This window comes from Paraburkholderia sp. DD10, assembly GCF_049177125.1.
GTDB lineage: Bacteria > Pseudomonadota > Gammaproteobacteria > Burkholderiales > Burkholderiaceae > Paraburkholderia > Paraburkholderia terricola.
The window spans coordinates 114787-576159 of record NZ_CP185393.1; the positions used below are offsets into that span (position 1 = coordinate 114787).

Here is a 461373-nt window from a genome sequence, read left to right on the forward strand (position 1 = left end):
GACGGCGCGATCTGCCTCGACCCGGCGACGATCCAGCAGGCGCTCGGCGAGGCGTCCAGCGCGCTGCCGTGGGTCGCGTGCTGCGAGTTCGATCCGTCGGTGGGCGTGCCCTACGTGGGCATCGACAACTACCGCGCGGCCGGCGACGCCGTGCGGCATCTGCTCGCGCGCGGCCATCGGCGCATCGGGCTCATCAATTCCGACGTGGACTACCTGTACGCACGGCAGCGTCAGCAAGGCTATCTCGACGCGTTGGCCGAAGCCGGCATCGCGCCGGACGAACGCTGGCGCATGAACCTGAACAGCCTCGACTACCAAGCGGGCGCGTCGGCGGCGGCCACCCTGGCCCAGCAGCCGCAAGCGCCGAGCGCGATCTTCGCGGTCTCCGATACCCTGGCGATCGGCGTGATCCATGGCTTGCGCAGCGTCGGCAAGCGCGTGCCCGACGACATCGCGGTGGTCGGCTTCGACGACATTTCGCTCGCCGCGCAAATCGATCCGCCGCTCACCACGATCGCGCAACCCATGCGCGAACTCGGCGAAACCGCCGCGCGCCTCCTGCTGCAACGGCTCGCGAATCCATTGGCGAACGTGCCGGGCGTGCTGCTGCCGCATCGGCTCGTGATTCGCGGGAGCGCGTGAATCATGAGCCTCGCCGTTCGTTTCGACGACATCCGTAAAGACTTCGGCCCGGTGCGTGTACTGCACGGCGTGAGTTTCGAGCTGACGCCGGGGCGCATCTACGGTCTGCTCGGCGAGAACGGCGCGGGCAAATCGACGCTGATGAAAATTCTCGCCGGCTATGAAACGGCGACCTCGGGCAGCTTGCTGATCGACGGCCACGCGCAGCGGTTCATCGGCTCGCGCGAGGCGCAAGCGCAAGGCATCGTGCTGATTCACCAGGAGTTCAATCTCGCCGAGCACCTGACCATCGCGCAGAACATGTACCTCGGTCACGAGAAGAAACGCGGCTGGTTCGTCGACGACGCCGCGATGCGTGCCGAAGCGGCGCGTTATCTCGCGCAAGTGGGTCTGGAGAAAGCGCCCGACACCAAAGTGCGCGAATTGATCGTCGCGGAAAAGCAGATGGTGGAGATCGCCAAGGCGCTCTCGCGGCGCGCGCGTTTGCTCATCATGGACGAGCCGACCGCCACGCTCACGCCTTCCGAAACCGAACGGCTTTTCACGCTGATGGCGAAGCTCAAGGCCGACGGCGTGACCATCATCTACATCTCGCACAAGCTCGACGAAGTGGAGCGCATCACCGACGAAGTGATCGTGATGCGCGACGGCCGCTTCGTCGCCCGCGGCGCAACGGCGGGGCTCGCGCGGCAGCAGATGGCGAACCTGATGGTGGGGCGCGACGTGTCCGACATGTTCCCCGACAAGCTCACCGTCTCAGCCGATGCGCCGATCGCGCTGCGAGTGCAAGGACTCACGGTGCCGGATTGGGTGGACGACCTGAGCTTCGACGTGCGCGCCGGCGAAGTGCTGGGCTTTGCGGGCCTCGTCGGCGCGGGCCGCACCGAGGCGTTCGAAGCGATCATCGGTTTGCGCAAGCGCACGGCGGGCCGCATCGAGATCGCCGGCCGCCGCGCCGATCTGTCAAGCCCGCGCGACGCGATGCGCCACGGCCTCACGTATCTCAGCGAGGATCGCAAGGGCAAGGGCCTGCACGTGAACCTGAGCTTGCAGGACAACGTCACGTTGATGACGCTCGAACGTTACGCGCATCCGCTGCTCGATCTGAAGGCGGGCCGCGCGGCGTTGACGAAAGCCGTGAGCGAATTCGGCATTCGCACCGGCGACCTGTCGAGCCGCGCGCGCATGCTCTCCGGCGGCAATCAGCAGAAGCTCGCGCTCGCCAAGTTCCTGCAGCCGGACCCGAACGTGATCGTGCTCGACGAGCCGACGCGCGGCGTCGATGTCGGCGCGAAACGCGACATCTATTTCCTGATTCATCGTCTCGCCGCGCAAGGCCGCGCGGTGATCGTCATTTCATCCGAACTGATCGAGCTGATCGGCTTGTGCCACCGCGTCGCCGTGATGCGCGCGGGGCGCCTGCAAGCCACGCTCACGCTCGAACATCTGACCGAAGAGGAGTTGATCGCCCATGCGACCGGCACCCACTGAAGCCGTGCAATCCGGGCGCGCGCTGCGCTTCGCGCATCGACTGTACGCACTCGGGCCGCTGGCCGGCTTGATCGCGCTGTGCATCGTCGGCACGCTGCTCAACCGCGATTTCGCGACGCTCGACAACATGATGAACGTGCTCACGCGCACGTCGTTCATCGGCATCATCGCGGTCGGCATGACCTTCGTGATCATTTCGGGCGGCATCGATCTGTCGGTCGGCTCGATGGCCGCGCTGATCGCGGGCAGCATGATCTGGCTGATGAACGCGCTCGCCGCGGGCCTCGGCGGCCATACCTTCGCGCCGCTCGCGATCGTCACGCTCGGCATCGTGTTCGCGCTGCTGCTCGGCGGGTTGTTCGGCTGCGCGCATGGGCTGCTGATCACGAAAGGACGGATCGAGCCGTTCATCGTCACGCTGGGAACGCTGGGTATTTTTCGCGCGGTGCTCACCTGGCTCGCCGACGGCGGCGCGTTGACGCTCGACAACTCGCTCTCCGATCTGTACGGGCCGGTGTATTACGCGAGCCTGTTCGGCGTGCCGGTGCCGATCTGGGTGTTTCTCGTGGTGGCGGCGGGCGGCGCGCTGATCCTCAATCGGACCGCGTTCGGCCGGCACGTGCAGGCGATCGGTTCGAACGAACAGGTCGCGCGCTATGCGGCGATTCGCGTCGATACGGTGAAGATCGTTACCTACGTGCTGCTCGGCATTTGCGTCGGCGTCGCCACGGTGCTCTACGTGCCGCGGCTCGGCTCGGCCACGCCGACCACGGGCCTGCTATGGGAACTCGAGGCGATCGCCTCGGTGGTGGTCGGCGGCACGGCGTTGAAGGGCGGCGAGGGACGTGTGGTCGGCACGGTGATCGGCGCGGTCCTGCTGTCGGTGATCGCGAACATTCTGAATCTGACCAGCATCATCAGCGTGTATCTGAACGCGGCGGTGCAGGGCGTGGTGATTATCTTCGTCGCGTTCGTGCAGCGCGGACGGCGGTAGTCGTGGTGGCTTCAGCGTGACACACAGGCATATTCCAGAACCGGGGCGCACGAACGCCTCACCATAGGAGACACAACCATGAAGCGGATCATTCGAGCGGTCGGCGCCGGCATGCTGGCGTTGGGAGTACTGGGTACGGCGGGCGTGGCCGGTATCGGCACGGCGCGCGCCGCGGAAAAAGTCACGCTGGGCGTCGCGATTCCGACGGCCGATCATGGCTTCACGGGCGGCATCGTCTGGTGGGCGAACAAGGCGAAAGCCGATCTGGAGAAAATGCACCCCGATCTGAAAGTGATCGTGAAAACCGCGGCCGGCTCGCCGGAACAGGCGAACCAGTTGCAGGACCTCGTGACGGTGAACAAGATCAACGCGCTGGTGATTTTCCCGTTCGAATCGGCCTCGCTCACGCAGCCGGTCGCGCAGGTGAAGAAGAAGGGCATCTACGTGACGGTGGTGGACCGCGGCTTGACCGACAAGAGCGCGCAGGACGCCTACGTCGCCGGCGACAACACCGCGTTCGGCAGGATCCCCGCGGAATATCTGGCGAAAGCGCTCGACGGCAAGGGCGACATCGTCGCGCTGCGCGGCATTCCGACGACGCTCGACAACGAGCGCTGGGCCGCGTTCACCGGCGTGCTGAAGGCCTATCCGAACATCAAGATCCTCGATGCCAAGTACGCGAACTGGAATCGCGACGACGCGTTCAAGGTGATGCAGGATTACCTCACGCGCTTCAAGCACATCGACGCGGTGTGGGCCGCCGACGACGACATGGCCGTCGGCGTGATCAAGGCGATCGATCAGGCGAGGCGCAGCGACATCAAGATCGTGTTCGGCGGCGCGGGCTCGAAGGGCATGGTGAAGAACGTGATGGACGGCGCGCCGCTGATTAAGGCCGACGTGTCGTATTCGCCGAAGTTCATCTACGACGCGATCAAGCTCACCGCCGAAGCGCGGCTCAAGGGCGAGAAGCTGCCGGCCACCACCATCATTCCATCGGTGCTGATCACGAAGGAAAACGCGCAACAGTTCTACTTCCCCGACTCGCCGTTCTGAGCGGCGAGCGCGTCGAAGTGTGAGGAACCAGACAATGAAAACCATCCAGGGCCCGGCGATCTTTCTGGCTCAGTTCATGGGCGACGAAGTGCCCTTCGACAATCTCGCGCATCTGGCGGGATGGGCCGCGAGTCTCGGCTTCAAGGGCATTCAGGTGCCGTGCGACGCGCGCCTGATCGATCTCGAACAGGCGGCGGCGAGTCAGACGTATTGCGACGAACTGCGCGAGATCGCTGAAAACGCGGGCGTGACGATCACCGAATTGTCGACGCATCTGCAAGGGCAACTGGTCGCGGTGCATCCCGCTTACGACGCGTTATTCGACGGCTTCGCCGCCGAGCATGTGCGCGGCAATCCCGCCGCGCGCACGCAGTGGGCCGTCGAGCAGATGAAACTCGCGGCGCAGGCGTCGCGGCGCCTGGGCTTGAACACGCACGTGTCGTTTTCGGGCGCGCTGGCGTGGCCGTATCTGTATCCCTGGCCGCAGCGTCCGGCAGGCTTGATCGAAGCCGCGTTCGACGAACTCGCGCGCCGCTGGTCGCCGATTCTCGATGCATTCGACGCAGCCGGCGTCGACGTTTGCTATGAACTGCATCCGGGCGAGGACCTGCACGACGGCGTCACGTTCGAGCGCTTTCTCGACGCCGTGAAGCAACACCCGCGCGCCAACATTCTCTACGACCCGAGCCATTTCGTTCTGCAGCAACTGGATTACCTCGCATTCGTCGACATCTATCACGAACGCATCAAGGCGTTTCATGTGAAGGACGCGGAGTTTCGCCCGAACGGCAAGCAGGGCGTGTATGGCGGATACAGCGGCTGGGTGGAGCGCGCGGGCCGCTTCAGATCGCTCGGCGACGGGCAGATCGATTTCGGCGCGATCTTCTCGAAGATGGCGCAATACGATTTTCCGGGCTGGGCGGTGCTCGAATGGGAGTGCGCGCTGAAGCATCCCCACGACGGCGCGCGTGAAGGCGCGGAGTTCATCCGGCGGCACATCATCCGCGTGGCCGAGCATGCCTTCGACGACTTCGCGGGCAGCGGCGTGGATGCGGCGCAATTGAAGCGCGTGCTCGGCATCCGCTAGCGATCACCAGGAGCGGGAGCGATGTCATATAGAAGGCTCAGGTTGGGCATGGTCGGCGGCGGACAGGGCGCGTTTATCGGCGCGGTGCATCGGATCGCGGCGCGGCTCGATGACCGGTTCGAACTGGTCGCCGGCGCGTTGTCGTCCGATCCGCGGCGCGCGCAAGCAAGCGCCGCCGAGGCCGGGATCGCGCGCAGCTATGCGGACTGGAATGAGATGGCGCGCGCCGAAGCCGCGCGCGACGACGGGATCGACGCCGTCGCGATCGTCACGCCGAATCATCTGCATGCGCCGGTTGCAACGGCTTTTCTCGAAGCGGGCATCCACGTGGTGTGCGACAAGCCGCTGGCGATTTCGCTGGTCGAAGGCGAGGCGTTGGCGAGGCTCGCTCGCGAGAAGAACAAGCTGTTTGCATTGACGCATACGTACTCCGGTTATCCGCTCGTGCGTCACGCGCGCGAACTGATCGAACGCGGCGAACTGGGCGAACTGCGCGTCGTGCAAGTGGAATACGCGCAGGACTGGTTGGCCGAGCCGATAGAAACGAGCGGGGTGAACAAGCAGGCCGGCTGGCGCACGGACCCCGCGTTGGCGGGGCCGGCCGGCTGTCTCGGCGATATCGGCACGCATGCGTATCATCTCGCCGCGTTCGTCACCGGCATGACGCCCTCCGCGTTATCCGCCGAGTTGCATACCTTCGTGCCCGGACGCCGCATCGACGATCACGTGCAGGCGATGCTGCGCTATTCGAACGGCGCACGCGGCATGCTGTGGGCGAGCCAGGTGGCGAGCGGCGCGGAAAATGCGTTGCGTCTGCGCGTGTATGGAACGAGGGCGAGCCTCGTCTTCGATCAGGAGCACCCCAACGCATTGTGGTTCACGCCCCTCGGCGGTTCGGCTGAGCGCTTGACGCGAGGGCGCGTGACCAGCGCGATCGCGGCGCACGCGACACGCGTGCCGCCGGGGCATCCCGAAGGTTATCTGGAAGCGTTCGCGCAGTTGTACAAGGACGCGGCGTTGCAGATCGAAGCGTTGGACGAAGGCCGCCCGCTGCCTGCTGAAAGCCTGCTGCTGACGACGGTGGAAGATGGCGTGGCCGGCTTGCGTTTCATCGACGCGGTGCTGGCAAGCAGTGCGGCGGATGGTCAGTGGCGGGAAATCGGCGTCGCTTGAAAGAGACGGGGAGCGGCCGATCGCGAAGCGTTGAAACTATCGCCCGCCGTTCAACCGCCCTTGCTTTTCTTGATCTGCTCTTCGAACGCGATATCGAGCTTGCTGGCCTTGCGCGGTTTGGGCGGACCGTAAGCGTCGACGAATTTGACGAAGTCGTCGAGCGTGAGCGGATCCGAGACTTTCTTGTCGGCGCCGCCCGATTTGTCGACCAGATAGAACAGGCCGCCCGACAGGCTGATCGCGGCGAACCGCGGATTGCCGCTGCGCGTTTTCAACCGTTCGACAGCGTGGATGGCTCGAGTGGTGCGCATGATGGGGGACCGTTGATCGGGGAAAGATCACTACTTTAACAATTTCGCGCGGGCGGGGCGGCGGCCCCACGTCATCGCTTCACCGCGGCTTGCAGCTTGCGGCGGAATTTACGCCGCAACCAATCCGCCCAATCCTCCAGCACCGTATAGACCACCGGCACGACCACCAGCGTCAAGATCGACGACGTAATCACCCCGCCGATCACGGTCTGCCCGAGCGGCCCGCGTTGCTCGCCGCCTTCGCCGAGCGCGGCGGCGAGCGGCAGCATGCCGAAGATCATCGCCAGCGTGGTCATCAGAATCGGCCGCAGACGCACGCGCGCCGCTTCGAGCAGCGCCTCGCGCCGCTCCATCTTGCGGCCCTTGCCCGAGGCGTCGAGCAGCGTGCCGCGCCGCGCCTGATTGGCGAAGTCCACCAGCAGGATCGCGTTCTTGGTGACGAGCCCCATCAGCATCACGAAGCCGATGATCGAGAACATGTTCAGCGTGCTGCCGAACAGCAGCAGCGCGATCAATACGCCGATCAGCGTGAGCGGCAGCGACGCCATGATCGCGAGCGGCTGCGCGAAGCTCGCGAACTGCGACGCGAGAATCATATAGATGAAGATCACCGCGAGCGCCAACGCCTCCACCGCATACACGAACGACTCGTTCATGCTCTTGGTCGAGCCTTCGAAACGGTAGTGATAGCCCGCCGGCAGATGCATCGCGTCGAGCGTCCTCGCAATGTCCGAAGCGACGTCGCCGGGCGAGCGGCCGTTCACGTTCGCCGACAGCATCACCTCGCGTTGCAGGTCGCGCCGGTTCAACACATCCGGGCCGGTCGTCGTGACGATGTCCGCGATCTGCCGCAGCGGCACCAGCACCGGCGCGCCGTTGGCGTCGGTGCGGTTGGTGGCGATCATCAGCTTCGCGAGATCGTCCACATCCTGGCGGTGCGCGCGCGGCAGGCGCACGCTCACGTCGTAGTCCTGGTCGTCGGGCGCGCGCCAGGTGCTGATCGCATCGCCGGAGAGCAGCGGCCGCAATGCGGTGCCGATGTCGGCCACGCCCACGCCGAGGTCGGACGCCAGTTCGCGCTTCACGTTGATCGCGACGATCGGCTTGTCCGCCTTCAGGCTCGAATCGAGGTCGACCAGCCCGGCGATCTTCGCCATTCGCGCCTGGGCCGCTTCGGAGAGCCGGCGCAGTTCGTCGATGTTCTCGCCCTGCAAACTCAACTGGATCGCCTTCGTGCTGCCCGCGCCGTCCGGCACGCCGATCTCGGTGACCGATACGCCCGCCACCGAGGCGAGCCGCGCGCGAAACACCTGGTTCAATTCGACCATGCCGCGCGTGCGCTCGCGCCGCTCCTTGAGCCGCACGGTGATGAGCGCGGTGTTCTTGCCCTGCGTGTTGCCGGAGTTGACCGTCGCGTAGGTGAAGCGCACTTCGGGATAGGCGGCGAGAATCGCCTGCACCTGTTTGACTTTCTCCGAGGTGGCTTCGAGCGAGGTGCCCACCGGCGTGTTCAAGCCGATCTGCGTTTCGGAGAAGTCCGCATTCGGCACGAACTCGGTGCCGACGAACGGCACCAGAAACAGGCTGCCGAAAAACGTCGCCGCGGCCACGATCAGCGTGAGCGCGCGATGTCTGAGCGACCAGCCGAGCAGGCGTTGATAGAAGGTCGTGAGTTGATCGATCCGCGAATCGAACAGGTGCAGGCAACGCTCGATGAAGCGGCCATAGCGATAGCCTTTGCGGCCCGTGTCCGCGTCGTGCAGATCGGGGTCCGGCCAGATCGACGAAAGCATCGGGTCGAGCGTAAACGACACGAACATCGAGATCAGCACGGCGGCGGCCACCGTGATGCCGAACTGATGGAAGAAGCGGCCGATGATGCCGCCCATGAAGCCCACCGGCAAAAACACCGCGACGATCGAAAAAGTGGTGGCCAGCACGGCGAGCGCGATTTCCTTGGTGCCGTCGAGCGCGGCCGTGCGATGGTCCGCGCCGAGCTGCACGTGGCGCACGATGTTTTCGCGCACCACGATCGCGTCGTCGATCAACAGGCCCACGCACAGCGATAGCGCCATCAGCGTGATCACGTTGATCGTGAAGCCGCATGCGTACATCACCGCGAAGGTGCCGATCAGCGCGATCGGCAGCGTGAGGCCGGTAATCACCGTGCTGCGCCACGAGCCGAGGAACAGGAACACGATCAGCACCGTGAGCAACGCGCCTTCGAGCAAGGTGCGCTTCACTTCGTTCACGCTTTCCTCGATGTTGATCGACGAGTCGTCGGTGATGCTGAGCTTCACGCCCGGCGGCAATTGCGGCTGCAGGCGCGCGACTTCCGCGCCCACGCCCTGCGCGACCTCCACCGTGTTCTCGCCCTGCGCCTTGACGACCGACAGGAACAACGCGCGCTGCCCGTTGAGCAGACCCATGCTGTCCGGTTCCTGCTGACCGTCGACCACGTCGGCGACCTGATCGAGCGTGACCGGCTGCGTGGCGGACGACGCCGTTGGAATCGCCGACTGCGCGCCGCGCCGCGCGACGATGATCCGCCTGAAGTCGTCCGGTTTCTCGAAGCGGCCCTTGACCTGCACCGTCTGCTCGACCTGGCTCGACGTGAGCGGCCCGGCGGGAATCTCCTGATTCTCGTTCTGCACCGCGCGGATCACCTGATCGACGCCGATCGAGAGCGCCTGCAGCTTCTGCGGATTCACGTCGATCCGCACTTGCCGCTTGACGCCGCCCACCAGCGACACCGAGCCGACGCCGCGCACGGTTTCGAGCCGCTTCCTCACGATCTGATCGGCGACGGTGGTGAGCTCGCGCGTGGAGAGCGACGCGCCCGGCGCGTTCGATACGGCCACCGTGACGATCGGCATATCCGCCGGGTCGTAGCGCAATACGCGCGGCTCCTTCACGCCGTCGCGCAGATCGGGGCGGATCAGCGCGATCTTGTCGCGCACGTCCTGCGCGGCCTGCACCGCGTCCACCGCGAGATCGAACTGCACGATCACCACCGACTGCGCGTCATACGAGCGCGAGGTGATCTGCTCGATGCCGCTGATCGTGTTGACCGCTTCCTCGATCTTGCGCGTGACGTCCGACTCGACCGATTCCGGCGACGCGCCCGGATACGCGGTCTGCACCACCACGACCGGAAACGTGATGTCGGGAAACTGGTCGACCTTCAGCCGCTGATACGAAAACAGACCGATGACGACGAACGCCATCATCATCATCGTGGCGAGCACCGGGTTGCCGATGCTGATGCGCGTGAACCACATGGGCGAGGGCTCCGGTCAGCGCGGGCTGCTGGCGCTCGAAGCGCCGGCCGCTGGCGGCGCGGCTTGCGCCGGCAGCGCAGGTTTAGCGGGCTGTACCACGCGCACGGTGCTGCCGATGCGCAACGAGCCGAGATTGTTCTTCACGATCTGCTGGCCGACCGCCAACGGCCCGCCGACGATTTCGGTCCACGCGGCGCCTTCGCCATCGTTGCTCACGCCGCTCACGCCGGTCTGCACCGTCTGCTCGACCAGCTTGCCGTCGATGAGCGCATAGACGCTGCGGCGCGCGCCGTCGGTGCGCACGGCGGTGACGGGCACCACCAGCGCATTCGGCCGGCTGCCGACCGCGATCGTGCCGGTGCCGAACATGCCGACCCGCAGCGTGCCCGACGGATTGGCGACCTGCACGTACACCATGATCGAGCGCGAGCCGGTCTGCGCGGCGGGATTGATGCGCGTGATCGCGCCTTGCACGGGCGTCTCGATGCCGTCGAAAGCAATCCGCACCGGCTGGCCGATCCGCACGCGGCCGATCTCGCCGACCGGCACCGGCGCCTCGAGTTCGAGCGTGCGCAGATCGACTACATCGAACAGCTTGGTGTCGACGGCGACTTTCTCGCCGGGCTCGACCGAGCGCGTGGCGATCTGCCCGTCGAGCGGCGAGTGCACCACGGTATCGGCCAGCGAGAGATTCGACGACGCCAGCGCCGCCCTCGCCGCATCCAGATTCGCGCGGGCGATCTCGTACTGGCTTTGCGCGGTGTCGAACGCGTTCTTCGAGATGAAGCCTTTTTCGACCAGCACGCGATTGTTGTCGAGCGTCTGCCTGGCGATGTCGAGCTGGCCGGCCATCGCCGCCATCTGGCCGCGGCTTTGCTCGGCTCGGGCCACGTAATCGCGGGCGTCGATCTTCGCGAGAATCTGGCCGGTCTTGACCGCGTCGCCCTCGCGCACCAACACGTCGAGCGCGGAGCCGGCCACCTTGGATTTGACCGCTGCCTGAGTGACGGCGCGCAGCGAGCCGGTCAGCGGCAGCGTTTCGGAGAGCGTGCGGCGGCTCACCGTGGTGAGATCGTCGGGGGCGAATTCGACGACGGAAGAGACCGTGGCGGTGGCGGCGGGCGCGCCGCGCTTCCTGATGGCCTGGACGATCGCGATCGCGAGGATCACGACGGCCACGGCGGCGGCGATGAGAATGCGTTTTCTGGTTCTAAGCATGCGCGATGGGACGGACTTCACGGACTGGCGGTGCGCGGCGCCTTTGCCTGTCGGCAAAGGCGCCGCGCGCTCGCACGGAATCGGCAAATCAGCCTGAGCCCGCGTTCACCGCAAGCCGGCCGTCAGCATGGTACACGGTGCCTCGCGCGGCGCCCGTTCACTGGCTCAAATAGACGAACTTGCCGTTCCTGATCGCGCCCATCACGCTGGCGCGCTGGTCCAGCCCGACGTGGTCCTTGGCGCTCGTGCTGACCACGCCGTTCGGCACGACCAGTTCATGCGCGCGCTCGAGTTCGTCGCGCAAGGCGATGCGAAAAGCCGGCGTGCCCGGTTGCGCGGTTTTCAACGCCCGCGCCACCGCGTCCTGAAGGCGCGGATAAACGCCCGCCGCGTCGCCCGCGAATTGCGTCACGCTGCCCGGGCCGTACTTCGCCTCGTACTCGTTGGCGAAGGCGAGCGCCGCCTTCTTCGCCGGATGGTCGGCCGGCAAGGTGCGCGCGACGACCACCGGCTGGGTCGGGAACAGCGTGCCTTCGACGTCCTTGCCGCCCAGCTTGATGAACTCGGGCGTGGCGATGCCGTGCGTCTGATAGATCGGCCCCTTGAAGCCGCGCTCGATCAGCGTGCGCTGCGGCAGCACGGTCGGCGTGCCCGCGCCGGCGATCAGGATCGCGTCGGGCTTGGCGGCCATCAGCTTGAGGATCTGGCCGGTGACGCTCGCGTCGGTGCGGTTATAGCGCTCGGTGGCGACCAGTTGGATGTGGCGCAGCGCGGCGAACTTGCTGAACTCGTTGAGCCAGCTTTCGCCGTAGCCGTCCGCGAAACCGATGAAGCCCACCGTTTTCACGTTGTGGTTCGACATGTAGCGCGTCATCACGTCGGCCATCGCGCTGTCGGTCTGCGCCATCTTGTAGGCCCACACCTTCTTGCCTTCCTGCGGTTCCACCACGCTCGCCGAGCCGATCAGCGTGATCATCGGCGTCTGGTTTTCGGCGACCGCGTCGAGCGCGGCCATTGCCGCCGGCGTGATGTTCGGGCCGACGATCACGTCCACGTGATCTTCGTTGATCAGCTTGCGGATGTTGCGCACGGCGGCGCCGGGGTCGGAGGCGTCGTCGAGGAAAATGTAGTCGGCTTTCTGGCCGGCGATCGTGGCCGGCCACATCAGCATCGCATTCTTGCTGGTGATGCCGATCACGGCGGCCGGACCGGTGCTCGACAGATCGATGCCGACCTTGAGGTCCGCGTGGGCGGCGGTGGCGAGCAGCAGCGCGCCGAGCGCGGCGAGGCCGCGAAGTTTTTTCTTATACGACGTCATCGAAAGGTCTCCGTAGCGGGAAGCGTGCGAGGTCAAAGTTCGTAGGTTTCGTGTTCGCCTTTTAGCGCCTGTTCGATCAGCTTGCGGTTCATGCTCGGCGACAACAGTTCGACGAGCGTATACACATAGCTGCGCAGATACGCGCCCTGTTTCAGCGCGACCCGCGTGACGTTGCTGCCGAACAGGTGGCCGACCGGCATCGCGCGCAAATGGCGGTCGCGCTCGGCGTTGAAGGCGATATCCGCCATGATGCCGACGCCCAGACCCAGTTCCACGTAGGTCTTGATCACGTCGGCGTCGATGGCTTCCAGCACGATGTCGGGGTGCAGCGCGCGCAGACGGAACGCTTCGTTGATCTTGGTGCGGCCCGCGAACGCGTTGTCATACGTAATCAGCGGATACTGGGTCAGATCATCCAGCGACAAAAGTTTGCGGTCGAGCAGCGGATGATCCGGCTGCATCACGGCGACGTGGTGCCACTGGAAGCAGGGCAGCGAGACCAGTTCCTTATAGTTGGCGACGGCCTCGGTGGCGATCGCGAGGTCGGCCTGGTCGTGAATCACCATCTCGGCCACCTGGGTGGGGCTGCCTTGCAGAATTGAAAGATGAACCTTGGGGAAGCGCTTCTTGAATTCGGCGATGGCGGCCGGAAGCGAGTAGCGCGCCTGGGTGTGGGTGGCGGCGATCACGAGGTTGCCCTGGTCCTGCGCCGCGTAATCCTTACCGACCCGCTTGAGGCTCTCGACTTCCTGCAGGATTTTCTCGACCGACTGCAGGATAATGCGCCCCGGCTCGGTGAGCGAGCGCACGCGCTTGCCGTGGCGGGTGAAGATTTCCACGCCCAGTTCGTCTTCCAGCTCGATGATCGCCTTGGAGACGCCGGGCTGGCTTGTATACAGTGCCTTGGCCGCTTCGGTCAGATTGAAGTTCTGCCGCACAGCCTCGCGGACGAAGCGGAATTGATGCAGGTTCATATAACCCCTCCGCATATCAAAAGAATTTTTTAGTCGTTTGAAATATAAGGCGAGTTTATTACGATCTGTCCATCTTTTTCAATATGGATATCTGTATTTGTTATAAGCAAATGAGAGATGGGTCTAAACCCTGACGCTCGCTTGCTGACAAACGGAAATTCAGGACGCGGCGGAACCGGACCGTCGTGTGTCACGCAAAAATATTGGGGTCCCCGAATGTACCAATACGATCAGTACGACCAGACCATCGTCGATGAACGGGTCGCGCAGTACGCCGATCAGGTTCGCCGCCGCTTGTCGGGCGAATTGAGCGAAGAGGAGTTTCGTCCGCTGCGTCTGCAGAACGGCCTGTACTATCAGCGCCACGCCTACATGCACCGCATCGCGATTCCATACGGCAATCTGCGCAGCGACCAGATGCGCGTGCTGGCCCAGATCGCGCGTGAACACGACCGCGGCTACGGCCATTTCTCGACGCGCTCGAACATCCAGTACAACTGGATCAAGCTCGAGGAAACGCCGGAAATCCTGCGCAAGCTCGCCGCGGTGCAGATGCACGGCATTCAGACCTCGGGCAACTGCATTCGCAACATCACGGCGGATCAGTTCGCCGGCGTCGCACCGGACGAAGTGGTCGATCCGCGTCCGTGGGCGGAAATCCTGCGCCAATGGTCGACGTTCCATCCCGAGTTCGCGTGGTTGCCGCGCAAGTTCAAGATCGCCGTCTCGGGTTCGCGGGAAGACCGCGCCGCCGTGCAGGTTCACGATCTCGGCGTGTATCTGAGGAAAAACGCGCAGGGCGAACTGGTGGCCGACATTCTGGCCGGCGGCGGCCTGGGCCGCACGCCGATCGTCGGCGCGATCATCCGCCGCGATTTGCCCTGGCAGCATCTGCTGACGTACTGCGAAGCCGTGCTGCGCGTGTACAACCGCTATGGCCGCCGCGACAACATGTACAAGGCGCGCATCAAGATTCTCGTGAAGGCGCTGTCGCCGGAAAAATTCTCGGCGCAGGTCGAGGAAGAATGGCAACACCTGAAGGACGGTCCTTCCACGCTCACGCAAGCGGAAGTGGACCGCGTGTCGCAATACTTCCAGCCGCCCGTCTACGAAAAGCTGCCGGACACCGACGCGTCGTTCGAAAAACACCTGCTGGAAAACCGTGCGTTCGCGCGTTGGGTGGAGCGCAACGTGCGTCCGCACAAGGTCGAGGGGTATGCGTCGGTGACGCTGTCGCTCAAGCCGACCACGATCGCTCCGGGCGACGCCACCGACACGCAAATGGAAGCGGTCGCCGATTGGGCCGACGAATATTCGTTCGGCGAAATCCGCGTGTCGCACGAACAGAACCTGATTCTCGCGAACGTGAAGAAGCGCGACCTGTTCGCGCTGTGGGAAAAAGCCAAGGCGCAAGGTTTCGCGACGCCGAACATCGGCTTGCTGACCGACATCATCGCGTGCCCCGGCGGCGATTTCTGCTCGCTCGCGAACGCGAAGTCGATTCCGATCGCGCTGGCGATCCAGGAACGTTTCAACGATCTCGACTACGTGTACGACCTGGGCGACGTCTCGCTGAATATCTCGGGCTGCATCAACGCTTGCGGTCACCACCACGTCGGCAACATCGGCATTCTGGGCGTCGATAAGGACGGCTCGGAGTGGTATCAGGTGACGCTCGGCGGCGAGCAGGGCACGGGCGCCACCGGCGCGCACCTCGGCCGCGTGATCGGCCCGTCGTTCTCGGCGGAAGAAATGCCGGACGTGATGAGCAAGGTGATCGATACGTTCGTCGAGAACCGCCACGAAGGCGAGCGCTTCATCGAAACGTACAACCGCATCGGCATCACCCCGTTCAAGGAACGCGTGTACGCGTCGCGTCAACCGGCTCACGCGTAACCGCGCAAAGGATACTGAACAGATGGCTTCTATCATCAAGAACCGCGCAATCGTCAACGATGACTGGACGGTGGTGCGCGCCGCTGAAGACGGCACGCTGCCGGCGGTGAACGCATTGCCCGCCGGCAAGGTGCTGGTGCCGCTCGCGTTGTGGCAGGCGGAGCGCGACGCGCTGAGCGCTTCGCGCGGCGCGGCTGAAATCGGCGTGTGGCTCGCGCCGGACAGCGAACCGGCGGACATCGCCGGCGACTTCGACAAGATCGCGCTGATCGGCGTGGACTTCCCGGTGTTCCGCGATGGCCGCGGCTACAGCATCGGCCGCCTGTTGCGCGAACGTCATGGCTACAAGGGCGAGTTGCGCGCGATCGGCGACGTGCTGCGCGATCAGCTCACGTTCATGTTCCGCTGCGGCTTCGATGCGTATGCGCTGCGCGCGGACAAGGACCTCGACGACGCGTTGAAGGCATTCGACGAATTCAGCGTGCAGTACCAGGGCGCGGTCGACAACCCGTCGCCGCTGTTTCGCCGCCGTGGCGCCGATGCGTCGGCCGCCGCCGCTACGCAAAAGGTCCCGGCATGAGCACCGCGCAATCGCTCACGCCGGAACTCGCCGCGAAGGTCGAGCGCCTCGATGCGCTGCTCGATTCGATCGCCGTGCGCCACGCGAACGTGAAGCTCGCCAGCAGCCTCGCCGCCGAGGACATGCTGCTCACGCACGCGATTCTGTCGCGTGGCGTGAAGATCGGCATCTTCTCGCTGAACACGGGCCGTTTGCATGCGGAAACGCTTGGCATGCTCGATCGCGTGAAAGAGCGCTATGGCTACGAGATCGAACAGTTTCATCCGCAAGCCGCCGCGGTCGAGGAATACGTGAACTCGCACGGTCTGAACGCGTTTTACGAAAGCGTCGACCTGCGCAAGCGCTGCTGTGAAATCCGCAAGGTCGAGCCGCTGAACCGCGCGCTGTCGGACGTCAGCGCATGGGTGACGGGCCAGCGTCGCGAGCAGTCGGTGACGCGTGCGGAGTTGCACGAGGAAGAGCACGACGCGGCGCGCAATATCGCCAAGTTCAATCCGTTGACGGACTGGACGGAAGCCGACGTGTGGGCTTATCTGAAAGCGTTCGACGTGCCGGTCAATCCGCTGCATGCGCGCGGTTATCCGAGCATCGGTTGCGAGCCTTGCACGCGTGCGATCCGTCCCGGCGAGGACAGCCGGGCAGGGCGCTGGTGGTGGGAGTCGCGCGACACGAAGGAATGCGGACTGCACATCACGACGATCACGCCGATTCCCGTTGGCAGCAGCGAGAACGCTTCGGCATAAAGCATTCAGGCGCTCCAGGCCCGGGTTTTGGGTTTGGACGCCGCAGATACCGATTTGAATACTTCCGCTTAGGCGAGCAACCGCTCGGTCAAGCGAATCAACGAAGGACCCAAACATGAGCAGCACGCTCGATTCCACTATCAACGCTCCGCTTGCCAATACGGCGAACCGGATGGATCACCTCGATTGGCTCGAAGCCGAGTCGATTCACATCCTGCGCGAACTGGTCGCCGAATGCAGCAAGCCCGCGCTGCTGTTCTCGGGCGGCAAGGATTCGGTCGTGGTGCTGCACCTCGCGCTGAAGGCCTTCGGCATCGGCGCGAATCGCAAGACCGTGCTGCCGTTCCCGCTCGTGCATATCGACACTGGTCACAACTACGACGAAGTGATCGACTTCCGCGATCGTCGCGCGGCGGAGATCGGCGCGGAACTGGTGGTGGGTCACGTCGAGGATTCGATCAAGCGCGGCACGGTGCGTCTGCGCCGCGAAACGGATTCGCGCAACGCCGCGCAAGCCGTCACGCTGCTCGAAACCATCGAACAGCACGGCTATACCGCGCTGATCGGCGGCGCGCGCCGCGACGAGGAAAAGGCCCGTGCGAAAGAGCGGATCTTCTCGTTCCGCGACGAATTCGGCCAATGGGACCCGAAGGCGCAGCGCCCGGAATTGTGGAGCCTCTACAACGCGCGCCTGCACAACGGCGAACACCTGCGCGTGTTCCCGATCTCGAACTGGACCGAACTCGATGTGTGGCAGTACATCGCTCGCGAACAGCTCGAATTGCCGTCGATCTATTACGCGCATCAGCGCGAGATCGTGCGCCGCAACGGCTTGCTCGTGCCGGTCACGCCGCTCACGCCGATGCGTGAGGGCGAGACCAGCGAAACCGCGCTGGTGCGTTTTCGTACCGTCGGCGACATTAGCTGCACGTGCCCGGTGGAAAGCGATGCCGACGATCTCGAGAAGATCATCGCCGAAACGGCCGTGACCGAAATCACGGAACGCGGCGCGACGCGGATGGACGATCAGGTTTCCGAAGCCGCGATGGAACAGCGTAAGAAGCAAGGTTATTTCTAAGCACACGAGGATAAGGCAATCATGAGCGGTATTCATCAACCAGAAGACCTCGGCGTGCTGCGTTTCATCACCGCGGGCAGCGTCGACGACGGCAAGAGCACGTTGATCGGGCGCCTGCTGTACGACAGCAAGGCTGTCTTGAGCGACCAGCTCTCGGCGCTGTCGCGCGCGAAGAACAAGCGTACCGTCGGCGACGAAATCGATCTGTCGCTGCTGACCGACGGCCTCGAAGCCGAACGCGAGCAGGGCATCACGATCGACGTCGCGTACCGTTACTTCGCCACTGCGAAGCGCAAGTTCATCATCGCCGATACGCCGGGCCACGAGCAGTACACGCGCAACATGGTGACGGGCGCATCGACCGCGCACGCGGCGATCATCCTGGTCGACGCGACGCGCGTGACCTTCGTCGACGGCGTGGCGCAGTTGCTGCCGCAAACCAAGCGCCATAGCGCGCTCGTCAAGCTGCTCGGCTTGCAGCATGCGATCGTCGCGATCAACAAGATGGATCTGGTCGACTACAGCGAGACGCGCTTCAACGAGATTCGCGACGCGTATGTCGAACTCGCGCGTCAACTGGGTCTGAACGACGTGCGCTTCGTGCCGGTGTCGGCGCTCAAGGGCGACAACATCGTGACGGCGAGCGAGAGCATGCCGTGGTATGCGGGCGAACCGCTGCTGGACTTGCTCGAGGCGTTGCCGGTCGAGATTCCGACGGGCCAGGCGCTGCGTTTCCCGGTGCAATGGGTCGCGCGTCAGGACGGCAGCCAGGCCGACGATTTCCGCGGCTACATGGGCCGTGTCGAAGCGGGCGAAGTGAAGGTCGGCGATACCATCGTCGTGCTGCCGGCGAACCGTGAAGCCACGGTGGCCGAGATCATTGCGCCGGTGGTGGGCGGAACCGCTCAAGTGGACCGCGCGTTTGCCGGTCAAACGGTGACGATCCGTCTGGCCGAGGACGTCGACGTGTCGCGCGGCGATACCTTCGTGCTGCGCGAAGCCGCGCCCGAGCCGGCGAAGAAGCTGGAAGCCGACCTGTGCTGGTTCGACGACACGCCGCTGTCGACGCAGCGCAAGTATCTGTTGAAGCAGACCACCAATACGGTGTTCGCGCGCATCGGCGCGATCAAGGAAGTGCTCGACGTGCATACGCTGTCGCAGGCGACCGACCGCAAGGAACTGGCGATGAACGACATCGGCCGCGTCGCGCTGACGTTGCAAAAACCGCTGGTGTGCGACGTGTACGACACGCATCAGGGCACGGGCGCATTCGTGCTGATCGACGAAGCGACGCATCACACGGTCGCGGCCGGGATGATCCGTGCGTTTTCGGCGTAACAGGCGCATGGCGCGTTGCCATGCACCGTGGACGCCCTAACGAACAGGTTGATGCAAATGGGTAAGGTTTATCTGATCGGCGCGGGGCCGGGTGCCGCGGACCTGATTACGGTGCGTGGCGCGCGGCTGCTCGGCGCCGCTGACATCGTGCTGCATGACGCGCTGGTCGAGCCGGCGATGCTCGACTATGCGCCTTCCCACGCGCGGCGGATTGCGGTGGGCAAGCGCTGCGGGCAATTGTCGACGGCGCAGCAGTTCATCAACAAGCAGATCGTGGATGCCGCTTTGGAGCACGACGTTGTCGTGCGTCTGAAGGGCGGCGATCCGATGTTGTTCGGACGCGCCGACGAAGAGATGCGAGCCCTGGAAGCGGCGGGCATCGAGTACGAGGTGGTGCCTGGGATTACCGCCGCGCTGGCGAGTGCGGCTTCGTTGAAGCGGTCGCTGACGCTGCGGGGTGTGTCGCGCAGCGTTGCGTTGGCTACTTTTAGCCGGGCGCCGGGGTCTGCGGAGATTCGCGAGCAGGTGAATGCCGATTCGCTCGTGTTTTATATGGGCCGGGATAGTGGGGTTGAGATTGCGCAGCAGTTGATTGATGCTGGGAAGCCGGTTTCCACGCCCGTGGCGATTGTCGAGGCTTGCAGCACCGAGCGGGAGCGGACGCTGACTTTGACGCTCGAGGCGCTTGCTGCTGGGGAGGCGCAGCGGTGGGTCGATGCTTCGCAGCCCAGTTTGTTGATGATCGGGGAGGCGTTTGCTGCCCGGCAGCGGGGTGTTGTTCGGTTTGTGGATGGGATTTTGGTTGCTGCGTAGGGGGTGGTTTTTTGCCTGGTCGGCGGGTTGGTTGTCTGTGTGCTTGCGTGCCGCGTTGGCCTTTACTTGATTTGTTAGTGGTCTATTGGCGTTGCCCCTGTGCGGGGCAATGCTCTCAACTTAAGCCCCGCTGCATCAAGCGAGTTTGTACGCGAGATGGAAGTGGGGCTTGGCTTTTCTGGGTGGTCTTGGATAGGAGCGTGAGGGCTGTATCCGGCATCGGGTCTGGTGGATCATTTCCAGCACACCGGCGAGGCCGTCCAGACAGCGCTGGATGCGCAGAAGACACGCGCCGAGGATGGGCTTGAGTGCGCCCAGTGCATACACCCGGTTAGGACGGCTGGCATGTCTGTCGTCGTGCGGCGCATCGAGATCGCTGAGCAGTGTGCACAGGTTGTCGGCGAGGATTTTTGCGCCGAAGTCCTGCTGTAACGCCAGGTAATCGAGGCCTGTGACGGCTTCCAGCCGCAGCCGGTGCTTGAGTCGTTTGAATGCTTCCTCGACCCGCCAGCGCTGGTGATAGAGCGCGCCGAACGATGCCGCCGGATAACGCCCGCCATCGAGCAGCGAGGTCATCAGCACACGCACGCGACCGCCCGGCGTGACGTCGCGGATCAGGCGCACAGTCGTGGGCGTACGCGCCAGTTCATAGGCGCGGGCATCCGGTTCGCTGGGCGCTTCCAGTGTCACCACATGCTCGGCTTTACCGCTGCGGGTAAAGGCGCTGACGCATTTCCAGTTACGCGCATCGACGCGCATGCAGAACGGGATTTCGCGCTGTGCGAGCGCCGCCACCATCGCGTTGCCGATATAGCCGCGATCGAGCAGCAGCAGGTCGGTATGCGGTTGCAGTACATCGAGGGCTTCGAACAGCATCTGCCGCTCGCCGCCGTCGGCGGGATGAAGTGCAGCGTGCAGGGTCAGTTCGGAACCCGGCAGGAACAGCGCAAACGCGTAGTGATCGGCGCGCAGTTCATGGCCGCGACGCGTGCCCACACGCAGGCGGCTACCGTCAGCGGCGACCAGCCTCAGGCCGTGCCAGCGCATCGAATCGATATGGGGTTGGGCCAGCGAGATCAGGCGGGCGCGGGCCAGTTCGAACAGTTCGGCAGACACTCCCCGTCGCGCCTTGCTGAAGGCCTGTGCGCTGACAGCGCGGGTGCGCCCGCCGCTGCTTCCCAGTGCGCCGAATAGCGCGTCAAGTTCGGCCTGCACACTGGCGCACATGCCGGACATCATCAGCGCGGCCATGCGCGGCAAGGTCAGTGTGCGATTGCGGGTAAAGGCAGTGGGAGAACGACGCACGCGATCCGCGAGCGCCGGATCGAGCAGGAAATCGGAGAACTCAGCCAGAAGCCGCGAGGACGCTGGTATTTGAGTTCATATCGTTGATTTATCAGTGAGTTATGCGATGAAGTTTACAGGGGCAATGCCTCGTTTACAAGCTCTTTGAGGCTTAAGTTGAGAGCATTGCTGTGCGGGGCGGCACTGTAGTGGTCAAGCAAACCTGGACACCCCAAAGGCGAATTTTTAAAAAAGTGAAGCTTCGCACCGTGCCGGTGGCAGACCGCCTGCCGCCGAATGGATGCGCCTGTAGTTATAAAAGTTGTCGATGTAGGCCCCGATGTCGCGCTCGGCCTGCGCGTGATCCGGGTACCCTTTCTCGTCGATCCACTCGTTCTTCAGGCTTCTGAAGAACCGTTCAACCGGCGCGTTATCCCAGCAGTTTCCCTTTCTGCTCATACTCTGAATGATGCCGTTTGCCTTCAGTTCGTTCACGAAATGTGCGCTGGTGTACTGGGCGGATTCAACCGGTCGTCGCAACACCTTAAACTAAGGAGGTGTTGCGACGACCGGTTGAATCCGCCCTGGCATCCCTGATCGGAGTGGAACATCAGGCCGGGCGGCGGGCGTCGATGCTCGCGCGCCCTTTGCAAGGCCCGGATAACCAGAACCGTATCCGGCAACAACGCGAACGCCCAGCCGACGATACGGCGCGAATACAGGTCCATCACGATCGCCAGATAGGACCAGCCCTGAAGCGTTCTCACGTACGTAATGTCGCCCGCCCACACCTGATTGATCGCCGGCGGCTGGAAGCGGCGCTCAAGCAGGTTGGGCGCCACCAGCGCTTCACCGTCAGCCCTGCGGTAACGGTGCGTTCGTCGTCGCGTCACAGCCAGTTGCGCCTCACGCATCAACGACCGCGCGCGGTAGCGTCCGATCGCATGGCCCTGGTGCTGTAACGCCTGAGCCATCCTGCGGCTGCCATAGCTGCCGCGGCTTTCGTTGTGAATTTCACGCACGGCCCTGAGCAGGGCCGGCGAAGCCGCAGCCCTGGCGGGCCGCCGCGCGGCAAAGGTGTAGTAGCTGCTTCGCGGCACCTTCAGCAACCGGCACATCACGCTGACTGGCCAGGCCTTCTTCAGCGAACGGATCACCTCGAGGAGCGATCCAGTTCCTTGACGAAGAAGGCCGTGGACTTTTTTAGTATCTCGCGCTCCCTTTCGAGCTCGGTCACGCGTGCCTCCAGCTCCCGGATACGTCGCTGGTCGGCCTTGAGCTGCACCTCGGTGCGCGGAGGCTCAGCCTGCTCGGCCCGCCATTGCGCCACCCACCGCCGCAACGCGGTATCGCCAATGCCCAGCGCCTCGCAGGCCCTGGCAAACGAATAGCCCTGCGCGACAACCAGCTGCACCGCCTCGGCCCTGAATTCGTCGGTTATGTTCCGTCTGCTCATTTCTCACCTCGGTTGGAGATTATCCCCTTTAGAGGTGTCCAGAGTCATTGGACCACTACAGGTGCCGCCCCGCACAGCAATGCTCTCAACTTAAGCCCCGCTGCATCAAGCGAGTTTGTACGCGAGATGGAAGTGGGGCTTGGCTTTTCTGGGTGGTCTTGGATAGGAGCGTGAGGGCTGTATCCGGCATCGGGTCTGGTGGATCATTTCCAGCACACCGGCGAGGCCGTCCAGACAGCGCTGGATGCGCAGAAGACACGCGCCGAGGATGGGCTTGAGTGCGCCCAGTGCATACACCCGGTTAGGACGGCTGGCATGTCTGTCGTCGTGCGGCGCATCGAGATCGCTGAGCAGTGTGCACAGGTTGTCGGCGAGGATTTTTGCGCCGAAGTCCTGCTGTAACGCCAGGTAATCGAGGCCTGTGACGGCTTCCAGCCGCAGCCGGTGCTTGAGTCGTTTGAATGCTTCCTCGACCCGCCAGCGCTGGTGATAGAGCGCGCCGAACGATGCCGCCGGATAACGCCCGCCATCGAGCAGCGAGGTCATCAGCACACGCACGCGACCGCCCGGCGTGACGTCGCGGATCAGGCGCACAGTCGTGGGCGTACGCGCCAGTTCATAGGCGCGGGCATCCGGTTCGCTGGGCGCTTCCAGTGTCACCACATGCTCGGCTTTACCGCTGCGGGTAAAGGCGCTGACGCATTTCCAGTTACGCGCATCGACGCGCATGCAGAACGGGATTTCGCGCTGTGCGAGCGCCGCCACCATCGCGTTGCCGATATAGCCGCGATCGAGCAGCAGCAGGTCGGTATGCGGTTGCAGTACATCGAGGGCTTCGAACAGCATCTGCCGCTCGCCGCCGTCGGCGGGATGAAGTGCAGCGTGCAGGGTCAGTTCGGAACCCGGCAGGAACAGCGCAAACGCGTAGTGATCGGCGCGCAGTTCATGGCCGCGACGCGTGCCCACACGCAGGCGGCTACCGTCAGCGGCGACCAGCCTCAGGCCGTGCCAGCGCATCGAATCGATATGGGGTTGGGCCAGCGAGATCAGGCGGGCGCGGGCCAGTTCGAACAGTTCGGCAGACACTCCCCGTCGCGCCTTGCTGAAGGCCTGTGCGCTGACAGCGCGGGTGCGCCCGCCGCTGCTTCCCAGTGCGCCGAATAGCGCGTCAAGTTCGGCCTGCACACTGGCGCACATGCCGGACATCATCAGCGCGGCCATGCGCGGCAAGGTCAGTGTGCGATTGCGGGTAAAGGCAGTGGGAGAACGACGCACGCGATCCGCGAGCGCCGGATCGAGCAGGAAATCGGAGAACTCAGCCAGAAGCCGCGAGGACGCTGGTATTTGAGTTCATATCGTTGATTTATCAGTGAGTTATGCGATGAAGTTTACAGGGGCAATGCCTCGTTTACAAGCTCTTTGAGGCTTAAGTTGAGAGCATTGCCCCGCACAGGGGCAACGCTAATAGACCACTAACAAATCAAGCAAAGGCCAAAACAACAAAACAGCAAAACAACAAAACCACACCCCAACCCGCCGACCAGGCAAAAAAATCAAACCTGCCGAAGGCAATACTCAGCCACAGCATCCAAAACGAGATCATCCTCGCCAACGGCGACAGCACACCGAATCTCGGCAGAAGGAAACAACCCGCGACACCGCTCGACCACCGCAGGCAAATCCCGGCGAACATGCCCACCTTGCCCAAAAAAAACCGGCACAACGGTAACGACAGAACACCCGTCAGCGACAAGAACCCCAACAGCCGTCGGCAAATCAGGCTCCATCAACTCGAGAAAGGCCAACAAAACCGGCCCGGCCTCGCCGCGAGATGCCCGCGCGGCCCGCAGTTTGTCGGCGAGCCGCTCGAACGGCTCGCGCCAGCGCACATCGCGCGCGCCATGCGCAAACAACACCATCCCATGTGTAGCCATGACAAGGCTCCTAATGGCGATCGACCCACTTCAATCCGACTAACCCGAGCACCAGGTACACGAGCCCCGGAGTGGCCGCGGTCAACGCCGCTGGCCACGTATTCAACGTGCCGATATGCGAGAACAGCGTGTTGAACAATTGGAAACTCATCCCCAGCATAATCCCGCCGAACACCTTCACGCCCACCACGCCGGCGCGTGTATGCAGATAAGCAAACGGCAGCGACAACACCAGCATCACGAACACGGCGAACGGATACAGCAGCTTGCGCCACAGCGCGATTTCATACCGCTGCGTGTCCTGATGATTCTCCGTCAAATGCTGGATGTAGCGGAACAGGTTGAACATCGACATGCGGTCCGGCGACACCAGCAGCACCGACAGAATCTGCGGCGTCAATTCCGAACGCAGCGAATACTCCGGCAAGCTCACCTGCTTCGCGCGGTACACGGGGTTCAACGCATCGGCGGGCGTGCCGGTGGGCGGCGCTACGTCGATCAACTGCGTATCGGTCACGCCCGTCAGTTGCCAATGACCCGGCGGCTGGTACTTGCCGCTCTTGGCCATGCGGACGTTCGACAAGCGGAACTTCGAATCGAATTCGTAAATGCGCACGTTGCTGATCGTGGCGTCGGGCTTCAATTCGCCGACGTTCACGAAACGCGTGACCTGCTCGCCGTCCGAGCGCGCCGTGAGCGTGTCCTTCACCCACACGCCCGACTCGAAATTGCTCGATACCGACGAGCCCATCGCCTCGAGCCGCACGCGCTCCGACAATTGATCCGTGTACGGGCCGACCACTTCGCCGATCAGATACGTGAGGAACACGAGCGGAATGCCGATCTTCAGCAGCGAGCGCAGCGCCTGATTGGTGGCGAGACCGGATACGCGGAAAATCGTGTACTCGGAGTTCGCCGCCATCTGCGCGAACACATAGATCGCGCTGATCAACGCGGCGACCGGAATGATTTCGTAGAACCGCGAAGGCGTTTGCAGCGCAACCCGCAGCACCGCGTACTGGAACTTGTAGTTGCCGTGGCCGACGGAATTCAGTTCGTTGATCAGGTCGAAGAAAAAGAACAGACCCGAAAACGCAAACAGAATGAAGATGAACGTGAGGTAGATCTGACGCGCGAAATACCTTTCATAGATGCGCATCGCTCAGCTCCCCCGCGAACGGTTGAACATCGCCCGCGTGAAAAGCGGCCGGTTGCGCACGCGCAGCCAGAAAATGAACGCGACGATCGCCGCCACGACGACGTGCAGGCTCACGAGCCCAACCCCGAACGACAGCTTGCCTTGCTCGATCCACGCCTGCACCACGTTCAACAGATTCGAATACGTCAGATAGATGAGGACCGCCATCACCAGGTTGATGGTGCGGCTGCGTCGCGGATTCTGGTGCGCAAGCGGAATCGCTAGCAGCATCAGGTTGATCGCGATCAGGGGCAGTCCCGCGCGCCATGCGAATTCGGCGAGGTTCTCGCGGGTCGGATTGCGCAACAGCGTGAGCGTGGGCGTGCCGGTGGTGGTCGGCTTGTTGACGACCGGCTGGCTTTGGATCTTCACGCCATAGCGCTCGAATTCCATGATGCGGAAATCGGGGTGCCCCGGTTCTCCGTCGTAGCGGCGGCCGTTTTCCAGCACCACGAAGCGGTCGCCGTTCTTGCGCGTCTCGGTATGGCCGTTCTTCGACACCACCACGTTGACCTTGCCGTTCTCGGTGCTGGTCACGAACACGTTCTCGACATGCCCCTGATCGGGCGACATCTTCTCGATGAAGAACACCCGGTGGCTGCTGGCCGACTCGCGGAACTGGCCCGGCGCGAGCAGCGAAACCTCGTCGCGCTGCTGGAAGCGCGCGCGGATCAGTTTGTTCTGCTGGTTCGACCAGGGCCAGCCGACGAACACGAAGAACATGATGAGGAGGATGATCGGCGTGGCAAAGACGCCGATCGGCTTGATGAATTGCGTGAGACTCACGCCCGACGATAGCCATACGACCATCTCGGAGTCTTTGTACCAGCGTGTGAGGACGAACAGGATCGACACGAACAGGGTAGCGACGAGCATGATCGCCAGATAGCCGATCACGGTCAGGCCGATCAGGACCAGCACGTCGCGCGGGTCGATCTCGCCCGAGGCCGCGAAGCCGACGATGCGGATCATCATCGTCGTCAGCACGAGCGTGAGCAGAACCATGAACACGGCACCAGCCGTGTACGCGAGTTCGCGCTGGAGGGAGCGTTCGAAGATCATTATTGATGACGAGAGGGGGCGCTCTCGGCGGCGCGCGGGTTGCTCCCCATCACGCCCCCGGTGCAGCCGCCGCGGGAAAAATAGCGGATAATTGCGGCTTTCATCCTAAGCCCAGATTTTATCCGAGGACAAGCGCGATGGACTTTAGCATAAAAGCCTGTGATTGGACCAAAGGCTCGTCAAACGGTTTCCTGACCGGGAAATCGGATTGCATCGTAATCGGCGTGTTCGAGTCGCAGACGCTCTCGGGCGCAGCGCTGGAAATCGACGCGGCCACCAAGGGCCTTCTCACCCGCATCATCAAGGCGGGCGACATGGAAGGCAAGGCAGGCACCACGCAGTTCCTCCACGAAGTGTCGGGCATCGGCGCGTCGCGCGTGCTGCTCGTCGGTCTCGGCAAACAGGACGCGTTCAGTCAGAAGGCCTACGGCGAAGCCGTGCGGGCCGCCTGGCGCGCGCTGCTCGGCACCAAGATCGTCCAGGTCACCTTCACGCTCGCGCAGTTGCCGATCCAGGAGCGCTCGGCGGAATGGGGCGTGCGCGCCGCGATCCTCGCGCTGCGCGAACTGACCTACAAGTTCACGCAGATGAAGAGCAAGCCGGAGAACGGCGCGCGCGCGTTGAAGCGCATCGTCTTCAGCGTCAACACCGGCGACGAGAAGGCCGCCAAGCTTGCCGCGAAGCAGGGCGCCGCGCTCGCCAACGGCATGGATCTCACGCGCGACCTCGGCAATCTGCCGAGCAACGTCTGCACGCCCACCTACCTCGCCAACACCGCGAAGAAGCTCGCCAAGGACTGGAAGCTGAAGGTCGAGGTGCTCGGCGAGAAGCAGTGTGAAGCGCTCAAGATGGGCTCGTTCCTGTCGGTCACGGCAGGCTCGGTCGAGCCGGCGCAGTTCATCGTGCTGCAGTACCAGGGCGGCGCCGCGAAGGCCGCGCCGGTGGTGCTGGTCGGCAAGGGCGTCACGTTCGACACGGGCGGCATCTCGCTCAAGCCGGGCGAAGGCATGGACGAAATGAAGTACGACATGTGCGGCGCCGGTTCGGTGCTGGGCACGTTGCGCGCCGTCGCCGAAATGGGCCTGAAAATCAACGTCGTCGGCATCATCCCGGCGGTCGAGAACATGCCGTCGGCCACCGCCACCAAGCCGGGCGATATCGTCACCAGCATGAAGGGCCTGACGATCGAAGTGCTGAACACGGACGCCGAAGGCCGCCTGATCCTGTGCGACGCGCTCACCTACGCCGAGCGCTTCAAGCCGGCGGCGGTGATCGACATCGCCACGCTGACGGGCGCCTGCATCATCGCGCTGGGCCATCACAACAGCGGCCTCTTTTCGAAAGACGACGCGCTGGCGGGCGAGTTGCTCGACGCATCGCGCGAAGCATCCGATCCGGCCTGGCGCCTGCCGCTCGACGACGAGTACCAGGATCAGCTCAAGTCGAACTTCGCCGATGTGGCCAACATCGGCGGGCGTCCGGCGGGCAGCGTGACGGCGGCGTGCTTCCTGTCGCGCTTCACCGATGCCTATCCGTGGGCGCATCTGGACATCGCCGGCACGGCCTGGAAGAGCGGCGCGGCGAAGGGCGCCACCGGCCGTCCGGTGCCCTTGCTCGCGCAGTTCCTGATCGACCGCGCCGCGCAATGACGCATTGCTGTAAGGTTGAAAGTGCGTCTGTGGAAGCACAGCGGAGCCGCCGATGACGAGAATCGACTTTCACTCGAACGTCGGCGATTCGCTGCTGTATGCGTGCCGCCTGGTCCGCAAGGCGTATCAGGCGAACCAGCCGACCATCGTGCTGGCCGAGCCCGCGCGCCTGCGCGCGTTCGACGAACAGTTGTGGACGTTCTCGCCGCTCGACTTCGTGCCGCACTGCATGGCGGGCACGCCGCTCGCCGCGCAAACCCCGATCGTGCTCGCCACGAACCTCGACGATGTGCCGCATCATCAGGTGCTGCTCAATCTCGGGGCAACGGTGCCGCCGCAGTTCGCGCGTTTCGAAAGATTGCTGGAAGTGGTCGGTAACGCACACGACGAACTCGCTGCTGGCCGCGAACGCTATCGTTTCTATCGCGATCGCGGCTATGCTTTGAACAATTACAAGCAGGGCAGTTAGGTCTTATCACGCCCGCGTCGCGTTGTGTCGTTGTCTTAGGATGCGGCGTGCGCGCGGCCTGCCTCGGCTTCGACTCAAACACGGAGAGCGCACGTGTCCGATTCCAACGACAATTCGATCCCGGTGCTGCACGAGGTTCTCGTACCGGGCAATCCTGCCCAGGCGCGTCCCGCGGCGGCCACGCAACCGGCGGCCGAGCCCGGCGCCCCGCGCGAACCGAGCTTCGCTGTCGAACCGGTGCTTGCGCCCGAACCGGTACATGCGGCCGAACCTGCTCTTGCCCGGGACTCCGCGCAGGCGGCGGAACCCGCGCATCACGCGGAACACGCTCAGCCGAGAAAGCGGACAAGAGCGCACCCCGCCCTTGACTCGCTGCACGAGCGCGAAGCCGCGCTGGCTGCGCAACCCGGCGTGTTCGACCGAACCGAGCCGTTTGCGCCGCTAGAGGCCGGCGCGACCGTGCCGCCGGACATCGCTCGCGAACCCGTCGACCAGGCACAGGCGGGCCTCGATGCGGATGCGATTGCCGAACGGCTGCGCGCACGGTTCGCGGGTTTTCTGGCAGGCGAGGGACGGGGCATCATCGAAGCGCGCTGCCGCGATGCATTGCAGGACCACACCGCCAGGCTCGTCAACCAGATCACGCGTGAAGTGGCGCTGAGTCTGGAGACCGAGATGAGCGGCTGGGTACGGGACGCGGTGGAAGAAGAAATGGCGCGGCGCTCAGGCAACGCCTGATGTGATGAAGCAGGGGCGCCCTTGCTGGCGCCTTCATTTGGCGCCTTCGTTCGGCGCTTTTAGCAAAGCGCCTTCACTTGAGCGTCATCACCCAACTCGCGAGCGTGGCCGCCTGGTCAGGCGTGAGTTGCGTGTTGGCGGGCATCGGCACCGGACCCCATACGCCCGTGCTGCCATCCAGAATCTTGCGCTTCAGATACGTGACGGCGTCTTCGCGGACGGCATATTTCGCCGCGACGTCGTGCAGTGCCGGTCCCATGAAAGAACGGGATACCGAATGGCAGCTCATGCAGTTCTGCTGCTGCGCCAGCATGAGTCCGGCGGCGGCCTCCGCGTGCGCCGCGGGACTGCCGACGCTTAGGATCGCGCCGAGCACGCCGGCTATTGCAAGCGCTGCATACGACATTGATTTCATTCTGGTCTCCACCGGTGCAGGTGCCCGGCTTGTGGTGCAAGCATTATAAAAGCAAAGGGGCGCACGGTTTTCCGTGCGCCCCTTTGCGCTTTTACGTAGCCGCTTGTCGCTCACCGCTCACGATGCACACACGACCCGGAGCTTCAGCTTCGCCCCGCAACCAGGCCGAATCCGCGGCGTGCCCAACGGCGTTGGATCAGCCCGTCACCGCGCCCTTGTTGGCGGGCAGCGCGAGTGCCGAATACTTCGCGAGTACGCCACGCGTGTAGCGCGGCTTCGGTTGCTGCCATGCCGCGCGGCGACGCTGCAATTCGGCGTCGTCGATGTTCAGTTGCAGCAGCAGCTTATGCGCGTCGATCGTGATCGAGTCGCCTTCCTGCACGAACGCGATCGTGCCGCCCACGAACGCTTCCGGCGCGACGTGACCGACCACCATGCCCCACGTGCCGCCCGAAAAACGGCCGTCGGTGATCAAGCCGACGCTTTCGCCGAGACCCTTGCCGATGATCGCGGAAGTGGGCGCGAGCATCTCCGGCATGCCGGGGCCGCCCTTCGGGCCGAGATAGCGCAGCACCACCACATCGCCGGCGACGATCCTGTCGGCCAGGATCGCTTCCAGCGCGCTTTGCTCGTCGTCGAACACGCGGGCCGGGCCGGTGATGACCGGGTTCTTCAAGCCGGTGATCTTGGCGACCGCGCCGTCTTCGGCGAGATTGCCCTTCAGGATCGCGAGGTGGCCTTCGTTGTACAGCGCCTGCTCGATCGGGAAAATCACCTGCTGGTCGGCGCGCGGCTTGCCCGGCACGTCTTTTAGTTCCTCGGCGATCGTCCTGCCGGTGATCGTGATGCAGTCGCCGTGCAAAAGACCCGCGTCGAGCAGGATCTTCATGACTTGCGGAATGCCGCCGGCCTTGTGCAGATCGGTCGCGACGAACTGGCCCGACGGCTTCAGGTTGCAGATCACCGGCACCTTCTTGCGCATGCGCTCGAAGTCCTCGATGCTCCATGCCACTTCGGCCGCGTGCGCGATCGCGAGGAAGTGCAGCACGGCGTTGGTCGAGCCGCCCGTGGCCATGATCACGGCCACGGCGTTTTCGATCGACTTCTTCGTGATGATGTCGCGCGGCTTCAGATCCTTCTTGACCGCTTCCACCAGCACGCGTGCCGATTCGGCGGCCGAGTCGACCTTTTCCTGATCGGGATTGGCCATCGTCGACGAGTACAGCAGCGACATGCCGAGCGCCTCGAACGACGAACTCATCGTGTTGGCGGTGTACATGCCGCCGCATGAACCCGTCGACGGACACGCGTTCTTCTCGACCCCTTCGAAATCTTCCTGCGACATGCGGCCGGCCGTGAACTCGCCCACTGCCTCGAACGACGACACGATGGTCAGGTCCGTGCCCTTCCAGTTGCCCGGACGGATCGTGCCGCCGTACACGTAGATGCTCGGCACGTTCGCGCGCAACATGCCGATCATGCCGCCCGGCATGTTCTTGTCGCAGCCGCCGATCACGACCACGCCGTCCATCCACTGGCCTTGCACGCAGGTCTCGATGCAGTCGGCGATGACTTCGCGCGACACGAGCGAGTACTTCATGCCTTCGGTGCCCATCGACATGCCGTCCGAGATCGTCGGCGTGCCGAAGATCTGCGGATTCGCATCGGCGGCCCTGACCGCGGCGACGGCCGCGTCGGCCAGACGCTGCAGGCCGGCGTTGCATGGCGTGATGGTCGAATGGCCGTTGGCGATGCCGATCATCGGCTTGTCGAAGTCTTCCTTCTGATAGCCGAGCGCGTAGTACATCGAGCGGTTCGGCGAACGCGCCACGCCTTGCGTGATGTTCTTCGAACGACGGTTGTATGCCATGGGGAACTCCAGTCTGTTTTGTTTTGACCCGGGCTGCAGGTTCGCCGCGGACCTTGTCGATGCGCTTGCCGGCGGGTGCCGCCGGCGCGTCAGTTCAGTGTAGTTCCGACGCGTCGCGCAAGGATGCGGTTTTGCAAAGCGCCTGTCCAATATATTATTCGGGCTCGACTAGGTCGTAAAATCTATTAATCATGCTGCCCGCCATTCCCGACTTGCGCCAGTTGCGCTATTTCGTCACCGTCGCCGAAGAAAAGCACTTCGGCCGCGCCGCCGCGCGCCTTTCGATGACGCAGCCGCCGTTGTCGCAGGCGATTCGCGCGCTGGAGGAGACGCTTGGCGTCGAACTGTTCGCGCGCACCAAGCGCTCGGTCGAACTCACGCCGGTGGGCGCCGATCTGCTGCCCGAGGTGCAGCGCCTGCTGGCGAGCGCCGAGGGCTTGCGGCCGCTCGCGCAAAGCCTCGCGCGCGGCGAGGCGGGCGTGCTGTCGCTGGCGTTCGTCTCCACCGCGGACTACGGCTTGCTGCCGCTGCTGCTGCGCGATTTCGGCGCGAGGCATCCGCGTGTGCGGCTCGAATTGACCGAAGCCACCAGCGACGTGCAGGTGGACGAACTGGTAGCCGGGCGCATCGACGCAGGGCTCGTGATCGCGCCGCTGCCGTCGCGTCATGCCACGCAACTCTCGTGGCTGCCGATTGCCCGCGAGCCGCTGGTGATTGCGATGTCGACGGAACTGGCGCAGCGGCTAGGCGCCGCCGCCGGGTCCGATGCGGACCCGCAGGCCGAGTGGCTCGACACGCCCGTCAGCCTGCGCGACGTCGCCGACGCGCCGCTCGTGATCTTTCCAAGGCGTTTGGCGCCGGGCTTTTATGACATCATTATGGATTGCTACGGCGTGGCGGGCCTCGCGCCCCGCGTCGGCCAGGAGGCGATCCAGATGCAGACCATCGTGAGCCTCGTCTCGGCGGGAATGGGTGTCGCACTGGTGCCGCAATCGTTGCGTAATCTGCGCCGCACCGGCGTCGTGTACCGGCCGCTCTCGGAGTCGGTGCCCGCGATCGAAACGGGGCTGGTCTGGCGCACCGCGGAGGTGAGCCCGGTGCTCGCGGGCTTCATCGAAATCGTGCGCGCGCATGCGGCCACTGTCGAGGCGCAGTCCATGCCGCGTCTTTAGCAGCGGGGCGGCCGCGAACGCATTGCGCGCCGCACCGTCCAACGCATGCGCCGCCCGCTGCGTGCACCGCTTTCCGCCATTCGACAATCGCTTGAACAATCCGCTTCTGAACCTGAACCGCCCATAACAACACGATGCTCATTCACCCGAATTTCGACCCCATTGCCATTCATCTGGGGCCGCTCGCCGTGCGCTGGTACGGCCTCATGTACCTCGTCGCGTTCATCGCGGCGATCGTGGTCGGCCGGCTGCGGCTGCGCTTGCCGTATGTCGCCGCACAAGGCTGGACCGCGAAGGACATCGACGACATGCTGTTCTACGGCGTGCTCGGTACGATTCTCGGCGGCCGGCTGGGCTATGTGCTGTTCTACAAGGCGAGTTTTTATTTCGCGCATCCGCTCGACATCTTCAAGGTGTGGGAGGGCGGCATGTCGTTTCACGGCGGCTTTCTCGGCGTGACGGTGGCCATGGCGCTGTTCGCGCATCAGCGCAAACGCTCGTGGCTGCAAGTCACCGATTTCGTCGCGCCGATGGTGCCGACGGGGCTCGCGGCGGGACGCCTCGGCAACTTCATCAACGGCGAGTTGTGGGGCCGCGTGACCGACCCGGCCGCGCCGTGGGCGATGCTGTTTCCGGGCGCCGCGCCGGAAGACGCCGCATGGCTCGCCGCGCATCCGCAGCTTGGCGCGCAATGGCATCTGAGCGAAGTGTTCACGCAATATCACATGCTGCCGCGTCATCCGTCGCAGTTGTATGAGATCGCGCTGGAAGGTGTCGCATTGTTCTTCGTGCTGTTCTTCTTCTCGCGCAAACCGAAGCCGCTGGGCGCGATTTCGGCGGTGTTCCTGATCGGCTACGGCCTCGCGCGTTTCACGGTGGAATTCGCGCGCGAACCGGACGACTTCCTTGGGCTGCTGGCAATGGGGCTGTCGATGGGGCAGTGGCTGTCGCTGCCGATGATCGTCGCGGGCATCGCGATGCTGGTGTGGTCTTATCGCCGGGCGCGACGCGAACCGGCGGTGGCGGCGGGCGCGAACTGAGCGCCGCCCTATCTGTTGTCTTCGTAGTCAATTAAAAAGCCACGGCATGCCGTGGCTTTTTAACAGCGGTGCGTGAGATTCAGCGCAAAACGCGTTACTTCATTTGCACCGAACCCGATACGTTGACCGTCACGGTCGACGTGCCGCCTTCGATCGGCATGGGCGCCGAGACCTTGGCGTCGGCGCTCATGGCGCGCGCGCTCATCATCATCATGGGGCGCGGAATGACGCCGTTGTGTCCGACGTTGACCTCACGAATCGAATAACCGCCGTAGCCGAACGCTTGCGCCGACGAAGCGGCCTGCTCGCGGAACGACTTGATGGCCTCGCCGGTGAGCTTCTGTTCCGCGGCGCGCTGCGCTTCGGGCGACAGCGAGAACTGTACGTTGCCGACTTGCATGATCGATGCCAATTGGCCCGCGAGCTTCGAAGCCGCGGCGAAGTCGCGCGACTTGAGCACGACCTCGGTGCGGCCGCGCCATGCGGAAATGCGCCCGTCACGATCGGTGGACGGATAGATCGAGAACGAACCCGTGCGCGCCGTCACCTCGTTCACGCCCTTGGCTTTTTGCAGCGCCGAGTCGGCGCGCTGATTCAACGTCGACGTGAGCGCCGACGGATCCTTCGCTTCCTGCTCGTAGAACAGCGTGATGTCGACCACGTCTTGCGGCACGTCCGCGCTGGCCTGTGCGTTTAGCGACAGCACGCCCGCCGGCTGATACTGCGGCGCGTTCTGCGCGCGAGCCACGGCCGGCGTGAGCGCAAGCGCGGTGGGAGCGATGCATGCGAGAGCGAGCGCGATTGCACGTGCGGTGTTTTTCTTCATTGTTGGACTCCTTGCCTGAACAGGTGATGCACGATCGGAGCGAACGCCGCGCATTGGCGACGCCATCGGCATGAGCCAATGGCACGGCGTTTGCGGTCCAGCGTTTGCGAGTCCGTTAGGCGCTTGTAACCTGAGCTTGGTTCCCTAATTTGACGTTGCCTGACAGGCTTGATCCTTGCTGCGCGCAGTTCGGCGCATGGATTGCGCCGTAACGTGCCGCGTGCACGTGCAATGTCAAATGAGTCGTTGGGTGATGAAGCGCCATTCGGCTTCGGTCACCGGCGTAATCGATAGGCGGTTGCCTTTGGCGAGCACGCGCATGTCCTTCAACCCTTCGTGCTCGCGCAATGCGGCAAGCGGAATCAGCGGAATCTTCTTCTTGAACACGACGTCGACGAGCATCCAGCGCGGCGTTTCCTGCGACGACTTCGGGTCGTAGTAGGGACTCTTCGTGTCGAACTGGGTGGGGTCCGGATAAGCGGTGGACGATACCTCGGCGAGCCCCGCAATGCCCGGCTCGGGACAACTCGAGTGATAGAACAGCACGCCGTCGCCGACCTGCATCATGTCGCGCATGAAATTGCGCGCCTGATAGTTGCGCACGCCGGTCCACGGCAACGTGCGGTGCGGTGCGTTGGCGAGATGGTCGATGCTTGCTTCGTCCGGTTCGGACTTCATTAGCCAGTAGCGCATGAATCGAATTGGAACGTTAAGGGTTTGAAGATGCGGAAGAAAATCGAGGCCCAAAGAAAAACGGCACCGAACCGAAGTCCGATGCCGTTCCAAATAAGGTCCCCGCCTTAGCCGCTAGGCCGGCATCCTGAACCGGGGGTTCAGAATTGGTCGCAGTTAGCAACACTTCGGGTACATCAGACAGAGTGACGCGCACACCCGTGCTACAAATTTCCGCAACCGTGCACATGGCATTGGTTCAAGGAATATATGACCTTGGCGAACCAGGCAGGGAAGCTAAACCGATGAAACTAAAACGATGGAATTCAAACGTTTGCCGAGTCTTATTGACTACCGCTCATGCACTTCGCTTGAATCCGCAGCCAATCTCGCGACCGGCCACTAGATAGTTATTGCATGCTGTACTGCTCGATCACAGTACCCAGTTGCTCGTTCATTTGATGCATTGTACGCCGGATTTCCTCAGCGGGAAATGCTTCTCCGTGCCGCACGCTGCTTTGCAGCTTAAGCAGTTCCGATGCCAGCGACAACGCAGCCATGACGGCAATGCGATCCGTGCCGCGCACGTTGCTGTTATTGCGGATCTTCGACATTTCGGCGTCGACACGCGCGACCGCTTCAAGCAGTGCGCCTTCTGTTTCAGCCGAGCAGGCGAGACGATAGGGCACGCCGAGAATCGACACTTCGATCTGCTTCGTGGTCATGCGTTTTCTCCGTGGCGGGTCACGTCGCTCCCGGTTTCGGCTTGATGCTGAGCGGGCTCGAGCAGATCGAGCTGGTTGTCCGGCTCATTGTGCGCGCGTGCCCGCGGCAGTTTCTCGAGAATCGCATTCAGCCGCACCTGGGCGTCGTCGATCTTGGCCGACAGTGCGTCGCGTTCCGCTTGCAGCGCATCGCGTTCCTCGCGAAGCATTGCAAGTTCCGTGCGCGTGGCTTCGACTTCGGCGCGTGATTGGGCGAGCTGCTCTTCGAGCGCGAGGCGCGCTTCGTTGTGGCGCTGGCTGATCGCGATCAGCTTGCCGATGTTCTGTGAAAGTGTTTCGAGTTCGGTGAGCATGTGCTGCGTCCTCTAAAGACATCGCATTTTAGCGCGGAATATCGCGGGTTCCGACATTTGTCTCGTTTCGAGACGTAACAACCTCGCTTTATGCAGGCATTGATCGACCATATGATGAAAAAGTACTCGCGCATCGGACAATAACCCGCACTTAACCGAACAGATCGCGCAACGATCAACGATTCTTGACGGGCTCGGGGGCCGCTCCTAAACTGGCCGCACTCTGGTGCCCGCGCGCGCTTTCATAGTGCGCGCAGTTAAACGGGAAGCAGGGCGCGTCGTTCGCCAGAACGCGCGAACCTGCGCTGCCCCCGCAACGGTAAGCGACCGCATTCATCATGCAGGTCGGTCCTGATCGCGTGTTCGAAGCTGAACGTGCGAGTGTGCCACTGCGCGTCACGCGTGGGAAGGCGGGATCGATGTGTCGCCAGCCCGGATACCGGCCAGAGGGAGAGGAACGTCCGCGAAAACGTTGAAAAGCGCGGGCGCCTCGTTACGCATCGGCCTGCGGGGAAGCGGGCCGCGCACGTTACCCACAGGAATGTCATCCCATGCTGTCCCCCATCGCTCGCGCGGCGTGGCTCGTTTTTGCGGGCGTGCCGCTCGTCGTGCACGCTCAGGCCGCTGCTGTTTCCACCTCTTCCGATGCGTCTTCTTCCACCTCGTCCGCGGCTGCCGCGGCTGCAGGTTCATCGCCCATCGTGTTGTCGCCGGTGGTCGTCACGGCGGGGCGTGGCCCGCAAGCGCTCGCCGACGCGATTCCGCCGACGGCGCTGTTCGATCAGCAGGACATCGCCGACAGCACCGCGACCGACTTGCCCGGCCTGCTGCAACTCGCCCCCGGCGCGCAAATCTCGCGTACAGGTGGCCCTGGTTCGACCACGAGTCTGTTTTTGCGTGGCGCGTCGTCGACGCAATCGCTGGTGCTGATCGACGGCGTGCGGGTCGACTCGGTGACCCTCGGTACATCGCAACTCGCGCAGATCCCGCTCGACCAGATCGATCACGTGGAAGTGGTGAACGGCAACGGGTCCGCGCTATACGGTTCGGGCGCGATCGGCGGCGTGGTGCAGGTGTTCACGAAAGACGGTGGCGACCATCCTCCGCGTTTCAACTTTTCGGTGGGCTACGGCAGCTATCACACGCAGACGCAGCAGGCCGGCGTGAACGGCGCATTGGATAAGGACGGCGCCACCACCTTCAACCTGTCGCTCGCCCGTTCGAAGGGCGACGGCTTCTCGTCGCTGAATCCGCGCGAGGCGCCGCAAGCCAATCCGAACGCAAACGGCTATCTGAACGAAAGCATTTCGGCTTCGCTGCGTCACAGGTTCAACGACCAATGGAACGCGGGCGTCACGTATTTCCAGTCGAACGGCAACAACAGTTACGACAACGCGTATGGCGTGCCGACCGATTCAAACAATCTGTATAGCAAGGTGCGTCAGATGTCGGTGTTCGCGAACGGCAAGCTGACCGATTGGTGGACCACCCACTTCATCGTCTCCGAAGGCGACGACCGCAGCGTGTCGAAAACCAACGGCATCTATAACGGCCGCTTCGATACCGACAATCGCCAGTACACGTGGCAGAACGATTTCACGTTCGCCGCGCAGCAGAAGTTGCAGGTGGGCTATGAGCATCTCGATCAAAGCCTCGACTCGGATACGTTCGCGGCGCCGGATCGTCATGTGGATTCGGGTTTCGTCGGCTATACGGGGCGCTTTGGGCGCAACCAGATTCAGGCCAATGTGCGGCGCGACCAGTATTCCGATTTCGGCGGAGCGAACAGTTACTATCTCGGCTACGGTTTCGACATCACCGGCCATTGGAAGGCGACTGCAAGCTATTCGGATTCGTTTCGCGCGCCGAGCTTCGACGATCTGTACTATCCGTACAGCGGCAACGCGTCGATCGAGCCGGAGCGCAGTCATTCGATCGAGGCCGCGTTGCAGTACGCGTCGAACGCGCTCGGCGTGATGCGCCTGAGCGCGTTCCAGACGCGCTATTCGAATCTGATCGATTATCAGCAGGTGACGCCCGGCATCTATCTGGCCGAGAACGTCGGGCATGCGAAGGTGCAGGGACTCGAAGGATCGTGGAGCGGCCATGTCGGCAAGACGGACGTGCGCGCGTCGTTGACGCTGCAAAATCCCGTCGACCTCGACAAAGATGCCGACCTTCTGCGGCGCGCGCGGCGTTTCGGATCGCTCGCGGTGAATCGCAGCATCGCCTGCTGGCGCGTGGGCGGCGAGTGGATCGTGAGCGGCGCGCGCGAAGATAGCAGCGGCAAGCTGGGCGGCTACGGTGTGGTGAATCTGTCGGCGCGCTACAACATCACGAAAGCGTGGTACGTGGCCGCGCAAATCCACAACCTGTTGAACAAGGACTATGAAACGGCCTACTCGTATAACTCGCCCTGGCGCGGTGCGTATGTCACGGTTGGCTGGCAGCAGCAGTGACGAACGTTCCTGCATGAGCACGCGCCGATGAACCGCGGTTCGAGTTCGACCACCCCAACCACGAGCACGATGCGCGTCATGAATGCGAAGCGTGCCGCCGCGATCTGGCTTGCGCTCGCGGTGGTCGCGCTCGTCGTGTTGATGGCGTCGCTCGCACTGGGCAGCGTGGCGCTTCCGCCCGGCCGCGTGTTGGCGGCGCTGATGCCCTCGTCCTCGGCGCATGGCGGGTCCGCCGATCTGACCGCCGAGATCGTTCGCACGCTGCGTTTGCCGCGCGCGTTGGCGGGCTTCGCATGCGGCGCGTTGCTCGCGTTGGCCGGCGCGCTACTGCAAGTGCTGTTGCGCAATCCGCTGGCCGAACCCTACGTGTTAGGCGTGTCAGGCGGCGCGGCGACGTTCGCTCTCGTCGCGATGATCGCGGGTGGCGCGTGGTGGATCGTCGACGCCAGCGCATTCGCCGGCGCGTTCGTGTCGATCCTGCTGGTGCTCGGCCTCGCGCGCCGCGAGCTGTGGCGCGGCGAGCCGCAGGATACGTCGCCGCGTTTGCTGCTGACCGGCGCGGTGATCGCGGCGGGCTGGGGCGCACTCATCACGTTGCTGCTGAACCTCGCGCCCGACAATCGCTTGCGCGGCATGCTGTTCTGGCTGACCGGCGATCTCAACGGCGGGGCGATGCCGTGGACGGCGCTCGCCGTGCTCGCCGTCGCGCTGCTTGCGATCGTGCCCGCCGCGCCGCGGCTCAATGTCCTGTTGCGCGGCGATGCCGCCGCGCAAGCGTTGGGCGTCGCCGTGGTGCCGCTGCGCTTGCGCGTGTACCTGGTGGCGTCGCTGGCGGCGGCTGCGGCGGTGACCACCGCGGGCACGATCGGCTTTGTCGGCCTCGTGGTGCCGCATATGCTGCGGCTCGCGTTCGGCAACGATCAGCGCATGCTGCTGCCCGCTGCGGCGCTCGGCGGAGGCGTCGCGGTGATGGGCGCCGATCTGATCGCGCGCACCGCGATAGCGCCGGCGCAGTTGCCGGTCGGCGTGATCACCTCGATCATCGGCGTGCCGGTGTTTCTGTGGATGCTGCTGCACAGGCGCCGATGATGAAAGCACACGACGCCTCCCACGCCGCGCTCAGCGCGCAACGCCTGACCTTGCGTGCCGGCACGCGCACCTTGCTCGAAGCGTTCACGCATACGTTCTACGAAGGCGAACTCTGGTGCGTCGCCGGCCCGAACGGCGCGGGCAAGACGACGCTGCTCGCCACGCTCGCGGGTCTGTTGCAGCCGTCGGCGGGTCAGGTCGAACTCGACGGCGTGCGCCTGGCCGACTGGCAACCGCTGCCGCTCGCGCAACGCCGCGCGCTGATGCCGCAAAGCGCAGCGGACGCGTTCAGTGCGAGCGTGCTCGACATCGTGATGCTGAATCGCTTCCCGCATCTGACCGGCTGGGGCTGGGAGCGCGAGGCCGATCGCGACGCCGCGCATGCCGCGCTGGAATTGCTGGGCCTCGCCGCATTCGCCACGCGCGACGTGTTGTCGCTCTCGGGCGGCGAGCGTCAACGCGTGGCGCTCGCCGCGGTGTTATGTCAGGACGCGCCGTTGCTGCTGCTCGACGAACCGCTGTCGCATCTCGATCTGCACCACCAGATCGATTGTCTCGAAGCGCTGGGCGGGTGGGCGCATGAGCCTGGGCGTACAGTGCTGTTTTCCTGTCACGATCTGAACCTCGCGCGCCGCTTCGCGACCCATGCGCTATTGCTCGACGGTGACGGCGGCGCTTACGCCGGACCGGTGCACGACGTGCTGACCCCCGCGCTGACGAGCCGCGCATTCGGCTATCCGTTGATCCTGATTCGCGACGGCGAACACGAGGCGCTGATTCCCGCGCCGCGCTGAGCGCTTTGTCAAAACCTTCCTTTTAAAAAACCTTATGACTTCCTTGCCACGCTCGTCGGGATTATTCGAAGTCGAACCGCTCGATCAAACGCTGCGCGACGACCTGCAACACATCATCGACACCAAGACCAAGCCGCCGGGCAGTCTTGGACGGCTCGAGGCGCTCGCGCGCCAGATGGGCCTGATTCAGCGCACGACGCATCCCACCGTCGAGCGCCCGGCGCTGATCGTATTCGCCGGCGACCACGGCATTGCCGATGAAGGCGTGAGCCCCTATCCGCAAGCGGTGACCGCGCAGATGGTCGCGAACTTCCTGGCTGGCGGCGCGGCGATCAACGCATTGAGCCGCGTTGCCGGCATCGAGCTCGAAGTGGTCAACGCCGGCATTGCGACACCGTTGCCGTCGTCGGAAGGTCTTGTCGACATTCCGGTCGCGGCCGGCACGCGCAACTTCGCGCGTGAACCCGCGATGACCCGCGACGACGCGCTGGCCGCGATGCAGGCGGGCGCGGCGCGCGTGCGGCATCACGCGGCGCTCGGCAGCAACGTGATCGGGTTCGGCGAGATGGGCATTGCGAACACCTCGTCGGCCGCCTGTCTGATGAGCCGTTTGTGCAACGTGCCGATCGAAGAATGCGTCGGCCGCGGCACCGGGCTCGACGACGCGGGGCTTGCGAAAAAGCGCGACGTGCTCGCGTCGGCGCTCACCCGTCACGCCGTTTCCTCCGATCCGCTCGACGTGCTCGCGACCTTCGGCGGCTTCGAGATTGCGATGATGGCGGGCGCGTATCTCGCGGCGGCGCAAGCGCGCATGACGATTCTGGTCGACGGCTTCATCGCCAGTTCGGCCCTGCTGGTCGCCGATGCGTTCGCGCCGAACGTGCGCGAGTACTGCGTGTTCGCGCATGCGTCGAACGAGGCGGGGCATCGGCGCATGCTCGATCATTTCGGCGCGCAGCCGTTGTTGTCGCTGGATATGCGTCTCGGCGAAGGCACCGGCGCGGCGCTCGCGGTGCCGCTGCTGCGCGCGGCGGCGGCGTTCGTCAACGAGATGGCGAGCTTCGAATCGGCCGGCGTCGCGAATCGCGATGCGTGATCCATCGTCTCGAAACCTGCCTCCGGCCCACCCATGAATCCGCTCGCCGAACTGCGCTATTTCTTCACCGCGCTCGGTTATTTCACGCGCGTGCCCGTGCCGCGCTGGGTCGGTTATGAGCCGCACTATCTGAATGCGGCGGCGCGTTATTTTCCGCTCGTCGGTTTGTTGGTCGGCGGATCGAGCGCGCTGGTCTATCTCGCGGCGCTGCGTGTGTTTCCAGCGGGGGTCGCGGTGCTGTTGTCGATGGCCGCGTCGCTGCTCGTCACCGGCGCGTTTCACGAAGACGGTCTCGCCGATTGCGTCGATGCGTTCGGTGGCGCCTATACGCGCGAGAACGTGCTGCGCATCATGCACGATTCGCGCATTGGCGCGTTCGGCGCGATCGCGCTCGTGATCGCCCTGGCGCTGAAGTGGCAAACGCTTGCCGCGTTGCCGCCGATGCGCGCCGCGGGCCTGATGATCGGCGCGCACGCGGCGAGCCGCGCATTCGCGATCAGCTATCTGGCCACGCTCGACTACGTGCGCGCGGAAGGCAAGGCCAAACCGGTCGCGCAGCGCCTCTCCGCGCCCGCGTTGCTTTGTGCGGCGCTATTCGGTTTGCCGTGGTTGCTGTGGCCGAATGGACCTGCTTCAGCGGATTGGCGTTTCGCGGCCGTGACGCTGCTCGTCCTGGTGGCGCTGCGCTTCGCAATGGGCCGTTATTTCGTGAGACGACTCGGCGGCTATACCGGCGATTGCCTCGGCTTTGCGCAGCAGGTCTTCGAATTGAGCATCTATCTCATGGGGCTCGCATGGATATCGTCCTGATTCGTCACCCCGCCGTCGTGGTCGATGCCGGCGTCTGTTACGGCCAAAGCGACGTCGCGCTCGTCGAGGATGCCGACGTGTCGTCGGCGGCGCTCGCGTTGCGGCTCGCCGCGTTGCAGGTGCCGGCGCCGCGCGTGTTGATGTCGAGTCCGTCGACGCGCTGCGCGGCGCTCGCGGCGGCGATGTCGAACGATTTCGGCTGCGCGCTCAGTCACGACGATCGTCTGAAGGAGATGAACTTCGGCGACTGGGAAGAGCGGCGTTGGGATGCGATCGATCGCGAGTTGCTCGACGACTGGGCGGCCAACTTCGAGCACGCGCGGGCGCACGGTGGCGAAAGCGTGACGCAATTCGTCGCGCGGGTGCGCGCGTGGTTCGACGCGTTCGCGCAAACGCGCGAGCTGACGCCGGCTTACGTGGTCACGCATGCGGGCGTCATGCGGGCCATCGCGTCGCTGGTGCTGGACGTGCCGTTGGAGCGCTGTCTGCGGTGGTCGCTCGATATGACCGGGATTGTCTGGCTGCGTCGCGATGACGAGGCGCGGCAGTGGTCGTTGGTGCGGTGGAATGCGTGAGCGGATTCGAGCAACGATTAGTCCGCGCCAACGCTGCATTCAAATTGCGCCACCTCGTTTTGACTTGCGTGCCACTTTTCTCGAAAATTTGTCACGATATCGCGTTTCGTGCCACTTTGTGCCGCTGGATTTGGCACGAAACCCGTGTTCCGTGCCATAATTCTTGGAAAGGTGGCGCTATTCCGTGCTAATCGCGCCACTTCGACTGCACGGTGGCGCGTATGAACAGCAATGGCATCAAACAGGAACTGGATCTGATCGAGCAGCTCATCGCCGCAAGCGCTGAGGGCCAAGGCGTGCGCGCGCTCGCCGCGGCCGTTGCCGCACGCGGGCATCCCATGCCCCGGCGCACGCTGCAACGCCGGCTCGACGGGCTGCTCGAAGCCGGCCGCATCGGCTCGGAAGGCGCGGGACGGGCGCTCGTCTACACGCGAGTGCCCGCTTCCAGCGACGCCGTTCTTCCGGCGCAGCCCACCGGCAGCGCAAGCACCGCGAGCGAGGCTTATGTGCCGGTCTCGAGCGACGGCCTCGAAGTGCGCGCGGAGGTGAACCGGCCGCTCCACGAACGCCGGCCGGTCGGCTACAACCGCGCTTTTCTGGAGCGCTATCGTCCGAATCAGGATGCTTATCTATCGCAGTCACAGCGCGAGCGGCTTCACGAGTGGGGGCGCACGTCGGCGGATGCGCGGCCGGCGGGCACTTATGCGCGCGACATCATGGGCCGGCTTCTGATCGATTTATCGTGGGCGTCGTCGCGGCTGGAGGGCAATACCTACACGCGGCTCGATACGGTGCGGTTGATCGAGCAAGGGCAGATCGCGGAGGGCAAGGACGCGCAGGAAACGCAGATGATCCTGAACCACAAGGCCGCGATCGAAATGATCGTTGAGAGCGCCGACGAGGTGGGCTTCAACCCTTTCACCGTCCTGAACCTTCACGCGATCCTCTCCGACAACCTGATGTCGGACCCGTTCGCGAGCGGTCGCTTGCGCGTGCGCGAAGTGGAGATCAGCGGCACCGTGTTTTTTCCGCTCGCCGTGCCGCAGCAGATCGCGGAATGCTTCGAGGCGCTGCTGAACAAGGCCGCGCAAATCGACGATCCCTTCGAACAGGCCTTTTTCAGCATGGTGCACCTGCCGTACCTGCAACCGTTCGAGGACGTCAACAAGCGGGTCTCGCGTTTGACCGCGAACATTCCGTTGATTCGCGAGAATCTGTGTCCGCTATCGTTCGTGGACGTTCCGCGGAAGGCGTATATCGAGGGCACGCTCGGCGTCTACGAAACCAATCGCGTCGATCTGTTGCGCGACGTTTTCATGTGGGCCTACGAGCGTTCGTGCCAGCGCTATCTGGCGATTCGCCAATCGATCGGCGAGCCGGACGCATTTCGGCTCAAGTATCGCAATGCGTTGATACAGGTGGTGCAGGAGGTGATTCGCGGCGGCCTCGCGGGCTCGCGGAGCGAGGTTGAAACACTCGCGCGCGAGCGGGTGAGCGCGGGCGACCTGTCGTCGTTTGTCGACGCGATCCAGTCCGATCTCGATCACCTTTATCCCGGCAACGTCGCGCGTTACAGGCTTCGGCTATCCGAGTTCGAACACTGGCCGTTCAAGCGCGCCGAGACCGCGTTACGTTGATGTCATTTCCGGCGTGAGCGCGCCACTTCGAGGTCTTCGCACAGTTGCCTTGCGCCTTGAGCGATACGCGGCGCCGGCCGGTTGATCAGATCGCCGTCGATGGCGAACAGGTTGTTGTTCGCCACCGCGCTCAGGCTCGGCCAGGCGCGCCATACGCCGAGCTGCGGCAACGTGGTGTCCGGTCTGGTCGCGCCGGGCGCGGCCGTGACGATCGCTTCCGGGTTCGCGGCGAGCACCGCTTCGGTCGAGACGGTCGGCACCAGTGGTTCGAGTTTGGCGAATACGTTGCGGCCTCCGCATAGCGCGATTACGTCGCTGACCATGTGCTCGCCGTTGAGCGTCATCAACGGTTGATCCCACACCTGATAGAACACGCTGACGGGCGGCCGGCTCGCATATTGCGCGCGCAATCTCGCGATGTCCCGGCGGTATTCGGCCGCCGCTTTATCCGCAGTGGTTGAGGTGCCCAGCAATTGCCCGAGCCTGGTCAGCGATACGGCAATGTCGTCGAGATGATGCGGCTCGCTGAAGTACAACGGCACGTGCATCTCGCGCAACCGATCCAGTTGACGCTGCGCATTGCCATGCCGCCACACGACGATCAGATCGGGCTTCAACGCGACGATGCGTTCCAGGTCGAGCGCCTTGTTGTCGCCGACGCGCGGCACTTGCTTCGCTTCAGGCGGATAGTCGCTGTAGGAGACGGCGCCGACCAGTTTCGCGCCGCCGCCCGCGGCATACAGCAATTCGGTGACGTGCGGCGCCAGGCTGATTACCCGTTGCGCGGGAGCGGCAAGGGTGACGCCGGCGCCGGTGTCGTCGGTGACGGTGATCGCGGCGTGGGCGTGCAGCGTGGCAACGCAGAAGAAGACGGTGAGGGCGAAGCGGGTCATCGAGTGGCGGCGCGTTGGTCGCGCGAGGCGGGTGAATCGGACAACGGTTCCTGTTATTCGCATCGTTGGCTTTGATCCGCTGTCACGGGGAATCGATCTCTCGAACCGCCTCGCGCAAGCTTTCGTCGAAGCGCGCCCATTCCGGTTCGTTCGCGGGCAGGCCGACACGCACGCTGCCCGACGGCGTGAACAGCCGCGTCCACACGCCGCGCCGGGCCAACGCTTCATGCAAGGCGGCGGCGCGTGCGTCGTCGGTCCATGCGAAGAGCGGCGTGCCGCGCGTGTTCAGACCTTGCGCATGCAGCAGTTTCACGAGGCGCGCGCTTTCGGCATCGAGCCGCGCGCGCATCTCGCGTTGCCACGCCTCGTCGTCGAACGCGGCTTTCACGGCGTGACGCGCCGGACCGCTGACCGTCCACGCACCGAGCGTGCGGCGCAACGCATCGAGCAACGCGGGCGCGGCGAGCACGAAACCCGCACGCACGCCCGCGAGGCCGAAGAATTTTCCCGGCGAGCGCAGCACGATCAAGCCGTCGCGATTCGTGCTGGCCGCGAGCGATTGCGAGGGCATCGTATCGGCGAACGCTTCGTCGACGAGCAACGTGCCGCCGCGCGCGCTCAATTGCGCATGCCAGTGCAACAGCTTGCCGGCGCTCAGATGCTCGGCGGTGGGATTGTTCGGATTCACGATGGCGACATGCGTGAGCGCGTCGGGCAAGATTTCGCGGGACGCATCGAGCGGCATGACCTCATGGCCGGCCCGCTCGAAAGCGGGCGCGTATTCGCTGTACGTGAGCGCCGCGATGCCGACGCGTGCGCGTGGCAGCAGCGAGGGCAGCGCGCGAATCGCCGCCTGGCTTCCGGCAACGGGCAGCACATGTTCCGCGTCCGGCGCGCCGTAATATCGCGCGGCGCAGGCGGCGAAGCCGTCGCCTTCGTCGGGTAGACGGCGCCAGGCGTCGGCGGGAAGGGGCGGCACCGGATAGCCGTGCGGATTGATGCCCGTCGAAAGATCGAGCCACTGCGCGTACGGAATGCCATACCGTTGCGCCGCTTCGTACAGATTGCCGCCGTGAACCACGGCATGGATGGCAACGCCGCCAGCGGTGATTGAATCGAGCATTCGATCAGCCATGAAACGGCACGCTCAGCAACGCCAGCACGATCAGCACCGCCAGCCAGAGGACGAGCGTGCGTTCGACCAGCATCAATGCCGCCACGATGTGAGCGGCTTTCGCCGGATGTCCGAAGCCGAGCGTCGGCCTGTCCTCGAGCACGCCGTGATAGACCGCCGGCCCGCCGATCAACACGTTCAGGCTGCCCGCGCCCGAGGCCATGACCGGTCCGGCGTTCGGGCTGTCCCAGCGCGTGGCCTGCTCGCGCCAGCAGCGCCATGCGGTGCGCGTGTCGCCCAGCAGCGCGTAGCTCGCCGCGGTCAGCCGCGCGGGAATCCAGTTGAGCACGTCGTCGAGGCGCGCGGCCGCCCAGCCGAAGCGCAAATAGCGCGGCGTGCGATAACCCCACATCGCATCGAGCGTGTTGGCGAGACGAAACGCGAGCGCGCCCGGACCGCCCGCGATGGCGAACCAGAAGAGCGCGCCGAAGATCGCGTCGTTGCCGTTTTCGAGCGCCGATTCGACGGCGGCGCGCGAGAGCGCGGCTTCGTCGGCCTGACTGGTGTCGCGCGACACGATGCGTGAAGTCAGCAAGCGCGCCTGCGCGAGATCGCGTTGCGTGAGAGCCTGCGCAATCGGCGCGATGTGATCGTGCAGGCTGCGTGCGCCGAGCGCGAACCACAACAGCACGACATGCACCGCGCAGGCCGCAAAAAACGGCAGCGCCGCGACCAGCCACCAGGCGATCAACACGGGCGGCATGACCGCCAGCGACCACGCGAGCAGTCCCTTGAGCCGCAAGCGCCGGCCGCGGTTATGACGCGCTTCGAGCCGCATCGCCCATTTGCCGAAAACCACCAGCGGATGCGCGGTGCGCGGCTCGCCGAACCAGCGGTCGATGACGACGCCCGCAGCCGTCAGCGTGACGATGAGAGGCAGCGACAGCATCACGCGCCGCCGGCTGTTTTCAGCGCGAGCGGCAAGCCCGCGACCATCATCGTGACGTGGCGGCTCAACGCGGCGACGCGCTGATTGAGCCGCCCGAGTTCGTCGACATAGAGGCGCGTGGCCGCGCCGAGCGGCACCACGCCGAGGCCGATTTCATTGCTGACCACGATGAGCTTGCCTCTTGCGTTGACGAGCGCCGTTTCGAACGCGGCGCAATGCGCCTGATAGCGGTCGACGGGCAGGCCGTCGCCTTCGGGCGGACACAGCAGGTTGGCGAGCCACAGCGTCAGGCAGTCGATCAGAATGCAGTGGCCAGGCGCGTCGAGTTGCGCAACCGCGCCAGCGAGATCGACGCTCGCTTCGTGCAACCGCCAATGCGCCGGACGCCGCTCGCGATGATGCGCGATGCGCGCGCTGAATTCGGCGTCGCCGGACACACGCGCGGTGGCGATGTACGTGACGGGCAGGGCGCTGTCGCTCGCAAGCCGTTCGGCGTGCACGCTCTTGCCCGAACGGGCGCCGCCGAGAACGAAGGTGAGGTCGCGGGAAGTCATCGCGTGATTGTACCGGCGCGATGGGATAATGCCGCGTTCAAGCGCGCGTTGCTGCGTTGCCGTGGGCCGATGCGTCGCCGGCTATCGCGCCGTCGTTCGCCGCCGCGTTGCTGCGAAGTTGCCGCTTCATGTGTTCTTCACCGCCGAGCCCGACATTCACGTGACCACCAATTCGACCCCGCATGACGCCGTACCCGTGCCGCGCGGCACGCTGATGATTCAGGGCACCACCTCCGATGCGGGCAAGAGCACGCTGGTCGCCGGATTGTGCCGGCTCGCGCGCCGCGCCGGGGTGCGGGTCGCGCCGTTCAAGCCGCAGAACATGGCGCTCAACAGCGCGGTGACGGTCGACGGCGGCGAGATCGGCCGCGCCCAGGCTCTGCAGGCGGTAGCCGCCGGCATCGCCGCGCACACCGATCTGAACCCGGTGCTGCTCAAGCCGACGAGCGACCGCGGCGCGCAGGTGATCATCCACGGCAAGGCGCGCATGAATCTCGATGCGCGCGCGTATCACGACTACAAGCCCATCGCGTTTGAAGCCGTGCTGGCATCGTATGCGCGTCTGCAGGCGGCGTACGACACGATTTTCGTCGAAGGCGCGGGCAGTCCCGCCGAGATCAATCTGCGCGAACGCGATATCGCCAACATGGGTTTCGCGGAAGCCGTCGATTGCCCCGTCGTGCTGGTGGCCGACATCGACCGCGGCGGCGTGTTCGCGCATCTGACCGGGACGCTCGCGTGTCTGTCGGCAAGCGAGCAGGCGCGGGTGCGCGGCTTCATCATCAACCGTTTTCGCGGCGACGTCGGTCTGCTGAAGCCGGGGCTCGAGTGGCTCGAGGCGAAGACCGGCAAGCCGGTGCTCGGCGTCGTGCCCTACCTGCACGGACTCACGCTCGACGCGGAAGACATGCTGCCGCCCGAATTGCGCGCCGCGAACAGCGACGCGGGGCGCATGCTGCGCGTGGTCGTGCCGGTGCTGCCGCACATCAGCAACCACACCGATTTCGATGCGTTGCGCGCGCACCCCCAAGTCGATTTTCATTATGTGCGCAGCGGCACGCCGCCGCCGTCCGCCGATCTGATCATCCTGCCCGGCTCGAAGAACGTGCCGGGCGATCTGGCGTTTCTGCGCGCGCAAGGCTGGGATGCCGTGCTGCAAAGGCATCTGCGCTACGGCGGCCGGGTGATCGGGATTTGCGGCGGCATGCAGATGCTCGGGCGCGAAGTGGCCGATCCGCATGGCGTGGAAGGCTCGCCGGGCACCTTCGCGGGCCTCGGCTGGCTCGATTACTCGACGGTGCTCACGCGCGAAAAGACGCTGAGGAACGTGACCGGGCGCCTCGCGTTGCCCGGCTCGCCGGCGGTGGCCGGCTATGAGATTCACATGGGCGAGACGCAAGGCCCGGCGCTGGAGACGCCGGCGCTGCGGTCGGTGCAATCGGTGCAACCGGTGCAACGAGACACGGCGCATGGGACGCAAGAGGCGCACTCCGACGGCGCGTTTTCCGCCGATGGCCAGATTCTCGCCACCTACGTGCACGGTCTGTTCGACACGCCCGACGCATGCGCCGCGCTGCTTGCGTGGGCCGGTTTGAGCGATGCCGCGGCAATCGACTATCCGGCGCTGCGGGAGGCGTCGTTGGATCGGCTGGCGGATACGCTCGCCGAGCATCTTGATCTTTCGAAGCTCTTTGCGGCGATCGGGTGATTTGGAATCGGGTGAGCGTCGCGATTAGATCTTCACGGGAAATAATCAAAGCCTGAGTGGCGGTTTTTCGCTGCATCCGGTTCGAATACAGTCCTCGTGTTAGCGGCCGGTCGCCGGCCGCTTCTCTTTCAAGGATCTCTCATGAACCCGAATCGCTCCGCCGACCTGGCCGCTTTCATCCTCCGGCTCGCCCTGGGCGTGCTTTATCTCGCGCACAGCCTGCAAAAGATCTTCGTTTTCACGCTGCCCGGCACGGCGCAGTTCTTCGTGTCGCTCGGCCTGCCGGGATGGCTCGGCTACGTGACGGCGTTCGTCGAACTGATCGGCGGCATTGCGCTGCTGCTCGGCGTGCAGGTCCGCTGGGTCGCGCTGGTGCTGCTGCCGTTCATGCTCGGCGCGACCTCGCAGCATCTGCATAACGGATGGGGTTTCGCGTCGCCGCACGGCGGATGGGAGTATCCGGCGTTCTGGGCGGTGACCTTGGTGGTGCAGTCGCTGCTCGGTGGCGGCGTGCTGGCGCTGGGTGGGCAGAAGGCGGGGCGCGTGGCGGCTGCTTGATGCTTTGGGTGACGGTTGTTTTGATCGGCGCCCCCAATGCGCCCGCGCCCTCAACCGCGAGACAACAAAAAGCACGCGCCGTGAGGCCGCGTGCTTTTTCCAATGGCGCCGCCTTGCCGCGCCGCCCCTATCCGCCGATCAGTACAGCACGATCTGCGTGCAGCGAAACAGCGCCATCGTCTTGCCGTCGGGATCCGTGACCGTGGCGTCCCACACCTGCGTGCTGCGCCCCAGATGCACACCCTTGGCGACCGCGCGGATCGTGCCTTCGGTGGTCGTCCCAAGAAAATTGCTTTTCAGCTCGATGGTCGTGAAGTTGCGCGCGGTCGGCGGCAGATGCGCGAGGCAGGCATAGCCGCAAGCGGTGTCGGCGAGCCCGATCACCGTGGCCGCATGCAAAAAGCCGTTCGGCGCGAGCAATTCGTCGCGCACGGTCAACTCCGCGGTCAACGTGCCTTGCTCCAGCGACAGCACATGCACGCCCAGCAAGCCCGGCAGCCTGCCCTCCTGGCGTTCGTGCAGACGCTCCACGGTGTATTCAGGGCGAAGTTTGCTCATGAAATTCGGTCCTCGAAGGAAAATCGGCGCTGCCGGAGTGATCAATTAGCCGTTGCGGGGCTTCGACCCCGCTGCATTTGTCGATATTATCAACGGCTGGATCGGCGGGTGAACCTGAATCCGGTCAGGATCGGGGCTCATCGGCGCAAGTCAGAGCAAACAGCGCGGCAAACCGGCTGGCAGTGTCCAGCCTTCTTTCCGGGAGAATTCATGACGGTGATCGTGGTGGCGAATCCGAAGGGCGGCGTGGGTAAAAGCACGTTGTCGACCAATCTGGCCGGCTATTTCGCGGCGTCCGGCGAATGGGTCGCGCTGGCCGATCTGGACAAGCAGCAGTCCGCGCACGCCTGGCTGTCGCTGCGGCCCGACACGCTGCCAGCCATCGAAACCTGGGAAGTCGACCCCGAAACGCCGGCCAAGCCGCCGCGAGGATTGGAGCACGCGGTCGTCGACACGCCGGCCGGCTTGCATGGCAATCGGCTGGGCATCGCGCTTGATCTGGCCGACAAGGTAATCGTGCCGCTGCAGCCGTCGATGTTCGATATTCTCGCCACGCAAGAATTTCTTGAGCGGCTGGCGAAGGAAAAGGCGGTCAGGAGAGGCGCGATCGAGATCGGCGTGGTCGGCATGCGGGTCGATGCGCGCACGCGCTCGGCGGAGCAGTTGCACCGCTTCGTAGAAGGTTTGAAGCTGCCGGTGCTGGGTTATCTGCGCGACACGCAGAATTACGTGCAACTGGCCGCGCACGGCCTGACCTTGTGGGACGTCGCCAAAAGCCGCGTGGAGAAGGATCTGGAGCAGTGGCAGCCGATCCTCGAATGGACCAGCAAGACGGGCAAGAAGGCTTGAGGGCTTGAGGGACAAAGAGCAGGCGGCGTGGCCGCCCGCTGCATGTGGCTGTGTGGCGTTGAGAAGCGGCGCGAGTGAACTACGGCCTCAAGTCCAGTTTTGCGTCGGCACGTGATCGCGGCTGCCCTTGATCTTGTTGTGCTCGTCGACGAACACGAGGTCCGGCTTCCAGCCCGCCTTCAGTTCCGCTTCATCGACCACCGCGAACGCCGCGATGATCACCAGATCGCCGAGCTGCGCGCGCCGCGCGGCCGAACCGTTCAGCGAAATCATGCCGCTGCCGCGTTCGCCCTTGATCGCGTAGGTCGAGAAACGCTCGCCGTTGTTGATGTTCCAGATGTCGATGCGTTCGTTTTCGACGATGTTCGCCGCTTCCAGCAAATCCTCGTCGATCGCGCACGAGCCTTCGTAGTGCAGTTCGCAATGCGTGACCGCGACGCGGTGGATCTTCGACTTCAGCATGTTGCGTTGCATGACCAATCCCTTGTGGCTTCCTGTCCGTTTCTACGCGACGTAAGACGATTTCAGATTTCGAGGTTGTCGATGAGGCGAGTCGTGCCGAGCTTGGCGGCGGCCAGCACCACCAGTTCGGCGTTGGCGTCTTGCGGTCCCGGCGGGAGCAGATTCGAGCGCTTGCGCACCGCGACGTAATCGGGCTGCCAGCCGCGCGCGGCCAACGCCGTCATCGCCGCCTGTTCGAGCTTGGCGAAGTCGCGCTCGCCGGACAGCACCGCGTCGCGCACGCGATTGAGTTCGGCGGCCAGCCTCGGCGCCTCGGCGCGCTCGGCGGCCTGCAAAAAGCGGTTGCGCGAGCTGAGCGCGAGGCCGTCGGCGTCACGCACGGTTTCGGCGGCGATGATGTCGGTGGGCAGCGCGAACTGGTGGCACATGCTGCGCACGATCATCAACTGCTGGTAATCCTTCTTGCCGAACACGGCGACGCGCGGCTGCACGCACGACATCAGTTTCATCACCACCGTGCACACGCCCTGGAAGAAGCCGGGGCGGAATTCACCTTCGAGAATGTCGCCCAGATCGTGCGGCGGATGCACGCGGTACTCCTGCGGCTCCGGATAGAGGTCTTTTTCCGTCGGCGCGAACAGCACGTAGACGTTTTCCTTTTGCAGCTTCTCGATGTCGGCTTCGAGCGTGCGCGGGTATTTGTCGAAGTCCTCGTTCGGGCCGAACTGCAGCCGGTTGACGAAGATGCTCGCCACCACCGGATCGCCGTGCTGACGCGCGAGACGCATCAGCGACAAATGGCCTTCATGCAGATTGCCCATGGTCGGCACGAAGGCGGTGCGATTCTGGCCGCGCAACTGGTCGCGCAATTCATGGATCGAGCTGATGACTTTCATGATCGGACTGGAAATTCCTGGCGCGACGCGAGACTGGGTTGGTGCGAAAAATCAGCTTTTCGCGCGGCCCGCCGCCTCACTGGTGATGAAAGGTTCGGAGCGCGGGATTGTAGTGGATTTGCGCCGCTGGCGCACCGGAACGAGGCATGCGGGCCGCGCGTGGTGCACGGATCGGCGCATGGCTCGCGGCTTCATGCCGGCAGATAGGCAAGGCGCACATAGATCGGCGCGAACGGCTCGGCCTGAGTGATTTCGACGAGCGACTCGCGGCACAGTTCGAGCACGGCAATGAAATTCACGACCACCACCGGCACGCCCTTGCTCGTGTCGAACAGGTCGGCGAACTCCATGAAGCGCGCGTTCTGCAATTGCCGCAGGATCGAGCTCATATGCTCGCGCACCGACAATTCCTCGCGCGAAATCTTGTGATGCTGAACCAGCTTGGCGCGCTTGATCACGTCGGCCCACGCGGCGCGCAGGTCTTCGCTGTTCACGTCCGGAAAGCGCGGCGTGATGCTTTGTTCGATATAGACCTCGGCGCGCAGGAAGTCGCGCCCGAGCTGCGGCAACTGGTCGATGCGCTGCGCGGCGAGTTTCATCTGCTCGTATTCCAGCAGGCGGCGCACCAGTTCCGCGCGGGGGTCCTCGGCTTCCTCGCCGCTGTCCGCCTTCTTCACCGGCAGCAGCATGCGCGACTTGATCTCGATCAGCATCGCGGCCATCAGCAGATATTCCGACGCGAGTTCGAGATTGGTCTGGCGCAACTGCTCGACGTAGCCCAGGTACTGCACCGTGACGTCCGCCATCGGAATGTCGAGCACGTTGAAGTTCTGCTTGCGGATCAGGTACAGCAACAGATCCAGCGGTCCTTCGAACGTTTCGAGAAACACCTCGAGCGCGTCCGGCGGAATGTACAGGTCGGTCGGCAGCTTGAAGAGCGGCTCGCCGTACAGGCGCGCGAAGGCGATGCCGTCGACGGTGTCCGGCGTCGAGTCGGTGGTGGGCGCGGCAAGCGCGGCGTCGCCGGCGGCCGGCCGTGCGCCGTGTGCCTCGTCGGCGTGACTCACGCGCTTAGAAGTTTTGATAGTACGAGTAAGGCGTCTGTTCGACGCGCGAGGCTTTCTGCTCGGCGCGTTCTTCCAGGTCGATCGGCTGTTTGTCCCACAGCAGCGCGCGGCCGCGGCGTTGTTCGGCCTCGAGGCTGGGCTTCTGTTGCTTGAGCTGGTTCAGGAACTGGGTGATGTCCGATTGATACATGGCTCGACGTCCGTGGTGTGGGAAATGGCGGCGGCCTGGCAGTAAGAGGGGAGCGGCGCCGCAGCTATTCCATAATTTTACCGCATGCGCCGCGCGCGGACGAAAAACGGCGGCCGCGCGAGAGGGCGGTGTGCAAGAATTCCTGGAACCCGCGCGGCGCGGGGCGCGTCAAAGGCGGGCATCGCCGATACGGCGGCGTCTGACGCATGACACGGTATTCGGCGTGCATTCCCCGAGCCGATCGGCGCGCACGGCGTTGGGCCGACGGCATCGCGCATTGCGCATGCGTTGAGCGCCCATGCGCTGCGGCGTCGGGCGAACGCTTGTGAACCGATTGCGCGACGTCGCCGATGTGGTCAAATAGCGAGCTTCGGCCGCCGCGGCGCGCCTGAGCGACAGAATTCATCAACCACGTCCGGAGGATTGTTTGGCGGGATGTGCGATCGAAAAGCCGCATCCGCGGCGCGGCGAGACCGGCCTCGGGCGCGGGCACATGGCGTCCATCCGGCGCTGGCTGCGCGCGTGGCTGGCATTCGGCATCGTCATGTCGATGCTGGCCGTGACCGACGCCCACGCGGCGCGGCGCGCGGCCGCCAGCTACAAGGTCGAGATCGAAGCCACGCCGCGTTCGCTGCGCAAGCTGCTCGAGGAGCATCTGGATATCGCGCGGTTCGCCAAACGGCCCGACATCAGCGACGACCAGTTCCAGTTTCTGATTACCGCCACGCCCCAGCAGGTGCGCGACCTGGCGTCCACGCAGGGTTATTTCACGCCGGTGGTACGCACCGACGTGCGAACCGTCGACGATAAAAAGCGCGTCACGGTCAGTGTCGATCCCGGCCCGCTCACCACCATCAGTTCGATTTCGATCTCGTTTCGCGGCGCGGTGCTGACCGAGGACCCGGCGCAGGAAAATACCGCGCGCTTCGCGTTCTCGTTGCACGAGGGCGATCCGTTCTCGCAGGGCGGCTGGGACGACGCCAAGAACGCGGCGCTCAAGGCCTTGCAGGCGCGCCGCTATCTCGGCGCGAAGATCTACCATTCCGAGGCGCGCGTCGATCCGCGCACGCACGAGGCGACGTTGTCGGTCACGTATGAAAGCGGGCCGACCTTCACGATGGGCAAACTCGACGTATCCGGCACGCGGCGCTATCCCGAGCAGATCGTCGACAACGTGAATCCGATTTCGGTCGGCGACATCTACGACGTGCAGCGCGTCGCCGAATTGCAGCGGCAGTTGCAGAACACGCCGTATTACGCGAGCGTCGCGATCGACGTGGACAGCGACCCGGCCAAACCGCTCGAGACGCCGATGCACGTCAAGGTGTCGGAGTACCCGTACAACAGCGTGCGTGGCGGCGTCGGCTATTCGACGGACAACGGCCCGCTGATCCAGGGCGCGTACTCGTATCTCGACACCTTCGGCAAGGCGTGGCCGTTCACGATCGAGGGCCGCGTCGACCAGAACCAGCAATACGGACAAATCCAGTTGGCGATGCCGCCGGGGCGGCGCGCGTGGACCAACAGCGTGCTGGCGTCCTACACCACCACCGACGTTTCCGATACGCGCATCTACAGTATTCGCGCCGGCGTGCAGCGCGCCCGTACCTCGCAGTTCATCGACTACAACTACTCGATCCTCTTCTATCAGGACCGTCTCGACCAGAATGCGATTGCGCCGACCACCAGCCGCGCGCTGGTGCCGTCATGGTCCTGGACCCGCCGCCATACCGACGACCCGTTGTTTCCGCGTTCGGGCAACCTGCTTCACGTCGAGGCGGGCTTCGCGGTCAAGGGCGTGCTGACCGACCAGACGTTCATCCGCGGCTACGCGCGCGGTCAGCAGTATCTGCCGATCGGCAAGGAAGACATCGTGCTGCTGCGCGCCGAACTCGGCGGCGTGTTCACGAGCGGCAGTTCGAGCGGCATTCCGGCTTCGCTGCTGTTTCGCGCCGGGGGTTCGAATTCGGTGCGCGGCTATGGCTACCAGAGCATCGGTAATAGCGTCGCCGGTTCGGTGCTGCCCACCAAGTATCTCGTGACGGCGACGGCCGAATATCAGCACTGGTTTACTCACGATTGGGGCGCCGCCGCGTTCTTCGACATCGGCACCGCGACGGATACCTGGGGCGAAAAAGTTTTTTATCCCGGCGTCGGCATCGGCGCGCGCTGGCGCAGCCCGGTCGGTCCGGTGAACGTGGACGTCGCTTACGGCATCCGCAACCAGAGCGTGCGGCCGTATCTGACGCTCGGCATCGCCTTCTGATGGACACCTGCTTCTACATGATCCACGCATGACCACGGACGTTTCCGCTCAATCTTCCGCGCAGCCGCCCGGCACGCCTCCGCCAGGAGAGCCGCCCGGACAACCGCCGCCTGCCGACGCGCCGCCGCCGAGGCGCCGTCTCGGCCGGCTGCTGCTGAAAACGCTCGCGTGGACGGTCGCGGTGTTGGTGCTGCTGCTCGCGCTGGCGCTCGGTCTGCTGTACGGCGCGCTGACGACCGAGCGCGGCACCGCGTACGCGTGGCAGGCGGCGGTCAGGCTGCTGGGCGGCAAGCTCACGGGCACGCTCGAAGGCGGCGCGCTCGCGAACGGCGTGCAACTGCGGCAAGTACGCTGGCGCAGCCTCGACGGCAGCGGCACCGACATCCAGATCGACCGCGTCGCGGGCCGCTGGGGACTCACGCGCGAGCCCTGGCGCTTCGCGATCGACTATCTGCATGTCGGCACGATCGACGCCCGGGTGGGCGCTTCGTCGAAGAGCAGCGAACCGCTGACGCTGCCGCAAGACTTGCGCTTGCCGCTGCAACTCGAGGTGCGCGACGTCCGGGTCGATAAGCTGTTGTTGCGCCAGGGCGGGTCGACGACCGAGTTCTCGCATTTCGCGTTTCATGGCCGCAGCGACGGGCGTCATCATCAAGCCGCGATCGAGCGGCTCGACACGCCGTTCGGCGCCTTGACGGCGACGGCCAGGCTCGATGGCGCGCGGCCGTTTCCGCTTTCCGGCGACGTCGGCTATTCGGGCAAGGTCAACGAGGAAGCGGTTCAGGTGGACGGTCATTTGAGCGGCTCGCTGGAAAATCTGGTCGCCGAACTCGACGCCACCGGCATGAAGCTCGCCGGTCATGCGCGGGTCGAGGCCACGCCGTTCGGCGCGGTGCCTTTGCAGCGCGCCACGCTGACCTTCGATCACGTCAATCCGCAGGCGTTTGCGCCGGGTGCGCCGCTGGCGGATCTGGCGGTGCGGGCGGAGTTGCAGCCGGTAGGGCACGAGGAGGCGCCGGGCGGGGCGGGCGCGGTCGAGCTGGTTCCGGGCGCGGCGAGCGGGACGATGGCGGCGAGCGCTGCCGAGGCCGGCGGAGCTTCCGGTGCGGTGGGCGCCGGCAACGGCCGCGTTGCTCCCCACGCCGCCCAAAAAAGCGCCGCCGGTTTCGCCGTGGCCGGCCACATGTCGATCGTCAACGCCAAACCCGGCGCGATCGACCAGAACCTCCTGCCGCTGATCGACGCCAACGCCGACGTGCGCCTCGACGCCGAGGCGCAGCGCATCTCGAACCTGAACGTCCGGCTCGTGAAGAACGCCACGCTGACCGGCGGCGGCGCGCTGACCGGCAAGCGCGGGCGATTCGATCTACAGGTCGCCGGGCTCGACCTGAACGCGCTGCAGGCAACCGTGCGGCCCACGCAGCTTTCCGGCCCGATCGGCGTCCGTCTGAACGACGACGTGCAAAGTCTCACGCTCGATCTCGTCGATCCAAAAGCGGCGCTGCGCGCGCAAGGCAAGCTGATATTCGATCCGGCCCGCATCGCCTTCAACGACGTGCGCATCACGTCGGGCAAGGGCCGCATCGATCTGTCCGGCGCGCTCAAGCACGACGCGAACTCCAGCTACAACCTGAAAGCGCAACTGACCGATTTCGATCCGTTGACGCTGACATCGCAGATGCCATCGCGCACGCCGGTGACCGGGGCGACGCCGGCGTCGAGGGCCGACAAGGCCAAACAGGCCGCGGCCGAAGCGGGCAGCACGGCCGGCGCCAAAAGCGCGGCCCCAGGCGACAAAGCCGCCGCCGTGGCGAAAAACACCGCGAAGGCCACGGTGAAGTCGGAAGTCGTTCAGCGCAAGACACCGCCGCCACGACGCGGCGCGCCGCCCGTCCGCAAGATCGAGGCACGCGTGAACGGCACGCTCACCGCGGCCGGCATGCTGGCTCCGGTCTTCACCACCAAGGCCGAATTCAAGCTCGGTCCGAGCGTCTACGACGGCCTGCCGCTGACCGGCGGCGGCACGATCCAGCTCGCCGGCTCGCGGATCTTGCCGAGTCGCGCGAATCTGTCGGTGGCGGGCAACCAGGTGGACCTGCAAGGCAGTTTCGGCGCGCGCGGCGACCGGCTGCGTTTTCGTGTCGACGCACCGCAACTGGCGCGCCTCGGTTTCGGACTCGCCGGCCTGGTGGCGGCCGACGGCGATCTCACCGGCTCGTTCGAGCACCCGAATGTCGTGCTGAACTACAAGGCTGACAGCGTGGTGTTCAGCAGCAACCGCGTCGGTCATGCGGAAGGTCATGCGGAACTGCGCGACGGCGCGAACGGCGCGCTGGTCTTCAGCACCGACGCGCGCAACGTGAGCGCGGGCGGCGTCGACCTGGCCACGCTCACGGCGCGTCTGTCCGGCACGCGCGCCAATCACACGCTCGAGGCCGCGGCCACCGGCAAGCTGCAGGACCGTCCGCTCGCTCTCACGCTCGCCGCCAACGGCAAGCTGACCGAAGCCCGCGACGGCACGCGCTGGGACGGCACCGTGACCCGTTTGCAGAACCGCGGCACGCCGGCGCTGAATCTCGAAGCGCCGCTCGCGGTGAGCGCCGGGCCGAGCCGCCTGACCCTCGGCGCGACCCGCCTCACGCTCGAAGGCGCGGTGCTGAGCCTGAAATCGTTCGCCTTCGACCACGGCAAGATTCAGTCGGCGGGCAGCTTGACCGATATTTCGCTCGCGCGTTTGCAGGATCTGCGGCGCGAGGTCACCGGCACGCCGCCCGCCGTCAAGACCGATCTCGTGTTCGACGGCGAGTGGGATTTCTCGCTGGGCAGCACGGCTAGCGGCCACATCCAGTTGAAGCGCCGCGCCGGCGACGTCACGGTCGAAATCGGCCGCGGCCTCGCCTCGCTGGGCATCACCGACCTCAGCGCGCGCGCCGACTTCACCGGCGGCAACCGGCTCAATGCCACCGTGCATGCGCAGGCCAACCGGATCGGCGTGATCGATGCCGACGCGCACACCACGCTCGCGATGCGCGACGGTTTCCTCACCGTGAACGAAGAGGGCCCGCTCACCGGCAACGTGAATGCGAACGTGCCGTCGCTCAAAACCACCGGCGGCCTGTTCGGGCCGAGTTATCTGCTCGACGGCCACCTCGCGCTCAAGCTAGCGCTCGGCGGCACGGTCGCCAAGCCGAACCTGACCGGGTCGCTGATCGGCGACGGTTTGTCCGCGACGCTGGTGGACCAGGGCGTGCAGTTGAAGGACGGCGTGGTGCGCATCGCGCTCTCGCACAATCTGGTCGATTTCCAGCAGGTCGAGTTTCACGGCGCGAGCGGCACGCTGCGCGCGACCGGGCGCGTGCGTCTGGACGGCGCGGAGCCGGACCTGACCGCGAGCATCGTCGCGGACAAGCTCGAGCTGTTCGCGGCGCCGGACCGGAATTTGTCGCTGTCGGGCAGCGCGAGCGTGGCCAACGCCGGCGCACAGGGCGGCATGGCGATCAACGGCAAATTCGCGGTCGACCATGCGTTGTTCGACATGCCGGAAGAGTCCGCGCCGAAACTGGGCGACGACGTGGTGGTGGTGCGCCCGGACGGCACGGTCGCGGGCGAGCGGCCGAAGCCGGTGCCCGGCACCAACAAGCCGGTCGGCCCGTTCGCGCCGCGCGCCAATATCGACATCGACCTCGGCAAGGATTTCCGTTTCCGCGGACAAGGCGCGGACCTGGGCCTGACCGGCACGATCACCGCGATGAGCGCGCCGAATCTGCCGCTGCGCGCGGTCGGCAATGTGCGGGTCACGCCAGGCTCGACGTATACGCAGTTCGGCCGCAAGCTCAACATCGAGAACGGCTTTTTCACGTTCAACGGTCCGGTGGCGAATCCGGGCATCAATATTCTGGCGATGCGCCGCAATCAGCAGGTCGAGGCGGGCGTGCAGGTCACGGGCACGGTTCAGTTCCCGGTGGCGAAGCTGGTGTCGGAGCCGAACGTGCCGGATAACGAAAAGCTTTCGTGGCTGCTTTTCGGCCACGGCACGGACCAGGGCAACAACGTCGGACAGCAAAGCACCATGACGACGGCGCTCGCGCTGCTCGGCAGCGCGAGCGGCAAGCGGATCGCGCAGACCTTTGGGCTCGACGAGTTTTCCATCGGCCGAAGCGAGGTCGGGCTGACCGATCCGCAGGTGGTGATGGTGTCGAAGGCGATCAACGAGTGGCTCGTGATCGGCTATGAGCAGGGGCTGCAGTCGGCGAGCAATGCAATCAAGGCGACGGTCAATCTGACGCGCTACTGGTCCGTTGCGACTTACGGCGGCACTTTCGACGGCGTCGAACTGCTGTATACGCGGCGCTTCGACCGGATCCGGTGGTGATGGCCGGATCGCCGCGAGAGCGGCGCGGCGGGCAACGCCACGTCACGGCATAAAAAAACGGCACGCCTTTGCAGGGCGTGCCGTTTTTTGTTCGTGCCTCCCGGCTTTGAAGCCGGGCGCCGCGCTTCCTTCGGGCTTACTTCACGTTTATTTCACGCGCATGCCCGGCTTTGCGCCGCTGTCCGGCTCCAGCACGTAGAGGCCCGGTTCGGCTTTCTCGTCCGTGGCCGACGCCGCGAGCACCATGCCCTCGGACATGCCGAACTTCATCTTGCGCGGCGCGAGATTCGCGACCATCACCGTCAGCTTGCCGACCAGTTGCTCCGGCTGATACGCCGACTTGATGCCCGAGAACACGTTGCGGGTGTTCTCCTCGCCGACGTCGAGCGTGAGTTGCAGCAATTTGTCCGAGCCTTCCACCGCCTTGCAGTCGACGATCTTCGCGATGCGCAGATCGATCTTGGCGAAGTCGTCGATCGAGATGATGGCGGGTGCTTCGTCTTTGTCGGCAGCGGCGGCCGCTGCTGCCCTTGCCGCCTTCGACTTGTGCTTCGCGTCGGCCGGCGCCGTTTCCGGCGTGGCTTGCAGCGAATCGCGATTGGCCGCCAGCAGCGCCTCGATCTGCTTCGGATCGACGCGCGTCATCAAATGCTTGTACGCGTTGATGGGGCGCGCGGAGGACAGCGGCACGTTGGCGTCGGCCCACACCAGCGGCTCGATGTCCAGGAAGCCTTCGACGGCTTCGGCCAGCTTCGGCAGCACGGGCTTGAGCGCCAGCGACAGCAGACGGAAAGCCTCGATGCTCACGCTGCAGGTTTCATGCAGCGCGTCCGGGTTTGCCGCGTCTTTCGCCTGATCCCACGGCTTGGCGGTGTCGACGTAGGCATTGACCGCGTCGGCCAGGTCCATGGTTTGACGCAGCGCGCGGTTGTACTCGCGCGCCTCGTAGTTCGCGGCGATCTGCGGCACGGCGGCGCGCAGCGAGGCGAGCAGCGGATGCTGCATCGCGCTGTCCCGCACGCGGCCGTCGAAACGCTTGATCAGGAAGCCGGCGGCGCGGCTCGCGATGTTCACGTACTTGCCCACCAGATCGCTGTTCACGCGCGCCTGGAAGTCGTCGAGGTTCAGGTCGAGGTCTTCCATCGTGCTGTTCAGCTTGGCCGCGAAGTAATAGCGCAGCCATTCCGGATTGAGGCCCGTGTCGATCACGCTTTGCGCGGTGATGAAGGTGCCGCGCGACTTCGACATCTTCGCGCCGTCCACCGTCAGGAACCCGTGCGCGAACACGTTGGTCGGCGTGCGGTGGCCCGAAAACTCGAGCATGGCCGGCCAGAACAGCGTGTGGAAATACAGAATGTCCTTGCCGATGAAATGGTATTGCTCGGCGGTCGAGCCTTGGCGGACCCACGCGTCGAAATCCAGCCCGCGTTTTTCAGCGAGGTTCTTGAAGCTCGCGTAATAGCCGACCGGCGCATCCAGCCACACGTAGAAATACTTGCCCGGCGCGCCCGGAATCTCGAAGCCGAAATACGGCGCGTCGCGCGAGATGTCCCAATCGGCGAGCTTCGCTTCGCCGGCGTCGCCGAGCCATTCGCGCATCTTGTTGGTGGCTTCGGGCTGCGCCAGGCCGCCCACCCACGCGCGCAGGAAATTCTCGCAGCGCGGATCCGACAGGCGGAAGAAATAGTGCGTCGACGTCTTGCGGATCGGCGTGGCGCCGGAGACCACCGAATAGGGATTGACCAGTTCGGTGGGCTGGTAAGTGGAACCGCACACTTCGCAACTGTCGCCGTATTGGTCTTTCGCGCCGCACTTCGGACACTCGCCCTTGATGAAGCGGTCCGGCAGGAACATTTCCTTGACGGGGTCGTAGGCCTGTTCGATATCGCGCGCGTCGATCAGGCCGGCTTCTTGCAACGCGAGATAGACGTTCTCGCTGAGAATGCGGTTCTCTTCGGAATCGGTCGTGTAGTAATTGTCGAAGGAAATCCCGAAGCTGTCGAAATCGCGCTTGTGCTCCTGCCACACGCGGTCGATCAACTGTTTCGGCGTGAGCCCTTCCTTTTCCGCGCGCAGCATGACCGGCGTGCCGTGCGTGTCGTCGGCGCCCACGTAATAGACCTCGTGACCGTGCATTCGCAACGTCCGAACCCAGATGTCCGTCTGGATATATTCGACCAGATGGCCAATATGGATTTGCCCATTCGCATACGGAAGGGCCGACGTGACGAGAACCTGGCGACGGCCTGACGGCGCGCCTGCGGAGAGATCGGTTGCGGGTGCTGACATAAGGATGGTGGGAGCCTGCGGTGGGACGAAACGTTGATTCTAGCAGGGCAGGCGCCCGGCGCGGCGCGGGCTGGATCGGCTGGAGGGGCCGTGAAGAAGCGCGACGGTGTATACCGAGCGCCCAAAAAAAACCGGGGCTATTAAACCCCGGAGCAACAACGACAAGAGGAGAATGGTGACGCGGCGGCGATTGCCAGCCACGTACCGTAAAGAGAGACAGCGGATTTTCAGCAGAGTTCGAAATTTTTTACGTTCTCGTGCAGGTTTTCTCCCAGCTCGGTTTTACGGTTCGCGGACGCCCGCGGCACAAGCCCGGCGCCCGCTTCCTCATCCTCTTTCGAGCCGTGACGTCATTGCGTGGCGTGCTGCGCCGTGGCGCGCAGATAGATTTCCACGCGACGGTTCGCGGCGCGGCCGGCTTCGGTGTTGTTGTCGGCGATCGGCTGGTTCGGGCCCATGCCTTGTGCCGACAGGCGTTGCGGCGCGACGCCACGTTGGCCCAGGTAGCCCGTCACGCTTTGCGCGCGGTTGACCGACAGCGTCTGGTTGTACGCCGGCTGGCCGGTGCTATCCGTGTGGCCGACCACCTGAGCGATCAGTTCCGGGTTCTGCTGCAGGGTCTGCGCAAGCTGATCCAGCACCGGCGCAAACGACGGCTTGACCGCGTAGCTGTTCGTGTCGAACGTGACCGAGCTCGGAATGTTCAGCTTGAGCGAGCCGTCCGGCTGCTCGGTGATCTGCGTACCGGTGCCCTTGGTGGCGCCGGAGAGCTTGTTGTGAATGGCTTGCCAGTTGTAGCCGGTGATGCCGCCCACCGCTGCGCCGACGCCTGCGCCGATCGCCGCGCCCTTGCCGCCGCCGAAGATCGCGCCCAGCGCCGCGCCGGTGCCGGCGCCCACGCCCGTACCGACGGCCGTGTTAGTGCCCTGTTGGCTTGCGCAGCCTGCCAGCAGGGAGCCGGCAACGGCGAATACAGCCAGGCGAGTCATGATTTTTGCATTCATTTTTGATTCCTCTTGAGTGAAGCGAGTAACGCGGCGGTTAGCGATCAATCCATTTCGGCTAACGTGACGCGAGTAAAGCGGACTGCTCGACAATACGGAAAATCCTACGCTTTCTAAGTCCCGGTCCGACAGTGAAGCAGGGTCTTGCGGCACGGCTTGGCGCCAGCCACTACAATATTAGCTGGTGTACGCAGCGATGCGACCCCTTCGGCGTTCCGCCTGCCGGAAGGGTGCCCGGCAGGCCGGGTTTTCGCAATGCTGTCTAACAATTTCTTTCAAATTCCGGCGCGCGCGCAGACCCGATTCGCGCCGCGCCGCAAGTGTTCCCACGGAGTGTCAATGAGTATCGATCGGGCTTTGATCGACGCTGCCCTCGCAGCCGTCACCGACCCCAACACGGGCCGGCCCTACGCCGCTGCCAGGAACATCAAGAACGTCGCCGTGGAAGGCGACACGGTCAGCCTCGAGGTGGTGCTCGGCTATCCGGCGAGACGCCAGTTCGAAGCGGTCCGCGCGCAGTTCGCGGACGCGCTGCGAGGCGTGCCGGGCGTGACGAACGCGCGCATCGAAGTGTCGCAGCAGATCGCGGCGCATACCGTGCAGCGCGGCGTGAAACTCTTGCCGAGCGTGAAAAACATCGTCGCGGTGGCGTCGGGCAAGGGCGGTGTCGGCAAGAGCACGACCGCCGTGAACCTGGCGCTGGCGCTAGCGAGCGAAGGGGCGTCGGTCGGCATACTCGACGCGGACATTTATGGTCCGTCGCTGCCCATGATGCTCGGCATCGTCGGCCGCCCCGAGTCGCCCGACGAGAAGTCGATGAACCCGATGACCGGCCACGGCGTGCAGGCCAATTCGATCGGCTTTCTGATCGAACAGGACAACCCGATGGTGTGGCGCGGCCCGATGGCCACGTCGGCGCTCGAGCAACTACTGCGGCAGACCAACTGGCAGGATCTCGACTACCTGATCGTCGACATGCCGCCTGGTACCGGCGACATTCAGCTGACCTTGTCGCAACGCGTGCCGGTGACGGGCGCCGTGATCGTCACGACGCCGCAGGACATCGCGCTACTCGACGCGAAGAAGGGTCTCAAGATGTTCGAAAAGGTCGGCATTCCGATTCTCGGCATCGTCGAGAACATGGGCATGCACATCTGCTCGAACTGCGGCCATGAAGAGCACATTTTCGGCGCCGGCGGCGGCGAGCGAATGGCGAAGGAATATGGCGTCGAGGTGCTCGGCAGTCTGCCGCTCGACATCGCGATCCGCGAGCAGGCCGACTCGGGCCGGCCGACCGTGGTGGCGGACCCCGAAGGACGCATCGCGGAGATCTACCGGTCGATCGCACGCAAGGTCGCGGTTCATATCGCCGAGCGGGCGCGCGACATGACGTCGAAGTTCCCCAACATCGTCGTGCAGAACACCTGACCGGGCGTTTGGGCGAGGCGCCTGTCCGCGCCTATTTGCGCCTGTTTGCGGCTGGTCTCGCGGTATCATGTCGGCTTCACAAGTTCGGCTCGGCGGCCGCAGGGGCGGCCGCCAGGCCGGCAAGAGGATCGCATGGGAAAACGAATCGACGGGCAGGCGGTGCATGCGTTCATCGTCCTGGCTGCCAGCAGTCTGCTGTTATGCGGCTGTAGCGCGTTCCTGAGACCACAGGAAAAGCGCGCCGACGCGCAGTTGCTGCCCACCGTGGGCAACCAGGCGCGCGGCCTCGTTACGTTCATCGAGCGCTCGGACGGCGTGCAGGTCACCTACAATCTCGCCGGCTTGCCGCCCAACAGCGACCATGCGCTGCAAGTCCACGAGCGCGGCGACTGCAACGCCGCCGACGGCTCCAGCGCCGGCCAGGTGTTCTCGCCGGCCGCCGAGCGTCTGAAAGCGGGCGCGCGGGTCGAAGGCGATCTCGGCAATATTCATGCGGATGCGAACGGCGTGGCGAGCGGCTTCATCGTCGCGCCGGACGTGTCGCTCGACGGTATCCGCTCGGTATTGCAGCGCGCGGTGCTGCTGCATCACGATGCGACCGACCCCTATGCGTATCCGCAGCATGGCGCGGGCTCCGCGCTCGCCTGCGGTTTGATTCGCCAGTGAGCGGCGGGAGTTCGATCTCCTTGCGGGCGGCCTTTGGAAGCGCGGCCGGTCATGTCTGATCGCGCGTTGGATTGTTTCTCCGGCGCACCCGCGGCAGTCTTCGTGATCGCGTAAAATGAGCGCCTTTCGTTGAGGCCGCCTGGCCCAAGGCGCGTAGGCGGGAATCCAGCCAGGCTCCACATGGCGCGGCGGCGCGGCGCTTGAAGCCCGCGGTAGCCCGCCAGTAGCCCGCCGCGAAAGTTACCCGTTGAAACCGGGCCGTTATCCGTCACCCTGTCATTCACGTCGAGCAGCGTTCACCTATGACCATCAAATCCGACAAGTGGATCCGGCGCATGGCCGCGTCGCACAACATGATCGAGCCGTTCGCGCCCGATCAGGTCCGCGTCTCCGAAGACGGCCGGAAGATCGTCAGCTACGGCACGTCGAGCTACGGTTACGACATCCGCTGCGCCGACGAATTCAAGATCTTCACGAACATCAATTCGACCATCGTCGATCCGAAGAACTTCGACGAGAAGTCGTTTGTCGATTTCAAGGGCGACGTCTGCATCATCCCGCCGAATTCGTTCGCGCTCGCCCGCACCGTCGAATATTTCCGTATTCCGCGCAGCGTGCTGACCGTGTGCCTCGGCAAGTCCACCTATGCGCGCTGCGGGATCATCGTCAACGTGACGCCGTTCGAACCGGAATGGGAAGGACACGTCACGCTCGAATTCTCGAATACGACACCTTTGCCTGCCAAAATCTACGCGAACGAAGGCGTCGCCCAGGTGCTGTTTTTCGAAAGCGACGAGATTTGTGAAACGTCGTACGCGGATCGCGGCGGCAAATATCAAGGTCAGCACGGCGTCACGTTGCCCAAGACGTAACGCCGGCAGCGCACTGATCCACCAGCTATACGGGGTGACCGCTGCAATTGACAGAATGCAGCGGTCGTTCTTTTTGGAGAATCGCCCATGAAGTTTCGTTTTCCCGTCGTCATCATCGACGAAGATTTCCGCTCCGAGAACATCTCGGGTTCCGGCATCCGGGCTCTGGCCGAGGCAATCGAGAAAGAAGGCGCGGAAGTGCTCGGGCTGACGAGCTATGGCGATCTGACGTCGTTCGCGCAGCAGTCGAGCCGCGCCTCGTGCTTCATCCTCTCGATCGACGACGACGAGCTGCTGCCCTACGTCGATAACGTCGTGGTGGAAGGCGAGACGCCGGAGCTGGCCGCCGCGATCGTCGCATTGCGCGCGTTCGTGGCCGAAGTGCGCCGCCGCAACGCGGACATTCCGATCTTCCTGTACGGCGAAACGCGCACCTCGCGCCACTTGCCGAACGACATCCTGCGCGAGTTGCACGGCTTCATCCACATGTTCGAGGATACGCCGGAGTTCGTCGCGCGCCATATCATCCGCGAGACCAAGGTGTACCTGGATTCGCTCGCGCCGCCGTTCTTCAAGGAACTGGTGCAGTACGCGGAAGAAGGCTCGTACTCATGGCACTGCCCCGGTCACTCGGGCGGCGTCGCGTTCCTCAAGAGCCCGCTCGGCCAGATGTTCCACCAGTTCTTCGGCGAGAACATGCTGCGCGCCGACGTGTGCAATGCCGTCGACGAACTCGGCCAGCTGCTCGACCACACCGGGCCGGTCGCCGCGTCCGAGCGCAACGCCGCGCGCATTTTCAGCGCCGACCACGTGTTCTTCGTGACCAACGGCACGTCGACCTCGAACAAGATCGTCTGGCACGGCACGGTGGCGCCCGGCGACATCGTGCTGGTGGACCGCAACTGCCACAAGTCGATCCTGCACGCGATCACGATGACCGGTTCGATTCCGGTGTTCCTCACGCCGACGCGCAACAATTTCGGCATCATCGGCCCGATTCCGCGCAGCGAATTCGAGCCGGAAAATATTCGCAAGAAGATCGAGGCGAATCCGTTCGCGCGCGAAGCGCTGGCGAAAAACCCCAATCTCAAGCCGCGCATCCTGACCATCACGCAGAGCACCTACGACGGCGTGATCTACAACGTCGAGATGATCAAGGGAATGTTGGGCGAATGGCTCGACACGCTGCACTTCGACGAAGCGTGGCTGCCGCACGCCGAATTCCACGAGTTCTATCAGGACATGCACGCGATCGGCGCGGGGCGCCCGCGCATCGGCGCGATGGTGTACGCCACGCACTCCACGCACAAGCTGCTGGCCGGCATTTCGCAGGCGTCGCAGATCGTCGTGCAGGATTCGAAGAACAGCCGCTTCGACAAGCACCGCTTCAACGAAGCGTATCTGATGCACACGTCCACCAGCCCGCAGTACGCGATCATCGCGTCGTGCGACGTGGCCGCCGCGATGATGGAAGCGCCGGGCGGCACCGCGCTCGTCGAGGAATCGATTGCCGAAGCGCTCGACTTCCGCCGCGCGATGAGCAAGGTCGACGCCGAATACGGCGACGACTGGTTCTTCAAGGTGTGGGGCCCTGACCAGTTCGCCGAGGAAGGCATCGGCTCGCGCGAGGACTGGATGCTGCGCCCGAACGACCCGTGGCACGGTTTCGGCCCGCTCGCCGACGGCTTCAACATGCTCGACCCGATCAAGGCGACCATCGTCACGCCGGGTCTCGACATGGACGGCGGCTTCGGCGAATCGGGCATTCCCGCCGCGATCGTCACGAAGTACCTGGCCGAGCACGGCATCATCGTCGAGAAGACCGGGCTGTATTCGTTCTTCATCATGTTTACGATCGGCATCACCAAGGGCCGCTGGAACTCGATGGTGACCGAGTTGCAGCAGTTCAAGGACGACTACGACAACAACCAGCCGCTGTGGCGCGTGTTGCCCGAGTTCGTCGCGCATCATCCGATGTACGAGCGGGTCGGCCTGCGCGATCTGTGCCAGCAGATTCACAGCGTCTACCGTGCGAACGACATTGCGCGCCTGACGACCGAGATGTACCTGTCGAGCATGGAACCGGCGATGAAGCCCTCCGACGCGTTCGCCAAGCTCGCGCACCGCGAGATCGACCGGGTACCGATCGACGAACTCGAAGGCCGCGTCACGTCGATTCTGCTGACGCCGTATCCGCCGGGCATTCCGTTGCTGATTCCGGGCGAGCGCTTCAACCGGACGATCGTCAATTACCTGCGTTTCGCGCGTGAATTCAACGAGCGCTTCCCCGGTTTCCACACGGACATCCACGGGCTGGTCGGCGAAACGATCAACGGGCGCATCGAGTACTTCGTCGATTGCGTGCGCGCCTGACGATGCGGACGATGAGGTTCCTGTGGAGCGTCGACGGCTGGCGGCGCGGGTTCGGCGCGCTGGTTGTCGCGTTCGCGCTCGGCCTCGTGCTCGGCGCCGCGTCCTCGGCGGCGCGCGCCGAAGTCGCCGCGGCCGATCCGATCGACGCGTCGATGCGTACCTGTCTCGCGCGCAGCGACATGTCGTCGGCGGCGGGGCAGGTGCAGTGCATGGACACCGCTCGAATCGCCTGGAAAACCGCGATGGACAACGCGTGGCAGCAGCTTCAGCAAGGCTTGCCGCCGGCGCGGCGCAAGCAGTGGGAAAAGAGCCAGGCAAGCTGGCAAGCGTCACGCGATGCCGAGAAGCAATTGCTCGCGGCGGTGTTCGCGACGACGCGCGGCACGAGGTATGTGCTGGCCGAAGCCGACATGCAGTTGCAGCCGGTGCGTGACCGGGCGCTCGCGCTGCGCGGCGCGGTGGCGGGGATCAACGCCGGTGGCGATCCGCCGCGCCGTCCGCGTGCGTGCGGCGCGGATGCGCGGTGCGAACATGCGATGTTCGATCTGAACCGTTATTACCGTCGCTTGCAGTCGAAGATGCCGGTGCATTCGCGATCGACGCTGACGCGGGCGCAGAAGGCGTGGACCGTGTATCTCAATGCGAGTACGCCGTTGCTCGATGAGCGTGGCCGGATCGATGTGATTGGCGCGAGAGTCGCGACGATTAAGCGGTTGTCGGAGACGGTGGGGAATGATTAAGGTGGGTGGTGCACTGCGGGCGGGGGGCTTGCTGTGTTTGGGCCTTTTCTTGATTTGTTAGTGGTCTATTAGCGTTGCCCCTGTGCGGGGCAATGCTCTCAACTTAAGCCCCGCTGCATCAAGCGAGTTTGTACGCGAGATGGAAGTGGGGCTTGGCTTTTCTGGGTGGTCTTGGATAGGAGCGTGAGGGCTGTATCCGGCATCGGGTCTGGTGGATCATTTCCAGCACACCGGCGAGGCCGTCCAGACAGCGCTGGATGCGCAGAAGACACGCGCCGAGGATGGGCTTGAGTGCGCCCAGTGCATACACCCGGTTAGGACGGCTGGCATGTCTGTCGTCGTGCGGCGCATCGAGATCGCTGAGCAGTGTGCACAGGTTGTCGGCGAGGATTTTTGCGCCGAAGTCCTGCTGTAACGCCAGGTAATCGAGGCCTGTGACGGCTTCCAGCCGCAGCCGGTGCTTGAGTCGTTTGAATGCTTCCTCGACCCGCCAGCGCTGGTGATAGAGCGCGCCGAACGATGCCGCCGGATAACGCCCGCCATCGAGCAGCGAGGTCATCAGCACACGCACGCGACCGCCCGGCGTGACGTCGCGGATCAGGCGCACAGTCGTGGGCGTACGCGCCAGTTCATAGGCGCGGGCATCCGGTTCGCTGGGCGCTTCCAGTGTCACCACATGCTCGGCTTTACCGCTGCGGGTAAAGGCGCTGACGCATTTCCAGTTACGCGCATCGACGCGCATGCAGAACGGGATTTCGCGCTGTGCGAGCGCCGCCACCATCGCGTTGCCGATATAGCCGCGATCGAGCAGCAGCAGGTCGGTATGCGGTTGCAGTACATCGAGGGCTTCGAACAGCATCTGCCGCTCGCCGCCGTCGGCGGGATGAAGTGCAGCGTGCAGGGTCAGTTCGGAACCCGGCAGGAACAGCGCAAACGCGTAGTGATCGGCGCGCAGTTCATGGCCGCGACGCGTGCCCACACGCAGGCGGCTACCGTCAGCGGCGACCAGCCTCAGGCCGTGCCAGCGCATCGAATCGATATGGGGTTGGGCCAGCGAGATCAGGCGGGCGCGGGCCAGTTCGAACAGTTCGGCAGACACTCCCCGTCGCGCCTTGCTGAAGGCCTGTGCGCTGACAGCGCGGGTGCGCCCGCCGCTGCTTCCCAGTGCGCCGAATAGCGCGTCAAGTTCGGCCTGCACACTGGCGCACATGCCGGACATCATCAGCGCGGCCATGCGCGGCAAGGTCAGTGTGCGATTGCGGGTAAAGGCAGTGGGAGAACGACGCACGCGATCCGCGAGCGCCGGATCGAGCAGGAAATCGGAGAACTCAGCCAGAAGCCGCGAGGACGCTGGTATTTGAGTTCATATCGTTGATTTATCAGTGAGTTATGCGATGAAGTTTACAGGGGCAATGCCTCGTTTACAAGCTCTTTGAGGCTTAAGTTGAGAGCATTGCTGTGCGGGGCGGCACCTACTTTTCTTTGTCGGCCTGTACAGACCGGAGACATAGCTGACAGGTGTGCGAGGACATGGTTGACACTTCCGGGTACGAAAACGCCCGGTCCCGACCATGCCCTGGAACGCAAGAGACACCATGAGCCTCAGACAGGAATTTGTTCATCTGGCCAGTCAGCGCACGCTCACGGTCACCGAACTGTGCGAGCGCTTTAACATCAGCCGGCAGACCGGCTACAAATGGCTCAGACGTGGCGAGGACGCGCTGGCGGATCAGTCGCGGCGCCCTGCCAGCAGTCCCTCGAAGACCACGGTTGAGATGGAGCAGGAGGTGGTGCGCCTGCGTCAGGCACACCCGCGCTGGGGCGGCCGCAAGATCAGCCGGCGCCTGCGGGATCTGGGCTTTGAAGCGGTGCCGCAGCCCAGCACCGTGACAGCCATCCTGCACCGGCACAATCTGATCCTGCCGGCCGGTTCAGCGATGAGTGAACCCTGGAAGCGCTTTGAGCACGAGCAGCCCAACGTCCTCTGGCAGATGGACTTCAAGGGACACTTCGATACCCTCGAGCAGGGGCGTTGTAGCCCCCTGACGGTGCTCGACGACCATTCGCGCTTCAGCATCCTGCTGCGCGCCTGTGGGCCAACCGATACGGCCACGGTGCAGGCGGGCCTGCGCGAGGCATTCGGCCACTACGGCCTGCCGTTGCGCATCAACACCGATAACGGTTCGCCATGGGGTTCACCGGGCAGCCCGGGGCAGCTCACCGAACTGGCCGTCTGGCTGATCCGGCTGGGGATCCGCATCAGCTACAGCCGGCCTTACCATCCGCAGACCAACGGCAAGGACGAGCGGTTTCACCGCACGCTGAAGGCCGAAGTGCTGAACGAACGGAGCTTCGCCACCCAGCAGCACGTGCAACGCGAACTGGACCGCTGGCGCACCATCTATAACTGCGAGCGCCCGCATGAGGCGATCGGCATGGACACTCCGATGAGCCGTTACCAGCCGAGCCCGCGGGCGTTTCCATCGGTCCTGCGCGAGCCGGAGTACGGCCCGGATGACGTGGTGCTGCGGGTCAAGGCAAATGGCGAGCTACGCTTTGAAGGACGGCGCCTGAAGGTCTCGAAAGCACTTTACCGGCTGCCGGTTGCAGCACGCGCAAAGGACGGCGAAGACGGCGTATTTGAATTCTGGTTTGCCCATCACCGCATCCTCACCCTTGACCTGAGGAGCGAAAACCGCTGACCATAAAGTGTCAACGATGTCCTCGCACGTTCGTCAACCATGTCTCCGGTCTGTACACCGGCCGCAAAGAAAAGTAGGCAAAAGAAAGCGGCTCACACCGCTAATTTTTAAGTGGGTCCCCTGGCTTGGAGGGGATCGTGGTGCATCTGGAATCCGTGCTCTCGCACACTCCGCGTTCGTGACAAGGCAGTCATACTTCCCGCCTCGCGCTGCGCGCTCGCCGGAAGGGTCTGCCTTGCAAACCAGGGGCATCGCTCGCACGCAGTTGGGAGCCGTCGGCTTCGCCTCGGCGTGGCGCCGAAAGTCGCGCCGTTCAGTTGCGCGCGACAGAGGGCAAGCACGAGTTGAATGGAAGCACCGCTTAGTCGAGAAGCGGCGCATGGTTTAGTGAAGTAGCGCCTAAAGCTACGCGTGGTTTGATGCAGTACCACATAGCGTCAAAAGCGCCGCGCGGTTTGATGAAGCACCGCGACGGCGCGCGCAGCGCCGCCGGAAGAATGACTGCCTGGTCACGAGCGTCGAATGTGCGAGGGCACGGATTCCAGATGCACCACTGCCCCCTCCAAGCCAGGGGACCCACTTAAGAGTTAGCGGTGTTAGCCGCTTTCTTTTGCCTACTTTTCTTTGCGGCCGGCAAAGAAAAGTAGGTGCCGCCCCGCACAGGGGCAACGCTAATAGACCACTAACAAATCAAGTAAAAGCCAAAACTACAAAACCACAACCCAACCCGCCGACCAGGCAAAAAACACCACATCAATCCCGCGCCGAAGAAGCGGCCCCATGACTCAACCAATCCAGCACGGCGCTCGCATCATCATCGGCACCTTGCCGCGCCCTGGCAACCGTCTCCGCCACATCCGCGCTAGGCACGGCGCGCCGAATCGCCACCCCCACAGCAAGAATATCGATCATCACCAGATGCAGAATCCGCGAAATCATCGACAACTGCGACTCGCGAATTTCAATGTGATCGGTTTCCAGCGCGACGGTCGCCCGCTTGGCCAACGGCGTATTGCTCGAAGTAATGGCAATCACCTTGGCCCCCGCCTGCATCGCCACATCCAGCACGCGCAGTAATTCGGGCGCGCGTCCCGACTTGGACACGGCAACGATCACATCACCCTTGCCGAGCAGCGCAGCCGACGCCGCCTGCATATACAGATCGCCGTAGGCAATCGTCGGAATGCCGAAACGGAAAAACTTGTAATGCGCATCCTGCGCGACGATGTTCGAATTGCCGAGCCCGTAAAACTCGATGCGCCGCGCGCCGTTCAACAGATCGATCGCCCGCTCGACATGCTCGAAGTTCAGATGCTCGCGCAACTGCAAGATCGCCGACACGGTGTTGTCGAGCACCTTCGCGCCGAAGTCCGTCGCCGTGTCGCCCAGATGCACCTGGCTATGACTCACCGGAATCGTGCCGGTCAAACCCGTCGCGAGCTTCAGCTTGAAATCCGACAAACCTTGGCAGCCGAGCGAACGGCAAAAGCGGATCACCGTCGGCTGACTCACGTCGGCCTTGCGCGCGATATCGACGATCGGATCGTTGATGATCGAGCGCGGATGATTCAGCGCGAGATCGGCCACGCGGCGCTCGGCCGGCGTCAACGCGTCGCGCATCTGGCGAATCCGTTCGAACACAGCCGATGAACTGCCGCCCGCGCGATTCGACAACTGCTCGGCGAGAATCGCCGAAACGCCGAGAAACGCCGGGTATTCGGCGGTGATCACATAGGTCGGCACGTTCTGCAAATACGCCTCGAAGCGGCCCTTGGCCTCGAACCGCTTGCGAAACGACGAGCGCGCGAAGAACTCGCCCAGGCGCGGCACCACGCCGCCGCCAATGTAGATGCCGCCCAGCGCGCCGAGCGTCACCGCGATATTGCCGGCGAAGGTGCCGAGAATGCCGCAGAACACGTCGACGGATTCGGCCGCGAGCGGCTCGCCTTCCAGCGCGCGCTTGACGATCTCGACCGTGTCGACGCTCGCCGCCACGCGTTTCTTGTCGCGGCCCGCCAGCGCGCGGTAGATGACCTCGATGCCGGGACCCGCGGCCACGCGTTCGAACGACACGTGCGACCACTTCTTGCGCGCGTATTGCAACACGATGTCCTCGCGTTCGTCCGCCGGCGCGAAGGTGGCGTGGCCGCCTTCGCTGCCGAGCGCGATCCAGCGGTCGTCGGCGGGAATCAGGCCGGATACGCCCATGCCGGTGCCCGGGCCGAGCAGGCCGATCACGCTGTTCGGACGGCGCGTGCCGCCGCCCACCTGCACGCGTTGCGCGTCGGTGAGTCCTGGCAGCGCCATGGCGAGCGCGGTGAAGTCATTCACGACCAGCAGCGTGTCGAAGCCGAGCGCGCGGCGCGTGGCTTCGATCGAAAAGCTCCAGTCGTGATTCGTCATGCTCACCTGATCGCCGTCGACCGGGTTGGCAATCGCGATGGCCGCATGATTCACGCGGCCGATCCTCGTGTCCTTCAGGTACTTCTTGATGACTTCGGCCACGCCCGGATAGTCGGCGCAAGGGTAGACCTGCACCGAGCCGATCTCCCCCGGACTGTTTTCCAGCGCGAAGCGCGCATTGGTGCCGCCGATGTCGGCCAGCAGCCTCGGTCCATCGGCGTGCTGGCCCGCGCCCGGAACAGCCTTAGTTTGCACACCAGTAGACATCGAGTCTCACTCCCTTGTCGTTCGCCAACTGCGAGATGGCATTTTTTTGTAGCGAAGCGGCGGCGGCATTCAGCACGTCCATCTTGCGCGGTCCGGCGATCAGCAGGAACAGATGCTTCACTTCTTTCAACGCGGACAGCGACCAGCTCACGCGCGCATGCGGCGCATTGCCGGGATGCACGGCGACGAAGCGCTCGGCGGTGGTGATCGCGTGATCCCATTCGGGCGCGTCGGCAAAGATCGACGCGGTATGGCCGTCTTCGCCCATGCCGAGAATCGCGACGTCCGGCACGACGCTAAAGCGCGGGTCGGCATTCAGCGCGGCAACATGCGCGTGCAGATCCTGAGCGGTGTCGGCGAGCGGCCAGAACGCGGCGTGTCGCGCGGCGTTTTGCAAGAGCGTGTCGTGTACCAGTTGCGCGTTGCTCGCGCTGTCCGTCTCGGGCACCCAGCGGTCGTCGACCAGCGTCACGGCAATGCGCGCCCAGTCGAAGGATTGCGTGGACAGCGTCTGCAGAAACGGCCGCGGACTGCTGCCGCCGGATACGGCAAGCAGGGCAGGGCGCGTGCCGGTGGCGGCCGTGGCCGCCGATGCGGCGAGCGACGCATGTAACGCGTCGCCGACCGCTTTCGCCAACGCGTCGGATTGGGCGCGTTGGTCGTCGAAAGCGTGAAGCTCGATCACTTCTCCTCCGTGCTGCTTTCTTGTTAGATCCGCGGAACGTGCGGTACTGCTCCCGTTCGACGCCTGCAAGCTGGGATGACTTGCAGGCGCCTTCGTGATACCGGCGCCATTCCGTTCAGTTCGTCGGTGGGTCTTACGGGCGGCGCGCCGCGCCGCCGTGATTCAATTCTCTTCCTCGAGCCAGCAGGTGCCGTGCTGCGCCAGCATCGCGCTCGCCGCGGCCGGCCCCCACGTGCCCGATGCGTACGGCTTGGGCGGCTTGTTCGAGGCCGCCCATTCGTTCAGGATCGGTTCGACCCAGCGCCAGGCCGCTTCCTGCTCGTCGCGCCGCACGAACAGCGCGAGGCGGCCGTTGATCACGTCGAGCAACAGGCGCTGATACGCTTCCATCTGGCCTTCGCGGAAGAACCGGTCGAACGCGAGGTCGAGATGGACGCTGGCGAGATTCATGCCTTCGCCCGGCTGCTTGGCGAGGCAGTAGAGGCGAATGGTTTCGTTCGGCTGCAAGCGGATCACGAGGCGGTTCGCCCCGGCGCGCAACGCGGACGCGCCCAACGCCGAATGCGGCACCGGGCGGAAATTCACCACGATTTCAGCGACGCGGTCCGCGAGCCGCTTGCCCGTGCGCAGGAAAAACGGCACGCCGGCCCAGCGCCAGTTCTCGATCTCGACCTTCAGCGCGACGAAGGTTTCCGTCGTGCTCTCCGGCTTCACGCCGGGCTCGGTTGCATAGGCGGGCACCGTGGCGCCGCGAATCACGCCCGAATGATATTGCCCGCGCACGGCGACCTTGCTGATGTCGCGCTGATCGATCGGTTTCAATGCGCGCAGCACGCGCAGCTTCTCGTCGCGCACCGAGTCGGAATCCATCGAATGGGGCGGTTCCATCGCGACGATCGAAAGCAGTTGCAGCAAATGGTTCTGCACCATGTCGCGCAATGCGCCGGTGTTGTCGTAGAAGTCGCCGCGCGCCTCGACGCCGAGTTCCTCGGCGATCGTGATCTGAATGCTCTCCACCCATTCGCGGCGCCACAGCGGCTCGAACAGCGCATTGCCGAAGCGCAGCGCCAGCAGGTTCTGCACCGGCTCTTTACCGAGGTAGTGGTCGATCCGGTAGATCTGTTCCTCGGCGAAGATTTCGCCGACCGCATCATTGATCGCATTCGACGACTTGAGGTCATAGCCGAGCGGCTTTTCGAGCACGATGCGCGCGTTCTCGTTCAGCCCCACCGACGCCAATGCGCGGCAGATCGGCACGAACAGCGACGGACCCGTTGCCAGATAGAACACGCGAATGCCGGGCAAGTCGCTCACGGCATCGCGCAGCAGCGCGAAGTCTTCGGGATTGCCGAGATCGAGCTTCACGAACTCGATGCGTTCGAGAAAGCTCGCCCATGCCGTTTCATCCAGACCGTTCTTCGACACATATGGCTTGACGTGCGTATCGACCCATTCGAGGTAGCCGCCACGATCGGCCACATGGCGCGCCACCGCGACGATCTTGCCGCTCGCGGCGAGCATGCCGCCCGCACGGTGCGCTTCAAACAGTGCCGGAAGGATCTTGCGCATCGACAGATCGCCAGTTCCGCCGAAGAGAACGAAGGTGAAGCTTGAGTCGGTTTGCATGAGTCTCCGTCGATGTCCTGGGGCCGCCGCGGTCAGCAGAAAGAGCGGCCGTAGTCCGATAAAATATTTTTTGACACTGAATTGTAGTTTAACTACAATCCAAATCAAGAGGTAGCGCTAATTCGATGAAAAAAGCGTGTGGCTGCAAGGCAAAAACATGCGTTTTTCCCAATCGGCGGGCGTCCCCTGCATGTTAACGGACATTACGTGTCGGCACTTGCCAGCATGCGCCGGCGGCCTTTCGGAAAGCCGGATATCTAGGCAGCCGGCAAGGGTGCCGCACCAGGTTGACATGCGAGGCACCTCGAGTCTGCCGCGCGAAGCGGGCAGGCAAAAATCAAAAGAGGAGACAGTCAGTTGCATCCCGAACCACTCATCTCTTGAGCTTCCAGCGGACGAACATCGGTCCGCCGGCACATGCGTCACGCATGCGCCCGACCGTGCTCGATCGCCCAGTGTTTTGCCTGTTTGAACCAACCACAGCACCCTGGCGACATCAGGGGCCATTCGTTTTTTGTTCAGGTGTCTGGAGGAGATAAGCAATGAAATTTCGCGCGATCATGGGCGCTTTGTGCGCCGCGGGTCTGATGTGTGGCGTCTCGGCCGTGCAGGCCGCCGAGTCGGTCGAAGTGTTGCACTGGTGGACCTCGGGCGGCGAGTCGAAAGCCGTCGGCGTCCTCAAGGACGACATGACGAAGCAGGGTTACACGTGGAAGGACTTTGCGGTGGCGGGCGGTGCGGGCGCGGCTGCCATGACGGCGCTGAAGACGCAGGTGATCTCGGGCAACGCGCCGAGCGCCGCGCAGATCAAGGGTCCGCTGATTCAGGACTGGGCACAGCAAGGCGTGCTGGTGCCGATCGACTCGGTCGCAGGCGACTGGAAGAAGAACCTGCCGCCGGAAATCGACAAGATCATGCATGCGGAAGGCCACTACGTGGCGGCGCCTTTCTCGGTGCACCGCGTGAACTGGCTGTACATCAACAAGGCGGCACTGGAGAAGGCGGGCGGCAAGGCGCCGACCACGTGGCCCGAGTTCTTCGCGGTGGCCGACAAGATGAAGGCCGCGGGCATCCAGCCGGTCGCGATGGGCGGTCAGCCGTGGCAAGACCTGACGCTGTGGGAAGACGTCGTGCTGTCGCAAGGCGCCGACTTCTACAAGAAGGCGCTGGTCGATCTCGACGAAAAGACGCTGACCTCGGACAAGATGGTCGGCGTGTTCGACACGGTCCGCAAGATCCAGGGTTACTTCGACGCGGGCCGCACGGGCCGTGACTGGAACCTCGCCACGGCCATGGTCATCAACGGCAAGGCCGGCATGCAGTTCATGGGCGACTGGGCGAAGGGCGAATTCGCCAACGCCGGCAAGAAGTCGGGTTCGGACTACATCTGCGCCGCCGTGCCGGGCACGGAAAAGTCGTACACGTTCAACGTCGATTCGTTCGTGTTCTTCCAGCAGAAGGGCCAGAAGGCAGCCACGCCGGGTCAGCTGGCGCTCGCCAAGACGATCATGTCGCCGGAGTTCCAGGAACAGTTCAGCCTGAACAAGGGTTCGATTCCGGTGCGTCTGGGCGTGTCGATGGCCAAGTTCGACGACTGCGCGAAGAAGTCGTATGCGGATGAACAGGTGGCGATCAAGTCGGGCGGCTATGTGCCTTCGCTGGCGCACGGCATGGCGCAACCGGATGCAGCAGCCGGCGCGATCTCGGACGTGGTCACGAAGTTCATGAACTCGCAGCAGGATTCGAAGAGCGCGGTTGCCGCGCTCGCGAAGGCAGCGAAGACGAAGTAAGTCGCACGTCGTGGTTTGAGTGAAGCGGCGCGCCCGGCCGTTGCGGCAACGGGCGCCGGGCGCGCCCTTCAGGACGCTGATCGCGCCGCATGTGCCAGATGCGTTGAACAGGCCGGCAGCAGGCGCTTTCACCCCTGGTTTCATCGAGTCACACCTATGCCGTCGCGGCCTCGTGCATCGCAAGCGCGAGCCACCCGGCGGTACAGTTTCAGCAGGAGTCGAGTAGTGACTGCTTCTATCAGCGGAAACGGGAAAACGGCCACCGTCTCCCGCCGCGCGTCGCCCATGGCGGCCCTTGCCGATCGCTGGATTCCGAAGCTGGTGCTCGCACCCAGCGTCGTGATCAGCCTGGTCTTCGTGTATGGCTTCATTGCCATCACCGGCTATCTGTCGCTGTCCAATTCGCGGCTGATGCCTCGCTATGATTTCGTCGGCCTCGACCGTTATCGCGAACTGTTCGATAACGACGTGTTCTGGACCTCCGCCGCCAACCTCGGCTGGTTCGGCATTCCGTTCATCGGCATCTGCATCGGCCTCGGTCTGTTCCTCGCCATTCTGCTCGACCAGCAGATCCGCAACGAAGGCGCGCTGCGCGCCGTGTTCCTGTATCCGATGGCGCTCTCGTTCATCGTTACCGGCACCGCGTGGCAATGGATCATGACGCCGAGCATCGGCCTCGAGAAAGTGTTTCACGACTGGGGCTGGACGAGCTTTTCGTTCAGTTGGCTCGGCGACCCCGACAAGGCGATTTTCTGCGTCGTGATCGCGGCGGTGTGGCAATCCACCGGTTTCGTGATGGCGCTGTTTCTCGCGGGCTTGCGCGGCGTCGACGGTGAAATCTTCAAGGCCGCGCAGATGGACGGCGCGAACCTCCCCACCATCTATCGCAAGATCGTGATTCCGAGCATGCGCCCGGTGTTCTTCTCCGTGCTGCTGATTCTTTGCCACATCACGATCAAGACCTTCGACCTCGTTGTCGCGTTGACGGCGGGTGGTCCTGGCACGTCGTCGTCGCTGCCGGCCATTTTCATGTACACGTTTTCGTTCAATCGCGGGCAACTCGGCGTCGGCGCGGCATCGTCGATGATGATGCTCGCCACCGTCGTGGCCGTGCTCGTGCCGCTCATGTATCTGGAATCGAGGAGCACCCGCAATGCAGCCTAAGATGACGATCAGCCGTGCCGTCATTTATGCGGCCCTGATTCTGTTCGCCCTGTATTTCCTGTTCCCGCTCTACGTGATGCTGTCCACGTCGTTCAAGGACATCGATCAGCTTCGCACCGGTAATCTGCTCACGCCGCCCACTCACTGGACCGTCGAGCCGTGGATCAAGGCATGGAGCGGCGCCTGTACGGGTGTGCGTTGCGACGGCATGCAGCCGTTCTTCATGAACTCGGTGCGGATGGTGATTCCCGCCGTGCTGATCTCGTCGATCGTCGGCGCGTTCAACGGTTATGTGCTCACGCACTGGCGTTTTCGCGGCGCCGATCCGATCTTCACGATGCTGCTGGTCGGCTGCTTCATTCCGTTCCAGGCGATCCTGCTGCCGATGGCGCGTTTCGAAGGCTTTCTCGGCCTGTCGAACACGACCACCGGTCTGGTGGTCGTGCACGTGATCTACGGTATCGCCTTCACCACGATGTTCTTCCGCAACTTCTACGTGAGCATTCCGGCTGAACTCGTGAAGGCGGCGCGTATCGACGGCGCGGGCTTCTTCACGATCTTCACGAAGATCCTGCTGCCGGTATCGCTGCCGATTTTCATGGTGTGCCTGATCTGGCAATTCACGCAGATCTGGAATGACTTCCTGTTCGGTATCGTGTTCTCCGGCGTCGATTCGATGCCGATCACGGTGGCGCTGAACAACCTCGTCAACACCTCGACCGGCGTGAAGGAATACAACGTGGACATGGCCGGCGCGATCATCGCCGCATTGCCGACCTTGCTGGTCTACATCATCGCCGGACGCTATTTCGTGCGAGGTCTGACGGCGGGCGCAGTGAAGGGCTAATGAACCCAGGCTAGACCATCCGAGCGCGGCGAGGCTTTCTGCCTGTGTGCACGAAGCGCCGCCGTCACCCGACAAGACGTTTTCAAGCAGTACCAGAGACAAGAGGAATCACAGCATGGCAAGCCTTTCCATCCGTGACGTGTACAAGACTTACCCGAACGGGGTGCCGGTTCTGAAGGGTGTCAACATCGACATCGAAGACGGCCAGTTCCTGATTCTCGTCGGCGGCTCGGGCTGCGGTAAGTCGACGCTGCTCAACATGATCGCCGGCCTCGAAACCGTGACCAAGGGCGAGATCCAGATCGACGGCAAGACGGTGAACAACCTGTCGCCGAAAGATCGCGACATCGCGATGGTGTTCCAGTCATACGCGCTGTATCCGTCCATGACGGTGCGCGAGAACATCTCGTTCGGCCTGAACATCCGCAAGGTGCCGAAGCAGGAGCAGGCGCAGATCGTCGATCGCGTGTCGAATACGCTGCAGATCACGCACCTGCTCGATCGCAAGCCGGGCCAGTTGTCCGGCGGCCAGCGTCAGCGTGTGGCGATGGGTCGCGCGCTGGCGCGCGATCCGGTGATGTTCCTGTTCGACGAGCCGCTGTCGAATCTCGACGCGAAGCTGCGCATCGAAATGCGTTCGGAAATCAAGCTGCTGCATCAACGCCTCGGTACGACGATCGTCTACGTGACGCACGATCAGATCGAGGCGATGACGCTCGGCGACCGCATCGCGGTGATGAAGGACGGCATCGTGCAGCAGTTCGGCGCGCCGCAGGAAATCTACGACTCGCCGTCGAATCTGTTCGTGGCCGGTTTCATCGGCGCGCCGCCGATGAACTTCATTCAGGGCAAGCTGGTTGAACAGGGTTCGGGCGTCGGCGTGGAGCTGGATACCGGCGTCGCACGCACTGCGTTGAATTTGCCGTTCGACTCGGCGAAGGTGAAATCGCACGTCGGCCGCGAGGTGATTCTCGGCTTGCGCCCGGAGCGCATCACCGACTCGCGCGGCGCGCATGGCGACCATGGCAAACTGCAACAGATCGAAGTGAAGGTCGACGTGATCGAGCCGACCGGCCCGGACACGCTCGTGTTCGCGCAGGTCAACGGCAAGCGCATCGTGAGCCGCGTGCACCCGGCGTCGAACCCGCAGCCGTTGTCGAACACGACGCTCCTGTTCGATACGTCGAAGGCGGTGTTGTTCGATCCGTCCAATGAGGAGCGGATTGCCTGATGGCGAGAACCTGAGCGCGAAGTCCCATTCGACGGCTTTTTGCTGTTGGCGTGGGTGCGTTCTACGCGTCGGGAATGCGCAGATCCGGATTGTTGCGCACGAGTTCGGTCACCCACTCGGTGAACGCACGCAGCCGCGAACTCAGATTTCGGCGATGCGCGTAGAGAATCGACAGCGGCGTGCTGGGGCTCGCATAGTCCGAGAGAATTTCCTTGAGCGCGCCTTGTTCGATCAGATCCGCGACCATGTAGCGCGACGGCTGGATGATGCCGTGGCCGAGCGCACCCGCGCCGATGTAGACGCTGCCGTCGTTCACCGCGAGCACGCTCTTCATCGCGACCTTGACGAGCTCGCCGTTTACTTCGTATTCGAACGGGAAGGTCCTGCCGGTGCGCGCCGACACGTAATTGACGGCGCGATGCTCGCCGAGCTCTTCGAGGGTGGTCGGCGTGCCGTACTGCTCCAGATACGCGGGCGACGCGCACGTGACGATCCGCGCCTGACCGATGCGCCGCGCGACGAGGCTCGATTCTTCCGGCGTGCCCATGCGGATCACGCAATCCACGCCGTCCTGGATCAGATCGATATTGCGGTCCGCGAGACCGAGCCGCACGTCGATTTCGGGGTATTGGCGGTAGAAATCATCGAGCGCGGGAAGCAGCAGCGCGCGGGCGAGCGTGCCGGAGGTATCCACGCGGATCGTGCCGGACGGATGCTCGCGCTTGTTCGACAGCGACGATTCGGCGTCGGTCACTTCGGCGAGGATGCGCACGCAGCGCTCGTAGAACAGCGCGCCGTCCTCGGTGACGCTGACCTGGCGCGTCGACCGGTTCAACAGACGCACGCCGACGTGTTCCTCCAGCGCCTGGATGGTGCGGCTGACCTTGGCGCGCGGCAGGTCGAGCGATTCCGACACCTTGGTGAAGCTGTTCGCCTCGACCACGCGCGTGAATATCTCCATGGCTTCGAAACGGTCCATCTTTTGCCCTATGAGTGATTGGCGGAAGTGGCTTGCGGAGTGAAGTGTATAGGTTGGAAATATTGTTGTCGCATAGCCGCCGCGCCGCGCTCAATCCCGGTCGGGTGCGCCGAGCGGGAAAAGCGGCCGATAGGGGCGCGCCTCGTCCACCGCGCGGGCGAACGACGGTCGCGCCAGCAGCCGCTTCCGGTAGGCGAGCACGTGCCTGAAAGCCGGGCCGATGCGGTGCGTCCAGTCGGCGTAGAACAGGAACGGTGCGGCGCCGCAATCGGCGAGGCTGAAGGTGTCGCCGGCGGCCCATTCGCGCTCCGCCATCACGTTGTCGAGCCAGCCGTAGGCGGTGTCGAGCATTGCGCGTGCTTCGGCGACGGCGCGCGGGTCGCGCTCCGGCTCGGGCCGCAGGCTGTCGTAGACGATTCTTTGTTGCGGCGTGGAGATGTAGTTGTCGAAGAAGCGGTCCATGCCGCGCACTTCCAGCGCGGCCCGGGCATCGGCGGGCAGAAGCGGCACCGGCCCGGGATGGTACAAGCCGAGATACTCGATGATGATGCTGGCCTCAATCACCGTGCGGCTGCCGTCGACCAGCAGCGGAAAACGCTTGATCGGCCACAGCGCGGCGAATTCGGCCATGACTTGCGGGTCGTCGTGAGCAAGTAGGCGCAGTTCGAACGGCGTGCCGTTTTCGTAGAGCGCGGTGAGGACCTTCTGGCAGTAAGAGGAGAAGGGATGGGCGTAGAGCTTGAGGGGCATCGTGATCACCTGGGGCGGTTGCTGAGCGCGCTGTGGCGCAACGACGGCGCTAGGGCCGTTTACCTCACGACGAACGGCGGTGGCGGAAATCGACAGCCGTGAAAATTCACCCGATGCCGTTGTTTGCGTTCGCGGTTTGCGTTCGCGGCTAGTGCGGCAAACGAACGTCGAACCTGAACGTCACCAGCCTCGCCAGCAGAATGAAAGCAGTGGCGCCCAGCACGCTATACACCGTGTCGACGTTCAGATAATCCAGCAGCACGTACAGCCAGCATCCCACGAAGGCGCAGGTCGCATACGGCCGCGAGTCGCGCAAGATCAGCGGCACCTCATTGCACAGCACGTCGCGGATCACGCCGCCGAAAACGCCGGTCAACACGCCCATCAACACGGAGGTGAACCATGGCATCTGCGCGTCGTGCGCGATCGAGGTGCCGGCGATACTGAACAAGCCCAGCCCGATCGCGTCGGCCACCAGCAGAACCCGTTCGGAGATCAGCCGCGAGGTCATCTTAAGAATCGCCGGCGCAAACAGCGACATCACGAAAATCGCGATCAGATACCCTTGATGCTCGACCCAATAGAACGGCCGCCGCTCCAGCAGCACGTCGCGCAACGTGCCGCCGCCGAAGGCCGTGGCGATCGCCACGAGGAACGTGCCCACCGCGTCGAGCCGGCGGGTTCGTGCTTCGATGAAGCCGGAAATGGCATACGCGAAAATAGCCAGCGCTTCCATGATGGTCAGCGCCAGCGTCAACCTGGGATGGATCACCGCGACTCCGTCAGGGCTTGGTCTGAGCGGGCATCGCGCCCGGCTGCAGCAGCACGACCACCGCGCCGGCGCCGCCGTCGTGCGGACGCGCCTGACAGAACGCGATGACCTCGGACTTCTGCACGAGCCACGCGCGCACCTTGCCCTTCAACACCGGCTCCTTGCCGATCGACCCCAAACCCTTGCCGTGGATCACACGCAAACAGCGCAAGCCGCGCTTCACGGATTCGCGAATGAACTCGGCCAGCGCCTCGCGTGCTTCCTCGCGCCGCATGCCGTGCAGATCGATTTGCGCCTGCACGATCCAGTCGCCGCGCCGCAGTTTTCGCACGACTTCCTGACTCACGCCCGGACGGCAATAGGACAGCGTCTCGTCGGTTTCGAGCAGTATCTCGGGATCGAACTCGTCGGAGATCGCTTCGTGCAGCACGGCTTCTTCGTCGAGCCTGGTCTGCACGGGCAGCGGCGGCGGAGGATTGCGCGGCAAAGTGGCGCGCGGCGGGACCGCGAGCGGCGCGACCGCGCCGATCTCGCGGCGAAACAGATCGGCGTCCGCCGACGCCTCGCGCTGCGCGGCTGCCGCCGCCGCCCGTTCGCGCTCGCGTCGTTGCGCATCGACCTTTAACGCATCGCGCAGCGCGCCGAGGCCGGCGAGACCCGCCGCCGGTTCAGGCTTCGGTTTGTCCACGGCCGCGGCCGGTTCCGGCGCGGGCCTGGCGACGGCTCGCACGCGTTTCGGCTCGTTAGGGTGAGGCTGATTCTTCGGCATATCGGCTAATACACGCAGAAAAGTAGGTCGATCGCGGGGCGCAAAAAAGGCCGCCGGCTTCTCAGCCGCGGCCTTCGCTCATGCAGGCGGCCGGGCTCACGCCCAGCCGCTATTTTACCGTTGCGCCTAATACGAAGCAGCGTTGTTGACGGCGGTACGGCTTGCCATCCTGGATCAACGCTCGGCTTCCGCGCTCATCACGTGCTCGCCGATTTCCTCGATGCTCTCCAGATAGCGTTGCGCATCGAGCGCGGCCATACAGCCCGTGCCCGCGCTGGTGATCGCCTGACGGTACACGTGGTCCTGCACGTCGCCCGCCGCGAACACGCCCGGCACGCTGGTGGCGGTGGCAAAACCGTTCAGGCCGCCCTTGGTGATGATGTAGCCGTTCTTCATCTCCAACTGGCCTTCGAAGATATCCGTGTTCGGCTTGTGGCCGATCGCGACGAACAGACCCTGCAAAGCAATATTGGTGGTTTCGCCGCTTTGCGTGTGCTTGATGCGCACGCCGGTCACGCCCGATTGATCGCCGGTGACTTCATCGAGCGTATGGTTCCACTTGATCTCGACGACGCCTTCCTTTTCCTTCGCGAGCAGCCGGTCGATCAGGATCGGCTCGGCGCGGAACTTGTCGCGGCGATGGATCACGGTCACCTTCTTCGCGATGCCCGACAGGTACAGCGCTTCCTCGACCGCGGTATTGCCGCCGCCGACCACGGCCACGTGTTGTTGCTTGTAGAAGAAGCCGTCGCAGGTGGCGCAGGCCGACACGCCCTTGCCCATGAATGCCTCCTCGGACGGCAGGCCGAGGTATTGCGCCGATGCGCCGGTCGAGATGATCAGCGAGTCGCACGTGTATTCGCCCGAATCGCCGATCAGGCGGATCGGTTTTTCATCCAGTTTTGCCGTGTGGATGTGGTCGAAAATGATTTCGGTGTTGAAGCGCTCGGCATGCTCCAGAAAGCGCGTCATCAGTTCCGGGCCTTGCACGCCGTTGGCGTCGGCAGGCCAGTTTTCGACGTCGGTCGTGGTCATCAGCTGGCCGCCTTGGGCGAGACCCGTGACGAGCACCGGCGCGAGATTGGCGCGCGCCGCGTAGACCGCCGCCGTATAGCCGGCGGGGCCGGAACCGAGAATCAGAACCTTGGCGTGTTTCGTGGAAGTAGCGGGCATGATCGAAATCCTTATACGGCGCCCGGCTCGCCCATGCGAGGCCGCGCGACTTGGGCTGAAACTGTAGATGGGTGTCAGTGCGGCATTATAAAGGGCGGGGCGCCGGCCTGCTTCATGAAGCTTTCTGATCGCGGCGATAGCGTCGCCTGCGGGTGCGGCGCGCTTTTGCGTGGCCAATCGGCCAAGTTACCGTCATTTACAGCCTCGCGTCCGACACTGCGTTTACAATAGGCCGGATCGAACTTCCCGGTCGCCGGGATCGGGCCCGAAGCCGCGCCGGGCGAGGCTTCGGCCGCGACTCAGGCGGGGAAATGAGCCGGGCAATCAGCCAGGCACCAAGCCGGGCGCCACGCCGGAACGCGGCAACACTCGGGCCACACACGCAACAGGATCAATGGCAAAAGCTCCCTATTCCGCGAGCGCGCAGGCATTGCCGCACCGCATGTCGCGCCTTTTCACCGAAATCCGCTGGATCCTGCAGGTGGCGCTCGGCGTGTTCCTGCTGATGGCGCTCGTCAGTTACAGCAGGCGCGACCCGAGCTGGACGCACGCCGCGCAAGTCGACCACATCGCCAACTGGGCGGGCCGCGTCGGTGCGTGGACGTCCGACATCCTGCTGCTGCTGTTCGGCCTGTCCGCCTACTGGTGGATCGTGCTGCTCGGCCGTCATATCTCCGCCAACTACAAGCGCATCACCCGTCACGAGGATCTTGACGAAGACGCGCCGCGCGACGCCAGCTGGCTCGCGGACGCGTTCGCGTTCATGCTCGTGCTGCTGGCCTGCGACGGCATCGAGGCGCTGCGCATGTGGTCGCTGAAAGTGCAGTTGCCGCGCGCGCCGGGCGGCGTGATCGGCGAGGCGGTCGCGCGCGGCGTGTCGCATGCGCTCGGCTTCACGGGCGGCACCCTGGCGCTGTTGATCGTGCTCGGCATCGGCTTGTCGCTGTATTTCCGTTTTTCGTGGCTGTCGGTGTCGGAGAAGGTCGGCGAATCGATCATCTCCGCGGTGACGTTCGCCAAGCTGCGCCGCGAGGCCGGCCGCGACCGCAAGCTGGGCGAGGCGGCCGCCGTCAAGCGCGAAGGCAAGGTCGAGAAGGGCCGTGTGCGGATCGAGGAGCACGAACCGGTCATGATCGTGCCGCCGGTCGTTTCGCCGGCCAAATCCGAGCGCGTCGAGAAAGAACGGCAAGTGCCGCTCTTCACCGATCTGCCCGGCGACTCCACGTTGCCGCCGATCTCGCTGCTCGATCCCGCGCCCGTCGCGCAGGAAAGCATCTCGGCGGATACGCTGGAATTCACATCGCGTCTGATCGAGAAAAAGCTCAAGGACTTCGGCGTCGAAGTGAGCGTGGTGGCCGCCTATCCCGGTCCGGTCGTCACGCGTTATGAAATCGAGCCGGCCACCGGCGTGAAGGGCAGCCAGATCGTCAATCTGGCCAAGGACCTTGCGCGGTCGCTGTCGCTCGTGTCGATCCGCGTGGTCGAAACCATTCCAGGCAAGAATTACATGGCGCTGGAGTTGCCGAATCAGCGCCGGCAAACCGTGAGCCTCTCGGAGATTCTCGGCTCGGCGGTCTACGCGGACGCCGCCTCGCCGCTCACCATGGGCCTCGGCAAGGACATCGGCGGCAAGCCGGTGTGCGCCGACCTCGCGAAAATGCCGCACTTGCTGGTGGCCGGTACGACCGGCTCGGGCAAGTCGGTGGGTATCAACGCAATGATCCTTTCGCTGCTCTACAAGGCGAGCGCCGACCAGGTCCGCATGATCCTGATCGACCCGAAGATGCTCGAAATGAGCGTCTACGAAGGCATTCCGCATCTGCTGTGTCCGGTGGTGACCGACATGCGCCAGGCCGGTCACGCGCTGAACTGGGCGGTCGCCGAAATGGAGCGCCGCTACAAGCTGATGAGCAAGCTCGGCGTGCGCAATCTCGCCGGCTACAACAACAAGATCGACGAAGCGGCCAAGCGCGACGAAAAGCTGCCGAATCCGTTCAGCCTCACGCCGGACGAGCCGGAACCGCTCACGCGCCTGCCGCACATCGTCGTCGTGATCGACGAACTGGCCGACCTGATGATGGTGGTCGGCAAGAAGGTCGAGGAACTGATCGCGCGAATCGCGCAGAAGGCGCGTGCGGCCGGCATCCATCTGATTCTGGCCACGCAGCGTCCGTCGGTCGACGTGATTACCGGGCTGATCAAGGCCAATGTGCCGACGCGGATGGCGTTCCAGGTGTCGTCGAAAATCGACTCGCGCACGATTCTCGACCAGCAGGGCGCGGAATCGCTGCTCGGCATGGGCGACATGCTGTATCTGCCGCCGGGCAGCGGCCTGCCGGTGCGGGTGCACGGCGCGTTCGTATCCGACGAGGAAGTGCACCGCGTGGTGGACAAGCTCAAGGAACAGGGGGAGCCGAACTACATCGAGGGCATTCTCGAAGGCGGCGTGACGGGCGAGGGCGACGAAGGATCGGCGGGTGCAGGCGGAGCCGGGTCCGGCGACGGCGAATCGGATCCCTTATACGATCAGGCGGTCGACGTGGTGCTGAAGAACCGCCGCGCTTCGATCTCGCTGGTGCAGCGGCATTTGCGCATCGGCTACAACCGCGCGGCCCGTTTGCTCGAGCAGATGGAGAACTCGGGCGTGGTGTCGGCGATGTCGTCGAACGGCAATCGCGAGATTCTCGCGCCGGCGCGCGAAGCGGAGTAGGGCGCGTGGCCTGGTCCGCCTGGATGGCGGCGCAAGTTGCGCATGCGCGCATGACCGGTGCGTCCCATCCACCGCAGCATCGCATCGCATGGCCCCAATAAGCCCCGTTTAAGCCTCGGCGACTAAGCTGATACGGCAAGGTCGCGGGCAGCGCTCTCGACCTCGCGGCACGCACAGCCGCCACGGTCCCGCAGCCGCTGGTTTATTCGCCGGCCGCCGCGACCGCTCAACGAATTCAATCAAGGGAGAACACAACATGCAGCTATTCACGCAGCGGCACGCTCGACAGCGTGCTGAATCCAGCCGTTTCGGCCAGCTTGCGGGGACCATCGCGCGTCGCATCGGCAGCGTGGCGATCGGCGCGTCGATGCTGGTCGCGTCGCAGGCATTCGCTGGCGGCACCGAGCAACTGAAGGCATTCGTCGCGCAAGTCCACTCGGCGCGAGGCACGTTCGTGCAGCAGGAAGTGCGGGCGCCAGGCAAGGCGCAAGGCGCCAGCGCCGCAAGCGGCGTGCTGTCCACCGCGGGTAGCGGCAAGCGCGGCACGTCGAGCGGCACCTTCACGTTCGCGCGGCCGGGCAAATTCATCTGGCAATACGAGAAGCCTTATGCGCAACTGCTGCAAGCGGACGGCGACAAGCTCTACGTGTACGACAAGGATCTGAATCAGGTCACGGTGCGCAGCTTGGGCGGCGCGCTCGGCGCGAGCCCGGCGGCGATCCTGTTCGGCAGCAACGATCTGGAGAAGAACTTCACGCTGCACGATGCGGGCGTGAAAGCCGGCATCGACTGGCTGGAATTGACGCCGAAGGCGAAAGACACGCAGTTTCAGCGCGTGGGCATCGGCTTCAAGGACGGCAATCTCGAAGCGATGGAACTGCACGACGTGTTCGGCAACGTGACGCTGCTGACGTTCTCGAACATTCAGAAGAACCCGCCGTTGCCGGCCGATGCGTTCAAGTTCACGGTGCCGAAGGGCGCGGATGTGATCAACGGTTAAGCGAACGCGCTACTCGTTCGCTTTCGGAAGTTTGGCCGCATGTGCGGCCTTCATATCGTCGATGAACGCCTCGACGATCTCCGTTCGGTGCTGCCGCGCCCGCGTGACCATATGGAACACGACGCGGTAGCGCATCCGCGCCGGGTTCAACGCGGCGAGCAGTCCTTGCTCGACGAACGGCGCCGCGAAATGCCCCGGCAAATAGCCGAGATGATGCCCGGACAGCACGAGCATCGCGACCGCTTCCATGTTGTCCGCGACGGCGGTCACGTTGGGCGGCGTGGTCGAGTTCTCCGCTTCGGGCAGCGGATAACTGCGCCACGCCCATTCATGCGCTGCGGCTTCATCGGGCGACACTTCGCCGGCTGAAGCGAACAGCGGATGCCCTTTCGCGCAATAGGCGAACTGGTCCTCCGCGAACACTTCGGTGTAGTCGAGCGACGGCACGCGATGCCAGAAATAGCCGATGCCGATCTGAATCCGGCCATTGAGCAGCAACTCTTCCAGCTCGCCCGGCGAGCGCACCAGAATCGAAAAACGCACCGACTGATCGCGCGCGCGGAACCGGCCGATCGCGTCGCTGATGCGCGCGCTCGCCGATACCGGCGTGTGGCCGATCATGCCGATATCGAGCGTGCCCACCAGTTTGCGGCCGACGTTGCGGACCTGCATGCCGAAGGTATCGACGGCCGACAGCAGGGCGCGAGCGGCGTCGACGAACTGCTCGCCGCGCGCCGTCAGGCTGAAGCCGCCGCGGCCGCGCGCGCAGAGGCGATAGCCGAGGCGCGTTTCCAGCGTCGCAAGCTGCGTGCTGATGGTCGACTGGCCGATATTGAGCGTGGCCTGCGCCGGCGAGACGCCGCCGGCGTCGACGATGGCGAGAAACACGCGGATCAGCCGCAGATCAAGATCGGTGAGTTGAGAAAACATGCTTGAGGATACATCGCTCGGAATCGATGTGAACTTTATTCTGTTCACATTTGACGTTCCGGGAAACTGCTCAAGAATCAAGGCTCATCCGGCAAAATGCTGACCCTTGCGCCGGTCCGCACGCATCCGCCTGTGCGCCTTTTCATTGCCGAGCCACGATGAAACCCTCTTCCTTCATTTCCCCCGAAGCCGGCGAACGGCCGCAACCGCTGTCCGGTAACGCGATGCCCCGCTGCGGCGGCATTGCGACGATGATGCGGTTGCCGAACGTCGGCTCGGCCGCGGGTTTCGACGCCTGCTTCGTCGGCGTGCCGTTCGATCTCGGCACGTCGAACCGCACCGGCGCGCGCTTCGGGCCGCGCCAGATCCGCAGCGAATCGGTGCTGCTGCGCCCGTACAACATGGCCACGCGCGCCGCGCCGTTCGATTCGCTGCGGGTGGCCGATCTCGGCGACGTCGCGATCAACCCGTACAACCTGCACGATTCGATCGCGCGCATTGAAACCGCCTACGACGAGATCCTCCAGCACGATTGCAAGCCGATCACGCTGGGCGGCGACCACACCATCGCGCTGCCGATCCTGCGCGCGATTCATCGCAAGCACGGCAAGGTCGGGCTGATTCACGTCGACGCGCACGCCGACGTCAACGACACGATGATGGGCGAGAAGATCGCGCACGGCACGCCGTTTCGCCGCGCGGTGGAAGAGGGCTTGCTCGATTGCGAGCGCGTCGTGCAGATCGGTTTGCGCGGTACGGGTTACGCGGCCGACGATTTCGATTGGTGCCGCGATCAGGGCTTCGAGGTCGTGCAGGCCGAGGCGTGCTGGAACCAGTCGCTCGCGCCGCTGATGGCGCGCGTGCGCGAAAGGATGGGCGACGCGCCGGTGTACATCACGTTCGACATCGACGGGATCGATCCGGCGTTTGCGCCGGGTACGGGTACGCCGGAAATCGCCGGTTTGACGGTGCCGCAAGCGCTGGAAATCATTCGCGGCTCGCACGGACTGAACATCGTCGGCTGCGATCTGGTTGAAGTCGCGCCGCCGTATGATCCGTTCGGCACGACCGCGTTGCTCGGTGCGAATCTCGCGTTCGAATTGCTGTGCGTGTTGCCGGGCGTCGAATATCGGGCGGCCACGCGTTAGGCTGATGCGCTCCTGAGTTGTATTGGCGTAATGGCCCGCGAATGCGGGCCATTTCCATCCATCGCGCGGATGTTGAAACTCACGCGTATGCAGTCTTGCGCGTCGACACGAACACCAGATAACACACCGCGCCGATCACCAGCGCGGGCAGCGTCGCGCCGAGATTCGGCAGCCATTGATTGATCGCCTGATACGCGGCGATGCCGATCGCCCACGCGATGAACGCGCTCAGATGCCAGCCGCCGGAGAAGCCATAACGGCCGCGCACGTCGGCGAGTGCGGCGGCCTCGATGCGGCGCTTGCGCACGATGAAGTGATCCACCAGCACCACGCCGAACAGCGGCGCGAACACCGAGCCGATCAGCAGCAGGAAGTTCTGATACTTCGCCATCGGCACCATCAACGCGATCAGCGTGCAGAGCGCACCGAATGCCGCCGACAGCAACGGCACGCTGCCGCGCGTCCAGAAGGTGCCGGTCGAGACCGCCGCGGAGTGAATGTCGGCGAAGGCGTTGTCGACCTCGTCGATCAGGATCAGCAGCAGCGCGAGGCCGCCGCCGGCTTGAGCCAGCGCGCTCGTCAACAGCGTGTCGCCGCCGCCCGCCGCGAGGCCGTAGATCGCGCCGAGCGCGTAGAACCAGATGTTCGCGATGCCGTAGCCGAGCAGCGTGCCGCGGAAGGTTTCGCCAGGGCGTCGGCCGAAGCGCGTGTAGTCGGCGATCAGCGGCAGCCACGACAGCGGCATCGCCACCACGAGGTCGATCGCGCCGCCGAACGGCATCTCGCCGGTGCCGGGGCGGCGCATCAGCGCGGCCAGATCGTGTTTGGCGAGCAGGTTCCACGTGAGCCACGCGGCGCCCGCCAGCAGCAGCCAGATGCCCCAGGTGCGCAGAAAGCGCCGCACGAACGAGAGCGGGCCGCTGATCGCGAGCAGCGTGGCGAGCAAGCCGAAGATCACCGTCCAGATCAGCGGCATCGAGAGGCCGAACGACTGCCTCGCGAGCGCGTCGGCGGAATCGCGCATCACGATCACTTCGAACGAGCCCCAGCCGACCAGTTGCACCGCGTTCAGCACCGCCGGCACCGACGCGCCGCGCACGCCGAGCGTGGGCCGCAGCGACGACATCGCCGCGAGCCCGGTGTCCGTGCCGATCACGCCGGCCAGGGCCAGCAGCACGACGCCGATCGCGCTGCCGATCACGATCGCGAGCAACGCATGCGGCAGCGACAGGCCCGGCACGAGCAGCGCGCCCGCTTGCGCGACCAGCAGGCCGATGCCGAGCGAGAACCACAGCGCGAACGCGTCGCCGGTGCGAAACGCGCGGCGGGCGTCGGGCACCGGCGTGAGCGGTGCGTAGGTGGAACCGGCGTCGCCGGCGAGTGGGTCTTGTGCCATCTGGGTAGTGTTCCTGTCGATGTTGTCGGCGACGCTGCGTGTCGCTGTCGATTCGCGTGCAATGTTGGCCGCGCATGCGTCTGCTGCGTTGCGCGCTGATTGGCGCCGTCACGCGGCGTTGCGTTTCCGGCTTCGCCGCGCGGATCGCTCCGCCACGCCGGGCCGCTCATCGCCGGGCCTCGGTCACTGTCATAATGCAGGACGTGGCCCGCGCCTTCGCGTGCCGGCTTTGTTCATCCGGCAGCACGCCGCCTTCATACGGACCGCGTCCGCAAAAGCCGAGATTATCCCCAAAACGTCATGTTTGAAGAAACCCGTAGCAATGTGCCGCTCGCCGAACGCCTGCGGCCCCGCAATATCGACGAAGTGATCGGCCAGAAGCACCTGCTCGGCCCGAACAAGCCGCTGCGGGTCGCGTTCGAATCCGGCGAGGCGCACTCGATGATCCTCTGGGGTCCGCCCGGCGTCGGCAAGACCACGCTCGCGCGCCTGATGGCCGACGCGTTTCACGCCGAGTTCATCGCGCTCTCCGCGGTGCTGTCGGGCGTGAAGGATATTCGCGAAGCCGTCGAGACCGCGCAGATCCATCGCGCGAACGGGCACCAGACGCTGGTGTTCGTCGACGAAGTGCATCGCTTCAACAAGAGCCAGCAGGACGCGTTCTTGCCGCACGTCGAGTCGGGGCTGTTCGTGTTCGTCGGCGCGACGACCGAGAATCCGTCGTTCGAGGTGAATAGCGCGTTGCTCTCGCGCGCCGCGGTCTACGTGCTGAAGAGCCTGAACGACGACGAGCAGCGCGAACTGCTCGATCGCGCGCAGCAGGAACTCGGCGGCCTCACGTTCACCGACGAAGCACGCGACGCGTTGATCGGTTCCGCCGACGGCGACGGCCGCAAGCTGCTGAACAACCTGGAGATCGTCGCGCGCGCGGCCTCGCAGCAGAAAACCACGGAAATCGACGGCGCGTTGCTCGGCAGCGCGCTCGCGGAGAATCTGCGCCGCTTCGACAAGGGCGGCGACGCGTTCTACGACCAGATCAGCGCGCTGCATAAATCGGTGCGGGGCAGCAGTCCCGACGGCGCGCTGTACTGGTTCTGCCGCATGCTCGACGGCGGCGCGGACCCGCGCTATCTCGCGCGGCGCATCGTGCGCATGGCGTGGGAGGACATCGGTCTCGCCGACCCGCGCGCGGCCCGCATCGCGCTCGACGCCGCCGAAACCTACGAACGCCTCGGCACGCCCGAGGGCGAGCTGGCGCTGGCGCAGGCGATCATCTATCTGGCGGTCGCGCCGAAGTCGAACGCCGGGTACAACGCGTACAACGAAGCGCGCCGTTTCGTCGGCAAGGACCAGTCGCGCGGCGTGCCCGTGCATCTGCGCAACGCGCCGACCAAGCTGATGAAGGAACTCGGCTACGGCCACGAATACCGCTACGCGCACGACGAACCCGACGCGTATGCGGCCGGCGAGACTTATCTGCCGGACAACATGCGCGACCCGCATTGGTACGAGCCGACGCCGCGCGGTCTCGAAGGCAAGATCGCCGACAAGATGGCGCGTCTCGCGGAACTCGACGCGCAGTGGCGCAGCGAGAACAAGCCGAAGAAGGGTTGAGCCGGACCGGTTCGTTGCGGCGTCTGCCGTGTCGCCGCGGCGCATGCCATGTCGGCATTCCGCCCGCCTCGACCATCTAACGCACCGGCCGCCCGCGCCGGTGCGCTAAAATCCCAGCTTCATACAACGAACACCCGCCCCATTCCATGCTCGACATCCAGTTGCTGCGCAAAGACCTCGACGGCGTTGCCAGGCGCCTCGCCGACCGCGGCTATACCCTCGACGTGGCGGCGTTCACCGCGCTCGAAGCGGAACGCCGCGACACCCAAACCCGTACCGAAGAGATGCAGGCGCGCCGCAACAGCCTGTCGAAACAGATCGGCGCGATGAAAGGGCGGGGCGAGGACACTTCGGCGGTGATGGCCGAAGTGAGCGGAATCGGCGACGAGATGAAGGCCTCGGCGGCGAGACTCGACGATATCCAGAAGCGCTTGTCCGATCTGCTGCTCGGCGTGCCGAACCTGCCGCACGAAAGCGTGCCTGTGGGCGACGACGAAACCGGGAATGTGGAAGTGCGCCGCTGGGGCACGCCGCGCCAGTTCGATTTTGACGTGAAGGATCACGTCGACGTGGGCGCGCCGCTCGGGCTCGACTTCGAGACCGGCGCCAAGCTCTCCGGTGCGCGTTTCACGTTGTTGCGCGGACAGATCGCGCGGCTGCATCGCGCGCTCGCGCAGTTCATGATCGACACGCATACGCAGCAGCACGGCTACACCGAGATTTACACGCCGTACATCGTGAATCCCGAGATTCTGTACGGCACCGGCCAACTGCCGAAATTCGCCGACGACATGTTCCGCGTCGAGAAGGGCGGCGACGAGAACACGGTCACGCAGTACCTGATCTCGACGTCGGAAATCTCGCTGACCAACACCGTGCGCGACAGCATCGTCGAAACGGACGCGCTGCCGATCAAGCTCACCGCGCATTCGCCGTGCTTCCGCTCGGAAGCGGGCTCGTATGGCCGCGACACGCGCGGGCTGATCCGTCAGCATCAGTTCGACAAGGTCGAGATGGTGCAGATCGTCGCGCCGGAAGCGTCGTATGACGCGCTGGAGCAGATGGTCGGTCATGCCGAGGCGATCCTGCAGAAGCTCGAACTGCCATACCGCGTGATTACGCTGTGTACGGGCGACATGGGTTTCTCGGCGGCCAAGACCTATGACCTCGAGGTCTGGGTGCCGGCGCAAAACACGTATCGCGAGATTTCCAGTTGCTCGAATACCGAGTCGTTCCAGGCGCGCCGGATGCAGGCGCGCTATCGCAATGCGCAGGGCAAGCCGGAGCTGGTTCATACGCTGAACGGATCGGGTCTTGCCGTGGGCCGCACGCTCGTCGCGGTGCTGGAGAACTTCCAGAACGCCGATGGCTCGGTGACGGTGCCGGCGGCGCTGCGGCCTTACCTCGGTGGTCTCGAACGGCTGGAAGCGACGGCGGGCTGATTGATCCACTGGCTGGCGCGTGGCTGTGGTCGCGTTGGGTTGCTTGGCCTCGTTGAAATTTTTTAAGCGAGGGGCTTGGAAATCGGATTGGGCTGTTTTATAATCTTTTTCTCCCAAGCGACGACCCGCTTGGATCTGACGAAACAGCCCCGTTGTTGTCGAGTTGGAAGACCCGGAAAGGTGGCAGAGTGGTCGAATGCGCCGGACTCGAAATCCGGTGTACCTTTAGGGGTACCGTGAGTTCGAATCTCACCCTTTCCGCCAGAATTCATCAAGAACCCCGCGAAGTCGAAAGACTCGCGGGGTTCTTGTTTTTTGGCTCACATTTCATCTATCAAACGCCATCTATCAAACGCATGATCTGAAGACCAAGGCGGGGCAGTGATAGGTCCGCCCATAGTCGTGTTCGCACCTGCACTCGGGGTGGATTCATCTGCAAGGCGTCGAGCGAATCGAACAGTGCGCGCAACGAGATGCGGTTGGTTGAATGCCGACGAAATGGCAAGGTGCTTCTCGTGTCCTCCATGGTCTACACCAACAACAAGAAAAATCAAAAGACCGCATTCTTGGCCAATACGAGCGTAATGGTTGGTGGCAGTTGCAAGTGGTAACGCCACGCAGTTTGTGAAAAACGCTCGCTGAAGAATGTTGTTCCAGCTAGAGCGAGCTAGCCGTGATGGCTTCGTCGAAACTGGAACGACGCCGTCCAATGGGATCAAAAATCCGATGCCTCACAGCGCGTTATCGCCAATGCTAGTGATAGCTTTCTGCTAGTCAGTGGCAATGGCGGCAAGGTATCCATACCGTCGCAGCGCCAGTGTCCGTGCCGCATGAATTCCGCTCCGGCAATGATCGCGGTCAGTCCGCTATCCAGATCGTCGATCAACACCGCTGAAAACGCGCCGAACCGCCAAACTCGACCCGGCTCGCCAGGCCCCGCCAACGATCCTCTGTACAATTGCGCGATCGAAAGGCTGCGCCGCGCCCATCAAACACCGACTCCCATCGACCGAACTCATGGCCATTTCCTACAAGACTCCCGATGACATCGCGAAGCTGCGCATTTCCGGCCGCCTCGCGGCCGACGTACTGGCGATGATCGGCGAACACGTCAAGGCCGGTGTCTCCACCGACGAGCTCGACGCGCTGTGCAACGACTACATCGTCAACACGCAGAAATCGGTTCCGGCCAACGTCGGCTATCTGGGTTTTCCGAAGACGGTCTGCACTTCCGTCAACCAGGTGGTCTGCCACGGCATTCCGAATCGCAGCGAAATCCTCAAGGACGGCGACATCATCAACATCGACGTCGCGATCATCAAGGACGGCTATTTCGGCGACACCAGCCGCATGTATTGCGTCGGCCAGCCGAGCACCGTCGCGCGCCAGTTGATCGACACGACCTATGAAGCGATGCTCGCGGGCATCCGCGAAGTCAGGCCGGGCGCAACGCTCGGCGACGTCGGTCATGCGATTCAGCAGGTCGCGCAACGCGACGGCTTTTCGATCGTGCGCGACTATTGCGGCCACGGCATCGGCAAGGTCTACCACGAAGACCCGCAAGTGCTGCACTACGGTCAGCCGGGGCAGGGCGTGCGTCTGAAGCCCGGCATGGTCTTCACGATCGAACCGATGATCAACGCGGGCCGCGCCGGCACGACGGTGTTGCGCGACGGCTGGACAGTGGTCACCAAGGACCGCTCGTTGTCCGCGCAGTGGGAGCACATGATCGCCGTGACCGACGAAGGCTACGAGCTGCTGACGCCCTGGCCGGACGGCACCGGCAGCTACGCGGCGCCTTGAGCCGCGCTTGTGCACTGCATCGCATGACGCAGTTATGCCGGGCGCGTGAAATGCTGCTCGGTTTGCGCGCAACGCGTGCTTTGCCGCGTGCCCTTGCGTCGCGCCGTATCTGTGCGCCAGTAAATAATGATTTGACTCGCGCGCCGGTTCGGTTAAAGCTACGCCTTAAGGTTTTAAGGGGTTTTCGTCTGCATGAGTCCGTCACTGACCGTTCGCCGTATCGCCGCTGATCAAGGCGCCGTTTTTCGCGAACTCCGTACCGCATCGCTGCGCGAGGCGCCCTATGCCTTCGGCGCGACGCTAGAAGACGCGTTGTCGGCCGACGCCGCGAGTTTCGACGCCACCGCCGCGGAACACGCGGTTTCATTGCGCATCACCACCTTCATTCTTTACACCGAAGGCCATCCCGCCGGCTTGATCGAAGCGCATTTCGACGACACCACGCCGCGTCGCGCGTTCGTCTGCGAGTTGTGGGTGGCGCCGGCCGTGCGTCATCTGCGGGGCGGCGAGTTGCTGGTCGACACGGCCAGCGCCTGGCTCGCCAACCAGGGCGCCACCGAAATCCACGCGTGGGTCGCCGACGCCAATCGCAATGCAATGCGCTTCTACGAAGCGCTCGGCTTCGGTCCCACCGGCGAACACCGGCGCGTCGCGCGCGCGCCCGAGCAAGCCGAAAGTCTGCTGGTGCGGCACGTGCCCACCACCTCACAGGCATCCCAGCAGTGATCTCGCGAGCGGCGCAACAAGCTGCCGCTCGATTCCCCTCCGCGTGTGCCCAACTGCGTCTGTCCGGCGTTTTCGGCCGGCTCGACGGTGCGAGCGCAGCCTCTTTGGCTACCGCGTGGCCGTCCTCATGGTAACGGCGTGTTCGCGGCAGTCGCTCTCCCGGCAAAAAAGCTGGCCGCACGCGCGGACGCCTGTAAAATACGCAAAATTTTTTGCCGAACGCTATGTCGCCCAAGAAATCGCCCTTTTTCGAACTCCGCAGCGGCTCTGTCGACACGCTCCTGTTTGTGGTCAAGACAACCGACCTCGACGCCATGCGTGCCGAATTGACCCGGCGCTTCGAGGCGACCCCCGAATTTTTTGCCAACGATGTCGTCGCGATCGACGTGCGCCGTCTCGCGGAGAACGAACGCGTGCCGCTCGCCGACATCGCCCAACTGCTCGACAGCGTGCGCATGCGCCCGGTCGGCGTGGTCGCCAGCGCGCAGCAGGCGTGGGCGGCCGAATCGGCATTGCCGCTGCTCGAAGCGCGCGACCGCCGCGGCCCCGCCGCCAGGTCCGCGGACGAGGAAAGCGCCAACGCATCCGCGGCGGCACCGGATGCCGCCGTCACGAACGCCACGCCGGCGGACGATCTGTTCTCGGCAGCCGCAGCCGCAGCCGACCCGGCGCCCGCCGCGGAACCGGTACGTCTCGCCACCTCGTCGCAAACGATGGTGGTCGACAAGCCGCTGCGCTCGGGCCAGCGCATCTATGCAAAGGGCGATCTCGTCGTGCTCGGGTTGGTGAGCTACGGCGCGGAAGTGATCGCGGAAGGCAACATCCATATTTACGCGCCGTTGCGCGGCCGGGCCTTGGCCGGCGTGCAGGGCAACCACGACGCGCGCATTTTCTGCACGTGTCTCGAACCGGAACTGATCTCGATCGCGGGCATCTATCGAACGACCGAGAACCCGCTGCCGGCCGACGTGCTCGGCAAGCCGGTGCAGATCTGGCTCGAAGACGAAAAACTGATGATCGAACCACTGCGGCTCACTTGAGCGGCGTGAAGCGCGCGGCTGTCCCGAACGGTTTCGGCACGCGGCGCTTCACGGCAAATATGGCCGCACATAATTGACGAATTTGACGAACACAAGGTAAGGGTAATGGCAAAAATCATTGTGGTGACTTCGGGCAAGGGTGGCGTGGGCAAGACGACCACGAGCGCGAGTTTTGCATCTGCCCTCGCACTGCGCGGCAGCAAAACCGCCGTGATCGACTTCGACGTCGGCCTGCGCAACCTCGACCTCATCATGGGCTGCGAGCGCCGTGTGGTGTACGACCTGATCAACGTGATCCAGGGCGAAGCCAACCTGAACCAGGCGCTGATCAAGGACAAGAAGTGCGAGAACCTGTTCATCCTGCCGGCCTCGCAAACGCGTGACAAAGACGCGCTGACCATGGAAGGCGTCGAGAAGGTCATCAACGATCTGATCGCGATGGACTTCGAATACATTGTTTGCGATTCGCCGGCCGGTATCGAATCGGGCGCGCTGCTCGCAATGCATTTCGCCGACGAAGCGCTGATCGTGACCAATCCCGAAGTCTCGTCGGTGCGCGACTCGGACCGCATTCTCGGCATTCTGTCCTCCAAGACCAAGCGCGCGATCGAAAGCAAGGAGCCGATCAAGGAACACCTGCTGATTACCCGCTACAACCCAAAGCGCGTGAGCGAAGGCGAAATGCTCTCGCTGACCGACATCCAGGAAATTCTGCGTATCGATCTGATCGGCGTGATTCCCGAGTCGGAAGCGGTGCTGCACGCGTCGAACCAGGGTCTGCCGGCGGTGCACCTCGACGGCACCGATGTGGCCGAAGCCTATAAAGACGTCGTGTCGCGTTTCCTCGGCGAGCAGAAGTCGCTTCGCTTTACCGATTACCAGAAGCCCGGGCTGCTGCAGCGCCTCTTCGGCACCAAGTAAGGGGAGCGCACGTAATGTCGATTCTTTCGTTTTTGCTGGGCGAGAAGAAGAAATCCGCGTCGGTAGCGAAGGAACGCCTGCAGTTGATCATCGCGCACGAGCGCGCCGGCGGCCATGCACCCGCCGATTACCTGCCTGCGTTGCAACGCGAACTGGTGGCCGTGATTTCGAAGTACGTGAAGATTTCCCATGACGATATTCGCGTGAGCCTCGAGCGCCAGGACGATCTCGAGGTGCTCGAGGTCAAGATCGAAATACCGCAGGCCTGATCCGTCGCGATTCGTTTCGCGAGGGGTTTTATTCAAGGTGGCGCGTGCTTCGCTTCGTTGAGTCGTGGTGACTTGACGTGACGAAGCGCGGGCCTGCGCTGCGGCTGCGCCGGGTCCGCCGCCTTCGCCGCGTGGTTATCGCCGCGCTTGCCGTTTTCGCGTTTCCCCGCCTCGCCGTTCTTTTTCCCTCGGTGGTCCATGTTCATGCGCGCGTGCATGGGCCTCGTCACGCGCGCTCGGCGCGTCGAAATAATCCGTAGCACTTCAGGCCGCGCCGTAACACGTCCAGGGTCAGCGTGTTTGTCCCCTCGCGCATTAAACGGGTAACGCCGCGTGCGGCGTCTTTCCACAGAGGGAAAACATGAACAAAACCTTTCGCTTGCTGCTCGCCAATGCCGTGCTGATCGCTGCCGGCGCGTCCGCCGTGGCATCGGCGTCGGCCGCTGAAGTCGTCGTGATCGCGCCGTCGGCGCCGCCGCCGGTGCGTTATGAAGCGGTGCCCGCGCCGCGCGTCGGCTATGTGTGGGATCACGGGCATTGGCGCTGGGAGCACGGCCGCTATGTGTGGGTCGCGGGTCATTGGCAGGCCGAGCGTGTCGGCTATCACTGGGTGCCGGGCCACTGGATTGCGCACGGACCGCACTATCGCTGGGTACAGGGCCACTGGGCCTGACATGAACGCATGAGCGGCGGGCGCGGCGTGTTCGGCATGCGGCCCGCGCAGCGCAGCGTCCGCCTGCCTGGTCACCGAGGAATCATGGATGAAGAAGAATCTGCTGCTGCTCGCCGCACTGGCTGTCGTGCTCGCCGGTTGCGTGGTGGTGCCGGCGCGGCCGGTTTATCTGCGCGCGCCTGCGGTAGTCGTCTATTGACGCGGGGCGCCGGCGTCGTCGTTAGCGGACGCGTCGCCGGCGATTTCCTCGGCGACGGGTCCGGGCACCTCGACCTCGGGCACCTCCGGCACAGGAGCGGGCGCCGGCTGCGGCAGCGGCGCCCTATAACGCTCCGCCAGCGACTCATACAGCGGCGGCGCGAAAAAGCGCGCTACGCGGCTCGCGATCAACGCGGTGGCCATCAGCGAGATCACGAGCGCGTGACCGTCGATCATCTCCATCACAATCACGAACGACGTGATCGGCGACTGCGTGACCGCGGCCAGATAGCCGACCATCGCGAGCGCGATCAGCATCGGCAATTGCATCGAGCCGAACACCATGTGCAGCAGATTGCCGAAGCCCGCGCCGATCGATAGCGAAGGCGCGAAGATGCCGCCCGGAATGCCGGGCAGATACGAGCCGACCATCGAGATCATCTTCAGAAACGGGTAGAACACGGACAACTGCGCGTGTCCGTCGAGCAAGCCGCGCGCTTCCGCATAGCCGCTGCCGAAAGTCGTGCCGCCCGAAATCAGGCCGACCACCGCGATCACGAAGCCGCACAGCGCCGCGAACACGACCGGCCGCTCGCCATGCAATTGACGCAGCGGCCCCGGAATCCAGCGCGCGGTGTTCAGCAGCAGCCAGCCGAACACGCCGCCCGCGATGCCGGTGACGATCGCCGTGAGCAGCACCGCGAGCGCGAGCAGATCGGGGAAGTGCGCGCCGATCTGGATGGTGCCGAAATACGTGTAGTTGCCGTTCAGCCCGAGCGCGATCACGCCGGCGATGATGATCGCGGTGATCAACACGCCGCTCGCGCGCGCCTCGAAGCTGCGCGTCAATTCCTCGATGGCGAACACGATGCCCGCCAACGGCGTATTGAACGCCGCCGACAAGCCCGCCGCCGCGCCGGCCAGTACCAGTTGCCGCTCGATCAGCGCGTTCGAGCGCGGATAGAGCCGCCGCAGATTGAACATCAGCGCCGCGCCCACCTGCACGGTGGGCCCTTCGCGACCGATCGTGAAGCCGCCCAGAATCGCCAGAAACGACACGGCGATCTTGCCGAACAGAATCCTGAACGACAGCAGCCGCGCGCCGTATTCGCCGGGTTTCGCATGCAGCGTGGCGATCACTTGCGGAATGCCGCTGCCTTCGGCGCCGCGAAAGAACTTGCGCGTGAGCCAGACGGCGAGCGCCGCGACCGCCGGCGTGACGAGCAACGGCGCCCACACGTGCCGTTGCTGCATCGCGCGAAATTCGCCGTAGCCCCAATCGATCAGCCTCGCGTACAGCACCGCAATGAGGCCGACCGCGATCGCGCCCAGCCAGAACACGCCGTATTGCCGCCACAAACGTCTTGCGCGACGGACGATGGCGGAAGAAAGCGGAGGCAATGCCCTGGACATGGCGGTGTGCTGGCGCAAAAGGGAAAATTATATCGCTCGCTGAATCGGCGAAACGGTGTGAAAGCGTTTAGAAATGGAGTAAAAGGGCTGGTTGTAAGGCATCGCGTGTAATACGCCGTAGTGATGCCAGGCCCGGCGCGCTGCGGCGTTCGGCAAGGAACATTTCAATCGTCGGCTAAAATGCCTCGACGTTCGAACAACCAACAGGTCATTAATGAAGCGAGTCCTTATCGTCAAGGTCACCTCACTCGGCGATATCGTGCAGGCGTTGCCGGTCGTGGCCGACATCAAACGCGCATATCCCGGCGTTCAGGTTGACTGGGCAGCCGACGAAGCATTCGCCGAAGTGGTGCAATGGAGCCAGAGTGTCGACCGCGTGCTTTGCGCGCCGTTGCGCCGCTTCAAGAAAGCGCGCCGGTGGGGCGATTTCCGGGCGATCGCGGCGTCGATCGCGGAACTGCGCGCCTATCGTTACGATTTCATCATCGACATTCACGGCGTATACAAGAGCGCGATCATCGCCTTTCTGGCGCGTTCGTCGCGGCGGATCGGCTATCAGTCGCAAGACCTCGGCGAGCGCGGCGCGGCGTTCGCTTACACCGGGCGCTTCGGTCCGCGTCCGAAATGCAATGCGTGGCACGGCATGCGCATCAGCACGGGTGAAGCGCTCGGCTACGAGGTCGAAGGCCCGCCTATTTACAACCTGCGCTTGCCCGAGCCTGCCCGGCCGCCGTTCGAGTCCATTAGCGCGCCGGTCGCGGCGCTCTTTCATGCCACCTCCAAGGACGACAAGAAGTGGCCGTCGACCCATTGGGCGGCGGTCGGGCGTGAATTGACGCAGCGCGGCTTCCACGTGGTGCTGCCTTGGGGTTCCGAAGGCGAGCGCGCCGAGGCGGAGCAAATCGCCTCGCAGGTGCCGGGCTCGGCCGTCTTGCCGAAAATGAGCGTGACCGGCATCGCCCAGATGATCGACGCGTGCGCGCTGGTGGTCGGCACCGACACCGGCTTCGTCCATCTTGCGCACGCGCTGCAGAAGCGCACGGTGATGATTTTCGTGTCGACGTCGCCCGCGCACTGCGGGATCGAGTCGCCGTTCCGTTCGATCTCGATCGGCGACGGCCATTCGGTGCCGCCGATCAGCGCCGCGCTCGAGGCGATCGACTACGTGCATGGCGAGCCGCGTGTCGCCGATTTACAGCACGGCTCGACCACCGCCTGAACGCCGGGTCCGGCAATCGTTTGCCAAAAAATAGAGGCGCGACGCGCAGTCAGCCCGAATGGGCATTGCCGCGTAACGCCTCCAGAAAGCGCCCGCGTCGGGGAACTACGGGCGCAAAGGCATTGATGGGCCGTCAGTCAGCCGATCGCGCCGGGCGGTTCAGACCAGGCGCCGTGCATTACACGCCTGTTAAATCTGTCGCTATTCGTTGAGCGCGGTATGAGCCGCGCGGACTTCTTTTGCCGGGTCGCCCGCACGCGCATGGTGCGCGAAGGCGCTGACCCGCCGCTTGCCGACTTGACTCCCGGCGGCGAAACGGCCACCGGCGGGGTTCGTGCCGCTGGAACGTCCTTAAACCAGTATAGGCGGTGTTCCTCTACGAGGTGAGCGCGCGGCGGCCATCTTCCCCCGCCGCTGTCACGTGTTCGGAGCGTGTAACACCTTCGTGATGTTCGCTTACAAATCGCAACGCCCGCGTGGGGCGTCGTCGTGTCCAATCGGGTCATTCGGGATTTCAGCTCGAATGAAATCTGACTCGACGGAGAACAACATGAAACGCCTCATCCTTACCCTGATCGCCGGCACGCTGCTCGCCACGGCACTCGGCGGCTGCATCGTCGCCCCCGCGCCTGGCTACTACTACGGCGGTGGCGGTTATTACCATCACGGCGGTTACTACTATCGGTAAGGGTATGGCGTAAAGATGGCTCGCGCTGCATCTGAACCGCGGTTCAGATGCAGCGCGAAGCCGGTGCGGCGCCGCAGCACCGAAGCGTGTCAAGCCAGCAGCATTTCGAATGCGAGCACGGCCGTGACGGCCGCCGCGTTCGCCGCCAGCGCCTCGACGACGATGCCCTTCCAGGTCGCCGGGCGAAAGCGCAACGCCAGCAATAATGCGCATAGCAGCGCCAGCGCGATGATCATCACGATATCCGCGTTGTGGAGATGAATACTCATCCAGCCTCCCTGCTTGCCTTAGGGTCTTTGGAAACGAGTATAGGCAAGTCAAAAAGACGCGCAAGACGGGGAATCACGTTGGCGCGCGTCGTTACATCAACCGCGTGTCGCGCGTCTCGCGCATGCACAGCACGCCGATCATGCTGACCGCCGCCGCGATCGACACATACGCGCCGACCCACGGCAGCCCGCCGCGCGCGGCCAGCATCTGCGCGATATACGGCGCGACCGATGCGCCGAGAATCCCGCCGAGGTTGTACGACACGCCCGCGCCGGTATAACGCACGTTGGTGGGGAAAAGCTCGGGCAGCAGCGCGCCCATCGGCGCGAAGGTCACGCCCATCAGGAACAGTTCGATCACGAGGAACAGCAGCACGAGCTGCGTCTGTCCGCTGCCGAGCAGCGGCGCCATCGTGAAGCCCGACAGGATCGCCGCGACGATGCCGACCATCAGCACCGGCTTGCGGCCATAGCGGTCGCTCGCCCAGGCCGACAGCGGCGTGGCGAGCGCCATGAACACCACGGCGATGCACAGCAGCCCGAGGAACGTCTGCCGCGGAATATGCAGCACGGAGACGCCGTAGGACAGCGAAAACGTCGTGGCGTTGTAGAACAGCGTGTAGCAGACCACCATCGCGAGCGCGCCGAGCAGCGTCGGCAGCCAGTGCTGCGAGAGCAGCGTGGCGATCGGCACCTTCACGCGCTCCTTGCGCTCGATCGCCGCCTGGAAGGCCGGCGTCTCGGCGATTTTCAAACGCACGTACAGCCCGAGCAAGACCAGCACCGCGCTGACGATGAACGGCACGCGCCAGCCCCAACTGCGGAACTGCTCGTCGGTGAGCGACAAAGCCAGCGCGAAGAACAGACCGTTGGAAGCGAGAAAGCCGACCGACGGTCCCAGTTGCGGAAACATGCCGAACCAGCCGCGCTTGCCGGCCGGCGCGTTCTCGGTGGCGAGCAACGCCGCGCCGCCCCATTCGCCGCCGAGGCCGATGCCCTGGCCGAAGCGCAAGATGCACAGCAGGATCGGCGCCAGGCTGCCGATCGCGTCGTAGCCGGGCACGAAGCCGATCAGCGTGGTCGACACGCCCATCACCAGCAGCGAGGCGACCAGCGTCGACTTGCGACCGATCCGGTCGCCGAAGTGGCCGAACAGGAACGAGCCGATCGGTCGCGCGACGAACGCGATGCCGAACGTGACGAAGGCCGACAGTGCCTGCGCGGTGGCCGAGCCGTGCGGGAAAAACACCGGCCCGATGACGAGCGCCGCGGCGGTCGCGTAGACGTAGAAATCGTAGAACTCGATCGCGGTGCCGATGAAGCTCGCGAAGATGATTCGCGCGCTATTGTTCTGCCCGGCTGCGTCGGGCTGGGCCGCGGAAATCGGCGAAGTGGACATGCAGGGTCTCCATGTGTCGTGATGCCGTCGGGCGCCGTGCTTCGTCGCACGCTGGCGCGGTCGCTCGGCGGTTTTTCGGGGTCATGCGCTTGCGCGTCGCGCGCCGGTTTGTTCAAGGCGACATGCGGCCACGCGCGGCGCTGGCAATGCGGCAACAGCTTACAACGGCAGCCGGCAAAACTCGCCCACGAAAGCGGCCATACCAGGGAAATAACCCGGCGAGGTGCGCGACGCGTGCGGGCTGTGAGGCGGCCGGTCGATGCACCGCACGGATCGCCGCGATCAGGCTTCGCATGCGTCGTGCATCGTGCGTGCATCGGGAAGCGTGCATCAAGCAGGCGGCGCGCGGATGGCGCGGCAACGCTGCAATCGGGCTTGCGCTGCGCCGGCGGATGAGCGGGCGGCGTGAGCCAATGCCGGAAGACTCCGGCGCGGGGAATCGAAAAATTATAGCGAGCGTGACTGCCACGCAGCAAGGCAGCGCGCGACTTGCCGTGCGCGCGTTGCCATGCCGATAGCGTGTTCAATCAATGGTCAACGCTTGCGGCGATGCGAGTTGGCGCAACTGGAACTTGCCGTTGTCGTTGAAAAGCCAGTCTTCGAACAGTTCGAGTTGCCCGCGGCCGTTCAGCAATTTGCCGGGCGGCTCCGGGAATGGCGCCGCGCGCCGCAAGGTGGCGAGCGCGGTGCTCTCCGCTTCGTCGTCGCCGTTGCTGCGATAGACCGACGATTGCACCACATGCCCGTTGCGGTCGACCGTGAACGACACCACCACCAGCGAGCGCAGCATCGCTTGCGGCGTGCCGCGCAGCACATAGGAAGGATTGCGTTCGACGATGCGTTTCGCGACGGCTTCGCGATACTGGTCGAGGGTCAAACTGTTGACCGCCGCGGCCGGCGTGGTGACGACGGGACGTTGCGGCGGCGTGAACGTGCAGCCCGCTACGACGATGGCCAACGCCGCCGTTAGCGCACGAGCCCCGGCGGAACCGCGCACATGCAGTGAAGAGACGCGCGGCGCAGCCACCGCGCAAACGTGTGAAGCGACGCATCCGGTGACGCGCCGAGGATAACGTGAGCGGGTATGCATGGCCGTGGCAACGACAAGTGATTGTTCTAAAGTTGATGGTAGCCAAAACGCGCGAGGATTCAATTGGCGTTCGCCCTGTATGCCGGCGCAGGTTCATGGCATGGTGCGGGCTCGCGGATTGCTGCGCGAGGTCCTGGCATATCGTTCTGTCGCATGCCGCGAAAGCGGCTGAGCGATTCAACTCGCGCACGAATTGACATACCATCCGGTTCTGTCCATTACCGAACGAACCGACATCATGGTCACTTGCTATTTGCGCTACATCGTCGATCCGTACAAGCTGAAAGAGTTCGAGCACTACGGCAAGCTGTGGATTCCGCTGGTCGAGAAATTCGGCGGACGGCATCACGGCTATTTCCTGCCGTCCGAAGGCACGAACAATGTCGCGCTCGCGATGTTCACGTTCGAATCGCTCGCGGCGTATGAGGCTTACCGCATCGAGTCGATGGACGATCCCGAGTGCCAGGCCGCATTTGCGTATGCGGAACAAACGCGCTGTATCGTCAGTTACGAACGCAGTTTTTTCCGGCCGGTTTTCAGCTGAATGCATGCGCTGTAACGCGCCGAAATTTGGCCGGATTTGTGTATGGCGCAAACGCGCCTACACTGCGATGGCCTCTTTCGAGAGGCATCGGTGGAAGTCTTTCATTTAGCCCGCTTCGCGCGGGCTTTCTTTTGTGCGGCGCCTTGCGCAATCGGTCCGGCGTCGCGGCGCACAAACGAAAAAGGCGAACCCGTCGATGAGTTCGCCTTTCCTTGCGCTTTGGTGCCTGTCTTCGAAACTAGCGTTACTTCAACGCTTCCCGCGCAGCCTTCACGGCGGCCAGCACCTGCTCCGGCGCGGTGCCGCCCGGATGATTGCGGCTCGCCACCGAACCTTCCAGCGTCAGATACGAGAACACGTCCTCGCCGATCAGTTGCGCGACGTTCGGCAGTTCCGCGCGCATTTCGTCGAGCGTCAGATCCGCCAGATCGCAGCCGCGATCCGCGCACACGCGCACGGCCAGCGCGACCGCTTCGTGTGCGTCGCGGAACGGCAGGCCGCGCTTGACGAGGTAGTCGGCCAGATCGGTTGCCGTCGAGAAGCCTTGCAGCGCGGCGTCGCGCATCGCTTGCGGCTTGACCGAGATGCCGGCGACCATTTCAGCGAAGATGCGCAGCGTGTCGGCTACCGTATCGACCGTGTCGAACAGCGGCTCCTTGTCTTCCTGATTGTCTTTGTTGTACGCGAGCGGCTGACCTTTCATCAGCGTGAGCAGCGCGATCAGATGACCGTTCACGCGGCCCGTCTTGCCGCGCGCGAGTTCCGGCACGTCCGGGTTCTTCTTCTGCGGCATGATGGACGAACCGGTGCAGAAGCGGTCGGCCAGATCGATGAAGCCGACGCGCGGGCTCATCCACAGCACCAGCTCTTCCGAGAAGCGCGACACGTGCGTCATGATCAGCGCCGACGCGGCCGTGAATTCGATCGCGAAGTCGCGATCGGAGACGGCGTCGAGCGAATTCGCGCAGATGCCGTCGAAGCCCAGCGTTTTCGCCACCGCGTGACGGTCGATCGGATAGCTGGTGCCGGCGAGCGCCGCCGCGCCCAGCGGCAGACGGTTCACGCGCTTGCGGCAATCGAGCATGCGCTCGGCGTCGCGCGAAAACATTTCGACATAGGCGAGCAGATGATGGCCGAACGTGACCGGCTGCGCGACCTGCAGATGCGTGAAGCCCGGCATGATGGTGGACGCGTTTTTCTCCGCCATGTCGAGCAGGGCGGTGCGCAATTGCGTGAGCAGGCCGCCGATGCGGTCGATCTCGCCGCGCAGCCACAGCCGGATGTCCGTCGCGACCTGGTCGTTGCGCGAGCGGCCGGTGTGCAGGCGCTTGCCCGCGTCGCCGATCAGCGCGGTCAGGCGCGCTTCGATGTTCAGATGAACGTCTTCCAGATCGAGCTGCCACTCGAATTCGCCGCGCTCGATTTCACCCTTGATCTGCGCCATGCCGCGTTGGATCGCGGCGAGGTCGTCGGCGGCGATGATCTTCTGCGCGGCCAGCATCGAGGCGTGCGCGAGCGACCCTTCGATGTCGACGAGCGCGAGACGCTTGTCGAAGAAAACCGACGACGTGTAGCGTTTGACGAGTTCCGACATCGGCTCCGAGAAGCGAGCCGACCAGGCTTCGCCTTTTTTGTGCAGTTGGGACGTCATGGTGTTGGGCAGTTGAACGAGCGGTGAGAGGCTGACGGCGCCTGGTTGGATACACGTACCTTAGGCACGCCGGATACGCTAAATGCGCCGCCGAAACGAAGAAACCGGCAAAGGCCAAGATTTTAACACTCGCCTATTCCCGCACCAGCACCACCAGCTTCAGGTCTTCGCGATGCGCGGGTTTGAAGGTGATCTGGTCGTAGACGATGCGGCCCTCGCGCGGATGATTGAACTCGCGCCGCCCGCCTTCACGGCCGCCCACGTCCTGCGACGCCCAGAAGCGTGCGAACGCGTCGCTGGCGGCGCTGAGCGAGTCGATCAGCGCGCGCGTGGGCGCGTCGTTCAGGTGGCGGATCGAGTCGGCGCGGAATTCGGCGGCGAGGCGCCGCGCGCGCGTTTCCCAGTCGACGATCAACTCGCGCGCGGCCGGCTCGGTGAAGGTGAAACGCAGCAGATTGCGGTCGTGCGCGCCGTCCAGCCAGCCGACGAACAGGTCGGCGGCGCGCTCGTTCCAGGCGAGCGCATTCCACTGGCGGTCGAGCACGTAGGCCGGCGCGTTCACGAGCTGCACGGTTTCGAGCAGCGTGGCGGGCGCGTCGGCGGCGGCCGGATCGGGCTCGGCCGGATCGCGCTGGGCGGCCAGTTCGAACAGATAAGCCCGCTCGGCGCGCGACAGTTGCAGCGCGACGGCGATCCGCGCGAGCGCGTCGGCGGAGGCGGAAACCGGCCGGCCTTGCTCGATCCACGTGTACCAGGTCGGGCTCACGCCGCACAGTTGCGCGACTTCCTCGCGCCGCAAGCCCGGCGTGCGGCGGCGCGGGCCGGGCGGCAGGCCGACCGCTTGCGGCGTGAGCCGTTCGCGATGAGCGCGGATGAAGTCGCCGAGCGCGCGGGCTGGCGTGGCGTCGAGCGGCGGCGGGTTGTCGGCGGTGGACGGCGTGGTCATTCTGATCGGGCAGCGCGTGGAGGCATTAGGGGGTGTGATTGATACCAGAATAATTGCTTAACTTGTACTGGTACATGGCGGGCTCTATTGTAGCGGCAGGCACGGCGCGATGCCGTTCCGAGCAACCCCACCTGGATAAACGGAGTCTTCCATGAAGCACCACGATCAGGTCGCCGACGCCTTCGGCTCGACCGCCGCCGCGTATTTGATGAGTCCGACCCATGCGAGCGGCGCCGATCTGCGGACGCTGGCCGAAGCGATCGCGGCGACGCCCGACGCGACGGTGCTCGACATGGGCTGCGGCGCGGGCCACGCGAGTTTCGCGGTCGCGCCGCACGCGAGGGAGGTCGTCGCCTACGACATCGCGCCGCCCATGCTGGCGACGGTGGAAGGCGCGGCGAAGGAACGCGGTCTCCCGAACATCCGCACGCGGCAGGGCGCCGCCGAAACGCTGCCGTTCGACGACCATTCGTTCGACTGGGCGATCAGCCGGATGAGCGCGCATCACTGGCACGACGTGCCGCTTGCGCTCGCCGAAGTGCGGCGCGTGCTGAAGCCGGGCGGCAAGGTGTTGTTCGTCGACATCGCCGGCAGCGATCATCCGTTGCTCGACACGCATATCCAGGCGGTCGAACTGTTGCGCGACGGCTCGCATATCCGCGATTACCGCGCCGACGAATGGATCGCGTTTTTCGAAGCGGCGGGTTTCAGCGCATCGATTCGCGAGCGTTGGCGCATCGACATCGAGTTCGGCTCGTGGGTGGCGCGCATGCGCACGCCGGAACCGCGCGTGGTGGCGATTCGCTCGCTGTGGACACATTCGCCCGATGAAGTGCGCGAGTATTTCGACGTGCGTGAAGATGGCTCGTTCAAGCTCGACGCGCTGATGGTGCAGGCGCACTAAAAGCGCATCGAGCGTGCCGCCGCTCCACAAACGACAAAGCCGGACGCGAACTGCTTCGCCCCCGGCTTTGTCATTGCCGCCGCTACGAGCGACCTCGAACGGGCGCCGCCTGCCTCAACGCAGGCTCAACCCGTATTACGCAACCCCGCCGCAATCCCGTTGATGCACAAATGAATCCCGCGCCGCACGCGCGCGTTGGTATCGCCCGCGCGGTGACGCTTGAGCAGTTCCACTTGCAAGTGATTCAACGGATCGAGATACGGAAAGCGATTCTTGATTGAACGCGCGAGCAGCGGATTCTCCGCGAGCCGCTCGCTCTTGCCGGTGATCTCCGACAACGCGTTCGACGTGCGCTCCCATTCCGCGACGATCCGCTCGAACACATGTTTGCGCAGCTTCTTGTCCGACACGAGTTGCGCATAGCGCGACGCGACCGCGAGGTCGGTTTTCGCCAGCACCATGTCCATGTTCGAGAGCAGCGTCGAGAAGAACGGCCACGTCTTATACATTTTCTTCAGCAGCGCGAGGCGGCGCGTGCGTTCGGCATCGCTCGGCGCGCTGTCCAGGTGCGCGGCCACCGCGCTGCCGAAGCCGTACCAGCCGGTCAGCAGCAAACGGCATTGGCCCCACGAGAAGCCCCACGGAATCGCGCGCAGGTCCTCGATCTTGCGTTGCTTCGGGTCTTGCAGCTTGCGCGACGCCGGACGGCTGCCGATGTTGAGTTCGGCGATCTCCGAGATCGGCGTCGACTCGAAGAAATACTCCTTGAAGCCAGGCGTTTCGTAGACCAGCGCGCGATAGGAGGCCATCGCCGCGTCGGACAATTGCTGCATGGTCTCCTCGAACACCGGCAGTTGCGCCGGCGCGTTGCCATGCGGCAGCAACGACGCTTCGAGCGTCGCGGCCACCACGATTTCCAGATTGCGCCGGCCGATTTCCGGATTGCCGAACTTGCTGGCGATCACTTCGCCTTGCTCGGTCAAGCGGATCTGCCCGTCGACGGTGCCCGGCGGCTGCGACAGAATCGCCTGATAGGTCGGACCGCCGCCGCGGCCGACGGTGCCGCCGCGTCCATGGAACAGGCGCAGCGTGATGCCGCGCTCGTTGAAGAGCGACACCAGCGCGAGTTCGGCGCGATACAGCTCCCAGTTCGACGTGAGGAAGCCGCCGTCCTTGTTGCTGTCCGAATAGCCGAGCATGACTTCCTGCTCGTTGCCCTGATGTTCGATCAGCGCATCGACGCCCGGCAGCGCGATCAGATCGCGCATGATGTGCGGCGCGTTGCGCAAGTCGGGGATCGTCTCGAACAGCGGAATCACCATCAGGCCCGCTTTCGCCGGAGCGTGCGCGTCGCCCAGACGCCCGCGCAGCAGGCCGGTTTCCTTTTGCAGCAGCATCACTTCGACCAGATCGCTGACGGTCTCCGTGTGCGAAATGATGTAGTTGCGCACCGCGCGCGCGCCGAATTTCTCGCGCGTGATGCGGGCTTCTTCCAGCACGCCGAGTTCGCTCTTCACGAGGTCGGAATACTCGGCATACGGCAGACGCAGCGGACGCGGCTGGGCCAGTTCGGCGAGCAGCACCTTGAGCTTGTCGTCCTCGGAAAGCGCCGCGTAGTTGCTCTCGACGCCGGCACGCTTGAACAGTTCGGCGATCACCGCTTCGTGAATGTCCGAGCTTTGACGCAGGTCGATGCTCGCCAGATGGAAGCCGAACACTTCGGCGGCGCGCGCGAGCGGCGACAGGCGCGGGGCCGCGAGCGGCGCGCCGTGATGCTCGGCGAGCGAATCGATCAGCACGTGCAGATCGCGCACGAATTCGGCGGAGTCGCCATACGGCTTGGCGCGCACCGGCGCCGCGCCGCGGCCCGCGCTGCGCAGCGGCACGCTGCCTTCGCCGAGGCGCACGCGCGCGCTCGCCGCGAGCCGCGTGTACATGCCGATCAGCGCGCGCCGATACGGCTCGTCCGTGCGATGCGGCGACTGGTCGGGCGAGGCGGCCGCGAGTTCCTTCAGCGCGTCGCTGGCGCCGGCCAGCAGGTTCGACACCGACAACTCCGCGCCCAGCTTGTGCACCTGCTCCAGATAGTGCTCGAAGATCACCGCGGCCTGGCGGTCGATGGCGTGTTCGAGCGTTTCGGCGGTGACGTTGGGATTGCCGTCGCGGTCGCCGCCGATCCAGCTACCCATCTGGAAGAACGGCGGCAGGCGCGCGGCGAGGCCGTGCTCGGTGAGCGCGTCTTCGATATCGGCGTAGAGCGCGGGGATTTCCTCGAGGAAGGTCGCGCGGTAATACGACAGCGCGTTTTCGATTTCATCGGCGACGGTCAGGCGCGAGTCGCGCAGCATGCGCGTTTGCCAGAGCGACGTGACGCGCGCGCGCAGCATCGCTTCGTTGTGCGCGCGCTCGCGGTCGGTCAACGGCTGATCGCGTTCCGCGAGCAGACGCGCGACGTCGTGCTGCGCGTCGAGAATGCTCTTGCGCTGCACTTCGGTGGGGTGCGCGGTCAGCACGGGCATGATCAGCGCTTCGTTGAAGAACTGCTGCAATACCGGCGTCGCGGCGGCGCCCGCCTCGACGAGCCGTTCCAGCGCGTGAGCGATGGTGCCCGGTTGCGAGGTGGAGCCGGCGAGTTCGTGAATCCGGTGACGGCGATTGCGGTGGCGGTCCTCGGCGATGTTCGCGAGGTGCGAGAAGTAGCTGAATGCGCGCACCACGCTGACCGTCTGCTCGGGGCTGAGCGAACGCAGCTTCTTGTCGAGCGTCTGCGCGGCGGCGCTGTCGTCCTCGCGGCGAAAGCGCACGGCGTTCTGGCGGATCGTTTCGACCACGTCGAACACCGCGTCGCCTTCCTGCTCGCGCAGCACGTCGCCGAGCAGGCGCCCGAGGTAACGGATGTCCTGGAACAGCGGGTGGTCTTTGTCGTCGCGCGTGCGGCCGTTGTTTTTCGGCGCGGGCGAGATCGTCTCGGTCGACACGGCTTCCAGCATGGGTGCTTTGTCGGCACCGTTGGCCACCGCTTTGACCTTCGGGGCTTTCGTCGTGGCCGGTTTCAGTGCGTGGGCGGCGTTCGCGGCTTGCGTCGCCTTGGCGGTCCTGGCCGTCTTCACCGCTTTCTGTGCTTTTTCCGTCTTGACGGGCACCGAGGTTTTGGCGGCCTTCGGCGTTTTAGCGGCATTGGCGGCCAGCGTGGTGTGGCGGGCGCGTTTGGCCGGTATCGACTGAGCGGCGGAAGTGGAAGAAGCGGCGGTGGCCGTGGCGGCGTCGGCCGCGCAAGCGTTGGGCGATGCAGTGTTGCGGCGGGCAGGGCGCGCCGATCCGGAAGACGTCACGATGGGTTTCCTCAGGGAAGCCAGGGTCTGTTGAGTGATGAACTGCTACTGCGGAACTGCACTATGAACTGCAACGTGAACAGCAATCTGAACTGCGCGACACGGTATGCGCCGATGGCGATACGCGGAGAGGGTGGCCGCGCGTTGCGCGACATGCGGCGCGCCTCGTTGCTTTCATGAGGCTTGCACTTGCGCGATCGGCACGTTGCGCCGCGTTGCATCATCCCGCATGCCGAGCTCCGGTGCGCGAACGACCGTGCGTGATCAGGCGGGAATGGGGCAGGCGCGCGCCGCGTGAGGCCCGTCTCCTCCATCGATACCGCGCCAGCACGGCGCCCCGCCGCGCCCCATGACATAAGGCTGGAAACAGGGGCAGAGGCCGGGGCGGACCCCAGGGCGCGTGCTAACATTGTTTGTTATTACACCCCGTCATTCGATCAGCAAGCTAATGAACACCGAGACGTTTTCCACGCCACCCCACACGCTTGTGATTGCGTCGCGAGAGAGCCGCCTGGCCATGTGGCAAGCGGAGCATGTGCGATGTGCGCTGCACAAATTATATCCATCTTGTGACGTAAAAATCCTCGGAATGACGACGCGCGGCGATCAAATTCTCGATCGCACCTTGTCGAAGGTGGGCGGCAAGGGCCTCTTCGTGAAGGAGCTGGAAGCCGCTCTCGCCGACGGCCGCGCCGACCTCGCCGTGCACTCGCTCAAGGACGTGCCGATGGAATTGCCCGCGGGCTTTGCGCTGTCCACCATCATGGAACGCGAGGACCCGCGCGACGCGCTCGTCTCCAACGATTACGGCTCGCTTGCCGCGCTGCCGGCCGGCGCGGTGGTCGGCACCTCCAGCCTGCGCCGCGAGGCGATGCTGCGCATCCGTTATCCGCACCTCGTGGTGCGGCCGCTGCGCGGCAATCTGGATACGCGTCTGTCGAAACTCGATCGCGGCGACTATGCGGCGATCATTCTGGCCGCGGCCGGTTTGAAGCGTTTGGGTCTCGAGGCGCGCATCCGCGCGCTGCTCGATCCCGAGGACAGCTTGCCCGCCGCCGGTCAGGGCGCGCTCGGCATCGAGATCCGCGCCGATCGCGCCGACCTCGCGGCCTGGCTCGCGCCGCTGCATCACGAACATACGGCGCTGGCCGTCGAAGCGGAGCGCATGGTGTCGCGCGTGCTCGGCGGCAGTTGCGAGGTGCCGCTCGCGGCCTATGCCATGTGGCACGACGGCGCGCTGCATCTGCGCGGCATCGTCGCCACGCCCGACGGGCAACGCGTGTTGAGCGCGCAGGCCTCGGCGCCCGCGCCCAACGTCGAACGCGCGATCGCGCTCGGCCAGCAAGTGGCGAGCGCGCTCGAACAGCAAGGCGCGATGGAGATCGTCCGCGCGCTGAGCACGGCGAGCGGTCCCGCGTCGGCCTCCGGTTCGACAGACAGCGCGGTGACCGGCGAGTGATGACCGCCGACACTTTCGGCAACACTTCGTCATCCGCCGCGCGCGCGGCGTTCACGGTCGTGATTACGCGGCCGGCCGGTCAGTCGAGCGAACTCGCCGCGCGGCTCGCGGCGGCCGGCATCGTCACGCTGGATTTCCCGCTGATCGACATCGCGCCCGTTGCCGACGAAGCGCCGTTGCGCGCCGCGCTGGCTTCACTCGAACGCTATGCGCTGGTGGTGTTCGTCTCGCCGAACGCCATCGATCACGCCTTTGCCAAAAGCGGCACGATCTGGCCGCATGCGCTGCCGATCGGCGTGGTCGGGCCGGGCAGCGTGCAGGCGCTGGTGCGCCACGGCGTCGCCGCGCCGGCGTACAACGTGATCAGCCCGGCCTCCGGCGCCGATGACGACAACGGGCGCTTCGATTCCGAGGGCCTGTTCGCGGCGATCGATGCCGCGCTCGGCGCGGCGAATCTCGAAGGCAAGCGCGTGCTGATCGTGCGCGGCGACGGCGGCCGAGAGTGGCTGGCCGAGCGTCTGCGTGAAGCGGGCGCCGAAGTCGAAACGGTCGCCGCGTATCGGCGACTCGTGCCGGAACCGTCGATCGGCGCATGGGCGCGCGTACACGAACTGCTCGCCGGCGCGCCGCATGCGTGGCTGCTGACCAGTTCGGAAGGCGTGCGCAATCTGCACGAACTCGCGCAGGAACATCTCACCGCCGACGAACTCGCGCAGCTCAAACACGCCGCGCTCGTCACGCCGCATCCCCGTATCGCGCAGACCGCGCGGGCATTGGGTTTTGATAGCATTACGGTGTCCGGCGCGGGCGACGAGCGCATCGCTCGCGCCTTGCTTGCAGCCGCATCGGCCGCCGCACCCGCAGCCGCACCTTCCGCAGTTAAACCGGTACCGTCCAACCCGGCTCACTCACCGGCTAAATCACGCATGACAGAAACGAACGCATCCACGAACGCTTCACCCCAGCCCGCCGCGAGCAGCGGGTTGCCGCCGAATCAACCCTTCACGCCCTATGAAGCGCAAAAGCGCCGCAGCGCGAGCGGACCGCTGCTGTGGTTTGTCGTCATGATCATTGCTTGCGCCGCGGGCGTGGGCGGCTATGCGCTCAACCGCAAGGTGGAGCGCGCCGAGCAGCAACTCGCGCAGCGCCAGCAAGCCAACGACACGCAGACCAACGAACTGCGCATCAAGACCGAACAGGCGCTCGCCACGGTTCATCAAGCGGACGCGCACGTCGCGCAGCTCGAAGGCAAGCTCGCCGATACGCAAGCCGCGCACCAGGCGTTGCAACAGCAATACGCCGATCTCGCGCGCAATCGCGACGACTGGACGCTCGCCGAAGTCGGCCAGATGCTCTCGGCCGCGAGCCAGCAGTTGCAGCTCACCGGCAACACGCAACTCGCGCTGTTCGCGCTGCAAAGCGCCGACACGCGACTCGCCGCGTCGGACAACGCGCAAGTGGTGGCGGTGCGCAAGGCGATCGCGCAAGACATCGACAAGCTGAAGGCGGCGCCCTCCACCGACTTGACCGGCCTCGCCATCAAGCTCGACAACGCGATCGACCAGGTCGACAGCTTGCCGCTTTCCGGCGAGGCGCCGATCGCCCGCGCCACGCCGAAGGCCGCCACGTGGACCGACACCGCCAAGGTGGCCGCGGCCACCGGCGAGCCGCGCTGGAAGGTGTGGTGGCGCGAAGTCTCCAGCGGCATCGGCCAGCAGTTGACGAGCCTCGTACAAGTGCGCCGCATCGACAACGCCGACGCGATGCTGGTCGCGCCCGATCAAGGCTACTTCGTGCGCGAGAATCTGAAGATGCGCTTGCTGTCCGCGCGCCTCGCGCTGCTCTCGCGCAACCAGACCACGCTGAAGTCCGACCTGCACGCGGCGGATGCCGCACTCACGCGCTACTTCGACAATTCGTCGAAGAACACGCAGACCGTGGCCGACCTGCTCAAACAGGTGGATGCCGGCTCGGCCGCGGTTGAACTGCCGAATCTGAACACGAGTTTGCAAGCCGTCAATCAATACCGGAGCCGAGGTTAATCATGGCGATCCGGGGACTTCTATGGCTCGCGTTGCTGTTCGCCGTCGCGGTGGTGCTGGCGGTGGTCGGTCGCTTCGACACGGGGCAGGTGCTGCTGATCTATCCGCCGTACCGCGTCGACATCTCGCTGAATCTGTTCGTGGTCGGGCTGGTGGTGCTGTTCATCCTGCTCTACGCGCTGCTGCGCATTGTCCGCAATATCTGGCGCATGCCGCAGCGGGTGGCCGCCTACCGTGCGCGCTCGCGGGTCGCAAAGGCGCACGCCGCGCTGCGTGACGCGATCGGCAATCTGTACGCCGGGCGTTTCTCGCGTGCCGAGAAGGCCGCGAAGGATGCGCTCGCGAACGGCGACAACAAGGGCGCGGCCGGCTTGATCGCGGCCACCGCGGCGCATCGCATGCATGAATATGCGCGGCGCGACGAATGGCTCGCGCAGATCGAGGAAGCCGACTGGCAGGACGCGCGCCTGATGGCTACCGCCGACATGCGCGCCGACGGCCGCGACGCGGACGGCGCGCTCACCGCGCTCACTGAAATGCAGTCGCAGGGCGCGCGGCGGATTCACGCGCAGCAGATCATGCTGCGCGCGCAACAGCAGTTGAAGAACTGGGGCGAGGTGCTCAAGCTCGTCAAGACGCTGGAAAAACGCGAGGCAATTCATCCGGCGGTGGCGGTGCGTTTGCGTCAACTGGCGGCGGAGAATTTGTTGCGCGACCGGCGTCATAACGCCGATGCGCTGCTGGAGTTGTGGCATTCGCTCACGCCTACCGAGCGTCATTCGCCGCGTCTCGCCGATCTCGCCGCTGAACTGCTGGTGGCGCTGAATCGTCCGCAGGAGGCGCGCAAGATCGTCGAGGAGGCGCTCGCGCAGAACTGGGACGCGCGCTTGCTGCGCCGTTATCCCGACACGGCCGGAGGCGATGCGTTGCCGTTGATCCAGAAGGCCGAGGCATGGCAGAAGGATCGCCCGGAAGATGCGGACTTGCTGTTCGCGTTGGGCCGCTTGTGTCTGCATCAGCAACTGTGGGGCAAGGCGCAATCGTTCCTCGAGCGCGCGCTGAAACTCGCCGATAACGAGACGTTGAAGATTCGTTCGCATCGCGCGTTGGCGCGCTTGCATGAACAACTCGGCGATGCGGACAAGGCGAGCCAGCATTATCGCGAGAGTGCGTTGGCGATGAATATCGTTTGACGGTTGCGTTGCGCGATGGATGTCATCTTGAATGGCCGGCGTTGCCGGCCATTGTTTTTTTCGGTCTTTTTTTACGGCAGCCGGTTACTGCACGGTGGCGGTGGCTAACGTGACGGCGGTTTTCGCGGATGGGTTTTTGCGCTGGGAAGCGGTTGCGCTTGCTTTTGCGTTGGCCTCGGTGACAGGTGCTTTTCCTCTCTGCGATGCCTCGGCCAGCAACTTCGCTGCATGATGTGCCGTGATGCGCCTATGCGGGACGCCCTTCGCGTCTAGAGCAATGACCTGGAACAGCTCACGGTCGCATTCGAGTTCCTGTTGATACTGCTCCGCCGTGTCTACGAGCAATTCGATGAGCGTTCTTTGTCGCTGTCTTTCGTCGCGCGTGATCGCGGGATTTTTCACTATCGAAGCCGCGAGCGTGATCAACGTGTCCAGTTGACCGACCTGTCGGTCGCATAGCTCGAACGCGGAAAGGGCAAGCTTTTCGTACTGAAGTGCGTCGACAGGCGGACGCGAAGCCGGTTGATTTTTGACGGACCTGGTCATGGTGCGATCTCCCTGTTGCTTCTTTGGATCGCCCGGACACTTGCCTTTTTGGCGGAAGGGGTGAGCGGGCACGTTAGCGGGGTTAGCAGACCGGGATTTCACCAAAACCGGCGAGCCTTGCGGCTCCCCCACCACGGCCCGCCCATTGAAAACAGGCGTGCGGAGGTAGACGCACGACCCGCCAAGGCGGGTGTGCGGGTGAAATCACAGGCTGCTAAACCTGGTCGCTGGGTGTTTCCCGGCGACCAGGTAATTATAAGGGAGGCGACCTTGGTTGCATTCAACCTGGTGGGCTAAATGTCTCGGGTTGGCTGAAGGGATAAGGGCGGGTAGGGCGCGAGGTGGGTGTGCGGGATTCTGGTGGTGTCGGATGCGGTTTAGGTGGTGGTTTGGTTGGCTGTTTTTGAACGATGCGGGGGACTGGGTCGACCCGTAAGCGACGACTGCCGTGACACCCCGGATGTCCGCTTTTCCATACGAACCGGACGGCAGTGGCATCTATCTTGGCAAATCGATGAGCACACACGAGTCGGACAATTCGCCTCCAGTACGCAACGAATGCCGGTCCGTCGTGCGCTACCCGCGCAGCCTCATGCGAACTGCTACGCCGCAGCGATTTCCTCAATAATCCGGAATATCACTTGGAAGTTAGCAAAATCTTCCTGCTGCCCATTCAAGCAAAGCCAATCGCACACATTGCGTTTTTCATCCTTGTTCACCGACGTGACCGCAGATTGGACGACTTCTTCGCCCCTAATTCTGCTTAAAGTCTGCGGACGTACGTCTATGAAGCGGGGATTCGCCGCTTCAAGTTTTTCGATAGTGGCAGGAGGAAATAGGTTCTCAATTCCTATTTTTACCGGATTTTCTTGGATCGTCGGCATAACCCGCCTGAAAATCTTACTGTTGTCCGCGTTTTGCTTACTTATATCGCAATCGTACATCAAGATAACCTTCCCGGGAAGAACCGTGGAAATATGATTGTTATAACTTTTCCATATTTTATCTAGGTTTCCAAAGCCGTCCCCATCTCTCACCTCAACACGAGCCAGAACATCCTCTTTACCAAGAAAATGTGCCGCACGGTTCAGATATCGAACATCATAATCACCTTCAACAAACACGATTGGCTTAGATAACCTGATCAGCTCCTCGCCTATTTGCTCTCTGTATCTCTCAGTTCTCTTAAATTCATCATGCGCAGAAACAAACTCCGAAAAATCGGATGAAACAATTTGATTGCCCTTGGGCATATCAATGATTTTGAAGCCATTTTCACCAAGAGCCCTCTCCATCCCCATAAGGAAAAGAGGGGAGTGAGTGGTGACAATAAACTGAACCCCCGGAAAAGAAGCAATTAATTCAGGAAGCACGTCGATTTGATGGCCGCTATGAAGGTGTGCATCAATCTCATCAATTACCACAATACCTTTCACATCTGCGAGCTCGTTAAAGCTTGCGTCTGACAAATCAAAATCCCGCAAAATTGATAAGAAAAGATTCAACAGCTGAACCTCTCCAGTCGACAGCTGGAAGAGATTGGGAATCCACGCCGCCTCATCCTTGATAATTGAAATTTGGCGCTGCTTTCTGTTGCCGATCCCAAAGCGAATATTACCCTCTTCCCGCAAGACAACCTTAAGAAGCCGCAAAATCGCCTCGTAGATCGCATTGCTTTGCCCCCTATAGCCCCCAAATATTCTCAACATTTGAGGCGGCTGGTTCTCGCTGGCTGGCAACATCAGGGTCGGCATTTGCAATTCGTACATTTGTCGATCAAAAAGCACGTCCAATAGCCAATCTCTGTTTTCCCGTAACGGAGAGGTGCAAATTATGTTTCTATTAGAATAGCCAGAAATCCTCTTTATATCTGTATACTTCGCTCGAGAAGTCAGATTTCCGACATTCAACCAACCCGGGTCCTCAAATCGATTCACCGGAAAATACAGATTACATTGTTGCTTCACCATTTTTTCGACGTCGTTTCTATAGTTCGCGAAATTAGACGAAAAATGCGACGCCTCGTTTTCTGGAATCTGAGGCCAACTCTGGCGTGCCGGAGTGTAAGCCAAGTTCTGCTCGAAATCGCTCCGGCTTTGCAGTAACTGCCACTCGGTGACGCTGACGGATGCGGAGAAGTTAACTTGGGAAAATGAATAATAACTTCCACTTTTTACGTACAACGGGCTTCTGTATTTATATACCTTCCCTCTCTCCACTTCTACATCCTCAAAAATTTCCTGTTTCGCTGCGATCATGCAATTAACGATATGGGAAAGCAAAATACTTTTTCCAGAACCATTCTCTCCGACGATTATTATCGGCTTCGGATTTTCATGCCCTTCGTGTAGCGTCAGGTTTATATAATCGATTGGACCGTTGTTTTCGAGCTCAATATTTTTCAGGTACATTCAAACCTCTTTTTTTGATGAAGCAAGGTAGTCAAGCTTTGCATGTTTGACCTGCTACGAGTTCAGCTACGTGTGGCGCCGCCAACTTATGCCCATGTTTTTGCGCAGCTTGTTTGGAGGGAATTTATGGAATTTTTCTGGAACGTGCAAGCAGTTCGCCCGGGACCGGCACTAACTCGTTCTCGGATGCCATTCGCGCTGGACTAGAGTTTGGTTTTTGCAGGGTACGCGACCCGGTTCACGTGAATGTCTTATTTCGAGGGCGTAGCAGACGACGCAACTTCGCGAACGAACCGTCCCTTCCCGCCGAACCGAGACAAATCGCGGCAGTCTCCGATCAACCGACCGTAATCAAATGTCGCGCTTGAGTCGGCCGATCAACCGAACGACCTCTGAAGGACTGTCGAAGTGGCGACCAAGCCCCAGTCCCCAGAAACAACCACTACCAACTACGCATCAGCGCATCAGTCAGTTGCATCGCCGACTAGCCCCAACTATCTTCGCCATCCGGTCGGTCTCCGCAGCCTGGCAGGCGGCAATTTCCACAGGCACGATGGAACCGCCTCCGTTTTCCGCCTCGGCGGCCTTCTTGCAACTCGCATCGCGTCGTTTCTTCCACCCGGCGATCTTCTTATCCAGACGCGCTTTGCAGCCTGGCGATTTCGCGGATTTCTCGTCAACAACGTCTTGCAGTTTCTGTTCAGCGACCACCTTGTCGCGCCATGCACAAAAGTTCAGGCTCGTCTGGTTTGCGTCACAGTTCGCCAGCATGCCTTGCACCTCGCTCGCCGGCAGACCGCTCTGCCGCGAGATAACGTCAGCGGGATCAGGTGGTGTGCCAGCAAATGCAGAAGAGCACGCGAGCGCGAGAGCCACGAAAGCGACTCTCATCGCGCCCCCTGAGCGAATGGCGCAGCCTCTTCGCGGCGGCGGTTGACAAGCCCATTTACGCGGCGCGGCGGCAGGCGGCGTCCCTGTGTATCGCGCGGATGCACATAGACGCAGAGCGCCATGTTGCTTGCAACCAGCCTATCGTTGCCACTATTGGCGGCAACAAACGTGTCACGCGATCCGGCTTCCCCTGAGTTATAGACAAAGCTCACCAATGCGTCGAACTGCGCCTGCGTGAGTTCGCGGTCTCGCACATTGCGGCGAACGATCTGCTCCGTGAGTCGGACCTTAGTGGCAAGTTGCGCATTGACCTGCGCGACTGACACCGGACGTTGGAGTTCTTCCGGCGTGCAGAAACCAAGGTGAGCAAGTGTGCCGACTCCATAGGTGCAGTTGTTCGCCACATCGTTGTAGTAGCTCATCACGGCACCTTCCCGACGGCGCAAATCCGCCCAGCCGGCAGGGCTGAGACCCAATGATTCATTCGGCATCGTTTCCTCGCGGAGACCAAGTCGACAAGACTCTATCATTCGTCAGCGGAGAAAGGGATTGCTGACTATGACTTGTCACTACTAGTGCAGATTATCGGGGCCGCAGTATCGGAGTTTCACGCTGAGGGGCCATAGCGTATGGCTAGTGTTCGCTCCTGCCGGGTCACTGTTCTTTACGATCGGCATATGCCTACCCCATCGACCGGACCTATCCGTAATTTCGTGGGCGAGGCATATCATGAAGGATCAAAGTCATGGATATGCCGATGAAGAAGAAACGCACCGTCGCTTCGCAGGCAGCGGCCCGAGGGCCGCTGCCTGCCCTGCCTGAAGCGCTGCTCGATGAACTGGTCAAGGGGCCGATGACGCCCGCCGAGGTCCAGGACCTGATGCTCGCGTTCAACAAGGCGCTCATCGAGCGCGCGATGGGCGCCGAGATGAACATGCATCTGGGCTACCGGCCCGGTCAGCCCAAACCCTCCGAGCAGACCAACGAACGCAATGGCGCCAGCGGCAAGACGGTGATCACCGAGCGCGGCCCGCTCAGGGTCGATCTGCCGCGCGATCGCGAGGGGAGTTTCGAGCCGCTGCTGATTCCCAAACACGAGCGCCGTTTCACGGGCTTCGACGAACGCATCATCGCGATGTACGCGCGGGGCATGAGCGTGCGCGAAATCCAGGCGTTCCTGGCCGAGAGCTATGGCACCGGGGTCTCCCCCGACTTCATCAGTTCGGTCACTGACGAGGTGATGGCCGAGACGCTCGCCTGGCAGAGCCGCCCGCTCGAGGCGATGTATCCGGTGGTGTTCTTCGACGCGCTGCGCGTGAAGATCCGCGACGACGGCGTGGTGAGCAACAAGGCCGTCTATCTGGCGCTGGGCATCCAGGCCGATGGCCAGCGCGACGTGCTCGGCCTGTGGATCGAACAGACCGAGGGCGCGAAGTTCTGGCTCAAGGTGTTCAATGAACTGAAGACGCGCGGCTGCCAGGACATCCTGATCGCGGTGGTCGACGGCCTGAAGGGCCTGGCCGGGGCGATCGGCACGGCGTACCCGCGCACGACCGTGCAGACCTGCATCGTGCACCTGATCCGCAACAGTCTGGAGTACGCGAGCTACAAGGACCGCAAGAGCGTCGCCGCGGCGCTGCGTCCGATCTATGCAGCCGCGAGCGAACCGGCCGCCCTGCAGGCCCTGGAGGCCTTCGCCGAAGGCCCATGGGGAGCGAAGTACCCGACGATCGTGCAGTCGTGGCGACGAGCGTGGGAGAACGTCACGCCGTTCTTCGTGTTTCCCCCCGAGATACGCCGGGTCGTGTACACCACAAACGCCATTGAGAGTCTGAACATGCAGCTGCGCAAGATCATCAAGACCCGCGGCCACTTCCCCAACGACGAGGCCGCCATCAAGCTGCTCTGGCTGGCGCTGCGCAACGTGCTGGCAAAATCAGTACGGGCGGCATTCGACTGGTCATCCGCCATGAACCAGTTTGCTATCCTGTTTGGTGAGCGATTCACCAACGCACGCGGGTAACTCCGCCCATCGCCTCGCACACAAAAATGCGGACAGGTTCCATCGACCGCGCTGACGCGCTTTCCCCTTCAACGACACAACGACCCATGCCGGAAAATAGCCGCCCACATCCATCCCAGCCGACTGACTCAGGTATGCTGGCGCCTTCGGGACAGCTTCCGTTCAAGGGGAGAATATGCGGCGCGTCGTATTCAATCAGAAAGGTGGCGTAGGCAAATCGACCATCGTCTGCAACCTTGCGGCCATCAGCGCCAGCGAAGGTCTGCGCACTCTGGTTATCGACCTGGATGCCCAGGCGAATTCAACTCAATACCTGCTCGGCCCGCAGGCCAGCGAGGCCCATCCCACCGTCGCTGGCTTCTTTGAAACCGCGCTAACGTTCAGCTTCCGGCCCGTAGAAGTAACGTCATTCATTCATCCGACGCCGTTTGAGAATCTGGACATCATGCCCGCTCATCCTGACCTGGACGCGTTGCACGGCAAACTGGAATCCCGCTACAAGATCTACAAGTTGCGTGACGCGCTCAACGAGCTCGACATGTATGACGCGGTTTATATCGACACGCCGCCAGCGTTGAACTTCTACACCCGCTCCGCGCTGATCGCCGTCGAGCGGTGTCTGATCCCGTTCGACTGTGATGACTTTTCCCGTCGCGCGCTTTACACGTTGCTGGAAAACGTGAAGGAGATCCAGCAGGATCACAACGTCGCACTGGAGGTGGAGGGGATTGTCATCAACCAGTTTCAGCCTCGTGCGAGCCTGCCTCAAAAGCTGGTCGACGAACTCGTCAGTGAAGGCTTGCCGGTGCTGGCTTCGCGGCTGTCTTCGTCCGTGAAGATCCGCGAATCGCATCAGCAGGCGACCCCCGTCATTCACCTCGATCCTGGACACAAACTTTCGCAGGAGTATCGGGCCTTGCATCGTGAATTGGCCGGATAGCGGGAATCGGCAGACGGCCGGGTTCGGCCGAGATGGAACGAATATCCAAACGTTGGTTTTGCTCAAATATCGGGCATGCCGAAGTCGGATTAGGGGCGCAGTTTCGGCCCCTAACCGACCGTAGTTGAGCAAAGTTGGTGAACCGCCGCTTTGTCCGTCGCCGAGCCGCTGTGCCCGACCCCCAAGGGACCGTCAGTCTTCCCGATAGCAGCCGCTCGCTGACGAATATCTCGTCTTTGATGCGACGCAGCGCATCTTCGATTCGACCTCAATAATGGCTTTGCCGGCTGGACCTTTCCAAAGTCCGCGGTGATCGCCGGGACCTGTCGAGGGTTCCGCATACCGCTTCCTGGCAATTACAAGCCATCAATTTAGATAGGCTCTTTTTGTTGATTGCGTACGGTAGTCTCCGCTATTGACGGGGCTGCAACTTCGTTCATCGCGTCACAGCAACCGCGCGGCGGGCTATTTTCAAAGCAATAAGTCAACGTCCGCGCGCATTCCAAATCAGGAGACGGACATGGATTCGAGCACTATTTCTTTCAAGGCAAGTAACGGGTTATTTGTTGGCAGGGAGGAGCCCACGAACCTGATACTGGCCACAAAGCCAGGCGTGGATTCTTTTGGCAAATTCACGGTGCAAGTCGTAGCGCCGGGTAAGATCACCTTGCTTGCGGATAATGGGCTTTATCTCTCGAGGATCAGCGGCCTATTTCCACATTCAAGCAACGACTGCATTCTGGCCACGAAAAAGACCGTCGATGAGTTTTGCGTGTTCTCATATCAGTACGCGCCCGCCTCTCCCTCTTTAGTGCTGCAGGCGGATAACGGACTCTATGTCTCCGTTGGATCAAATCAGGACGTTGATAACGCTCTCATTCCGGGAAAGAAGGACATCGACCCATCTTGCTACTTCCAGTTGATTGGATCGATTCCCAGCTCCAACGTCCGGGACGGTACCTTCAAACTTCCGCCGAATACGAGGTTTGGCGTGACCGGGCTTGTGAACTCGGCCACACCTCAGGAAATCGCCGTCTTCATCGGCGACAATCCGAAGCCCTACACCCTGACCGGCAAGCCGGGGACTCAGGATGGTCAGATGGGCACCGTGATCCTCGAATCCGACAGTACCGGCGTTGTTCGCCTTACCGTGACGGCAAATGGCAAGCAGTCGAAGGTGATGTCGCGTCAAGTCGACCTGAATCAGACAATCTACTTCGGGCTCCTCGGATCGGAGGATGGCACCGATAACGACTACAACGACTGTCTCGCGATTCTCAACTGGCCTCTTGGCTAGACGCCAGTCCGGTTGCTGGGGGAGATCTCCTTCATCCAGCCGGGGTGAACTTGTCAGAAGGCGCATAAGGTCAAGCAGGAGTGACGTGCCCAGCGCGTGAAGTTGCCGGGTAGAAGTACCCAATGTTAACTTCGGAGTGGAAAAATGACGCAACAGTCAGAGAATGGTCAAAAGCAACAAGAAACGCCTGCTGCGATCGGCAGTCAGGCCGCAGGAGTATTCGGCGGTGTTTCACTGATGTCCCAGCCAGAAGAATTGGCAAGCGGCTGGCCTAGCACGATGCAGGACTTTGGTACTCGTGACTGGATGCACTATGACTGGACCTTGTCGGAGGCTGAGTACAATTGCCGCGTGCTGTACTGGACCGGTCATGATTCGGGTAGTCCGCTCTGTACGATCCCGGTCCTTACAGGCAAGTGGCTCATCATTAACAAGTCCAATATGGACATCCGGTGCCGCAATGCAACACAGAAGAGCGGTACGTACCTGGTTGTAAAGGCAGGTACCATCGTCGATGCCTACGCGATCAACACGAATGATGAAACCGCTCAATCGATGTTCGCTGTTCCGGGCGGCGCGAATCCGGATCAGACCACCAAGCCTTATGTGCTGCCCCATGCTTCCGCAACGGTGCTTGGTGGCATCAAGGTAGGTCAAGGCCTGGAGATCTCAGCCGACGGTACGTTGTCGGTCGACCTTTCGGCTCTCCAGGCGCTGCTGTCCCCCAAAACGAACGTAGGGCCTGGGCCTGTTTCGACACCTCAGCCTCATACCCAAGTCGGGGATGGCACGTTCAAGCTTCCGCCGGGCACGAGGTTTAGCGTAACGGCGCTGGCCGAATCCACCTCCGAACAGACGGTTGAAATATATGTCGGCCAATCCGAAAAGCCGCGTCCGCTGTCAGGTCCGGGAGCGGACGGTATTCGCAGCATAGGAACGACGATCCTTGATGCAGACAGTACGGGGATAGTCCGCATCACTGTGTCGGCAAACGGCAAACCGTCGAAAATAGTATCGAGCCAGGTCGATATCCAGCCTTCTGGCGGCAAAACAATTTCCTTCGGGTTTGTTGGGTCGGACGATGGCACTCGTAACGACAACGACTACAACGCCGCTATCGTCTTTCTTAGCTGGCCGGTCCAACAGACCTAGCGATTATGCTGGTCGGCGCGACATGTATGGTTTGATTGACGCGCTAAGTCGTGGTTGATGTATCGGGTAAGGCGAGTGCGGTCACGCCGCACTCGCACGTTGCATGGCGCCGGCCTCGCGGAAACAGGATTGCACTGTGTCAGTCACGACTGCACCTGACGGTCGTTGATGCCGGAGGAGCGGTGGCCATGAGTCGCTTGGGCCGAAGCCGCGGACGATCTGTCAGAACTCGATTGGCGCGGTCGTGTCGGCAACCATTACATAAGTTAGTCCCGCATTAAAATTCGGCGGCTCCGCGAGAGCAAGCTGGGAAACACATCAGAAACAGCGCAAGCATAAACAGCCGACGCATATCAATGCTCCAGAGAGATTTTGAGCAAGAAGCTTCTCCTCGACACTTCTTTTCAAAAAGACCTCCAGAAGTTGGAATAATGCCGAACCATCGGATTACCGAACGAGAATCACGATATTCTTCCGATCCGGCGGAATCAGCTCAAGCGCATCCATCTTCTCGCGCCGCACCGTCGAACGTTTGGTTTGGCAATTAAAACAATCAATCTTCAACTAGGGGTAAAACAATCATGCTATTGGGTCGAATCGCTATCTATGGTCTCGCCGTGTCCATTCTCGCCGGATGCGCGGCAGGCCGGACAACTGTCGAGGTCTCCGCGCCTCAAGGCAAAAATCCTGCAACGGGGAAATACGTACGCATTGATTCCGTACAGGACAAACGCACGTTCACCGTCGCCCCTCCCAGCGCCGACATGGCGTCACTGGATCCGGCTGAAGATTCTAGCGATGCGTCGAAAGCTCGCGCGATCGGTCGGAAGAGAAACAGTTATGGCAAGGCGCTCGGCGACGTGGTGCTTCCCGAAGGCAAGACGGTCTCCGGCCTCGTTGAAAGCGCATTGGCTACCGGCTTTCAGGAGGCCGGCTACATCGTCGTGAAGCAGGACGACCCCAACTTTGCCGCCGCCACTCCGGTGACGGCGCAAATCATCGATTTCTGGGCATGGTTCCAGCCCGGCTTCTGGTCCATCTCAACCAACCAGAAGTCGGAACTGCAGTTGTCAGGCGATGTCGGCGCGCTTCATGGTGAGCAGACCGTCAAGACGCGCGTTAGCGAATCCAAGCAAGTCGTGGTTGCCAGCGACTGGCAGGAGATCGTGGAAAAAGGCCTGTCGGCGATTACGCTGCGGACCAAGGATCTGTTAAGCGGGAAGTAGGTCCATCGAGGAGCGAGCCGCCTCGCTCCTCATGAAGACGGCAAGCGCGTCTAGCTCGCTGGTCCAGAACCGCAACCGGTATCTGGACCAGCGAAGCGCCAGCAAAAACCGCCGCCGCCACTCACTTATTAACCATCTTCGCCGGCACACTAATCGCCAGCAACCCGCCAAGCACGAGAAACCCGGCCAGCATATACATCCCCGAATCGTTCGCCGAGGTTGCCTGCTTGAGCCACCCCACCGCATACGGACTGAGAAAGCCCGCCAGATTCCCAATCGAATTAATCATCGCAATCCCGGCCGCCGCGCCCGTACCCGCAAGAATCGCGGTCGGCAAACTCCAGAACAGCGGCAACGTGGTGAGAATCCCCATCGTGGCGAGCGTGAGCGAAGCCATCGCCAATACCGTGTTGTGCGTCCACACAACAGAAAGAATCAACCCGATCGCGCCCGCGAACGCCGGCAACGCGATATGCCAGCGCCGCTCGCGGTGGCGGTCCGCGCTACGCGACACGAGCACCATCGCCACCACGGCCGCCGCGAACGGAATCGCGGACAACAAGCCGATCGCGAACGCGTCGGTCACGCCGGTCGTCTTGATGATGGTCGGCAACCAGAAGCTCACGCCGTAAAGACCCATCACGAACGAGAAGTACGTGAGGCTCAGCATCAGCACGCGCCCGCTCGTGAGCACCTGGCGGATCGGCATGTCGTGCTTGGTGGCTTCCTCCGCGGACACATGGCGCTCGAGCAACTCCTTCTCTTCGGCGGTAAGCCACTTGGCCTTCGCGATGCGGTCGTCCAGGATGAAGAACACCAGAATGCCGACCAGCACCGACGGAATGCCTTCGAGCAGAAACAGCCACTGCCAGCCGTGCCAGCCGTTCGCGCCGTTGAAGCTCTTCATGATGTAGCCCGAGATCGGACCGCCGATCACGCCCGACAGCGCGATCGCCGTCATGAACCAGGTGGTCATGCGGCCGCGCCGGTGCGACGGATACCAGTAGGTGAGGTACAGGATGATGCCGGGGAAGAAGCCCGCTTCGGCGATGCCGAGCAGGAAGCGCATGACGTAGAACATGGTGGGCGTGGTGACGAACATCGTCAGCATCGAGATCACGCCCCACGACACCATGATCCGCGCGATCCACACGCGCGCGCCCACTTTGTGCAGGATCACGTTGCTCGGAATTTCGAAGATGAAATAGCCGAGGAAGAAAATCCCCGCGCCGAAGCCATATACGGCGTCGCTCAGACCGAGGTCCGCGCTCATTTGCAGCTTGGCGAAACCGACGTTGACGCGGTCCAGATACGCGACCACGTAGCAGAGCATCAAGAACGGCGTCAGCCGCCAGCCGACTTTGCGGTAGGTGGCCTCTTCGAAGCTGGAAGGCGGCGCACCCGCGCCGGGATGGTGAAGCGGATCTGCGGGACTGGCCATGATGTCTCCTCTTTTCTTGTGGAAATGAAGTGCCGCTGTCGCCCGATTCTATCCGCGCGGAATGGCTTGCATGACGAATAGATACCGGGGGAAAACACTGACATTGCAAGCGGGCCGCGCGTGCGACGGCCCGCGGCGGCAAGCTGGACGCCGCCTACAAGTCACCTGCGCGTCACTTGCGCGCCACCTACGCGTCACCTACACGCAGCGCCCGCCGTCGACTTCGAGACACACGCCCGTGATGAACTCCGCTTCGTCCGAAGCCAGATACAGCGCGGCGTTGGCGATATCTTGCGGCGTGGAGAACCGCCCGAGCGGAATGCCCGCGAGAAAGCGCTGGCGATTTTCCGGCGTGTCCTCGACGCCCATGAATTCGGAGAGCAGCGCCGTTTCGCCGATCACCGGGTTCACGCAGTTCACGCGAATGCGGTCAGGGCCCAGTTCGACGGCAAGCGATTTGCTCGCGATGATCACCGCGCCCTTGCTGCCGTTGTACCAGACGAGGCCCGGCCGCGGCCGCACGCCGGCCGTCGACGCGATGTTGATGAAACAGCCGCCGCCTTGCTCGCGAAAGTACGGCACGAATTCCTGCACGCTCCAGTAGAGGCTTTTGACGTTCACCGCATACACGCGGTCGAACTCGGCTTCGGTCACTTCCATCACCGGCTTGTTGCGATGCGTCGTGCCCGCATTGTTGACGACGATCTGCACGCTGCCGAAGTCTTCGAGCGCGGCTTCGCGCAGCTTGCGCCAGTCGTCCTGTTGCGCGACGTTGCCCGGCACTGCGATCGCCTTGCCGCCCGCCAGCGCGATTTCGCTCGCCACGCGTTCGGCGGCCGCGCCGTTCAGATCGTTGACCACGACGTTCGCGCCTTCGCGCGCGTAGGTCTTCGCGATGCCTTCGCCGAAACCCGATCCGCCACCTGTGACGATGGCTGTTTTACCTGTCAACCGCATGATGTCTCCGCTGTTTGTTGTGAATGGTGATGCGTTTGCGATGAACCCAGTGCCTAATCAACCCCGCCTAGCCGTGACGAATGGCGATGGTTTTCAGCACCGTGAAGCCATACAGCGCTTCGAAACCTTTTTCGCGCCCGTGGCCCGAATGCTTGACGCCGCCGAACGGCAACTCGACGCCGCCGCCCGCGCCATAGTTGTTGATGAACACCTGGCCTGAGCGCAAGCGCCGCGCGAGACGCATCTGCCGCGCGCCGTCGCGTGTCCAGATGCCGGCCACGAGGCCGAACTGCGTGCCGTTGGCGAGCGCGAGCGCTTCGTCCTCGTCGCTGAACGACATCGCGGCGAGCACCGGGCCGAACACTTCGTCGCGCGCGAGTCGGTGGCCGGCGGGCACGTCGCGCAGCAGCGTGGGCGCCTGATAGAAGCCGCTTTGCGGCGCTTCGGGGATCACTTCGCCGTGCGCCGCCATCGGAATGCCGTCGTGCTGCGCATCGGAGAGAAAGTCCCACACGCGCCGTTGCTGTTTCGCGTTGATGAGCGGCCCGCAGTCGAGATCGGCATGCGAAGGACCGACGCGCAACGCGTGAAACGCGTCGCTCAGACGGTCGAGCAAGGGTTCGTAAATGGCCCGGTCGATCAGCACGCGACTGCCCGCCGAGCAGGTTTGCCCGGCGTTCTGCACGATCGCCGCGACGAGCACGGGGAGCGCCGCGTCGAGATCCGCGTCGGCGAACACGATTTGCGGCGACTTGCCGCCCAGTTCCAGCGTGACGGGCACGTGGTTTTCGGCGGCCATTTGCGTGACCAGCTTGCCGGTTTCGGGCGAGCCGGTGAACGAGATGTGATCGATGCCCGGATGGGATGCCAAAGCCGCTCCCGCCTCGTGCCCATAACCTGTGACGACGTTCAGCGCGCCGGCCGGCAACCCTGCCTCGGCCGCCAGTTCGGCGACACGCAGAACGGACAGACACGCGTCCTCGGCCGGCTTGACGACGCACGCGTTGCCGGCGGCGAGCGCCGCGCCCACGCTGCGGCCGAAAATCTGCATCGGATAGTTCCACGGCACGATGTGGCCGGTCACGCCGTGCGGCTCGCGGATCGTCAGCACCGTGTAGCCGGCCTGATAAGGCAGCGTTTCGCCGTGCAGCTTGTCCGCCGCGCCCGCGTAGAACTCGAAGTAGCGCACGAGCGCGGCCGCATCGGCGCGCGCCTGTTTGAGCGGCTTGCCGGTGTCGCGGGCTTCGAGTTGCGCAAGTTCCTCCTGGCGGGCGGCGACCAGCATCGAGAGCCGGTAGAGCACGCGGCCGCGTTCGGCGGCGCTCGCCTCGCCCCATGCGCCTTCGAACGTGCGGCGGGCGGCCTGCACCGCCTGGTCGATATCCGCGGCGGTGCCGCGCGCGAGCTGGGTGAACGGCTGGCCGTCCGAGGGATCGAGCACGGCGATCGTCTCGCCGCCTGATCCCGCGGACCATTCGCCGCCGATGAAGTGTCGGGCTTCTTCCATGCATGCTCCTTGAGATCGCGCAGCCGGCACTGACGAGGGGCCGGATACGCAGTGTTCACAAACGAGAGGCACAATCGAGAGACGCGGGACGATTATCGCGCCGATCCGGCGACGGGTGCCACCGGCCGATTGGCTATAATGGCGCATTCCGCACTGTCCGGCCGCGGGGCCGCGGCTCCAGGCGAGCTTCTCACGATGCATGCCGCCCGGGCTCACGCACCGCACGCCGTGTTCCGAATTCCATCCTGATCAGAGAGCGCCCATGAGCTTCAATCACGTCCCCGCAGGCAAAGACCTTCCGCAAGATTTCAACGTCATCATCGAAATCCCGGCGCAGAGCGACCCGGTGAAGTACGAAGCCGACAAGGACCTGGGCCTGCTCGTCGTCGACCGCTTTATCAGCACGGGCATGCGCTATCCGGCCAACTACGGCTTCATTCCGCAAACCCTGTCGGGCGACGGCGACCCGGTCGACGTGCTGGTGATCACGCCGTTCCCGCTGCTGGCCGGCTCCGTGGTGCGCGCACGCGCGCTCGGCATGCTGCAAATGACCGACGAATCGGGCGTGGACGCGAAGCTGATCGCCGTGCCGCACGACAAGGTCTGCCCGATGACCGCGAGCCTCAAGTCGATCGACGACGTGCCCGCGTACCTGAAAGATCAGATCAAGCATTTCTTCGAGCAATACAAGGCGCTGGAGAAGGGCAAGTGGGTGAAGGTCGAGGGCTGGGCGGACGTCGAAGCCGCGCATAAGGAAATCAGCGAAGGCGTGGCGAACTACAAGAAGTAAGCTGCGTCGCCACGCTGCTGGCATGACGAAAACCGCGCGGGCCCGAAAGGGCCGCGCGGTTTTTTAATGGGCTTGCCAGGCATGCGCGTGCCGCCCGCCTGGCCTTGCGCGACGCACATAGACGTATTGCATCGCCCGCATGAACCGAAGCCATTTTTATAGTTAGGTGTAAACCCTTATGATCTGTCGCCTGTCGCAGCTTCGTTAATCGCGCGGCATCACTCCGCGCAGACGCCGCGCCAATGCGTGTTTTAGGAGCCCACTGTCCGGATGCTGAATCGCAAGTCCACCGCATCGTCGCCACGCTGGTCGAGCCGGCTGTATGCCATCGTCACCGCGATCTACCGCAAGCGTCCGGTATGGATGGTGTCGTTTTCCGCGAGCGAGGCCAATCTGTCGGAAGGGTTGAGAGCGGCTTGCGCGTCCACGGCGATGCTGGCCGTCGGCAATGTGCTGCACGATCCGACCTTCGCGTGGGCCGCGATCGGCGCCTTCTGGACCTGTCTCGCCGACGCGGCCGGCTCGAATCGCGCGCGTTTCGCGTCGATGATGGGCTTCGCGCTTCTCTCCACCGTATGCGGCGGCCTGACGGCCTTTGCTTCCGGCGCCGGGGCGATATGGGCGGCGCTCGCGGTGCTGATCTTCACGAGCCTCGGCGGATTCGGCCGCATCTGGGGCGCCGCCACCTCGCAGGTGACGATCCTCGCCGCGACCGCTTGCGTCGTGATGGTCGACAGGCCGATGCGCGACGTGCGCGAAGGCCTGGCGTTTCTCGGCGTCTATCTGATCGGCTGCCTGTTCGCGGTCGTGCTCAGCCTCACCATCTGGCGGATTCATCCATTCGCCATGAGCCGGGCGTCGTTGCGCGCTGTTTATCTGCGACTGGCCGACATCGCCCTGGACAGCGCCCGTCTGCTCGAACAGCGCGCGGCGCCCGGCGAGTGGGCCACGCATGCCGCGAAATTTCGCGCCGATGCCCGCGCCGCGCTCGAGCGCGCCCGCAAGGCGGTGGCGAACGTGCCCGCGTCGAGAACGGGCGGGCGCGAAACCTACGACACGCTTCTCAGCTTGCTCACCGAAGGCGAGGCGCTGTTCGCCTATCTGATCGCCGTTTCGGGCGCGAGCGAAAAAGTCCCCGGCGACGCCCGGCGCGCGCAACGCGCGGCGCGATTGCTCACGGGCATGGGTAACGTGCTGCGCAGAATCGGCGCCGACGCGAATGAAGGGCAGTGGCAGCGTCTCGCCGATATGCAACAACGCTTGCGGCGCCTCGCGCGGCGTCTCGAAAGCGCGCTGATCGAGCCGGTGAAGCTGAAGTCCGACTTCGAATTGGTCGATTTCGCGCCGGCGTGCGCGCCGCCCGAACGCTGGACCGACAGCGCCATCAGACTGCTGACGCGCATCGGGTCGACGCTCAAGGCCAATCTCACGACCGAGTCCGTCGGCTTGCGCCATGCGGCGCGCGTCGGCGTGACGACGACGACGGGCTTTCTCGTCATCCGCGCGCTGGGGTTGCCGTTCGGTTACTGGGCCACGATGGCGACGCTGCTGATACTGCAACCGTCGATTGCAGCGACCTGGCCGCGCAGTATCGAGCGCGCGGCGGGGAGCATCGTCGGCGGCGTGCTGGCGGCCGGCATCGGCTATGCGATTCATTCGCCGCTCGGCATTTCGCTCGCGGTCTTTCCGCTGGTGGTCGCGACGATGGCGCTGCGCCCCGTCAGCTACAGCCTCTTCGTGCTGTTTCTCACGCCGACCTTCGTGCTCGTCGCCGACTTCGCGACGCCGGGCGCGAGCGAGCTTGCCTTCGCGCTCACGCGGCTCGGCAACAACGTGCTCGGCTGCGTGCTGGCGCTCGTCGCAACCTTCTATCTGTGGCCGACGCGTGAAAAGGCCGACTACCGCGCTTATCTGAGCGGGGCGGTGCGAGCCAACGTCGAGTATCTGAGCGCGGCGCTGGAGTCGCCGCGCCGCAGCGACAAGGACATGGAGCGCTTGCGCAGAGCCGCGGGACTCGGCAGCAATAACGCGGAGGAAGCGATCGGCCGCGTTCGCCTCGAAAAACTCGAGGACTCGATGATCGACACCGTGACGCTGACGGTGCTGAGTCTGTTGCGAAGAATGGCGGGCACCGCGACGCAGTTGCGCCTGAGTACGATGCGGCGCGACAGGCACGATGAACTCGGCATGTGGATCGCCGCCGTGAGCGCCGACATCGACGCCGCGTTGGAGCGGACGCTACGGCCGATCCGCCACGAGCTTCCGGCGCGGGACAAGTTGACGTCGCTCGAGGCCGATGCGGTGGGTGAACTCGCGCTGATGCAGCGGCTGTTGACTGAGCGGATGCGTGAGGCGAGAGGGTAGCGAGCCGTCGCGAGCGGGATGCGGGGCGATCTGATGCGTGATTCGCGCGGAGCACGAAGCGCGGGCACGCATCCCGCAGCCAAGGCAAAGCGCCGTCACGAAGCGCCGGTTTCCTGTTCCGTTTCGTCATCGGCGAGCGGCTCCGGCTCGGGCAACGGCAACGCCGATTCCAGCGTGCGCAGCCCCGCGGCCAGCGCACGCTTTTCAACAGCGGACAAACGCTTGACCCAATACTCGGCGCGCGAAGCGCTCGAGCGGTCCGCCAATTCGAACGACGCCAGCACGCGCACCGGCTTGCGCGAGCGTGTATATCGCGCGCCTACGCCGCTCATGTGTTTATCGAAACGTGCCTCCACGTCGACGGCGATACCGGTATAAACGCTGCCGTCCGAGCATTCGAGCAGATAGAGAAACCACGGCATAAAAGCGCTTCAGCCTTTGAACGGATTGTGTTCGCGCAGCTCGTCCACATACGCGTGGATGCTGTTCTTTTCGTTGGCGAGAAAGTGGCCGACCGCATCCGCGAAGGCCGGATGCGCGAGCCAGTGCGCCGAGCGCGTCACCGTGGGCAGAAAGCCGCGCGCCATCTTGTGCTCGCCCTGGGCGCCGCCCTCGAATGCGCCGAGTTTTTCCTCGATGCAGAATTCGAGCGGTTGGTAGTACGCCGTTTCGAAGTGCAGGCACGGCACGTGTTCCAGCGCGCCCCAGTAGCGGCCGTACAGCGTGCCGCCGGTTTGCGCATCGCGCTGGTAGACCACGAGCGAACTGGCGATCGGCCTGCCTTCGTATTCGGCGATCACGAGCAGCAGGTTCTCCGGCATCGACGCGCCGATCATGCGAAAGAAATCCAGATTCAGATACGGACTCGAAAAGTGCTCGCGATAGGTTTGCCGATAGCACTTGCTGAAGAAGCGCCAGTCGGCGTCCTGGATGTCCTCGCCGCGAATCCGGCGCATCGTCACGCCGGCCTCGTGGACTTTGCGGCGCTCGGCGCGAATGTTCTTGCGCTTCTTCTGTTCGAGCGTCGAGAGGAAATCGTCGAAGTCGCGATAGCCGTCGTTCAGCCAGTGGAACTGCACGCCCTCGCGCTGCATCATGCCCATCTCGGTGAGCGCGTTCGCTTCCGTTTCGGTGGGAAACAGCACGTGCAGCGACGAGACGTCGCTTTGCTCGGCGAACGCCATCAAGGTCGCCGCCAGATGCCGCAACGCGTGCGTATCGGCGGCGAGCAGACGGTTGCCCTGCACCGGCGTGAAGGGCACCGCGCACAGCAGCTTCGGGTAATAGGGCAGGCCGTTGCGCTTGTAGGCGTCGGCCCAGGCCCAGTCGAACACGTACTCGCCGTACGAGTGTCCTTTCAGATAGACGGGCGCGGCCGCCGCGAGCTTGCCCGTGCGCGGATCGGTGAGCGTGACGAATTGCGGCGCCCAGCCGGTATCGGCGACCGCGCATTGGGCCGCATGCAAGGCGCTCAAGAACTCATGCCGCAGAAACGGCGTGGGCTGCTGCTGCCGCGCGAGGAGGGCATTCCATTCCGCGGCGTCCACCTCGGAGGGCGACGCCAGAATGCCCGTGCGATAATCAAAGCGTTCCTGATTCAATCTGTGTGACTGTTCCCAATGAGCGACGCGGCGCTTCAGGCGGCGCGTCGTTCGTTTATTCGATTTGTCCGTTCCGTCGAGCCGCAAGGCCGCGGTACTCGCAAGCCGCTCGTGGCTTGCCTGCCGATCCTGCCATGAAGACCCGAATCGCTCTTGCTCAAATCAATGTCACCGTCGGCGACTTCGCCGGCAACGTCGCGAAGATCGTCGCCGCCGCGCGTGTCGCGCACGAAGGCGGCGCGAAGCTGCTGATCGCACCTGAACTCGCGCTGTCCGGTTACCCGCCCGAAGATCTGCTGCTGCGCCCCGCGTTCTATACCGCGAGCGCGGCGGCGTTGGCCGACCTCGCCACGCAACTCAAACCGTTCGCCGGCTTGCATGTGATCGTCGGCCATCCGCTGCGCGAGGTGGCGCACGCCGGGTCGCACAGCGCGGGGCACGGTCATGGTAATGCAAACGCGCCGATCGAGCGCGGCGTGCCGCCGGTCGACACGTTCAACGCGGCCTCGCTGATCGTCGGCGGGGAAGTGGCGGGCACCTATCGCAAGCAGGATTTGCCCAATACCGAAGTGTTCGACGAGAAGCGCTACTTCGCGTCCGACCCGCAGCCCTTCGTGTTCGAACTGGACGGCGTGAAGTACGGCGTGGTGATCTGCGAGGACGCATGGCATGCGTCGGCCGCGCAAATGGCGAAGGCGGCGGGCGCGCAAGTGCTGCTGATTCCCAACGGCTCGCCGTACCACCTGAACAAGGAAGCGGTGCGCTTCGACATTCTGCGCGGGCGGATTCGCGAAACCGGTTTGCCGATGGTCTACGTCAACATGGTCGGCGCGCAGGACGAACTGGTGTTCGACGGCGGCTCGTTCGTGCTCGACGACAAGGGCGAACTGGTCGCGAAGATGGCGCAGTTCGAGGAAGCCACCGCGATCGTCGAGTTCGAAGGCGGCAAGCCGCTGCCGGCCGCGATCGCGCCCGAGCTGTCGCTCGAAGCGCAGGTGTACGCCGCGCTCGTGATGGGCGTGCGCGACTACATCGAGAAGAACGGCTTTCCGGGCGCGCTGATCGGCCTGTCGGGCGGCGTGGATTCGGCGCTGGTGCTGGCGGTCGCATGCGACGCGCTCGGCGCGGAGCGGGTGCGCGCGGTGATGATGCCGTCGCGCTACACCGCGGACATCTCGACCACCGACGCCGCCGACATGGCGCGCCGCGTCGGCGTGCGTTACGACGAGATCGCGATCGCGCCGATGTTCGACGCGTTCCGCAACGCGCTGGCGGATGAATTCGCGGGCCGCGCCGAAGACGCCACCGAAGAAAATATCCAGGCCCGCATTCGCGGCACCTTGCTGATGGCGCTGTCGAACAAGTTCGGCTCGATCGTGCTGACCACCGGCAACAAGAGCGAGATGGCGGTGGGCTATTGCACGCTGTACGGCGACATGGCCGGCGGCTTTGCGGTGATCAAGGACATCGCCAAGACGCTCGTCTACAGGTTGTGCCACTACCGCAACCAGGCCACCGGGTTCGGCAAGCAGAACGTGATTCCCGAGCGGATTTTGACGCGCGCGCCCTCGGCGGAACTGCGCGAGAATCAGACCGACCAGGACAGTCTGCCGCCGTACGAAGTACTCGACGCGATCATGCGCATGTACATGGAAGAGGATCGTTCCCTCGCCGAAATCATCGCCGCGGGCTATGCGGTCGACGACGTGAAGCGCGTCACGCGCCTCATCAAGATCAACGAGTACAAGCGCCGTCAGGCGCCGATCGGCATTCGCGTCACGCATCGCGCGTTCGGCCGCGACTGGCGCTATCCGATCACGTCGCGCTACACCGAGCCCGTGGAGTGAGCTTCGGGCAGAACGGCTGCCCATTACCGAAAGAGACTGAAGCGAGCCGGATTGCCGCAACGCATCCGGCGCGGCGTAGAATAAAAATCACCCAATTTCCTTTCACTCTTCCAGACACGAGACGAGGTTCGCCATGAAGCGCATCACCGCAGTCATCAAACCGTTCAAACTCGACGAAGTGCGCGAGGCGCTCGCTGAAGTCGGCCTGACGGGGCTGACCGTTACCGAAGTCAAGGGCTTCGGCCGGCAGAAAGGCCACACCGAGCTCTATCGTGGTGCAGAGTATGTCGTCGACTTTCTGCCGAAAGTGAAGATCGAAGTGGTGGTGGCCGACAGCCAATGCGACCAGGTAATCGACGCGATCATCGGCGCGGCACGCACCGGCAAGATCGGCGACGGCAAGATTTTCGTCGCGGAAGTGGAGCGTGTGATCCGCATTCGCACCGGCGAGGAAAACGAAGCGGCGGTTTGAGCGGGCCGGCTTCGCACCGAGGCGGTGCATCGCGGGCAGTTGCGGCAGTCGCCATACCGCTCTCCAGAATAAAAAACGGTGCGATACCCTTGCGGACATCGCACCGATACGCGCCTCTCGCAGCAGCGTGAAAAAGATTCTCTCGAAGAACTTCTGACTCGCCCCGAAGGAACTCCCCTCGGGGCACACCGTTCGCTTAGAACGAGTGTTGAATACCTGCGTAGACGCCGGTTTGGTTATGACCTTGCAGCGGGTTGTCCGTGCTGCTTGCCAGACCTGCGTTGTTCGCATTCAGGCCATAGTTGGCCGATTTGCTGTTTCGCACCTGTGCAACCTGCATATCCAGCAGCGTGCGCTTCGACAGGTTGTACGTGCCGCCAACCGTGTAGATCGTCGCATTGCCCGCGCCGTTGTTGCCGTTCACGTGGTAGACCGCTGCGATCAGCGCGGCAGCCGGCGTTGCTTGCCACGTCACGCCGCCCCACTCGTGGTCGAGCGTGGTCGGCTGACCCGGCAGAACGCCCCGGGCACCCGCCGAGCGGATAGCCTGGTAAGCGGCCTGGATCTTGAACTGGCCGAGGAACACGTTCACGAGCGCCGAGTATTCACGCGATGCCGAGAACACGCCGCCGCCTGCGTTGGCCGTATTGATGGTGTCGAGGTTCGCGCCGTACAGGTTGCCGTTAGCCGGATTGCGGATTTCGTCATACAGACCGCGAATCTGGAACAACGAGTTCGTGTACGTGATCTGCGCGCCGGCTTCGCGACCTTGAGCAGTCGTGCCGTTGCCGTTCCAGCTCGTTGCGTTCGACAGCGCGTATTGACCGTAGAAGTCAAAGCCCGCGATCTTCGGCGACTGGTACGCGAAGTTGTTGCTCGATTGCGGCCAGTTGCGGCCACGCACCAGCGATGCCGACGACCAGTTCGATTGACCGAACGGGTCGAAGTCCCACACGCCGTTCGAGATGAAGAGCATGCGGCCCATCGTGAACGTACCGAACTGGTCGTTCGCCAAGCCGATGGTTGCCCAACGATTGAAGAGACCGCCGCCGCCAGGGCCCGAACCCGTCATCGTGTTGAAGGAGCCTTCCAACTGGAAGAGGACCTTGTTGCCGCCACCGATGTCTTCAACACCCTTCAAGCCCCACAGGCTGGTACCCCAGTCGCCGCTTTCCGCGCGCCAACGGTTCGTGCTGCCAGTTGCCTGGCCGGCTGCGCCAGTGCCTTGCGGAACGCCCGACATGTACTCCAGGCCAGCGTCAAGACGTCCGTACAGCGTGACGCTGCTTTGGGCGTGCGCAACAACACCGGCTGTCATCAGCGCAGCGGCGAGCAAAGCTTTCTTCATCTTCTCCTCCATACCCTGTCAAAAAGTGAAACCCAGTACTGCGAGTGGTGTTCGGACGCCAGCAGCGCCGAACAGAAATCGGTACCAGGGAGATTAGCGGGTGGATTGGGTCTCCTGCCGTGACGTGTAGCCTTGGGGCTATCTGGTCGTCATGCCGATCCCTCGCCGACCGGTTCTCCTCTGTGCTTTGAAGTGAAACTACTTTTACTGGACTTTGTTTTGCTACTTTGGTTACTAATTTATCAAAAATACACTTCTGTGGGAGAAGAAATTAGTACCTCCATTGTTCGATGTCTCCAAATTGCAATAGGAATGTGCGCAATAAAGGGTTCGGGGGCTCACAAAAACACCGAAAACCCTTATGCGACAAGGGAAGCACGGTTCGGCGGGAGCAACCTTAAGGATTGCCACTATTGACGCTGCAAACGTGGCGGGGTAGGCGGGGAGTTGTAGCTGGGGAGCGGCTCGAAGGCCGTTTTCGCGGCGAAAAACGCCTGAATGCAAAGGTGAGCGAAACAAAAAAGGCGCTCGTAAGCGCCTTGTAATACTACATTCACTACAACCCAAATACCGGGTTGCGCGTGAGCCGCGCAGCGTTCATTTGAGGCTGCCGGAGAGGAACTGTTTGAGGCGTTCGCTCTTCGTATTCTTGAAGACCTCGTCGGGATGGCCTTCTTCTTCCACGCGGCCTTGATGCAGGAACATCACGTGATTCGACACGTTGCGCGCGAACGCCATTTCGTGCGTGACGACGATCATCGTGCGGCCTTCCTCGGCGAGCGTCTGCATGACCTTGAGCACTTCGCCGACCAGTTCGGGATCGAGCGCGGAAGTGGGCTCGTCGAACAGCATGACGTCCGGATGCATGGCGAGCGCGCGCGCGATCGCCACGCGCTGCTGCTGGCCGCCCGACAGATGCGATGGATACTGCTTCTCGAGACGCGGCGCGAGGCCCACTTTCTCCAGGTATTCACGCGCGCGCTCTTCGGCGTCTTTCCGCTTCATGCCCAGCACGTTGACCGGCGCCTCGATGATGTTCTCGAGCACGTTCATGTGCGACCACAGGTTGAAGTGCTGAAACACCATCGACAGCCTGGTGCGCACGCGCTGCAACTGCTTCGGGTCGGACACGCGCAACGCGCCGTTTTTCGCGATCTGCGTACGCACTTCCTCACCGTCGACGAAAATGCGCCCCGAGTTCGGCTGCTCGAGAAAGTTGATGCAGCGAAGCATCGTGCTCTTGCCCGAGCCGGACGAGCCGATCACGCTGATCACGTCGCCGGCGTTGGCCTTCAGCGACACGCCCTTGAGGACTTCGTTGTCGCCGTACTGTTTGTGAAGCTCGTCGACGAAGAGCTTTTGCTTCCTGGTGTTCATCGGAGTCCTTGGCGGGCTTCTTTGCTTGGGAGCGGGTCACGCCCCGGGTTACTTGCCTTGCGGCCGCAGGTAGGCGAGCCAGCGGCGCTCGGCGCGGCGGAACAGCCACACGAGCGCGAAGGAAATCAGCAGATAGAGAACGGCGGCGAGGCCGAACGCATTGAACGACTGGTACGTCGCGGAGTTCACGTCGCGGGCGATCTTGAGGATGTCCGGCACGGTCGCGGTGAAGGCGACCGTGGTGGCATGCAGCATCAGGATCACTTCGTTGCTGTAGTAGGGCAGCGCGCGGCGCAGCGCCGACGGCAGAATCACGCGCCGGTACAGCGTGAACGACGACATGCCATACGCGCGCGCCGCTTCGATTTCGCCGTACGGCGTGGCCTTGATCGCGCCCGCGAAAATTTCCGTGGTGTACGCGCAGGTGTTCAGCGTGAACGCGAGCAGCGTGCAATTCATGCCGTCGCGGAAGAACGCGTTGGTCAGCTCGTGATTGCGAATGATCTCGAGGCTGTACAAGCCGGTGTAGCAGAGCAGCAACTGCACGTAGAGCGGCGTGCCGCGAAAGATATACGTGTAGAGCCACACGAGGCCGGCAAGCCACTTCTTCTTCGACACGCGCGCCACCGCCAGCGGAATCGACAGGCAGAAGCCGAGTCCGATCGACACCACCAGCAGCCACAGCGTGATCGCGAGGCCGGTGAAGCGATAGCCGTCGGTATAGAGATAGTTGCGCCAGTATTCCTGCATGATCTCGATCATAGATCCGCCTTTCGCACGCCGGTCGAGTAACGCTTTTCGAGGTACATCAGCACGAAGTTGGACACTGTGGTGATGACGAGATAGATCGCCCCCGCGAACAGGGTGAAGAAGAAGAACCGCAGCGTGCCCTTGCCGGCGTCCTGCGAGGCCTTGACGACATCGGCGAGACCGATGATCGACACCAGCGCCGTGGCCTTCACCATCACCTGCCAGTTATTGCCGATGCCGGGCAGCGCGAAGCGCATCATCTGCGGGAACATCACGCGCGAGAACACCTGCCAGCCGGTCATGCCGTAGGCCGCGCCCGCCTCGAGCTGGCCGCGCGGCACCGCGAGAAACGCGCCGCGGAAGGTCTCGGTGAAGTACGCGCCGTAAATGAAGCCGAGCACCGCGACGCCGGCCACGAACGGATCGATGTCGATCTGCTCCCAGCCGAGCAGATCGGTCAGGTTATTCAGCCAGATCTGGATGCTGTAGAACAGCAGCAGCATCAGCACCAGATCGGGCACGCCGCGCACGAGCGTCGTATAGACCGTGCCGGCGCCGTATGACAAGCGGTTCTTCGACAGTTTCGCCGCCGCGCCGAGCAGGCCCAGCACGAAAGCGAACGCCAACGACAACACCGCCAGTTTGACGGTTTGCCAGGTGCCGTTGAGAAGCAGCGGGCCGTAGCCTTGAAGGAACATATGGGGGTCCTTGACGATGCGTTGCGACGCACCGGCGAAAGACGCGGCCGGCTCTGCGCCGCGTTTGCCGCGAGCTAGGGCTCGCCGTGACCTGCGGCGCACAGCGCACCGCTGTGCAAATCATGACTGCATGGCCGTTGCCGGCCGTGCGCGCTTTTCGACTCTCGTTTTGAAACTGGTCCTGAAGCTATGTCGACTGTATTCCGCAGCCGGCGGGAAGCCCCTGCGGCTCGCCGCCCGCCGCCTTCGATTCGAACGGCGGATAGCTGGCGTCCACCCCGATGCGCACGGTTTTCCATTCTGTTGCCACGGCGCTCCCGGCCGTGACGGCAAGCGCCACGCGCAGTGCGAGCTTCTTCATGTTCCTCCTGGATCAAACTGATCGTCGTGATGCGCCGATCCCGGCGACCCGCCGGCTCGTGGCTGGCCGTCGCTATTCTAGGCGGTCAAAATTGTCGCGCCGCGCTGGGGAAATCCGGCCTCCATTGCGCCGGCGTCCTTTTGACGTCACGAGGGCGTGGCCCGAAGACCGCTGCGATCCCCGGCGCGGCCGGGATGCCGGCGCCGCCCGCTTACGTCTTCCGCGTGCCCCCACGGCTTGAAAAGCGCGGTATTTTACCCGAACAGACACGCGACGCCAGTCCGCAGCGCGACAGCGGCAACCAGGCCGGCGCGGGCGTTGTGCGAGCGCGACGCCGTTTCGGTTTCGCAGACCGTGGTCCGCCGTGGCGGCCGGACATCGGAACGAGGTTCTGTCGCCCGCCGGTCCTCAGCCGGCCGTGGCGGAGGCCGCGGCAACGGGACCGCAAGCGCCACGCGCCGCGTCGGCGCCCGATTGCGCGGATTTATGGAACGCTCCAGTGCGCCCACGCCGATTGTTTAGCGGCGGCCGTGCCCATACATTCCGTGCATCGCTATTGACTCATCGGAGTACACCATGATCGAGATTCGCCGTTCCGCCGAACGCGGCCATGCCAACCACGGCTGGCTCGACTCGTATCACAGCTTCTCGTTTGCCGACTATGCCGATCCGCGGAACGTGCATTTCGGCCCGCTGCGGGTCATCAATGAAGACCGCGTCGCGGGCGGCCAGGGTTTCGGCGCGCACGGGCATCGCGACATGGAGATCGTCACCTATGTGCTCGACGGCGCGCTTGCTCACCGTGACAGCATGGGCAACGGCTCGACCATCCGTTACGGCGACGTGCAGCGCATGAGCGCCGGCACGGGCGTCATGCATAGCGAATTCAACGCGTCGCCGGACGAGCCGGTGCACCTGCTGCAGATCTGGGTGATCCCGCAACGCGCGGGCGACCCGCCCGGCTACGAGGAAAAACATTTCGACGCCGCCGACAAGCGCGGCCGTCTGCGTGTGATCGCTTCGCCCGACGGCCGCGACGGCTCCGTGACGATTCATGCGGATGCGTCGATCCACGCGGCGTTGATCGACGGCGCGGAAGAGGCCCGCTTCGCGTTGCCGCAGGGTCGCCAGGCCTATGTGCATGTGGCGCGCGGCGCGCTGACCGTGAACGGCGAAGCGCTTCAGGCCGGCGACGCGGCCAAGCTGACCGGCGTCGACACCGTGACGCTGGAGAAGGGCGAGGACGCCGAAGTACTGCTGTTCGATCTCGGCCCGCTTGACGGCTAAACGCCCAACGGGGCGCGCGGGCAAGGATCGACGCGGATCGCTCGCGAGGCATTCATCGACGGAATGGCCGGACGCGCAGCCGCGAGGCCAAACAGAAACGCCACGGAATACCTCCGTGGCGTTTCTGCATTCGCGAGACGGCCGCGCGGGCCGCCGGTCTTCCCGCCCAGTGCGCTTACTGGCTGGCGGCCGGCGCCGACGCCGCGCCCTTGCGATGCTCCCAGCGCTCGCGCATCTTCTCGTGACGCGCTTCCATCTTCGCGAAGCGCTGCTTCAGCGCCGTGCTGACGGTGGTCTTCTGCTGGTCGTTCAGGCCGTTATAGAACTTGAGCCAGGTATCCGTGGTTTGCTGGCGCAGTTGCGCGTCTTTCTGCTCGATCTGCTGGTGCGCGGCGGCCATCGCGTTCAGATCCAGGATCGGCTGTTGCTGCGCGGCCTTGAACTGGCTCTTGATCTGCTCGTGATCGGCGCGCATCGCCTCGTGGTTCTGCTTCATGGTGTCGAGCGCGGCTTGCCACTGCCGCTCCTGATCGGCGTTCAGCTTCAACTGATCGTGCAGTTGCGTGAGTTCCTTCATGAAGTGGCCATGCCAGCCGCCGGGGCCGCCGCGGGCCTCGTGAGCAGGTTGCGCGGCATAGGCGGCGCCGGCGCCGATGGCGAGCGCGGTGGCGGCAACGGCGAGAACGCGCGAGATCTTTTTGGTGGACATATGAGGCTCCTTGTAATGGAATAGCCGACGATGCAACCGGTAAAGTAGGCGGCCTGCATTCGGTAAGACACAGCGTAGAGAACTGCGCCTCGGGCTGTGTTACGCGGCTCGACGCCGCTATTACGGGCCATTACGTGCGGCTTTCACGGTAACACCCGGTAACCCTTGCGGGCCTTATCGAAACAGAAACCCTTCCTGCTGCGCGTTAAACTTCATTCCATGGCTACTCAAATACTTGTTGTCGACGACGACGTCGAATTGCGCGACCTGCTGCGCGACTATCTGGCCCGTCAGGGCATCGAGGTTTCGGTGCTGCATGACGCCGCCTCGCTCGAGCGCAGGCTCGAACGCGAGCGTCCCGACCTGATCGTGCTCGACCTGATGATGCCGGGCGTCGACGGGCTGACCGCGCTGCGCAAGCTGCGCGCCTCGGGCGACGACATTCCCGTGATCATGCTCACCGCGCGTGCGGACGACGTCGACCGTATCGTCGGGCTCGAACTCGGCGCCGACGACTACCTCGGCAAGCCGTTCAACCCGCGCGAGTTGCTGGCGCGCGTGCAGGCGGTGCTGCGGCGGCGCCGCACGCTGCCGTCGTCGGCGGCGCCGGAGCAGCGCGAGCCGTTCAGCTTCGGCCGCTTCACGCTGGATTTCCAGTCGCGCACGCTGCATATGGAAAACAAGCCGCTCACGCTGTCGGGCAGCGAATTCGCGCTGCTGAAAATTTTCGTCAATCACCCCATGCGCACGCTCACCCGCGAGCGCCTGCTCGAACTGCTGCACGGTCCGGAATACGACGGCACCGACCGCGGTATCGACGTGCAGGTGTGGCGTCTGCGCCGCATCCTCGAAACCGATCCGTCCACGCCGCGCTTCATTCAGACGGTGCGCGGCCGCGGCTACGTGTTCGTCCCCGACGGCGACCAGCATGCGCCGGCCCATTGATTCGCTGTTCGGGCGGCTGGCGCTGCTAGTCGTCGCGGTGCTGCTGCTGTCGCATTTCGCCTGGTACGCGTTGATGCGTCTGGAGCGTAGCCAGTCGCAAACGCGCTATGCCGTCGAGGAAGCCGTTTTTCTCGTCGACGCGGTGCGCCAGCACGTCGCCCGTTCGCCGGATCAGCCCTTGCCGTCGCGCGTCAAGCTGGTCGATCCGGCAAGCCCCGACGTGCCCGCGGATAACCCGGATCTGCCGCCGTCGCCCAGCCGTTTTCTCGATGACGTCCGCGATCGCATGCCCTCCGGCACCCAGGTGCGGATCGACCGGCCGGGCCACCCGCCTACGCTGTGGGTGCGCGCCCCCACGGACCGCAGCTGGATCGTCGTGCCGCTGCAGCCATTGCGTCCGCCGCGCTCGATCGACCGCATGGTGCTGTGGCTCGCCATCATTTTCTCGTTCGCCGTAATGGCGGCGCTGTTCGCCGCATGGGCGTTGCAGCAGCCGTTGCGCTCGCTCGCCCAGGCGGTGGCGCGCTTCGGTCGCGGCTTGCCGGTGCCGCCGGTGCCCGAGCGCGGTCCGCGCGAATTGCGTCAGCTCACGCATGGCTTCAACCAGATGGTGCGTGAAGTGGAGCGAACCGAGAACGACCGCGCGGTGATGCTCGCGGGCGTCGCGCACGACCTGAAAACGCCGCTGGCGCGTTTGCGCCTGCGCGCCGAAATGATGGACGAGCCGAAGATGCGCGATGGCGTGGTGCGCGACGTCGATTCGATGACGCACATCGTCGAGCAGTTCCTGGTGTTCGCGCACGACGGCGCCGATCGCAGCGAAGCGGTCGAAGTGGACGCGCAATGCGAGCGGGTCGTGCGCAGTTATCGCGCGGTGGCCGCGGGTGCGCCCACCGTGCAGACCGAACTGCACGCGGGGCCGGGATTCGTGCTGCCCGCCGCCACGCTCGACCGCATCCTCTCGAACCTGCTGGATAACGCGCACGCCTACGGCGCGCCGCCGATCGTCGTCGCCACGGCGCGTACGCCGCAAGGCTTCACGCTGTCGGTGAGCGACAACGGCGGCGGCATCGCCGCGCAAGATGTCATCAATGCCAGCCGGCCGTTCGTGCGGCTCGATCCGGCGCGCGGCGGCAACGGCCATAGCGGCCTCGGCCTTGCCATCGTCGAGCGGCTGGTGCGGCGTGCGGGCGGGGAGTGGGAAATCGGCAACCACGGCGGGCGTGGCTTGCGGGTGTCGATGAGCTTTCCGTTTCAGGCGGTGCCGCGTGCCGCGGCCGCCTCGGAAAGCGCCTGGTAGATTCGGCGCGGCGCCTGCTCCGCTGTGGCGGTATCGCAGGCGCGTTTGCGCTGCGTGCGCGTTAGTCGGAGAACAGCGTGTTCAGCGCGGTCGCCGCTTCGCTGTCCACCGTATTCCACGTCACCGTTTCGGCTTCGAAGATGTAGTGCGTGGTGTATTTGCCCAGCCTCGCGAGTATCTCTTCCTGAATCAGTTCCGGCGCGACATCCAGTTTCAGATACCACGTCGTGGATGACAGGCGCGTCTGGAACGCGCCGTATTCGGCCAGCAGATGGTCGAACGCGTCAGCATCCTGATCGCGACAGACAATGACCAGATTTCCCTTCATGCAAATCTCCCGTTAAAGCGGTAGCGGCAACCTCGATATTCAGGTCGATGATACCTGCTTCGCCACGGGACCCCGAGGCCGGGACTTGCGTTGCATCAGCGAACGCGCTCGATCGGACGCCGGCTCGGCAAGACGGCTTTACCAGACGCTGGCCACCGTGCGCGCGGGCGGCGCGGTGTCGTCGGGCGGGAGCGCTTCGGTGCGGTCGCGGCCGCCTGTTTTCGCCGCGTACAGCGCCGTGTCGGCGCGGCTCATGATCCGCTCGGGCAGATCGTCGGGCGAGAGTTCCGTGATGCCGATGCTCACGCTCAAGCCCACGGAGGGCGGCAGCTTGGGTGACGGCACCGCTTTCAGACGCAGGCGCAGTCGCTCGACCACCTCGCGCCCGCCGGCCAGATCCGTGGCCGGCAGCAGCAAGCCGAACTCCTCGCCGCCGAGCCGGCCGATCGCATCGGCGCCGCGCAGTTCGGTGCGGCACGTCTCGACGAAATGCTCGAGCGCGCGGTCGCCGGCGGCATGGCCGAAGCGGTCGTTGATCTGCTTGAAGTGGTCGAGGTCGGCGATCGCCATGCACAGTGGCTCGTTGTTCGCACGCGCGCGTTCGATCTCGTGGCGCAGCAGATCGAGGAAATAGCGCCGCGACAGCGCGCCCGTCAGCGCGTCGTGACGCGCCTCGGCCGAGAGCAAGGTATTGGCCGATTGCAGTTGCTCGGCCAGATCGCGCGTCGCGCGGTGGTGGCGCCGCTCGCGCACATACGAGACCGTGATCACCCACGCGAGCGCAACCGTGCCGGCCAGCGTCAGGAACACCAGCAGATGGTCGCGCTTATGATTGCGCAGCAGTTCGGGCCACGCCGCGAGCGGGTCGACCAGATGCGCGGACAGCCCCGAGTTCAGTCCGCCGCGAGCCTGATAGAGCGACGGCGTGGGCTGCTCGGTCATGCCGAACAGTTGCCCGGCGACGGCCGTGGGCACCCAGGGCGCCTGCTCGCGCACCTGGGCATCGACCTTGATGCGCATGTCCGGAAAGGTTTCGCGGCGATAGATGAGCCTGCGCTCTGACACGCTCATCTGCGTGACGCGCGAATTCGGCAGCGCGTGGCCTTCGAGTTCGCTGTTGTGGGCCATGATGATGACACCGTTCTCGTCGGCGACGAAGGTCCCGGCATGCGCGACCCAGTGGCGCAGCCGCGCGATCCCGACCTTCGCCGACACCACGCCGACCAGCACGCCGTCCGCGTACACCGGCGCGGCAATGAAGATGCCCGGCTCGCCGCTCGTGCGGCCGACGCCGTAGGCTTCCGAAAACGCGCCGACCAGCGCGCTCGTCAAATAGCTGCGCGAGCGCATGTCGACGCCGACGAACGAACGCTCCGCCGCTGACGCGTTATTGATCGAGTCGCTCGATGCGACGCAAATGCCGTTGGCGTTGACGAGCCAGATCTGGTCGAGTCCGGAGAAGCCTTGCGCGTCGTGCAGGAAGCCGCTCACGGCGGTGATCCGCGCGTCTTTCAACAACGCGGCGCGGCGGGCGGGTTCCGTCGCTTCGCCGTTCGCGGCATAATTCTGCGATTGCACCAGCGCGTGCTGGATCAGGTCCATTTCGGCCATGGTCGCGGGAATGGCCCGAGACATCGCGAGGTCGCTGGCGATCACCTCGGCCATGTTGTCGACGATCGAGGTGGACATTTGCCGCTGCGCGCGCAAGGCCGCGCCCAGCTCTTGCTGTACCATCCGGTCCGCGACCATGCCGGCCACGAACCAGCAAACCAGTATGACCAGCGCGAAACTGATCGGCCCGGTTGCCTGGCGCAAGGTTGTCCTGTTCATCGACCCTCTGATCCGTCTGGCTGTGGCATGCAACTAGCTCATTCGTGGCAGCGCGCCCGCGCCGTTTCGCTGCTGTTGAAGCGGTTGGCGATAGGCCGCCGCCGTGGTCCGGGATAAACCGCGATGTGGCGCCTCGCCTCCTGATTTTAACCGTCGTGGGGACAGACGCCACCCTTATTCCGGGAATGCGAAGTGCGCGCGGCGCACCGATCAGGTTCTTAACGGCCAGGCCACCGGTTTCTGAATGGCTATGCGGGTTTTCCAGATCGCTTCGGCCGCCGCGCCTTGGCTCTTATCGGACATGTTGGTGTTCGCACCGTGAGCAACGGCTCGCGGCAAGGCATGGGCGGCGTTAGTGAAAGGACCGGCGGCGGAGCGCTGCTGTTATTCGCCGCGATTTGCCATGAAAGGTTGTGCCTGAAACATAGGATGGTGTAGTGTCGTGCCGTCCAAAAGAAGGAAAGCTCGCCAGCCCACGGGCGGCGCCTGCGGCGACGGGAGTCCGGGTTGATGGTTACGGTCCTGGGCGACTCGTCCACGGACACGTCCGTCACCGGTCCACGTGTCACCCACGCTAACGATTTACCGCGCACACGCGTTTTGCCATGCCTGATTTCCGCTTTCCGGACCGATCTTCAGACCGCCGCGGCGAAGCCGCGGCCGCCTTCCCGCGTTCGAACGCCTGCATGAACGGGGAGCGCGCCTGATGGATTTCAACTTCAACCTGAAGCGCACCGCCAATGCGTCGGCATGGCGGGTGTTGCCCAATCGCTGGGACTTCGTCGCCTTTCCGTTGATCATCTGCATCATCGCGATGGCGGCGATCGGCTTTCACGAGACGCTTGCGCCGATGTCGACGCTCAAGACCCAGGCGATCTCGCTCGACCCCTCGAACCTGCCTGAATACGCGATGCGCACCACTCTGCGCATGCTGGCGGCCATGGTCGCCTCGCTGATCTTCACGCTGGCCTATGGCACGCTGGCCGCCAAGAGCCGCCGCGCGGGTCTCGTGCTGGTGCCGATTCTCGACATCCTGCAGTCGGTGCCGGTGCTCGGCTACATCTCGTTTACGGTCACGTTCTTTCTCGCGCTGTTTCCGGGCCGCGTGCTCGGCGCCGAACTCGCGGCGATCTTCGCGATCTTCACGAGCCAGGCGTGGAACATGACGTTCAGCTTCTATCAGTCGCTGCGCACCGTGCCGCGCGATCTCGACGAAGTCTCGCGCGGCTTTCACCTGACCTCGTGGCAGCGCTTCTGGAAGCTGGAAGTGCCGTTCTCGATGCCCGGCCTCATCTGGAACATGATGATGTCGATGTCGGGCGGCTGGTTCTTCGTGGTCGCCTCCGAGGCGATCACGGTCGGCAACCGTTCGATCACGTTGCCGGGGATCGGCGCCTATCTGGCGCAGGCGATCGTCGAGCAGAACCTGCACGCGATCGGCTGGGTGATCCTCGCGATGACGGTCGTGATTCTCGCCTACGACCAGTTGCTGTTCCGTCCGCTCGTCGCATGGGCCGACAAGTTCCGCATGGAAACCACCAGTTCGGGCGACGCGCCGGAATCGTGGCTGCTCGACCTGATTCGCCGCACGCGTCTGATTCACCGCCTGCTCGTGCCGCTCGGCTGGATGTTCGCGAAGGCCGCGCGCGTGCCGTTCCGCTTGCCGGCGATCCAGGGGCGGCGCTTTCAGATGCCGCGGATCCAGAAGCGCTCGCGCGTTGGCGACATCGCGTGGGCGGCGCTGGTGCTGGCCGGCACCGTGTACGTGGTGTATCGGGTGTTCATCTACGTGCGCACCGGCGTCTCGCTCGACGAAGTCGGCCATGTGCTCGTGCTGGGTCTCATCACGCTGTTGCGCGTGGTGTTGCTGATCGCGCTGGCGTCGGTGGTGTGGGTGCCGGTGGGTGTGCTGATCGGGCTGCGTCCGGCGCTTGCCGAGAAGATCCAGCCGCTCGCGCAGTTTCTGGCCGCGTTTCCAGCCAACCTGCTGTTCCCGGTGTTCGTCATCGCGATCGTGCGCTTCCATCTGAACCCGGATATCTGGCTGTCGCCGCTGATCGTGCTCGGCACCCAGTGGTATATCCTGTTCAACGTGATTGCCGGCGCGACCTCGTATCCGAACGACTATCGCGAGGCGGCCAAGAACTTCCACATTCGCGGCTGGCAATGGTGGCGCCAGGCCATTCTGCCGGGCATTTTCCCGTACTACGTGACGGGCGCGATCACGGCCTCGGGCGGTGCGTGGAACGCGAGCATCGTCGCCGAATTCGTTCAGTGGGGCGACACCCGGGTGATGGCGCACGGACTCGGCGCCTACATTGCGCGGTCCACCGAGGCGGGCGACTACCCGAAGATCATCGTGGGCATCGCCGTGATGTCCCTGTTCGTGACTCTGTTCAACCGCCTGCTGTGGCGTCCGATGTACGCCTATGCCGAAGCCAAGCTCCGGCTCGATTGAGTAATAAGGCAAAACGCGATGCAAAATCCTAAAGCTGCTATCACCGCCGCGCCGATCCAGACGCCGCCGAAGCCGCCGCGCCTCGGCGAAGAGATCCTGCGCGTCAAGGACGTGTGCCGCGGGTTCAACAAGTCGCAGGGCGAACTGCTCGTCCTCGACGACGCGAACCTGTCGCTGCGCGAAGGCGAGATCGTCGGTTTGCTGGGCCGCTCGGGCTCGGGCAAGTCGACGCTGTTGCGCATCATCGCCGGTCTGATCGAACCGACCGACGGTGAAGTGACATATATGGGCAAGCCGCTCGACGGTCCCGCGAAAGGCGTCGCAATGGTGTTTCAGACCTTCGCGCTGTTCCCGTGGCTGACCGTGCTGCAGAACGTCGAAGCCGGTCTCGAGGCGCAGGGCGTGGCCGCGCGCGAGCGCCGCGAACGCGCGCTTGCCGCGATCGACCTGATCGGTCTCGACGGCTTCGAGAATGCTTATCCGCGCGAGTTGTCGGGCGGCATGCGTCAGCGCGTCGGTTTCGCGCGCGCGCTGGTGGTCGATCCCACGCTGCTGCTGATGGACGAGCCGTTCTCCGCGCTCGACGTGCTCACGGCCGAAACGCTGCGCACCGACTTGCTCGATCTGTGGACGCAAGGCCGCATGCCGATCAAGGCGGTGCTGATCGTCACGCACAACATCGAGGAAGCGGTGTTCATGTGCGATCGGATTCTCGTGCTGTCGTCCAATCCGGGCCGCGTGATCGCCGAGATCAAGGTGCCGTTCAAGCATCCGCGCAACCGGCTGGATCCGGCGTTCCGGCGGCTCGTCGACGAGATCTACGCGAAGATGACCGCGCGTCAGACCGACGAAAAGACCAAGAAGGGGTTGGAGCTGCACAGTTGGCTGCCGCACGTGTCGACCAACCTGATGGCCGGTCTGATCGAGACGCTCGCCGCCGCGCCGTATCATGGCCGCGCCGACATGCCGGAGATCGCGCGCTCGCTGCATCTGGAAGTGGACGATCTGTTCCCGGTGGCCGAAGTGCTGCAACACCTGGGCTTCGCGGACGTGCGCGAGGGCGATATTTTCCTGACGCCGCCGGCGCGTGTGTTCGCCGAGTTCGGCACCCAGGAACGCAAGATGATGTTCGCCGAGCATCTGCTGCGGCACGTGCCGCTCGCCGCGCGGATCAAGAAGGTGCTGAACGAGCGGCCGGGGCATCGCGCGCCGCGCGTGCGCTTCGAGCAGGAGCTGGAGGATTTCCTGTCGGACAGCGCCGCGGAAGAGACGCTCGACGCGGTCATCAACTGGGGCCGTTATGGCGAGATCTTCTCGTACAACGACCAGACGGAAATCTTCAGCCTGGAAGACGTGGAGTCTTAAGGGCGTTCCGGCCGATTGATGCGTTTCAAGTAAAAACGGCAGGGTCTCCCTGCCGTTTTTTCATTGCCGCCCGAGTTTTGCCGCGCGCTTATTGCAGCGCACCCCAGCGCGCGACCGCCGGTTCCGCGGACGCCCACTTCCAGCCTTTGTCCTGCCGGCAGGCGCTCGCGGTGTACCAGTCTTCATGTGCGTTCGGGCCGTCGCCGTCCTGCACCGAGAACACGAACTCCTTGCACAGCGCGAGGGCCGAGCCGAACGCGCGCGTCACGCGCACCTGGCCGTGGCCGTTCTCGATCGGCAGCGCATGCTTGACCGCCCACGGCCGCGTCTCGCCGACCGGCATCGCGCCCGCCAATGCGGCGATCATATTCTGCTGGTCGGTGTGCATGGTGCGCATGTAGCGGCCGATCGCTTCGTCGGTCGCGGCCTGCACGGCAATGCCGACGCCAATGCCCACCGCCGGATTCGATGTGATGAGACCGGACGCGACGCCGGCCGCCGCGCCGCTCGCCGCGCCGACCGACGAACAGCCGCTCGTCAACAGGCTCGCCCCGACACAGACCGCGCCGGCCAGCAGAAGCCGCAGCCGGTTGCCGGAAAGCGAAGCCGTGCGGAAGAGCGGACGCTGGCGCCGATCCGCCAGCGAACGCAGATGCAAGCGCGCCGTCATTGCAGCGCGCCCCAGCGTTCGGTGGCGGGTTCAGCCGATGCCCATTTCCAGTTGTCGCCGTCGCGGCAGATCGACGCGACGTAGAACGCGCTGCTTGCCGGCACATTCTTGGTGGCGGTTTGATCGACCGAGAAAACGATTTCCTTGCAGTCGAGTGCGCCCGTGCTGATCGCGCGGCTGACCGTGACGCGGCCATGTTCGTCGTCCTCGATCGGCATCGAGTGAGTGACGCTCCACGGTGCGACCGCGCCGACCTCGAGCGGCCCGGCGATTCTTGCGATGCCGTCCTGCGTGTTCTTGTGAACCACGCGCTCGGAGTACTGGACGCCGGCGCGGGCCGCGGCCACCGCGCCGAGACCGATGCCGGTGGCGACGGCCGCATTGCTGGTGACCTTCGCCGCGAGCGCGGCGCCCGCGATACCGGCGCTTGTGGTGGCGCCTTCGGAATAGAGCGAACTACAGCCGCTCAGCGCCGACGTCACCGCCACTGCCAACGCAACGAGCGCTGTTGTATTGATGCGTCCGCGCCTCGTCGTTTGTTTCACGCCCGCCGCCCACACGATACTTTTTTGCATGTCCCTGTCCGTGCTCCTGCAAGTGTCGCGCGCTCATACTCGAAACCGATGTGTGAACGAGCGGCACGCCTTTCCATCGTTGCAATATGCGCTGCCGCATTTTGCAGGATGCCATTTGTAATTGGCAGAGGGAAAGTGCAAGGAATTGCAAAAGATGATGCGAGGCAAATTGGTTTCTGCTTGCGCTGACCGCCGATTTGATTGGCGATGCGAAGGGATCGATAAGAGATTGCGTGACGCGCTGAACGCGCTCGTTGCACCTTCCGTTGCATCTAGCGTGTGAACTTCCGGCACCGGCCAACCAAAGGCGCGCTCACGCGATTGAATCACGTGAGCGTTGCAGCCGAGGCTTACGGCTCGATTTCTTCTTCAGGGCCGTCTTCGCCGCCGTAAGCGCTCAGGCGGTTGTACAGCGTCTTCAGACTCACGCCGAGCGCCTTGGCCGCGCGCCGCTTGTCGCCGCCGCAATATTTGAGCGTGCCGAGAATGATCTGCTTTTGCGCGTCGGCGAGCGGCGTGCCGATCCACACGCTCATCGCGTCGCCCTGGGTCACGGGCTTCTTCACACGCGACGCGAGGTGCGGGTGCGGCAGCTCGACCGTCTTCTCCGCGAGAATGAACGCGCGATAAACCGCGTTCTTCAACTCGCGCACGTTGCCCGGCCACGACCAGGTGCGCAGCGTTTCGATCGAGCGCTTGCTGAAGCTCTTGTTCGCACCCTCCTGGTGGTTCAACTGCGCGAGGAAATGCTGCGCGAGCAGTTCGCGATCGTTTTCGCGCTCGCGCAACGGCGGCGCGCGCAAGGGAAACACCGCGAGTCGATACATGAGATCTTCACGCAGGCCGTTTTCCTTGACGGCCACCGCGGGGTCGCGATTGGTGGCGGCGATCACGCGTACGTCGCCGCTGATCAACTGGTTGCCGCCGACCCGATAGAAGGTGCCCGTCTCGAGCGCGCGCAACAGCTTGACTTGGCGCACCGGCGCCATTTCCGTGACTTCGTCGAGAAACAGCGTGCCGCCGTTCGCGTGTTCGAAGTAGCCGATGCGGCCTTGAACCGCGCCCGTGAAGCTGCCTTTCTCGTGGCCGAACAGTTCGGCTTCGATCAGTTCGTCGGGGATCGCGCCGCAGTTCACGGCGACGAACGGTGCGTTCTTGCGGCCGCTTTGATCGTGAATCGTGCGGGCGATCAATTCCTTACCCGTGCCGGATTCGCCAATGATGAGAGCGGTCGCGTCGGTGCCGGCAACGCGCTCGATCTGCTCGTACAGATCGAGCATCACCGGCGACGAGCCGTAGAGCAGCCCATACGATTTCAGTCCCGGGACGTCCGCGACGCGTTGCTTCGCGTTTGCCGAAGCGCCGCCGCCGGCGGAGACGCTGGGCGAGTCCACATCGATTGACGTCATAAACGGGGAGTCCTGTGCCAGGGGGTTCGTTGTTGCGGCGCGCAGGCCTGGGAACGAGATGGGCCGAAGCCGTCTCTCACAAAGGTCGATTTAACCACTTGCAGGCCGCCTACGGCAATCCGTGTAACGACGAGCCGCGACATTCGTGCGAAGTCGGTCGAAACTGCCTGAAGCGCGGCCGCGCCGCGAGCGCGCGATGGTTTTACCGGGCACGCGCCTTGCGCAATGCAGCCGATAGGCATGTGTTTCCCGCGCGATGACCTGTCGCGGCTTGGTGTGCGACGAATGCGCGTCGTCATCGGCGATGACGGACCCGGAACCACCCGCAACCGCTGAACTCAGACGAGGAGTGAATGATGACTGACACCACGCAACAGCTTGCGCTCGGCGGGCAGAAGATTGTCGAGGACCTGCGAGTGCTGCTGAAGGATTCGGAGGAAATGCTGCGGCTTGCGGCCAACGTGCCGGGCGAGGGCGTCGGCGTGTTGCGCGACAAGCTGGGCACGCATGTGGAGACGCTGCAATCCGCGCTCGGCGATGCGCAACAAGGCGCGCAGCGGCGCTATCGGGTTGCCGCGGTCAACACGAAACAGTATGTGCGGCACAACCCGTGGCGCGCGGTCGGTATTGCCGCGGGCGTCGGCTTCCTGCTCGGCGTGCTGAGCGCGCGCTAACGCCCGGTTCGGCACGTATCCGCTTCACGACGACAAAGGAGTTCGCGATGACACGACCCAAAATCGGCATCTTCGGCGCGTTGATGGCGCTCGGCGGCTTTCTCGCGGTCCGCTACGTGCAGCGTAGCCGCGCCGCGCAGATTCCGGCGGCGCGTGAACTGAGCCGCTGGGAGGGCGAGGGCGGCGCGGTGGCGGAAACGCCTGCCACGCCCGCCGGTGGCACGGCGGCGGCCACGCATGGCGGCAACGGCTCGGCGCATCCGAACGGCAACGGCGGTGCGTGGCCGTTTCCACATGGCTGACCACGCCTTCACGCAGTGCTCGGCCGGCGTGCCGAGCGTCGAGCGCGCTCGGGCACGCACTGCCGGTTTGTCTCGATAAAGCCGTATAATAGGCAAATAAACAACAATGACCCATCGCGCATGCGAATTTATCTGGTCATTGTTGCGTTATTGAACTAAGTCGAAGGTTCTGCGTTTTTGCGAAACGCTGGCGTCCGGTGCTGGCGCAGCGTCGCGAGGCAACGGACCGCGACCCGTTTTTCCGGCATGCGCGTTAGCATGTTTCTTCACTCACGCTTTCAGGCTCTCGAGACGCGATGCCACATGTACTGATTGTCGATGACGATGCCGGTACCCGCGAGGCGCTTTCCGCCATCATCGGGGAAGACGGCTTGACCACCGCCACCGCGGGCGATCTGCGCGAAGCGCGCATTCAACTGGTCCGGCAAATGCCGGACGTCGTCTTTACCGACCTGAAGCTGCCCGACGGCAGCGGGGTCGATCTGTTCGAAGATCTGGATCCGCGCTCGGGCGTGGAAGTGATCGTGATCACTGGGCATGCCACGGTGGAGTCGGCGGTGAGCGCGCTGAAAATGGGCGCCACCGATTACCTCGTGAAGCCCATCAACATGCAGCGCGTGAAGGCGATTCTGTCGCGCCTGCCGCGCGCGGGCGACCTCAAGGCGGAAATCGGCACGTTGCGCGGCGAGTTGCGGCGCATGGGCCGCTTCGGCTTGATGCTCGGCAACTCGCCGGCCATGCAGGAGGTGTACGACCAGATCGGCCGCGTTGCGCCGACGGCGGCCTCCGTGATGCTGGTGGGCGAATCGGGCACCGGCAAGGAAGTCGCCGCACAGACGCTGCACGAACTGAGCTTGCGCCGCAAGCATGCGTTTCTGGCGGTGAATTGCGGCGCGATTTCGCCGAACCTGATCGAATCGGAGATGTTCGGTCATGAGCGCGGCTCGTTTACCGGCGCTGACCGTCAGCACAAGGGCTATTTCGAGCGCGCGAACGGCGGCACGCTGTTCCTCGACGAAATCACCGAGATGCCGATCGAGTTGCAGGTGAAGTTGCTGCGCGTGCTCGAAACCGGCATGTTCATGCGGGTCGGCACGACGAAGGAAATCGAAACCGACGTGCGCCTCATCGCGGCCACGAATCGCGATCCCGAGCAGGCGGTGCTCGAAGGCAAACTGCGGCTCGACTTGTACCACCGTCTGAACGTGTTTCCGATCAGCCTGCCGCCGCTGCGCGAGCGTGGCAAGGACGTGGAACTGTTGGCGCAGGCGTTCCTCGACGAACTGAACGAGCGCCACGGCACGAAGAAGCATTTCCCGGCGGCGGTGAAGGAAATGCTGCTGTCGTACCCGTGGCCGGGCAATGTGCGCGAACTGAAGAACTACGTGCAGCGCGCGCACATCATGTCGGGGACCGACTCCGATAGCACGGCGACCGTGCCGTTGCAGATCACGTTGTCGAAGCCTACCGCCGGCACGGCGATCACGATACCGTTTGGCACGTCGCTCGCCGAGGCGGATCGTCAACTGATTCTCGCGACGCTCGAGCAATGCGGTGGCGTGAAGACGCGTGCCGCGGAGATTCTCGGGATCAGTCTGAAGACGCTGTATAACCGGCTTGTCGAGTATGGGAATGATGCGCGGGAGGAAGGGGATTCGGCGGATGAGTCGCGGGCTTTGGGTGGGGCGGATGTTTGAAGGTTTTTGCCTGCTCGGCGGCTTGGGTTGTGGTTTTGTTGTTTTTGGCCTTTCCTTGATTTGTTAGTGGTCTATTGGGGTTGCCCCTGTGCGGGGCGGCACCTACTTTCTTTGCCGCCGCAAAGAAAGTAGGCAAAGAAAGCGGCTCAAACCGCCAGCTTTGAAGCGGGTCTCCTGGCTTGGAGGGGATCGTGGTGCATCTGGAATCAGTGTTCTCGCGCACTCCGCGCTCGTGACAAGGCAGTCATTCTTCCGGCGGCGCTGCGCGCGCCGTCGCGGTACTTCATCGAACCGCGGTAGCTTCGGTGTTTGCGGTACTTCATCGAACCGCGGTAGCTTCGGTGTTTGCGGTACTTCATCGAACCGCGGGTAGGTTCGGGCGTTTGCGGTACTTCATCGAAGCGCGGGTAGGTTCGGGCGTTTGCGGTACTTCATCAAACCGCAGGCAGTTTCTGCGTTCACACTACTTTTCCAAACCGTTCGCGCTGCTCGCGCCAGCCGTCGTTTCGCCGAACGCCGTTGAGTTGCTGCGCGCGTCGGTGCGCCGTCCCATCGTTAGCTCGCTCCGTCCAGCGCCGCGCTGAGAACGCCGCCCGGTTGCGGCGTCTCGCCGAGGCGAAGCCGATGGCCCCCAACACGCGCAATGAAACCGCTGGTTTCCGTGCGCGCCGCTTCCGGCGAGCGCGCAGCGCGAGGCGGGAAGTATGACTGCCTTGTCACGAACGCCGAATGCGCGAGAACACGGATTCCAGATGCACCACGGCCCCCTCCAAGCCAGAAGACCCGCTTGAAAGCTGGCGGTGTGAGCCGCTTTCTTTGCCTACTTTCTTTGCGGCGGCAAAGAAAGTAGGTGCCGCCCCGCACAGGGGCAACCCCAATAGACCACTAACAAATCAAGGAAAGGCCAACAAAACCACCACCGCCGAGCAGGCAAAAAAACCGGGCGCAACCAAAACCCAACCGGCACACCCCTTGCTCCCCTCGAATACAGACCACAAAAAGACGAGGAAACCGACATGCCACACCACGCCGCCGCGTCCGCGCTCCCCCTGCATGCGCACCGCCCCGAGCCGATCGAACCGCCATCGCCGCCCAACACGCCGGGCGAGCCGGACATCATTCCGAATCCGACTCCCGAACCAGCCGAACCGGTGCCGCCGCCGATAGGCGATCCACCGCCGCAGCCCACCCAGGCGCCACAAGCCTGTCAGCGTCGGCCGCGAGGCATGCAACTCTGACACGCCCGGCGCGCCGTGCCCCATACTGGCGAGGCGAATTTATGTACTTGTTACAAAGCCGACGCATCTTTTACCGGCAATCCGGCGCCATGAAGCCCTAGACTTCAATTGATGCCGCTCATCGCGGCGGGCTTCCCTGGAGGCAGCGATCATGAGACACCCAGCACTGCGACGTTCCGCGCGCCACGCAAAGCGCGATTCCCGGCCCGACGCGGCCAAAAGCGGTCCGCCGACGTCGCCCGATCCCGCCGCGCAGAACCGCGTCGCGCCCGACGCCCCCCCGGACGGCGAGCACAATCAGGGCGGCGTGCGCCCCGAAGGGCTCGAATACCAGCGCGATCTCGGCTCCGAGCAGGACGCCTGACTTCGCGCCCCCGCAGGCGAAAACCGTCCTAACGTCGATCGTATAAGCAGAAAAAATTTCTTCGCGACGCGAACAAGTCGCGCGTTCCTGCTCGTCCGTCACATTTGCATACATTTTTATTTCGATTCCTTGCGAAAACGGCACGCGGCTTGCGTGCACGTTGCGGCACATATCCGTATGCAACGAAACAACTGAACTAGGTGGAGCGCCAATGAGCAGACTGATCGTGGTATCGAATCGTGTCGCGCCGACGCAGGAAGGCCGTCCCGCAGCGGGAGGTCTTGCGATCGGCGTGCTGGACGCGTTGAAGGAAACCGGCGGCGTCTGGTTCGGCTGGAGCGGCGAGACGGTGAGCGAGCCGTCCCCTCCGGTGATCGAAAAGCAGGGCAACGTGACCTACGCGACGGTGGGCCTCACCAAGCGCGACTACGACCAGTACTACCGCGGTTTTTCGAACGCGACGCTGTGGCCGACGTTCCACTATCGCAATGACCTGTCGCGCTATGACCGCCAGGAGTACGCGGGTTATCAGCGCGTCAACGCGACGCTCGCGAGGCAACTGAAGGAACTGCTCAGGCCCGACGACATCATCTGGGTCCACGACTATCACCTGCTGCCGTTCGCGCGCTGCCTGCGCGATCTCGGCGTGAAGAACCCGATCGGCTTCTTCCTGCATATTCCGTTTCCGGTGCCCGAGGTGCTGCGCACGATTCCGCCGCACGACGAACTCGTCAAGGCGATGTGCAGTTACGACGTGGTCGGCTTCCAGACCGAGGCGGATCGCCAGTCGTTCGTCGACTTCATCGAGCGCGGCCTGCACGGCACCTCGAGCGAGGACGGCATGGTGCACGCGTACAACCGCTTTCTCAAGGTCGCCGCGTACCCGATCGGCATCTATCCGGACGCGATCGCCAAGGCCGCCGAGCAGTTCACCGACCGCAAGCCGGTGCGCAGCCTGCGCGACGGCATGCGCGGGCGCAAGCTGATCATGAGCGTCGACCGTCTCGACTATTCGAAGGGCCTGGTGGAGCGCTTCCAGGCGTTCGAACGGCTGCTGCTGAATGCGCCGGGCTGGCACGGCCGCGTGTCGCTGGTGCAGATCGCGCCGCCGACGCGCTCGGACGTGCAGACCTATCAGCGGATTCGTCAAACGCTGGAGGGCGAAGCGGGCCGCATCAATGGCCGCTTCGCGCAACTCGACTGGACGCCGATTCAGTACCTGAACCGCAAGTACGAACGCAATCTGCTGATGGCGCTGTTCCGTCAATCGCAGGTCGGCTATGTGACGCCGCTGCGCGACGGCATGAATCTGGTGGCGAAGGAATACGTCGCGTCGCAGGACCCGGCCGATCCGGGCGTGCTGGTGCTGTCGCAATTCGCCGGCGCCGCCGAGCAACTGCCGGGCGCGCTGGTCGTCAATCCGTTCGATCTGTCGCAGATGGCCGAGGCGCTGGAGCGTGCGTTGTCGATGCCGCTCGCCGAGCGTCAGGCGCGTCACGCGGACATGATGGCGCCGATGCGCGAGAACAACCTGTCCGTCTGGCGCGATACGTTCCTCGCCGATCTGCGCAACGTCGCGACGGCATCCTCGGTGACGGCCAAAGCGGTAAAGCTCGCTGACGTGACGGCTTCGTCGTAGCTGGATCAGCGGCTGCGCGGGTATCGCCGGGAATGCGCATGCTGGTCACGTCTGAACCGCGATGTAGGGAAACGCGAAGAGAAAAGAAGGGCGCGGATCGCCGTATGCGATGCGCGCCCTTTTCGTGTCCGCGTGATTCGTGCCTATCGCGGATGCACGACGAGCGGATGTACGACGAAGTCAGGCGGCTTGCGGCTTGGCTCGCTGCGTGATCCGCATCATGCTGACCACCGCGGCGAGCGCCGAAAAGCCCGCGGCCACGTACAGCGCGACGGTTGGCCCGTGGTGAGGCGCGACGCCGAAGATCAGCGCGACCAGCGCCGCTCCGAGCGTCTGCCCGGTCAGCCGCGCGGTGCCGAGCATGCCGCTCGCGCCGCCGCTGCGCTCGCGCGGCGCGGACGCGAGGATGGTGCGGTTGTTCGGCGACTGGAAGATGCCGAAGCCCACGCCGCACAGCGCCATGCGCCACGCGATCTGCATGGGCTCGGGATGCGCGCCCAGCGTGGCGAGCAGCAACAGCCCGGCTGTCAGCGTGGCGAGCCCGACGCCGCCCAGCCAGCCTGACGACACCTTGTCCGCCAGCACGCCGGCAATCGGCGCCGCGACGATGATCACCGCCGGCCATGGCGTCATCAGCAAGCCGGTTTCCACTTGCGACAGACCCAGCGTGTCCTGCAACAAAAACGGCAGCGACACGAAGGCGAGCATCTGCGCGCAGAACGAACAAACCGAGGTGCCGATCGACAGCGCGAACACCGGAATCCTCAGCAAGTCGATCGGCAGCAGGGGCGCCGCCTGAGTCAACTGACGGCGCACGAAGAAGTAACCGATCACCACGGCCGCGAGCACTTCGAGCACCACATAGCCGCGCCGTTCGCCGTGGCCGAGGCCGTCGAGCGCGAAAATCAGCAAGCCGAACACGAACGCGTTCATCACCGCGCTCAGGTAGTCGTAGGGCGACTCATGGCCGGGATTCAACGGCAAAGCCTTGAAGCCGCCGACGATCGCCGCGATGCCGATCGGCACGTTGATCGCGAACAGCCACGGCCACGCAGCGACGGCGAGCACGCCGGAGGCGACCGTCGGCCCGACCGCCGACGACACCGCCACCACCATCGCGTTGATCGCGATGCCGCGCCCGAGCTGCGTGCGCGGATAGATCATGCGCACGAGCGCGGTGTTCACGCTCATGATGCCCGCCGCGCCGAAGCCCTGAACCACGCGAGCGAGCGCGAGCATCGGCAGCGAGGTGGACAACGCGCAACCGAGCGACGCGATCGTAAACAGCATCAGCCCGCCCAGATAGATGCGCCGATAGCCGATGCGGTCGCCGAGCGAGGCGAGCGGCAGCAGCGAAATGGTGATGGCGAGCTGGTAAGCGTTGACGATCCAGATCGAGCCGGCTGCGCTCGCGCGCAGATTTCGCGCGATGGTGGGCAGCGCGACGTTGGCGATCGCGCTGTCGAGCACAGCGAGCGTGAGGGCGAGCGCGATGACGAGCATCGCCCAGTAGCGTTGCGGGATCGGCAAGCCCGATTCGGCGCTGTCCGCGTGCGTGGCCTCGGGAAGCGTGTCGGCGGCCTCGGCCGGTGTGGGATCGTTCTGGCGCGATGGTCGTGCGTGCATCGATTATTGGATTTGTAGTGGAGCGGCTCGGCTGCGGCACGTCGAGCCGCCCGCGTTGCTTGCCGCATTCGGAAGCTCGACCGCGGCAGCGGCGATGCCGGTGCCCGCTGCCGCGCACCGGCGTCGCGTGTTCCGCGTTACTTGAGTTCGTACAGGCCGGTGTGGGTGGCGGAGTCGATTTCGTTCAGGTGCGTCATGAAGCGCGCGACCGCGTTGGTGGTCTCCGCATTGACCGGCAGATGCGGCACCTTCAGCGCATGCAGCCGGAAAATGTAGCGATGCGTTCTGTCGCCTCGCGGCGGCGCGGCTCCGCCGAAGCCGACCGTGCCGTAGTCGTTGCGCAATTGCAGCGCGCCTTGAGGAAGCAGCGAACCGTCGGCCTTGCCGGCATTGCGCGGCAGCGAGCGCGCGTCGGCCGGAATGTTGACCACGATCCAATGCCAGAAGCCGCTGCCCGTGGGCGCGTCGGGATCGTGAACGGTGAGTGCGAAGCTTTGGGTATCGGCCGGCGGCGCGTCCCACTGCAGGGCGGGCGAGATGTTCTCGCCGTCCCCGCCGAACGACTTGTCGTGGTATTCCTGGGCTTTCGACATGAAGCCGTTGGTGGGGAAATCGTCGGACCAGAGACGGAAATCAGCCATTGTGTGCCTCCCTTCCTGGTTGGTTCTGGGATGCTCGGGGCGCGAGATTTTGCTGCCGGCTCATTGACATGGCGGCGCGCGAAAGCGCCTTGCGTTAGCCAATTGAGTGTAGCACCAGCGGCCTCGGCATTCGCGTGAGCACGGCATGCCGCAATTGGCTTTCAGCCTCGCTCCTCGAAGCCCGGCGCGTCGCTTTTCAGCCACTCGACAAGCCGTCGCAATACACCTTCGATATCACGATTGGCGCCACGCAAAGCGCATTCCCACACGACGGCGACGCGCCAGCCGTTCGCCAGCAACGCTTCACGCACCTTGTCGTCGTTGCTGCGATTGCGGCCGATTTTCTCGCGCCAGAACTCGGGCCGCGTTTGCGGCCACTTGAACAGATGGCAGTCGTGGCCGTGCCAGAAACAGCCGTGCACCAGCACGACGGCGCGGTAGCGCGGCAGCACGATGTCGGGGCGTCCGGGCAGATCGCGCGCGTCGAGGCGAAAGCGAAAGCCTTGCCGATGCAGCAGGCTGCGGATCAGGATTTCCGGCTTGGTGTTGCGGCCGCGAATGCCGGACATCATCCGGCTGCGCGTCGCGCTATCGACGATATCGACCATGGTCAGGGTTGTGGCGACGCACCGGCGCGCGCATTGGAGGTTTCACGCATGGAGCGATAGAGCCTGCCGCGAGCCATCGTGCGTCGTCCCGGCGAGCAGCGCCTGCACGTGCGGCAGCATGATGCGCGCCACTTCGTGCATCACGGGCATGACGACGCTGTTGCCGAATTGCCGATACGCCTGGGTGTCGCTGACCGGAATCCTGAAGGTATCGGGAAAGCCCATCAGCCGCGCGCACTCGCGCGGCGTGAGGCGGCGCGGGCGCAGCGCCTCGCCTTGATAAACGAGGATTTCCGAGCCGTCCTTGTGATAGCGCGCCGACAGCGTGCGCGTGACGCTGTCCGGATAGGCCATGCCGAAGCCGAAACCGTTGCCCGCCGCGCGGTGCTTGTCCGCGTAGTTTTGCAGGTAGGTCCAGAGGTTCGGTGTGAGCGTGTACTTGGGCTGCACGCGTTGGCCGGCGTGATCGAAGAAGCGGTCGTGATCCCACGGCAGCACCGGCTCGCCGCCGTCGGTGCGGTGCAGGATCGAACCGAGGCGCGGGCCGGTTGTTGGCAGCTTGAGATCGTCCCAGCAAAAGCCGGTCTTGCCGCGAAAGCCGACGATGATGATGCGCTCGCGGTGCTGCGGCGTGAAATGCCGGCCGTCGACCACGCGGTAATGCACTTCGTAGCCGAGTTCGTCGCGCAAGGTTTGCAGGATCACGTCGAAGGTGCGGCCCTTGTCGTGCGAGAGCAGATTCTTCACGTTCTCCAGCAGGAACGCGGCGGGGCGCTTGGCCGCGATGATTCGCGCGACGTCGAAAAAGAGCGTGCCTTGCGTCGTGCATTCAAAACCGTGCGGCCGGCCCAGGGCGTTTTTCTTGCTGACCCCGGCGATCGAAAACGGTTGGCAGGGGAAGCCGCCGAGCAGCACGTCGTGGCTCGGTACGTCCTCGGCGGGGAACGACACGATATCGCCGATCAGCGCGTGCGCGTCGCCGGCGGGGTAGTTCTCGCGGTACGTCCTGGTGGAAAAATCGTTCCATTCGCTGGTGAAGACGCACTCGCCGCCATGCGCCTCGAACCCCATGCGAATGCCGCCGATGCCGGCGAACAGGTCGATGAAGCGGAATCTGGCGTCGCCGGCCGTACCGTTCGGGCCACTCCTGCGCGCGCCGGTGCGCAGCAGGTCGCGCAACGCCGGCTCCAGCATGGCCGGACAAGGCGTTTCGCCTTTTTCCCAGCGACGCACCGTCTTGATGTCCTTGCCGACGTGCGCGGCGATTTCGCGTTGAGTGAAGCGGGCGCGCGCCTGCCTGAGCAGTTCGAGCGGTGCGGCGAGGGTCACGGGTGTCCTTGCTGGGAATTTTTGCGGACATTATGACCTAAGGTCGTCCCATTTTTCTCGGTTTCGGGCTGGATGGGCAGGAAATTTCGAACGCTACCGGGCGGAGATCGGCTAAACGTCTTTGTCACATTGGGTCGTGTACGCTTGCGGCGTGACGCGAAGTCCCCGCGTTGCGACGTGTTGAGGCCGCGGCGTCGTTCGCGGCCATTTTTTTAAGCGGAGGCGGGGGCGTGACCTGCGTTGTTGGGTTGGGCTGCGCACGGCTGCCGCGCGTCAGGCGAACTGGCCGGCGTCGGTCGAGTAGGGCGGGGGAAACAATGCGGCGGCCGCGGGGGCCAGCCTGTCCCATGCGGGCGGCGGACCGCTTTCGAACTGATCGAGTTGGAGCAGGAGGCTGTCAACCGCGCACAGTTGCGCGTGGGACAAGCTGCCGGTGTCGAGCAACTGGAACAGACGCTGGCGCCAGTAGGCGGCGGGGAAGATCGGTCCGCCCAGGTCGCCATGCAGGGCCGGCCGCATGATTCGCGTGATGTGCGCGATGTCCCGATCGGCCAGCGCGGCCTGCGATGACCCCGAAAGCGTGATGAGTGTGCGGTTCATGGCTCCTCCTTGACGGGTTTACGGCCGGCCGCTGCGGGACTTTAGCGGTTTTTTTGTGCGGGCCTTTCGCTGAAGGAATCGACGCGAACGCAGGCTGGTACGCCCGTTGCTGAAAATGGCTACTGGCGTAGTGTCGCGCCGACATGCGGATAGGGAGCCGAACATGAACAAGGATCAAGTGAAGGGTGCGGGCCAGCAGGTCAAGGGCAAGGTGAACGAAGCCGTGGGCAAGGCCACGGACAATCCCGGCAAGGAACTGAAGGGCGGTATGCAGCAAGGCGCCGGCAAGGTCCAGAAGGCGTACGGCGATGCAAAGGAAGACGCCAAGGACGACGCAAAACGCAATAGGCCGTAATTCACGTTGGCATGCAGCTCGACGGGAAGGCGCTTCGGCGCCTTTCTTTTTTCGAGGCCGGGCCTTGGGGGCGGGACTTCGGCGGCGCGGTCGATCTCGCCTGGGAGTAACCCGGTGTCCGCGCCGCGGACGTTTCGCGCGCCGCGCGTCGCCTTTAGACTTGGCGCATCCAACAATAAGCAGGAGACGCCCATGACACCCGAAAAAATACTCTCGATGTTCGAGCGGCAGTACCTGGAGGGCAAGGTGCCCGTCGACCTCGAACCCGTTTGCGCGAGCTTTGCGACCTGGCTTGCTTCGGCCTGGGATCAGTTCGACGGCGAGCAGAAGATGCTGATGCTGACCATCGGCGCGGCATTGTGGCGCGAAGGATATAACCTGCGCGCCGGTACGGCGACGAAAGACTTGTGGTGACGGCTGGCGTCGGTGGGTTTGGTGAGGGAACCGGCTGCGGAGCGAACTTCGAAGTCCCACGTTCGCTGATGCGCGTTTGCGCACGCGTTGCGCGGAGTCGGTTTATATTTGGCGCTCGCGCGTTCGGGGCCTTGATTCCGGTCGGTCGACCGATGGTCCCGAGTCCAATTACCCGTCGCCACTCTCGCACAAAGGTTACGTCAGCACATGAGCGATCTATCCGCCTTCCCGATCACGAAGAAATGGCCTGCCGCGCATCCCGAGCGGATTCAGCTCTATTCGCTGCCCACGCCCAACGGCGTGAAGGTGTCGATCATGCTCGAGGAGACCGGTCTGCCGTATGAGCCCCACCTCGTGCGCTTCGACACCAACGATCAGATGACGCCGGAATTTCTGTCGGTCAATCCGAACAACAAGATTCCCGCGATCATCGATCCGCACGGTCCTGACGATAAGCCGCTGCCGCTGTTCGAATCCGGCGCGATTCTGCTGTATCTCGCGGACAAGTCGGGTCAGTTGATTCCGCGCGACGCCGCCGGCCGTTATGAAGCGATTCAGTGGGTGATGTTCCAGATGGGCGGCATTGGCCCGATGTTCGGCCAGCTCGGTTTTTTCCATAAGTTCGCCGGCAAGGAGTACGAGGACAAACGTCCGCGCGATCGCTATGTCGCCGAGTCGAGGCGCCTGCTCGGCGTGCTGGACCAGCGGCTCGAAGGACGTGAGTGGCTTCTCGGCGACACCTATTCGATTGCCGATATCGCGACGTTTCCTTGGGTGCGCAATCTGATCGGTTTCTATGAGGCGGGTGAACTCGTCGGCATCCAGGATTTTGCGAACGTGAGGCGCGTGCTGGCCGCGTTCGTCGCCCGTCCGGCGGTGGTGAGGGGATTGGAGATTCCGAAGCGGCAGTGATGCATTCCTAGGGAATCTGGGTTGTGTTGGGCAATTGTGGGTAGAAAAAAGCCCCGTGGCGCAAGGCTTACGGGGCTTTCTTATGCAAACTTGGGAAGTGCTGGGAAGCTACTTGGTCCCCCTGACAGGAATCGAACCTGTATCTAGCGCTTAGGAGGCACTTGTTCTATCCATTGAACTACAGGGAGATGGATATTGGCGATGCGAAAACCGTAGCCTTGCTGCTATTGGCTTCGGCCTTATCCCGTGGGCTTTCCGGCTTTTCTGCTTCTTCCTAAATGAAGCGCCGCGACAGCCTGTGAACCCCAGTTTATAGCAGTCTTCGCTACACTTTTTGCTGCAGGTCGATCCTGTAGACCGGAAAATGATCTGGCACTGCGTCAGTTTCCAAACGGGTTAAGCACATGGCTTCGATCCTGCCGGTGGGCAGTCGCTGGCGTGCCCAGGTACGCAAGCGAGGGCAGAGTATAGCAAAAACGTTCAAAACTGAATCCGCTGCGGAGGCTTGGGTGCGGGAGAGAAAAGCCGAGATCGACAAGGGGCACAACGCGGTCGACGCGGCCACCGTGACCGTGGGCGAACTCGTCAGGAAATACCGACAGGCGCGCGCCGATTCAAAGCGCGCAGAGGTGCCGAAATCGAACGAGCACCACATACTGCAGCGGCATCGACCAGAAGTGGCCGCCGTGACCGGGCACAAGGGCTGGCGCAATCTGAAGCGATACACCACAATCTGGACCCGGCTCAGGTCACGAAGAAAGGACGGTTGAAGCTGGTGAAAGCGGCCTGATTATCAAGGTCGAAGCGGCGGCTGTCGTTGCTGTAATCCAGCCCGCATAACTTCGCGGGCGCGGACCGATTTCGAATCATTTCTGACGATTTCAGCGCCTCTCGTGTGGTAGCGTTCCACCGCGCTTCCTTTCCTCACAGGAGACAGAATGCCATTCGATAAATCCGTCGCCGCTAGCTACGCAGACGATCACGCGCAATCCCACAGCACCGGCAACTGTGCAAGGTACGTGCGCAAGGCGATAGAAGCCGGCGGCCTCTCGCTGCACCACGCGCACTTCGCCAAGGACTACGGCCCGCTTTTGCAAGCGGTTGGCTTTCGGGAAACAACCGGATCGCCGCAGAAAGGCGACGTGGTCGTGATACAACCGGCGCCCGGACACCCCGCCGGGCACATGGCAATTTTTGACGGCTCGATCTGGGTATCTGATTTCAAACAAACGCATTCCGGTGCGCAAGGCTTCTATCCGGGGACTGCCTATCGACAGGCACAGCCACCACACAAGACCTACCGGTACAACTAGGGCCCACCATGAAGAAGATATTCACATTCTCTGTGTCGGTATGGCTGCTCGTGTGCGGAATGTTTTTGCAGCAGGCCGCGCTCGCGGATAGCGTCACGCCTGATGCAAGCACGAAAGCGTTCTACGCCTGGTACATCAAGCGGCAATCGAATGATGTCTATCCGTTGATGGACAAAGGGATTTATACGTACGTAGCCAAAGCGACGGCCGACAAGCTGCGCAACGCTTATCACCATAATCGGCTGCCGGGCGATAGCGACTATTTCACCAAGGTGCAGGACTACGACGAGCACGATTGGGCCGCCAATATCGCAACGCGCCCCGCTGTGATGCTCGACGATGTTGCGGTCGTGCCCGTTACCTTTGGATCGACGGACAAGGTCAGTGTGTTGGTGTTTCTCCGCAAACAGGGGGATGCCTGGAAAATCACAAAGGTCGATGACACCCGCGACCTTCAATAGAGCAATCATTTCCAGTGCTGCGCGGCCGCAGGCGATCGAGCGGCGCAGGCTAGATCGCGGTCCCTGTAGCACCGCTAGACTGCTTTCTGGCGAGCCGATATCCGGCCATTCAGGTGCAGGCCGACAGGGTCGCGGCCGATGATCGCGCGAGCGCACGCAACTTCGCGGCGCCGGAGCGCGACCATACGGCGTGCAACCTGGCCTATATCTACACGGTCGCGCGCTTCGCGGTGATTCGTCTCGAGTTCCTGCTGGCGGTCAGACAAATCAGGCTCGACGACGGTGTGAACCGCGCGGGAACCCTTGCCAAAAGTTCCTAGACCTCTTGTCATCAACTTGCAAGTTATCAACTCGAATAGGCTCATATTGTTGTGCGAATACGCTAGTCTCGGCAATCGAAGGGGTTCATTCCTGGCGTCACAGAAATTGCACGGCGGACCCTTTTAAATTCAGAAAATCAGTCGGATTATTTTAAAAGAGCCTTCTTCGGATTTAAGCTGGCGATCAAACTAAATTTCTTGGATTGGACGAAATGGACCAAACAAAATTCAATCAAATTTGCAACGAATTTACACAAATTAAGGATAAAAGCGAATTCTCATTGGTTATTAAACTAATATCGGACCACGTGCAAGAGTCTCTGACGGAAAAGCAAGGATTTGTGTTACGGACATCTCAACAGGGTGCGGATTCGACGGTGATATACCATTGCTCAGGGAACAGCACGCAATTCTCGTGGACGGGGACTCTCGCGAATACCCCGGCTGCGCTGGAACTGTTAGTTCTTTCGTAATAACACGCACAAGTTCAGCCTCGATGTCAGTGGTGCGAACTCCATCCTGCGATAGCCGCGCGCCAGGTCTGAACCTGGCGATGCGGCGATTTCGGCAGGATAAGTTCAATGACAAACAGGAGGGCTGACATGAAGATTAAATGCGTGAAAATTTATATGCGCGCATGCGGACTGTAGGCATCTCTCCTATTCCGTCACTGGACCGACACCAAATTAATGAATTTGTGCGTCAACTCCTCCCTATTGAACTGTCGCCGCCGGGGAAAAACCGGCAAGGTGACTTTCAACGGCTCGGTTCGACCCATTTCTGTCGTTTGACGCCGCGTTAGCCGAACGGCAGCTTTCAAAGTTCTGCCGTCGCTCAGGGCTCGTTGGTCGCCAGCGCGTTTCCGGCCTTTACGGCCACTCGCGCAGCGTCGCCAAGTGTTCTCTGTAAAAATCCGCTCTCATGTGGCGCGAACGGGTACGGAGATCCGAAATTCCGGATACCGATCACCCGGCGTGGATGCAGACGCTCAAGTTGGCGTGGATGGTTCCGTTATTATCGAATAATCGGGACCGCAAACCGTGGCTATGGAGACGACGGCATCCGTCGCAGGGAAACAGTCAATGATCGAATCGATCAATATCGCCGATGTCGCGACCTACGCGACGGCACCGCAATCGATGGTAGGGCTTTCGACGATAAACTTCGTTTTCGGCTCCAATGGGTCCGGTAAGACGACTATCTCCCGCGCGATAGCTTGCAGCCCAGGGCATGAGCGATGCTCGGTCGGTTGGAAGACCGGCGTGCCGTTGAAGGCGCTGGTCTACAACCGAGATTTCGTGGAGACGAATTTCGACGCCTCGAAAGAGCTCAAAGGCATCTTCACGCTAGGCGAAGAGAACGTTGATTCTATCGCCAAGCTCGCCGATGCCAAGGTTGCCGTCGAGACCCTGACCAAACGCGTGATCGAGCGGACCGAATCGCTGCAAGGAGCGGACGGTGCGGGCGGTGCGGGCGGATTCCGGGGAAAGCTGGCGGCCTTGGAGAAGTCTTTCCGGGAGACGTGCTGGAAGCAAAAAGTCAAGCACGATGGCAACTTCGCCATGGCGTTCCAGGGCGTTCGTGACGCCGCAGAGAAGTTCAAAACCCGATTGCTGAACGAACGTGAAACCAACAAGGCGACGTTGGCCCCGCTCGAAGAATTACTGAAGAGAGCCGAGACTGTCTTTGGCGACGAGCCTGCGTCCGAGACCACGGTGTCGGCGGTCTCTGGGGTCGCACTGCTCGCGTTTCAAGCCAATACCGTGATGAAAAAGCGCGTCATGGGCAAGCAGGATGTCGACATCGCCGCGATGATAAAGAAGTTGGGAAACAGCGACTGGGTAAAACAAGGCCTGCCGTTCTACGACGCCAATGATTCCGTCTGCCCTTTCTGCCAGCAGGAGATCGAGTCATCGTTCGCGACGAGCTTGGCCGAATACTTCGACGAGAGTTACCTTGCCGAAACGAAAGCCATCAACGATCTCAACGCGGGATACGCCGCCCAGGCGGCTGCTTACATAAACGGCTTGCGCGGGATCTTAGAGAAGCCGTCTAAGTTCATAGACGAGCCTCGCCTGCGCGCGGAAGTCGCTTCGTTGGAAACGCGGTTGCAAACCAACTTGCAGCGACTAGCAGACAAGCAGCGGGAGCCGAGCCTGTCGCTCGAACTCGAAAGCATCTCAACGTCCGTCGAAGCAATCGACCACCTGATCGGCGCCGCAAACAACGAGATTAGCAAGCGAAACGCCCTCGTCGCAAATATTAAGAGCGAGAAGACAGCATTAAGCGCGCAGATTTGGCGCCACTTGATCGACGTAGAACTCAAGGAAGATCTCGCTGCTTACCTAAAGGAGAAGTCGAGCATCAACAAGGCGATTGGGTCGATGGAAGCAGAAATCAAGAAGTCCATCGACGAACGGCGCGACAAGGAGGCCGAGATCGTCGAGCTAGAGAAGGCATCGACGAGTATCCAGCCCACTATCGACGAGATCAACGGGCTGCTCGCCAAGTTCGGCTTCCACGGTTTCAGGCTCGCGCGGGCGACTACCGGGGAACACTACGCCCTCAACCGGGGGAACGGCGCGAATGCCAAACACACTCTCAGCGAGGGCGAACGCACGTTCGTCACCTTCCTGTATTTTTACCATTTGATTAAGGGAAGCAACACAGACACCGGCATTACAGACAATCGAATCGTTGTGTTCGACGACCCCGTGTCGAGTCTCGATAGCGAGATCCTTTTCATCGTCGCGAGCTTGGTCAAATCTATCTTCGACGAGGTGCGTTCGGGCAAATCGCGTATCAAACAGGTTTTCGTGCTCACGCACAACGCGCACTTCCACAAGGAGGTCACGTTCCGCCGAGGCATCAACAGGAAGAATCCGACTGTGGACGAGACGTTTTGGGTTGTTCGAAAATCAGGGCAGGCCTCGCAAGTCGTTCAGCACGCAACGAATCCGATCAAGACGTCGTATGACTTGCTATGGAACGAAGTACGGCAGCCCGATCGCAATAACCTATCGATCCAGAACACACTGCGCAGGATTTTGGAAAGCTATTTCAAAATCCTCGGAGGAGTCGAACTCCATGAACTACCGGATCGGTTCGACGGCGCGGACAAGGTCGCTTGCGCTTCTTTGGTGTCTTGGGTGAACGACGGCTCACACTTCACGCCCGACGACATCAGCTTTGCGCTGGATCAACCCGCCGTCGAGAACTACCTGCGCGTCTTCCGCGCGATTTTTGAAAAGTGGGATCACAGTGCGCACTACCGAATGATGATGGGAAGCGCCTACGTTGAAGATCCGATAGTCCAAGCCTCCGAGCACGATGGCACACACTGATCTCTAGCCTGTCGTCCCACCAAGCCTGCCGCCTCGGCTGTGGGACCCAATTGGCGGTTCCACGATGGCTGGGAGGTGGTATTGCGGTCGTCGTGGCGCCGAAGCGGGCGTTACGCTTGCCGTCCTTGCGGCAGCCCGAAGCGAGCTGTCGTCCACGACTGCTGCCGAATTCCTGCCTTGATTGCCGCAATGCTTATATGCAGGAATTCCGCGCCGTAGCCGTGCCTCCTCGATCTTCCGCTTAGGCCCGGTCGACGATGCGAGGTGCGGTCGACATGTGAATGACAGTTGTCTGGGTTCATGCGACGCTCGAACGTCCGCTTCGGTCCGCCTGTCAATGGCCGTAGATGGCCGATTCTCATCAGACGAGCGCCCAAGCCATGACCGCGGAATAGTCGACCCCGGCACTCGAAAAGGAGGGAGTTTTACGTGCTACAGATTTGATTTGCTACACAGCAGTGGTAGCAATCTCTATCTGACAGGGCCTCGCACCTGTCATTCCACTCCCTGAACTACAGGGAGCAGGACCAAACCAAAACAATCATCGCAATCCGGTTGTCGGACAAGGTCCGCAGTGATCGGCGACTCAAAGTCGCCAGCGAGCGCACAGTATGTCAAACACCCGAGCGCAGGAGGCTGGCTGCGAAGAACGCCAGCTCCGCAAAACAAACGGCCCAGCGGGCATCGCCACCCGGGCCGTGCAAACCACGCCGACGCCTACACAACACAGCGTCCGGCCGCCTCAATCAAGCCGGCTCAGAATTCCACCACCGCGAACTCTGCTTTCCCGACGTCGCACAGCGGGCAGCGCCAATCCTCGGGAATCGCGGCGAAGCGCGTACCCGGCGCGATGCCTTCTTCGGGCAGACCCTCTTCCTCGTTGTAGATCCAGCCGCAAATCAGGCAGACCCAGCTTTTGTATTCCGTCACTTCTATTACTTCGCTCACGACGCACTCTTCTTTGGTTCAATGCAATGATCTGCCAAGTCTGCCCCTTTTTTGGGCATGGCGGCGACCCGCAATATTACCGGAATTCGTCAACCGGGCCGTTGTTTGCCCATGCGGCATTGCGGCAATGCGCCCAAGCCGGCTGAAAGGCCCTGGTCACACACACCGTGTATGCTCTGACTCGCAGCCGAGCTTTCGGCCGGCGCGCGCCGGGCGCCCAGCCTGCACTGCGACGATCGACCTCCGGGCGAGCGGTCCAGCAATCGTCGCCGGCATGGCCCGCGCATGATTTCGTTTGGCAAAAAAGGAGAAAAACGATGTTGAAGAACAAATGGTTGGCCGGTTTCGCGTTGGCCGGGTTGCTTGCCGTATCGGGCGTGGCGCAGGCGGAGGGCGTGTCTTTCGTCCAACCGGCGGACGGCGCGAGCGTCACGAATCCCGTACACGTGGTGTTCGGCGTCGACGGCATGAAGATCGCGCCGGCCGGCACGATGACGGAAGGCACCGGCCATCATCATCTGCTGATCGACGGCAAGGCGCTGCCCAAGGGCGAGGTCATTCCCGCCAACGACAAATCGCTGCACTTCGGCAAGGGCCAAACCGAGACCGACGTGACGCTGCCGCCGGGCGATCACACGCTGACGCTGCAATTCGGCGACGGCGCGCATCGTTCTTACGGCCCCGGCATGAGCAAGACCATCACGGTGCACGTCAAGTAAGCCGCCGCGGGACGCGGCCGGCGCGCGAGCAAGCGCCGTCCGGCCGCGCGTTCCCATCCGCGTCATCGGCATGCAGCCGGTTGCATCGGTCCGCATCCGCCCCGCAAGCCGGCCGTTCGGCCTATCTCTTCCGGCATACAGGCACCAGAGCGTGCGCCCGGTACAATGAGCAGTTCCGACTCATCGCTGTCTTCTCCAATTCTCCATGTCGCTTTACACCATTACCGGGGCCCAACTGGCGTTCGGTCACGTCGCGTTGCTCGATCACGCGGATTTCTCTCTCGAAGCGGGCGAGCGCGTCGGCTTGATCGGCCGCAACGGCGCGGGCAAATCGTCGCTGCTGAAAATCGTCGCCGATCTGATGAAACCCGATGACGGCCTCGTCACGCGCCAGCAGAATCAGACCACGGTCTACGTCCCGCAGGAGCCGGAGTTCGATACGGACGACACGGTGTTCGAAGCGGTCGCCGCCGGTCTCACCCACGCCCGCGCGCTGCTCGACGAATACGACGCGGTCGCCAATCAGCTCGCCGACGAGCCCGAAGGCCCGCAACACGACGCGCTGATGGCGCGCATGAACACGCTGCAATCGTCGCTGGATACGGCGGACGCCTGGAACTGGAGCACGCGCGTGGCCACCACGCTGCAGCAGATCGGTCTGAACGGCGAGGCGCGGGTGGGCGCGCTGTCGGGCGGCATGCAAAAACGCGTCGCGTTGGCGCGTGCGCTGGTGGTGCAGCCGGACGTGCTGCTGCTCGACGAGCCGACCAACCACCTCGACTTCGACGGCATCCGCTGGCTCGAGGATCTGCTGGTCTCGCAGCGCGCGGGCCTGCTTTTCATCACCCACGACCGCGCGTTTCTCGACCGCGTCGCCACGCGCATCGTCGAACTGGATCGCGGGCGGCTGCTGTCGTATCCCGGCAATTTCTCGGCGTACCAGACGCGCAAGGCGCAGCAACTGGAAATCGAGCGCGTCGAAAACGACAAGGCCGACAAGCTGCTCGCGCAGGAAGAAGTGTGGATTCGCAAGGGCGTCGAGGCGCGCCGCACGCGCAGCGTCGGCCGGATCGCGCGGCTCGTGCAGATGCGCAACGAACGCGCCGAGCGCCGCAACGTGCAAGGCAACGTCAAGCTCGACGTGGGCCAGGGCGAGAAATCCGGCAAGATCGTCGCCGAATTGACGGACGTCACCAAGCGCTATGGTTCGCGCACGGTGGTCGACACCTTCACGGCCACGGTGATGCGCGGCGACAAGATCGGCTTCGTCGGTCCGAACGGCGCGGGCAAGACCACGCTGCTCAAGATGATCCTCGGCGAATTGCCGCCGGACGAAGGCACGGTGCGCGTCGGCACCAATCTGCAGGTCGCGTATTTCGACCAGATGCGCGCGCAACTCGACCTGGACAAAAGCCTCGCCGACACCATCAGCCCCGGCAGCGAATGGGTCGAGGTGAACGGCCAGAAAAAGCACGTCATGAGCTATCTCGGCGACTTCCTGTTCGCGCCGGAGCGCGCGCGTTCGCCGGTCAAGTCGCTGTCGGGCGGCGAGCGCAACCGTCTGCTGCTCGCGCGTCTGTTCGCGCGACCGGCCAACGTGCTGGTGCTCGACGAACCGACCAACGACCTCGACATTCCCACGCTCGAACTGCTCGAGGAACTGCTCACCGAGTACGACGGCACGGTGCTGCTGGTCAGCCACGACCGCGCGTTTCTCGACAACGTCGCGACCTCCGTGATTGCGTCCGAAGGCGGCGGCAAGTGGCGCGAATATGTCGGCGGCTTTACGGATTGGCAGATCCAGCGCGACCGCTCGCAGCAACTGGCGGCGCAGGACACGCAGAAGGAAGCCGTCAAGGCGGCGCCGAAAGACAGCGCGGCGGGCCGCAATACGCAGCGCGCCGCCAAGCTGTCGTTCAAGGATCAGCGCGAACTCGACGCGCTGCCGGAAAAAATCGCCGCGCTCGAAGCGGAGCAGAAAACCATCGGCGCGCAGCTCGAAGACGGTTCGGTCTTCGCGAAAGACCCGCAGGAAGGCACCCGTCTGACCGAACGGTATGCCGCTATCGACGAGGAACTGCTGATCGCGCTGGAACGCTGGGACGAGCTGGAAAAGAAGCGCAAGTAACGCGCGGGGGGCGCGCCGCCCCTTGTCCAGACGGCCAATCCCACGTCTGGCGAATTGCCGCCTGTTTCGAAATCAGTAAAATACCCCGCGAACAGGCTTCCCCCGGCGTTCGCACCGGCGTTGACGTTGGCCGGCCGTGAGGCCGGCTATGCGCCGCCGTTGAGCGCGCCAGCCGGAGGCCACGCGACAAAACAGCTTGCCCGCATCGCGGGCACCCCACCTAACCCCGTTGTTTCGTTTCGCTTTTTTAGAAAACTCAACGCATTGTCCACGGACCTGTCCACAGGCGCTGTGGACAACGATGAACCGACGCACCCGAGCAATCATGTCTACGAAAAAGCCAAACGCCGCATATAGCGAAGCGTCGATCAAGGTGTTGAAGGGTCTCGAGCCGGTCAAGCAACGGCCCGGCATGTACACCCGCACCGAAAATCCGCTGCACATCATTCAGGAAGTCATCGACAACGCGTCGGACGAAGCCTTGGGCGGCTACGGCCGGCAAATCACGGTCACGCTGCACGCGGACCATTCGGTCTCGGTCGAGGACGACGGCCGCGGCATTCCGTTCGGCCTGCATCCCGAAGAAGGCGTGCCGGTCGTCGAAATCGTCTACACGCGCCTGCACGCGGGCGGCAAGTTCGATAAAGCCGCCGGCGGCGCGTACACGTTTTCGGGCGGCCTGCACGGCGTCGGCGTGTCGGTCACCAACGCGCTGTCCACGCGCCTCGACGTCACCGTGTGGCGCGACGGCAAGGTCGCCGACCTGAGTTTCGCCAATGGCGACGTCGCCAAGGAACTCACGGTGCGGCCCGCCGCGAAGGGCGAGAAGAAGTCCGGCACGCGCGTCACCGCGTGGGCCAATCCGAAGTACTTCGATTCGCCGAACCTGCCGCTCGGCGAATTGCAACGTCTGCTGCGCTCGAAAGCGGTGCTGCTGCCGGGCGTGGAAGTCACGTTGATCAACGAGAAAACCGGCGAGCAGCAGACGTGGAAATACGAAGACGGTCTGCGCGGCTATCTGCTCGAAGGCATGAACGGCAGCGATCTGCTGATTCCGCTGTTCCAGGGCGAACGCTACGCGGAAAACTCGCGCGCGAACGAAGAGACGTTCGCGGAAGGCGAGGGCGCCGCCTGGGTCGTTGCGTGGAGCGAGGAAGGCACGCTCATGCGCGAGTCCTACGTCAACCTGATTCCGACGCCCGCGGGCGGCACGCACGAAGCGGGCTTGCGCGACGGTCTTTACCAGGCGGTGAAGAGCTTCGTCGAGTTGCACAACCTGCAGCCGAAGGGCGTGAAGCTGCTTGCCGAAGACGTATTCGCGCGCGTGTCGTTCGTGCTGTCCGCGAAGGTGCTTGATCCGCAGTTCCAAGGGCAGATCAAGGAGCGGCTGAATAGCCGCGACGCGGTAAAGCTCGTGTCGTCGTTTGCGCGTCCGGCGCTCGAACTGTGGTTGAACCAGCACGTCGAGCACGGCAAGAAACTCGCGGAGCTCGTCATCAAGCAGGCGCAAGCCCGCACGCGCGCCGGGCAGAAAGTCGAGAAGCGCAAGAGTTCGGGCGTCGCCGTGTTGCCGGGCAAGCTGACCGATTGCGAGTCGACGGAAATCGGCCGCAACGAACTGTTTCTGGTCGAGGGCGACTCGGCGGGCGGCTCCGCGAAGATGGGCCGCGACAAGGAATACCAGGCTATCCTGCCGCTGCGCGGCAAGGTGCTGAACACATGGGAAACCGAGCGTGACCGGCTGTTCGCGAACAACGAGGTGCACGACATTTCGGTGGCGATCGGCGTCGATCCCCATAGCCCGGATGACAAGGTCGATCTGTCGAATCTGCGCTACGGCAAGATCTGCATTCTCTCGGACGCCGACGTCGACGGTTCGCACATTCAGGTGCTCCTGCTCACGCTGTTCTTCAAGCATTTCCCGCAGTTGATCGAGCGCGGGCATGTGTGTGTCGCGCGTCCGCCGCTGTTTCGCGTCGACGCGCCGGCGCGCGGCAAGAAGCCGGCGCAGAAGCTCTACGCGCTCGACGAGGGCGAACTCGAGGCGATCCTCGACAAGCTGCGCAAGGACGGCGTGCGCGATACCCAGTGGTCGATCAGCCGCTTCAAGGGCCTCGGCGAAATGAGCGCGGAACAGTTGTGGGACACCACGATGAACCCCGACACGCGCCGCCTCACGCCGGTGGCGCTCGGCGAGCTCGACTACGACGCCACGGTCGCGCGCATGACCATGCTGATGGGCAAGGGCGAAGCGTCGTCGCGGCGCAGTTGGCTGGAAGAAAAAGGCAACGAAGTGGAAGCGGACATCTGAGCGTTGTCGCAGCGCTCCACCTTCGCACGAAAACTTCACGCCAAACACCGATACGGAATCTAGATGGACGACGACAACACGCTTGATCTTTTCACCGAGCCGCCGCCTCCGGAAGGCGACTTCCTGACGCTCGGCAATTACGCGGAACGCGCGTACCTCGACTACGCGGTGAGCGTGGTCAAGGGCCGCGCGCTGCCGGATGTATGCGACGGCCAGAAGCCGGTGCAGCGCCGCATCCTGTACGCGATGAACGAGATGGGCCTCGGCGACAACGCGAAGCCGGTCAAGTCGGCGCGCGTGGTCGGCGACGTGCTCGGCAAGTATCACCCGCACGGCGACCAGTCGGCATACGACGCGCTGGTGCGTCTCGCCCAAGATTTTTCGATGCGCTATCCGCTGATCGACGGCCAGGGCAACTTCGGTTCGCGCGACGGCGACGGCGCGGCGGCGATGCGCTACACCGAGGCGCGTCTCACGCCGATCGCCAAACTGCTGCTCGACGAGATCGACCAGGGCACGGTCGATTTCATGCCGAACTACGACGGCTCGTCACAGGAACCGAGGCTGTTGCCCGGCCGCCTGCCGTTCGTGTTGCTGAACGGCGCCTCCGGCATTGCGGTGGGACTCGCGACGGAAATCCCCTCGCACAATCTGCGCGAAGTCGCGGCGGCGGCGGTTGCGATGATCCGCAATCCGAAGATCCAGCACGCCGAGTTGATGCAGCACATCGCCGGGCCCGACTTCCCCGGCGGCGGCCAGATCATTTCGAGCGAAGCCGAAATTTCCGCCGCCTATGAAACCGGCCGCGGCAGCCTGAAGGTGCGCGCCCGCTGGAAGATCGAGGAACTCGCGCGCGGGCAGTGGCAACTCGTGATCACCGAACTGCCGCCGAATACGGCCACGCAGAAGGTGCTCGAGGAAATCGAAGAACAGACCAACCCGAAAATCAAGCTCGGCAAGAAGGCGCTCACGCCCGAACAACTTCAGACCAGGCAGACCATGCTCGGCTTGCTCGACGCGGTGCGCGACGAGTCGGGCCGCGATGCGCCGGTGCGCCTGGTCTTCGAGCCGAAGTCGAGCCGCATCGATCAGACGGAGTTCGTCAATTCACTGCTCGCGCATACCAGCCTCGAATCGAATGCGTCGCTCAACATGGTGATGGTGGGCGGCGACGGCCGGCCGCGTCAGAAGGGCTTGAGCGAAGTCCTGCACGAGTGGATCGCGTTCCGCTTCGCGACGGTCACGCGCCGCACGCGTCATCGTTTGCAAAAGGTCGACGACCGGATTCACATCCTCGAAGGCCGGATGATCGTCTTTTTGAACATCGACAAAGTCATCCGCATCATTCGTGAATCCGACGAACCGAAGGTCGCGTTGATGGCCGCGTTCGGCTTGTCCGATCGCCAGGCCGAGGACATTCTCGAAATCCGCTTGCGTCAATTGGCGCGGCTCGAGAAGATCAAGATCGAAAAGGAACTGTCCGAGTTGCGCGACGAGAAGGCCAGGCTCGAGGAACTGCTCGGCAGTGAATCGGCAATGAAGCGCCTGCTCATCAGGGAAATCGAAGCCGACGCGAAGCAATACGGCGACGAGCGCCGCACGCTGATCCAGCAGGAAAAGCGCGCGACGTTCGAAGCGCGCGTGGTCGACGAACCGGTTACCGTGGTGGTGTCGCAGAAGGGTTGGGTGCGCGCGCTGAAGGGCCACGGCCTGGACACGGCCGGCTTCACGTTCAAGGCCGGCGACGGTCTTTATGCGGCGTTCCAATGCCGCACGCCGGATACGCTGGTCGCGTGGGGCAGCAATGGCCGCGTGTATTCGGTGGCGGTGGCGCTGCTGCCGGGCGGCCGGGGCGACGGCGTGCCGGTCACGTCGTTGATCGAACTCGAGTCCGGCAGCCATCTGATGCATTACTACGCGGCTGCCGCGGATCAGGCGCTGCTGCTCGCGTCGAGCAATGGCTTTGGCTTTATCGCCAGGGTCGGCGATATGGTGAGCCGCGTGAAGGCGGGCAAGTCGTTCATGACGATCGACGCCGGCGCCGCGCCGCTCGCACCGATGCCGATGCTGCCGGACGCCACGCACATAGCGTGTCTATCGTCGGGCGGGCGTGTGCTGGTGTTCGGTCTCGACGAAATGAAGACGCTCTCGGGCGGCGGACGCGGCGTCACGCTGATGGGGCTCGACGACAAGGAAACGCTGTCGCAGGCGCTGGCGATCAACCATGCGGGTGTCATGCTGATTGGTACGCGCCGCGGCGGCCGTCTCGACGAAGAGAAGCTGAGCGGGGCGGCGCTCACACCGCATATCGGCAAGCGGGCGCGCAAGGGGCGCACGCCCGAGAGCAAGCTGAAGCTCGAGGGAATGCGTCCGGTGCTGGCCGCGTGACATAAGCGCGTGACGTAACGTAAAACGCAGCGCGAAACGCGGCGTAAAACGCAGCAACGCGGCGCGCGCCACGACACATCGAGCGCGCGCCGTGCGCAGTGGAATTTCGAGGGCAACGCGTCGCCGTATCGCGGCGCGCTGCATTAAAACTAGAAAGAATGTCAGAACGCCATCGGCGCAGGAACTGCACACATAGCGTGCGGTCGAACGCGCTCAGTAGCCGCTGCTAATAGCATTCGGCATAAGCGGTATGGCGTCGTCGGCAGAGGAAAACAACATGAACAAGGCTATCGAACTCGCGCTCTTTCTGCATCTGCTCGCGGTTGCAGTGTGGGTCGGCGGAATGGTGTTCGCACATTTCTGTTTGCGTCCGGCCATTGCCGATCTATCGCCGCAATTGCGCCTGCCTCTGTGGGAATCGGTGTTCGGCCGCTTCTTCAACTGGGTCGCCGCGTCGGTGCTGGTGATTCTCCTCACGGGCGGTTTCCTGCTGATGCAATTCGGCGGCGGTCGCGCAACCTGGCCGCTGCATGCAATGGCCGGCATCGGCATCGTGATGATGCTGATCTTCGGCCACATCCGCTTCGCTGTGTTTCCGCGCATTCGTCGCGCGGTGCAGGCGCAAAAATGGCCGGACGGCGCGCAGGCGGTCGGCACGATCCGGCGCCTCGTGCTGATCAATATCGTGCTGGGCGTGGTGACGATCGGCGTCGCGGTGCTCTCGCGCGGATTCTGAGCGGCGCGGCCGCCGCGGCCGCCGCTGCCTCAGTGCAGCGCGCCGTGGGCAAGCCACAAGCCACACGCCGCGGCCACCGTGCCGTACACCGCGTACACCGGCAGCTTGAGCTTCGCGAAGCAGATGCCGGAGAAGAGCGCGGTCAGCAGATAAACCGGTTCGAGCGGTACACGTACCGCGATGCGCAACACGGCCACCGCGAGGAACGCCGTCGTGACCGCGCGCAAGATCCGCATGCCATGCTCGAAACGCGGATTGGCCTTCAACTGATGCAGATGCCGTTGCGCCACCACCACGAGGCATCCCGACGGCACGAATAGCGCCAGCGTTGCAATCAGGGCGCCCGCCCAGCCGTCCACCAGATAGCCGAAGAACGGCACCACGTTCAGAAGCGGGCCAGGCGAAAGCGGCGACAGCGAAAACGCCAGGGTGAAGTCGTTATCCGATATGCCGATCGCCGGCGTGACGAACAAGGTCTTGAGCACGGGCAACGCCGAAAAGCCGCCGCCGAACAAGGTCATGCCGGCGCCGGCCAGCCGCGGCCACAGCAGCGCCAGTTCATAGCGATGCGGCAGCGGCAGCGCGAACAGCACCAGGAACACGGAGAGCGACGCCAGCACTTGCCAGTCGCCGCGTGCGAGCGACACGACAATGTGGCTATCGCGAACCGGGCTCGCGATCCAGCCCGTACCGAACGCCGCGCCGAGCATCAAGACGTAAGCGGCGGGACTGCGCGCATAGAAAAGCGCCACGCAACCCAGCACCGCCGCGCTCCATTCGAGCTTGCCGCGCACCAGCGCGCGCATCTGTTTGAACCAGGTGATCGCGATCAACGTGGCCAGCACCACGCTGAAGTGATTCAGCAAGATTTGCGACGAGGCGGCGCGCACGAGCGGCGTGCGATAGAAGATCGCGAACAGCGTCATCAGCGTGAAAAAAGGCAGCACGCTCGCGATGCCCGCCACCCACGCGCCGGCGCGTCCGCGCAGCGCGTGCCCGAGCTGCACGGCGACGTTGCAGCCCACCGGCCCCGGCACCATCCAGGCGAGCGCGATCAGGTCGGAGAAGGCGACGCGCGAGAGCCTGCCTTCACGTTCGACATAGTGGTTTTCGAGTTGCGCCATGAGCGCGAGTCCGCCCCATGACAACGCCGACAGGCCGAACACGACCCGAAATAGCGTCCATAGCGGTTCCCGGTTTCCTCGTCTCGCGGCATCTTGGCTCGTTATCGTCTGCATGGTGCCGCGGGGGCCTTGGTCAAGGACCCCCGCCCTGTTGAATCGTTGTTGTATTGATGCGGCCGGCTACGCGCGGTGACGCGCTACGCCGTGCATGTAGCGGTTCTACTGCGTTACGGCTCAGTTGCTGGTGCTCGGCACGCTGCTCGCGCTGTCGGTTGCATGCGCGGGGCGGCGTACCGTCTGGCCGCATACGCCGAAGCGTTCGAGCAGCGCCGCAATGGCGTCCACCGGCACCGGGCGCGAGAACAGGAAGCCCTGCGCCTCGATATGGCCGAGCGCGGCGAGCCATGCAATCTGCTCTTCGGTCTCCGTGCCTTCGACCACCACCGTCAGCCCGAGCGAGCGCGCCAGATTGACGATCGCGGTCACCATCACGCAGACGCTGCGGTCGCCCGGAATGGCCTGGATAAACGAGCGGTCCACTTTCAGCGTGTCCACGGAGAAGCGGTTCAGGTACGAGAGCGACGAATAGCCGGTGCCGAAGTCGTCGAGCGCGATTCGCACGCCGAGGCGCTTCAACGCGAAGATTTTCTCGGAGACGAGTTCGGGGTATTCCATCATCGCCGTTTCGGTGATCTCGAGTTCGAGGCGGCGCGCGGAGATGCCGCTTTCCTCGATGGCATGCGAGATGGTCTCGTACAGATCGCCGCGCCAGAATTGCACCGCCGAAATGTTCACCGCGAGCGACAGCGTGTCGTAGCCCTGTTGCTGCCACTGCGCGAGTTGACGGCACGCGGTCTCGATCACGAAGTCGCCGATCGGCACGATCAGGCCGGTCGATTCGGCAACCGGAATGAATTCGTTCGCCGGAATCAAACCATGCTGCGGATGATTCCAGCGCACCAGCGCCTCGAAGCCGGTAATGCAGCGGCGCGTGAGATCGATCTTCGGCTGATAGGCGAGAAACAGTTGCCCTTCGGCGAGCGCGACGCGCAGTTGCTGTTCCCACTTCATCAGATGGTCCGCGCGGTGTGACAGTTGCGGCGAATAGAACTGGTAGCAGTTCTTGCCCGCGTCCTTCGCGCTGTACATCGCGAGGTCGGCCTTTTTCAGCAGGTCGATCTCGCTTTCATTGGCGACCGAATAAAGCGCGATGCCGATGCTCGCATGCAGCACGAACGAACTGCCGCGCACCTCGAACGGCTTGGCGAACGCTTCGGCGGCGGCCTCGGCGAGCGCCACCGCGCGCTTCTCGACATCGTCGCCCTTGATCACGACGACGAACTCGTCGCCGCCGATACGGCTCAACGCGCCGCCCGAAGCGCCGCCGTCGCCGACCGCGGTGGCGAGTCGCGAGGCCGTCATTTGCAGCACGATGTCGCCGGCGTTGTGGCCGAGCGTGTCGTTGACGGTCTTGAAGTTGTCGAGGTCGATGAAGAGAATCGCGAGGCGGCCGAGATTGGCGGGCTGCGCCACGTCGTGCCGCAGCGTTTGCAGCGTGGCATAGCGGTTGCGCAGGCCGGTCAGCAGATCGTATTCGACCAGATGCGTCATCTCGCGCTCGCGGCCGAGCAGCTTGCCGATCAGACCCGTGGCCACCGCGAAGAAGCTCAGCATGGCGAGCGAGATGAAGCCCGCCATCAACAGATAGACGTTGCGCGTGTGGTTGTAGTCGGCGAATTCCTCGGCTTGCGAAAGGCCGACCAGCACGCCGAGCGGATAGCCGTCGATATGCCGGTACGACACGATGCGCGTGACGTTGTCGATCGAGTCGACGTAGGTGCCCGACACATGTTCCGAGGTCGGATACGAGCCGCTCGCCGAGAACGCGCCGTTGGCGGAGACGACGCTGCCGGTGCGCCGCGCGAGCACCGCGCCGTTGTCCGAGATCACGGCGATCACGCCTTCGCGTCCAATGGCCGCGTTGTTGTAGAAGTCGCTGGTGAAATAGCTCGGGTCCTCCGACACCACCACCACGCCCGCGAACGAGCCATCCGGATGATTCAGACGCCGGGTCATCTGCAAGGTCCAATGGCCGGACACGCGGCCGAGCACCGGTTTGCTGATGAACAACTGGTCGTCGTTTTCGTGTTCGTGGACCTTGAAGTGTTCGCGGTCCGACAGGTCGATGCGCTTGGGGTTGAGCTCGGCCGTGTTTGCAATCAACGTGCCGTGTTCATCGATCAGCGACACCTGCACCAGGGTCTCGCTTTGCACCACGCCTTTTTCGACCGTGCTCGCGAGATCGAAGCTATGTGGGGTTTTCTCGAACTCGTATTTGACGAAGCGGGTGATCTGATCGACCTGGTGAATCGCCTTCACGGTGTGCTGTTCGAGCGCCGCCGAGAGAATCGCGGCGGAGGCCATCGCCTCACGATACGTGGCTTCTTTTTCGACCGACAGGCGCGCGAAGATCACGGTCCACAGCAAAATCAGCACCAGCACGCCTAGCGCGGGAATGGCGAGCAGCGCGCGGCGGCGCGACACCGCGGGGTCGCGCCGAGGTTTGGTTTCGGTGTGGTCGGAGAAGCGGGATTTGCTCATTGCGCGGCCCGTGCAAGGCTGCCGGCCGTTTGCGAACGCGCGGACATCGACTGCGCTGATTTCATGGTTGGCTGCATGGTCACCAAGGCGCCGGGACTGCTGCGCAGGAAGAAGGGGCGTGGCGTCGTGCCTGACCATCCGCAGGTCGTCGGGAACGTTTCGATATTACTTAATGCCACTGGATTAAGGAAGCTTCCTCGCATCGGGTATACGCGCGCCGGGCAGGTCGTTTTCCCCGGCTGGACGCCTGGCCGGCTTGCTCGGCTCAAGGGCAGCCGCCCAGCGGTCATGTTCGGGCATTTCATCGGATCGGGTGTTCCGGCGTTTCAGATATTCAGGGTATTGGCACGCATCTGGCAAGCCTTTCATGATGCGAAGCGCATTAGTCGTGCAAACGATGTGGCGTTTGTGGTCAGGGCGCGGCGGCGGCGCGCCGAACCTGGATGCTCGAAGCCTCGCGCCTTGCGCACAGTCCACGAGCGTCGCGGCCCGCGCCGTTCATCCCAGGCGGCACGTGCCATCGACGATCGTGGCTGAGGAGCCGCCGATCCATGTCTTGCCGTTTGCGTCGTCGTAGTGCACCGACACCTTGCCCGCGCGGCCCAGCACGGTGCCCTGGCGAGCGGTATAGCGCGTGCCAGGGCGCAACTGCTGGGCGCTCAGCAAGCCGGCGAGCGCGGCATTGGCGCTGCCTGTCACCGGATCCTCGCCGACGCCGAAGCTGCCGCCCGCCATCAGGCAGCGCACCTCGAAGGTGGCCGGATCGCCTACCTCGTGCGGGCCGTAGACGGCGACGCCGTGGGTATCGACCGAATGCACGATCTCGGCGAGCGCGGCGGCGTCGGGTTCGAGCGCGAGGCAATCGCGCGCCGATTTGAGGCGCACCACGAGCCACGGCGCACCATTGTCGACCGCGCAGGGCGGTGCGCTGAAGTCGATCGCATTGCTACGCAAGGCCGCGGACAACGCGGCGTAGCGCGCCTCGGCAAGCGGCGTGACGCGCGCGGGCGGCGCGGCAAAGGCCCAGGCGCTGTTGTCCTCGCCGGCCGATCCGGCTAGCGCCTTCAATTCGACGAGCCCCACGCCGCATTGCTGCACCAGCTTGCCGGCCTGCTTCGGCTGATAGCCGCTTTCGAGCAGCGCATGCGCGGAGCCGAGCGTCGGATGGCCGGCGAACGGCAGTTCGCCCTGCGTGGTGAAGATCCGCACGCGATAGTCGGCGGCCGGGTCTGTCGGTTTCAACAGGAAGGTCGTTTCGGAGAGATTGGTCCAGTGCGCGATGGCTTGCATCTGGTCCGCGTCGAGCGCATCGGCATCGAACACGACGGCGAGCGGATTGCCTTTGAACGGCACCGACGTGAACACGTCGACCTGTTTGAAGCGAACGGTGTTGAGGAGCATCGGGCGCGATCCGGCGAAGCCGGCAGATGGCTATGGTTCGCGGATTCTATCCGTTGATGAAGGAACGATCCACCTCGCCACAAATGCGGAACGCGCCGCGGGTGGCCACCACCTCGCGACGCGTTTTTTTACAGCTTGTCCGATGGGCCGGCTACCGGTCCGAGCCGGTTTTCTTATGCCGTCCGGCCGGTCGAGCGTTTACTCCACTTCGGCGATCATCTCGATCTCGACGCATGCGCCAAGCGGAATCTGCGCCACGCCGAATGCCGAGCGCGCATGCTTGCCGCGCTCGCCGAACACGTCGGCGATCAATTCAGACGCGCCGTTGGTGACGAGATGCTGCTCGGTGAATTCCAGCGTCGAGTTGACGAGGCTCATCAGCTTGACGATGCGCGTGACGCGATTCAGATCGCCGACGTGCGCGTGCAGGGTGGCGAGCAGGTCGACGGCGATCGAGCGTGCCGCGGCCTTGCCTTCCTCGGTGCTGAGCGTGGCGCCGAGCTTGCCGGCCCATACCTTGCCGTCTTTCTTCGCGATGTGCCCGGACAGGTACACCGTGTTGCCGCTTTGCGCGCTCATCACATAGGCCGCTGCCGGCGCGCCCGCGCTCGGCAATTCAATGCCCAGTTCCTTGAGCTTGTCGTACACATTCGTTTGAGCCATGTCGTGTCCTTGTTCGGTAGTGGAATCGGGTAACGCGGGAGGCGCGGCCTCCGGTTGTTTAGATCTTCGCGCGGATCAGCGCGGCGAGACGCGACACGCCTTCGTCGATTCGTGCCGGCGGCACCGTGACGAAGGACAGACGCAGCGTATTGTGCTGCGCCTCGTTTGCAAAGAACGGACCACCCGGCACGAACGCGACGTTCTGCGCGACGGCTTCCGCCAGCAGCTTCATGCTGTCGATTTGCGCGGGCAGATTCACCCAGATGAACATGCCGCCTTCCGGACGGTTCCAGCTCACGCCCTCGGGCATATAGCGTTCGAGCGACGCGAGCATGGCCGCGCATTGAGCGCGATACAGCTCGCGAATGGTGGGCACATGCGTGTCGAGGAAGCCGTCCTTGATCACTTCGTACACGATGCGCTGCGTGAAGCTCGGCGTGTGAAGATCGGTGGCCTGCTTGGCCTGCACGAGTTTGAAGATCAACTCTTCGGGCGCGATGATGTAGCCGACCCGCAGACCCGGCGCCAGCACCTTCGAGAACGAACCGAGGTGGACGATATGGTCCGGCGCCATCGACAGCATGGTGGGCAGCGGCTCGCCCGCGTAGTCGAGCGCGCCGTAGGGATCGTCTTCGATCACCGGGAACGGCGCGGTCTTCGCGAACTCGGCGAGCGCGCGGCGGCGTTCCACCGGCAGGCGGCGGCCCGTCGGATTCTGGAAGTTCGGCTGCGCGTACAACAGGCGCGCTCCGGCGGTCAGTTCGGGCGTGAGCGTTTCGGGGATCAGGCCTTGTTCGTCGGTCGGCACCTGCACGTAGCGCGGCTCGTACATCGAGAACGATTGCAGCGCGCCGAGGTAGGTCGGCGTTTCGACCAGCACCGGGCTGTCCGGGCACACCAGCACCTTGCCGAGCAGATCCAGCGCTTGCTGCGAGCCGGTCGTGATCAGCACCTGCGTGGGACGAATCTGCGCGCCGTTCACCGAATAGCGCCGCGCGACCCATTCACGCAACGGCAGATAGCCCTCCGTCGCGCTGTATTGCAGCGCCGCGGCGGGCGCGTCGCGCAGAATGCGGTCGGACGCTTCGCGCATGCGTTCGGCCGGGAAGGTGGCCGGCGAGGGCAGGCCGCCCGCGAACGAAATGACTTCGGGCCGTTCCGTGACCTTCAGGATCTCGCGGATCGCCGAGCTCGTGAGCTTGCGTGCGCGCTCGGACAGTTGCCACGTGGGGGCTTTCAAGTCGCTTTGGTCCATGGTTTCCTCTGCTGGTGTCTCTGGAACCGTTCAAAACTTCGATTATCGCGCGAGTCGACGACCCGCGCGCGCTGCTTATGCAAGGGTCCGCGGACCGTCGGGCGTGTCGAACTCCGCGCTCAACGCCGGCGCGCCGTCGGTCGGCCGCAGTTCGATCAGATGCGCCGCGCCCAGCCAACGCAACTGCGCCGCCACCGTGTCGGCCTGGGGATGCGCGGCTTTCAGGGCCTTCAACGCAATGCCGGTTTCCGGCAAGACCGCCGACGGATGCCGCGGCGTATCCCATTGGATCAGCGAGGGCAGCACGCCGTCGCCCGCGCTTTGCCAGCCGGGGAACGCGCCGTCGTCGGGCACGGACAGGCCCCATGTGAAATCGCCGCGCGTCATCGGCACGATCGGCGGAATGCGCTGCGGATACTGCGCTTGCCACGTCGAAAGGCGTTTCGGCCGATCGACCCGAGCGACCCAGTGCGACAGGTACGGCCCTTTTTCGAGCCGCGCGTGGGTCGCCGGGTCGTCGAGGGCGAACAGGCGGGCGCGCGGCGCGGCGCCGTCGGCGGGTTCGGCGGCCTGCGGATCGGCTGCGATCACCTCCAGGTACACGCCGCCCCACAGGTTCAACAGGCGGTTGTGCGTGCGCATCAGCGGATGCGCGCCGCCGCCGGACGGTGCGATGCCGAGCGTGTCGGCGACGTACTGCGTGCCCTCGTCGAGGGTACGGGCGGAAATCACGAGATGGTCGAGCTGGAGCGGATGAGCAGTCATGACGGATCGAGCAACGGTTTTCTGCGGTGAGCCGGAGCGGGCCGGGTGTGGCGGTGGCGCTGCCGGGGTCGTAAGCATAACCGTTTGCCGGATCGGCGGGCCATGCGGATGGGGTTCGGAGCCGCCCGGACCTGATCGGCCCGCGAGCGGTGGTGTGCCGCGAAGTGTCGTTGCAGCCGCTCCGGTCATCCTTCTTTCATCTCGAATGTAGCGGCGCTGACCTGCACAGTAACGGTACAATCGCTTCGATACTATTCGGTACAGTTGGAGCTCGTCATGTCCGTCCCGCTTGCCCAGATTCCCGCCCCGCACGACACCGCCTCGCTGACGCTGGTCGAGCAGCTCGTGCAGTGGGCCCGCCGCCGCATCGAGGAGCGCGTGTTCCGCCCCGGCATGCGCATGCCGTCGATCCGCAAGCTCGCGCTCGACAAAGGCGTGTCGCGCTTCACCGTGGTGGAGGCCTACGAGCGGCTGGTGGCGCAAGGGTTTCTGGAGTCGCGGCGCGGTTCCGGCTTCTACGTGCGCGAGCGGCTCGCCGGCGCGGCATCCGCCGAGATTCACCGGATCGCCGAAGCCGCGCCCGCGCCGGCCACGATCGACGTCGTCTGGCTGCTGCGCAATATGCTGCATACCGGCGCGCGCCCCGAGCGCAGTCCGGGGCTGGGCTATCTGCCGGCACGCTGGCTCGACGGCGACCTGATCACCAACGCGCTGCGCACGTTGGGCCGGCAGAGCGGCGCGCAGATGCTCGGCATCGGCACGCCGCAGGGGTTTTTGCCGTTGCGCCAGCAGTTGCAGACGCGGCTGGAGGAGCTGGAGATCGGCGCGTCGCCCGACCAGATCGTGATGGTGTCCGGCATCACGCAGGCGATCGACCTGATTTCGCGCATCTACGTGAAGGCGGGCGATGCGGTGATCGTCGGCGATCCGGCCTGGTTCCAGATGTTCGGGCGCTTCGCGTCGCAGGGCGCGCGGCTCGTCGGCATGCCGTATACGCCGGACGGCCCCGACCTCGACGCGCTCGAATCGCTGGTGCAAACCTGGCGGCCGAAGATGCTGGTGATCAATTCGGTGCTGCAGAACCCGACCGGCACGTCGCTCACGGCGGCGCAGGCGTTTCGCATCCTGCGCCTCGCCGAAGCCTATGACTTCATCGTCGTCGAGGACGATATTTACGGCGATCTCTGCCCGCCGAGTTATCCCGGCACGCGCCTCGCGAGCCTCGATCAGCTCAAGCGCGTGATCTATCTCGGCAGCTTTTCGAAGACGCTCGCGCCGAATCTGCGCGTCGGTTTCATCGCGTGCGCGCCGGAGGTGGCGCGGGCGGTCAGCGATCAGAAGATGCTGGTCGGCATGACGAGCCCCGAGCTGAACGAGCGCGTGCTCTACAAGATCCTCACCGAAGGCCATTACCGGCGGCATGTGGAGCGCTTGCGCGCGCGGCTCGACGGGGTGCGAGAAAAGTCGGTGCGGATGCTGGAGAAGACCGGCCTGAAGCTATTCCTCACGCCCACCGCGGGCATGTTTTTGTGGGCCGACACCGGCGTGGACGCCGGCGCGCTGGCCGCCGCCGGCCACGAAGCCGGTTTTCTGCTGACGCCGGGGAGCCTTTTTTCGCCGCAGCAGTCGCCCACGACGTGGATGCGCTTCAATATCGCCAACTGCGGCGATCCCGAACTGGCGACCTTTCTGTGCCGCTATCTCGACGGCGTCGCGCGCCGCGCCTCTTGAAACCGCGCCGGGTCGCCCCCAGCTAGACGGACGATCCGGCGGCCGGCGCCCCCAGGCGTTGCTGGTTTCGCGCCACGCCCGACCCGAACCCCATTCGCAACAGAGAGGAAGTCCGACCATGGCACAAGAAACCATGAGCTTTCAGGCAGAAGTGAAACAGCTTCTGCACCTGATGATCCATTCGCTGTACAGCAACAAGGAGATCTTTCTGCGCGAGCTGATTTCGAACGCGTCCGACGCGGCCGACAAGCTGCGCTTCGAAGCGATCGAAAACAACGCGCTGTACGAGAGCGATCCGAATCTGCGCATTCGCGTCTCGTACGACAAGGCCGCGCGCACCGTCACGATCGACGACAACGGCATCGGCATGAGCCGCGACGAAGCGATCGCGCACCTCGGCACGATCGCGCGCTCGGGCACCAAGGAATTCTTCGGCAAGCTCTCCGGCGACCAGCAGAAAGACGCGGCGCTGATCGGCCAGTTCGGCGTGGGCTTCTATTCGGGCTTCATCGTCGCGGACAAGATCACGGTGGAAACGCGCCGCGCCGGTTTGCCGGCCGCCGAGGGCGTGCGCTGGCAAAGCGCGGGCGAGGGCGATTTCGCCGTCGAGCAGATCGAACGCGCCGCGCGCGGCACGACCATCACGCTGCATCTGCGTGCCGATGAAGACGAACTGCTGTCGTCGCCTCGTCTGAAGTCGATCATTCAGCGGTATTCGGATCACGTCGCGCTGCCGATCCTGATGAAGAAGGAAGAATGGGACGCGGAAAAGAGCGAGATGGTCACGAAGGACGAGGACGAGACCGTCAATCAGGCGAGCGCGCTCTGGACCCGTTCGAAGAACGACATCACCGACGAGCAGTACAAGCTGTTCTATCAGCACCTCTCGCACGATCATCAGGATCCGCTCACGTGGACGCATAACCGCGTCGAGGGCCGCAGCGAGTACACGCAATTGCTGTACGTGCCGAGCCACGCGCCATTCGACATGTGGAACCGCGATCATCGCGGCGGTCTGAAGCTGTACGTGAAGCGCGTGTTCATCATGGACGACGCGGAGCAACTGCTGCCCGCCTATCTGCGGTTCGTGAAGGGCGTGGTCGATTCGAGCGATCTGCCGCTCAACGTGTCGCGCGAAATCCTGCAGGAAAGCCGCGACGTGAAGGCGATCCGCGAGGGCGTGACCAAGCGCGCGCTGTCGATGCTCGAGGATCTGGCCCATTCGGATAACGACGCCGATAAGGAAAAATACGCCGGCTTCTGGAAGGAATTCGGCCAGGTGCTGAAGGAAGGCGTCGGCGAGGACTTCGCCAACCGCGAGCGCGTTGCGAAGCTCCTGCGCTTCGCGTCGACGCATACCGAGTCGCCGGAGCAGACCGTGTCGCTCGCCGATTACGTCGCGCGCATGAAGCCCGAGCAAACCAAGATCTACTACGTGACCGCCGACACCTGGCAGGCCGCGACCCATAGCCCGCATCTCGAAGTGTTCCGCAAGAAGGGCGTGGAAGTCTTGCTGCTGACCGATCGCGTGGACGAGTGGATGCTGTCGTTCCTCAACGAATTCGACGGCAAGCCGCTGCAAAGCGTCGCGCGCGGCGATCTCGATCTGGGCGCGTTGAACGACGAGGAAAAGCAGGCGCAGGAGAAGGTCGGCGAGGAGTTCAAGCCGCTCGTCGAGAAGATGAAGGAAGCGCTCAAGGACAAGGCCAAGGACGTGCGCCTGACGTTCCGCCTGACCGATTCGCCCTCATGCCTCGTCGCCGACGACGGCGAAATGAGCGGCTACCTGCAACGCATGCTGAAGGCCGCGGGGCAGCAAGCGCCGTCGTTCCATCCGATTCTCGAAGTGAATCCCGAGCATGCGCTGGTGAAGGGCTTGCAGGCGGACGGCGCGAATTTCGACGACTGGTGTCATCTGCTGTTCGACCAGGCCTTGCTGGCCGAAGGCGGTGCGCTGGAAGATCCGGCGAGCTTCGTGAAGCGCACCAATGCGTTGTTGCTGGCGCGCGCGAGTTGAGGGTGCGCCGGGGGCGTCGTATTTGACGCTTCGTGGTTGAAAATGGGTTGAAGAAATGCGCTGCCGCGGCAGCGCATTTTTTTTGGCCGCGATTGTTGGCTGCGACCGCGATTTACTTCTTGCCCATCAACGTATCCATCGTCTCGCCCCGCACGACGATCTCCGTGCGACGGTTCAGCGCGCGTCCTTCGGCCGTATCGTTGCTCGCCACCGGATCGTTGTAGGCGTTGCCCTTGGTACGGATGCGGTCGATCGGCACGCCGCGGTCCACCAGTTCGTGACCCACGGCGGTCGCCCGCGCTTCGGAAAGCTGCTGGTTGTATTCGAGGGTGCCGACGTTATCGGTGTATCCCTCGACGATGATCGGCTTCTTGCTGCGCTTGAGCAGAACAGCCGAGCGATCGACGACCGCCTGGGCATCGCCGCGCACTTCCGACTTGCCGAACTCGAACAGCGCGGTTTCGGGCAGCTTGACCGCGACGCCGCTCGCGACCGGCGCCACCTCGATGCCGACCGCCTTGTTCAGCGAGGTTTCGTGATCGCGGTCCAACCGGGATGCGCAACCCGTTACGAGCAGAACCGACATCGCGCAAGCCGTTGCGCTCAGGAATGGTTTCATCTTTTTCATCTCATCTCCTCTTCATGATCCGGTCACATGGCGTGCCCTTCGATCTCGGGCGAACCGCCGAGCTTGTCAAGCACGACGGTTTTATCGCGCGTCGTTGCTGACCGAGAATCGGAACTGTCCGAAACCGACGATCTCGTCGAGGCGCGTCACCGCACGCGTAGTCGTCGATGAAACTTGCTGCAGGAAGATCGGCGAGGCCAAGCCATCCCCGTACAGTCGCGCCGCTATAATCCGACACCATGTCCATCCGTTTCGATGCCGCCGACGCCCACTGGCGCGTCGCTCCTTTAGCCGGCCTGAGTGCCGATCAGAAAGACTGGCTGACCCGTGGCGGTTCACTGACCGCGCATCTGCGCGCGCTCGGCGCGGTCGCGGTGCGCGTCACACGCGAAGGCGTCGCCTTGCCGTGGGCCGACGAGCATGCCGCGCTCGGTCTCGCGCCGCGCGCGCCGGTGTGGGTGCGGGAAGTGGTGCTGTCGGTCGACGGCGTGCCGTTCGTCGCGGCGCATAGCGTCGCGCCGCTCGCCGCGAGCGTCGGCGTGTGGCAGGCGACGCGGCGCTTGCGTACGCGGCCGCTCGCGGAGTTGCTCTACAGCGATAGCAGCGTCGCGCGTTCGTCGCTGGTGAGCCGCAGATTGACCGCGCGTCATCCGTTGTACCGGTTGGCGGTGCGTGAAGTTGCAGGCCGCCCGCCGCATGCGCTGGTCGCGCGCCGCTCGGTGTTCGAGCGTCAGGGCGCGCCGCTGATGGTGACCGAATGCATGTTGCCCGCGCTGTGGGCGCATCTGGCCGCGTTGGCCGCGTCGTCTGCGTGGTCCGATTCTGCCGAGGCGGGCGAGCGGTCCGCAGCCGTTCCGCGCGCGGCGCATCCGCGCGTGCGCGAACATGGCCGTTCGCTCGAACACACCGCTTCGCTCGCGCATCCGGCGGCGCGCGCGTCCGACGAACGGAGCCGCTGATGCTGCAAGGCTTTCCTCCCGTCGTCGCAGCGGACACGCATACGCTGATTCTCGGCAGCTTTCCCGGCGAAGCGTCGCTCGCGGCGACGCAGTATTACGCGCATCCGCGCAATCAGTTCTGGCGGCTGCTGGGCACCGTACTCGAAGAACCGCTCGCCGAACTCGCCTACGAAGAGCGGCTGCGACGCGTGCTCGCCCACGGCATCGGCGTGTGGGACGTGCTGGCCGCGTGCCATCGCGAGGGCAGTCTGGATGCGGCGATTCGCAACGCGCAACCGAACGACTTCGCTTCGCTGCGCGAGCACGCGCCGCTGTTGAAGAAGGTGTGCTTCAACGGCAAGACGGCGGGCCGCTTTGCGCCGGTGATCGGCGCGGCGGGTTACACGACGCTCGTCCTGCCTTCGTCGAGTCCGGCGAATGCTATGCTCTCGTTCGACCAAAAATTGCGTCTTTGGCGCGACATCCTTACATGACGAAATTGATCAAGCGCGCTTCCGCTGAAGCGCGTGCCTTCCGCAATCGGGACGCGGACGCCGCCGGCGATAAACACCATCAACACCACGCACTGCGCAACAACAGAAAACGCGCGTCACGCGACGACGACCTGCGCGACGCGCCGCAAATCGAAGCGCCGCGCAAGCCGCGTTTCGCGCCGGTCACGTTCTCGGAAGAAGGCGGCGTGCGCTTCCTGCATTTCGGCACGGAATGGGTGCAAGGCGCGATGCGTCTGCGCAAGCCGGATCACATCGAACTCGAATACGCGCAGCAGATGATGGCCTGGCTGCTGTTCATCGAAACGCCGAAGCGCATCGTCCAGCTCGGGCTCGGCGCCGCGGCGCTGACCAAGTTCGCGTACCGCTTTCTGAAGCGCGCGAAGGTCGAGGCAGTCGAATTGAACCCCGCTGTGGTGGTGGCCGCGCGCACGATGTTCGAGTTGCCGCACGACGATGCGCGCCTCACCGTGCACGAAGCGGACGCGTGGGACTTCGTCAACGACGGCGCCAATCACGGCACGATCGGCGCGTTGCAAATCGACGTCTACGATGCGACCGCGCGGGGTCCGGTGCTGGATAGCGTCGGCTTCTATCGTGCGGTGCGCGCGTGTCTGACCGAGGCCGGCGTGGTGACGGTGAACCTGTTCGGCGACCACCCGAGCTTCGTGCGCAACATGAAGCGCCTGAACGAAGCCTTCGACGGCCGCGTGGTCGCGCTGCCGGAAGTGCATGACGGCAATCGCATCGCGATCGCGTTTTCGGGCCCGGCGCTGGAGGTGCCGTTCGCGGCGCTGCAGGCGCGCGCGAGACTGATCGAAGCGGAACTCGGTTTGCCGGCGCGCAAGTGGATCAAGGGTCTACAGGAATCGTCCGGGCAGACAGGCGCCTCGTTCTCTATCTGATCGGCAGGCGCAGCGGCAGCGGCGAATCGCAATCCGCCCGTTGCGCCCGCGCGACGGTCGCCGCCATCCGGTGGCGCGCATCGAGCAACCGGCGTGCCGCACGGCGGGTCGTCGGCGGCGCTCGCTGTCGGGCCTATCGGGGCCATCGCGGCCCTCGCTGCACCCGCGGTCCTCGTTACGGCGGTCGCCTGAGACGGCCGCCCTGCACGCATCAACCGTCTGCGCCCTCGGCGCATCAACGCTTTTCACCCTCGCCGAAACCCCGATCCCGCCTCGGGTCGCCCCTGCTTGACCACACCTTTGCGGCTCCTATACTCTTTCGAGGCTTTCGGGGTGCCCGTGGCCATCCGCGGGGCGACCCTCCGCGGGAGAGCCGCCACCCGTCAAACACGGACCAACATTTCAATAATAGGGAAGAGGAGACGTCATGGCTCACGACGCCGACGCGAACAAGGCCAGCAAGCACTGGCTCTGGTTGCTGCTGTTGCCCTGGATCGCGATGATCTGGGTGCCGTCATACAACAAGGTCGAACCGCAACTGTTCGAGTTTCCGTTCTTCTACTGGTATCAGCTCCTGTGGGTGCTGATCAGCGCGGTCATCACGGCGCTCGTGTACTTCAAGACCAAGACCCGTTCGACGGGCGGCTCGCAAGGAGGCGCACGCTAATGAACGCGATCGCAACTTTCGTCTTCGTGCTGTTTTTCATCGGCGTCACGATCCTCGGTTTTGTCGCGGCTCACTGGCGGCGCGGCGATCTCGCCCATCTGGAAGAGTGGGGCCTCGGCGGGCGGCGCTTCGGCACCATCGTCACGTGGTTTCTGCTGGGTGGCGACCTGTACACGGCCTACACCTTCATCGCGGTGCCGGCACTGGTGTTCGGCGCGGGCGCGACCGGCTTCTTCGCGCTGCCCTACACGATCCTGATCTATCCGTTCGCGTTCGTCGTGTTCCCGAAACTGTGGAGCATCGCCAAGCGCCAGGGCTATGTGACATCGGCGGACTTCGTCTCGGCGCGCTACGGCAGCCGCATGCTCGCGCTGGCGGTCGCGGTCACGGGCATTCTCGCGACCATGCCGTACATCGCGCTGCAACTGGTCGGTATCGAAGTGGTGATCGGCGCGCTCGGCTTCGACACGCAGGGCTTCGTCGGCGATCTGCCGCTCATCATCGCGTTCGCGATCCTCGCGGCGTACACGTACACCTCGGGCTTGCGCGCGCCGGCCATGATCGCGGTGGTCAAGGACATCCTGATCTACGTCACGATCTTTGCCGCGGTCATCGTGATTCCGCCGCAACTGGGCGGCTTCGGCCATATCTTCAGCACGGTGCCGCCGGCCAAGCTGCTGCTGACGGCGCCGGACGTATCGAGCCTGAACGGCTACAGCGCCTACGCGACGCTCGCGGTGGGCTCGGCGCTCGCGCTGTTCCTGTATCCGCACTCGATCACCGCGGTGCTGTCGTCGAATTCGGGCAACACGATCCGCCGCAACATGGCGATGCTGCCGGCCTACTCGCTGGTGCTCGGCCTGCTCGCGCTGCTCGGCTTCATGGCGCTCGCCTCGGGCGTGAAGGACATGCCGGAATTCGCGCCGTACTTCAAGGCGTTCGGCCCGAACTTCGCGGTGCCGGCGTTGTTCCTGCACTTCTTTCCGTCGTGGTTCGTCGGCGTGGCGTTCGCGGCGATCGGCATCGGCGCGCTGGTGCCGGCGGCGATCATGTCGATCGCGGCAGCCAACCTGTACACGCGCAACATCCATAAGGAGTTCGTCAACCGCAACATGACGCACGACCAGGAGACCAATGTCGCGAAGCTGGTCTCGCTGATCGTCAAGGTCGGCGCGGTGGCGTTCATTCTCGGCCTGCCGCTCACCTACGCGATCCAGTTGCAACTGCTGGGCGGCATCTGGATCATCCAGACGCTGCCGGCGATCGTGCTGGGTCTGTACACGCGCGTGCTCGACTATCGCGGCCTGCTGGCCGGTTGGGCGGCCGGCATCGCAACCGGTACGTGGATGGCGATTTCGCTGAAGCTGGCGAGTTCGATCTTCACGATCCACCTGTTCGGCATGGCGATTCCGGGTTATGCGGCGGTGTGGTCGCTGGTCGTGAACCTGGTGGTGTCGGTGCTGGTGAGCCTGCTGGTGCGCGCATTGGGCATGCAGCGCGCCGAAGATCGCACGCGTCCCGAGGATTATCTGGACGTGGTGGAAAACTAAGCCGCGCGCCTGTTCGGCAAGTGGAAGGCGCAACGCCCGCAGACGAAAGTTTGCGGGCGTTTGTCTTCCGGGCGCACTCCAGGGCACGATAGCGGGACCGTCCTTCAACACACTCCGCCGGGCTCATGGCTTCTGCCGATTCCCCTACCGCGATTCGACGCCGCTCGGCTATCAGCCGCGCGCTGCGCGCGATCACGTCCCCGTACTACCGCTATCGCCATGCCAAGGTGCTGCACAGTCTGCGCGTCGGCCTCGCGATGATCGTGTCGATTCTCGCCACCACGGGGATCGATATACCGCACGGCATCTGGGCGTCGGTGACGCTGCTGGTGGTGATCGGCGGCTTGCAGCATCACGGCAACATCCGCAAGAAGGCGGCCGAGCGGGCCGCGGGGACGTTGCTCGGAGCGTCGATCGGGCTCCTGCTGATCGTGCAGCAGAATTTGCTCGGCTCGCTGCCGCTCACGTACCTGTTGATGTCGGTCTTCGCGGCGATCTGCGCGTGGTTCGCGATCGGGTCGTCCGGCTATATCGGGCTATTGACGGCGATCACGATGTGCATCGTCGCGGGCCACGGCGACAACCAGATCGACGTCGGGCTGTGGCGCACGCTGAACGTGCTGATCGGCATCGTGATCGCATTGGCGTTTTCGTTCGCGCTGCCGCTGTATGCGACGTATTCGTGGCGTTACGGGATCGCCACCAATCTGCGCGAATGCGCGCGCATCTACACGCGTTTGCTTGAAGGCGCGCCGATCGGCGAGGAGGAGCAGGTCAAGCGCTTTCTGCAAATCAATCGGCGGCTCGTGCAGTTGCGCTCGTTGATGCCTTCGGTGGCGAAGGAGGTCGACGTGCCGCAGGCGCGGCTCGAAGAAATTCAGCGGCTGCACCGCTCGGTGCTCAGTTCGCTGGAGTTGCTCGCGACCGGTCCGCTGATGCACGCCGATGCGGTGGCGCGTGCCGCGTATGCCGGGCAATCCGGCGCGGAGGTGCGCGCCGTGCGGACGATTCTGCTGGCAATGGCGCGCGGCTTGCGCTTTGGCCGCGCGACGCGCCCCGGCATTCCGGCCGCGCCGCCGCTCGCGCAGACGCGCGGCGGCGCGGCGCTCGGGTTGCCGCCCGATTTGCAGGGGCCCTACTGGCTCGGGCAGCGGCTCGCCGAGCAGGTGGACCGGTTGCGCGCGCTATTGCTGGAAACCGAGCCGAACTGGAATATCGAGCGGCAACCGCGGGCGTTGCTGAACGCTTGACTTGCCGGGGTAACCGGCACGGCGCTCAAACCTGCGGCGGCAGCGTCACCATCCACGTCAGACCGAAGCGGTCCACCGTCATCCCGAAGCCCTTGCTCCAGAACGTCGCGCCCCAGGGCATCAGCACCTGGCCGCTGTCGGCGAGCGCATTGAAATATTGCTGGGCGGATGCCGGGTCCTCCACGGTCAGCGACAGGCTGAAGCCGCTCATGCGTGGCGCATCGGGATCGCAATGACCGTCCGACGCCATCCACTGGCTCGCGCCGAGCTTGACGTTGGCGTGCATGATCTTGTCTTCGAGACCAGCGCGCGGCGGATTCTGCGGGTCGGGCGGCGCGTCCTTGAAGCGCATCATGAACGTCACTTCCGCGCCGAGATGCTTGCCGTAATAGGTGAGCGCTTCCTCGCAGCGGCCGTTGAAAAACACATAGGGCTGAACTTGCATGATCGTCTCCGTGAACGTGAAATGAGCGGCGCCGCGTTCCCCGCCGAGGAGCGGCGAGCGAGCGGGCGTGCAGACGATTGTAGTCGCCCGTTGCGGGGGCAGTTGTGACTTTAAGTCGCAGGAAGCGGGGTTCCCCGGCGTGTGCGAAAAGTCGTTCGTAAACGGCATGCGGCCCTGAACCGCGAGGCTCAGGGCCGCATGCTTCGGGCGACCTTAACGCAGTGATTTTTAACGCAGCGCTTCGATCAGTTTTTCCAGTTTCACGGCGTCCGCCGCGAATGCGCGGATGCCTTCGGCGAGCTTTTCGGTCGCCATCGCTTCGTCGTTGACGAGGAAACGGAACGACGATTCGTCGACCGGCACGCGTTCGATGTCCGTGTCCCTGGCGATGTCCGCCGACAGCTTGCGCTCCACCTTGTCGGTGCTTTCGTGCAGCTTTTGCAGCAGGTCCGGGCTGATGGTCAGCAGATCGCAGCCGGCCAGTTCCAGAATCTGGCTGGTGGTGCGGAAGCTCGCGCCCATCACCTCGGTCTTGTAGCCGAACTTCTTGTAGTACGCGTAGATGCGCTGCACCGACTTCACGCCCGGATCGTTCGCGCCGCCGTCTTTCGCTTCGTCCCACGCGCTGCCGGCGTTCTTCTTGTACCAGTCGTAAATGCGGCCGACGAACGGCGAGATCAGTTGCGCGCCGGCTTCGGCACAGGCCGCGGCCTGCGCGAGCGAGAACAGCAGCGTCATGTTGCAGCGGATGCCTTCCTTCTGCAGCACTTCGGCCGCGCGGATGCCTTCCCACGTGGAAGCCAGTTTGATCAGCACGCGTTCGCGTTCGACGCCGTGGTCCTTGTACAGCGCGATGAGTTCACGGCCCTTGGCGATCGAGCCTTCGACGTCGAACGACAGGCGCGCGTCCACTTCGGTCGAGACGCGGCCCGGAATGATCTTGAGGATTTCGGTGCCGAACGCGATCAGCAACTGGTCGATGATCGCGCCGACCGGCTTCGACGCGTGATCTTTCACGGTCTTTTCGAGCAGCGGCCGGTAGTCGTCTTTCTGCACCGCCTTCAGAATCAGCGACGGATTGGTGGTCGCATCTTGCGGCTTGTACTGGGCAAGCTGCTGGAAGTCGCCCGTATCGGCGACGACGGTGGTGTATTGCTTGAGTTGGTCGAGTGCGGTTGTCATGTTCGGGCCTTCAGGGCGCAGGCGCGCCGTGGTTCAGGAGAAATGAGGTCGCCACCGGATCAAAACGAACGGGTTCCGGTGGCCGCGAGTCACGCTGCGGCGTTCGCCCCATGTTGCCGGGAAACGCCGCCGGATGCTTCTATTTTATGGCGGATCGGCTGATGCAGTGTTGACACTTGCCACGGACGATCCGTTCAGCGTCTGCTATTTGCTCAACATCCGCATCGCGGTTTCGAGGCCGGCGAGCGTGAGCGGATACATGCGGTGACCGAGCACTTCGCGAATCGCGCTGACGGACTGCCGGTACGCCCACAAGCCTTCCGGCTCGGGGTTGAGCCACGCGTGCTGCGGGAAATGGTCCGCGAGGCGGCGCAGCCACACCGCGCCGGCTTCGGCGTTGTTGTACTCCACCGAGCCGCCTGGTTGCAGCACTTCGTACGGGCTCATGGTCGCGTCGCCGACGAAGATCAGTTTGTAGTCGGGCGTGAACTTGTGCAGCACGTCCCACGTCGGCATGCGCTCGGCGTGGCGGCGGCGGTTGTTCTTCCACAGGAAGTCGTACACGCAGTTATGGAAGTAATAGAACTCGAGGTGCTTGAACTCGGCCTTGGCGGCGGAGAAAAGCTCTTCCGTGCGCTTGATGTGATCGTCCATCGAGCCGCCCACGTCGAGCAGCATCAGCACCTTCACCTTGTTGTGCCGCTCGGGCACCATCTTCAGGTCGAGCCAGCCGGCGTTCGCGGCCGTGCTGCGGATCGTGTCGGGCAGATCGAGTTCGTCGGCGGCGCCTTCGCGGGCGAACCGGCGCAAGCGGCGCAGCGCGATCTTGATGTTGCGCGTGCCGATTTCGACCTGGTCGTCGTAATCGCGATAGGCGCGCGCTTCCCACACCTTGACGGCCGTGCGGTTGCCCGCCGCGTCGCCGCCGATGCGCACGCCTTCGGGGTTGTAGCCGCCATTGCCGAACGGCGACGTGCCGCCGGTGCCGATCCATTTGCTGCCGCCTTCATGGCGATCTTTCTGTTCGTCGAACAGTTGCTTGAGACGCTCCATCAGCTTGTCGAGGCCGCCCATTGCCTCGATCTGCGCCTTTTCCTCCGGCGACAGATCGCGTTGCAGCTTCTTCTTCAGCCAGTCGAGCGGAATGTCGAAGGCGAGTTCGGAGGCCAGCGCGACGCCGTTGAAATACGCGCCGAACGCCTGGTCGAACTTGTCGAAATACTGTTCGTCCTTGACCAGCGTGATGCGCGCGAGATAGTAGAACTCGTCGAGCGACGGCGCGATCACGTTGGCTTTGAGCGCCTCGAGCAGCGTCAGATATTCCTTCACCGACACCGGCAGTTTGGCGGCGCGCAGCGAGTAGAAAAAGTCGATCAGCATGCTGGATCCTGTGCGGCGGCGGTTGCTGCGTGTGTATGGCGCGATGCGCTCTTCGACGCGGCGCTGACGCCCGATCAACGGTTCAACGGTGGTTCAACGATTGTTGCGGTTCATGAAAATCAGCCGCTCGAACAGGCTCACGTCCTGCTCGTTCTTCAGCAGCGCGCCGTGCAGCGGCGGGATGATCTGCTTCTGGTCGGACGAGCGCAGCGCTTCGGGCGGAATGTCTTCCGCGAGCAGCAGTTTCAGCCAGTCGAGCAGTTCCGACGTGGACGGCTTTTTCTTCAGCCCCGAGACGTTGCGTAACTCGAAGAAGCTCTGCATCGCGGCGGCAAGCAGTTCCTGCTTGATGCCGGGGTAATGCACCTCGACGATCTGCTGCATCGTGGCCGGATCGGGGAACTTGATGTAGTGGAAAAAGCAGCGGCGCAAAAACGCGTCGGGCAGCTCTTTCTCGTTGTTGGACGTGATGATTACGAGCGGGCGCTGCTTCGCGCGGATCAGCTCGCGCGTCTCGTACACGTAGAACTCCATGCGGTCGAGCTCGCGCAGCAGGTCGTTCGGGAATTCGATGTCGGCCTTGTCGACTTCGTCGATCAGCAGCACGGTTTGCTGCTCCGACTCGAACGCCTGCCACAGCACGCCCTTGACGATGTAGTTGGCGATGTCCTTGACGCGCTCGTCGCCCAGTTGCGAGTCACGCAGGCGCGACACCGCATCGTATTCGTACAGACCTTGCTGGGCCTTGGTGGTGGACTTGATGTGCCATTGCAGGAGCGGCATGCCGAGCGCGGCGGCGACCTCCTCGGCGAGCATGGTTTTGCCGGTGCCGGGTTCGCCCTTGATCAGCAACGGACGCTTGAGCGTCATCGCGGCGTTGACCGCGAGCTTGAGATCGTCGGTGGCGACGTACTGCGATGAGCCTTCGAAACGCATGGCGAGATGCTCTTTTCGGGGAAAAAACCCAGTATAAGTCAGAAGGCCTGTTGGCTTGGACGCGGCTCGCGTAGGGTGGCAGCCGCGATGTCGTACGCGTTGTTGTACGCGATGCGGGCGTCCGGGCGGCGTTGCCGGGCGGACGGAGGCGTGTCCGTGGCGCCGATGGGCGGGTGTTCCGGGCTTGCGAGCACGAGCGGCGGCAGCCGATGGCGGGCGCGAAGTCATGCAAGGCCGATGCAACGCCAATACGATGCCGACGGGCGCCGCGCGCGAGCCAGGCACGAGCCCGGTGCAAGCCCGGCGTGGCGCGGCAAAACGGCGCTAGCCGTGGCTTTGCGGCAGCCGGACCCGCCGCGGCCCCGCGCGGTGGACGTTCGGCGCGGCGTCGCGGTACAATTAGCCCGATTTTTTTGGCCTGCGTGGCTACCCTACAAGAAGAACGGCGCGGGCCGTTGCCTTTTTGGGCGCCCGTTTCCCCTCAAGCCAGGTTACATGCTATGAATAAATTCGTCGGCAAACACGTCGTGATCGCAGCGCTGTCGGTGCTCGCGGGCTATGCGGCCAGTGCGCAGGCAGCGGATGTCGTCGGCAACGCGAAGGCGGGCCAAGGCAAGGTCGCGATGTGTATTGGCTGCCACGGCATCCCTGAATACCGCACGGCTTACCCTGAGGTCTACCGCGTGCCCATGCTCGGCGGCCAGAATCAGGCGTACCTCGCGAACGCGCTGCACGGCTACAAGAAGGGCGATCGCCATTTCGAAACGATGCGCGCGATCACCGCGTCGCTATCGGATCAGGACATCGCCGACATCGCCGCCTACTACGCGGCGCAAAATTCCTCTTCGAAGAACAATCCCGACAAGTGATCGGCGTCGGTCGTCCGTCCAGTCACTCGGTTATTTATATTCGCGGGATAGGAGAATTCATGAATAAGCCCCAACAGGCACTCCACACGGTGTTCAAGGCTGCATGCGCGTCGGCGGCAGTGATCGGTCTGATTGCAGCGAACGTCGCCCACGCCGCTGATGCCGGCAACGGCAAGGTGCTGTCCGACAGCCACAACTGCGCGGCTTGCCATGGCGTCAACCTGAACAAGCCGGTGAGCCCGGAGTATCCGAAGCTCGCCGGTCAGCACGCCGACTACGTCTACTGGGCGCTGCGTCAATACCAGATGGGCAACGGCAACCCGCATCTCGGCCGCAATAACGCGATCATGCAGGCCCAGGTGCAAAGCCTCTCGTTGAGCGACATGAAGGACATCGCCGCGTATGTCGAATCGCTGGACGGCGATCTGGTGCAGAAGAAGTAACGGCGTGCGCGCTGCTCGCGCGTTGTTTCCAGATTGAACGACACCCCGCTTTTGCGGGGTGTCGTGCTTTGGGGCTCGTGATTCGCGCGCCGGCCTCAGTCGCGCGTGGCGCGCTGCTCGATGCGCTGCAAATACGCGTCGGTGTCCGGCGGCGTGCCGGTGCGCTGCGCTTCCCAGATGGTTTCGCCGAGGCAATCCATGATCGCGTGCTGCGCCTCGTGCGTCGAACCGAGGCGTGCGGCGAGCCGTTCGTGCGCCGCGCGGATGCCGGGCGGCTGGTCGATCGACAACTGCTCCGTGATCGCCAGGTGCATCGACAGATGCAGGAACGGATTGGTCTGGCCGCGTTCGGGCGAGTAGTCCTGGGCCTGTGCGGCTTCGCCGTCGGTCAGATCGGCGTGGTATTCGGGATGTTCGACGATCCAGTCGGCGGCGATCGCTTCGAGCGGCGTCAGGATCTCGCCTTGACGCTGTTTGCGCCAGGTGTCGGTGAAAAAGAGGCGGACTTCGTCACGGCTGGGATTGAACATCGTGGGACCGGTGCGGTTGGTTTGACGCGTGCACGGCGCGAGAAGCTTGCGACGTGCATGAAGCGCGAGTGCAGGGCGCCATTTTACGCCGGGGCCAGGCGGCCTGCTGGCGGTGCCTGGCGCCGAGGCATTCCCGCCGCTCAGAGATCCGGCGGCGGCGTCTTCGGCCGGAATTCGCACAGCGGCTCGATCACGCAATGCCAGCACTCGGGCCGGCGCGCCTTGCAGACGTAGCGGCCATGCAGGATCAACCAGTGGTGCGCATCCTGCTTGAATTCCGCGGGCGTGAATTTCTCCAGCGCCGTTTCCACCGCGCGCACGTCCTTGCCGGGCGCGAGCCCGGTTCGATTGGCAACCCGAAAGATGTGCGTGTCGACCGCCATGGTCGGATGGCCGAACGCCGTGTTCAGGATCACGTTGGCCGTCTTCCGGCCAACCCCCGGCAGGCTTTCGAGCGCTTCGCGATTCTCCGGCACCTCGCCGCCGTACCGGTCGAGGAGAATGCGGCAGGTCGCAATGACGTTCTTGGCCTTGGTCCGATAAAGACCGATGGTCTTGATGTAGTCGGCCACGCCTTCCTCGCCGAGATCGAGAATCTTTTGCGGCGTATTCGCGACCGGGAACATCTTGCGCATTGCCTTGTTGACCGAGACATCGGTGGCCTGCGCCGACAGCAGCACCGCAATCAGCAATTCGAACGGCGTGGTGTACTCGAGTTCGGTCGTGGGATGCGGATTGAGACTCTGAAACGTCTCGTAGATGGCGCGGCGTTTGTTCGCGTTCATGCGGTGCGGGCAGGTGCGTGGAGGTGAGGTTAGCGCTTCGTGGACGGCGTGTCGCTGTCGCCCGCGGCGAGTCCTAGACGGCGGCGGCGTGCTTCGGCGGCGTCGATCTGCGCCTGCACGTCGGCGCTGACGCGTTCGGTGTTCTGCGGGCCCTGGCCCTTGGCGGCCAGTTCTTCCTTCTTCTTGCGCGCGCGTTCGAGCGCGGCCTGGATGATCGCGCGTTTTTTCGCTTCGGCGTCGTCCGCCGCGGGTGTGGCGGGCGCGGTGGATGCTTGCTCGGCGCCGGCTTGCGGCGCTTGGGCGCTGGCGCCGCTGCCGGCACGCCGCGCCGCCGCACGTGCTTCGGCCGCTTCGCGTTCGTGCGCAAGGCGGGCTTCGCGCCGGGTGTGGCGCTCGCGCGCGGCGTCGGCCTGAGCCTGGCTCCATGCGTCCCAGCCGGTTGCCTCAGCGGTGACCGGCAGCATCGAAATGCAATCGACCGGGCAGGGCGGCACACACAGGTCGCAACCGGTGCAGAGTTCCGCGATCACCGTATGCATCTGCTTCGGTGCGCCAACTATCGCGTCCACCGGACAGGCCTGCATGCACAGCGTGCAGCCGATGCAAACCTGTTCGTCGATAACCGCCAGCGGACGCGGCCGTTCGACGCCATTGGCGGAATTGAGCGGGATCACCGGTTTGCCGAGCAGTGCGGCGAGGCGCGCGACGCCCTCGGCGCCGCCGGGAGGACACTGGTTGTAATTGGCCTCGCCGCTCGCAACGGCTTCGGCATAAGGACGGCACGCGGGGTAGCCGCACTTCGTGCATTGCGTTTGGGGCAGCAGATCTTCGATGCGATCTGCGAGTGTTTTGATCTCTGTCACGGTCACGACGTTGGGGCTTGCCTTGCGGCCGCACAGCTTGAACTAAATAGCACATTATCGCCGATTTCCCCAATTGCCATCCGCAATCGATGTGCCATAATCGAAGCGCTTTTTCGAAAGACCGCACGAGGGTGACCCCCAACCATGGCGCGCCCGTTCAACGCTGTCGGTGCAAGGCCCGAGAGAGGCCGGCGGCGCGATCCGGATAACGCGGCTCACGAAGACGATGCCACCATGAATCAGCCGAAAATCAAAAGAGATCCTGAAGGCACGCGGCGCCGCATTCTGCTTGCGGCGGCCGAAGAGTTTGCAAATGGTGGGTTGTTCGGCGCACGCGTCGATCAGATCGCCCGCCGGGCGGAAACGAATGAACGCATGCTGTACTACTACTTCGGTAGCAAGGAGCAGCTATTCACCGCGGTACTGGAGCACGCGTTCAGCGCGCTCAATGAAGCCGAACGAACGCTCGAACTGAACGGCGTGGCGCCGGTCGAGGCCATCACGCGTCTCGCGCATTTCGTTTGGGATTACTACCGTGACCATCCCGAGTTGCTGCGTCTCGTGAACAACGAGAATTTGCATGAGGCGCGGTATATGCAGAAGTCCACGCGCATCCGCGAAATGATCTCGCCGATCGTCGCCACGCTCGGCGCGATTCTGGAACGGGGCCAGCGCGCGGGGCTGTTTCGCAGCAACGTCGACCCGCTGCGCTTTTACGTGACGCTCTCGGGCATGGGCTACTACATCGTGTCGAACCGCTTCACGCTCGAGGCAACGCTCGGCCGCGATTTCAGCAGCGCGAGCGAACGCAGCGAAGTCGTGCAGATGAACACCGAGTTGCTGCTCGCGTATCTGTTGCGGAAATAGGCCGCCGGTTACCCGCGGACCGCGCAAGAACGTCAGGGACCAAGCTGTCGAGCCCAGCCCCAGCGTCAGAAACAACAACGGCCCCGTGAGAGGGGCCGTTGTTCTGCATCATGCCTGCGGTGCTCAGGCTTCGACTTTTTCCTTCGCTACGTTCGGCGCCTTGTTGTGCTCGAGAATGAAGTCGCGCAACTGCGGATAGATGATGGTGCGCCAGCGGCGGCCCGAGAAAATGCCGTAGTGTCCGCACTTTTCCGCGGTGAAGTGCTGCTTGTTCTTCTCCGGAATGCCGGTGCACAGATGGTGCGCGGCATAGGTTTGACCGTCGCCGGAAATATCGTCCAGCTCGCCTTCGATCGTGAAGAGCGCGGTCCTGGTAATGTCTTGCGGGCGCACCCGTTGCCCGGCCACGTCCCACGTGCCCTCGGCAAGACGGAACTCCTGGAACACCACGCGGATCGTGTCGAGGTAATAGTTCGCGTCCATGTCGAGCACGGCGTTGTATTCGTCGTAGAAGCGGCGATGCGCTTCCGCGTCGTCCTCGTCGCCGCGCAAGAGGCTCTGATAGAAGTCCCAATGCGAGGCCGCGTGACGTTCCGGATTCATCGCGACGAAGCCGGTGTGCTGCAGGAAGCCTGGGTAGACCTTGCGCCCCACGCCCGGATAGTTCGGCGGCACCGTGAAGATCACGTTGTTCTCGAACCATTCATACGAGTGCTGGGTGGCGAGCGAGTTGACCGAGGTCGGACTCTTGCGCGCGTCGATCGGGCCACCCATCATCGTCATGGTGCGCGGCGTGTCCTCACCGCGGCTCGCGAGCAGCGAAATGGCGGCGAGCACCGGCACGGTAGGCTGACACACCGAGATGACGTGCAGGTTCTTCGCGCCGATGTGGCGGATGAACTCCTGAATATAGGCGACGTAGTCGTCCAGATGAAACTCGCCGGCTTCGAGCGGCACCATGCGGGCGTCGATCCAGTCGGTCAGGTAGACCTTGTGGTCTTGCAGCAACGTGCGCACGGTGTCGCGCAGCAACGTGGCGTGGTGCCCCGACAGTGGCGCGCAGACCAGCACGACCGGCTCGTCCTTCAACTGGGTGACGGCGTCGCTGTCGTCCGCGAAACGCTTGAAGCGCATCAGCCGGCAAAACGGCTTCTCGATGATCGTCTGTTCGATGATCGGGATGTTATGCCCGTCCTTGACGATCTGATGGAGGTTGAACTCGGGCTTCTCGTAGTCCTTGCCGAGCCGGTAGAGCAGTTCGTAACCGGCCGAGAGGCGCGTGGCGCCAGGCACATAGGCCAATGGACTGGCCGGATTCGCGAACGATTTCGACGCAGCCTGAGCCCAGGCGGTAAGGGGGCTCAACATCGCCCGCTGGAATTCGTGAAATTGGTAGAGCATGGGTGCTCCGGTTTCTAAGCGGTTCGCATGGGGGCTTCGCAAACACGCGTGTGGCGTTGCAGCGGGCCATTAGGTTGAAGGCACTTTGTTTTTTGGCCGACAGTCTGTTTGATCATATCGAACAAAGCGTGCTTGTGCAAAGCAGCAATTTACGTGCGGCGACCCGCAAATTGCCATTAAATCATGCTACTGGCGATGTTGCCGCGCCGCTATCGGGGCTTGCCGCAGCCTTAAGCTGCTCCCCACCTGTGCCGTTATGGGACGGTTGCCCGGTGGCCCGCGCCATCTCCTGTTCGTGCTTCGTCAGGTTCAGGCCGGTATGCACCAGCGCCACGTGGGAAAACGCCTGCGGGAAGTTGCCCACCAGCCGCCCAGCGATCGGATCATACTCTTCCGCCAGCAAGCCGACGTCGTTGCACAGCCCGAGCAGTCTTTCGTACATCGCGACCGCTTCAGTCATGCGGCCTTGCAACGCGAGATTGTCCACCATCCAGAACGAGCAAGCGAGAAACGTGCCTTCGCCGGGCGGCAGGCCGTCGTCGTATTCGGTGGTGCGGTAGCGCATCACGAAGCCGTCGCGCATCAGGTCCCGCTCGATCGCCGCCACCGTCCCCTTGACGCGCGGGTCGTGCGGCGGCAGGAAGCCGAGCAGCGGCAGCAGCAGCACGCTCGCATCGAGCTGATCGCTGCCGTAGTACTGGGAAAACGCGTTGAGCGCGGGATTCCACGCCTTTTCGCAAACTTGCGCGTGGATTTTGGCGCGGGTGGCGCGCCATTCGTCGAGCGGGCCGTCGAGCTTGAACATTTCAGCCGACTGGATCGCGCGGTCGAAAGCGACCCACGCCATCACCTTCGAGAAAGTGAAATGCTGACGGCCGCCGCGCGTTTCCCAGATACCCTCGTCCGGCTCTTCCCAGATGGTCTCCAGGTGGCGCAGCAACGCGCGCTGCACGTTCCACGCGGTGTCGTCCGCCTGCAGGCCGCCAACGCGCGCCAGGTGCAGCGCGTTCATCACTTCGCCGTAGACGTCGAGCTGGCGCTGGCCGACCGCGTTGTTGCCGATCCGCACCGGCTTCGCACCCTGATAGCCGGGGAGCCAGTCGATCTCGAACTCGGGCAGGCGCCGTTCGCCGGCGAGCCCGTACATGATCTGCAACTGGTCCGGCGCGCCCGCCATCACGCGGCCGAGCCAGCTGCGCCACGCGCGTGCTTCGTCGTAATAGCCGCCGCGCATCATGGCGAGCAGCGTGATGGTCGCGTCGCGCAGCCAGCAATAGCGGTAGTCCCAGTTGCGCGTGCCGCCGAGCTGTTCCGGCAGCGAGGTCGTGGGCGCCGCGACGATGCCGCCGGTCGGCTCGTATGCCAACGCCTTCAGCGTGATCAGCGAACGGCGGATCGGCTCGGCCCATCGGCCTTCGATGGTGCAGCGCGCCGACCATTCGAGCCAGTGATTCTCGGTGCGCGCGAGCGACGAATGCGGATCGCGGGCCGGCGGAATCCGCAGATGCGACGCCGCATAGGCCAGCGAAAACGGCACGCGCTCGCCTTCGCTCACCGTGAATTCGGCGAGCGTTTTCATGTTCTCGCCGCGCAGGTCCGCCGACGTGCGCAGCACGGCGGTATCGGGACCGACGATCGCCTTGATGCCGTTGTCGCATTTCAGGCGGTCGACCCACGGAATCGAAAAGCCGTAGTCGAAGCGCAGCACCAGTTCCATCTTCATACGGACCGTGCCGCGTTTGCCGACCACGATGCGCACCATTTCCGACCAGCCGTTGCCGGGCGGCATGAAGTCGATCAGCGTGACCGCGCCCTCGGGCGTTTCGAAATCCGTCTCGAGAACCAGGGTCTCGCCGCGATAGCGGCGCGTGACCGTGAACGGCGTGTCGGAAGCGGGGCAGATCTGCCAGCGGCCGTTGTCGGGCGTGCCGAGCAGGGCGGCGAAGCAGGCGCCCGAATCGAAGCGCGGCCAGCAGAGCCAGTCGACGGAACCTTCGCGGGAGACGAGCGCGGCGGTATGGCCGTCGCCGATGAGCGCATAGTCTTCGATGGGTGCGGGCATGGAGGGCGTGTCCGTAATGCGCGCGCGATGGGCGCGGCGCTTGGGTTCGTTGTCAGTCATTGTGGTGTCGGACCCGCGTCATGCGCGTTGGGTTCAGCACGCAATGCGGCAAAACGCGGCTTGGTAAACTGTCAAATCCCTGCCTACAATCTGATTTCAAACCGGTGCGCGGGAGCTTGTCAAAGCGCTCGTCGTCCTGGCTCATGGAGCGTGCAACACTGTTTCCGGGGACCAAAGCTATGCTGAATCCGTCGAAATCCGATTGCATCACAATTCTCTCGGCCGCCAGCGAACTTGCCGACGATTCCATGTTGCCGCTCGATCCCAGCCGTCTCGGTTTGAGCCGCAACGGCATGCTGACCGCCGCCGCCTTTCTGACCGAGCGGGCGTGCTTCCGGCGCTATCAGGAAGGTGACGGTCATTATGCCGTCGGCGCGCTGTCGTTGCAGGGTCGCTTGCGGCTCGAACAACTGTGCAACGGCTAAGTATCGGTTGAGATCGGGCTGAACCCGTGCTGGCTCACCCGATGAGCGGGCGGCGCTCAGCGCACGCTCGCGGCGGGCGAGACGCGCCGGACCGGCCGCACCCGCCGCCACGCCGCCTCGCCTTGTTGCCCGGTTTCCTCTTCAGCTTTGCCGTTCTCGTCCGCTTTCACCAACTCGCGCCAAGCCTCGCCGCCGCGCGTGCGCGTGCGCTTGCGTGCTCAGCCATGCCACTCGGACGCTAAACCGGCCGGCGCCGCCGCCCGGTTTAGCGCCTCTTGCCGCGTTGCCTTGAACAACTGAACGCGGTGACCGTCCGCCGCCGCTCAGAAGTGCGACGCCCCCACGCCGAAGATTCCAATGATCCCGATGATGATCAGATAAAGCGCGACGATGTAGTTCAAGAGCCGCGGCATGACGAGAATCAAAATACCGGCGATCAGCGAAACGAGCGGGCCGAGGCTGAGTGTGACGTTCATGAAGACTCCCTGGTGTGAACGCGTGAAAGGCGATTGGAAAAAACACCCCGCGAGGCGGGACAATTGCTGCACATGCAACCAAGTACCGCGCAGCCGCCTGGCGATAGCCGGATTCGCTGCATGATCCGGCGCAACGCTTTTATACTTGCCTCGATAAAAACAACGCTCGACTGTACGCGCGGCAGGCCATGGACACCATTACAACCGAATAACCCATGTTGAGGAGGTCTCATATGCTTCGTCGTCACCGGGCCGCGGCGCCCGCCGTCGCCGGTCCCCGTCCGCCTCGTGCTGCTGAATCCGCGCCTCGCCTGTCCGCCCGCTCGATCATAAAAGGTTTCGTGCTCATGGTCTCGATCGCCGCTTCGCATGCGTTTGCACAAGAGTCCGGCGCGGCTCCCGCGGACGGCGTCTACAACATGCTGATAGGCACCTATACCGGCGGCAAGAGCGAAGGCTTGTACGTCTACCGCTTCGACACGAAGACGGGCGAGGCGACCCGCGTGTCGGTCGCGCAGACGGTCAACCCCTCTTACCTGGTGGTGAGCCGCGATCGCCGCTTCGTCTACGCGGTCAACGAATTGCCCGGCGACAACGGCCCCGCCACGCAGCGCGGCGGCATCAGCGCGTTTCGCTTCGACGCCGCGAGCGGTCAGCTCACGTTCCTCAACAAGGTCTCGGCGGACGGCAACGACCCGTGTTATCTGAGCCTGTCGCCGGACGGCAAGTACCTGCTGAGCGCGAACTACTCGGTAGCGGCCGACCCCGGCGGCAGTTTCGCGGTGTTCCCTGTACAGGCCGACGGCCAGGTTGGCGCGTCGGTGCTCACGGTGCACCACGAGGGCAGCGGTCCGGTGAAGGGACGCCAGGACAACTCGCATGTGCACTCCACCGTGTTCTCGCCGGACGGCCGCTATCTGCTTGCTCAGGACCTGGGCGCGGACAAGCTCTACTCGTACCGCTACACGCCCGACGGCAGCCGCGGCCTGCTCGGCCCGACCGACTGGCGCTACACCCAGGCGAAGGCGGGCACGGGTCCGCGTCACCTCGTGTTCGGCGCGGACGGCAAGCAGGCGTATCTGACGAGCGAACTGAACGCCACGGTCAGCGTCTTCAATCATGACGACGGCAAGCTCACGCAAGTGCAGACGCTTTCGCTGACCGAGCCGGGCTTCAAGGGCGCGATGGGCGCCGCGGCGATCCACCTCTCGCCGGACGGGCGCTTTCTGTACGCCACGAATCGCGGCGATGCGAACGAGATCGTGATCTTCTCGGTCGATCCCGCCAACGGTCATCTGAAGAAGGTCGGACATCAATCGAGTCTCGGCAAGTCGCCGCGCGAGTTCGCGATCGACCCGACCGGCAAGTGGCTGATTGTCGGCAATCAGAACAGCGACACCGTGTACGTGTTCAAGCGCGATCAGCAGAGCGGTTTGCTCGAAGCGAATCCGAAGCGCTTCGACGTCGGCTCGCCGGTGGACTTCAAGCTGGTTTCGCCGTCGTGAGTGTTGATGACGCGTGTGTCTGGAACACGCGTCGAATGAACAACGGGTCGCTTTGCGAGCGGCCCGTTGTTCTAGCGGCGAAGGTGACGGCTAACCGTTGCCGGTCACGATCGCCCGCCTCGCGGGATCATTCCGCCGGCCCCGGCGCGAGCACCTCGCGGCTGCCATTGATACCCATCGCCGACACCAGCCCCGCGGTTTCCATCTGCTCGACGAGGCGCGCCGCTCGGTTATAGCCGATGCGCAACTGCCGCTGCACCGACGAGATCGACGCGCGCCGCGTGCGCACCACGAAAGCGACGGCTTCGTCGTAGAGCGGATCGGCTTCCGCATCCGGCGAATCGCCGAACAGGTCCTGCGCCGCGCCGCCTTCGGTGGCCGGGCCGTCGAGAATGCCTTCCTCGTATTGCGGCTCGCCGAACTGCTTCAGATACTCGACGATCCGATGCACTTCCTCGTCGGCGACGAACGCGCCATGCACGCGCTGCGGGTAGCCGGTGCCCGGCGGCAGGAACAGCATGTCGCCCTGGCCGAGCAGCGATTCGGCGCCCATCTGATCGAGAATCGTGCGCGAGTCGATCTTCGACGACACCTGGAACGCCACGCGCGTCGGAATGTTCGCCTTGATGAGCCCGGTGATCACATCCACCGAGGGCCGCTGCGTCGCCAGAATCAGGTGGATGCCGGCGGCGCGCGCCTTCTGCGCGAGCCGCGCGATCAGCTCTTCGATCTTCTTGCCGGCGACCATCATCAGGTCGGCCAGTTCGTCGATCACCACCACGATGAGCGGCAGCGGCGCGAGCGGCTCGGGCGCTTCCGGCGTCAGCGAGAACGGGTTGCCGAGCTTCTTGCCTTTCGCTTCCGTATCGCGGATTTTCTGATTGAAACCGGGCAGATTGCGCACGCCGACCGCCGACATCAACCGGTAGCGCTTTTCCATTTCGCCGACACACCAGTTCAGCGCGTTGGCCGCGAGCTTCATATCAGTGACGACCGGCGCGAGCAGATGCGGAATGCCTTCATACACCGAGAGTTCGAGCATCTTCGGATCGATCATGATGAGGCGCACTTCCTCGGGCGTCGCCTTGTAGAGCAGCGAGCAGATCATCGCGTTGATCGCCACCGACTTGCCCGAACCCGTGGTGCCCGCGACGAGCATGTGCGGCGCCTTCGCCAGATCGGCGACCACCGGATGGCCGGTGATGTCCTTGCCCATCGCCAGCGTCAACTGCGAATGCGAGTTCTGATAGACGCTGGCTTCGAGAATTTCCGACAGGCGGATCGTTTGACGCTTGGCGTTCGGCAGTTCGAGGCCCATGCAGGTCTTGCCGGGAATCGTCTCGACCACGCGGATCGAGGTGAGGCCGAGGCCGCGCGACAGGTCCTTCATGAGCCCGACGATCTGGCTGCCGCGCACGCCGAGCGCCGGTTCGACCTCGAAGCGCGTGATGACCGGACCGGCCGAATGGCCGACCACGGTGACCGGCACCTTGAATTCCTGTAGCCGCTGCTCGATCAGCAGGCCGGTTTCGATGAGCTTTTCCTCGGAGACGGGTTCGACGTCGGTGTCCGCGCGCGCGAGCAGATCGAGCGTCGGCAACTCGACCATCGACGCCGAGGGCGCGCGGAATTCGAAGCCGTTGGCCGGGACGTGGCCGCGCAGTGGAACGCGCGGGATGGTGACCTCGGCGGGTTCCGCGGGTTCGGCCGTTTCCGTGGAGGGCTCGGCTGCGAGGTGGGCTCGTGATGGCGGGGTCGGGGTTACTGGTGCTTCATGCTGGGCAGGCGTTTCAAGCACGCTAAATGCACTCGAAGCGGCCAATGCTGCCGGCGCCGCCGCGACAGCCGGAATTGCCGAAGCGGCCAGCGCGTCAACCGGCTCAACGGCGGGTTCGTCTTCCATTGTCGCGGACGCCGATGGCTCCGCCCGAACAGCGAAGCCGGGAAAGCGAACCACGTTCGACGGCTGCGACGCGACGCTCTCCGGCTGGCGCGCGGCGGCAAGAATCGCTCCGTTGCGGGCTGCTCCATCGGGGAGGGCAGGAGAGTCGGCTGGTTGCGTCCCGGCCGTGGCGGTTCCTGCCGAATCGTCGGCGGCGAGAGCATCTGGCGTCGAAGTCTGCGAAAGGGCTGAGGATGGACCGAACGGCCGTGTCGCGTCGACTGCGACTTGCGGTGTTGAGGCGTCCAAAGGCACAGCCGGCGCATCGAATCGCCGCGCGCCTTCCCTGTGCAATTCGCTGAGGTTCTCTTCATCCGCCGTCGCCGTGGCGGCGGCAGCAAGCTTCGGCGCTGTGACTTGCGAAGGGTTTGCCGGTTGGTCGACGGGCTGCGCCGGTTCGGCGTGCGGATTCGAATGGCTGTCGGCGGTAGCGGCAACTGGCGTCGAGTCGTTCTCGAATGTTGCGGCGTCGGTTGACGCGCCGCTCGCGTGCGACTGCGCTGCGAAGACCTGGAACGGCGTAGGCGTGCTGGTTCGCGCCGCGTGCTGCGATGTTTGCGCCGGTGCGTGCGCGGCGATGGGTTCGCTCGACAGCGGCGGTCGAATCGCCGGCGCTTCGATCGGCCATTGCACGACCGGCTCGTGGCTCGTCGCGGACGACGCCTCGGCCCCGGCTTCCGTTCGCGGCGTGGCGGCCGGCTCTGGCATCGACAGATAGTCCGCGGCGGTGTCGTCGGCCAGGTTCAGCGAAGTTGCGTGCGCGCCGGGCGCCGATGCCGGACTTGTGGCGACCTCACCGTCAAGCGGCGAGCCCACGCTCGATTGCCCGGCTTCTTCAATAGACGGCACGGCGTTCGCCGAAGCCGTCGCAGCCTTCGCGCTGTCGGCACCGCTGCTGCGCGCGAGGCTCACGCCGGCGATGTCCGTCCAGCGCGCGGCGTTTTCCGCGATGCTGCGCAGCGTTTCCTGGACGCTGGCGGGCGGCGTGACCTTCTGCGCTGTCGGCATCGGCCGCGTGTAGCTGGGCGCCGTCGAGGCCGGGCGATGCGTGGCCGGCGTCGACGCGCTGTCGTTTGCGCGCGCGCCAGGCGGGAACGGTTGCCTGGAGATAGTCGAGCGGTTTGTTGGAACGTCGGCGCTTGTGGCGCCCTGCGTCGCCGACTGATGGCCAACGCGGGTCGCGGAATGGGCGATCGAATTCCCGGCCAGGTTCGCAGCCGTGCCCGTTGCCGCCTGCGCCGTCTTAGCCTGCGCGGCGGCAGTGACTGATGAACCCGCCAAGCCCGCTGCCACACCGGCTAGTCCCGTGCCCGCACCCGGCGATCCCGCTGGCCGTTGCTCGTCGGCCAGGCGGCGGCCAGGCTGTGATGCGCTGTCGCGAGCCGCCGAGCCAGCCGAGCCAGCCGAGCCAGCCGAGCCAGCCGAGCCAGCCGAGCCAGCCGAGCCAGCCGAGCTAAGCGAGCCAGCCGACCCATTGACGCCAAGTGAGCTAGTTGGGCCAACCGACCCAACTCCCCCCACCGCAGCCCCGACCGCGCGCGACGTCTGCTCGCGCAACCAGCCAGCCGGCGCGACAGGTTCCGTCGGCATCCATGCAGCCTTGTCCGCGTTCAGCGGTTGCGCCTGCGCCTGCGCCGGCACATGCCGCGGCGGCGTGGCGGTGCCCGTGCGCAAGACCGGCTCGGCTTGTCTACCTGCGCGCGTGCTCGTGCTCGCACCAGCGCGCCAATTCGCGCCGGCGCCACGCGTCGCCGCATCCTTGCCCGCCGCCGAGCCGGGCGATGCGATCGCGCCAGCCGAGCCAGGCCCCGCGCCGCGTCCGCTCGCCGGCGGCCGCCACACCGTCGGGCGCGCATAACGTCCATTGCTTTTGGGCGCCATCGTGTTGGTGGTCGGCGAGGCATGCGACGGCAAACCATCGTCGACGACGCTGCGATGCCGGCGCGCCTCCTCGTCGCGTTTGGCGAGGCCGCGCGACAGGCCGAGGCCGAATGCGCCGTCGGCCCACACCGCCACGTCGCGCCAGCGGAAATCGATCAGCCAGGGCAGGCTGATCGCGAGCAGCGCAAGCGCCGCGAGCGGCGTGCCGATCTGCCCGAGCAGACGGCCGATGCCCGCCGCCAGCGCATGGCCGAAGCCATTCATGCCGGTCGCGGCGATCAGCGAGGCCTCCAGCGTGCAGCTCGCCACCATCACGCAGACGAAGCCGAGCCACAGGCGGATCGTGCCGGGGCCGCGCAAACCCGCGCCGCCCGGCAGCATCGACTTCACGAGCCGCCACAAAAGAGGAATGAACCAGACGGCCGACCCGCCGAACCAGCCGAAAACTACCGTGTGCATGCTAGACATCAACGAATGACGGACGCGCGAAAACGCAATCCGTCGAGTTTAAACCGGCGAAGCACGATGCTTCGAAGGCAGACGCAACTATGTTTGCGTCCAGTGGAAAAGCGGGCCGCCGCGCGGCCCGCCGTCGGTGAATAACAACGGCTGCCGCGGCAGCCCGCGCGACTTTGGCGGACCGCTGCGATTGCAGTCTTGCCGGCGCGGTCCCATCCGCTTAACAGTTTGACCATCGAGCCACCCTGGCAGTCATCTGCCGGACCACCGCGCTTCGCGCGCGGCCGGTCATTTGGCGGCGCGCTCGAACGTCAGCGTGTCGCCGTTGTCGAGCACGAGTTGCATCTGCTGCGGCGCGCGCATTTGCACGCCAGTGCGCTCGATGTGCGTGAGCGCGTTCAGATACGCGCTTTCGATCTGGCCGCCCGGCGTCGCGCATGCCATGCGCGTGCCGCCCAGCGTGCCGAAGCTCAGCTTGCCGTCCTTCAGCGCATACGAGCCCATGTAGCGGTTGCAGCCGGAAAAGCCGCTGACGTGGCGCTGACCGGTGGCGGTCGAGAGCGTGAGCGTGATCGGCCCGCCCCGATCCGCGGACGGCACCGCGCGCGCCGTGCCGTCGGCCTGTTTCCAGCCGGCGAGCACCCAGCTCGTGTCGTCGAGTAGCTGCGTGGCGGCGGGGTTGAACGGATCGGGCGCCGGCGCTTCCGAGTCGGGGTGTTTCGGGATCGCACAGGCGCTCAATAGCGCGGCGACGCTCAACGCGGCGATGGCGGTGCGCGCATACGGCGCGAAGCGCGCGGCACGTCGCGCGGAGGAGCTTTGGAGCATGGCGTCGTTCCTCTTCAAACTGGCGAAGGCGTAAGGGTAACGCACTCGGCTCGCCGCGCGCGAGCGCGCCGGCGTGCGCAATGCTGATCGAGCGCATCCGATGCGTTTGCTCGACCCCTGCGCGAACGAACGCGCGGGCGAGCCGCGTGTGTTCGGGCGTTCGGGGCGGGGTCGCGCATGGGGGTGTGCATCGGGGTGCGCATGTTAACATCGTGGTCTCCCCATTCCCACCCTCATCCGACTTTTTATCTGGAGACCCCATGCAGATCGGCCAACGGATCGGCACGCCCCTTTCTGGTTCCGCCACGCGCGTGATGCTGCTCGGCGCCGGCGAGCTCGGCAAGGAAGTGATCATCGCGCTGCAACGGCTGGGCGTCGAGGTGATCGCCGTCGACCGTTATCCGAATGCGCCGGGTCACCAGGTCGCGCACCGCTCGCACGTGATCGACATGACCGACCGCGCCGCGCTGCGCGCGCTGGTCGAGCAGGAGCGCCCGCACCTGATCGTCCCCGAGATCGAGGCGATCGCCACCGACGCGCTCGCCGCGATCGAAGCCGACGGTCTCGCCGAAGTGATCCCGACCGCGCGCGCCACGCAGCTCACGATGAACCGCGAAGGCATCCGCCGTCTCGCGGCCGAGGAACTCGGCCTGCCGACCTCGCCCTACGCATTCGCCGATTCGCTCGACGAACTGCGCGCGGGCATCGCCAAGGTCGGCTATCCGTGCGTGGTAAAGCCGGTGATGTCGTCGTCGGGCAAGGGGCAGTCGGTGCTGAGAAGCGACGCCGACGTCGAACCCGCATGGCAATACGCGCTGGCGGGCGGCCGCGTGAATCATGGCCGCGTGATCGTCGAGGGCTTCATCGACTTCGACTATGAAATCACGCAACTCACTGTGCGCGCGATCGATCCGGCGAGCGGCGAAGTCAGCACGTATTTCTGCGACCCGATCGGCCACGTGCAGGTCGCGGGCGATTACGTCGAATCGTGGCAGCCGCAGCCGATGAGCGCGCTCGCGCTCGAACGTTCGCGCGAAGTGGCGCACGAGGTGACGGCCGCGTTGGGCGGGCGGGGCCTGTTCGGCGTGGAACTTTTCGTGCGCGGCGACGACGTATGGTTCTCGGAAGTGAGCCCGCGTCCGCACGACACGGGGCTCGTCACGCTGTGCTCGCAGCGCTTCTCGGAGTTCGAGCTGCACGCGCGCGCGATCCTCGGTTTGCCGGTGGATACGTCGCTGCGGGCGCCGGGTGCGTCGGCGGTGATTTACGGCGGTCTCGACGAAGCGGGCATCGCGTTCGAAGGCGTCGGCGCGGCGTTGGCCGTGCCGAACGCCGATCTGCGGCTCTTCGGCAAGCCGGAGAGCTTCGTCAAGCGCCGCATGGGCGTGGCGCTCGCCACCGGCGAGAACACGGACGAAGCGCGCTCGCGCGCGAAGCAGGCCGCGGCGGCGGTGCGGCCGGTGTCGGCGAAGTAGGCCGCGGCAGGCATGCCGTCATGGCCGGCTCGCCGCGCAACCTGAATCATTGCAGCCCAGCGCAGTTCATGGAGCAGAGGCAAGTATGACCCCGGAATCCCGCATTCCCCGCATTCCCCGCATTCCCCGCAGTCCCGGTAACGACGCGCAACGCGGCAGCGTCGGCCGGATCGGCGCATTCGGCGTGCTGGTCGCGTTGTCCTTCGGCATGACGGGGTGCGGTCTCGCGGCTGCGCCGTGCCGCGTCGCATCGGCCGGCTTGAAGATCGTGCCGCTCGTCGGGCATGTCGCCGCGGTGCCGACCGACGCGTGCGCCGAGGTGATTGATCCATAAGCGGTTCATTGGCAATCGTCAGGCCCGCGCCTCGCGCCGCGACAGACGGCATGCCGCCTGGCACGATAAGCAAAAAACCAATCGAGGTACCCAATGAAGAAATGGCTGGTTGCGGTAAGCACGGCAGCGGTTCTCGCGGCGCTGTGCGGCAATGCATGGGCGGCGCCGTTGGCTCTCGCCGAGACTCGGACCAAGAACCGTCAGACGCATAAATACACCTGCGCCACCGGCAAGATTCTGCAAGTCACATACTGGAACACGGCGAACGGCCAGAGTTTCGCGCTGGTCCCCGTGAAGGGCCAGCAACTGCTTTTCGTCAACACGTTATCGGCTTCCGGCGCGAAGTATCAGGCCGGCAGCTACACCTGGTGGACCAAGGGTCCGCGCGCGGACCTGTACGACGCGATGGACGGCGAGAACGCGCCGCCCATGATCTCCGACTGCATCACCATCAATCGCTGACCCGATGCGGCGGCCGCGCTCGAACCGCACCGCCGCCCGCCTTGCCTGCCCCTGCCTTGCGGCGCTGCCAGTCGGCGCACATCATTTCCCATCGAGTAGTAAGCTGTCCGGCATGGCGTTAGCCGTTGCGTCGTGCCATGCCGCGCGCCGCCCGCGTGAGCGTCGTCGTGTTCCCGCGCGCTCCTTGCGCCTCTGCTTCACGTCCCTTGGCGGCCGGGCTGACGGCCCGCCTCCGTTTCATCAAACGAGACCCTCCATGAAAGCATCCGACCTGTTCGTCAAATCGCTGGAAGCTGAAGGCGTCGAGTATGTGTTCGGCATTCCCGGCGAGGAAAATCTCGATCTGCTCGAATCGCTGCGCCGCTCGAAAATCCGTCTGATCCTCACGCGCCACGAGCAGGCGGCCGGCTTCATGGCCGCCACTTACGGGCGTCTCACCGGCCGCACCGGCGTGTGTCTCGCCACGCTCGGCCCCGGCGCGACCAACTTCGTGACCGCCGCCGCCTACGCGCAACTGGGCGGCATGCCGATGCTGATGGTCACCGGGCAAAAGCCGATCAAATCGAGCAAGCAGGGGCATTTCCAGATCGTCGACGTGGTGCGGATGATGGAGCCGCTCACCAAGTACACGCGGCAGATCGTGTCGATCGGCAATATTCCGGCGGCGGTGCGCGAGGCGGTTCGTCAGGCGGAAGAAGAACGGCCCGGCGCCACGCACCTCGAATTGCCCGAGGACGTCGCGCACGAAGAGGGCGACGGCAAGCCGATCCCGAAGAGCTACAGCCGCCGTCCGGTGGCCGAGGAAAAGGCGGTGGCGCACGCGGTCGAGGCGATCACGAACGCGAAGCATCCGTTGCTGATGATCGGCGCGGGCGGCAACCGCAAGACCACGACCAGGATGCTGCGCGAATTGGTCGACCAGATCGGCATTCCGTTTTTCACGACGCAGATGGGCAAGGGCGTGATCGACGAATCGCACCCGATGTGGCTCGGCAACGCCACGCTCTCGGACGGCGACTTCGTGCACCGCGCCATCGAGCACGCGGACTGCATCATCAACGTCGGCCACGACGTGATCGAGAAGCCGCCGTTCTTCATGCGCAGCGGCGAGGCGGGCGAGAAGACGGTGATTCACGTGAACTTCCTCGGCGCGGAGGTCGATACCGTGTACTTCCCGCAGATCGAGGTGGTCGGCGACATCGCCAACGCGGTGTGGCAGTTGAAGGAAAGCCTCAAGGCGCGCAAGGAGCATTGGGACTTCACGCGCTTCAAGGAGATCAAGCAGCACTTCGAGGAGCATCTCGTGAAAGGCCAGCACGACGACCGCTTCCCGATGTACCCGGTGCGGATCGTCAACGACGTCTACGAGACCACGCCCGTGGACGGCATCGTGTGTCTGGACAACGGCATGTACAAGATCTGGTTCGCGCGCTACTACCGCGCGCACGAACCGAATTCGCTGCTGCTCGACAACGCGCTGGCCTCGATGGGCGCGGGCTTGCCTTCCGCGATAGCGACCAAGATCGTGCATCCCGACCGCAAGGTGATGGCCGTGTGCGGCGACGGCGGCTTCATGATGAACTCGCAGGAACTGGAAACGGCGGTGCGTCTGAAGCTCGATCTGGTGATCCTGATCTTGCGCGACGACGCGTTCGGCATGATCCGCTGGAAGCAGGAGAACATGAATTTCCCCGACTACGGCATGACGCTGCGCAACCCGGATTTCGTCGCGTATGCCCAGAGCTATGGCGCGCAGGGGCATCGGATCGAATCGGCGGCGGAGTTCGCGCCCCTGCTGCGCGAATGTTTCGCGACGCCCGGCGTGCATGTGATCGACCTGCCGATCGACTATTCCGACAACGAGCGCGTGTTGAATCGCGAGATCAAGCGGCTCTCCGCGCAACTGTGAGCGGTTGGGCGAACCGCTGGCCGGTTTCGCATCGGGTGTGAAACGAGCGTGAATTGAGCGCGGCTGAATGGCGGCAGGGCATGAACGTTTGGCTTCGTTGCTCCTGTTAGCCGGATGCCGCAAAGGAGAACGCGTCATGTTGCAGAAAACTTACCCCTACTACCTCGCCAACGAAGCGGTTGCCGCGAACACCGATCTCGACGTCACCGATAAATTCAGCGGCGAAGTGGCGACCCGCGTGGCGATGGCCGACGCCGCCGCGATCGACAAGGCGATCGGCCACGCCGTCGACGCCATGCCCGCGCTGCGCGCCTTTGCGCCGTTCAAGCGCCAGGCGGTGCTCGAACATTGCGTGAAGCGGTTTCGCGAGCGCTACGACGAACTGGCGCTCGCGCTGTGCATCGAAGCCGGCAAGCCGATCAACGACTCGAAGGGCGAAGTCACGCGCCTGATCGACACGTTCAAGGTGGCCGCCGAGGAGGCGGTGCGCATCGACGGGGAAATCGTCAATCTGCAGATTTCGCCGCGCGCAAAGGGCTATCACGGTTACGTGAAGCGCGTGCCGATCGGTCCGTGCTCGTTCATTTCGCCGTTCAATTTTCCGTTGAATCTGACCGCGCACAAGGTCGCGCCGGCGATCGCCGCGGGCGTGCCGTTCGTGCTGAAGCCGGCGAGCCGCACGCCGGTCGGTGCGCTGATCATGGGCGAGATTCTGGCGGAAACCGACTTGCCGAAAGGCGCGTTCTCGATTTTGCCCGCGCATCGCGACGGCGCCGATCTGTTCACCACGGACGAACGTTTCAAGCTGCTGTCGTTCACCGGCTCGCCGGCGGTGGGTTGGGAACTGAAGAAAAAGGCCGGCAAGAAGAAGGTGATTCTGGAACTCGGCGGCAACGCCGCCGCGATCGTCGACGGCGATCAGGGCGGGAAACTCGACTACGTGGTCGAGCGGCTCGCGTTCGGCGCGTTCTATCAGTCGGGGCAGAGCTGCATCGGCGTGCAGCGGATTCTGGTGCACGCGAAACTTTATGAGGCGCTGCGCGAGAAGCTGATCGCCAAAACGAAATCGCTGGTAATGGGTGATCCGAAGGACGAAAAGACCTTCGTCGGGCCGATGATCTCGGAATCGGAGTCCAAACGCCTCGCCGGCTGGATGGAGAGCGCGGTGCTGGCGGGCGCGACAATCGTCGCGGGCGGCAAGGTGGAGGGTGCGATGTTCGAGGCCACGCTGCTTGAAGGCGTTGGGCGCGACACCGATCTGTATCGCAAGGAAGCTTTCGGGCCGGTGGCGATTCTGGAGCGGTTCGACGATTTCGACTCGGCGCTCGCCACCGTCAACGACAGCGACTTCGGCCTGCAAGCCGGCGTGTTCACCGATTCGCTCGCTCACGCGCATCGCGCGTGGGACCTGCTCGAAGTGGGCGGCGTGGTGATCAACGACGTGCCGTCGTTCCGCGTCGACAACATGCCCTATGGCGGCGTGAAGGATTCGGGACTCGGCCGTGAAGGCGTGCGTTACGCGATCGAGGATATGACCGAGCTGCGCCTGATGGTGATGCGTGAAACGTGGTGAACCGCGATGCCGGCACGCACGGCGAAATCGGCTGTCACGCCACTGTCGCCTGCGCGAACTACGCTCGCCAGCGAGGGGTGCCGCCATCCGGCAGGGCGCCGCGCCAGGCGCGTACGAGCAGACCGGCGGCTGGGCCGTCCGCCGGCTTTTGCCCCGTAAGCAGAAAGCCGCCCCATGCGCCATGAGTGTTTTTGCTGGAGTGCTACAATACCGGCCTTTCCGGCGGGTGTTTCCGCCGGCCGGAGCCGGCCGCTCTTTTCCCGCAATATCGACGGGTCCCGTGCGGAACGCCGTGGCTCCGCCTTCATCCTGATGCCCTCTGCGGTTCCGACCGCTGCCGCGCGCACGCGCCAAGCGCATTTTTAGCGAAAGCCACCATGTCCGACACAGCCGTCACGCCCAGCACTGCGACTTTTGATCAATTCGGCCTCGCGCCCGACATCCTGAAAGCCGTCAAGGAATCGGGCTACACCATTCCCACGCCGATTCAGGCGCAGGCGATTCCCGTCGTGCTGGCCGGCCGCGACGTAATGGGCGCCGCGCAGACCGGCACCGGCAAGACCGCGAGCTTCTCGCTGCCGATCATCCAGCGTCTGTTGCCGCAGGCCAGCACGAGCGCATCGCCCGCCCGCCATCCGGTGCGCGCGCTGATCCTCACGCCGACCCGCGAACTGGCCGACCAGGTCGCCGCGAACGTGCAGTCCTACGCGAAGCACACCGCGCTGCGCAGCGCCGTGGTGTTCGGCGGGGTCGATATGAATCCCCAGTCGGAGCAACTGCGCCGCGGCGTGGAAATTCTGATCGCCACGCCGGGCCGTCTGCTCGATCACGTGCAGCAGAAAACCGCCAACCTGGGCCAGGTGCAGATCCTCGTGCTCGACGAAGCCGACCGCATGCTCGACATGGGCTTCCTGCCGGATTTGCAGCGCATCCTGAACCTGCTGCCGAAAGAACGTCAAACGCTGCTGTTTTCGGCCACGTTCTCGGGCGAGATCAAGAAGCTCGCGGCAACCTATCTGCGCGATCCGCAGACGATCGAAGTCGCGCGCAGCAACTCGACCGCGACCAACGTCACGCAAATCGTGTTCGAGGTTCCCGAGGGCGACAAGACCGGCGCGGTCGTTCAATTGATTCGCGAGCGCAGCCTGAAGCAGGTGATCGTGTTCTGCAACAGCAAGATCGGCGCGAGCCGTCTCGCGCGCAGCCTCGAACGCGACGGCGTGATCGCGACCGCGATTCACGGCGACCGCTCGCAAAACGAGCGCATGCAGGCGCTGGACGCGTTCAAGCGCGGCGAAATTGAAGCGTTGGTCGCCACCGACGTGGCGGCGCGCGGTCTCGACATCGCGGAACTGCCCGCGGTGATCAATTTCGATTTGCCGTTCAATGCGGAAGACTATGTGCATCGGATCGGCCGTACCGGCCGGGCCGGCGCTTCCGGCGACGCGTTGTCGCTGTGCAGCCCGAACGAGCGCAAGCAGCTTGCCGATATCGAGAAGCTCATCAAGCGGCCGCTGGAAGTGCAACGCCTGACCGTGGATACGCCGGTGCGGCATCACCACGAAGAGCGCGCGCCGCGCCGTGAGCGCAGCGAGGTTCGTGACGAGCGCGGCGGCCGCCGGCGTTCGGGCGCTCCGTCGGGCTCGTTCGATCGGCCGCATCACCATCGCGTGCAGCCTGTGGACGATTTCTTCCTCAAGCCGTATGAGCCGTCGCCCGCTTCGGTTCGCAAGATCGAGGAGGCCGATGCGGCTTCCGCCGCTCCGCAGAAGACGTCTGCGAAGCAGCCGCTGGCTGCGTTGCTGGGCGGCTTCGGCATGCCCAGGAAGTCGTCGTCCTGAGCGGCTGCGGCTTCGAAACCCGCATCGCGTTTACTTGCTTACGCTCATTCGCACGCGCATGCGTGCTGCCCATGCCGCCGTTGCCGCGGTATAAAACCCCTCCAGTGTCCCAGGGGCCTGGCCGCTCAGGTCGAGTCCCAGATGGCGAGCCGCCGCGATCAGCGCTTCGAGCGGTTTGCCGGCATCCAGCGCCTGCGCCCCGTTTTGCTTGCTGAGTTTTTCGCCCTGGTCGTTCGTCACGACCGGCACGTGCAGATACTCGGGCGTCGGCGCGCCAAGACAGCGCTGTAAATAAATCTGCCGCGCGGTTGAATCCATCAGGTCCGCGCCTCGCACGATGTGGGTGATGCCCGCGTCCGCGTCGTCGACTACCACCGCCAGTTGATAGGCCCATTGGTCGTCCGCGCGTTTCAGGACGAAATCGCCGACCTCGGTAGCGAGGTTCTGCGTCTGCGTGCGCTGCCAGCGATCTTCGAACGTGATCACGGCGGCCTCGCCGTCGGGCACGCGCAGGCGCCACGCGCGCGCCGGTTTGCCATGCAGACCGTCGCGGCAGGTGCCGGGGTAGGCGAGCGTCGTGTTGCGCGCGTGCGCGTGCAACAACGAGTCGGCGATTTCCTTGCGCGTGCAGCCGCAGGGATAAACCAGGCCGCGGGCTTTGAGTTGCTTCAGCGCCTGCTCGTAGCGCGCGATGCGTGTGCTTTGCCAGATCGGCGGCTCGTCGGCGTGCATGCCGAAGCGTTCGAGGGTCGCGAGGATGTCCCTGGCGGCGCCTGGAACCGTGCGTGGGCGATCGATGTCCTCGACGCGAACGAGCCATGCGCCGCCATGCGCGCGCGCGTCCAGCCAACTCGCGAGCGCGCTGACCAGCGAGCCGAAATGCAGCGGCCCGGTGGGCGACGGTGCGAAGCGTCCGCGATAGGTCATGGCTCGGATCGGTGGTTACGGTGAAAGCGCGGAACGACGTATTGCGTTGCCAGTGTGCGCCGGAAATGGCGGCAAGTTCGCATGGCGCGGACGGGTTTGAGATCAATGGGCACGCTGAAGGCGCCGCCGCAGCCTGAGCACAATGAGCCGCGCTTTCCACGATCGTAGGGTTGGAGCCGCCGCGTGACGTGCTGTCCAAGGCCGGCATTCGTCGCGCCTCGCGACGATGGCGCGGGGCGCGACGCAGCCGTCATGCGGCGCGCGCCGCCTTGCTGTCAGGATGACATGCCGGGCAGGTCTTGCCCGCGACGTACATTGGCGACGCCTGCGCCTCGGGCGGCACCACGGCGCGGCAGCCGAAGCATTGCACGGTGGCGGTGGGTCCGAGTTGCGGATTCAGCGCGGTGCGGTAGTCGAACACGAAGCAGTCGCCGTGATAGTGAGCGCCGCCCACTTCCTCGAAATACTTCAGGATGCCGCCTTCCAGCTGATACACGTTCTCGATGCCGACTTCCTTCATGTGGATCGCCGCCTTCTCGCAGCGAATCCCGCCGGTGCAGAACGACACGACCGTTTTGCCCTCGAGATCGGCGCGGTTCTGCTCGATCACTTCAGGAAACTCGCTGAATTTCGTGATGCGGTAGTCGAGCGCGTTGTCGAACGTGCCGACGTCGACTTCGAACGCGTTGCGCGTGTCGAGCATCACGACCGGACGGCCCTGATCGTCGTGGCCGCGATCCAGCCAGCTTTTCAGCGTGGGCGCGTCGACGAACGGCGCGCGGCCGAGCTCCGGACGGATCGCCGGTTTTTTCATCGTGATGATCTCGCGCTTGAGCTTGACCAGCATGCGGCGAAACGGCTGCTTGTCCGAGAGGCTTTCCTTGAATTGCAGATTCGCGAACTTGCCTTCGAACAGCGCGTCGTGACGGATGTAGTCGATGAACGCGTCCGCGGCTTCGCGGCTGCCGGCGACGAACAGGTTGATGCCTTCCGGCGCCAGCAGAATCGTGCCGCGCAGGCCGAGCGCGTTGCAGCGCTCGGTGACGAACGGGCGCCATGCGGCGGTGTCTTCGATGGTCGCGAAGTGATACGCGGCGAGATTGACGATGCTCATGTGTGTCCAGCGGTAATCAGTGGCCGGCGCCGTGGAAAACGGGGCGCATGAAGGCGCCGGCATCTGAATGCCATGCGGCGCGGCCATGTCGAATGGGGAAACTCGTATTATCCCTCAAGCCGGGGCTGGGCTCGACTCTGCCGAATGGCCAGGCGGTTGCGATAGCGCAAGGCGCGCGCGAACTTGCAGCGGTTTGCCCGCTCCGCTGAGGGACGCATTGCGGTTTTGCCGCAGCTTGTCCGTGACGAGCGAGCGGGCCGCGCCGCTTCCGTGTAGGCGCCGAAACCGGTCAGCGGCCCGCAGAACACCCGCGCAGGCCGTTCCCGAATTCGCGCCCTAAGCCGAACGGCTAACGCGCGCTTTTGGCCTGAAAACTCCGGAATGGTGGAGTTACAATGTCGCCCATGTCAGATCCCCGCTTCGTTCATCTCCGCGTCCACTCCGAATTCTCGATTGCCGACGGCATCGTGCGTCTTGACGACATCGTCAAGGCGGCTGCCAAAGACGGTCAGGGTGCGCTCGCTCTCACCGATCTCGGCAACGCGTTCGGCCTCGTCCGTTTCTATAAGGAAGCCCGCGGCAAAGGGGTCAAACCCATTGCCGGCTGCGACGTCTGGATCACCAATCCCGACGACCGCGACAAGCCTTCCCGTTTGCTGCTGCTGGTGAAAGACCGGCGCGGCTACCTGAATCTGTGTGAGCTGCTCAGCAAGGCGTCGCTCACGAATCAGTATCGCGGCCGCGCCGAAATCGAGGCCGGCTGGCTCGAATCCGGCCTGGGCGAAGGCTTGCTCGCCTTGTCCGGCGCCCAGCAAGGGGATATCGGTCTCGCGCTCGCTGCGGGTAACGAGGAAGCGGCGAAGCGCAACGCGTTGCATTGGGCGAAGGTGTTTCCGGGCGGCTTCTATATCGAGTTGCAGCGTTGCGCCCAGCCGGGCGGCGAGCAGTATGTGCGGCAGGCCGTCACGCTCGCCGCGGCGCTGAAGTTGCCGGTGGTCGCCACGCATCCCATGCAGTTCATGACGCCGGACGACTTCACCGCGCACGAAGCGCGCGTGTGTATTTCCGAAGGCGACATCCTTGCTAATCCGCGCCGCCAGAAGCGCTTCACGCCGGAACAGTATTTCCGCACCCAGCAAGAAATGGCCGCGCTGTTCGCGGACATTCCGTCGGCGCTCGCCAATACCGTTGAAATCGCCAAGCGCTGCAACCTCACGCTGGAACTCGGCAAGCCCAAACTGCCGCTGTTTCCCACGCCCGACGGCATGTCGCTCGACGACTACCTCGTGCATCTGTCGAAAGAGGGCCTTGAAAAGCGCCTCGAGCAGTTGTACCCGGACCCCGCGGAGCGCGAAGCGCAGCGCGAAACGTATTACCAGCGCCTCGAATTCGAGTGCGGCACGATCATCAAGATGGGCTTTCCGGGCTACTTCCTGATCGTCGCGGACTTCATCAACTGGGCGAAGAACAACGGCGTGCCGGTCGGGCCGGGCCGGGGCTCCGGCGCGGGCTCGCTGGTCGCCTACGCGCTCGGCGTGACCGACCTCGATCCGCTGCGCTACAACCTGCTGTTCGAACGTTTCCTGAATCCTGAACGGGTGTCGATGCCCGACTTCGACATCGACTTCTGCCAGCACGGCCGCGACCGCGTGATCCAGTACGTGAAGGAAAAGTACGGCGCGGACGCGGTGTCGCAGATCGCCACCTTCGGCACGATGGCGGCGAAGGCGGCGGTGCGCGACATCGGCCGGGTGCTCGATCTGGGCTACATGTTCACCGACGGCATCGCCAAGCTGATCCCGTTCAAGCCGGGCAAGCACGTCACCATCGCCGACGCGATGAAGGAAGAGCCGCTGTTGCAGGAGCGCTTCGACAACGAAGACGAAGTGCATCAGCTGCTCGAACTCGCGCAGCGCGTGGAAGGCTTGACGCGTAACGTCGGCATGCACGCGGGCGGCGTGCTGATCGCGCCCGGCAAGCTCACCGATTTCTGCCCGCTCTATACGCAGGGCGACGAAAGCGGCGTGGTCAGCCAGTACGACAAGGACGACGTCGAAGCGGTCGGCCTGGTGAAGTTCGACTTTTTGGGTCTCACCACGCTGACCATTCTCGACTGGGCCGAGCGCTATATCCGCCGTCTCGATCCGTCGAAGGAAGACTGGTCGCTCGCGCAGGTGCCGCTCGACGACCCCGCGTCGTTCTCGATCCTGAAGAAAGCGAATACGGTCGCCGTGTTCCAGTTGGAAAGCCGCGGCATGCAAGGCATGCTGAAAGACGCGCAGCCCGACCGCTTCGAAGACATCATCGCGCTCGTCGCGTTGTACCGTCCGGGCCCGATGGACCTGATCCCGAGCTTCTGCGCCCGCAAGCACGGCCGCGAAGTGGTGGAGTATCCCGATCCGCGCGTGGAACCTGTTCTGAAAGAGACCTACGGCATCATGGTCTACCAGGAGCAGGTGATGCAGATGGCGCAGATCATCGGCGGCTACTCGCTGGGCGGCGCCGACCTGCTGCGTCGCGCGATGGGCAAGAAGAAGGCCGAGGAAATGGCCGAGCACCGCGCGCTGTTCCGCGAAGGCGCCGCGAAGAATGGCCTGACCGGCGAGAAAGCCGACGAAATCTTCGACTTGATGGAGAAGTTCGCGGGTTACGGCTTCAACAAGTCGCACGCGGCCGCGTATGCGCTGCTGGCGTACTACACCGCGTGGCTCAAGGCGCATCATCCGGCGGAATTCATGGCGGCCAATATGTCGCTCGCCATGGACGACACGGAGAAGGTCAAGATCCTGTTCGAGGACTGTCTCGCGAACAAGATGGCGGTGCTGCCGCCGGACGTGAATCTGTCGGCGTATCGCTTCGAGCCGGTCGCGGAACCGGACGGCAAACGCTCGAAAACCATCCGCTACGGTCTGGGCGCGATCAAGGGCAGCGGCCAGAATGCGATCGAGGAAATCCTGCGTGCGCGCGAAGATGGTCCGTTCATCGACATCTTCGATTTCTGCAACCGTGTCGACCGCCGCATCGTCAATCGCCGCACGATGGAAGCATTGATTCGCGCCGGCGCGTTCGACACCTTGCATGCGAATCGCGCGCAACTGATCGCATCCGTTTCGCTCGCAATGGAAGCGGCCGAGCAGGCGAGCGCCAATGCGATGCAGGCGGGTCTGTTCGACATGGGCGACGCGCCGTCGCAAGGTCACGAACTGGTCGATGAACCGGAATGGCCGGAAAAGAAGAAGCTGCAGGAAGAGAAGGCCGCGCTCGGCTTCTACCTGTCGGGCCATCTGTTCGACGCGTACAAGAACGAGGTGCGCCGCTTCGTGCGCCAGAAGATCGGCGAATTGAAAGAAGGTCGCGACAAGCTGGTCGCGGGTGTGATCGCGTCGCTGCGCACGCAGATGACCCAGCGCGGCAAGATGCTGATCGCCGTGCTCGACGACGGCACCGGCCAATGCGAAGTGACGGTATTCAACGAGATCTTCGAAGCGCACAAGCAGTTGTTCAGGGAAGACGAACTGCTGGTCGTGCAAGGCCAGGCGCGCAACGACGCATTCACCGGCGGCATCCGCTTCACCGTCGATACGGTGATGGATCTCGGCCGCGCGCGCTGCCGTTACGCCGAGGCCGTCAAGGTGCAGATGAACGGCAACGCGGACGCGCTGGCGCTGCGGCGCGTGCTCGAAGCGCATAGCGCGGACAAGGACGAGCCGCAAGCGGCCGCGGCCCCGGCGGCTTCATCGCGAAGCGGCGGCGGCAATGGCAACGGCGGCGGCCGTAACGGTGGCGGATATGGCGGCGGCGACAATGGCCGTCAGCGGCAGGCGGTGCAGATTCCGAACGGGCTTGCCGTGCAGGTGGTGTATCGCAGCCAGAACGCCGAAGGCGCCATGCGGTTGGGCGACGCCTGGCGCGTGAAGCCGACCGACGAATTGCTCGCTGCGTTGCGCGGCGAGTTCGCGGGAAGCTCGATCGAGATCGTTTATTGACGTGGCTTGCCCGCGCGGCTTAGCGGGCCAAGCCGGTCTTTCACAAGGGCTTGTCGTTTCCCAGGCGCGCCAGCTTCAAAAACCGGTAGTACACCGTTTCCGCATTGAACACCGCGATCATGAAGCCGGCGCGGCCGTCCAGAAAGCCGCGCCGTAGCACATAGGTCCGCACGAACGCCCAGGCGCCGCGCCCGAGCGCCTTGCCGAAACTGCCGCGCTTGCCCGCCGCATGGCGTTGTTGCGCGCCGGCTGTCGAATAGGCGTCGAGTTTGCGCAGCACGCCTTCGAAGTCCTCGTAGGAGTAGTGCATCAGCTTGCCGGTGAGGCGCTGCGCCGGCGTGTCGAATACGAGGCGCTCATGCACGAGGTCGTCGGAGAAACGCGCGGCGCCCCGTTTGAACAGACGCGGAATCCAGTCGGGATACCAGCCGCTGTGATGAATCCAATGACCGCAAAAGCTCGACAGGCGATCGACCGCATAGACGTCGGCGGTGGGCGCGGCGAGCGCCGCGCGGATTGCCGAGGCCAGCTCCGCCGAGACGATTTCGTCGGCGTCGATCGAGAGAATCCAACGGGTGGTGAGCGCGTCCACGGCGCGGTTCTTTTGCGGGCCGAAGCCCGGCCAGTCGGTTTGTTGGAGTACACGGGCGCCGTGCGCGCGGGCGATGTCGGCGGTGCCGTCGGTGCTGCCGCCGTCGATCACGACGATCTGATCGGCGAAGGCCACGGCTTGCAGGCATTCGGCCAGCCGCGCCGCCGCGTTTTTGGTGATGATGGCGACGCCGAGGGTGGTTTCTTGCATACCTGGAATGCGTGGAGAGGGGCGAACGTTGGAGCGAGTCGGACAAGCGTGGCGCAAGTATACACAGCGCGACACAGCACGATACATAGCGCGGCGCCCGCGGGCACGGGCCTGGGGGCTCGCGGCCCGACACCACGTCACGCTTCGCGCCAGCCCCCATCCAGGGCCAAAGCTCACCCGGCGCGAAGCTTCACCACTGAAGCCAAGCCTCACCCCCCGATCCGCGCAATCGGGCCGATCCCTATCGGTGGCCGTCATCCTCAAGCGTTTACAATGCTTCTTTTTTGATATTCCGCGCGGCAGGCGTTCGGCCCAGCGCGCGGTTGCCGTTCCGCATTCCCAGAGGATTCCTTGAGCGCGAAGCCTACGTTGAGCAAACCCATCGGTTCAGGTGAGGCATCGTCGCCTGCCGTCGTCTTGCGGCGTTTGTGGCCGTATATCAAGCCGCTCATCTGGGTGCTGACCGGCGCGGTGGTCGCGATGGCCGTCAGCGCGGGCACCGACGCCGCGATTCCCGCGCTCCTCAAGCCGCTGCTGGACAAGGGCTTCGGCGCGCACGCCAACGACAACGCCAAGTGGCTCGTGCCGATCGCGGTGGTCGGCCTCGCGCTGATACGCGGCCTGTCCCAATACGCATCCGGCTATCTGCTCGCCTACGTGTCGAACAAGATCCTGCTCGAACTGCGCCTGAAGATGTTCGACCGGATGATTCACACGGGCGTCTCGTTCTTCCAGCGCGAAACCGCGAGCACGGTCATCAATGCGATCGTCTTCGAGGTCAATCAGATCCTCAACGTGCTGCTGAGCGTGCTCGTCACGCTGGTGCGCGATTCGCTGACGGTGCTGTTCCTGCTCGGCTATCTGTTCTATCTGAACTGGCGTCTGACGCTGATCGTCGCGGTGCTGCTGCCGGGCATCGGCTGGCTGGTGAGCAAGATCAACCGCCGCTTGCGGCGCCTGAACCGCGAGCATCAAATGCTCACCAACGAGCTGTCGTACATCGTCGAGGAGACGGTGGGCGGCTATAAGGTCGTCAAGGTGCACAACGGCGAGCAGTACGAGATCGACCGCTTCACGTCGATGAGCAAGCGCCTGCGCGGCTACGCGATGCGCATGACGGTCTCGGGCGGCCTCGCGCAACCGTTGACGCAGTTCCTCGCGTCGATCGCGCTTGCCGTCGTGATCACGATCGCGGTGGTGCAGTCGTCGTCGGACCAGACCACGGTCGGCGGCTTTGTCGCGTTCGTCACGTCGATGCTGCTGATCATCTCGCCGCTGAAGCATCTGATGGACGTGAACCAGCCGCTGCAACGCGGCATGACGGCGTGCGAGCTGATCTTCGGTCTGATCGACGAACCCTCCGAACCGGCGGGCGGCGGCAAGACGCTCGAACGCGCGCGCGGCGAGGTCGAATTCCGCGAGGTGTCGTTCAGCTACGGCAGCAATGCCACGCACAAGCGCCACACGCTCGACAAGGTGTCGTTCAAGGTCGCGCCGGGCGAGATGGTGGCGCTCGCGGGCCCGTCCGGCAGCGGCAAGACGACGCTGGTCAATCTGCTGCCGCGCTTTTTCGATCCGACCGGCGGCGAGATTCTGGTCGACGGCGTGGCGCTGCCGGAATACGGCCTGCACGCGCTGCGCAGCCAGATCGCGATGGTGAGCCAGGACGTCGTGCTGTTCAACGACACCGTCGCCAACAACGTCGCGTATGGCCAGGCAGCCGATTCGTCAAAGGTCGAGGCGGCGTTGCGCGCGGCCAACCTGTGGGACACCGTCGAGGCGATGCCCAGCGGTATCGAGACGCTGGTCGGCGACAACGGCATGATGCTCTCGGGCGGTCAGCGGCAGCGCCTGGCGATCGCGCGCGCGATCTACAAGGACGCGCCGATCCTGATCCTCGACGAAGCCACCTCGGCGCTGGATTCCGAGTCCGAACGCCACGTGCAGGCGGCGCTGGAAACGCTGATGAAAGGGCGCACGACGCTCGTCATCGCGCACCGCTTGTCGACCATCGAGCGCGCCAACCGCATTCTGGTGATGGAGGCGGGGCGCATCGTCGAGAGCGGCAGTCATCGTGAACTGCTGGCAAAAGACGGGCTCTATGCGCATCTGCACCGCATCCAGTTCCAGCAGAACGCGGCGTGAGCGTGTCGGGCCACTATCGACCCGCGCGGCCGACATGCGGCGTGTCGCGGGATAAAGCCAGCCTCGCTTCGGGCTCGCGGCATTCAATCCACATTTCCCCGGCGCTCCTCGCGCGTTTCTTTGCATGATGAAAATCGGAGTGTCCAGTAATGCGCTGAAACACAGCGGCGGCCTCGAGCGGTATGCAATGGACCTGGTGCGGGGCTTTGCCGCTGCCGGCATCGAACTGGCGTTCTTTGCGCGCCGCTTCGACATGTCGTTGCCGGAGGCGCGCATGGTCGAGCCGCATCGTATCCGCGTGTCGTTTCTGCCGGGCAAGCTGCGCGAGCGCTGGTTTTCGTGGCGGCTGCGCCGGGCGCGCCGCGCGGCCGGCGTCGACGTGCTGATCGGCTGCAACCGCGTCGACTCGTCCGAGATTGCGATTTGCGGCGGCACGCACCTCGGCTTTCTGCGCGCCACCGGACGTGCGCCAAAGCGCTCGGACCGCTGGCAGATCGCGCTGGAGCGGCGCCAGTACGAACGGGCGAGCGTGATCGTCGCGCACTCCCAGTTGATGCACGACGAGTTGCGCGAGCTGTATGGCGTGGATGAGCAGAAAATCCGCGTGCTGTACCCGCCGGTCGACGGCGCGCGCTTCGCCCCGATCGACGCGGCCCAACGCATGGCGCTGCGCCGCAGGTTCGGATTCGCCGACCATGAGATCGTGCTGCTCTTTCCGTCCAGCAGTCATGAGCGCAAGGGCTTGCCGCTGATCGAAGCCGCCTTGCGCGACACCGCCTTGCCGGTGGTGCTCGCGGTCGCGGGACGGCCGCCCGAGCACACCTCCGCGCGGGTGCGCTACATCGGCTACGTGAAAGATATCGAGGACGGCTACCGCGCCGCCGATTTCACGATTCTCGCGTCGAAATACGAGCCGTTCGGGCTGGTCGGTGTGGAGTCGGCCATGTGCGGGACGCCGGTGATTCTGCCGGCGAGCGTCGGGTGCTGCGATGCGATCGCGCCGCACGCCAAGTTCGTGTTCGCTGCGGGCGATGTCGCCGACTTGCGCGCGACGCTCGAGCGCGCGGTGCGAGGGCGGCTCACGATTCAGCAATCCCAACCGCGATGGCAGTCGGAACTGGCTCGCGACGCCGTGCTTTACGACACGAGCGTCGCCGGCCACGCCGACGCCTTGCTTGCTCTGGCAACGCATATCCGCGGCGCAAATTGACAGCGCATGCGCGCGGCGGCGCGGGCTTGGCGCGCACCCGTCATGGTCGCGCCAAGCCGCGCCGGTTCTACGTTCCAGCCATCGTGCATGATATAGTTTCGGGTTATAAAAGCATGGGTCTCAGCCCTGACCGACTACTCAATTGTCTTCACTGCGCTTCCAATGTCGGGGTGATTCGGCGGGTGCCGCAAGGCGCGCAGCGTCTGACTGCTCCGGTGGTGCCGTGTGCGGTTCGAAGGCATGGGAGCGGAAGTCAACGACAAGAATACCGTTGGAGATTCTTCATGGGGAACACGACCTCGAGTCGGCCGGCGCATAGCCCGTTTGCGGTCGGAACAAACGGAATAAACGGAATAAACGCGCCGGTCACGCGATGAGCCGACTATCCGGGCGTATTCGCATCTTCGGGCGTGCGCTTCCGCGCTTCGCGCTGAAACCGTGGCGTCGCAAGCCGGTTTCCGTGCAGCGTATTCTCGTTGCGCACCATCTCCTGCTCGGCGATACGTTGCTGCTAACACCGCTGCTTGCCAAGCTGCGCGTCCGCTATCCGAATGCCGAACTCGTTCTCGCCTGTCCGAAGGCGATCGTGCCGCTTTATGCGGGGCGCCCTTTCGGTGTGATCGCTTTGCCGTTCGACCCGCGCGACGTCGCGACGGTCAAGGGGATGCTCGATTCAGGACCGTACGACCTCGGCTTCGTGCTGGGGGACAATCGGCACAGCTGGCTTGCCATGGGCGCCGGTTGCCGCTGGATCGTCGCTCACGCCGGCGACGTGCCCGCGTGGAAAAACTGGCCGGTCGATGAGCCGGTCGCGTATCCGGCAACGCCGGCCGCGTGGGCCGATCTCGCGGCCGAACTGGTGGACGGGCCGCCGCCGGCGCGTTATCGGCCGTCCGATTGGCCCGCGCCCCGGCACGCGGCATTGCCCGATGCCGATCTGCTTACGCGGCCTTACGTCGTCCTGCATCCGGGCGCGAGCACCGCGGTGAAGCGCTGGCCCGACGCGCGCTGGCGCGAGCTTGCTGAGCGCATCGCGGCGCTCGGCTGCGTGCCGGTCTGGAGCGGCGGTCCCGGCGAGGCTGAATTGATCCGCGACATCGACCCCGATCCCGGTCATCCCAATCTCGCGGGACGGCTCGGCCTCGGCGAACTCTGGCATCTGTTCGCCGGGGCGAAAGCGGTCGTGTGTCCCGACACCGGCGTCGCGCATCTAGGCCGCCTGGTCGGCGTGCCGACGGTTGCGTTGTTCGGTCCCGGCAACGCACGGATTCACGGCGCGGGCGATTACTGGAGCGAAGTGCCGTTCCAGCCGGTTACGATTGCGGAGATGCCATGCCGCGATCAGCCGTTTATCTTTCGGCGCGAGATTGCATGGGTTCGGCGGTGCGACCGCGATTCGACCACCTGCGTCGCATGGAACGGCGACCACGCGGACTGCATGGGCCGCATTTCGGTGGAATCGGTGTACCGCGCATTACACAATGTTTTGATGGGAGCTTAATGACTAACACGTTCGCGCGCGTCGAGCGCGTTTTGTGGATTGCGTGTCCGGTCATCCTGTTCGCGGTGATGTTCGGCCATATGACGGCTATCGTGTTCAACGCACTCGCCCTGCTGGCGCTCGGTACGCTCGCGGCGGCGTGCTCGTCCGAGCGTCCGCCCATGTGGCGTTGGCCGCTGTTCCTGCCGATCGCCGGCTGGGCGTTGTGGGGGCTTGCGTCCGTCGCGTGGTCCGCTTATCCGGCGGTCAGCATCCACGCATGGTGCGATGAAGTGCTCTATCCGCTGGTGTCGTTCTGGGGTTTCTGGCTACTCGGCACGAAGACCCCGCACGTCAACCGCTTCGTCCTGATCAACTGGATCGCATGCGTGCTGCTCGTCGGGATCAGCGCGGTCTACTGGGGGCATTTGCAGCCGCCCACGCCGAGTACGTTTCCGCTGCATTTTTATAATCGCGTCGGTCACACCAGCACGCTCGCGGTGTTCGCGATCGCCTTGTTCTGCGGTGTCCTGTTGCGTCCGCGGTGGTGGCCCGTGGGCGTGGCCGGTCTCGTGTTTTGCCTGTTCATCGGACTCGCCACGCTCAATCGCTTCTTCTGGCCGGCCGCGGCGGCCACGCTGCTGGTGGCGCTGTTTCCGCTGTATCGGCGGCATATCGTGCTTGCGCTGCTTGCGTTCGTGGTGGTCGGGGTGGCGACCGTCGGCACGCTCGAGTACAGCGCGCGGCTGCGTTTGAGCGACGCGCAGGGCGCGGCGGCCACACGCGATATCGCCATCGAGGGCCATCAGGTTCCGCTTCCCCAGGCGTTTTCGAGTATCGGCGACACGGTGTCTGCCGATACGCGCCCGAAGCTGTGGGCGTTCTACACCTCGGAAGCGAAGCGTCACAAGTGGATCGGCGTCGGCTTCGGCAAACCGTTGCCGGGCATGGTGTACCGCAACGAGATGCCGCAGAACCTGCTGGCGATCGAACCGCAGGCCCTCACGCATGCCCATAACCTGTTCATGAACACCTGGCTGCAGACGGGCGTGGTGGGCGTCGTCCTCGAGACGGTGTTGCTGTTGTGGCTCGTGGGCGCGTTCTGGCGCACGCGAGGCGGCGACCCCTGGTTGTGCGCGGCCGGCATCGCGCTGGTGGCCGGCATGATCGCCAAGAACACGACCGACGACTTCATGTGGCAAACCACCATGCTGGCGTTCTGGTCGTTCGCCGGTCTGTTGCTGGGCAGCGCGCAGCGGCGCGGCGGCCAGGGCACCGCGGCGGGGCCCGCGTCGCGCGACGTATTTCGCGGGGCGTCCCGATAGCGGCCGGGCGCGCGACCCGGTTCATCACCGTTGAATTCATCCGGTCAGGATGCGGGGCACAGCATGAAATACGAGAGTGAAGACGATGGCCCGGATCAGATCGATCCGCCGCGCCGCATCCTGTTTCACATCAACGACTTCGGCAAGGGCGGCACGGAGACATCCTTGCTCGCCTGGCTCAAGGTGCTCGACCGGCGGCTCTTTGCGCTGAGCCTTTCGGTCACTTATCCGACCGAGGAACTGGCGTTCTGGCGCGCGCAGGGCATTCCCGACGACGTGCCTGTTCACGTGCTGGCGTCGTCGCGGTGGATGTACGCGTTGCACGGCGCACAGCGCCAACGGAAACTGAATGTGCCGCTCAAGCTGTTGCACAAGGCGCTGACCTACTGTCTGATCCGGCCGCTCGCCGCGAACCGCTTTCGCCGCCTGGCGGGCGGCCATGAGATGGTCTGCGACTTCGACTTTTCGTTGCGGCATCTTGCGGGCAAGTACGGCGTGCCGTGGTTCGGCGTCAGTCATTTCAGTCTTGCCACGCGCCTTGGCGGCAAGAGCAGGCGCTATGTCGCTCGCCGTGTCAGACACTATGCGCGCTACGACGCGATTGCGGTTCTCACGCCCGACATGTTGCGCGAGGCGCGCGACCTGTTTGCCGGCCAGCCTTCGCATGTGGCGGAACTCCCCAATGTGATCGACGTGGAATCGCTGCGGCTGAAGGCGCGTCCGTCGATCGAGCGGCCGGCGGAGTCGTTCATCGTCTCGGTGGCCCGGCTCGACGAAGGGCAAAAAGACCACAAGACCCTGCTGCGCGCGTTCGCGCAGCATCGCGCCAAGCGACTGCGGCCGGTCGACCTCGTGCTGATCGGCGAGGGCCGCGACCGCGCCGCGCTGGAGGAACTCGCGCGAGAACTCGGCATACGCGAGTCGGTGCACTTTTTGGGTTTCCGCGCGAATCCGTTTCCCTATATCCGCGCGGCGGAAATGCTGATCCTGAGCAGCCGCTACGAGGGCTTCGGCATGGTGCTGGGCGAGGCGATGGCGCTCGGCACGCCGGTGATTTCGACCGATTGCCCGACCGGTCCGCGCGACCTGCTCGAAGGGGGCAAGGCCGGCTTGCTGGTGCCGCCGGGCGACGTGGACGCACTGGCTCGCGCGATCGAGCGCCTGCAAACGGATACCGAATTGCGTCAAACGCTGGTGCGTCGTGCAGACAGGAAAGTGGCGACCTTCGCGCCTGAGAGCGCGAACCAGCGCATGCTGACGCTGGCGCGGCGGATTTCCCCTCGCAGCCGGCCACCCGTGCCGGCTGCCGCCGACTGAACGCCTTCCGGTTCCGCGACGGGCGGCGCGTTCGCCCGCTACACGCCGCCGGTCACCAGCGAGAGCACCGACAGGTCCGGGTGCGTGCCGTCGACGATGCTGCGCCCCGCATGCACGGCTTCGTAGCACGCGTCCTCGATGCTGGCGAACGACTCTTCGCCGTCGGCATGAAACGGCACCGCGTGACCCGGAATCGCCGGGTCCGCGCCGGGGTGGCACACATAGCCGATGTAGGTGAAGCGGCCGTCATCGGGTTGCTTCGGCCGGGGCGATACGTGGATTTCGAATCCTTCGTACTCGACCATCTGCCAGGTGGCTGTGTTATCGGACATGGCTTATCTCCGTGCGAGCCGTGCGGATGACGTGTGCGCTGCTAGCGCGTTGCCGATGGACATCATCGTCGGTCCGTCACGGTGCTGGCGATTGATTTCCGCGGCACGCCTGTCAAAAAGTCTAGGCGATTTCAGCGCGAAGCGCGCCCCAGGTCCGATACGGCGAAACCACTATGGCTTGATCGCGCCCAGTTGCTTTAGCAGCGTCAGGTTGTCCTCGAGGTGCCAGTTCTCGACGATGCGGCCGTCTTTCACGCGATAGAGGTCGAAAGCCTGGAAGTCGATGGTTTCGCCGTGGCCTTCGAGGTTCTGGAACCGGCCGGTGAAGTGTCCGCGAAAATGCAGATGAACCGACGCGCGGTCGCCGGCCACCACGAGGTCGTCGATGTCGGCGCGCAGGTCGGGCACGGCCGCACGAAATCCCTTCGACGCCTGCAACGGGCCTTCGGGACCTTGCGGCCGTCCGTCAGGCAAGGTGCGGTCGATGAACGCGGGCGACAGCGCGAGCTTCGCATAGGCCTCGTCGCCGGTGTTCCAGAACGCGGCGTAGCGGCGCGCGGCCAGCGCGACCGCGGCGCTCTTTTCCGAAGCGGCATTCATCGCGAGATGGCGTGGGGCGGGCAGTGCGTTGTCGCTCGCGGCGTGGGCGTTCATCGCGCCGGCGAGGCTTGCACCGATCAGCGCGAGATAGGCGAACCGGATGGAGAGGAGAGGGGGCATGACGTGTTCCAGAGAAGTGGGTTGGGACGACGCGCATTCTCTGGTGAACGGAAAGGTTTGATAATCGGGCTGGTGTTTGAAGGATTTTCGGATTTGGTTTGAAAATGGCTCGCGTTGCTCGGCATGTGCCTCGCCACGATCCCGCACGCGATGTTCTACGGCGCGATCGCCGGCATCCTCGCGCGTGTTTCCCGCCAACGTGCGCTATACCGGGCTGTCGCTCGCCTATCAGATGTGCTCGCTGCTGGTCGGCGGCGCAACGCCGCTGTTCGCGCAATGGCTGCTGAACACGACCGGTAGCATCGTCGGCGTGGCCGTGTCGTCCGCGCTGTATGCGGCCGTTTCGCTGGTGGCCACGCTGATGCTGCTCAACCGCACGGGATTCAGGGCCGACGAACCGTCGACGGCCGAGCGCGCGGATGCCGGCGAGAGGGGGGCTAACGGCGATGCCAACGCGGGACCGCGGGACGCGGCTGCAACCACGACGCGAACGGCAACCTGAAGCGCACCCACGACGACGGCCAGCCGACTCATCGCCCACCACACCCCATCGACGCCGTCCCGCCCGCCGTCATATAAAATGGCCCGCCTTGCCCATAAACAACCCCGCCATGTGGTTCAAAAACCTTCAGTTGCACCGTCTTCCCGCTCCGTGGTCCGTCACCCCCGCACAAATGGAGAAATGGCTCGCGCCGCACGCGTTCGCGCCCGGCAACAGCGTCGAAATGCAAAGCCACGGCTGGGCCTCGCCGCGCGATAACGAATCGCTGGTGTACTCGCTCAATGGCCAGATGCTGCTGACGTTTCGCACCGAAAAGAAACTGCTGCCTGCTTCGGTCGTCACGCAGGTGACCAAGGCGCGCGCCGCCGATCTCGAAGAGCAGCAGGGCTTCAAACCCGGCCGCAAGCAGATGCGCGAACTCAAGGAGCAGGTCACGGACGAACTGCTGCCGCGCGCCTTCAGCATTCGCCGCGACACGCGCGTGTGGATCGACACGAAAAACGGCTGGCTCGTGATCGACGCGGCCTCGCAAGCCGTCGCCGACGAAGTGCGCGGCCTGCTCGTCAAATCGATCGATCAGTTGCCGCTCGGCACGGTGCGCGTCACGCAATCGCCGGTCGCGGCGATGACCGGGTGGCTCCGCGCCGGCGAAGGTCCCGCGGGCTTCACGCTCGACCAGGACACCGAGTTGCGTTCGCCCGCCGAGGGCAACGCGACCGTGCGTTACGTGGGACACGCTCTCGACGCCGAGGATATGCGCCGTCATATCGAAGCCGGCAAGCAATGCATGCGGCTCGCGATGACGTGGAACGACCGCGTGTCGTTCGTGCTGACGCCGTCGCTCACGATCAAGCGCATCGCGCCGCTCGACGTGTTGAAGGAAGCGGGCGACCCCACCGCGCAGAACGACGACGAGCGCTTCGATTCCGACCTCACGCTGATGACCGCCGAACTCGACCGCATGCTCGGTGATCTGCTCGACGCGTTGGGCGGCGAACAGGGCGAGGCGATGCCGCAAGCCGCGGCGGCCTGAGCCGCGACTGTCCTCGACGCACCCGCGTATTGAGCGACGTTATCGTGAATGTGTGAAGATTGCGGTCGGGACAACGCGTTGGCCGAGGAGGCTTTGCGATGGTTCGTCTGGTCATGATTCTGCTCGGCGTCGATTATCTGCGCACGCGCTGGCGCTCGTTGCAGCGCATCGGCTGCATGAGCCTGCTGCTCGGCATGGTGGTGTTCATCGACGCGCTCGACGGCGCGCTCTATTTCCCCATCATGCCGTTTGCATTTTTACTGCTGCTCGAAGGGCTCGCCACGCTGGCGGTCGCCTGGACGGGCATGGGCGGGCAACGCACGCTGCGCTACGTGAAGGGACTCGCGTTCTGCTTCGCGGCGGCGCTGATACTCGCCGGCCATCATCACGGCCACTTCATTCTGTCGATGATCTTCGGCACGCTGTTTCTCGCCGACGGACTGCTGCAAATCGTCTCCGCGAGAGTGGTGCGTTACCGCACGTGGAAGCTCGCGGTGATCGGCGGCGTCGTCGAAATCGCGCTGGCGATTTTCTTCTATCAGCCGTATCCGACTCACTATGTCGGCACCGTGCCGTACTGCCTCGGGCTCGGCCTGATGTTCGGCGGCTGGAATCTGATCTTGCTGAGCACGCGCGTGCGGCGTCTCGCGTCGAACCCGGCGGTGGCGTCCGGTGATGCCGAAGCCGATGCCGCGAGTTCCGCGGCAGGCGCGGCGGCTCCCGGCCGGCTGGCCGCAGTCGAATGGGACGGTCCGCCCGCCGCCGACGAAGCCGCGCTGACCGTGCACGTATGGACGCCGGTGGGTTCGGCGAAAGGCGAGGCGCGGCGGCAGCCGATCGTCGATCGCTATATCGCGGCCGTGGATCGCAACGGCGTGATTTCGACCGGACACGCGGCGCTCGAATCGCCCGAGGGTATCTATATCAGCCTGTATCCGGGCGTCGAAATCGATCGTTCGCCCGACGACTTCGCGCGGCTGTTGCGCGCCACGCGCGAGAACGACGTGCCCGGCGTATTCCAGCCCGATTACCCGACCGAAGCGAAGGCGTGGTGTCCGTCGACGGTTCAGGTGCGCATCCGCAATTACGATCCCGCGCGCCTGCGCCGCTTCTGGGACAGCTATCGGCAGGACACGACCTACAACCTCACGTATCGCAATTGTTCGAGCAGCGTGTCGCGTGCGCTCGAGGCGGCGATCGAGGGCGCGTCGGCGCGCGTGTGGGGTGGCCTCGGCGGCTGGCGGCCGTTTTTGCGCGTGATCACGACGCCGGAATTGTGGGTGGCCGCGCAACTGCGCAAACGCGCCGCGACGATGGCATGGACGCCCGGCCTCACGCTGGACTACGCCCGCGCGCTCAGCATGCTCGCGGACCCGCGGCCATCGGGCTGGACCAGAATGGCGCGCCTCGCGGTGCGCAGAATGGTTCGCTCGCGCCAGCAATGGCGCGCGGAAGCCCGCCATGCCCAGGCGGGCCAGCAAGGCGCGGACGATGCCGCGGCAGGCGCGCTGCGCGAATGACGCACGCTGGCGCCTTCCGGCGTTCCTGGCAGCACGCGTGACGTGCCCAACTTCGGCGTCACTGTAAAAACGGCAATCGCATCAACAGGTTGCGGATTTTGTCGGACAGTTATGCACAGATTTGTTCCCAGTTTCTGTTGATAACTTCCGCACGCGCGACGTCACCGCCAAATGAATGATCTGAGCCAATATGGCGGGTGTATGCTGAAAGCGGAAGCCTCTCGTTGAGAGCACGTTTCAACTGGAAGAGGACGCCGCAATGAAATTGCACGTTGGCTACGAGCTGGTCTATGGTTGCGAGCAACCCACGCCGATGATGTTGATGTTGAACACGCACTACTCGCATGCGCACGAGGTGCTGAGCCCGGACGTGCTGACGGTCCATCCTCCCGTGCCGATCACGCAGTATCGGGACGGCTTCGGCAATCTATGCAGCCGGCTGGTGGCGCCGCCGGGCACGATAGCGCTCTCCACGAGCGCGGTGCTCGAAGTCTCGTCGGTGCCCGAGACGCGGCCGCCATTTACGCATCAGCATCCGGTCGAAGCACTCCCTGACGATACGCTGGTGTTTCTGCTGGGCAGCCGCTACTGCGAGACCGACCTGTTGTCCGAATTCGCATGGCAGACGTTCGGCAAGTTGCCGCTCGGCCGTGAGCGCGTGGATGCGATCTGCGATTACACGCACAACCATATCGTGTTCGGCTACGACTTCGCGCGGCCCACCAAGACAGCATGGCAGGCCTGGCAGGAAAGAAAGGGCGTGTGTCGCGACTTCGCGCATCTGGCGGTCACGCTATGCCGGGCGATGAACATACCGGCGCGGTATTGCACCGGCTATATCAGCGATGTCAACCTGCCGCCGCCTTATGCGCCGATGGATTTCGCCGCGTGGTTCGAGGCGTATATCGGCGGATGCTGGCAGACGTTCGACCCGCGCAACAACGCACCACGCACGGGGCGGGTCTTGATGGCGCGCGGGCGCGACGCCGCCGACGTCGCCATTAGCAATGCGTTCGGGCCGACGCAACTGATGAAGTTTGCCGTCGTCTGCGAGGCGATCTAGCTGCGTTGCGAGCGAGTAGGGAAGTGAAGCGCCCGGCTTTCGAATAAACCGGATGCGCGCTATTCGCCGAGCACCAACGCGCGTTTGCGCCGAAGCAACGCCGAGCCGACCGAGACCGCCGCGCCGATGCCGCCCATCGCCACCGCGAGCGCCACGATCAGCGGACCGGTTTGCGTGCGCGCCGAGAACACGCCCACCAGCAGACCGGCAAGCGGCTGCGTCATGTTGTTCAGCAGGATGATCACGCCGGTGGTCTTGCCGTAGTCCTGCGGCGGAATGATTTTCTGCCGCGCGCTGCGAATGTAGACGTTGAACATCTTGTCGAAGCCGACGATCAGCAAGAAGCCGAGCGCATAGCCCCACGGCGCCGCGCTCGCGCCGGCGATCACGCCGCCCGCGCAGATCGAGACGAACGCGACCCGGCCCAACATCTCGGCCCGCCACGCGTTGCGCGCGATCGCCAGGAGAATCACCACGGTGGCGACGGCGCCGGCCGTTTGCAGCCCGGCATAGTAGCGGTCCGATTGCGCGTGAAAGCCGGTGACCATCGCCGCCGAGGTGGCGAGCGTGACGCCGATCACCAGATTTTCGGCGGCGGCGAGCAGCACGATTTTTTTCAGGCCGGGCAGGACCAGCACGTGGCGCAGCGCGATGCGTAGCGGCAGCGTCCAGTGGCCCGGCGCGGCGGAAGGCGGGGCGTCGGCGCGAAAGCCGCTCATGTGTTGCCACAGTAGCAGCGCGCCGTCGGCGAGCAGGAACAGCACGCCCGTTGCGGCGACCACCCATTCCCAGCGCCACAGACCGAGCAGCAGCGCGGCCAGCATTGGGCCGAGTACGAAACCCAATTGATCGGCCAACTGCGAGTAGGCGAGCACACGCTGAAACTGCTGCGTGCTGAAGATCCGCGGCAACATCACTTCGCGCGCGACGAGGCCCTGGCTCGTCAACACGCCGCATAAAGCCGATAGCGCGATCAGCCAGCCGATGCCGCCAAACAGCGCATAGGCCAGCACGCCGCCGAAACACACCAGCGCTCGTATGGTCTGACTGACCCGCATCAGCCTGAGCGGCGAGATGCGGTCGCATAAAGCGCCGAAGAAGGGAAACACCAGGTAGCGCGGCAGCGTTTCGATAAAGAACGCGAGGCCCGACCACGAGACCTGGTGCGTCGTTTGAAATACGACGAGCGGCACGAGAAACAGCAGGATCTGATCGGCGAGGCGCGCGACGAACAGCGAGTAGAAGAAAGCCTGATGGTTGACGCGCACCGTTCATATCCCGCCGTTCATGGGTCGAGACCGATCGTATCAAACATCGCGGTCTCGTGGCCGGCCGCCCTGATGGCGTTTCATGGCGGTCCGGCCTTCACGGCCGCTTAGCAACGGCGCATCAGCCTCCGCGATAAGCCTCTTCGAGCGTCGCGATGTCCAGCTTGATCATTGTCATCATGGCCTGCATCACGCGATTCGCTTTCGCCCTGTCTGGATCTTGCAGCATGCGGAGGAGGGCGTCGGGCGCGATCTGCCACGAGACGCCGAACTTGTCCCGAAGCCAGCCGCATTGCCAGGGCGCGCCGCCCTCGCCGAGTTTCGCCCAGTAGTGGTCGATCTCCTGTTGCGAGCCGCAGTGCACGAACAGCGAAATGGCCGGCGTGAACGGGTAATCCGGGCCGCCGTTCATCGCCATGAACTCCTGGCCGTCGATCTCGAACGTCACGGCCAGCACGCCGCCCTCCGGGCCGGGGCCGGCTTCCGTGTAGTGCAGGGTGGTGGCGATGCGGGAATTGGAAAACACCGAGGTATAGAAGCGCGCGACTTCTTCCGCATTGCCGTCGCACCACAGGCACGGCGCAATCTTTTGCATGACGAGTCTCCTGTTTATGGATGGCGCGTGCGGTTCACGGCTGACCGCACTGCATGTCGCGCATGCCGGCCTGAATCTCTTCCATGCTCAGATCGCGCTTGTGCGTGGCCAGCGACCAGCTATGGCCGAACGGGTCTTTCAACTGGCCGTAGCGGTCGCCCCAGAACATGTCGGTCACGGGCAGGGTCACCGTGGCGCCGGCTTCGACCGCCTGCCTGAAACTGGCGTCGACATCCTGCACATAGTGATGAATCGTGACCGGCGTGCCTTTCAGTGAATTCGGACCGAACGTTTGATGCTCCGGCCATTCGTCGGTCAGCATCAGCATGGAGTCGCCGATCTTCAGGCACGCGTGCATGACCCGGCCGTCCGGCGCGGGCAGGCGGAACTGTTCGACGGCGTTGAAGGCTTTCGCGTAGAACGCGATGGCGTCCGCGGCATTCGCGCAGACCAGATAGGGCGTGAGCGAATGCATGCCTTCGGGGATCGGTTTGACAGCGGGGCTGGACATGACGGCGACTCCTTGAAGTAACAGGTTCGTGAGGTGAAAGACCGGCTGCGCGAGCCAGGTCTTCAACGTTACGACGAGCACCGCGCCGTTGAATCGACACTCCGGGAAAAATATTTTTGAGTACGGGTGTGCGGTTCCGTGTGTTTCCGCCTGCCGCGGACGCAGCGCCTGGCTGGCCGCATGCATGGTCCAGGACCGGCGAGGCGTTCAGCCGGCAGGATTGTCGTCGTCAGGCGGCGTTGCCACGCCGCCGTCCGGCGCACCGAGGATGCTGATCTGGAAAATCGGCGTCGCCGCGAGCGATTGCAGCGCGGCGTCCTCGGGGATGTGTTCCAGCAGCGGCAGGATCACCGAGCCGCCGATCACCGCGCGCCGGCTGTTGTCGGCGGGCCGCAGCCCCCACACGTCCTGATAGACCACCGGCACCGCGACGCCGTTGCGGGTCGTGTTGCCGAGATAAAGCATCACGTGGCCGCCGATGTAGATCAGCGTGCGCATCGGTTCGCCGTGCCCGGCCAGATAATCGAGCCGCTGCGCGGGCGTGGACGCCGATAGATCGGTCATGCGCCCGGCGCTCATCTGCGTCGACGAATGGCGCGGCAGCCATACGCCGAAGGCCGCGAAGATGCTTTGCAATTCCGACGAGCAGTCGTTGTAGAGCCCGCTGTTGCCCCAGCCGTAAGGCCGGCCGATCAGCGCTTTGAGCAGCGTCGCCAGATGACGCGGGGTGGCGGCGAGCGGCATCGGAGCGATTTGCGCGCCGCTGAGTTCGGCGCTGCGAATGAGCGCGTGGCCGTCCGCATCGCGGGCAGGCACGAGGACTTTGCGGGCGATGGGGGCGTCGGGGCTGGTTGCCTTGCCCGCTCGCGGATCGGCGGGCGCGATTGGTGCGAGCGGCAGCAGCGTGCCCGCCGGCGCATCGAAGCGGAATACGCCGCGGCTGTCACGCATCGGCGCCGAGGCCACCATCACCGCGCCCAGCGACTTTGCCGCGGCGGCGCGCCAGCTGTCGACGAAGCGCTCGTCGGCCATGCCGAGCCCGTCGCTGCGCACCCAGCCTTGCACGTCGGGCGTTTGCACGTAGCGCCATGCGCCGTCGGCGCTGCCGCCCAATACGTACAGCGGCGTGCCCGGCCGCACGGCCGAGATTTGCAGATTGTCGAACGGATAGCCTTCGCCGGCCAGACGGTGGTCGTAGAACGAGGGGTCCGTCGTCGGCAGTTCGCGCACCATCAGGTTGCTCGTGGCGATCGCGCGGCGCTCCGGCTGGTAGACGGGTTCCTGCGTGAACTGCCCGACGTCCATGTTTTGCGCGATGGTGTCGATCCACGCCTTGTCGTGCGGCCGGAAATTTTCGCCGTAGCCGACGGCCGCGCCGCGCTTGCCGGTGTTGTCGAACTTGGCGATGCGGCGCTCTTGCAACGCGGCGATGTCCGCCCCTTGCTGGCGGTAGACGCGCATCGTCACGTAAGCGGAATTCCACGGCGAGGGCGCGCTCGTGCCGGTGCCGAAGTAGCGCGCGTGGAGCGCCTTGAAGTGCGCCCGCTGTTCGGCGGGGCTCAGGAACGGCTGGTCGTAGCTCGGGCTATCCGGCTCCAGCCAGTGGTCGACGTTCTGGTCGTAATTGGCGATCGGGTAGAGCGCGACGGTGTCGAGCGGCACATGCGCGTCGCGCGGCGACGAGGGGTTGCTGCAGGCGGCGATCGTCGCCAGAGCGGTGAAGGCGGTGCACAGCGCGGCGGCGCGGCAGGCGCTCGGCAACGCGGCGGCAAGGCGGGAAAAAACGGCGACAGGCATAGGGTTCGGCGTGGAAGGTCCAGGGCACGATGATACGGTGTCGCGCGGCGGGGCGGGGTGGTCGATGCGGATCGAAACGGGCCGGGGCTGACCGGAGCGGATGGAGTTACTGAGGCGATAGCGCGCCTCGCACGATCCCGCCACGCGCGGCGAGTGGTCCGCTACACTCGCCTTGCTTGTTCGACCCCTTGCCTCGAAACGCATTTTGCGAGGCTGCTTCAACCAGGTATCCACGAAACCAGGAGAACGATATGCAAACCAGCGCCCGCAATCAATTCGCCGGTGAAGTGACCGCAGTCAAACGCGGCGCGGTGAACGACGAAGTCACGCTGCGCACCGACGACGGTCTCGAGATCGTCTCGATCGTCACACACGGTAGCGCCACGTCGCTTGAGCTTGCGCCAGGAAAGAAGGCGTTCGCGCTGGTCAAGGCATCGTCGGTGATCGTGATGGTCGACGTGGAGAAGCACCAGGTGTCGGCGCGCAATTGCATCGCCGGCACGGTGTCCGCGGTGACGAAGGGCGCGGTGAATTCCGAAGTGACGATCAGCGCGGGCGGGACGAGCGGCGCAAGCATCGCGGCGATCATTACCAACGAAAGCGTGGAACGCCTGGGTCTCGCGAGCGGCCAGTCGGCAACGGCGATTTTCAAGGCATCGAGCGTGATTCTCGGTGTCGAATGAGGATCGGCACCCGTGCTGAACGAAATGGCCGCTTGATTTAAACTGCACGGCCTTGCTGTTCCTCTTTTCGCTTTCATCACGGACGTCGCCATGTTCGAAGTCTCCTCCACCACGCATCTGCCCAAGGCCGCGCAATACGAAGAACTGATCGGGCAGGCACGCGCACTGCTCGCCGGCGAAACCGACTGGATCGCCAACGCCGCGAATTTTTCCGCGTTCGTGTTCCATTCGCTGAGCGATCTGAACTGGGCCGGCTTCTACTTTCACGACGGCCGGGAACTGGTGGTCGGCCCGTTCCAGGGCAAGCCGGCCTGCGTGCGCATCGCGCTCGGCAAGGGCGTCTGCGGCACGGCCGCGCAAACCCGGCAGACGCAAGTGGTGCGCGACGTGCACGCGTTTCCGGGGCACATTGCGTGCGATTCGGCATCGCAGTCGGAAATCGTCGTGCCGCTCGTCGCGCCCGACGGCACGCTGATCGGCGTATGGGATGTGGATAGTCCGGTCGTCGCGCGTTTCGACGAAGAAGACGCGAAGGGGATGGAGGCGTTGTGCGCGGTGTTTATCGAGGCGGCGTTGCCGCGGGGGTAGCGGCTTGTTGGCCTTCGCGTCCCGGCACGGGCCGACGACGTCCATCGATACGGGCTTTCGCGTACTCGATAGCGAACTGACAGGCCGCCTTCTCGGACGCAAAGTACCCCAGAATGCCGAACGTCTCCCGCTTGCCGTTTCGATGCGTCACCACGGCCATCGCCGCATAGCCCGGTATCGAAATGGGCGCCAGCGGCATGATGGTCGATGTCTTGTATTGAACTCGATCGGCGTGCATGGCACATCCCTCCTCGTCGTTGCCTGGCAATCGGTTTGAGCGAACCGATCTAATACGGACTGTCGTCGGTGAGTTCGTCGAGTTCCAATAGGAGGCCGTCCACTGCGCGAAGCTGCGCTTGCGTGAGGTGGTCGTAATCGAGGAGCGCGTTGAGCCGCTGTCGCCAGTAATGAGTTGAGAGATGAGGATCACCCAGCTCACCATACGACGACAGCCGCATCACGCGACCGATATGCGCAATATCCTGGTCGATAAGGATATTCATATATCTCCCGTGTCATTCCTCGTGTTCGGCCGAAGGCTCTATTTATTTGCGTCTAACGAATAGACTAGGTTAATTTTCCGCGAACTGCCAACGTCAAATTGCCGATTGATCATCGCCTAAAATGTAAGCATGGTCGCAACCTGATAAGGAGGCCGCCATGTCGGATTCAATGTTGGCGATTTTGTTGGGGATTGTCGTCGTTGCATGTGGCGCTGCGATTTGGGCCGCATCCAGCAATGAGGAGCGGCTAAGCCAGTGGTTCAGGGAGCATCATCTTCGTGATTTGATGAAACATCGACACTGATCCGGTTCGCAGAACAATTAAGCCCCGCTGAGCGGGGCTTAAAAAGCGGCGCGCGGACGGTTGGCCGCGACCTTTTATGCCAAATTGTTAGGCGTTTGTTGCGCCCTGTTGTCAATCGCCAGGGCGACCCGAATGCCAATTGCATGCGCTTTCGAACGGAATAAAAGGACTGCGGCAATTACATCGCCGATCGAGAATCCGGTGGCCACCCTTGGCGCATTCCAGGCCGGTCGATCATGCATGGCGGTTCACATCAACACGATGTCGTACTGCTCCTGGCTCAAATTCGACTCCACCTGCAACGACACCGTCTTGCCGATGAAATCCATCAGCATCGCCAGATGCTGCGACTCTTCCTCGAGAAACAGATCGATCACCTGCTGCGACGCCACCACGCGAAACTCGCGCGGATTGAACTGCCGCGATTCGCGCAGGATCTCGCGCAGCACGTCATAGCACACGGTGCGCGGCGTCTTGACTTGCCCCTTGCCCTGGCACACGGGGCAAGGCTCGCACAGCACATGCGCGAGCGATTCGCGCGTTCGCTTGCGCGTCATCTCCACCAGCCCGAGCTGCGAAAAACCATTCACGGTCACGCGCGTGCGATCGCGCGACAACGCCTTCTTCAATTCGCCCAGCACCTGGTCGCGATGCTCGACGTTTTCCATATCGATGAAGTCGATGATGATCACGCCGCCGAGGTTACGCAGCCGCAATTGCCGCGCGATGGTGTGCGCGGCTTCGAGATTGGTCTTGAAGATCGTGTCGTCGAAGTTGCGCGCGCCGACGTAGCCGCCGGTGTTCACGTCGATGGTGGTCATCGCTTCGGTCTGGTCGATCACGAGATAGCCGCCCGACTTCAGCTCCACCCGGCGCGACAGCGCGCGCTGAATTTCCGCCTCGATGTTGTACAGATCGAAGAGCGGCCGCTCGCCGGTGTAGTGATGCAGCTTCGACGACACCGCCGGCGTGAATTCCGCGGCGAAGTCGGCGAGCATTTGATACGTCTCGCGCGAGTCGACCTGAATGCGCGACGTTTCGTCGTTGACGAAATCGCGCAGCACGCGTTGCGCGAGATTCAGATCCTGATACAGCAGGCTGGTGGGCGGCATGCGCTGGCCTTGCGAAATGATCGTCGCCCACGTCTTGCGCAGATACGCGACGTCGCCGGCGAGTTCCTCGCTGCTTGCATCTTCGGCGATCGTGCGTACGATGTAGCCGCCTTTTTCATCGGCGGGCAGCACTGCGGTCAAGCGCGCGCGCACCGCTTCGCGTTCGGCCTCGCTTTCGATCTTCTGCGAGATGCCGATGTGCGGTTCCTGCGGCAGATACACCAGCGTGCGCCCGGCAATGCTCACTTGCGTGGAGAGCCGCGCACCCTTGGTGCCGATCGGGTCCTTGACGACCTGCACCATCAGCGTTTGCCCTTCGAACACGATCTTCTCGATCGGCTGATGCGGCGCCTGATGCTGCGGTTCGCCGGCAATGCGCGGATGCCAGATATCGGCTACGTGCAAAAACGCGGCGCGTTCGAGACCGATGTCGATGAAAGCCGATTGCATGCCCGGCAACACGCGCACGACCTTGCCCAGATAGACGTTGCCGACGCGCCCGCGCGACAGCGTTCGCTCGACGTGAAGTTCCTGGACGGCGCCTTGCTGAACGAGCGCGACGCGCGTTTCCTGCGGCGTGACATTGATCAGGATTTCTTCATTCATGGTGTTGTTTTAGAAGTCGATGCGCGCTGCGCGCAGGAGCGCAGCGGTTTCAAAAAGCGGCAAACCCATGATACCTGAATAGGACCCGTCGATATGCTCGATGAACTCGGCGGCGCGTCCCTGCACGCCGTAGGCGCCCGCCTTGCCGAGCGGCTCGCCGCTCGCCGCATAGCGACGGATCGCGTCTGCGTGCATTGCAGCAAAACGCACCTTCGACACCGATAGCGCGGCGGGCAGCAGCGCGCCTTGCGCGTCCACCACGGCAACGGCCGTCAGCACTTCGTGAGCGCGTCCGGCGAGGCGCGCGAGCATCGTGACGGCGTCGTCCGCGTCGACCGGCTTGCCGAGAATCGCGTCGTCGATCGTGACGGTTGTATCCGCAACCAGGATCGGCCGTGCGGCATGTCCTCCCGCTACGAGGCGCGCCCGGGCCGCGTGCGCCTTGGCGACGCACACGCGCTGCACGTAGTCGCGCGCGTGCTCGCCGGGCAGTTCCACTTCAAGCGCCTCGGCATCTTCATCGGGACGCGGCAGCAGCAGTTCGAAGCGCACGCCGAGTTGTTGCAGCAACTCCTGGCGGCGCGGACTTTGGGAGGCGAGATAAACGAACGGATGCAGCGAGTCGGCGGGCATGGGCATGAACAGGTCTCGATGAAACGGATGGCGTCAAGCTGCGAGTGAGCGCGTTGCTCGCGGCGTCGCGCGAGCCTTGCTCGCAGTCCGACGCGCGGGCGCATGCGCGCTCAGCGAGGCGTGCGCGCTTGCCTGCTTACCCGCGTGCGTAATCGCACGGCTTGATGCAGGGATAAGCATTTGCACAGATGCGCGGCAACGCAAGTCAACGAGGCAACGAGGCAACGAGGCAACGAGGCAACGAGGCAACGAGGCAACGAGGCAACGAGGCAACGAGGCAACGAGGCAACGAGGCAACGAGGCAACGAGGCAACGAGGCAACGAGCCGATCGCCCTGCCGCGCGGCGCCAGCCGTTTCGCTCACGCGCGATGATAGGGGTGATTTTGCGTGATGGTCCACGCACGGTAAAGCTGCTCGGCGAGCAGCACGCGGACCATCGCGTGCGGCAAGGTGAGGCTCGACACGCGCAGCAGCATATCGGCGCGCGCCTTCAGATCGGGATCGAGCCCGTCGGCGCCGCCGATCAGAAACGCCACGTCGCGGCCGTCCTGCTGCCAGCCGGGCAGGGCGCCCGCAAGCTGCATGGTGGTCCAGTCCTTGCCGCGTTCGTCGAGCGCGACGATGCGCGCGTTCTTCGGCAACGCGGCTTCGATCTTCTGCCGCTCGGCGGCCATCACGCTTTCCGCCGGCCGTCCCGACGAACGCTGCTCGGGCTTGATCTCGCGCAGCTCGATGCGCAGCTCGGGCGGCATGCGCTTCGCGTATTCGTCGAAGCCGGTGGCGATCCAGTCCGGCATCTTGTGGCCGACGGCGAGGATATGCAGTTTCATCACGAATGCGGTCGCGAACTTGTCTTGCGGACGACGCGGCGGGCCGGCAACGCGCGCTTACTTGCGGCGCGCCGTCGCCTTGCGCGCGGGCTTCGCGGCGGGCGCTTCGTCTTCCTCGTCCTCGTCCTCGGGCTCGCTCGAGCGCGCGCCGCCGAACGGATCGGGCGTCGACAGCTTGATGCGCACCGGCTTGTCGCCCCAGATTTCCTCGAGGTTGTAGTACTGGCGCAGCGCCGGTTGCAGGATGTGCACGACCGCGTCGCCGCAATCGACCAGCACCCATTCGCCGATGTCCTCGCCCTCGGTGCTGATGATGTCGCCGCCGGCTTCCTTCACGCCTTCCCGCACGCTCGAAGCGAGCGCCTTGGTCTGTCGGTTGGAGGTGCCGCTCGCGACGATCACGCGATCGAACAGCGCGGTCAGGTGGCTGGTGTTGAACACCTTGATGTCTTGCGCCTTGACGTCTTCGAGAGCGTCGACGATCACGCGTTGCAGTTTGCGAATATCCATGAGATTACCGGTGGTACAGATGATGTTGAAGAATATAGTCCCACACCGCGGTGGGGACATGGCTCACGGCCTTGGCCTGGTCCTGGCTTGCTTGCGCGCGCTCGCGCTGTTTCTGGTCTTGCGGTTCGCCGCTCGCGTGCTGGGCGAGCCGCCGGCTCACCTGTTCGCGCAGATGCGCGCGAATGTCGGTGGCCGAGACGTTGAACGCCAGCGTCGTATCGATCAGCAAGTGGCCGCTGGGCGTGGCTTGCAGCACCTCGGCGCGGGCGCGGCGCGCGTCGATTTCCCGCGCCAGCGCCGCTGGAATCGACGCGAGGTCGAAGCCCGGCCGCGTGGCCGCGCAAATGTGCGCGTAGTCGAACAGGCGCCGCCAGTCGCGCCATGTGTCGAGGTGCACGAGTTGATCCGCGCCGATCAGCAGCGCGATCGACGCTTGCCCGCCTTCGCGTTCGCGCCAGCGTTGCAGCGTGTCGACCGTATAGGTGGGGCCGTCGTGTTCGATTTCGTCGGTCGCGACCCGCACGGCCACGCCGGGCAGCACCAGTTCGCTTGCCGCGGCGCGTGTCATCGCGAGTCGATGCACGGCCGGCGACACGTCCGACTTCTGCCACGGCTGACCGGCCGGCAGCAGCACCAGTTCGGTCAGGCGCAGCACCTCGGCGAAACGCCGCGCGAGCGCGAGGTGGCCGTCGTGAATCGGATCGAACGTGCCGCCGAGCAGTCCGATCCGGCGAGGCAGGGCGACAGGATGAGCGTTCGGCTTCAGGTGAGGATCCTTTGTCGTGTCCACGTGAAGGGGCGTGCGGGCCGGCCCGGCCTCACACCCATTCGCGCGGCACGAGAAAATCGCTGTAAAGGCGCGCTTCCGGCGTGCCCGGCTCGGGCTGCCAGTTGTAGCGCCAGTTCACCACAGGCGGCATCGACATCAGAATCGATTCGGTGCGTCCGCCGCTTTGCAGCCCAAACAGTGTGCCACGGTCGAACACCAGATTGAACTCGACGTAGCGCCCGCGCCGGTAAGCCTGGAAATCGCGCTCGGCCTGGCCATATGGAATGTTGCGGCGCTTTTCGATGATCGGCAGATACGCCTCGAGGAATCCCTCGCCGACGCTCTTCACCATCGCGAACGATTGAGCGAAGCCCGGCGCGGAGAAATCGTCGAAGAAAATCCCGCCGATGCCGCGCGGTTCGTTGCGGTGCTTGAGGAAGAAATACTCGTCGCACCAGCGCTTGAAACTCGGGTAAAGCTCCGCGCCATAAGGCTGCAGCGCGTCGCGGCAGACGCGGTGAAAATGCCGTGCGTCTTCCTCGTAGCCATAGTAGGGCGTGAGATCCATGCCGCCGCCGAACCAGAACACCGGCTCCTCGCCGGCCTTGGTGGCGACCAGCAAGCGCACGTTCATATGCACGGTCGGGCAATGCGGATTGTGCGGATGCAGCACGAGCGACACGCCCATCGCCTCGAAGCCGCGCCCGGCCAACTGCGGGCGCGCCGCGCTCGCCGAACCGGGCAACGCGTCGCCCGCGACGTCGGAGAAGCCGATGCCGGCGCGCTCGAAGAAGTTGCCGCCTTCCAGGATCCGCGTGCAGCCGCCGCCGCGCAGCTTCTCGCCGGGGGCGCGCTGCCATGCGTCGGTTGCGAACGGCGTGCCGTCGAACGCGCCCAGCGTGTCCGCGATCTGCGTTTGCAGGCCTTGCAGCCAGCTGCGCACGGCCTGTGCGTCGAAGCTCGAATCGTTCATGAATGCAGGTGCTGAGGGCGGCACGCTCGTCGTGCCGCGGGTTCTACGTGAAGGGCGACGGCCGGGCCATCGGCAGGATGAACCTGCGAAGGCGCGGCGGTACGGTGATTCGCGCCGGGCAGTCGGGCTATTGGCCCGCATGAGCCGATATCGGCATCGCCTGATGCAATGAGCACGGAAACGGCCGCGAAACCGGTCGCGAAAACCCGCAGTGTAGCGCCGTTGGCGCCGCACGCGGGCGAGTGGGGCATGGCCTACTGCTTGCCTTCGGTCCTGGCGTCGTGCTTGCGGTTCAGCGCCCGGTAGCCGATGTCGCGCCGATACTGCATGCCGTCGAACGAAATCTGGTTGATCGTTTCATACGCGACCGACTGGGCGCTGCGCACCGAGTCCGCCAGGCCCACCACGCACAGCACGCGGCCGCCCGAGGTGGTGAGCTTGCCGTCCGCGAGCGTGGTGCCGGCGTGGAACGTGACCGAATCCGAGGTTTCAGCGGGAATGTCGCTGATACGGTCGCCCTTGCGCGGCGTGTCAGGATAGTTGTACGCGGCGAGCACGACGCCCAGCGCGGTACGGCGGTCCCATTCCAGTTCGACCGTATCGAGCGTGCCGGCGATTGCCTGCTCGACCACCTTCGAATAGTCGCCCTTCAGACGCGCCATGATCGGCTGCGTTTCGGGGTCGCCCATGCGGCAGTTGAATTCGAGCGTCTTCGGATTGCCTTGCGCGTCGATCATCAAACCGGCGTACAGGAAGCCCGTATAGCGGATGCCTTCCCTCTCCATGCCGCGCACGGTCGGCAGAATGATTTCGCGCATCACGCGCGCATGCAGTTGCGGCGTGACGATCGGCGCGGGCGAATACGCGCCCATGCCGCCGGTGTTCGGGCCCTGGTCGCCGTCGAGCAGGCGCTTGTGGTCCTGGCTCGACGCGAGCGGCAGCACGTGTTTGCCGTCCACCATCACGATGAAGCTCGCTTCCTCGCCCGTGAGGAATTCCTCGATCACGACACGCGCGCCGGCGTCGCCGAGCTTGTTGTCCGACAGCATCATGTCGACCGCCGCGTGCGCTTCTTCCAGCGTTTGCGCGACCACCACGCCCTTGCCGGCGGCGAGGCCGTCGGCCTTGATGACGATCGGCGCGCCCCTGGCGTCCAGATACGCGTGCGCGGCGGCGACGTCGGCGAAGGTTTCGTATTCTGCGGTCGGGATCGCGTGACGCTTCATGAACGCCTTGGCGAAATCCTTCGAGCTTTCGAGTTGAGCGGCCTCCTTGGTCGGCCCGAAAATCTTCAGACCGCGCGAGCGGAACAGATTCACGATGCCGGCGGCGAGCGGCGCTTCCGGCCCGACCAGCGTGAAGGCGATCTGCTCTTTCTCGGCGAAATCGGCGAGCGCGGCGGGCTCGCTCATGTCGATGTTGCGCAGACGCTCGTCCTGGGCGGTGCCGCCGTTGCCTGGCGCCACGTAGACGAGCTGGACCCGCGGCGATTGCGCGAGCTTCCATGCGAGCGCATGTTCGCGACCGCCGGAACCGACGACGAGTAACTTCATGAGAATCCCCGAGACTTAAAAACCATGAACGGCCGACGCAGCGCGCGCTCAGCCGTGGATATCAGCAAGATTCGCACAGCGCTCGCAGCCGGGAAGTGGCGCAGGGCACATAAGCGAACCGGAGTAACCGTGGCGGGCAGCGGGCGCGAGGACCCGCTAGCGTCCGCCAACGCCCGTTCAGCAACGACGCGAGGGCCGGCCGGCGGCGTGGCGCGGTGTTCGGTGCGAACCCGCGCCGCGCGCCGCGGGGGCGCGCTCATTCGTCGGCGATGGCGGCGTTTGTATAGACTTCCTGCACGTCGTCCAGATTCTCCAGCGCGTCGAGCAGCTTCTGCATTTTCACTGCGTCGTCGCCAGTGAATTCGACTTCCGTTTGAGGTTTCATCGTGACCTCGGCCAGCTCGGCCTTGAAGCCCGCGCTTTCGAGCGCGGTCTTCACCTTCGGGAAATCGTTCGGCGGGCACAGCACTTCGATACTGCCGTCGTCGTTCGTGACGACGTCGTCGGCGCCGGCTTCGAGCGCGGCTTCCATCAGCTTGTCTTCAGCCGTGCCGGGCGCGAACAGGAACTGGCCGACGTGATCGAACATGAACGACACCGAGCCGTCCGTGCCCATGTTGCCGCCGTTCTTCGAGAACGCGTGACGCACTTCGGCCACCGTGCGCGTGCGGTTGTCGGTCATCGTATCGACGATCACCGCCGCGCCGCCGATGCCGTAGCCTTCGTAGCGGATTTCCTCGTAGCTTGCGCCGTCCACGCCGCCCACGCCGCGCTGGATCGCGCGGTTGACGTTGTCTTTGGGCATGTTGGCGTCGTACGCCTTTTCGACGGCGAGCCGCAGACGCGGGTTCGAGTCGATGTCGCCGCCGCCCATGCGCGCCGCGACCTGAATTTCCTTGATGAGCCGCGTCCAGACCTTGCCGCGCTTGGCATCGGCCGCTGCTTTTTTATGCTTGATGTTGGCCCACTTCGAATGACCCGCCATACCTTTCTCCGTCGCGCGCGCCAGCGGGGCGCACGCATTGTGCAATTGTCGTTGCGATGCCGGCCGCTTGCGCGTGCGAATCGCGGTCTTGCGCCTCGAGGTCGGACCCGCCCCATGCCGGACCGCCTGGCTGCCCGATGTCAGTCTGGTTTTAGACCTGTCAGCTTGATCACGCCCGGCCGGCCCCGGCTCACGGGACAGAAAGTCGGCAGCGCGGTTGGGGTTGGGACGAGGCGTGCGGCCAGCGCACGGCTGAGTGCCGCTCCAACCGCGCCGGTTACCACAGGCTCCGCGTAAAGGCGCGACGCGCGAGGCGCGGGTGCCGATGGTGCAAGCGGGCGGTGCAAGTTGAGCCGCTCCTTGAGCGGATTCGAATTTTATCACGCCGATGGGGCGTGGCAGAGGGGCGCGTGGCGGGAAAGTGCGCGGAAAGCAGGCGGCAGCGGCTCGTCGGCGCACATGGACCTGGCCAAGCGGGTTTTTCAGGCGGCCGCAGGCGCTTCGTTTGTAAACATTTATGCTTATAATTGGCGCTGTGTTCACGGACACAGGAGGGCCGGTGAAGCAAAGCGAGTTCAGACGTTGGCTCGCTGACCAGGGAGCGACTTTCCAGCAAGGCAGCAAGCATTTGAAGGTGTATCTGAACGGTCGGCAGACCACGCTGCCGAGGCATCCCGCTCATGAGATCTCGGAGCCGCTTCGTCAAGCAATTCTCAAACAACTGAAATGCAAATAGAGGCAAGCCCCGCGAGGGGCTTCGTCACCGCCCGAGCCTTTCCCTTACGCACCACCGGAGATTGACCTATGTTTCGCTATCCCGCACGCATCGAACCGGATGAAGGCGGTTTTACCGTGTCCTTTCGTGACATTCCCGAGGCGCTGACCAGCGGCGGCACACTCGAGGAAGCGCGTGAAATGGCGGCCGACGCGCTGGCGACCGCGATGGATTTCTACTTCGAAGACAAGCGCCCGGTGCCGTTGCCGTCAAAGGTGCGGCGCGGCGAAACGCTGATCGAATTGCCTGCCAGCCTGGCCGCAAAGGTGCTGCTGCTCAACGAGATGCTGGCGCAAAAAGTGTCGCCTGCCGAACTCGCCAGGCGCCTTCACACGCGTTCGCAGGACATCCAGCGTGTGATCGACCTCGGTCACGCGACCAAGATCGACACGATCGCGGCGGCGCTCGCCGCACTGGGAAAGCGACTCGAGTTGTCGATCGTTCCGGCCTGACACGCACATGCCCGGCGGCAACGGCGATTGCCGCCCGCCGCCGCCCCTTCTTTCAACCCGCCTTCAGTTCTTCGTCCCGAACAGCCGGTCCCCCGCGTCACCGAGACCCGGCACGATATACGCGTGCTCGTTCAGATGCGAATCGAGCGAAGCCACATACAGCTTCACGTCCGGGTGCGCGTTCTGGAACACCTGCACGCCTTCGGGCGCGGCCACCAGCGCGAGGAACAGAATGTTCTCGCCGGCCACGTTGCGGCGCTTGAGCACGTCCACCGCGTGCACGGCCGAGTAGCCGGTCGCGACCATCGGATCGCACAGAATGAACACGCGGTCTTCGAGATCCGGCAGGCGCACCAGATATTCGACCGGCCGGTGATCCGCGGCGCGATATACGCCGATGTGCCCCACGCGCGCCGACGGCACCAGTTCCAGCAAGCCGTCCGACATGCCGATGCCGGCCCGCAGCACCGGCACGATCGCCAGTTTCTTGCCGGCGATCACCGGCGCGTCGATCTCGACGAGCGGCGTGGTCAGGCGCCGCGTGGTCATCGGCAGGTTGCGGGTGATCTCGTAGCCCATCAACAGCGTGATCTCGCGCAGCAGCTCGCGAAACGTGCGGGTGGAGGTGTCCCGGTCGCGCATGTGTGACAGCTTGTGCTGGATCAGCGGGTGATCGAGGATGAAAAGATTGGGGAAACGGCTGTCCTGAGTCATGGCGGGGGCGCGAAGCGGCGGCTAGAGGGATCGGTTCGGCGCGCCAGCACGGCCGGAAACCGGCGAGATGCGCGCGCCACGGCGCAAGTTTACCGAAAGAGTGCCGCCCGAAGATACCGGAGATTGCAGCGGCCCGGCGCAATCGGGCACCGATTCTTCTAGAATCGGGGGAGACTTCGCCGCGCCAGGCTCGCGCAGCCCCGCCATCGCGCCAGAACATCGCCACAAGGAAACACACATGGACATGGGAATCGCAGGACGCACCGCGCTGGTTTGCGCGGCCAGCAAGGGACTCGGGCGCGGCTGCGCGGAAGCGCTCGCCGCCGAGGGCGTCAAGCTGACGATCGTCGCGCGCACCGCCGAGACGCTGGAGGCGACCGCCGCCGAGATTCGCCGGCAAAGCGGCGTGGAAGTGAAAACGGTGGCGTGCGACATCACCACGCCCGAAGGCCGCGCCGCGGCGCTCGCCGTCTGCCCGCAACCGGACATCCTCGTCAACAACGCGGGCGGGCCGCCGCCGGGCGACTTCCGCGACTTCTCGCACGACGACTGGATCCGCGCGCTGGAGAGCAACATGCTCACGCCGATCGAACTGATCCGCGCGACCATCGACTCGATGAGCGCGCGCGGTTATGGGCGCATCGTCAACATCACGAGTTCGGCGGTGAAGGCGCCGATCGACGTGCTGGGTTTGTCGAACGGCGCGCGCTCGGGGCTGACCGGCTTCGTCGCCGGACTCGCGCGCAAGGTGGCGCCCACCGGCGTCACGATCAACAACCTGCTGCCCGGTCTGTTCGACACCGACCGCATCGCCGTCACGTTCGATGCGCAAGCCAGGGCGCAAAACATCTCCGTCGAGGAAGCGCGCCGGCAGCGCATGAAAACGATCCCCGCCGGCCGTTTCGGCAATCGCGATGAATTCGGCCGCGCCTGCGCGTTCCTGTGCAGCGTGCATGCGGGCTACATCACCGGGCAAAACTGGCTGATCGACGGCGGCGCGTATCCGGGCACGTTCTAACCGGCGCGTTCCGCGGCGGCGGCCTTACGCTCACCCTCACGCTCACTACAACAACGACAACCACCACGGTTTCTGGAGTCTTACGTCATGACCACCCGCATTGCGCTGATCGCGCACGATCACAAAAAGGACGACATCGTCAAGCTGGCCGGCGAATACGTCGATACGCTCGCGCGCTGCGACATCATCGCGACCGGCACGACCGGCTCGCGCATCGCCGAGGCGCACGGCCTGACGGTCGAGCGCATGTTGTCGGGCCTGAATGGCGGCGATCTGCAGATCGGCGCGCAACTCGCGGAAGGGCGCGTGAACATGGTGATCTTTCTGCGCGATCCGATGACGCCGCAACCGCACGAGCCCGACATCAACGCGCTGGTGCGCGCGTGCGACGTGCACAACATTCCCTGCGCGACCAATATTTCGACCGCGCGCATGATTCTCGACGTGCTGACCTTGCGCCTGACGCAGCAGGTATGAGAACGCGCGCTTGCGCAATGCCGATTCAGGCCGAACCAGACCACACATCCAGGAGACATGATGAGCAAAGCAATCCGATTCGATAAAACCGGCGGCCCCGAGGTGATGAAATGGGTCGACGTGGAAGTGGGCGAGCCGGGCGCGGGCGAGATCCGCATCAGGCAGACGGCGGTCGGGCTGAACTACATCGACGTGTATTTCCGCACGGGTCTGTATCCGTTGCCGCTGCCCGGCGGTCTCGGCATGGAGGCGGCCGGTGAAGTGACCGCGGTCGGCTCGGGCGTGAGCGGTCTGAAAGCGGGCGATCGCGTCGCCTACGTCGCGCGGCCGCCCGGCGCCTACGCGCAGGAGCGCGTGCTGTCGGCGGCGCAGGTGATCAAGCTGCCCGACGCATTGAGCGACGAGCAGGCGGCCTCGGTGATGCTGCAAGGCTTGACCGCGCAATATCTGCTGCGCCGGACCTACCCGGTGAAAGCCGGCGACACGATCCTGATCCAGGCCGCGGCGGGCGGCGTCGGCCTGCTGGTTTGCCAGTGGGCGAAGGCGCTCGGCGCGACGGTGATCGGCACCGTGGGCTCCGATGAAAAAGCCGGGATCGCGAAGGCGCACGGCTGCGATCACGCGATCGTCTACACGCGCGAGAACTTCACGAAGCGGGTGCGCGAGATCACCAACGGCGCGGGCGTGCCGGTGGTGTACGACTCCATCGGCAAGGACACGTTTACGGCTTCGCTCGACTGCCTCGCGCCGCTCGGCATGTTCGTGAGCTTCGGCAATGCCTCGGGACCGTTGCCGCCGATCGATTCATCGGAATTCGCCGGACGCGGCTCGCTGTTCTTCACGCGCCCGACGCTCTTTTCCTATATCGCGAAGCGCAGCGATTACGAGGCGATGTCGGCCGAGCTGTTCGACGTGCTGGTGTCGGGCAAGGTCAAGACGAGCATCAATCAGCGTTACGCGCTGACGGACGTCGGCCGCGCGCACGCCGATCTCGAAGGGCGCCGCACCACGGGTTCGACTATTCTGCTGCCGTAACACGCGCCAAACCAACCCCAGCGTTTGAAAGGCCGTTCCATCCACGATGGAACGGCCTTTTCCGTTTACGCGATTTTTATACGCGCCACGCCATCTTTGACCGGCCCTTTACGCGCTTCGGCATAACGTTGCGTCCATCCGAAGTCCGTGAATGGGGAATAAAAATGGATGTGCTGTATGTCGGGGGCCTGGCGCTGTTCGCCACGCTGACCTTTGCATTGATCGGGGGCTGCGAGAAGTTGATGCAGTTCCGTCGTGGACAGGGAGCGCGGTCATGAACTGGATGCTCTGGTTGTCGGGCGCGGCCACCGCGCTGCTGTTTATTTACCTGGTCTATGCGCTTCTGCGCGCGGAGGACATTGAATGAACTCGAACAATGTCCTGCAGGCCGGGTTTTTCATCGTCGTGCTGCTGGCGGCCGCGGTGCCGATGTCGCGCTATCTGAGCGCCGTGATGAACGCGAACCCGAACGCGAACCCGGACGGCAATTCCAACGGCAAGCCCAACGGCATCTCGCGTGTGCTTCGCATCGGCGCGCCGATCGAGCGCCTGCTGTATCGCCTCGCGGGCGTCGATCCGTCGACGGAAATGAGCTGGAAGCACTACGCGATCGCCACGATCGCGTTCAACGTGCTCGGCGTCGCGTTCCTGTACGCGCTGCTGCGCGTGCCAGCCTGGCTGCCGGGCAACCCGCAGCAGTTCGGCCCGATGACGGTCGACGGCGCGTTCAACACCGCGATCAGCTTCGTCACCAACACGAACTGGCAGGACTACACGCCGGAACAAACCGTCGGCTATCTGACGCAGATGCTCGGCCTGACCGTGCAGAACTTTTTCTCCGCGGCCACCGGCATCGTGGTGGTGATCGCGCTGATTCGCGGCTTCGCGCGTCACAGCGCGCAAACCATCGGCAACTTCTGGGTCGACCTGACACGCGTGACGCTTTACGTGTTGCTGCCGATGTCGCTGATCCTCGCGACGCTGCTGATGAGCCAGGGCGTGATCCAGAACTTCAAGGCCTACGAGGACGTGCCGACGCTGCAAACCACGAGCTACGCCGCGCCCCGCCTCGACGCCCAGGGCAACCCGATGAAGGACGCGAAGGGCAACCCGCTCACCGTCGATACGCCGGTCAAGACGCAGACCATCGCGATGGGTCCGGTCGCCTCGCAGGAAGCGATCAAGATGATCGGCACCAACGGCGGCGGCTTCTTCAACGGCAACTCCGCGCATCCGTTCGAAAACCCCACGCCGTTCTCGAACTTCCTGCAGATCTTCTCGATCCTGATCATCCCCGCCGGCCTGGCGCTGCTGTTCGGCCGCATGATCGGCGACCGCAGACAGGGTGTGGCCGTGCTCGCGGCGATGGCGATCGGTTTCGGCGTCTGCGTGTTCGGCGAGATCGGCGCGGAGCAGAGCGGCAATCCGGCGCTCGCCGCGTTGCACGTCGATCAGTCGGCGAGCGCGTTGCAGTCGGGCGGTAACGCCGAAGGCAAGGAAACGCGTTTCGGCATCGCGCAATCGGGCATCTTCACGGTGGCGACGACCGCGGCTTCGTGCGGCGCGGTCGCCAATACACACGACTCGCTGACGCCGATCGGCGGCCTCTATCCGATGCTGCTGATGCAACTCGGCGAAGTGATCTTCGGCGGCGTGGGTTCCGGCATGTACGGGATGCTCGTGTTCGCGCTGCTGGCGGTGTTCGTGGCGGGCCTGATGATCGGCCGCACGCCCGAATACGTCGGCAAGAAGATCGAGGCCTACGAGATGAAGATGGTGTCGATCGTCGTGCTGCTCACGCCGCTGCTGGTGCTCGTCGGCACCTCGATCGCGGTGCTGAGCGACGCGGGCAAGGCGGGCATTCTGAACCCCGGCGCGCATGGTTTCTCCGAGATCCTCTACGCGTTCAGCTCGGCCGCCAACAACAACGGCAGCGCGTTCGCGGGCCTCACCGTGGGCACGCCGTTCTACAACTGGCTCACCGCCATCGCGATGTGGTTCGGCCGCTTCGGCACGATCGTGCCGGTGCTGGCGATCGCCGGCTCGCTCGCCGCGAAGAAGCGCATCGGCGTGACGGGCGGCACCTTGCCCACGCATGGTCCGCTCTTCGTCGTGCTGTTGCTCGGCACGGTGCTGCTGGTCGGCGCGCTGACCTATGTGCCCGCGCTCGCGCTCGGACCTGGCGTCGAACATCTGATGATGATGGGCGCGCATTGAGCCCGGTAATGACGACAAGTGATCGAAAAGCGACGCGCCAACGGGAAATTCGAGGATTCAATGACTGAACATAACTCAACGCGGTCCATGTTCGACCCGGCGCTGTTGCGCCCGGCGATCGTGGACTCCTTCAGGAAGCTCACGCCGCGCACGCAGTTCCGCAATCCGGTGATGTTCTGCGTGTACGTCGGCAGCATTCTGACGACCATTCTGTGGCTCGCCGCGCTCGGCGGCCAGGCCGAGGCGCCCGCGGGCTTCATTCTCGCGGTCACGTTGTGGCTGTGGTTCACGGTGCTGTTCGCCAACTTCGCGGAGGCGCTCGCCGAAGGCCGTTCGAAGGCCCAGGCCGCGTCGCTGCGCAGCGCGAAGAAAGACGTGATGGCGAAGAAGCTCAACGAGCCGCATCCGAAGTCGCCGATCCGCATCGTGACCGCCTCCGATCTGCGCAAGGGCGACGTCGTGCTGGTCGAAACCGGCGACGTGATTCCGGCCGACGGCGAAGTGGTGGACGGCGTCGCGTCGGTGGACGAATCGGCGATCACCGGCGAATCCGCGCCGGTGATCCGCGAGTCGGGCGGCGATTTTTCGTCGGTGACGGGCGGCACGCGCGTGCTGTCGGACTGGATCGTGGTGCGCGTCACCGCGAATCCGGGCGAGGCGTTCCTCGACCGCATGATCGCGATGGTCGAGGGCGCGAAGCGTCAGAAGACGCCGAACGAAATCGCGCTGACCATCCTGCTGGTCGCGCTGACGATCGTGATGCTGCTCGCCACCGCCACGCTGCTGCCGTTCTCGATGTTCTCCGTCGAGGCCGCGCATCTGGGCAATTCCTCGGGTCACGTGGTGACGATCACGGCGCTCGTCGCGCTGCTCGTGTGTCTGATTCCGACCACCATCGGCGGGCTGTTGTCGGCCATCGGCGTGGCCGGCATGAGCCGGATGATGCAGGCGAACGTGATCGCCACCTCGGGCCGCGCGGTGGAAGCGGCCGGCGACGTCGACGTGCTGCTGCTCGACAAGACCGGCACGATCACGCTCGGTAATCGCCAGGCCTCGCAGTTCGTGCCCGCGCCCGGTTTCACCGAGGAAGCGCTCGCGGACGCCGCGCAGCTTTCGTCGCTCGCGGATGAAACGCCGGAGGGCCGCAGCATCGTCGTGTTGGCGAAGCAGCGTTTCAACATCCGCCAACGCGACATGGCTTCGCTGCACGCGGTGTTTCTCGCGTTCACCGCGCAAACGCGGATGAGCGGCGTCGATCTCGTTGACCGCGAAATCCGCAAGGGCGCGGCCGATGCCGTGAAGCTCTACGTGGAGGCGAACGGCGGCCGTTTCCCGAACGAAGTCGGCAACGCGGTGGCCGACGTCGCGCGCCGCGGCAGCACGCCGCTCGTGGTCGCCGAGAAAGGCGAGCAGGGCGCGCGCGTGCTCGGCGTGATCGAACTGAAGGACGTGGTGAAGGGCGGCATCAAGGAGCGCTTCGCCGAACTGCGCAAGATGGGCATCAAGACCATCATGGTGACGGGCGACAACCGCCTGACCGCGGCGGCGATCGCCGCCGAAGCGGGCGTCGACGATTTCCTCGCCGAAGCCACGCCGGAAGCGAAGCTCGCGACGATCCGCGGGCACCAGGCCGAAGGGCGCCTCGTGGCGATGACCGGCGACGGCACCAACGACGCCCCGGCGCTCGCGCAAGCCGACGTCGCGGTGGCGATGAACACCGGCACGCAGGCCGCGAAGGAAGCCGGCAACATGGTCGACCTCGATTCGAATCCGACCAAGCTGATCGAGATCGTGGAGATCGGCAAGCAGATGCTGATGACGCGCGGGTCGCTCACCACGTTCTCGATCGCCAACGACATCGCCAAGTACTTCGCCATCATTCCGGCCGCGTTCGCCACGACCTATCCGGCGCTCAACGCGCTGAACGTGATGCATCTGGCGACGCCCGCCTCGGCGATCATGTCGGCGGTGATTTTCAACGCGCTGATCATCGTGCTGCTGATTCCGCTGGCGCTCAAGGGCGTGCGTTACCGCGCGCTCGGCGCGGCGATCCTGCTGCGCCGCAATCTGCTGATTTATGGCCTGGGCGGGATCATCGTGCCGTTCATCGGCATCAAGCTGATCGATATGGTGCTGGCCGCGTTCGGCTGGGTTTAAGAGGAATTGCCAATCATGAAAAATCTGTTCCGTCCGCTGATCGTGATCTTCGCGGTGCTCGCCGCGCTCACCGGACTCGCTTATCCCGCGTTGATCACCGCCGTCGGTCAGACGTTCTTCCACGCTCAGGCCAACGGCAGCCTGCTCGAACAGGACGGCAAGGTGGTCGGCTCGAAGCTGATGGGCCAGCAGTTCGATGCGCCGCAATACTTCTGGGGCCGGCTCTCGGCCACCAGCCCGATGCCTTACAACGCGCAAGGCTCGGGCGGCTCCAACCTCGGGCCGACCAACCCGGCGCTGATCGATGAAGTGAAAGGCCGCATCGACGCGTTGCAGGCCGCCGGCACCGATCTGTCCAGGCCGGTGCCGGTCGATCTGGTGACGTCCTCGGGCAGCGGTCTCGATCCCGAGATCAGCCCGGCTGCGGCGGCTTACCAGATCGAGCGCGTGGCGAAGGCGCGCAAGCTCGCGGCGAACGACGTGCAGGCGCTAGTGGATCGTTATACGAGCGGTCGTCAGTTCGGCATTTTTGGCGAGCCGCGCGTGAACGTGCTGCAACTGAACCTGGCGTTGGACGAGATGAAGCGCGGTTGAACGCAAGCGATGCCCGAAGGCGGCGGCTCACGCGCCCGCCTTTGTTTTTTGCATCGCCCGCATCGCGACGTTGTCATGCCGCCGGGTGTCGCCGTGTATCGCCGTGTATCGCCATTTGCGGCCGGCTCGCCGCCGTGCCACCATGCACACACCGCCGCTCGCCCAACTATGAAAACCATTGAGCATGAACCGCCCCGATCCTGACGAACTGCTCGACAAGCTGCAACGCGACGAAGAAAAACGTCAGCGCGGCAAGCTGAAGATTTTTTTCGGCGCGTCGGCGGGCGTCGGCAAGACCTATGCGATGTTGCAGGCCGCGCGCCGCCGTCACGATGAAGGCGCGGACGTGGTGGTGGGCATCGCCGAAACGCATGGCCGTGGCGAAACCGCCGCGCTGCTCGCGGGGCTCGACGTGCTGCCGCTCGCGCAGATCGACTATCGCGGCCGCACGCTCGGCGAGTTCGATCTCGACGCCGCGCTTGCGCGCAAGCCGCAACTGATACTCGTCGACGAACTCGCGCATTCGAACGTGCGGGGCGCGCGGCATCTGAAGCGTTGGCAGGACGTGTACGAACTGCTCGATGCGGGCATCGACGTCTACACGACGGTCAACGTGCAGCACCTCGAAAGCCTGAACGACGTGATCGGCCAGATCACCGGCATCCGTGTCTGGGAGACGGTGCCCGACCGCGTGTTCGATCGCGCCGACGAAGTCACGCTGGTCGACTTGCCCGCCGAGGAACTGCTCGACCGCATGCGCGACGGCAAGGTGTATTTGCCGCAGCAGGCCGAGCGCGCGGTGCGCAACTTCTTTCGCAAGGGCAATCTGATCGCGCTGCGCGAGCTGGCGCTGCGCCGCACCGCGGATCGCGTGGACGCGCAGATGCGGGAATATCGCGCCGACCGGTCGATCGAGCGCATCTGGCAGGCGCGCGAGCGCTTGCTGGTTTGCGTCGGGCCGGGCCCCGAAGCGCCGATGCTGGTGCGGGCGGCGGCGCGCCTCGCCGCCAGTCTCAAGGCCGACTGGATCGCGGTCTATGTGGAAACGCCCGCGCTGCAGCGCCTGCCCGACGCGCGCCGCGAACGCACGCTCAACGCGCTCAAGCTCGCGGCCGAACTCGGCGCCGAAACCGCGACGCTCGCGGCCGCCGACGCGGCCACCGCGCTGATCGGCTATGCGCAGGCTCGCAACGTGTCGAAGCTGGTGGCGGGCGCGTCGGTCCGCGCGGGCTGGCTGCGCCGATTGCGCCGGCCGTTCGGCGAGCGCATCGCCGAGCACGCGGGCGAACTCGATCTCACGCTGATCCGCGCGTCGTCCGAACGCGACGGCGGCGAGCAGCGCCGCCTGCTCACCACCACCGCGAACGCGTGGCGCGATGCGTTGAGCGCGGCGCGCGAACGCCGCTCGCCGCCGCGCGCCTATGGTTTCGCGCTGGCGATCTGCGCGGCCATCACGCTCCTGTCGAGCCAGTTGAGCGGCCATATCGATCTGACGAACCTCGTCATGCTGTACCTGCTCGGCGTGATCTTCACGGCGGTGAAGCTCGGACGCGGGCCGGGCGTGATGCAGTCGTTCATGAGCGTGGCCGCGTTCGATTTCTTCTTCGTGCCGCCGCGCATGTCGCTGTCGGTTTCCGATACGCAGTATCTGCTGACGTTCTTCGGCATGCTGCTCACGTCGCTCGTCATCAGCCATCTCACGTCGAGCCTGCGCCGCGAGGCGAGCGTCGCGCGCCGCCGCGAGCAGCGCACCGGCGCGATGTACGCGATGGCGCGCGAACTGGCCGCGGCGCTCACCACTGAGCAGATCGTCGAGATCGGCAGCCGGCATGTGAGCGAGGTGTTCGGCGCGCGCGTCGCGATGCTGTTGCCGGACAGCGCCGATAAAGTGAAGCAGAAGATCGAGGACCCCGACGCGGCGATGCTGCTCGACGGCGAGATGCTCGATAGCGACGTCGGCCAGTGGGTCTACGATCAGCAGAAGCCGGCCGGGCATGGCACCGACACGCTGCCGGCCGCCGCCGCGCTGTACCTGCCGCTGAAGGCGCCGATGCGCACGCGCGGCGTGCTCGCCGTCGCGTTGCGCGACGAGCGCGAGCTGAACGTGCCCGAGCAGCAGCGCATGCTCGACGCGTTCGCCGCGCAGATCGCGCTGGCGCTGGAACGCGTGCATTACGTGGATATCGCGCGCGACGCGCTCGTCAACATGGAATCGGAGCGCTTGCGCAATTCGCTGCTGTCGGCGATCTCGCACGATCTGCGCACGCCGTTGACGACCATCGTCGGGTTCTCGTCGATGCTCGCGCAATCGCGCGACACGCGTGCTGACGCCCACGCCGACACCGGCGCCGACACCAGGGCCGGCGCCCGGCCCGACGACGATCTCGTCGAAGCGATCCACGAGGAAGCGCTGCGCATGACCGGCATCGTCACGAATCTGCTCGACATGGCCCGCTTGCAGGCCGGCAGCCTGCAATTGAATCAGCAGTGGACGCTGCTCGAGGAAACCGTGGGCGCCGCGCTGCGGGCGTGCAAACGCGTGCTGGCCGAACATCCCGTGCAGGTCAAACTGGCCGCGGATTTGCCGCTGCTGCATCTCGACGCCGTGCTGATGGAGCGGCTGTTCTCGAACCTGTTCGAGAACGCGGCGAAATACACCCCGCCGCACACGCCGTTGACGATCGGCGCGCAGCGTCTCGACGCGGACGGCCAATCGTTCGTGCGCGTCACCGTCGACGATAACGGACCGGGCCTGCCCGCCGGCATGGAAGCGCGCGTGTTCGAGAAGTTTACGCGCGGCGAGAAGGAGTCGGCCAAGCCGGGCATCGGCCTCGGCCTCGCGATCTGCCGCGCGATCGTCGAAGCGCACGGCGGTACAATCGGCGCGCTCAACCGGATGTCGGCGGAGGGCCGCGTGGAAGGCGCGCGCTTCTGGTTCACGCTGCCGGTGGAAACGCCGCCCGACGCGCCCGACGCGCTGGACGTGCTGGACGATGAGGGCGCCGATCCGCTGAATGACGAAAGAGCCGATCGCTTCGCCGGTCCTCTCGCCGATCCGCTTGGCCACGACGACCCGACACTTCACCCGCATTCCAAACCTACCCATGAGTGACCCCGGCATCACCGTCGTCCTGATCGAAGACGAAAAGCAGATTCGCCGTTTCGTGCGCAGCGCGCTGGAGGGCGAGGGCATCGTCGTGCACGACGCCGAAACCGGCAAGCAGGGTCTCGTGGAGGCCGCGACGCGCAAGCCCGATCTGGTGATCGTCGATCTCGGCCTGCCCGACACGGACGGCCTCGACGTGATCCGCGAACTGCGCGGCTGGAGCGAACTGCCGGTGATCGTGCTGTCGGCGCGCACCCAGGAGAGCGAAAAAGTCGCCGCGCTCGACGCCGGCGCGGACGACTATCTCACCAAGCCGTTCGGCGTGTCCGAATTGCTCGCGCGGATTCGGGCGCAGATGCGGCGGCGCAATCACGGCGGCGCGAACGAGTCGCCGCTGGTGCGCTTCGGCGCGGTCACCGTCGATCTGGCCTTGCGGCAAGTGAGCCGCGACGGCGTCGCCGTTCATCTCACGCCGATCGAATACCGCCTGCTCGCGACGCTGGTGCGCCACGCCGGCCGCGTGCTCACGCACCGGCAACTGTTGCGCGACGTGTGGGGGCCGTCGCATGTGGAGAGCCATCACTATTTGCGCATCTACATGGCGCATCTGCGCGGCAAGCTGGAGCGCGACCCGGCGCAGCCGGAGCATATCGTCACGGAAACGGGGGTTGGCTACCGGCTGGTCGGCACGGTCTGACCGACGGACGCGGGTCGCGACGGCATCGCGCCCCGTTTGCTAGAATTACGGACCGTAAGGACGACCTTACGCACATTCACAAACGGGGACGGCCCCATCTGACCAACGAGCTGTCTCATGTCCTGGATTCTTCTGTTGATCGCCGGTTTGCTCGAAGTCGCCTGGGCGGCCGGCCTCAAGAGTTCCGAAGGTTTCACCCGCCTCTGGCCGTCCGTGTTCACGATCGTGACCGCGCTCGGCAGCTTCGTGCTGCTCGCCCTGGCAATGCGCCAGTTGCCGCTCGGCACGGCCTACGCCGTCTGGACGGGCATCGGCGCGGTCGGCGCATTCATCTTCGGCATCGTGATGATGGGCGAGGCGTTGAGCGTCGCGCGCGTGGCCAGCGCGGCGCTGATCGTGGTCGGACTGATCGGGTTGAAGCTCTCGTCAGGGCATTGAGCCTCATTGGCCGCTCATTGGCCGCTTCGCTTCATTGCCGCTTCATTCCCCGATTCGTGCGGCGCACCCGTGCCCGCGCCGCCTGTGTCCCGCCGGATTGCGCCATTTGTTCGCCGCTCTGCGTTCTGCGAATTAACGTGGCTATAATGAGACTGAATCCAAACTGAATGTTGCCCGCGGCCTACGGGGCGCGGCCGGCTTGGCGCGGGTCTGACGACTTCGGCGCGGCGGCTCGTTCCGCCATGCTCGCCGAAGCGCCCGGCACGCACAGCGCGCCCGGAGGCGGCCATGCTTGAATCACTTTCGCTTGCGGCGGGCCTCTCGTGGGGCAGCGGCCTGCGCCTCTATCTGACGGTCCTGCTGGCCGGCGTGTTCGCCCGCCTCGGCCTCATCCATCTACCCGATACGCTGTCCGCGCTGTCCTCGCCGTGGGTGATCGGCGTGGCCGGGGTGCTGACGCTCACCGAATTTCTCGCCGACAAGATTCCCGCGTTCGATTCGTTGTGGGACGCGATCCATACGTTTATCCGCATTCCGGCCGGCGCCATGCTGGCGGCCGGCGCGCTCGGTCATGCCGATCCTGCGCTGCTGACGGTCGCCGCGCTCGCTGGCGGCACGCTGGCCGGCAGCGCGCATCTGGCGAAAGCGGGCACGCGCGCGCTGATCAATCTGTCGCCGGAACCGGTGTCGAATATCGTGACCTCCACCGCTGAAGACGGGCTCGTGTTCGGCGGCATGCTGCTCGCGCTGTTCGTGCCGCTCGTGTTTCTGGTGTTGATGGTGGGCTTCATCATCCTGGCCGGCTGGGCGTTGCCGCGGCTTTGGCGCGGCGTGCAGGGCGGTTTTCGCGGCATGGCGACGCATATGGTGTCGCGTTTGGCGAGGAGCAGGCACGATTGAGCGATACGGTAAGGACCGCGGCGGCGCGCGCCGCGTCTGCAGCGACGGGGACCGCGGGCACGGCGCGCCGCTTCGGCGGTATGGATCTGTTGCGCCAGGCCATCCGCATGACGGCGCGCGACTGGCGCGCGGGCGAACTGACGATGCTGCTGCTGGCGCTGGTGCTGGCCGTCGCGGCTCTATCGAGTGTCGGCTTTCTGGCTGACCGTCTGCATCAGGGACTCGAGCGCGACGCGCGGCGCATGATCGCCGCCGATTTCATCGTGCGCGCCGATCATCCGGTCGATCCGCAATTCGCCGAAAAAGCCAGGGCGCTCGGCCTGAACACCGCCACCACGGCGATCTTTCCCAGCATGATCAATTCGACCGGCGCGCAGCCGGCCTCGCGGCTCGCCGCCGTCAAGGCGGTGTCGCCGGGTTATCCGCTGCGCGGCGCATTGCGGATCGCCTCGGCGCCGGGTGCGGCTGACCATCCGGCGCAATCGATTCCGCCGCCGGGCACCGTGTGGGTCGATCAGGCGCTGCTCGATGCGCTCAAGCTGCGGGTCGGCGACACGGTGAAGGTCGGCAAGCGCGGCTTCACGATCGGCGCGCTGATCACCCGCGAACTCGACCGCGGCTTTTCGTTCGTCAACTTCTCGCCGCGCTTGATGCTGCGCGCCGACGAACTTCAATCGACGGGACTCATCGCCTTCGGCAGCCGCGTGACGCACAGACTGCTGGTGGCGGGCGCGGACGATGCGGTCGCGCGTTTCGCGCAGTTCGCGCATGGCCGCGTGGACGGCGGCAAGATGCGCGGCGTCGCGCTGGAATCGTTGCAGGACGGCCAGCCGCAAGTGCGTCAGACGCTCGACCGCGCGGGCCACTTCCTCACGCTCGTGTCGCTGCTCACCGCGTTGCTCGCGGCGGTGGCGATCGCGATGGCCGCGCATCGGTACATGCGCCGGCATCTGGACGGCTGCGCGGCGATGCGCTGCCTCGGCGCGAGCCAGGCCACGCTGCGCGCGCTCTTCACGCTCGAATTCGTCGGCATCGGCCTGATCGGCGGCGCGCTCGGCGTGGCGCTCGGCTACCTCGGGCATCTCGCGCTGCTGACATGGCTCGGCAGTCTGATCGACGTCGCCTTGCCTTATCCGACTGCGTGGCCCGCGCTGCAAGGCATCGCCACCGGCCTCGTGCTGCTGCTCGGCTTCGCGCTGCCGCCGCTGTTGCCGCTCACGCGCGTGCCGCCGGTGCGCGTGTTGCGCCGCGAATGGGGCGAGGCGGGCCGCACCGCATGGGCCGCCTACGCGCTCGGCATCGTGCTGTTCGCCGCGTTGCTGATCGTCGCGGCGGGCGAATTGAAACTCGGCGGGATCGTCGCGGGCGGCTTCGCGGGCGGTCTGCTGGTGTTCGCGTGCATCGCGCGAGTCGCGCTGTGGGGCGCCGCGCGCGTCGTGCGCAGCGAGCGCGTGAATGCGGGGATCGGCTGGCGCTATGCGCTGGCGTCGCTGGAGCGGCGCAGCGGCGCGAGCGCGCTGCAGATCACGGCGCTCGGCATCGGCCTGATGTGCCTGTTGCTGATTGCGATGACGCGCGACGATCTGGTGGCCGGCTGGCGCAAATCGACGCCGCCCGATGCGCCGAACGAATTCATCATCGACATCCAGCCCGATCAGCGCGAAGCCGTCACGCAATACCTGGACACGCATGGCCTGCCCGGCACGGTGCTCTCGCCGATGGTGCGCGGGCGGCTGATCGCGATCAACGGCAAGCCGGTGAATCCCGATTCGTTCAAGACCGAGGATGCGAGGCGCCTGGTCGATCGCGAGTTCAATCTGTCGTACACGACCGAATTGCCCGACGACAACCGGCTCGCGGCGGGCACGTGGTATGGCGACAGCACAACCCCACAGATCTCGATCGAGCAGGGGCTCGCGAAGGTGATCGACGTGAAGCCCGGCGACGTGCTGCGCTTCGACGTGACGGGCTTGCAGATCGATGCGCCGGTGACGAGCGTGCGCAAGCTCGACTGGGGTTCGTTCAAGGTCAACTTCTTCGTATTGATGCCGCCCGTCGCCTTGCAGGATTTCCCCGCGACGTTCATTACGAGCTTCCATCTGCCGCGTGACAAACAGTCGACCATCGACGGCCTGATCGCCGCCTATCCGAACCTCACGGCGATCGACACCGCGCCGATTCTCGCGCAGGTGCAGCGCGTGTTGCAGCAGGTGATCGGCGCGGTGCAGTTCCTGTTCGCGTTCACCCTCGCGGCGGGCGTGCTGGTGCTCTACGCCGCGCTCGCCGGCACGCGCGATGAGCGCATGCGAGAATCCGCGCTGCTGCGCGCGCTGGGAGCGTCGCATCGCCAGGTGCGCGCGGTGCAGGTCGCGGAATTCGTCGCGGTGGGGACGCTTGCCGGGTTGATGGCGGCGCTCGGCGCACAGGCCATCGGCTGGGTGTTGGCGACCCGCGTGTTCGAGTTTTATCTGAGCTTCAATCCGTGGCTGCTGCCGGCGGGCATCGTGGCCGGCGTCGCGTGCGCGGGTCTCGGCGGCTGGCTGAGCTTGCGGCATGTGCTGGCGCGGCCCGCGTTGCAATCGCTGCGGGACGCGTGATTTTTCTTTTTGATGTGAGCAGGTATGAGCGATCTGGATGACGAAGTGTCCGCGGCGCAGCCGACGGCCTTCGAGTTGGTCGGCGGCGAAGCGCGCGTGCGCGAACTGGTCGACCGGTTTTACGACTTGATGGATCTCGAAGCGGAGTTCGCCGGGATTCGGGCCTTGCATCCCGAGTCGCTCGACGGCTCGCGCGACAAGCTGTTCTGGTTTTTGTGCGGCTGGATGGGTGGGCCTGATCATTACATCAGCCGCTTCGGTCATCCGCGTTTGCGCGCGCGGCACTTGCCGTTCGCGATTGCTTCGAGCGAGCGCGATCAATGGTTGCGGTGCATGGCGTGGGCGATGGAAGACGTCGGGCTCTCCGAGCCGCTGCGGGAGCGTCTGCTTGCGTCGTTCTTCGAGACCGCTGACTGGATGCGCAATCGCAATGGCTAACCGGTTGGATTTGAACCCGCCGCCCTACACGGCTTCGGCGGACTACGCCGCGCTGACTCCCGAGGCGCGCGCCGTGCTCGATTGCTGGTTCGGTACGCCGGATGCGCCGGATTTCGGGGTGGCGCGCAAGCTCTGGTTCTCACGCGACAAGGCCTTCGACGCGATGCTGCTGGAACGCTTCGGCACGCTCATCGACGCGGCGCGCGAAGGTTCGCTCGACCACTGGAAGGAAACGCCGCTCGGTGCGTTGGCGCTCATCGTCGTGCTCGATCAGTTCTCGCGCAATTGCCACCGCAACACCCCGCGCGCATTCGCCGCCGATCAAAAGGCCTTGCACACGGCGCAGCAGATGATCGCAAGCGGAGCCGATCGGTTATTGCCTACCGCGCATCATCGGGCGTTCGCTTATCTGCCGTTCGAACACGACGAAACACTCGCCAGCCAGCAGGAATCGCTGCGTCTGTTCAAGGCGCTGGAAGCGGAGCCGGGCGGCGCGTCCTACTACTCGTTCGCGGTGCGGCACGCGAAGGTCATCGAGCGTTTCGGGCGCTTTCCGCATCGCAACGGATTGCTGGGGCGTGCTTCGACGGATGAAGAAAACGCCTTTCTGCGCGAACCCGGCTCGTCGTTCTAGACGCCGCGACGCTTTATTCGCTGCGCGCGTTTGCGGCGCCGGCCGGCGCCCGCACGAACACCCGCAATGATTCATCCGTGTCGCCCGGACGCGCGCCCGACCAGAACAGGCGCCACTCGCCCGCTGGCGCGCGCGTGCGGTCACGGCGGCTCTGGTCGATCAGCCAGGTGCACTCGGTGGTTGCGGCGTTCGCGGTCGGTTGATGCTCGATGCCCGTGTAGTAGTACAGCATCGGCGCCTCCGATTCGCCCAGCCCCGTGCTGGCCATGCAGTCGCCATCGTTCCATTCGACCTTGATCTTCGCGCCGAGGCTTTCGAACACCGAGCGATAGCTCTTCGCGTAGTCCAGCCACGGCAGCAGCAGCGTGCTCACCAGCCCCCACGCGAGCATTGCGCCCGCGCACCAACTCAGCACGCCGCGCCATTTGCCGGTGTACTTGAAAACCGGCAGCAGCCACAGCCAGCCGAACGTCATCAGCAACGCGGCCGCGATCAACCCCGCTTTGACTGGCAGCACCCAATCGAGCGGCAACCAGCGGCCAAGCCGATGTAGCGACGCATGCGTGCTCGCCGGGTTGCTCATGATCGACCAGATGATCCAAGCCAGCGCGGCCGTGCTGCCGAACAGTACGCGGCTTGCCATATCCCAGCTTGCATGCAGACGGCGCGGAAGCCGTTCGACGCCCTGCATCGCCAGCAGCGCGAGCGGCGCGATGAACGGCAGAATGTACAGCTCGCGGACCGTCGCCGAGCTTTGCAGCACCGCGAAGCCGGAGCCCGCGAAGATCATCGGCAGCGCCACGCGTGGATCGCGCCAGCGCCGCCACGCGCCGCCGGCAAGCGCGGCGAGCGCAAGCGGCACCACGGGAAAGCCGACGCTCAGCACGGTGCGCAGCACGAACAGACGGCTTTCGTTTTCGGAGCCGAGTTCGGCGACCGAAAAGCCGAAGAAGCGGCCGATGTTGTTGTCCCACAGCCAGAGCTTGAAGAGCGTGTCGGAGCGCAGGTAGAAGCAGATCGGCCAGATCAGCGCGAACGGCGCGCAGACTAACGCGGCGAGTCCGAGCGCCCCTGCGAAGCCGCGCGTGCGGCACGCCGGATACAAGGCCAGTACCGCGAGGATGGTCGCCCCGAACACGAGCGGCACGAACAGACCTTTGGCCAGAAAAGAGACGCCTACACCCGCGCCGAACATCGCGGCGCCGCTGAGTATCGCGTGGCGCCGGCGGCTTGGGTCGAGCGGCGGCGCACGCGCATCGTCGCGCAAATAGACGAGCACCAGTTCGAATAGTCCGCAAAAGCCGAGCGCGGCGCCGGCCATCAACGCGACGTCGGTCATCATGTCGTGCACGTGCTTGACGACGACGAGCGTGCCCGCGAACAGCGCGAGCGTGCCGATCACGCGCACGTCGAGCCAACTCGATGCGGCCACCGCGCGGCGGGCGACGCGCGCCGTGTAGTAGACGGTCAGTCCGGCGAACAGCGCGCTCGCGAGGCGCGCCGCATCGTGCAAGGGCAGGTAGCGGCCAAACATCCACGCAAGCCCGGCGGCGACCCAATCGTAGATCGGCGGCTTTTCGACGAAGGGTTGGCCGGCGTTGGTCGGCACGACCAGATCGCCGGTCTCGAGCATGTGCTGGACGATGCCGAACGTGTAGGTCTCGTCCTGCTTCCACGGCTCGTGTCCCAAGGTGCCCGGCAAAAGCCATGTGCAGAGGATCGCGAGGGCGGCGAGCCACATCAGCGGACGGACGGCGGCGAGCGCGCGCATGCGCCTGATGCCACGGGTGGAGCGGTCGGCTGGATGTGCCGGATCGGCGGGCGTGACGGCGTTCGCCGGCGCGGACGGGTTTTCTCGCATGGAAGTCTCTGGTCGCCGCACGCGGCGGCATGGGCCGCGTACTTATGTTCTCGCTCCGCGTCGCGTGCGGTTGCAGGCGATTCGCGGAGATTCGCTGCGATTGTAGTCTCCGATCCTTACGACCGATTACAGCAAGACCGAGGGATTGGGCGAAGTGGACGCATCGTGCCGCGTCCCTGCCGGATCAAGGGAAAGGGGCGCGTGGAGAGAAAGGCGGCCGCGTGCGATCGCGTGCCGCGCGAGGAAAAAAAGCGCGCCGCGCTCAGCGTCCGCCGGAGACGTCGAGCAACGCGCCGGTTACGTAGGAGGCGGCGTCGCTCAGCAACCAGACGATGGTCTCGGCCACTTCATCAGCCGTGCCGGGGCGACCCAAGGGTGTCGTGGCGCCGAGCTGCGCGGCGCGCTCGGGCTTGCCGCCGCTCGCGTGAATCTCGGTGTCGATCAGGCCTGGGCGCACCGCGTTCACGCGCACGCCTTGCGGGCCGAGTTCCTTGGCGAGGCCGATCGTCATCGTGTCGACGGCGCCTTTTGAACCGGCGTAATCGACGTATTCGTTCGGCGAGCCCAAACGCGACGCCGCCGACGACACATTGACGATCACGCCGCCCGCGCCGCCGCGATTCTTCGACATGCGCCGCGCGGCTTCGCGCGCGCAAAGATACGCGCCGAGCACGTTGACGTCGAACATGCGCTTCAGGCGCGCGAGGTCCATGTCCGCGAGCGGCATCGAAGGCGCGACGATGCCCGCGTTGTTGACGAGCGCGTCGAGCCGGCCGAACTTCTGCTGGAGCGCGTCGAACATCGCGATCACGTCGGCTTCGTTGGCGACGTCGCCGGCGATCGCCAACGCGCGACCGCCGGCGCGTTCGACTTCGGCGACGGTTTCCCGCGCGGCCGCGAGATTTTGCGCGTAGTTCACGCCAACGGACCAGCCGCGCGCACCCAGCAAGCGCGCGCTCGCGCGGCCAATGCCGCGGCTGCCACCGGTGATCAGGACGGCTTTCGTCATTGCAACCTCATCGTTCTCGGGTCTGCGCGGAAAGCGCGGTGAAGATTCCGTGCGCCCGCGCTCGAAGAGCGCAGCGCGCGCGCCTCAAACCGCGTCGCGGTTGATCGCCCATTTGTCGCTGGCGGGCGGCTGATAGCGTTGCAGCTTGCCGATCAGCGCGGCGGGATCGGCATCCATTTGCAGGATGTCGAAGTAGGTCTGCCGCATGAAGCCCTCGTCGACCGTGTGCTGGAGCAGATTGATCAACGGATCGTAGAAGCCGTCGATATTCAGCAGCGCGACCGGCTTCTGGTGATAGCCGAGCTGCGCCCACGTATAGACCTCGAACAGTTCTTCGAGCGTGCCCGCGCCGCCCGGCATCGCGACGAACGCATCGGACAGGTCGGCCATCATCTTCTTGCGCTGATGCATGTCCGGCACGACATGCAGTTCGGTCAGGCCGTCATGGCCGACTTCCTTGTTGACCAGCAGTTCGGGAATCACGCCGATCGCGCGGCCGCCTTCGGCCATCACCGTGTCGGCGATCACGCCCATCAGGCCGACCTTGCCGCCGCCGTAGACCAGCGCCAGATCGGCCTGCACCAGCGCGCGGCCGAATGCGCGCGCGGCCTGGGCATACAACGGTTTGGCTCCATTGGCGGAGCCGCAATACACACACACCGACTTCATGCTTAAACGTCCTTCGGTTCGTTGCGGGGCGCGGCGCCTTCCTTGGGCGGCAGGTAGTCGTAAAACTCGCGCTTGGGCAGCTTGCCCGACACGAGGTCGTCGAAAATCTGCCGCGAGCGGCCACGCAGGTAAGGCGCCATCAGCGACACGATCTGCACGCTCACCTGATGCAGTTCCGCGCGAATCGTTTCCTGCTCGTTGTATTTGCGCGGGTTCATCACGAACTGGTACGACAGCCAGTACGTGGCGATCACGCCGATGTTCGTGGCGATGACGTGCAGCTCTTGCGGCGTGGCGACCATTTCGCCGTCGGCCACGAGCTGCTCGCAGAACTGGCTCGCAAAGCGCACCTTGTGGCTGATGATCTGCTTGAAGTGCGTTTCGAGCGTGCGGTTGCGCGCCAGCAGGTCGTTCAGATCGCGATACAAAAAGCGGTAGCGCCACGTGAAATCGACCATGTACTGCAAGTACGACCACATCTCGTCGATGGTCGCGCGATGGTCTTCGGGAAAACGCAGACGCTTTTCGATCTCCTGCTCGAACTGGCTGAAGATGCTGTTGATGATGTCGTCTTTGTTGCGGAAGTGGTAGTACAGGTTGCCTGGGCTGATCTCCATTTCCTCGGCGATCGTCGTTGTCGTGACGTTCGGTTCGCCGATTTCGTTGAACAGCTTCAACGACAGTTCGAGAATCCGTTCGCGGGTGCGGCGGGGAGGTTTGGCTTCCATATCGTCCGGCCCTGGTAACGCCGGGCTAGGCGCGCGGCGGCATGTCGCCGCTGCGTGATCCACCCGGACGCGGTTGGTATCGTTGAGCGCCCCGAAACCCGTCGCAGCGCGGCAGGTTCCCCGAAGGGGCAAGAAAACCAGGGAGCGGCCCAGCGTTTTCTTGTGGGACTGTCGGACGATTATAAACCGACCGTTCTTATCTCGAACGGACACTCAGGGTTTTCATTCCCTCGGGCGTTTTCAGCGCGCATTCACGAGGGATGCCGCGGTTTTCACGGCGATGCCGCCAGCCACGCCTTGACCCACGCGACGACGAGCGGCCCGACGATCAGCAGCCAGGTCATCAGACACATGCCGAGCGCGACCATCACCGCGGCGCTGCCGAGATCCTTCGCGCGCCGCGACAGTTCGTGGCGCTCCAGCGAGATGCGGTCGATGGCCGCCTCGACGCTCGAATTCAGCAACTCGACGATCAGCATCAGCAGCACCGAGCCGAGCAGCAGGACGCGCGCCACCGGCTCCACCGGAACCAGCACGCCGCATGGAATCAGGATCGCGGCAAGCGTGAGTTCCTGGCGAAACGCGCTTTCCTCGCGGATGGCGACGCGAAACCCGGCCAGCGAGTTTTTCATCGCGTGCCAGGCGCGGGTGAGTCCGCGATTGCCCTTGTACGGGTTGAACGGTAGCGGCGCGAGCGGATCGTCGGGGCTGAGGGGTTCGTGGCGAGGGTCGCCGTGGTTGTCATTCGACGAGTTCATCCCATTGATGCCATGCGCATGGTTCGCATCGCCCGCATGATGCGGCATCTCGCGCTCGCGCACGTCGTCGAACGGTTCGACGCTGGCGGCGTCGGCCTCGGTGGCGCGAACGGAGCGGGTTGTGCGCGAGGTGCGCGGGGTGCGCGCCGCGCCGTTCGTCGCGTGCGTCACGGTAGCGTTTCTTTCTCGCATGAGCGGCTCGGCGCGCCGCGTCACGCGGCGGCGCTTTCCTCGCGATACGACGCGTGCGGCAGCGGTTTGAGATGCGCCGCGAATTGCTCGGACGCCGCCGCCCACGAGAAGCGCTCGGCCCACGCGCGCGCATGGTTGCGGTCGATCCTCAACGCTTCGAGGCAGGCTTCGCGCAGGTCTTGATGCATCGCGCCTGCGCCGCCGTCGCCGAGCACGTCGATCGGACCGGTCACCGGATAGGCCGCGACCGGCGTGCCGCATGCAAGCGCTTCGAGCAGCACGAGCCCGAAGGTGTCGGTGCGGCTCGGGAACACGAACACGTCGGCGGCCGCGTACACCTTGGCCAGTTCGGCTTGCGTCAGCACGCCCAGATAATTCGCTTGCGGATAGCGCGACTTCAGTTCGGCGAGCGCGGGACCTTCGCCGGCGACCCACTTCGAGCCGGGCAGATCGAGCTTCAGAAACGCCTCGACGTTTTTCTCGACCGCCACGCGTCCCACATACAGAAAGATCGGCCGCGCGGTGTTGAGCACTTTCGAGTCCATCGGGTGGAAGATGTCGAGATCGACGCCGCGCGTCCACAGCACGACATTCGTGAAGCCGAATTTCTCGAGGTCCTGCTTCACGACGGGCGTGGGCGCCATCACGGCGAGCGAGGGCTTGTGAAACCAGTGCAGGAACTTGTAGGTCGCGGCGAGCGGAATGCCGAAGCGCGCCTGCACGTACTCCGGAAAGCGCGTGTGATAAGCGGTCGTGAACGGCAGCTTGTGCTGGATCGCATACGCGCGTGCGGCCATGCCGAGCGGACCTTCGGTGGCGATGTGCAGCGCGTCGGGCGCGAATTCGTCGATACGCTGGCGAACCTTGCGGCGCGGCAGCAGCGAGAGGCGAATCTCAGGATAGGTCGGACACGGAATCGTCCGGAATTCGAGCGGCGTGAGCAGATCGACGCGGTGCCCGAGCGCGCTGAGTTCGCGCGTGGTGTTCTTCAGCGTGCGCACGACGCCATTGACCTGCGGTTCCCATGCGTCGGTGACGATCATGATCTTCATCGGTTTGCGCCCTTGGAAGTTAAGAGGGACTACGCGGTCGCCTGGGCCTTTTGCGCGCGCACTTCCGGCGCGCGCATCACGGTCCAGTAGATCACCTTGAGTTCGCCTTCATACGTCTCGACGAGCGCCGACAGACTTTCGACCCAGTCGCCGTCGTTGCAATACAGCACGCCGTCGATGTCGCGTATCTCGGCCTTGTGAATGTGTCCGCAGACCACGCCGTCGCAGCCGCGGCGGCGTGCTTCGTCGGTCATGACCCGCTCGAACGACGAGATGAAATTCACCGCGTTCTTCACCTGATGCTTCAGGTACTGCGACAGCGACCAGTACGGAAAACCGAGCCGGCTGCGGATCCGGTTGAACCAGCGGTTCAGGATCAGGATCATCGTGTAGAGCGTGTCGCCGAGATACGCGAGCCACTTGGCGTGCTGGATCACGCCGTCGAACAGATCGCCGTGCACGATCCACAGGCGCTTGCCGGCGAGCGTCGTGTGAAACGCCTCGCCGCGCACGTGGATGTCGCCGAACGCGAGGTCGCAGAACTGGCGCGCGGCTTCGTCGTGATTGCCGGGCACGTAGATGACCTGGGTGCCCTTGCGCGCCTTGCGCAGCACCTTCTGCACGACGTCGTTGTGCGCCTGCGGCCAGTACCAGCCTTTCTTCAACTGCCAGCCGTCGATGATGTCGCCGACGAGGTACAGGTACTCCGACTCGTTATGGCGCAGAAAGTCGAGCAGATAGGGCGCCTGGCAGCCGCTCGAGCCGAGGTGGATGTCGGAGAGCCAGATGGTGCGGTAACGATGCGGCTCGGCGTGCTCTTCATCGTGATGGCCGGCATGCGCGTCGTGCGGCAGCGACGCCACGGGCAGCGGCAAGCCGTGACCGGGATTGGGTTCCGGGCGGAACGCGACGGGGTCGACGCTCGGGCCGGTCTGGCGGAACAGGGACGTCGCGGACGTTTTGGGGTCCATGGCTCACGCGTCGAGTTGCGGTGCCCGTATTGCGCCAGTTGCGCGTGACCCTGCCGTGACAGTCACGAGAAGTTCTTATTACCGCGCTGAGAGCGGGGAGGTGGTGTGAGTGGCGGAGCGAGGCGAGGCGCGTGCTCAGCGCACGACGCTGATCACACGCGTGCCGGCGAGGCGGTCGTGCAGGAATTGACGCTGCGCACCGAAGCGGCCGGTGGCGGCCCACAGGACGAACCACACCGCGGCGACCGCCAGCGTTTGCGGCACGCGGAGCCCGAGCAGCGGATGCAGCGCGAGCGGCGGCAGGAACCACAGCCACGCCAGCAGGTAGCGGACGATCGCGCGTGCGGTGGAAAGCGGTGCGCCGTTAGCGGCGACGACGCGCAGGCGCCAGGTTTTCATCGGCAGCGTCTGGCCGCTGTGGGTCCAGAACCAGACGAAGTACAGCCCGACCACGAGGCCGATCCATGCCGCGAGAAGATTGTGGTGGGCCAGGCCGTTGCGCTGCTGCGTCAGCGTGCTGAACAGATAGCCGGCGATGAATACGACGCCGAACAGGAGCATCGCTTCGTAGAGGAGCGCCGCGAGGCGCCGGCGAACGGTGGGAACGGGGCCGGACGACCCGGCGGGCAAGGACGAACTCGCGAGCGGCTGCGACACGGTCGGGCGCGGCTCAGGAGCCGTTGAAGATCGACGGCGCTTCGGCCGGCGAAACCGGCAGCGGCGTGGCGGGCACGAAACTGCCCGCGGCCGGAATCGCCGGCGTGAGGGTGGGACTCGGCAACGACGCGGCGGCCGCGGCGCTCGCTGCCGCCGCGCCGCTCGCGCCGTGCTCGCGGGCGATCACGAGCCGGTCGAGCCCCTTGATCTCGCTCTTGCCCGAAGGCGGCGCGCTGACCACGCTGGGCCGGCGCCTGCGCTCGCTGGCGGCGAGGCGGGCCTTCTGGTCCTCGGACAGTTCCTGATAGGTCTTCCACGCGTTCTGACGAGCTTCGCGCGGCAATTCCTTCGACACCTGGTAATTCTCGCGAGCGACGCGCCGCTGATCGGGCGTCATGCGGACCCATTCGGCCATGCGCTCATGCAGGCGTTTTTGCGCTTCCGGCGACATTTTTGGGTAACGCGACGCGATCTTGAGCCATTTGCGCTTGCGTTCGTCGCTGAAGGAATCCCATTGGGACTCGAACGGCGCCAGTGCGATATGTTCGGCGGAACTGAGGCGCGTCCACGCCATCGGGCTATTGCTGCCCGGCAGGCTGGGCAATTCGACGGCGAGCGTGGGCGCGCGAGTCTTGGCGGTGGCGTTGCCGCCGGCGGCGGCAGGCGCGCTCGCGGTCGACGGGGCCGGGTAAAAGCGCGGATACGTCGCGGCAAACGACACCAGGGCCGCGATCGCGCATCCGAAAACAACGGCCAGGCCGCGCTTGTAACTCACCCGAAAAATCTCCCGCTCAGTGGGCGCGTGAAAGGTACGCGTTGAAGCCGTGGTCGAGATAGGCATTGAGCGGCAGGTCGTCGCTAAGCATGGCGGCATCGATATCGGCGAGCTCGGCGGTGCGCTGCTGGTCTTCCCAGTAGGCGATGCCGATGAGACTCGCCACCAGCGCGGCGAGCGGCCACGCGAGCGCGAAGCGGCGCAGCGGCGAACGGCGGCGCTGCGGGGTGTCGAGCTGCGGCATGCCCGCGCCGGCGAACGCGGGCACGAGCACCGGCGCGCTCACGGTTTCGGGCTTCTTGCGGGCGAGCGCGGCATGGCGCGCCGCGGCGAGTCGATCGACGGTGGCGGACGGAATGCGGGCGGCGTTTTCGTCGAGCGCGCGGCGCACCTGGCGGGCGAACTCGAGTTCTTTGGTTTCGAGGGAGCTCATAGCGTGATTCCTTTGGCCTTGAGCGCTTGCGCCAGCGTGTGGGTGGCCCGCGAGCAGTGCGTTTTCACACTGCCTTCGGAGCAGCCCATCGCGGCGGCAGTCTCGGCGACATCCATATCTTCCCAATAACGCATGAGAAACGCCTCCCGTTGACGTGCCGGTAACTTTTGGATCTCGTCGTCGATCGACTGCAAGACCTGTTCGCGTTCGAGTTTCTGTTCGTTGCTCTCGGCGCCCGCCGAACCTTGCTGGGCCTCGAAGGTTTCGAGCGGGTCGAATTCGTCGTCGTCGGCGTTGCCGAGCGAGGAAAACAGACTAACCCAAGTATTGCGCACTTTGGCACGACGGAAATAGTCGTGCATCGCATTCTGCAGAATACGCTGAAACAGAAGCGGCAATTCGGCGGCCGGGCGGTCGCCGTATTTTTCGGCGAGCTTGATCATCGCGTCTTGCACGATATCGAGCGAGGCGTCGTCGTCCCGCACGGCGTAGACCGTCTGCTTGAATGCGCGCCTTTCGACGCCCGCCAGAAAATCGGCGAGTTCCTTGTCTGATGCCATCCGTTGGGGGTCGGCGCAGCGAGCGTGCGCGTAATCGGTCGAAAAATGTCGTAAAACTCGCGGATGCTAACAAATTTTTGCGCCGGCCGGGGCGAAACGTGATCGACCTTGCATCTCTATAACAGCGCGCCGGTCAATATCGGGACTGGGGACAGGACGCTGCGGCAATATTTGCTTGACCGCGCGGGCGTCAGCAGATATCTTCGCTGGTTCGCAACATAAGTGACTTGTCTCAATTGAGGTGTGGCCCAAGAAGCTCACCTGTCAACTGGACGCGCCGCTTGAACCCGAGCCACAAGCCCGGCAGAGAGCACCCGATCAATTTTTTGCCGAAAATTCGAAAGGTGAATAAATGAATATGCCCAGCGCGGAATTCTCCACGTCGGATACGACCCCCCATCCCGAAGCCGACTCTATCGGCGCCACCGTGCTCATGAAGGCACTGGCCGACGAAGACGTCGAATTCATCTGGGGCTATCCCGGCGGCTCGGTACTCTACATTTACGACGAGCTCTACAAGCAGGACAAGTTCCAGCACGTTCTCGTGCGTCACGAGCAGGCCGCGGTTCACGCCGCCGACGCTTATGCGCGTTCCACCGGCAAGGTCGGTGTGTGCCTCGTGACCTCCGGCCCCGGCGTCACCAATGCGGTGACCGGCATCGCCACCGCCTACATGGATTCGATCCCGATGGTCGTGATCAGCGGCCAGGTGCCGACTGGGGCGATCGGCCAGGACGCGTTCCAGGAGTGCGATACGGTTGGCATCACGCGTCCCTGCGTGAAGCACAACTTCCTCGTGAAGGACGTGCGCGATCTCGCGGCCACCGTCAAGAAAGCTTTCTTCATTGCCCGTACCGGCCGGCCCGGCCCGGTGCTGATCGACATTCCGAAAGACGTGTCGAAAACGCCTTGCCAGTACGAGCCGCTCAAGAGCGTGTCGCTGCGTTCCTACAATCCGGTCACGAAGGGCCACTCCGGCCAGATCCGCAAGGCGGTCGCCTTGCTGCTGTCGGCGAAGCGCCCGTACATCTACACCGGCGGCGGCATCATCCTCGCGGACGCGTCGCGTGAGCTGAACCAGTTCGCCGATCTGCTCGGCTACCCCGTCACGAACACGCTGATGGGCTTGGGCGGCTACCGTGCGAGCGACAAGAAGTTCCTCGGCATGCTCGGCATGCACGGCACCTACGAAGCCAACATGGCGATGCAGCACTGCGACGTGCTGATCGCGATCGGCGCGCGCTTCGACGACCGCGTGATCGGCGACCCGGCGCACTTCGCGTCGCGTCCGCGCAAGATCATCCATATCGACATCGATCCTTCCTCCATCTCCAAGCGCGTCAAGGTCGACATTCCGATCGTCGGCGACGTGAAGGAAGTGCTGAAGGAGCTGATCGAGCAGTTGCAAACGGCCGAGCACGGCCCCGACACCGCGGCGCTCGCCGACTGGTGGAAGGACATCGAAGCCTGGCGCGCAAAAGACTGCCTGAAGTTCGACCGCAAGAGCGACATCATCAAGCCGCAGTACGTGGTGGAAAAGGCTTGGGAGCTGACCGACGGCAATGCCTTCGTGTGTTCCGACGTCGGCCAGCACCAGATGTGGGCCGCGCAGTTCTATCGCTTCAACAAGCCGCGCCGCTGGATCAATTCCGGTGGTCTCGGCACGATGGGCTTCGGCCTGCCGGCGGCGATGGGCGTGAAGATGGCGCACCCGGACGACGACGTGCTCTGCATCACGGGCGAAGGCTCGATCCAGATGTGCATTCAGGAGCTCTCGACCTGCAAGCAGTACGAGACGCCTGTGAAGATCATTTCGCTGAACAACCGCTATCTGGGCATGGTGCGCCAGTGGCAGCAGATCGAATACAGCAAGCGCTACTCGCATTCGTACATGGATGCGCTGCCGGATTTCGTCAAGCTCGCCGAGGCTTACGGCCACGTCGGCATGCGTATCGAACGCACGGCGGACGTGGAACCGGCGCTGAAGGAAGCGCTGCGCCTGAAAGATCGCACGGTGTTTCTCGACTTCCAGACCGATCCGACCGAAAACGTCTGGCCGATGGTTCAGGCCGGCAAGGGCATCACCGAGATGCTCATGGGTTCGGAAGATCTATAACGAGCGTTTCCGACGCCGGCTTCGTCATGCTCGCCTTCACGAAAGGCAAACGCGGACGAAGCGGCGCGAACGGCTCGCATACATCGACAAAACATCTGGAAGAAGCGAAACATGAGACACATCATTTCCGTCCTGCTGGAAAACGAACCGGGCGCGTTGTCACGCGTGGTCGGTCTCTTCTCGGCACGCGGCTACAACATTGAAACCTTGACGGTGGCTCCGACTGAAGACCATTCGCTGTCGCGCATGACCATCGTCTCCATTGGCTCGGACGACGTGATCGAACAGATCACGAAGCATCTGAACCGCCTGATCGAGGTGGTGAAAGTGGTCGACCTTACCGAGGGCGCCCACATCGAGCGCGAGCTGATGTTGATCAAGGTGAGGGCGGTCGGCAAGGAGCGTGAGGAGATGAAGCGGATGTCGGATATTTTCCGCGGCCGCATTATCGACGTCACCGAAAAGACCTACACGATCGAACTGACGGGCGCGAGCGACAAGCTCGATGCCTTCATCGAAGGGCTCGACTCCACGGCGATTCTCGAAACGGTCCGCACGGGCAGTTCGGGCATTGGCCGCGGCGAGCGCATTCTGAAGGTATGACGCGCGAGCGTTCATACCGTCTCGATCCACAGGCCGGGCCGTGCCTGCATGAACCCGGCCAAAGCAACACAACATTCGCGGTATTTGAATTTCACTGAATCATCGAATCTAGCCAAGGAACCGACATGAAAGTTTTCTACGACAAGGACGCCGACCTCTCCCTCATCAAGGGCAAGCAAGTCACCATCATCGGCTATGGCTCGCAAGGCCATGCGCACGCGCTGAACCTGAGCGAAAGCGGCGTCAAGGTGACGGTCGGTCTGCGCAAGGGCGGCGCATCGTGGAGCAAGGCGGAGAACGCCGGCCTGCAAGTGAAGGAAGTGGCGGAAGCCGTCAAGGGCGCGGACGTCGTCATGATGCTGCTGCCGGACGAGCAGATCGCCGAAGTCTATGCGAAGGAAGTGCACGCCAACATCAAGCAGGGCGCTGCGCTGGCTTTCGCGCACGGCTTCAACGTGCACTACGGTCAAGTGATTCCGCGTGCCGACCTCGACGTGATCATGATCGCGCCGAAGGCGCCGGGCCACACGGTTCGCGGCACCTACTCGCAAGGCGGCGGCGTGCCCCACCTGATCGCGGTTGCGCAAGACAAGTCGGGCGCGGCACGTGACATCGCATTGTCGTACGCAGCGGCGAACGGCGGCGGCCGTGCCGGCATCATCGAAACGAATTTCCGCGAAGAAACGGAAACCGATCTGTTCGGCGAGCAAGCCGTGCTGTGCGGCGGTACGGTCGACCTGATCAAGGCCGGCTTCGAAACGCTGGTTGAAGCGGGCTATGCGCCGGAAATGGCGTACTTCGAGTGCCTGCACGAACTGAAGCTGATCGTCGACCTGATCTACGAAGGCGGCATCGCCAACATGAACTACTCGATCTCGAACAACGCCGAATATGGCGAATACGTGACGGGTCCGCGTATCGTGACGGCTGAAACGAAGAAGGCGATGAAGGCCGTGCTGACCGACATCCAGACCGGCGAATATGCCAAGAGCTTCATCCTCGAAAACAAGGCCGGCGCGCCGACGCTGCAATCGCGCCGCCGTCTGACGGCCGAGCATCAGATCGAGCAGGTCGGTTCGAAGCTGCGCGCGATGATGCCGTGGATCGCGAAGAACAAGCTGGTCGATCAGTCGAAGAACTAAGCCGGTTGTCGCTTTTGTCCGCTGCGGCGCACCGCCGCAAGCCGGACACATCAAAAAGCCGTCCAAGGGTGCTGAACCCTGGACGGCTTTTGCTATCCTACGGTTTTACAAAAACACAGAAGCCATCCATGAATTACCCTCATCCGATCATCGCGCGAGAAGGCTGGCCGTTCATCGCCATCGCGGCCGTTGTCGCCTTACTGGTTCACGCGTTCGCGGGGTTCGGCATTGCGTGGCTCTTCTGGCTGATTCTGATCTTCGTCGTGCAGTTCTTCCGCGATCCGGCGCGTCCGATCCCCACCCAGGCGAATGCCGTGCTGTGCCCGGCGGACGGCCGCATCGTCGCGGTGGAAACCGCGCACGATCCCTATGCGAACCGCGAAGCGCTGAAGATCAGCGTGTTCATGAACGTTTTCAACGTTCACTCGCAACGCTCGCCGGTGGACGGCGCGATCTCCAAGGTCGAATATTTCCCCGGCGCGTATCTGAATGCCGCGGTAGATAAGGCGTCGGTCGAAAACGAGCGCAATGCGGTGGTGATCGAAATGGCCGGCGGCCAGACGGTTACATCGGTGCAGATCGCCGGGTTGATCGCGCGGCGCATTCTTTGCTACGTACGGGCGGGTGAGCCGCTCACGCGTGGTCAACGGTACGGGTTCATCCGTTTCGGTTCGCGTGTCGACGTGTATCTGCCGGTCGGCAGCCGCCCGCGAGTGTCGATCGGCGAGAAGGTTTCGGCGTCGTCCACGATTCTCGCTGAACTCTAAGCGGCACCCAGGAGGTTTCCGAATGGCCGCATTCAAACCGCGTCGCCCGCGCAGCAGTGGACCGCTGCCGCGCCCGTTTCGCCGCAACAAGCCGATCGTGGCGGAGTCGCCGGTGGTCGAAAGCCGGCGCGCGCAGCGTCAGCAGTTCCTGAGAAAGCGCGGCATTTATCTGCTGCCGAACGCGTTTACCACGGCGGCGCTTTTCTGCGGTTTCTTTGCCGTGGTGCAGGCAATGAACGTGCGCTTCGAAGTCGCGGCCATCGCGATCTTCGTGGCGATGGTGCTCGACGGCATGGACGGGCGCGTTGCCCGCATGACGCATACGCAAAGCGCCTTTGGCGAGCAGTTCGACAGCCTGTCGGACATGGTGTCGTTCGGCGTCGCGCCCGCGCTCGTGATGTACGAGTGGGTGCTGAAGGATCTGGGCCGCTGGGGCTGGCTCGCGGCGTTCGTTTATTGCGCGGGCGCGGCGCTGCGTCTCGCGCGCTTCAACACGAACATCGGCGTGGTCGACAAGCGTTTCTTCCAGGGCATGCCGAGCCCGGCGGCGGCGGCGTTGATCGCCGGTTTCGTGTGGCTCGCCACCGATAACCGCGTGCCGCTCAAGCTCGTGTGGCTGCCGTGGGTGGCGTTCGTGCTCACCATTTATGCCGGCGTGACGATGGTGTCGAACGCGCCGTTCTACAGCGGCAAGGCGCTCGACGTGCGACATCGCGTGCCGTTCGGCGTGATCCTGCTGGTGGTGGTCGCGTTCGTGCTGGTGTCGTCCGACCCGCCGCTGATGCTGTTCGGCCTGTTCGTGCTGTACGGTCTGTCGGGCTATGTGTTTTGGGGCTATCAGGCGCTGCGCGGCAGAGGGAATCCCGCCCGCTCGGTAACGGGGGATTAGGAGAGGTCAGGTCGGCGCGCGCGGTCTTGCGCGTGTCGGCAAGCTGATCGGCAGATGAAACAACGGCGGCCTTCCAGCCGCCGTTTTCGTTGGTTCGAGCGTGCCTCCGAGTCCGCCTCCAGCGCCGTCTGGACGCGGGTATGACGCCAATTGCACGGTGGTTGGAATGCCGCTATAGTCGTTGGATGATGCGTTCACGCTCCCCGCTCGATCGAAACGCGAGTCCTGCAATGCCAACCGCACCGAACGGCGGCGGCGAACCCCGGCGAGGCGTGCTAAAGCCGGTGCGTTTTTCACGCTGATCGTTTTTCGCCTTCCGTCCGCCTCGTCCGCGATACAAGCGTCGCCAGCGGTGGCGCAAACGCCAGATTCCACTCTTCCATTCCCACAATTGAACGACTCCCGAGGAGCCCAGAGATGTCCGACAAACTGATCATATTCGACACGACCTTGCGCGACGGCGAACAATCGCCCGGCGCGTCGATGACGAAGGAAGAAAAAATCCGGATCGCGAAGCAACTGGAACGGATGAAAGTGGACGTGATCGAAGCGGGCTTCGCGGCCAGTTCGAACGGCGACTTCGATTCGATTCACACGATCGCCGGCCTCATCAAGGACAGCACGATCTGTTCGCTCGCACGGGCGAACGACAAGGACATTCAGCGCGCCGCCGACGCGCTCAAGCCCGCGGATCGTTTCCGCATCCACACGTTCATCGCAACGTCGCCGCTGCACATGGAAAAGAAGCTGCGCATGACGCCGGACCAGGTGTTCGAACAGGCGAAGCTGGCGGTGCGTTTCGCCCGCAAGTTCACGGACGACGTCGAGTTCTCGCCGGAAGACGGCAGCCGCTCCGACATGGACTTCCTGTGCCGGGTGCTCGAAGCGGTGATCGCCGAAGGCGCGACCACCATCAACATCGCGGATACAGTCGGTTATGGCGTGCCGGAACTCTACGGCCAGCTCGTCAAGACGCTGCGCGAACGCATTCCGAACTCGCATAAGGCTGTGTTCTCGGTGCATTGCCATAACGACCTCGGCATGGCGGTGGCGAACTCGCTGGCCGGCGTGAAGATCGGCGGCGCGCGTCAGGTGGAATGCACGATCAACGGTCTCGGCGAGCGCGCGGGCAACACGTCGCTCGAGGAAATCGTGATGGCGGTGAAAACGCGCAAGGATTACTTCGGCCTCGAACTCGGTCTCGATACGACGCAGATCGTGCCGGCCTCGAAGCTGGTGTCGCAGATCACGGGTTTCGTCGTGCAGCCGAACAAGGCCGTGGTCGGAGCGAATGCGTTCGCGCATGCATCGGGCATCCATCAGGACGGCGTGCTGAAGGCGCGCGACACGTACGAAATCATGCGTGCCGAAGACGTGGGCTGGAGCGCGAACAAGATCGTGCTCGGCAAGCTGTCGGGCCGCAATGCGTTCAAGCAGCGCTTGCAGGAACTGGGCATCGCGCTCGACAGCGAAGGCGAATTGAACACGGCGTTCGCGCGTTTCAAGGAACTGGCCGACCGCAAGTCGGAAATCTTCGACGAGGACATCATCGCGATCGTGACCGAAGAGTCCGCCGAAGCGCAGGAGAAGGAGCACTACAAGTTCCTGTCGCTGTCGCAGCATTCGGAAACCGGTGAGCAGCCGCACGCGAAGATCGTCTTTTCGGTGGAAGGCAAGGAAGTCACCGGCGAGGCGCGCGGCAACGGTCCGGTGGACGCCACGCTCAATGCGATCGAAACGGAAGTGGGCAGCGGTTCCGAGTTGCTGCTGTACTCGGTGAACGCGATCACCACCGGCACGCAGGCGCAAGGCGAAGTGACCGTGCGCCTGTCGAAGAGCGGACGCATCGTCAACGGCGTGGGTACGGATCCGGATATCGTCGCGGCTTCGGCGAAGGCGTATATCTCGGCGCTCAACAAGCTGTATTCGAACGTGGATAAACTGAATCCGCAACGCTCGGAGTGATCTGAGCGCCGCGTGTGGATCGCGTGGTTTCCGATCCGTATTAGACAAGGTCGGACAAAGCCCCGCGCCGTCAAACAGGCGCGGGGCTTTTTCACTTGAAGGCGGACGTCGCGCGCGCGTTACTCCGTCGCTGCTCGCCGCATCGACCACCCGCGCGCCGCGCGTGCCTGCGTCCGCACCTGATGCCGCACTTCCACGGCGATTCCGCGCGGCGGCGCTTCTTCAGCGAACGTGTCGAGCAACTCGCGCACATCGTGATCGACGAAGTCAGCGCGCGTCGCGTCGACGATCAGGGTTGCGCCATCGGGAATCTGCTGCAGATAGTGCTTGAGCGGCACCTTGGCGAGAAACGACACGTCCTTGCGGAAGGTCAGCAAATAGTGATCGCCGTGCTGCGCGAGCACGATCGGGCTGCGCAGATTCGCATACAGCGCGAGCAGCACGCTGCACAGCACGCCGAGCACGATACCGATCAGCAGATCGGTCATGAGCACGCCGGCCAGCGTCACGATGAACGGCACGAACGGCGCAAAGCCTTGCTTCGCGATGGCGACGAACAGCGACGGCTTGGCGAGCTTCAGTCCCGTGAAAATCAGGATCGCCGCGAGGCAGGCCAGCGGAATCAGGTTGATGACGCTGGTGAGCGCAAACACGCTGACGAGCAGCAACACACCGTGGATGATCGCCGAAAGCCGGCTTTGCGCACCCGCATACACGTTGGCCGAACTGCGCACGATCACCGCGGTGATCGGCAAGCCGCCGATTGCGCCGGCGATCAGATTGCCCACGCCTTGCGCCTTCAGTTCGCGATCCGGCGCGGCCGGCTGTCGCTCGGGATCGATCTGTTCGACGGCTTCGAGGCTCAACAGGGTTTCGAGACTCGCGACGATCGCCAACGTGATGGCGACACGCCAAACATCGGGATTGACGAGTTGCGCGAAATGCGGGCCGAAGTCCGCCCATTCGAGCGCGACCTGCAATGCGGCGAACGATTCCAGCGGCGGCAGCGCGACGCGATGTTCGGCGGGCGGCGCGAGCGACGGCGCCAGCAGGCCGAGCAGCAAGGTCGCGCCGATGCCGAGCAGCACCACCGCGAGCGGCGCGGGCACGAGGCGCACCACGGCGAAGCGGCGCATTGCACGCGTTTCCCAGCCGACCAGAATCGCCAGCGACAGCAACGTGATGAAGCACGCCGCGAGCGAGATCGTGCCGAACGGCGTCATCATCGTGCCGGGGGCCACCGCTGCCGCCGCTGGGGAGCCGGCAGCAGCGGAGGTGCCGAAGAGGCCGAGCGCAAGCGGAAACTGCTTGATGATCAGCAATATGCCGATCGCCGCGAGCATGCCCTTGATGACCGGCGACGGCACATACGCGGCAAACCGGCCGGCCTTGAGCATGCCGAAGCCGAACTGGATCATGCCGGAGAGCAGCACCGCGGCGAGGAAAGCGGGGAAGCTGCCGAGCTGCGCGATGCCGTCGACGACGATCACGACGAGGCCCGCAGCCGGTCCGCTCACGCTCAGGCGCGAGCCGCTCAGTACGGCGACCACCAGCCCGCCGACGATGCCCGATACGAGCCCGGCGAACGGCTCGACGCCCGACGCATTGGCGATGCCGAGGCACAGCGGCAGCGCCACGAAAAATACGACGATGCCCGCAAGCAGGTCGCGCTGAAACGTAGAGAAGAAAGCTCGAAGGTTCATGGTGTCCGTGCGGTAATGGGGTAGAGCCCGGCGCGCCCCTTGGATCGGGGGCGGCACCGGTGCGGAAAAGGCGGTGAACTCCGCGGATTACGCGGCGCTATGCGCGGCTGTCGTGCAGGTCATCGCATCGTCGGCTTCGTAGCCGGATGTGAGCACCTTGATGCGGCCGTCCTCCAGCGCGAAGATCCAGCCGTGCACGAGCGGCGCGGGGTCGGCTTGCTGCACGATCGGGCTCGCGCGCAACTGGCGTACCTGTTCGAGCACGTTCAGTTCCGCGAGGCGGTCGACACGCTCGCGCTCGCTGGGGTGCGCATCCAGTTCCTCGCGATGCGTCCTCGCGAGCGCGCACAGCGGCGCGATGCGCCGGTTCACATGCGGCAGGCTCGGCTCCGGCGGCAGCAGCGAGGCGCGCACGCCGCCGCATCCGTAGTGTCCGCAGACGATCACGTGGCCGACCTTGAGGACGCGCACGGCGTATTCGAGGACGCTTCCGGAGTTGTCGTCGTCGGGATCGAAGAGATTGGCGATGTTGCGGTGGACGAACAGGTCGCCCGGTTCGCAGTGGGTGATGGTTTCGGCGGGCACGCGGCTGTCCGAGCAGCCGATCCACAGCACGTGCGGATTCTGGCCTTGCACCAGATCACGGAAAAACTGAGGGTTGCGCGCGGCGGTTTCATGCGCCCATGCGACGTTGGCGACCAGCAGGCGTTTGGGACGGTTCATCGGTTAGCGGCTCCGTAAGTGGGGCGCATCGATTCGAGGGCGAGTCCGCGGTTGCGCCCGGGCAATGCCGGGACTGGACTGCCACCGATTCAATGCTTACGAAAGCCTTTCTATCAAAAAAATAATCCTCTGTGCGCGAAAAAAATTCGTTGCGATGCGCGGCGAATAAAAAAATGCCGCCTGGGGAGGCGGCATTCGCACAAAGATGCGCAGCGCGTCAAAGTGGCTTGAAACGCAGGTTCAAAAAAGATTGCGGCGATTAGGATCGTGCAACGGATCCGGCGTTTTCTGCGTGAGCCGCACGATGCCCTGGTCGTCGAAATAAAAGCTGTACATCATGTACCAGACATTGTCTTCCAGATAGCGGTAGGTCCAGACCTCGCGCTTCATGAGCGGGAAGTAGGCGGTTTCGACCGGGCGGCCGAAGTTCACCAGCACGTCGCTCTTGGTCCACTTGCCGATTTCCGCGCGATAGAACTCGTTGGGCTGCAGCACCTGGCGCACGCTGACGATCTTGCCCGTGGCGTCGATGTCGGCGGCGGTGGTGGTTTCGCCCATCGGCTGCGTGGGCCACATGAGCCGTTTGCCGCCGTTCGGCAAGTCGTAGCTCTCGCGCGGCGGACCGAGACGGGCGACGATGGTCGATGCGTCCGCTCCTTGCTGAAATTGCTGCCACGGCTGCGCGCAGCCCGCGAGCGCCAGCGCGCTCAGGCAGACGAGCGCCGCGCGGCGCACGCGTGCGGCGGCCGTCGCTCCGATCGAGTCCGCCGTGAAGTGGTGGCGGTTGAACATGGATTCCTCCGATGGCGTGTTAGTGGCGGTTTTTATCATCGAGACGCATTATTTTGACACGCGCCGCGGCGAAAGACCGGCACGTCATTCGCCGCCGGCGGGTAGGCACGATAACGGATTCGCCGGCTTGCTTATTCCATCTTGCCCGCCCTATGATCCGCGCTTCGACGTTTTCGAGCGGGGCAATCACGATGGCGAAGTGGCAACGGGCGGCAGCAACGCTGGCGGCGATGATGGTGGCTGCCGCGGCTTATGCAGCGGGCGAAACCGCGGTCAATCCGGCAGGCAAGCCGGTGGGCAACCCGGCGAGCAAGGCCACGGGGGCGCCGATCCAGTTGGCGCTGATCGAAGGCATGTCCGGCCCGTTCGCGAACGCGGGCGCCGCGGTGGAGCGCAACCTGCGATACGGCGTCGAACAGGTGAACGCGCGTGGCGGCGTGACGCTCGCCGACGGCGCGCATCCGTTCGAACTGGTGGTGTTCGACAGCAAGGGCAGCGCCGAAGAGGCGCTCACGCAACTGCGCGCGGCCGCCGACCGCCGCATCGGCTACGTCATGCAAGGCAACAGTTCGGCTGTCGCCGCCGCGCTGATCGGCGCGATCGACAAGCACAACAGCCGCGAGCCGGGCAACCGCGAACTGTTCCTCAATTATTCCGCCGACGACCCCGCGTTGACCAACGCCAATTGCAGTTTCTGGCACTTTCGCTTCGACGCGCATGCGGGCATGCGCATGGACGCGCTGGCCGACGTGATCCAGCGCGACAAGGCGGTGAAGAAGGTTTATCTGCTGAACCAGGATTACAGCTTCGGTCACGACGTGAGCAGCCTCGCGCGTTCGACGCTGGCGGTGAAGCGTCCGGACATCGCGGTGGTCGGCGACGAATTCCATCCGATCGGACGCGTGAAGGACTTCGCGCCGTACATCGCCAAGATCCGCGCGAGCGGGGCGGACGCGGTCGTCACGGGCAATTGGGGCAACGATCTCACGCTGCTCGTCAAGGCGGCGAGGGAGCAGGGGCTCGATACGAAGTTCTACACGTTCTACGGCAATAGTCTCGGCGCGCCCGCCGCGCTGGGCGACGCCGGGGTCGGGCACGTGATCGCGGTCGCCGACTGGCATCCGAACGCTGGCGGCGCGGCCTCGGACGCCTGGTACGCCGCGTTTCGAACCCGTTTCCCGGCGGCGCAGGACGATTACCCGGTGCTGCGCATGGCGTCGATGATCGAAACCCTGGCCGCCGCCATGAAGCGCGCCGGGAGTGCCGACCCGACGGCCGTCGCTCGCGCGCTCGAAGGGATCAGGTTCGACAACGGCTTCCATCCATCGTGGATGCGCGCGGACGACCATCAACTCATCCAGCCCCTTTACGTGATGGAAATGGACAAGGCCGGCAAGCCGGGGGTGCGTTTCGATAACGAAGGGTCCGGTTATGGCTTCCGCACGGTGCTCGCGTTGTCCTCCGAGCGCACCGTGCCGCCGACCGTTTGCAGGATGAAACGTCCGTGAAACCCCTCGTCGGCAACGGCGAAAAGTTCATGATCCGGCCCGGCACAGCGGGGTTCGCGGCCTGATGGGGCTGTGCTACAATACGCGTCCCGTTGTGATAGCGGCTTCAATGCACACGGGTAACCCACGGCACGGCCTTTCTTCCGTGACCGCCTGTCTAGTTCTCAAGGAAATCGATATGTCCGCAGTTGAAACAAGCAAGAAGTCCGAAGTCGTCGCGCAATTCGCACGCGCAGCTAACGACACCGGCTCCCCCGAAGTTCAGGTCGCGCTGCTCACGACCCGCATCAACGAACTGACCGTTCACTTCAAGGCACACGCGAAAGATCACCACAGCCGCCGCGGTCTGCTGCGCATGGTGAGCCGCCGTCGCAAGCTGCTCGACTACCTGAAAGGTAAGGACGCGGATCGTTACCGCGCACTGATCGAAAAGCTGGGTCTGCGTAAGTAATCGGCCGGTCGTTCAGCAAGATGCCTGTGTCAGTTCCACTGATGCAGGCATTTTGTTTTTGCACGGTGCGCTTCATGTGACGCGCGCCCTCCGTTTTCCGCGGCAGCGTGTTGATTCATGCGGCGGGGAGCGGAAAAAAGTAGTAAAAAAAGCAGCAAAAGAGAAACATGGCCGGGCTTCAGGGCGGAGCTTTGTGTCATTCCAGCGGTTCGCGCGCGTACTCGAAGTAGGGCGTGGTTCTCTGGAATGGCATAACACTACTCTTCCCATGCGGCGCCGGTCCTGGCGTTGCCGCGCCGCTTCTGGTCCGCGCGGCGTAACGATGAGGAAAAGCAATGACTATGTTCAATAAGATCGTCAAAGAGTTTAAGTGGGGACAACATAACGTTCGCCTCGAGACGGGCGAAATCGCTCGCCAGGCGAGCGGTGCGGTGATCGTCGATGTCGAGGACACCGTCGTGCTGGCCACCGTGGTCGGTGCCAAGACCGCCAAGCCGGGCCAGGACTTCTTCCCGCTGACCGTCGACTACCTCGAAAAGACCTACGCCGCCGGCAAGATCCCGGGCGGCTTCTTCCGCCGCGAAGGCCGTCCGTCGGAAGGCGAAACGCTGATTTCGCGCCTGATCGACCGCCCGCTGCGTCCGCTGTTCCCGGAAGGCTTCTACAACGAAGTCCAGGTCGTGATCCACGTCCTGTCGCTGAACCCCGAAATTCCCGCCGACATCCCCGCGCTGATCGGCGCGTCGGCGGCGCTCGCCGTCTCCGGTCTGCCGTTCAACGGCCCGGTCGGCGCGGCACGCGTGGCCTACATCAACAACGAATACGTGTTGAATCCGACGCGTCCGCAAATGAAGGAATCGGCGCTCGACCTGATCGTCGCCGGTACGGAACGCGCGGTGCTGATGGTGGAGTCGGAAGCGCAGCAGCTGACCGAAGAAGTGATGCTCGGCGCCGTGGTGTTCGGCCATGAGCAAATGCAGATCGCGATCGACGCGATTCATGACCTGGTCCGTGAAGGCGGCAAGCCGGAATGGGATTGGCAACCGGCGGCAAAGAACGAACCGCTGATCGCACGCGTGACGGAACTGGCGCAAGCCGATCTGCTCGCCGCTTATCAGATCCGCGACAAACAGGCCCGTTCGGCCAAGCTGAAGGAAATCTACGCGGCGACGTCGGCCCGGCTGGAAGAAGAAGCCTCGGCAAGCGGCATCGTGGTAGCCGACAAGGCGAGCGTCGGCAACGTGCTGTTCGACATCGAAGCGAAGATCGTCCGTACGCAGATCCTGAACGGCGAGCCGCGTATCGACGGCCGCGACACGCGCACGGTGCGCCCGATCGAAATCCGTACCGGCGTGCTGCCGCGTACGCACGGTTCGGCCCTGTTCACGCGCGGCGAAACGCAGGCACTGGTGGTCGCGACGCTCGGCACGAAGGGCGACGAGCAGAACATCGACGCGCTCGAAGGCGAGTACCGCGAACGCTTCATGCTTCACTACAACATGCCTCCGTTCGCGACCGGCGAAACGGGCCGCGTCGGTTCGCCGAAACGCCGCGAAATCGGTCACGGCCGTCTCGCCAAGCGCGCGCTGGCCGCGTGCCTGCCGAGCGCCGACGAATTCGGCTACTCGATTCGCGTGGTGTCGGAAATCACGGAATCGAACGGTTCCTCGTCGATGGCTTCGGTGTGCGGCGGCTGCCTCGCGCTGATGGACGCCGGCGTGCCGATGAAGGCGCACGTCGCGGGCATCGCGATGGGTCTGATCCTCGAAGGCAACAAGTTTGCCGTGCTGACCGACATCCTCGGCGACGAAGACCATCTCGGTGACATGGACTTCAAGGTGGCGGGTACCGAGCAAGGCGTCACCGCGCTGCAGATGGACATCAAGATCCAGGGCATCACCAAGGAAATCATGCAGGTCGCCCTCGCGCAAGCGAAGGAAGGCCGCATGCACATTCTCGGCAAGATGACCTCGGCTGTCTCGGGCGCGAACACGCAACTGTCGGAGTTCGCACCGCGCATGATCACCATCAAGATCAATCCGGAAAAAATCCGCGACGTGATCGGCAAGGGTGGTTCGGTGATCCGCGCGCTGACCGAGGAAACCGGCACGACGATCGACATTTCGGACGACGGCGTCGTCACCATCGCCAGCACGAGCAGCGAAGGCATGGCCGAAGCGAAGAAGCGTATCGAGAACATCACGCTGGAAGTCGAAGTGGGCCAGGTGTACGAAGGCACTGTGCTCAAGCTGCTCGATTTCGGCGCGATCGTGAACATCCTGCCGGGCAAGGACGGTCTGCTGCACATCTCCGAGATCGCCAACGAGCGTATCAAGGACATCAACGACTACCTGAAGGACGGCCAGCAAGTGAAGGTCAAGGTCATCCAGACGGACGAAAAGGGCCGCGTGCGTTTGTCGGCCAAGGCGTTGCTGAACGACCCCGCATCGGGTGCGCCGCAAGGCGAGCCGACACCGCAGTAATGCGGTAGCGGGACGACGGCCGGCGGCGCGAAATGCGCGCCGGCCGTTTTTCATGCAGGGTGCAGGGTGGATCGCGTTGCGCGCTGGTGCGAGCGTATGCGAAGGGGCATAAGCGGGTACTCTGTTTGCTCCGGTCGGTTCGTCGCAGGTCGGACGATTGGTCGGTAGCGCGGGCAGTTGGCACGCAGCGGGTGTGCAACGCAATCCAATCTTGGAGTTGACGCAGATGAAAGCGATCGAAATCACCGAATTCGGTGCGCCGGAAGTCCTGAAGCTGGCAGAGCGGCCGACGCCGCAGCTCAAGGCGGGCGAGGTGCTGATCAAGGTGGCGGCTTCGGGCATCAACCGGCCGGACGTGTTTCAGCGCAAGGGCGGTTATGCGCCGCCGCCGGGCGCCTCGGATCTGCCGGGGCTGGAGGTGGCGGGCGAGATCGTCGGCGGCGTGATCGATGAGAAGAACAACCCGTTCGGTCTGAAAATCGGCGATCGCGTGTGTGCGTTGCTCGCGGGCGGCGGCTATGCGGAATATGCCGCGGCTCCGTTGCCCCAGTGTCTGCCGGTGCCCGCGGGCTTGTCGGATGTCGAGGCGGCGTCGCTGCCGGAGACGTTTTTCACCGTGTGGAGCAATGTTTTCGATCGCGCCCAGCTCGGCAACGGCGAGGGCGGCGCGAACGAAACGCTGCTGGTGCAGGGCGGCTCGAGCGGCATCGGCGTGACGGCGATCCAGATCGCGCATGCGCTCGGTTTTCGCGTGTTCGCCACCGCCGGCTCGGACGAGAAGTGCCGCGCGTGTGAAGCGCTCGGCGCCGAGCGCGCGATCAACTACAAGATCGAGGATTTCGTCGAGGTCATCAAGTCGCTCACGAACGACCGCGGCGTCGACGTGATTCTCGACATGGTGGCGGGCAGTTACGTGTCGCGCGAGCTGACGGCATTGGCCGACGGCGGGCGCATCGTGCTGATCGCATTGCTGGGCGGCGCGAAGGCGGAGTTGAATCTGAACGAGGTGCTGCGCCGCCGTTTGACGGTGACCGGGTCGACACTACGTCCGCGGCCGATCGAATTCAAGGCGCGGATCGCCGCGCAACTCAAGGAGCGCGTGTGGCCGCACCTCGAGGAAGGACGCATCAAGCCCGTGGTGCATCGGGTGTTTCCGGCGGCCCAGGCGGCCGAGGCGCATGCGTTGATGGAGAGCAGCACGCACGTCGGCAAGATCATGCTGACGTGGGGTCAGGACGCTTGACGCGGTCGGTTTGACCCGATCCACCCCACGCAGTAAAATTGCGCGTTTTGCGCACGCCGCATGAAACCGGAAGGCGGACTGTAAGCGCAATATGACGCAAGCAAAGTTCGCCGCCAAGCCAGGACGAGACGATGTCGAAACAACGAGCCAAGCTGGTAGTCGGTAACTGGAAGATGCACGGGCGCCTTGCCGACAACGCAACGCTGTTGCAGGCGGTGGCTCAGGGCGCCGGCGAATTGACGGCTGGCGTGCGTGTTGGCGTTTGCGTGCCGTGTCCGTATCTTTCGCAGACTCAATCGTTGCTGGAAGGCAGCCGGGTCGTGTGGGGCGTGCAGGACGTTTCCGCGTTCACGCACGGCGCCTATACCGGCGAAGTCGCCGCGACAATGGTGACGGATTTCGGCGCGACGCTCGCGATCGTCGGGCACTCGGAGCGCCGTGCCTATCATCAGGAAAGCGCCGAACTCGTTGCGGTGAAAACGCAGCGCGCGCTGGAAGCAGGCTTGACGCCGATCGTCTGCGTCGGTGAAACGCTGGAACAGCGCGAAGCCGGTGCGACCGAGCAGGTGGTCGGCGAGCAGTTGGATCAAGTGCTGGCGAAACTGTCGGAGCAGGAGGCGTCGCGTATTGTCGTCGCCTACGAGCCGGTCTGGGCGATCGGCACCGGCAAGAGCGCCACCTCGGAACAGGCGCAAGCGGTTCATGCGTTCCTGCGCTCGCGTCTCGCGGCCAAGGGCGCGGCGGTGGCGGACGTGCCGCTGTTGTACGGCGGCAGCGTGAAGCCGGAGAACGCGGAGGAATTGTTCCGTCAATCGGATATCGACGGCGGCCTGATCGGCGGCGCGTCGTTGAAAGACGAGGATTTCCTGGCGATCTGCAAGGCGGCGGCTGCAACGAGCACCGCTGATTAAGCAGGGCGCCTCGGCGAGGATGACCCATCCCGCGCGGCATACTTTGTGTGGCGCGGTTAAATAAAGACTCAGGTGAGTGTGATGCTGTATTTGAAAACATTGATTATCGTCGTTCAGCTGTTGTCGGCACTCGGGGTCATCGGCCTCGTCTTGCTGCAGCACGGCAAAGGCGCCGATATGGGCGCTGCTTTTGGTAGCGGCGCGTCAGGCAGCCTGTTCGGCGCGACCGGTTCGGCGAACTTTTTATCGCGTACAACCGCGGTGCTCGCAGCGGTGTTTTTTGTCACCACATTGACGCTCACCTACCTCGGTGCATATCGCGCGAAACCTTCCGCAGGCGTGCTGGGTGCGGCTGTGACCGCGCCGATCGCGGCTTCCGCCGCGTCGGCTCCGGCAGTTGGTTCGGCTACATTGCCGGCCTCGGCTGCGTCCGCTCCGGCCACGGAAGTGCCGAAATAATTTTTTCGTTCGAAGTGCTTTTGTGCGTTGAACAAACTGTTTAGACACGTTACAATTCAAGTCTTGAAGCGATTCGCGGGTTTTATAAGTTGTTTTCCCGGATTGCAGTTAGTGCCGACGTGGTGAAATTGGTAGACACGCTATCTTGAGGGGGTAGTGGCGAAAGCTGTGCGAGTTCGAGTCTCGCCGTCGGCACCAAATGTTATCTAAATGCCAGCCGCTTGCTTCGCTTCGGCTGGCATTTTCACTTCTGGCGCGCAGCTTGTATTGGGCTTACGGTGTGCGCGTTTGAGAAGTGATTTCGCGTCAGGAGTGCTATGCTCCTGACGGCATTCAGAACCAACCGATTGAGGATAGTCTTGAACCTCGCAGCCTATTTCCCCGTCTTGTTGTTCCTCATTGTGGGCACCGGTTTAGGCGTAGCACTGGTCAGTATCGGCAAGATCCTCGGTCCCAACAAGCCCGATACCGAGAAGAACGCACCGTACGAGTGCGGCTTCGAGGCATTCGAAGATGCGCGCATGAAGTTCGACGTGCGCTATTACCTCGTCGCCATTCTCTTCATCATTTTCGATCTTGAAACCGCGTTTCTGTTCCCGTGGGGCGTGGCCCTGCGCGACATCGGCTGGCCGGGCTTCATGGCGATGATGATTTTCCTGCTCGAATTCCTGCTGGGCTTCGCCTATATCTGGAAGAAGGGCGGCCTCGACTGGGAATGATGGATTAATCGCCGGTTTGCGTGGGTGGCCAAGGCTTGCCGCCCCGTCTGGAGTGGAAAGCAAATGAGTATCGAAGGGGTCTTGAAGGAAGGGTTTGTCACCACCACGGCAGACAAACTGATCAACTGGACGCGCACCGGCTCCTTGTGGCCAATGACGTTCGGTCTCGCATGCTGCGCGGTCGAAATGATGCATGCGGGCGCCGCCCGTTATGACCTGGACCGTTTCGGCGTGGTGTTTCGTCCGAGTCCGCGTCAGTCGGACGTAATGATCGTCGCGGGCACGTTGTGCAACAAGATGGCGCCGGCCCTGCGCAAGGTCTATGACCAGATGGCCGAGCCACGCTGGGTGATTTCGATGGGCTCGTGCGCGAACGGTGGCGGCTATTACCACTACTCGTATTCGGTAGTGCGCGGCTGCGACCGGATCGTGCCGGTCGACGTCTATGTGCCGGGTTGCCCGCCAACGGCGGAAGCGCTGGTGTACGGCGTGATCCAGTTGCAAGCCAAGATTCGCCGCACCAATACAATCGCCCGTCAATAAGGCCAACGCCTCCCCACAATATGGCAAGCAAACTCGAGACTCTGAAAGCGAACCTCGAGGCGGCCTTTGGCGGCCTCCTGTTGAGCACCACCGAGGCAATCGGTGAGTTGACGATCGTCGTAAAGGCGAGCGATTACCTCAATGTGGCAACGCGTCTGCGCGACGACCGCTCGCTCGGCTTCGAGCAATTGATCGATCTGTGCGGCGTCGACTATCAGACCTACGCCGATGGCGCTTACGACGGTCCGCGTTTCGCGGCCGTTCTGCATTTGTTGTCGGTGCAGAACAACTGGCGTCTGCGTTTGCGCGTGTTCGCGCCGGACGACGAAGTGCCGATCATCCCTTCGGTCGTCGAAATCTGGAATTCGGCCAACTGGTACGAGCGTGAAGCGTTCGACCTGTACGGCATCGTCTTCGAGGGCCATCCGGACCTGCGCCGCATCCTGACCGATTACGGTTTCATCGGTCACCCGTTCCGTAAGGATTTCCCTGTCTCCGGCTACGTCGAAATGCGTTACGACCCGGAAGAGAAGCGCGTCGTCTATCAGCCTGTGACGATCGAGCCGCGGGAAATCACGCCGCGCGTGATCCGTGAGGATCGCTATGGCGGTCTGAAACATTAAGAGAACGCCATGGCAGAGATCAAGAATTACACGCTCAACTTCGGTCCGCAGCATCCGGCAGCGCACGGTGTGCTGCGTCTCGTGCTCGAGCTCGACGGCGAAGTCATCCAGCGCGCCGATCCGCACATCGGCCTGCTGCATCGCGCGACCGAAAAGCTCGCCGAAACCAAAACGTTCATCCAGTCAGTGCCGTACATGGACCGTCTCGACTATGTGTCGATGATGGTCAACGAGCACGGCTACGTGATGGCGATCGAAAAACTGCTCGGCGTCGAGGTGCCGGTGCGCGCGCAATACATCCGCGTGATGTTCGACGAGATCACGCGCGTGCTGAACCACCTGATGTGGATCGGCGCGCACGCGCTCGACGTCGGCGCGATGGCGGTGTTTCTCTATGCGTTCCGCGAACGCGAAGACCTGATGGACGTGTACGAAGCCGTGTCCGGCGCGCGCATGCACGCGGCGTATTACCGTCCGGGCGGCGTGTATCGCGACCTGCCTGACGCAATGCCGCAATACAAGGCGTCGAAGATTCGCAATGCAAAAGCATTGTCGAAGATGAACGAAAACCGCCAAGGCTCGCTGCTCGACTTTATCGACGATTTCTTCACGCGTTTCCCGCATTGCGTCGACGAGTACGAAACGCTGCTCACCGACAACCGGATCTGGAAGCAGCGCCTCGTCGGTATCGGCGTGGTCAGCCCGGAGCGCGCGCTGCAACTCGGCATGACCGGCGCGATGCTGCGCGGCTCGGGCATCGAGTGGGATTTGCGCAAGAAGCAGCCGTACGAAGTTTATGACAAGCTCGATTTCGACATTCCGGTCGGCGTGAATGGCGATTGTTATGACCGGTATCTGGTTCGCGTCGAAGAAATGCGCCAGTCCACGCGGATCGTGAAACAGTGCATTGAGTGGCTGCGTAAGAATCCGGGCCCGGTGATGATCGACAATCACAAGGTTGCGCCGCCGTCGCGCGTCGGCATGAAGTCGAACATGGAAGAGTTGATTCACCACTTCAAGCTCTTCACGGAAGGCTTCCACGTACCGGAAGGCGAAGCGTACGCCGCCGTCGAGCATCCGAAAGGCGAGTTCGGCATCTATCTGATCTCGGATGGTGCAAACAAGCCGTACCGCCTGAAAATCCGCGCGCCGGGTTACGCGCATCTGTCCGCGCTCGATGAAATGGCGCGCGGTCACATGATCGCCGACGCCGTGACGATCATCGGCACGCAGGACATCGTGTTCGGCGAAGTGGATCGCTAGGACGTATTCATCGGCGCGCGTCTTCCGGTTGCAGCGAAGCGCGCGTCAAGCAAAGGAACGCCGGGTCTGTCGCAGCATGACGTAAGCGACAGGTTTTCGTTCGGTAGGAATTGAAAGAGTCGTGTCTGAAAATGATCTCAGCTGAAGGCCTGAAAGAAATCGATCGTGCGATCGCGAAGTACCCCGCCGATCAGAAACAGTCCGCCGTGATGTCGGCGTTGGCCACTGCTCAGGAAGAGCATGGCTGGCTGTCGCCCGAACTCATGCAGTTCGTCGCGGACTATCTCGGCATGCCGGCAGTCGCCGTGCAGGAGGTCGCTACCTTCTACACGATGTACGAGACCTCGCCGGTCGGCAAATACAAGATCACGCTCTGTACGAACCTGCCGTGCCAGCTCGGCCCGGATGGCGGCTCCGACAGCGCCGCTGAATATCTGAAGCAGAAGCTCGGCATCGACTTCGGCGAAACCACGGCAGACGGCAAATTCACCTTGAAAGAAGGTGAGTGCATGGGGTCGTGCGGCGACGCGCCGGTGATGCTGGTGAACAACCATCGCATGTGCAGCTTCATGAGCCGCGAGAAGATCGACCAGCTGCTCGAGGAACTTTCGAAATGACGTCTTTACACGATCGTCACATCAAACCGCTGATTCTCGCCGGCCTGAACGGCGACAACTGGCATCTCGAAGACTATGTGGCGCGCGGCGGTTACGCCCAGCTGCGCCGCATTCTGGAAGAAAAGATTCCGCCCGAGCAGGTGATCGCCGACGTCAAGGCGTCGGGTCTGCGCGGCCGTGGCGGTGCGGGCTTTCCGACCGGCTTGAAGTGGAGCTTCATGCCGCGCCAGTTTCCCGGCCAGAAGTATCTCGTCTGCAACTCGGACGAAGGCGAACCGGGCACATTCAAGGACCGCGACATCCTGCGTTTCAATCCGCACTCGCTGATCGAAGGCATGGCGATCGGCGCGTACGCGATGGGCATCACGGTCGGCTATAACTATATTCACGGCGAAATCTGGGAAGTCTACAAACGCTTTGAAGAAGCGTTAGAAGAAGCGCGCCGCGCCGGGTTCCTCGGCGAGAACATCATGGGTTCGGGCTTCTCTTTCGAACTGCATGCGCACCACGGTTACGGCGCCTACATCTGCGGCGAGGAAACCGCGCTGCTCGAATCGCTGGAAGGCAAGAAAGGCCAGCCGCGTTTCAAGCCGCCGTTCCCGGCGAGCTTCGGCGTGTACGGCAAGCCGACCACGATCAACAACACCGAGACGTTCGCGGCGGTGCCGTTCCTGCTCGCAATCGGCCCGCAGAATTACCTCGAGATCGGCAAGCCGAACAACGGCGGCACGAAGATTTTCTCGGTGGCAGGCGACGTCGAGCGTCCGGGCAACTATGAGATTCCGCTCGGCACGCCGTTCTCCACGCTGATGGAACTCGCCGGCGGCATGCGCGGCGGCAAGAAGATCAAGGCCGTGATTCCTGGCGGTTCGTCGGCACCGGTAATTCCGGGCGACATCATGATGCAGACCGACATGGACTACGACTCGATCGCCAAGGCCGGTTCGATGCTGGGTTCGGGCGCGGTCATCGTGATGGACGAGACGCGCTGCATGGTGCGCTCGCTGCTGCGTCTGTCGTACTTCTATTACGAAGAGTCGTGCGGTCAGTGCACGCCGTGCCGCGAAGGCACCGGCTGGCTGTACCGCGTCGTGCATCGTATCGAGCACGGGCTCGGCCGTCCGGAAGATCTGGATCTGCTGAACTCGGTCGCTGAAAACATCATGGGCCGCACGATTTGCGCGCTCGGCGATGCGGCGGCCATGCCGGTGCGCGGCATGCTCAAGCACTACTGGGACGAATTCGAATATCACGTCGCTCACAAGCATTGTCTCGTCGGCAGTCATGCCGGCGCGGCATCGGCGTCGGAAACAGTGGCTGCCTGAGTACGCTGAACAACAGGTACGCATCAGAGCACGTCATCCGCGGAATTCATCGCCTGACACGGCGATGAACAGGGCGAACGATTGAGCGGTAACAGGTTAAGGAAGATTGACCATCATGGTTGAACTTGAAATAGACGGCAAGAAAGTAGAGGTGCCTGAAGGCAGCATGGTGATCCAGGCTGCGCATAAGGTCGACACGTACATTCCTCACTTCTGCTATCACAAGAAGCTGTCGATTGCGGCCAACTGCCGGATGTGTCTGGTCGATGTCGAAAAAATGCCGAAGGCCGTGCCCGCATGCGCCACGCCGGTGTCGGCGGGCATGATCGTGCGCACCAAGTCCGAGAAGGCGGTGAAGGGCCAGCAAGCCGTGATGGAATTCCTGCTGATCAATCACCCGCTGGATTGCCCGATCTGCGATCAGGGCGGCGAGTGTCAGTTGCAGGATCTGGCGGTGGGCTACGGCAAGTCGTCGTCGCGTTATAGCGAAGAAAAGCGTGTCGTGTTCCACAAGAACGTCGGCCCGCTGATCTCGATGGAAGAAATGACGCGTTGCATTCACTGCACGCGGTGCGTGCGTTTCGGTCAGGAAGTGGCCGGCGTGATGGAACTCGGCATGCTAGGCCGCGGCGAGCACGCTGAGATCACTTCGTTCGTCGGCAAGACGGTCGACTCCGAACTGTCGGGCAACATGATCGATCTGTGCCCGGTTGGCGCGCTGACCAGCAAGCCGTTCCGCTACAGCGCCCGCACGTGGGAACTGTCGCGCCGCAAGTCGGTGAGCCCGCACGATTCCGTCGGCGCGAACCTCGTGGTGCAAGTGAAGAACAACCGCGTGATGCGTGTTCTGCCGTTCGAAAACGAAGCCATCAACGAATGCTGGATTTCGGACAAGGACCGCTTCTCGTATGAAGGCCTGAATAGCCCGGAACGTCTCACGCAGCCTATGCTCAAGCAGGGCGGCAAGTGGGTCGAGACCGACTGGCAAACCGCGCTCGAGTACGTGGTCAAGGGGCTGAAGGGCATCAAGGGCGACCACGGCGCGGATGCGCTGGCCGCGCTCGGCAGCGCCCACAGCACCGTCGAGGAGCTGTTCCTTCTGAAGCAACTGGCGCAAGCGATCGGCACGCCCAACGTCGACTTCCGTCTGCGTCAGTCTGATTTCTCCGCGCCGCTCAACGGTACGCCGTGGCTCGGCACCGCAATCGCCGATCTGTCCAACGTCGACGCGGCGCTGGTAATCGGCTCCGATCTGCGTCGCGATCACCCGCTGTTTGCAGCGCGTCTGCGTCAGGCCGCGAAGGGCGGCGCGAAGCTCACGCTCGTGCAAGCCACTCGCGACGACGCACTGATTCCGCAAGCGCAACGCGTGGTCGCAGCGCCGTCGGCATGGCTCGACGCGCTGGCCGGTATCGCCGGCGCGGTCTCCGAGGCCAACGGCGCGACCCTGCCGGAAGCCCTCGCCGGCACGCAGCCGACGGACGCCGACAAGCAGGTCGCGAAGTCGCTCGCCTCTGGCGAACGCCGTCTGGTGCTGCTCGGCAACGGCGCGGTCCGTCATCCGGATTTCGCGGCCATTCACGCGGCGGCCCAATGGATCGCGGACGCAACCGGCGCGACGCTGGGCTTCCTCACGGAAGCCGCGAACACGGTCGGCGCGCATCTCGTGAACGCGCTGCCGGGCGAGGGCGGTTTGAACGCTCGTGAAGCGTTCGAGCAACCGCGCAAGGGTTACGTGCTGCTGAACGTCGAGCCGGAATTCGATACGGCCAATCCGGCGCAGGCATTGGCCGCGCTGAAGCAGGCGGAAATGGTCGTCGTGATGTCGCCGTTCCAGACGGGCGCCGAATACGCCGACGTGCTGCTGCCGATCGCTCCGTTCACGGAAACGGCCGGTACGTTCGTCAACGCGGAAGGCACGGTGCAGACGTTCAACGGCGTCGTGCGGCCGCTGGGCGACACGCGTCCCGCATGGAAGGTGTTGCGCGTGCTGGGCAGCCTGCTCGGCGCGTCGGGTTTCGAATTCGATACCGCGGAAGAAGTACGCGCCGCAGCCCTCGGCGACGGCGAATTGAAGTCGCGTCTGTCGAACAAGACGGGTGCTGCGGTTGCACGCGGCAAGTCGGCGAAGGCAGGGGAAGGCAAGTTCGAGCGCATCGCCGACGTGCCGATCTACCACGCCGACGCGCTGGTGCGTCGCGCCGAATCGCTGCATCTGACGGCGGCCGCGCGCACGGCGAACTCGGTCGGTTTGCCGGCCGCGCTGTTCGACAAGCTGGGTTTGAAGGAAGGCGACGCAGTGCGCGTGCGCCAGGGCGAGCAATCGGTGCAGTTGCCGGCCGTGCGCGACGCGAATCTTGCGGAGACGGTCGTCCGCGTATCGGCGGCTACGCCTGCCGGTGCGGCGCTGGGCAGCCTGTTCGGTGAACTGGTGGTGGAGAAGGCGTAAATGAGCTTGTTCGATACGATCAACTCGGGCGGCACCCAGCTTCTCGGTGTGGCATGGCCCACGGTGTGGGCACTGGTGCGCATCCTGGTGGTGGCCGTCGTGATCCTGCTGTGCGTGGCTTACCTGATTCTGTGGGAGCGTAAGCTGATCGGCTGGATGCACGTGCGTCTCGGCCCGAACCGCGTCGGCCCCGCAGGTTTGCTGCAGCCGATCGCCGACGTGCTGAAGCTGCTGCTGAAAGAAGTCATTCAGCCGGCGCAGGCGAGCCGCTGGATCTACCTGATCGCGCCGATCATGGTGGTGGTGCCGGCGTTCGCGGTGTGGGCGGTGATTCCGTTCCAGGCGGGCGCGGTGCTCGGCGACATCAACGCGGGTCTGTTGTACGCGATGGCGATTTCGTCGATCGGCGTGTACGGCGTGATCCTGGCCGGCTGGGCGTCGAACTCGAAGTACGCGTTCCTCGGCGCCATGCGCGCCGCCGCCCAGATGGTCTCGTACGAAATCTCGATGGGCTTCGCGCTCGTGGTCGTGCTGATGACGGCCGGCACGCTGAACCTGTCGGGCATCGTCAATTCGCAGGAGCACGGCTTCTTCGCTTCGCACGGCTTGAACTTCCTGTCGTGGAACTGGCTGCCGCTGCTGCCGATGTTCGTCGTGTATTTCATCTCGGGCATCGCCGAAACGAACCGTCACCCGTTCGACGTGGTGGAAGGTGAGTCGGAAATCGTCGCGGGCCACATGATTGATTACTCGGGCATGGCGTTCGCGCTGTTCTTCCTCGCCGAGTACATCAACATGATCGTGATCTCGGCATTGGCTGCAACACTGTTCCTCGGCGGCTGGAGCGCACCGTTCGGTTTCCTGTCGTTTATCCCGGGCATCGTTTGGCTCGTCGCCAAGGTTTTCTTCCTGTTGTCGGTGTTCATCTGGGCGCGCGCCACGTTTCCGCGCTATCGCTATGACCAGATCATGCGTCTGGGCTGGAAGATTTTCATTCCGGTCTGCGTGGTGTGGCTGGTGGTGGTCGGCTTCTGGATCATGTCGCCGTTGAACATCTGGAAATAAAGGGCGGATGAACCCATGACCGCAATCCAAAACTTTTTCAAGACCTTTTTCCTCACGGAATTGCTCAAAGGCCTCGCGCTGACCGGACGTTATACGTTCCAGCGCAAGGTGACCGTGCAGTTCCCGGAAGAGAAGACCCCGATCTCGCCGCGTTTTCGCGGCCTGCATGCGCTGCGCCGCTATGAAAACGGCGAAGAGCGCTGCATCGCCTGCAAGCTGTGCGAAGCGGTGTGCCCGGCGCTCGCCATCACGATCGAATCGGAAACCCGTGCGGACAACACCCGCCGCACCACGCGCTACGACATCGACCTGACCAAGTGCATCTTCTGCGGTTTCTGTGAAGAGAGCTGCCCGGTCGACTCGATCGTCGAAACGCACATCCTCGAATATCACGGCGAAAAGCGCGGCGATCTGTACTTCACGAAAGACATGCTGCTGGCCGTGGGCGATCGCTACGAAGCGGAGATCGCCGCGAACAAGGCGGCCGACGCACCGTATCGTTGAAGCGGCTTCGCTTGAAGCAGTAAATGCAGCAGTAACACGGCCTGTTGTCGGGCCGAGCGTCGCGGCTTGAACGCCGCGGCACGGCGCACCTGTGCGGCTGTACTGGCGGCTTGTCCGCTTTGCCAGCCCTACGTGCCAAAGAACAATGCCTGACGATGGCCTAACGATGAACCGGTAATCATGGAATTCACGACCGTACTGTTCTACATCTTCGCGCTGCTCCTGGTTGTCTCAGGGCTGAAGGTGATCACTTCGCGCAACCCGGTGTCGTCCGCACTGTTTCTCGTGCTGGCGTTCTTCAACGCAGCCGCGATCTGGATGCTGCTCGAGGCCGAGTTCCTCGCGATCCTGCTGGTGCTGGTCTACGTCGGGGCGGTGATGGTGCTGTTCCTGTTCGTCGTGATGATGCTGGACATCAATATCGACGTGCTGCGGCGCGACTTCAAGCGCTTCGTCCCGATGGCCACGCTGGTGGGCGCGATCATCGTGATCGAAACCGCGCTGATCCTGTGGCACGGCTATGGCGCTACCGCCACGGCGTTGCGCGACACCACCGCTGCCGCCAACGGCATGGCCGACTGGTCGAACACGCGCCTCATCGGCAAGGTCATCTACACCGACTACATCTTCGCGTTCGAAGTCGCCGGCCTCGTGCTGCTGGTGGCGATCATCGCGGCCGTCGCGCTTACCACGAGCCATAAGAAGGACAGCAAGCGCCAGAAGATCAGCGATCAGGTCAAGGTGCGTGCCCAGGATCGCGTGCGCGTCGTGAAAATGCCATCAGAAAAGACCGCGGCGACCGTCGCGGCGGAAGAAGCCGCCGCAGCCGCGGCAGCGGCCGACTCGGCCCCGGCGAAAAACGGCTGAGCGGACAGGAGATAGAAATCATGTTGACCCTTGCCCATTACCTCGTTCTCGGCGCGATCCTGTTTGCGATCAGCGTCGTCGGCATTTTCCTGAACCGTCGCAACGTCATCATCATCCTGATGGCGATCGAATTGATGCTGCTCGCGGTGAACACCAATTTCGTCGCGTTCTCGCACTACCTCGGCGACGTGCATGGCCAGATCTTCGTCTTCTTCGTGCTGACCGTCGCGGCGGCGGAAGCGGCGATCGGCCTCGCGATTCTGGTGACCCTGTTCCGTAGTCTCGACACGATCAATGTCGAGGATCTCGATCAGCTCAAAGGTTAATTTCAGGAAAAGCGGTTATGTCCACGATACTCAATGAAAACCTGCTGCTGGCGATTCCGCTGGCACCGCTGGCCGGTTGCCTGATTGCCGGGCTGTTCGGGAAGGCGGTAGGGCGAGCCGGCGCGCACTCGGTCACGATCCTCGGCGTCGCGATCTCGTTTGTTCTCTCGGCCATCGTCTTCTTCCAGGTCATGGAGGGCGCGAGCTTCAACGCGACCGTTTATGAATGGATGACGATCGGCAAGACGAAGTTCGAAATCGGCTTCCTCGTCGACTCGCTCACGGCGATGATGATGTGCGTGGTGACTTTCGTGTCGCTGATGGTGCACATCTACACGATCGGCTACATGGCCGACGACGACGGCTACCAGCGCTTCTTCTCGTACATCTCGCTGTTCACGTTCTCGATGCTGATGCTCGTCATGAGCAACAACTTCCTGCAACTGTTCTTCGGCTGGGAAGCGGTGGGCCTGGTGTCGTACCTGCTGATCGGCTTCTACTTCACGCGTGAGTCGGCGATCTACGCGAACATGAAGGCGTTCCTCGTGAACCGCGTGGGCGACTTCGGTTTTCTGCTCGGCATTGGCCTGCTGTTCGCGTTCGCCGGTTCGATGAACTACGGCGACGTGTTCGCGAAGCGCACCGAACTGGCGGCGTTGTCGTTCCCCGGCACGGACTGGGGTCTGCTGACGGTTGCCTGCATTTGCCTCTTCATCGGCGCAATGGGTAAGTCGGCGCAATTCCCGCTGCACGTGTGGCTGCCGGATTCGATGGAAGGCCCGACGCCGATTTCCGCACTGATTCACGCGGCAACCATGGTGACGGCCGGTATCTTCATGGTCACGCGCATGTCGCCGCTGTTCGAACTGTCGGATAGCGCGCTGTCGTTCGTGACGGTCATCGGCGCGATTACCGCGCTGTTCATGGGCTTCCTCGGGATCGTCCAGAACGACATCAAGCGCGTGGTGGCGTATTCCACGCTGTCACAGCTCGGCTACATGACGGTCGCGCTCGGTGTGTCGGCCTATCCGGTCGCCGTCTTCCACCTGATGACGCACGCGTTCTTCAAGGCGCTGCTGTTCCTCGGCGCGGGTTCGGTGATCATCGGCATGCACCACGATCAGGACATGCGCAACATGGGCGGCCTGCGCAAGTACATGCCGATCACGTGGATCACGTCGCTGGTCGGTTCGCTGGCGCTGATCGGTACGCCGTTCTTCTCGGGCTTCTACTCGAAAGACTCGATCATCGACGCGGTGAAGCTGTCGCATCTGCCGGGGTCGGGCTTCGCGTACTTCGCGGTAGTGGCGAGCGTGTTCGTTACCGCGCTCTATTCGTTCCGTATGTACTTCATGGTGTTCCACGGCGAGGAGCGCTTCCGCGATCCGAAGCATCCCGATTCGCCGATGGGCGCGGAAGCCGCGGCGCACGGTCATGGCAATGGTCATCACGAACACGAACACGGCCACGCTCACGAGCCGCATGAAACGCCGTGGGTGGTGTGGGTGCCGCTGGTGCTGCTGGCGATTCCGTCGGTGGTGATCGGTGCAATCGCGGTCGGCCCGATGCTGTTCGGCGACTTCTTCCAGCACGGCGTGGCGTTCGAGAAGGTGATCTTCATCGGCGAAAACCATCCGGCGCTGCATGAGATGGCTGAGGAGTTCCACGGCTGGGTGGCGATGGGCTTGCACTCCGTTTCGGGCCTGCCGGTCTGGCTGGCGCTCGCGGGTGTGGTGGTCGCGTGGTTCCTGTATCTGGTCCGCCCCGAACTGCCGGCTTCGATCAAGCGCGCGTTCGGCCCGGTCTACACGTTGCTCGACAACAAGTACTACATGGACAAGATCAACGAAGTCGTGTTCGCGCGGGGCGCCGTGGCAATTGGCCGTGGTCTCTGGAAGGAAGGCGACGTCGTGGTCATCGACGGCATCGTCAACGGCAGCGCACGCTTTATCGGCTGGTTCGCCGGCGTGATCCGCTTCCTCCAATCCGGCTACATCTATCACTACGCGTTCGCCATGATTATCGGCATGCTGGGGCTCCTGACCCTGTTTGTAACGCTCGGCGGCAAATAAGGCGAGGGACACTAATGCACGCTTATCCGATTCTCAGTATTGCGATCTGGTTGCCGATCCTCGTCGGTCTCCTGGTCCTGGCTATCGGTTCCGACCGGAACCCGGCTCCCGCGCGCTGGATTGCGCTGATCGGTTCGATCGTCAGCTTCATCGTGACGATCCCGCTGATCACCGGTTTTGATTCGAGCACCGCCGATCTGCAGTTCGTCGAAAAGGCGAACTGGATCGAGCGCTTCAACATCACCTACCACCTGGGTGTCGACGGCATCTCCATGTGGTTCGTCGTATTGACCGCCTTGATTACGGTGATCGTGGTGATTTCCGCGTGGGAAGTCATCACGAAGAACGTCGCGCAGTATCTCGCCGCATTCCTGATCCTGTCGGGCATCATGGTCGGCGTGTTCAGTTCGGCCGACGGCATGCTGTTCTACGTGTTCTTCGAAGCCACGCTGATTCCGATGTACATCATCATCGGCGTGTGGGGTGGGGCGAACCGCGTGTACGCGGCGTTCAAGTTCTTCCTGTACACGCTGATGGGCTCGCTGCTGATGCTGGTCGCGTTGCTGTATCTGTACATTCAAACCGGCACGTTCGATCTCGCCACGTGGCAGCACGCGCAGATCGCGATGACGCCGCAAGTGTTGCTGTTCATCGCGTTCTTCCTGGCGTTCGCCGTGAAGGTGCCGATGTGGCCGGTGCACACATGGCTGCCCGACGCGCACGTGGAAGCGCCGACCGGCGGCTCGGTCGTGCTGGCCGCGATCATGCTGAAGCTGGGCGCGTACGGTTTCCTGCGCTTCTCGCTGCCGATCACGCCGGACGCGAGCCACTCCTTGGCGCCGGTCGTTATCGCGCTGTCGCTGATCGCCGTGATCTATATCGGTCTGGTCGCGATGGTGCAGACGGACATGAAGAAGCTGGTCGCCTATTCGTCGATCGCGCACATGGGCTTCGTCACGCTCGGCTTCTTTATCTTCAACCAGCTCGGCGTGGAAGGCGCGATCGTGCAGATGATCTCGCACGGTTTTGTCTCCGGCGCGATGTTCCTGAGCATCGGCGTGCTGTACGACCGCATGCACTCGCGTCAGATCGCGGACTACGGCGGTGTCGTCAACGTCATGCCGAAGTTCGCCGCGTTCGTGATGCTGTTCTCGATGGCCAATTGCGGCTTGCCGGGCACCTCGGGTTTCGTCGGCGAATTCATGGTGATTCTGGCGGCGGTCCAGTACAACTTCTGGATCGCGGGTGGTGCGGCGGTCACGCTGATTCTCGGCGCGGCCTACACGCTGTGGATGTACAAGCGCGTGTACTTCGGCGCGATCGCCAACGATCACGTGAAGAGCCTCATCGACATCAACCGTCGCGAGTTTTTCATGCTGGCAGTGCTCGCCGCACTGACGCTGTTCATGGGCCTGTACCCGAAGCCCTTCACCGAAGTGATGCACGTATCCGTGGAAAACCTCCTCTCCCACGTTGCGCAGTCAAAGCTGCCGTTGTCCCAGTAACGCAGAGCGGAGGAATTTAAAGACCATGCAAAACGCCCCTATGACTGCTCTGTTGCCCGACGCGCTGGTGATGCTCGCCGTTGTCGTCGCGTGGCTCAACGACACGTTCGTCGGCCAGGCCGGTCGCCGCACCACGTATTTCATCGCGTTCTTCTCGACGCTGGTCGGCGGGATCTGGTTCGCGGTGAACGCGTTCGACCCGCAAGTGCATTACTTCTTCGGCCACATGTACGTGGTGGACTCGTTCGCCAACGTGATGAAAGCCGTCGTGACGCTCGGCTATGCGGTGTCGATCGTGTATTCGCGCCGCTACCTCGAGGATCGCGGCCTGTTCCGCGGCGAGTTTTTCCTGCTGGGCATGTTCTCCTTGCTCGGCCAACTCGTGATGATCTCCGGCAACAACTTCCTGACGCTGTATCTCGGTCTGGAACTGATGTCGCTGTCGTTGTACGGCGTGATCGCATTGCGTCGCGACGCGGCGCAGTCGAACGAAGCCGCGATGAAGTACTACGTGCTCGGCGCACTGGCGTCCGGTTTCCTGCTGTACGGCATCTCCATGCTGTACGGCGCGACCGGCTCGCTCGACCTGAACGAAGTGTTCAAGGCGATCGGCACGAGCCACTACGATCCTAGCGTGCTGTTGTTCGGCGTGATCTTCATCGTGGCCGGCGTGGCGTTCAAGATGGGTGCGGTGCCGTTCCATATGTGGGTGCCCGACGTGTATCAGGGCGCGCCGACGGCGATGACGTTGCTGGTAGGCGGCGGTCCGAAGGTCGCCGCGTTCGCCTGGGGCTTGCGCTTCCTCGTGATGGGTCTGCTGCCGCTGGCTGTCGAATGGCAGCAAATGCTGGTGATCCTGGCGGCGTTGTCGCTGATCGTCGGCAACATTACCGGTATCGTGCAACGCAACGTCAAGCGGATGCTCGCGTATTCGGCGATCTCGAACATGGGCTTCGTGCTGCTCGGTCTGCTGGCCGGCGTGGTCGATCAAAAGACCACGGGCGCGGCCAACGCGTACGGCTCGGCGATGTACTACAGCATCGTCTACCTGATCACGACGATGGGCACCTTCGGCGTCATCATGCTGCTGGCGCGCCGCGACTTCGAAGCGGATACGCTCGAAGACTTCAAGGGTCTGAATCAGCGCAGTCCGGTGTTCGCGTTCGTGATGATGGTGATGATGTTCTCGCTCGCCGGCATCCCGCCCGCGGTCGGCTTCTACGCCAAGCTTGCGGTGCTGCAGGCAACGATGAACGCCGGTTTGACCTGGCTGACGGTGCTGGCCGTGATCACGTCGCTGTTCGGCGCGTTCTACTACCTGCGTATCGTCAAGCTGATGTATTTCGACGAACCGCAAGACAAGTCGCCGATCGTCGCCGATGCCAGCACGCGCGCGTTGCTCGCGTTCAACGGCGTTGCCGTGCTGGTGCTCGGCATCGTGCCGGATCCGTTGCTGAAGGCCTGCTTGCAGGCGATCCAGCACACGCTGCTGCTCTGATGTCGGCTGCGGGTTGGTTCATCGTGTTGTTGGCGCTGGTCGGCGCCAACCTGCCGTTCCTGAATCAGCGCCTCTTCGCCGCCGTGCCGTTGAAAGCGGCGAGGAAGAGCGCCTGGATCAGGATTGCCGAGTTGATCGTGCTGTACTTCGTGGTCGGCGCGCTCGGTTTCCTGCTTGAGGCACGCGCGGGTAACCGCTTCGAGCAGGGCTGGCAGTTCTACGCCATCACGTTCGCCTTGTTCGTCGTGTTCGCATTCCCCGGCTTTACCTTTCAGTATCTCGTCAAACGCCGCTGACGGCGCCTCGCCGTCGCGCTCCAAGCTGTCCCGAGGTCCGCCATGGCTGAACTTCCTGATCACGACGCCGTGCTCACCGAGACGTGTCTCGAGAGCAAAACGATGCATCAAGGGCCGTTTCTGACGCTCAAGTGCGACACGGTTCGCTTGCCGGATGGCAAGCACGCCACGCGCGAATATGTTCAGCATCCGGGCGCCGTCATGGTCATTCCGTTATTCGACGACGGCCGCGTGTTGCTGGAAAGCCAGTATCGCTATCCGATGGGCAAGGTCATGGTCGAGTATCCGGCCGGCAAGCTCGACCCGAACGAAGGCGCACTCGCTTGTGCGATTCGTGAGTTGCGGGAAGAAACCGGCTACACGGCGCGCGAATATGTTTATCTGACGCGCATTCACCCGATCATTTCCTACTCGACGGAGTTCATCGACATTTACCTCGCTCGCGGCCTGAGCGCCGGCGAGCGTAAGCTCGACGACGGGGAATTCCTCGAACTGTTCACGGCAAGCGTTGCCGATGTGTCCGAGTGGGTACGCACCGGCAAGATTACCGACGTGAAGACGGTGATCGGCACGTTCTGGCTGGAGAAAATTTTGTCGGGCGCCTGGCCGATGGCGGAGCCGCAATAGCGCTATGGGTTCATGAGGCGCGCCAGGCGCGCCGGCTGAAGAATTGCGAGAAGCCCCTGTTGGTCGATGACTAGCAGGGGCTTTTTCATTACGACCACGGTCTCGTGCCTGAGAAACGTGCATTCGTCTTATGCCATTCGACAGTCTCGCTTCACGACCGTTGCCGCTCTAGTATCGAACACTGAGCGCCAGTTGTTATCCCATTTACCTGGTATGACGAAGGGCTCTCGTCGGTTCGGTCATGACTGCGCTGACGTATGGTTGTCGCTTGACAACCATACGTCAGCGCATTAAATTGGAGGGCATGGATGGTTCGTGGAACCCACTCTAAGAAGGAAATCGAGGCCGCATTGGCCTACGCGGAAAGAAACGGTTGGCGCGTTCGGGGCGGTGGCAGAGGTCACGCTTGGGGAAAGATGTACTGTCCGTACAACGCCGCGGAGTGTCGCTGCGGAGAGTTCTGCATATCGAGCGTGTGGAGTACGCCAAAGAACCCTGGCAATCACGCAAGGCATCTGCGGCGTATCGTCGACAACTGCACGGCATCACCGCCAATGCAAGGCGCTCCAAGGATCAAGTTTGACGCTGAATAAAGGCAGGAGGTAATTTATGGAATATGTGTTCACCTTGAAGTACCGCCTCACCACGGAAGATTGCGATCTCGACGCGATCGTCGAGCGTCTCGGGGAAGCAGGATGTGACGACGCCACCATCGGCGTGGGACAACCGGGGCGCATTGCGCTGGTTTTTTCTCGCGAAGGCGCGTCTGCGTTCGAGGCGCTCGTCAGCGCACTGAAAGATGTCAAGCAGGCGGTGCCATCCGCGCGCCTTGTCGAGGCGGGCCCTGATTTCGTTGGTCTCACCGACGTAGCCGAGCTCGCCGGCGTATCACGGCAGAACATGCGCAAGCTGATGTTGAGTCACGCGATTGACTTTCCGCCGCCGGTGCACGAGGGCAGCGCATCGGTGTGGCATCTGTCGGACATTCTTCACTGGCTAACCGCACGCGGCGGGTACGACATCAAGGCAGATGTGCTTGATGTCGCCAAATCGGCCAAGCAGATCAACCTCGCCAAAGAGGCGCGTGAACTCGAGCCACGGCTTAACCGCCAACTCGAATGCCTGGTGGCTTAGAAGCTGGGCATTGGCCAGTGACTAGACATAAATTTCATGCAATCCGCGGAGCCGTCGCGAGCTTCCGATTCGTGTGCCGTTCATGCCGGCTTGGCCGATTTCGGCAGCCCTTTGCGCAAGGCGTTAAAATCGCGCACCGCGTCCAATTAATAGCGACGCCACGCGTAAACGCATCGCCCCGTCATAGTTTGCGAACGACCGTTCACAAAATACCATTTTGCGCTAAACTGGCACTCAAGCCCTGATTCCACATGAAGGTCCTCGATTTACAGTGTCCGCATGGCCATCGGTTCGAAGGCTGGTTTGCTTCGGCTGATGACTTCGAATCGCAGCAAGCCCGCAAACTGATCGAATGTCCGATCTGTGGTGCGAACGAAGTGAGCCGTTTGCCTTCGGCGCCGCGATTGAATCTGTCGGGCGCGACGGAGGCGAAAAACCCTGCGGGCTTGGAGCAAGCGCAAATGCAGGCGCGTGTGATGCGTGCGTTGCGCGAGGTACTGGAAAAGACCGAGAACGTGGGCGACCGCTTCGCCGAGGAAGCACGGCGCATTCACTACAACGAAGCGCCTGCGCGCAATATTCGCGGTGTCACGACACCCGAAGACGCGCGAGCCTTGGTCGACGAAGGCATCCAAGTGATGCCGCTGCCGGTCCCGGCTGCCTTGAAGGAACCGCTGCAATAGTGCAGTGGCTCACTGGCGGCGGGCGGTTGCGGCCAGGAGACACTGCGCATGAATCTGGACTATTCCCCTGCTGACGACGCATTCCGCGCCGACATCCGCGCCTGGCTCGAAGCGAATCTGCCTCGCGAGCTAAGCGACAAAGTACTGAACCATAAACGTCTCTCGCGCGAAGATTTCGCCGGCTGGCACAAGCTGCTCGGCACGCGCGGCTGGTCGGCGGTCGCATGGCCGAAGGAATACGGCGGCCCTGGCTGGGACGCAACGCAGCGGCACATCTGGGACGAAGAGTGCGCGCGCGTCGGCGCGCCGACCGTGCTGCCTTTCGGCGTCTCGATGGTGGCGCCGGTGCTGATGAAGTATGGCAACGAGGCGCAGAAGCGTCGCTATTTGCCGCGCATTCTCGACGGCACGCACTGGTGGTGCCAAGGCTATTCCGAGCCGGGTTCAGGCTCAGATCTGGCTTCGCTGCGCACACGCGCCGAGCGCGTCGGCGACCATTACGTCGTCAACGGTCAGAAAACGTGGACCACCCTCGGTCAGTATGCCGACATGATGTTCTGCCTCGTGCGCACCGACAGCGGCGCGAAAAAGCAGGAGGGCATCTCATTCCTGCTGATCGACATGAAAACGCCCGGCATCACGGTGCGTCCGATCATCACGCTCGACGAAGACCACGAAGTCAACGAAGTGTTTTTCGAAGACGTCGAAGTACCGGCCGCGAATCTGGTCGGTGAGGAGAACCGCGGCTGGACTTACGCGAAGTATCTGCTCGGCCACGAGCGCACCGGCATCGCGCGCGTCGGTCAATCGAAACGCGAACTCGTGTTCCTCAAGCGTCTTGCGCTGAATCAGAAAAAGAACGGCAAGCCGCTGCTGCACGATCCGGTGTTCGCCGCGAAAGTCGCGAGCCTCGAGATCGAACTGATGGCGCTCGAAGTCACCGTGCAACGCGTGGTCGCCAATGAAACCGGCGGGCGCGGGCCGGGCCCGGAAGCGTCGATGCTGAAGATCAAGGGCACGGAGGTGCAGCAGGCGCTGACCGAGTTGATGTTCGAAGCCATCGGGCCGCTCGCCGCACCGTTCGACGTGCCGTTCCTCGAAGGCGAACGCGAACATAGCGTGGCGGGCGACGATGACGCCGCGCCGCTGGCCGCGTACTACTTCAACTTCCGCAAGACGTCGATCTACGGCGGCTCGAACGAAATTCAAAAGAACATCATCGCGCAGATGATTCTCGGACTTTGAGGAGCGGCGCATGGACTTCAACTTCAACGACGAACAGCAGCAATTCGCCGACGCGCTGCGCCGCTATCTGGACAAAAACTACGGCTTCGAGGCGCGTCAGGCGATCGTGCGATCGGAGTGCGGCGTGTCGGAGGCACATTGGGCAGCCTTTACCGAACTGGGCCTGACCGCCTTGCCGGTACCTGAAGCCCAGGGCGGTTTCAACGGCGGCCCGATCGACATGCTGGTGGTCATGCAGGAGCTGGGCCGCGCGTTGGTGGTCGAGCCGTATTGGGCGACGGCGGTCGGCGTCGAGGCGTTGCGCCTCGCGGGCACGGGCGGGGGCGAAGACGCGTCGCTGCTCGCGCGCGTGGCCCAGGGCGAGATCAAGCTGGCAGTCGCCTTTCATGAACCGCACGCACGCTACGATCTGTGCGAGATCGGAACGGTTGCAACGGCCGCAAGCGGGCAAGGCGGGCAAGGCGGGCAAGGCGAGCAATACACGCTGAGCGGCACGAAGTCGGTCGTGCTGCATGGCGCACAAGCCGATTACTGGATCGTGCCGGCGCGCCTGAATGGCGAAATCGCGCTCTTCGTCGTGGCGCGCGAGGCGGCCGGCGTCACGCTGACCGACTACCGCACGATCGACGGCCAACGCGCCGCGACGCTCGAGTTCAACGGCACGCCCGCGCGCCGGCTCGCCGGCAAGCACGCCGGCGCGGCGGCGCTGGAACATATCGCTGACTACGGCACAGTGCTGCTGTGCGCGGAGGCTATCGGCGCGCTCGACGCGCTGAACCTCGCCACCGTCGACTACACGAAAACGCGCCAGCAGTTCGGCCAGCCGATCGCGCGTTTTCAGGCCTTGCAACACCGCATGGTCGAGATGCTGATTCACGCCGAGCAGGCGCGCTCGATCACGTACCTCGCCGCCATGCGTTACACCAGCGAACACGCCGACGAACGCCGCCGCGCCGTCTCCGCGGCAAAGGTGCGGGTCGGCCAGGCCGCGCGTTTCGTCGGCCAGCAGGCGGTTCAGTTGCACGGCGGCATGGGCGTCACGAACGAGGTGGCCGCGGCGCATCTGTTCAAGCGTCTTGCTATCATCGAAACCACATTGGGCGATGTCGATCACCATCTCGCGCGGTTCGCCGCGCTGCCCGGGTTTGTCACCGCCGAAGCCTGATCAGCCGGTCGAATCGGATAAGAAAGAGGTGCGACGATGGGTTTGAGTTTCGAGGACATGGTTGTCGGCACGACCACGGAGATCGGCAAGCACACGTTCACGCGTGAAGAGATCATCGCGTTCGCGGAGAAGTTCGATCCGCAGCCGTTTCACCTGGACGACGCCGCGGCCGCCGAGTCGCCATTCGGCGGATTGGTGGCAAGCGGCTGGCATACCTGCTCGGTCATGATGGGCATGCTGGTGCGCAACGCGATAGCGGGGTCCACGTCGATGGGCTCGCCCGGCATCGACGAGATCCGCTGGTTAAAGCCGGTGCGCGTCGGCGACACCATCACGATGATGAACGCCGTGCTCGACAAGCGCGTCTCGGCGAGCAAGCCGGATCGCGGCATCGTGTCGACGCAGTGGGAAGGGATCAACCAGCATGGCGAAACGGTGATAACCGTGCGCTCGAAGGCGTTGTTCGGGCTGCGCAATCCGGGCGCCGCGTCGTGACGGGCAGCGCGGCGTCCGCCGCGACGTTCGGCACGGCAGCGGCCTTACGCGCGCTGGTAGGCGCCGAGCCGCTCGTGAGCGAATGGTTGACGGTCGATCAGGCGAGCGTCGATCGTTTCGCCGACGCTACCGGCGATCATCAGTGGATTCACGTCGACTCCGAACGGGCGCGGCGCGAGTCGCCATTCGGCGGTCCGGTCGCGCATGGATTCCTGACGCTCTCGCTGATTCCGGTCCTGCTCGAAAAGACGGTGGCGCTCGAGCAGCGCATGGGCGTCAATTGTGGATTGAACCGCGTGCGATTCACGTCGCCGGTGCCGGTCGGCTCGCAGTTGCGCGCTCACTTCGCCGTGGCATCGGTCACGGATATCGACAGCGACGGCGTGCAAGTCGTGTGGAATGTGACGTTGGAACGGCAGGGCAGCGAGCGGCCGGTCTGCGTCGCGGAATTCATCACGCGGCATTACTTCTAGCCGGCGTTCGGCTCGCCGCACAGATTCGCAAAAAAGCGCGAGCGGCACGAATGCCGGCTCGCGCTTTTCACTGACGCTGTCAGCGGACTGACGAGCCGCCAGCACCGCGCACGAAACTAATGTTTCGCGTATTGCGTCGCGCCGAACAGAATCTCTTTGGCCTTGTCGTCCATCAGCGCCTTGCGGGCGGACGCCAGTACTTCGACGCCGCGCACCACTGCCGGACGCGCGGCGATCGCTTCATGCCAGCGCTTCACATTCGGAAAGGCATCCAGTTCGATGCCCTGGTTTTGCCACGAGCGTGTCCACGGAAACGCGGCGATATCCGCGATCGTATAGTCGTTGCCGGCGAGGTACTGCGTCTTGCCGAGTTGCGTATCCATCACGCCGTACAGGCGCCGCGTCTCGTTCGTGTAGCGATTGATCGCGTATTCGATCGGCTCCGGCGCGTAGACGCGGAAGTGGTGCGTTTGTCCGAGCATCGGGCCGAGCCCGCCCATCTGAAACATCAGCCATTGCAGCACCGAATAGCGCGCAGCGGGGTCGGTCGGCAGAAACTTGCCGGTTTTCTCGGCGAGATAAATCAGAATCGCGCCCGATTCGAACAGCGCGAACGGCTTGCCGTCGGCGCCTCTGGGCCCTTCGGAGTCGGTGATCGCCGGGATCTTGTTGTTGGGGCTGATCGCGAGAAACTCGGGATTGAACTGATCGCCCGCGCCGATATTCACGCCGTGCACGGTGTACGCGAGGCCCGTCTCCTCGAGCATGATGTGAACCTTGTGGCCGTTCGGGGTCGCCCAGCTATAGACGTCGATCATCGTGGCTCCTTTCTATCGTGAAAGCGGCGCCGCAAAGGGCGCCGCTGGTGACGAAAATTAGAGCATAGATCACACGATGCTGCTGGCCGCGCCGCGAGCACAGCCTAGCCGCCGATGCGAGACTTCAACCTCAAACGCGCGTGACCGGCGTCTCCACGGCAGCCGTTGCGCCGGCATCCAGGTAGCGCGCCAGTTCGAGCTTGGCGATCGCGTTGCGGTGAACTTCGTCCGGACCATCGGCGAAGCGCAGCGTTCGTGCCGATGCGTACGCATACGCGAGCGGAAAGTCATCGCTGACGCCGCCGCCGCCGTGCGCCTGAATCGCCCAGTCGATCACCTGGCACGCCATGTTCGGCGCGACCACCTTGATCATCGCGATCTCGCCGCGCGCGCCCTTGTTGCCGACGGTGTCCATCATGTACGCGGTCTTCAGCGTCAGGAGGCGCGCCTGTTCGATCATGCAACGTGCCTCGGCGATGCGCTCCTGCGTGACGCCTTGCGCCGCGACCGGCTTGCCGAATGCGACGCGTTGCAGCGAGCGTTTCGACATCAGTTCGAGCGCCCGCTCGGCAAGACCGATCAAACGCATGCAGTGATGGATGCGTCCCGGTCCGAGGCGGCCTTGCGCGATCTCGAAGCCGCGGCCCTCGCCGAGCAGCAGGTTGGTGGCCGGCACGCGCACGTTTTCGAGCGTGATTTCCATGTGGCCGTGCGGCGCGTCGTCGTAGCCGAACACGCTGAGAGGGCGGTGCACGGTGACGCCGGTGGCGTCGGCGGGTACGAGAATCATTGACTGCTGCTGATGGCGCGGCGCCTCGGGGTCGGTTTTTCCCATCACGATGTAGATCTTGCAGCGCGGATCGCCCGCACCGGACGACCACCACTTGTGGCCGTTGATCACGTAGTAATCGCCGTCGCGCACGATGCTCGTCTGGATATTGGTCGCGTCCGACGATGCCACCTCGGGCTCCGTCATCAGGAACGCCGAACGGATCTGGCCTTGCAGCAGCGGTTCGAGCCATTCGCGCTTGTTGTCCTCGCTGCCGTAGCGCTCGATCGTTTCCATGTTGCCGGTGTCGGGCGCGTTGCAGTTGAACACTTCCGGCGCCCAGGGCACGCGGCCCATGATCTCGCATAGCGGCGCGTATTCGAGATTCGTGAGACCGGCGCCGCGCACCGATTCCGGCAGGAACAGGTTCCACAAACCGGCGTCGCGCGCCTTCTGTTTGAGTTGCTCGATCAGTTCGGTCGGCAGCCATGCGTTGCCGTTCTCGCGATTACGCGCGATCTCCGCGTAGAACGCCTGCTCGTTCGGATAAATGTGCTCCTCGAAGAAAGCGAGCAGTTTCTCGCGCAGCGCCTGAACCTTCGGGGTGTAATCGAAATTCATGTATGACCTCGCGGATAACGGATGACAGTGTTCGGCAGCAGATGCAGTGCAACCGGTACGCGGATACGCTTAGCGCACCTTCTGCGCATAGCGCCAGGCGAGTTCGGCCATCGGCTTCGCGCGACGGCCGGCGTCGAGCGCCTGCGCGCTGGCCGCCGTGCCGTCGACGACGCGCTTCATGATCCCCTGCAGGATCGCGGCGATGCGGAACATGTTGTACGCCAGATAGAAATTCCAGTCGCCGTGAATCTCGAAGCCGGTGCGCTGGCAATAGCGCTCGACATACCGTGCTTCGTCGGGAATGCCGAGAGCGGCCCAGTCGAGGCCCGCAATGCCGCGGAATTGCGCCGGATCGACGTGCCACGCCATGCAGTGATAGGCGAAGTCGGCGAGCGGATCGCCGAGCGTCGACAATTCCCAGTCGAGCACGGCGAGCACGCGCGGTTCATGAGGATGGAAGATCAGATTGTCGAGCCGGTAGTCGCCATGCACGATCGACGCGCGCTCGCCGGTTTCGGCCGGCATATGCTGCGGCAGCCATTCGATCAGGCGCTGCATCGCGTCGATGGGCTCGGTTTCCGACGCGACGTACTGCTTGCTCCAGCGGCCGATCTGGCGCGCGAAGTAGTTGCCGGGTTTGCCGTAATCGGCGAGACCCACGGCCGCGACGTCGACGCTGTGCAGCGCGGCGATCACGCGATTCATTTCGTCGTAAATGGCCCCGCGCTCCGCCGGCGTCATGCCGGGCAAGGACTGATCCCACAACACGCGGCCTGCGACGAACTCCATCACGTAGAACGCGCGGCCGATCACGCTTTCGTCCTCGCACAAGGCGAGCATTGCCGCGACCGGCACGTCGCTGCCGGCGAGCGCATGCATCACGCGGTATTCACGCTCGACGGCGTGCGCGGACGGCAACAGCTTCGCAGCGGGGCCGGGCTTCGCACGCATCACGTAGGAACGGGACGGCGTGACCAGCTTGAACGTGGGATTGGACTGGCCGCCGGCGAATTGCTCGACGGTGAGCGGCCCGGCAAAGCCGTCCACATGCTTCGACAGCCACGCTGCGAGCGCGTCGCTGTCGAAGCGTTGCCGCTCATTGACCGGGCGCGTGCCCTCGAAGGCGGAGTAATCCGGTTTGCGCTCTGGTTCGCCGCTCTGTGTGGCTTGCACCATGTGTCTCCTCCGGTTCGGATTCAGCTACGCTTGTATTGAATGAATTGTGCGTAGAGGATTTCCATCGTCGTATTGCGGATGTCGCGATGCAGCGGCGACGGCGGTGAATAGTTGATCGTGCGCAGCACCCAGTCGCGCGGCGCGGCGCCGACGTCGAGCGCGTTGATGCAGCCGGTGGCCTGCGCGAGATGGCCGAAAAACGTCCGGCCGCCCGCAGTGATCGCATGCGACAGGATCGCGCGATTCACGCCGCCATGCAGCACGAGCAGCACGGTATCCCACGACGTGTCCTCGCGCAGCGCGGCCACCGCGGGCAAGACGCGATCGAACAGCGCGCCGATCGTCTCGCCTTCGAGAAAGCGCGTGCTTTCCGGCACGATGCCGTCGAACACGCCGAGAAAAGCCGCTTCGATATCCTGTAATGGAACGCTGCCGAGCTTGCCGCCGCGAATCTCCTGCCATGCGGGCTCGACTTCGAGTTCGATCTGCTGGCCCGTCTCGGCCAATACGCGCTGGGCGGTTTCGATGGTACGCGGCAAACCGCTGACGATCACCCGATCGAACCGGACCTGCTGCTCCGCGAACACGCGGCCCGCGGCGCTCGCCTGCTCGCGGCCGTTCGCATTCAACGGTACGGTTTCAGGATCGATGGTGCGGCCGGAATCGTCGAAGTAGGTGACGTCGCCATGACGCATCAGAAAGATGCGGCGGCGTTTGGGCAGTTGATAGTCAGGCATTGTCTTCGTTCACCCTTGGTTCACACTTCGTTCACTTGTACACGGGCGCGCGCTTTTCCAGGAACGCGGAAATTCCTTCAAGGCCATCCCGGTGATGCAGTGACGCGACAAAACTGTCGCGCTCCGCGACCAGATGTTCGGCGAGCGGCTGCGCGCCGGCCGCGCCGATCAGCCCTTTGATGCGCGCAATCGAATTCGGCGAAATCTTGCCGAGTTCGTCGGCCCATGCGACGGCGGCGTCGCGCACGGCGCCGGTCTTCGCCAGCTTGTTGACCACGCCGAGCTCGTGCAGGCGCGCGGCGCCGATCGGCTTGCCTTCGATCAGCACCTCGGTTGCCAACTGACGCGGCAAGGCTCGGGCGAGAAACCACGAGCCGCCGCCATCGGGTGTGAGGCCGACGCGCGCATACGACATCACGAATTTGGCGTCGTCCGCGGCAACGATCAGGTCGCACGCGAGCGCAAGCGAGAATCCCGCTCCGGCGGCGGCGCCGTCGACCGCGGCGATCACCGGCTTGGACGACAGGCGCAGCGCCGAAATCCATTCGCCCAGAAGATCGATGCTTTGCGCTTGCACGGACGGATCTTTCGCGCGGTTTTCCAGCAAGCGGTTCAGATTGCCGCCCGCGCAAAAAAAGTTGTCGGCGCCGGTAATCACGACGGCGCGAATCGACGGATCGCGCTCCACGGATTCGAGCGCCTCGATGCCCGCCGCGTACATGTCGGGATGCAGCGCGTTGCGCGCGCCGGGATTCGACAGCGTGAGAACGAGCGTCGATTCGCTTTCGGTCGGGCGCGAGGTCAGCAGTTCGGCGCTCATTGTTGCGCCTCCGTTGGGCTGTCGGCGGCGTCGCGTTGTGTCAGCGGCATGCCGAGTTGCGCGCGCCGTGCGAGCCAGGGCGACGGCCGGTAGCGCGGCTCGCCGAGCACGCTGAAGATGTTGCGCAGGATCGTGAGGATGGTTGGTGCGCCGAGTGCGTCGCCGAGAGCGAGCGGTCCGCGCGGATAGCCGAGGCCGAGCATCACGGCGAGGTCGATATCTTCGGGCGTGGCGATCTGTTTTTGCGCGATGTCGCAGCCGATATTGACGATCGTCGCCACCACGCGTTGCGTGACGAAGCCGGTCGAGTCGCGGATCACGGTGACGGGAATGCCGTCGGCGGCGAACAGCGCATGGGCGGTGTCACGCGCGGCGCGGCGGGTGGCGGGCGTGGTCATCAGCGTGCGGCGTTGCGCGCCGACGAGCGGGAAGAGGGCGTCGATCGCGACGACGCGGGTGGCGTCGAGCGCTTCGTCGACCGCGGCGGTGGTTGCGTCGTGACCGAACGGCGTGACGACGATCAGGGAATCCGCCGCCGGCGTGGCGCCGTCGTCGAGCTTCACGCCGGCATGATTCACGAGTTGCGCGACGGCTTCATAAGCTTGCGGATAGCGCTTGCTGATCCACACGCTTTGGGGCAGTTCAGTTGGCGCGGGCGCTTCGGCGGGGACTTGCTGCTTGCCGTCTTCGTAGCGGTAAAAACCTTCGCCGGTCTTGCGGCCGATCAGCCCGCCCGCGAGCCGCGTGCCGGTGATCGGCGACGGCGTGAAGCGCGGCTCTTCATAGAACTGGTGATAGATCGACTCCATCACCGGATGCGACACGTCGAGCGCGGTCAGATCGAGCAGTTCGAACGGTCCGAGGCGAAAGCCCGCCTGTTCGCGCATGATGCGGTCGATGTCGGCAAAGCTCGCCACCCCTTCGCCGGCCACGCGCAGGCCCTCGGTGTTCATGCCGCGGCCCGCATGATTCACGATGAAGCCGGGCATGTCTTTCGCGCGCACCGGCGTGTGGCCCATGCGGCGCGCGAGATCCATCAGCGCGTCGCCTGCCGCCGGGTCGCCGCGCAGACCGTCGATCACTTCGACGACCTTCATCAACGGCACCGGATTGAAGAAGTGATAACCGACCACGCGCGACGGGTCGATGCAGCCCGCCGCAATCGCCGTGATCGACAGCGACGAGGTATTGGACGCGAGCACGCAACGGCCGCTCACCACGGTTTCGAGTTCGCGGAACAAGGCCTGCTTCACGTCGAGCTTTTCAACGATCGCCTCGATCACGAGATCGCAACCGGCCAGATCGCCGACGGCCTGCGCGCCGCTGACCTTCGCCAGCGCGGCGGCCGAGCGTGCCTGATCGAGCTTGCCTTTGGCCGTCAATCTGGCGAAAGTCTCGGCGAGATAATCGCGCGCGGCGCCGGCCGCGACGGGGTTCGCGTCGTAGAGACGCACTGACAGGCCGGCCAGCGCGGCAATCTGCGCAATGCCGCGGCCCATTGCGCCGGTTCCGACAATGCCGATGGTTTCGATGCTGAAATTGCGAGAGGTCATTGTGATGCTCGACTCCATGGTTATTTTAGATTAGCACGCTCGTGCAATTTACCGGATGATTGGTCGACGGTCGCCGCTTTCACTTTGACGAGCGGCTTCAAACCACCCGAAGAACAGGAGACACCCGATGATCAAGCTGTGCGGTTTCGCGCTTTCCAACTACTACAACAAAGTGAAGTTCGTGTTGCTCGAATACGGCATTCCGTTCGAGGAGGTCTTCGTGCTGCCCAGCCAGGAAGAGACCATGCTCGAACATTCGCCGCTCGGCAAGGTGCCTTATCTTCAGACCGAAGACGGCGATCTGTGCGAGTCGCAATGCATCGTCGAATATCTGGCGGCGCGTTTTCCCGACAAGGCGATTTTCTCCGCGGATCCATGGGAAGCGGCCAAGGAACGCGAGTTGATTACGTTCGTCGACGTGCATCTCGAACTTACCGCGCGCAATCTCTACAAGGAAGCGTTCTTCGGCGGCACGGTGACGGAGGCGACCAAAGGGCGCGTGGAAAAACTGCTCGTGCATCACCTCGCGGGCTTCAAGCGGATTGCGAAGTTCGGACCGTATTTGCGCGGCGAGCGGTTCAGTGTCGCCGATGCGGCGGGCTATGTGAGTTTGCCGCTGGTGGGTATGGCGACGCAGACTGTCTACGGCCGCGATTTCCTGCTCGACGCCGGCGTGGACTGGAAAAGCTACGTGAAGGCGATCAACCCGAGGCCGGCCGCGCAGCGTGTGACCGAGGACCGCAAGGCGTACATCGCGGCGTCGCGTCCCGGCTGACGCATGAGCCTGCTGATGTAATGAGCGCCGATCAAACGAGCCACGGCATGCAGCGCACGCCTTGGCCGTTGCGCGCGATGGCGAGGAACGCAGGTTCGTTCGCGGCATCGCGCGGGGCATCCTAGAGCCGCGCCAGCCGGTCGAGCGCGGTGGCGAGGGTGCTCTCCTGCTTGGCAAAGCAGAAGCGCACCACGCCCGATTCATGCGCCTCGTGATAGAACGCCGAGACCGGGATCGCCGCGACGCCGATCTCGCCGGTCAGCCATTGGGCGAATTCGGCTTCGGGCTGATCGCTGATCGCCGAATAATCGACGCACTGAAAGTACGTGCCCGTGCACGGCAGCAGCTTGAAGCGCGAATTCGCGAGACCGCCGCGGAAGAAGTCGCGCTTCTTCTGATAGAACGCGGGTAGCTCCAGATAGGGCGCCGGATCTCTCATGTAATCGGCGAGGCCGATCTGCATCGGCGTGTTGACCGTGAACACGTTGAACTGATGCACCTTGCGGAACTCCGCGGTGAGGGCGGCCGGCGCGGCCACGTAGCCGACCTTCCAGCCCGTCACGTGATACGTCTTGCCGAAACTCGACACCACGAAGCTGCGCTGCGCCAGTTCAGGGTAGCGCGCGACGCTCTCGTGCGGCGCGCCGTCGTAGACCATGTGTTCATACACTTCGTCTGAGAGGATCAGCACGTTGGTGCCGCGCACGATCTCTTCGAGCTTGCGCATGTCCTCGGCGCGCCACACCGTGCCGGTCGGATTGTGCGGCGTGTTGATCAGCAGGAGCCGCGTTTTCGGCGTGATCGCGGCGGCGAGCTTGTCGAACGGAATCGTGTAATCGGGCGCCTCGAGCGTGACGAAAACCGGCTTGCCGCCGGCCAGTTCGATCGACGGCAGATAGCTGTCGTAAGTCGGCTCGATCACGACGACTTCGTCGCCGGGGTGCACCGTGCAGAGAATCGCGGTGAGCAACGCTTGCGTGGCGCCCGCGGTGACGGTGATTTCCGTGGTGGCGTCATAGCGGCGGCCGTACAGGTTCGCGATCTTGTCGGCGATTGCCTGACGCAGCGGCGCGACACCGGCCATCGGCGGGTACTGATTGTGGCCGTCGCGCATTGCGTTCGCGACCGCGTCGACGATGCGCGGATCGCAGCCGAAGTCAGGAAAGCCCTGGCCGAGATTCACCGCGCCCTTTTCGGCGGCGAGCGCGCTCATCACGGTGAAAATCGTCGTGCCGACGTCGGGCAGGCGAGACGGAAACGTGGGACTCGTGGGCGTGTCGTGCGGTGCATTCATGGCGCTGTCCGAAGCGTGGGCGAGTGGGTGGGCGAATCGAGCGAAAGGCGTCGTATGAAGCGGACGAAGCCTGATTGTAGGGAATCGCGGCGCGCTGTGCGCGCCAGGCGATCCATGTTGGCCATTCGGCCAAGGCTCATGCGGGTGCAGCCTCGCCGACGGCGTCCGCTGACACGCAGACCGAGGCCACGAACGGCGCCGGCTGAGCGATCTGAAAGCCGAAGTCGCGCGCGATCCGCCTCGCGAGCCTCAACACCGCGCGATCTTTCGAAACCAGCCAGTCGGCCTGCGCGGCATGCGCGAGTTCGAGGAACTTCTGGTCGTCGCGGTCCTTGCATTTGGGCAAGGGCTTCGCGTTCTCCGCGGGCGCGGCGGGCTCGACCAGTTGCGCGAGCCGCGCCACCACCGCGAGCGCGGCGGCCTTGTCCACATTCCGATGCACGAATTGCGGATAGTCGAGCACGTAGGTGAGTTCGGCGAGGCAGCGCGCATCGATCAGCGCGGCCAGCGCACCGTTTTCGAGCGCGGCGCGAATCGGCCGCGTGTGCGGGTCGTCGAACACGAGAATATCGATCCACACGTTGGAATCGAGGACGACGCGCAAGGCGCCGCGTGAGGCATGGGAACCGGGCATTCGTTACAATCTGGCTTTCGTCTTTGACCGCCAGGCACGGCGTGCCTGCAAGCCTCTATGATAATCGTTCTGTCGCCGGCGAAATCTCTCGACTACGACACCCCGCCGCACGTCAAGAAGCACACCATCCCCGATTTCGTCGACGAGGCAGCCGAATTGATCGGCGGATTGCGCCGTTTGTCGCCGCAGCAGATCGCATCGCTGATGGACATTTCCGATCAGCTCGCGCACCTCAATTTCCAGCGCTACGCGCAATGGTCGCCCACGTTCGGCACGCACAACGCCAAGCAGGCGGTGCTCGCATTCAACGGCGACGTGTATGAGGGCTTCAATGCGAAGACCTTGTCGTCGGCCGATCTGGATTACGCGCAGAAGCACGTGCGCGTGCTGTCCGGCCTGTATGGCTTGCTGCGTCCGCTCGATCTGCTGCAGCCGTACCGGCTCGAAATGGGCACGCGCTTCGCCAACCCGCGCGGTAAGGACCTATACGCGTTCTGGGGCGAACGGATCACGCAGGCTTTGAATGCGCAGCTAAGAAAGAAGGCCGCGGCGTCGCGCGTGCTGGTGAATTGCGCATCGGGCGAGTACTTCAAGTCGGTCAAGCCGAAGCTGCTGGAAGCACCTGTCATCACGCCGGTGTTCGAGGACTGGAAGGGCGGCCGCTACAAGATCATCAGCTTTCACGCGAAGCGCGCGCGCGGTCTGATGGCGCGCTACGCGGTCGAGAATCGCCTGAACACGCCGGAACAGCTGAAGGATTTCGACGCCGAGGGCTACGCATTCGACGCCGAAGCCTCGAACGATTCCACTTATGTATTCCGCCGCCGCGTCGCCGACCAGGCGCGACTAGGCGACTGCCTCGCACACATGCAGGGAAGAACATCATGACGTTATCGATTACGAGCAATTTGGACGCGGGCGCGATCGAAGTGCTGTCCTGCGAAGACGCAGGCAATATACGGCTGCGCGTGCGGCCGGATAGCCACGCGGAGTTTGCGCAGTGGTTTTATTTCCGCTTGTCCGGCGCGGCGGGCGAGCGCTGCGTGATGAGTTTCGAGAATGCCGCCGCGTGCGCCTTTGCCGAAGGCTGGCGCGATTATCAGGCGGTCGCGAGCTATGACCGGGTGAACTGGTTTCGCGTGCCGACCTCGTATGACGGCCGTGTGCTGAGGATCGACCATACGCCGGATTTCGACCGCATCTATTACGCGTATTTCGAGCCGTACAGCGAGGAACGTCATTTGGAGTTTCTCGGCGCGGTGCAGCAGATGCCGCAGGCAACGCTCACGGAGCTGGGCGCGACCGTCGAAGGTCGGCCAATGTCGCTGCTTACGCTCGGCACGCCGCAGACCGGTGATGTGCCCAAGAAGAAAGTCTGGCTGATCGCACGCCAGCACCCAGGCGAGACGATGGCCGAATGGTTTATCGAGGGTCTCGTGAAGCGCCTCGTGGGCTGGGGCGATTGGGCGGGCGACCCGGTCGCGCGCAAGCTTTACGATCATGCTGTGTTCTACATCGTGCCGAACATGAACCCGGACGGCAGTGTGCACGGCAATCTGCGCACCAATGCGGCCGGCGCGAATCTGAATCGCGAGTGGATGGAACCGGACGCCGCGCGCAGCCCCGAAGTGCTGGTGGTGCGCGACGCGATTCACGCAACCGGCTGCGACCTGTTCTTCGATATTCACGGCGACGAGGCGCTGCCCTATGTGTTCGTGGCAGGCTCCGAAATGCTGCCCGGTTTCACCGAGCGGCAGGGACAGGAGCAGAAGGCGTTCATCGAGGCGTTCAAGCAGGCGAGTCCTGATTTCCAGGACAAATATGGCTATGCCGCGAGCAAATATCGCGAGGATGCGCTAAAGCTGGCTTCGAAATATATCGGCAACGAATTCGGTTGCCTGTCGTTGACGCTGGAGATGCCGTTCAAGGACAACGCCAATTTGCCCGACGAACGGGTGGGCTGGAACGGCGCGCGCAGTGCCTCGCTCGGCGCCGCGATGTTGCAGGCGATCCTGCGGCATGTGGAGACGTTCGTTTAAGCCGCGCGTTGCAAGAAAAAGAGGCACGCACTGCAGAGTGCGTGCCTCTTTTTTATTGCGGTGCCTGAACGACCGGTGGAGCGGGGCCGTTGATTCCGTCGCGTTTCTTTGCCTCGTTACTGAGACTTTTTCGCCGGCGTTTTCTTCGCCGTGGATTTGCTGGGCGACTTGTTCGATGTCGTTCGCGATGACTTGCTCGCGTTCGCCTTGGAGGACTTCGAACTCGCTTTCTTCGCAGTCTTGCCGCTTGCCGTGTGCTTGCCCTTCACGCTCTTCTGCTTGCCCGACGAGACCTGGGAGCCCGATGGCCCGGCGCTGCGCGCACGGGCCGGCGGCACAGGATCGTTCCAGCTGAACGCCAGCATCTGCGCGCCCACATAGCCGCAGCGAAACTTCAGATCGGCCGGATCGCCGCCGCCCCCCGAACGGATGCCGAGCCCTTCGACGGTGACGATGTTGTCCACCTTGACACGCTGCTTGCCTTCGTCGAACGAATCGTTCCAGGGCGTCACCGAAGCGTGCGCGCTGTCAAAGGAACTGGGTGAAAATTCGACATGATCGAAGGCAGTGGATGTGCTTGCGACAAAGTTGCCATGAGCGGCGCAGTCCGCGACTAGCGGATCGGCATGCATTTCATTGACAAATCTGTTGACGAGCTCGTTGCGCTGTTCGAGCTGATCGGCGAATGCGGGAGCAATGCATGAGAGCGAGAGACCCGCTGCAAATGTTGCCAACCGGCCGACCACCCGCAGCAACCGGCGCGGTACGTTGGTGCGATCCATCTAGTTCGTTAGGCGCTTATGAGATCAGAGGCACGTAAGATGCTCCGCGCCGGGGATGAGTTCAATCGTGACATAAATATTTTGTTCTATCGTGTCACGCGTTCGCCGGCTTCATGTGTTCGGCTGAGGTATTGCGGCGCGCACGTTCAGGCAGGTTGCCTGTGCCGGACTTGTCAGATGCGTGGCCCACCCAATCGGTATCGGCGTACATCATAAGTAGTAACCCATGCGGGACGGTAAACCGCGATCAGTGCCGTCGACATGCCGGTGAACCAGGCTTCGCCGGTCGCGAGCAAGAGCACGCTGAACGCATAGCCGGCCGGCACCACGAGCATTGAACCATCGGCCAGCACGATGTGAATGCCGAGCGCCGCGGCTGCCGTGAGCGACACCGCGATGGCTGGCGAGACAAAACCCTGACCGAGGATGAACATGAAGAGGTTGCGCGGCAGCCAGGCGATGCTGGCGCGCTGGACCAAGGTCGAAATGCCGACAGGCAACGCGCCGAACACGAGGAAGGTCAGCGCGATGCCTTGCCAGGGCGCGTCGAAGACAACGGCGGCGAGACCAACGACCACGGCCATCGCGATGAGCGCGAGCGCCCAGTCGAACAGCGTGACGACGAGGGTTGCGCCGAGCAGATGCATGACGGTGCCGTCATCGAGCCAGGCGTTACTTGCCCACAGCACGGACACCGCGACGATGATCGCGAGCCAGACATGCTGCAATGTGCCGTCCTGAAGTCGTTTGAAAGGATTTTTCCACAGCGCGAGCGCGACCACTATCGCAGTGGCGATCCAGCCACCGACAGCGACCCAGAACGGAAGCGGTGTGTAGAGGAAACCCATGTCTTCATATTACTCGTTGGATAAGAAAAGGTGTGAGCGGATTCCATGCCAGCCGGCGCAACGCCGCCAGAAATGCGCGTGCCGGTTGAAGGCGCGAGCGCCGGCTGGCGTCATGCCGGGCCCTGGCCCATCGGTTCGAGTTCCGGTGCCGGCGCTCCAGCCGCCGTGTTGCCATACGGCAGGGCCGGTTCGGCCGCCATCGGCAACGAACTGGGCGTGTCGTTAGCGGGCAACGGATAGCGGAAGCGCCGCTGCGTACGGCGCCGTAACGGCACGACACCGGTTTGCCCCATGACCGGACGAGTAGAAGCTTCTCCACAGTTGCGCAGTACTTGCAATTGGGCGGACAGCCAGCCGTTGTACAACGCGACCGCGGCGGCGCGGTTGGGAGCGCCGAGTTGCTGGAAGATGCTCGTCAGATGGATCTTGACCGTGCCCTCGCTGATGCCGAGCGTGCGCGCGATCATCTTATTGGTGCTGCCCATGTGGACACAGCGCATGATTTGTTGCTGACGGGGCGATAGTCCGTTGGAAAGTTTGGTGCGACGGGTGGCGGTTTTTTTTCGTCGAACGGCCGGATCGTGGCGTCCGGCGGCAGCGGCGGATTCAATGCCAGCGCGCCGGGCGGCACATAGTGGCCGCCAAGCAAAACCATTTCAAACGCGCGCACGATCAGGCAAGGGTCGGTTTCGCGGGGCACGACGCCGAGCACGCCTTCGTCCATGAGTTCCCGCACGACGTCCGGTGAGATATGGTCGGTCAGTACTGCAACCCGCAGGTCCGGATAGTGGCTGAGTAGATGGCGGGTGTCCGCGACCGACATCCAGTCCTGCCAGTCGATCACTAGCAAATCGGGCCGCTGACGTTTGAACGCGCGTACGACCTGGCGCCAATCTTGTGCTTCGTGAAAGCGCGCCAGCCGGTCGATTTGCCGCAGTAGCGCTTTGAGCCCATCGCGGCGTTCCGCGTCTGAGTTGAGTATCGAGAATCGCATGCCATGTCTCCAGGTGATTCGGGCGAAGTGGCGCGATGCATGCGCCCGGCCAAGGAGCCGGACGCATGCGATGCGTCGCCGTCCCTATGATGACAAATTCCCTTCAACTTGACGGCCTGTCCAAAAGGCATAAGAGGAATGACGTAAAAAAGCCCCGCGCGCGGCGGGGCTTTCTGACTCGACGGCTGCCCGGTCAGGCGCCGACGCCGATGCTCAATGAAAATGCGGCTGCGCGGGTTCCGCGTCTTCCGGCATTTCGGCGTGGACGATTTCGCCGAGCGGGTCCGCGTAGAGCGGCACACCGCAATCATCGCAATATTCAGGCTCGAAGCGGCCGGCATGGCGGCGCACGTCGGTCACGCCGGTCTCCTTGAGCAGCGCGACGATTTCCTCGAGGGGATCGTCCGATGCGGCGCTTTCTTGCGGCTCTTCGTCAATGCCCGGCTCGCCGTTTTCGCGGCCGTACAGCGGCCATACGACGCCGTAGATCACATCATTGCTGCCGCGGCGCGTGAAGCCGACGCGATATTCGTCGATGCGGCGTTCGCCGAAGCCCGCGACAACCGCGCGCAGGTCCTGCGGCGCGGCGCCGATGGTGTCGAACAGATAGCGCACGGCGGTGCGCACCGTGTGGGGGCGCACGCGCTCGTCGGCGTCGCGGCAGGCCGAATAATAGGCGTCCGGCAGCAGGCATTCGAATTCGCAGCCCGGCAACACCAGCGACAGATTGGCGCCGCCTTGCGTGGCCCATTGCTCGAGACATTGCCCACGCTCGATCCGGCTGCCGTGCTCTTCCTCCTGCCAGCGAAACGTCGGCTCGCCCACAGGTGCCGCAACCACGGCCAGCAGGAAGCGCGGGTCGGCCAGAATCGGCGACGTTTCCGGCAGTTCGCCGAAATTGAGCTTGATGCTGCCGCCGGCCATGGCGGCTTGAGCAAGTTGCTGCGCCATGCGCCAGGTTTCCACGTGATGGCGCGGCAACTGATCGATGCTGTACAGAAACGGCGCCATGGCCACGCGCGTATTGGCCGCGAGCACGTGTGCTTGCAGGTGCGCGCGCAGGGCGTCGGCCGCATCGGTCTTGAGCGGGCCGGATGGAATCATGTAACGGGTCCAGGCGAGCACCGGCGCGGCGATCAGCAGCGCTTCATAAGACACGCCTTCATGTTCGACGATGAACGACTCGCTGTGGGTTTCCGCCATGTCGGCGAGCGCGCCGTACGCATCCGGATGATTTTGCTGCAGATGGTCGAGCGCGGCGTCCAGCGTGGTCTGATTGGCGTTACGGACGATCTTGGTCAGCAACGCATCGAGCTTCGCTTCCCAGAAGCGGTCCTCGGTGCGGCTGCCCGACGCGAAAAGCGCGAGCGAGAGACCGACGAGTTTGTCGGCATCGGGGGGGAGACGTTTGGCGATTCGCGAGCGCATAAATCCAGAAGTTGGGAGGCACAGAACCTTATATTCTATTCTTTTCCATGCCGCCATATTGTTTGACCGGCGATGCCGGGTGGATCAGGGCGTTTTCACATGAAAGAATCGGCCCGTCGGGAGTGTTTCCACATGCGTTGTGCGGCGGCCTGGCCGGATGATATAAGACCGTCCCGAGGGGGGCGACCCGCTTCTATACTGGCACGCTTTAGCGGGCGCCTGACAAGGCGCATGTTCATTCGTCGCCGTGGTCTGGCACAACCGGAGGTGTTCATTGTGAAATCGGACCAACTGATCGAGCGTCTCGCCGCTGTCTTCGCGCTCATCATTCTGGTGGGCGGCTCGCTCCTGGTGCTGGCGCCTTTTACCACCGCGCTGCTGTGGGGCGCCATCCTCAGTTATAGCTCCTGGGGCTTATACCGGCGGCTGACCGTGGCGGTCGGCGGGCGGCGCAGGTGGGCCGCCACGTTGATCGTGCTGATCATTCTGGTCGTTGTGCTGGGGCCGTTCGTTTATGCGGGCTTTGCATTCGGCGCGCATGTTCATGACATCGTCGCGCTGGTGCAACGGCTCTTTGAAGCCGGCTTGCCGGATTTGCCGCCATGGGTGGGCCGAATCCCCGTGGTCGGTTCGAGCCTCGAGACCTTCTGGGAGCGCCTGACAAGTAGCAATTCGGAACTGATCGCGCAATTGCGTACCCTGGCGGCGCCGGCCGGCAAATGGATCCTGGCGGCCGCGATTGCTGTCACGCACGGGTTGGGGCTGTTGGCGCTGAGTATCGTGCTCGCTTTCTTCTTTTATACCGGAGGAGAGGGCGCGGCGGCCTGGCTGAATGCCGGCATGCAGCGTATCGCCGGCGAGCGTGCCGATTATCTGCTGGCGCTCGCTGGCAGCACAGTGAAAGGCGTGGTCTATGGGATTCTCGGCACCGCACTCGTGCAAGGGGTTCTGGCTGGATTCGGTTGCTGGATTGCCGGCGTGCCGGCCCCGGCGCTGCTTGGCCTGGCAACATTTTTCCTGTCGGTGATACCGGGCGGCCCGGTGGTCGTGTGGTTGCCTGCGGCGATCTGGCTGTATCACGGCGGCGCCACGGGGTGGGCGATCTTTCTGGTCGTTTGGGGCGTGCTGGTCGTCGGCATGTCCGACAATGTCATCAAGCCGATCCTGATTGGCAAGAACAGCGATATGCCGCTGATCCTTGTGATGCTCGGCATCCTTGGCGGGGCGTTCGCTTTCGGCTTTCTCGGCGTTTTCATCGGCCCGACCTTGCTGGCGGTCGCATATACCGTCCTGCACGATTGGACGATCGGCGCACAGGTTGCACGGCCTTTGACGTCAGATTTAAAAGCACCGGTTGCAGAGGAGGCGGGCCGCATAGAAAAGGCGCCTTGAAGAAATTCCAGATAACGCTTGCAAGGCCCGTTCGGGGTCGCTAGAATCTCGCTCTTTCGTGCCCCGGACAGCGGGGCGCGGGAAGCGGGAGAGCCAGCAATGGCGGGGGTTTGCGGCAGGTCGGACGGGTTAGAAAGTTGGAAAAACCTGTTGACGGCGTGACGGAAGTTCTCCATAATCTCATTTCTCTGCTGCAGATGCAGCGACGCAGAACGAAGCGGTGCCGGGTGGTTGAAGTGGGCGTCGTGACGGTGGTGAATGCGTAACCGATCTTTAAAAACTAACAGCCGATAAGTGTGGGCGCTTGGTGCGCGGCGCGCGGTGGACTCTTCGGAGTCTGCCGGAAGCGAAAGTATCAAGTCTCACACAGTAATGAAAGGAAGGTTTTCCTGTTGAAAGACAGGATGATCATTCGTCAGTACGTTGAGTGAGCGACCGGTTGGTAAAACAACCGAAAAACAGTAACAGGCATTGAACTGAAGAGTTTGATCCTGGCTCAGATTGAACGCTGGCGGCATGCCTTACACATGCAAGTCGAACGGCAGCACGGGGGCAACCCTGGTGGCGAGTGGCGAACGGGTGAGTAATACATCGGAACGTGTCCTGTAGTGGGGGATAGCCCGGCGAAAGCCGGATTAATACCGCATACGCTCTGCGGAGGAAAGCGGGGGCTCCTTCGGGACCTCGCGCTACAGGGGCGGCCGATGGCAGATTAGCTAGTTGGTGGGGTAAAGGCCTACCAAGGCGACGATCTGTAGCTGGTCTGAGAGGACGACCAGCCACACTGGGACTGAGACACGGCCCAGACTCCTACGGGAGGCAGCAGTGGGGAATTTTGGACAATGGGCGCAAGCCTGATCCAGCAATGCCGCGTGTGTGAAGAAGGCCTTCGGGTTGTAAAGCACTTTTGTCCGGAAAGAAAACCTCAGCCCTAATACGGCGGGGGGATGACGGTACCGGAAGAATAAGCACCGGCTAACTACGTGCCAGCAGCCGCGGTAATACGTAGGGTGCAAGCGTTAATCGGAATTACTGGGCGTAAAGCGTGCGCAGGCGGTCCGCTAAGACAGATGTGAAATCCCCGGGCTTAACCTGGGAACTGCATTTGTGACTGGCGGGCTAGAGTATGGCAGAGGGGGGTAGAATTCCACGTGTAGCAGTGAAATGCGTAGAGATGTGGAGGAATACCGATGGCGAAGGCAGCCCCCTGGGCCAATACTGACGCTCATGCACGAAAGCGTGGGGAGCAAACAGGATTAGATACCCTGGTAGTCCACGCCCTAAACGATGTCAACTAGTTGTCGGGCCTTCATTGGCTTGGTAACGTAGCTAACGCGTGAAGTTGACCGCCTGGGGAGTACGGTCGCAAGATTAAAACTCAAAGGAATTGACGGGGACCCGCACAAGCGGTGGATGATGTGGATTAATTCGATGCAACGCGAAAAACCTTACCTACCCTTGACATGTACGGAATCCTGCCGAGAGGTGGGAGTGCCCGAAAGGGAGCCGTAACACAGGTGCTGCATGGCTGTCGTCAGCTCGTGTCGTGAGATGTTGGGTTAAGTCCCGCAACGAGCGCAACCCTTGTCCCTAGTTGCTACGCAAGAGCACTCCAGGGAGACTGCCGGTGACAAACCGGAGGAAGGTGGGGATGACGTCAAGTCCTCATGGCCCTTATGGGTAGGGCTTCACACGTCATACAATGGTCGGAACAGAGGGTCGCCAAGCCGCGAGGTGGAGCCAATCCCAGAAAACCGATCGTAGTCCGGATCGCACTCTGCAACTCGAGTGCGTGAAGCTGGAATCGCTAGTAATCGCGGATCAGCATGCCGCGGTGAATACGTTCCCGGGTCTTGTACACACCGCCCGTCACACCATGGGAGTGGGTTTTACCAGAAGTGGCTAGTCTAACCGCAAGGAGGACGGTCACCACGGTAGGATTCATGACTGGGGTGAAGTCGTAACAAGGTAGCCGTATCGGAAGGTGCGGCTGGATCACCTCCTTTCTCGAGCTAACGCGTCCAAGTGTTGAGCGCTCACGCTTATCGGCTGTGAAATCAGGCAGACTCAGGGGTCTGTAGCTCAGCTGGTTAGAGCACCGTCTTGATAAGGCGGGGGTCGATGGTTCGAACCCATCCAGACCCACCATTGTCTTGTCTGGTGTGCTGAATGCAACCCCTCTGGCGCATCTGCATGAACCCGGGGGATTAGCTCAGCTGGGAGAGCACCTGCTTTGCAAGCAGGGGGTCGTCGGTTCGATCCCGTCATCCTCCACCAATCCTCAATGCGCAGTGTTCTGTGTGCGGCACAGAGCGTTTTGCATTGGCGATTGAGCCAGTCAGAGTGATACGCGGTTATGGCAACTGCGATATCGGCTGTCGTTCTTTAACAATCAGGAAGAAGTAGTAAAGAGATTCACGAAAGGGTACCTCGAGATGGGTGTCCGAGTAGGTGAATCAGGGTTGTGATTGTATCAATGTATGAAAGGGGAATCGGAAGATTGCCCTGGAATACGGCGCAACACGAATACTCAACCTGTAGCGAGCTCAACGGATCCGCAAGGACCGGGAGACACACTCGTTATAGGGTCAAGCGAACAAGTGCATGTGGTGGATGCCTTGGCGATCACAGGCGATGAAGGACGCGGTAGCCTGCGAAAAGCGGTGGGGAGCTGGCAAACGAGCTTTGATCCACCGATATCCGAATGGGGAAACCCACTCCTTATGGAGTATCCGTAGCTGAATACATAGGCTACGTGAAGCGAACGCGGTGAACTGAAACATCTAAGTAACCGCAGGAAAAGAAATCAACCGAGATTCCCAGAGTAGTGGCGAGCGAAATGGGAGCAGCCTGTACTCTTTATCTTCATTGTTAGTCGAACGCTCTGGAAAGTGCGGCCATAGCAGGTGATAGCCCTGTAGACGAAAACAGCGAGGAAGAACTAGGTGTACGACAAGTAGGGCGGGACACGTGAAATCCTGTCTGAAGATGGGGGGACCATCCTCCAAGGCTAAATACTCGTGATCGACCGATAGTGAACCAGTACCGTGAGGGAAAGGCGAAAAGAACCCCGGGAGGGGAGTGAAACAGATCCTGAAACCGCATGCATACAAACAGTCGGAGCCTCGCAAGGGGTGACGGCGTACCTTTTGTATAATGGGTCAGCGACTTACATTCAGTGGCAAGCTTAACCGATTAGGGCAGGCGTAGCGAAAGCGAGTCCGAACAGGGCGATTCAGTCGCTGGGTGTAGACCCGAAACCAGGTGATCTATCCATGGCCAGGATGAAGGTGCGGTAACACGTACTGGAGGTCCGAACCCACTAACGTTGAAAAGTTAGGGGATGAGCTGTGGATAGGGGTGAAAGGCTAAACAAACCTGGAAATAGCTGGTTCTCTCCGAAAACTATTTAGGTAGTGCCTCGTGTATCACCTTCGGGGGTAGAGCACTGTCATGGTTGTGGGGTCCATTGCGGATTACTACGCCATAGCAAACTCCGAATACCGAAGAGTGCAATCACGGGAGACAGACATCGGGTGCTAACGTCCGGTGTCAAGAGGGAAACAACCCAGACCGCCAGCTAAGGTCCCCAAATATTGCTAAGTGGGAAACGAAGTGGGAAGGCTAAAACAGTCAGGAGGTTGGCTTAGAAGCAGCCATCCTTTAAAGAAAGCGTAATAGCTCACTGATCGAGTCGTCCTGCGCGGAAGATGTAACGGGGCTAAGCAATATACCGAAGCTGCGGATGCATATTTATATGCATGGTAGGAGAGCGTTCCGTAAGCCTGCGAAGGTGCACTGGAAAGTGTGCTGGAGGTATCGGAAGTGCGAATGCTGACATGAGTAGCGATAAAGGGGGTGAAAGGCCCCCTCGCCGTAAGCCCAAGGTTTCCTACGCAACGTTCATCGGCGTAGGGTGAGTCGGCCCCTAAGGCGAGGCAGAAATGCGTAGCTGATGGGAAGCAGGTTAATATTCCTGCACCATTGTTGAATGCGATGGGGGGACGGATCGCGGAAGGTTGTCCGGGTGTTGGAAGTCCCGGTCCTTGCATTGGAGAAGGCGCTTTGGCAAATCCGGGCGCGTAATTCAAGGGTGTGAGGCCAGTCACTTCGGTGACGAAGCAATCGGAAGTGGTTCCAGGAAAAGCCTCTAAGCTTCAGTTCAACAAGACCGTACCGCAAACCGACACAGGTGGGCGAGATGAGTATTCTAAGGCGCTTGAGAGAACTCGGGAGAAGGAACTCGGCAAATTGGTACCGTAACTTCGGGATAAGGTACGCCCCTGTAGCTTGATGCGCCTGCGCGCAAAGGGTGAAGGGGTTGCAATAAACTGGTGGCTGCGACTGTTTAATAAAAACACAGCACTCTGCAAACACGAAAGTGGACGTATAGGGTGTGACGCCTGCCCGGTGCCGGAAGATTAAATGATGGGGTGCAAGCTCCTGATTGAAGTCCCGGTAAACGGCGGCCGTAACTATAACGGTCCTAAGGTAGCGAAATTCCTTGTCGGGTAAGTTCCGACCTGCACGAATGGCGTAACGATGGCCACACTGTCTCCTCCCGAGACTCAGCGAAGTTGAAGTGTTTGTGATGATGCAATCTCCCCGCGGCTAGACGGAAAGACCCCATGAACCTTTACTGTAGCTTTGCATTGGACTTTGAACCGGTCTGTGTAGGATAGGTGGGAGGCTTTGAAGCGTGAACGCCAGTTTGCGTGGAGCCATCCTTGAAATACCACCCTGATCTGTTTGAGGTTCTAACCCTGGTCCGTGAATCCGGACCGGGGACAGTGCATGGTAGGCAGTTTGACTGGGGCGGTCTCCTCCCAAAGTGTAACGGAGGAGTACGAAGGTACGCTAGGTACGGTCGGAAATCGTGCTGATAGTGCAATGGCATAAGCGTGCTTGACTGCGAGACCGACAAGTCGAGCAGGTGCGAAAGCAGGTCATAGTGATCCGGTGGTTCTGTATGGAAGGGCCATCGCTCAACGGATAAAAGGTACTCTGGGGATAACAGGCTGATACCGCCCAAGAGTTCATATCGACGGCGGTGTTTGGCACCTCGATGTCGGCTCATCTCATCCTGGGGCTGTAGCCGGTCCCAAGGGTATGGCTGTTCGCCATTTAAAGAGGTACGTGAGCTGGGTTTAAAACGTCGTGAGACAGTTTGGTCCCTATCTGCCGTGGGCGCTGGATATTTGAAGGGGGCTGCTCCTAGTACGAGAGGACCGGAGTGGACGAACCTCTGGTGTACCGGTTGTCACGCCAGTGGCATCGCCGGGTAGCTATGTTCGGAAGAGATAACCGCTGAAAGCATCTAAGCGGGAAACTCGCCTTAAGATGAGATATCCCCGGGGCTTCGAGCCCCTTGAAGGGTCGTTCAAGACCAGGACGTTGATAGGTCAGGTGTGTAAGCGCAGTAATGCGTTGAGCTAACTGATACTAATTGCCCGTAAGGCTTGATCCTATAACCAGTGTGTTTCCGGTGGCGCCTCCCCGCGCCGCCCCGCACGGTTGAGATCCGCGTTGTGCCCGATACACTCACCACCCCATTGCCCCTGGTGCGATGCACCAGACACTACTTCTTCCAGATTGGTCGTGTTGACCCCCGCGTCAACCTGACAACAAGTCATGCCTGATGACCATAGCGAGTCGGTACCACCCCTTCCCATCCCGAACAGGACCGTGAAACGACTCCACGCCGATGATAGTGCGGATTGCCCGTGTGAAAGTAGGTAATCGTCAGGCTCCCATGCAGAAACACAGACCCCACCCCACACCGGTGGGGTTTGTGCGTTTACGCGCCATCGAAAGCAAGCCATCAGAGACTAGTAACCGCACCACCAAGGAACGGTTTGCTACCGCGCGAAATACGTCCATCCTCACAGCCGGTAACTCCCGGAGAAATCGGAAAGCTTTCCCTCGCCGCCTGCGCGATCCAAGTAAGCGTCAATCTGAGGCCGTCTTGACGATCAGAACTTGACCTCTGAGAGCCGCTGATTCGCGAGCACGAGATCGAAGGCGGCGGGATCGAAGCTGCCGCCACACCACTCGAGGAAGTGGTCGTGCTCCTCGTGCGTCGGATCGGTGATCGCTTCGAGGAAGTCGGCATATCCTGGCACTCCACCGACGTCTTCCGGCGGACACGCATTCTGCCCGTCTAGGCATAGCGGCCGGCTCATGTCTGGATCAGGCACCAGCGCCTTCTCGACCTTGATCCGATGCTGCCAGTTGTCACCGTAGTCGTAGATATAGGTGAATGATTTCAGCCCGCCCAGCGCCTTCGCCAGCGTGACCCGTGCTTCATTGAGCATCGGTGGATTGCTCTGGAATCCGAAGTCATCAGGTTCACCATAGTTGGTTTCGCCGAAGACGAACTCGTGCAGGTGCCCGCCTTCCCAGCCCATGGCCAGTTGCAGCACGACATGCAGCTTGTCCAGCCGGATCGAGCCGGGAACGATGATTCGTCGCCAGATCGCCGGCTTAATGTACTTCAGCTCAGCGCGCAGTACGTAATCGGGCACTGGCGCCTTGACCAGGCGCACGGCAGGTTTGCGGGGTTGGACCATCGGCTTGATTGTCAGGCGGCTTGCTGCTCGATGTGTGCAGCCGGCATCAGGTGCCACGGCAGCAACTCGTCGATGCGATTGATGGGATGATTGGCGATGCGCTCAAACACCGTGCGCAGGTACGCAAACGGCTCGATGCCGTTCAGGCGCGCCGTACCGATCAGACTGTAGATCACTGCCGCGCTTTCACCACCGCCGTCGGAGCCTGCGAACAGATAGTTGCGCCTGCCGAGGACCAGCGGCCTGATCGCGCGCTCCGCCGTATTGTTGTCCACCTCGACGCGTCCGTCTTCGCAATAGCGTGTGAGTGCGTGCCAGTGCCCCAGCGAGTATCTGATCGCCTTCGCCAGTCCCGACTTCGCCGAGACCTGGGACAGCGTGTGTTCAAGCCAGGCCTTCAGCTCAGTGAGCAATGGGGCGGATCGTTGTTGACGCGCAGACAGGCGCACTTCCGGCGTCTGGCCGCTGGGCGGCGACAATGACTACGTCCGGCGCATTGACTCAGGTTTTTTGTTACCGAGCCAGGGTCGTTGCCTCATGTAATTTGCTACCCGTCAGAATGCTGGCGGGAGCGACTTATGGCGAGGCAGCTCAGCATGACAACACGACGGGAATTGACCGAGGCAGTCGGTGAGCGGTACCGCCGTTCGGACCGGAATGAGAAGCGCGAGATACTGGACGAGTTTGTTCAGGTAACCGGCTATCACCGCAAGCACGCGATCCGCGTTCTGTGCCGGGAGCCTCAACCTCCGAGCGCGAGGCCCGGCCCGCAACGGCGGTATGACGATGAGGTGCGGGATGCCCTGATCACGCTATGGGAAGCCGCCGACCGGATCTGCGGCAAGCGCCTGAAGGCGCTCATCCCTACGCTGATCGACTCGATGACCCGGCATGGTCACCTGACCCTATCGAAGCAACTGCGCCAACGCATGGACCAGATCAGCGCCGCGACCATTGACCGGCTGCTGCGTGACGTCCGCGAACAGGCCTTCGCCGGTCAGCGCCGGCGCGCTGGTGGAGTCGGCAACGCAATTCGCCGCGCGGTGCCGATCCGCACGTTCGCCGACTGGAGAGATCCGCTACCCGGCTATCTCGAGGTGGATTTCGTCGAGCATTGCGGTGGCACCAAGATCGACGGCGACTTCGTGCACAGCTTCGTGATGACAGACATCGCGACCGGATGGACCGAGTGCCTGGCCATGCCCTATCGCAGCGGTGCATTCGTTCTTGAGCACATCGAGCGCGTTAGCCGTGCCTTGCCGTTTCCGCTGCGCGGTATCGATTGCGATAACGATAGCGCCTTCATGAACGAGGCCATATTCGATTTCTGCAAAGCGACGGGTATCGAACTGACCCGCTCGCGACCCTACAAGAAGAACGACCAGGCCTGGGTTGAGCAGAAGAATGGCTCAATCGTGCGCCGCCTCGTGGGGTATGGCCAGTTGCGTGGACTTGATGCTACCGAAACCCTCGCTTCCCTCTATGAGGTGTCGCGGCTGTACATCAACTTCTTCCAGCCGTCATTCAAGCTGAAATCGAAAACACGCCATGGTGCACGGGTGACCAAGCGCTACGAAGCGCCTCTGACTCCCCTTGAGCGGGTCTTGCGATCGGCGTCGATACCCGAGTCAACCAAGCGCAGGTTGCGTACGCGGTTTCGGGCGCTAGATCCATTGGACTTATTGCGCCGCATGCGCGAAGCACAGCAGCGCGTCGCACGATGCAGCGCATCGGGTACGGCGCCGATGGAAACACAAACGGCCGATCAAATCCCCCTCGCTAACTTCCTGGCGAGTCTTGGAACAGCATGGCACGAAGGAGAGGTTCGAGCGACGCATCGCCGAAAGGCGCACGTCGCACACACCTGGCGCAGCCGTGAAGATCCGTTCGAGCATACGTGGCCGACCATACAGCAATGGCTTGAGAGCGAGCCCGGGATTACGGCGAAGAAGCTGCATGAACGCCTCGTCGCGATGGCTCCGGCGATGTATTCCAGTGCCCAGCTTCGGACCCTGCAGCGCCGTGTGAAGGCATGGCGATCGAACCGTGCGAGAGAACTGGTCACAAGGATACTTGGTCATGCGGATGCGGATGCGGATGCGGTGAAGGCTGGCGCCGCTACGCAGCGCCAGCCTTCACCGCAAAACAACGGGTCCGTGACAACTACCCGGGAGTAACATCATCCCGTGAGGCAACACGACCGGACGTCCTGCTTGACGCTATCCAGGCCGCGAACCTCGCGTTCAACAACATATAGTGCTCCAATGCGGCGCAGTGCTTCTTCGGCAATCGGTGAGCTGTCCAGCTTGTACAGGTCATAGAACTTGCGCCGCGCATGCGCCCAGCATCCGGCCTCGATGACCGTGCCGTCACGATACAGGGCGTCATACCCGCTGAAGGCATCTGCCTGCAGGACTCCCGCGTAGCCCGCCAGATGTTCCCGAGGTCGCTCGCCTTTGCGGTCGGGGGAGTACCTGTACCAGACTGCTGGTGGCGCACGGCTTCCTGCCGGACGGTCATCGCGCACATAGGTCCACAGGCGCGCCGTGCGTGTCTTGCCACGCCCCGGCTCCAGCACAGGTACGGGCGTGTCGTCGGTATGGATCTTGTCTGCATCGCGCACGTAACGACCAAGTGCATCGGACAGCGGTTGCAGCAGCGCAGCTGCTTCACGCACCCACGAAGCCAGTGTTGCCCGATCCAGTTCGATGCCCGCGCGTCGATAGATGCCGGCCTGCCGGTAGAGCGGCGTATGGTCAGCGTACTTCGCAACGACGACCTGCGCGAGCAGTCCGGCACCGGCCATTGCGCGCGCTATCGGCCGCGAAGGGGCTGGCTCCTGCACCACTGCAGCACAGCGCGGGCAGCTCAGCTTTGGCCGTACGTGACGCAGTACCTTGAAGTAACCGGGAACATAGTCGAGCACCTCCGAGACGTCTTCGCCCAGCGCCCGCATTTGTTGTCCGCACTCCGTGCATCCACACTCCGTCGGTGCATGAACAACTGTTTCGCGAGGAAGATGAGCGGGGAAGTGCCGTGGCTTGCGGCGCAGCGGAACAACGTTCGTTGTGGCCGGCGTATCCGCAGTCACGTCGGCATCGGGCGCCTTCGTCGTTGCGGCCATGGCCGATTCAGGAACGGGAAGCTCACCGAGCGCGAGCTGCAGCTGATCCATCAATTCGGTCATGCGCTCCGATGAACGGCCATACTGCCATCGTTTCAGTCGCGAGATTTCCGCCAGCAACTGCGCGATGGTCTCGTCGCGCGAGGCAACGATGCGCTTGAGGGCGGCGATGTCATCGGGCAGATGGCTGGCTGGCATGCATGCCAGTTTAAATGAAGCCCACGAACTTGTGGGCTCCCGCACCCTGCGTTACGCCGCGTGTGTCGGCTGCCACGTCCGCTCTGGATGCCGCCAGTCAATCCCCTCGAGCAGCATCGACAGTTGGGCGGCAGACAGATGGACTGCTCCCGAGTCCGCCTGCGGCCACACGAAGCGTCCGCGCTCAAGTCGTTTCGCGTACAGGTTCATGCCGTCGCCGCTCCACCATAAAATCTTGATGAGGTCACCGCGACGCCCACGAAACAAAAAGATGTGGCCAGAGAAGGGATCACGTCCGAGTGTCGACTGCACCAGCGCGGCAAGTCCATCCATGCCACGACGCATATCGGTGACGCCCGCTGCCAGCCATACACGAGTACCGGTCGGCGGGGCAATCATGCCGGCATCAGGCAGCGCAGCACGAGGCGCAACTGCACGGGGTCGACCATGCCCGTGACGCGCACACGCGCACCGTTCAGTTCAATCTCGATGCCCGACGCCGCCGGCACGCTCTCGCGATGGGGCTCGACCGGCTGTTGTGCCAGCGACGCCGGTTCAGTCTTCTCGCCTCCCGTTGCATCAGGCAGCGCTACGGGCAGCAACACCGCTGTGCCGTGCGCCACCCCTTCAAACAGGCCCGCCCGCAGTTGCCGACGCCACTTGAACACCATATTGGGATTCAGTCCGTGCGCCTGCGCAAGCTTGGCCACCGAGATATCCGGCTCGCTCGCCGCGACTGCCACTTGCCGTCGGTACTCCGGTGTGTAATTCGGTCGCCCCTTGCGGTTCGATGGTCTCGAATTTCGTGCGTCCAAAGTAGTCCCCACCACTTGAAGTAACGGACATCACTTTGGACACTGGCTTCAGCTCTGTCCATGCGGCCACGAAATGACGCTTACCGATCCAATCCGTCAGGCCCGCTTCCGCACCGGCGTCTGATACGACATACCTGCGGCAAACCGGTCGAGTCGTTCGCTAGCATCGGTGACCGCCCAAAGAGGCGCGCTGTGCAACAGCTTGTCGTAATTCGTTGCGATTGCGGCAAAAAGCGCGAACCCTGCGCTATCCAATCCCCATTCGCCGGTTTCCCTTCCGATATCGAACACCGCCGACACCGCGCGCTCCGCCGCACCGAGTTGCTCGCCGGTCGCCGAGCCGAAGCCCGACTCCGCCAGGAAGTAAGCGCGGCACCAGCAACGTCTTGACTGGAGATCGCGATCTTCAGACTGTGGTGCGGAGCTGAGCGGCAACGACCCACGGTGCAAGTTCGTCGATGCGATTGATCGCATGGTCGGCGATGCGTGCAAGCATGTAGCGCAGATACGCCTGAGGTTCGATGCCGTTGAGTTTTGCGGTCCCAATGAGGCTGTAGATCGCGGCGGCACGTTCTCCACCAGAGTCTGCTCCAGCGAACAGATAGTTGCGGCGACCGATGGCCACCCCGCGCAACGCGCGTTCGACAAGTAGATTGTCGATCTCCAACTGCCCGTCCTCACAATAGCGTGTGAGCGCTTCCCACCGGTTCAGCGCATAGAGGATCGCCCGACTCGTGTCCGATTTGCGCGAGAGCGTTTCCAGCGTCGTTGCGAGCCACGCGTGGAATTGATCGAGTAGCGGCAGCGCATGCGTCTGGCGATGCGCGCGGCGCTCGTCGGGCGGCTTGCCCCTGATCGTCTCCTCGATCCTGTAAAGCGCGCCGATACGCTCGAGCGCTTCGGTGTTCAACGCATTGGGACGCGCTGCGTGCAGCTCATGGAACTGTCGCCGGGCGTGTGCCCAGCAAGCCGCCTCCGTGACGCGCCCGGTTTCATAGATGGCCTGGTAGCCACCGTATGCGTCAGCTTGCAGCGTACCGTTGAACGACGCGAGGTGCTGCTGCGGGTGGATGCCCTTGCGATCGGGCGTATAGGCGAACCACACCGCCGGCGGTGTCATGTCAGCCGATGCACGGTCATCGCGCACGTACACCCACAAGCGACCGGTCTTCGTCTTGCCGTTGCCCGGTGCAAGCACTGGAACCGGTGTGTCGTCGGCGTGCAGTTTCGTCGCCAACATCACGTGTCGACGCAGCGTTTGAACGAGCGGCTGCAGCAGCGTCGCCGCCTGACCGACCCACTTCGCAAGCAGCGAGCGATCCAGCTCGACGCCTTCGCGTGCATACATGACCGACTGCCGGTAAAGCGGCAGGTGGTCTGCAAACTTCGAGACCAGTACGTGTGCCAGTAGCCCCGGGCCGGCGAGACCGCGTTCGATGGGACGACCCGGTGCAGGCGCCTGGGAGATGTGATCGCAACACACGCACGCAAACTTCGGACGTACATGACGGATAACACGGAAGCTTGCCGGCACATACTCAAGCTGTTCGGCGACGTCTTCGCCCAGCGACTTCATCTTGCCACCGCACTGCGTGCACTTCCCGGCGGATTCAGGCAGGTGCATCCGGATCTCGCGCGGCGGATGTTCAGGCAGTGACTTGCGCGGTGTCTGCTCCACAGCCTTGCGTGGCGTCTTCGGGATTTCGATCGGCGCGGCACCCTCGTCGGCCCCCAGCTCTTCGAGGCGCAGCTCGAGTTGTTCGATCTGGTGGTCAAGCTTCTCGGACTTGCGACCGAACTGCATACGGCGCAGCCTGGCAATGAGCAGCTTCAGATGTTCGACTTCGGCTGCGCGCGAAGCCAACGCGGCTTGTTGCGAGTCGATCGTTTCCTGCAGTTTGAGCACTTGCGTATCTCGCTCGCGCAGCGCCTCCTCCTGGCTGAGCAGCATGGCCTTCAGCGTTTCGACATCGTCGGGAAGTGGGTTCGCGCGCGTCATGCGGATAGTTTACGCGCCAGCAACGACGTTTACAACGCTGAGGTCGGTTGTGCCGTTCTCGTCGGGTGCCGCCAGTCGATGCCTTCGAGCAGCATCGATAGTTGTGCCGGGCTCAGGCAAATAACGCCACCGTCGGCTTGAGGCCATACGAAGCGCCCCTTCTCGAGTCGCTTCATCAGCAGGCACATGCCATCGCCGCTCCACCACAGCACTTTGAGCAGGTCGCCGCGTTTGCCGCGGAACACGAAGACGTGCCCGCAGAACGGATCCCGTTCAAGCACGGTCTGCACCTTGGCCGCGAGACTGTTGAATCCGGCCCGCATATCGGTGACTCCCGCGGCCAGCCACACTCGGGATCCGGACGGCAGGCCAACGGCGGACGGCAGCATCAGCAGGCTCATCAGGCAAGGCCCCGCACAATCTTGATCAGGGTCGCGATGGGTGTGTCCGCGCTCAAGCGTAGCCGGACGTCGCCACACTCGAGCTCGTAGATGCTGGTGCTGTCTCGCGATGGGCATGCCGGCACTTCCGGTGAAGGCTCAGCCACTGCCACTGGTAGCCAGTTGAGTGCAGGCGCCTCTGACCGCTGAGCGTCGGGCATGCCGAAATCGCCGGCAAGACAATGACGACGCCATTTGAACAGCAGATTGGCGTTGATGTCGTGCTCGCGAGCGATGAGCGTAGCCGAGGCACCCGGCTTGAGCGTCGCCTCGACGATCTGCCGCTTGAACTCGACCGAGAAATTCGGTCGCCTGGACCGTTTGGATTGGTGAGGGCTGTCCACTGTAGCGTCCACCATTCGTTTGGTGGGCACCAAAGTAGCCAAACTCAACAAGTAAATCTACACGGTAATGAAGACGCGCTTACGTTGATCGGGTGGTCGGCAATGTAGGTGAGGACGAAGCGCAAATACGCTTCGGGGCGATCGCATTGACTTGGGCGGTGCATAGGAGGCTGTAATGTAAACTTGCAGCGGCACGCTCTCCGCCGAGTCGGCTCCCGCAAAACAAGTAATCGCGTCGCATTGGAGGACCCGCAAAAGACGGGCACGCCGTCCATCTTCAGCCAACCATCGTTGCACTAACGCGCAACACCTCCTGCCGGTTAAGGACATACGGGATGCCTCGCTGGTGCCGGAGTCCTCACGACGGGGTCTTCAGACAGCCGTGAGCCGCGAATGGCTACCAAATAATGCACGCCGACAAAGTCCGGCGTCCGGGACTGACGGTGCAGGCGCCCATATCACCGGCATTTTCGGTCCAGCCGGTCGAAAGCAGTCACGTAATTCTCGCTGCCGTTAAGCTTGCACCGTTCCGTCTCGCCCTGGAAACCTGGCCAGCACTTGCCGGATCGCTATATCGAACGGTGTGCGGCGGCCTATGCCGAGCGCGTCGAGCCGGTTCGAGGCCAGGTGGCAGTTGTGCGGACGCGGCGTCGCGTCAGCGGGCGTGCGTTGCGGCGTGAGATGCGCATCGAGTTGCAGTGTTTGAGCAAGGCGCACGGCGATCTCATACTTGGTCATCGGCTCGTCGCCCGACCACTGCACGACGCCGCGGATCGCTTCGCCACGGGCGTGCCGCTCGAGCATCTGCCGGATCACGAACGCGACGTCTGGCGTGAACGTGGGGTAACGGATCGCCCATGCATCCATGACGGCGACCTTGCCGTTCGGCAAGGTCGACGCGGCAATCGCCGGCACGAGACTCGTCACCGCGGATTCCGCCCAACTGACGATCGGTCCATACAGCAGCGGTAAACGCAGCACACAGCCGAGACCGGTGGTTTCGGCCAGCGCGCGCTCGCCTTCGAGCTTGCTCCGCCCGTACGCATTGAGCGGCGCTGGCGTGGAATCATGCTGGTAGGGCGGATGAGTGCCGTCGAAGACGTAATCGGTAGAAATCGACAGGATCCATGCACCTCGCCGGTCCGCTGCCGCAGCCAGGGTGCGCACCGCATCGACATTCAATGCACGGGCAAGCGCCGGATCGTGCTCGCACACATCCGGCCGGCGTTCCGCTGCCGCAATCACGAGCGCGTCCGGCGCTTCGCGCTCGACGAAGTCCGCGACTGCCCGCGCGTCGCGAATGTCGAGCGCGACCGTGTTCGGGCCTGGGCGGCTGAACGCGGTGGCAATGACGTGCCAGCCGGCCTGCGACGCCAGTTCTTCGATGAGAGCGCGGCCTAGCAACCCGGAAGCGCCAATGACGGCAATTTTGAACATGGGCGAACTCGCTTAGTGGGGCGCGCCGCTGGGCACGCCCGTAACCGTATAGCCGACCTCGTCGACCACGGTCTTCAACAGGCTAACGTCAACCGGTTGCGCCGATTCGACCGTCACACGCCCGGATACCAGATCGACCTCTACCTGCGCGCTCGGGAGCTGTGCGCGGATCGCATTCGTGACTGCGACTACGCAATGCTGGCAGCTCATGCCTTCTACCTTAAATTCGATCGTCATGGAAAACCGCCTCGGAAAAATGGGGGACGTTGAATAGTTGAATTATGCCTGCCGACCCGTATCTGAGTAGCGGGCCTTCCCATCATGGGAAGGTGTACGATCGACGCACTCACAGGGGTAACAAATCATGAACATCGGTGAAGCGGCTCGCGCGTCAGGCGTCACGGCGAAAATGATTCGCTACTACGAAAGTGTCGGGCTGCTGGCGGCGAAAGCGAGAACCAGCGCCGGCTATCGCGTTTACGGTCCGCAAGAGGTTCATTCGCTGCGTTTCATCCGCCAGGCGCGCCGGCTCGGCTTTCTGGTCGAGGACATTCGAAGGCTATTGGCGCTGTGGCACGACCGCTCGCGCGCGAGTGCCGAAGTGAAGGCTATTGCGCTGGAACATGTCTCGGAGCTTGATCGCCGTATCGCCGAACTGACCGATATGCGCGACACATTGGCACATCTCGCCAATCATTGCCACGGCGACGAACGCCCCGATTGCCCAATTATCGAGCGACTTGCCGATGCGACTGTGGCCACGGTAGAAGGTTGTCATCTCAGTTAATGCAATTCCACGCATATCGAACGCAAATTGAACCGAACGCAGTGCCACCCGAAGGGTTGCACATAAATAGTGCATAAAATTTGGCGGTTGCGCCGATCGCTCGCCGAAAGTGATCTGGATCCATGGAGAATCAAGGAGTTAGCAGCACCACCGGCGTGCACCATTCCAAAACGGAATGCACATCATGCGAGCATTTCACTAGGCAGGTTGCACCATAAGGCTATAATTCGGGTTAACCCGTTAGCGGGAAATCCCTGATGCTAAATCACCGGGGATTCGATCTGATCCTTGGAGAACATCATGTTTGCATACCTTGTTGAAAAGCTGAGCACGTGGTTTGAAACTGCGGAACGTAGCCGTCGTGAAGCCTACCTGGCGTCATCGTCGGATATCGTTCAGCTCGAGCAGCGCATCCGCTCGCTGGAAACCAACGGCTACTCGCTGTAAGTTTTCACTGCGTCAAGTTTGGCCCGGCAGCGCATATTGCGCAGCCATCGTAGGACAGTGTCGAGCCCCGTACAGACGGGGCTTTGTCACATCTGAATCCAACGTTTCGTGGCGGCGGCGCCGTATGGCTACTCGCGGCGAATATCCTCTAGCCTGATAACCAACGCCGCGGTAAGGTAAAGCGTTTTCCGCATAATCCGGCAACTCAAATCCGCACCGGTCCGCCCATGCATCCTGTCCGCTCGCTGAAATCCCTTCTGGTTGTCGCCGTGGCCGCCGCGCTGGCAACGGCTCTCGCCATGTCGAGCGCTTTGGCCGCGTCGAGCAGCGTACGTAAGCCGGTGATCCTCGACTCGCAAAACGGCATTAGCGACGGTCAGAGCGGAACCATATTGCAGACCGCGCCGCTCTCGCGACAACCGATTGTCGAGGCGCAGCCTATCGCGACGCCTACCGAGTTGACGCCCAATTCGGCGATGCCGTTCGTTATCGCGCCGTACATCCAATTGCCTGTCGGTGGTGGCGTGGCACCGCAGTTGCAACTCCGCCCGGCGCCTCGTTCGCAATAAGCGCCTTTGGCGCGCGACCTCGGCCGTTCGCTTCCATTCCATTGATGTTTCGAGCGGCTCGGCTCGCTCCAGCCGGCTGAGTACCGCTTGCCTTCTTCCGCTCGTGCGCCTGGCATACGGCGCGCGCCATTGGGGTTTGGGCGCATGGCGTGGGCGAAACCGTCCGACGACAATCGTTGCACGGTCCAGCGCCGGGGCATCGGCCATGCATATCAGACGGCGTGAATGAAAAACAGAACAAGGAGACATCAAATGCCTACTCACCGGATGTGGCAGACCATCGGCGCTTTCGCCACGCTGATTGCGCTTGCGGCGCTACCCGGCGTTTCGCTCGCCCGGGACACCCCGGAAAAGCCCACGCTGACGATGGCGGTCGGTGGTTTGCCGGGTCTCTACTATTTACCGGTGCTTGCCGCGCAACAATTGGGTTACTTCAAGGACGAGGGCCTCGACGTTACCCTCGAGGATTTCGCCGGCGGATCGAAAGCGCTGGAAGCGGTGGTGGGCGGCAGCGCCGACGTGGGCGCCGGCGCATTCGAGCACACGCTGTTCATGCAGGCAAAGGGGCAGCGCTACCGGGCGTTCGTTCTGATGGGCCGCGCGCCGCAGATCGTCGTCGCCGTGCTGAAGTCAAGGGCCGATCAGATCAAGACGCTGGCGGACTTCAAAGGAGCGAAAGTCGGGGTGAGCGCGCCGGGTTCATCCACCGATCTCGTGCTCACCGTGGCGCTGCGCAAGGCAGGCGTCCAACGCAACGAGATCTCCGCGATTGGCGTCGGCAGCGGCGCAACGGTACTGGCCGCGGTGAGCGGCGGCCAGATCGACGCGCTTTCCAACGTCGATCCGATGATGACCAAGCTCACGCGCAGCGGCGCTGTCAAGGTTCTGGTCGATACGCGCACGGTGAAAGGCACGCAGGAGGTGTTCGGCGGAACTATGCCCGCCGCGACGCTCTATGCCTCGGAGAATTTCATCCAGAAGTATCCGAAGACGACGCAGGCGCTCGCAAATGCGATCGTGCGCGCGGACCACTGGCTGCAGACCGCGAGCGACGCGGATCTGCTGAAGATGGTGCCCCCGGCGTATCTGCTCAACGACTCGGCGCTCTATGTGGAAGCCTTTCACAACGTGCGCGACGCCTATTCGCCGGACGGCCTGATGCCGGCCGACGGTCCGGCGACTTCATTGCGTGCGTTGGCGTCGTTCGACAATCGGCTCGATCCGAAGAAGATCGATCTGAATACGACGTATACCAACGACTTCGCTCGTAAGGCAGCGGCGCAACTCAAGTAAAGCGGAGCGATGGCATGTAAGCGGGCGGCCGCGCGCGAAATGGGCCGGGACTGCGTGCACGTACGCGCGAGCGTCACATGGCGCGGTCCGCGGCGCTAGGCTTTGTTGCTGAGCGAATGCGATCACGGCCGTCACCCGCTCAAACCACGCGGTCCATTCCCGCGTTCGGCAACTGATCCGCAGCAAACTCAATCGCCGCGATATTCCACCTTGAACTGCGCTGCGTTGTCCTCGCCGAGCGCTTTCACCAGCCAGGGCATCTGGTCTTTGAGCGTTTTCGCGAGCGTATACGGCGGATTCAGGATGAACATGCCGCTACCGAACAATCCAAAGCCGTCTGTCGGCGGATTGCTGACGGTCAGGCTCACATGCAGCCAGTTGCGTTCCTGCAGCTTTTTCAACTGATCGGGAAAGCGCTGCGACTCCTGGCGCCTCACCTGCGGATACCAGACCGCATACGTGCCGGTCGGGAAGCGCTTGAGGCTCTCTTCCAGGCAGCGAAGCGTGCGGGTGTAATCGCGTTTGTCCTCGTACGACGGATCGAGCAGCACCAGCGCGCGGCGCGGCGCTGGCGGCAGCAACGCGAGGATGCCGTCGAAGCCATCGCCCGCATAAAGCATTGCGCGGCGACCCGCGTCGCGGAAGTTATGGCGCAGCACGTCGATTTCGGTGGTGTGCAATTCGAAGAGACGCATGCGGTCCTGCTCGCGTAGCTGCCGCCAGGCGATATACGGCGAGCCCGGATAGAAGCGCAACTGGCCGTCCGGATTGAGCGCGCTCACTTCGTCGACGTAATCGGCGAATAGCGGCGGCAGATCATTACGCCCCCAAAGCTTGGCGATGCCGGTCTGGAACTCGCCGGTTTTGGTCGCGTAGCCTTCCTTCAGCGAGTAGACGCCGGCGCCCGCGTGCGTGTCGATATACCAATAGGCTTTGTCCTTCTGGCCAAGGTAGCGCAATAGTTGCAAGACGACGGCGTGTTTTAGAACATCGGCGTGATTGCCTGCATGAAAGGCGTGGCGATAGCTGAGCATGATGACGAGGCGCTGAAAGAGGGCGGCCGGTCTGAAGCGATCCGGCGATGCGGGTGCAGTGCGGCAGCATGGCTGATGTGCCGCGCGACCGCGTATTGTACGCGACGCCGCATCGCGACTTGCGGCGAGTTCGCGCGGCATGGCCGCGATGGCGCCCGAGCTCACACGTGTCACACGGTTCGGCGCGAGTCTGCTCAGTCGTGGGCGTCGCCGATGATCTCCTCGATACGCTGCTTGATCTCCGGTGTGATTTGCTCGGCCACGTCGGCGGATTTCATGTTCTCGCCGATCTGCTCAACCCGCGACGCGCCCGTGATCACCGTGCTGACATGCGGATTCTTCAGAATCCATGCGATTGCCAACTGGCCGACCGTGCAGCCCAGGTCGTCGGCCACTTCGCCGAGCTTGCCGACCACGTTGTTCTTGCCCGCGTCGGTGACCTGCTTGCGCAGCCAGTCGTAGCCTTGCAATTGCGCGCGGCTGTCGGCGGGCACGCCGTCGCGGTATTTGCCAGTGAGCAGGCCGGACGCAAGCGGGCTCCATGTGGTGAGCCCAAGCCCGATATCTTCGTAAAGCCGCTTATATTCCTGCTCGACGCGCTTGCGATGGAACAGGTTGTACTGCGGCTGCTCCATGACAGGCTTGTGCAAATGGTGCCGCCCCGCAATTTCATAAGCGGCGCGGATTTCATCGGCGCTCCATTCCGACGTACCCCAGTACAGCGCCTTGCCGCGCGTGATCATGTCGCTCATCGCCCAAACGGTTTCCTCGACCGGCGTATTCGGGTCGGGACGATGACAGAACACCAGATCGACATAGTCGAGTTGCAGACGTTTGAGCGACGAGTCGATCGCGTTCAGCAGATATTTGCGGTTCAGCGTGTGGTACTGGTTCGGCGCTTCGGCGAGGCCCCAGAAGAATTTCGTCGACACCACATAGCTCACGCGCGGCCACGCCAGTTCCTTCAGCGCCTGGCCCATGATTTCCTCGGATTTCCCGCCAGCGTACACCTCGGCGTTGTCAAAGAAATTGACTCCCGCGTCACGCGCCGCAGCGAGCGACTCACGCGCCGCGCGATGATCGACCTGGTTGCCGTAGGTGACCCACGAGCCGATGGACAGTTCGCTGACTTGCAGGCCGGAGCGGCCCAGACGTCGATAATTCATGCATGTCTCCTTGATGGTGAGGCAACCGGAATCCCGCGGAAAGCAGCCAGTCTAAAGAGAAAAGTTTGAATGTGCTTTTTACCGCTGGACTTCACACGCTTCATGCACAATAGCAGCGTTGGCCGCGGTGCGGCAGTCAGCCGAACGGCCTATGCCGGTTGGCTGACTTCACGACGCTCGCGGCCCGTGGTCTCATTGCTCATCAATTGCATGGAGGTTCTGCATGTCCTCACCGAACACGAATCTGAATGGCAAGGTCGCGGTGGTTACCGGCGCTGCAAGCGGCATCGGCAAGCAGATCGCGCTGACACTTTCCGCCGCGGGTGCGGCGGTCGCGATCGCCGACCTGAACCAGGACGGGGCGAACGCCGTCGCTGAGGAAATCAGGAAGGGCGGCGGCAAGGCAATCGGCGTGGCAATGGACGTCACGAACGAAGACGCCGTCAACCAGGGCATCGACAAGGTTGCCGCAGAACTCGGCTCGGTCGACATTCTGATTTCCAACGCCGGCATCCAGATCGTCAATCCCATCGAGAACTACTCTTTCTCCGACTGGAAGAAGATGCAGGCGATCCACGTGGACGGCGCGTTCCTCACCACCAAGGCGGCGCTCAAGCACATGTACAAGGACGATCGCGGCGGCATCGTGATCTACATGGGTTCGGTCCATTCGCACGAAGCGTCGCCGCTGAAGTCCGCTTACGTGACGGCCAAGCATGCGCTGCTGGGACTCTCGCGTGTCCTGGCCAAGGAAGGCGCGAAGCATAACGTGCGCTCGCACGTGGTGTGTCCGGGTTTCGTGCGCACGCCGCTCGTCGATAAACAGATTCCCGAGCAGTCCAAGGAACTTGGCATCAGCGAGGAAGAAGTGGTCAAGCGCGTGATGCTCGGTGGCACGGTCGACGGCATCTTCACCACGGTGGAAGACGTCGCGCAGACGGTGTTGTTTCTGTCCACCTTCCCAACGGCCGCACTGACCGGCCAGTCCTTTATTGTGAGCCACGGCTGGTACATGCAATAAGGAGGCGCCCGTGGCGCAACGCAATCTCAAACGGGCGCGCGTTAGCGCGTCCGGCGACGGGAATGGCGAAGGAGCAGGCTCGGCGCCCGCCGCCCAGCCTGCGCAGCCGCTTCAATTGCCCAACTACGAAACCGTCGCGTTGGTGCTGCAAGGCGGCGGCGCATTGGGCGCGTATCAGGCCGGCGTCTATCAGGGGCTTTTCGAAGCCGGCATCGAGCCGAACTGGCTTGCGGGCATTTCGATCGGCGCGTTGAATACCGCGATCATTGCCGGCAATCCGCCGGAAAAACGGGTTGAACGCCTGCTGCAATTCTGGGAGACGATCTGCCAACCGGCTTTCGGACTGCCGTTGCCCGCCTTTGTCGAGCACGCGTTCTTTAATTCGAGCGACGCCATACGCAAGGCTTTCACGGCAACACAGGCAATCGGCGCGATCGTCGAAGGGCAGAAGGGTTTTTTTGTTCCGCGTTTTCCGCCGCCGTTGCCGACGGTCTCCGGACCGCCGCAACTCGCGAGCTACTACGACACCGCGCCGCTAAAAGCGACGCTCGAGGCGCTCTGCGATTTCGACCGGATCAATTCGCGTGAAATGCGGGTGTCGGTAGGGGCGGTCAATTGCGGCACCGGCAATTTCGCGTATTTCGACAACACGCACACCACGCTGAAACCGGAACATTTCATGGCGTCGGGCGCGTTGCCACCGGGCTTCGCGGCGGTGGAAATCGACGGCCAGTACTACTGGGACGGCGGCCTAATGTCGAATACGCCGCTCTACGAGGTGATCCAGTCCACGCCGCGCCGCGACACGCTCGCGTTCCAGGTCGATCTGTGGAGCGCGATAGGTCCGGTGCCGGATAGCATCACCGACGTTCAGGGGCGCATGAAGGACATCCAGTATTCGAGCCGCACGCGTCTCGTGACCGATATGCTGCAACGCTCGCAGCGTTTCCGGCATGTGTTGCGCGAGGTGCTCGATCGGGTGCCGTCCGAGCAGCGTGACGACCCATGGTGCAAGCTGGCCGAAGATCTGTCGTGTTCGAAGCGCTACAACGTGCTGCATCTCATCTACCGGCACAAGGAATACGAAGGGCACTACAAGGACTTCCAGTTCGGTCTGTCGACCATGCGCGAACACTGGCAAAGCGGTCTGGAAGACATTCGTCATTCCCTTTCACAGCCCGATTGGCTCGATATGCCGGATAACGATGCGGGCTTTGTCACGCACGATATTCATCGGGATTCGCGCTGAACGAACGGCAGGTTAATCAAGCAAGCAGCAACTGGCGAGCAAGTAACTCGCCGCCAATAAAAAACGGCGCCTTCGAAAAAGGCGCCGTTTGGTTCCGAGACAGTTCCGGCAAAAACGCGAGCAATGGTCCCTCGCGTTCTGCTTTGAAGCGCCTTACTTTAATACGTGAGCAATCGCGTTAGTCACCACGTCGAGATTGCGCGTGTTCAGCGCAGCCACGCAGATGCGGCCCGTGCTCACGGCATAGATGCCGAACTCTTCGCGCAGACGGTCCACTTGCGGCGCGGTCAGGCCCGAATACGAGAACATGCCGCGTTGCGCGTTCACGAAGCTGAAGTCGCGATCCACGCCGCTTGCCTTCAGGCGTTCGACCAGACCGTTGCGCATGGCGCGGATACGGTCGCGCATTTCGCCCAGTTCCATTTCCCACGTTGCACGCAGTTCGGGCGAGGCCAACACCGCCGCGACCACCGAGCCGCCGTGTGTAGGCGGGTTCGAATAGTTGGTGCGGATCACGCGCTTCAGTTGCGACAGCACGCGGACAGCTTCTTCCTTGCTGGCCGTGATGATCGACAGTGCGCCGACGCGCTCGCCGTACAGCGAGAACGACTTCGAGAACGACGACGACACGAACACGTTCAGTTCCGATGCCGCGAACAGGCGTACCGCCGCGGCGTCCGCTTCGATGTTGTCGCCGAAGCCTTGGTACGCGATGTCGAGGAACGGCACCAGATTGCGCGCCTTGACGACTTCCACGACCTGCTTCCATTGATCCACCGTCAGGTCCACGCCCGTCGGATTGTGGCAGCACGCGTGCAGCACGACGACGGTGCCGGCGGCGTAGCTATTCAATGCGCTGAGCATGCCTTCGAAGTTCACGCCGTGGGTGCGCGCGTCGTAGTACGGGTAGGACACGACCTCGAAGCCGGCGCTTTCGAACAGCGCGCGATGGTTTTCCCAGCTCGGATCGCTGATGGCGACCTTGCCGTTCGGGTTCAGGCGCTTCAGGAAGTCTGCGCCGATTTTCAGCGCGCCCGTGCCGCCCAGTGCTTGCGCCGTCACGACGCGGCCCGCTGCGATCAACGGCGAGTCGTTGCCGAGCAGCAGCTTTTGCACGGCGGCGTCGTAGGCCGCGATGCCTTCGATCGGCAAATACCCGCGCGGCAGCGCGGCTTCGACGCGAGCCTTTTCGGCTTCACGCACGGCGCGCAGCAGCGGAATCTTGCCTTCTTCGTTGAAGTACACGCCGACGCCAAGATTGACCTTGGTGGCGCGCGCATCGGCGTTGAAGGCTTCGTTCAGGCCCAGAATCGGGTCGCGGGGAGCAAGTTCGACGGCGGAGAACAGAGACATGGTGGGTGGGCAGCAGTAGTGAAAAGAGGGCGGCTTCGAGCGCGGGCGGTCCCGGACAGGCAGGGGACGGCAACGAGCGAGCGCAGCTTCGCATTGTAACGAATCCGCGAACGTTTTTTGGGCCGAGAACTCGATCAGAGCGGATTATTTGCTTGAAAAACAGGCATTCCGGCGTCATCTGGTTACAAGAATTCGCGCGAAAGATGCCCGCCGACCGGCGCGCCGCAGACGCGCGTCGCGCTCGATCACACACGACAGGGTGCAAGAAATCAGCCGCCAACTCGAGGCGCGAATCCGCCCCTCAAAGCGCCTCGAAACCTACGCCGACCCGCTCAGCTCACGATCCCGCAACCCGTTAGAATAGTCCTTTGCCTAAGGCACGGTACCGCCCCACATGTCCGAACAACATCTGACCGAAGCCGGGGATACGCTCGACGAATCGAAATTCGTCACGTTCGACGGCTCGCCGTTCCAGCTGTATCAACCCTATCCGCCCGCCGGCGACCAGCCGACCGCGATCGAGACGCTCGTCGAGGGCGTCGAGGACGGCCTCGCGTTCCAGACGCTGCTCGGCGTGACCGGCTCAGGCAAGACTTTCACAATGGCGAACACCATCGCGCGGCTCGGCCGCCCGGCGATGGTGTTCGCGCCGAACAAGACGCTGGCCGCGCAGCTCTACTCGGAGTTTCGCGAGTTCTTTCCGCGCAACGCGGTCGAGTACTTCGTCTCGTACTACGACTACTACCAGCCGGAAGCGTACGTGCCGCAGCGCGACCTGTTCATCGAGAAGGATTCGTCGATCAACGAGCACATCGAGCAGATGCGGCTGTCGGCCACCAAGAGCCTGATGGAGCGGCGCGACGTGGTGATCGTCGGCACGGTGTCGGCCATCTACGGTATCGGCAATCCGTCCGAATATCACAAGATGATCCTGACGCTGCGCACCGGCGACAGGCTCGGCCAGCGCGACATCATCGCGCGGCTGATCGCCATGCAGTACAACCGCAACGAAGCGGACTTCCAGCGCGGTTCGTTCCGGGTGCGCGGCGACACGATCGATATTTTCCCGGCCGAACACGCGGAAATGGCGGTCCGCGTCGAATTGTTCGACGACGAAGTCGAAACGCTGCAGCTATTCGACCCGCTCACCGGCCGCGTGCGCCAGAAGATTCCGCGCTTTACCGTCTATCCGTCGTCGCACTATGTGACGCCGCGCGACACCGTGATCCGCGCCGTCGAAACGATCAAGAACGAACTTCGCGAACGGCTCGAATTCTTCTATAGCCAAGGCAAGCTGGTCGAAGCGCAGCGGCTCGAGCAGCGCACCCGCTTCGATCTGGAAATGCTGCAGGAACTCGGTTTCTGCAAGGGCATCGAGAATTACTCGCGGCACTTCTCGGGCGCGGCGCCCGGCGAGCCGCCGCCCACGCTGGTCGACTACCTGCCGCCGGACGCGATCATGCTGCTCGACGAATCGCACGTGCTGATCGGCCAGCTGAACGGCATGTACAACGGCGACCGCGCGCGCAAGGAGAACCTGGTGGACTACGGCTTCCGCCTGCCGTCCGCGCTCGATAACCGGCCGCTCAAGTTCAACGAGTTCGAGCGCAAGATGCGCCAGGTGGTGTTCGTGTCGGCCACGCCGGCGGACTACGAAAAGAAAACGGCGGGACAGGTCGCCGAGCAGTTGGTGCGTCCTACCGGGCTCGTCGACCCGGAAATCGAGGTGCGGCCGGCGCGTTCCCAGGTCGACGACGTGCTCGCCGAGATCAACGAGCGCGTCAAGGCGGGCGACCGCGTGCTGGTCACGGTGCTGACCAAGCGGATGGCCGAGCAGCTCACGGAGTTTCTGGCCGACCACGGCGTCAAGGTGCGCTATCTGCACAGCGACATCGATACGGTGGAGCGGGTCGAGATCATCCGCGATTTGCGCCTGGGCACCTTCGACGTGCTGGTGGGGATCAACCTGCTGCGTGAAGGGCTGGATATTCCGGAAGTCTCGCTGGTCGCGATTCTCGACGCGGACAAAGAGGGCTTCCTGCGCGCCGAGCGCTCCCTGATCCAGACCATCGGCCGGGCAGCGCGCAACGTGAACGGCAAGGCGATTCTCTACGCGGACAAAGTCACCGACTCGATGCGCCGCGCCATCGACGAAACCGAACGGCGGCGCGCGAAGCAGATCGCGTTCAACCTCGAAAAAGGCATCACGCCGCGCGGGGTGGTGAAGCGCATCCGCGACATTATCGACGGCGTATACAACGTCGATGACGCCCGCGCCGAACTGAAGGAACAGCAAACCCGCGCGAAATTCGAAGACATGTCCGAGAAGCAGCTCGCCAAGGAACTCAAGCGTCTCGAAAAGCAGATGATGGAGCACGCCAGGAATCTCGAGTTCGAAAAGGCCGCGCAGACCCGGGATCAACTGGCCTTGCTGCGCCAACGTGTGTTTGGAGCCAACGTGGGCGATCACGTGTCCGGTGTCGAATAAGCCTCTTCCCGTCTGGGGCGCGGCAACGTGCCGCGTCCCGTCTCGTCCGCCCCGCATCCCGCCATCTCCTTCACACGCGCTTCCTTAAGACGGCCTTAAGACCCTGCTGCCATAAGGCTCTGCGTGCGTTCGTATTTGTTTCCCCTGGCGATCAATGATAAACTCGCCCAATATTGAGAATGGTTCGCATTAACGTTCGTATATGCCATTTGCGTACGGACCATCGCTTCCTTTAAGGACGTGGCCGGTGCATCAGTGCATGCGTAACGCACATTCCAATGGGTTCGGTTCCAGTCAGATAAAAACAAGGAGTTTCAATGCGGATTTCTTCATTTGTGCGCGGCGGCGCCGCAGCGGTGGCTGCGGTAGCGGCTCTCTCGGCAACGGCGGCGGAATACCCGATCGGCAAGCAGCAGATTCGCGACGGCATTGAAATCGCCGCTGTCTACCTGCAGCCGATCACGATGGAACCGGAAGGCATGATGCGCAAGGCGTCGGATTCGGACATCCACCTGGAAGCCGACATTCACGCGGTCAAGCACAATCCGACCGGTTTTGCCGAAGGCGACTGGATGCCGTATCTGCAAGTGCGCTATGAATTGACGAAAGCCGGTTCCAACCAGACGCAGAAGGGCGACCTGATGGCGATGGTCGCCAACGACGGTCCGCACTACGGCGACAACGTCAAGCTGCAAGGCCCGGGCAAGTACCACCTGAAGATGATCGTCGAAGCGCCGATGCAAACCGGCCACATGGCCTTCGGCCGTCACGTCGACAAGGAAACCGGCGTGGGTCCGTGGTTCAAGCCGATCACGCTCGAATACGATTTCACCTTCGCCGGCATCGGCAAGAAGGGCGGTTACTGATCGCAGCGGGTCATCGCGCCTCGTCAAGCGTCGTCGCATGGCGGGGCGTGAGTGAATGAATGCAGCAGGCGGCGGGCGAACGTTGAGTCCTCGCGCGCCGCGTTTCCCGGAAAGGCTAATGAGAATGAACCGAAAGATCGCGATCCTCGCCACCACGGCTTTGCTGGCGGGTGCGGTCCACGCCGCGGATCTGCCGACCTTCAAGCTGGAAATGAACGACGGCAAGCTGACGCCGGCGCGCATCGAGGTGCCGGCGGGGCAGCGTATCAAGATCGAAGTGCGCAACACCGGCAAGGGCGCAGCCGAATTCGAAAGCGTCCAGTTGCGTAAGGAAAAGGTGCTGGCGCCGGGCGCGGAGTCGTTCGTCGTGATCGCGCCGCTCGAGCCGGGCGAATACAAGTTTTTCGACGATTTCCACCAGCAGGCGCAGGGCGTGATCGTCGCGAAGTAACGGATAACGGCCAGGACGCGAGCGCGGGCCTTCCTCGGTTACGCGTTCGCGACAGCAGTAGCGGTAAAGGGTAGACGGGAGGGCTTGATGGGTCAGATTCTATTCATCGTGTGGCGGGAAAGCGTCGAGGCGTTGCTGGTGGTCGGCATCCTGTACGCATGGCTGAAAAATGGCGACGACGACGCGCGCCGCGGTTTGCCGTACCTGTGGGGTGGCGTCGCGGCCGGCTTGATCGCTGCTGTCGCGCTGGGCGCCGCGCTGGTTGGTTTCACGGAAGTGCTCTCCGGAGACGCGCAGGATTATTTCCAGACCGCGATGGTACTGGTCGCGTGCGTGCTGATCGTGCAGATGGTGCTGTGGATGAAGCAGCACGGCCGGTCGCTGAAGCGCGACATGGAACAGTCGCTGCAAAAAAGCCAGCGCGATTCGAACTGGTGGGGCGTCGCGTTGCTGGTCGCCCTCGCGATCGCGCGCGAAGGCAGCGAGACGGTGATCTTCCTGTACGGCCTCGGCTTCGGCCAATCCGGTCACGTGGACGGCGGCCAGATGCTCGCGGTCGTGATCGGCCTCGGTCTCGCCTTCCTCACTTTCTATGTGCTGCAATTGGGCGGCAAGCTCTTCTCGTGGCGGCTCTTTTTCCGCGTCACGGAAATCATGCTGCTGTTCCTCGGCGCTGGTCTTTTCCAGACCGGTGTAGACAAGCTGATCGACAAGGAATTTCTGCCGACGATCGTCGACCAGTTGTGGAATTCGTCTGCGATCCTCGATGATTCGAACACGTTCGGCTCGCTGGTCTCGACGCTCACCGGCTATCGCGCTCACCCGGCGCTAATGAATCTGATTGCCTACGCGGTGTACTGGGCAGTTGTCTATCTGCTGTTGCGTCGTGCAAATCGCAAGCCGGCGCGACAGGCCGCAGGGCGCACGGCATGAGCACGGTCATGACCCGTCCGGGCCGCCTCGCAGCGGCCGGGCAGTGGATGCAGCGCCACGGCGCTGTGATCCGCGGTATTCAGTGGGTCGTGGTGGCGGTGTACGCATTTCTGATCCTGGTGCCCGCGGTCATGCCGCTGCCGGACGACACCTCGCATCTCTGGAACAATCTGACGCTCGCCGCGCAGTTCGTGTTCTGGGGCATTTGGTGGCCGTTCGTGCTGCTCTCGATGGTGATGCTCGGCCGCGTCTGGTGCGGCGTGCTGTGTCCGGAAGGTGCGCTCGCGGAATTCGCCAGCAAATATGGGCGCGGCTGGGCGATTCCACGCTGGATGCGCTGGGGCGGCTGGCCTTTCGTCGCGTTCGGCACCACCACCATCTATGGCCAGATGGTGAGCGTCTACCAGTATCCGAAGGCCGTGCTGCTGGTGCTCGGCGGCTCGACGTTCGCGGCGATCATCATCGGGTTGCTCTACGGACGCGAGAAGCGGGTCTGGTGCAAATATCTCTGCCCCGTCAACGGGGTTTTTTCGCTTCTGGCGCGCCTGGCGCCGTTCCATTACAAAGTCGATGAAGACGCGTGGCGCCGTTCGTACAAGAACGGCGAGCATGGACATCGCGTAATTCCGATCAATTGCGCGCCGTTGGTGCCGTTGCGCAATATGAAGGGTGCGTCGGACTGCCATATGTGCGGTCGCTGCAGCGGGCACCGCGATGCGATTGCGCTGACGTGGCGCGCGCCGTCATCGGAAGTCGTGCAACTCGGCGACAAACAGGCGAACGTGTGGGATACCGTGCTGATCCTGTACGGCCTGCTCGGCATTGCGATCGGCGCGTTTCACTGGACCGCCTCGCGCTGGTTCATCGATCTGAAGATGTTCTTTGCGACCTGGCTGGTCGATCACGACATCACCTGGCCGCTGCAGACCAACGCGCCTTGGTTCCTTTTCACGCATTACCCCGAGCAGAACGACGTATTCTCCTGGCTCGACGGCACGATGGTGATCGGCTACATCCTCGCCACTGCACTGGGGTATGGCACCGCGCTGCTGTTGTTGCTAATGGGCGCGACGCGCATGCTTGGGCGCTTCAATACCGTGCGCCTGCATCATCTGACGCAAGGGCTGATTCCGATCGCGGGCGCCGGCGTCTTTCTTGGGCTCTCGGCAACCACGCTGTCGCTGCTGCGCGCGGAACATGTGTCGTTGTGGTGGGCGTCGGATATGCGTATCGCAATTCTGGCGATTGCCAACGTCTGGAGCGCATGGCTTGTCTGGCGCGTCACGCGTCGCTATAGCGAACAGTTCTTTCCGCGTAGCCTCGCGATGGCGTGGTTCGTCGCGGCGCTGGCTGTTGTCGACAGCGCCTGGTGGCTGATGTTCTGGGGCTGGGCGTCGAAATAAGTCTGAACGTTTCAACGCGCATGCCTTGGGTCTCGGCATTACCTGCGCCTTAGCAAACAAAAAGCCGTGGAGATGACAACATCCCACGGCTTTTCTTTTCTACATGTGCGATACGCGGCGTTTTCGCGTATCCGCATTGGTTGAGAACCAAAAAAGCGGCCTGGCTGGCTGCGACGGCTGGCTTGGTGTCTGCACGAAGGGGTCTAGTTCTCACGTGCAAGCCGTCGTGGCTGGCTACTGCCTAACACCTCTCGAAGAGGTGGTCCCCACAATACCCGGTACTTACTCTATTCTTTCGTTACTTCGTCAGGATCAGCTTGCCGAGACGCGTGGCGCGCAGCTGATAGGTTTCGCCGTTATGCACGATGCTGACGTGACTATGTCCTTGCAGCAAAGCGTCGCTGCGCACGGCTCGTTCCGACTTCTCGCCTGAACCGTTTGCGCGTTCGGCAGCGGGCTTCGCTGCGGTTACCGTCGCCGCTGGTGCTTTCGGACGGCTGGTTAGCGCGGCCGCCGGGCGGCGCAGACTGAGCGTGGAAGAACGGTTGAGATCGGTCATTCGTTTTTGGCTGTTCGTCGATTCGATGGATGAATTCTAAATGATAACTATTCCTATTTACAAGGAAGAGAAATTCATCGGATTCGACTTTCGATAGTTAGACAAACAGAATGAGCGAGAAGAGGATATCGGCCATCGCGATCGTGGCGCGTCGATGCACAGCAGGCACTAGCATGCGGCGACCGCCGAGCGCGACTCAATGAAGGGGGCCGGGCTCCTGCTTCGTCTGCATGTACTGGCGAATCAACCGTACTGTATCGATGTCGTTCTCGCGATACGCCGACTTCACGATTTCCTGCGTCTGCACCGCGTCCTGATCGTCGGACACGGGAAGTGTGGTGGCGTACTCGAACCGCAGGAAGAGTTGCAGTTCGTCCGGCTGCTCAATGGTCATCGTCAGCGACCCGCCCACGTGGTCTGCGGTCGGCAGGATGTCGTAGCGCACGCTCTGGCTGTCCTGCAGCGTGACGCGGTCACGCACGGTGGCCTGGCCGTAGTGCAGTTCACGTTCAAGTACGTTGCCGTCGCGCGAAAGAATCGTGCAGCTGTCGAGTCCGATCACGAATAGTTGCGGCTGCTCGGCGCGCAACACGAGCCCCTCCCACAGCTGCTCGCGGGTCATCGAGTCGACGAAGGGATTCAACGGGTCGTTGATCTGGATGAGGTGTTCGAAATTCAAAGACGGCTTCCTATCAAAGCGTTGCAATACATATGGCTAGTGCGGTGTCACGCGACAGCGAGGCCCGAGCGGATCGTGATCGAATGCGTGAGGATCTTGTGAACCGGGCACGCATTGGCAATTTGCAAAAGCCGTTCCCGCTGCTCGTCGGACAGGTCACCCTCGAGCACGATCTGACGATCGATGGACGTGCCCGCTTCGCCGGTTTCGATGGCGAGCGTCACGCGCACGTCGGCGAGCGGCCAGCCCTTGCGTTGAGCGTACATCTTCAGCGTGATCGACGTGCAGGCGCCGAGGCTCGAGAGCAGCAGCGAAACAGGCGTCGGCCCGCGATCACCACCGCCGAGCGATTCGGGTTCATCGGCAAGCCACGTGTGTTTGCCGTCGTCGAAAAGTACCTGGAAATTCGTCGAACCGATGTGGGCGGTGACGTTGGGTTCGGCCATGCGCGCTCCTGAATAGGGACGGAAATCGCCGCGCGATACGGCACGTTGTGATTAAACGGCGCGGCGCGCGGCATGAATTGCTATTGTGAACGAATTTACCGGCGTTCGCGCCGTGGCTCACGGGCGGGTGGCAGGTTGGCGCCGAGCTGTCAGCCTCTCATCAATGCGTGATCGCGCCCATGCGCCCCGCCTGGTAGTCGACGACGGCCTGGCGGATCTCGTCTTCCGTGTTCATCACGAACGGGCCGTAGCGCACAACCGGTTCCTTCAGTGGCACGCCCCCCAGGAGCAGCACTTCGAGCGGCTCGGCGCCGGCCGTGAGCGTGACGGTCTCGCCGTCGTTCTGAAACACGACCATTTGCCGCGCGCCGATTTCCTGGCGTGCTTCGCCTTCGCCGTAGAGGCCCTTGCCGGACAAGCTGTAGGCGAACACGCGATAGTCGGCCGGCACCGGCTGCCGGATCGTTGCGCCGGGCTGCAGCGAGAAATGCTGATACAGGATCGGCGTGCGCGTTTCGATCGCGGCTTTCACGCCGAGCGCTTCGCCGGCGATCACTTTGACTCGCACCTTGCCGTCCGCCGAAGTCGCAACCGGAATGCTCGACGACGGCATGTCCTGGTAGCGCGGCGCGATCATCTTGTCGCGACGCGGCAGGTTCACCCAGAGTTGCAAGCCGTGCACGCGCCCGCCGGTGCGCACGAACGACGGGTCCGGCATCTCGCTGTGCACGACGCCCGCGCCCGCGGTCATCCATTGCACATCGCCGGCATGGAGCGTGCCCGAATGGCCCGCCGAATCCTTATGGCCGAACTGGCCCTCCAGCACATAAGTGACCGTCTCGAAGCCGCGGTGCGGATGGTCCGGCGCCCCCTTGGCTTCGCCCGGCGCGTAATCGATCGGCCCCATTTCGTCGAGCAGCAGGAACGGATCGAAATCCATCAGCATGCGGGTCGGGAACGGACGGTGGACGATGAAGCCCCCGCCCTCGGTCGTGCGAACGGCCGGATACGTCCGTTCGATCGTGCGTGTCGTGCTCATCAAATGTCACCTCGAAAAATGGGAATAGCGCTATTTTTGAAACATGGAGCTATTATAGGGACCGTTTTTAGGGGTGCCAGCCGCCGTCATGCAATTGATTGTTCTATTAATGGAACGATGAGATGAAGATCGATTCACACAACCTGAATGACCTGATGTACTTCTCCCAGGTCGTCGAACACGGTGGTTTTTCCGCCGCCGAGCGCGTGCTGGGGATCTCCAAGTCACGCCTATCGCGCCGGCTGACCGAACTTGAGGCGTCGTTGGGCGTGCGTCTGTTACAGCGTTCCACACGCAAGCTGGCGCTGACCGAAGCCGGCCAGCTCTTCTATCAGCACTGTCAGGCGATGCTGAGCGAGGCGCAAGCAGCCGTCAACGTCGTGCAGCAATTGCGCTCGTCGCCGCGCGGCACGGTGCGGGTGAGCGTGCCGGTCACGGTTTCGCAGACCATCCTGTCGCAAATCCTGCCCGAATTCATGCACCGCTTTCCGGAAGTACGCGTGGTGATGCGAGTGACGAACCGCGTGATCGACCTGTTCGAGGATTCGATCGATGTCGCGCTGCGCGTGCGTTCCGATCCGCCCGAAAGCGCGAACATCGTGGTGCGGCCGTTGTGGCGTACGCAGCAGATGCTGGTGGGCGCCCCGAGCCTGTTGCAGCAGAATGCGCCGCCGCTGTTGCCGGCCGATCTCAATCGTTTTGAAACCCTCGACGTGCCGACCGGCGACGGACGCCACGTCTACAACCTGATCGCGCCGGACGGCACACGTCATGCGCATGAACACGAGCCGCGTCTCGTGACCGCCGATCTGATGACGATACGTGAGGCGGTGCTGGCCGGCGTCGGCATCGCCGCGCTGCCGGAGATGATGTACGGCGCATCGTTGCGTGCGGGGCAATTGTCGCCCGTGATGCCGGGCTGGACTTTCCCGACGCCGCAGTTGTACGCGGTATTCGTCTCGCGGCAGGGGATGGTGCCGGCCGTGCGTGCTTTTGTCGATTATCTGGTCGAGATGCTCGATCCGGACGACGGCAAGCACGTCACGGGTGAGTGTCCGGTAAGAGAGGAGAAAAACGCCGCGGCACAGCCGGCGCTCGCGGTTACCTCATAGCCCGCTAAGCCTTCGAGCATCGCTTTTAGCATTTAAGCGCGGCTTGTCATGAGTACTTTCAATGGCGCTTTGCTTGAACGCTTGCGGTCACAGGCCTATAGTGAAATCCCTTCGCTAAGGAGTCTCTTATGCGGAAACTCATGGCCGCTATCATAGCGGGCCTGATAGGGCTGACCGCGCTGTCCGTGTTGAACACGGCTGTCGCATGCGATGATTCGAGCTATCGGTCCTCGACTAATGGCAAATGATCCCGCCGCCCGAAGGCGCCGAGTGCGCACAAAAAAAGGCCTTCATCTGACGATGAAGGCCTTTTACTTTTAGCCCCTGTTTTAAGGGATTTTCTGCAAGGTGAGCGCTACTTCCTCGCTTACTTTCCTTTCGGCTGCGTAACGAAACCAATCTTGGTGAGGCCGCCGGCTTGCGCCGCCGACATCACTTCGGCCACTTTCTCATACGGCACTTTACGATCCGCATCCAGATGGAGTTCAGGTTGCGGGTTCGCTTGCGCGGCCTCTGCAATTTTCACGCGCAACGCCGCGTCGTCGACCTTCCTGTCGTTCCACAACACATTGCCGTCCGCGTCGACGGCGACCGTTACCTGTGCGGGCTTGGTGTCTTCCTTCTGACTGCTGGCATGCGGCAGATCGATTTTGACCGCGTGACGGATCACCGGAATCGTCACCATGAACACGATCAGGAGAACCAGCATCACGTCGACGAGCGGCGTCATGTTGATTTCATTCATCAAGCCGTCGTCATCGTCGCCGGCGAAAGGGCTCATTGCCATCGGAATGCCTCGTCGATCAGTTGGCGCGCGTGGCGAGGCGCAGACCGTCGCCACGTCGCGACGACGACAGGCGCGCGCCCGTCACGAAGAATGCGTGCAGGCCGTGTGCGAAGCGGCTCAGCTTGGCGACGATCGCCTTGTTGGCACGCGTCAAGGCGTTGTAGCCGAGCACCGCCGGAATCGCGACGAACAGACCGAATGCGGTCATGATGAGCGCTTCGCCGACCGGCCCCGCCACCTGATCGATCGACGACTGGCCGCTCGCGCCGATCGCCAGCAGCGCGTGATAGATACCCCACACCGTGCCGAACAGGCCGACGAACGGCGCCGTGCTGCCGATGGAAGCGAGAATCGCGAGACCGCTTTGCATGCGCGCGACGCTTTCATCCATCGTGTCTTTCAGGCAGCGCGTGACCCAGTCCGACACGTCCATGCGATCGTGCAGATGCGGCTGCGTTTGATGATGGTGGTCGGCTGCCTCCTGGCCCGACAGCGCCAGCGCGAGGAACGGATTGTCCTGCGGCGTCGACGAACCGGCGCCGAGCTTCTTCACGCCGTCGGCGAGATCGTCCGAGTGCCAGAACGCCTGCTCGGCGTTCTTCGTGAGACGGTTCAGACGCATCACGTTCCAGCCCTTGATGACGATCACGCTCCACGACAGCACCGACATGATCAACAGCGCGAGCGCGATGCCGCGCGTCACGAAATCCCCTTGCGCCCACACGTGCGCCAATCCGTAGTTTTGCATTGCCATTCCTTTTTTGAAATCTGCTTCAATCGTTCAGATTGAAGTCGTAAGGCTGAGTGTACGCAGCGCGAATTGGCTGGCCGTTCTCGAGATAAGGCTTGCAGGCGCTCGCGTGCACGGCGGCGAGCGCGGCGTCGTCGAGACGGCTGAAGCCGCTGCTCTTTTTCAGTTCGATGTTTTCGAGCTTGCCGGTCAGGCCGACCACGAACTTCACATACGCGGTGCCCGTTTCGCCGCGGCGCTTCGAGAGCGACGGATAGTCGGGCTTGGCGATGTTGCAGTCGAGGTGCGAGACGTTCTTCGGCGCGGTGATTTCCATCGTCTGGCGCGAGATTGCCGGCGCGGCCTGAGCGGGCGGCGCGGCGGGTGCCGGGGGCGCGGGCGGCGTCGGATCGGCAGCCGCGACAGGCGTGGGCGATGGCGTGGCGGCCTGCGGCAACGGTGTAGGCGCCGGCTTGGGCGTTGGCGTCGGTTTCGGCTGGACCTTCGGCTTCGTGCGCACGGGCGGCGTGGGCGTGGGCGGCGGCGGGGCCACCGATTGAACCGCGACGGGCGCGGCGACCGGTGCCGGTGGCAGCAATTGCGCGGTCATGACGCGCGATTCGAGTTGCGGCTGCACGACGGGGTCATGGCGCAGCGTCAGCACGACGGCAAGCAGAGCGACGTGAATCGCCGCAACCATGGCGGTCGCGGTCAGGACGCGGGAATTCATTCGGTTGGGTGATGCCGGCGAGGCGCCGGCTGAAACGGTATGCGAGGCCTGCATGTTAGCGTGGCGGCGCGCTGTCGGTACAGCGCCTCAGACAAGACATCGTCATGTTCGGAAGATCAGCAGCGAAATGAACAAGGTAGTCACGAAACCAATCAGCAATTCCATCTCGAACTCCATTTGATGGTGAGCGGGGTAGCTGGCTGGTACGGATACTGGCTTGCTGACGGCAGTGGGTTAAGGGGAAAAGCACCAACGAAACGGGCGAAGCAGCAAGGCGCGGCTCGGGCCGCGCCTCGCAATCTCGACTCAGGCCGCCTTGCGTTCGTAAAACGTCAGCGGGACCGCCTGCGAATGGTGCTCCACGCCGCAGCGGCTTGCGCACACGCCGCTTTGCATCATGACGTCACGGACGGAATCGGCGCATTTGCCACAGCACGAAGCGACGCCTAACTCGAACTGCAGTTCGTCGAATGAATCGACGCCTTCCGCGATCGAAGCACGGATCGTTCGGTCAGAAACAGACTTGCAGACACAGACAATCATGGTGGGCGTCATAGCTAACGTTAATGCGAATTATTATCATTTTGTTCGGCCCATTTGGCAAGCACCCTGCGCGTTTTTTTGTAACAAAACCAGATTGTTAGAAGGGTTTCGCGTCGGAGGGCGCTATGCGGCGTGAATGGTCCAAGGACGGAAAAACGTCCGAATCCGCTCAAAATGCCGAGGTGAGCCGCGTGGCGCGCCTCGGCGCACTAGCGACGTTCAGGCGGCTTGGGAATCTGGCGCTGCCGTACGGGGCGAGGGGATCGACACCTGTTCGACCGTTGTGTCGATATGCAGCAGCGTGGCGGCGAGTTGTTGTTGATGGGTACCGTCGCCGGTCGAATAAAAACGGGGCGGAACCGATCCAGCGCCTTGCGGCGGAGCGCGCAGGCCATGCTGTTCCAGCACGCGTTCCAATTGGCGCGCGATAGCGACGCTCGTGTCGATCAGCATCAGCCGGTCACCGACGATGTCGCGGATCGCCGCATCGAGAAACGGATAGTGGGTGCAGCCGAGCACCAGCGTATCGGCGCCGGCGTCGAGCATGGGCTGCAGGTAGCCGCGCAGGAGCGCGCGCAATTCGTCGGACCCGACATCGCAGCGCTCCACCGCCTGCACGAGCCCGTGGCCCGGCTGGCAGAGAAAACGGCAATCGGAAGCGTAGCGTTCGAGCAGCGCCTGGAAGCGCGCGCTACGCAATGTCACTTGCGTGGCGAGCACGCCGGCGACGCGGGTTTTGGACTGCAGCGCGGCCGGCTTGACGCCCGGTTCGACGCCCACCAGGGGAATCGGCAGCTTTTCGCGCACCAGCGCGATCGACTGCGCGGTCGCCGTATTACAGGCAACCACCAAGGCTTTCGCGCCTTGCTTGACGAGCCATTCGCCGATCGCGAGGGTACGGTCGGCGATGAAATCGTCGTCGCGCTCGCCGTAGGGTGCGTAGAGCGAGTCGGCGGCATACAGAATCGCCTCGTCGGGCAGTTGGGCGCGAACCGCCCGCAACACAGACAAACCACCCAGACCCGAATCGAAAATGCCGACCGGCGCGTGTGAGCCGGCATTGGAAACGCTAGCCGAAGCATTCGGAGACGTTGATTCCGCGGACATAGGCGAAGAGGACACGCGTGGCACGGCGGTCAAGTGAGACTCGAGAGAACGGGGAAGTGCGCAAGTATATCGCCCGCGCGGCGCAGGTTCACTCGCATGAACGGTCTCACGAGCCGACGCGCGCGCTGGTTCAGCTTGGTTCGATCAGGACTCGATCGAACCCATGCCGGTTTGCTGATAGTTTTGAATGCCGACCTTGTCGATCAGATCCAGTTGCGTTTCTAGCCAGTCGATATGTTCTTCCGTGTCGTCGAGAATCTTGGTGAAGATTTCGCGCGAGATGAAATCGCGAACCGATTCGCAATAGGCGATCGCTTCCTTACACGTGGACTGTGAAATCTGCTCGAGCTTCAAATCGCATTCGAGGATTTCCTTGGTCTCCTCGCCGATCAGCAGCTTGTGCAGGTCTTGCAGATTCGGCAGGCCGTCGAGCATGAAAATACGTTCGATGAGCCAGTCGGCGTGTTTCATTTCACCGATGGATTCGTCGTATTCATGCTTGCCGAGCTTATCGAGGCCCCAGTGCTTGTACATCCGCGCATGCAGGAAGTACTGATTGATGGCGGTGAGCTCGTTTTTCAGTTGAGCATTCAGATACTCGATGACTTTCTTGTCGCCTTGCATGGTGATTCCTTATGGGGACTTTGAATTTCCAACAACAATAAACGCCACGCCTGAAAAAGCCAAGGGAACAGAAGCATCTTTTGACATTGTCCCCGGCATCACGCGTCCCGCCTCGCGCGGCAATGAAAAAGCCGGGACTGCGAGCCCCGGCTTTTTCAAAAACATGACAGGCGCTACAGGCGAATCAAACCGTCGCGACCGGAATCTTGCCGATCTTCGCCTGCCATTCCTTCGGGCCGGTCTGGTGCACGGAGGTGCCGTTCGAATCGACGGCGACCGTCACCGGCATGTCCTGCACGTCGAATTCGTAGATCGCTTCCATGCCGAGGTCTTCGAATGCGAGGACCTTGGCGCTGCGAATCGCCTTCGACACGAGATACGCGGCGCCGCCCACGGCCATCAGATACGCGGCCTTGTGCTTCTTGATCGCCTCGATGGCGACCGGGCCGCGCTCCGCCTTGCCGATCATCGAAATCAGGCCGGTTTGCGACAACATCGTCTCGGTGAACTTGTCCATGCGCGTGGCGGTGGTCGGACCCGCCGGGCCGACTGCTTCGTCGCGCACCGGATCGACCGGGCCGACGTAGTAGATCACGCGGTTGGTGAAGTCGACCGGCAGCTTTTCGCCCTTGGCCAGCATGTCGGCGATGCGCTTGTGCGCCGCGTCGCGGCCCGTCAGCATCTTGCCCGACAACAGCAGCGTCTGGCCCGGCTTCCAGCCCGCGACTTCTTCCGGCGTCAGCGTGTTCAGGTCGACCCGCTTGCTGGTTTCCGTATTCGGTTCCCACTGCACTTTCGGCCATGCGTCGAGCGACGGCGCTTCGAGCTTCGCGACGCCCGAGCCGTCGAGCGTGAAGTGCGCGTGACGCGTGGCCGCGCAGTTCGGGATGATCGCGATCGGCTTGGACGCGGCGTGCGTCGGCGCGGCCATGATCTTCACGTCGAGCACAGTGGCGAGACCGCCGAGACCTTGCGCGCCGATGCCGAGCGCGTTGACCTTCTCGTGCAGTTCCACGCGCAGTTCCTCGATCCAGTCTTTCGGGCCGCGTGCGATCACGTCCTGAATGTCGATCGGATCCGTCAGCGATTCCTTCGCCATCACCATCGCCTTTTCGGCGGTGCCGCCGATGCCGATGCCGAGCATGCCCGGCGGGCACCAGCCCGCGCCCATCGTCGGCACGGTCTTGAGGATCCAGTCGACGATCGAGTCCGACGGATTCAGCATCGCGAACTTCGACTTGTTCTCGGAGCCGCCGCCCTTGGCCGCGACCTGCACGTCGACTTTATCGCCCGGCACGATCTCGTAGTGGATCACGGCCGGCGTGTTGTCTTTCGTGTTCTTACGCGCGCCTTCCGGCGGACTGACGATCGACGCGCGCAGCACGTTGTCCGGGTTCAGATAACCGCGGCGCACGCCTTCGTTGATCATGTCGGTGACGCCCATCGTCGCGCCGTCCCAACGCACGTCCATGCCGACCTTCACGAATACCGTGACGATGCCGGTGTCCTGGCAGATCGGGCGCTTGCCTTCCGCGCACATGCGGCTGTTGGTGAGAATCTGCGCGATCGCGTCTTTCGCGGCCGGGCTCTGCTCGAGTTCGTACGCGCGGCCCAAGGCCTGGATGTAGTCGAGCGGATGGTAGTAGCTGATGTACTGAAGCGAATCGGCAATGCTCTGAATCAGATCTTCCTGTTTGATGACGGTCATGGCTAGCTCAGTGGGGGACGGTGCGCTTTTTTCTGTTCGCAGGGCAGTGCGGTCAGTCGTGCGCTTTCATGGGAGTGGAACCGGTCGAACCCACGGCGTGCAGCGCCACGGGTTCCTGAAAATGCTTGGGATGCGTATGCGTGGTCAGGCGGTCGACGAATGCCATGACGAGCGCCGAGACGAGGAACGCGACGTGAATGATCACCTGCCACATGATCGCGTGCGTCGTATTCTGGTCGGGGCTGATGAAGGTCTTCAACAGATGGATCGACGAGATGCTGATCAGCGCCATCGACAGCTTCACCTTCAGCACGCCGGCGTTCACGTGATCGAGCCATTCCGGCTCGTCGGGATGACCCTCGACGCCCAGGCGCGACACGAAGGTTTCATACCCGCCGACGATCACCATGATCAGCAGGTTCGAGATCATCACCACGTCGATGAGGCCGAGCACGACCAGCATGATGTTGGTTTCGTCGAGCGTCAACGACGCCGAGACGAGATGCCAGACTTCCTTCAGAAAGAGCACGACGTAGACGCCCTGGGCCACGATCAGGCCCAGATAGAGCGGCACCTGCAGCCAGCGGCTCATGAAGATGACGGCGGGGAGCGGCGCCATGCGGCGGCGCTGAAAGGCGGAGTCGGGTCGCGAAGCGGACATAGGCAAGAGTCGGATGAAACGCAGGTGACGGAACACGGACCAGGGCGCCGACCCGTCGCGCGAACCACGCGCCCGAATCAGGCAGGCAAACCAGGGATAGACGGCGCGGCGCGGCCCCGGCGGGCCGATGAAGCTCGCGTCAGGCGCGCTATTGTACAGCGTCGGCTGAATTTGCTGCATTGCGGAGGGCGGGGCGCCGCTTGCCATTCAGGCTCGCCAGGCCGATGCCGGCGATACCGCAGACGAGCGGGATGTCATGCGCGAGCGCGGGCTGCTTGCCGGGGAAAACGATGCCGCGGATCGCCGCGGGCATTCGCGGCGCTACTAGCGTGCCGCACGCCGCTCAGCATCGCTAGCGTAAACCCGAGGATAGTGGCCCGCGCCTGCGGAAACAGATCGAGCCATTCATCGCGCTTGACCTGGCGCAGCTTTGCCATGCGCGACAGCGGCCACACTACAGCACACTACGGCCATCGCTATCATGAAGCGCGGCGGCGCGAACAAAGCGACGCGGACAAACTCGACGCGCTATTTGCCGATTCCGAATTGCCGCCGAGGTCATGCGAAGCCAGGAATCGCGATTCAAGCTGGAGTCGGAGCGGTTAGTTCAGTTAGGATTGTGAGAGGCCGCGCGGGCGAGCGTGATGGCGTGCTCGTCCTTGCGGGTTCGAGCGCATGAATGCGGCCCTGACGCGTAGCATGCGTTGCGCATCCGTTGGGCTGCTTTGAATGCGCCGTGCGAACCGTCTAAGGGTTTTCGCGGGCAAGCCGGCGCGCCTCGCGTAAGTGGCCGGTAAGTTGCAGCGTTTATGTTTGAGCACGAGAGCGGGACGCGCGTCGCACGCATTCATGTGGTGTTGCCACATGAATGACGATGCCGGCAACGGACCGCGGCGCGGCGATCGTCGATCGGCGCGCGAGGGTTGGAGACAGCGCGCCGCGCATCGGTCCCTGAGCGCGGCGTCGACATGACAGGGCGTGCCAACGGCGCGCCGGCACAGGTTTTACGTTTCATCTTCACCAAGGGGTTGTCGATGTCTGCGATTGAATCGGTTCTTCAGGAACGCCGTGTTTTCCCGCCCTCCGCTGAAGCCGCGGCTGGTGCGGCCGTCTCCGGCATGGACGCGTACCGGGCGCTCGCCGCCGAAGCGGAACGCGATTACGAAGGTTTCTGGGGGCGCCTCGCTCGCGAGACGCTAAGCTGGAACACGCCTTTCACCAAGGTGCTCGACGAGTCGAACGCGCCGTTCTATACATGGTTCGAAGACGGCCAGCTGAATGCGTCGTATAACAGCCTCGACCGTCACGTCGAAGCCGGCAATGGTGAGCGCGTCGCGATCATTTTCGAAGCCGACGACGGCACCGTCACCAACATCACCTATCAGGAACTGCTGCAACGCGTATCGCGCTTTGCGAACGCGTTGAAAAAGCGCGGCGTGAAGAAGGGTGACCGTGTCGTGATCTACATCCCCATGTCGATCGAAGGCATCGTCGTGATGCAGGCTTGCGCGCGCATCGGCGCCACGCACTCGGTCGTGTTCGGCGGCTTCTCGTCGAAGTCGCTGAACGAGCGGCTGGTCGACGTGGGCGCCGTCGCGCTCATCACGTCCGATGAACAGATGCGCGGCGGCAAAGCCTTGCCGCTCAAGAACATCGCCGACGAAGCCCTCGCGATGGGCGGCTGCGAAGCGGTCAAGAGCGTGATCGTGTACAAGCGCACCGGCGGCAAGATCGCATGGAACGAAGGCCGCGATTTGTGGATGCACGAGATCGCGCAAGCCGAATCCGATCAATGCCCGCCCGAGTGGGTCGGCGCCGAGCATCCGCTCTTCATTCTCTACACCTCCGGCTCGACGGGCAAACCCAAGGGCGTGCAGCACAGCACCGGCGGCTATCTGCTGTGGGCCGCGCAGACCATGAAGTGGACCTTCGACTGGAAGTCCACGGACGTGTTCTGGTGCACCGCCGACATCGGCTGGATCACCGGCCATAGCTACATCACGTATGGTCCGTTGACGCTCGGCGGCACCCAGGTCGTGTTCGAAGGCGTGCCCACTTATCCGAACGCCGGCCGCTTCTGGGACATGATCGCCAGGCACAAGGTCTCGCTGTTCTATACCGCGCCCACCGCGATCCGCTCGCTGATCAAGGCCGCCGAAGCCGACGAGAAAGTGCATCCGAAGAGCTATGACCTGTCGTCGCTGCGCATCATCGGCACGGTCGGCGAGCCGATCAATCCCGAGGCGTGGGTGTGGTATCACGAGAACGTCGGCGGCGGGCGCTGCCCGATCGTCGATACGTGGTGGCAGACCGAAACCGGCGGCCACATGATCACGCCGCTGCCGGGCGCCACGCCGCTCGTGCCGGGTTCGTGCACGCTGCCGCTGCCGGGCATCATGGCGGCGGTCGTCGACGAGACCGGCCAGGACGTGCCGAACGGGCAGGGCGGCATTCTGGTGGTGAAGCGTCCGTGGCCGTCGATGCTGCGCAACGTGTGGGGCGATCCGGACCGCTACAAGAAGAGCTACTTCCCCGAGGAACTGGGCGGCACGCTGTATCTCGCCGGCGACGGCGCGGTGCGCGACAAGGAAACCGGCTACTTCACGATCATGGGCCGCATCGACGACGTGCTCAACGTGTCGGGCCACCGTCTCGGCACGATGGAGATCGAATCGGCGCTGGTGTCCAATCCGCTGGTGGCTGAAGCGGCCGTGGTGGGCCGTCCCGATGCGACGACCGGCGAAGCCGTGTGCGCATTCGTCGTGCTCAAGCGCGCACGTCCGGAAGGCGAGGAAGCGGTGAAGCTCGCCAACGAACTGCGCAACTGGGTCGGCAAGGAGATCGGTCCGATCGCCAAGCCCAAGGACATCCGCTTCGGCGAGAATCTGCCGAAGACGCGTTCGGGCAAGATCATGCGCCGCCTGCTGCGCTCGCTTGCGAAAGGCGAGGCCATCACCCAGGATGTGTCCACGCTGGAGAACCCGGCGATTCTCGATCAGCTCGGCGAGTCGCTCTGAGCTTGGGTTTGCCGGGGCTTCGGGCGAGGGCGTACAGGACTAAGCGCCCTTGCTCTTGCCCCAGGCGCCGACCGCTTGAATCAGGCCGTTAAAGCCACCGCGCGGACAATCCCGATTGCCTGCCCGGTGGCTTTTTGATACATAGGCGCATGGCCGCGCCGCACCACTCCTCTCATGTTCCGCTGAATCCCGCGCCCGAACCGCCCACGGTCTCGGCGGTGATGGCGCGCGCGCATCAAAGCTATTGGCGCTTCAATCTCGCGTTGATTGCGACATTGATGACGCTGGGCTTCACGGTGTCGTTCGTGTTGCCGCTGGTTGCGCCGGCGTTGGCGCATCTGCGCGTCGATGGCTTCAGGCTGCCTTTTTACTTCGGCGCGCAAGGGGCGATTCTGATCTACCTGGCGCTCATCGGCGTGTATATCGTGCTGATGCAGCGTGCCGACCGCCGTCTGCAACGCGCATTCGACGCGGATGTTCGTGCCAGCGCCGATGCCGACGTTCGTCCCGGCGCCGACGCCCGGATACCGAGCCGATGAAGCTCGCGAACCGGCTGATCCGCTCCTACGCGTTCTATACGCTCGGCTTCCTGCTATTCATCTATGTGATGTGGCGCATCGAGCGCAGCACCGGCCCCGGCGTGTGGATCGGCTATGTGTTCCTGTTCGTGCCGATCGCGGTGTACGCGGTGATCGGCTTGCTGTCGCGCACGTCCGACCTCGTCGAATACTACGTCGCGGGGCGGCGCGTGCCGTCCGCCTTCAACGGCATGGCGACGGCCGCCGACTGGCTCTCGGCCGCCTCGTTCATCGGTCTCGCCGGTTCGATCTATGCGACCGGCTACGACGGTCTCGCGTATGTGATGGGCTGGACCGGCGGCTATTGCCTCGTCGCGTTCCTGCTCGCGCCGTACGTGCGCAAGCTCGCGCGCTACACGATTCCCGATTTCCTCGGCACGCGCTTTTCGAGCAACGCGGTGCGCGGCCTCGCCGCGTTGGCGGCGATCCTGTGCTCGTTCGTCTATCTGGTCGCGCAGCTCCAGGGCGTCGGATTGATCGCGACGCGCTTTATCGGCGTGGATTTCACAGTCGGCATTTTCTGTGGACTCGCCGGCATTCTGGTGTGCTCGTTTCTCGGCGGCATGCGGGCGGTGACGTGGACCCAGGTCGCACAATACATCATCCTGATCGCGGCGATCCTGATTCCCGTGTCGATGATCGCGCACAAGGAGGGCCTCGGCTGGTTCCCGCAATTCAACTACGGACACTTGATGCAGCGCGTGGAAGGTCTCGAGAAACAGGTGCGCGACGCGCCGCTCGAACAGACCGTACGCGACGATTACCGGCGGCGCGCCGCGCTGATGCAGGTGCGGCTCGATACCTTGCCGCAATCGTTCGTCGACGAGAAGCAGCGTCTCGTGCAGGAAGTCGCGGACTTGCGCCGCCGCAACGGTCCGCTGCGCGAGATCAAGGAGCGCGAAAGGGCGCTCGAACGTTTTCCCCGCGATGCCGCCGCCGCGCAGGTCGTGTGGAGTCAGCGCCGCGACGAAATGCTGATGCGCGCGGCCGCGCCGGTGCCGATGCATGAACCGTTTCCCAGCGCGAGCGCCGACGAGCGGCGCACGCACGAGCGCAATTTTCTTTCGCTGCTGCTGTGCCTGTCGCTCGGCACGGCGAGCTTGCCGCATATCCTCACGCGCTACAACACGACGACCTCGGTGGCGTCCGCGCGACGCTCGGTCGGCTGGACGCTGTTCTTCGTCGCGCTGTTTTATCTGACCGTGCCCGTGCTGGCCGTGCTGATCAAGTACGAGATATTGACCGACCTGGTCGGCCATCACTTTGCCGATCTGCCGCAGTGGGTCACGCAATGGCGCAAGGTCGAGCCGAGCCTGATCAGTCTCGCCGATACGAACGGCGACGGCATCGTGCGCTGGAGCGAGATTCAGATGCAGCCGGATATGGTCGTGCTCGCCGCGCCTGAAATCGCGGGGCTGCCGTATGTGATGTCCGGGCTGATCGCCGCGGGAGCGCTGGCCGCGGCGCTCTCGACCGCGGACGGCTTGCTGCTGACGATCGCCAATGCGCTATCGCACGACGTGTATTACCACATGGTCGATCCTGGCGCATCGAGTCAACGGCGCGTGACGATTTCAAAGATTCTGCTGTTGGGGGTGGCACTGTTCGCGTCGTATGTGGCGTCGCTCAATACGGGGAACATTCTGTTTCTGGTGGGCGCGGCGTTTTCGCTGGCGGCCTCGAGCCTCTTTCCGGTGCTGGTGCTGGGGGTCTTCTGGAAGCGCACCACGCGGCTTGGCGCGGTGGCGGGCATGGTGGCGGGGCTGGTGGTGTGCATCTATTACATCGTCTCGACGTACCCGTTCTTCACGCAGTTGACGGGTTTCGCGGGCGCGCGATGGTTCGGCATCGAGCCGATCAGTTCGGGCGTGTTCGGTGTGCCGGCTGGCTTTCTGGTGGCGATCGGCGTGAGTCTGGTGGATCGGAAACCGGATGCGTATACGCGGGCGCTGGTGGATTACATCCGGCATCCCTGACCGGCTTTCCGGAGAGGAGTGGCGCGGGGCGTGAAGTTTGCTATAATTCGGCTCCCCGCCGGAGAGATGGATGAGCGGTTTAAGTCGCACGCCTGGAAAGCGTGTATAGGTTAATAGCCTATCCGGGGTTCGAATCCCCGTCTCTCCGCCAGGACATCACATCAATGAAAACGGGCCTCCTGGCCCGTTTTTCTTTTCAACGCGCTAACGTGCGGTCGGCAACCGGGAAGATACGGATCATGACGCTTGACCAATTGCTTCGCCGTGGCAATAACAACGCCGACCTGCTTCGATTGATCGCCGCGGCCGCCGTCATCTGGGGCCACGGATACAGGCTGGTTCCCGTCCCGGGCGTCGACGATCCCATTCAAAATCTGCTGGACTTCGATTATTCCGGCTCGCTTGCGGTCAAGTTCTTTTTCTTTCTGAGCGGCATCCTCGTTACCAATAGCTGGCTTTCAAAGCCGAGTGCAATTCGTTTCGCCTCGGCCCGCGTTTTCCGTATTTTCCCGCTGTTGATCGTCGCGTCCGTGGCGACGATCGTCGTGATGGGGCCGGCGCTCACGTCGCTGTCGACTTCGGATTACTTCCATCACCGGGCCGAACTCGTCCATGTGCTCTTGCATCCCTACAACGAATACCTGTTGCCGGGCGTGTTCGATCACGCGTTATATCCGCATGCAAACGGTTCGATCTGGACCATCAAATACGAACTGATGCTTTACGCGCTACTGCTCGGCGCCGGCATGTGCGGACTGTTTCGCTACAAGCCGATAGCTGCCTCAGTGCTTGTGACGGTGATCGCCGTCTGCCTGATCCGGCCGGAAAGCATCACCGCGATAGGTTTGTCCAACGTCAATGCGGGTGGACGCCTCCCGGCATTTTTTGCATTTGGCGCGCTGCTCGCACTCTACAAGGATCGCGTGCGGATAGACGGGCGGCTTTGCATCGGCGTCGCGCTCATCGCGTTCGCGGTGAGACATGGTCCCGCGTTCGAATACGCGTTCTGCCTCGCCTTTCTCATGACAGCCCTATGGGTCATGTCGCTTCGCGTCGTGAAAGCGATTCGGCTGCCTGGTGATTTCTCATACGGCGTCTACGTATTCGGATGGCCGATCCAGAATACTTTCGCCAATCTATTTCCGAAGTCGGGAATACATGGCAATCAGGCGATGACGTTTGCATGTGCGCTTCTTCTTGCGGTTCTATCGTGGTTTTTGCTTGAGAAGCCGTGCATCGCATTGGGTCATAAAATCCCCGCTTTTTTTCAGCGAAAGAACTCGGCGGCTGACGCGGAATCCGGCAAGGCGTTGGTGTAAGAGAACGCATTGCAAGCACGCCGTGGTTCGCTGGCGGCGCTGAGAATTCGCCGCCGCGCAAACCCGTCCCATCAGCGGACGGGAAGATAGGCCGGCACGGCCCATGAATCGTCCCCGGTGCCCTTGCGAGCGCGGTGTCTCCCATTGCGACGTCGGGCCTCGCCTGTTCTTCGTTCGATCGACGACGTCTTCGTTCAGCGTCAGCCGCGGTTCCCGTTTTCGGGTTCCATAGGCGTCCCGATACGAAAACAGGAGAGGTCACGAGATGAGTTGGATACCGCACAAACTGACGAGCATGCTGCCCGCGATGCAATACGTTGACGCAGTCGCGAAGGATGCGAAGAAAAGAGACGGGGATTCCGGCACCGCGGGCGGGCAGGTGACGCCTACCGCGCGAAGCGCATCGCCGCAACTCGACGCACTGCCCGATAACGATTCGGCGAATTCAGGCGCAAAACCCGACGTCAAGCCGGCTAAGGCTGCCCCCTCTTCAGCGCATGCGCCGCGTCCATCCGCGATCACGCCTGTTCCGACGTTACGAGAGCGATTGAGCCGGCTAAAACGCGGATCGAGCTGACACGGCGGATTGGGCGTTGCTCTGAATTCTGGCGACGTTCGCATGCACATCGATGCCTTCGGTCGCAACGCGGTACCGCGCCATCCACTCGATACGCTCGAAGCATCGAGTGTTGCGCGGACCGCGCGAATTCAGGGCAGCCACGACAGCCCCGAGCGCAATGGTGGAGACGGAACCAGGGCAACACGCTGAATCCCGTTCATGCGGCGGGCGACATCCACGCCGTGCGAGCCTGCCGCGCGGCTTCGACAGGCGTCGTCCGCGAACCTTGCGAGGACCGATATGTCGACTGTTCGCGGCCCCGACGCTCAACCGTCCGTTCCCGCCGGCACGGAACCTTTCGCTTCTTCTTCTTCTTCTTCTTCTTCTTCTTTCGATCCGCCCGCTGTGCCCATTCCACGCCCGGCCCGCGCCGCGCACGAGTTTCTCGCGCCGTATTTTTCCGACGCGCGCGCGCAACGTTCCGCGACCGTGCGCTTCCGGCAAAACAGCAACAACAACGACAGCGATGCGCCGCCGCCCCGCGCATCGCGACCGGCGGCTCTCCCGAATGTATTGCCTCATCGCGCGCAAGCCGGCGCGCAAGCGGCGGCTGTCCACCCTGCCGCAACCGCGGAGAGTGCGCGCCTGCCATTACCGGAAGAACGCCCGGACCCGAAGCGGGTGCTGGTCGTCCTCGCGCATCCCGATGACGAGTCGCTGTTTTCCGGCTCGCTCAGACGGCTGCTGGCGCAGGGCATTCACGTCGACGTCGTGTATCTGACGAAGGGCAACGGCGGCACCATGTTCAGCCTGTCGAGCAAGGGCATTCCCGAGCCGAAATACGACGCGACCGGGAAGGAGGAAACCGATCCGCAAGCCTATGGACGCATCCGCGTGAAAGAGACGGTGGGTTTCTGGAAAGAACTGGGCGGCAATAGCACCAACCTGACTGTCACGGTGATGGACAACCCCGATTTCAACCCGTTTCGCGTCGCACGCAACACGGTCGATTACGGAATCAAGGCCTCGTGGGATCGCCGGAAAATCAACGAGCTGCTCGAGGAGAAACTGGCGAACCACGAATATGCGGCGATCCTGACGACCTCGACCGATCCACGCATCCATCCCGCGCACGACAAGGCCAGCCGGATCGCTCACGAGGCCGCGCGCGCATTCGCCGCGACGCATGGCGGCAACGCGCCACCCGTCGTCGAAGCAGTGGAGGAGGGTTGGTACGCGCTCAGAGACATGGTCCCGCTCGATCCGGCGAACACGATCCAGGTGCCGCTCGAAACCGATGAAATCGCCGATGAGTTCGCCCTGCGCCGCGCCGCGCTGCAGACGCATTACGCGAGCCAGCCTCCCGGCCACGACGGGTTCTTTGGCAATGCGCGCAGCCGCGAGTTGCTGCGTCTTCCCGAGGGGCTGTCCGCGGCGCAGGACGCGAGTCTGCGTGAACTGTTCGTGCGCTCGCAGCCCGCCGCTCAGGCGGCCGCCGATGCCGCGCGCAGTGCGAACGCCGGCAGCGAGTCCGCACCGGTCACCGAGATCGCCGTGGCGGGCGGCGAGCGCGGGCTCGTCGAAACCGTCCCTGCGGCGGCCGACCTGACGCGGCCCGAGCCGAGCGGGCCGGCAACGGCCGAGGAACTGGAGGATCTGATGGATCGCGCGCTGCGGCTCGCGCGCGGCGGCACCGGCAGGCGCCCGCATCGGATTACCGAAGTGGAGGAGGCGCAATGGTTTTTCCTGACCCAGGCCGGCCCGCGCTACGTGCCGCCGCGCACGCCGCTGCGTGAGCGCATACGCCTTGTGCGCAGCGACGACGGCGGCTTCTGGAGCGGACCGCGGCGTGACGTGGTCGCGTTCGCTTCGTCGGATGTGCCGCTTCAGCAAAGCCTGGGCCCGCACGGCGCGGGCTTGAGCCTTGCCGGCAACACGCGCATCTGGGCGGATATCACGGGCGCGCGCGGCGAAGCCACCCGGCTTTTCAACGAAGAATTCGCCCGACGCGCCGATGACGGGAACGCGCCCGGCCTGCCCGTGCTATATCGCATCGTCGCGCCTGCCCGCATGCTTCGCGCCGCCATCGGCAACGGCCACATTCCAACGGAGATGCTGTCGGGCGGCGTCCCCGTGATCAATCCTCAGGGCGGCCTGTTTCATGAGACCGCCGTCAATCGCGACGCGCGCTATGACGTGCAGCCCGGCGAAATCCACGGCACCCCGACGCTGACCGGCATGAGCGGCAAAGAGCTCCGGCGCGCGGCGTACAAGAGCGCGGGCGTGATCGTCGCGGGCGCGACCGGCACGTACGCGAGCCTGCGCTGGGGCGTCATGGACGGCGGCTACCTCGCGAGCCAGGCGGTGCTGATCAAGGCGGCGCTCGCGATGTTCGGCTATCGGGCAGCCGTCGGCGGCGCGACGGATATTGCGCAAAGCCGCCTCGCCGTGCGCGTGCAACGCGCGAGCGAAGAGCCCACCGGAGCGGCGCTCGACGTCGTGCAGCGGCAGGTCAGCGGGTGGCGCGGCGTCAGCCGCGGCCTGACGCGAAGCGCGCGCGACGAACTCGCTTTTGCGAGCGAGCTGCTGCGCGTCAATCCCGAGGACGGCGAGGCGTTCCGGCGACTGGAAAGCGCGTCGGACCAGATGCTCGCGCTGACGAGTCCGCTCGGCCGCGCGCTCGAAGTGCTGCGACTCGCCAGTTACGGCATCAACGATGCCGCTGGGCCGCGCGTCTTCGCCAATATCTGGCTCGATCCGCAAGCCGGCCTTCTGAACGTGTCGAACGCGAGCCGGACGTTTTCGAATCTCGCGACCGCGGCTTTCATTCCCGTGCACTGGGGCAACAACGGCAGCGCGCTGGCCGCGCACCTGCTCGGCGCGCGCGGCGCGCGGCTCGATCGCGATCACGAAGTCCAGGCGGAGGGCGCGCGCATGCGCGGCTTCTATCGCGGCAACGCGGACCGTTCCGCGCTCGTGCAGTGGTTGCAGGGCCTCGGCGATCGTGAGGCGGTGATTTATCCATCGACGCTGCCCGACGGCAGCCGGATTCGCAAGCCTTCGCCGGTGATGCGCGTGCAGGAGCAGGCCATGAGGGCGGCGGCGGTGATCGGCGCGGGCCCGTTCATGCTGGCCGACCTTGCCGCCGTTCCGCATGCGTTCGCCTCCGGCCATTACGCGGCCGGCGCGGCGGATCTGTCGAAGGCGGTGGCCGATCTGCTGTTCGCGAGCGGTTACCGCCAGAGCTATATCGATCTGTTTCGCGCCAACCGGGGACTGGGCGCGACGGTCCGCCAGAATCGGCTGATTCCGTGGCTCAACGCGCCGCTTCGGGGCGCCACGACAACGCCCGCGAATATCACGCAGCCGCGTCTCGTCGACCGGGGCGGCGTCGACACGTTCCGGCCACCGGTCGTGGTTGCCGTGGGCATGGGCGCGCGTGTCGTGCTTGGGTTGCTCGCGCCGTGAAATCGCGTGATGGGCGGCGCGCGCGTCGCCATCAGGATTGCGAGCAGGCACGCCGTGGTTCGCCGGCGGCGCTGAAAATTCGCCGCCGCGCAAACCCACCCGATCAGCGGCCCGGAAGATAGACCGGCACGGCTCATGAATCATTATCCGAGGCCGTTTTTCCGGAGTCTCGGCATGCGTATCGGAAACACCCCCGCAAATAAAGCCGCCGCAACGACCAGCGACGAGCGGCCGGACCAGATCGCTTCGTCCGGCAGGGTGCGGCGTGCCGCGCCGGCGCGTACGCCATTGCTCGCCCCACTGCCTGCGCGGCGCGCTCGATCGCTCGCGCAGGGGTCGTCGTCGCAAGCCGGTGGCCGTGCCGCGGCGAGCAGGCCGCCCGATTCGTCGCCGTCGTCCGCTGCGTTGAATGAACCGTCGCCGGGGTGGCAACGCACGGGCAAACGAACGCGAACGGGTGAGGGCGCCGAGGCGGGCCGCGGGGGTGCGAACTGGCGTTGGGCGGATCTGCCGGCCACGCCGTTGCCTCGTGGAACAAGTGAACAAGCCGCTGCATCGTCCCTGGACGTCGCGCTAGCGAGTGCGATGCCGGCGGCAAACCATCAGGACGCCGCTGCCGTCGCCGCACGCGCTGGCCGATCGCGGCAAAGCGCGACCGCGGCAATGGTCTACACGATTCTGTCGGACCGGGCTAGAGGCGCCGCGCTCAAGGACACGCTCGACGCGCATTCATTTCCAAAAGGAACGGTCACGTCCTGGCGGAATCCGAATTTTTGGCAGTACCGGAACTTGCCGGACCGCCTCGCCAAGATGCCGGACTATCCGTTGTTTCGCGACAGGCTCAACGTCCTCGCGCGCTCGCTCGGCTTCACGACGAAGGATCTGCCGCAGCCGTGCGCCGGGCGGCGGGCAATGGACGCGCACGCGCTGAAAGCGATGCTCCAGACGCTGGTCGATCTCGGGGTGAGGCGAGGCGCGACGCGCGGCCAGAACGCCGGCGCGCTCGGCACCGTCGCGCGGAGAACCGGCCATAAGGAAAGCACGATCGCGGGCTGGCTGTCGGTGGTGGACGGCGCGTTGAAAAAGCCGGCTGCCGCGGTGGCGCGCCTTGCCGGCTATGCCGACGTGCAGAACGACTTGCAACAGCTCTTCAGGGATCTGGGCGACGTGCAGACGGCGGACAGCCTGCCTGTCTCCGGCGAGGGCGCCATACAGCAAATGACGGCGGCGCTGCTCGCCGATGCGCTGCGCGCCATTCCCGCGGAGGGCAAGGTGCAGCTATGGAAGATCGGCCCTGCCGTCGGCGTCGGCGCGTCGTGCCTGGCGCTGCATATCGTGCCCGCCGACGGCAGCCTTCGCGATGTCGGCGCGGTTCAGCGCTTACCCGGCTATGGGCAGAACCGCGAAGCGCTCGCCGCCGCGCTCGCCGCGCGCGGTTTGCATACGCAGGCCGGCGCGCTGCCGCTGCCGCTCGTCGACGCCGAGCAGTTCCTGGCAGTCTTGCGCGACGATCTGGACCGCATCGTTGCGGCAATGAACGCGCTGCGAGGCAACCCGACCATGTCGCCCCGGGACGCGGCGATCGAGTCGAACCTGCATCCCGAAACGTTCACGGCGGTGATCGGCGAAGGCGGAATCGTGCGCGAACGCGCGGCGGTCCATGCGTTGCTGACGCACTTCGAGGGATACCTGAGGGCGGGCATCGAGAAACAGCTCGACCGCTTACACGCGGCTTCGCTCGGCGAGCCGGTAAGCGTCGTGGCGGAGTCCGCCATGAAGACGATGACATTGCCGCCCCGGGGAAAGATGCCGGCCAAGGTCTTGATCGTCCGGTCCACGAGCGAGGACTCGGAGGCGAGGCGAGCGAACCGGCTCGAAAAGGTCTTTGCGAATAATCCCGAGCAGATTAGCGAGCCGCGCTCCTACGAAGCGGACAGAGCAAGGCAAATGCTGCGCTGGCAATCGACGCTTCTGAAGGCCAGATTTCCGGACTCGAAAGAGATTCAGTCGTACTACCACGCGCCGGCAAAAACACTCGTGGTCTCCTCCAACCTGAACGTGATGAACACAGAATTGGCGAACCAACTCGGGCGCGGCAATTTGAGCGAAATGGCCGAAGCGTTGGCCCGAAGCGATACGCCGCTTGCCGGCAGGGAGCGGCGGCATGTGGAAAAGTTGCGTGCGGCGCTTCGCATCGGTTCCGCGAACACGCTGCCCGGCACGCCGGGAGAGGTGCTGGACAAGATGATGTCGAACGGCGGGCTCCAGGTGTCCGATCGAAAGTTCACCCATCGCGGCGAGACCGTCGATCTGCACGCGGAGCGCCGGATCAAGCACCACGTGCAGGACAATTTCAGTGCGGCCGTCGATCCCCAACTGCTTGGCGGCACGATGCGGCCGTGCGGCACGTGCGCGGAAGACCTCGGCTTCGACGATACCCGGCACCGCGGGCCGTTCTGGCTTTCACGCGCGGCGCAGGCGCGGATCGACACCCCAGGGGTCATCGAACGCAACGTCGAGCGCGCGATTGGAACTCGGGTGACGAGAACGCGCGAAGGCAAGATCACGATCGATTACGACACCGACAGCGATTCCGACGTCGACGAAGCCGTGCAGCGTTTGAAGAAATCGGCGGTTCCACGTAGCGAGTGACAAGCCTTGCAAAACGGATGTTGGGAGTGAGACTCTTCCCCGAACTCATGATTTGACGCATGTTTCGACCCGCTATGATGGTGCGATCGTCACTCGGGTGTGGTCATCATGCGCATTACCCCTTTACCTCCGCTCCAATGCCTCGTCGCGTTCGAATCTGCGGTACGGCATGCCAGTTTCACCAAAGCCGCCGCCGAACTGCATCTGACGCAAAGCGCGATCAGCCGGCAGATCGCGCAACTGGAAGACTTTCTCGGCCGCTCGCTGTTCGTGCGCGAGCATCGCTCGTTACGTCTGACGATCGCCGGCGAGGGCTATGCGAAGCACGTGCAGTGGTTGCTCGCCACCTGCTCCGAAGCCACGCTCGACGTCATGAAGCGCTACGGCGATCAGGAATTGACGATCGCATGTTCATCCGGGGTCGCCGTGTTGTGGCTCACGCCGCGACTGGGCGCGTTTCGCGCCGCTCATCCGAACGTCAAGATCAGAATGATCGTGCGCGACGGGCTCGCGTCGCTGTCGCCCGCCGAGTTCGATGTGGGCCTGTACTACATTCGCCAGCGCGCCGAACCGCACTTCACCGCACGCCGGATTTTCGACGAAGAGGTGTATCCGGTCTGTTCGCCCGGCTATCTCGCCGGCCGCGTGCTGCAACCCGCCGACCTCGCGCGCGAAACGCTGCTGATGCAGGAGGACGGTCAGCGGCAATGGATGGCGTGGTCCGAATGGTTTCGCCTCAACGACGTGCAGATGCCCGCTTCACCGCGGGCAGTCGTCGTCAACCACTATCCGCAGCTCGTGCAGATGGCGATTCTCGGTCAAGGCGTCGTGCTCGGCTGGCGTCATATGATCGACGCCTGTCTGGATGAAGGACTATTGGTGCGCGCGACGCATGCTTCGGCGAGCCACGGCGGCGCCTACTACGTGGTGTCGCCGAACGACCGCTCGCAGAACCAGGCGGCGCGCCGGTTTACGCGCTGGTTGTTCGAACAGGCCGAGGAGCAGAAGGGCAGGGCCGCGGCCTGAACCCGCTTCGCATGCGCTACACGCACGCATGCATGCATGCGAATCTTTCGTTTCGAAAACAAATCAGGTCTCTCTACGATCGGCGTAATGCATGCGAAAGCGCCGTTCGGTCACGCCGTGGCGCGTTGCCGGCATCACCGCCCGACAGGCAGCCACATGAGGACAGAGACCATGCAAGGAACGCTTTCATCCAACGTCGCATTACCCGTTGACGCGCTCGCGCAGCAGCGGCGCCGCGCCATTATCGCCACCGTGCTCGGCAACGGGCTGGAGTGGTTCGACTTCACGGTGTACAGTTTTTTCGCGGTCATCATCGCCAGGCTGTTCTTCCCGACCGGCAATGAACTGAGCTCGCTGCTGCTTGCCGTCGCCACCTTCGGCGTGGGTTTTTTCATGCGACCGGTGGGCGGTATCGTGCTCGGCGTGTACGCCGATAAAGCCGGAAGAAAGGCCGCGCTCTCGCTCACCATTCTGTTGATGGCGGGCGGCACCGCGCTCATCGGCATCGCGCCGACCTACGAAAAGATCGGCGTGTGGGCGCCGGTCCTCATCGTAATCGCGCGGCTGCTACAGGGCTTCTCGGCGGGCGGCGAAATGGGCAGCGCCACCGCCTTTCTCACCGAGTACGCGCCGGCGCACAAGCGTGCTTTCTATTCGAGCTGGATTCAGTCGAGCATCGGTTTCGCCGTGCTGCTGGGCGCCGCGGTCGGCACCTTCGTGACCTCCAGTCTGAGCGCCGATGCGCTGCACTCGTGGGGCTGGAGAATGCCGTTTTTGATCGGCATTCTGATCGGCCCCGTCGGCTATTTCATTCGCAGCCGCATGGATGAAACGCCGGCATTCAGCGCGGTCGCCGAAGAAGCCAAAAGCGATTCACCGCTCGCGGAAGTATTTCGCCGCTTTCCGCGCGAAACCTTCGCGAGCTTTTCGATGGTGATTCTGTGGACCGTGTGCACCTATGTGCTGCTGTTCTACATGCCGACGTATTCGGTGCGGACGTTGCACCTGCCGCAATCCACCGGTTTTTCCGCCGGCATGTTCGGCGGCCTGATGATCATGTGTTTCTCGCCGGTTGTCGGCAAACTGGCCGACCGCTTCGGCCGCCGCGTTTTTCTCTCGGGCGCCGCCGTATCCATCCTGCTGCTCGCATGGCCGATGTTCGCGTACATCAACAGCGCGCCCGGCCTCGCTTCGCTGCTGGTGTTTCAGGGCGTGTTCGGCTTGCTGATCGCCGCTTACACAGGACCGATTCTCGCGGCGTTCTCCGAACTGTTTCCGACCAAGGTGTTGTCCACGGGGCTCTCCGTCGCCTACAACTTCGCGGTGACGATTTTCGGCGGCTTCGCGCCGTTCTTCATCACGTGGCTGATCGCCTCGACCGGCAGCAACATGGCGCCCGCGATCTACGTGATGATCGCGGCGGCCATCAGCCTGACCGGCACGTTCTTCGTGCGCGGCATGGACGACAAGCGCCACGGCCGCGCCTGAAGCGGCGTGTCCGGCCGGGACTGAAAGAGGCCGGACGGATTCCCTCATCAAGTCAGGAAGATAGCAATGAGCATGACGGTAATCAGCGGCGGCAATGTACTCGATCTGGTCCAGGGCGCATGGCTCGAGCATCATCATGTGGTGATCGAAAGCGGCCACATCGTCGAAGTCACCGATCGCCCTGTCGATCTGCCGAACGCGCGCGTGATCGACGCGCGCGGCAAGACGGTGATGCCAGGATTGATCGATTGTCACGTACACGTATTGGCTTCGCGCGCGAATCTCGGCACGAATGCAACGCAACCGAACATCCTCGCCGCGATTCGCGCGCTGCCGATTCTGAAGGCGATGCTCGCCCGCGGCTTTACGAGCGTGCGCGATGCGGGCGGCGCGGATTGGGGTTTGACGCAAGCGCTGGAAAGCGGCCTGATTCCGGGGCCGCGCATTTTTCCGTCGGGCAAGGCGCTGTCGCAAACCGGCGGCCACGGCGATTTTCGCGCACGCGGCGACATGCTCGAACCCTGCTCATGTTGCTTTCGCGCCGGGGCGATCGCGCGCGTGGTCGACGGTGTGGATGCGGTGCGGCTCGCCGTGCGCGAGGAGATTCAGAAGGGCGCGACGCAGATCAAGATCATGGCATCGGGCGGCGTCGCTTCGCCCACCGATCCGATCGGCAACACCCAGTATTCCGAGGACGAAATCCGCGCGATCGTCGCCGAAGCGCAAGCGGCGAATACTTACGTGATGGCGCATGCGTACACCGGCCGCGCGATTTCGCGGGCGATTCGCTGCGGCGTGCGCACGATCGAACACGGCAACCTGGTCGACGAAGCCGCCGCTCGACTGATGCGCGAGCACGGCGCGTTCGTGGTGCCCACGCTGGTCACGTACGACGCATTGGCCAAACATGGCGCCGACTATGGCTTGCCCGCCGACTCCATCGCCAAGGTCGAAACCGTGCGGCAAGCGGGGCGCGACTCCTTGCAGATCTATGCGAAGGCCGGCGTGCCGATGGGTTTCGGTTCGGACCTGCTCGGCGAGATGCATATGTTCCAAAGCGACGAACTGCGGATTCGCGCGGAGGTGCTCGGCAATCTGGAAGCGTTGCGCTCGGCCACCACGATCGCCGCGGAGATCGTCGATCCGAGCGGCCAGCTCGGTGTCGTGAAAGCCGGCGCGATTGCCGACGTGCTGGTTGTGGACGGCGACCCGCTCAAGGATATCGGCGTGCTCACGGGACAAGGCGAGCGTCTCTCGTATGTCTTGCAGCGCGGCGAGGTGGTGAGCGAACGGGGCAGGGTGACGTCGCGTTGAATAGCGTGCGGGCGCGGCGGCGGCATTCATGGCTTCAATGCTCCAGGCGCGCCGGGGGCGAATACACGGATAGTTTCCGATTAACATGTTTCGCTCCCACCAAATCGAACCCCCAACGGCTCGCCCCGACGAAGCACCGCGACGGCGCGCGCAGCGCCGCCGGAAGAATGACTGCTGTGTCACGAACGCGGAGTGTGCGAGAACACGGATTCCAGATGCACCACTACCTCCTCCAAGCCAGGGGACCCGCTTGAAAGCTAGCGGTGTGAGCCGCTTTCTTTTGCCTACTTTTCTTTGCGGCCGGCAAAGAAAAGTAGGTGCCGCCCCGCACAGGGGCAACGCCAATAGACCACTAACAAATCAAGGAAATCCCAACACCCCAAAAAAAACAGCATCCAAACAACCGCCCAAGCAGGCAACAAAACCAGAACCAATCACCCCTTGCCGGAAAGCCTCAAATGATTCCAGGCCGCCAGCCCGGCAAACCCAACCCCCGCCACACAAACCCCACCCCACCCAAAACCCGCCCAAACCACCGCCCCGACCCCAGACCCAACCGCACCACCAATAAAATAAGCCACCATATAAACGGTATTGACCCGACTACGCGCATCAGGCTTGAGCGCATAGATCCGTGACTGATTCGAAATCTGCGCAGCCTGCACCCCGACATCGAGAACGATCACACCGACCACCAACCCCGCGATACTGGCCGCCGACAACCCAAACACAACGAACGAAACCGCCACGAGCCCAATCGACACGGTGATGATCGCGCGCGGCCCGCGTCGATCGGAAAACTTGCCGGCCAGCGGCGCGGCCATCGCCCCTGCCGCGCCGACGATGCCGAATAGCCCGGCCGCCTGCGGTCCCAGATGAAACGGCGCGCCCGCCAGCAACAACGCCAGCACCGACCAGAAAATGCTGAACGCGGCGAACATCGCCGCACCGGTCAGCGACGCTTCGCGAAGCGCGCGATGCTCGACCACCAGATGCCACATCGAAACCAGAAGCTTGCCGTAGGACAGCGTCGAGGTCGGCTGACTCTTCGGCAGTCTCATGATGATCACGACCGCCAATGCCAGCAACGCGACGACCGACGCGCCGAACACCGCGCGCCAGCCGAGATACTGGGCAATGACCCCGGCGGCGGTCCGTGCCAGCAAAATCCCCAGCAGCAAACCGCTCATCACCGTGCCCACCGCATGACCGCGCTGAGCCGGCGGCGCGAGTTCGGCGGCGAACGGCACCGCCTGCTGCGCGATGGTGGCAAGCACGCCGATCGCGAGGCTCGCGACGATCAGCACGGGCAGCGTCGGTGCCGTAGCGGCCGTCACCAACGCGACGCACATGCCCACGATCTGCAACAGAATCAGGCGGCGCCGGTCGAAGCGGTCGCCGAGCGGCGCGAGCAACAGCATGCCGGCCGCGTAGCCGAGTTGCGTGACGGCCGTCACCGCGCCGACCCATGACGCGCTAGTGGGAAAAGACCCACGGAAGTTGTCGAGCAGCGGCTGGTTGTAATAGATGTTCGCGACCGCCACGCCCGCGATGGTCGCGAGCAGTAGCAGCAAGCCGCGCAACGACCTGTCGGAAGCGGAAGTGGAAGCGTCGGAAGTGGACATGAGAGGGGCGATCGACGGACCGGCCCATGCGCGGTCCTCAAGCGTGCCGATCATACCGGAGCGCGATGGATCGTGCTGACGGTCGCGGCCGTGCGAGCCGTTCATGTTTGAGCGCAGCTCGCACGCGACTCGCGCGAAGTAAGGCAATTGAAAAACGTCCATCGGACAAAAATGAGACGCCGCTGCGGCGGTCGTTCGTAGAATCGGCGCGCGCGATAAATCCCACACGTGACCCGACTTCATGACTACAAGCACAAAAACCGAACCACGACGAATCGGCGGCTGTCTGCTGATTGCCTTGCTCTGCCTCGCTGCATGGGCGCTGTCCACCGCGATCGCGCTGCGCGATCCACTCAAGCTGATGCTCGAATGGGAACTGCTGGCCGTGTTCGCGCGCAGCGAAACGCACGGCTGGTATCGCGCGGTGATGACGATGGTCGGCTGCGACGTGATGATCGGCGCGTTCATCGTTGCGGGCGCGGGTTGGCTGACGCTTCTCGCGTGGCGCAAATCGGCGCGCTTTGCGGTGCAGGTGCAAGCGTGGCTGCTTGCCATCGTCGTCATGCGCACGGGCGCTTATCTGCTCGGCGATTACATGACGCACGTGATCGGCATCGCCATCGCGATTCCATTCGACGGTTTTGTTCAAGCCGTCATCGCCGCCGCGCTCGGGATACCGTATTTCAGGCTGTCCCGGCGCGTTCGTGAGACCTTCGTCAACGCCTGACGGGTTGACCGGTTTGACGATCAATCGATCAACGCGCCTTCGGGCTCGTAGAACGGATACGGGCCATCCGCCTGATCGACATACGCGTGATGCGTGACGATGCCGGTCGCCGGATCGTAGCGATGCAGCGCATACGCGGGCGCTTCCATGACGAATGCCGACGGCGCATCCTCGCGCAGATCGAGCCTGACCTGATGCGCGGGCGCCGGCACGGCCGAGGCTATCGTGCCGCCGAAGCGCACGAACATCGGCCGATGCACATGCCCGCAAATCACGCGCTCCACGTTCGGATGACGCGCGACCAGGGCGGCGAGTCGATCGGCCGCGGCCTGGTCGAGGCGCAGCGCGTCCATGTGTCCGATGCCGCAAGCAAACGGCGGATGATGCAGCGCGACCACCGTCGGCTTGCCTCGGGCCGCATCGAGTTGCGTCGCGAGCCAGGCAAGCCGCGCGTCGCACAGCGTGCCCGCGCTTCGACCCGGCACCAACGAATCGAGCGCGATCACGCGCAGCGGTCCGACATCGACCGCGTAGTGCACGAACTCGCCGCCGCTGTGCAACTCCATGCGCTCAGGAAACGCCGCACGCAATGCGGCACGTTCGTCGTGATTGCCCACGAGCAGGAAGTAGGGAATCTCCAGCGGCGCGAGCAGATGCTTGAGATGCGCGTACTGCTCGGGGTCGCCCTGGTCGACGAGATCGCCGGTCATGATAACGGCGTCGGGACGCGGTTCGAGCGCGTTGAGCGCGGCGACGCAGCGCGCGAGCGCGGCGCCGGTGTCGACACGGCGATAAGCCAGCGCGCCGGGCCGCTTGATATGCAGATCGCTAATTTGAGCCAGCAGCATGGGGATGTCCTTGTGATCGATGCGCGCTGCCACGAGCGCAGCGCGGCTTCATTACGATAGCGCGATCAGCGCGTCCTGCACGATCGAGATGCCGACGGGCGTGCCGCGCGCCAACTCGACGCGGCCCGCGACGTCGATCAGCAAAGCGTCCGGCGCGGCGCCGCCGATCGTCAGGCGGGTGCGTTCGCCGAGAAACGCGGTGCTTTCGACGTTGCCGCGCAACTGCGCATGGGCCGGGTCGGCGAGATACGCATCCTCGGGGCGAAAGAAAATTTCGTGCGCCGAGCTGGCATGCGTCGCGCCCGACGGAAGCGGCACGGCGCCGCCGGTCGTGCTCAGCATGCCGTCGCGCCGTTCGCCCGCCAGCCGGTTGATGGTGCCGACGAACTGCGCGACCGTGCGATTCGCCGGACGATAGTAAATGTCGCGCGGCGAACCGATCTGCTCGATACGCCCGGCGCTCATCACGACGATGCGGTCGCCCAGTTCCATCGCTTCGGCCTGATCGTGCGTCACGTAGACCGTCGTGATGCCCAGTTCGCGCAATAGCGTGTTCATCTCGCCGCGCAACGTGTCGCGCAAACGCGCATCGAGAGCGGTCAGCGGTTCGTCGAGCAGCAGCACGCGCGGTTGCACGGCAAGCGCGCGTGCGAGCGCAACACGCTGACGCTGGCCGCCGGAAAGCTGGTCGATCGGTTTATCCGCGTGCGCGGTGAGGCGCATCATCGCGAGCAATTCGTCGACCCGTTGCCGCGCGGTTTCAGTGGGCACGCGTTTGATCCTGAGACCGTAGCCGATGTTGCCGCGCACGGTCAGGTTCGGAAACAGCGCATAGCTTTGAAACACCATGCCGACCTGGCGCTTTTCGATCGGCAGCGCGGTGACGTCGTCGTCGCCGAACGCGATGCGTCCGCCCGCGTCGGGCGTCTCCAGACCCGCGATCATGCGCAGCGTCGTGGTCTTGCCGCAACCGGAGGGGCCGAGCAACACCAGCGTTTCGCCCGCGCCGATGCGCAGGTCGAGCGGTTCGAGCACGCGTGTGCCGCGAAACGTTTTCGCGCATTGCGTCAGCGCGATGGGAACGGAAGCGAGTTTCATGGCGTGGTCGTTGAAGATGAAGGTAAGACAGCGACGCGTTTCCTCGCCGCGCTGCGCTGGCCGGTTGCATCGACGCCGAGCCATTGCATCGCGACGAGCAGGGGCATCGTCATGATGAAAAACAGAATCGTGTAGGCGCTGCCGATCTCGATGCGCAACGACGCATAGGTATCCGCGAGACCGACCGGCAGCGTCTTCGTGTCGGGCGTGTGCAGCATCCACGTGAGATTGAATTCGCCGATCGAAAGCGTCAGCACCGCGAGCGCGCCGGCGACGATGCCCGGCCGCGCATTCGGCAGCACGATCGTCGTGAAGCGCTGAAAGAAGCTCGCGCCGAGGCTCGCCGCGCCTTCCTCGAGCGTGCGCAGATCGCTGCTCGCGCACACCGCGGCGACCGCGCGCACCATGAAGGGCAGCGTGAACACCACATGCCCCACCACAATGAACGCGACGCTCATGCGGAACATCGCGAAGCCGCCATAGACCACCAGCAAGGCGAGGGCGGACGCGAGCCCCGGCAACGCGATCGGCAGCACCAGAAACTCTTCGATGATGCGCGAGAGCCGCGTCTTGCTGCGCGCGAGCACGTAGCCCGCCGGCACGCCGGTAACGAGCGTGATCAGCAGGGTCGCCGCCGCCACTTCGAGCGAAAGAAAAACCGAGCCGTGATACTGCGTCCACACTTCGCCGAGCCAGCGCAGCGTCAGTCCGCTCGATACGCCCTTGAAGTAGTTGACGGTCAGGCCGGCCACGATCGACATCACGACCGGCACGATCAGGAAGGCGCACAGCAGCAGCGTGACGAGCCATTGGCCGGCCGCGAGCCACGTGCGCGAGCCTGGCCACCTGAGTCTCGAATGCGGCTTCGCGGCGCGTGGCAGAGGAGCGGGGATGGAGTTCATCGAAGTCTTGTCGTCGGGTTTGAGAACGCCGCTCATGCGCTGGCCGCGACCGCCGAGCCGGTCACGCTGCGCGCGAACGCCAGCACGGCCCACGTGACGATGCCGAGCACGATGGAGAGGCCCGCGGCCGTCACCATGTTCGCGTTGAGGGTGAACTCGGTGTAGATGGTCATCGGCAGCACGTCGATGTCGGTGGCGAGCGTGAAGGCCGTGCCGAACGCGCCCATCGCGGTCGCGAAGCACACCGCGCCCGCCGCGATCAATCCCGGCGACAGCGCGGGCAACACGATGTCGCGTGTGATGCGCCACGGCGACGCGCCGAGCGAGCGCGCCGCTTCCTCGAGCGACGCATCGAGCTTGGTCGCCGACGCCATCACCGTGACGATCACGCGCGGAATCGAGAAGTACAGATAGCCGAGAAAGAGGCCGCTCATCGAGTACGCGAACACCCAGCGGTCGCCGGTGAGTTTCAGCGAGAGCGCGCCGATCAGCCCCTGACGTCCCGCCAGCATGATGACCATGAAGCCGACCACGACGCCGGGAAACGCCAGCGGAAAGGTCAGCAGCGCGAGCAGCGTGCGTTTCAAGGGAAACTCACGGCGCGCCAGCAGCAAGCCGGCGATCACCGAGAGCACCAGCGTCGCCGCCGTCACGGCTGCGGAGAGCAGCACCGTCGCGCCCAGGCTCGACATGTAGCGCGAATTCGTCAGCATCGCGCGATAGGTGGCGAACGCGTGGCCGTCGCCGCTCAACTGCGCGAGCGCGACCATCGGCAGCAACCAGAACGCGATGAAAACCGCCAGCGCCGGCGCGATCAACGCAATGCGCCAGCGCAGCGGGAACGTGATGTCGTTCAATGCATCACCTGCAAATAACGCTCGCCGAAGCTCGACTGCTTTTCCGCCATCTTGCCGAAGTCGACCGGTTTCGCGCGCGCATACTCGCTCGCGGGCAGGAATTTCGCGGCGGTTTCCGCGCTCATCGCGTTCGCGCGCACCGGCCGCAGATACGCATCGGCCCACAGCTTCTGGCCTTCGTCGGAGAGCACGAAATCGAGCACCTTTCTGCCGTTCGCTTCGTGCGGCGCGCCCTTCACGAGGCTCATCACATACGGCACCGAGATCGTGCCTTCCTTCGGGATCACGAATTCCACGTTCGCGTGATCCTTGTACTTCGCGCGATAGGCGTCGAAATCGTAGTCGAGCAGGATCGGGATTTCGCCCGACATCACGCGCGCGTAGGCGGTTTGCTTCGGCACGATCGGTGCGTTGGCCTTCAGCTTGCGGAACCAGTCGAGGCCCGGCTCGAAGTTGTCGAGCGTGCCGCCGAGCGCCTGGTTCACCGCGACCGCGCCCGCGTAACCGACGAACGCGCTCGACGGATCGAGGTAGCCGATCATGCCTTTGTATTCGGGCTTGAGCAGGTCGGCCCACGAGCGCGGCACCGGCTTGCCTTCGAGCGCGTCCTTGTTGACGAAAAAGCCCAGCGTGCCCGAGTGGATCGTGAACCAGTAGCCTTGCGGGTCCTTCATGTTGGCGGGAATGTCGTCCCAGTGCGCGGGCTTGTACGTCTGGATCACGCCCTTGTCCTTCGCCTGGAATGCCGACGAGACGCCGAGGTACACCACGTCGGCGACCGGGCTCTTCTGTTCGGCCATCAGTTGGGCGATCGACTGGCCGGAGTTCTTGTTGTCGAACGGCACGCGAATGCCGGTCTTTTGCTGGATCGCCTTGATCTGGCTTGCCCAGTCGGCCCATTCGGGCGGGCAGTTGTAGCAGATCGCGGTTTCGTCGGCGTGGGCCGCTTGTGGGGCGAGCGTGGCGAGCGCGGCGGTGACGACCATGCCCGCCGAGAACGCCGCGGTCGTGGCGCGCGCGACGCGGCGCCAGAGCGGTTTGAGCAACGAAGAGCGTGTGGAAGAGCGGATCACTGCGAGTCTCCTGGAGAGGACGAGAGCGGGTGGTTCAGGGTTGGAAATGGGCGAGACGCCGCTATGCGCGCACGGAAATCCGCGCCGGCGTTGTTTCGTTGCGGTTCGGAATCGCCGCGATGGTGGCGCCTTCGCGCAAGCTGTGCGGCAGCGTCAGCGCGAGCGGCGTCTCGGCGAATGTCTCGTACCCGCCGGTGACGCGGGCCAGCAAGCGCTGCCACGCGGCGCAGCCGATCTCGCGATTCGGCGCGCAGACGCTCGCCAGCGGCGGCGACAGCAGTTCACCCATCGCGAGGCCGTCGAAGCCGAGAATCGACATGTCGTGCGGAATTTGCAGACGCGCGCGGCGCAGGCCGCGCATGACCACCATCGCGAGCAGGTCGTTGCTGCAAAAGAGGGCGGTGGGCCGGTTCGCGCCGCGGGTCAAATGCGCGAGCACCGACGGCGACAGCTCGTCGGCATTGAAATCGACTTCGAGCGCCGGCGCGGGCGCGAGGCCGGCCTGCTGCATCGCTTGTGCGTAGCCGAGGTGACGCTGGCGCGCGCGGTCGGAGGCGGCCAGCGTGCCGGCGAGCATCAGGATGCTGCGGTGACCGTGGGCGATCAGCATGCGCACGCCCTCATAGGCGGCGAGCCGGTTGTCGACCGAGACCGACGGACGCCGCACCGTGTCGTTATGCATCAGCACGTAGAGCAGGCCGGCGCGGTCGAGTTCGTCGAGCAGCGGGTGCGTGTCGGCGTCGGCCACGGTCAGGATCAGGCCTTCCACGCGGTGTTCGCGCAACGTTTCGATCGCGTGACGCTCGCGCTCGGTGTCGTACTGCGTCGTCATCAGCATGAGCCGGTAGCCTTGCGCCGCCGCGAGTTCGTCGATGCCTTGCAGGCATTCGGCGAACACGGGATTGGCGAGCGTCGGCAGGATCACGCCGATCAGGCGCGTGCGCTCGCCGCGCAATTGGCGGCCCAACGCGCTTGGGCGGAAGTCGAGGGCGTCGATGGATCGGCGCACGGTATCCAGCGTGACGGGGTTCACCGTATGCGGCGCATTGATCGCACGCGAGACAGTGGCGATGGAGAAGCCGGCGTGGGCGGCGACATCTTTGATCGTCGGGGTCATGGCTATCCACTCGGATGTAAACGTTTTCGTGAGCGGATTATCGGAAAGGTTTGTGACTCGCGGATGACTGCGATTTTTATCGTCGCCACGCGGCGAGTGAAACGGACGGCGGTCGACTTCCGCCGGTTTGGTGCGCTCGCCCGGCAATGGTAGAATTCGCGTCCACGCGATCGCACCCTGCCGGGGTGATGAAATTGGTAAACATAGCGGACTTAAAATCCGCCGCTTCACGGCTTGCCGGTTCGAGTCCGGTCCCCGGCACCAGGTAGAACTCCGTCCGATTGCTGGAATTTTTTGAACCCTCGATGCAGCGATGCTTCGAGGGTTTTTCGTTTTCGGAGCCTGGTTTCGTTCAGGAAGCCGCGCTGATCGAGGCGATCACACGGTTGCGCAGCACGCCGATGCCCTCGATCTCCACCTCGATCGTGTCGCCGGGCTTGATGGGGCCGACTCCCGCCGGCGTTCCCGTCATGATGTGGTCGCCGGGAAGGAGCGTCATGTACTTGCTGAGGTAGGCGATCAATGCGGGCACGCCATACACGAGATCGGCGGTGTTGCCGTTCTGGCGCACCTCGCCGTTGACGCGGGTGAGCAGACGAAGGTTCGACGGATCGATATCCGTCTCGACCACGGGACCGATGGGCGCGAACGTGTCGTAGCCTTTACCCATGAGCAGACAGCCGTACTCGCTCTCGCGGCGCTGCAACACCCGGTCGCTGACGTCGTTGCCGCATGTGTAGCCGAAGACGTAACGCAGTGCCTCGCTTTCGGAAACATGGCGCGCTTCCTTGCCGATGATGACCGTCAGCTCCCCCTCGAAATGAATGTTCTCGCCGTCGGGCGGATAGACGATGGCTTCGTCCGGGCCGATCACCGTGGTGCTGGGTTTCATGAACAGCACCGGAACCGTGGGCGTGCTTTTGCCGACTTCCTGCGAATGCGCGCGGTAGTTGTAGCCGAGACCGAAAACGCGAGGGCGGTGAAACGGGCTCAACACGCGAACCGATTCGAGCGTGTCGACATGACCGGAAGGATGCAGTCCTTCGAGCGGCGAGCGCTTCAGTCGCTGAATATTTCCGTCGCTGCCGAGGATGCCGTAATGCTCATTGCCATCAATCGAATATCGCGCGATCTTCATGGGTTTTTACCGGGTAGGAAGCGGATCGAAACTTGCGCGAGCCGGTGTGCGACCGCAGGCGCAGTCGCACTTCCGGTCACGCAGTGAAGCTAGTCAGGGAAGGACGACATAGTTGCTGAAGCCGCCGTCGCGATCCTTCAGGCCGGAGATCGCCTCGTTGACGCGTTCGAGCGGGAACCTGCGATGTTCGAGATACGACAGGTCGATTGCGCCGGTGCTCACCATGTCGGCCATTTCCTGACCCTGCGCGGTCGTGAACCAGTTTGATCCGATGATCTGCACCTGCTCGTCCATCAGCCACTTCACGTCGATCGGCAGGTCGTCGGCCACGCCGCCGACATTCACCACCCTGCCGCCGCGCCGAACGCCCTTCATGGAGTCGAGCATGGTGGCCGCGGGCGCCTTGGCGCCGAGCGCACTGATCACGAAGTCCACGCCTTCACCGCCCGTCAGCGACCTGGCCCATTCGCCCGTCGAGCCTTCGCCGAGCTGCGTCACCTCGATGCGCTCCGGCGCGAGCGCCTTCACACGTTTGAGCAGCGCTGCGTCACGGCCCGTGCCGAGAATGCGCGACAAGCCCATGGCGAGGCCCAGCACCGTCGCGGCCACGCCGAGCGTGCCGGTGATGCCGTCTATGAGAGCGACCTGGCCCGGACCCGCGGCGGCGTTTTTCAGCGCACCGTACGAGGTGCCCAGATAGCCGAACCGGCCGGCCTGTTCGAAGCTCATGTTATCGGGGAGGTTGACGATCGCATATTCGGGCGCGGTCATGTATTCGCTGAAGCCGCCATACGGGTAAAGATCGAAAATGCGTTGACCGTCGCGGCTCGTGCTGAAGTAGCCGTTCAACGTGTAGTACCGGCATTCGCTGCGCCGGCCGGCGCGGCATGCCTTGCACGATCCACATGAACGCAACGGGCTCACATAGACGCGATCGCCCGGCTTGACGTTGAGCACCGCTTCGCCGACCTCTTCGACGACCCCGGCAGGGTCCAGGCCGAAGATAGCGGGAAACTTCGGCAGCGGCTGATGCGGAAACCAGCTCGGCCAGTTGTTGATGACGTTGCCCATGTTCGGCACGATTCCGCATGCCTTGACTCGCACGAGAACATCGGTGGGTCTCGGTTTCGGCACCGGGATGGTATCGAGCGTCATCGGAGTGTGAAGAGCATGCAGCCGCGCTGCAACCATCGTTCGTTCCATACGTTCCTCTTTCTCTGTGAAGACTTCCGCGGTATCCGCCATTCCGTGCGTAAGTACCACGCATTGCTTTGAACAGCGGCCGGTTCGGTGCAGCCGGTCTGTTTGTCGATCGGGGCCGGGCTTCTATCAGCGATAGCTCTCCTCGAGTTCGATCGCGAGTGCGCCCATGATGCGCACGCCGGAGTTGTACCAAGCGATGTTCAACGCGAGTTCGACGCGTTGCTGATCGTTCAGGAACGGCACGATCCGGTTCCAGGTCTTGTCGCTGACGTCGACCTTCAGCGTCGACTCTTTCGCGACCGCCATCACCGCACGCTCTTCCTCGGTGAACAGGGGCGAGGTTTCGAAGTCGGGAATCGCGTTCAGTTGCTCCGCACTGATGCCCGCCTTCAGCCCATGCGACTGGTGATGCGCGATTTCGTATTGGGAGCCGGTGCAGTGTCCGACCGTCAGAATCGCGAGTTCGCGCAACTTCGGGCTGATCGACGACGCCCGGATCGCGTTCGCGTAGGAAAGGAACTGATCGAGAATCCGCGGTGCGTGCGCGAGCGCGCGAAAGATGTTCGCCGTGGGTACTTTCCGTTCCTGTTCGAGCCGGTCGAAGAGGGCGTCGTCAACGCCTGCGAGGTCCGAACGCTGGAGGTATTTGACGCGTGCCATAGTGGTTATTCCTTGCGCTATCAGCTTTTTGCAAGCCGGTTCTGAATGTAGGTTTCGAGCGTCGTGGGACGCGGCTTGTTGGCTGTTTCGATCAGTTCGGCTCCTTCGAACCGCGAGGCCTCGAAGTACCAACGGTGCTCCGCCGGCAGACCCCAGCGCACGCTGGTGCTCAGCGAAGCGGCATCCCAGCGGACCGGCTCGATTTCGATGTCGATGGTCTGGTAATGACCGTCGCACAGCTCGACGCGGTGACCATCCGGGTCGCGCAGATAGACGAACAGCATGCCGCCGGGGCCGTGGCGGCCCGGTCCGCGCTCCACTTCATGCGCATGGCCGTAGATGCCCGCGAGGTCGCACGCGGTGAAGATGTCGTGCGATTCGGGCACGATGTACGCGAAGTGATGCATGCAGGGTCCGTCGTTCTCGACGATAGCCAGATCGAGGCACGTGCCTTTGCGATACATGAAGGCGCCGAGCAGCCGCTCGCCGTGCGCGAGATACTCGGAGTTGCGAAAGCCGAGCCTGCTATAGAACGCGCACGATTCGTAGGTGTTCGGCGAGAAGATCTGGAAATGATCGATGCGCTGCGCGTGCGCGCCCTTGAACAGGTTGCGCTCGAGATAGAGACGGGGACGCGTTTCCATCTGCGCGCACAATTCGATCTTCGTGCCGAACGGATCGGAGACATGCAAGGTTCTGCCTTGATGCGCGACTTCGGCCCATTCGGCGGGAAGCCCTTCTTCCTTGAAGAACTGATAGGCAAGATCCAGGTCTTCTTCGAGGAAAACGCGAAAGCCGATCCGCTTGCAGATGGGTGCGTTGCTGTCGGCCTGCACGAGCACCAGACTATGGTGGCAGGCTTCGGACAGGCCGCGCAGATAGCACGTGTCGGCGGTTTGCTCCGTCACGACGAGGCCGACGATGTCGACATAGAAGTCCCGGCTTTTCGCCAGGTCGGCAACGTTCAATACGATATGGCTGGCGCGCGTGATGTTGAACGGCGGCCGATGATTGACAGCAGGCAGCATGATGACCTCTCGATTGTTGATGGCGAGCTTTCGGCGACGGTACGACGATTCACATCGCGCGATGAATGAAGGGCAGCGCGGACCATCCGCTGAATTGCGCCTGTGGTCCCAGCGCTTCCTCGATTCGCAATACCTCGTTCCACTTGGCCATGCGTTCCGAACGCGAGAATGAACCGACCTTGAGTTGACCCGCGTCCCAGCCGACCGCCAAATGCGCGATGGTGACGTCTTCCGTTTCGCCGGATCGCGCCGACACGATCGTGCCGAATCCGGCTGTCTTGCCTGCCTGCAGCGCCTCGTAGGCCTCGGTGACGGTGCCCGCCTGATTCGGCTTGATGAGCACGGCATTGAGCGCGCCGTCCGTTGCGGCTGTTCTGACCCGGTCCGCGTTGGTGACGAGAAAGTCGTCGCCGATGATCTGGCAACGCGAGCCGTGGGCTTTCGTGAAGAGCCGGAAGCCTTCGACGTCGTCTTCGGCGAGCGGATCTTCGATCGACAGGATCGGGTAGGTATCCAGCCAGCGCCCCAGCATGTCGATCATTTGCGCGGTGTCGAGCGTGCGGCCGTCGAGCGCCAGCGTGTACGTTCCGTTGCGGCCGAATTCGGACGCGGCGATATCCAGCGAGATGCCGACCTGCTTGCCGGCTTGCAGGCCCGTGTCGGCGATGGCGCGCACCAGCGTGTCGAGGGCGTCTTCGTTGCAGTCGAAGGCCGGCCAGTAGCCGCCTTCGTCCGCCACGCCCTGAAGCTTGCCCGCCTGCTTCATCAACGAGCCGGCGGCGCGGTACACCTCCGCCGTCCACTCCAGCGCCTCGGTGAAGCTGCGCGCGGCGGGGCACATGATCATGAAGTCCTGCACGTCGACGCGGCGCGCCGCGTGTGCGCCGCCTCCGAATATCTGGATCTCCGGCAACGGCAGGCGCACCGCGCGTTCTCCGGCGAGATAGCGCCATAGCGGCTGCGTGCTGGCGGCAGCCGCGGCGTGCAGGACCGCCATTGAAGTGGCGACGATCGCATTGCCGCCCAGACGGCTGCGATTGGGCGTGCCATCCAGGGCGACCAGGCGGGCGTCGATAGCGGCCTGATCGCGGGCATCGGCGCCTTCTAGCGCGCTCGCGATCTCGCCGTTGACCTTCGACAGCGCGTTGGATACGTCGAGGCCGCCGAAGGCGGCGCCGCCGTCGCGCAAGTCGAGCGCCTCTCCGCTGCCGGTCGAAGCGCCCGCGGGCGCGATCGCGCGACCGCTCATGCCGCCGTGCAAGGCGACTTCGACTTCCACTGTCGGACGGCCGCGCGAGTCCCAGACGCGTCGGCCGTGTACATGGGCGATCGTTGATTCAGTCATAAGGAATGTCTACCTCGTTGGTGGTTGATTTGTGCGGTTGATTTGTATGGTCGATTCATGTCCTTGCAGCGCGCGGAGCGTTCGCAACGTCGAGCCGCGGTCACGTGCTGCCGCGCGCTCCGATCAGGACGAAGGCCAGCGTCGCGGGACGGTCGCTTTCGTTTCGCCATGCATGACGGGTTCCGTTCTGCACGACGACGTCATGCTTGCGCAGCAACTCCGCGCGTCCCTCGTCGAGTTCGAGCCAGATTTCGCCGTCGAGAACGATGCCGTAATCGACGGTCGGGGTCGCGTGCATGCCGTCCTCCTCGAAAAGCTCCGCAAGCCCAGGGCTGATCGCGAGGTTTTCAGCGGCCGCGGCCTGCGGGTCGAAATCGGGTGCAAGGAACACGCTATCCGGAGGAAACGTCACGATGAGAAAGCGCGTGCCCGACGCCGCGGGGACGAAGGTGGCGACAGCGGGGGTCGGGTCCGTGCCGTCGAAAGGAATGGCTTGCGCCGGTTCCGTTGCCCAGACAAGACGGGAGACCATGCCGGGGATGTGCCGGTATGCGTCGGAGCGCGGCGGCGGCGAATCGAGTGCGACTGTCGATGCGCCGCTTGCGTCGTGGCCGGTGACGATGCGGCGAAGCGCTAGCGGCACGTCGCCCATGATCGGGGCATCGAACCGGAGGGGATCGGCGTTGACGTCTTTCACGATGTCTCCTGGTTTTGCTAACGTTCGCACAAATTGTGGCAAACGCTGCGGTGCATTGTCAATAGGCCGTTTAAGGCGGTTTTTCTTGCTAAATGCTCAAACCGGCAAGGCCGGTGTGGCTCTCGATCGTGCGGAGAGAGCAAACGTTAGCAGGGCGGATGCGGCGGCTGCGCGCCGAGTCGCATACGAGTCGCCAACGCAGCGACGCTCTCCGCTACCCTCTCAGGATTGTCGCGACTCGATCTCTTCCAGCCATGCTTGCGCCACTTGATAGAGATATTCAACCGGCTGCAGCAGCAGCCGGGTGGCAACCGCGCGGACGTGGTCGCGTTGCGCGTCATCGGTCAGATACTCGACCGGCGATTTGCCGTCGACGCGGGCGAGGAGCAAGGCGGGCAACAACTCGGCCGTGCGCGCTTCGAGCGCCGCGCGCAGTTCCCAGTCCGCTTCGTCGAAATAGGCTTCGGTCAGCGCCTTGAACGAAGCGATCAGCGCTTCCCGCCGATCGGGGCGAGCAAGGCACTTGAGCAGCAGATGGTTCAGGCAGAACGCCAGGTCGAAGGCCGGGTCGCCGAACCACGCGCATTCGGCGTCGAGCAATACCGGCCCTCTGGGGCCCACGAGAATGTTCTTCGGACTCACGTCGCCGTGCACGAGCGCCGTGCGTATGCTCGCGGTGCGCCCGGCCAGATAGCGCAGCTTCGATTCGAGTTTCGGATGATGCCGCGATGTGGCGATCAGGTAAGGATCGAGACGCAGCGCCTGAAAATTGTCGAGCGTGTCGAACCTGTCGCGCAGCTCCGCATCGTCGGCGCTGACCGCGTGCAGATGCCCGACCAGCCGTCCGACGGCGCGGGCCGTGTCCGCTTCGACCTCTCCGTGCAGTAGTTGCTGCTTCCACACGGGATGCGCCGACGGCGCGAGAAACGACATGGCGAACACGCCGAGCCGGGCGTCGTGCGCGAGCGGAACCGGCACGTTGTCGGGGCGATGCCGCGCGGCAAATTGCATCCAGGCCCATTCGTCGGCGTTGCGCGACACGGGCGCTTGCCAGCTTGCCGATACCTTCAGCGTGGAGAGCGCGCGCTTCACGCACAGTGAGCCCGCGGCAACATCGACACGCCATATGTCGGACGAAACGCCGCCTGTGAGCGGGTGCCAGGTGGCCGCTTCGTCCTTGTGCGCGAGCTCGTGTTCGACGAGAAACGCATCGAGTTGCGGGTCGGGGCTATTGAATTGCGTCATCACGAGTGGTTGAAATGAAACGGTTGAAGCGGTCAGGCCGCTGGCGAATTGCATGGATTGCGCGGCGCTTCGCCGCGCAGTACCCGCACGACTTCTTCGGTAGCTCGTCTGCGAAGTTCCAGCAAGGATGCGTCTGACGAAAACGCGACGTGGGGCGTCAACATCGCGCCGCGTTGGCGCAGCAGTTCGTCCGGAACGCGCGGCTCGGAGTCGAGCACGTCGAGCCCTGCCGCGGACAGTTGCCCGCTTTGCAGCGCTTCGATAACGGCATCCGTATCGACGATGCCGCCGCGGCTCACGTTGATCAGCAGACTGCCGCGGCGCATTTTCGCTATTCGCTCGCGGTTGATGAGGTGGCGCGTGCCGTCGGTGAGCGGCGCATGAACGATCACGATGTCGCTGTTGGCGAGCAGTTCGTCGAGCGCCACGGCTTGCACGCCCGCCACCGGCTCGCGCAGGAAAGGATCATGCGTCAGCAGCCGGCAGCCGAACGCGCCGAGCTTGTGCGCCGTGGCGCGCGCTATGCGGCCGAAGCCGACCAGCCCGCAAGTAAGCGCGCCCAGGCGGCGAAGACGGGCATCGGCGGGAGACCAGCGCCCGGCGTGCACTTCACGATCGAAAATCACCAGCCCGCGGGTCCATGCAAGCGCGAAGCCGACCGCATGATCGGAGACTTCGTCGACGCAATAGTCCGGCACGTTCGTGACGAAAATGCCGCGGGCGGTGGCTGCATCCACGGCGATGTTGTCGAGCCCTACGCCAAGCCTTGCAACGATCTTCAGCCGCGCGGAAGCCGCGATGGTTTCGGCCGACACCGGCGCCCAGCACGTCAGGATCGCGGAAGGCAGATGCTCGCGGGCCAGCGCTTCGATGCCGGACGCGGGCAAGGGAGCGGCCGGTCCGCTGACTAGCCGCATGCCGGCGGATTCGACGATCTCGCGCTCGACGCTATCGTCGGGCCACGCATAGTCGGTGAGGAAGACTGTATCGATCATGGAACTGAGCCTGATGGTGAACGGAATGACCGCGTGGTTGGCGGTGCCCCGCAAACCCTGCCTGATTGCACTAACGTTAGCATAGCAATCACGCAGTGCCAAGCCGTGGTTCGCCTGGGTGGCCTAGCCTTAAGGCACGAAAGTTCAGTAAAAACCCTTGATTCATGGAGTTAAACACCGGATTGACATGCCAGAAAGTGGCAACTAGACTCAATCCGTCGATGCTAACGTTCGCGCTAGAGGGGCACAGATCGCAAGCCGGCTCGATGGCCCGATCGATCTTTCAATGAGCCGACAGCGATCGCTGGTACGACAAAAAGGCGAAGGCGTCGACGTGCGCACCAATAAAAGACCTGTTCAGAATCAGGCGACGCCTGCATGGCGTTCGGTGCCACGCCTTTGAAAAATGCAGCACCCGCAGAAAAACCCAAATATCACGACTGGCAGGAGACAACGAATGAAGAGGCTTCTTGTACCCGCGATTTGCGGCTGCATAGGTGCGGCCGCACATGCGCAAAGTTCGGTCACGCTCTATGGGCTGATCGACAATGGCGTGTCGTACGTCAGCAATCAGCGCACGGCAAGCGGTGCGGGTCACAGCAACGTTTTTGCATCTCAGGGAAACATCGTCGGCGATCGATGGGGGCTGACCGGGAGCGAGGATCTGGGCGGCGGCCTGCAAGCGATCTTCAAACTGGAAAACGGCTTTACCGGAACCAACGGTGGTCTCCAGCAGGGCGGACGCCTGTTTGGCCGACAAGCGTGGGTCGGCATGTCCAGTTCGTATGGCGCGCTCACGCTTGGCCGTCAGTATGATTCGGTGGTGGACTATCTTGCTCCACGTAGTGTCGCGCAGAGCTTCGTGGGCGGGCTCGAATTCATGCACCCGATGGACAACGACAACTTCGGCGATTTCTTCCGGCTCGATAACGCCGTCAAATTTGCGAGTCCGGACATCCACGGTCTGAAATTCGGCGGCCTGTATGCGTTCTCGAACAAGGCGGGCGATTTCGCCGACAATCGTGCGTTCAGTGCCGGCGCGACATACAACCACGGTCCATTCACGGTAAGCGCGGCATACATGCGAATCGACAATCCGGGGGACGGAGCGGCGGGCGCGCTCGACGGTTCGTCCACGTCCGGTGACGCCACGTTCCATGCGGCGCGACAGCAGGTATGGGGCGTCGGCGGCGCTTATGTGATTGGCCCGGCAACGCTGGGGCTGGTGTGGAGTCACTCGCATTACGACAATACGACGGCCGTGTACCGCGGCAGCACGCTGGCGCCCGCCGCCACCAGGTCGCCCACGGATCTTGGCTTCGACAACTTTGAAGCCAATATCCGCTATCTGATCAATCCGGCATGGGTGGTCGCGGCCTCGTACACCTTCACGGACGGTTCGTATTCCAACGCGTCCCTGCATGCGAAGCCGCGCTGGAACCAGTTCAATCTGATGACTTCGTATTCGCTTTCAAAACGCACCGACGTTTACCTGATGGCCGAATATCAGCATGTCACGGGTGCGGCGGGGACGATTTTCAGCGGTGCGTTCATTGGCGGAAGTGGCGGCCCTTCGTCGACGAACCGGCAATTCCTCACGAGTGCGGGACTGCGCGTCAAGTTCTGACCATCGTCGCGAACGGATGGCTGTCGCCGCTCGCGCGACCCATCCGTGCGACAGATACGGGACTCGATCGCCCGAACTTCAGTCGAGCCCCATGGTTTGCCGATATTGCTTCGCCTGGTCGGCAATCCATTCTCCGAACACTACCAGGGCCGAATCGCCGGCTTTGCGCTCGGGGTAGATCAGGTGATAGGAGCGGCCACTCGAGTACTCGTGCTTTGCCACCTGGATCAGAACGCCGCGTTCCAGTTCGTCCTCGATGAGAAGGCGCGGGATCAGCGCGATGCCGATACCATGAATCGCCGCTTCCGCGAGCATGGAAAACAATTCCAGCTTCGGCCCCGACATATCGCCTTCCACCTGCATGCCGCGCGATGCGAACCAGTCGCGCCATGCGTACGGACGCGTGCTCTGCTGTAAAAGCGGGTAACGCCGCCAGTCCGACGCCGTCAAGCGCGTGCGCGGCGCGATCAGCGTTGGGCTGCACACGGCGATCAGACTTTCGCGCATCAGAAAGAGCCCTTCCGATCCCGGCCAGATCGCGGCGCCCGCGTGAATTGCCGCGTCGAATCCGGTGTCGTCGAAGAGAAACGGACGAGTCCGTGTCGTGAGATTGACGGTGATATCCGGTTGCTCCGCGATAAAAAGCGGCAATCGGGGGAGCAGCCACTTTGTCGCGAACGTGGGCACCACGGCGAGTTCGAGCGTGCCGCCGTGGCCGCCCTTGGCCATGAGTTCGAGCGTGTCCTGTTCCACTTCATTCAGACGCGACGCCACTTTTTTGCTGTAGATCTGTCCGGCCTCGGTCAGGCTCACGCCGCGGCGATCGCGGCGAAAGAGCTTCACGCCGAGAAAATCTTCCAGCGAACCAATCTGCCGACAAATCGCGCTTTGCGTGACCGCGAGTTCGTCCGCGGCCTTCGTAAAGCTTTGATGGCGCGCGGCCGTTTCGAATGCGGATAGCGCTGCTGTCGAAGGGATCTTTCTGCGCATGCTCGTGACTCGCCGGTATTGTCGATGACCTGTGCGATTTTCGCACAGGTCAGTGCAAACAAATCGTTTGTCGTGACGCGCATGTGCCGATAAATTCGCGGCATGACAGTTTCTCTAGCGAGTATGAAATGAGTTCAAAGCACAAGCCGTCGTTTCAATGGGATGATCCGTTGCTGCTCGACCAGCAGTTGGCGGAAGAGGAGCGCCTCGTGCGGGAATCGGCGTACGCGTATTGCCAGGAGCGGCTCGCACCGCGCGTGCTCGAAGCTTTTCGTCACGAGTCCACCGACCCGGCCATCTTTCGCGAGATGGGCGAGCTTGGATTGCTCGGCGCGACGATCCCCGAAACATACGGCGGCGCCGGTCTCAACCATGTCTGCTACGGATTGGTCGCGCGGGAAGTGGAGCGCGTCGATTCCGGCTACCGCTCGATGATGAGCGTGCAATCGTCGCTCGTCATGGTGCCGATCAACGAGTTCGGTAATGAAGCGACGCGCCAGAAATATCTGCCGCAACTCGCGAGGGGCGAATGGATCGGCTGCTTCGGCCTGACCGAGCCGAATCACGGCTCCGATCCCGGCAGCATGATGACTCGCGCGAAAAAGGTCGACGGCGGATATTCGCTGACGGGCAGCAAGATGTGGATCACGAACAGCCCGATTGCCGATGTGTTCGTCGTCTGGGCGAAAGACGACGAAGGCGCGATCCGCGGCTTCGTGCTCGAGAAAGGCTGGAAAGGACTGTCGGCGCCGGCTATTCACGGCAAGGTCGGTCTGCGCGCGTCGATCACGGGCGAGATCGTGATGGATGAAGTGTTCTGCCCGGAAGAGAACGCGTTTCCCGAAGTGCGGGGCCTCAAGGGGCCGTTTACTTGCCTGAACAGCGCGCGTTACGGTATTGCATGGGGCGCGTTGGGTGCGGCCGAAGACTGCTGGCATCGTGCGCGTCAGTATGTTCTCGATCGCAAGCAGTTCGGCAGGCCGCTCGCGGCGAACCAGTTGGTGCAGAAAAAGCTCGCCGACATGCAGACGGAAATCACGCTGGGTTTGCAGGGGTGTTTGCGCCTCGGCCGCATGAAGGACGAAGGCACCGCGGCAGTCGAGATCACGTCCATCATGAAGCGCAACTCATGCGGCAAGGCACTCGACATCGCCCGCGTCGCGCGCGACATGCTCGGAGGCAATGGCATCAGCGACGAGTTCGGCATCGCGCGCCATCTCGTCAATCTGGAAGTGGTCAACACCTATGAAGGCACGCACGATATTCATGCGCTGATCCTCGGTCGCGCCATCACCGGCATTGCAGCTTTTTGATCGCTTATGAACGAGACTAATCAACAAGGCGCGCTCGCGGGTCTGCGCGTGCTCGATCTTTCGCGCGTGCTGGCCGGCCCCTGGTCGAGCCAACTGCTGGCCGACCTCGGTGCCGACGTGGTCAAGGTCGAACGGCCGGGCAAGGGTGACGATACGCGCGCGTGGGGACCGCCGTGGCTGAACGATGCCGACGATGAGTCGATGGGCGAGTCCGCTTATTACCTGTGCGCGAATCGCAACAAGCGGTCCATCACGATCGATCTGAGCCAGCCGGAAGGACAGCGTCTCGTGAAGGAACTGGCCGGCAAGGCGGATGTGCTGATCGAGAACTTCAAGGTCGGTGGCCTCGGTCAATACGGTCTGGATTACGCGAGTCTCAAGCAATTGAATCCTCGCTTGATCTACTGCTCGATCACGGGATTCGGCCAGACCGGACCTTATGCCGCGCGCGCCGGTTATGACTTTCTGATTCAGGGCATGGGCGGGCTCATGAGCCTCACCGGGCGCGCGGACGGCACCGAAGGCGAAGGGCCGATGAAGGTCGGCGTCGCGTCGACGGACGTCATGACGGGACTGTATGCGACGGTGGCGATTCTCGCCGCACTCGCCCGGCGCGAGCGCTCCGGCGCGGGACAGCACATCGACCTTGCGCTGCTGGATGTGCAGATCGCCTGTCTCGCGAATCAGGCGGCGAATTACCTCGTCGGCGGCGTGATACCTCGACGTATCGGCAACGCCCATCCGAACATCGTCCCGTACCAGGAGTTTCCGACGGCCGACGGCTACATGATCCTCGCGGTCGGCAACGACAGTCAGTTCGCGAGTCTGTGCGCTGTATTGGGCAAACCGGAATGGAGCAGCGACGAACGTTTCTCCACCAATCCGCAGCGGGTGAAGAGCAGGGATGAACTCGTCGCGATGATCCGCTCCGCCACGTTGCGCCGTCCGACGAAGGAATGGATTGCGGTGATGGAAGCGGCAGGCGTGCCGTGCGGCCCGATCAACGATCTCGAAGCGGTGTTCTCGGACCCTCACGTGCAAGCTCGCAACGTGCGCATTGAAATGCCGCATCCGTTGGCGAAGCAGGTGGCGCTGGTCGCGAATCCCATTCGCCTGTCGGAATCGCCCGTGCAGTACCTGCGATCTCCGCCGACATTGGGGCAGCACACCGGCGACGTGCTTCGCGACTGGCTCGAGATGGGCGAAGCGCAGATCGATGATTTACGCCGCACGAAGCTTCTGTAGTCGCGGGCGCATTCCGCTACCTGTTACAGCAGCGGCGCAACCAGCCTGGAACATTGATAAATGAATCTCCCGGAAATCGGCGGCCCGCGCGAGTCGATGGAATACGACGTCGTGATCGTCGGCGGCGGCCCGGCCGGCCTGTCGGCGGCTATCCGCCTGAAGCAGCTGGCGGCTGCGAAAGGCGTCGAGCTTGGCGTGTGCGTGCTGGAAAAAGGCTCGGAGATCGGGGCGCACATCCTCTCGGGCGCGGTGATGGACCCGCGCGCGATCACCGAACTGATTCCCGACTGGAAGGAACAAGGCGCGCCGCTCACGGTGGACGTGACCGAGGACCGCTTCCTGTTCCTCACCGAAACCGGCTCGAAGAGCGTGCCGGCCTGGGCGCTGCCGGATAACTTCAGGAACCACGGCAACTACGTGATCAGTCTCGCGAACGTCACGCGCTGGCTGGGCACCATGGCGGAGGCGGCGGGCGTCGAGATCTTTCCGGGCTTTCCGGCTGCCGAGATCCTTTACCACGACGACGGCTCGGTCAAGGGCGTCGCGACCGGCAATCTCGGCATCGGCAAGGACGGCCAGCCCACCGAGAACTTCCAGCTCGGCATGGAACTGCATGCGAAATACACGCTCTTCTGCGAAGGCGCGCGCGGGCATCTGGGCCGCCAGCTGGACGAGAAATTCCGGCTGCGCGACGGCGTCGATCCGCAGGTCTACGGCATCGGCATCAAGGAACTGTGGGAAATCGAGCCGTCGAAACACAAGCCGGGTCTCGTGATGCACACCGCCGGCTGGCCGCTGAACACCGATACCTACGGCGGTTCGTTCCTCTATCACATGGATAACAACCAGGTGGTGGTGGGCTTCGTGGTCGGCCTCGGCTATACGAACCCGTATCTGTCGCCGTTCGAGGAATTCCAGCGCTACAAGACGCATCCGGCGATCCGCGGGTTTCTGGAAGGCGGCAAGCGCGTCTCGTATGGCGCGCGGGCGATCACCGCGGGCGGGCTGATGTCGCTGCCGAAGCTGGTGTTCCCCGGCGGCGCGCTCGTCGGTGACGATGCGGGCTTCCTGAACGCGTCGCGCATCAAGGGCAGTCACGCGGCGATCAAGACCGGCATGCTGGCCGCCGAGGCGGCGTTCGATGCGGTGCAGGCCGGACGTCGGAACGATGAACTCACGGCCTACCCGGAGTCGTTCCGCACATCGTGGCTGCACACCGAACTGCATCGCGCGCGCAACTTCAAGCAGTGGATGAGCAAGGGCCTGTACCTCGGCACGCTGATGGTCGGCATCGAGCAGAAGCTGTTCGGCGGCAACGTGCCGTGGACGCTGCATCATCAGCACGCCGATCACGAGATGCTCAAGCCCGCGTCGCAATGCACGCCGATCACGTATCCGAAACCGGACGGCAGGCTGACGTTCGACCGGCTGTCGTCGGTGTTCATCTCGAACACCAATCACGAAGAGAACCAGCCGGCGCATCTGACGCTGAAAGACCCCACGGTGCCGGTGAACGTGAACCTGCAGACCTATGCCGGTCCCGAAGCGCGCTACTGTCCGGCCGCGGTCTATGAATTCGTGAAGACCGACGACGGCGGCGAGCGCCTCGTGATCAACGCGCAGAACTGCGTGCACTGCAAGACCTGCGACATCAAGGACCCGACGCAGAACATCGTGTGGGTCACGCCGGAAGGCGGCGGTGGGCCGAACTATCCGAACATGTGAGTGAAGAGCGACATGCAGACAATTGGAATCGTCGGCGCGGGGCAAATGGGAAGCGGCATTGCGCTGGTCTGTGCGATAGCCGGCCTCGACGTAATCGTCACGGATCTCGATGAACACGCGCTGAAACGCTGCATCGAAGGTATTGCGGCGAATCTCGACAGGATGGTATCGAAGGGGAAAACAGCGCAGGCGGAGGCAGCGGCGGCGCTGGAACGAATCAAGGGAAGTACTTTGTTGACTGACCTTGCCGACCGCGACTTCGTGATCGAAGCAGCGACGGAAAATATTCAGATCAAAGAGGGGATCTTGAAGAAGCTGGATGCGATCGTGCGGCCGAATGCGATCATCGCAACCAATACGTCGTCGGTGTCCGTCACGAAGCTCGGTGCGATGCTCGATGACCCGAGCCGCTTGACGGGAATGCACTTTTTCAATCCCGTTCCATTGATGGCGCTCGTCGAAGTCATTCGCGGGATTCAAACTAGCGATGCCACCTTCGACGCCACCGTCGACCTCGCAAAGCGTATCGGCAAGACCGCGATTTGCGTGAGGAATTCGCCGGGCTTCGTGGTCAATCGCATTTTGATACCGATGATCAATGAAGCGATTTTCGTACTGCACGAGGGGCACGCGAGCGCCGAAGAGATCGACGAGGGTATGAAGCTAGGCGCGAATCATCCGATTGGACCGCTGGCGCTGGCGGATCTCATCGGACTCGATACGACGCTCGCGATCATGAACGTGTTGTACCGCGACTTCAACGATCCGAAGTATCGCCCGGCGCCTTTGCTCAAGGAAATGGTCGACGCCGGCTATCTCGGCCGAAAGAGTGGGCAGGGGTTTTATCCCTATCCTTAACGCCAAGGGGAAAGACATTTTGAAGATCATTGTTGCTGTGAAGAGAGTGGTCGATTACAACGTGAAAGTCCGGGTGAAGTCGGACGGCACGGGCGTCGACATCGCGAACGTGAAAATGTCGATGAATCCGTTCGACGAAATCGCGGTGGAAGAGGCGGTGCGTCTGAAGGAAGCGGGCGTGGCGACCGAGGTGATCGCGGTGTCGTGCGGCGTCACGCAGTCGCAGGAAACGCTGCGCACGGCGCTGGCGATCGGCGCGGACCGCGCCGTGCTGATCGAATCGAACGAGGAACTGCAGCCGCTGGCGGTCGCCAAGCTGCTGAAGGCGCTGGTCGACCGGGAGCAGCCGCAACTGGTCATCCTCGGCAAACAGGCGATCGACGACGATTCGAACCAGACCGGCCAGATGCTCGCCGCGCTCGCCAGCCTGCCGCAAGCGACGTTTGCGTCGAAGGTTGTCGTGGCCGACGGCAGGGCGACCGTGTCGCGTGAGGTGGACGGCGGTGCCGAGACGCTGTCGCTCAAGCTGCCCGCCGTGGTCACGACCGATCTGCGCCTGAACGAGCCGCGCTATGTGACGCTGCCGAACATCATGAAGGCGAAGAAGAAGCCGCTGGAAACGCTCAAGCCCGAGGACCTCGGTGTTGACGTCACGCCGCGCCTGAAAACGCTGAAAGTCGCCGAGCCGCCGAAGCGCTCCGCTGGCGTGAAGGTGGCGGATGTGAAGACGCTGGTCGAGAAGCTGAAGAACGAAGCCAAGGTGCTTTAAGTAAAACGCGGAGACAGGGCAAATGACGAATCTGGTTAATCTTGTATTGGCTGAACACGACAACGCATCGATCAAGCCGGCGACGCTGAACACGATCGCAGCAGCGCAGAAGATCGGCGGCGACATTCACGTGCTGGTGGCGGGCTACAACGCGCAGGCCGCGGCGGACGAGGCCGCGAAGATCGCGGGTGTGTCGAAGGTATTGCTGGCCGACGCGCCGCAACTGGAAGCGGGCCTCGCGGAAAACGTCGAGGCGACGGTGCTCGACATCGCGAAGGACTACACGCACATCCTCGCGCCGGCGACGCCTTACGGCAAGAACATCACGCCGCGTATCGCCGCGAAGCTGGACGTCGCGCAGATCAGCGACATCACCGCGGTGGATTCGGCCGACACGTTCGAGCGCCCGATCTATGCGGGCAATGCGATCGCCACCGTGCAGTCGCAAGACGCAATCAAGGTCATCACCGTGCGCACGACCGGTTTCGATGCGGTCGCGGCCGAAGGCGGCAATGCAGTGGTGGAAAAGATCGACGCTGCGGCGGACCAGGGCATCTCGCAGTTCGTGAGCCGTGAACTGACGAAGCTGGACCGCCCCGAACTGACCTCGGCGAAGATCATCGTCTCGGGCGGCCGCGGTCTGGGCAATGGCGAGAACTACACGAAGGTGCTCGAGCCGCTGGCCGACAGGCTGAACGCGGCGCTGGGCGCCTCGCGCGCGGCGGTCGATGCGGGCTTCGTGCCGAACGACTACCAGGTCGGGCAGACCGGCAAGATCGTCGCGCCGCAGTTGTACATCGCGGTCGGGATTTCGGGTGCGATCCAGCATCTGGCGGGCATGAAGGACAGCAAGGTGATCGTCGCGATCAACAAGGACCCGGAAGCGCCGATTTTCAGCGTCGCCGATTATGGTCTGGTGGGTGATCTGTTTACGCTTGTGCCTGAGTTCGTCGAGCGGATTGCCGACGATCATCGTTAGGCACAACCGTGTTCGCATCCGTCAAGCCGTGGCGCCGCGCGGCGAAGCGCGTACCGATGTCTTGGTCGGCGAGCCCGGTTTGCGCGTGCTGCCCCGCACGATGAGTGTCGCTGGCGAGATCGATGTGTAGGGTGAAGCGGTAGCGGAATTCTGCCGGACGTGATGCACGAACCACAGCCCGCACGCGGTGGCGAGATCGTGTACGGGAAGTCCCACGGTGGTCAATCCCGGTCCCCACCACCGGAAGCCGAGTTCGTCGCCGAAGCCAACGACCGACAGGTCGTCCGGAACTCGCACGCCCTGAGCCAGCAATTCTTCCAGGATGCCTTGGGTCATCTGGACCGAACCGGCCACGATTGCCGTCGGCGGCTTGGACAACGACAGGAGCCGGCGGGTTGCGTTAGCACCGAAGTCGACCTCGCTCGGCGCGCCCAGTTGCACAAGGGCGGGCTCGCCCGCTGCAACGCCGCTCAGTGCCTTGTGATAACCCTTGAGGCGCGCGGAACCCGTAGGCAGATCGTCTGTGCCGCCGATATAGCCGATCCGGCGATGGCCGAGCTGCACGAGGTGACTGGTCGCCTCGAAGATCGCCTCTGTATCGTCAATTCCGAACCACTGATCCCCGATCGCCGCATGCCTGCGCAACAGTTGCACGTGCGGGGACAATTTGATCAAGCGGATCGTTTCGCGATGGGGCTTCGCGGTCGGCACGATGATGATGCCCGCGACATTCGCGCTCGCCAGTTCACGGACGCTCTGCAACTCGACCATTCGGTCGTCGTCCGTTTCCGACAGGGCCAGTTGATAGCCGGCTGCCTGCAGGCATTTCGACAGCGCATGGGCGATGGTCGCGTAGAAACCGTTCCTGATGTCCGGCAGAACCAGGCCCACGAGATTGCTCGAGACGCCTCGCATCATGCGTGCAGCGAGATTGGCCACGTAACCCATTTCATCCGCGACTTGAGTCACTTTCTGTTTGGTGGCTGCGCTGATGCGTGGGTCGTCGGCAAGCGCCCGTCCTACCGTGGATGGGGAGACCTGTAGACGCGCGGCGATGTCTTTGATGGTGACCATTTGAGTTATCCGTTCAAGGTGCTTTTTTTGTAACGATAGCACAACGGTGAAGCTCGCAATGGACCGAGCCGTGCGCCACTGATCGCCGCGTTTACCTCTGAAGTTCGCGGTTGCAAATGCTAACGCGAGCTCATTTGCATAGCCAGATTTATTTGACGCGTGGAAAAACGCCCTTTATCATTGTGCTAACGTTAGCGCACTGGATGAAGCGGGCGGGTCGGGTAACCGCAGTGGTCCGTGCCGAAGTCCATTCGCCATTGGCCGGCTATGCGGGGGCAGGAGGGGAAGCCATGTTTGAAGAGAAATCCTTGCGGTTCCATGTCGAAAAGTGGTTTGGGCGAACAGCCATTTCGTCATTGGAGGTGAGCCGCGTCAGGCCGGCGAAACTGGGACCGAATCGATGTGTCCAGGTCGTGTCGCCGCAGTCGGAGAACCGCGTGACGATATTTTTCTTCCAGCACGGCGACGGTCGATGGAGCGTCTTTCCGCCGCCCACCCGGCGCGCCACGCCGACGTTCGCAAACCGCTAGCAGCACGCAGCATCGAATTCAGCTTCAGTTTCCCGACCTGCGCAGACAGGACCGGCGACTCAATAAACGCAATACAAAGGAGACACCACAATGAACGCCCCTAGGCACGACGTTCGCTATGAACGCGGGACACTTGCGCTTCTCGGCATTGGGTTTGGACTGGTCGGCTTCGATCGCTGGCTGCTCGCTCCGCTGTTTCCGCACATCATGCGCGACCTGGGGCTGAACTACTCGCAACTGGGCAGCCTCGTGGGGATACTCGGCGTCGCGTGGGGCCTTTGGTCGATCGCCATGGGGCCGCTTGCCGACCGCATCGGCCGCAAGAAGATTCTCGTGACGACGATGATCGCCTTCTCGGTACTGTCGAGTCTTTCCGGCTTGGCGAGCGGCTTTATCAGTTTGCTGCTGTTGCGAGCCGCGATGGGCGTCGCCGAGGGCGCATTCACGCCGGCGAGCATCGCCGCGAATAGCGAGGCGTCGCTGCCGGCGCGCCGCGGGCTGAATCAGGGCATACAGATCAGCATGATTCCCTTGATGGGCCTCGGCTTCGCACCTATCGCCGCCACGCAATTGCTCGAAGTCGTCCCGAACTGGCATTGGGTGTTCACGCTGTCGGCCGTGCCCGGCTTTATCGTGGCAGCGCTGATCTGGCGCTGCGTGCGTGATCGCGATGCGCCCACGGTCCATGCGTCGCGGCAACCGGTCGATCGGCCGCGCTGGACTGAACTGTTTGCAAGCCGCAACGTCGCCGTCGCGACCCTCGCCATTCTTTGCGCCATGAGCGGGATATTCGTGATCGGCGCGATGGTGCCGATGTACCTGGTTTCCGTTGTGCATCTCGACATGCGAAGCATGGGATTCGTTGCGTCCGCTGTGGGATTCGGCGGCTTTATCGGGTGTTTCGCGCTCGCCGGGCTCTCGGACTTCATTGGCCGCCGCCCGGCTGCCTTGATCGGGTTCATCTGCGCGGCCGTTCTTCTGTATCTGTTTTCACGCACGGGTCCCAATCCGACGATGTTGTTCATTCTGCTCTTCGGTGTCGCGATGTTCTCGATGGGTCTGTTGAGCCTGCTCAGTGGCCCGATCGCGACGGAGGCCGCGCCGGTCGGGCTCATTGCGTCGACGATCGGCTTCGTGTCGGGCGTGGGCGAGACGTTTGGCGGCGGGGTTGCGCCGGTCATCGCAGGTTTCATCGCCCAGCATTTCGGCCTTGCACGCACGCTCGATTTCGCGCTTTACAGTCTCGCAATCGGAGCCGTGGTTGCGTTCTTCCTCATCGAAACCGCGCCGCGCAAGCGCCGGGACGAAGCGGCACGAACGCAGCCGACCGCGGACGGCATTGGCGGAGTCATCGCGCGCAACGGCGACGCATGAACTCGCGTTCGAAAGACACACGCTCGCCATCACCAACACGATTACCGCCATGCTCCCAGTACTTGTCAACGTTTCATTCGCTGATTGCCCGCCGTTTCCAGCGTTGTCGACCGAAACGCATGCGCTTGCGCTGGCCTATTGGGCGCGGGTGGGTTTGCGCGGGGCGCACTGCATCGAGACATTCCTGCGTGAGTGGGATGCCAACGCGGCTTTGCTAAAGCGGATCTCCGACGATCCCGCGACGGCTGATGCAATCGAAACACGCGGCGCGCCGCTGTCGAGCTTTCGCATGCACGCTCCGGTCGCGCCGCGGCAGGTCTATTGCACGATCGGCAATTACCGCAGCCAACTACTGCAAGCCGCTCTCGATGCGGACGACGGACCGGATGGTCCCGGCGCCGCCGCACGCCGCGCCGCGCTGCTGGATTCCATCGAAACGCGGCGGCGGGAAGGCGCTCCCTACATCTGCCTGAAAGGCCCCGCCTGCGTTGCGGGACCGAACGACTTGCTGCCTGTTTCGCGCAACCTCACGACGCTCGACTGGGAAGTGGAAATTGGCGTCGTGATCGGCAAAAGCGCGGTACACGTCCGCGCCGAAGATGCGCTCGCCTGCGTCGCCGGCTATTGCGTCGTCAATGACATCACGTTGCGTGAGCGGATATTTCGTCGGGACGCACCCGCATTGGGCGCGGACTGGCTGCAGTCGAAGGCGCGGCCGGGCTGGCTTCCCGCCGGACCGTGGATGGTGCCGGCATGGCATATCGCCGATGCGCAACAGCTCGGGTTATGGCTTCGCCTGAACGGATCATCGATGCAGGAGGGCGTAGCCAGCGACATGATCTTCAGTATCGGCGAGCAGATCGCCTATCTTTCCAACTTCACGCGGCTCGAGCCTGGCGACCTGATCTGCACCGGTACGCCAGCCGGCCTGGGCACCCATCATGGGCGCTACTTGCGCCCCGGCGATGTCCTTGAAGCCGGCATCGATGGTCTCGGTGTGCAGCGGGTGACCTGTGTCGAGGTTTAAGTCGTTGCTGGCGTGGAATTTCGCAGTTTGCCCAAACCAACAACATGGATTTCAAAGAGGAGATCATCGTGCATAGATGTTCACGACAATGGGTCGCGGGGTTGCTCATATCGGCGATGCCGCTCGTCGCGCAAGCGCAGGGCGTGGCGGCGAGCGCCCCCATGCCGTCGCAGCCGGACATGACGCCGGCTTCCGCGAGCAAGGCCGACAGCAAGGCACAGAAGCAGGCGCTCAAGGCACAACGCGAGGCACAACGCGAGGCACAACGCGAGGCACAACGCGAGGCACAACGCAAGGCCGAGAGAAAACAGGCGCGTCAGGTGAGAAATGCCGAATTGCAGAACCTTCAGCGCAACGGCTATGGGCCGCAGGCAGCGCCCGATCAGTATCCCGAGAACCTTTTGAATGCCGAACGCAAGTCCGCCCCTCAGAAGGCAGCGCCGGCAGTGCCCGCATCGTCGAATTGAGCGATTCGGCTGGACGAACCCATAAAGGAGTTGAAATGGAAAGGAGACAATACACGCCCATCGCAAAGATTCTCCACTGGACGATGGCGGTAGCAATCATCTGCGCATGGATCGCGGGGTACTACTCCAGCACGCTGAGTCTTCCGCAGAAGATTCAGACTGACAGCATCATGCTGCACAAGTCGATTGCGACGATCACGCTGTTTTTGCTGGCGGCCCGGATTCCGTGGCGGCTCATGCACGGCGCGCCTGCGGCGTCATGCGGCGTGCCGTCGCTGGAGCGCGCCGCAGCGCGTGTTGGGCACCTGCTGCTCTACTTATGCATGCTTGCACTGCCATTGTCGGGATGGCTCTGGAGTTCGGCGGCGGGGTTCAAGATTCCGGTGGCCGGCCTGTTCTTCTTGCCGCCCTTGATGGACAAGACGCCCGCGCTTGCACCCGTCTTCAAACAGGTGCACATCTTTCTCGCGTATGCGATCGCCATTCTGGTCTGCGGACACGTATTGATGGCGTTGAAACACTACTTCGTGGATCGCAGCGATTCGCTGGAATCGATGTTGCCGTCCTGGCTTGTCCGCCGGCGCGATGGCGGTCAGCGGAAGGAGCGTTCTCCCGCGGGCTAGATGGCGGCTCTGCCAATACTCTGCCAATAAGCGAGGCGTTTCGTCATTCGCGCGCGAGAGCGCGAACTTTTGCCCGGCATAAGCCGGGCTTTTTTTGCCTGGCGTTGCCGCGAAGCTTGTACCCGTGCGTGCCGCGCGCATCAAGAACCACTGGAAGGGGAAAACTGCCTCTCATATACTCTGGCATAAACACCACTTAGGGGAAGGCTATGCGGCGCGTGATCGTCCGGCGATCTTCGGTTCATGGGAAGGGCGTATTCGCCATGCGGCCGCTTTCGGCGGGCGAGCGGGTGCTCGAATACAAAGGCGAGTTAATCAGCTGGCGCAAAGCCGTGCGCCGGCACCAACGTGAAGGCGTGGCCGGGCACACGTTTCTTTTTGGCTTGTCGGATGGGCGCGTGATCGATGGCAGCCGCGGCGGCAACAGCGCCCGCTGGCTGAACCACGCATGCGCGCCTAACTGCGAGACCGTCGAAGACGCCTGCCGCATCTTCATTCACACGCTTCGTCCGATCGAGGCGGGCGAGGAACTGTTTATCGAATACCTGCTGGAAACCGACGATCCGCCCGACGAAGACATTAGAGCGCAGTATGCGTGCCGATGCGCCACGGCGGACTGTCGGCAGTCAATGTTGGCGAACGCCGTCTGATCGGGCAGGGGAAAGGGAAGAACCGATTACGCGCGAGGCTGGCTATCCATAAGCGAATGGCTATGATCTCCCACGGAATGTCTAATTGTCGTCAAGCTACAGACGGCCCTATGCTTGCTTCTTGCAATGAGAAGAGATGGGCCCGTGAGGCATCAATCTAAATGACGACTACCCTTGTTTTTTCCCATGCAGCGTGTCTGGATCATCGCCCAGGCTCCGGTCATCCGGAGTCGCCGGAACGTCTGAAGGCCGTGCTGCGCGCATTGCGGTCGCCGGAATTCGCGGCGCTGGAATGGCGCGAGGCGCCGCTGGGCACACTCGAGCAGGTGCAATTGATCCACGACCCGGCGTTCGTCGACGAGGTCGAGCAGATTGCCCCGAAGCGAGGTTATGTGCCGCTCGATGCCGGCGACACGGTGATGTCGCCAGGCTCCTGGGAAGCCGTCATGCGCTGCGTTGGCGCGGCGTGTGCCGGCGTCGATGCGGTAATGAACAGGGAGGCGCGCAACGCGTTCTGCGCGACGCGTCCATGTGGTCATCATGCCGAGCCGGCGAGGGCAATGGGCTTTTGTATCTTCAATCAGGCCGCGATCGCCGCGGCCTACGCTTGCGAAGTACACAAGCTGGAGCGCGTCGCGGTCGTCGACTTGGATGTTCATCACGGTAACGGCACGCAAGCGGCTTTTTTCCATCGCCCGGAATTGTTCTATGCCTCCAGCCACCAGTCGCCTTTGTATCCCGGTACGGGCGCCGTATCCGAGACCGGCGTGAATCACAACATCGTGAATATTCCGTTGCCCGGCGGTTGCGATTCGACGCTGTTCCGTGCGCGGATCACATCCGACATGTTGCCCGCGGTACGCCGGTTCAACCCCCAATTCATCATCATTTCCGCGGGCTTCGACGCGCATCGCCTGGATCCGCTCGCCGGCCTGAATCTCGAAGACAGTGATTTCGGCTGGATCACCGACGAACTAATGCATATAGCCGATGCGACATGCGAAGGACGCATCGTTTCGATTCTGGAAGGCGGCTATAGTCTGGAGGGTCTCGCGACCGGCACGATGGCGCATGTCCGTGCGTTGATGAACGTCGACGGCAACGGGCCCGGCTCACAGGTCACGGGCACTGCCGGATGAGCTCGGGTCGCGCGCGGCATGAACGTGGCGGGCGCGGACGGCTGCTCTGCATCACCAGTTCGCCACGGCGCCGTTGAGCGAAGGCCGCAACCTTCCTTCACCCAGCAGTTCTCCCCATTCGTAGTCGATGTTGTCCGGCGTGAAAGGCAAGACGCCCGCGCCGGGGGTAAACGTCAACTCCCCGAAGTACACCGCGTTATCCGGTGCGTACAGATCGACCCGGACGTAATCGAAGTCTTCGGAGAGCCGGACTGCCGCATCCAGTACCGAGTCGAGATGTTGTGGCCGAGGCGCTGGAGCTGGGCTACGTTTGTAGTAGCCGATGGCCACGTCGAGATGATTCCAGTTCTCGTCGTACACGTCCCCTCGCGTGTTTGGCCCGAAGCGGTCGGAAATCACGAGAATGTACATGACAGGTCGCCCTTGGCGACCACCGAAGCAGTGCACCTTGAAATCGGCGGGAATCTGTCCACGCTGATCCAGTAGCAGCCGTTCGAAGAAGATGCGCGGGCTGATCTTTCGGTAATGCCGTTCCCGCGAAACGTTATAAAAATCGATGGACAGCCAACGTGCAGCAATCTGTTCCAGCCGCTCGAACGACGTCTTCGTTTTGTCTCCGACCACCTCGACAAAGCTGCTGCCGTGATTTGCCTTCATCACGAATGAGTTCGGCAGCGCGTCGAAGACCTGACGATTGAAGACATCGGGAACGGCGATCAGGGGAATCAGATGATCCTGGCCGAGCTTGGCCGCCACATAATTGCGCACCGTAAGCTTGTCTGTCAGGTTGACGAAACGCGGATCGGGCTTGAGGCTGCGCTGCAGGATCTTCTCATTGAAAGTGGCGGGGTGAATGAGCTTGGGGTACCGGCCAATGCATTTGCGGTGTAACAGACTCAAAAAAAGTACATCGGGCAATGTGAACTTCGCCCTCTCCTTGATTCGTCTGACTATCGAGTGTTGCTCTTCCGGATCACCGTGATAGCTCGTCAGGAGCGACCGGATCGTCGGTTCACTTTGTCGATGCACTTTCAGATCTCCGCCAGTGGATTCCGGCGATTATGCGTTATCTTGAAGCAGACTGAGTGTAGGTTTTTTCGGTCCGTGCGAGAGAAGCCGCTAGCAGGTCTTCACCACCGCCAGTTCCATCGGCAGCGATTCGGTACTGTATCGACATCCGTTTTCAGTCTCCACGTTCGGCGCGCCGGGATCAAATGGCTGGCGCGCGCGAAAGTGCGTCGGGGACATTCCGTATCGTTCCTTGAACAGTCGTCCGAGACGATTTCCATCGCCCATGCCGCAGCGTCGGGCAATCTTGTCGACGGGCAGATCGCTCGTCCTGAGCAAGGTGATAACGACGTCGAAGCGGACCCGCAACAGGTACTCGAGCGGTGTCGTGCCGAATTCGTCCTTGAAACGACGCTGATAATTGCGCTTGCTCATTGCCGCGGATTCAGCGGCCTGGGCAACCGAAATCGGCTTGCTGTAGTTCTCGTGCATCCATCGAGCGGACGCGCGAATTTTTTCGGCCGTCGTGACAATGCTGACGCCTTCCATTTCGGGTCGTGTATGTTCGGCAAACTTCGCCTGCATGGCGCGAGCCACCTTTTGCGCGGTGTCGGCGCTGAGATCACGCTCGATCTGAGTCAGCGCCATTTCCGTGGGCGTGACGCCATGCGTCGGCGGCGCATCGGGGCCGTCGTCGAAAAGAAAGACCGGTACGGTTGCCTGTAGCGGTGTCTTGCGCACGATGGCGACACTGGCGCCTTGCCGGATACCGCTCGATGCGATGAATCCCTGCTGCGTGATCCACGATAGCAGCCGCTCGTTAGACTCCGCCGTGATCGCGGCGTCGCAACCGGCAACGAAGAGCGCATGGAAATCGGCCAGGCTGTACCGTTCGAGCCGCTGGGTCCAGATTGGAATGCTGGAAGAGGTCACGACAAAGCCGCCCTCGTCCGAGAGAACCGAAAGTCGGTACGGCGGCGGCGCACCTTGCGGCGGTTGCAATGCGTTGGCAAGGCGGAAAACTTCCCCAATCGCCCCAGTGGTCGCAACGGAGCATTCCTGAAAGACCAGCAGTCCGATATGGCGCTCGGCCTTTGAGTCGTCGTTGCTATTTGTAATACGCGGCGTGGGAAAGTTTGTAATACCGATCATATAAATTCTCCGAACGGAATGTACATTCCACCCCTTGAGCATAACGTACCGAATTACTCATGCGGCGACCTGTCCGGTTATCCGGATGTATTGGCGAAATCGTCCGAATTCGAGAAATTGTTGCCGCGCAACACGCTAAAAATCACACGGAAGCGCCAGCAAATAAGGAAGTTTTTGCCGACGCAACGATAGGGGAGTCCCTGCATTCATCTGGCCGATTCAACTGAATTGGCCAATAGCACCCGACTTTATGCCGACGCCGACGCTGGTGCTTATGGCGGACTATGCTTCGATGCAGCATTGGAAGAAATTCTTGTAGTGAGTCACATGTGGATACCGGTCTGCCCGAGCCACGTCGTAGTTCTCTTTCAACCCCACGCGGGTCGATTGCCGTTTCAATTCGCTTTCAAATCTGCATTGCGAAACAAATGCCGATTTGTTTGTCGCATGGAAATTTTACGTGTCGAATTGATTGGATTGCCACGGAGTGGCCGCAGGCGTGGTGCCGTCGAAACGTGCCTCGTTGCTCTCCGGCAGTTCATTACCGCATCACTTATGTTCGACAAATAAACATGTGAGGAATACGCCGGTGGATTACTACCATCAAAATTCGCTCCCTCACGCCGCTGTCACGGAACGCGGTCAGCTCACCGCGCGCGAGATGTTGAATCTGATGCGCGATCACGTTTGGGAGATCGCGGCCACCACCGCGATATTCCTGATGCTGGCGGGACTTTATCTACTCATCGCGCCAAAGATCTACTCAGCCGATGTTCTCGTACGCGTCGACCCGCCCGAGCAAAACGCGCTCGGCATTGCCTTGCAGAACCAGGAGACGCTACCGCCTCCCGCGCCATCGCCCGTGACCGAAATGGCTGTCATGCGCAGCCGTTCGGTATTGGGGCCCGTCATCGAGCGATACCGGTTCGACGTCAGCGTCACACCACACGCCATTCCACTACTGGGCGACATCGCCGCGAGGTTTGCCACACCGGGCAAGCCCGCAGCGCCGTGGCTCGGATTGAAGTCGTTCGCATGGGGCGGAGAAAGCGTTCAGGTCGGCGCATTGAAAGTTCCACGCGATCTCGAAGAGGAGAAGCTCACGCTCGTTGCTCTCGAAGGCGGCGCGTACGAATTGCGCGCTCCGTCAGGCGATCTGCTCGTCGAAGGCAGGGTAGGTGCGGTCGCGAACGCAAACGACGTGTCGGTGCTCATCAAGCAACTGGTCGCGCGGCCCGGAACCCGGTTTACGGTGATTCGCTGGAACGCGCTCGACGCCCTGAAGCGCTTCGACGACCTTGTGAAGGTGACGGACAAGGTCAAGGATTCCGGTCTGCTTGAAATCGAGTACTCGGACAAGAGTGCGGCGAAGTCCGCGGAAGTGGCGAACGCATTGGGACGGCAATATCTGGCTACCGCCATCGCCAGCCGTCAGGCGAACGACACGCAGACGCTCGCATTCATCAACGGCGAACTCCCCAGGTTACTGGCTGATCTGAAGAAGACCGAGGCTGCGCTGAAAAGCTTTCGTTCAAGCTCCCAATCCATGCAGCCCGGTTCCGAAGCCCAAGCCTACTTGCAAGGCGGTCTCGACCTCGATAAGCAGATTGCGGGCTTGCAACTGCAGCGGACCCAACTTCTGGATCGCTATCAACCGGGTAGCCGCTGGGTGCAGAGCATCGATACGCAACTGGAGCAATTGAAGGCCGCAAAGGCGCAATTCGATAACCGCTTTGGCGGAATGCCCGCGTCCGAGCGCGAAAGCGTGGATCTGCTTCGCGCGCAGAAGGTTGCCGAAACGATCTATCTGGGCATGGTGCAGAAAGCCGAGCAATTGCAGGTCCGGCGTGCCAGCACCACGGGTGGCGCGCATATCGTCGACCCGGCGATCGTGCCGTACCGGCCTGTGAAACCCAAGCCCGGCGTCGTACTGCCCGCCGGCCTCGCGCTTGGCGTGGTGTCGGGCATGCTCCTCGTCTTCATGCGTCGCCACGTGATGATCGGCGTGACGGATCCGCAGTACGTCGAACGTCGCCTGAGCGTGCCGGTGTTCGGCGAGATCCTGTTTAGCCAGCAGCAAGCGCTGCTCAATCCGAATTCATCAGGCGCTACCCGCAAGCCATTGCCGGCGGGCGGACGCAGCAGTTTGCCGTTTCAGCGAGGTGGAGCCCGCCTCGAACCGCTCCTTTCCGCAAACCGGGTCGATGCGGCGGATCCGTTCAGTACAGGCAGCAATCGGATTCTCGCGGCGCGCTTTCCGCATGATCCTTCGGTCGAGGCGCTGCGCGCCGTGCGAACCGCGATGGCGCGTGAGCTCGTGCATACGCCCAACAATGTGGTGATGGTCATCGGGCCGACGCCATCGGCGGGCAAGAGCTTCGTGGCGGCCAATCTGGCTGTCCTGCACGCCGAGATCGGCGCCCGCGTCGTTCTGATCGACGCCGACATGCGCCGTGGCCACCTCGCGTCCTTCTTCAAGCAAAGCAATCGTGAGGGTCTCTCCGAAGTACTCGCCGAGCGAATGCCCTTGCGCAATGCAGTGCGGCGCACCTGTATCGACGGCGTGTCTTTTCTCGCCTGCGGCGCTCGCCCGGAGAACCCCGCCGCCCTGCTGATGAAGCCGCATTTCAAGGAGGTGCTGCAGCGGCTCGGCAATCAATTCGACCTGGTCATTATCGACACGCCGCCGTTTCTCGCGGTGACGGACGCCTCGATCATGGCGAGCGAGGCCGGCGCTTCGTTGCTCGTTCTGCGCTCCGGGATGCAGAGCGAGGAGGAGATTGCCGACACGGTGAAGAAGATGGACCGCTCGGACGGGCGCATCGCCGGTGCGGTCTTCAATGGCATTCCGCTACGGCCCAGCACGCGGAACTATGGCTATCCGACTAACTATGCGAGCGACTTCGGCGACGTGGAAACCACGAAATGACATACGTGGGCGAGTAGGGACATTGTCGTCAGAGTTCTTGTGACTGCGTAAAACGGAGAGTGCCATGCCCTTCGCAATCAATGGAAAGTTCACCTCGCAGCCGATCACCGGTGTTCAGCGAGTCGCCTATGAATTAACGAGAGCCATGCAGATGCGCGCACATCCGGGCGATGAAGTGGAGGTGTTCGTGCCGCAGGACATCATCGAACCCGGCGCGTTGCTGAAGCGGCAGCGGCGCCTGCCGTGGCTGCGCGGCACGCTTTGGGAACAGATCACGCTTCCGCTTGCGGCAAGAGGCGTGACGCTTCTGAACTTCTGCAATACCAATCCGGTTCTGAAACGCCGGCAGATCGTCATGGTTCACGATATGGCCGTGTACGACGTGCCTCACGGGTTCTCGCGCAAGTTCCTGCTTTGGTACCGGTTCTGCTTTGCGATGCTGCCGAGAATGGATCCCACGATACTCACCGTGTCGATGTTTTCGAAAGCGCGGATTTGCGAACACCTGAAGATTGCCGAATCACGCGTCTCGGTCGTCACGCCGGGCGCGGATCATCTGGATCGCGTTGTCTCCGACGCGTCGATAACCGAGCGGCTGGGACTCGAGAAGGACGCCTATTGCGTCATCGTGGGCAGCCTCGATGCCCGCAAGAATCTTCAGCGCGTGCTGGATGCCGTTGGCCGGCTCAAGCACCGGCGCGACATCAGGTTCGTGGTGGTCGGCGGAAGGAACCCGCGTATTTTCGGCAACGGCTCCGTCTCGAGTTCAACGAACGCCGAGCAGGTGACCTGGGCCGGATTCGTTTCCGACGGGGAATTGAAAGCACTTTATGGCAACGCGGGCTGCCTCATATTTCCGTCGCTTTACGAAGGGTTCGGCTTGCCGCCGCTCGAAGCCATGTACTGCGGATGCCCGGTGATCGCCTCGACGCGCACCTCGATACCCGAGGCATGTGGAGACGCCGCGATGTACTGCGACGCGACGTCGGTGGATGATATTGCCGAAAAGATTTCCCTGATGATGACGGACGATGCGCTGCGGCAGCGTTACCGCGCCAAGGGCCTGCTTCACGCAAGGGAGTATCGCTGGGATCGTTCGGCGCAGAAGTTGCTGGACATCCTGCAGGGTCGGGCGAGCGACAGCCTCGCCTCGCTTGCACCGAACGTATCGGCGGGTTAATCGATGTTGACGAGGTGGCGACGTTATCAAGTCCGCAATGTGTCGGGAAGGCGCCGGGCGTTGTCGAAGCTGGCAGCGCTTGCGGCTGCGATGCTACCGCTCGCGCGCCCGACGGCGTCGTTTGCGGCCGTTGCCGACTCGCAGTTGCAAGCAAGCCGCGGCAGGCGGATCACAGACATGCTTGGAACCAACGGCTGGGCCGGATCGGCGAGCGACCTCGCCATGTGGCGCGAGATGGGACTGACGTGGGGCCGCGATTCGGTCGGCCCCGGCCAGCTCGATTCGCCGCGCGACCCCATGCGTGTCGACAGGACGGGCGTTCAATACAACAGCGAACTGCCGCCTGTCGTGATCCGCAATAACCGCAATGGCGTGCGCTCGCTGCTGCTGCTCGCCTATACGCCCAAATGGAATGCGTCGGTGCCGGGCGACTCGAAATCGGCTCCCATCGATGTGGACGCGTGGAAGCGGTACGTCGACGCGGTGGTGCGCAAGTACTCCGCGCCACCCTACAATCTGCGCCACTTTCAGATCTGGAACGAGGCGGCGGGCAAATTGTCCGGCGGACAAGTGCAGGCATCGTTCTGGCACGGCCCGCATTTCAATGAGGATCGGAAACTGTCGCGGCCCTACGAGCGCGCCATGCAGGACTACGTCGAGCGAATCCATCTTCCCGCCGCGCGAATCATTCGCAGCTACGGCGCCTACGTCGTTTATGGCGGCTGGCCGGACCAGGGCGGCCTCGACAATTTCCGCCGGTGGCTCGAATACAGAAGTCCGCTCTATGACGAGCGAATGCTCGACCAGGTCGATTACATCGACACCCACTATCTTCCTGTGCACGAGCTCGATCCGCTTTACGAGCAATACGTGAAGCACGGTCCCGCCCGCGGCATCTGGCAGACGGAGATCGGCGATACGTACATGAAGGACCCGCACTACTTGCCGCGCTACTTCTTCGAGTTTGCGGCGTGGGCGCTCGATCGCGAGTGGAACGACCCGAACAAGTACGTATCGATGATTTATCACTGGGATGGTTACGAGCCTTTCCGTCTGACGCATCGCGGTCCGCCCGCGCGCACTTATAACGTATCGGGACAAAGTCTCGTGGTGCTGCGCCGGACCGTCGCGGGATCGCTGCAGCGCTTTCCGGCACCGCTTGCGTTCGGCGGCGATACGTCCGGAACGGCAGTGCTATCCGACAGCGATATCGTGATTCAGGTCAGCGCCGCGACCGGTTGGCGAAGCGTCACCGCGACCGGCGTGAAGCCGCCGGCTGCTAGAACGACAACCGTTGAAATGATCGACGGCCTCACTGGCGCGCGGAGCGACGGCGAGAACATCGCGTTGACGTGGAAGGACGCGACGTTGAATGTCCGTTTCAAGGTGCCGTCCGAGGTGAACGGACCGCTTGCGAAGCCTCCAAGACACCTTGCATATATCGTGGTGCGTCGCGCGGCATAGGCATTTGAATCGGCGAAGCGGAGGCTGGAACCCGCGATTGCCGGCCGGTTAAACCCTTTACAGAGCATTGCGAGATCATGGACAGAATCACAATAGTCATCTGCAACTATAACTACGAGCGCTATCTCGCCACGGCAATCGACTCGGCGCTGCAACAGGACTATGCGGCAACGCATGTGATCGTGATCGACGACGGTTCGACCGACGGCTCGCGCGCAATCATCGAAGGCTATGGCGACCGGATACAGTCGGTGTTCAAGAGCAACGGCGGCCAGGTGTCGGCGTACAACCAGGCGGTCGACATTGTCGATGCGGAGTTCGCCATCTTTCTCGATTCGGATGATCTGCTGTATCCGTCCGCAGCGTCGGAAGTGATGCAGGTGTTCGGCACCGGCGACTGGGCGAAGGTGCAGTTTCGCCTTGACGTGATGGACTCGGCCGGAAACGCGACCGGCGCCTATGTGCCGAACTCCTCCGCTCCGCGAAATTGCGACGCGCTGTTGCGGGGCGGCTGGCTCTATCCCTCGCCGCCTGCTTCGGGCAACGCGTATCGGGTAAGCGCTTTAAAACAGGTGTTTCCTATTCCGGAGGCGATTGCCGACCGCTACGGCGCGGACTTCTATGCGATCTACGGAACGGCCCTGGTGGGTCCGGTCGCGGACATTCCGAAATCGCTGGGCGGTTATCGCGTCCACAACACGAAGAGCTCGAACGTCTCGTTCGCCAACTCGGAGCAGATCAACAAAGCGCCAAAAGCCTTCACCATGCGATGGCAGATCCTGCGAAAGACCGCCGCGGCTCGATTGCAGATCGATCTTCCAGAAGCGTTTTACGACTTCTCGCATGAGAAGGCGCTGTTCTGCTCGGGCGTCTATCACGCACCGATTGCGACGCGATGGCGCTGGATGATGCGCGACTCGCACGACTATCTGCATACGATCGTGGCGAACCCGTTCTGGAGCCTGAAGAAGAAAGTCGGCACCCTCGTTCTGTCGTGCCTCTGTCTCGTACCGTACTCGCCGCTGTCCGACTTCGTGGTTCGCTACATCAACAACCCGCTCGCCCGCCGGCGAGCGGTTGAGCAATAACACCTGGAACAGCGGTTGCATCGGCCTGAAGGAGGCGGGATGGATCGACGAAAACACGTCAATATCATCGCATTCGTGTATGGCGGCTATTTGATGAGGTATGTCTACCTCATCATCGTGGTGCCGTTTTACGGACGCATACTCGGTGTGGCCGAGTACGGTCGCGTTCTGGCGGCGATGTCGCTGATGAACGTCATCTGGATGCTGGCTAGCTACGGCTTTACCTTTGTCGGCATGCGCGAGGTATCGAGAGCGCAGTCCAACGGCGAATGCAACAGCATTTATTCGCTGCATACCAGCGCACGTCTTTGTCTCGGGGTGGTGGGGGGAGGCGTCGGCATTGTCGCCACGATGTGTTCACCGGTTTTGTCCGAACGACCGCTGATCGGTGTGCTCGCCACGCTGCTCGGCGTCGTCTCCGCGCTCAACCTCGGCTGGCTGTTTCAGGGGCGTCAACACTTTCGCACGCCGATCATGATCGAGGTGTTCGGCTTCGCCTTGAGCCTAATGCTGGTTCTGAATCTGGTGAAGGGGCCCGCGGACTCCGAATGGGTGCTGGCAAGTCTGCTGATTGCAGGCGTGGCCTCGATGATCATTTCATATGGGCTGACCACCTGGCAGCTCGGACTGCCGCGTTTAAGGGCCGCCGGCATCGTACCGCTGATCCGCGGTTCGACGATGCTGTTCTGCTATTCGTCGGGTTCGGTCGTGCTCACGGCTTCGTCCACTTATCTGCTTACGTTGTTGTCCACGCCGGCGCAGGTCGGGTACTTCGGCGCGGCGGAGCGCTTCGCGACGATCGGGTTGAGCCTGATGGGGCCCGCGGCGCAGGTGTTCGTGCCCACCATATCCGCGCAACTCGCGCGAGGCGACAAGGATGGCGCGCATGTCACCACGCGGCGCGGCGCGGCGTTGCTCATGGGCTACGGGTTCATTGTTCTGTGCGGCGCGCTGACGTTGTCACCTTTCTTGCTACCCCTGATCCTGGGAGCGGAGTTCGAACCGAGCGCCCGTGTGCTGCAGTGCTTCGCATGGATGTTCCCATTTGCCGCGTTCAATGAATTCGTCGCGTTCTACGTGTTCGTGCCTCGCAAGAAAGACCGCTTGCTGGCGATAGCCGGCGCCGTCTCGGGAGTGGCGAATCTCGCGGCGGCGCTCTATCTCGCACCGCGCTATGGGGCGATTGGTATGGCATGGGCTCGCGTGATCGGAGAAGCGACGCTGTCCGTCATGCTGATGAGCATCATGGTTCGCCTCGAACTGGTCGGACTGGTTCCCGGCGGGCAACGGGCGCTCGGTATGTTCAGACTGGCATGGGGTGCTCGCGTGCCGCCGGGCGCCAAGGATAAGTGAAAGGTTCTTTCCGACGCGTCGTGCCGGGTTGTGCTCTCAACGGAGGTCGAAGTGAAAGTCGCTATTGTTCACGATTGGTTGGTCGTTTCGGGCGGTGCTGAAAAGGTGCTCCAGAACATCATCGAGTGCTTTCCGAAAGCGGACATCTTCGCCATTGTCGACTTCATGGAAGACCGTGACTGCGTGAAGGGCAAGTCCGTCGAGACGTCGTTCATTCAGCGCCTGCCCTTTGCCCGCAAGCGCTACCGCGGCTACTTGCCGCTCATGCCGCTGGCGATCGAACAGTTGGACCTGTCCGGCTACGACCTCGTTATTTCCAGTTCCCATGCGGTGGCCAAGGGCGTGCTTACCGGCCCCAACCAGGTTCATGTGAGCTATGTCCATTCTCCCATTCGCTATGCGTGGGACCTTCAGCATCAGTACCTGAGGGAGTCGCACCTGACACGCGGCATGAAGTCCATGATGGCGCGGGTGCTGCTGCATTACATCCGCGGATGGGATTCCCGCTCGGCGAATGGCGTCGATTACCTGATCGCCAATTCGAGGTTCATCGCTCACCGCATCAGAAAAGCGTATCGACGCGAGGCAACGGTCATTTATCCGCCTGTCGACTTGAAGAACATGACGATGTCCGCCGAGAAGGAGGACTTCTATGTGACGGCCTCGCGCATGGTTCCGTATAAACGTATCGACCTCATCGTGCAGGCGTTTTCGCAGACCCCCGAACGGCGGCTGGTGGTGATCGGGGATGGCCCGGAGATGAAGAAGATCAAGGCCGTCGCCGGAGCGAACGTGACGATCCTCGGACATCAGCCCATCGACGTTCTCGTCGATCATCTGCGGCGAGCGCGGGCGTTCGTATTCGCGGCGGAAGAGGACTTCGGCATTTCGGTGGTGGAAGCGCAGGCGTGCGGAACGCCCGTTATCGCTTTCGGCAGGGGCGGCGCGCTGGAATCCGTCGTGGGTTTGCCCGCGGAGCGGCCGACCGGGGTCTTTTTCCATGAACAGACCACCGAATCGCTGTTGAGTGCCGTGGTGCGATTCGAGCGCAACGCGTGTCTCTTCGATCCGGGCGAGTGCCGGAGAAACGCCGAGCGATTCTCGTCTGAGAATTTCAAGGCGGCGCTGACCGGTTTTATCGAAGCGCGGCTTCCTTATAGCTTCGTCGACCAGTTTGTTCCATCACGTCCCGGCGACCGCTCCGTCGAGCCCGCGCCGGCCGGCAAGCGTCGATTCTCGACCGTGGTCTCGTGAAAGTGGAATGGATGACGGCGCGGGTGGAGATAGGTGGCGAATGCAAGCGTATGCCGATGGATTGCAGGCGAATGCCTTTCGATCAACCGTTGAAGCGGAGTCGTGTGCCCGTACGCCAGCGCTGAAACCAGCAGAATGCTGAGCGTCGACCAGAGCGGCGGGAACCGCTCCACGTCGACATGACGCGCACCGCGTAAAAAGATTAGCGCAACGGCGGCTCCTATTACCCAGCCCGCAAAGACCTCGGGTAGCGAGTGCGAACCGTTCAATACCCGCGACATGCCGGTCAGGAGCCCGACGATCAGGCCCATGACGACTCCGGCTGCGGGCGGCAGACGCCACCACTTGAATTGCAGCGTAAAGACGACGATCCATACGGACGTCGACAGCATGGCGTGTCCGCTGATCACGCGGAAATGAGAAGCCGGGAAAGACAGGCCCCACCCCGCGTGGAGGATCTTCGTGGCGCCTACGATCGACATGCCGACTGCCAAGGCCAGAAGCCAGCGGTATGCCGCGCGCACGTCGAATAGCGCGATCCAGATGCCGCAGGTCAGCGCCACGGGCAACGTGAGCGCGGCGTCCCCCAGATTGGTAAACATTCGCCACATGGCGTCGTCGTTTCCTTCGTTGTTTGCTTTTGTCGCCCCGTCCGGGCTACGGACGGTTATTCGGCACGAGTGGCGCGGCGCCGCGCCGCTGCCGCGTTATCGTTGGGTCGCCTCGTCGTGTTCGATACACCGGCGGTCCGGACGTGGCAGCGGTCAACGGCCGCGATGCGAGCAGTAGCGAAATCACGAGGGAAAGAATCAGGACATTCGACGGCGACACCAACCGGTGTTCCGTTGCCGCCATCACGAGCAGGCAGACCGAGGCAAGCTCGACGAACCGGAATGCCACGAAGTTCTGCACACCGGCCATCAACGCGGCGTTGGCCGCCCCTCTGCGGCTCCATTCAATGAGCTTCCAGAAGAAGTTCAGCATCAGGCCCAGTCCCACCACGCCCATTTCCGCCAGTAAATTCAGGTAAGAGTTGTGCGCATGAGAATCGCTGTGTTCGACGGTCACGTCCGACGGTATTCCCAGGAGATCGAAGTAAGACACGACGTGGCCGATCTGATCGTCATACGAACCGAAGCCGAGCCCGACCACCGGGCTTTGGCGGAAGTACGCCAGCGCGCGCGGCCACAACCATTCGGATCGCGTGTCGAGGTTGGCGACCTTCGCGTCCTGGTTATGGATGTTGAAGCTGTAGCCCATGTAGTTGACGTTCGGCTCGGTATGAATGAACGCTATCGCCACCGAGCCGGCTACTAGGCAGCCCATCAACGTGCCGAGCATCCAGCGCTTACGGCCAAAATACAGATACGGAAGCATCACCAGCGCACCGAGCAACGACCCGCGGCTATAGGTGGAAAAGAGCATCAGTCCGTTCATGGCGAGTAACGCCAGAATCAGCTTGCCGCGTTTTTGCAGGTAGCACGCGGTGCCGAGACAAAACAGCATCGCAAGAAAGCCGCCCGCCGCGTTACGGGCGATAAAGTAGCTGCCGAAGCTGTTGTCCGGATGCGTGAAGATGCTCAGCAGCCCGTTTTGCAGAATGTAGTAGGCGTAGGGCGGCACATTGATCGCCACGGCGAAGATAAAGAACGTTCGCAAGACCTTGTTGAGATCCCAGCGGTGCGCATAGAGGCACCCGGCGAAGATCGGGGCATAAGAGACGAAGAAATTGCCGTCGCGCCGGTAAAACTCGAATTCGATGAGAGAGCGCGGGTCGTAGAGCAGCGTGGAGACGAGAACGAATAACGTAAAGGCAGTCAGAGCCGACATGAAAGCCGGGTAGCTTCTACCGAAGAAACGCCACGAACATAAAACGATCGGTAAGAATCCAGCCGCGCTCACCGGAAGCAGATTGGTCACTGTCAGGAATAGCGCCAACAGGGATATATAAGCCATTGCGACTCCATCGAGAGCATACGGATGGCCGGTAACGAACAGGGCAACTGGCAGCGGGAAGCGGGTGCGCGAGACCGTCGGAATCCTATCTTTGGAAGTTCACCAACCACGCGGTGCGTTGACTCGAAGTTATCACGGCTCGGCATTGATCTCAAACCTGCTTCCACTTTGCGCGCACCTATGACGGCCTGCCAGCTACAACGCGCAAACGGATCGCGTGGACACGGCCAAAGTTTCAACGGTTCGCGCCACGCATGCTGTGGTGCAGCGTAACGTGCCTATCATTGAATCGAGTAACGCCCAACGCGTTTCGTGGCGGCATTCGCGGTTCGGATAGCCAACCAACGGATACAACTTTGCAGGGGCTTTAAATGGGCAATGTCACGCTGGAAGTCAATGCTTCGTCTGTCGAGTTGGCCAATGACACTGCAGCCGCGTGTTCGCGGATGGTTCCGGTGATTCTGGCCGGTGGCTCAGGCACACGATTGTGGCCTGTATCGCGCGAGCAGTTTCCCAAACAACTGATCGATGTGATTGGTGACAAGACGCTGCTTCAAGCCACCGTGTCGCGGATGGACAATTTCAAGGGACGATGGGAAGTCGCGCCGGAGCCCGTCATTGTCTGCGGGGCGGAGCATTACTTCGCCACTTACGAGCAGACTCGTGACAGCGGTGTCAACGCGCGCATCATCGTCGAGCCCGCTCGACGCGATACCGCGCCGGCGTTGACGCTTGCCGCATTGACCGCAACCGCCGAGGGCCACGACGCCATATTGGTCGCGATGCCCGCGGACCACGCGATTGCCGATCTCGACGCGCTGCATCGCTCGATCGCGATCGCCGCCGGCTATGCGGAGGGCGGCGCGATCGTGACATTGGGCGTGCCACCGGCTCGCCCGGACACAGGCTTCGGCTATATCCGGCTTGGCGCGGTGCTACAGGACGGCGCCTATCTGATCGATCGCTTTGTTGAGAAGCCCGCTGCCGAACTCGCGGCCCAGTACGTCGAGGCTGGAAACTTCTGGTGGAACAGCGGCATCTTTGTCGTTCGTGCTTCGCTATGGCTCAAGGTGATCAAGCGCTTCCAGCCCGACATGCACACGGCTTGCGCGCAAGCGCACGAGCATGGAAAAAAGGCGGAGGGTTGCGTCATTCCCGCCGCGGTGGAGTTCTGCCGCTCGCCCTCCGATTCGATCGACTACGCGGTGATGGAGCGCCTGGGCAAGGCGGATTCCCCTTGCCTTGGCGTAGTCGTGCCGCTGGAGGCCGGCTGGTCCGATCTCGGCTCATGGGACGCGGTGTGGCAAGCAATGCAAAAGGACGAATCCGGCAATGCGGGAAGCGGCCGGGTGTTGTTCGAAGGCGCGACGAGCACGTATGCGCGCTCGCAGGGCGGGCGGCTTCTGGCTTGCGTGGGTACGACCGATCTGGTCGTGGTCGAGACGGACGATGCGGTGCTGGTCGCCGATCGCGCGCATGTGCAGGACATCAAGGGTCTCGTGTCGCGGATCAAAAGAGAGAAATCGCCCGAGGCCGAGGCGCACAGAAAAGTGCGCCGCCCGTGGGGCTTCTACGATTCGATCGATCATGGCGATCGCTTCCAGGTCAAGCGCATCGTCGTGAACCCCGGCGCGCGTCTGTCCTTGCAGATGCATCACCATCGCGCGGAACATTGGATCGTGGTGAGCGGAACGGCGCTCGTCACACGAGGCGACGAGCAGCTTCTTCTGAGCGAAAACGAATCGACCTACATCCCCTTGGGTGTGCGCCACCGTCTCGAGAATCCCGGATGTGTCCCGCTGCAGATCATCGAGGTGCAGTCGGGCGCCTACCTCGGTGAAGACGACATCGTGCGATTCGACGATAAATACGGTCGTTGCGGCTAACCGGCCGGTATGAACAATGCGCGTGCTCTGGGAGCGTTGCAATGCGGGCAATCATTGGTTTACTGGCAAGATCGTTCGATGTCGCGGTAATCGTGGGGGGCGCTTTCGTCGCGCTGATATTCCGTTTCGACGACATTTCCCAGCACAGTTTCTACATGGCGTTCGTCGCCTTCGCCGCGGCGTTTTCGCTCGCGGTCTTCCCCGCGCTCGGCGTCTACGAGTCGTGGCGCGGGCGCTCGAAGTGGGTGCTCGCGGGGCAGGTTGCGCTGGCGTGGCTGATCGTTCAGGCGTGCGCGATGGCGTTGATGTTTTCACTGCATCGCATCGACTTCGTGTCCCGTTTATGGTTCGCGTATTGGACGGGCCTGTCAGGCGCCGCGATGATTGCCGGACGCATCTTGACGCATAGCCTGCTCGGCCGTGTTCGACACGCGGGATTGAATTTGCAGCATGTCGCCATCGCGGCATGCGGCGAGCACTGTGAAGAAATCATTCAAAAGATGGAGGCAAAGCAGGCTGCCGGATTCCGCGCCAAGGCGCTTTACAACCTGGGCGTTGGCGGCCGGGTGACATCGTCTGTCGCGGTGTTCGACCAGCACGCGGCGTTCGTCGACTATGTCCGTGAGCAGAAGATTGGTGAAGTTTGGCTGGCTCTGCCATTGAGCGAGGAACGCGCGATTCTCAAGCTGGTCGACGAGTTCAGAAACGATCTGATCAATATCCGTTTCATGCCTGACGTGCGCGCGCTTGCGTTGTTCGAAGGAAGCATTACCGAATTGCTGGGCGTTCCCACCATCAATCTGGCGGCGCCGCCGCTGCCGCCGAACGCCATGCTGATAAAGGAGCTGTTCGACCGGGTGTTTGCTTTCGGCGCGCTTGTCGCGGTGTCGCCGATCCTGCTTGCGTGCGCGATTGCCGTCAAGCTGAGTTCGCGGGGGCCGGTGTTCTTCAGGCAATGCCGTAAAGGCGCCGACGGCAGGGTGTTCACCATCTACAAATTTCGTACGATGCGCCTGCACGAGCAACAACAGGGTGTTCTGAAACAGGCGACTCGCGACGATCCCCGCATCACCCGCGTGGGCTCGTTTCTGCGTCGAACCAGCCTGGACGAATTACCGCAATTCTTCAACGTGCTGCGCGGCGACATGTCGGTGGTGGGTCCCCGGCCACACGCGCTGGAGCACGACGATCTCTATCAGAACATCGTGTCAGGCTACATTCACCGATACAGGATCAAGCCGGGCATTACCGGTTGGGCGCAGATCAACGGCTTTCGCGGCGAAACCGACCACATCGAAAAAATGGAGGGGCGCGTGGCACACGATCTGTACTATCTGCGCAACTGGTCGTTCGGACTGGACGTCAAGATCATTCTTGCGACGATATTCAAAGGTTTCCATCACCGCAACGCTTATTGAGCCGCCTTATCGAAGATCATGTACGCGCCGTTGGCGTTGTTACGGCATTAAAGGATGCGCCTCAAATGGAAGACGATCTGGGCCATTGGGAAAGAGTGGAGCGTGACGACCGACAGGCCGAACCGGATCCGGACGCTGGCGAGCGGTTGTGGTGTATCCACATAGAAGGACCGGACGATTTCATCGCGGCCGCATCTCAAGAAGCGGCCCAGCACGAAGTGTCGGCTATCAACGCGTATCTGGAGAGGTTCGAAAACGGTCATCGCGCATCCGCCGCGCACGCGGTGGTGATGGAATGGCCGTTTACAGCGGAGAGTCACGCACGCTCGCTGGAAGTCGACTGGGACGATCTTCAACGAATGCCGCACAGAGGGCGATCCGCCAGTTCGTCGGCGAATGTATTGACCACGATGGCGCGGCATCTCAGGGAACTCGTAGGGATGGCTCGCCATCGGTGAGGGTCATTTCCGGGCCGCACCGGCTCCTCAAGAGCCTGCCCGCGCAGCGCTTACTTCTTCATGATCATCAACTGGTCGAAATTGACGGTGCATTCAGGTTGCTCTGGCCGATTATCGGTGGCGACAGGGAGATTGTCGTCCCGCAAGTCGAACGCCCAGTTCATCTCGGAGGGTGTCAACCTGATTGGCCGTTGATCGCACATTTCGTGGACCGCGGCCACGGCGCCTTTATAGTGGGCCTGTTTAAGCATGATGTAGCCCGCGACGCTGGCCGCGGATAACAGGGAGTTCATCGCGGCAAAGACGATGATTGCATGGAACTGCTGCCGGCTGGTTGAAAACGCCGCGGTGATCAGCAATGGAACCGCGTAAAGCATCGGCACGTATCGCGCCCACCACGATTGTGGGTGGATCAGGACGATAGCCAGCGTGGCGAGCAGGAAAATCGTCAGGAGATCGGCGCCCTTCCTTTTCCAGAAGAAGGGGATGACACCGATGATGAGCATGACCCCAAAGAAAGGACCGAAGCCGGCAAAGCGCGTATCGGCCGTGTGAAGCGCGATGAACGCCTCGCGTAGATGCTCCGGCGACAGCGAAAAGCTGGGCTGCGCGTTACTGCAGGCATTACAGTTACTCGGCACCGAAAAATACGACAGGAAAAGTCTGTGCAACGGGTTCATGCTAAGAAATTCCGGCGATGCCTGCCGCACGATGATATCCACCTTATCCTTGCCGAGAATAGGGTAGAAGATATGCTTACCCGAGGCGATGTTTTCGATGTAGGGCGAATAGCCGATTACCGCAACGGCGACGAACGACCATACAGCCAGTTGCCCGATCACCACTTTGTGCTTTCCGATAAAGCCTCTTTTTTCTCCGCCGAAAAATGCCGCGGCGAAGAGCACTAAAACGGAGACACCCGCGAAAACCAGTCCTGTCATCTTTGAACCGACCAGAAGCACCAATGCGGTACCCAGTTGCACCGCGGAGTACGGCCGGTTTCTGATGGCGAACAGGAGATTGATGGAGAAGATCGTCCAGCAGTAATAGTGGGCAGCGTCGACGTAGAGCGTTGTCAACTGGCCGATCGCGACCGGATTGTAGACGCAGGCCGCCGCGGCGAGGAACGCGGCTCTCGGGGATTGAATCGTCGTCTGGAACAGCCGCATTAGACAGATCAAAGCGGGAACGCTGAGCAACAACGTGAACGATTTGCCGGTGTTGAAGTGCGTGGTGAGCACCTTGGCCGTGTAGGCGAAAAACTCGAACGCCTTGGGATAGTGCTCGGCCCAGAAGATACCGCCGGGCGCGCGCATGCCGGCAGACCAGGCCGATTCGCGGTCGAGCAGCAGGGCGACCGCGCTGTGGTAATTCAGACCATCGTAACTAAATTCCCTCAAGTGTCCGTAGCCAAACAGTACAGCCGCGATGAACGCTACGGCGAGAAGCGCTGTGCGCCATCCGGTTCGGAAAAAATACCCATATATTCCGATCGCGACAATAAAGGCAAGCCCGACGATTCGTTGCGACGACGAGCTGTAGATTCCGATGTTATAGAGCGTCGCCGCATATAGAGACGACGCGAACACGAAGACAACGACATAGTCGCAAAACCTGGCCCAGTCCACATGTTTGAAGGTGTTTTTCGTCGTCGTCGTAGACATGGATGGGCCTTCTCTCAGGTAAGGGAAAACGTAGAGCGATTGTTGCGGAGGTGATGCTGCTTTTGTTGAACTGTCCGTAGCCGGCATTGCTTCGAAGGAGCGCCGATACGAAACGGGGGCGCGGAAAAGCTGTGAATTTGCCACGACAGGGAACGCGGCGATCGTGGACAGCGACGTCGCTAGCGTGAAGATATCAATGAGGATTATGGGCGCATGTGCGGCGGCGCACAAGGAGCGTGCTTCCCGCTATCGACCCGCTATTGCCTGTGAGTCAGCCGATGATGATTCGCACGTATGAGCCCACATGCGATTGGCCCTCGGCAGCGATATTTCGTCATCTTTTCGGGAGGTCCCGGGAGCCTCTTTATTGGAGCCCCGTGCTAATTTGAGTATCGTGCGACGCAGCGCGTCCCACCTTGGCCGGCCCCGTATGTTCAGACATCGGCGTGCGGCTCAACGCGCAAGTGATGGGAGCCGCCCCGGCGCTTTGCTCAGGCTAACACTTCGATAATCGTTCGAGGCTACCGATGGCTGCTGCAAGCATCCCGCTTTGTGTCGATCTCGACGGCACACTGACCCATAGCGACCTGTTGATCGAGTCGTTCCTTGTTCTGATCAAGAAAAATCCCCTCTATCTGTTCTATTGCGTCGTCTGGCTGCTGCGGGGAAAGGGATATCTGAAGGCCCAGATCGCCTCACGCGTCGCCATCGACGTATCACTGCTGCCCTATAACGCCCGTGTGGTTGATTTCCTCAAACGCGAGCAGTCGAGTGGCCGTGATCT

The 461373-nt window shown here is 63.5% G+C and carries 404 protein-coding genes, 7 tRNA genes, 3 rRNA genes, 1 other RNA gene, 7 pseudogenes and 1 riboswitch (2 of these 423 cut by a window edge); of the genes and pseudogenes, 233 read left to right on the plus strand and 189 right to left on the minus strand.

Features of this window, described 5'->3' with window-relative positions:
• From ACOCG7_RS15880 to ACOCG7_RS15905, 6 genes are all read left to right on the plus strand, one after another.
• Window positions 1-642: the 3' portion of a LacI family DNA-binding transcriptional regulator gene (locus ACOCG7_RS15880; RefSeq protein WP_114161993.1), read on the plus strand. Its footprint begins 417 nt before the window's first position; only the last 642 of its 1059 coding nucleotides appear in the window; its start codon lies off the left edge, out of view; its stop codon occupies window positions 640-642.
• 3 nt (window positions 643-645) lie between these two features.
• Window positions 646-2133 (plus strand): sugar ABC transporter ATP-binding protein, encoded by a 1488-nt coding sequence (locus ACOCG7_RS15885; RefSeq protein ID WP_114161994.1) that lies wholly within the window; start codon window positions 646-648, stop codon window positions 2131-2133.
• Window positions 2114-3127 carry an ABC transporter permease gene (locus ACOCG7_RS15890; protein WP_073431697.1) on the plus strand — a complete coding sequence of 338 codons (1014 nt, stop codon included), beginning with the start codon at window positions 2114-2116 and terminating at the stop codon, window positions 3125-3127. The genes ACOCG7_RS15885 and ACOCG7_RS15890 overlap by 20 nt, the downstream gene beginning before the upstream one ends.
• A 78-nt stretch (window positions 3128-3205) precedes the next feature.
• Window positions 3206-4183 carry a substrate-binding domain-containing protein gene (locus ACOCG7_RS15895; protein ID WP_073431698.1) on the plus strand — a complete coding sequence of 326 codons (978 nt, stop codon included), beginning with the start codon at window positions 3206-3208 and terminating at the stop codon, window positions 4181-4183.
• A gap of 34 nt (window positions 4184-4217) precedes the next feature.
• Window positions 4218-5270: a sugar phosphate isomerase/epimerase family protein gene (locus ACOCG7_RS15900; protein WP_114161995.1), complete on the plus strand. Its 1053-nt coding sequence runs from the start codon at window positions 4218-4220 to the stop codon at window positions 5268-5270.
• Window positions 5271-5291: 21 nt separating this feature from the next.
• Entirely contained in the window at window positions 5292-6443 is a 1152-nt protein-coding gene (locus ACOCG7_RS15905; protein WP_114161996.1) for a Gfo/Idh/MocA family protein, read from the plus strand.
• Between the two features lie 50 nt (window positions 6444-6493).
• Here ACOCG7_RS15905 and ACOCG7_RS15910 read toward each other — a convergent pair whose 3' ends face one another.
• The 5 genes from ACOCG7_RS15910 to ACOCG7_RS15930 all read right to left on the minus strand — a co-directional run bounded on the left by ACOCG7_RS15910 (window position 6494) and on the right by ACOCG7_RS15930 (window position 13545).
• The gene (locus ACOCG7_RS15910) at window positions 6494-6754 is read right to left on the minus strand and encodes a hypothetical protein (RefSeq protein WP_073431701.1); all 261 of its coding nucleotides are present in this window, start codon (window positions 6752-6754) and stop codon (window positions 6494-6496) included.
• Window positions 6755-6825: 71 nt separating this feature from the next.
• Window positions 6826-10035, minus strand: a complete 3210-nt coding sequence (locus ACOCG7_RS15915; protein WP_114161997.1) for an efflux RND transporter permease subunit — start codon at window positions 10033-10035, stop codon at window positions 6826-6828.
• Between the two features lie 15 nt (window positions 10036-10050).
• Window positions 10051-11253: an efflux RND transporter periplasmic adaptor subunit gene (locus tag ACOCG7_RS15920; RefSeq protein WP_114163422.1), complete on the minus strand. Its 1203-nt coding sequence runs from the start codon at window positions 11251-11253 to the stop codon at window positions 10051-10053.
• 157 nt (window positions 11254-11410) lie between these two features.
• Window positions 11411-12571, minus strand: coding sequence for an ABC transporter substrate-binding protein (locus tag ACOCG7_RS15925; protein ID WP_083085789.1), 1161 nt, complete (start codon window positions 12569-12571; stop codon window positions 11411-11413).
• Window positions 12572-12603: 32 nt separating this feature from the next.
• Window positions 12604-13545, minus strand: a complete 942-nt coding sequence (locus ACOCG7_RS15930; protein ID WP_073431704.1) for a CysB family HTH-type transcriptional regulator — start codon at window positions 13543-13545, stop codon at window positions 12604-12606.
• 216 nt (window positions 13546-13761) lie between these two features.
• Between ACOCG7_RS15930 and ACOCG7_RS15935 the strand changes: the two genes are divergently transcribed.
• The 6 genes from ACOCG7_RS15935 (at window position 13762) to cobA (ending at window position 19993) form a co-directional block, all read left to right on the plus strand.
• Entirely contained in the window at window positions 13762-15441 is a 1680-nt protein-coding gene (locus tag ACOCG7_RS15935; RefSeq protein ID WP_073431705.1) for a nitrite/sulfite reductase, read from the plus strand.
• A 22-nt stretch (window positions 15442-15463) separates the two neighbouring features.
• A complete protein-coding gene (locus ACOCG7_RS15940) occupies window positions 15464-16021 on the plus strand; it encodes a DUF934 domain-containing protein (protein ID WP_073431706.1) in 558 nt (185 codons plus the stop codon).
• Window positions 16018-16764 (plus strand): phosphoadenylyl-sulfate reductase, encoded by a 747-nt coding sequence (locus tag ACOCG7_RS15945; RefSeq protein WP_114161998.1) that lies wholly within the window; start codon window positions 16018-16020, stop codon window positions 16762-16764. Before ACOCG7_RS15940 ends, ACOCG7_RS15945 begins: the two co-directional genes overlap by 4 nt.
• A gap of 115 nt (window positions 16765-16879) precedes the next feature.
• Entirely contained in the window at window positions 16880-17842 is a 963-nt protein-coding gene (gene cysD / locus ACOCG7_RS15950; RefSeq protein ID WP_073431708.1) for a sulfate adenylyltransferase subunit CysD, read from the plus strand.
• A gap of 21 nt (window positions 17843-17863) precedes the next feature.
• Window positions 17864-19180 (plus strand): sulfate adenylyltransferase subunit 1, encoded by a 1317-nt coding sequence (locus tag ACOCG7_RS15955; protein WP_073431709.1) that lies wholly within the window; start codon window positions 17864-17866, stop codon window positions 19178-19180.
• Window positions 19181-19237: 57 nt separating this feature from the next.
• Window positions 19238-19993: a uroporphyrinogen-III C-methyltransferase gene (gene cobA, locus ACOCG7_RS15960; RefSeq protein ID WP_073431713.1), complete on the plus strand. Its 756-nt coding sequence runs from the start codon at window positions 19238-19240 to the stop codon at window positions 19991-19993.
• A gap of 135 nt (window positions 19994-20128) precedes the next feature.
• On the opposite strand, the gene ACOCG7_RS15965 is transcribed toward cobA, so the two are convergent.
• From ACOCG7_RS15965 to lptF, 6 genes and pseudogenes are all read right to left on the minus strand, one after another.
• Window positions 20129-21367, minus strand: a complete 1239-nt coding sequence (locus ACOCG7_RS15965) for an IS4 family transposase (RefSeq protein ID WP_342346033.1) — start codon at window positions 21365-21367, stop codon at window positions 20129-20131.
• Window positions 21368-21523: 156 nt separating this feature from the next.
• Window positions 21524-22733 (minus strand): annotated as a pseudogene (locus tag ACOCG7_RS15970) (IS3 family transposase).
• A gap of 105 nt (window positions 22734-22838) precedes the next feature.
• Window positions 22839-24077: an IS4 family transposase gene (locus tag ACOCG7_RS15975; protein WP_342346033.1), complete on the minus strand. Its 1239-nt coding sequence runs from the start codon at window positions 24075-24077 to the stop codon at window positions 22839-22841.
• A 209-nt stretch (window positions 24078-24286) separates the two neighbouring features.
• Window positions 24287-24667 (minus strand): sirohydrochlorin chelatase, encoded by a 381-nt coding sequence (locus ACOCG7_RS15980; RefSeq protein WP_073431946.1) that lies wholly within the window; start codon window positions 24665-24667, stop codon window positions 24287-24289.
• Between the two features lie 10 nt (window positions 24668-24677).
• Complete coding sequence (lptG, locus tag ACOCG7_RS15985) at window positions 24678-25826, minus strand: LPS export ABC transporter permease LptG (RefSeq protein WP_073431947.1); 1149 nt, start codon at window positions 25824-25826, stop codon at window positions 24678-24680.
• A gap of 3 nt (window positions 25827-25829) precedes the next feature.
• A complete protein-coding gene (gene lptF, locus ACOCG7_RS15990) occupies window positions 25830-26927 on the minus strand; it encodes an LPS export ABC transporter permease LptF (RefSeq protein WP_114162000.1) in 1098 nt (365 codons plus the stop codon).
• A gap of 137 nt (window positions 26928-27064) precedes the next feature.
• Between lptF and ACOCG7_RS15995 the strand changes: the two genes are divergently transcribed.
• From ACOCG7_RS15995 to ACOCG7_RS16005, 3 genes are all read left to right on the plus strand, one after another.
• Window positions 27065-28576 carry a leucyl aminopeptidase gene (locus tag ACOCG7_RS15995; protein ID WP_114162001.1) on the plus strand — a complete coding sequence of 504 codons (1512 nt, stop codon included), beginning with the start codon at window positions 27065-27067 and terminating at the stop codon, window positions 28574-28576.
• A gap of 52 nt (window positions 28577-28628) precedes the next feature.
• Window positions 28629-29045, plus strand: coding sequence for a DNA polymerase III subunit chi (locus ACOCG7_RS16000; RefSeq protein WP_114162002.1), 417 nt, complete (start codon window positions 28629-28631; stop codon window positions 29043-29045).
• 93 nt (window positions 29046-29138) lie between these two features.
• Window positions 29139-29783, plus strand: coding sequence for a DUF2486 family protein (locus ACOCG7_RS16005; RefSeq protein WP_114162003.1), 645 nt, complete (start codon window positions 29139-29141; stop codon window positions 29781-29783).
• Between the two features lie 73 nt (window positions 29784-29856).
• Here the strand turns inward: ACOCG7_RS16005 and ACOCG7_RS16010 are convergent, their stop codons facing one another.
• Together ACOCG7_RS16010 and ilvD are read right to left on the minus strand one after the other, a co-directional pair.
• Entirely contained in the window at window positions 29857-30198 is a 342-nt protein-coding gene (locus ACOCG7_RS16010) for a c-type cytochrome (RefSeq protein ID WP_114162004.1), read from the minus strand.
• 196 nt (window positions 30199-30394) lie between these two features.
• On the minus strand, window positions 30395-32068 hold the full coding sequence (ilvD, locus tag ACOCG7_RS16015) for a dihydroxy-acid dehydratase (protein ID WP_114162005.1): 1674 nt from the start codon (window positions 32066-32068) through the stop codon (window positions 30395-30397).
• A 191-nt stretch (window positions 32069-32259) separates the two neighbouring features.
• Here ilvD and ACOCG7_RS16020 point away from each other — a divergent pair, with 191 nt between their 5' ends.
• The gene (locus tag ACOCG7_RS16020) at window positions 32260-33240 is read left to right on the plus strand and encodes a LysR family transcriptional regulator (protein WP_114162006.1); all 981 of its coding nucleotides are present in this window, start codon (window positions 32260-32262) and stop codon (window positions 33238-33240) included.
• Between the two features lie 134 nt (window positions 33241-33374).
• Complete coding sequence (lgt, locus tag ACOCG7_RS16025) at window positions 33375-34280, plus strand: prolipoprotein diacylglyceryl transferase (protein ID WP_073431955.1); 906 nt, start codon at window positions 33375-33377, stop codon at window positions 34278-34280.
• Window positions 34281-34374: 94 nt separating this feature from the next.
• On the opposite strand, the gene ACOCG7_RS16030 is transcribed toward lgt, so the two are convergent.
• From ACOCG7_RS16030 to ACOCG7_RS16050, 5 genes are all read right to left on the minus strand, one after another.
• Window positions 34375-35106 carry an SIMPL domain-containing protein gene (locus ACOCG7_RS16030; RefSeq protein WP_073431956.1) on the minus strand — a complete coding sequence of 244 codons (732 nt, stop codon included), beginning with the start codon at window positions 35104-35106 and terminating at the stop codon, window positions 34375-34377.
• Between the two features lie 234 nt (window positions 35107-35340).
• Window positions 35341-35799 (minus strand): EVE domain-containing protein, encoded by a 459-nt coding sequence (locus ACOCG7_RS16035; protein ID WP_114162007.1) that lies wholly within the window; start codon window positions 35797-35799, stop codon window positions 35341-35343.
• Between the two features lie 95 nt (window positions 35800-35894).
• Window positions 35895-36076, minus strand: a non-coding RNA gene (ssrS, locus tag ACOCG7_RS16040) — 6S RNA.
• Between the two features lie 112 nt (window positions 36077-36188).
• Window positions 36189-36503 carry a cell division protein ZapA gene (locus tag ACOCG7_RS16045; protein WP_073431958.1) on the minus strand — a complete coding sequence of 105 codons (315 nt, stop codon included), beginning with the start codon at window positions 36501-36503 and terminating at the stop codon, window positions 36189-36191.
• Window positions 36500-36856, minus strand: coding sequence for an ATPase (locus ACOCG7_RS16050; RefSeq protein ID WP_073431959.1), 357 nt, complete (start codon window positions 36854-36856; stop codon window positions 36500-36502). The genes ACOCG7_RS16045 and ACOCG7_RS16050 overlap by 4 nt, the downstream gene beginning before the upstream one ends.
• Before the next feature lie 207 nt (window positions 36857-37063).
• Window positions 37064-37319, plus strand: a riboswitch (cobalamin riboswitch).
• A gap of 88 nt (window positions 37320-37407) precedes the next feature.
• Between ACOCG7_RS16050 and ACOCG7_RS16055 the strand changes: the two genes are divergently transcribed.
• From ACOCG7_RS16055 to ACOCG7_RS16085, 7 genes are all read left to right on the plus strand, one after another.
• Window positions 37408-39315 carry a TonB-dependent receptor domain-containing protein gene (locus ACOCG7_RS16055; RefSeq protein ID WP_421379052.1) on the plus strand — a complete coding sequence of 636 codons (1908 nt, stop codon included), beginning with the start codon at window positions 37408-37410 and terminating at the stop codon, window positions 39313-39315.
• A gap of 27 nt (window positions 39316-39342) precedes the next feature.
• Window positions 39343-40404 carry a FecCD family ABC transporter permease gene (locus ACOCG7_RS16060; protein ID WP_114162009.1) on the plus strand — a complete coding sequence of 354 codons (1062 nt, stop codon included), beginning with the start codon at window positions 39343-39345 and terminating at the stop codon, window positions 40402-40404.
• Window positions 40401-41198 (plus strand): ABC transporter ATP-binding protein, encoded by a 798-nt coding sequence (locus ACOCG7_RS16065; RefSeq protein WP_114162010.1) that lies wholly within the window; start codon window positions 40401-40403, stop codon window positions 41196-41198. The genes ACOCG7_RS16060 and ACOCG7_RS16065 overlap by 4 nt, the downstream gene beginning before the upstream one ends.
• Window positions 41199-41232: 34 nt before the next feature.
• Window positions 41233-42294, plus strand: coding sequence for a nicotinate-nucleotide--dimethylbenzimidazole phosphoribosyltransferase (cobT, locus tag ACOCG7_RS16070; RefSeq protein WP_114162011.1), 1062 nt, complete (start codon window positions 41233-41235; stop codon window positions 42292-42294).
• Between the two features lie 33 nt (window positions 42295-42327).
• The gene (locus ACOCG7_RS16075) at window positions 42328-43104 is read left to right on the plus strand and encodes an adenosylcobinamide-GDP ribazoletransferase (protein ID WP_083085811.1); all 777 of its coding nucleotides are present in this window, start codon (window positions 42328-42330) and stop codon (window positions 43102-43104) included.
• Window positions 43089-43679: an alpha-ribazole phosphatase gene (cobC, locus tag ACOCG7_RS16080; protein ID WP_083085813.1), complete on the plus strand. Its 591-nt coding sequence runs from the start codon at window positions 43089-43091 to the stop codon at window positions 43677-43679. The genes ACOCG7_RS16075 and cobC overlap by 16 nt, the downstream gene beginning before the upstream one ends.
• A 221-nt stretch (window positions 43680-43900) precedes the next feature.
• Window positions 43901-45316 carry a Fic family protein gene (locus ACOCG7_RS16085; RefSeq protein ID WP_114162012.1) on the plus strand — a complete coding sequence of 472 codons (1416 nt, stop codon included), beginning with the start codon at window positions 43901-43903 and terminating at the stop codon, window positions 45314-45316.
• 2 nt (window positions 45317-45318) lie between these two features.
• On the opposite strand, the gene ACOCG7_RS16090 is transcribed toward ACOCG7_RS16085, so the two are convergent.
• The 4 genes from ACOCG7_RS16090 to cobU form a co-directional block, all read right to left on the minus strand.
• Entirely contained in the window at window positions 45319-46209 is an 891-nt protein-coding gene (locus ACOCG7_RS16090; protein ID WP_114162013.1) for a cobalamin-binding protein, read from the minus strand.
• An 82-nt stretch (window positions 46210-46291) separates the two neighbouring features.
• Window positions 46292-47332, minus strand: a complete 1041-nt coding sequence (cobD, locus tag ACOCG7_RS16095; protein WP_114162014.1) for a threonine-phosphate decarboxylase CobD — start codon at window positions 47330-47332, stop codon at window positions 46292-46294.
• A 4-nt stretch (window positions 47333-47336) separates the two neighbouring features.
• Entirely contained in the window at window positions 47337-48272 is a 936-nt protein-coding gene (cbiB, locus tag ACOCG7_RS16100) for an adenosylcobinamide-phosphate synthase CbiB (RefSeq protein WP_421379060.1), read from the minus strand.
• Window positions 48272-48826 (minus strand): bifunctional adenosylcobinamide kinase/adenosylcobinamide-phosphate guanylyltransferase, encoded by a 555-nt coding sequence (gene cobU / locus ACOCG7_RS16105; protein WP_114162016.1) that lies wholly within the window; start codon window positions 48824-48826, stop codon window positions 48272-48274. The genes cbiB and cobU overlap by 1 nt, the downstream gene beginning before the upstream one ends.
• 214 nt (window positions 48827-49040) lie before the next feature.
• Here cobU and ACOCG7_RS16110 point away from each other — a divergent pair, with 214 nt between their 5' ends.
• Together ACOCG7_RS16110 and ACOCG7_RS16115 are read left to right on the plus strand one after the other, a co-directional pair.
• Window positions 49041-50534, plus strand: coding sequence for a cobyric acid synthase (locus ACOCG7_RS16110; RefSeq protein WP_244220006.1), 1494 nt, complete (start codon window positions 49041-49043; stop codon window positions 50532-50534).
• A gap of 141 nt (window positions 50535-50675) precedes the next feature.
• Window positions 50676-51092 (plus strand): DoxX family protein, encoded by a 417-nt coding sequence (locus ACOCG7_RS16115; RefSeq protein WP_114162017.1) that lies wholly within the window; start codon window positions 50676-50678, stop codon window positions 51090-51092.
• 138 nt (window positions 51093-51230) lie between these two features.
• On the opposite strand, the gene ACOCG7_RS16120 is transcribed toward ACOCG7_RS16115, so the two are convergent.
• On the minus strand, window positions 51231-51650 hold the full coding sequence (locus tag ACOCG7_RS16120) for a PaaI family thioesterase (RefSeq protein WP_073431971.1): 420 nt from the start codon (window positions 51648-51650) through the stop codon (window positions 51231-51233).
• A 210-nt stretch (window positions 51651-51860) separates the two neighbouring features.
• Between ACOCG7_RS16120 and ACOCG7_RS16125 the strand changes: the two genes are divergently transcribed.
• On the plus strand, window positions 51861-52499 hold the full coding sequence (locus tag ACOCG7_RS16125; protein ID WP_114162018.1) for a ParA family protein: 639 nt from the start codon (window positions 51861-51863) through the stop codon (window positions 52497-52499).
• A gap of 87 nt (window positions 52500-52586) precedes the next feature.
• Here ACOCG7_RS16125 and panD read toward each other — a convergent pair whose 3' ends face one another.
• From panD to ACOCG7_RS16145, 4 genes are all read right to left on the minus strand, one after another.
• Window positions 52587-52973, minus strand: a complete 387-nt coding sequence (gene panD, locus ACOCG7_RS16130) for an aspartate 1-decarboxylase (RefSeq protein ID WP_073431973.1) — start codon at window positions 52971-52973, stop codon at window positions 52587-52589.
• Window positions 52974-53023: 50 nt separating this feature from the next.
• Entirely contained in the window at window positions 53024-53857 is an 834-nt protein-coding gene (gene panC, locus ACOCG7_RS16135; RefSeq protein ID WP_073431974.1) for a pantoate--beta-alanine ligase, read from the minus strand.
• Window positions 53858-54048: 191 nt separating this feature from the next.
• The gene (locus ACOCG7_RS16140; protein ID WP_073431975.1) at window positions 54049-54924 is read right to left on the minus strand and encodes a segregation and condensation protein A; all 876 of its coding nucleotides are present in this window, start codon (window positions 54922-54924) and stop codon (window positions 54049-54051) included.
• A 4-nt stretch (window positions 54925-54928) separates the two neighbouring features.
• Complete coding sequence (locus ACOCG7_RS16145; RefSeq protein ID WP_073431976.1) at window positions 54929-55114, minus strand: DUF3460 family protein; 186 nt, start codon at window positions 55112-55114, stop codon at window positions 54929-54931.
• A 427-nt stretch (window positions 55115-55541) separates the two neighbouring features.
• On the opposite strand from ACOCG7_RS16145, the gene ACOCG7_RS16150 reads away from it, so the two are divergent.
• Together ACOCG7_RS16150 and ACOCG7_RS16155 are read left to right on the plus strand one after the other, a co-directional pair.
• Window positions 55542-57380 (plus strand): autotransporter assembly complex protein TamA, encoded by a 1839-nt coding sequence (locus ACOCG7_RS16150; RefSeq protein ID WP_114162020.1) that lies wholly within the window; start codon window positions 55542-55544, stop codon window positions 57378-57380.
• Between the two features lie 28 nt (window positions 57381-57408).
• Complete coding sequence (locus tag ACOCG7_RS16155) at window positions 57409-61752, plus strand: translocation/assembly module TamB domain-containing protein (RefSeq protein ID WP_421379070.1); 4344 nt, start codon at window positions 57409-57411, stop codon at window positions 61750-61752.
• A 147-nt stretch (window positions 61753-61899) separates the two neighbouring features.
• Here ACOCG7_RS16155 and metG read toward each other — a convergent pair whose 3' ends face one another.
• Window positions 61900-64041: a methionine--tRNA ligase gene (metG, locus tag ACOCG7_RS16160; protein ID WP_114162022.1), complete on the minus strand. Its 2142-nt coding sequence runs from the start codon at window positions 64039-64041 to the stop codon at window positions 61900-61902.
• Window positions 64042-64391: 350 nt separating this feature from the next.
• Window positions 64392-65045, minus strand: a complete 654-nt coding sequence (locus tag ACOCG7_RS16165; RefSeq protein WP_073431981.1) for an OmpA family protein — start codon at window positions 65043-65045, stop codon at window positions 64392-64394.
• A 339-nt stretch (window positions 65046-65384) separates the two neighbouring features.
• Between ACOCG7_RS16165 and apbC the strand changes: the two genes are divergently transcribed.
• The 5 genes from apbC (at window position 65385) to ACOCG7_RS16190 (ending at window position 71124) form a co-directional block, all read left to right on the plus strand.
• Window positions 65385-66473: an iron-sulfur cluster carrier protein ApbC gene (gene apbC / locus ACOCG7_RS16170; RefSeq protein WP_073431982.1), complete on the plus strand. Its 1089-nt coding sequence runs from the start codon at window positions 65385-65387 to the stop codon at window positions 66471-66473.
• Window positions 66474-66605: 132 nt separating this feature from the next.
• The gene (locus ACOCG7_RS16175) at window positions 66606-67139 is read left to right on the plus strand and encodes a superoxide dismutase family protein (protein WP_073431983.1); all 534 of its coding nucleotides are present in this window, start codon (window positions 66606-66608) and stop codon (window positions 67137-67139) included.
• A gap of 302 nt (window positions 67140-67441) precedes the next feature.
• The gene (gene dcd, locus ACOCG7_RS16180) at window positions 67442-68011 is read left to right on the plus strand and encodes a dCTP deaminase (RefSeq protein WP_012432068.1); all 570 of its coding nucleotides are present in this window, start codon (window positions 67442-67444) and stop codon (window positions 68009-68011) included.
• Window positions 68012-68098: 87 nt separating this feature from the next.
• On the plus strand, window positions 68099-70384 hold the full coding sequence (locus tag ACOCG7_RS16185) for an arginine/lysine/ornithine decarboxylase (protein WP_073431984.1): 2286 nt from the start codon (window positions 68099-68101) through the stop codon (window positions 70382-70384).
• An 11-nt stretch (window positions 70385-70395) separates the two neighbouring features.
• Window positions 70396-71124, plus strand: coding sequence for a lysozyme inhibitor LprI family protein (locus tag ACOCG7_RS16190; RefSeq protein ID WP_244219967.1), 729 nt, complete (start codon window positions 70396-70398; stop codon window positions 71122-71124).
• Window positions 71125-71242: 118 nt separating this feature from the next.
• On the opposite strand, the gene ACOCG7_RS16195 is transcribed toward ACOCG7_RS16190, so the two are convergent.
• A complete protein-coding gene (locus ACOCG7_RS16195) occupies window positions 71243-72481 on the minus strand; it encodes an IS4 family transposase (protein WP_342346033.1) in 1239 nt (412 codons plus the stop codon).
• Between the two features lie 214 nt (window positions 72482-72695).
• On the opposite strand from ACOCG7_RS16195, the gene ACOCG7_RS16200 reads away from it, so the two are divergent.
• Window positions 72696-73826, plus strand: coding sequence for an IS481 family transposase (locus tag ACOCG7_RS16200; protein WP_114161853.1), 1131 nt, complete (start codon window positions 72696-72698; stop codon window positions 73824-73826).
• Window positions 73827-74579: 753 nt separating this feature from the next.
• Here the strand turns inward: ACOCG7_RS16200 and ACOCG7_RS16205 are convergent.
• The 3 genes from ACOCG7_RS16205 to zwf form a co-directional block, all read right to left on the minus strand.
• The gene (locus tag ACOCG7_RS16205; protein ID WP_073430796.1) at window positions 74580-76496 is read right to left on the minus strand and encodes a bifunctional transcriptional regulator/glucokinase; all 1917 of its coding nucleotides are present in this window, start codon (window positions 76494-76496) and stop codon (window positions 74580-74582) included.
• Window positions 76474-77181, minus strand: coding sequence for a 6-phosphogluconolactonase (pgl, locus tag ACOCG7_RS16210; RefSeq protein WP_114162023.1), 708 nt, complete (start codon window positions 77179-77181; stop codon window positions 76474-76476). The genes ACOCG7_RS16205 and pgl overlap by 23 nt, the downstream gene beginning before the upstream one ends.
• 162 nt (window positions 77182-77343) lie before the next feature.
• Window positions 77344-78807 (minus strand): glucose-6-phosphate dehydrogenase, encoded by a 1464-nt coding sequence (gene zwf / locus ACOCG7_RS16215; RefSeq protein ID WP_114162024.1) that lies wholly within the window; start codon window positions 78805-78807, stop codon window positions 77344-77346.
• A 542-nt stretch (window positions 78808-79349) separates the two neighbouring features.
• Between zwf and ACOCG7_RS16220 the strand changes: the two genes are divergently transcribed.
• From ACOCG7_RS16220 to ACOCG7_RS16235, 4 genes are all read left to right on the plus strand, one after another.
• Complete coding sequence (locus tag ACOCG7_RS16220; RefSeq protein ID WP_073430793.1) at window positions 79350-80597, plus strand: ABC transporter substrate-binding protein; 1248 nt, start codon at window positions 79350-79352, stop codon at window positions 80595-80597.
• 225 nt (window positions 80598-80822) lie between these two features.
• Complete coding sequence (locus tag ACOCG7_RS16225; protein WP_073430792.1) at window positions 80823-81761, plus strand: carbohydrate ABC transporter permease; 939 nt, start codon at window positions 80823-80825, stop codon at window positions 81759-81761.
• Window positions 81751-82608, plus strand: coding sequence for a carbohydrate ABC transporter permease (locus ACOCG7_RS16230; protein ID WP_073430791.1), 858 nt, complete (start codon window positions 81751-81753; stop codon window positions 82606-82608). Before ACOCG7_RS16225 ends, ACOCG7_RS16230 begins: the two co-directional genes overlap by 11 nt.
• A gap of 115 nt (window positions 82609-82723) precedes the next feature.
• Window positions 82724-83839, plus strand: coding sequence for an ABC transporter ATP-binding protein (locus ACOCG7_RS16235; RefSeq protein ID WP_083085490.1), 1116 nt, complete (start codon window positions 82724-82726; stop codon window positions 83837-83839).
• A 61-nt stretch (window positions 83840-83900) separates the two neighbouring features.
• On the opposite strand, the gene ACOCG7_RS16240 is transcribed toward ACOCG7_RS16235, so the two are convergent.
• The 5 genes from ACOCG7_RS16240 to trxB form a co-directional block, all read right to left on the minus strand.
• Entirely contained in the window at window positions 83901-84818 is a 918-nt protein-coding gene (locus ACOCG7_RS16240) for a LysR family transcriptional regulator (RefSeq protein ID WP_073430789.1), read from the minus strand.
• Between the two features lie 90 nt (window positions 84819-84908).
• Window positions 84909-85568: a glutathione S-transferase family protein gene (locus tag ACOCG7_RS16245; RefSeq protein WP_114163425.1), complete on the minus strand. Its 660-nt coding sequence runs from the start codon at window positions 85566-85568 to the stop codon at window positions 84909-84911.
• A 148-nt stretch (window positions 85569-85716) separates the two neighbouring features.
• The gene (locus tag ACOCG7_RS16250) at window positions 85717-86337 is read right to left on the minus strand and encodes a trimeric intracellular cation channel family protein (protein ID WP_114163426.1); all 621 of its coding nucleotides are present in this window, start codon (window positions 86335-86337) and stop codon (window positions 85717-85719) included.
• 13 nt (window positions 86338-86350) lie between these two features.
• Window positions 86351-87109 carry a Smr/MutS family protein gene (locus tag ACOCG7_RS16255; protein ID WP_073430788.1) on the minus strand — a complete coding sequence of 253 codons (759 nt, stop codon included), beginning with the start codon at window positions 87107-87109 and terminating at the stop codon, window positions 86351-86353.
• Window positions 87110-87283: 174 nt separating this feature from the next.
• A complete protein-coding gene (gene trxB, locus ACOCG7_RS16260; RefSeq protein ID WP_114162025.1) occupies window positions 87284-88282 on the minus strand; it encodes a thioredoxin-disulfide reductase in 999 nt (332 codons plus the stop codon).
• A gap of 394 nt (window positions 88283-88676) precedes the next feature.
• Between trxB and ACOCG7_RS16265 the strand changes: the two genes are divergently transcribed.
• Window positions 88677-90992 (plus strand): DNA translocase FtsK, encoded by a 2316-nt coding sequence (locus ACOCG7_RS16265; protein WP_073430786.1) that lies wholly within the window; start codon window positions 88677-88679, stop codon window positions 90990-90992.
• Window positions 90993-91248: 256 nt separating this feature from the next.
• Window positions 91249-91992, plus strand: coding sequence for an outer membrane lipoprotein chaperone LolA (gene lolA / locus ACOCG7_RS16270; RefSeq protein ID WP_114162026.1), 744 nt, complete (start codon window positions 91249-91251; stop codon window positions 91990-91992).
• Window positions 91993-92001: 9 nt separating this feature from the next.
• Here lolA and ACOCG7_RS16275 read toward each other — a convergent pair whose 3' ends face one another.
• The gene (locus tag ACOCG7_RS16275) at window positions 92002-92922 is read right to left on the minus strand and encodes a LysR family transcriptional regulator (RefSeq protein ID WP_114162027.1); all 921 of its coding nucleotides are present in this window, start codon (window positions 92920-92922) and stop codon (window positions 92002-92004) included.
• A gap of 158 nt (window positions 92923-93080) precedes the next feature.
• Here ACOCG7_RS16275 and speB point away from each other — a divergent pair, with 158 nt between their 5' ends.
• On the plus strand, window positions 93081-94070 hold the full coding sequence (gene speB / locus ACOCG7_RS16280) for an agmatinase (protein WP_073430783.1): 990 nt from the start codon (window positions 93081-93083) through the stop codon (window positions 94068-94070).
• Between the two features lie 79 nt (window positions 94071-94149).
• Here the strand turns inward: speB and cytX are convergent, their stop codons facing one another.
• Window positions 94150-95466, minus strand: a complete 1317-nt coding sequence (cytX, locus tag ACOCG7_RS16285; protein WP_114162028.1) for a putative hydroxymethylpyrimidine transporter CytX — start codon at window positions 95464-95466, stop codon at window positions 94150-94152.
• A 300-nt stretch (window positions 95467-95766) separates the two neighbouring features.
• Here cytX and ACOCG7_RS16290 point away from each other — a divergent pair, with 300 nt between their 5' ends.
• From ACOCG7_RS16290 to minE, 8 genes are all read left to right on the plus strand, one after another.
• The gene (locus ACOCG7_RS16290; RefSeq protein WP_073430781.1) at window positions 95767-97080 is read left to right on the plus strand and encodes a replication-associated recombination protein A; all 1314 of its coding nucleotides are present in this window, start codon (window positions 95767-95769) and stop codon (window positions 97078-97080) included.
• A gap of 146 nt (window positions 97081-97226) precedes the next feature.
• Window positions 97227-98522 carry a serine--tRNA ligase gene (gene serS, locus ACOCG7_RS16295; RefSeq protein WP_073430780.1) on the plus strand — a complete coding sequence of 432 codons (1296 nt, stop codon included), beginning with the start codon at window positions 97227-97229 and terminating at the stop codon, window positions 98520-98522.
• 174 nt (window positions 98523-98696) lie between these two features.
• Window positions 98697-98786: transfer RNA gene (locus tag ACOCG7_RS16300), tRNA-Ser, on the plus strand.
• A 753-nt stretch (window positions 98787-99539) separates the two neighbouring features.
• Window positions 99540-100325, plus strand: a complete 786-nt coding sequence (gene map / locus ACOCG7_RS16305; protein WP_073430779.1) for a type I methionyl aminopeptidase — start codon at window positions 99540-99542, stop codon at window positions 100323-100325.
• A gap of 192 nt (window positions 100326-100517) precedes the next feature.
• Window positions 100518-101051: a GNAT family N-acetyltransferase gene (locus ACOCG7_RS16310; protein ID WP_073430778.1), complete on the plus strand. Its 534-nt coding sequence runs from the start codon at window positions 100518-100520 to the stop codon at window positions 101049-101051.
• Between the two features lie 224 nt (window positions 101052-101275).
• On the plus strand, window positions 101276-102091 hold the full coding sequence (gene minC, locus ACOCG7_RS16315) for a septum site-determining protein MinC (protein WP_114162029.1): 816 nt from the start codon (window positions 101276-101278) through the stop codon (window positions 102089-102091).
• 105 nt (window positions 102092-102196) lie between these two features.
• The gene (gene minD / locus ACOCG7_RS16320; protein WP_027799748.1) at window positions 102197-103012 is read left to right on the plus strand and encodes a septum site-determining protein MinD; all 816 of its coding nucleotides are present in this window, start codon (window positions 102197-102199) and stop codon (window positions 103010-103012) included.
• 14 nt (window positions 103013-103026) lie between these two features.
• Window positions 103027-103281, plus strand: coding sequence for a cell division topological specificity factor MinE (gene minE, locus ACOCG7_RS16325; protein WP_012432104.1), 255 nt, complete (start codon window positions 103027-103029; stop codon window positions 103279-103281).
• A gap of 32 nt (window positions 103282-103313) precedes the next feature.
• Here the strand turns inward: minE and ACOCG7_RS16330 are convergent, their stop codons facing one another.
• A complete protein-coding gene (locus tag ACOCG7_RS16330; RefSeq protein ID WP_114162030.1) occupies window positions 103314-103499 on the minus strand; it encodes a hypothetical protein in 186 nt (61 codons plus the stop codon).
• A 143-nt stretch (window positions 103500-103642) separates the two neighbouring features.
• Here ACOCG7_RS16330 and ACOCG7_RS16335 point away from each other — a divergent pair, with 143 nt between their 5' ends.
• On the plus strand, window positions 103643-103954 hold the full coding sequence (locus ACOCG7_RS16335) for a YXWGXW repeat-containing protein (RefSeq protein ID WP_073430775.1): 312 nt from the start codon (window positions 103643-103645) through the stop codon (window positions 103952-103954).
• 192 nt (window positions 103955-104146) lie between these two features.
• Here ACOCG7_RS16335 and ACOCG7_RS16340 read toward each other — a convergent pair whose 3' ends face one another.
• On the minus strand, window positions 104147-105565 hold the full coding sequence (locus ACOCG7_RS16340; RefSeq protein ID WP_073430774.1) for a chloride channel protein: 1419 nt from the start codon (window positions 105563-105565) through the stop codon (window positions 104147-104149).
• 214 nt (window positions 105566-105779) lie between these two features.
• Between ACOCG7_RS16340 and waaC the strand changes: the two genes are divergently transcribed.
• Both waaC and ACOCG7_RS16350 read left to right on the plus strand, forming a co-directional pair.
• Window positions 105780-106784, plus strand: a complete 1005-nt coding sequence (gene waaC / locus ACOCG7_RS16345) for a lipopolysaccharide heptosyltransferase I (RefSeq protein ID WP_073430773.1) — start codon at window positions 105780-105782, stop codon at window positions 106782-106784.
• A gap of 550 nt (window positions 106785-107334) precedes the next feature.
• Entirely contained in the window at window positions 107335-107472 is a 138-nt protein-coding gene (locus tag ACOCG7_RS16350) for a hypothetical protein (protein WP_167363299.1), read from the plus strand.
• Between the two features lie 89 nt (window positions 107473-107561).
• Here ACOCG7_RS16350 and ACOCG7_RS16355 read toward each other — a convergent pair whose 3' ends face one another.
• The 3 genes from ACOCG7_RS16355 to ACOCG7_RS16365 all read right to left on the minus strand — a co-directional run bounded on the left by ACOCG7_RS16355 (window position 107562) and on the right by ACOCG7_RS16365 (window position 110230).
• Window positions 107562-107741 carry a hypothetical protein gene (locus ACOCG7_RS16355; protein WP_114162031.1) on the minus strand — a complete coding sequence of 60 codons (180 nt, stop codon included), beginning with the start codon at window positions 107739-107741 and terminating at the stop codon, window positions 107562-107564.
• A gap of 91 nt (window positions 107742-107832) precedes the next feature.
• Window positions 107833-109140: an MFS transporter gene (locus ACOCG7_RS16360; RefSeq protein ID WP_114162032.1), complete on the minus strand. Its 1308-nt coding sequence runs from the start codon at window positions 109138-109140 to the stop codon at window positions 107833-107835.
• A 523-nt stretch (window positions 109141-109663) separates the two neighbouring features.
• Window positions 109664-110230 (minus strand): energy transducer TonB family protein, encoded by a 567-nt coding sequence (locus ACOCG7_RS16365; protein ID WP_083085463.1) that lies wholly within the window; start codon window positions 110228-110230, stop codon window positions 109664-109666.
• A gap of 238 nt (window positions 110231-110468) precedes the next feature.
• On the opposite strand from ACOCG7_RS16365, the gene ACOCG7_RS16370 reads away from it, so the two are divergent.
• A complete protein-coding gene (locus ACOCG7_RS16370; RefSeq protein WP_073430769.1) occupies window positions 110469-110774 on the plus strand; it encodes an NIPSNAP family protein in 306 nt (101 codons plus the stop codon).
• Window positions 110775-111018: 244 nt separating this feature from the next.
• Here ACOCG7_RS16370 and argH read toward each other — a convergent pair whose 3' ends face one another.
• Window positions 111019-112425: an argininosuccinate lyase gene (argH, locus tag ACOCG7_RS16375; RefSeq protein WP_073430768.1), complete on the minus strand. Its 1407-nt coding sequence runs from the start codon at window positions 112423-112425 to the stop codon at window positions 111019-111021.
• A gap of 133 nt (window positions 112426-112558) precedes the next feature.
• Entirely contained in the window at window positions 112559-113371 is an 813-nt protein-coding gene (locus ACOCG7_RS16380; protein WP_114162033.1) for a helix-turn-helix transcriptional regulator, read from the minus strand.
• Window positions 113372-113522: 151 nt separating this feature from the next.
• Here ACOCG7_RS16380 and ACOCG7_RS16385 point away from each other — a divergent pair, with 151 nt between their 5' ends.
• Window positions 113523-114275 carry a class I SAM-dependent methyltransferase gene (locus tag ACOCG7_RS16385; protein ID WP_114162034.1) on the plus strand — a complete coding sequence of 251 codons (753 nt, stop codon included), beginning with the start codon at window positions 113523-113525 and terminating at the stop codon, window positions 114273-114275.
• A gap of 125 nt (window positions 114276-114400) precedes the next feature.
• Here ACOCG7_RS16385 and ppc read toward each other — a convergent pair whose 3' ends face one another.
• The gene (gene ppc / locus ACOCG7_RS16390; protein ID WP_114162035.1) at window positions 114401-117607 is read right to left on the minus strand and encodes a phosphoenolpyruvate carboxylase; all 3207 of its coding nucleotides are present in this window, start codon (window positions 117605-117607) and stop codon (window positions 114401-114403) included.
• Window positions 117608-118055: 448 nt separating this feature from the next.
• On the opposite strand from ppc, the gene hemC reads away from it, so the two are divergent.
• The 3 genes from hemC to ACOCG7_RS16405 are packed head-to-tail and all read left to right on the plus strand — an operon-like array spanning window position 118056 to window position 122301.
• Entirely contained in the window at window positions 118056-119066 is a 1011-nt protein-coding gene (gene hemC / locus ACOCG7_RS16395; RefSeq protein ID WP_083085452.1) for a hydroxymethylbilane synthase, read from the plus strand.
• A complete protein-coding gene (gene hemDX / locus ACOCG7_RS16400) occupies window positions 119066-121108 on the plus strand; it encodes a fused uroporphyrinogen-III synthase HemD/membrane protein HemX (RefSeq protein ID WP_114162036.1) in 2043 nt (680 codons plus the stop codon). The genes hemC and hemDX overlap by 1 nt, the downstream gene beginning before the upstream one ends.
• A 2-nt stretch (window positions 121109-121110) precedes the next feature.
• On the plus strand, window positions 121111-122301 hold the full coding sequence (locus tag ACOCG7_RS16405) for a heme biosynthesis protein HemY (RefSeq protein ID WP_114162037.1): 1191 nt from the start codon (window positions 121111-121113) through the stop codon (window positions 122299-122301).
• Window positions 122302-122385: 84 nt separating this feature from the next.
• On the opposite strand, the gene ACOCG7_RS16410 is transcribed toward ACOCG7_RS16405, so the two are convergent.
• The 4 genes from ACOCG7_RS16410 to ACOCG7_RS16425 all read right to left on the minus strand — a co-directional run bounded on the left by ACOCG7_RS16410 (window position 122386) and on the right by ACOCG7_RS16425 (window position 126640).
• Complete coding sequence (locus ACOCG7_RS16410) at window positions 122386-122847, minus strand: hypothetical protein (RefSeq protein ID WP_114162038.1); 462 nt, start codon at window positions 122845-122847, stop codon at window positions 122386-122388.
• A 602-nt stretch (window positions 122848-123449) separates the two neighbouring features.
• A complete protein-coding gene (locus ACOCG7_RS16415) occupies window positions 123450-125258 on the minus strand; it encodes an AAA family ATPase (protein WP_244219968.1) in 1809 nt (602 codons plus the stop codon).
• 468 nt (window positions 125259-125726) lie between these two features.
• Window positions 125727-126149: a lysozyme inhibitor LprI family protein gene (locus ACOCG7_RS16420; RefSeq protein WP_114162039.1), complete on the minus strand. Its 423-nt coding sequence runs from the start codon at window positions 126147-126149 to the stop codon at window positions 125727-125729.
• Window positions 126146-126640, minus strand: a complete 495-nt coding sequence (locus ACOCG7_RS16425) for a lysozyme (protein ID WP_114162040.1) — start codon at window positions 126638-126640, stop codon at window positions 126146-126148. The genes ACOCG7_RS16420 and ACOCG7_RS16425 overlap by 4 nt, the downstream gene beginning before the upstream one ends.
• A gap of 260 nt (window positions 126641-126900) precedes the next feature.
• On the opposite strand from ACOCG7_RS16425, the gene ACOCG7_RS16430 reads away from it, so the two are divergent.
• The 5 genes from ACOCG7_RS16430 (at window position 126901) to ACOCG7_RS16450 (ending at window position 132787) form a co-directional block, all read left to right on the plus strand.
• Window positions 126901-128172, plus strand: a complete 1272-nt coding sequence (locus ACOCG7_RS16430; protein WP_412534878.1) for an IS256 family transposase — start codon at window positions 126901-126903, stop codon at window positions 128170-128172.
• Between the two features lie 175 nt (window positions 128173-128347).
• Window positions 128348-129112, plus strand: a complete 765-nt coding sequence (locus ACOCG7_RS16435; protein ID WP_083085441.1) for a ParA family protein — start codon at window positions 128348-128350, stop codon at window positions 129110-129112.
• Window positions 129113-129632: 520 nt separating this feature from the next.
• A complete protein-coding gene (locus tag ACOCG7_RS16440) occupies window positions 129633-130409 on the plus strand; it encodes a fucose-binding lectin II (RefSeq protein ID WP_114162041.1) in 777 nt (258 codons plus the stop codon).
• A 144-nt stretch (window positions 130410-130553) separates the two neighbouring features.
• Window positions 130554-131561: a fucose-binding lectin II gene (locus ACOCG7_RS16445; RefSeq protein WP_161553681.1), complete on the plus strand. Its 1008-nt coding sequence runs from the start codon at window positions 130554-130556 to the stop codon at window positions 131559-131561.
• 581 nt (window positions 131562-132142) lie between these two features.
• Complete coding sequence (locus ACOCG7_RS16450; RefSeq protein ID WP_114162042.1) at window positions 132143-132787, plus strand: flagellar biosynthesis protein; 645 nt, start codon at window positions 132143-132145, stop codon at window positions 132785-132787.
• A gap of 121 nt (window positions 132788-132908) precedes the next feature.
• Here the strand turns inward: ACOCG7_RS16450 and ACOCG7_RS16455 are convergent, their stop codons facing one another.
• From ACOCG7_RS16455 to ACOCG7_RS16465, 3 genes are all read right to left on the minus strand, one after another.
• Window positions 132909-134228, minus strand: a complete 1320-nt coding sequence (locus ACOCG7_RS16455; RefSeq protein ID WP_073430753.1) for an MFS transporter — start codon at window positions 134226-134228, stop codon at window positions 132909-132911.
• 198 nt (window positions 134229-134426) lie between these two features.
• Window positions 134427-135185 (minus strand): SDR family oxidoreductase, encoded by a 759-nt coding sequence (locus tag ACOCG7_RS16460; RefSeq protein WP_114162043.1) that lies wholly within the window; start codon window positions 135183-135185, stop codon window positions 134427-134429.
• Window positions 135186-135252: 67 nt separating this feature from the next.
• On the minus strand, window positions 135253-136692 hold the full coding sequence (locus ACOCG7_RS16465) for an aldehyde dehydrogenase family protein (protein WP_114162044.1): 1440 nt from the start codon (window positions 136690-136692) through the stop codon (window positions 135253-135255).
• A gap of 262 nt (window positions 136693-136954) precedes the next feature.
• On the opposite strand from ACOCG7_RS16465, the gene ppa reads away from it, so the two are divergent.
• Together ppa and ACOCG7_RS16475 are read left to right on the plus strand one after the other, a co-directional pair.
• Window positions 136955-137482, plus strand: a complete 528-nt coding sequence (ppa, locus tag ACOCG7_RS16470; RefSeq protein WP_083085425.1) for an inorganic diphosphatase — start codon at window positions 136955-136957, stop codon at window positions 137480-137482.
• A 270-nt stretch (window positions 137483-137752) separates the two neighbouring features.
• The gene (locus tag ACOCG7_RS16475) at window positions 137753-139846 is read left to right on the plus strand and encodes an FUSC family protein (RefSeq protein WP_114162045.1); all 2094 of its coding nucleotides are present in this window, start codon (window positions 137753-137755) and stop codon (window positions 139844-139846) included.
• A gap of 95 nt (window positions 139847-139941) precedes the next feature.
• Here ACOCG7_RS16475 and ACOCG7_RS16480 read toward each other — a convergent pair whose 3' ends face one another.
• Both ACOCG7_RS16480 and ACOCG7_RS16485 read right to left on the minus strand, forming a co-directional pair.
• Window positions 139942-140268 (minus strand): GIY-YIG nuclease family protein, encoded by a 327-nt coding sequence (locus ACOCG7_RS16480; RefSeq protein WP_114162046.1) that lies wholly within the window; start codon window positions 140266-140268, stop codon window positions 139942-139944.
• A gap of 9 nt (window positions 140269-140277) precedes the next feature.
• A complete protein-coding gene (locus tag ACOCG7_RS16485) occupies window positions 140278-141447 on the minus strand; it encodes a GNAT family N-acetyltransferase (protein WP_114163429.1) in 1170 nt (389 codons plus the stop codon).
• 134 nt (window positions 141448-141581) lie between these two features.
• On the opposite strand from ACOCG7_RS16485, the gene ACOCG7_RS16490 reads away from it, so the two are divergent.
• Both ACOCG7_RS16490 and glnK read left to right on the plus strand, forming a co-directional pair.
• On the plus strand, window positions 141582-143294 hold the full coding sequence (locus tag ACOCG7_RS16490) for an NAD+ synthase (RefSeq protein ID WP_073430747.1): 1713 nt from the start codon (window positions 141582-141584) through the stop codon (window positions 143292-143294).
• Between the two features lie 133 nt (window positions 143295-143427).
• Window positions 143428-143766, plus strand: coding sequence for a P-II family nitrogen regulator (gene glnK, locus ACOCG7_RS16495; protein ID WP_062126765.1), 339 nt, complete (start codon window positions 143428-143430; stop codon window positions 143764-143766).
• Window positions 143767-143962: 196 nt separating this feature from the next.
• Here glnK and ACOCG7_RS16500 read toward each other — a convergent pair whose 3' ends face one another.
• From ACOCG7_RS16500 to ACOCG7_RS16520, 5 genes and pseudogenes are all read right to left on the minus strand, one after another.
• Entirely contained in the window at window positions 143963-145114 is a 1152-nt protein-coding gene (locus ACOCG7_RS16500; protein ID WP_073430746.1) for a porin, read from the minus strand.
• A 597-nt stretch (window positions 145115-145711) separates the two neighbouring features.
• Window positions 145712-146491 (minus strand): ABC transporter ATP-binding protein, encoded by a 780-nt coding sequence (locus tag ACOCG7_RS16505; protein ID WP_073430745.1) that lies wholly within the window; start codon window positions 146489-146491, stop codon window positions 145712-145714.
• A gap of 48 nt (window positions 146492-146539) precedes the next feature.
• Window positions 146540-147253 (minus strand): ABC transporter permease, encoded by a 714-nt coding sequence (locus tag ACOCG7_RS16510; protein ID WP_114162048.1) that lies wholly within the window; start codon window positions 147251-147253, stop codon window positions 146540-146542.
• A complete protein-coding gene (locus tag ACOCG7_RS16515; RefSeq protein ID WP_073430743.1) occupies window positions 147250-147939 on the minus strand; it encodes an ABC transporter permease in 690 nt (229 codons plus the stop codon). The genes ACOCG7_RS16510 and ACOCG7_RS16515 overlap by 4 nt, the downstream gene beginning before the upstream one ends.
• A 220-nt stretch (window positions 147940-148159) precedes the next feature.
• Window positions 148160-148300, minus strand: a pseudogene (locus tag ACOCG7_RS16520) (ABC transporter substrate-binding protein); the annotation flags it as partial.
• Between the two features lie 576 nt (window positions 148301-148876).
• Between ACOCG7_RS16520 and ACOCG7_RS16525 the strand changes: the two are divergent.
• On the plus strand, window positions 148877-149587 hold the full coding sequence (locus ACOCG7_RS16525; RefSeq protein ID WP_114162049.1) for a pirin family protein: 711 nt from the start codon (window positions 148877-148879) through the stop codon (window positions 149585-149587).
• A gap of 175 nt (window positions 149588-149762) precedes the next feature.
• Here the strand turns inward: ACOCG7_RS16525 and ACOCG7_RS16530 are convergent, their stop codons facing one another.
• A complete protein-coding gene (locus ACOCG7_RS16530; RefSeq protein ID WP_073430741.1) occupies window positions 149763-150296 on the minus strand; it encodes a periplasmic heavy metal sensor in 534 nt (177 codons plus the stop codon).
• 219 nt (window positions 150297-150515) lie between these two features.
• Here ACOCG7_RS16530 and ACOCG7_RS16535 point away from each other — a divergent pair, with 219 nt between their 5' ends.
• Together ACOCG7_RS16535 and ACOCG7_RS16540 are read left to right on the plus strand one after the other, a co-directional pair.
• Window positions 150516-151241, plus strand: coding sequence for a response regulator (locus ACOCG7_RS16535; RefSeq protein WP_073430740.1), 726 nt, complete (start codon window positions 150516-150518; stop codon window positions 151239-151241).
• Entirely contained in the window at window positions 151225-152541 is a 1317-nt protein-coding gene (locus ACOCG7_RS16540; RefSeq protein ID WP_073430739.1) for an ATP-binding protein, read from the plus strand. The genes ACOCG7_RS16535 and ACOCG7_RS16540 overlap by 17 nt, the downstream gene beginning before the upstream one ends.
• Before the next feature lie 61 nt (window positions 152542-152602).
• On the opposite strand, the gene ACOCG7_RS16545 is transcribed toward ACOCG7_RS16540, so the two are convergent.
• Both ACOCG7_RS16545 and ACOCG7_RS16550 read right to left on the minus strand, forming a co-directional pair.
• Window positions 152603-152869 carry a hypothetical protein gene (locus tag ACOCG7_RS16545; protein WP_073430738.1) on the minus strand — a complete coding sequence of 89 codons (267 nt, stop codon included), beginning with the start codon at window positions 152867-152869 and terminating at the stop codon, window positions 152603-152605.
• 138 nt (window positions 152870-153007) lie between these two features.
• Window positions 153008-154699 carry a sensor domain-containing diguanylate cyclase gene (locus ACOCG7_RS16550; protein ID WP_073430737.1) on the minus strand — a complete coding sequence of 564 codons (1692 nt, stop codon included), beginning with the start codon at window positions 154697-154699 and terminating at the stop codon, window positions 153008-153010.
• A 706-nt stretch (window positions 154700-155405) separates the two neighbouring features.
• Between ACOCG7_RS16550 and ACOCG7_RS16555 the strand changes: the two genes are divergently transcribed.
• Both ACOCG7_RS16555 and ACOCG7_RS16560 read left to right on the plus strand, forming a co-directional pair.
• Window positions 155406-157157 carry an ABC transporter permease gene (locus ACOCG7_RS16555; protein WP_114162050.1) on the plus strand — a complete coding sequence of 584 codons (1752 nt, stop codon included), beginning with the start codon at window positions 155406-155408 and terminating at the stop codon, window positions 157155-157157.
• Between the two features lie 18 nt (window positions 157158-157175).
• Complete coding sequence (locus tag ACOCG7_RS16560; RefSeq protein ID WP_114162051.1) at window positions 157176-158522, plus strand: AAA-associated domain-containing protein; 1347 nt, start codon at window positions 157176-157178, stop codon at window positions 158520-158522.
• An 88-nt stretch (window positions 158523-158610) separates the two neighbouring features.
• Here ACOCG7_RS16560 and ACOCG7_RS16565 read toward each other — a convergent pair whose 3' ends face one another.
• From ACOCG7_RS16565 to ACOCG7_RS16575, 3 genes are all read right to left on the minus strand, one after another.
• Complete coding sequence (locus ACOCG7_RS16565) at window positions 158611-159192, minus strand: hypothetical protein (RefSeq protein WP_073430734.1); 582 nt, start codon at window positions 159190-159192, stop codon at window positions 158611-158613.
• Entirely contained in the window at window positions 159189-159767 is a 579-nt protein-coding gene (locus ACOCG7_RS16570) for a hypothetical protein (RefSeq protein ID WP_114162052.1), read from the minus strand. The genes ACOCG7_RS16565 and ACOCG7_RS16570 overlap by 4 nt, the downstream gene beginning before the upstream one ends.
• 350 nt (window positions 159768-160117) lie before the next feature.
• Window positions 160118-161176, minus strand: coding sequence for a sigma-54 interaction domain-containing protein (locus ACOCG7_RS16575; RefSeq protein WP_073430732.1), 1059 nt, complete (start codon window positions 161174-161176; stop codon window positions 160118-160120).
• Window positions 161177-161532: 356 nt separating this feature from the next.
• On the opposite strand from ACOCG7_RS16575, the gene ACOCG7_RS16580 reads away from it, so the two are divergent.
• The 6 genes from ACOCG7_RS16580 to otsA all read left to right on the plus strand — a co-directional run bounded on the left by ACOCG7_RS16580 (window position 161533) and on the right by otsA (window position 167090).
• Entirely contained in the window at window positions 161533-161850 is a 318-nt protein-coding gene (locus ACOCG7_RS16580) for a DUF883 family protein (RefSeq protein ID WP_114163431.1), read from the plus strand.
• Between the two features lie 47 nt (window positions 161851-161897).
• Window positions 161898-162152, plus strand: a complete 255-nt coding sequence (locus tag ACOCG7_RS16585; RefSeq protein ID WP_114162053.1) for a hypothetical protein — start codon at window positions 161898-161900, stop codon at window positions 162150-162152.
• A 296-nt stretch (window positions 162153-162448) separates the two neighbouring features.
• Window positions 162449-163849 (plus strand): sigma-54-dependent transcriptional regulator, encoded by a 1401-nt coding sequence (locus ACOCG7_RS16590; RefSeq protein ID WP_073430729.1) that lies wholly within the window; start codon window positions 162449-162451, stop codon window positions 163847-163849.
• 1016 nt (window positions 163850-164865) lie between these two features.
• On the plus strand, window positions 164866-165087 hold the full coding sequence (locus ACOCG7_RS16595) for a hypothetical protein (protein WP_114162054.1): 222 nt from the start codon (window positions 164866-164868) through the stop codon (window positions 165085-165087).
• A gap of 151 nt (window positions 165088-165238) precedes the next feature.
• Window positions 165239-165451: a hypothetical protein gene (locus tag ACOCG7_RS16600; RefSeq protein ID WP_073432707.1), complete on the plus strand. Its 213-nt coding sequence runs from the start codon at window positions 165239-165241 to the stop codon at window positions 165449-165451.
• A gap of 211 nt (window positions 165452-165662) precedes the next feature.
• Window positions 165663-167090 (plus strand): alpha,alpha-trehalose-phosphate synthase (UDP-forming), encoded by a 1428-nt coding sequence (gene otsA / locus ACOCG7_RS16605; protein ID WP_073432709.1) that lies wholly within the window; start codon window positions 165663-165665, stop codon window positions 167088-167090.
• A gap of 180 nt (window positions 167091-167270) precedes the next feature.
• Here the strand turns inward: otsA and ACOCG7_RS16610 are convergent, their stop codons facing one another.
• From ACOCG7_RS16610 to ACOCG7_RS16630, 5 genes are all read right to left on the minus strand, one after another.
• Window positions 167271-168716, minus strand: a complete 1446-nt coding sequence (locus ACOCG7_RS16610; protein ID WP_114162055.1) for an MFS transporter — start codon at window positions 168714-168716, stop codon at window positions 167271-167273.
• A gap of 137 nt (window positions 168717-168853) precedes the next feature.
• The gene (locus tag ACOCG7_RS16615; protein ID WP_073432713.1) at window positions 168854-169357 is read right to left on the minus strand and encodes a YbhB/YbcL family Raf kinase inhibitor-like protein; all 504 of its coding nucleotides are present in this window, start codon (window positions 169355-169357) and stop codon (window positions 168854-168856) included.
• A gap of 161 nt (window positions 169358-169518) precedes the next feature.
• Window positions 169519-169965 carry a very short patch repair endonuclease gene (locus ACOCG7_RS16620; protein WP_114162056.1) on the minus strand — a complete coding sequence of 149 codons (447 nt, stop codon included), beginning with the start codon at window positions 169963-169965 and terminating at the stop codon, window positions 169519-169521.
• Window positions 169966-170007: 42 nt separating this feature from the next.
• The gene (dcm, locus tag ACOCG7_RS16625; protein ID WP_114162057.1) at window positions 170008-171294 is read right to left on the minus strand and encodes a DNA (cytosine-5-)-methyltransferase; all 1287 of its coding nucleotides are present in this window, start codon (window positions 171292-171294) and stop codon (window positions 170008-170010) included.
• 273 nt (window positions 171295-171567) lie between these two features.
• Entirely contained in the window at window positions 171568-171894 is a 327-nt protein-coding gene (locus ACOCG7_RS16630; RefSeq protein WP_114162058.1) for a hypothetical protein, read from the minus strand.
• Window positions 171895-172057: 163 nt separating this feature from the next.
• On the opposite strand from ACOCG7_RS16630, the gene ACOCG7_RS16635 reads away from it, so the two are divergent.
• The 3 genes from ACOCG7_RS16635 (at window position 172058) to ACOCG7_RS16645 (ending at window position 173575) form a co-directional block, all read left to right on the plus strand.
• The gene (locus ACOCG7_RS16635) at window positions 172058-172249 is read left to right on the plus strand and encodes a CsbD family protein (protein ID WP_073432721.1); all 192 of its coding nucleotides are present in this window, start codon (window positions 172058-172060) and stop codon (window positions 172247-172249) included.
• 192 nt (window positions 172250-172441) lie between these two features.
• Window positions 172442-172663, plus strand: coding sequence for a hypothetical protein (locus ACOCG7_RS16640; RefSeq protein ID WP_114162059.1), 222 nt, complete (start codon window positions 172442-172444; stop codon window positions 172661-172663).
• A gap of 207 nt (window positions 172664-172870) precedes the next feature.
• Window positions 172871-173575 carry a glutathione S-transferase N-terminal domain-containing protein gene (locus tag ACOCG7_RS16645; RefSeq protein ID WP_114162060.1) on the plus strand — a complete coding sequence of 235 codons (705 nt, stop codon included), beginning with the start codon at window positions 172871-172873 and terminating at the stop codon, window positions 173573-173575.
• 113 nt (window positions 173576-173688) lie between these two features.
• Here the strand turns inward: ACOCG7_RS16645 and ACOCG7_RS16650 are convergent.
• Window positions 173689-173763: transfer RNA gene (locus ACOCG7_RS16650), tRNA-Arg, on the minus strand.
• 216 nt (window positions 173764-173979) lie between these two features.
• On the opposite strand from ACOCG7_RS16650, the gene ACOCG7_RS16655 reads away from it, so the two are divergent.
• The 5 genes from ACOCG7_RS16655 (at window position 173980) to ACOCG7_RS16675 (ending at window position 179013) form a co-directional block, all read left to right on the plus strand.
• Window positions 173980-174345 (plus strand): hypothetical protein, encoded by a 366-nt coding sequence (locus ACOCG7_RS16655; RefSeq protein ID WP_208645236.1) that lies wholly within the window; start codon window positions 173980-173982, stop codon window positions 174343-174345.
• Window positions 174346-174513: 168 nt separating this feature from the next.
• Window positions 174514-174888 carry a CHAP domain-containing protein gene (locus tag ACOCG7_RS16660; protein WP_421379138.1) on the plus strand — a complete coding sequence of 125 codons (375 nt, stop codon included), beginning with the start codon at window positions 174514-174516 and terminating at the stop codon, window positions 174886-174888.
• Window positions 174889-174896: 8 nt separating this feature from the next.
• Window positions 174897-175349 (plus strand): DUF3828 domain-containing protein, encoded by a 453-nt coding sequence (locus ACOCG7_RS16665; RefSeq protein WP_073429470.1) that lies wholly within the window; start codon window positions 174897-174899, stop codon window positions 175347-175349.
• 113 nt (window positions 175350-175462) lie between these two features.
• The gene (locus tag ACOCG7_RS16670; RefSeq protein ID WP_244219972.1) at window positions 175463-175669 is read left to right on the plus strand and encodes a hypothetical protein; all 207 of its coding nucleotides are present in this window, start codon (window positions 175463-175465) and stop codon (window positions 175667-175669) included.
• 1082 nt (window positions 175670-176751) lie between these two features.
• Entirely contained in the window at window positions 176752-179013 is a 2262-nt protein-coding gene (locus ACOCG7_RS16675) for an AAA family ATPase (protein ID WP_114163435.1), read from the plus strand.
• Window positions 179014-179769: 756 nt separating this feature from the next.
• Here the strand turns inward: ACOCG7_RS16675 and ACOCG7_RS16680 are convergent.
• Window positions 179770-179961, minus strand: a complete 192-nt coding sequence (locus ACOCG7_RS16680) for a rubredoxin (RefSeq protein WP_007175738.1) — start codon at window positions 179959-179961, stop codon at window positions 179770-179772.
• 317 nt (window positions 179962-180278) lie between these two features.
• Here ACOCG7_RS16680 and ACOCG7_RS16685 point away from each other — a divergent pair, with 317 nt between their 5' ends.
• The 5 genes from ACOCG7_RS16685 (at window position 180279) to ACOCG7_RS16705 (ending at window position 188243) form a co-directional block, all read left to right on the plus strand.
• The gene (locus tag ACOCG7_RS16685; protein WP_073429475.1) at window positions 180279-180680 is read left to right on the plus strand and encodes a DUF4399 domain-containing protein; all 402 of its coding nucleotides are present in this window, start codon (window positions 180279-180281) and stop codon (window positions 180678-180680) included.
• 205 nt (window positions 180681-180885) lie between these two features.
• Window positions 180886-182808 carry an ATP-binding cassette domain-containing protein gene (locus ACOCG7_RS16690; protein ID WP_073429476.1) on the plus strand — a complete coding sequence of 641 codons (1923 nt, stop codon included), beginning with the start codon at window positions 180886-180888 and terminating at the stop codon, window positions 182806-182808.
• A 325-nt stretch (window positions 182809-183133) separates the two neighbouring features.
• Complete coding sequence (gene parE, locus ACOCG7_RS16695) at window positions 183134-185119, plus strand: DNA topoisomerase IV subunit B (protein ID WP_083085292.1); 1986 nt, start codon at window positions 183134-183136, stop codon at window positions 185117-185119.
• A 63-nt stretch (window positions 185120-185182) separates the two neighbouring features.
• The gene (parC, locus tag ACOCG7_RS16700; RefSeq protein WP_114162079.1) at window positions 185183-187507 is read left to right on the plus strand and encodes a DNA topoisomerase IV subunit A; all 2325 of its coding nucleotides are present in this window, start codon (window positions 185183-185185) and stop codon (window positions 187505-187507) included.
• A gap of 277 nt (window positions 187508-187784) precedes the next feature.
• Complete coding sequence (locus ACOCG7_RS16705; protein WP_073429580.1) at window positions 187785-188243, plus strand: CopD family protein; 459 nt, start codon at window positions 187785-187787, stop codon at window positions 188241-188243.
• 29 nt (window positions 188244-188272) lie between these two features.
• On the opposite strand, the gene ACOCG7_RS16710 is transcribed toward ACOCG7_RS16705, so the two are convergent.
• Together ACOCG7_RS16710 and ACOCG7_RS16715 are read right to left on the minus strand one after the other, a co-directional pair.
• On the minus strand, window positions 188273-189481 hold the full coding sequence (locus ACOCG7_RS16710) for a chromate transporter (RefSeq protein WP_083085281.1): 1209 nt from the start codon (window positions 189479-189481) through the stop codon (window positions 188273-188275).
• 120 nt (window positions 189482-189601) lie between these two features.
• Complete coding sequence (locus ACOCG7_RS16715) at window positions 189602-191968, minus strand: bifunctional diguanylate cyclase/phosphodiesterase (protein WP_073429480.1); 2367 nt, start codon at window positions 191966-191968, stop codon at window positions 189602-189604.
• A 75-nt stretch (window positions 191969-192043) separates the two neighbouring features.
• Here ACOCG7_RS16715 and ACOCG7_RS16720 point away from each other — a divergent pair, with 75 nt between their 5' ends.
• Complete coding sequence (locus ACOCG7_RS16720) at window positions 192044-192505, plus strand: hypothetical protein (protein WP_152035330.1); 462 nt, start codon at window positions 192044-192046, stop codon at window positions 192503-192505.
• On the opposite strand, the gene ACOCG7_RS16725 is transcribed toward ACOCG7_RS16720, so the two are convergent.
• From ACOCG7_RS16725 to ACOCG7_RS16740, 4 genes are all read right to left on the minus strand, one after another.
• On the minus strand, window positions 192467-193369 hold the full coding sequence (locus tag ACOCG7_RS16725; RefSeq protein WP_114162080.1) for a PhzF family phenazine biosynthesis protein: 903 nt from the start codon (window positions 193367-193369) through the stop codon (window positions 192467-192469). The genes ACOCG7_RS16720 and ACOCG7_RS16725 overlap by 39 nt on opposite strands.
• Before the next feature lie 198 nt (window positions 193370-193567).
• Window positions 193568-194032, minus strand: a complete 465-nt coding sequence (locus ACOCG7_RS16730) for a RidA family protein (RefSeq protein WP_114162081.1) — start codon at window positions 194030-194032, stop codon at window positions 193568-193570.
• Between the two features lie 58 nt (window positions 194033-194090).
• Window positions 194091-195287, minus strand: a complete 1197-nt coding sequence (locus tag ACOCG7_RS16735) for a PLP-dependent aminotransferase family protein (protein ID WP_073429483.1) — start codon at window positions 195285-195287, stop codon at window positions 194091-194093.
• A gap of 75 nt (window positions 195288-195362) precedes the next feature.
• The gene (locus tag ACOCG7_RS16740; protein WP_114162082.1) at window positions 195363-196052 is read right to left on the minus strand and encodes a VOC family protein; all 690 of its coding nucleotides are present in this window, start codon (window positions 196050-196052) and stop codon (window positions 195363-195365) included.
• 276 nt (window positions 196053-196328) lie between these two features.
• Here ACOCG7_RS16740 and ACOCG7_RS16745 point away from each other — a divergent pair, with 276 nt between their 5' ends.
• Window positions 196329-197783, plus strand: a complete 1455-nt coding sequence (locus ACOCG7_RS16745; RefSeq protein ID WP_073429485.1) for a PLP-dependent aminotransferase family protein — start codon at window positions 196329-196331, stop codon at window positions 197781-197783.
• Window positions 197784-197901: 118 nt separating this feature from the next.
• On the plus strand, window positions 197902-199800 hold the full coding sequence (gene htpG, locus ACOCG7_RS16750) for a molecular chaperone HtpG (RefSeq protein WP_114162083.1): 1899 nt from the start codon (window positions 197902-197904) through the stop codon (window positions 199798-199800).
• A 112-nt stretch (window positions 199801-199912) separates the two neighbouring features.
• Here the strand turns inward: htpG and ACOCG7_RS16755 are convergent, their stop codons facing one another.
• Window positions 199913-200419: an OmpA family protein gene (locus ACOCG7_RS16755; protein WP_114163436.1), complete on the minus strand. Its 507-nt coding sequence runs from the start codon at window positions 200417-200419 to the stop codon at window positions 199913-199915.
• Window positions 200420-200667: 248 nt separating this feature from the next.
• Between ACOCG7_RS16755 and ACOCG7_RS16760 the strand changes: the two genes are divergently transcribed.
• From ACOCG7_RS16760 to ACOCG7_RS16785, 6 genes are all read left to right on the plus strand, one after another.
• A complete protein-coding gene (locus tag ACOCG7_RS16760) occupies window positions 200668-201387 on the plus strand; it encodes a chorismate--pyruvate lyase family protein (protein ID WP_114162084.1) in 720 nt (239 codons plus the stop codon).
• The gene (locus ACOCG7_RS16765) at window positions 201387-201860 is read left to right on the plus strand and encodes a DNA-deoxyinosine glycosylase (RefSeq protein WP_114162085.1); all 474 of its coding nucleotides are present in this window, start codon (window positions 201387-201389) and stop codon (window positions 201858-201860) included. Before ACOCG7_RS16760 ends, ACOCG7_RS16765 begins: the two co-directional genes overlap by 1 nt.
• The gene (locus ACOCG7_RS16770; protein ID WP_114162086.1) at window positions 201857-202783 is read left to right on the plus strand and encodes a spermidine synthase; all 927 of its coding nucleotides are present in this window, start codon (window positions 201857-201859) and stop codon (window positions 202781-202783) included. The genes ACOCG7_RS16765 and ACOCG7_RS16770 overlap by 4 nt, the downstream gene beginning before the upstream one ends.
• Before the next feature lie 427 nt (window positions 202784-203210).
• On the plus strand, window positions 203211-203450 hold the full coding sequence (locus tag ACOCG7_RS16775) for a DUF3311 domain-containing protein (RefSeq protein WP_073429490.1): 240 nt from the start codon (window positions 203211-203213) through the stop codon (window positions 203448-203450).
• Window positions 203450-205000, plus strand: coding sequence for a monocarboxylate uptake permease MctP (mctP, locus tag ACOCG7_RS16780; RefSeq protein WP_114162087.1), 1551 nt, complete (start codon window positions 203450-203452; stop codon window positions 204998-205000). Before ACOCG7_RS16775 ends, mctP begins: the two co-directional genes overlap by 1 nt.
• A 125-nt stretch (window positions 205001-205125) precedes the next feature.
• Complete coding sequence (locus ACOCG7_RS16785; protein WP_114162088.1) at window positions 205126-206250, plus strand: FUSC family protein; 1125 nt, start codon at window positions 205126-205128, stop codon at window positions 206248-206250.
• A gap of 25 nt (window positions 206251-206275) precedes the next feature.
• Here ACOCG7_RS16785 and ACOCG7_RS16790 read toward each other — a convergent pair whose 3' ends face one another.
• From ACOCG7_RS16790 to ACOCG7_RS16805, 4 genes are all read right to left on the minus strand, one after another.
• A complete protein-coding gene (locus ACOCG7_RS16790) occupies window positions 206276-206695 on the minus strand; it encodes a VOC family protein (protein ID WP_114162089.1) in 420 nt (139 codons plus the stop codon).
• A 228-nt stretch (window positions 206696-206923) separates the two neighbouring features.
• Window positions 206924-207877, minus strand: a complete 954-nt coding sequence (tal, locus tag ACOCG7_RS16795; protein ID WP_114162090.1) for a transaldolase — start codon at window positions 207875-207877, stop codon at window positions 206924-206926.
• A 204-nt stretch (window positions 207878-208081) separates the two neighbouring features.
• Complete coding sequence (locus ACOCG7_RS16800; RefSeq protein ID WP_114162091.1) at window positions 208082-209257, minus strand: vWA domain-containing protein; 1176 nt, start codon at window positions 209255-209257, stop codon at window positions 208082-208084.
• A gap of 93 nt (window positions 209258-209350) precedes the next feature.
• Window positions 209351-210193: an AAA family ATPase gene (locus ACOCG7_RS16805; protein ID WP_073429494.1), complete on the minus strand. Its 843-nt coding sequence runs from the start codon at window positions 210191-210193 to the stop codon at window positions 209351-209353.
• A 500-nt stretch (window positions 210194-210693) separates the two neighbouring features.
• Here ACOCG7_RS16805 and ACOCG7_RS16810 point away from each other — a divergent pair, with 500 nt between their 5' ends.
• Both ACOCG7_RS16810 and ACOCG7_RS16815 read left to right on the plus strand, forming a co-directional pair.
• Window positions 210694-211062, plus strand: coding sequence for a c-type cytochrome (locus ACOCG7_RS16810; protein WP_073429495.1), 369 nt, complete (start codon window positions 210694-210696; stop codon window positions 211060-211062).
• A 59-nt stretch (window positions 211063-211121) separates the two neighbouring features.
• Window positions 211122-211505: a c-type cytochrome gene (locus ACOCG7_RS16815; RefSeq protein WP_073429496.1), complete on the plus strand. Its 384-nt coding sequence runs from the start codon at window positions 211122-211124 to the stop codon at window positions 211503-211505.
• Window positions 211506-211600: 95 nt separating this feature from the next.
• Here ACOCG7_RS16815 and ACOCG7_RS16820 read toward each other — a convergent pair whose 3' ends face one another.
• The 3 genes from ACOCG7_RS16820 to rsxB all read right to left on the minus strand — a co-directional run bounded on the left by ACOCG7_RS16820 (window position 211601) and on the right by rsxB (window position 213683).
• A complete protein-coding gene (locus tag ACOCG7_RS16820; protein ID WP_073429497.1) occupies window positions 211601-212035 on the minus strand; it encodes a DUF1841 family protein in 435 nt (144 codons plus the stop codon).
• A gap of 140 nt (window positions 212036-212175) precedes the next feature.
• A complete protein-coding gene (gene nth / locus ACOCG7_RS16825) occupies window positions 212176-212820 on the minus strand; it encodes an endonuclease III (protein ID WP_073429498.1) in 645 nt (214 codons plus the stop codon).
• A gap of 29 nt (window positions 212821-212849) precedes the next feature.
• Window positions 212850-213683, minus strand: coding sequence for an electron transport complex subunit RsxB (rsxB, locus tag ACOCG7_RS16830; RefSeq protein WP_083085561.1), 834 nt, complete (start codon window positions 213681-213683; stop codon window positions 212850-212852).
• 234 nt (window positions 213684-213917) lie between these two features.
• Between rsxB and ACOCG7_RS16835 the strand changes: the two genes are divergently transcribed.
• A complete protein-coding gene (locus ACOCG7_RS16835) occupies window positions 213918-214550 on the plus strand; it encodes a TetR/AcrR family transcriptional regulator (protein WP_073429585.1) in 633 nt (210 codons plus the stop codon).
• Window positions 214551-214673: 123 nt separating this feature from the next.
• Here ACOCG7_RS16835 and ACOCG7_RS16840 read toward each other — a convergent pair whose 3' ends face one another.
• Both ACOCG7_RS16840 and ACOCG7_RS16845 read right to left on the minus strand, forming a co-directional pair.
• Entirely contained in the window at window positions 214674-215951 is a 1278-nt protein-coding gene (locus tag ACOCG7_RS16840) for a polyhydroxyalkanoate depolymerase (protein ID WP_073429499.1), read from the minus strand.
• Between the two features lie 181 nt (window positions 215952-216132).
• Complete coding sequence (locus ACOCG7_RS16845) at window positions 216133-218013, minus strand: glycoside hydrolase family 15 protein (protein WP_114163437.1); 1881 nt, start codon at window positions 218011-218013, stop codon at window positions 216133-216135.
• 239 nt (window positions 218014-218252) lie between these two features.
• On the opposite strand from ACOCG7_RS16845, the gene ACOCG7_RS16850 reads away from it, so the two are divergent.
• The gene (locus ACOCG7_RS16850; protein WP_073429500.1) at window positions 218253-218498 is read left to right on the plus strand and encodes a hypothetical protein; all 246 of its coding nucleotides are present in this window, start codon (window positions 218253-218255) and stop codon (window positions 218496-218498) included.
• A 323-nt stretch (window positions 218499-218821) separates the two neighbouring features.
• Here ACOCG7_RS16850 and ACOCG7_RS16855 read toward each other — a convergent pair whose 3' ends face one another.
• Window positions 218822-218974 carry a DUF3096 domain-containing protein gene (locus tag ACOCG7_RS16855; RefSeq protein ID WP_073429502.1) on the minus strand — a complete coding sequence of 51 codons (153 nt, stop codon included), beginning with the start codon at window positions 218972-218974 and terminating at the stop codon, window positions 218822-218824.
• Window positions 218975-219207: 233 nt separating this feature from the next.
• Here ACOCG7_RS16855 and ACOCG7_RS16860 point away from each other — a divergent pair, with 233 nt between their 5' ends.
• Window positions 219208-220479 (plus strand): lactonase family protein, encoded by a 1272-nt coding sequence (locus ACOCG7_RS16860; RefSeq protein ID WP_114162092.1) that lies wholly within the window; start codon window positions 219208-219210, stop codon window positions 220477-220479.
• Window positions 220480-220606: 127 nt separating this feature from the next.
• On the opposite strand, the gene ACOCG7_RS16865 is transcribed toward ACOCG7_RS16860, so the two are convergent.
• Entirely contained in the window at window positions 220607-224761 is a 4155-nt protein-coding gene (locus ACOCG7_RS16865; RefSeq protein ID WP_421379166.1) for a DNA translocase FtsK, read from the minus strand.
• A 288-nt stretch (window positions 224762-225049) separates the two neighbouring features.
• The gene (locus ACOCG7_RS16870; protein WP_114163438.1) at window positions 225050-225589 is read right to left on the minus strand and encodes an META domain-containing protein; all 540 of its coding nucleotides are present in this window, start codon (window positions 225587-225589) and stop codon (window positions 225050-225052) included.
• A 260-nt stretch (window positions 225590-225849) separates the two neighbouring features.
• Between ACOCG7_RS16870 and purT the strand changes: the two genes are divergently transcribed.
• The 6 genes from purT to ACOCG7_RS16900 all read left to right on the plus strand — a co-directional run bounded on the left by purT (window position 225850) and on the right by ACOCG7_RS16900 (window position 233183).
• The gene (gene purT / locus ACOCG7_RS16875) at window positions 225850-227064 is read left to right on the plus strand and encodes a formate-dependent phosphoribosylglycinamide formyltransferase (protein WP_114162094.1); all 1215 of its coding nucleotides are present in this window, start codon (window positions 225850-225852) and stop codon (window positions 227062-227064) included.
• Window positions 227065-227149: 85 nt separating this feature from the next.
• On the plus strand, window positions 227150-227398 hold the full coding sequence (locus ACOCG7_RS16880) for a DUF6726 family protein (RefSeq protein WP_244219973.1): 249 nt from the start codon (window positions 227150-227152) through the stop codon (window positions 227396-227398).
• Between the two features lie 93 nt (window positions 227399-227491).
• Entirely contained in the window at window positions 227492-227860 is a 369-nt protein-coding gene (locus ACOCG7_RS16885; RefSeq protein WP_083085257.1) for an MliC family protein, read from the plus strand.
• A 256-nt stretch (window positions 227861-228116) separates the two neighbouring features.
• The gene (locus ACOCG7_RS16890) at window positions 228117-229769 is read left to right on the plus strand and encodes an acetolactate synthase large subunit (RefSeq protein WP_114162095.1); all 1653 of its coding nucleotides are present in this window, start codon (window positions 228117-228119) and stop codon (window positions 229767-229769) included.
• A gap of 136 nt (window positions 229770-229905) precedes the next feature.
• Window positions 229906-231342 (plus strand): aldehyde dehydrogenase family protein, encoded by a 1437-nt coding sequence (locus ACOCG7_RS16895; RefSeq protein ID WP_114162096.1) that lies wholly within the window; start codon window positions 229906-229908, stop codon window positions 231340-231342.
• Window positions 231343-231719: 377 nt separating this feature from the next.
• Window positions 231720-233183 (plus strand): DEAD/DEAH box helicase, encoded by a 1464-nt coding sequence (locus ACOCG7_RS16900; protein WP_114162097.1) that lies wholly within the window; start codon window positions 231720-231722, stop codon window positions 233181-233183.
• A 30-nt stretch (window positions 233184-233213) separates the two neighbouring features.
• On the opposite strand, the gene gluQRS is transcribed toward ACOCG7_RS16900, so the two are convergent.
• Entirely contained in the window at window positions 233214-234110 is an 897-nt protein-coding gene (gene gluQRS, locus ACOCG7_RS16905; RefSeq protein ID WP_114162098.1) for a tRNA glutamyl-Q(34) synthetase GluQRS, read from the minus strand.
• 250 nt (window positions 234111-234360) lie between these two features.
• A complete protein-coding gene (locus tag ACOCG7_RS16910; RefSeq protein ID WP_114163440.1) occupies window positions 234361-235224 on the minus strand; it encodes a sulfurtransferase in 864 nt (287 codons plus the stop codon).
• A 395-nt stretch (window positions 235225-235619) separates the two neighbouring features.
• On the opposite strand from ACOCG7_RS16910, the gene dnaE reads away from it, so the two are divergent.
• Window positions 235620-239210 carry a DNA polymerase III subunit alpha gene (gene dnaE / locus ACOCG7_RS16915; RefSeq protein WP_114162099.1) on the plus strand — a complete coding sequence of 1197 codons (3591 nt, stop codon included), beginning with the start codon at window positions 235620-235622 and terminating at the stop codon, window positions 239208-239210.
• A 40-nt stretch (window positions 239211-239250) separates the two neighbouring features.
• On the opposite strand, the gene ACOCG7_RS16920 is transcribed toward dnaE, so the two are convergent.
• Window positions 239251-240012: a glycosyltransferase family 2 protein gene (locus ACOCG7_RS16920; protein ID WP_114162100.1), complete on the minus strand. Its 762-nt coding sequence runs from the start codon at window positions 240010-240012 to the stop codon at window positions 239251-239253.
• A 351-nt stretch (window positions 240013-240363) separates the two neighbouring features.
• On the opposite strand from ACOCG7_RS16920, the gene msbA reads away from it, so the two are divergent.
• The 5 genes from msbA to ACOCG7_RS16945 all read left to right on the plus strand — a co-directional run bounded on the left by msbA (window position 240364) and on the right by ACOCG7_RS16945 (window position 247489).
• Window positions 240364-242157: a lipid A export permease/ATP-binding protein MsbA gene (gene msbA / locus ACOCG7_RS16925; RefSeq protein WP_114162101.1), complete on the plus strand. Its 1794-nt coding sequence runs from the start codon at window positions 240364-240366 to the stop codon at window positions 242155-242157.
• A 127-nt stretch (window positions 242158-242284) separates the two neighbouring features.
• Complete coding sequence (locus tag ACOCG7_RS16930) at window positions 242285-243367, plus strand: glycosyltransferase family 4 protein (protein WP_083085554.1); 1083 nt, start codon at window positions 242285-242287, stop codon at window positions 243365-243367.
• 373 nt (window positions 243368-243740) lie between these two features.
• On the plus strand, window positions 243741-244868 hold the full coding sequence (locus ACOCG7_RS16935) for a glycosyltransferase family 9 protein (RefSeq protein WP_114162103.1): 1128 nt from the start codon (window positions 243741-243743) through the stop codon (window positions 244866-244868).
• Window positions 244868-246172, plus strand: coding sequence for an O-antigen ligase family protein (locus ACOCG7_RS16940; RefSeq protein WP_114162104.1), 1305 nt, complete (start codon window positions 244868-244870; stop codon window positions 246170-246172). Before ACOCG7_RS16935 ends, ACOCG7_RS16940 begins: the two co-directional genes overlap by 1 nt.
• Before the next feature lie 63 nt (window positions 246173-246235).
• Window positions 246236-247489, plus strand: coding sequence for a glycosyltransferase (locus ACOCG7_RS16945; RefSeq protein WP_421379177.1), 1254 nt, complete (start codon window positions 246236-246238; stop codon window positions 247487-247489).
• 38 nt (window positions 247490-247527) lie between these two features.
• Here the strand turns inward: ACOCG7_RS16945 and ACOCG7_RS16950 are convergent, their stop codons facing one another.
• Both ACOCG7_RS16950 and ACOCG7_RS16955 read right to left on the minus strand, forming a co-directional pair.
• The gene (locus ACOCG7_RS16950; protein WP_083085242.1) at window positions 247528-247821 is read right to left on the minus strand and encodes a hypothetical protein; all 294 of its coding nucleotides are present in this window, start codon (window positions 247819-247821) and stop codon (window positions 247528-247530) included.
• Between the two features lie 171 nt (window positions 247822-247992).
• Entirely contained in the window at window positions 247993-248541 is a 549-nt protein-coding gene (locus ACOCG7_RS16955; protein ID WP_114162106.1) for an ester cyclase, read from the minus strand.
• A 105-nt stretch (window positions 248542-248646) separates the two neighbouring features.
• Between ACOCG7_RS16955 and ACOCG7_RS16960 the strand changes: the two are divergent.
• The 4 genes and pseudogenes from ACOCG7_RS16960 to ACOCG7_RS16975 form a co-directional block, all read left to right on the plus strand.
• Window positions 248647-249043: pseudogene (locus tag ACOCG7_RS16960) on the plus strand (MFS transporter); the annotation flags it as partial.
• Window positions 249044-249152: 109 nt separating this feature from the next.
• Window positions 249153-250076 carry a recombination-associated protein RdgC gene (locus ACOCG7_RS16965; RefSeq protein WP_114162107.1) on the plus strand — a complete coding sequence of 308 codons (924 nt, stop codon included), beginning with the start codon at window positions 249153-249155 and terminating at the stop codon, window positions 250074-250076.
• Window positions 250077-250174: 98 nt separating this feature from the next.
• The gene (locus ACOCG7_RS16970) at window positions 250175-251596 is read left to right on the plus strand and encodes an HdeD family acid-resistance protein (protein WP_114162108.1); all 1422 of its coding nucleotides are present in this window, start codon (window positions 250175-250177) and stop codon (window positions 251594-251596) included.
• Window positions 251597-251855: 259 nt separating this feature from the next.
• Complete coding sequence (locus tag ACOCG7_RS16975; RefSeq protein WP_114162109.1) at window positions 251856-252659, plus strand: transglutaminase-like domain-containing protein; 804 nt, start codon at window positions 251856-251858, stop codon at window positions 252657-252659.
• Between the two features lie 59 nt (window positions 252660-252718).
• Here ACOCG7_RS16975 and ACOCG7_RS16980 read toward each other — a convergent pair whose 3' ends face one another.
• The 4 genes from ACOCG7_RS16980 to ACOCG7_RS16995 all read right to left on the minus strand — a co-directional run bounded on the left by ACOCG7_RS16980 (window position 252719) and on the right by ACOCG7_RS16995 (window position 256830).
• A complete protein-coding gene (locus ACOCG7_RS16980) occupies window positions 252719-253927 on the minus strand; it encodes an MFS transporter (RefSeq protein WP_114162110.1) in 1209 nt (402 codons plus the stop codon).
• A gap of 121 nt (window positions 253928-254048) precedes the next feature.
• Window positions 254049-254522, minus strand: coding sequence for a VOC family protein (locus ACOCG7_RS16985; RefSeq protein WP_083085233.1), 474 nt, complete (start codon window positions 254520-254522; stop codon window positions 254049-254051).
• 34 nt (window positions 254523-254556) lie between these two features.
• Entirely contained in the window at window positions 254557-255033 is a 477-nt protein-coding gene (locus tag ACOCG7_RS16990) for a VOC family protein (protein WP_114163441.1), read from the minus strand.
• 207 nt (window positions 255034-255240) lie between these two features.
• Complete coding sequence (locus ACOCG7_RS16995; protein WP_347143151.1) at window positions 255241-256830, minus strand: SH3 domain-containing protein; 1590 nt, start codon at window positions 256828-256830, stop codon at window positions 255241-255243.
• Between the two features lie 251 nt (window positions 256831-257081).
• Between ACOCG7_RS16995 and ACOCG7_RS17000 the strand changes: the two genes are divergently transcribed.
• Window positions 257082-257513, plus strand: coding sequence for a TOBE domain-containing protein (locus tag ACOCG7_RS17000; protein ID WP_114162112.1), 432 nt, complete (start codon window positions 257082-257084; stop codon window positions 257511-257513).
• Window positions 257514-257603: 90 nt separating this feature from the next.
• Window positions 257604-258101: a GAF domain-containing protein gene (locus ACOCG7_RS17005; protein ID WP_114162113.1), complete on the plus strand. Its 498-nt coding sequence runs from the start codon at window positions 257604-257606 to the stop codon at window positions 258099-258101.
• Here ACOCG7_RS17005 and ACOCG7_RS17010 read toward each other — a convergent pair.
• The 10 genes from ACOCG7_RS17010 to ACOCG7_RS17055 form a co-directional block, all read right to left on the minus strand.
• Window positions 258073-258339 carry a hypothetical protein gene (locus ACOCG7_RS17010; RefSeq protein WP_083085227.1) on the minus strand — a complete coding sequence of 89 codons (267 nt, stop codon included), beginning with the start codon at window positions 258337-258339 and terminating at the stop codon, window positions 258073-258075. The two genes, ACOCG7_RS17005 and ACOCG7_RS17010, sit on opposite strands and share 29 nt — an antisense overlap.
• 49 nt (window positions 258340-258388) lie before the next feature.
• Window positions 258389-258604 carry a hypothetical protein gene (locus ACOCG7_RS17015; RefSeq protein ID WP_083085225.1) on the minus strand — a complete coding sequence of 72 codons (216 nt, stop codon included), beginning with the start codon at window positions 258602-258604 and terminating at the stop codon, window positions 258389-258391.
• Between the two features lie 552 nt (window positions 258605-259156).
• The gene (rng, locus tag ACOCG7_RS17020) at window positions 259157-260626 is read right to left on the minus strand and encodes a ribonuclease G (protein WP_073429530.1); all 1470 of its coding nucleotides are present in this window, start codon (window positions 260624-260626) and stop codon (window positions 259157-259159) included.
• A gap of 9 nt (window positions 260627-260635) precedes the next feature.
• Window positions 260636-261265 (minus strand): Maf family protein, encoded by a 630-nt coding sequence (locus ACOCG7_RS17025; protein ID WP_073429531.1) that lies wholly within the window; start codon window positions 261263-261265, stop codon window positions 260636-260638.
• A 354-nt stretch (window positions 261266-261619) separates the two neighbouring features.
• Window positions 261620-262090: a 23S rRNA (pseudouridine(1915)-N(3))-methyltransferase RlmH gene (rlmH, locus tag ACOCG7_RS17030; protein WP_063495252.1), complete on the minus strand. Its 471-nt coding sequence runs from the start codon at window positions 262088-262090 to the stop codon at window positions 261620-261622.
• A 57-nt stretch (window positions 262091-262147) separates the two neighbouring features.
• On the minus strand, window positions 262148-262600 hold the full coding sequence (gene rsfS, locus ACOCG7_RS17035; RefSeq protein ID WP_114162124.1) for a ribosome silencing factor: 453 nt from the start codon (window positions 262598-262600) through the stop codon (window positions 262148-262150).
• 4 nt (window positions 262601-262604) lie between these two features.
• On the minus strand, window positions 262605-263390 hold the full coding sequence (locus ACOCG7_RS17040) for a nicotinate-nucleotide adenylyltransferase (RefSeq protein WP_235004882.1): 786 nt from the start codon (window positions 263388-263390) through the stop codon (window positions 262605-262607).
• A 28-nt stretch (window positions 263391-263418) separates the two neighbouring features.
• Window positions 263419-264342: an oxygen-dependent coproporphyrinogen oxidase gene (gene hemF, locus ACOCG7_RS17045; RefSeq protein ID WP_073429533.1), complete on the minus strand. Its 924-nt coding sequence runs from the start codon at window positions 264340-264342 to the stop codon at window positions 263419-263421.
• Between the two features lie 254 nt (window positions 264343-264596).
• The gene (gene purD / locus ACOCG7_RS17050) at window positions 264597-265895 is read right to left on the minus strand and encodes a phosphoribosylamine--glycine ligase (protein ID WP_073429534.1); all 1299 of its coding nucleotides are present in this window, start codon (window positions 265893-265895) and stop codon (window positions 264597-264599) included.
• A gap of 256 nt (window positions 265896-266151) precedes the next feature.
• A complete protein-coding gene (locus ACOCG7_RS17055; protein WP_083085213.1) occupies window positions 266152-266880 on the minus strand; it encodes a YebC/PmpR family DNA-binding transcriptional regulator in 729 nt (242 codons plus the stop codon).
• A 517-nt stretch (window positions 266881-267397) separates the two neighbouring features.
• On the opposite strand from ACOCG7_RS17055, the gene ACOCG7_RS17060 reads away from it, so the two are divergent.
• Window positions 267398-267616: a type II toxin-antitoxin system HicA family toxin gene (locus ACOCG7_RS17060; RefSeq protein ID WP_340638536.1), complete on the plus strand. Its 219-nt coding sequence runs from the start codon at window positions 267398-267400 to the stop codon at window positions 267614-267616.
• 68 nt (window positions 267617-267684) lie between these two features.
• Entirely contained in the window at window positions 267685-268107 is a 423-nt protein-coding gene (locus tag ACOCG7_RS17065; RefSeq protein WP_114162125.1) for a type II toxin-antitoxin system HicB family antitoxin, read from the plus strand.
• Between the two features lie 63 nt (window positions 268108-268170).
• On the opposite strand, the gene upp is transcribed toward ACOCG7_RS17065, so the two are convergent.
• Window positions 268171-268821, minus strand: coding sequence for a uracil phosphoribosyltransferase (gene upp, locus ACOCG7_RS17070; RefSeq protein WP_073429538.1), 651 nt, complete (start codon window positions 268819-268821; stop codon window positions 268171-268173).
• Between the two features lie 238 nt (window positions 268822-269059).
• Between upp and ACOCG7_RS17075 the strand changes: the two genes are divergently transcribed.
• The 15 genes from ACOCG7_RS17075 to ACOCG7_RS17145 all read left to right on the plus strand — a co-directional run bounded on the left by ACOCG7_RS17075 (window position 269060) and on the right by ACOCG7_RS17145 (window position 285129).
• Window positions 269060-269839 carry an SDR family oxidoreductase gene (locus ACOCG7_RS17075; RefSeq protein WP_114162126.1) on the plus strand — a complete coding sequence of 260 codons (780 nt, stop codon included), beginning with the start codon at window positions 269060-269062 and terminating at the stop codon, window positions 269837-269839.
• Between the two features lie 87 nt (window positions 269840-269926).
• Window positions 269927-270316, plus strand: coding sequence for a methylglyoxal synthase (locus ACOCG7_RS17080; protein ID WP_421379196.1), 390 nt, complete (start codon window positions 269927-269929; stop codon window positions 270314-270316).
• 60 nt (window positions 270317-270376) lie between these two features.
• On the plus strand, window positions 270377-271351 hold the full coding sequence (locus ACOCG7_RS17085) for a quinone oxidoreductase family protein (protein WP_114163442.1): 975 nt from the start codon (window positions 270377-270379) through the stop codon (window positions 271349-271351).
• 164 nt (window positions 271352-271515) lie between these two features.
• Window positions 271516-271629 carry a potassium ABC transporter ATPase gene (locus ACOCG7_RS17090; protein ID WP_114162128.1) on the plus strand — a complete coding sequence of 38 codons (114 nt, stop codon included), beginning with the start codon at window positions 271516-271518 and terminating at the stop codon, window positions 271627-271629.
• The gene (gene kdpF / locus ACOCG7_RS17095) at window positions 271626-271718 is read left to right on the plus strand and encodes a K(+)-transporting ATPase subunit F (RefSeq protein WP_073429542.1); all 93 of its coding nucleotides are present in this window, start codon (window positions 271626-271628) and stop codon (window positions 271716-271718) included. Before ACOCG7_RS17090 ends, kdpF begins: the two co-directional genes overlap by 4 nt.
• Complete coding sequence (gene kdpA, locus ACOCG7_RS17100) at window positions 271715-273568, plus strand: potassium-transporting ATPase subunit KdpA (protein ID WP_073429543.1); 1854 nt, start codon at window positions 271715-271717, stop codon at window positions 273566-273568. The genes kdpF and kdpA overlap by 4 nt, the downstream gene beginning before the upstream one ends.
• A 60-nt stretch (window positions 273569-273628) precedes the next feature.
• The gene (gene kdpB / locus ACOCG7_RS17105; RefSeq protein ID WP_073429593.1) at window positions 273629-275725 is read left to right on the plus strand and encodes a potassium-transporting ATPase subunit KdpB; all 2097 of its coding nucleotides are present in this window, start codon (window positions 273629-273631) and stop codon (window positions 275723-275725) included.
• A gap of 15 nt (window positions 275726-275740) precedes the next feature.
• The gene (gene kdpC, locus ACOCG7_RS17110; protein ID WP_114162129.1) at window positions 275741-276319 is read left to right on the plus strand and encodes a potassium-transporting ATPase subunit KdpC; all 579 of its coding nucleotides are present in this window, start codon (window positions 275741-275743) and stop codon (window positions 276317-276319) included.
• Between the two features lie 184 nt (window positions 276320-276503).
• Window positions 276504-279431 (plus strand): DUF4118 domain-containing protein, encoded by a 2928-nt coding sequence (locus tag ACOCG7_RS17115; protein WP_244219974.1) that lies wholly within the window; start codon window positions 276504-276506, stop codon window positions 279429-279431.
• Window positions 279424-280122: a two-component system response regulator KdpE gene (kdpE, locus tag ACOCG7_RS17120; protein WP_073429546.1), complete on the plus strand. Its 699-nt coding sequence runs from the start codon at window positions 279424-279426 to the stop codon at window positions 280120-280122. The genes ACOCG7_RS17115 and kdpE overlap by 8 nt, the downstream gene beginning before the upstream one ends.
• Before the next feature lie 117 nt (window positions 280123-280239).
• Window positions 280240-280560, plus strand: coding sequence for a quaternary ammonium compound efflux SMR transporter SugE (sugE, locus tag ACOCG7_RS17125; RefSeq protein WP_073429547.1), 321 nt, complete (start codon window positions 280240-280242; stop codon window positions 280558-280560).
• A 288-nt stretch (window positions 280561-280848) separates the two neighbouring features.
• Window positions 280849-281460 (plus strand): DUF4126 domain-containing protein, encoded by a 612-nt coding sequence (locus ACOCG7_RS17130; RefSeq protein WP_073429548.1) that lies wholly within the window; start codon window positions 280849-280851, stop codon window positions 281458-281460.
• Window positions 281461-281567: 107 nt separating this feature from the next.
• Window positions 281568-284057, plus strand: coding sequence for an ABC transporter permease (locus ACOCG7_RS17135; protein ID WP_114163443.1), 2490 nt, complete (start codon window positions 281568-281570; stop codon window positions 284055-284057).
• Between the two features lie 24 nt (window positions 284058-284081).
• Window positions 284082-284495 (plus strand): group II truncated hemoglobin, encoded by a 414-nt coding sequence (locus ACOCG7_RS17140; RefSeq protein WP_083085194.1) that lies wholly within the window; start codon window positions 284082-284084, stop codon window positions 284493-284495.
• Window positions 284488-285129: a DUF924 family protein gene (locus ACOCG7_RS17145; protein ID WP_114162130.1), complete on the plus strand. Its 642-nt coding sequence runs from the start codon at window positions 284488-284490 to the stop codon at window positions 285127-285129. Before ACOCG7_RS17140 ends, ACOCG7_RS17145 begins: the two co-directional genes overlap by 8 nt.
• Before the next feature lie 13 nt (window positions 285130-285142).
• On the opposite strand, the gene ACOCG7_RS17150 is transcribed toward ACOCG7_RS17145, so the two are convergent.
• The 11 genes from ACOCG7_RS17150 to ACOCG7_RS17200 form a co-directional block, all read right to left on the minus strand.
• Window positions 285143-286990, minus strand: coding sequence for an ArnT family glycosyltransferase (locus ACOCG7_RS17150; RefSeq protein WP_114162131.1), 1848 nt, complete (start codon window positions 286988-286990; stop codon window positions 285143-285145).
• Window positions 286991-287252: 262 nt separating this feature from the next.
• Window positions 287253-287999, minus strand: coding sequence for an SDR family oxidoreductase (locus ACOCG7_RS17155; RefSeq protein ID WP_114162132.1), 747 nt, complete (start codon window positions 287997-287999; stop codon window positions 287253-287255).
• Between the two features lie 84 nt (window positions 288000-288083).
• A complete protein-coding gene (locus ACOCG7_RS17160; RefSeq protein WP_073429554.1) occupies window positions 288084-288668 on the minus strand; it encodes a TIGR00730 family Rossman fold protein in 585 nt (194 codons plus the stop codon).
• Between the two features lie 2 nt (window positions 288669-288670).
• Window positions 288671-289396 carry a TetR/AcrR family transcriptional regulator gene (locus ACOCG7_RS17165; protein WP_073429555.1) on the minus strand — a complete coding sequence of 242 codons (726 nt, stop codon included), beginning with the start codon at window positions 289394-289396 and terminating at the stop codon, window positions 288671-288673.
• A gap of 272 nt (window positions 289397-289668) precedes the next feature.
• Window positions 289669-290346, minus strand: a complete 678-nt coding sequence (locus ACOCG7_RS17170) for a diacylglycerol kinase (protein ID WP_114163444.1) — start codon at window positions 290344-290346, stop codon at window positions 289669-289671.
• A 20-nt stretch (window positions 290347-290366) separates the two neighbouring features.
• Window positions 290367-291398: a glycosyltransferase family 4 protein gene (locus ACOCG7_RS17175; RefSeq protein ID WP_114162133.1), complete on the minus strand. Its 1032-nt coding sequence runs from the start codon at window positions 291396-291398 to the stop codon at window positions 290367-290369.
• A gap of 29 nt (window positions 291399-291427) precedes the next feature.
• Window positions 291428-292369: a UDP-2,3-diacylglucosamine diphosphatase gene (locus ACOCG7_RS17180; RefSeq protein ID WP_083085187.1), complete on the minus strand. Its 942-nt coding sequence runs from the start codon at window positions 292367-292369 to the stop codon at window positions 291428-291430.
• A 135-nt stretch (window positions 292370-292504) separates the two neighbouring features.
• Entirely contained in the window at window positions 292505-293026 is a 522-nt protein-coding gene (locus ACOCG7_RS17185; protein ID WP_114162134.1) for an RDD family protein, read from the minus strand.
• Between the two features lie 13 nt (window positions 293027-293039).
• The gene (locus ACOCG7_RS17190) at window positions 293040-293801 is read right to left on the minus strand and encodes a DUF3106 domain-containing protein (protein ID WP_073429559.1); all 762 of its coding nucleotides are present in this window, start codon (window positions 293799-293801) and stop codon (window positions 293040-293042) included.
• Window positions 293802-293817: 16 nt separating this feature from the next.
• Window positions 293818-294234: a DUF3619 family protein gene (locus ACOCG7_RS17195; protein ID WP_073429560.1), complete on the minus strand. Its 417-nt coding sequence runs from the start codon at window positions 294232-294234 to the stop codon at window positions 293818-293820.
• On the minus strand, window positions 294231-294794 hold the full coding sequence (locus tag ACOCG7_RS17200; RefSeq protein ID WP_073429561.1) for an RNA polymerase sigma factor: 564 nt from the start codon (window positions 294792-294794) through the stop codon (window positions 294231-294233). The genes ACOCG7_RS17195 and ACOCG7_RS17200 overlap by 4 nt, the downstream gene beginning before the upstream one ends.
• Window positions 294795-295146: 352 nt before the next feature.
• On the opposite strand from ACOCG7_RS17200, the gene ACOCG7_RS17205 reads away from it, so the two are divergent.
• The 6 genes from ACOCG7_RS17205 (at window position 295147) to ACOCG7_RS17230 (ending at window position 302276) form a co-directional block, all read left to right on the plus strand.
• Window positions 295147-296910 carry an acetolactate synthase 3 catalytic subunit gene (locus ACOCG7_RS17205; protein WP_083085182.1) on the plus strand — a complete coding sequence of 588 codons (1764 nt, stop codon included), beginning with the start codon at window positions 295147-295149 and terminating at the stop codon, window positions 296908-296910.
• Window positions 296911-297021: 111 nt separating this feature from the next.
• Window positions 297022-297513 carry an acetolactate synthase small subunit gene (gene ilvN, locus ACOCG7_RS17210; protein WP_073429563.1) on the plus strand — a complete coding sequence of 164 codons (492 nt, stop codon included), beginning with the start codon at window positions 297022-297024 and terminating at the stop codon, window positions 297511-297513.
• A 125-nt stretch (window positions 297514-297638) separates the two neighbouring features.
• The gene (gene ilvC, locus ACOCG7_RS17215; RefSeq protein WP_073429564.1) at window positions 297639-298655 is read left to right on the plus strand and encodes a ketol-acid reductoisomerase; all 1017 of its coding nucleotides are present in this window, start codon (window positions 297639-297641) and stop codon (window positions 298653-298655) included.
• A gap of 128 nt (window positions 298656-298783) precedes the next feature.
• Window positions 298784-299422, plus strand: a complete 639-nt coding sequence (locus ACOCG7_RS17220; RefSeq protein ID WP_073429565.1) for a phosphatidylserine decarboxylase — start codon at window positions 298784-298786, stop codon at window positions 299420-299422.
• 22 nt (window positions 299423-299444) lie between these two features.
• Window positions 299445-300311, plus strand: a complete 867-nt coding sequence (gene pssA, locus ACOCG7_RS17225; protein ID WP_073429566.1) for a CDP-diacylglycerol--serine O-phosphatidyltransferase — start codon at window positions 299445-299447, stop codon at window positions 300309-300311.
• A gap of 417 nt (window positions 300312-300728) precedes the next feature.
• Window positions 300729-302276, plus strand: a complete 1548-nt coding sequence (locus ACOCG7_RS17230) for a 2-isopropylmalate synthase (RefSeq protein ID WP_083085180.1) — start codon at window positions 300729-300731, stop codon at window positions 302274-302276.
• Window positions 302277-302395: 119 nt separating this feature from the next.
• Here ACOCG7_RS17230 and ACOCG7_RS17235 read toward each other — a convergent pair whose 3' ends face one another.
• The 3 genes from ACOCG7_RS17235 to ACOCG7_RS17245 all read right to left on the minus strand — a co-directional run bounded on the left by ACOCG7_RS17235 (window position 302396) and on the right by ACOCG7_RS17245 (window position 305494).
• Window positions 302396-303979 carry a SulP family inorganic anion transporter gene (locus ACOCG7_RS17235; RefSeq protein WP_073429568.1) on the minus strand — a complete coding sequence of 528 codons (1584 nt, stop codon included), beginning with the start codon at window positions 303977-303979 and terminating at the stop codon, window positions 302396-302398.
• Between the two features lie 87 nt (window positions 303980-304066).
• A complete protein-coding gene (locus tag ACOCG7_RS17240) occupies window positions 304067-304702 on the minus strand; it encodes a carbonic anhydrase (RefSeq protein ID WP_073429569.1) in 636 nt (211 codons plus the stop codon).
• A 240-nt stretch (window positions 304703-304942) separates the two neighbouring features.
• Window positions 304943-305494, minus strand: coding sequence for a hypothetical protein (locus ACOCG7_RS17245; protein WP_073429570.1), 552 nt, complete (start codon window positions 305492-305494; stop codon window positions 304943-304945).
• A gap of 191 nt (window positions 305495-305685) precedes the next feature.
• Between ACOCG7_RS17245 and ACOCG7_RS17250 the strand changes: the two genes are divergently transcribed.
• The 30 genes from ACOCG7_RS17250 to ACOCG7_RS17395 all read left to right on the plus strand — a co-directional run bounded on the left by ACOCG7_RS17250 (window position 305686) and on the right by ACOCG7_RS17395 (window position 334043).
• Window positions 305686-307002, plus strand: coding sequence for a branched-chain amino acid ABC transporter substrate-binding protein (locus ACOCG7_RS17250; protein WP_073429595.1), 1317 nt, complete (start codon window positions 305686-305688; stop codon window positions 307000-307002).
• 178 nt (window positions 307003-307180) lie between these two features.
• Window positions 307181-307453: a 30S ribosomal protein S15 gene (gene rpsO, locus ACOCG7_RS17255; protein WP_073429571.1), complete on the plus strand. Its 273-nt coding sequence runs from the start codon at window positions 307181-307183 to the stop codon at window positions 307451-307453.
• 335 nt (window positions 307454-307788) lie between these two features.
• Window positions 307789-309936 (plus strand): polyribonucleotide nucleotidyltransferase, encoded by a 2148-nt coding sequence (gene pnp / locus ACOCG7_RS17260; protein ID WP_176035767.1) that lies wholly within the window; start codon window positions 307789-307791, stop codon window positions 309934-309936.
• A 226-nt stretch (window positions 309937-310162) separates the two neighbouring features.
• Window positions 310163-311179, plus strand: coding sequence for an NAD(P)H-quinone oxidoreductase (locus tag ACOCG7_RS17265; protein WP_073429573.1), 1017 nt, complete (start codon window positions 310163-310165; stop codon window positions 311177-311179).
• A 131-nt stretch (window positions 311180-311310) separates the two neighbouring features.
• Window positions 311311-312090, plus strand: coding sequence for a triose-phosphate isomerase (gene tpiA, locus ACOCG7_RS17270; RefSeq protein WP_073429574.1), 780 nt, complete (start codon window positions 311311-311313; stop codon window positions 312088-312090).
• Between the two features lie 81 nt (window positions 312091-312171).
• Window positions 312172-312549, plus strand: a complete 378-nt coding sequence (gene secG / locus ACOCG7_RS17275; RefSeq protein WP_073429575.1) for a preprotein translocase subunit SecG — start codon at window positions 312172-312174, stop codon at window positions 312547-312549.
• Between the two features lie 113 nt (window positions 312550-312662).
• A tRNA-Leu gene (locus ACOCG7_RS17280) sits at window positions 312663-312747 on the plus strand.
• A 161-nt stretch (window positions 312748-312908) separates the two neighbouring features.
• Window positions 312909-313268, plus strand: coding sequence for an NADH-quinone oxidoreductase subunit A (locus ACOCG7_RS17285; protein ID WP_007175615.1), 360 nt, complete (start codon window positions 312909-312911; stop codon window positions 313266-313268).
• A 63-nt stretch (window positions 313269-313331) separates the two neighbouring features.
• On the plus strand, window positions 313332-313811 hold the full coding sequence (locus ACOCG7_RS17290) for a NuoB/complex I 20 kDa subunit family protein (protein WP_006052903.1): 480 nt from the start codon (window positions 313332-313334) through the stop codon (window positions 313809-313811).
• 20 nt (window positions 313812-313831) lie between these two features.
• Entirely contained in the window at window positions 313832-314434 is a 603-nt protein-coding gene (locus ACOCG7_RS17295) for an NADH-quinone oxidoreductase subunit C (protein ID WP_073429576.1), read from the plus strand.
• A gap of 9 nt (window positions 314435-314443) precedes the next feature.
• The gene (locus ACOCG7_RS17300) at window positions 314444-315697 is read left to right on the plus strand and encodes an NADH-quinone oxidoreductase subunit D (protein WP_114162136.1); all 1254 of its coding nucleotides are present in this window, start codon (window positions 314444-314446) and stop codon (window positions 315695-315697) included.
• Window positions 315698-315828: 131 nt separating this feature from the next.
• Entirely contained in the window at window positions 315829-316314 is a 486-nt protein-coding gene (gene nuoE / locus ACOCG7_RS17305) for an NADH-quinone oxidoreductase subunit NuoE (RefSeq protein WP_013587776.1), read from the plus strand.
• On the plus strand, window positions 316311-317639 hold the full coding sequence (gene nuoF / locus ACOCG7_RS17310; protein WP_083085172.1) for an NADH-quinone oxidoreductase subunit NuoF: 1329 nt from the start codon (window positions 316311-316313) through the stop codon (window positions 317637-317639). Before nuoE ends, nuoF begins: the two co-directional genes overlap by 4 nt.
• Before the next feature lie 115 nt (window positions 317640-317754).
• Entirely contained in the window at window positions 317755-320088 is a 2334-nt protein-coding gene (nuoG, locus tag ACOCG7_RS17315; protein WP_114162137.1) for an NADH-quinone oxidoreductase subunit NuoG, read from the plus strand.
• Window positions 320089-321153 carry an NADH-quinone oxidoreductase subunit NuoH gene (nuoH, locus tag ACOCG7_RS17320; protein ID WP_073432443.1) on the plus strand — a complete coding sequence of 355 codons (1065 nt, stop codon included), beginning with the start codon at window positions 320089-320091 and terminating at the stop codon, window positions 321151-321153. It begins immediately after the preceding gene.
• A 15-nt stretch (window positions 321154-321168) separates the two neighbouring features.
• The gene (nuoI, locus tag ACOCG7_RS17325; RefSeq protein ID WP_012432383.1) at window positions 321169-321657 is read left to right on the plus strand and encodes an NADH-quinone oxidoreductase subunit NuoI; all 489 of its coding nucleotides are present in this window, start codon (window positions 321169-321171) and stop codon (window positions 321655-321657) included.
• Between the two features lie 180 nt (window positions 321658-321837).
• A complete protein-coding gene (locus tag ACOCG7_RS17330; RefSeq protein ID WP_073432442.1) occupies window positions 321838-322524 on the plus strand; it encodes an NADH-quinone oxidoreductase subunit J in 687 nt (228 codons plus the stop codon).
• A 20-nt stretch (window positions 322525-322544) separates the two neighbouring features.
• Entirely contained in the window at window positions 322545-322850 is a 306-nt protein-coding gene (gene nuoK / locus ACOCG7_RS17335) for an NADH-quinone oxidoreductase subunit NuoK (protein WP_013339863.1), read from the plus strand.
• 17 nt (window positions 322851-322867) lie between these two features.
• Complete coding sequence (gene nuoL / locus ACOCG7_RS17340) at window positions 322868-324922, plus strand: NADH-quinone oxidoreductase subunit L (protein WP_073432441.1); 2055 nt, start codon at window positions 322868-322870, stop codon at window positions 324920-324922.
• A gap of 14 nt (window positions 324923-324936) precedes the next feature.
• A complete protein-coding gene (locus tag ACOCG7_RS17345; protein WP_073432440.1) occupies window positions 324937-326427 on the plus strand; it encodes an NADH-quinone oxidoreductase subunit M in 1491 nt (496 codons plus the stop codon).
• Between the two features lie 25 nt (window positions 326428-326452).
• Window positions 326453-327925 carry an NADH-quinone oxidoreductase subunit NuoN gene (nuoN, locus tag ACOCG7_RS17350; protein WP_073432439.1) on the plus strand — a complete coding sequence of 491 codons (1473 nt, stop codon included), beginning with the start codon at window positions 326453-326455 and terminating at the stop codon, window positions 327923-327925.
• Window positions 327925-328221 (plus strand): DUF2818 family protein, encoded by a 297-nt coding sequence (locus ACOCG7_RS17355; RefSeq protein WP_073432438.1) that lies wholly within the window; start codon window positions 327925-327927, stop codon window positions 328219-328221. The genes nuoN and ACOCG7_RS17355 overlap by 1 nt, the downstream gene beginning before the upstream one ends.
• A 42-nt stretch (window positions 328222-328263) precedes the next feature.
• Window positions 328264-328848: an NUDIX domain-containing protein gene (locus ACOCG7_RS17360; protein WP_073432437.1), complete on the plus strand. Its 585-nt coding sequence runs from the start codon at window positions 328264-328266 to the stop codon at window positions 328846-328848.
• 308 nt (window positions 328849-329156) lie between these two features.
• On the plus strand, window positions 329157-329441 hold the full coding sequence (locus ACOCG7_RS17365) for a hypothetical protein (RefSeq protein ID WP_073432436.1): 285 nt from the start codon (window positions 329157-329159) through the stop codon (window positions 329439-329441).
• A gap of 16 nt (window positions 329442-329457) precedes the next feature.
• Entirely contained in the window at window positions 329458-329982 is a 525-nt protein-coding gene (locus tag ACOCG7_RS17370) for a helix-turn-helix transcriptional regulator (RefSeq protein ID WP_073432435.1), read from the plus strand.
• 251 nt (window positions 329983-330233) lie between these two features.
• Complete coding sequence (locus ACOCG7_RS17375; RefSeq protein ID WP_073432434.1) at window positions 330234-330665, plus strand: DUF1178 family protein; 432 nt, start codon at window positions 330234-330236, stop codon at window positions 330663-330665.
• Between the two features lie 48 nt (window positions 330666-330713).
• Window positions 330714-331910: an acyl-CoA dehydrogenase family protein gene (locus tag ACOCG7_RS17380; RefSeq protein ID WP_073432433.1), complete on the plus strand. Its 1197-nt coding sequence runs from the start codon at window positions 330714-330716 to the stop codon at window positions 331908-331910.
• 10 nt (window positions 331911-331920) lie between these two features.
• Window positions 331921-333075, plus strand: a complete 1155-nt coding sequence (locus tag ACOCG7_RS17385) for an acyl-CoA dehydrogenase family protein (protein ID WP_421379234.1) — start codon at window positions 331921-331923, stop codon at window positions 333073-333075.
• 36 nt (window positions 333076-333111) lie between these two features.
• Window positions 333112-333570, plus strand: coding sequence for a MaoC family dehydratase (locus ACOCG7_RS17390; RefSeq protein ID WP_073432431.1), 459 nt, complete (start codon window positions 333112-333114; stop codon window positions 333568-333570).
• Complete coding sequence (locus ACOCG7_RS17395) at window positions 333567-334043, plus strand: MaoC family dehydratase (protein ID WP_073432430.1); 477 nt, start codon at window positions 333567-333569, stop codon at window positions 334041-334043. Before ACOCG7_RS17390 ends, ACOCG7_RS17395 begins: the two co-directional genes overlap by 4 nt.
• Window positions 334044-334159: 116 nt before the next feature.
• Here the strand turns inward: ACOCG7_RS17395 and ACOCG7_RS17400 are convergent, their stop codons facing one another.
• From ACOCG7_RS17400 to ACOCG7_RS17425, 6 genes are all read right to left on the minus strand, one after another.
• The gene (locus tag ACOCG7_RS17400) at window positions 334160-334861 is read right to left on the minus strand and encodes a glutathione binding-like protein (RefSeq protein WP_073432429.1); all 702 of its coding nucleotides are present in this window, start codon (window positions 334859-334861) and stop codon (window positions 334160-334162) included.
• A 130-nt stretch (window positions 334862-334991) separates the two neighbouring features.
• Window positions 334992-336251, minus strand: a complete 1260-nt coding sequence (locus tag ACOCG7_RS17405; RefSeq protein ID WP_073432428.1) for an acyl-CoA dehydrogenase family protein — start codon at window positions 336249-336251, stop codon at window positions 334992-334994.
• A 69-nt stretch (window positions 336252-336320) separates the two neighbouring features.
• Window positions 336321-337427 carry a phosphotransferase gene (locus ACOCG7_RS17410; RefSeq protein ID WP_073432427.1) on the minus strand — a complete coding sequence of 369 codons (1107 nt, stop codon included), beginning with the start codon at window positions 337425-337427 and terminating at the stop codon, window positions 336321-336323.
• Between the two features lie 20 nt (window positions 337428-337447).
• Window positions 337448-338164: a histidine phosphatase family protein gene (locus ACOCG7_RS17415; protein WP_073432426.1), complete on the minus strand. Its 717-nt coding sequence runs from the start codon at window positions 338162-338164 to the stop codon at window positions 337448-337450.
• 31 nt (window positions 338165-338195) lie between these two features.
• On the minus strand, window positions 338196-338984 hold the full coding sequence (locus tag ACOCG7_RS17420) for an oxepin-CoA hydrolase, alternative type (RefSeq protein WP_073432425.1): 789 nt from the start codon (window positions 338982-338984) through the stop codon (window positions 338196-338198).
• On the minus strand, window positions 338981-340537 hold the full coding sequence (locus ACOCG7_RS17425; RefSeq protein ID WP_073432446.1) for a 3-hydroxyacyl-CoA dehydrogenase: 1557 nt from the start codon (window positions 340535-340537) through the stop codon (window positions 338981-338983). The genes ACOCG7_RS17420 and ACOCG7_RS17425 overlap by 4 nt, the downstream gene beginning before the upstream one ends.
• A gap of 127 nt (window positions 340538-340664) precedes the next feature.
• Between ACOCG7_RS17425 and ACOCG7_RS17430 the strand changes: the two genes are divergently transcribed.
• Window positions 340665-341312, plus strand: coding sequence for a glutathione S-transferase family protein (locus tag ACOCG7_RS17430; RefSeq protein ID WP_073432424.1), 648 nt, complete (start codon window positions 340665-340667; stop codon window positions 341310-341312).
• 121 nt (window positions 341313-341433) lie between these two features.
• Here ACOCG7_RS17430 and ACOCG7_RS17435 read toward each other — a convergent pair whose 3' ends face one another.
• Together ACOCG7_RS17435 and ACOCG7_RS17440 are read right to left on the minus strand one after the other, a co-directional pair.
• Entirely contained in the window at window positions 341434-342606 is a 1173-nt protein-coding gene (locus tag ACOCG7_RS17435) for a pyridoxal phosphate-dependent aminotransferase (RefSeq protein WP_073432423.1), read from the minus strand.
• A 136-nt stretch (window positions 342607-342742) separates the two neighbouring features.
• Window positions 342743-343240 carry a putative toxin-antitoxin system toxin component, PIN family gene (locus ACOCG7_RS17440; protein WP_073432422.1) on the minus strand — a complete coding sequence of 166 codons (498 nt, stop codon included), beginning with the start codon at window positions 343238-343240 and terminating at the stop codon, window positions 342743-342745.
• 57 nt (window positions 343241-343297) lie between these two features.
• On the opposite strand from ACOCG7_RS17440, the gene yaaA reads away from it, so the two are divergent.
• Together yaaA and ACOCG7_RS17450 are read left to right on the plus strand one after the other, a co-directional pair.
• Window positions 343298-344128, plus strand: coding sequence for a peroxide stress protein YaaA (gene yaaA / locus ACOCG7_RS17445; RefSeq protein WP_114162138.1), 831 nt, complete (start codon window positions 343298-343300; stop codon window positions 344126-344128).
• Window positions 344125-345279 (plus strand): M14 family metallopeptidase, encoded by a 1155-nt coding sequence (locus tag ACOCG7_RS17450; protein ID WP_114162139.1) that lies wholly within the window; start codon window positions 344125-344127, stop codon window positions 345277-345279. Before yaaA ends, ACOCG7_RS17450 begins: the two co-directional genes overlap by 4 nt.
• Window positions 345280-345395: 116 nt before the next feature.
• On the opposite strand, the gene ACOCG7_RS17455 is transcribed toward ACOCG7_RS17450, so the two are convergent.
• The 4 genes and pseudogenes from ACOCG7_RS17455 to ACOCG7_RS17470 all read right to left on the minus strand — a co-directional run bounded on the left by ACOCG7_RS17455 (window position 345396) and on the right by ACOCG7_RS17470 (window position 349331).
• On the minus strand, window positions 345396-346061 hold the full coding sequence (locus ACOCG7_RS17455; RefSeq protein WP_114162140.1) for a BspC domain-containing protein: 666 nt from the start codon (window positions 346059-346061) through the stop codon (window positions 345396-345398).
• A gap of 173 nt (window positions 346062-346234) precedes the next feature.
• Entirely contained in the window at window positions 346235-346909 is a 675-nt protein-coding gene (locus ACOCG7_RS17460; protein WP_073432418.1) for an energy-coupling factor ABC transporter permease, read from the minus strand.
• A 110-nt stretch (window positions 346910-347019) separates the two neighbouring features.
• Window positions 347020-347903 (minus strand): annotated as a pseudogene (locus ACOCG7_RS17465) (response regulator transcription factor).
• A gap of 213 nt (window positions 347904-348116) precedes the next feature.
• Window positions 348117-349331, minus strand: a complete 1215-nt coding sequence (locus ACOCG7_RS17470; RefSeq protein ID WP_114162141.1) for a DUF2863 family protein — start codon at window positions 349329-349331, stop codon at window positions 348117-348119.
• A 276-nt stretch (window positions 349332-349607) separates the two neighbouring features.
• Here ACOCG7_RS17470 and ACOCG7_RS17475 point away from each other — a divergent pair, with 276 nt between their 5' ends.
• The 6 genes from ACOCG7_RS17475 to rrf all read left to right on the plus strand — a co-directional run bounded on the left by ACOCG7_RS17475 (window position 349608) and on the right by rrf (window position 356471).
• Window positions 349608-350723: an AI-2E family transporter gene (locus ACOCG7_RS17475; protein ID WP_114163445.1), complete on the plus strand. Its 1116-nt coding sequence runs from the start codon at window positions 349608-349610 to the stop codon at window positions 350721-350723.
• Window positions 350724-351196: 473 nt separating this feature from the next.
• A 16S ribosomal RNA gene (locus ACOCG7_RS17480) occupies window positions 351197-352729 on the plus strand.
• A 65-nt stretch (window positions 352730-352794) separates the two neighbouring features.
• Window positions 352795-352871, plus strand: a tRNA-Ile gene (locus tag ACOCG7_RS17485).
• 53 nt (window positions 352872-352924) lie between these two features.
• Window positions 352925-353000: transfer RNA gene (locus ACOCG7_RS17490), tRNA-Ala, on the plus strand.
• 309 nt (window positions 353001-353309) lie between these two features.
• Window positions 353310-356190, plus strand: a 23S ribosomal RNA gene (locus tag ACOCG7_RS17495).
• A gap of 167 nt (window positions 356191-356357) precedes the next feature.
• A 5S ribosomal RNA gene (rrf, locus tag ACOCG7_RS17500) occupies window positions 356358-356471 on the plus strand.
• Together the 16S, 23S and 5S rRNA genes with 2 tRNA genes alongside form the textbook arrangement of a ribosomal RNA operon.
• A gap of 224 nt (window positions 356472-356695) precedes the next feature.
• Here rrf and ACOCG7_RS17505 read toward each other — a convergent pair.
• Together ACOCG7_RS17505 and ACOCG7_RS17510 are read right to left on the minus strand one after the other, a co-directional pair.
• Window positions 356696-357292 carry a plasmid pRiA4b ORF-3 family protein gene (locus ACOCG7_RS17505; RefSeq protein ID WP_073430804.1) on the minus strand — a complete coding sequence of 199 codons (597 nt, stop codon included), beginning with the start codon at window positions 357290-357292 and terminating at the stop codon, window positions 356696-356698.
• Between the two features lie 11 nt (window positions 357293-357303).
• Window positions 357304-357756 (minus strand): annotated as a pseudogene (locus ACOCG7_RS17510) (IS66 family transposase); the annotation flags it as partial.
• 114 nt (window positions 357757-357870) lie between these two features.
• Here ACOCG7_RS17510 and ACOCG7_RS17515 point away from each other — a divergent pair.
• Window positions 357871-359469, plus strand: coding sequence for an integrase catalytic domain-containing protein (locus ACOCG7_RS17515; RefSeq protein WP_114162142.1), 1599 nt, complete (start codon window positions 357871-357873; stop codon window positions 359467-359469).
• Window positions 359470-359519: 50 nt separating this feature from the next.
• Here the strand turns inward: ACOCG7_RS17515 and tnpC (ACOCG7_RS17520) are convergent.
• From tnpC (ACOCG7_RS17520) to ACOCG7_RS17560, 9 genes and pseudogenes are all read right to left on the minus strand, one after another.
• Window positions 359520-360614, minus strand: a pseudogene (tnpC, locus tag ACOCG7_RS17520) (IS66 family transposase); the annotation flags it as partial.
• A gap of 51 nt (window positions 360615-360665) precedes the next feature.
• Complete coding sequence (gene tnpB / locus ACOCG7_RS17525) at window positions 360666-361013, minus strand: IS66 family insertion sequence element accessory protein TnpB (protein WP_114162143.1); 348 nt, start codon at window positions 361011-361013, stop codon at window positions 360666-360668.
• Window positions 361010-361444, minus strand: coding sequence for an IS66-like element accessory protein TnpA (tnpA, locus tag ACOCG7_RS17530; protein WP_114162144.1), 435 nt, complete (start codon window positions 361442-361444; stop codon window positions 361010-361012). The genes tnpB (ACOCG7_RS17525) and tnpA (ACOCG7_RS17530) overlap by 4 nt, the downstream gene beginning before the upstream one ends.
• 81 nt (window positions 361445-361525) lie before the next feature.
• Window positions 361526-361792 (minus strand): annotated as a pseudogene (locus ACOCG7_RS17535) (hypothetical protein); the annotation flags it as partial.
• A gap of 43 nt (window positions 361793-361835) precedes the next feature.
• The gene (gene tnpC / locus ACOCG7_RS17540) at window positions 361836-363428 is read right to left on the minus strand and encodes an IS66 family transposase (RefSeq protein WP_347143173.1); all 1593 of its coding nucleotides are present in this window, start codon (window positions 363426-363428) and stop codon (window positions 361836-361838) included.
• Window positions 363429-363457: 29 nt separating this feature from the next.
• The gene (tnpB, locus tag ACOCG7_RS17545; RefSeq protein WP_347143172.1) at window positions 363458-363829 is read right to left on the minus strand and encodes an IS66 family insertion sequence element accessory protein TnpB; all 372 of its coding nucleotides are present in this window, start codon (window positions 363827-363829) and stop codon (window positions 363458-363460) included.
• Entirely contained in the window at window positions 363829-364212 is a 384-nt protein-coding gene (gene tnpA / locus ACOCG7_RS17550; RefSeq protein ID WP_244219977.1) for an IS66-like element accessory protein TnpA, read from the minus strand. Before tnpA (ACOCG7_RS17550) ends, tnpB (ACOCG7_RS17545) begins: the two co-directional genes overlap by 1 nt.
• Window positions 364213-364725: 513 nt before the next feature.
• On the minus strand, window positions 364726-365649 hold the full coding sequence (locus ACOCG7_RS17555; RefSeq protein ID WP_114162147.1) for a dTDP-4-dehydrorhamnose reductase family protein: 924 nt from the start codon (window positions 365647-365649) through the stop codon (window positions 364726-364728).
• Between the two features lie 12 nt (window positions 365650-365661).
• Window positions 365662-365886 (minus strand): heavy-metal-associated domain-containing protein, encoded by a 225-nt coding sequence (locus ACOCG7_RS17560; RefSeq protein WP_114162148.1) that lies wholly within the window; start codon window positions 365884-365886, stop codon window positions 365662-365664.
• Between the two features lie 127 nt (window positions 365887-366013).
• Between ACOCG7_RS17560 and cueR the strand changes: the two genes are divergently transcribed.
• The 4 genes from cueR (at window position 366014) to ACOCG7_RS17580 (ending at window position 368745) form a co-directional block, all read left to right on the plus strand.
• Window positions 366014-366436: a Cu(I)-responsive transcriptional regulator gene (cueR, locus tag ACOCG7_RS17565; protein ID WP_114162149.1), complete on the plus strand. Its 423-nt coding sequence runs from the start codon at window positions 366014-366016 to the stop codon at window positions 366434-366436.
• Between the two features lie 300 nt (window positions 366437-366736).
• Window positions 366737-366883 carry a DUF3563 family protein gene (locus ACOCG7_RS17570; RefSeq protein ID WP_083085136.1) on the plus strand — a complete coding sequence of 49 codons (147 nt, stop codon included), beginning with the start codon at window positions 366737-366739 and terminating at the stop codon, window positions 366881-366883.
• A 227-nt stretch (window positions 366884-367110) separates the two neighbouring features.
• A complete protein-coding gene (locus tag ACOCG7_RS17575) occupies window positions 367111-367452 on the plus strand; it encodes a hypothetical protein (protein WP_084561481.1) in 342 nt (113 codons plus the stop codon).
• 252 nt (window positions 367453-367704) lie between these two features.
• Window positions 367705-368745 carry an ABC transporter substrate-binding protein gene (locus ACOCG7_RS17580; RefSeq protein WP_073431417.1) on the plus strand — a complete coding sequence of 347 codons (1041 nt, stop codon included), beginning with the start codon at window positions 367705-367707 and terminating at the stop codon, window positions 368743-368745.
• A 188-nt stretch (window positions 368746-368933) separates the two neighbouring features.
• Here the strand turns inward: ACOCG7_RS17580 and ACOCG7_RS17585 are convergent, their stop codons facing one another.
• Together ACOCG7_RS17585 and ACOCG7_RS17590 are read right to left on the minus strand one after the other, a co-directional pair.
• Complete coding sequence (locus tag ACOCG7_RS17585) at window positions 368934-369779, minus strand: 23S rRNA (adenine(2030)-N(6))-methyltransferase RlmJ (protein ID WP_083085537.1); 846 nt, start codon at window positions 369777-369779, stop codon at window positions 368934-368936.
• Between the two features lie 194 nt (window positions 369780-369973).
• On the minus strand, window positions 369974-370945 hold the full coding sequence (locus ACOCG7_RS17590; RefSeq protein ID WP_114162150.1) for a potassium channel beta subunit family protein: 972 nt from the start codon (window positions 370943-370945) through the stop codon (window positions 369974-369976).
• A 223-nt stretch (window positions 370946-371168) separates the two neighbouring features.
• On the opposite strand from ACOCG7_RS17590, the gene ACOCG7_RS17595 reads away from it, so the two are divergent.
• Window positions 371169-371966 (plus strand): 3-hydroxybutyrate dehydrogenase, encoded by a 798-nt coding sequence (locus ACOCG7_RS17595; RefSeq protein WP_073431419.1) that lies wholly within the window; start codon window positions 371169-371171, stop codon window positions 371964-371966.
• Between the two features lie 10 nt (window positions 371967-371976).
• Window positions 371977-373215, plus strand: a complete 1239-nt coding sequence (locus tag ACOCG7_RS17600) for a DUF3734 domain-containing protein (RefSeq protein WP_114162151.1) — start codon at window positions 371977-371979, stop codon at window positions 373213-373215.
• Between the two features lie 153 nt (window positions 373216-373368).
• Here the strand turns inward: ACOCG7_RS17600 and ACOCG7_RS17605 are convergent, their stop codons facing one another.
• The gene (locus ACOCG7_RS17605; protein ID WP_114162152.1) at window positions 373369-374568 is read right to left on the minus strand and encodes an amino acid aminotransferase; all 1200 of its coding nucleotides are present in this window, start codon (window positions 374566-374568) and stop codon (window positions 373369-373371) included.
• 394 nt (window positions 374569-374962) lie between these two features.
• On the opposite strand from ACOCG7_RS17605, the gene uvrB reads away from it, so the two are divergent.
• From uvrB to ACOCG7_RS17630, 5 genes are all read left to right on the plus strand, one after another.
• Window positions 374963-377056 carry an excinuclease ABC subunit UvrB gene (gene uvrB / locus ACOCG7_RS17610; protein WP_114162153.1) on the plus strand — a complete coding sequence of 698 codons (2094 nt, stop codon included), beginning with the start codon at window positions 374963-374965 and terminating at the stop codon, window positions 377054-377056.
• A gap of 317 nt (window positions 377057-377373) precedes the next feature.
• The gene (locus ACOCG7_RS17615; protein ID WP_073431423.1) at window positions 377374-377922 is read left to right on the plus strand and encodes an iron transporter; all 549 of its coding nucleotides are present in this window, start codon (window positions 377374-377376) and stop codon (window positions 377920-377922) included.
• A 118-nt stretch (window positions 377923-378040) separates the two neighbouring features.
• A complete protein-coding gene (locus tag ACOCG7_RS17620; protein WP_073431424.1) occupies window positions 378041-378373 on the plus strand; it encodes a cupredoxin domain-containing protein in 333 nt (110 codons plus the stop codon).
• An 87-nt stretch (window positions 378374-378460) separates the two neighbouring features.
• Window positions 378461-379306 (plus strand): FTR1 family iron permease, encoded by an 846-nt coding sequence (locus tag ACOCG7_RS17625; RefSeq protein ID WP_073431425.1) that lies wholly within the window; start codon window positions 378461-378463, stop codon window positions 379304-379306.
• A complete protein-coding gene (locus ACOCG7_RS17630; RefSeq protein ID WP_114162154.1) occupies window positions 379303-380709 on the plus strand; it encodes a 4Fe-4S binding protein in 1407 nt (468 codons plus the stop codon). The genes ACOCG7_RS17625 and ACOCG7_RS17630 overlap by 4 nt, the downstream gene beginning before the upstream one ends.
• 298 nt (window positions 380710-381007) lie before the next feature.
• On the opposite strand, the gene hemP is transcribed toward ACOCG7_RS17630, so the two are convergent.
• From hemP to ACOCG7_RS17650, 4 genes are all read right to left on the minus strand, one after another.
• Entirely contained in the window at window positions 381008-381268 is a 261-nt protein-coding gene (gene hemP, locus ACOCG7_RS17635; protein ID WP_073431427.1) for a hemin uptake protein HemP, read from the minus strand.
• 196 nt (window positions 381269-381464) lie between these two features.
• Window positions 381465-381947 carry an SRPBCC family protein gene (locus ACOCG7_RS17640; protein WP_073431428.1) on the minus strand — a complete coding sequence of 161 codons (483 nt, stop codon included), beginning with the start codon at window positions 381945-381947 and terminating at the stop codon, window positions 381465-381467.
• A gap of 47 nt (window positions 381948-381994) precedes the next feature.
• On the minus strand, window positions 381995-382393 hold the full coding sequence (locus ACOCG7_RS17645) for an OsmC family protein (protein WP_073431429.1): 399 nt from the start codon (window positions 382391-382393) through the stop codon (window positions 381995-381997).
• Window positions 382394-382553: 160 nt separating this feature from the next.
• Entirely contained in the window at window positions 382554-383432 is an 879-nt protein-coding gene (locus ACOCG7_RS17650; protein WP_073431430.1) for a pirin family protein, read from the minus strand.
• Window positions 383433-383554: 122 nt separating this feature from the next.
• Between ACOCG7_RS17650 and ACOCG7_RS17655 the strand changes: the two genes are divergently transcribed.
• Complete coding sequence (locus ACOCG7_RS17655) at window positions 383555-384544, plus strand: LysR family transcriptional regulator (protein WP_073431431.1); 990 nt, start codon at window positions 383555-383557, stop codon at window positions 384542-384544.
• 367 nt (window positions 384545-384911) lie between these two features.
• Here the strand turns inward: ACOCG7_RS17655 and ACOCG7_RS17660 are convergent, their stop codons facing one another.
• From ACOCG7_RS17660 to ACOCG7_RS17700, 9 genes are all read right to left on the minus strand, one after another.
• Window positions 384912-385331 (minus strand): ExbD/TolR family protein, encoded by a 420-nt coding sequence (locus ACOCG7_RS17660; protein WP_073431432.1) that lies wholly within the window; start codon window positions 385329-385331, stop codon window positions 384912-384914.
• A 16-nt stretch (window positions 385332-385347) separates the two neighbouring features.
• Entirely contained in the window at window positions 385348-386079 is a 732-nt protein-coding gene (locus ACOCG7_RS17665) for a MotA/TolQ/ExbB proton channel family protein (RefSeq protein ID WP_073431433.1), read from the minus strand.
• Between the two features lie 25 nt (window positions 386080-386104).
• A complete protein-coding gene (locus tag ACOCG7_RS17670; RefSeq protein ID WP_073431434.1) occupies window positions 386105-386845 on the minus strand; it encodes an energy transducer TonB in 741 nt (246 codons plus the stop codon).
• Between the two features lie 252 nt (window positions 386846-387097).
• Window positions 387098-387334, minus strand: coding sequence for a (2Fe-2S)-binding protein (locus tag ACOCG7_RS17675; protein ID WP_073431460.1), 237 nt, complete (start codon window positions 387332-387334; stop codon window positions 387098-387100).
• Between the two features lie 219 nt (window positions 387335-387553).
• A complete protein-coding gene (gene murI / locus ACOCG7_RS17680; protein WP_073431435.1) occupies window positions 387554-388441 on the minus strand; it encodes a glutamate racemase in 888 nt (295 codons plus the stop codon).
• Between the two features lie 144 nt (window positions 388442-388585).
• Window positions 388586-389065 carry a bacterioferritin gene (bfr, locus tag ACOCG7_RS17685; protein ID WP_073431436.1) on the minus strand — a complete coding sequence of 160 codons (480 nt, stop codon included), beginning with the start codon at window positions 389063-389065 and terminating at the stop codon, window positions 388586-388588.
• A gap of 184 nt (window positions 389066-389249) precedes the next feature.
• Window positions 389250-390773 carry a fumarate hydratase gene (locus ACOCG7_RS17690; protein WP_073431437.1) on the minus strand — a complete coding sequence of 508 codons (1524 nt, stop codon included), beginning with the start codon at window positions 390771-390773 and terminating at the stop codon, window positions 389250-389252.
• A gap of 52 nt (window positions 390774-390825) precedes the next feature.
• Window positions 390826-391434 (minus strand): TIGR00645 family protein, encoded by a 609-nt coding sequence (locus ACOCG7_RS17695; RefSeq protein WP_073431461.1) that lies wholly within the window; start codon window positions 391432-391434, stop codon window positions 390826-390828.
• Between the two features lie 148 nt (window positions 391435-391582).
• Entirely contained in the window at window positions 391583-391747 is a 165-nt protein-coding gene (locus ACOCG7_RS17700) for a hypothetical protein (RefSeq protein ID WP_159442595.1), read from the minus strand.
• A gap of 721 nt (window positions 391748-392468) precedes the next feature.
• Here ACOCG7_RS17700 and acs point away from each other — a divergent pair.
• The 10 genes from acs (at window position 392469) to ACOCG7_RS17750 (ending at window position 408831) form a co-directional block, all read left to right on the plus strand.
• A complete protein-coding gene (gene acs / locus ACOCG7_RS17705) occupies window positions 392469-394451 on the plus strand; it encodes an acetate--CoA ligase (protein ID WP_114163447.1) in 1983 nt (660 codons plus the stop codon).
• Between the two features lie 149 nt (window positions 394452-394600).
• Window positions 394601-394990 (plus strand): DUF4212 domain-containing protein, encoded by a 390-nt coding sequence (locus ACOCG7_RS17710; protein WP_073431438.1) that lies wholly within the window; start codon window positions 394601-394603, stop codon window positions 394988-394990.
• Window positions 394987-397005, plus strand: a complete 2019-nt coding sequence (locus ACOCG7_RS17715) for a sodium:solute symporter family protein (RefSeq protein WP_114162155.1) — start codon at window positions 394987-394989, stop codon at window positions 397003-397005. Before ACOCG7_RS17710 ends, ACOCG7_RS17715 begins: the two co-directional genes overlap by 4 nt.
• Before the next feature lie 60 nt (window positions 397006-397065).
• Window positions 397066-397156, plus strand: a tRNA-Ser gene (locus tag ACOCG7_RS17720).
• A 13-nt stretch (window positions 397157-397169) separates the two neighbouring features.
• Entirely contained in the window at window positions 397170-398324 is a 1155-nt protein-coding gene (locus ACOCG7_RS17725) for an acyltransferase family protein (RefSeq protein ID WP_114162156.1), read from the plus strand.
• 859 nt (window positions 398325-399183) lie between these two features.
• Complete coding sequence (locus ACOCG7_RS17730; RefSeq protein ID WP_421379273.1) at window positions 399184-402351, plus strand: PIG-L family deacetylase; 3168 nt, start codon at window positions 399184-399186, stop codon at window positions 402349-402351.
• 663 nt (window positions 402352-403014) lie between these two features.
• On the plus strand, window positions 403015-405003 hold the full coding sequence (locus ACOCG7_RS17735) for a hypothetical protein (RefSeq protein ID WP_152035332.1): 1989 nt from the start codon (window positions 403015-403017) through the stop codon (window positions 405001-405003).
• Between the two features lie 108 nt (window positions 405004-405111).
• The gene (locus ACOCG7_RS17740; RefSeq protein WP_083085100.1) at window positions 405112-406029 is read left to right on the plus strand and encodes a LysR substrate-binding domain-containing protein; all 918 of its coding nucleotides are present in this window, start codon (window positions 405112-405114) and stop codon (window positions 406027-406029) included.
• A 171-nt stretch (window positions 406030-406200) separates the two neighbouring features.
• A complete protein-coding gene (locus ACOCG7_RS17745; RefSeq protein WP_114162160.1) occupies window positions 406201-407517 on the plus strand; it encodes an MFS transporter in 1317 nt (438 codons plus the stop codon).
• A 66-nt stretch (window positions 407518-407583) separates the two neighbouring features.
• Complete coding sequence (locus ACOCG7_RS17750) at window positions 407584-408831, plus strand: metal-dependent hydrolase family protein (RefSeq protein WP_114162161.1); 1248 nt, start codon at window positions 407584-407586, stop codon at window positions 408829-408831.
• A gap of 434 nt (window positions 408832-409265) precedes the next feature.
• On the opposite strand, the gene ACOCG7_RS17755 is transcribed toward ACOCG7_RS17750, so the two are convergent.
• A complete protein-coding gene (locus ACOCG7_RS17755; protein WP_114163448.1) occupies window positions 409266-410456 on the minus strand; it encodes an MFS transporter in 1191 nt (396 codons plus the stop codon).
• Between the two features lie 241 nt (window positions 410457-410697).
• Between ACOCG7_RS17755 and ACOCG7_RS17760 the strand changes: the two genes are divergently transcribed.
• The gene (locus ACOCG7_RS17760) at window positions 410698-411183 is read left to right on the plus strand and encodes a DUF2569 domain-containing protein (protein WP_114162162.1); all 486 of its coding nucleotides are present in this window, start codon (window positions 410698-410700) and stop codon (window positions 411181-411183) included.
• 20 nt (window positions 411184-411203) lie between these two features.
• Here the strand turns inward: ACOCG7_RS17760 and ACOCG7_RS17765 are convergent, their stop codons facing one another.
• The 6 genes from ACOCG7_RS17765 to ACOCG7_RS17790 all read right to left on the minus strand — a co-directional run bounded on the left by ACOCG7_RS17765 (window position 411204) and on the right by ACOCG7_RS17790 (window position 417078).
• The gene (locus ACOCG7_RS17765; protein WP_114163449.1) at window positions 411204-412031 is read right to left on the minus strand and encodes a phosphodiesterase; all 828 of its coding nucleotides are present in this window, start codon (window positions 412029-412031) and stop codon (window positions 411204-411206) included.
• Between the two features lie 51 nt (window positions 412032-412082).
• Window positions 412083-413129, minus strand: coding sequence for an ABC transporter ATP-binding protein (locus ACOCG7_RS17770; protein ID WP_114162163.1), 1047 nt, complete (start codon window positions 413127-413129; stop codon window positions 412083-412085).
• Complete coding sequence (locus ACOCG7_RS17775) at window positions 413126-414031, minus strand: ABC transporter permease (RefSeq protein WP_114163450.1); 906 nt, start codon at window positions 414029-414031, stop codon at window positions 413126-413128. Before ACOCG7_RS17775 ends, ACOCG7_RS17770 begins: the two co-directional genes overlap by 4 nt.
• 32 nt (window positions 414032-414063) lie before the next feature.
• On the minus strand, window positions 414064-414888 hold the full coding sequence (locus ACOCG7_RS17780) for an ABC transporter permease (protein WP_114162164.1): 825 nt from the start codon (window positions 414886-414888) through the stop codon (window positions 414064-414066).
• Window positions 414885-415961: an ABC transporter substrate-binding protein gene (locus ACOCG7_RS17785; protein ID WP_073431448.1), complete on the minus strand. Its 1077-nt coding sequence runs from the start codon at window positions 415959-415961 to the stop codon at window positions 414885-414887. The genes ACOCG7_RS17780 and ACOCG7_RS17785 overlap by 4 nt, the downstream gene beginning before the upstream one ends.
• Before the next feature lie 61 nt (window positions 415962-416022).
• Window positions 416023-417078: a substrate-binding domain-containing protein gene (locus tag ACOCG7_RS17790; RefSeq protein WP_114162165.1), complete on the minus strand. Its 1056-nt coding sequence runs from the start codon at window positions 417076-417078 to the stop codon at window positions 416023-416025.
• A gap of 179 nt (window positions 417079-417257) precedes the next feature.
• On the opposite strand from ACOCG7_RS17790, the gene ACOCG7_RS17795 reads away from it, so the two are divergent.
• A tRNA-Leu gene (locus tag ACOCG7_RS17795) sits at window positions 417258-417342 on the plus strand.
• An 88-nt stretch (window positions 417343-417430) separates the two neighbouring features.
• Here the strand turns inward: ACOCG7_RS17795 and ACOCG7_RS17800 are convergent.
• The 8 genes from ACOCG7_RS17800 to ACOCG7_RS17835 form a co-directional block, all read right to left on the minus strand.
• Window positions 417431-418216: a fumarylacetoacetate hydrolase family protein gene (locus tag ACOCG7_RS17800; RefSeq protein WP_073431450.1), complete on the minus strand. Its 786-nt coding sequence runs from the start codon at window positions 418214-418216 to the stop codon at window positions 417431-417433.
• Between the two features lie 93 nt (window positions 418217-418309).
• Window positions 418310-419419, minus strand: a complete 1110-nt coding sequence (locus tag ACOCG7_RS17805) for an alcohol dehydrogenase catalytic domain-containing protein (protein ID WP_114163451.1) — start codon at window positions 419417-419419, stop codon at window positions 418310-418312.
• 126 nt (window positions 419420-419545) lie between these two features.
• The gene (locus ACOCG7_RS17810) at window positions 419546-420079 is read right to left on the minus strand and encodes a carboxymuconolactone decarboxylase family protein (RefSeq protein ID WP_114162166.1); all 534 of its coding nucleotides are present in this window, start codon (window positions 420077-420079) and stop codon (window positions 419546-419548) included.
• Window positions 420080-420099: 20 nt separating this feature from the next.
• Window positions 420100-421107 carry a VOC family protein gene (locus tag ACOCG7_RS17815; RefSeq protein WP_073431452.1) on the minus strand — a complete coding sequence of 336 codons (1008 nt, stop codon included), beginning with the start codon at window positions 421105-421107 and terminating at the stop codon, window positions 420100-420102.
• A gap of 49 nt (window positions 421108-421156) precedes the next feature.
• Window positions 421157-422452, minus strand: a complete 1296-nt coding sequence (eno, locus tag ACOCG7_RS17820) for a phosphopyruvate hydratase (RefSeq protein ID WP_114162167.1) — start codon at window positions 422450-422452, stop codon at window positions 421157-421159.
• A 100-nt stretch (window positions 422453-422552) separates the two neighbouring features.
• Entirely contained in the window at window positions 422553-423104 is a 552-nt protein-coding gene (locus ACOCG7_RS17825) for a cupin domain-containing protein (protein WP_114163452.1), read from the minus strand.
• A gap of 267 nt (window positions 423105-423371) precedes the next feature.
• The gene (locus ACOCG7_RS17830; RefSeq protein ID WP_244219979.1) at window positions 423372-424448 is read right to left on the minus strand and encodes a phosphotransferase family protein; all 1077 of its coding nucleotides are present in this window, start codon (window positions 424446-424448) and stop codon (window positions 423372-423374) included.
• A complete protein-coding gene (locus ACOCG7_RS17835) occupies window positions 424427-425389 on the minus strand; it encodes a C-terminal binding protein (protein WP_114163454.1) in 963 nt (320 codons plus the stop codon). The genes ACOCG7_RS17830 and ACOCG7_RS17835 overlap by 22 nt, the downstream gene beginning before the upstream one ends.
• Window positions 425390-425846: 457 nt before the next feature.
• Here ACOCG7_RS17835 and ACOCG7_RS17840 point away from each other — a divergent pair, with 457 nt between their 5' ends.
• Entirely contained in the window at window positions 425847-427016 is a 1170-nt protein-coding gene (locus ACOCG7_RS17840; RefSeq protein ID WP_114162168.1) for a porin, read from the plus strand.
• Window positions 427017-427094: 78 nt separating this feature from the next.
• Here ACOCG7_RS17840 and ACOCG7_RS17845 read toward each other — a convergent pair whose 3' ends face one another.
• Window positions 427095-428006, minus strand: coding sequence for a LysR family transcriptional regulator (locus tag ACOCG7_RS17845; RefSeq protein ID WP_114162169.1), 912 nt, complete (start codon window positions 428004-428006; stop codon window positions 427095-427097).
• Between the two features lie 128 nt (window positions 428007-428134).
• Here ACOCG7_RS17845 and ACOCG7_RS17850 point away from each other — a divergent pair, with 128 nt between their 5' ends.
• The 6 genes from ACOCG7_RS17850 to ACOCG7_RS17875 are packed head-to-tail and all read left to right on the plus strand — an operon-like array spanning window position 428135 to window position 434895.
• On the plus strand, window positions 428135-429319 hold the full coding sequence (locus ACOCG7_RS17850; protein WP_114162170.1) for an acyl-CoA dehydrogenase: 1185 nt from the start codon (window positions 428135-428137) through the stop codon (window positions 429317-429319).
• A 6-nt stretch (window positions 429320-429325) separates the two neighbouring features.
• A complete protein-coding gene (locus ACOCG7_RS17855) occupies window positions 429326-430564 on the plus strand; it encodes a CaiB/BaiF CoA transferase family protein (protein WP_114162171.1) in 1239 nt (412 codons plus the stop codon).
• Between the two features lie 60 nt (window positions 430565-430624).
• Entirely contained in the window at window positions 430625-432289 is a 1665-nt protein-coding gene (locus tag ACOCG7_RS17860) for an electron transfer flavoprotein-ubiquinone oxidoreductase (RefSeq protein WP_114162172.1), read from the plus strand.
• 12 nt (window positions 432290-432301) lie between these two features.
• Complete coding sequence (locus ACOCG7_RS17865) at window positions 432302-433147, plus strand: 3-hydroxybutyryl-CoA dehydrogenase (protein ID WP_114163455.1); 846 nt, start codon at window positions 432302-432304, stop codon at window positions 433145-433147.
• Between the two features lie 19 nt (window positions 433148-433166).
• Window positions 433167-433916, plus strand: a complete 750-nt coding sequence (locus ACOCG7_RS17870; protein WP_114162173.1) for an electron transfer flavoprotein subunit beta/FixA family protein — start codon at window positions 433167-433169, stop codon at window positions 433914-433916.
• A gap of 31 nt (window positions 433917-433947) precedes the next feature.
• Window positions 433948-434895, plus strand: a complete 948-nt coding sequence (locus tag ACOCG7_RS17875; RefSeq protein WP_114163456.1) for an electron transfer flavoprotein subunit alpha/FixB family protein — start codon at window positions 433948-433950, stop codon at window positions 434893-434895.
• A 21-nt stretch (window positions 434896-434916) separates the two neighbouring features.
• Here the strand turns inward: ACOCG7_RS17875 and ACOCG7_RS17880 are convergent, their stop codons facing one another.
• Window positions 434917-436011 carry a LacI family DNA-binding transcriptional regulator gene (locus ACOCG7_RS17880; protein WP_421379293.1) on the minus strand — a complete coding sequence of 365 codons (1095 nt, stop codon included), beginning with the start codon at window positions 436009-436011 and terminating at the stop codon, window positions 434917-434919.
• Window positions 436012-436589: 578 nt separating this feature from the next.
• Here ACOCG7_RS17880 and ACOCG7_RS17885 point away from each other — a divergent pair.
• The 6 genes from ACOCG7_RS17885 (at window position 436590) to ACOCG7_RS17910 (ending at window position 441779) form a co-directional block, all read left to right on the plus strand.
• Window positions 436590-437873, plus strand: a complete 1284-nt coding sequence (locus ACOCG7_RS17885; protein WP_114162174.1) for an MFS transporter — start codon at window positions 436590-436592, stop codon at window positions 437871-437873.
• Window positions 437874-437922: 49 nt separating this feature from the next.
• Window positions 437923-438900: a fumarylacetoacetate hydrolase family protein gene (locus ACOCG7_RS17890; RefSeq protein ID WP_114163457.1), complete on the plus strand. Its 978-nt coding sequence runs from the start codon at window positions 437923-437925 to the stop codon at window positions 438898-438900.
• 44 nt (window positions 438901-438944) lie between these two features.
• Window positions 438945-439367, plus strand: a complete 423-nt coding sequence (locus tag ACOCG7_RS17895; RefSeq protein ID WP_421379297.1) for a hypothetical protein — start codon at window positions 438945-438947, stop codon at window positions 439365-439367.
• Window positions 439368-439402: 35 nt separating this feature from the next.
• Window positions 439403-439990, plus strand: a complete 588-nt coding sequence (locus tag ACOCG7_RS17900) for a cytochrome b (protein ID WP_073427493.1) — start codon at window positions 439403-439405, stop codon at window positions 439988-439990.
• 209 nt (window positions 439991-440199) lie between these two features.
• Complete coding sequence (locus ACOCG7_RS17905) at window positions 440200-440640, plus strand: SET domain-containing protein (RefSeq protein ID WP_073427494.1); 441 nt, start codon at window positions 440200-440202, stop codon at window positions 440638-440640.
• A 161-nt stretch (window positions 440641-440801) separates the two neighbouring features.
• Window positions 440802-441779: a histone deacetylase family protein gene (locus ACOCG7_RS17910; RefSeq protein ID WP_114162175.1), complete on the plus strand. Its 978-nt coding sequence runs from the start codon at window positions 440802-440804 to the stop codon at window positions 441777-441779.
• A 51-nt stretch (window positions 441780-441830) separates the two neighbouring features.
• Here ACOCG7_RS17910 and ACOCG7_RS17915 read toward each other — a convergent pair whose 3' ends face one another.
• Complete coding sequence (locus ACOCG7_RS17915; protein WP_244220008.1) at window positions 441831-442784, minus strand: ATP-grasp fold amidoligase family protein; 954 nt, start codon at window positions 442782-442784, stop codon at window positions 441831-441833.
• 114 nt (window positions 442785-442898) lie between these two features.
• Window positions 442899-443981, minus strand: coding sequence for a GlxA family transcriptional regulator (locus ACOCG7_RS17920; RefSeq protein ID WP_421379302.1), 1083 nt, complete (start codon window positions 443979-443981; stop codon window positions 442899-442901).
• Between the two features lie 547 nt (window positions 443982-444528).
• Between ACOCG7_RS17920 and ACOCG7_RS17925 the strand changes: the two genes are divergently transcribed.
• The 6 genes from ACOCG7_RS17925 (at window position 444529) to ACOCG7_RS17950 (ending at window position 453207) form a co-directional block, all read left to right on the plus strand.
• Window positions 444529-446868: a polysaccharide biosynthesis tyrosine autokinase gene (locus tag ACOCG7_RS17925; protein ID WP_244219980.1), complete on the plus strand. Its 2340-nt coding sequence runs from the start codon at window positions 444529-444531 to the stop codon at window positions 446866-446868.
• A 64-nt stretch (window positions 446869-446932) separates the two neighbouring features.
• Window positions 446933-448048, plus strand: a complete 1116-nt coding sequence (locus tag ACOCG7_RS17930) for a glycosyltransferase family 4 protein (RefSeq protein ID WP_114162178.1) — start codon at window positions 446933-446935, stop codon at window positions 448046-448048.
• 3 nt (window positions 448049-448051) lie between these two features.
• Window positions 448052-449512, plus strand: coding sequence for a hypothetical protein (locus tag ACOCG7_RS17935; protein WP_114162179.1), 1461 nt, complete (start codon window positions 448052-448054; stop codon window positions 449510-449512).
• A gap of 77 nt (window positions 449513-449589) precedes the next feature.
• Entirely contained in the window at window positions 449590-450600 is a 1011-nt protein-coding gene (locus ACOCG7_RS17940; protein ID WP_114162180.1) for a glycosyltransferase family 2 protein, read from the plus strand.
• A 39-nt stretch (window positions 450601-450639) separates the two neighbouring features.
• Window positions 450640-451953, plus strand: a complete 1314-nt coding sequence (locus ACOCG7_RS17945; RefSeq protein WP_114162181.1) for a lipopolysaccharide biosynthesis protein — start codon at window positions 450640-450642, stop codon at window positions 451951-451953.
• Between the two features lie 51 nt (window positions 451954-452004).
• Window positions 452005-453207 carry a glycosyltransferase family 4 protein gene (locus tag ACOCG7_RS17950; RefSeq protein WP_073427501.1) on the plus strand — a complete coding sequence of 401 codons (1203 nt, stop codon included), beginning with the start codon at window positions 452005-452007 and terminating at the stop codon, window positions 453205-453207.
• Here ACOCG7_RS17950 and ACOCG7_RS17955 read toward each other — a convergent pair.
• A complete protein-coding gene (locus ACOCG7_RS17955) occupies window positions 453108-453818 on the minus strand; it encodes a phosphatase PAP2 family protein (RefSeq protein WP_114162182.1) in 711 nt (236 codons plus the stop codon). The genes ACOCG7_RS17950 and ACOCG7_RS17955 overlap by 100 nt on opposite strands.
• Window positions 453819-453864: 46 nt before the next feature.
• The gene (locus ACOCG7_RS17960) at window positions 453865-455163 is read right to left on the minus strand and encodes an O-antigen ligase family protein (protein WP_114162183.1); all 1299 of its coding nucleotides are present in this window, start codon (window positions 455161-455163) and stop codon (window positions 453865-453867) included.
• Window positions 455164-455534: 371 nt separating this feature from the next.
• Here ACOCG7_RS17960 and ACOCG7_RS17965 point away from each other — a divergent pair, with 371 nt between their 5' ends.
• From ACOCG7_RS17965 to ACOCG7_RS17975, 3 genes are all read left to right on the plus strand, one after another.
• On the plus strand, window positions 455535-457049 hold the full coding sequence (locus ACOCG7_RS17965; protein WP_073427504.1) for a mannose-1-phosphate guanylyltransferase/mannose-6-phosphate isomerase: 1515 nt from the start codon (window positions 455535-455537) through the stop codon (window positions 457047-457049).
• A gap of 41 nt (window positions 457050-457090) precedes the next feature.
• Window positions 457091-458467, plus strand: coding sequence for an undecaprenyl-phosphate glucose phosphotransferase (locus tag ACOCG7_RS17970; protein WP_073427505.1), 1377 nt, complete (start codon window positions 457091-457093; stop codon window positions 458465-458467).
• Window positions 458468-458532: 65 nt separating this feature from the next.
• Window positions 458533-458925: a hypothetical protein gene (locus tag ACOCG7_RS17975; RefSeq protein WP_235004805.1), complete on the plus strand. Its 393-nt coding sequence runs from the start codon at window positions 458533-458535 to the stop codon at window positions 458923-458925.
• A gap of 50 nt (window positions 458926-458975) precedes the next feature.
• On the opposite strand, the gene ACOCG7_RS17980 is transcribed toward ACOCG7_RS17975, so the two are convergent.
• Entirely contained in the window at window positions 458976-460589 is a 1614-nt protein-coding gene (locus ACOCG7_RS17980) for a hypothetical protein (protein ID WP_114162184.1), read from the minus strand.
• 527 nt (window positions 460590-461116) lie between these two features.
• Between ACOCG7_RS17980 and ACOCG7_RS17985 the strand changes: the two genes are divergently transcribed.
• A protein-coding gene (locus ACOCG7_RS17985; protein WP_073427507.1) for a UbiA family prenyltransferase crosses the window boundary here: on the plus strand, window positions 461117-461373 show its start. The gene runs 1165 nt beyond the window's last position; 257 of the gene's 1422 nt are visible here — the first part of the coding sequence; its start codon is at window positions 461117-461119; its stop codon lies off the right edge, out of view.

Coding starts and splice junctions, on each gene's coding strand:
- ACOCG7_RS15885 (WP_114161994.1), top strand. CDS start 646: ATGAGCCTCGCCGTTCGTTTCGACGACATCCGTAAAGACTTCGGCCCG.
- ACOCG7_RS15890 (WP_073431697.1), top strand. CDS start 2,114: ATGCGACCGGCACCCACTGAAGCCGTGCAATCCGGGCGCGCGCTGCGC.
- ACOCG7_RS15895 (WP_073431698.1), top strand. CDS start 3,206: ATGAAGCGGATCATTCGAGCGGTCGGCGCCGGCATGCTGGCGTTGGGA.
- ACOCG7_RS15900 (WP_114161995.1), top strand. CDS start 4,218: ATGAAAACCATCCAGGGCCCGGCGATCTTTCTGGCTCAGTTCATGGGC.
- ACOCG7_RS15905 (WP_114161996.1), top strand. CDS start 5,292: ATGTCATATAGAAGGCTCAGGTTGGGCATGGTCGGCGGCGGACAGGGC.
- ACOCG7_RS15910 (WP_073431701.1), bottom strand. CDS start 6,754: ATGCGCACCACTCGAGCCATCCACGCTGTCGAACGGTTGAAAACGCGC.
- ACOCG7_RS15915 (WP_114161997.1), bottom strand. CDS start 10,035: ATGTGGTTCACGCGCATCAGCATCGGCAACCCGGTGCTCGCCACGATG.
- ACOCG7_RS15920 (WP_114163422.1), bottom strand. CDS start 11,253: ATGCTTAGAACCAGAAAACGCATTCTCATCGCCGCCGCCGTGGCCGTC.
- ACOCG7_RS15925 (WP_083085789.1), bottom strand. CDS start 12,571: ATGACGTCGTATAAGAAAAAACTTCGCGGCCTCGCCGCGCTCGGCGCG.
- ACOCG7_RS15930 (WP_073431704.1), bottom strand. CDS start 13,545: ATGAACCTGCATCAATTCCGCTTCGTCCGCGAGGCTGTGCGGCAGAAC.
- ACOCG7_RS15935 (WP_073431705.1), top strand. CDS start 13,762: ATGTACCAATACGATCAGTACGACCAGACCATCGTCGATGAACGGGTC.
- ACOCG7_RS15940 (WP_073431706.1), top strand. CDS start 15,464: ATGGCTTCTATCATCAAGAACCGCGCAATCGTCAACGATGACTGGACG.
- ACOCG7_RS15945 (WP_114161998.1), top strand. CDS start 16,018: ATGAGCACCGCGCAATCGCTCACGCCGGAACTCGCCGCGAAGGTCGAG.
- cysD (WP_073431708.1), top strand. CDS start 16,880: ATGAGCAGCACGCTCGATTCCACTATCAACGCTCCGCTTGCCAATACG.
- ACOCG7_RS15955 (WP_073431709.1), top strand. CDS start 17,864: ATGAGCGGTATTCATCAACCAGAAGACCTCGGCGTGCTGCGTTTCATC.
- cobA (WP_073431713.1), top strand. CDS start 19,238: ATGGGTAAGGTTTATCTGATCGGCGCGGGGCCGGGTGCCGCGGACCTG.
- ACOCG7_RS15980 (WP_073431946.1), bottom strand. CDS start 24,667: ATGGCTACACATGGGATGGTGTTGTTTGCGCATGGCGCGCGCGATGTG.
- lptG (WP_073431947.1), bottom strand. CDS start 25,826: ATGCGCATCTATGAAAGGTATTTCGCGCGTCAGATCTACCTCACGTTC.
- lptF (WP_114162000.1), bottom strand. CDS start 26,927: ATGATCTTCGAACGCTCCCTCCAGCGCGAACTCGCGTACACGGCTGGT.
- ACOCG7_RS15995 (WP_114162001.1), top strand. CDS start 27,065: ATGGACTTTAGCATAAAAGCCTGTGATTGGACCAAAGGCTCGTCAAAC.
- ACOCG7_RS16000 (WP_114162002.1), top strand. CDS start 28,629: ATGACGAGAATCGACTTTCACTCGAACGTCGGCGATTCGCTGCTGTAT.
- ACOCG7_RS16010 (WP_114162004.1), bottom strand. CDS start 30,198: ATGAAATCAATGTCGTATGCAGCGCTTGCAATAGCCGGCGTGCTCGGC.
- ilvD (WP_114162005.1), bottom strand. CDS start 32,068: ATGGCATACAACCGTCGTTCGAAGAACATCACGCAAGGCGTGGCGCGT.
- ACOCG7_RS16020 (WP_114162006.1), top strand. CDS start 32,260: ATGCTGCCCGCCATTCCCGACTTGCGCCAGTTGCGCTATTTCGTCACC.
- lgt (WP_073431955.1), top strand. CDS start 33,375: ATGCTCATTCACCCGAATTTCGACCCCATTGCCATTCATCTGGGGCCG.
- ACOCG7_RS16030 (WP_073431956.1), bottom strand. CDS start 35,106: ATGAAGAAAAACACCGCACGTGCAATCGCGCTCGCTCTCGCATGCATC.
- ACOCG7_RS16035 (WP_114162007.1), bottom strand. CDS start 35,799: ATGCGCTACTGGCTAATGAAGTCCGAACCGGACGAAGCAAGCATCGAC.
- ACOCG7_RS16045 (WP_073431958.1), bottom strand. CDS start 36,503: ATGACCACGAAGCAGATCGAAGTGTCGATTCTCGGCGTGCCCTATCGT.
- ACOCG7_RS16050 (WP_073431959.1), bottom strand. CDS start 36,856: ATGCTCACCGAACTCGAAACACTTTCACAGAACATCGGCAAGCTGATC.
- ACOCG7_RS16055 (WP_421379052.1), top strand. CDS start 37,408: ATGCTGTCCCCCATCGCTCGCGCGGCGTGGCTCGTTTTTGCGGGCGTG.
- ACOCG7_RS16060 (WP_114162009.1), top strand. CDS start 39,343: ATGAACCGCGGTTCGAGTTCGACCACCCCAACCACGAGCACGATGCGC.
- ACOCG7_RS16065 (WP_114162010.1), top strand. CDS start 40,401: ATGATGAAAGCACACGACGCCTCCCACGCCGCGCTCAGCGCGCAACGC.
- cobT (WP_114162011.1), top strand. CDS start 41,233: ATGACTTCCTTGCCACGCTCGTCGGGATTATTCGAAGTCGAACCGCTC.
- ACOCG7_RS16075 (WP_083085811.1), top strand. CDS start 42,328: ATGAATCCGCTCGCCGAACTGCGCTATTTCTTCACCGCGCTCGGTTAT.
- cobC (WP_083085813.1), top strand. CDS start 43,089: ATGGATATCGTCCTGATTCGTCACCCCGCCGTCGTGGTCGATGCCGGC.
- ACOCG7_RS16085 (WP_114162012.1), top strand. CDS start 43,901: ATGAACAGCAATGGCATCAAACAGGAACTGGATCTGATCGAGCAGCTC.
- ACOCG7_RS16090 (WP_114162013.1), bottom strand. CDS start 46,209: ATGACCCGCTTCGCCCTCACCGTCTTCTTCTGCGTTGCCACGCTGCAC.
- cobD (WP_114162014.1), bottom strand. CDS start 47,332: ATGCTCGATTCAATCACCGCTGGCGGCGTTGCCATCCATGCCGTGGTT.
- cbiB (WP_421379060.1), bottom strand. CDS start 48,272: ATGCTGTCGCTGCCTCTCATCGTCACGCTGACGGCTGCGGGCGTCGTC.
- cobU (WP_114162016.1), bottom strand. CDS start 48,826: ATGACTTCCCGCGACCTCACCTTCGTTCTCGGCGGCGCCCGTTCGGGC.
- ACOCG7_RS16110 (WP_244220006.1), top strand. CDS start 49,041: ATGATTCAGGGCACCACCTCCGATGCGGGCAAGAGCACGCTGGTCGCC.
- ACOCG7_RS16115 (WP_114162017.1), top strand. CDS start 50,676: ATGAACCCGAATCGCTCCGCCGACCTGGCCGCTTTCATCCTCCGGCTC.
- ACOCG7_RS16120 (WP_073431971.1), bottom strand. CDS start 51,650: ATGAGCAAACTTCGCCCTGAATACACCGTGGAGCGTCTGCACGAACGC.
- ACOCG7_RS16125 (WP_114162018.1), top strand. CDS start 51,861: ATGACGGTGATCGTGGTGGCGAATCCGAAGGGCGGCGTGGGTAAAAGC.
- panD (WP_073431973.1), bottom strand. CDS start 52,973: ATGCAACGCAACATGCTGAAGTCGAAGATCCACCGCGTCGCGGTCACG.
- panC (WP_073431974.1), bottom strand. CDS start 53,857: ATGAAAGTCATCAGCTCGATCCATGAATTGCGCGACCAGTTGCGCGGC.
- ACOCG7_RS16145 (WP_073431976.1), bottom strand. CDS start 55,114: ATGTATCAATCGGACATCACCCAGTTCCTGAACCAGCTCAAGCAACAG.
- ACOCG7_RS16155 (WP_421379070.1), top strand. CDS start 57,409: ATGACCACGGACGTTTCCGCTCAATCTTCCGCGCAGCCGCCCGGCACG.
- metG (WP_114162022.1), bottom strand. CDS start 64,041: ATGTCAGCACCCGCAACCGATCTCTCCGCAGGCGCGCCGTCAGGCCGT.
- ACOCG7_RS16165 (WP_073431981.1), bottom strand. CDS start 65,045: ATGAATGCAAAAATCATGACTCGCCTGGCTGTATTCGCCGTTGCCGGC.
- apbC (WP_073431982.1), top strand. CDS start 65,385: ATGAGTATCGATCGGGCTTTGATCGACGCTGCCCTCGCAGCCGTCACC.
- ACOCG7_RS16175 (WP_073431983.1), top strand. CDS start 66,606: ATGGGAAAACGAATCGACGGGCAGGCGGTGCATGCGTTCATCGTCCTG.
- dcd (WP_012432068.1), top strand. CDS start 67,442: ATGACCATCAAATCCGACAAGTGGATCCGGCGCATGGCCGCGTCGCAC.
- ACOCG7_RS16185 (WP_073431984.1), top strand. CDS start 68,099: ATGAAGTTTCGTTTTCCCGTCGTCATCATCGACGAAGATTTCCGCTCC.
- ACOCG7_RS16190 (WP_244219967.1), top strand. CDS start 70,396: ATGAGGTTCCTGTGGAGCGTCGACGGCTGGCGGCGCGGGTTCGGCGCG.
- ACOCG7_RS16200 (WP_114161853.1), top strand. CDS start 72,696: ATGCCCTGGAACGCAAGAGACACCATGAGCCTCAGACAGGAATTTGTT.
- ACOCG7_RS16205 (WP_073430796.1), bottom strand. CDS start 76,496: ATGTCTACTGGTGTGCAAACTAAGGCTGTTCCGGGCGCGGGCCAGCAC.
- zwf (WP_114162024.1), bottom strand. CDS start 78,807: ATGCAAACCGACTCAAGCTTCACCTTCGTTCTCTTCGGCGGAACTGGC.
- ACOCG7_RS16220 (WP_073430793.1), top strand. CDS start 79,350: ATGAAATTTCGCGCGATCATGGGCGCTTTGTGCGCCGCGGGTCTGATG.
- ACOCG7_RS16230 (WP_073430791.1), top strand. CDS start 81,751: ATGCAGCCTAAGATGACGATCAGCCGTGCCGTCATTTATGCGGCCCTG.
- ACOCG7_RS16235 (WP_083085490.1), top strand. CDS start 82,724: ATGGCAAGCCTTTCCATCCGTGACGTGTACAAGACTTACCCGAACGGG.
- ACOCG7_RS16240 (WP_073430789.1), bottom strand. CDS start 84,818: ATGGACCGTTTCGAAGCCATGGAGATATTCACGCGCGTGGTCGAGGCG.
- ACOCG7_RS16245 (WP_114163425.1), bottom strand. CDS start 85,568: ATGCCCCTCAAGCTCTACGCCCATCCCTTCTCCTCTTACTGCCAGAAG.
- ACOCG7_RS16255 (WP_073430788.1), bottom strand. CDS start 87,109: ATGCCGAAGAATCAGCCTCACCCTAACGAGCCGAAACGCGTGCGAGCC.
- trxB (WP_114162025.1), bottom strand. CDS start 88,282: ATGCCCGCTACTTCCACGAAACACGCCAAGGTTCTGATTCTCGGTTCC.
- ACOCG7_RS16265 (WP_073430786.1), top strand. CDS start 88,677: ATGGCAAAAGCTCCCTATTCCGCGAGCGCGCAGGCATTGCCGCACCGC.
- lolA (WP_114162026.1), top strand. CDS start 91,249: ATGCAGCTATTCACGCAGCGGCACGCTCGACAGCGTGCTGAATCCAGC.
- ACOCG7_RS16275 (WP_114162027.1), bottom strand. CDS start 92,922: ATGTTTTCTCAACTCACCGATCTTGATCTGCGGCTGATCCGCGTGTTT.
- speB (WP_073430783.1), top strand. CDS start 93,081: ATGAAACCCTCTTCCTTCATTTCCCCCGAAGCCGGCGAACGGCCGCAA.
- cytX (WP_114162028.1), bottom strand. CDS start 95,466: ATGGCACAAGACCCACTCGCCGGCGACGCCGGTTCCACCTACGCACCG.
- ACOCG7_RS16290 (WP_073430781.1), top strand. CDS start 95,767: ATGTTTGAAGAAACCCGTAGCAATGTGCCGCTCGCCGAACGCCTGCGG.
- serS (WP_073430780.1), top strand. CDS start 97,227: ATGCTCGACATCCAGTTGCTGCGCAAAGACCTCGACGGCGTTGCCAGG.
- map (WP_073430779.1), top strand. CDS start 99,540: ATGGCCATTTCCTACAAGACTCCCGATGACATCGCGAAGCTGCGCATT.
- ACOCG7_RS16310 (WP_073430778.1), top strand. CDS start 100,518: ATGAGTCCGTCACTGACCGTTCGCCGTATCGCCGCTGATCAAGGCGCC.
- minC (WP_114162029.1), top strand. CDS start 101,276: ATGTCGCCCAAGAAATCGCCCTTTTTCGAACTCCGCAGCGGCTCTGTC.
- minD (WP_027799748.1), top strand. CDS start 102,197: ATGGCAAAAATCATTGTGGTGACTTCGGGCAAGGGTGGCGTGGGCAAG.
- minE (WP_012432104.1), top strand. CDS start 103,027: ATGTCGATTCTTTCGTTTTTGCTGGGCGAGAAGAAGAAATCCGCGTCG.
- ACOCG7_RS16330 (WP_114162030.1), bottom strand. CDS start 103,499: ATGCACGCGCGCATGAACATGGACCACCGAGGGAAAAAGAACGGCGAG.
- ACOCG7_RS16335 (WP_073430775.1), top strand. CDS start 103,643: ATGAACAAAACCTTTCGCTTGCTGCTCGCCAATGCCGTGCTGATCGCT.
- ACOCG7_RS16340 (WP_073430774.1), bottom strand. CDS start 105,565: ATGTCCAGGGCATTGCCTCCGCTTTCTTCCGCCATCGTCCGTCGCGCA.
- waaC (WP_073430773.1), top strand. CDS start 105,780: ATGAAGCGAGTCCTTATCGTCAAGGTCACCTCACTCGGCGATATCGTG.
- ACOCG7_RS16350 (WP_167363299.1), top strand. CDS start 107,335: ATGAAACGCCTCATCCTTACCCTGATCGCCGGCACGCTGCTCGCCACG.
- ACOCG7_RS16355 (WP_114162031.1), bottom strand. CDS start 107,741: ATGAGTATTCATCTCCACAACGCGGATATCGTGATGATCATCGCGCTG.
- ACOCG7_RS16360 (WP_114162032.1), bottom strand. CDS start 109,140: ATGTCCACTTCGCCGATTTCCGCGGCCCAGCCCGACGCAGCCGGGCAG.
- ACOCG7_RS16365 (WP_083085463.1), bottom strand. CDS start 110,230: ATGCATACCCGCTCACGTTATCCTCGGCGCGTCACCGGATGCGTCGCT.
- ACOCG7_RS16370 (WP_073430769.1), top strand. CDS start 110,469: ATGGTCACTTGCTATTTGCGCTACATCGTCGATCCGTACAAGCTGAAA.
- argH (WP_073430768.1), bottom strand. CDS start 112,425: ATGACGTCCCAACTGCACAAAAAAGGCGAAGCCTGGTCGGCTCGCTTC.
- ACOCG7_RS16380 (WP_114162033.1), bottom strand. CDS start 113,371: ATGACCACGCCGTCCACCGCCGACAACCCGCCGCCGCTCGACGCCACG.
- ACOCG7_RS16385 (WP_114162034.1), top strand. CDS start 113,523: ATGAAGCACCACGATCAGGTCGCCGACGCCTTCGGCTCGACCGCCGCC.
- hemC (WP_083085452.1), top strand. CDS start 118,056: ATGAACACCGAGACGTTTTCCACGCCACCCCACACGCTTGTGATTGCG.
- hemDX (WP_114162036.1), top strand. CDS start 119,066: ATGACCGCCGACACTTTCGGCAACACTTCGTCATCCGCCGCGCGCGCG.
- ACOCG7_RS16405 (WP_114162037.1), top strand. CDS start 121,111: ATGGCGATCCGGGGACTTCTATGGCTCGCGTTGCTGTTCGCCGTCGCG.
- ACOCG7_RS16410 (WP_114162038.1), bottom strand. CDS start 122,847: ATGACCAGGTCCGTCAAAAATCAACCGGCTTCGCGTCCGCCTGTCGAC.
- ACOCG7_RS16415 (WP_244219968.1), bottom strand. CDS start 125,258: ATGTACCTGAAAAATATTGAGCTCGAAAACAACGGTCCAATCGATTAT.
- ACOCG7_RS16420 (WP_114162039.1), bottom strand. CDS start 126,149: ATGAGAGTCGCTTTCGTGGCTCTCGCGCTCGCGTGCTCTTCTGCATTT.
- ACOCG7_RS16425 (WP_114162040.1), bottom strand. CDS start 126,640: ATGCCGAATGAATCATTGGGTCTCAGCCCTGCCGGCTGGGCGGATTTG.
- ACOCG7_RS16430 (WP_412534878.1), top strand. CDS start 126,901: ATGCCGATGAAGAAGAAACGCACCGTCGCTTCGCAGGCAGCGGCCCGA.
- ACOCG7_RS16435 (WP_083085441.1), top strand. CDS start 128,348: ATGCGGCGCGTCGTATTCAATCAGAAAGGTGGCGTAGGCAAATCGACC.
- ACOCG7_RS16440 (WP_114162041.1), top strand. CDS start 129,633: ATGGATTCGAGCACTATTTCTTTCAAGGCAAGTAACGGGTTATTTGTT.
- ACOCG7_RS16445 (WP_161553681.1), top strand. CDS start 130,554: ATGACGCAACAGTCAGAGAATGGTCAAAAGCAACAAGAAACGCCTGCT.
- ACOCG7_RS16450 (WP_114162042.1), top strand. CDS start 132,143: ATGCTATTGGGTCGAATCGCTATCTATGGTCTCGCCGTGTCCATTCTC.
- ACOCG7_RS16455 (WP_073430753.1), bottom strand. CDS start 134,228: ATGGCCAGTCCCGCAGATCCGCTTCACCATCCCGGCGCGGGTGCGCCG.
- ACOCG7_RS16460 (WP_114162043.1), bottom strand. CDS start 135,185: ATGCGGTTGACAGGTAAAACAGCCATCGTCACAGGTGGCGGATCGGGT.
- ACOCG7_RS16465 (WP_114162044.1), bottom strand. CDS start 136,692: ATGGAAGAAGCCCGACACTTCATCGGCGGCGAATGGTCCGCGGGATCA.
- ppa (WP_083085425.1), top strand. CDS start 136,955: ATGAGCTTCAATCACGTCCCCGCAGGCAAAGACCTTCCGCAAGATTTC.
- ACOCG7_RS16475 (WP_114162045.1), top strand. CDS start 137,753: ATGCTGAATCGCAAGTCCACCGCATCGTCGCCACGCTGGTCGAGCCGG.
- ACOCG7_RS16480 (WP_114162046.1), bottom strand. CDS start 140,268: ATGCCGTGGTTTCTCTATCTGCTCGAATGCTCGGACGGCAGCGTTTAT.
- ACOCG7_RS16490 (WP_073430747.1), top strand. CDS start 141,582: ATGAAGACCCGAATCGCTCTTGCTCAAATCAATGTCACCGTCGGCGAC.
- glnK (WP_062126765.1), top strand. CDS start 143,428: ATGAAGCGCATCACCGCAGTCATCAAACCGTTCAAACTCGACGAAGTG.
- ACOCG7_RS16500 (WP_073430746.1), bottom strand. CDS start 145,114: ATGAAGAAAGCTTTGCTCGCCGCTGCGCTGATGACAGCCGGTGTTGTT.
- ACOCG7_RS16505 (WP_073430745.1), bottom strand. CDS start 146,491: ATGAACACCAGGAAGCAAAAGCTCTTCGTCGACGAGCTTCACAAACAG.
- ACOCG7_RS16510 (WP_114162048.1), bottom strand. CDS start 147,253: ATGATCGAGATCATGCAGGAATACTGGCGCAACTATCTCTATACCGAC.
- ACOCG7_RS16515 (WP_073430743.1), bottom strand. CDS start 147,939: ATGTTCCTTCAAGGCTACGGCCCGCTGCTTCTCAACGGCACCTGGCAA.
- ACOCG7_RS16525 (WP_114162049.1), top strand. CDS start 148,877: ATGATCGAGATTCGCCGTTCCGCCGAACGCGGCCATGCCAACCACGGC.
- ACOCG7_RS16530 (WP_073430741.1), bottom strand. CDS start 150,296: ATGTCCACCAAAAAGATCTCGCGCGTTCTCGCCGTTGCCGCCACCGCG.
- ACOCG7_RS16535 (WP_073430740.1), top strand. CDS start 150,516: ATGGCTACTCAAATACTTGTTGTCGACGACGACGTCGAATTGCGCGAC.
- ACOCG7_RS16540 (WP_073430739.1), top strand. CDS start 151,225: ATGCGCCGGCCCATTGATTCGCTGTTCGGGCGGCTGGCGCTGCTAGTC.
- ACOCG7_RS16545 (WP_073430738.1), bottom strand. CDS start 152,869: ATGAAGGGAAATCTGGTCATTGTCTGTCGCGATCAGGATGCTGACGCG.
- ACOCG7_RS16550 (WP_073430737.1), bottom strand. CDS start 154,699: ATGAACAGGACAACCTTGCGCCAGGCAACCGGGCCGATCAGTTTCGCG.
- ACOCG7_RS16555 (WP_114162050.1), top strand. CDS start 155,406: ATGGATTTCAACTTCAACCTGAAGCGCACCGCCAATGCGTCGGCATGG.
- ACOCG7_RS16560 (WP_114162051.1), top strand. CDS start 157,176: ATGCAAAATCCTAAAGCTGCTATCACCGCCGCGCCGATCCAGACGCCG.
- ACOCG7_RS16565 (WP_073430734.1), bottom strand. CDS start 159,192: ATGACGGCGCGCTTGCATCTGCGTTCGCTGGCGGATCGGCGCCAGCGT.
- ACOCG7_RS16570 (WP_114162052.1), bottom strand. CDS start 159,767: ATGCAAAAAAGTATCGTGTGGGCGGCGGGCGTGAAACAAACGACGAGG.
- ACOCG7_RS16575 (WP_073430732.1), bottom strand. CDS start 161,176: ATGACGTCAATCGATGTGGACTCGCCCAGCGTCTCCGCCGGCGGCGGC.
- ACOCG7_RS16580 (WP_114163431.1), top strand. CDS start 161,533: ATGACTGACACCACGCAACAGCTTGCGCTCGGCGGGCAGAAGATTGTC.
- ACOCG7_RS16585 (WP_114162053.1), top strand. CDS start 161,898: ATGACACGACCCAAAATCGGCATCTTCGGCGCGTTGATGGCGCTCGGC.
- ACOCG7_RS16590 (WP_073430729.1), top strand. CDS start 162,449: ATGCCACATGTACTGATTGTCGATGACGATGCCGGTACCCGCGAGGCG.
- ACOCG7_RS16595 (WP_114162054.1), top strand. CDS start 164,866: ATGCCACACCACGCCGCCGCGTCCGCGCTCCCCCTGCATGCGCACCGC.
- ACOCG7_RS16600 (WP_073432707.1), top strand. CDS start 165,239: ATGAGACACCCAGCACTGCGACGTTCCGCGCGCCACGCAAAGCGCGAT.
- otsA (WP_073432709.1), top strand. CDS start 165,663: ATGAGCAGACTGATCGTGGTATCGAATCGTGTCGCGCCGACGCAGGAA.
- ACOCG7_RS16610 (WP_114162055.1), bottom strand. CDS start 168,716: ATGCACGCACGACCATCGCGCCAGAACGATCCCACACCGGCCGAGGCC.
- ACOCG7_RS16615 (WP_073432713.1), bottom strand. CDS start 169,357: ATGGCTGATTTCCGTCTCTGGTCCGACGATTTCCCCACCAACGGCTTC.
- ACOCG7_RS16620 (WP_114162056.1), bottom strand. CDS start 169,965: ATGGTCGATATCGTCGATAGCGCGACGCGCAGCCGGATGATGTCCGGC.
- ACOCG7_RS16630 (WP_114162058.1), bottom strand. CDS start 171,894: ATGAACCGCACACTCATCACGCTTTCGGGGTCATCGCAGGCCGCGCTG.
- ACOCG7_RS16635 (WP_073432721.1), top strand. CDS start 172,058: ATGAACAAGGATCAAGTGAAGGGTGCGGGCCAGCAGGTCAAGGGCAAG.
- ACOCG7_RS16640 (WP_114162059.1), top strand. CDS start 172,442: ATGACACCCGAAAAAATACTCTCGATGTTCGAGCGGCAGTACCTGGAG.
- ACOCG7_RS16645 (WP_114162060.1), top strand. CDS start 172,871: ATGAGCGATCTATCCGCCTTCCCGATCACGAAGAAATGGCCTGCCGCG.
- ACOCG7_RS16655 (WP_208645236.1), top strand. CDS start 173,980: ATGGCTTCGATCCTGCCGGTGGGCAGTCGCTGGCGTGCCCAGGTACGC.
- ACOCG7_RS16660 (WP_421379138.1), top strand. CDS start 174,514: ATGCCATTCGATAAATCCGTCGCCGCTAGCTACGCAGACGATCACGCG.
- ACOCG7_RS16665 (WP_073429470.1), top strand. CDS start 174,897: ATGAAGAAGATATTCACATTCTCTGTGTCGGTATGGCTGCTCGTGTGC.
- ACOCG7_RS16675 (WP_114163435.1), top strand. CDS start 176,752: ATGATCGAATCGATCAATATCGCCGATGTCGCGACCTACGCGACGGCA.
- ACOCG7_RS16685 (WP_073429475.1), top strand. CDS start 180,279: ATGTTGAAGAACAAATGGTTGGCCGGTTTCGCGTTGGCCGGGTTGCTT.
- ACOCG7_RS16690 (WP_073429476.1), top strand. CDS start 180,886: ATGTCGCTTTACACCATTACCGGGGCCCAACTGGCGTTCGGTCACGTC.
- parE (WP_083085292.1), top strand. CDS start 183,134: ATGTCTACGAAAAAGCCAAACGCCGCATATAGCGAAGCGTCGATCAAG.
- parC (WP_114162079.1), top strand. CDS start 185,183: ATGGACGACGACAACACGCTTGATCTTTTCACCGAGCCGCCGCCTCCG.
- ACOCG7_RS16705 (WP_073429580.1), top strand. CDS start 187,785: ATGAACAAGGCTATCGAACTCGCGCTCTTTCTGCATCTGCTCGCGGTT.
- ACOCG7_RS16710 (WP_083085281.1), bottom strand. CDS start 189,481: ATGCAGACGATAACGAGCCAAGATGCCGCGAGACGAGGAAACCGGGAA.
- ACOCG7_RS16715 (WP_073429480.1), bottom strand. CDS start 191,968: ATGAGCAAATCCCGCTTCTCCGACCACACCGAAACCAAACCTCGGCGC.
- ACOCG7_RS16720 (WP_152035330.1), top strand. CDS start 192,044: ATGGTCACCAAGGCGCCGGGACTGCTGCGCAGGAAGAAGGGGCGTGGC.
- ACOCG7_RS16725 (WP_114162080.1), bottom strand. CDS start 193,369: ATGCTCCTCAACACCGTTCGCTTCAAACAGGTCGACGTGTTCACGTCG.
- ACOCG7_RS16730 (WP_114162081.1), bottom strand. CDS start 194,032: ATGGCTCAAACGAATGTGTACGACAAGCTCAAGGAACTGGGCATTGAA.
- ACOCG7_RS16735 (WP_073429483.1), bottom strand. CDS start 195,287: ATGGACCAAAGCGACTTGAAAGCCCCCACGTGGCAACTGTCCGAGCGC.
- ACOCG7_RS16740 (WP_114162082.1), bottom strand. CDS start 196,052: ATGACTGCTCATCCGCTCCAGCTCGACCATCTCGTGATTTCCGCCCGT.
- ACOCG7_RS16745 (WP_073429485.1), top strand. CDS start 196,329: ATGTCCGTCCCGCTTGCCCAGATTCCCGCCCCGCACGACACCGCCTCG.
- htpG (WP_114162083.1), top strand. CDS start 197,902: ATGGCACAAGAAACCATGAGCTTTCAGGCAGAAGTGAAACAGCTTCTG.
- ACOCG7_RS16755 (WP_114163436.1), bottom strand. CDS start 200,419: ATGAAACCATTCCTGAGCGCAACGGCTTGCGCGATGTCGGTTCTGCTC.
- ACOCG7_RS16760 (WP_114162084.1), top strand. CDS start 200,668: ATGTCCATCCGTTTCGATGCCGCCGACGCCCACTGGCGCGTCGCTCCT.
- ACOCG7_RS16765 (WP_114162085.1), top strand. CDS start 201,387: ATGCTGCAAGGCTTTCCTCCCGTCGTCGCAGCGGACACGCATACGCTG.
- ACOCG7_RS16770 (WP_114162086.1), top strand. CDS start 201,857: ATGACGAAATTGATCAAGCGCGCTTCCGCTGAAGCGCGTGCCTTCCGC.
- ACOCG7_RS16775 (WP_073429490.1), top strand. CDS start 203,211: ATGGCTCACGACGCCGACGCGAACAAGGCCAGCAAGCACTGGCTCTGG.
- mctP (WP_114162087.1), top strand. CDS start 203,450: ATGAACGCGATCGCAACTTTCGTCTTCGTGCTGTTTTTCATCGGCGTC.
- ACOCG7_RS16785 (WP_114162088.1), top strand. CDS start 205,126: ATGGCTTCTGCCGATTCCCCTACCGCGATTCGACGCCGCTCGGCTATC.
- ACOCG7_RS16790 (WP_114162089.1), bottom strand. CDS start 206,695: ATGCAAGTTCAGCCCTATGTGTTTTTCAACGGCCGCTGCGAGGAAGCG.
- tal (WP_114162090.1), bottom strand. CDS start 207,877: ATGACAACCGCACTCGACCAACTCAAGCAATACACCACCGTCGTCGCC.
- ACOCG7_RS16800 (WP_114162091.1), bottom strand. CDS start 209,257: ATGCTGATCGACTTTTTCTACTCGCTGCGCGCCGCCAAACTGCCGGTG.
- ACOCG7_RS16805 (WP_073429494.1), bottom strand. CDS start 210,193: ATGCGTTTCGAAGGCTCATCGCAGTACGTCGCCACCGACGATCTCAAG.
- ACOCG7_RS16810 (WP_073429495.1), top strand. CDS start 210,694: ATGAATAAATTCGTCGGCAAACACGTCGTGATCGCAGCGCTGTCGGTG.
- ACOCG7_RS16815 (WP_073429496.1), top strand. CDS start 211,122: ATGAATAAGCCCCAACAGGCACTCCACACGGTGTTCAAGGCTGCATGC.
- ACOCG7_RS16820 (WP_073429497.1), bottom strand. CDS start 212,035: ATGTTCAATCCCAGCCGTGACGAAGTCCGCCTCTTTTTCACCGACACC.
- nth (WP_073429498.1), bottom strand. CDS start 212,820: ATGAACGCGAACAAACGCCGCGCCATCTACGAGACGTTTCAGAGTCTC.
- ACOCG7_RS16835 (WP_073429585.1), top strand. CDS start 213,918: ATGAATCAGCCGAAAATCAAAAGAGATCCTGAAGGCACGCGGCGCCGC.
- ACOCG7_RS16840 (WP_073429499.1), bottom strand. CDS start 215,951: ATGCTCTACCAATTTCACGAATTCCAGCGGGCGATGTTGAGCCCCCTT.
- ACOCG7_RS16845 (WP_114163437.1), bottom strand. CDS start 218,013: ATGCCCGCACCCATCGAAGACTATGCGCTCATCGGCGACGGCCATACC.
- ACOCG7_RS16850 (WP_073429500.1), top strand. CDS start 218,253: ATGCTGAATCCGTCGAAATCCGATTGCATCACAATTCTCTCGGCCGCC.
- ACOCG7_RS16855 (WP_073429502.1), bottom strand. CDS start 218,974: ATGAACGTCACACTCAGCCTCGGCCCGCTCGTTTCGCTGATCGCCGGT.
- ACOCG7_RS16860 (WP_114162092.1), top strand. CDS start 219,208: ATGCTTCGTCGTCACCGGGCCGCGGCGCCCGCCGTCGCCGGTCCCCGT.
- ACOCG7_RS16865 (WP_421379166.1), bottom strand. CDS start 224,761: ATGCACACGGTAGTTTTCGGCTGGTTCGGCGGGTCGGCCGTCTGGTTC.
- ACOCG7_RS16870 (WP_114163438.1), bottom strand. CDS start 225,589: ATGCTCCAAAGCTCCTCCGCGCGACGTGCCGCGCGCTTCGCGCCGTAT.
- purT (WP_114162094.1), top strand. CDS start 225,850: ATGCAGATCGGCCAACGGATCGGCACGCCCCTTTCTGGTTCCGCCACG.
- ACOCG7_RS16880 (WP_244219973.1), top strand. CDS start 227,150: ATGACCCCGGAATCCCGCATTCCCCGCATTCCCCGCATTCCCCGCAGT.
- ACOCG7_RS16885 (WP_083085257.1), top strand. CDS start 227,492: ATGAAGAAATGGCTGGTTGCGGTAAGCACGGCAGCGGTTCTCGCGGCG.
- ACOCG7_RS16890 (WP_114162095.1), top strand. CDS start 228,117: ATGAAAGCATCCGACCTGTTCGTCAAATCGCTGGAAGCTGAAGGCGTC.
- ACOCG7_RS16895 (WP_114162096.1), top strand. CDS start 229,906: ATGTTGCAGAAAACTTACCCCTACTACCTCGCCAACGAAGCGGTTGCC.
- ACOCG7_RS16900 (WP_114162097.1), top strand. CDS start 231,720: ATGTCCGACACAGCCGTCACGCCCAGCACTGCGACTTTTGATCAATTC.
- gluQRS (WP_114162098.1), bottom strand. CDS start 234,110: ATGACCTATCGCGGACGCTTCGCACCGTCGCCCACCGGGCCGCTGCAT.
- ACOCG7_RS16910 (WP_114163440.1), bottom strand. CDS start 235,224: ATGAGCATCGTCAATCTCGCCGCGTATCACTTCGCGACCATCGAAGAC.
- dnaE (WP_114162099.1), top strand. CDS start 235,620: ATGTCGCCCATGTCAGATCCCCGCTTCGTTCATCTCCGCGTCCACTCC.
- ACOCG7_RS16920 (WP_114162100.1), bottom strand. CDS start 240,012: ATGCAAGAAACCACCCTCGGCGTCGCCATCATCACCAAAAACGCGGCG.
- ACOCG7_RS16930 (WP_083085554.1), top strand. CDS start 242,285: ATGAAAATCGGAGTGTCCAGTAATGCGCTGAAACACAGCGGCGGCCTC.
- ACOCG7_RS16935 (WP_114162103.1), top strand. CDS start 243,741: ATGAGCCGACTATCCGGGCGTATTCGCATCTTCGGGCGTGCGCTTCCG.
- ACOCG7_RS16940 (WP_114162104.1), top strand. CDS start 244,868: ATGACTAACACGTTCGCGCGCGTCGAGCGCGTTTTGTGGATTGCGTGT.
- ACOCG7_RS16945 (WP_421379177.1), top strand. CDS start 246,236: ATGAAATACGAGAGTGAAGACGATGGCCCGGATCAGATCGATCCGCCG.
- ACOCG7_RS16950 (WP_083085242.1), bottom strand. CDS start 247,821: ATGTCCGATAACACAGCCACCTGGCAGATGGTCGAGTACGAAGGATTC.
- ACOCG7_RS16955 (WP_114162106.1), bottom strand. CDS start 248,541: ATGCCCCCTCTCCTCTCCATCCGGTTCGCCTATCTCGCGCTGATCGGT.
- ACOCG7_RS16965 (WP_114162107.1), top strand. CDS start 249,153: ATGTGGTTCAAAAACCTTCAGTTGCACCGTCTTCCCGCTCCGTGGTCC.
- ACOCG7_RS16970 (WP_114162108.1), top strand. CDS start 250,175: ATGGTTCGTCTGGTCATGATTCTGCTCGGCGTCGATTATCTGCGCACG.
- ACOCG7_RS16975 (WP_114162109.1), top strand. CDS start 251,856: ATGAAATTGCACGTTGGCTACGAGCTGGTCTATGGTTGCGAGCAACCC.
- ACOCG7_RS16985 (WP_083085233.1), bottom strand. CDS start 254,522: ATGCAAAAGATTGCGCCGTGCCTGTGGTGCGACGGCAATGCGGAAGAA.
- ACOCG7_RS16990 (WP_114163441.1), bottom strand. CDS start 255,033: ATGTCCAGCCCCGCTGTCAAACCGATCCCCGAAGGCATGCATTCGCTC.
- ACOCG7_RS16995 (WP_347143151.1), bottom strand. CDS start 256,830: ATGCCTGTCGCCGTTTTTTCCCGCCTTGCCGCCGCGTTGCCGAGCGCC.
- ACOCG7_RS17000 (WP_114162112.1), top strand. CDS start 257,082: ATGCAAACCAGCGCCCGCAATCAATTCGCCGGTGAAGTGACCGCAGTC.
- ACOCG7_RS17005 (WP_114162113.1), top strand. CDS start 257,604: ATGTTCGAAGTCTCCTCCACCACGCATCTGCCCAAGGCCGCGCAATAC.
- ACOCG7_RS17010 (WP_083085227.1), bottom strand. CDS start 258,339: ATGCACGCCGATCGAGTTCAATACAAGACATCGACCATCATGCCGCTG.
- ACOCG7_RS17015 (WP_083085225.1), bottom strand. CDS start 258,604: ATGAATATCCTTATCGACCAGGATATTGCGCATATCGGTCGCGTGATG.
- rng (WP_073429530.1), bottom strand. CDS start 260,626: ATGAATGAAGAAATCCTGATCAATGTCACGCCGCAGGAAACGCGCGTC.
- ACOCG7_RS17025 (WP_073429531.1), bottom strand. CDS start 261,265: ATGCCCATGCCCGCCGACTCGCTGCATCCGTTCGTTTATCTCGCCTCC.
- rlmH (WP_063495252.1), bottom strand. CDS start 262,090: ATGAAACTGCATATCCTCGCCGTCGGCCACAAGATGCCGGACTGGATC.
- rsfS (WP_114162124.1), bottom strand. CDS start 262,600: ATGGATATTCGCAAACTGCAACGCGTGATCGTCGACGCTCTCGAAGAC.
- hemF (WP_073429533.1), bottom strand. CDS start 264,342: ATGAACGATTCGAGCTTCGACGCACAGGCCGTGCGCAGCTGGCTGCAA.
- purD (WP_073429534.1), bottom strand. CDS start 265,895: ATGAAGTTACTCGTCGTCGGTTCCGGCGGTCGCGAACATGCGCTCGCA.
- ACOCG7_RS17055 (WP_083085213.1), bottom strand. CDS start 266,880: ATGGCGGGTCATTCGAAGTGGGCCAACATCAAGCATAAAAAAGCAGCG.
- ACOCG7_RS17060 (WP_340638536.1), top strand. CDS start 267,398: ATGCTTATAATTGGCGCTGTGTTCACGGACACAGGAGGGCCGGTGAAG.
- ACOCG7_RS17065 (WP_114162125.1), top strand. CDS start 267,685: ATGTTTCGCTATCCCGCACGCATCGAACCGGATGAAGGCGGTTTTACC.
- upp (WP_073429538.1), bottom strand. CDS start 268,821: ATGACTCAGGACAGCCGTTTCCCCAATCTTTTCATCCTCGATCACCCG.
- ACOCG7_RS17075 (WP_114162126.1), top strand. CDS start 269,060: ATGGACATGGGAATCGCAGGACGCACCGCGCTGGTTTGCGCGGCCAGC.
- ACOCG7_RS17080 (WP_421379196.1), top strand. CDS start 269,927: ATGACCACCCGCATTGCGCTGATCGCGCACGATCACAAAAAGGACGAC.
- ACOCG7_RS17085 (WP_114163442.1), top strand. CDS start 270,377: ATGAGCAAAGCAATCCGATTCGATAAAACCGGCGGCCCCGAGGTGATG.
- ACOCG7_RS17090 (WP_114162128.1), top strand. CDS start 271,516: ATGGATGTGCTGTATGTCGGGGGCCTGGCGCTGTTCGCCACGCTGACC.
- kdpF (WP_073429542.1), top strand. CDS start 271,626: ATGAACTGGATGCTCTGGTTGTCGGGCGCGGCCACCGCGCTGCTGTTT.
- kdpA (WP_073429543.1), top strand. CDS start 271,715: ATGAACTCGAACAATGTCCTGCAGGCCGGGTTTTTCATCGTCGTGCTG.
- kdpB (WP_073429593.1), top strand. CDS start 273,629: ATGACTGAACATAACTCAACGCGGTCCATGTTCGACCCGGCGCTGTTG.
- kdpC (WP_114162129.1), top strand. CDS start 275,741: ATGAAAAATCTGTTCCGTCCGCTGATCGTGATCTTCGCGGTGCTCGCC.
- ACOCG7_RS17115 (WP_244219974.1), top strand. CDS start 276,504: ATGAACCGCCCCGATCCTGACGAACTGCTCGACAAGCTGCAACGCGAC.
- kdpE (WP_073429546.1), top strand. CDS start 279,424: ATGAGTGACCCCGGCATCACCGTCGTCCTGATCGAAGACGAAAAGCAG.
- sugE (WP_073429547.1), top strand. CDS start 280,240: ATGTCCTGGATTCTTCTGTTGATCGCCGGTTTGCTCGAAGTCGCCTGG.
- ACOCG7_RS17130 (WP_073429548.1), top strand. CDS start 280,849: ATGCTTGAATCACTTTCGCTTGCGGCGGGCCTCTCGTGGGGCAGCGGC.
- ACOCG7_RS17135 (WP_114163443.1), top strand. CDS start 281,568: ATGACGGCGCGCGACTGGCGCGCGGGCGAACTGACGATGCTGCTGCTG.
- ACOCG7_RS17140 (WP_083085194.1), top strand. CDS start 284,082: ATGAGCGATCTGGATGACGAAGTGTCCGCGGCGCAGCCGACGGCCTTC.
- ACOCG7_RS17145 (WP_114162130.1), top strand. CDS start 284,488: ATGGCTAACCGGTTGGATTTGAACCCGCCGCCCTACACGGCTTCGGCG.
- ACOCG7_RS17150 (WP_114162131.1), bottom strand. CDS start 286,990: ATGCGAGAAAACCCGTCCGCGCCGGCGAACGCCGTCACGCCCGCCGAT.
- ACOCG7_RS17155 (WP_114162132.1), bottom strand. CDS start 287,999: ATGACGAAAGCCGTCCTGATCACCGGTGGCAGCCGCGGCATTGGCCGC.
- ACOCG7_RS17160 (WP_073429554.1), bottom strand. CDS start 288,668: ATGAAGTCGGTGTGTGTGTATTGCGGCTCCGCCAATGGAGCCAAACCG.
- ACOCG7_RS17165 (WP_073429555.1), bottom strand. CDS start 289,396: ATGGAAGCCAAACCTCCCCGCCGCACCCGCGAACGGATTCTCGAACTG.
- ACOCG7_RS17170 (WP_114163444.1), bottom strand. CDS start 290,346: ATGCGAGAAAGAAACGCTACCGTGACGCACGCGACGAACGGCGCGGCG.
- ACOCG7_RS17175 (WP_114162133.1), bottom strand. CDS start 291,398: ATGAAGATCATGATCGTCACCGACGCATGGGAACCGCAGGTCAATGGC.
- ACOCG7_RS17180 (WP_083085187.1), bottom strand. CDS start 292,369: ATGGACCCCAAAACGTCCGCGACGTCCCTGTTCCGCCAGACCGGCCCG.
- ACOCG7_RS17195 (WP_073429560.1), bottom strand. CDS start 294,234: ATGAGCTCCCTCGAAACCAAAGAACTCGAGTTCGCCCGCCAGGTGCGC.
- ACOCG7_RS17200 (WP_073429561.1), bottom strand. CDS start 294,794: ATGGCATCAGACAAGGAACTCGCCGATTTTCTGGCGGGCGTCGAAAGG.
- ACOCG7_RS17205 (WP_083085182.1), top strand. CDS start 295,147: ATGAATATGCCCAGCGCGGAATTCTCCACGTCGGATACGACCCCCCAT.
- ilvN (WP_073429563.1), top strand. CDS start 297,022: ATGAGACACATCATTTCCGTCCTGCTGGAAAACGAACCGGGCGCGTTG.
- ilvC (WP_073429564.1), top strand. CDS start 297,639: ATGAAAGTTTTCTACGACAAGGACGCCGACCTCTCCCTCATCAAGGGC.
- ACOCG7_RS17220 (WP_073429565.1), top strand. CDS start 298,784: ATGAATTACCCTCATCCGATCATCGCGCGAGAAGGCTGGCCGTTCATC.
- pssA (WP_073429566.1), top strand. CDS start 299,445: ATGGCCGCATTCAAACCGCGTCGCCCGCGCAGCAGTGGACCGCTGCCG.
- ACOCG7_RS17230 (WP_083085180.1), top strand. CDS start 300,729: ATGTCCGACAAACTGATCATATTCGACACGACCTTGCGCGACGGCGAA.
- ACOCG7_RS17235 (WP_073429568.1), bottom strand. CDS start 303,979: ATGAACCTTCGAGCTTTCTTCTCTACGTTTCAGCGCGACCTGCTTGCG.
- ACOCG7_RS17240 (WP_073429569.1), bottom strand. CDS start 304,702: ATGAACCGTCCCAAACGCCTGCTGGTCGCCAACGTCGCATGGGCGCAT.
- ACOCG7_RS17245 (WP_073429570.1), bottom strand. CDS start 305,494: ATGTTCAACCGCCACCACTTCACGGCGGACTCGATCGGAGCGACGGCC.
- ACOCG7_RS17250 (WP_073429595.1), top strand. CDS start 305,686: ATGGCGAAGTGGCAACGGGCGGCAGCAACGCTGGCGGCGATGATGGTG.
- rpsO (WP_073429571.1), top strand. CDS start 307,181: ATGTCCGCAGTTGAAACAAGCAAGAAGTCCGAAGTCGTCGCGCAATTC.
- pnp (WP_176035767.1), top strand. CDS start 307,789: ATGACTATGTTCAATAAGATCGTCAAAGAGTTTAAGTGGGGACAACAT.
- ACOCG7_RS17265 (WP_073429573.1), top strand. CDS start 310,163: ATGAAAGCGATCGAAATCACCGAATTCGGTGCGCCGGAAGTCCTGAAG.
- tpiA (WP_073429574.1), top strand. CDS start 311,311: ATGTCGAAACAACGAGCCAAGCTGGTAGTCGGTAACTGGAAGATGCAC.
- secG (WP_073429575.1), top strand. CDS start 312,172: ATGCTGTATTTGAAAACATTGATTATCGTCGTTCAGCTGTTGTCGGCA.
- ACOCG7_RS17290 (WP_006052903.1), top strand. CDS start 313,332: ATGAGTATCGAAGGGGTCTTGAAGGAAGGGTTTGTCACCACCACGGCA.
- ACOCG7_RS17295 (WP_073429576.1), top strand. CDS start 313,832: ATGGCAAGCAAACTCGAGACTCTGAAAGCGAACCTCGAGGCGGCCTTT.
- ACOCG7_RS17300 (WP_114162136.1), top strand. CDS start 314,444: ATGGCAGAGATCAAGAATTACACGCTCAACTTCGGTCCGCAGCATCCG.
- nuoE (WP_013587776.1), top strand. CDS start 315,829: ATGATCTCAGCTGAAGGCCTGAAAGAAATCGATCGTGCGATCGCGAAG.
- nuoF (WP_083085172.1), top strand. CDS start 316,311: ATGACGTCTTTACACGATCGTCACATCAAACCGCTGATTCTCGCCGGC.
- nuoG (WP_114162137.1), top strand. CDS start 317,755: ATGGTTGAACTTGAAATAGACGGCAAGAAAGTAGAGGTGCCTGAAGGC.
- nuoH (WP_073432443.1), top strand. CDS start 320,089: ATGAGCTTGTTCGATACGATCAACTCGGGCGGCACCCAGCTTCTCGGT.
- nuoI (WP_012432383.1), top strand. CDS start 321,169: ATGACCGCAATCCAAAACTTTTTCAAGACCTTTTTCCTCACGGAATTG.
- ACOCG7_RS17330 (WP_073432442.1), top strand. CDS start 321,838: ATGGAATTCACGACCGTACTGTTCTACATCTTCGCGCTGCTCCTGGTT.
- nuoK (WP_013339863.1), top strand. CDS start 322,545: ATGTTGACCCTTGCCCATTACCTCGTTCTCGGCGCGATCCTGTTTGCG.
- nuoL (WP_073432441.1), top strand. CDS start 322,868: ATGTCCACGATACTCAATGAAAACCTGCTGCTGGCGATTCCGCTGGCA.
- ACOCG7_RS17345 (WP_073432440.1), top strand. CDS start 324,937: ATGCACGCTTATCCGATTCTCAGTATTGCGATCTGGTTGCCGATCCTC.
- nuoN (WP_073432439.1), top strand. CDS start 326,453: ATGCAAAACGCCCCTATGACTGCTCTGTTGCCCGACGCGCTGGTGATG.
- ACOCG7_RS17355 (WP_073432438.1), top strand. CDS start 327,925: ATGTCGGCTGCGGGTTGGTTCATCGTGTTGTTGGCGCTGGTCGGCGCC.
- ACOCG7_RS17360 (WP_073432437.1), top strand. CDS start 328,264: ATGGCTGAACTTCCTGATCACGACGCCGTGCTCACCGAGACGTGTCTC.
- ACOCG7_RS17365 (WP_073432436.1), top strand. CDS start 329,157: ATGGTTCGTGGAACCCACTCTAAGAAGGAAATCGAGGCCGCATTGGCC.
- ACOCG7_RS17370 (WP_073432435.1), top strand. CDS start 329,458: ATGGAATATGTGTTCACCTTGAAGTACCGCCTCACCACGGAAGATTGC.
- ACOCG7_RS17375 (WP_073432434.1), top strand. CDS start 330,234: ATGAAGGTCCTCGATTTACAGTGTCCGCATGGCCATCGGTTCGAAGGC.
- ACOCG7_RS17380 (WP_073432433.1), top strand. CDS start 330,714: ATGAATCTGGACTATTCCCCTGCTGACGACGCATTCCGCGCCGACATC.
- ACOCG7_RS17385 (WP_421379234.1), top strand. CDS start 331,921: ATGGACTTCAACTTCAACGACGAACAGCAGCAATTCGCCGACGCGCTG.
- ACOCG7_RS17390 (WP_073432431.1), top strand. CDS start 333,112: ATGGGTTTGAGTTTCGAGGACATGGTTGTCGGCACGACCACGGAGATC.
- ACOCG7_RS17400 (WP_073432429.1), bottom strand. CDS start 334,861: ATGATCGACGTCTATAGCTGGGCGACCCCGAACGGCCACAAGGTTCAC.
- ACOCG7_RS17405 (WP_073432428.1), bottom strand. CDS start 336,251: ATGAATTTCGATTACACCCCGAAGGTTCAGGCGCTGCGCGAGAAACTG.
- ACOCG7_RS17410 (WP_073432427.1), bottom strand. CDS start 337,427: ATGGTGCAAGCCACACAGAGCGGCGAACCAGAGCGCAAACCGGATTAC.
- ACOCG7_RS17415 (WP_073432426.1), bottom strand. CDS start 338,164: ATGCCTGACTATCAACTGCCCAAACGCCGCCGCATCTTTCTGATGCGT.
- ACOCG7_RS17420 (WP_073432425.1), bottom strand. CDS start 338,984: ATGAGCGCCGAACTGCTGACCTCGCGCCCGACCGAAAGCGAATCGACG.
- ACOCG7_RS17425 (WP_073432446.1), bottom strand. CDS start 340,537: ATGACCTCTCGCAATTTCAGCATCGAAACCATCGGCATTGTCGGAACC.
- ACOCG7_RS17430 (WP_073432424.1), top strand. CDS start 340,665: ATGATCAAGCTGTGCGGTTTCGCGCTTTCCAACTACTACAACAAAGTG.
- ACOCG7_RS17435 (WP_073432423.1), bottom strand. CDS start 342,606: ATGAATGCACCGCACGACACGCCCACGAGTCCCACGTTTCCGTCTCGC.
- ACOCG7_RS17440 (WP_073432422.1), bottom strand. CDS start 343,240: ATGCCCGGTTCCCATGCCTCACGCGGCGCCTTGCGCGTCGTCCTCGAT.
- yaaA (WP_114162138.1), top strand. CDS start 343,298: ATGATAATCGTTCTGTCGCCGGCGAAATCTCTCGACTACGACACCCCG.
- ACOCG7_RS17450 (WP_114162139.1), top strand. CDS start 344,125: ATGACGTTATCGATTACGAGCAATTTGGACGCGGGCGCGATCGAAGTG.
- ACOCG7_RS17455 (WP_114162140.1), bottom strand. CDS start 346,061: ATGGATCGCACCAACGTACCGCGCCGGTTGCTGCGGGTGGTCGGCCGG.
- ACOCG7_RS17460 (WP_073432418.1), bottom strand. CDS start 346,909: ATGGGTTTCCTCTACACACCGCTTCCGTTCTGGGTCGCTGTCGGTGGC.
- ACOCG7_RS17470 (WP_114162141.1), bottom strand. CDS start 349,331: ATGCGCTCGCGAATCGCCAAACGTCTCCCCCCCGATGCCGACAAACTC.
- ACOCG7_RS17505 (WP_073430804.1), bottom strand. CDS start 357,292: ATGGTCCAACCCCGCAAACCTGCCGTGCGCCTGGTCAAGGCGCCAGTG.
- ACOCG7_RS17515 (WP_114162142.1), top strand. CDS start 357,871: ATGGCGAGGCAGCTCAGCATGACAACACGACGGGAATTGACCGAGGCA.
- tnpB (WP_114162143.1), bottom strand. CDS start 361,013: ATGATTGCCCCGCCGACCGGTACTCGTGTATGGCTGGCAGCGGGCGTC.
- tnpC (WP_347143173.1), bottom strand. CDS start 363,428: ATGACGCGCGCGAACCCACTTCCCGACGATGTCGAAACGCTGAAGGCC.
- tnpB (WP_347143172.1), bottom strand. CDS start 363,829: ATGAGCCTGCTGATGCTGCCGTCCGCCGTTGGCCTGCCGTCCGGATCC.
- ACOCG7_RS17555 (WP_114162147.1), bottom strand. CDS start 365,649: ATGTTCAAAATTGCCGTCATTGGCGCTTCCGGGTTGCTAGGCCGCGCT.
- ACOCG7_RS17560 (WP_114162148.1), bottom strand. CDS start 365,886: ATGACGATCGAATTTAAGGTAGAAGGCATGAGCTGCCAGCATTGCGTA.
- cueR (WP_114162149.1), top strand. CDS start 366,014: ATGAACATCGGTGAAGCGGCTCGCGCGTCAGGCGTCACGGCGAAAATG.
- ACOCG7_RS17570 (WP_083085136.1), top strand. CDS start 366,737: ATGTTTGCATACCTTGTTGAAAAGCTGAGCACGTGGTTTGAAACTGCG.
- ACOCG7_RS17575 (WP_084561481.1), top strand. CDS start 367,111: ATGCATCCTGTCCGCTCGCTGAAATCCCTTCTGGTTGTCGCCGTGGCC.
- ACOCG7_RS17580 (WP_073431417.1), top strand. CDS start 367,705: ATGCCTACTCACCGGATGTGGCAGACCATCGGCGCTTTCGCCACGCTG.
- ACOCG7_RS17585 (WP_083085537.1), bottom strand. CDS start 369,779: ATGCTCAGCTATCGCCACGCCTTTCATGCAGGCAATCACGCCGATGTT.
- ACOCG7_RS17590 (WP_114162150.1), bottom strand. CDS start 370,945: ATGAATTATCGACGTCTGGGCCGCTCCGGCCTGCAAGTCAGCGAACTG.
- ACOCG7_RS17595 (WP_073431419.1), top strand. CDS start 371,169: ATGTCCTCACCGAACACGAATCTGAATGGCAAGGTCGCGGTGGTTACC.
- ACOCG7_RS17605 (WP_114162152.1), bottom strand. CDS start 374,568: ATGTCTCTGTTCTCCGCCGTCGAACTTGCTCCCCGCGACCCGATTCTG.
- uvrB (WP_114162153.1), top strand. CDS start 374,963: ATGTCCGAACAACATCTGACCGAAGCCGGGGATACGCTCGACGAATCG.
- ACOCG7_RS17615 (WP_073431423.1), top strand. CDS start 377,374: ATGCGGATTTCTTCATTTGTGCGCGGCGGCGCCGCAGCGGTGGCTGCG.
- ACOCG7_RS17620 (WP_073431424.1), top strand. CDS start 378,041: ATGAGAATGAACCGAAAGATCGCGATCCTCGCCACCACGGCTTTGCTG.
- ACOCG7_RS17625 (WP_073431425.1), top strand. CDS start 378,461: ATGGGTCAGATTCTATTCATCGTGTGGCGGGAAAGCGTCGAGGCGTTG.
- ACOCG7_RS17630 (WP_114162154.1), top strand. CDS start 379,303: ATGAGCACGGTCATGACCCGTCCGGGCCGCCTCGCAGCGGCCGGGCAG.
- hemP (WP_073431427.1), bottom strand. CDS start 381,268: ATGACCGATCTCAACCGTTCTTCCACGCTCAGTCTGCGCCGCCCGGCG.
- ACOCG7_RS17645 (WP_073431429.1), bottom strand. CDS start 382,393: ATGGCCGAACCCAACGTCACCGCCCACATCGGTTCGACGAATTTCCAG.
- ACOCG7_RS17650 (WP_073431430.1), bottom strand. CDS start 383,432: ATGAGCACGACACGCACGATCGAACGGACGTATCCGGCCGTTCGCACG.
- ACOCG7_RS17655 (WP_073431431.1), top strand. CDS start 383,555: ATGAAGATCGATTCACACAACCTGAATGACCTGATGTACTTCTCCCAG.
- ACOCG7_RS17660 (WP_073431432.1), bottom strand. CDS start 385,331: ATGGCAATGAGCCCTTTCGCCGGCGACGATGACGACGGCTTGATGAAT.
- ACOCG7_RS17665 (WP_073431433.1), bottom strand. CDS start 386,079: ATGCAAAACTACGGATTGGCGCACGTGTGGGCGCAAGGGGATTTCGTG.
- ACOCG7_RS17670 (WP_073431434.1), bottom strand. CDS start 386,845: ATGCAGGCCTCGCATACCGTTTCAGCCGGCGCCTCGCCGGCATCACCC.
- ACOCG7_RS17675 (WP_073431460.1), bottom strand. CDS start 387,334: ATGATTGTCTGTGTCTGCAAGTCTGTTTCTGACCGAACGATCCGTGCT.
- murI (WP_073431435.1), bottom strand. CDS start 388,441: ATGTCCGCGGAATCAACGTCTCCGAATGCTTCGGCTAGCGTTTCCAAT.
- bfr (WP_073431436.1), bottom strand. CDS start 389,065: ATGCAAGGCGACAAGAAAGTCATCGAGTATCTGAATGCTCAACTGAAA.
- ACOCG7_RS17690 (WP_073431437.1), bottom strand. CDS start 390,773: ATGACCGTCATCAAACAGGAAGATCTGATTCAGAGCATTGCCGATTCG.
- ACOCG7_RS17695 (WP_073431461.1), bottom strand. CDS start 391,434: ATGTCCGCTTCGCGACCCGACTCCGCCTTTCAGCGCCGCCGCATGGCG.
- ACOCG7_RS17700 (WP_159442595.1), bottom strand. CDS start 391,747: ATGCCCGCGGCGATCCGCGGCATCGTTTTCCCCGGCAAGCAGCCCGCG.
- acs (WP_114163447.1), top strand. CDS start 392,469: ATGTCTGCGATTGAATCGGTTCTTCAGGAACGCCGTGTTTTCCCGCCC.
- ACOCG7_RS17710 (WP_073431438.1), top strand. CDS start 394,601: ATGGCCGCGCCGCACCACTCCTCTCATGTTCCGCTGAATCCCGCGCCC.
- ACOCG7_RS17715 (WP_114162155.1), top strand. CDS start 394,987: ATGAAGCTCGCGAACCGGCTGATCCGCTCCTACGCGTTCTATACGCTC.
- ACOCG7_RS17725 (WP_114162156.1), top strand. CDS start 397,170: ATGAAAACGGGCCTCCTGGCCCGTTTTTCTTTTCAACGCGCTAACGTG.
- ACOCG7_RS17730 (WP_421379273.1), top strand. CDS start 399,184: ATGTCGACTGTTCGCGGCCCCGACGCTCAACCGTCCGTTCCCGCCGGC.
- ACOCG7_RS17735 (WP_152035332.1), top strand. CDS start 403,015: ATGGTCTACACGATTCTGTCGGACCGGGCTAGAGGCGCCGCGCTCAAG.
- ACOCG7_RS17740 (WP_083085100.1), top strand. CDS start 405,112: ATGCGCATTACCCCTTTACCTCCGCTCCAATGCCTCGTCGCGTTCGAA.
- ACOCG7_RS17745 (WP_114162160.1), top strand. CDS start 406,201: ATGCAAGGAACGCTTTCATCCAACGTCGCATTACCCGTTGACGCGCTC.
- ACOCG7_RS17750 (WP_114162161.1), top strand. CDS start 407,584: ATGAGCATGACGGTAATCAGCGGCGGCAATGTACTCGATCTGGTCCAG.
- ACOCG7_RS17755 (WP_114163448.1), bottom strand. CDS start 410,456: ATGTCCACTTCCGACGCTTCCACTTCCGCTTCCGACAGGTCGTTGCGC.
- ACOCG7_RS17760 (WP_114162162.1), top strand. CDS start 410,698: ATGACTACAAGCACAAAAACCGAACCACGACGAATCGGCGGCTGTCTG.
- ACOCG7_RS17765 (WP_114163449.1), bottom strand. CDS start 412,031: ATGCTGCTGGCTCAAATTAGCGATCTGCATATCAAGCGGCCCGGCGCG.
- ACOCG7_RS17770 (WP_114162163.1), bottom strand. CDS start 413,129: ATGAAACTCGCTTCCGTTCCCATCGCGCTGACGCAATGCGCGAAAACG.
- ACOCG7_RS17775 (WP_114163450.1), bottom strand. CDS start 414,031: ATGAACTCCATCCCCGCTCCTCTGCCACGCGCCGCGAAGCCGCATTCG.
- ACOCG7_RS17790 (WP_114162165.1), bottom strand. CDS start 417,078: ATGACCCCGACGATCAAAGATGTCGCCGCCCACGCCGGCTTCTCCATC.
- ACOCG7_RS17800 (WP_073431450.1), bottom strand. CDS start 418,216: ATGAAGATCGCGCGATATTCGATTGATGGCAATGAGCATTACGGCATC.
- ACOCG7_RS17805 (WP_114163451.1), bottom strand. CDS start 419,419: ATGGAACGAACGATGGTTGCAGCGCGGCTGCATGCTCTTCACACTCCG.
- ACOCG7_RS17810 (WP_114162166.1), bottom strand. CDS start 420,079: ATGGCACGCGTCAAATACCTCCAGCGTTCGGACCTCGCAGGCGTTGAC.
- ACOCG7_RS17815 (WP_073431452.1), bottom strand. CDS start 421,107: ATGCTGCCTGCTGTCAATCATCGGCCGCCGTTCAACATCACGCGCGCC.
- eno (WP_114162167.1), bottom strand. CDS start 422,452: ATGACTGAATCAACGATCGCCCATGTACACGGCCGACGCGTCTGGGAC.
- ACOCG7_RS17825 (WP_114163452.1), bottom strand. CDS start 423,104: ATGGGCGACGTGCCGCTAGCGCTTCGCCGCATCGTCACCGGCCACGAC.
- ACOCG7_RS17830 (WP_244219979.1), bottom strand. CDS start 424,448: ATGCAATTCGCCAGCGGCCTGACCGCTTCAACCGTTTCATTTCAACCA.
- ACOCG7_RS17835 (WP_114163454.1), bottom strand. CDS start 425,389: ATGATCGATACAGTCTTCCTCACCGACTATGCGTGGCCCGACGATAGC.
- ACOCG7_RS17840 (WP_114162168.1), top strand. CDS start 425,847: ATGAAGAGGCTTCTTGTACCCGCGATTTGCGGCTGCATAGGTGCGGCC.
- ACOCG7_RS17845 (WP_114162169.1), bottom strand. CDS start 428,006: ATGCGCAGAAAGATCCCTTCGACAGCAGCGCTATCCGCATTCGAAACG.
- ACOCG7_RS17850 (WP_114162170.1), top strand. CDS start 428,135: ATGAGTTCAAAGCACAAGCCGTCGTTTCAATGGGATGATCCGTTGCTG.
- ACOCG7_RS17855 (WP_114162171.1), top strand. CDS start 429,326: ATGAACGAGACTAATCAACAAGGCGCGCTCGCGGGTCTGCGCGTGCTC.
- ACOCG7_RS17860 (WP_114162172.1), top strand. CDS start 430,625: ATGAATCTCCCGGAAATCGGCGGCCCGCGCGAGTCGATGGAATACGAC.
- ACOCG7_RS17865 (WP_114163455.1), top strand. CDS start 432,302: ATGCAGACAATTGGAATCGTCGGCGCGGGGCAAATGGGAAGCGGCATT.
- ACOCG7_RS17885 (WP_114162174.1), top strand. CDS start 436,590: ATGAACGCCCCTAGGCACGACGTTCGCTATGAACGCGGGACACTTGCG.
- ACOCG7_RS17890 (WP_114163457.1), top strand. CDS start 437,923: ATGCTCCCAGTACTTGTCAACGTTTCATTCGCTGATTGCCCGCCGTTT.
- ACOCG7_RS17895 (WP_421379297.1), top strand. CDS start 438,945: ATGGATTTCAAAGAGGAGATCATCGTGCATAGATGTTCACGACAATGG.
- ACOCG7_RS17900 (WP_073427493.1), top strand. CDS start 439,403: ATGGAAAGGAGACAATACACGCCCATCGCAAAGATTCTCCACTGGACG.
- ACOCG7_RS17905 (WP_073427494.1), top strand. CDS start 440,200: ATGCGGCGCGTGATCGTCCGGCGATCTTCGGTTCATGGGAAGGGCGTA.
- ACOCG7_RS17910 (WP_114162175.1), top strand. CDS start 440,802: ATGACGACTACCCTTGTTTTTTCCCATGCAGCGTGTCTGGATCATCGC.
- ACOCG7_RS17920 (WP_421379302.1), bottom strand. CDS start 443,981: ATGCTCAAGGGGTGGAATGTACATTCCGTTCGGAGAATTTATATGATC.
- ACOCG7_RS17930 (WP_114162178.1), top strand. CDS start 446,933: ATGCCCTTCGCAATCAATGGAAAGTTCACCTCGCAGCCGATCACCGGT.
- ACOCG7_RS17935 (WP_114162179.1), top strand. CDS start 448,052: ATGTTGACGAGGTGGCGACGTTATCAAGTCCGCAATGTGTCGGGAAGG.
- ACOCG7_RS17940 (WP_114162180.1), top strand. CDS start 449,590: ATGGACAGAATCACAATAGTCATCTGCAACTATAACTACGAGCGCTAT.
- ACOCG7_RS17945 (WP_114162181.1), top strand. CDS start 450,640: ATGGATCGACGAAAACACGTCAATATCATCGCATTCGTGTATGGCGGC.
- ACOCG7_RS17955 (WP_114162182.1), bottom strand. CDS start 453,818: ATGTGGCGAATGTTTACCAATCTGGGGGACGCCGCGCTCACGTTGCCC.
- ACOCG7_RS17960 (WP_114162183.1), bottom strand. CDS start 455,163: ATGGCTTATATATCCCTGTTGGCGCTATTCCTGACAGTGACCAATCTG.
- ACOCG7_RS17965 (WP_073427504.1), top strand. CDS start 455,535: ATGGGCAATGTCACGCTGGAAGTCAATGCTTCGTCTGTCGAGTTGGCC.
- ACOCG7_RS17970 (WP_073427505.1), top strand. CDS start 457,091: ATGCGGGCAATCATTGGTTTACTGGCAAGATCGTTCGATGTCGCGGTA.
- ACOCG7_RS17975 (WP_235004805.1), top strand. CDS start 458,533: ATGGAAGACGATCTGGGCCATTGGGAAAGAGTGGAGCGTGACGACCGA.
- ACOCG7_RS17980 (WP_114162184.1), bottom strand. CDS start 460,589: ATGTCTACGACGACGACGAAAAACACCTTCAAACATGTGGACTGGGCC.